The following is a 461,373-nucleotide window of genomic DNA, read 5'->3' on the forward strand; positions in this document are numbered from 1 at the left end:
GACCCCGGTGAGCAGCTGGGTGGAGCCGCCGGGGTCGACCGAGCAGGTTCGGGTGGCGGCCGGGGCGTCGGTGTCGAACGGGGTGCCATCCGCCCACCGGCATTCGACGTCGCCGACCACCACCAGGCGCGGTGGGGTGTCCGGTGGGTCGGACACGGTGTACGAGGCGGGGCCGGTGAGGACGGCGATGTCGCCCGGCGCCAGCGGGATCGGTGCCCCGCCGACCGGGGTGATCCACCCCGATCCGTCCAGCAGGGTCACCAGGGACAGCGGAGCCTCGGTGTCGAAACGCACCGACCACGGCGGGTCCAGCACCGCGCGGGCCAGCAGGGCACCGTGCGCCCGCACCGAGGACAGCAGTTCCGCGAGGATGTCCACCCGCACCAGAGTAGACGCTCAGGCATCGGCTGGGACCAGATGACCGATGGACGTCCTGTCGCATGGGTGAGGGGCGGAGAGCGAGTGCGTGCCCGCGTCGAATGCGGGCACGCCGCACGCGTGTTCCTGGGGAGCCGCGCGGACGGCGGACCGGGCCGGGCCAGCAGCGCCCCCTCGACCGGACGGGCCGGCTGGCTCGGGACAGGTCCAGGGCGGGGACACCGCGTCGGGCGTGGCCGGCGGGGTGGGCGCCCCGAGGAGGGAGGGCCGCTGGCTTCGGCCGACGTGTTCCACCCCCGGTCGCCCGTGCCCGCGATGCCCACGGCTCCGGCGGCGGGAGAGACGGCTCCTCACCCGTCGAGCAGTCGCAGCGCGATGAGGGCCAGCCTGGCCCGCAGCACTCCGGCGGGCTCGGTGAGATCAACGCCCAGGATGCCGCCGATCTGGTCGAGCCGGCGGGCGACGCTGCTGTGGTGCAGGTGGAGGTGGTGGGCCGCGCGACGGAGAGAACCGCTGGCGCAGTAGGCCTCCAGCGTCTCCAGATCCTCGGGACGGGCCGCCAACCGGGCGACCGCCGCCACGTCGACGTTGTCCCGCAGGGCCTCGTCGGGAAGCTGGGCGAACAGTGCCAACGCCCCCAGGTCGTCGTGGTGGACGACGGGGTGAGCGTGAGTGGTGTAGCGGAGGGCGGTGCGCGCCCACCGCCAGGACTGGTCGAGGTTCGCGGCGGCGGCGATGCCCGCGCGGACACCCGCCGGGAACCGGGCGCGGTCCACGGTCGTGGCCAGGAGGACGCCCACGTCACCGAGCGTCGCCGCGCGCACCAGCCGGCCCGGGCATACGAGCGCGCTGATCTGGTCGAGCGGCAGTGACGACCTGACGGCGATCACGTGAATCGGCGGGGCGCCACCGAACCCCATGAGCCGCAACGCCCTGGCCCTGCCCGCCTCATCGCAGCCGGAGCTGATCGCGAGCTCGACGAGGGCGGGGTCGGCCATCGTCGTCCTGGCTGGCTCGTACCGCTCGACGACGGCCGACACCGCGATCGCGAACCGCTCCAGCAGGGCGTCGTCCAGTGGGCCGGGAGCGCCGGTCCGTTCCAACCACACCACTCCGATCTCCTCGTCATCGAGGGTGATCGGCACCGTGGTGGACGCCGGTGTCGGGTCGGAGGCCGACCGGCCGTCGGGGGCGACGCGAACCGTCCGACCCGTGCCGTGCAGCCGGATGCCCGCCACGCATTCGGCCAGGCCGGCCGAGGCCCGCGCGAGCGCGGGCAGGTCGACCCTCCGGCGGATCAGCGTGTCGTAGAACATCACGACCCGGATCGCGCCCTCAGCCCGGGAGTCCAGTCGCGACAGCCGTTCGGCCAGTGCCTCCATGCCGGAAGGGTAGCGACGATCGTCGCGTGATCGGCGAGGATGCGCGACGGTCGGCGGGTGATCGTGACGGCGTCGATCCCGAGAATGGTCGCCGTGAACCCGGAACTGGAAGCATTCATCCCGCTCCTCCCGCGCCTCGACGTCACCGATGTGGCCGCCGCGCGCAGGACCTACGCCGAGCTGGCCGCCGCGAAACCGGCGGCGGACACCAGCCGCATGGTCATCGAGGACCTGACCGTGCCCGGTGACCCGGGGGTGCCGGTGCGGATCTACCGACCGCACCAGGCCCAGGGTGTCGTCCTCTGGCTGCACGGCGGCGGCTGGATGATGGGCGGCCTGGACTCCGACCAGCCTTTCGCGAGTCGGCTCGCGGAGGGCTCCGGTGCGGTGGTGATCTCGGTGGACTACCGGCTCGCTCCCGAGCACCCCTTCCCCGCCGCCCTCGACGACGTCCACACCGTGCTGACCTGGGCGGCCGAGCATGCCGCCGAGCGGGGCTTCGACGCGGACCGCATCGCGGTCGGCGGGCACAGCGCCGGCGGGAACCTCGCCGCGGGGGTCGCGTTGCGGGCGCGGGACGAGCAGGGGCCGCCGATCCGCCTCCAACTGCTCAACGAGGCCGCCCTCGACGACCGGCAGCTGACGTGGTCGCAGCGGAACTTCACCGACACTCCGTGGGCGACCCGGGACTCCGTGGGGCGCCAGTGGCGGCACTACCTGGGGACCTCGGTCCCCTCCCCCTACTTCGCCCCGGCGCGGGCCACCGACCTGTCCGGGCTGCCTCCCGCCCACATCACGGCCGCCGAGTTCTGCCCCAACCGTGACGAGGACATCGACTACGCGACGCGGCTCCTGCGGGCGAACGTCCCGGTCGAGCTGCACCAGTGGCCTGGCACCTTCCACGGCTCGCAGGCGATCCTGTCGGCCGAGATCTCGCAGCGGCAGATCGCCGAGATCTGCGGGGCCCTGCGTCGCGCCCTGACCGCATGAACGGCTCGTGCCGCACCCGACCGTCGCCGCTCCCCCACGCGCCCGCCGGTCAGCAACGGGTGAACACCGAGGTGGCAGGGCCACCGTCGGCCCTGGGGGTCGCGCCGGCCGTCAGCGTCGGAGCGGGGATCGCCGCCGAGCACCGGGCCGGCGATCGGTGCGGGTGTCACCGCGCTGATCGCGACGCCGCGGCGGAGGACACCGTGGACGTCCGGGACCGGTGCGCCACCCGAGGTTCCCGGCGGGGACGGCATCGGCCGGCCGGGGAGACCCGAACCGACCAGCCCAGGCGGTCATCCTCGTCCGCGCCGCCGCCGTCGCCGCGCGGGGTCCTGCCCGGGCACGGCGGCGGCCAGCTCCGACGTGTGACCGGGGCGACCGCGCGCCTCCGGCCACCCAGGTCCCGGCCCCGGCTGGCGCTGGGAGGACCCCGTGGGGAGGTGCTCGATGACCCGCGCTGATACCGACGGAACGCGCGTCCAACCGGCCCCGCCCTCGGGTTCCGAACCGGCGGGGCGGGGCGTCGCACGGCTGTTGCGCCCCCACCTCGGAGGTTTCGCGGCCGTCGCCGTCCTGCGTGCCGTCGGGGACGTGGCCGGTCTGGTGCCGCTGCTGGCGGTCGTGGAGCTGGGTCGCGTCCTGCTGTCCCCCGGCCCCGCCGATCCCGGCCACCTGCGGCTCGTCGTGCTCGTGGGCGCGGTCGGCCTGTTCGTCCGGCTGGTGTTCACGGCCATGTCCTCCGGGATCGGGCACGTGCTCGACGACCAGGTCCAGCTGTCGTTCCGCCGCCGGTTGGCGGCGTGGTTGGGGCGGGTACCGCTCGGGTGGTTGGCGCGGCGCCGGACTGGCGAGCTGGCGAAGGTGGTGGGTGAGGACGTCAGCGCGGTGCACCCGGCCATCGCGCACACACCCGGCGAGCTCGCCTCCGCGTTCGTCGTGCCGCTGGTGTCGCTGGTCTACCTGGTCACCATCGACTGGCGGCTCACGTTGATCACCTTGCTGCCGGTGGTACTGGCGCTGGCGGTGGTCCCCCTGATGATGACGCCGACCCGGCTGCGGGAGCAGGCGGAGTTCGACGGGGCGATGGGGCGGCTGTCGAATTCGGTCGTCGAGTTCGTCCAGGGCATCGCGGTGGTCCGGACGTTCGGAGGGGCCGGTGGCGCCCACCGCCGGTTCGTCTCGTCCGTCGACGACTTCGTCGGGACGTTCGGGCGGTGGGTGCGCGGGATGTCCCGGCCCGCCGCGGGCATGGGGCTGGCACTGTCCCCGCCCTTCGTGTTGCTGGTCGTGCTGACGGGCGGTGCCGTCCTGATCGCGGACGGCAGCCTGGCCCCGGCCGACCTGCTGCCCTTCACACTACTGGGCCTGGGCCTGACCGCTCCGGTGGCGGCCCTCGGCCACGGACTGGACGACCTGCGGGCTGCCGGTCGGGCGGTCGGGCGCATCCGGGACGTGCTCGCCGTGGAACCGCTCCCGGAGCCCGCCGACCCGCTCGTTCCCCCCGGGCACCGGGTGGAGTTCCACGACGTCCGGTTCGGCTACGAAGCCGACCACGAGGTGCTGCGCGGAGTCGACCTGGCACTCGAGCCAGGAACGGTCACCGCGCTCATGGGACCGTCGGGGAGCGGGAAGTCCACGCTGGTCCAGCTGTTGCCGAGGTTCCACGACCCCGGTCACGGCCGCATCACCCTCGGCGGTGTCGACCTGCGCGACATCGATGGCCGGGAGCTCCACCGACGGATCTCCTTCGTCTTCCAGGACGTCCGGCTGCTGCGCGCGTCGGTCGCGGACAACATCGCGTTGGCGGTGCCGCACGCGCACCGTGACGACGTGGTGCGCGCCGCCCAGCTGGCGAACATCCACGACCGAGTGCTGCGCCTGCCCAGGGGGTACGACACGGTGCTGGGCGAGGAGACCGAGCTGTCGGGCGGTGAGGCGCAGCGGATCTCGATCGCCCGGGCGCTGCTCGCCGACACTCCCGTCCTGGTGCTCGACGAGGCCACGGCGTTCGCCGACCCCGCGACCACCCTGGCGGTTCGCCGGACCCTGGAAGCGGTCGCGAAGGACCGGACCGTGCTGGTCATCGCACACCGCCTGGAGACGGTGGAGGGCGCGGACGCCGTGGTTCTGCTGGAGGACGGGGTGATCGTCGAACGTGGCCGCCCTGCCGAGCTGCTCGCCAGGAACGGGCGGTTCGCCGAGTTCTGGCGATTCCACCGGTCGGCGACGGGCGAAGGAGACGAGTTCCGGTGATACGACTGCTGCTGCGGGTGTTGGGCCAGGAGTACGCCCGGCCGGTGCGGCGCACCGTCGCCCTGATGACGGCCGCCGCGATCGCGGAAGGGCTGTCCTACGCGTTGGTGCTGCCCGTGTTGCGGTCGTTGCTCGGGGGCCAACCCGCCGAGGCCTGGCCGTGGCTGGGCGCGTTCGGCGCGGCGGTCGCCGCGCACGGCGTGCTGCGCTACCGGGCCGACCTGGCTGGGTTCCGCGCTGGAACCCTGCTGCTCGACGGCATGTACCGGCGGTTCGGGGGCCACCTGGCCCGCCTGCCCGTCGGCTGGTTCGACGCGGCCCGGGTCGGGGAGGTCTCCGTCCTGGCCGGTCCGGGCATCTTCTCCGCGATGGGCGTTACCGCGCACCTGTTGTCGCCGTTCATCTCCGCCTGGGTCACCCCGCTGACGGTCGTCGTCGTGATGCTGTCCGTCCACTGGCAACTGGGGCTGGCCGCGGTGGTCGCCGCACCGGTCGTCGTGGCGATCCACCGCTGGGCCGGTCGGGCGTTGACCGCCGCCGACGCGGACCGCGCCAGCCGCGACCACGAAGCCACCAGCCGGGTGATCGAGTACCTCCAGGCCCAGCCGGTGCTGCGCGCCGGGGGCCGCACCGCCGACCGGTTCCAACTGCTCGACGACGCGCTGCGCGCTGTCCGGCGGGCGTCCCGACGGACCACCCTGTCGGTGTTGCCGGCCACGATCGGTCTTTCCCTCACCGTGCAGGCGTTGTTCACCGGGCTGTTGGCGCTCAGCGTCCACCTCGTGCTCGGCGGCGGCACCGGTGTGGCCGAGGTGCTGACCATCCTGGTGTTGGCCGCCCGTTGCGTGGACCCGCTGCTGTCGCTCGCGGAGTCCGGGGGCAAACTCCGGGCCGCCCGATCCGAGTTGGCCAGGTTGGACACGGTGCTGCGCACCGAGCCGCTCCCGGAACCTCGGGAACCGGTGGAACCCGAACGTCACGACCTGGAGTTCACGTCCGTCTCCTTCCGGTACGGGGACCGGGACGTGCTCGACGACCTGTCGCTGTCGGTGCCGGAGGGGCGGAGGATCGCCGTCGTCGGGCCCTCGGGCGCGGGCAAGAGCACGCTGCTCCGGTTGATCGCGCGGTTCCACGACGTGCGGGCGGGTTCGGTGCGGGTCGGGGGTGTGGATGTGCGTGCGATGAGCACCGAGGTGCTGCTCTCGCGGATCGCCCTCGTCTCCCAGGACGTCCACCTCGTCGACGGCACGATCGAGGAGAACGTCCGGCTGGGCCGTCCGGGTGCCCGGGACGCCGAGGTGCGGGAGGCGGCGGCCGCCGCGCGACTGGACGAGGTGGTCGAACGCCTGCCTGACGGGTGGGCGACACGGGTGGGGGAGGGTGGCGCCCGGCTCTCCGGCGGTGAACGCCAGCGGGTCGCGATCGCGCGCGCGTTGGTGAGGGACGCGCCGATCGTGCTGTTGGACGAGGTGACCTCGGCCCTGGACCCGGTGAACGAGGCCGCCGTGCACGAGGGGATCGAGCGGTTGGTGGTCGGCCGGACGGTGATCATGGTGGCCCACCGACCGCGCACGGTGTGGCGTGCCGACCGGGTGGTCCTCCTCGACGGCGGTCGGGTGGTGGCGGAGGGCGATCACGACGAGCTGTTGCGCCGAGGAGGCCGCTACGCGCAGTTCTGGGGTGCGGTCAGGAGCCCCGTTCCGGGCGGGTGAACCACGGAGTCCACGCTGCCGCGCCGTCGAGCGCATACGGGAGGATCAGCCGGGGGCCGGTCAGCGGGGCCGCCGAGGACAGCAGTTCCCGCGAGGATGCCCACCCGCACCAGAGTGGGCGCTCAGCCATCGGTTCGAGCTGGGTGACCACTCCCCCTCTCCGTCGAGGGGGTTGGCTGGAGGTCGTGGGCGTCGCTCCGATTCTCGTCACCGGTGCCACCGGCAGGACCGACCGCCGGGTGGAACGCCCTGCTGGGGGATGCTGGTGTGCCGGTGCCGGTGCCGGTGCCGGCCGGCCGCCCGTTCCCGGTCCCGTGCGCTTCGACTGGTGGGACCAGGGCACCTGGGACCCGGTGCTGACCGGGGCGGCTGCGGTCTACCTCGTCCCGTGGGACGGCGCCGCGCTGACGCGGGAGTTCGTGGAGCGGGGCCGGCGCGCTCGGTGTCCGGCGCGTCGTCCTGCTGTCCGGGAGTGGGTGGACGTCCCGGGGCACCTCAGCGACGGGAGCGGCGAGGGCGACACCCACGTCCACGGGGAGCGCGGCCTGGGACAGCGGTCTGGAGTGGACGACCCCGCGGCCCCGGCTGGTTCACGCACCGTGGACCACCGTCGCGCCAGTTCCGAACACCCACCCCCGCTGCCAGCCCCGCTCCTGGGAGGTCGGATCGCCCCGGAGGACGGTCGGCGGCGCCTGTGCCCTGTTCCGGTCCGGGCGGTCGCCGTCGCCGGGTCGGTGGCGACGGCGGTGGCGGCGGCGCACGACTGCGAGCTGGGCACCGTCCGACGACCTCGGGCGGGGACGGGGTGTCACCGGGTCGAATCGGCCGTGGTCCCGGTGGGGAACTCCTCGGCGCCGATGACCTGGAGCAGTTCCAGCCGTCTGCGGGTGTCGGCGTCAGCCGGGGTGAGGACGAGCAGGAGTTGCTCCTGGTCCGGGGTGACCAGGGTTTCGCAGTCCATCACCAGGCGGCCGACCCGGGGGTGGAGCAGGGTCTTGCGGTCGGCGCGCCGGACGGCCACGGCATGTTCCGCCCAGCGCCGGCGGAAGTCCTCACTCGCCGCCCGCAACCGGTGGACGAGCCCGGTGACCACGGGGTCACCGGTCCGCCGGCCGGCGGTCGCGCGGAGGTCGGCCACGAGCTGGCGGGCCTGGTGCTCCCGTTCCTCGGGCGGGTACTGGTCGCGCGTACCGGGGTCGGTGAACCAGCGGTGGACGAGGTAGCGCCGGTCACCGGTGAAGCCGGTGAGGTCCCCGTGCAGGTGCACCGAGGCGCGGTTCTGGGCCAGCACCTCCCCCAGGTCGGAGGCGACCAGTGCCGCGGTCTCCCCCACCAGGTCGAGCATGCGCACCAGCCCGGCCCTGGCCAGCCGCGCCACCTCCTCCGCCGGAGGGGGGCGGTGGCCGGCCAGGTGGAACAGGTAGGCCCGTTCGTCGTTGGACAGCCGCAACGCCCGGGACAGCGCCCCCAGGAGCTGGACCGAGGGTTGGCTGCTGCGGCCCTGCTCCAGGCGCACGACGTAGTCCACCGACATGCCGGCGAGCAGGGCCACCTCCTCCCGCCGCAGGCCGCTGGTCCGCCGGCGGCCGCCCTCGACGATGCCCACCTCGGCGGGGCGGATCGCCGCCCGGCGGCGGCGCAGGAAGTCGGCCAGTTCCTCGCGGTCCATGGGTCCATGCTGCCCCGAGCCGCCTCCCCCATCCAGGGAGCGCCACTCCCACGATCGACGCTCCTCTCCCCTCCGCCCGGACCGGCCCGCAGGCTGGGGAGAACGACGACTTAGGAGATCGTGATGCGGACACGAACGCTGGGCACCACCGGCCCCACCGTCTCGGCCATGGGGCTGGGCGCGATGGGCCTGTCAGGTGCCTACGGGGCCACCGACCGGTCGGAGGCCATCGCCACCGTGCGCGCCGCCCTGGAGGCGGGTACCACGCTGATCGACACCGGTGACTTCTACGCGATGGGGCACAACGAACTGCTCCTCGCCGAGGCCCTGCGCGGCCGGGACCGGGACGGCTACCAGCTCAGCGTGAAGTTCGGGGGGTTGAGCGGCCCCGGCATGTCGTTCACCGGTGTGGACTGCCGGCCCGAGTCCGTGAAGAACTTCCTGGCCTACTCCTTGACGCGGCTGGGCACCGAGTACGTCGACATCTACCGCCCCGCCCGCCTCGACCCCACCGTCCCGATCGAGGAGACGGTGGGCGCGATCAAGGACATGGTCGACGCCGGGTACGTGCGGCACATCGGGCTCTCGGAGGTCGACGCGGCCACGATCCGCCGGGCACACGCGGTCCACCCGATCGCCGACCTGCAGATCGAGTACTCACTGGTCTCCCGCGCGGTCGAGGCGGAGGTGCTGCCGACGTTGCGTGAGCTCGGCATCGGGATGACGCCCTACGGGGTGTTGAGCCGAGGGCTGCTCTCGGGGCACTGGGCGGCCGCGCCGGTCACCGCACCCGGTGACATGCGGGCACTCCTCCCCCGGTTCTCGGCGGAACACGTGGAGCACAACCTCGCCCTCGCCGAGGCGCTCCGCCGGGTCGCCGAGGCCAAGGGCCGCACCGTCGCGCAACTGGCCATCGCCTGGGTGGCGGCCCAGGGCTCGGACATCGTGCCGCTCGTCGGTGCCCGTACCCGGGGGCGGCTGGGCGAGGCGCTGCCCGCCTTCGACATCGATCTCACCCCGGAGGACCTCGCCGCGATCGAGGAGGCCGTGCCACCGGGAGCCGCCCGAGGGGACCGGTACCCGACCCCGATGATGTCCGGCCTCGGCGTCGGCAACTGAACTCCGAGGACCGCACGTCGTGGCCGTGGGCGGGACCGCCTCCCGTGGGTGGTGTCCCGAACGCCGGACGCGCCACCCGGTGAGTCGCGACCGGCTCCTCCTCCGTCCGGCCGTGAGTGGCGGAGCTCCGCCGCTCACGGCCGGTCCGACCCGGTCCGTGGGGCGGTCACGCACCACGCGGTGTCGGCGAAGCCTCGTGGCCTCACCGGAGTACGCCTCCGCCCGAGGGATGTGGCCGGAACTCCTGGTCCTGGTCCTCGTCCGGACCCGGGTCTCGCACGCTCGGGACGCTCGGGACGCTCGGGACGCTCGGACACGGGAAAGGCCCTCGACGGTGAACGCCAGTCGGCCGCCTGTCCCGATGAACGCCCGAGGAACGGCGCGTCGAACCGTGGGGCGTCCCGGGGGAGAACACCTTCGCCCCCGGGGCCGAGCTCGGCGCACCAGGACAGGACCACATTCGTCGAACCGGATTACCTCACCGGTGATGCCGTACCGACTGATTCCGCATTCCGCGATTCCCCGTTCCGCGAAGGCGGCGGAACCGACCATGTGCTGAAACGCCATCGCCGCTTTTCCGACAACCGGACAGCGCGGGCACCGAGGCGGGCTCGGTGACGCGGGTCGGCCAGGGGCCCGTCGCGGTAGGCGTCCTGGGTCCCGCCCCCCGAGGAGGGGAATCGACAGCGTGGCAGGCGGTGTTCGCTCCCGTCCAGGCTGTCGGGACCACCGTTCGTCGGCCACGCGGCCGGTGCCCTTCCCGTCCGGCCCCGAGGGTGCCCGGCCTGTCCGGCGCGGCGGACCACCCCCTGCTCCTCCCCTGGAATCAGGGGCATTCGACCGCCAACTGAGCGGAATCCCGGTCCGCTAGGATGGACGCGCTCCAATCGCGCCCAGCCCGATTTGACGCCGGATTTCCAGGAATTGACCGCCACGACCCCTTTGGTGGCCAGATGACCCACGAGCGCAGCGAGAATTCCGCACCGCCGGTGGTCGGAGGGCGATTACCCGCGTTGGAGGTTCGGGGCCTGCGAAAGGCGTTCGGGGACGTCGACGCCGTGACGCGGGTGGACCTGACGGTGCCGAGTGGCTCCTTCTTCGGTCTGGTCGGCCCCAACGGAGCGGGCAAGACCACCTCCCTGTCCATGGCGGTCGGGCTCCTGCGCCCCGACGCCGGGACGGCACGGGTGTTCGGCGTCGATGTCTGGGCCGACCCGGTGCGTGCCAAGGCGATGCTCGGCGTGTTACCGGACGGCCTGGCGATGCCCGAGCGACTGACCGGTCGGGAGTTGCTCACCTACCTGGGACTGCTGCACGGCCTCGAGGCCGGCGCGGTCGCCGAGCGCGCCGACGAGCTGCTGACGGTGATGGAGCTGGACGGCGCCGAGCGGACGCTGGTCGGCAACTACTCCGCCGGCATGCGCAAGAAGATCGGCCTGGCCACCGCACTGCTGCACGGTCCCCGCCTGCTGGTCCTGGACGAACCGTTCGAGGCCGTGGACCCGGTCTCGTCGATGACGATCAAATCGATCCTCCAGCAGTTCGTCAGCCGGGGCGGCTCCGTGGTGGTCTCCAGCCACTCCATGCTGCTCGTCGAGATGCTCTGCGACCAGGTGGCGGTGATCGCCTCGGGCAGAACGGTCGCCGAGGGCACCCTCGACGAGGTGCGCGGCGGCGCCAGCCTCGAGGACACCTTCGTCCGCCTCGTCGGCGCGTCGACCCCGGGCGAGAAGGGGCTCTCGTGGTTGGGGTCCTGATCCGGATGAAGCTCGCGATGCTCCGGAACTCGATGACCGGAGGGCACGCGGCGGAGATGGCCCTGGGGGCCGTGCTCGGCGTGCTGACCGCGGCGGGCACGATCGTCGTGGCGGTGAACGACGCGGCCATCTCGGCCGACGTGCTCGCGGTGGTGTTCGCCGGGTGGACGCTCGGGTGGGTCCTCGGCCCGCTGTTCGCCGGCGGTGAGAGGAACGACCTGCGCCCCGAGCACCTCACCCGCGTCCCGATGTCGTCGCGGACGATGGCCAACGGCCTGTTCGGCATGTCGTTGTTCGGTATCGGACCGGCGGTCACGCTGCTCGCGTTCCTCGCCCTCGTCGTGTTCGCCGTCCGGCTCGGAATCGGGCCGACGCTGGTCGCGTTGGTGGCCGTGCCCGCGACGCTCGCGACGCTGGTGCTCCTCTCCCGGATCACGATCGCGCTGGTCGGCGAGACGATGCGCTCCCGGGTCGGCGCCGCGTTGGTCGCCGTGCCGTGGGCGGTGATCGTGGCGTGCGCCTCGAACATCGGCGTCCTGCTGGTCGTGCTCGGCCAGTCAGAGATGCTGCGCGGGGACTGGCCGGCCTGGTTGCCGATCACCCTGCGGGTGCTGCCCTCCGGCTGGGGAGTCGCGGCCGTCGAGGCCGCGGGACGTTCCGACTGGCTGGTGGCCGGCGGACTGCTCGTCGCACTCGTCGCACTCGTCCTCGGCCTGCTGGCGTTGTGGTCGAGGCTGCTGCACCGCCGGGTGACGGGCGCGCTCGGCACGCCGGCGGTTCGCCCGAAGGTGTCCTCCCGGACCCTGGTCGGCCGGTTGCCGTCGACCAGGCTCGGCGCCGTCATCGGCAAGGAGCTGCGGACGTGGCCCCGGGACATGCTGCGCACGTACTTCTGGTTCTTCGCCCTGTGGTTCGCCATCACGTACTCCGCGCTGCCACTGTTGGCGGGCGTCACGGCCTACCTGCCCTGGGCCGGTGTCGCGCTGGTGATCATCGCCGCCGCGTCGTCGGCGAACCTGTACAGCGCCGACGGCAGCGCGCTGTGGCTGACGCTGATGAACCCGGGCGTCGAGCGGGTGGACGTGCGGGGGCGCCAGCTGGCGTGGCTGCTGGTCACCGTGCCGGTCGCCCTGGCGCTGACCGTGATCGGGATCCTGGTCGACGGGCAGGGCTGGCTGTGGCCGTGGGCGCTCGGCTTCCTCGCCAGCTCCATCGGGACCGGCGCCGGGCTGTTGGCGCTGCTGTCGGTCATGGTGCCCATCCGGATGCCCGACGCCCACCGCCGCAGCGCGAACCCCGCCACCGACAGCGGCAACATCACCGGGCTGGTCTGGATCATGATCGGCGCCTCGGTCGCGGCCGCCCTGCCGGTCGCCGGCGTCGTGCTCCTGGGGACGTTGCGCGACGACCCGCTGCTGCGGTGGTCGGGTGTGCCTCTCGGCCTGCTCATCGGCGGGTTGGCCCTGTGGCTGTTCGGGCGGCTGACCTACCGCAGGCTCGAGACGAACGGCCCCGAGCTGCTGGAGAAACTGCGGGGCGGGAACCCGAACCTCCGCGCGAAGCCGGGGGAGCCCACGGTCGTCCTGGTCGAGCCGCCGGGCGCGAACGGGATGCGCGTCACGATCGGGCTGTGCCTCGGCGCCGGGTGGATACCGATGGCCTCCGGCGTCATCTCGTTGATCCTGATCGTCGGGGGCGACGCGTCGCGGACCCTGTGGACGTTCGCGACGCGCCTGCCCGAGCCGCTGCCCGTTCCGGTCGCCATCCTGCTGGTCGGGCTGAGCGTGCTCGTCTACGCGACCGGCGCCCGCACCCTGCTGAGACTGCGCAGGCTGCGGCGGGAACCGGCGACGACATCGGCGGCCGCCGTGGCCGCCTGACCCGGACCCGGCCCCTCACCCAGCAGCCGGTAAGCCAGTTCTCGACCGGGCCCTCCGTCGCCGCGCGTTCCCACTGGTCCTCGTGACGTCCTCGCCCGGAGCGGCGACATCCTCGCCGCGCGGTTCGAGGAGGCGCGCCGGTCCCGCTCGTCCGGCGGCACGCCGAGCGGCACGGTCCGGAGGAACAGGTCGGGGCCGGTCAGGGGCAGGTCCTCCAGCGGAGCCGCGGCGATCTGATCAACCCACCGCCACTGCCCACGCCAGGATCGCCGCGCCTCGCGGAGGCGGGCCCGCCCGCCGGGGTCCGGCGGCCGTCCCGGGGCCACCGCTGAGGGGCGACCGCCCCGGGGGGCGGGGCGAGGTGCACCGCCGGGTTCCGAGCGGGAGCCGGGCCGGCCCCGGCGCCACTCGGCCGGACGGCCGACCCCATCCGGAGGGGTCAGTTGAGCAGGCCACGCTCCCGCAGGTCGTCGAACACGGCGCGGCCAGCCTCGGACAGCCGCTCCCGGTCCGCCGAGGTCAACCAGGCCAGTTCCTCGATCTCGGCGCGGGGTTCCGGGGTGCCCCGGTGCTCCGCGCGATAGCAGGCCATCCGGACGAGCACGCCCTCGGCCTTCCCGTCGGCACTGGCCTCGACGGTGGCCACGTGTTCCGCCGAGTCAGCCAGCACCTCGACGCCGAGTTCCTCGTCGACCTCCCGCACGAGGGTCTGGACATCGGTCTCCCCGGGGTCCCGCTTGCCGCCCGGCAGGTAGAACAGCTCCTTGCCCCGGGACCGGGCGCACAGCACCGCGCCGTCCACGATCTCCAGCCACGCCACCTTGTTGATGACCACCAGCCCACTCCTCCTCGCCTCCGGCGCCGTCACCGACGGCGCTGCCCCAGCATCCCCGGCGCCGTGGTGGCCGCCGCACGGTGGTCCCGGATTCGGGGGCGGGCGGTGCGGCACCCGGCCGTGCCCGCCGCCATCGGTAATGCCGCCGGGGATCAGATCATTCCCGCCGGAAGACGAGCCGGTCGAGGCACTGGGCGAGCCGGACGCGTCCGGTGCCGGGGTCGGGCAGGAAGCGGCCGGTCTGGACGGCACCGCTGTCCATGGCGGTCAACGTGAACCGGTGGCCGTCGTAGGACGTCAGCCGTGAGTGCGGATGGCCGTTGACCAACAACTGGAACTCGCCGTCGCGCTCGGCGATGGTGAACCGCAGTCCGCCGTTGGCGTAGGTGCCCGCGCACCCAACCGGAGTGGGCACCTCCGTCGCGGCCGCCGGCAGTCTCGTCCCCGACCGGTTGGCGACGTCCAGACCATGCGACGCCAGCCCCGCCAGGACGTCCTCCCAGGCCAGATACCCCGTCGTCGCGTTGGTCGTCATCGCGACGACGACGCCGCTCGTTGGGTCGAATCGCAGGTGGCAGGACATCCCGTCCGCCGCCCCGTCATGCCCGTACCACTCGGGGCCCGGGCCGTGGAACAGGCCCCAACCGAGGCCCCAGGCATCGGCCATGCCGAAGGGGCGAACGGTCAGGCCAGCGGTGTGGTCCCGGCGCATCGCCTCGAGCAGCCGAGGGTTGAGCAGGCGCGGTACCACGCCGTCGTCGAGGTGCAGCCGCGCGAACGTCACGAGGTCGGCCGCGGACAGCCCAAGCCCACCTTCGGGGGCTGAGAGCGGGGTGACCGTACCCCCGCCGAGTGGGACGACCGCGCGCGGATCCGACCGCACCGCGTGCCCGCTCACCAGTCGGACGTCCCGGCGCGTTCCGCCGTCCACGACGGACGCCGCGGCGATGCCCAGCGGTCGGTTCAGCAAGGAATCGACCGCCTCCCACCAGTCCATCCTGGTGATGGTCTCCACCAGATGCCCGAGCAGCACGTACCCGTCGCCGGAGTAGGAGAACATCGTTCCCGGCTCGAACAGGACGTTCGTCGTCCCGCAGTGCGCCGCCACCCATCGGGCTCGGCTCCGAACGTCGTGGCCGGCCACGTCCGAGTCGCAGGCCAATCCGCTGGTGTGGCTCAACACCTGGCGCAGGGTGTAGCCAGGTTCCTCCGCGTCCGAGGTGCCCGCGACCAGGTCCCAATCCTCGCGCAACGGCGTGTCAAGCGCCAGCTCGCCGTCATCCACCAACATCATCGCGAGCGTCGCCGTGAAGGGCTTGGTGATCGAACCCACCGAGAACAGCGACGAGTCTGTGACCGGTTCCCCCGTCCCCGAGGCCGTCTCACCTGTGCGGGCGGTGACCAGGCTCCCGCCTCGGAGGACCGCGAGCTGAGCCCCGGGAACGCGGTGTCGTCGAGTCGTCTCGGCAAGGAGGTGCGACAGGTCCTCGGAATCCACGAGTTCAGTCCCCTCGTTCCTCGTCGATGACGACCAGGGGATCGAGTTCCTGGGCCAGCGCGAGCAGCGCCCGCTGGAACTCACCCAGCACCCGTTCCGCCGTCGTGGGCCGGTGCACGTTGACCGAGTAGTACAGCGAGAAGCTGAGCTTGGAGGCGCGCACGGAGCCCACGACCTCGAGCAGCTGCTGCAACGACTCGGTGGGGGCCAGTGGTTCTCCCACCGGGTCGTGGAACGACTCATAGATGCGGCTCGCACCGTCCCCGATGGTGTTGTCGAGGCGGCCGTTGTAGTTGAAGACCACCTGAGGTGGTGGCGTGGCGGCGAGCGAGGCGGCCCCGTCGGACCGACCGAGGCGGCGGAGCACGCCGTAACCGATGCCGTTGCCGGGTACGCGCCTCAGCTGGCGGCGTACGGTGCGGACGAGGTCCCTCCAGTTCGGATGGCGGGCGGTGGGGACCTCGACGACGACCGGGAACACGGTGGTGAACCAGCCGACGGTCCTCGACAGGTCGAGATCGTCGAGGATGTCCTCCCTGCCGTGCCCCTCAAGGCCCACCAGGACACGGCCCTCTCCGGTCCACTGGCCGAGCGCCCAGGTCAGCGCGGTCAGCAGCACTTCGTTCACGCGCGTGCGGAACACCGTCGGCGCCGCCCTCAGGAGTGCTTCGGTGGCGCGGTCGCCCAGGGTGAAGCCGACCTGTCGCACGGATCCCGCCACGTTCGGGCCATCACCGTCGACGGGGAGGTCAGGGGTGTCGGCGACGCCCAGCCAGTACTCGAGTTCGGAGTCGAACGCCCCGCTCGCGGCGTGCTCGGCCAGGCGACGCGCCCACGAGGGGAAGGATGTCGCCCGGTAACCCAGATCAGGTTGCTCGCCCCCGCTGATCAGAACGTAGGCCTCCTCGAGGTCGTCGAGGACGATCTTCCAGGACACGCCGTCGATGACCAGGTGGTGCGCGGTGAGGAACAACCACCTGCCCTCCTCCGGACCGAGGTCGAAGAGGAGCCCGCGGAACACCGGGCCGTCGTGGAGGTCGAGTGCCGCGTCGGCCTCGGCTGCCAAGCGGTTCACCAGCGAAGTCCGCTCCGAGCTCGGCGCGTCCGAGACGTCCCGGAACTCCAGGAGACCGATGCTCTCGTCACCGGAGACCCACTGGGACCAGTGGCCGTCACCGTGACCGAACCGGAGGCGGAGGGCGTCGTGCCTGGCCACCACGACGTCGACGGCTGCTCGCAGCGTGATGGGGTCCGCCCCCTTCCGGAGTCGGACGAACACGGACTGGTTGAACTGGTTCGGTGTGGTGCGCTGGGCGGCGAAGAAGTCATGTTGGATGGGGGTCAGAGGGGCCGGGCCCAGGGTCCCGCTGTCGTCACCGCTTGGTCTGGCGGCCTCCACCACCGTCGCCAACGCCTCCACCGTGGGGTTCGCGTAGAGGTCCCCCGTCGTGAGCCGCAGCCCGGACCGGCGAGCTTCGGCGACGACCTGCATGGAGAGGATGGAGTCACCGCCCAACTCGAAGAAGTCATCACGCGGTCCCACTTCGGGAACACCGATGACCCTCGCCCAGATCGCGGCGAGCACCGCCTGGTCGTCGGTCAGCGGTTGCCGAGAGGCGCTGGACGTCGCGGCGGCCGGCTCCGAGGGTGGGGGGAGGCGGCGTTGGTCGATCTTGCCGTTGTTGGTCAACGGGAGTTCGTCGAGTGCCACGATCACGGACGGCACCGAGTAGGACGGGAGCCGGAGCTTGAGGAACGCTCGCAGCTCCTGCTGCGGAGGAAGCCGATCGCCGGAGGGGGTGGCGTAGCACACCAGCCTCCGGTCTCCTGGCGTGTCCTCGCGGACCACGGCGGACGCGTCCGCCACCGCCGGGTGCTGCCCCAACACCGTCTCCACCTCACCGAGTTCGATCCGGAAACCGCGGATCTTGACCTGGTTGTCGGCCCTTCCCAGGTACTCGAGGTCGCCGTCGGATCGCCACCGCGCCAGGTCACCAGACCGGTACATCCGCTCCCCGTCGCCAGCGAACGGATCAGCCACGAAACGTTCCGCCGTTCGCCCCGGGAGGTTCAGATACCCACGGGCAACCCCCGACCCAGCGACGTACAACTCGCCGGGGGCTCCCACCGGTGCCGGGCGCAGGGCGTTGTCCAGCAGGTAGATCCGCATCCCGGGAAGGCTGGCGCCGATCAGTCCCAGGGGCGCTCCCTGGTGGGCGCTCTCCAGGGGGCGGCAGGTGCTGACGACCGTCGTCTCGGTGATGCCGTAGAGGTTGGCCAGTGTCCGGTGGGAGGCGGCGTCATCGACGAACCAGTCCTCGAGCCGACTCACGTCGAGCGGTTCCCCGCTCAGGATCACCTGGCGGACCGCGAGGCGCTCCCGGAGCTCCGACTCCTCGTTCCGCACCCTGCCGAGCTGGTAGAACGCCGAAGGAGTCTGGTTGAGAACGGTCACCCGTTCCTCGGCCAGCAGCGCGAGGAAGTCCTTCGGCGAACGGGTGGTCTCCCCGGGCACCACGACGACACTGCCACCGGAAAGGAGCGCGCCCCAGATCTCCCAAACGGAGAAGTCGAAGGCGAAGGAATGGAACTGGGTCCAGACATCCTCTGGTCGCAGGGTGTGCCACCGGTTCATCGCCGAGAACAGCCGCACGACGTTGCGGTGCGGCACCGCCACGCCCTTGGGCTTACCGGTGGAACCAGAGGTGTAGATCGCGTAGGCGAGGTTCGAGGGGACGCTCCTCGGCTGGGGGGTGGTTCCGCTCTCCCCGGCCACCAGCGGCCAGTCAGCGTCCACCCGCACCACGCCCAGCCCCTCCGGTAGGCGGTCGCAGAGGTGTTCCCGCGTGACCACCAGGGACACCCCGGCGTCGGCGATCACCCGAGCCACCCGGTCCTGGGGAGTCGTCGCGTCCAAGGGCAGGTAGGCGGCCCCCGCCTTGAGCACCGCGAGCAGCGAGACCACGAGTTCCGTTCCCCGGTCGAGGAACACCCCGACCAGCTGGTCCGGCACCGCGCCTCGGCGGCGGAGGTGGTGGGCAAGGCGATTGGCACGCTCGTCGAGCTCGACGTAGGTCAACGACCGGCCACCGAAGCGGACCGCCAACGCGTCCGGTCGGAGGCGGACCCGCTCTGACACGAGCTCGTGGACGCAGCGGTCGGGGACCTGGTCCGTGTCCGGCAGGTCCCCGACGACGGATGCCGGTAGCGGGTGGGGGGAGGTGGGAGCGGCGAGCGTCCGCAGTGGCCGGTCAGCCTCGCCGACGACTTGGCCCAGGAGCGCGGCCAGACCTTCCCCCATCGCCCGCACCGTGTCCGGTTCGAAGAGCGCGTCGGCGTAGGAGACCTTGAGGGTCAACGCGTCGTCCCGATCGACGAACTCGACCAGGAGGTCGTGCGTGCTCACCCGCGCCGGGGCGTCGACCTCCTCGGTGGTGAGGTCGGGCAGGGTGATCGGTCGTTGTGGGGTGTTGTCCAGCACGACCATCACCTCCACCAAGGGGTTGCGGGAGGGGTCCCGGTGTGTCCAGACCGCGTCCACGACCCGGTCGAAAGGCACGTCCTCGTGGGCGAACGCGCCCAGCACCGTCTCCCGGACCCGGGCGAGCAGCGCGGTGAAGGACTCCCGTTCCTCGACCCTCGTCCGCAGGGCGACGGTGTTGACGAAGAACCCGACCACGTCCCGCACCTCGGGTTGGCCGCGTCCCGAGGTGGCGGTTCCCACGACCACGTCCGGGTTGCCGGTATGGCGGGCCAGCCACAGTGTCGTCACGGCGAGCAGGACCGTGAACAGGGTGACGTCCTGGTCCTGGGCCAGGTGTCGCAGGCGGATGCCGAGTTCCGGTGGCAGGGGCAGGGTCAGCGTCGCGCCGGTGGAGCGGCGTACGGGAGGGCGGGGGTGGTCGGTGGGCAGGGTCAGGGGGGTGACGTCGGCCAGTGTGGTGCGCCAGTAGTCGAGGTGGTCGCTGAGGTGGTGGTCGGTGAGGTGGTGGCGTTGCCAGGCGGCGTAGTCGCGGTAGGTGATCGGCAGGTCGGGCAGGGCGGGGACGCGGTGTTCGACATGGGCGGTGTAGCACTCCGCGAACTCGGTCGCGAGCAGCCGCATCGACCAGCCATCGGTGTTGATGTGGTGGATGATCAGCGCGAACAGGTGGGTGTCCGGCTCCACCCGCAGCAGACTGGCCCGGTGCACCGGGCCGTTCCTCAGGTCGAAGGGGGTTTCGACTTCCTCCCGCAGGCGGTGTTCGAGCAGACCCGGACGTTGCCGTTCCGGGACGGTGGACAGGTCGACCACCCGAAGGGGCGATTCCACCGGTCCCACCACCTGAACACCTCGGCCCTCGACGGTGTCGAAGGTCGTCCGCAGCGTCTCGTGCCGGGCCACCAGGGTCTCCAGGGCGAACCGGACAGCCGACTCGACCAAGTGACCCCGGAATCGCAGGATCGTTCCCGAGTTGTACTCGGCACCGGGGTTGAGGTCGTTCAGGAACCAGAGTCGTTGTTGGGCGAAGGACACCGGGAACGGCCCCCCACCCCCCACCGGCACCACACCACTCCCGGACACCTCCACCACCCCAACCCGGGCCTCCACCACCCCCGCCAACCCCGCCACCGTCGGGGTATCGAACACCTGCCGAGGCGACAACACCACCCCCCACCGGTCCCGCACCAACGACACCAACCGCAAACTCGCGATCGAGTCACCCCCCACCCGGAAGAAACTCTCCCCCGCGCTCACCCCACCCGGGTCCACCCCCAACACCTCACCCCACACCCGGGCCATCTCCCGTTCCACCTCACCCACCGGAGCCCGGTACCCCGACCCGGCCCCACCACTCCACACCGGACCGGGCAACTCCCGACGCACCACCGTGCCCGCCGCCCCCACCGGCAACTCCGACAACACCACCCACACCCCCGGCACCGCATACCCCGGTAGGCGGGCCGCCGTGAACTCCTCCACCACACCCACCGGCGCGTCCCCCACCACATAGCCCACCAACCGATCCCGACCGGTCGGGTCCCGCCGAGCGGTGACCACCACCGCCTCCACCCCCGGACATCCCGCCACGACCTTCTCCACCTCGGCGGGCTCGACCCGGAACCCTCCCACCTGGACCTGGTCGTCCACCCGACCCAGGAACTCCAACCCCCCCTCGGGACGCCACCGGGCCCGGTCCCCAGTCCGGTACACCCGGCCCCCGGGCAGGGGGCCGAAAGGATCGGCCACGAACCGGGTCGCGCTCAACCCTGGGGCGTTGCGGTAACCCCGGGCGACACCAGGACCCCCGATCCACACCTCACCGGGTACTCCCACCGGTACGGGCCGCATCCACCGGTCCACCACGTACACCCCGGTGTTGACCAGGGGTTGGCCCAGGGGGACGAACGGTTCCCGTTCCACCGGGGTGTCCAGGGCATGCACGGTGGCGTCCACGGTGGTCTCGGTGGCGCCGTAGGCGTTGAACACCCGGGTGGTGGAGCCCGCGGCGGCGGCGACCCGGGCACTGTCGGCGGCCCGCCATCCTTCCGAGCCCACCGCCAGGACCCGCAGAGGTGCCAGGGACCGGCCCCGGGTGGTGACCTCGGCGGCCAGGGCGGTGGCGACGGCGGGGACGGTGACCATCAGGGTGGCCTGGCTGTGGTGGAGCAGGTCGGCCAGGGCATGGGGGTCGTGGAGGGTGTCCTGGGGGCAGATGATGAGGGTGCCACCGAAGGCGGTGGCGAGGAGGAGGTCAGCGACGAAGAGGTCCACGCCCACCGGGGAGACCGACAGGCAGGTGGGGCGGGTGCCCTGGAGGTGGTAGCGGGTGTTCCAGGCGTGGCGGATGTGGTCGAGGTTGGCGTGGTCGACGGTGACGCCTTTGGGGGTTCCGGTGGTGCCGGAGGTGTAGATGACGTAGGCGGTGTGGTGCAGGGTGCCCGCTGTGGTGGTGGGGTGCCCGGCTGTGTCGATACTCGTCCCGTGCGATACCTCCTCGCGGTCCCCGGAGTCCGGGGTGGTCAGGGAGTTCAGGGTGGTGGTGGGCAGGTGTGGGGGTAGTTGGTCGGCGAGTTCGGGCAGGGTCACCGTCAGCTGGGGTTGGGCGGAGTCGAGCAGGACGGCCAGGGTCGCCGGGGGGTGGGTGGGGTCCAGGGGCACGAACGCGGCACCGGTGTGCCAGACCGCTAGCAGGGCGGTGACCGCCTCGGTGCCGCGGGGTAGGTGCAGGCCGACCAGGTCACCCGGGCCCAGGTTGTGGTGGGTGCGTAGGTGGTGGGCCAGGCGGCGGGCGTGGGTGTCGAGTTGCTGGTAGGTGAGGTGGTTGTCGTGGTGGGACACGGCGATGTGGTCGGGGTGGGTGCGGGCGTGGTGGGTGATGGTGTGGTGCAGTGGTGGTGCGGGTGTGTGCGGGTGGGTGGGGGTGGTGTGGGTCAGGGCGTGGTGCTGGTCGGGGGTGAGGGGGGTCAGGGTGCGCAGGGGTTGGGTGGGGTGATCGAGCAGGGACCGCAGCAGGGTGTGGAGATGCTGCCCGAGACGGGCGATCGTCCCCCCATCGAACAGGTCCGTGTTGTACTCGACGTACGTCCGGAGACCACCGTCACGCTCGTAGAAGTCGATGCCGAGGTCCAGGTTCGCGCTGACCACGGGCGGGACGACGTCCTCCAGGTGCAGTCCTGCCCCCCGCGCCGCGTGGGACGGCGCGTTCTGGTAGTTGATCATCACCTGCACCAGCGGTGGCCTGCTGTGATCCCTGTCCGGGCTCAGGACGCTCACCAGGCGCTGGAACGGGACGTCCTGGTTGGCGAGGGCGTCCCACATCGTCTGCCTTTCCCGGGCGAGGAGCGCCGTGAAGGGCAGTGTCTCGTCCACCTGGCCGCGAAGCACCACCGTGTTGATGAAGACACCGACCATGCGCTCGAGTTCGGGGCGACCTCGGCCGGATGTCACGGTGCCCACACCGATGTCCTGGCTGCCCGAGTAGTGCGCGAGAAGCACCCTGGTCGCTGCGACCAGCACCGTGAAGACGGTCGCACCTTCCCTCCTGGACATCTCGCGCAGTGCTGCCACCAGGTCACGGTCCACGTCGAACACGTGGAGCGCACCGCGTCCACTGCGGATGGCTGGTCGAGGGCGATCGGTGGGGAGTTCGGCGGGCGTCAGCCCGTCCAGCTGCTTCCGCCAGTAGTCCAACTGGCCCCGCTGCCTGGAGTCATCCTGTCCGGACTGTTCCCAGGCGGCATAGTCGACGTACTGGAGCGGCAGCTCCGGGAGCGAGGGCTCGGCACCCCGCACCGCCGCGGCGTACAACGCCATCAGGTCGTCGACCAGCAGGGCCATCGACCAGCCGTCGCTGACGATGTGGTGCGTGTTGAGCATGAGGACGTGCTCGTCGGCGGCCAACCGAACGAGGACAACCCTCAACAGCGGCCCGTTCTCCAGATCGAAGGGACGCCCGACCTCGCTCCGCAGGACCCCGTCGAGTTCGGCCCCCGCCCGTTCCCGGTCATGGTCCCCCAGGTCGATCCTCACCACCGGTGCCTCAGCCGAGGCGTGGACGACCTGGACGCCAACCCCGTCCTGAGTGGCGAACGTAGTCCGGAGCGGCTCGTGCCGCTGGACGAGCGCCCTGACCGCGTGTGCCAACGCGTCCGCGTCGAGCCGCCCAGTGAGGCGGAGGACCTTCGGAGCCCCGTACTCCACCGAGTTCGGGTCCAGCTCGTGCAGGAACCACAGGCGCTGCTGCGCGCTCGCCTGCGGAACGATCCGACCCCGATCCACGGGAACGAGCCCGTCCCGTTCGGTGGTGCGCTCGACCCCACCAGCCAGCTGCCGGCGGACGAGCTCACGCACATGCTCCGGGAGCGCGTCCAGGCGGTCCTGGGAAATGGAGGAGTTCATGACCTTCTCCGATCTAGCCACGGCCGCCAGCTCCGTCCACGACCCGTTCCCACTTCTCCAGGATCCTGTTCCCCACGACCGCTCCGAGATCGACGATCGTCCTGTGCTCGAACAGGTCACGGGGCGAAACGTCGATCTCGAAGGTCTGACGGATGCGGGAGACCAGCCGGATACTGCTGATCGAGTCGCCACCCAGGTCGAAGAAGTCATCCATCGCGCTGACCTCGTCGAGCGCGAGCACTTCGACCCACAGGTCGGCCAGTGCCTCCTCAGTCGGAGTACTCGGCGGAACGTGCCGTGTCGCCTGCTGTTCCCCTGGGCCCACCTCCGACAGGAGTCGACGGTCCACCTTCCCGTTCGCGGTGAGCGGCAGGTCGTCGACCGCGACGTACCGGGCGGGCACCATGTAGTCAGGCAACAGCTCCGCCAAGTGGGAGCGCAGCTCGGCCAATGGCACCTCCGACGTCGTTCCGCTCGGAACGACGTAGGCGACCAGGCGCCGGTGGTCGGAAGTGTCCTCCACCGCTACGACCACGGCCGCACCGACCGTGGGGTGGCGGACGATCGCGTTCTCGACTTCCGCCAGTTCGACGCGAAAACCTCGGATCTTGACCTGGTCGTCGGCGCGACCCACGAATTCGAGCATCCCCTGGGCGTTCCAGCGCACGAGGTCGCCGGTGCGGTACAGCCGAGCGCCAGGAGCTCCGAACGGATCGGCAACGAAGCGTTCGGCCGTGCGCACCGGTTGCCGGACATAACCGCGTGCCACGCCAACTCCTCCCACGTGCAGTTCCCCGACGACTCCTACCGGGACGGGCCGCAGGTAGCCGTCGAGGACGTGGAACCGCACATTGGGAATGGGTCGGCCCAGCGGGATGCTGCCCGGGGTGGTTCCAAGCGGGACCGGGAACAGGGTGACCGCGATGGTCGTCTCGCTGGGGCCGTAGATGTTCACGATTCGGCGGCTGCTCGCCCAGGCGCGCGCGAGATCCGCGGAGAGAACGTCGCCGCCACTGCCGACGCAGCGCAGCGCGGGAAGGTTGTCACGGTCGAGGGCCGTGAGGACCGCCTGCGGCAGGATCGCCACGGTGACCTCCTCGGCCCGCGCGACCTCCTCGATGTGGACGACGTCGGTCCGTCGCTCCGAGTCGACGAGGACCAGAGTGCCGCCCGTGGCCAGCGTCATGAACACGTCCTGGATCCCGCCGTCGAAGCTCATCGAGTAGACCTGGAGGACCCGACTGCCCGGCGTCAACCCGTAGGCGGTCCGGGCGGCGGAGACGAGGTTCCGCAGTGAGCGGTGCTCGACCATCACACCCTTCGGTCGCCCCGTGGAACCGGAGGTGTAGACGACGTATGCCAGCCCTCGGGCGGAACCCGGACCGACCGGTGCGTCACGTGACTGCCGGGCGACGACCTCACGGACCTCGTCGAGGCTGACGACGCCCCACTCCCCCGGAGGAAGCGCGTCCGCGCGCACGGCGTGTGCCAGCACGAGGTCCGGGCGGGTTTCGGAGAGCATCATCCCGAGTCGTTCACCGGGGTAGCCGGAATCGAGGGGCAGGCAGGCGGCATTCGCCCTGAGAACGGCGAGCACCGCGACGATGAGGTCGATCCCGACGTCGAGGGCCAGCCCGACTACGGAATCCGAACCCACTCCCAACCCGACCAGGTAGTTGGCCAGTCGGTTGGCGCGTTCGTCGAGTTCCGCGTAGGTCAGTCGCTGGCCGTGGTGCACCACCGCGTCGGAGTCTGGCCGGCGCGAGCACCACCAGCTGATGGCCGTGTGGACCGGCTGATCGGTGTTCGCGTCCGAGGTCGAGCCCGACCAGGCCTCGATGGTCGACTCCTCCCTCGGCGGCAGCATTGGTAGCTCGCCGACGGTCCGGCGCGGGTTCCGTTCCAGGCCTCCCAGGAGGGTCCGGAGGTGCTCGGCGAAGCGTTCGACGGTACTTCGGTCGAGGACCTCGGGGTCGTGGTGCAGTTCGAGAACGAACGTGTCCCCCGGGTACACGGCGAGGGCCAACGCGTAGTTCGTTCCCGTGGTCTTGCCGATCTCGGAGACGACCAGTCCTCGTTCCGCCGCCATCCGGGGGTCCACCGGGTAGTTCTCGAACACCACGACGCTGTCGAAGAGCGGGCCTCCTCCCGCCACCTCGGCCCAGGACTGGACCTGGGCGAGCGAGACGTGCTCGTGGTGCCGCGCGGTCGCCTGTTCCGCCTGCAACGCGCGCAGCCATGGCAGGAGGTCCTGCTCGTGCCTGACCTCGACGCAGGCGGGCAACGTGTTGATGAACAGTCCGATCATCGACTCGACGCCCGGCAGGTCAGCGGGTCGGCCTGAGGACGCCACACCGAAACAGACCGTCCCCTGGCCGGTGTAACGGGAGAGGGCCACGGCCCAAACACCTTGCACGATGGTGTTCAGCGTGAGACGAGCGTTCCGGGCCAACGCACTGATGCGCGCGGTCAGGTCCGGGTCGAGGCGCAGCACCACGTGCTCGGAGGAGAAGGTGCGGTGGCCGCCGTTCTGGGGCCGGTCGAGTGGAAGCACCGACGGGGCGCCCAGCGGAGCGAGCACCGAGCGCCAGTAGGTCTCGTCGGCAGCCGTGTCCCGGTTCTCCAGCCATTCGACGAAGACGCGGTAGGGCGGGCGGAAGGGCGGTTCGAACGCCCGGCCGGACTCGAGAGCGGTGTACTCCCCGAACAGTTCTGTCAGGATGCCCATCAGGCTCCAGCCATCGAACAGGATGTGGTGGAAGGTCCACATCAGTCGTAGCCGCCGGCCGGGCAGCACCGCGATGCCCAGGCGAAGGAGGGGTGCTCGGCCCAGGTCGACACCCTGAGCCCGCTCCCGCTCGAGGAAGGTGCGGGCAGCCTCCATCCGGGCAGCCTCGTCGTGACCGCTCCAGTCCAGGACGGTGATGGGGACCTCGGCGTCCTGGTGCACGACCTGCAGCGGTCGCGGCAGTCCTTCCCAGACCACGGCGGTCCGGAGCACGTCGATCCGTGCCACGACCCTGCGGAGCGCCCGCGCGACCAGTTCGGGTTCCTCCAGGCCCTCGGGTGAGAGCCACGCCTGCTCCAGGTACCGCGTCGACTCCTCCCCACTCATCAGGGTGTGGAACAGCATGCCGGTCTGCATGGGAGTGAGGGGGTACACGTCGTGGACGTGCCGCCCGTCTCCCACCACCCGGTCGAGCTCCGGCTGTTCAAGCTCGGCGAGCGGGAAGTCGGAGGGAGTCCGTCCTCCGGCCCCCGGAGTCAGGCAGTGCACCAGTAGCCGCCGGAGTGCGCTAGTGAAACGCTCAGCCAGGCCCGAGATCGTCGCGTGGCCGTGGCGATTGACCGAGAAGGTGAAGGTGAACGTGAGAAGTCCTCCCGTGACCGCCCCCACGACGTCGAGGACGTGCATGCGCTGGTCGTCCGACCGCTGGTGGAGGTGGATCTCGGGGGTGGAGCGGAGAAGGCCGTCGTGCGTCCCCGCGTTGTGGAGTTGTCCCAGGTAGTTCAGGCCTACCTCCGGATACGGTTCGCCGGCGAGCCCTGGCTCTTCCCGTGAGTACCGCAACGCCCCGTACCCCAGCCCCCGCCGGGGAACCGCCCGGAGCTGTTCCTTGACGGTCGTGAGCAGCGTGCGCTCGTCCGTAGCGCCGGTGAGGTCGATGGTGACCGGGAAGTACGAGGTGAACCAACCGACGGTGCGGCTCAGGTCGATGTCGTCGAAGACGTCTTCTCGACCGTGGCCCTCGAGCCCGATGAGGACGCGGTCCCGTCCCGTCCAGTCCCGGAGGACCGCACCGAGGGCGGCGATGAGCACGTCGTTGATCTCCGTGCGGTAGACATCGGGCACGTCACGGAGGAGAGCCTGGGTTTCCGCGCGGTCGAGGTGGACCGTGATCGACGCCTCGCTGCCCACCGTGTTCGGTCCCGCTCCGTCGAGGGGAAGACCGGGGTTCGACCAGTCCCGGTACCCGTGCCAGTAGGGCAACTCGTCGTCGAAACCGCCGGCCGTGGCGTGATCTCGCAGCCGGCGTGCCCACTGCGTCACGGTGCTGGTGACCGGGCCGAGATCGACTGGTCGGCCGTCGTCGATCCGCGTGTAGGCCTCGTGGAGGTCCTCGAGGAGGATGCGCCAGCTGACGCTGTCCACCACGAGGTGGTGCGCGGTCAGCAGCAGGCGGGGGCGACGGCCGTGGCCGAGGTCGAACAGCACTGCGGCGAACAGGCTGTCCCCGGTCAGCGACACCAGGTGCTGCGCTTTCCTGACCTCCTCGTCGAGGGCTGGTTGAACGTCGCGCTCGTCCGGTGCGCCCAGCGAGACCGTGCGCAGGTCGACCTGGCGGGCCTCCCTGTCGCCCACGCGCTGCGTCCACGTATCGCCGTCACTGATGAACCTGGTCCGGAGTGCCGCGTGGTGCTGGCTGAGGGCGTTGATCGCGGCGCGCAACCTTCTTCGGTCGACCTCGGGATCCAGGTCGACGAGCACGTACTGGGTGAGCTCCTCGGGTGCGTCGAACGCTTCGAAGGAGAACGCCTGGATAGGTGTGAGCGGTGCCGGGGCGTGGTCCGTGGTCGTGTCGCTCGGCGGCTGGTGAGCGGCCTCGGCCATGGTGACGACCGAGCTCAGCGCCTCCACCGTCTGGTGCTGGAAGATGTCGCGGGAGGACATGACGATCCCCGCGCGTTGCGCGCGGGCGAGGATCTGGAGGGCCAGGATCGAGTCGCCGCCCAGGGTGAAGAAGTTGTCCCGGATGCCGACTCGGTCCGCCCGTGTCACGTCGGCCCAGATCTCGGTGAGCACACGCTGGACCTCGGTCCGGGGCGGGACGTGGACCTCCGGCCCTGCGACGAACCGCTCGGTGAGGTCGACCTCGGGTAGAGCGTATCGATCGACCTTGCCGTTGGTCGTCAGCGGCAGTGCCCGCATCGTCACCACGCGTGTCGGCACCATGTAGTCGGGAAGCCGGTCCTCGAGATACGAGACGATCCTCGTCTCGGCCGCCTCTCCAGGTTCGATGGGGACGACGTAGGCGGCGAGGTGTTTCCTGCCGTCGTCGCCACGAGCGAGGACGACGGCGTCGATCACGTCGGGGGCCGCGAGCAGCGCTGCCTCCACCTCACCCAGCTCGATGCGGAAGCCCCGGATCTTGACCTGGTCGTCGGCGCGCCCGACGAACTCCAGTTCTCCCCGCCGGTTCCACCGGACGATGTCCCCGGTGCGGTAGAGGCGGGTGCCAGTGCCGAAGGGGTCAGCGACGAAGCGTTCGGCGGTGAGACCGGGGCGGTTCAGGTAGCCGCGTGCCAGTCCTTCGCCGGCGAGGTAGAGCTCTCCCTGGGTGCCGGGTGGGGTGAGTGCCAATCCCTCGTCCAGCACGTACACCCGCGTCCCGTCGAGGGGCAGCCCCACGGGGACCGTTCCCGTGCCGGAGATGGCACGGGTCACGGGCTGGCTGAGCGCGAAGGTGGTGGTCTCGGTCGGCCCGTACACGTGGACCAGCCGGAGGTCCGGGCAATGCGCGAGCACGCGGTCGAACGCCGTCGGTGATGCGATCTCGCCACCGGTCCACACTTCGGCGAGGTCCGCGAAGCAGCCCGGGTCCTCCTCGGCCAGGACGTTGAACAGGGCTGTGGTGAGGAACAGGTACGAGACGCCGCGACGGGATCCCATCTCCCGGACCGATGCCGGGCTGAGCTCCTCCTGGGCCACCTCGACCTGACCCCCGGTCAGCAGCGGCACCCATATCTCGAAGGTCGACGCGTCGAACGCCTGCGGTGAGTGGAAGAGCACGCGGTGATGGGCCGAGGCCCAGCGACTGTCCCTGCTGAGGCTGACGATGTCCTCGTGGGTGATCGCGACGCCCTTGGGCTGCCCCGTCGAACCCGACGTGAACATCACGTAGGCCAGATTGTCCGGGAGAACCTCCGTGTCGGGCGTGAGCGGCGGCGCGAAACCGTCCGCGTCGTCCTCCGGTATGTCGTCGAGGGTGATGGTGTGTGGGGTCAACCCGTCCACCACCTCCCGATACCCCCCATCAGTGATCACCACCGACACCCCCGTCACCGACCACAACCCCCGCACCCGCTCCCGGGGCGTGCTCCCCTGCACCGGCACATACACCCCACCCGCTTTCAACACCCCCAACATCGCCACGATCACCCGTTCCGACCGGCCCATCACCACACCCACCCGCGATTCCGGTCCCACCCCCAACCCCCGCAACCGCCACGCCACCCGCTCCGACCACGCCTCCAACCCCGCATACGTCACCACCCGCTCACCACACACCACCGCGACCCGCTCCGGATCCGACCGGGCCCACTCCCGCACCACCTCCGGCACGGTGCCCGCCCCCACCGACCCGACCCCCGCGGCGTGACCGGCCTCCAACACCACCCGATCCGCCCCGGTCAACACCGACAAGCCCCCCACCACACCCCCAGGACCCGCCGCGACCGCCTCCACCACCGCACCCAACCGGCCCGCCATCCCCACCACCGTCTCCTCGGAGAACACCTCCGAGGAGTACTGCACCATCACATCCAAACCACCCCCGACCTCGGTGAACTCCACCGTCACGTCCGTCACCGAGGACACACACGGCACCCGGGCGGGAACACCCCGAACCCCACCCAGCTCCAACCGGACCTCCGGCCCGTTCTGTAACACCATCATCGCCTGGACCAGCGGGGTCCGGGACACATCCCGCTCCACCCCGGCCTGTTCCACCACCCGCTGGAACGGCACGTCCTGATCCGCCAACGCCTCCACCACACCCGCCCGGACCCGGGCCAACAACGCGGTGAACGTCTCCCCGGGCTCCACCCGACCACGTAACACCAACGTGTTGATGAAACACCCCACCAACGACTCCAACTCCGGACGCACCCGCCCGGACACCGCCGTACCCAACGCCACCTCACGCTGCCCGGTATGCCGGGACAACCACACCTGGCACACCGCCACCAGCACCATGAACAACGTCGCGCCCTGCGCCCGACCCACCGCCCGGAGCACCCCGGTGACCTCGGGATCAATCCGCGAGTACACCGCCCCACCCCGACCGGTACGCACCACCGGTTGCCGGTGGTCCACCGGCAACCGCGACACCGGCAGGTCCCGCACCCGCTCCCGCCACCGCCGGGACGGCGCCTCCAACACCGACTCGGTGAACACCACCCGCTGCCACCGCGCGTACTCGGGATAGGCGACCGGTAACTCCGGTAACCGCGGTACCCGTCCCCGCAGAGCGGCGGTGTAGCACTCACCCAGATCCCGGGTCAGCACCCCCCACGACCACCCGTCGATCACCGCGTGATGCGCGCTGAGCACCAACACCTGGTCCTGCTCCCCAACACGGACCAGCAACGCCCGCGCCACCGGGCCGCCACGCAGGTCGAACGGGGTCCGCACCTCGGTATCGGTCACCCGCTGCCAGGCGGTATCACGCTCGAGGTCCGGCAGATCACCCAGATCGACCACCCGCAACGGGAACTGGCCCTCCGCCGGGGCGGCCACCCGCTGGAACGGTTCGTCGTCCTCGACAGCGATCGTGGTCCGCAGCGGAGCGTGCCGAGCGGCCACGTCCCGCAACGCCCGCTCCAGAGCGGGGACATCGACCTGGCCCTGGAGGCGGAATCCCCGGGTGACGTTGTACTCGACCCCGTCGGGGTTGTACTCGTGCAGGAACCAGAACCGCTGCTGGGACCATGACAACACCGGGCGGTCCCCGGCCGGGACACCGCCCACCGCCACGGCCCCGACCGAGCCGGGCGTGTCCTCCAGCGCCTCCAACGCGGCGGCCACCGCCGCGGGACTGGGATGGTCGAACAACAGGTTGGAGGCCACCGCGGGATGCCCGAGACGGCGGAGCCGGGAGACCACCCGCAACGCCAGCAGCGAGTCACCCCCGATGACGAAGAAGTCGTCCTGCCGGCCGATCAGCTCCGCGGGGATCTCCAACACCTCCGCCCACACGCCGATCACGGCCGTCTCCACCGGGGAGAGGACACCAGCGTCGGGGCGCACCGTGGTGTTGGTGGCGGTGCGGGGGTCGGGCAGGGCCCGCCGGTCGAGTTTGCCCGAGGGTCCCACCGGTAGTGCCGGTATCCAGACCAGCCAGGTGGGCACCCAGGAAGCGGGCAGGGTCCGTCCCAGGAACGCGCGCACCTCGATGGGGTCGAGTTCCTGATCGGCGGCGACCGCGTAGGCGGCCAACCGTCCCTCGTGGACGCCGACCACGGCGTGCCGGATCCCGGGGTGCGCGGTCAACGCGGTCTCGATCTCCCCGAGCTCGATCCGTTGACCCCTGATCTTGACCTGGTCGTCAGCGCGGCCCAGGAACTCCAGGGCTCCGGTGGTGTCCTCTCGGACGAGGTCCCCGGTCCGGTAGAGCCGGGCACCGTGGTGGAAGGGGCTGGCCACGAACCGTTCCGCGGTGCGGCCGGGCTGGTGGTGGTATCCCCGGGCCAGTTGGACACCGGAGAGGTAGAGCTCACCGGGGACACCGGGGGGCACCGGGCGCAGCGTGGGGTCCAGGACGTGGGTGGCGGTGTTCCACACAGGGAACCCGATGAGGACCCGTTCGGTGCCCACCGGGCAGGGCCAGTAGGTGACGTCCACGGCGGCTTCGGTCGGGCCGTAGAGGTTGTGCACGGCGGTGTCCGGTAGTAGCGCGTGCGCCCGCGTGAGCACTCCGGCCGGGAGTGCCTCACCAGAGCAGAAGACCTGCCGCAGGCCCGAGGCGCGGGTGGCCGCGGGGTCGTCGAGGAACTCCCGGAACAGCGAGGGCACGAAGTGGCAGGTGGTGACCGCGTGCTCGGTGATGAGCCGGGCGAGGTAGTCGGGTTCCCGGTGCCGGCCGGGCCCGGCCAGGACCACGCTGGCCCCGGTGATCAACGGCCAGAACAGTTCCCAGACCGAGACATCGAAACTGGTGGGGGTTTTGTGCAGGACCCGGTCGGTGGGGGTGATCGGGTACTGGTGCTGCATCCACAGCAGCCGGTTGACGATCGCCCGGTGGGAGACCAGCACACCTTTGGGACGGCCGGTGGAGCCGGAGGTGTAGATGGCGTAGGCGGTGGAGTCCGGGTGTGTCGGGTGGGGGGTACGGGCCGGGCTGGTGGGCAGGTCCTGGTCGAGATGGACCCAGTGGGTGTCGAGGTGGGGGAGTCGGGGTCGGAGGTCGTGGTGGGTGAGCACGATCGGTGCCTGGGAATCGGTGAGCATCAACTCCAGGCGGTCGTGGGGGTAGTCCGGGTCCAGGGGCAGGTACCCGGCTCCGGTGGACAGGACCGCCAGCAGGGCGACCATCAGGTCCAAACCGCGGGGCAGGCAGAGCCCGATCAGGGTGTCGGGTCCCGCCTGATGCGCGGCGAGGTGGTCGGCGAGCGCGTCGGCCCGGTGGAGCAGGTCCTGGTAGGTCAGGGCCTGACCGGTGTCGGTGAGGACCGCGACCGCGTCGGGAGTGGCCCGGGCCTGGTCCCGGACGAGGTCGTGCACACCGGCCTGGGGCAGTGGGTGACTGCTTCCCACCCCACCACCCACCCCCACCGGGAGACCGGACGGCGTTCGGCCGGTCGGCTGAACACCGGCTGGTGGGAAGGATTGCCCGAGTTCACGTGTCATCGCGTGCGCGTCCTCCTGACTCAACACCCGGGGCGCCTACCCGAGCTCCTCGGCGCGAGGTTCCGCCACTTCGACGGGACCGGACCCCGAATTCCCCGGAGGTCCCTGCGGCTGGGTGCGCACGACCGCCCGGTTGGCTGGTCCCTGCGCGATCCGGGATGCGGACCCCGGACCGGATCGGTGTTCCCGAGGACGGAGGCGGGCCGTTCGCGCTGGTGAGGGATCGGTCCGCGCTCGTCCCATTCCTCCGCCGAATCACGCTGGCTGGCGGAAGAAAATCATCTGCGGCTCGTCAGTAGATCACCCGGGATTGTGCGTCAAGCCGGGAGCCACGGGACTTCCTGAGATCCCTCGTGATGTTCAGCCGGCGGAGCCAGCGGTCGGTGCCGTCGAACCGCGCCTGGAAAGGTTTCCTCCCGTGGACCACCCGGTAGTTGTCGATGAAGCAGATGTCGCCGGGCCGCAGGACCACCCCGGACATCGCCGCGTCGACAGCGTCGATGACTTTTCCAAGTGCCTCCTGCTCGACCTCCCCCTGCGCGTTCTCCATGTAGAAGGGGTCGATCCTGAGGTAGGGATCCCGTGGGTCGCCGAAGAGAACCGCGACTGGCTCCGGTTTCCTCAGGAGTTCCTCGACTCGCTCGTAACTGCGCTGAAGGAGCGCCGCCGAGCGCGTGCTCCTGGTGGTCGAGCTGTTCTGGTTCTGAGCGCGGTGTGACTTGTCGGGGAGGATGAAGAACCTTTCCTCGAAAAGGAGGTCCCTGGTCTGGTCGTCGAGCTGGACCTCACTGATCTCGGCAGCGGTGGTCTCCACCCCCTCGTGGTTGCGCAGGCACATCAGCCCCAGGTAGTCGGTGCGCAACGGGTGGTATGCGTCCTCGGTGTGCCAGGTGAGCAGTTCGGAGGACCCGGAACCGATCTGCTCGTGTTCGTGGCCCTTCATGGGGAAGATGTCGTGCATGATGCGCCCGTCCTGCTGCGTAGCCCACCCGATGGCCTCACCGAGTAGACTTCCGAGTAGGAAGAACGCGATGTCCTCCCGCAAGGTGGGAGAGGGAGTGCGCTCGTCCCGCCAGTCAGCGGGAGTGGGACCGACAGCGTCGTCGTCGATCGGAATTCCGGAGATCACGACGAGGCCGTCCGTCTCGGTGTTGCGGTAGGAATACAGTGCCGAACGCACACTTCGTGGGATTTCGTCGGCATAGGAGCGGGCTGTTCGGAGAAATCCCTCGGACTCCACTGAGGGGAACTCCTTGGCCAACTCGGTCGCGACGTCCTGAATTCCTCGGACCTCGTCGTCCCGCAACCGCAGGGTCAACACAGAACAATCCCTCCTTTCGACCGCACGACCTGGTGAGACGCAGGGTCGGGAGAACCCGCGTGCGGCGCACGGCATCAGGTCGCCACTCGTGACCATCCTGACGATCGCCTTATCCTCGTTCCATGCCTTTCAGCGGATGTCTAAATATCGGGGTGGGCAGAGTGCCGAGGTCGCGCTGCCCGCACGAGGGGTGGCGACCTTGGACGTGCCTTCTCGGGAACGACGGGGAACGGGATTTTTCCCGTATGATCGTCCTGGTCACCCGCGTCAGGGCGGAGACATCGAGTGGTGAGGAGAGCCGGGGCAACGTGCGGATCGTACTTGCCGAGGACGGGGCGCTGCTGCGCGAAGGACTCGCCAGCCTGCTCCAGCGTTTCGGTCACGAGGTCGTCGCCTGCGTGGAGGACGCCGAAGCCGCCGTCGTCGCCGTGAACCGACACCGGCCGGACATGTTGGTTACGGACGTCCGCATGCCTCCGAACCACGCGGACGACGGCCTGCGCGCCGCGGTCAGGTTGCGGCGTCGTCACCGCGGTTTGGGTGTGTTGGCCCTCAGCCAGTACGTGGCCGAGGACTACGCCACCACCTTGCTGAACACCGGCGACGAGGGCGGGGTGGGGTACCTGCTGAAGGAACGGGTCGGGGACGTCGCCGAGTTCCTGGACGCCGTTACCCGCATCGGTCAGGGCGGCACCGTCGTCGATCCCGAGGTCGTGCGCCAGTTGTTGGGCGAGCCTGGCGATCCCGTGCGCAGGCTGACGCCTCGGGAGCGGGAGGTCCTCGAGCACATGGCCCAGGGACGGTCCAACCTCGCCATCAGCCAACGGTTGTTCGTGACCGAAGCCGCGGTCAGCAAGCACATCGCGAATATCCTGACCAAACTCGGGCTGGGGCCGAACGATCAGCACAATCGCCGAGTCCTCGCCGTCCTCACGTACCTCCGTCGATAACGGGCGGTTTAGGTCCGTTGTCGACAGCGCCTGAGGTGGCTGAGAGCTGTCGCGGTTCTGGGTGCCCCGTCGGTGTCCGACCCCACTCGGTGGTGGTCCATCCAACATCCGCCGTGGTCAGCCGCCGTGAGGCCGATGTCCCTTGCTCCGTTCTACCCCTGACCCGGTGGGTGAGGACGTGGGAAGATCCCACCCGTGCTCTGACATCGTCGCGGCCTCAGCGGAGTCGACAGCCCGCTCACGGCGGCAGTACAGCTAGCACTAGTGCTTTTCGGCAGTTGTCTGCAGTGACGCCGTCGGTGGGTACAGGCTTAACTGGACTGGCCTCGTCGACGTGACCTCAGCGACGTGCGGGTTGTGGTTGCCCCTGCTTACCACCGCCGCCACCGCTGGTAGACGCGGAAGTGACGACGCCCTGTCCCCTCCGGGGTCGAGCCGTGCTCGCCGCTCCCGTGACGTGGGGCTTGGCGGGACAACGACGGCTCGTGATTCGGTCGCGGACGGTCGGAGTGCGGCGCAGCCCCAGCTCAGCGGGGTGAACACGGTTCAGATGAACGGGAGGGACTATCGATGACGGGAACCGCGCGGCGTGTGGTGCCGGTGGCCCTTGGCCTGGTGGCGTTCCTCTGCGCCACGAGCGCATGCACCATCAACGGTGCCAACACACCGCCGCGTAGCGACGAACAGGAGTTCAGCCTGGACGGGCAGGAGTTGACGATCAACGCCGGCAACTTCGACCTGCGGGTGGTGCCGGCCCCCGGTGACGCCGTCAACGCCAAACGCTCGCTCACGGGTATGGCCGCCGAGGAAGGGAACGCCTCCTGGTCCCTGGAGAACGGCGAGCTCCGGCTGACCGCGCGCTGCGAGGGTTTCTCCCCGGGCTGCGGTGCGAGTTTCGAGGTGGGAGTGCCCGCGGAGGCGAACCTCTCCCTCATCTCGGATGCCGGTGGGATCAGGGTCGTGGACGTGCCCAACAACCTGGACATCCGGAACACCAACGGCACCGTAAACCTGAACAACGTCTCGGGAAGACTGCAGGTGAACGGAGTCGCGGGCGCGATCAGCGGGGAAAGGCTCCGCTCGTCCGAGGTGAACGTCCGCAGCGAGAACGGCAGCGTCCGGCTCGGATTCACCAACCCGCCCGATTCCGTCGAGGCGGTGGCACGCCACTCCTCGGTGGTGGTGACCCTCCCCACCGAGCACAGCTACGCGATCACCGCGACCAGCGAGTACGACCGGGCCGAGATCAACCTGCCCCACGACCCCGACAGCCCGCGCAAGGTACGAGCGGCCAACCTGAACGGTGGAGCGGTGGTCGTCCAGGGAGCGTGACGGGACGGGCGGTCACCTCCCGCCGAGGAGCCGCCCGCCCCGCAGTGTCTCCGCGTAGCTGAACACGTAGCCTCGCCCGACCTCCACCGGAGTGAGCGTTCCGAAGTCCGCGTCCAGCCCTTCCCGCCACAGTTCGAGGTCAGCCGGACCGGCCCAGATCCTCGAGGTCTCAATGTCGGTCACCTCGGAGGCGACGAGTTGCTCCAGTGGGCGCTCATCCGACAACCAGGGCGGGAAGATCCTCGTGTGGGCGAGGGGCACCGCGTGCAGCGAGGGCAGCTCCGCCACCTCCTCGACACAGGCCACCTCGGCCCGCGCCACCCTCTCCCCGAACACGGACAGGGAACCGTGGAACCGCTCCCCCGTCCCTTTCCTGGTCCCCGCCCGCCCCACCGGCAGCGCTCGGGTCTGGTAGATGGTGCCCAACTGCTTCGGCATGCCCTGAACCCATCCCCGGGCCATGGGCACCGGCTGGTCGACCCAGGCGTACGGGCAACGAACCATCGTCCGCCCCTCATGGGCGCACTCGAGCAGGAGGAGGAATTCCTTGAACTGGCTCCGTTCCGGCGTCGACAGTTCGGCGCCCGAGTCCGAACACCACTGCCAGTCGGCGAACACCGCGGCAGCCGCGCCGGGGTTCGGCCCCAACGTCAGCCCTGGCGGCAGGAACGCGCGCACCGCGTCGGGGTCGACCCGGTAGTCGACCATGATCACATCACCACTGAAATGCCACGGCGGCGGCGTGATCATCGAGGACCGCCCCGAGGGGGACAGCGGCAGGCTGTAACCCGTGGGGCCGGAGGAGGTGTTGACGGGACGTGCGGTGTGGGGACTCATGGATTCTCCGCGGGGTCAGGCCACGGCGAGTTCGGCGGCGAGCCGTTCTCCAGCGGCGGTCAGGAGTTCTGGCGGGTTGAAGCTGAAAGCGAGCCGAACGCTCGTGGGGACATGACCGAAACGGCTTCCCTCGGACACGCCGACACCCGCGCGGTCCGCGGCGGCGACGATCTCGGGCTCACCGCGCAGGTGGGATCGGATCCACACGAAGAACCCTCCGCCCGGTTCGTCGAACTCGTAGTCCTCGGTGAGGTGTTGCCGGAGGGCACCCACCAGCGCGTCCCGCCGGACAGTCAGCTGGCGGCGCAACCAATCGAGATGCTGGTCGTAGTCACCGGCGCGCAGCAGGGACACCACGGCCAACGCCGTGGCGTGGTTCGCCGCCCCTCCGCTGGCGAACAGCCCGTGCTCGCTCAGCCGGGCGACGACGTCGGGTTCGGCCAGGAGGGAACCGACTCTGAGCCCGGGTGCCAACGTCTTGGAGAAGGACTGCAGGCGCACCACGCCTCGGTATCCCGCGAGCGCGGCCATCGAGGGGGGCGGGCTGGCCGCGTCGAGAGTGAGTTCCGCGTACGGTTCGTCTTCCACGATCAGGGTGCCGTGCCGTGCCGCGATGCTGAGCAGCTCGGCTCGGCGGTTGGTGGGCACGACGAGGCCGGTGGGGTTGTGGAACGTGGGATTCAGGTACACGAAGCCCGGTCGTTCGCCGCCCGACCTGGCTGAGGCCAGCGCACGGTGAAGCGCGTCCGGCGACATCCCGTGCTCGTCGGCACTGATCTCACGCAGCACGAGTTCGCAGTCGACGAACAACCGACGGGCCAGGTCGTAGCACGCGGAGTCGAGGAAGACCACCGACCCGGGCTCGGTGAGGATGGTCGACACGAGGTGAAGACCATGCGACGTACCCGCGGTCAGCATCGCCTGCTCAGGCGAGCAGGGGTGCCCGTCACGTGCCACCGCTCGACGGGCCACCTCCTCGCGGAACTCGAACGCACCCTGGTTGTGGCCGTAGCTCAGCGCGGCGGAGCCGAAGCGTTCGAGTCCGCTGGCGAAGTGCTGGCGAAGGAGGTCGACGGGGAGCAAGGTGGGATCGAGGTAACCGGGTCCCAGGTCGAGGACGCCGGGAGGGGAGACCGACTGGACCGTTTCCGCCGTCCAGCGGCGTACGTGGGACAGCGGCCCGGCGGTCTCCCCACCGCGAACTCCAGCGTGATCCGGCGTCACGTCCCCGCCAGGACCGTGCGCAGGGCGGCGGCGGCGGCGTCCACCGTGAAGGACGATCGGGCCAGGGCGACGCGCAGGCTGTGGTTGCCGGCGTCGGGGTCCGCCCAGTGGAACTTCCGGCAGGGCAGCGTGTACACCTGGTGCTCGGTGACCGCGGACCACACCTCCATCGCCGACCTCGTGCCCAGGTCGATCCGCTCCACGCTCGCCCTCGTGTCCTGGTCGGGGAAAGCGATCCCCGGGATCCCGGCGAGAGCCGAACGAAGCGTGGTCCTCCCCTCCCCCACGAAGCGGTGCAGGTCCGCGAGGCCACCGGCCGCCGCGTCCTCCGCGAAGCGCTTCACCAGGGCGAGAATGAGGGGAGACACGCCGAGGAGGACATCGGAGTACACCTTCGCCAACGGCAGGCCGACGTTCTCGCTACGTGCCAACCACCCCACCTTGAGGTCCAGGGTCGGCCAGAGCTTCCCGGTGTCCTCGATGACGACCCACCGGCAGCCGCTGTCCTCCAGGACCCGGTAGTGGTCGTAGTGCGCCCGGGTGTCGAAGCCTCGGAACGACGTGTCCAGGGCTAGGATCGTGCCCGATCTCGCGCACTGCTCCGCGAGCGACCGGAGCCTCTCCTCGGCGAGCACGACGCCGGTCGGGTTGTTCGGCGTGGTCACGAAGACGCAGCCCACCGACTCGATGACCTTTCTCGGGAGGTCCCCCTCGTGCAACTCCTTCTCGGGGAGCGGAACCAGGCGGAGGTCCGCACCCCGCAGAAGGTCGGGGATGTTGTCGAAGGTGGGGTGGATCAGGGCGACGGAGTCGATCTCGGTCGCCAAGGCGCGAGCCAGGATGACCATGGCGACAGAGGACGAGTAGCAGCTGAGCACGCGGCCACCCTCGGCAGGGTATGAGTGCTGCCCGAGCAGGTGGAAGTAGGACTGAACCGCCTCCCTCTCCAGATCGTCGACCGGCTGCTCCGACGCCTTGAGGAACAGGCTCGGGAGTTCGTCGATGATCGACGCCTGACTGGGTGTCAGGTCCTGGCGGGCGTGGCCGTCCGCCAGGTTCAGCGGGCTGTTCAGGGCCAGGTATTCGATCTGGGTGAGGTTTCCCTCGGCGGACCCGAGAGCCGGAGACCTCTTCTGGGCGTGCGAAACCGCGTTCATGAGCACCTCGTTCTCGTGGTGATGACGTAGCGCGAACTGAGCGCTTGACCCGATCAGGGGCCGGCCACGGAGCAGTCTCGTCCGGACTGGAATCAGAGCCGGTGTCGCGTCGCAGGGAGGTGACACCTGACGCGGATCTGTTCCTGATCGTGCGGCGATGTCGGACCCCCGCCGCTGCGCCGATGCTAGCAGGGTGGTCGTGATTCGCAAGAATTTCCACTGCGCTGATGTTCGGAACCTGGCTCCACCCCCGTCGGGAGCTTTGTTTTTCGATCAGCGCCTAATTTGTTGTTCGAACCCAGCGCATTCCCGCACACTGCTGCCAGGGCTTGCATGTGGTCGCGGCCAGCTCCCGGTCGGCTGGCTCACGAGAAGTTCCGACCTCCCACTTTAGGTAACGCATGAAAGTCGTCGACCTGATCGCCTTCGCGGCGGACGATCTGTGGCGGGACCGGCTTGATTCCTGCGAGCCGCAGCACTCGTGACTCATGGGATCGCCTCGTGGCAACCGAAGGCTTCGCTCCAGGAGGAAGAACATGACTGGTACCGAAATCCACCCCCAGAGCAGGGCGGCTGCTGACATCTTCAACTCGGCGGTCGCCGCGTCCGCCGTGGGTGCGGCCTGGGAATTAGGCGCGCTCGAGGAGATCAACAAGCACGGGAAGATCAGGGTAAGCGAGTTCGCCGAGCGCAACGACCTGCACGAGCTCTCCACCCGGGGCATGTTCGTCGCACTGGCCAGCGTGGGCATCGTCGAGCGGCAGGACGACGTCGTGCTCGCCGGAAGGAACTTCGACGAGGTCTTCCGGCACAAGTCGCTCTTCCACTGGCTGACCCAGGGAAGCGGGGAACTGTTCTCCCGGATGCCCTACGTCATCAAGAACAAGAACCGGGTTGGCGAGTACTACCGCCGCGACCCTGAGGCGATCAGCTTCGACTGCCGAGAAATCAACACCATGTACTTCGACCCCGCTTTCTGGGATGCGATGAAAGGACTGCGCCAGCCGTTCAGTAGGGTCGCCGATCTCGGTTCCGGCAGCGGCGAGCGGCTGATTCAGGTGTTGGGCGAGTACCCCGGCACCACGGGGATCGGAATCGACATCGAAAGCCCGTCCGTGAGGATGGCCCAGGAAGCCGCCTCCCGGGCGGGGCTGACTGATCGCCTATCCTTCGTGCAGGGCGACGTCACCCGGGTCGCACCGGGCGCCGAGTTCGACGAAGTCGATCTGATCACCTGCTTCATGATGGGCCACGACTTCTGGCCGAAGCAGGAGTGCATCGAGTCACTGAGGCGAATTCGTGACGCCTTCCCCAACGCCAACACCTTCCTGTTGGGCGATGCGACACGGACGTCGGGCATTCCCGACGACCAGCTTCCCATCTTCACCCTGGGGTTCGAACTCGGTCACGACATGATGGGTGTCTACCTGCCGACCCTCGACGAGTGGGACGACGTGTTCGAGGAAGGCGGTTGGCGCTGCGTCAGGAAGCACCTCATCACTTCCCTCAGCGTCTCGGTCGTGTTCGAACTGGAACGTCTCTGACCATCGCTCCTCCTCCGAGATGACGGGCTCGGTCCGTTCTCGGGGTGGGGGCCAAGCGGGTTCGCTGGTGTCCGCCGGCGCGGCTTTCCGAAGGGGAGTTCGGCATGGAGATCTGGTCCGCGGGTCAGGGTGCCCTCGCTGCCTCGAGGGGCGCCCCCGCGGCGCCCACCCTCGGGACACCGACGACGGCCGCATCTCGTGTGGAGTCCACGGTGGGGGTGGGTGGTGGGGTGGGAAGCAGTCACCCACTGCCCCAGGCCGGTGTGCACGACCTCGTCCGGGACCAGGCCCGGGCCACTCCCGACGCGGTCGCGGTCCTCACCGACACCGGTCAGGCCCTGACCTACCAGGACCTGCTCCACCGGGCCGACGCGCTCGCCGACCACCTCGCCGCGCATCAGGCGGGACCCGACACCCTGATCGGGCTCTGCCTGCCCCGCGGTTTGGACCTGATGGTCGCCCTGCTGGCGGTCCTGTCCACCGGAGCCGGGTACCTGCCCCTGGACCCGGACTACCCCCACGACCGCCTGGAGTTGATGCTCACCGATTCCCAGGCACCGATCGTGCTCACCCACCACGACCTCCGACCCCGACTCCCCCACCTCGACACCCACTGGGTCCATCTCGACCAGGACCTGCCCACCAGCCCGGCCCGTACCCCCCACCCGACACACCCGGACTCCACCGCCTACGCCATCTACACCTCCGGCTCCACCGGCCGTCCCAAAGGTGTGCTGGTCTCCCACCGGGCGATCGTCAACCGGCTGCTGTGGATGCAGCACCAGTACCCGATCACCCCCACCGACCGGGTCCTGCACAAAACCCCCACCAGTTTCGATGTCTCGGTCTGGGAACTGTTCTGGCCGTTGATCACCGGGGCCAGCGTGGTCCTGGCCGGGCCCGGCCGGCACCGGGAACCCGACTACCTCGCCCGGCTCATCACCGAGCACGCGGTCACCACCTGCCACTTCGTGCCCTCGCTGTTCCGGGAGTTCCTCGACGACCCCGCGGCCACCCGCGCCTCGGGCCTGCGGCAGGTCTTCTGCTCTGGTGAGGCACTCCCGGCCGGAGTGCTCACGCGGGCGCACGCGCTACTACCGGACACCGCCGTGCACAACCTCTACGGCCCGACCGAAGCCGCCGTGGACGTCACCTACTGGCCCTGCCCGGTGGGCACCGAACGGGTCCTCATCGGGTTCCCTGTGTGGAACACCGCCACCCACGTCCTGGACCCCACGCTGCGCCCGGTGCCCCCCGGTGTCCCCGGTGAGCTCTACCTCTCCGGTGTCCAACTGGCCCGGGGATACCACCACCAGCCCGGCCGCACCGCGGAACGGTTCGTGGCCAGCCCCTTCCACCACGGTGCCCGGCTCTACCGGACCGGGGACCTCGTCCGAGAGGACACCACCGGAGCCCTGGAGTTCCTGGGCCGCGCTGACGACCAGGTCAAGATCAGGGGTCAACGGATCGAGCTCGGGGAGATCGAGACCGCGTTGACCGCGCACCCCGGGATCCGGCACGCCGTGGTCGGCGTCCACGAGGGACGGTTGGCCGCCTACGCGGTCGCCGCCGATCAGGAACTCGACCCCATCGAGGTGCGCGCGTTCCTGGGACGGACCCTGCCCGCTTCCTGGGTGCCCACCTGGCTGGTCTGGATACCGGCACTACCGGTGGGACCCTCGGGCAAACTCGACCGGCGGGCCCTGCCCGACCCCCGCACCGCCACCAACACCACGGTGCGCCCCGACGCTGGTGTCCTCTCCCCGGTGGAGACGGCCGTGATCGGCGTGTGGGCGGAGGTGTTGGAGATCCCCGCGGAGCTGATCGGCCGGCAGGACGACTTCTTCGTCATCGGGGGTGACTCGCTGCTGGCGTTGCGGGTGGTCTCCCGGCTCCGCCGTCTCGGGCATCCCGCGGTGGCCTCCAACCTGTTGTTCGACCATCCCAGTCCCGCGGCGGTGGCCGCCGCGTTGGAGGCGCTGGAGGACACGCCCGGCTCGGTCGGGGCCGTGGCGGTGGGCGGTGTCCCGGCCGGGGACCGCCCGGTGTTGTCATGGTCCCAGCAGCGGTTCTGGTTCCTGCACGAGTACAACCCCGACGGGGTCGAGTACAACGTCACCCGGGGATTCCGCCTCCAGGGCCAGGTCGATGTCCCCGCTCTGGAGCGGGCGTTGCGGGACGTGGCCGCTCGGCACGCTCCGCTGCGGACCACGATCGCTGTCGAGGACGACGAACCGTTCCAGCGGGTGGCCGCCCCGGCGGAGGGCCAGTTCCCGTTGCGGGTGGTCGATCTGGGTGATCTGCCGGACCTCGAGCGTGATACCGCCTGGCAGCGGGTGACCGATACCGAGGTGCGGACCCCGTTCGACCTGCGTGGCGGCCCGGTGGCGCGGGCGTTGCTGGTCCGTGTTGGGGAGCAGGACCAGGTGTTGGTGCTCAGCGCGCATCACGCGGTGATCGACGGGTGGTCGTGGGGGGTGCTGACCCGGGATCTGGGTGAGTGCTACACCGCCGCTCTGCGGGGACGGGTACCGCGGTTACCGGAGTTACCGGTCGCCTATCCCGAGTACGCGCGGTGGCAGCGGGTGGTGTTCACCGAGTCGGTGTTGGAGGCGCCGTCCCGGCGGTGGCGGGAGCGGGTGCGGGACCTGCCGGTGTCGCGGTTGCCGGTGGACCACCGGCAACCGGTGGTGCGTACCGGTCGGGGTGGGGCGGTGTACTCGCGGATTGATCCCGAGGTCACCGGGGTGCTCCGGGCGGTGGGTCGGGCGCAGGGCGCGACGTTGTTCATGGTGCTGGTGGCGGTGTGCCAGGTGTGGTTGTCCCGGCATACCGGGCAGCGTGAGGTGGCGTTGGGTACGGCGGTGTCCGGGCGGGTGCGTCCGGAGTTGGAGTCGTTGGTGGGGTGTTTCATCAACACGTTGGTGTTACGTGGTCGGGTGGAGCCCGGGGAGACGTTCACCGCGTTGTTGGCCCGGGTCCGGGCGGGTGTGGTGGAGGCGTTGGCGGATCAGGACGTGCCGTTCCAGCGGGTGGTGGAACAGGCCGGGGTGGAGCGGGATGTGTCCCGGACCCCGCTGGTCCAGGCGATGATGGTGTTACAGAACGGGCCGGAGGTCCGGTTGGAGCTGGGTGGGGTTCGGGGTGTTCCCGCCCGGGTGCCGTGTGTGTCCTCGGTGACGGACGTGACGGTGGAGTTCACCGAGGTCGGGGGTGGTTTGGATGTGATGGTGCAGTACTCCTCGGAGGTGTTCTCCGAGGAGACGGTGGTGGGGATGGCGGGCCGGTTGGGTGCGGTGGTGGAGGCGGTCGCGGCGGGTCCTGGGGGTGTGGTGGGGGGCTTGTCGGTGTTGACCGGGGCGGATCGGGTGGTGTTGGAGGCCGGTCACGCCGCGGGGGTCGGGTCGGTGGGGGCGGGCACCGTGCCGGAGGTGGTGCGGGAGTGGGCCCGGTCGGATCCGGAGCGGGTCGCGGTGGTGTGTGGTGAGCGGGTGGTGACGTATGCGGGGTTGGAGGCGTGGTCGGAGCGGGTGGCGTGGCGGTTGCGGGGGTTGGGGGTGGGACCGGAATCGCGGGTGGGTGTGGTGATGGGCCGGTCGGAACGGGTGATCGTGGCGATGTTGGGGGTGTTGAAAGCGGGTGGGGTGTATGTGCCGGTGCAGGGGAGCACGCCCCGGGAGCGGGTGCGGGGGTTGTGGTCGGTGACGGGGGTGTCGGTGGTGATCACTGATGGGGGGTATCGGGAGGTGGTGGACGGGTTGACCCCACACACCATCACCCTCGACGACGAGGAACCCGTCGAGTCCGCATTCGTTTCCACAACCCCTCCCCTGGCTCCCGTTCTCCCGACCAACCTGGCCCACGTGATGTTCACGTCGGGTTCGACGGGGCAGCCCAAAGGCGTCGCGATCACCCACGAGAACGTCGTGACCTTCGCCGCTGACCGCCGCCTCAGCGCGGGTGGACACGAACGCGTGATCTTCCACGCCTCGCAGGCGTTCGACGCCTCCACCTTCCAGATTTGGCTGCCCTTGCTGAACGGCGGGCAGGTGGTGGTGGTTCCGGGTGAGCTGACGGCGACGGAGGTCCGAAACGCGGTGGAGGAGCACGGCGCCACCGGGATGGGCATCACCACCGGCCTGTTCCACCTCCTGGCCGAGGAGGACCCGGGCTGCTTCACGGGACTGCGCGAGGTCCTGGTCGGCGGGGAGGCGCTCTCGCCCGCCGCGGTCGAACGCGTGGCGAAGCACGCGCCCGACCTCACCATCGTCAACGGCTACGGGCCCACCGAGGCGACCGTCCTGTCCGTTTGCCACGACGCCACGGCGTCGCTGGCCGGGCAGGGGATGCCGATCGGCGTTCCCACCGACGGGACGCGGGTGTACGTGCTGGACGAGGGATTGGCACTCACCCCACCCGGCACCCAGGGAGAGCTCTACCTCGCCGGCGAAGGACTGGCACGCGGCTACCTGAACCGCCCCGGTCTCACCGCCGAACGCTTCGTCGCTGACCCCTTCGGCACTGGCACCCGCCTCTACCGCACCGGGGACATCGTCCGGTGGAACCGGCGGGGAGAACTGGAGTTCGTCGGGCGCGCCGACGACCAGGTCAAGATCCGGGGCTTCCGCATCGAGCTGGGTGAGGTGGAGGCAGCGCTGCTCGCGGCCCCCGACGTGATCGACGCCGTCGTCCTCGCTCGTGGCGACGACGGCAGGAAACACCTCGCCGCCTACGTCGTCCCCGAGGAGGGTCGCACCGTCGATACGTCGGCGCTGGTGGCACACCTCGCGGCGGAGCTCCCCGAGTACATGCTGCCCTCGACGACCACGACGATGCGGCGTCTGCCCCTCACCACCAACGGCAAGGTCGACCGGAACGCGCTGCCCGATGCTTCGCCCGTCCGCACCGACGACGGGCGGTTCGTGGCGCTGCGAAACCCGACCGAGAAGGCCGTCGCCTCGTTGTTCGAGGAGGTCCTCGGCGTTGACCGGGTGGGCGCCGAGGACAGCTTCTTCACCCTGGGCGGCGACTCGATCACTGGACTCCGCCTGATGTCACGCCTTCGTCGAGCCTTCGGTGTCGAGATCCCGATGCGCGAGTTCTTCCGCGTGGCGACGGTGGGTGGGCTGTCGGACCTCATCCGACAGCGCATCATCGCCGAGGTGGAACGGAAGTCTCGCGACAAGACCAGCAGGACGAAGTGAACGGGGGAACTCCTTCCATGTCGAGCTCCGGCCAGGGCGAGTACCTTCCCAACGATCTGGACGTCGACGCGAGCGACGAGTTGCTCAGCCGGCTGGCGGGTCTCGCGGTGGGGGGCCCGGAGGTGGAGAGCATCCCGCGCGCGGACCGGCAAGGCCATCCCCCGCTGTCCTCGGCTCAGCAAAGGCTCTGGTACACGTACGCCCTGGAGCCGGACAGCGTCGAGTACAACTCCTGCCGTGCGGTGCGCATCCGCGGCGACCTGGACGTTCCCGCGTTGGAGATGGCGCTGTCCCGTCTCGTGGCGCGTCACGAGATCCTACGCACGACCTTCGATTCGATCGACGGGCACGGCGTCCAGATCGTCGGGGCGGTCGGCCCATTCGTGCTCCCGGTTACGGTCGCGGGCACCGGAGCGCCTGGTGACGGATCGGACGTCGAGGCGGCGATCCTGGCCGAGGAGATCGCGATCCCCTTCGATCTCCGTGAGGGGCCGGTGTTCCGGGCTCGCCTTGTGAGCTGGGGCCCAGGTGATCACCTCCTGGTACTGACCATGCACCACATCGTGGCGGACGGCTGGTCGATGGGGGTGGTGGCCTCGGAGCTGAACGCCCTGTACCGGGCGGAGACGCTGGGAGAACCGGACGTCGGGCTCGTTCCGTTGCCGGTGCAGTACGCGGACTACGCGTGCTGGCAGCGGGGCAGGCTCCGGAACGGGGAGTTCTCCGACCAACTCCAGTACTGGCGCGAGCAGCTCGAGGGCCTGCGGAGGTTGGACCTGCCGCACGACAGGAGAAGGCCGTCGGTGCGGTCCCACGCTGGTGCCGTGCGGCGCTTCACGGTCCCGGCGTCGGTGACGTCCGCTCTGCGCGCACTGGCTCGTGCGGAAGAGACCACGTTGTTCACGGTCCTCGTCGCGGGTCTCACGGTGCTCCTCGGGCGGCTCGGCGGTCAGTCCGACGTGGCGGTCGCCACGGCGAGTTCCGGACGTGGCAGGGTCGAGCTCGAGGAGCTCGTCGGGTTCTTCGTCAACACTTTGGTCCTCCGTTCCAGGGTCGGAGAGGAGATGAGGTTCCGCGATTTCGTGTCAGAGGTTCGCGGCACAGTGCTGGACGCGTTCGCCAACGAGGATGTCCCGTTCCAGAAGCTGGTGGAGGTGCTCGCCCCCGAACGCGATCCCAGTCGTCCCTCGCTGGTGGACGTGGGAATCAACCTGCACAACATGGACTTCGGTGCCCTCGACTTGCCGGGGGTCGCGACTCGGGAGGTGGAACCTCCCGTTCTCGCCACCAGCCTCGACCTGATGTTCGACCTCGGCGAGACGGATGGGGAGTTGGTCGGTTCCCTGTCGTACAACACCACGTTGTTCTCCGATGCGACGGCGGCCAGGGTTGCCGACCAGCTGTGCACGGTGCTGGAGGCCGTCGCCGCCGAGCCGGACCGGACCATCTCCGGGCTGCCCGTGCTCGCCTCCGAGGAAGAGCTGGCCGTCACGCGGACCTGGCCGGACCAGGGCCCTGGCCCGGTTCCGCGGACGGTCCCGGAACTCCTCGCCGAGCAGGTCGCCGCGCGTCCCACGGCACCGGCCGTCTCCTGTGGCGACGAGATCCTGGACTACGCGACGCTCGGGGAGCGGGTCCACCGGATGGCACGGGTGCTGGCGGAGCGGGGCGCCGGTCCCGAATCGGTGGTCGCGGTCGCGCTGCCCCGGTCCGTCGACCTGGTGGTCGTCACTCTCGCCGTGATGGAGGCCGGGGCCGCGTACCTCCCGGTGGACCTCTCCTACCCGGTGGGGCGCATCGAGTACATGGTGGGAGACGCCCGCCCGATCGTGACGGTGACCAGGAGCGAACACCTCCACCTCCTCCCCTCCAACGTCGAGACCGTTCGGCTCGACCTCCTCCCGTCCGCTGCCGAGGACACGGCGGCCCGGTCGGCTTCCACCTCCCCGGTGGGAAGCCGGGATAAGTCACCGCGCCCGGGCAACACGGCGTACGTCATCTACACCTCGGGCTCGACGGGCCGCCCCAAAGCCGTGCTCGTGTCCCACGCCGGCGTGCGGGGGCTCGTCGAGGCGCAACGTGAGCGCCTGGGGACGGGGCCGGGTACGAGGGTGTTGCAGTTCGCGTCGTGGAGTTTCGACGCCGCGTTCTGGGATCTCTGCATGTCGGTGCTCTCGGGTGGGTCGCTGGTCATGCCCGCCCCCGGGGAAAGCCCGTCGGAGGCCCTGGTGAGCGGAATCCTCCGGCACCGGCACATCACCCATGTGACGCTCCCTCCGACCGCTGTCGCCGCATTGCCCGTGGAGGAGATCCCCGACGGCACGACCCTGGTCCTTGCGGGTGAGCCCTGCCCGCCAGGTCTGGTCCGGCGGCTCGCCGCCGAGCGACGCGTGGTCAACGCCTACGGTCCGACGGAGACGACGGTGTGCGCGTCGATGAGCGCCCCCCTCGGCGGGCTCGACGTCGAGGAGTTCGGCGTGCCGGCAGGGGCGCCCCTGCCTGGTCTTCGGTCCTACGTGCTGGACGGCCGGATGCGGCCGGTTCCAGTGGGCGTGGCGGGTGAGCTCTACGTTGCTGGCCGTGGGGTGGCCCGAGGTTACCTGGGCAGACCCGGGCAGACCGCGTGCCGGTTCGTCGCGGATCCGCTGGGCGGCTCCGGGCTCAGGATGTATCGGACCGGCGATCGGGCGCGCTGGCGGGCTGACGGTCAGCTGGAGATCCTGGGGCGCGTCGATGACCAGGTCAAGCTGCGGGGCTTCCGCGTCGAACTGGGAGAGGTTGAGGCGGTCATCTCGCTGCACCCCGACGTGTCTGGGGCGAGTGTGGTGGTCTGGTCGGACGCGTCGAACTCGCCCAGGCTCGTCGGGTACGTCGTTTCACGGTCGGGCAGCGTGGACGTCCACTCGCTGCGCGGTTTCCTGCGTGCCCAGCTCCCCGAACACATGGTGCCCGCGCACTTCGTGGAGTTGGAGTCGTTGCCGAGGTCGGTGAACGGCAAGGTCGACCGGAGGGCACTGCCGCCCCCCGTTGTCGCGTCGGTGGGCGGAGGGCTTCGGGTTCCACCACGGACGGAGGCGGAGCGGGTCCTCGTCGGGGTGTGGGCGGAGCTGCTGGGGGTCGAGGAGGTGGGGGTCCTCGACAACTTCTTCGACCTCGGCGGTGACTCGATCCTCAGCCTCCAGGTGGTGGTGCGCGCGCTGAGGGCGGGGCTGCGGGTGAGCCCACGGCAGACGTTCCTTTACCCGACGGTCGCGGAGCTCGCCACCCACGCGACGTGGGACAGGCCATCCGATTCGCGTCCTCGGGGACCGGTGGTTGGCGACGTGGCGATGACTCCCATCCACGCCTGGTTCTTCGAGACCCTGGTGCCCAGCTCTGACAGGTTCACCCAGTCCCTGCTCGTCGAGCTGGCACCGGATCTCGACGAGGCGGCGTTGGAGAGCGCTCTCGCTGGGCTGTCGTACCACCACGACGGGTTGCGGTTGCGGGCGAGCCGGGTGACCGGCCGCTGGCGACTGCGCAATGCGCCGCCCTGGGACGAGCAAGGAAAAGCCCTCCGACGAATTCGCCTGGTGGGCGGGACCGCCGACGAGCGCAAGGACGAGGTGCGGGAGGCCGTCCTGCGCACGCAGCGCGGTTTCCGGTTGGACGAGGGGCCGTTGTGGCGCGCGGTCCTGTTCACCGAGGACGGAGGACGTCCACTGCTCTTCCTGGTGGCTCACCATCTCGTGGTGGACGGTGTGTCGTGGCGGATCCTGATGGCGGATCTCGAGCGCGGGTACCGGCAGGCCTTGGAGGGCGTGCCGATCGACCTGGGGGAGCCGAGCACGTCCTTCCGGGAGTGGTCCCAGCGGCTGCTGGAGCACACCGCTTCGGAGGAGTTCGACGGGGAACTGCCCTACTGGGTAGGCGTCGAGGACGAGGTGGTCGCGGCCGGGGGACTCCCGCGGGACCGCCAGGGGCCGAACGTGGCGGGTGACACGGATGTCGTGTCGACTCGCTTGGACGCGGAGTGGACGCGGGCACTCCTGCACCAGGCACCGGACACCTACCGGACCCGGATCAATGACCTGCTCCTCAGCGCGCTGGTCCTGGTCGTCGCGGAGTGGACCGGCCGGTCGAACGTGGCCCTGTCGTTGGAGGGCCACGGTCGCGAACCGTTGTTCCCCGATGTGGATCTCTCGCGCACGGTGGGCTGGTTCACCAGCTTGTACCCGGTCGCGCTGCGGGTGCCGTCGGATCGTGAGTGGGACAGCGTGATCAAATCCGTGAAGGAGCAGTTGCGGGCGGTTCCGCACAACGGTCTGGGATACGGGGCGTTGCGGTTCCTGCGCGGCACCGAGGGGTTGGGCCACCGCGGAAGTCCCTCGATCGCCTTCAACTACCACGGCAGGTTCGATCTCACGTCGGGCGAGGAGGGTTCGCTGTTCGGTGCTCAGTTGCCGGAGCAGAGCGATCCCTTCACACCGACGCAGGAGAGGGAGCACCTGCTCGAGATCAATGGGGCCGTTCGGGGCGGGGAGCTAGTCTTTGACTGGACCTACTCCCGTGCCGCACATGACCGCGACACCGTGCGCCGGGTGGCGGACAGGTTCGGGGAGAGGTTGCGCGACATCGTCCGACACTGCTCGGACCCGGACTCGGGTGGCGCGACGCCCTCCGACTTCCCGCTGGCGGCGCTGACGCAGGCCGTGGTGGACCGGATCGTGGGCAACGGCCGGGCGGTCGACGACCTCTACCCGTTGACCCCGATGCAGAGCGGAATGCTCTTCCACTCCCTGACCACCCCGGAACGGGATGTCTACACAGGTCACTTCGGGATGGTTCTGGACGGGGTGCGTGATCCGGTCGCGTTGGCGGCGGCCTGGCAGCGGGTCGTCGACAACACCACGAGCCTGCGGGCGGCGGTGGTCTGGGAGGGGGTTCCCGAACCGCTTCAGGTGGTGCGGAGCGGGGTCTCGCTCCCGGTGACCCACCTGGACTGGCGAATGCTGGGCGAGGAGGAACAGGCGAAGCGGAGCCATGAGTTGTGGGAGCGGCGCGCGGAGCGAGGTGTTCGCCTCGCCACTCCCCCGCTGCTGCGGTTGACGATCATCCGGCTGGCGGAGGCCAGGGTTCGCGTCTTCTGGTCATCGCACCACCTCGTGATGGATGGCTGGAGCTTCTCCCTGGTGATGTCGGACGTGCTCGGCCACTACTCCGCGCTGACCAGCGGGAGTGCCGAGGTCGGCGTGGCTCGGCGCCCCTACCGGGACTACGTGGCGTGGTTGGCGGGCAGGGACATCAGCGAAGCGGAGGGGTACTGGCGGAGCGCGCTGGCCGGGTTCGCCTCGCCGACGCCGCTGCCGTTCGACCGCGTACCTCGGCGGGCGCACGAGTCACGATCGTCGGAGGAGTTCCAGGTCCTGGTCTCCGAGGAGGACTCCCGACGGATACAGGCCGATGCCACGGCGGCCCGGGTGACGCTGAACACCCTGGTCCAGGGTGCGTGGGCGGTTCTGCTCGCCCGGCACTCCGGGGCTGACGACGTCTGTTTCGGGTCAACGGTGTCGGGGCGCCCCCCCGAGTTGAGCGGGGCCGACGAGATGATCGGCCTGTTCATCGGGATGGTGCCGGTCCGGGTGCGCTCCGACGACGAGACCCCTGTTGTGGAGTGGCTGCGCGCCCTTCAAGAGTCCCAGTTGGAGGCTCGGCGGCACGATCACGTGTCCCTCGGGCAGATCCAGGGCTGGAGCGAGCTACCGGGGGAGATCGCTCTCTTCGACAGCATCGTGGTGTTCGAGAACTACCCGGTGGACGATCGGGTCGCCGAGCGGCACGGCATCCGCGTCGCCGACTTCCAGGGCGACGAGCACACCAACTACCCGTTGGCTCTCACCGCTCACTCCGGCGACCGGCTGGAGTTGACCCTGTCCTACGACCCGGCCCTGTTCGATGGGGGGACGATCGCCCGTCTCGGGCAGCATCTCCACACCCTGCTGCGGTCCCTGCTCGATCACCCCACCCAACCCCTGCGCACCCTGACCCCCCTCACCCCCGACCAGCACCACGCCCTGACCCACACCACCCCCACCCACCCGCACACACCCGCACCACCACTGCACCACACCATCACCCACCACGCCCGCACCCACCCCGACCACATCGCCGTGTCCCACCACGACAACCACCTCACCTACCAGCAACTCGACACCCACGCCCGCCGCCTGGCCCACCACCTACGCACCCACCACAACCTGGGCCCGGGTGACCTGGTCGGCCTGCACCTACCCCGCGGCACCGAGGCGGTCACCGCCCTGCTAGCGGTCTGGCACACCGGTGCCGCGTTCGTGCCCCTGGACCCCACCCACCCCCCGGCGACCCTGGCCGTCCTGCTCGACTCCGCCCAACCCCAGCTGACGGTGACCCTGCCCGAACTCGCCGACCAACTACCCCCACACCTGCCCACCACCACCCTGAACTCCCTGACCACCCCGGACTCCGGGGACCGCGAGGAGGTATCGCACGGGACGAGTATCGACACAGCCGGGCACCCCACCACCACAGCGGGCACCCTGCACCACACCGCCTACGTCATCTACACCTCCGGCACCACCGGAACCCCCAAAGGCGTCACCGTCGACCACGCCAACCTCGACCACATCCGCCACGCCTGGAACACCCGCTACCACCTCCAGGGCACCCGCCCCACCTGCCTGTCGGTCTCCCCGGTGGGCGTGGACCTCTTCGTCGCTGACCTCCTCCTCGCCACCGCCTTCGGTGGCACCCTCATCATCTGCCCCCAGGACACCCTCCACGACCCCCATGCCCTGGCCGACCTGCTCCACCACAGCCAGGCCACCCTGATGGTCACCGTCCCCGCCGTCGCCACCGCCCTGGCCGCCGAGGTCACCACCCGGGGCCGGTCCCTGGCACCTCTGCGGGTCCTGGCGGTGGGCTCGGAAGGATGGCGGGCCGCCGACAGTGCCCGGGTCGCCGCCGCCGCGGGCTCCACCACCCGGGTGTTCAACGCCTACGGCGCCACCGAGACCACCGTGGACGCCACCGTGCATGCCCTGGACACCCCGGTGGAACGGGAACCGTTCGTCCCCCTGGGCCAACCCCTGGTCAACACCGGGGTGTACGTGGTGGACCGGTGGATGCGGCCCGTACCGGTGGGAGTACCCGGTGAGGTGTGGATCGGGGGTCCTGGTGTCGCCCGGGGTTACCGCAACGCCCCAGGGTTGAGCGCGACCCGGTTCGTGGCCGATCCTTTCGGCCCCCTGCCCGGGGGCCGGGTGTACCGGACTGGGGACCGGGCCCGGTGGCGTCCCGAGGGGGGGTTGGAGTTCCTGGGTCGGGTGGACGACCAGGTCCAGGTGGGAGGGTTCCGGGTCGAGCCCGCCGAGGTGGAGAAGGTCGTGGCGGGATGTCCGGGGGTGGAGGCGGTGGTGGTCACCGCTCGGCGGGACCCGACCGGTCGGGATCGGTTGGTGGGCTATGTGGTGGGGGACGCGCCGGTGGGTGTGGTGGAGGAGTTCACGGCGGCCCGCCTACCGGGGTATGCGGTGCCGGGGGTGTGGGTGGTGTTGTCGGAGTTGCCGGTGGGGGCGGCGGGCACGGTGGTGCGTCGGGAGTTGCCCGATCCGGTGTGGAGTGGTGGGGCCGGGTCGGGGTACCGGGCTCCGGTGGGTGAGGTGGAACGGGAGATGGCCCGGGTGTGGGGTGAGGTGTTGGGGGTGGACCCGGGTGGGGTGAGCGCGGGGGAGAGTTTCTTCCGGGTGGGGGGTGACTCGATCGCGAGTTTGCGGTTGGTGTCGTTGGTGCGGGACCGGTGGGGGGTGGTGTTGTCGCCTCGGCAGGTGTTCGATACCCCGACGGTGGCGGGGTTGGCGGGGGTGGTGGAGGCCCGGGTTGGGGTGGTGGAGGTGTCCGGGAGTGGTGTGGTGCCGGTGGGGGGTGGGGGGCCGTTCCCGGTGTCCTTCGCCCAACAACGACTCTGGTTCCTCGACCAGTTCGACGCGAGCACGACCGAGTACAACACCGCGCTGCTCCTCCGCCTGCAGGGACCGCTGGTCGAGCCGGCTGTCCGGTTCGCCCTGGAGACCCTGGTGGCCCGGCACGAGACGCTGCGGACGACCTTCGACACCGTCGAGGGCCGAGGTGTTCAGGTGGTGGGACCGGTGGAATCGCCCCTTCGGGTGGTCGACCTGTCCACCGTCCCGGAACGGCAACGTCCGGGTCTGCTCGAACACCGCCTGCGGGAGGAAGTCGAAACCCCCTTCGACCTGAGGAACGGCCCCGTGCACCGGGCCAGTCTGCTGCGGGTGGAGCCGGACACCCACCTGTTCGCGCTGATCATCCACCACATCAACACCGATGGCTGGTCGATGCGGCTGCTCGCGACCGAATTCGCGGAGTGCTACACCGCCCACGTCGAACACCGCGTCCCCGCCCTGCCCGACCTGCCGATCACCTACCGCGACTACGCCGCCTGGCAACGCCACCACCTCACCGACCACCACCTCAGCGACCACCTCGACTACTGGCGCACCACACTGGCCGACGTCACCCCCCTGACCCTGCCCACCGACCACCCCCGCCCTCCCGTACGCCGCTCCACCGGCGCGACGCTGACCCTGCCCCTGCCACCGGAACTCGGCATCCGCCTGCGACACCTGGCCCAGGACCAGGACGTCACCCTGTTCACGGTCCTGCTCGCCGTCACGACACTGTGGCTGGCCCGCCATACCGGCAACCCGGACGTGGTCGTGGGAACCGCCACCTCGGGACGCGGCCAACCCGAGGTGCGGGACGTGGTCGGGTTCTTCGTCAACACCGTCGCCCTGCGGACGAGGGTCGAGGAACGGGAGTCCTTCACCGCGCTGCTCGCCCGGGTCCGGGAGACGGTGCTGGGCGCGTTCGCCCACGAGGACGTGCCTTTCGACCGGGTCGTGGACGCGGTCTGGACACACCGGGACCCCTCCCGCAACCCCTTGGTGGAGGTGATGGTCGTGCTGGACAACACCCCACAACGACCGATCACCCTGCCCGACCTCACCACCGAAGAAGAAAGCCTCGTCAGCCGTCACGTCAGTCACGACCTCAGCATCAACTTCGTGGAGCGGGGCGAGGAGCTGCGGGCGGTGATCGGCTACAGTTCCGCCCTCTTCGACGAGGAGACCGTGGAACGCATGGCTGGCCGCCTCGCGCACCTCCTGAGCGCCGTCGCCTCCGCGCCGCACCGCGCCCTCCACGAGGTGTCGATGATCGGCGTCGACGAGATCCGCCGGCTGACCCTCGAGTGGAACGGCACCGCCGAACCCGCCACCGCGGACACGATCGTCGCCGAGTTCGAGCGAACCGTCCGTGCCCGCCCCGGGGACACCGCCCTGGTGACCGCCGACGGTGAGCTTCCGTTCTCCGAGCTCAACCTACGCGCCAACCGGTTGGCTCACTTCCTCGTCGGCGAGGAGATCGGTCCCGAGGATCTCGTCGGCGTCGACTGCGGGCGCACTTCGACCACGGTCGTCGCCCTGCTCGCGGTGCTCAAGGCGGGGGCCGCCTACCTGCCCCTGGATCCCCTGCTCCCCTCGGACCGGCTCGCGTCCCTGATCGACCAGGCAGGTCCCGCCCTGGTGCTGTCCCAGGGCGGCGGTGGGATCGCCGCTCTCGCCTCGGAACGAGGATCACGGGTGGTCCGGCTCACTGACGCCTCCACCGAGGCCGCGCTCGCCGAGGCACCGGGAACCGATCTCAACGACTCATCCCGCCGTGCGCCCCTCCTCCCCGACAACCTGGCCTACATCATCTACACCTCGGGGTCGACCGGGAGGCCCAAGGGCGTCGCGGTTCGGCACCACAGCCTCACCAACCTCCTCGCGAACCACCGCGAACGGATCTTCCAGCCCCATCGTGCACGAACCGGCCACGACCGGTTGAGGTCGGCGATGATCTCGGACTTCTCCTTCGACGCCTCCGTGGACCAGCTCCACGTCCTCATTGATGGTGGAGTGCTGCACGTGGTGGACGAGGACACCCGGCGCTCCTCCGACGCTCTGCTGCGCTACCTGGTGGAACGGGACATCGACACCGTCAACCTGACTCCCACGCACGCGACCCAGCTGCTTCCCGTGGGTCTTGGGACACTGCCGACCCGGCGTCCGCTGGCGCTGTTGCTGGGTGGGGAACCCATCCTCCCGGACCTGTGGCGGGCACTGCGCGAGCTGCCCCGCCACCACACGCACAACCTGTACGGCCCGACGGAGTGCACGGTCGAGACCGTCAGCTGTTCGGTGAGCGACTACGACCGCCCCGCGCTGGGCCGGCCGCAACGCAACACCGATGTCCACGTCCTCGACGCCGCCCTCCGCCCCTCCCCGGTCGGGGTAGCAGGGGAGCTGTACATCGGGGGACTCCCGTTGTCCCGGGGCTACTGGCGTGACCCCGTCCGCACGGCCGAGCGATTCGTGGCGAACCCGTTCGACGGTGGTGGCAGCCGGCTCTACCGCAGCGGGGACCGGGTGCGGTGGCTTGACAACGGTGCCCTGGAGTACCTGGACCGCGTCGACGACCAGGTCAAGATCCGAGGCTTCCGCGTGGAACTGGGCGAGGTGGAGAGCGCGCTGCTCGGCTGCGAGGGCGTCTCCAGAGCGGCGGCGACGGTGCTGGCGGGTGGAGCCGGCCCGGCTCGCCTGGTGGGTTACGTGGTGCCCGTCGAACCGGCGCTTCCCCCGGGTGAGGAGCGTCTGCGGGCGTCCGTCGCGGAGCGGTTGCCTTCCTACATGGTCCCGGTCCGCATCGTCGTCGTGGACACGTTCCCTGTCACGGCGAGCGGTAAGGTCGACCGGCGTGCCCTGCCGGAGCCGGAGGGCGGAGCCTCGGTGCTGGAGGCCCATTCCGCCCCGCGCGACGAAGTTGAACGGCTGCTCGCGGAGGCGTGGGAACACACCCTCGGGGTCGGACGGGTCGGTCGGCACGACAACTTCTTCCAGGTCGGCGGCGACTCGATCCTGAGCATCCAGTTGGTGTCGCAGATCAGGAAACGCGGTCTGAGGGTCGTCTCCAAGGACGTCTTCCTCGCGCCCACGATCGGGGAGCTGGCGGAGAGGGTACGCGGCCGGGAGGGCAACGAGGCCGAGGCGGGGTACTCCGTCCCATCCGGCCCGCTGCCGCTCACTCCGGTGCAGCGCGACTTCCTCGCTTCGCGTCCGAGGCGCCCGGAGCACTTCGTCCAGTCGACGCTGCTCGAGCTCAGGGACGGCGTTGACGTCGCCGCGCTTCAGGTCGCGCTGGACGCGTTGCTCCGATGGCACGAGGCGTTGCGGTGGCGCTTCACCGAGATCGACGGCGAGTGGACCGCCCGGGTCGAACCCTACTCGCGGCAGCGTGTCCCCTTGGAGCCGTACGACCTGCGCGGGGTTTCCGCCGGGAGGAGGAGGCGGCGGATGGAGTCGGTGGCGACGGAGGTGAACGGGTCCCTGTCCCTGGCCGACGGACCGCTGTTCCGGGCGCTGCTGTTCCGTTCCGGCCCGGAGGAGCGGGACGCCCTGCTGTTGACCACGCACCACCTGGTCAGCGACGCCGTCTCGCAGGGCATCCTGCTGGAGGACCTGGACACCGCCTACGGCCTGGCCGTGCGGGGAGAACCGGTCGTTCTTGGCTCCACCGGGACCTCGTTCGCCTCGTGGGCCGGTGTCCTGGCGGACCAGGTGCGACGGGGGACCTTCGACGAGGACCTCGGGCACTGGGCGGGGCTGGCGCCGGCCGGGGAACCGCGGGTGGACGGTGCCCGCGAGGTCACCCGGGACAGCGCCACCTCCACCACGTTCTCCCTCTCCCCAGGAGAGACGGATGCCCTGGTGCGACGGGCGTCCTCAGCGTTTCGGAGCAGCACTCGGGATGTTCTGTTGACGGCGTTCGGCTGGGCGCTGGGGCGTCTGTGCGACGGCGAGGACGTGGAGGTCGAGCTCGAGGGGCACGGCCGGGAGGAGTTCGTCGATGGCGTCGACCTCAGCCGCACGGTCGGCTGGTTCACGACGATCTACCCCGTCCTACTCACGGCGGGACGGGAGTCGACGCCCGACTGGGCGGCGGCCGTGCGGTCGACTCGGCGACGGCTGCGGTCGGTGCCGAACCGGGGGCTCAGTTTCGGCGCGCTGCGCCACTACTCGACCGACCCGCGTGCCGCGGAGCTGGCGGATCGCCCGCGACCCCGTGTCCTCTTCGCCTACCACGGGCACCTGGACACCGAGCGGAACTCGGCGTCCAGCCACCTGTACCGCCGGGTGTTGGAGCCGGTGGGTGCTGACCTGGATTCGGCGGAACGCATGCCCCATCTGGTGGACGTGGTGGCGGTCGCGGCGGACGGCGTCCTGCGTTTCGACGTGCACTACTCCACCGAGGCCCACCGTCCGGAGTCGATCCACGCGTTCACGGAAGACTTCCGCGCGGCGTTGGGCGCGTTGGCGCGGCGAGTCGATCCCGCCCTGTCCGAGAGAGGGGCGTGAGCATGCCGGTCGAGGCCGAGATGGCGGAGGCGTTCGTCGCGCGGGCGGCCAAGCGCCGGGTTCGCGACGCTCGCCTCGTGGTGTGCCGAGGTGAGGAGGCCGTGCTCAGGGTAGCCACGTCGGATGGCCATCGGGTGCACGCGGAGTCCGCGGGCCGCCTGGCGTTCCCATTGGGGTCGCTGACCAAGCCGTTCACCGCCACGCTCGCGATGCTCCTCGTCGAGGACGGGGACGTGGACCTGGACGAGCCGGTCAGCGAGCACCTGCCGGAGTTGGCCGGCGCTGACGGCTCCGCCACCGGCATCACCGTGCGGCGGCTGTTGAGCCACCGCGCTGGCCTGGCCTCCGACCTTCCGGAGGGGGCGGCGGATCCGAAGGACTGGATGAGCCGGCTCTGCCACCAGCACGCGCTGGTGTGCCCACCCGGGACCGCGTTCTCGTACTCGAACGCGGGTTACGCCGTTGTGGGCCGGTTGATCGAGGCCGTGACCGGCATGCGGTGGTGTGATGCCGTCGAGTCCATCCTGTTGCGTCCGCTGGAGATCAGTCCGGTGGTGTTGGGATCGGGGATCGGTGGTGCGCGGCCAGTGGCCCGCGGTCACACGGTCCACGCGGGTGGTGTCGAGGCGGTGGTCGCCGAACGGCACCGGTACGGGCCGGGAGCGGCGTATGGCGGTCTCGCGCTCGGGGTGGACGACCTGGTGAAGTTCGTCCACGCCCACCTCGGCATGGACCCTCTGTTGGGGGAGCAGGACGGCGTCGCTCGGTTGATGCGGACCGACCAGGTCATCGCTGGGTCGCCCGGGCCGACGGGTCTCGCGGACGGTTGGGGGCTTGGATGGGCGGTCTACCGCGACACCGGTGTCGACTGGTTCGGGCATGACGGAATGGACGACGGGTTGTCATGCCATCTGCGGTTCGAGCCCAGCACGGGCTCGGTGGTGGCACTGTTGTCCAACTCCAGCGGTGGCTTCGAGCTGTGGTCGGACGTGGTCGACCTGTTGCGCGCGGGCGGGACGGGAGTGGGTGACCACCCGTTCCTCGCTGGTCTGTCTCCCGACGAGCGGACACCACCTCGGCCCGACTGCCTGGGTGTGTACCGCAACGGCGAGCAGGAGTTCGTGGTCGGGTGGGGAACCGACGGTCAGCTGTCGCTGCGCGTGGGTCGCGCCGAGCGCGGCCTGCTCACCTGCTATGGCGACGGGCTGCGCTTCGCCTTGCACGACAGGGCGAACGGCCGGTTCCTGTTTCGGGGCGCCTTCGTCCCCGATCCCGACACCGGACGCGTCGGGTTGATGCGATTCGCGGCTCGCTTGGCGCGGAAGGAGATCGATGAGCAGGGCGCGACGGGGGCGGGACGTGGCTGAGCCCCAGGCTGGACCAGTGTCCGGGGAGACGCGGCCGTTGTCCCGCAACCGGGGCTACAACATTCTCTGGAGCAGCCAGCTGCTGTCGGAGATCGCGAACGAGATGGCCTTCGTGGCGTTCCCGTTGCTGATCCTGGCGACCTCTGGCTCCTTGGCCCAGCTCGGTGTGGTGTCCGCCGTGCTCGCGGCCGCCAGTGTGGCAGCTAGCCTTCCGGCGGGTCTACTCGCCGACCGGGTGGATCGCAGGACGTTGATGTTGGTGTGCCAGGGCGGGCGGTCGCTGGCGTTGGGCAGCCTGGCAGTGGTGGCGCTCACGGGTACTCCGAGCTTCGGTCACATCCTGGTGGTCGCGGCGGTCGAAGGCGCGCTCGGCGCGGTGTTCCAACCCGCCGAATACTCCGCTCTCCCCCAGGTCGTTCCGCGTTCCCAACTCTCCCTCGCGATCGCCAGGAATACGGCGCGGCCGTTCGCTGCGATTCTGGTGGGGCCGTCGGTAGTCGGAATCACTTTCGCGTTCAGCATGGCGCTCCCCCTGCTCATCCAGGCGGCGACATTGCTCTTCTCCTTCTTCGCGCTGCTCCTACTGAGACCGCTGCCGCAGGTTTCCTCCGCGCGCCGTCCCTGGCGTCATGCGGTGGGTGAGATCGGGGCCGGTTTCCGTTGGGCGTTGGGCCACCGGGTCATTCGGCCGACACTGGTGTACATCTTCTTCGTCAACATCGTTTTCCACGCCGTGATCATCCTGGTGATCGCCATCTCGGGGGAGGACACCCTCGCGACCGGGGAAATCGGGCTCACCATGGCATGTTTCGGGATTGGCGGACTGCTCGGAGGGGTGGTGGCGGCCCGCGTGCACTCGGCGTTGCCCGCGTCGGTCATCGTGATCGGTTTCGCGTGGGTGACCGCCGTGGTGATCGCCCTCATGGCCCTGGTGCCCGAGGGGCTCGCCCTCGGGGTCCTCCTCGGTACCGCCGCGCTACTGGCCCCGGTGGCGAACACGACGGTGGCCACGTACCAGCTCCTGGTGACCAGGGACGAGCTGCGCGGGCGGTTGAGCGGGATCACCGGTTTGGCCTCCGGCGCTGCGGGCTCCCTGGGCCCGCTGCTGAGCACGGGGGCGCTCGCGCTCTTCGGTGTCGGGGGAAGCTTGCTGGCCCTGGCGATCGCGATGGCCGCGGTGGGGACGGGTGCCCTGGTGAACCGAACGCTGCGTCACTTCCCCACCCTGCGGTCGTCGTCGGAGATCACGGAGGCGGTCGCGGAGCGTGATCATCGGAGCTCACTGTAGTGATCTTCTCTGCTAGGCTTGACCGCGTGGGTCGGACGGAAGTGTCCCCGACGCGGGTTGATCACGACGAGCCCGCCTACTCGAGGCACCGGGTGCCCACCCAGATCCTGCACGCGATCGCGGGAAGCCCGCTGCGGTTCCTTCGCTCCGGCTGGCCCTGGCATGCGCTGCGCTACCTCACCGGGGGCGCGTTGGCGGTCGTTCCGCTGCTCGCGCTGCACAAGTGGACTTCCGAGGTGGGTACCGCCGCTGCCTACCTGACCGCGGCGACCGGGCTGGTCGTGGTGTGCCTGGTGGCGGCGGCCCCACTCGCGGCGTTGGAACGTCGGCGCCTGGGCATGCTCGGCATGGGGATCGCCAGCAGCCGCGGCCCATCCCACTCGGCGGAACCGCACGGCTCCCCGTGGGGACGTCTGCTGTCGCTGCCGCTGTGGCGGGAATGGGCCTACTGCCTGCTCCTGGTGGTGGTGCTCGGGATCGTGGACCTGTTCGCCGTCCTGGCTGCGGCGACCGTCCTGATCCTTCCGGCCACGCCGTTGCTCGAGTTCCTGATGGACATCGAGTCCATGGTGAACCTCGGTCCCCCGGGCACTGCTCCCACCACCGGGTTCGTCGCGAAGACCGTCACTGTCCTGGTCGGGCTGATCCTGCTCCCGATCGCCGCTTACGGAGTGGCTCTCCTCGCAGCCTGGCAGGGTTCCCTGGCGCGCTGGCTCCTGCGTCCTCGCGGGCGGGAGATCACCGGCTGGGGGCGCCGCTCGATGTCCTCCCGCGCCTGGCTCGCGCACGTGTGCGAGGCCGAGCGACGTCGGATCGAGCGCGACCTGCACGACGGGGCCCAGCAGCGGTTGGTCGCTCTCATCCTGCAGTTGGGGATAGCCGAGATCGACCTGCGGAACTGCCAGTGCGACGCGGGGGAAACGGTGGTCGCCGCGCGGCGCGAGGCGGAGCGGGTACTGGCCGACCTGCGCCAACTGATCCGGGGTATCCATCCGCAGGTGCTCACCGACCACGGTCTCGGTCCCGCTGTGGCCGAGCTCGCCGCTCGTTGTCCCCTCGCGGTGACCGTGCGCCTCGACCTCCCACGACGTCCCGGGCCCGAAGTGGAGGCGGCGGCGTACTTCGTCGTGTCGGAGGGCCTGGCGAATATCGTCAAGCACAGCCGCGCCGAACGCGCCGAGGTCCGGGGGCGACTGGAGGGTGACCGCTTGGCGTTGTCCGTGTGGGACGACGGCGTGGGCGGCGCCGAACCAGCTGCCGGGAGCGGGCTGCGGGGCCTGGCCGACCGGGTCGCGGTGGTGGGGGGACGGGTGATGCTCACGAGTCCGAGGGGCGGCCCGACGACCCTGTTCGTCGATTTGCCCCAACTGGTCACTGACGCGGTCTGATTCGTTCGCATACCCGCGTGGCGGTTCGGGCTGTCCCGCCCACGTCGCGACGTTCGCCTTCGCTTGACGACGGGTGCTCGAGTCATTGACCGCGGGTACTCACCGGGGACAATCGTTCAGGTGATATCGCGAGTCGGACTCATCAGCGGTGGTCAAACAGTCGTTCGTGCGGAAGGATTCCACGCGTAATCCTCCCATTCGAAGGGGAAAGCATGATCCCATCCGGCAGCGTCGTTCCCAGCAGAACGGCACCACCCCCGCTGTTCCGGCTTCCCGTTCTGCTCGTCAGCGCGACCCTCACGATTCTGGCCCTGACACTGGCCGGTCGCCACGGGTACTATTTTGACGAACTCTACTTCCGGGTGGCGGGTAATCACCTCGACTGGGGTTACGTCGACCAACCGCCAATGGTCCCCTTTCTGGCTTGGGCCCAGATTCAGCTTTTCGGGGACACGGTCTTCGCCCTCAGGGTGTTACCCGCGCTGATCGCGGGTGCGGTGGTGTTGCTGGGTGCTTTGATCGCGCGCGAGTTGGGCGGTCGCGATCACGCCCAGCTGCTCGCGGCCCTCGCCACCGCCACCTCGATGGTCACGATCAGCTCCTCGCACATCCTGCACACGTTCACGGTCGACCTGCTCGTCTGGCAGGTGTCGATCTGGTGCCTGCTCCGACTGGTCCGGACGCGGGACACTCGGTTGTGGCTGGTCGTGGGCCTCGTCGCGGGCGTGGGGATGCTGGCGAAGTTCCTCCCGCTGTTGCTCTTCGGCGGGGTCCTCGTGGGGTTCCTGCTCGTGGGGCCCCGGCAGCTCCTGAAGGGCTGGCACTTCCCGTGTGCCATCGGTCTCGGGCTACTCGTCGCGGCTCCGGCGTTCCTTTGGCAGGCCGCCCGGGGCTGGCCGCAGCTGGAGATGGCGGCCACGATGTCCGGCGATGGCGCGCTCCGGCTCGCGTTCCTCCCCGTCCTGGTGGTCTTCGTGGTCGGTCCGCTCCTCGCTCCGTTCTGGCTGGCCGCTGTGGTCGGTCTGTTCCGGCGGGCGGAGTGGGAGCAGTACCGCTTCCTCGGGGTGGCGTTCCTCTCCGCCGGTCTCCTCCTCGTGATCGTGGCCGGGCAGCCCCGGTACCTCAGCGGGTTGTTGACGGCGCTGCTCGCGGTCGGCGCCGTGCCGGTAGCGGAGTGGCTTTCCACTCGGGGACGGCAGGTCACGGTCGGTGTGCTCCTGGCCGGCAACGCGGCGTTCGCCGTCGTGCTGACGATGCCCGTCCTGCCGCTCGACGTCTACGGGAAGTACCCGGAGTTCCCCGCCTTCGGAGATGCCCAGTTGGGACAGGCGGGATGGCCCGAGTTGGCCGAGCACGTAGCGGACGTCTACCACTCCCTGCCGGCGGACGAGCGGGAACGGGCCATCGTCTACGCGCACAACTACAGCCAGGCTGGGGCGCTGGACCGGTACGGTCCCGAACACGGGTTGCCCCCTGTCTACAGCGGCCACAACTCCTACGCCGATTTCGGCGTGCCGGCGGAGCCGGCCTCCGTCGCCCTCGTGTTCGGTGTCGACCCTGAGGTCCTGCACCCTCTGTTCGCGTCCTGTGAGACCAGCGGGGCTTTCGACATCGACCTCGCGGTGCTCGACGTTGGTGAACGGATCCTCGTGTGCCGTGATCCGGTCGCCCCCTGGTCCGAGCTATGGCCCGAGCTGAGATGGACAGGGGTCTTCTGACCAGGTGGTCCTGGCTTTCCCGACGCCCGCGCTCCGGGCCCGACCAACCGTCAGTGCGGGATCGGCCCTGCTTCCCTCCTCGCGCCCGCCACGGGGAGCTAGCCGTGGTCACGGCCACGGCGCGGCTTGGTGCTCCCAGCCGGAGCCGTGGGATCGGGGTCGTGCCGTCAGGGAGGGATCGCCGGTGGCCCTGCGGAGGAGTGTGGGCACCAGCGCGGTGGATCACGTGGGCGCGGGGGTGTCGCCCACCATTGATCGACCAGGGCCCACGTTCGGGGGGCCGGCGTTGAGGATCGGTGGGCGTTGTGGACGACCGGGATCCCTGCCCACTGCTCTGGCCGGGAGGTCGGCGAGAGCGAGCACCACGGTGGGCTGAGGGCACACGGGCGCGCCGAGCCGCCCCCGCCCCACCGCGCCCGGAGGCAGCGGACACCGGCGGACGGGCTCAGCGCTCACCCCGGTTTCCGCTGGTCGACCGCTCTCCACGACCTCCGACGCGCCGGTCCCCAGCCGGCATGGCGGCCGGGCCCGACCGGAACCATGCATCACGCGCCCTCGCCGAAGACGGGGGCGTTGCCGCCCGCGCCGCACCCAGTCGACACCGAAACCTGTGGCCCCGGCCCAGGGGCGACCCGGTGTTCACCGGGAGGCGACAGCGCGCGCCGGCTGTCGACAACCGAGGCCGCTGCCCCGGTCATGCTGTCCCTACCGACCGAGCGCCGGGCGCGCGGGCGGACCGGTCTGCGGTCCTGGCTTTGCTGAGCCCGCTCCCGCTAGCCAGGACCGTGGTCCCGCGGAAAGGGAACGTCGAACTCCTCGGATGACGCGTTCGTGGTGGGCCCGCCTCGCCACCGCTTGGGTCTTCGTGGCGGTGCCCCGTCACCGGGAGAGCCCCTGCGGCCACGAGCCGCGCTGGGCCCTACCGGTTGCGCCTGCGCGACCCAGGCGAGCACACCGGTCGTGGAATTCCCGCCCATGGGTCCGGTGTGGGGCGGACATCTCAGCTGTCTTGGCTCATCCGGCGACGCGGTGCGTTCCCTGATCGCGCGGACACCCGGCCTCGGCTGAGCGCGTCAGGCATCCGCAGGCCGTCCCGGTTCCCCGGCCTGGTGGCTGCTGGGCATGACGTCGCAACACCGCGCTCCCGAGCGCTGTCAGGTTGTGCGTCACGGTGTTGTGGTGCCGATGCGTGGTGATGAGGTGGGCGCGGCGCAGTACCGCAGTGTGGTGGCTCGCACCGGCGGCGGAGATACCGAGTCCTGTCGCCAGTTCGCCGGTGGTCCGGCTCTCCACCAGCTGGCGCAGCATCGCGGCTCGCGTCCTACCGAGCAGCGCCTCCAGGGCGCCTGCCTCCGACACGGTGTGCAGCACGGCGCACGGCAGGGGGGCCAGCGCAGCCGGGAGGACGAGCACTGGGCTCTCCTCCGGGGAGTTGGCCCCGAGGAGCAGGTGTTCACGCTGTCCCAGGAAGACTGACCAGACGAGGACCATTCCCCTTCCGTTGAGTCGCACCGTCGAGCCGGCCTCGCGCCCCAGCACGAGAGTGGGGTAGGACCAACGACCTGTCGGCTGCGTCGTAGCGAGCAGGCCTTCGACTCCACCGGCACTCAGGTGCTGTGCTCGTTCGTCGCGGACGGTCTCGAGGTACCCGCGGACGCCTTCCCAGTATGGGGTTACCGCCAATTGTCCGAAGTCACCGATGGTGCGGAGCGTCCCATCACCCTCCGCGCCTGGTCGCGCCCCACCCGTCTCTGGCCGCCGTGCCGCCATCGTGACGCTGTGGAGCAGCTCTCCCGCTGAGGCGGACAGGCCCAGAACAGCCCGGTGGAGTAGTGGACGCCCGCGAAGTTGGCTGGTGACATGATGCCGCCACCGGCGTAGATGCGGGTTGTCCTTCCGCCCGAACGCACGTGCGGCGAGCACCGTTTCGCCCCATTGCCCGAGGGACGCCCTGACCCGCATCCGTGTCAGATCGTCCGCGGTGAAATGAATCCTCATCGCTTTCCCCCTGTTTCGCGGCTGGTGCCTCGGAGCCGTGCTCTCAGTTCACGACGTCATGGCCCCCCTCGACCCCAGTAAGGGCACGCCACTGGAAACTCGGGCGCCTGTGATCTCGCTCGGGTAGCCGAGCCCGTCGGTCACCAGGGCCTCTCCAAGCGGGGTGAGGCTGTGCAGCACGGTGTTCCGTTCCCGGGCGGTGCTGATGAGGCCCGCGTTGCGCAACACGCCGGCGTGTTGGCTGACGCCGGCGAGCGAGACCCCGAGCTGACGTGCGAGCTGACCGGTCGTGCTCGTGGTGGTGAGCGCCCGCAGTATCTCAGCCCGAGTGCGTCCCATCAGGGCCTTGAGGGCGTTCAGGAGATGGGACGTCTCGGTGGGGTCGGCGAAGACCTCCTCGGTTGCGGACTGCGCGCCGAACAGCAGTGAGGGCCGGCTCCGCCCGTCGTCAACGACGACCGGAGGCCGGCCGTGCAGGAAGAGTGAGGGCACCAGGCGTAGCCCACGGCCCTGGAGTCGCAGAGGCTCACCCGTGCCGTCCAGGATGACCAGCTCCGGGTGTTGCCACCGTATTCGGGCATGGAGCGTCGAGAGAAGTTGGTCGACGCCTCCGCTGGCCAGGATGCGTCCCCTCGCCTGTCCCTCCGTTTCGAGCCCACGCAGGAGCGTCGACCACCACGGCTCGACGGCGACGCTCCAGAACTCCTCGACCACGCTGCCTGCTTCGTGCGTGTCGAGGCCACGATCGATGAGCAGTGCCTCGTGGCGGGGCGAGGGCTGGCGCAACCACTGGATCAGCTCGGGGAGAGGGCTCAGTGTTCTGACGATCGTCCTCACACTCCGCGCCCGCAGCCCCATCCGGCGGTGGACCTGGCTGCTCCACTGGGCGAAGGGAGTGCCCTGGGCACGTCCGAGCATGTCCATCGCCAGCGCCGCCTCGGTGAGGCGTCCCATCCTCGGATCGATCAGAACCCTGGATACGTCCTCGGCCTCAAAAATCATCGTGCGCACGGGTCACCCACCCCAGTCGGATCACGTACTCGAACGTGGACGGCGCCGAATGACCAGCCCCCGCGGCGCCGCGGACACGCGAGTCAATGGTTGTACCGCTAGGGAACCGGTAGTGCTACCACTAACCCGCGGAGCGATGATGCACCAGAGAGTTCCACCGTGCAACGGTCTTGACCGGACGCGCAGTTGATCCGCGAATCACTACAACCTCGGAGCACGAAAGTATACTTTGTACCACCACCGAAGGAACCAGCACGCTGACCTGAACAGGTTAACAACAACTGCGTGTCACGAGTTCTCCCAAACCGGACATCCAACGAAACCCCAACCCCGGCGCACTACACCCAACAGGAATGGGCAGCGACACCCGAACTGGCTTAAGCGGGAATAACGTCACCGAAAACTCACACCAAACGCGGTGCGCGGACCGCGTACGGCGCCGAGGAAGCATGGCGACCGCGTGGGGAGGGCATGTCGGTCCGGGACGGGGTCGCCGGCGCCTGGCGGTCGCCCGAGAGTTCCGGAGCCGCCTCGGGGCCGTGGTCACACCGAGGCGTTCCGAGGACGGAGGTCTGCTCCACGTCCGTCACTCGGGGCCCTTTCCAGGCCCCGGCCTCGCGCCTCACCAAACCGGAATGTCCTCGCCGAGGCGGGATCAGGTGCCGCCCCCACCACGTCACTCACGCCGACGGTGAGGTAGAACGCGCGGGCCGATCCGACAGTTGACCCCACGCCCGTGTGCTCCCACATGGGCACTGAGCGACGTCGGTCGACGAAGAAGCGCCGCTCGAGGTCAGCGGCGCCGGCCGAACACGGCGCCGACCTTGCCTCGGCACATCTCGAGTATCGCCATGATCACCACGGTGCCGGACCGACCCAACCGGCTCTGGTACCGCCGGATGACGACGTTCTCCCTGGCGTGCTCGATGCGGGTCTCGCCCGACTCGATGCGAGCGGCCTGGATTCGACGGGAGACCATCGCGCGGCGATCGATCAGGTCAAGTATCTGCTCGTCGATCACATCGATCTCCTCACGGCCAGTGACGATCTCCTGACTGGCATCAACGTTCTGCTTACTCATGACATCGTTCCCTTCGTTCTCGACAGCCGTGTCGCGGTTACGGGTAGGACCGACTCGCGCTGTCCGCGACGACGCCCTGCTGGATACATCCAGAACAGCACCGCACTCAACCCACTGCGACAATTTCGAGAAAAACCATTCCATGCGGGGATTCCGGGCAGCGGAACCCCCGCCGACTCACCACGACTACCAGGCATCGACATCCTGTCACACCCATATTCCCTTTTCCAGGATCGCCGCCCGGGACGAACGGTCCGCTCGTCGAGCGCGGGCGACTCCGGGCACGCGGTTCGCGGATTTTCCCGGGCAGCCAACTGCTCCGCCTGATCACCCGCCCGGTATGCGCGACACGGGGAACCCGGAGAGGGGTGGATCGATCCTCGGGTGCACCTCAGCCCGATGAGTTCGAGTACGCGCCGTTCCGGTCGCGGTCAACCCGTTGGCGCAACGCCGCAGCGAACTCCTCCCACCGCCTGGCGCTCGACTCGGCGAGTTCCACGACCAGGTCCGCGCAGTGCGGCGGCACCTTCTCGACCAGCCGTTCCCAGTCGGAAGTGCTGGCGAACTGGCTGTCGAGCCAGCGCAACAACATCCGTCCGGCGTCACTGAACCGGAGGGACGGATCTCGGCGCAATACGTCAAGTGCCGTGAGGGCGGCCTCGGTGTCGACCCCCTCCTTCGAGTTGTTCGCACCGCGTTCCCGGGGAGCCCGGGAGGAACTCCCTCGCTTGCGCAGACCGCCCTGTTGCCTTGGCGGCACAGGGTTCTCGCCAGCGCGGAGCCGCCTGCGCACATCCTGCACCGTTGACGGAGCGAGCCCCGAGGCACGGGCGATCTCCCGGAGCGACGCCTGCGGATGGTTCAGCAGCAGGCGGCTGGCGACCCGGCGTGCGGCGGCCGTGTTCAGCGGACGGGTTCGGCCATCTCGTCCAATCCTGGTGTTCGACTGCGCGGAACCATCAATCGAACGCTGCCGAATGGCACGGACGGTGCTCGCGGCGAGCCCGGTGACCCGCGCCGTCATCCGGTCCGACCACATCGGGTGTGATTCAACGATGCGTGCCGCCGCTGCGGTCCGATCGGCCAACGACAGGGGTAGGCCGTGTTCTACGTTCATCTGCACGGCCAGAACGAAGGCATCCCTCTCGGTTCCGGTGTAGAAACGGACGTCGATCATTTCCCGGCCCCGCAGCTCCGCCGCCCGAAGCCGGTGCATCCCATCGATCACCCGCATGGACGGATACAGTACGACAATGGGAGGAAACTGGGTCTCCGACTCCGCCAGGAGCTTGACGTGCTGCGTGTCCTCGCCCGTTCGCCGGGGCGAATCAGCCTTCACCAACGATGTGATCGGCACCTGAACCGAAGCCCCCCGAGCCGATAGCAGTCCCTCGAATTCGCCGGGGCGCCCCCCTGACGCATCGCGCTCCACTCGCGCTACCATCGGCGATCAGTCGGCAGGGCCGACGCACGACCAGCCGCAGGTCGAGCGAGGGACGACAGCATCCGTGAACAGCGCTGGTCGTTCCCACCACCTCCCACGCCCTCGGGATCCTCGTTCACGCCTCACACTCCCTGCCCCCGTCCGCCCCACCCGGCCCCGGACCCGCGACAGTCGCCTGGACGAGGCCGAAGACCTCCGCCTGCCCGAAGGAAAAGGTAAGGACCGTCTTGTCCACCAGCTACGACCAGATGTCGCAGCGCCACCGCCGAGGGTATGCGACGAAAGCAGACCCTGCAATCCACTTTTCTAATCATTAAACGGAGTTCCGACAGGGTGGACGTTTTGTCCACCTGACGTCAAGGAATAGCAGTTCCTCATCCAGCCCGCACACGTCAAGTTGTTTCGCTCATCGTCTAATAATCCGCTACTGGATCGGTCCGGAAGAGCTCCCGACGGGCCACCGCCGTGGACCAGGGCAGGAGGTAGTGCATTGTGCAAACTTCAGCCACCCTTGCTTAACCAAAATTTTGCGCCGCGCGTTGTTCTTCGCTTCGCGAACTCGAGCTCCGGGTACCGATGCGACCCGAGGACGCCTCGCCTCGGTACCCGGCCTCGTCGCACCGCTCGTCCCGCTACTCACCGGGCTCGCCCCGTCGCGGCCGCCCGTCATTCGCGGGATCCGAGTGACCGGCGGCCCTCAGCTCCTGCGGCGGGGGCGCAGGCGGACGCCGGGCAGTTCCGGCGCGGGGATGCGGTCGGTGCCGTGGCCGGCCACGACACCGAACCTGCCGTGGTGGTCCTCCCAGTCGGCTCGGGCGGCCTCGATCTCGGCGTGGTCGCGACCGACGAAGTTCCACCACATGACCAGGTCGTCCGGGAACGGCTCCCCACCGAGCAGCAGGAGTCTCGTGCCCTCCGCCGCGCCTCGGAACTCCAGCCCGCTCCGTCCGGTGCCGAGGTAGAGCAGCGGACCGGGGGTGACGCGGACCCCGTCCACCTCCACCTCGCCGGACACGACCAACACGGCGTGTTCGAAGTCCTCGCGCACCGGCAGTTCGGCCCGGCCGGGCGCGAGGGACAGCTCCGCTCCGAGGAGGGGGCTGTGCGTCGTCGCCGGGGAGCGGACCCCGGCGAGGTCACCCATGAGGACGGTGGCCCGCAGCGGGCCGGTCTCGTGGCGGGGCAGGTCGAGGTGCTGTTCGAACCCGGGGTCGATCCGGGCGCGGTCGGCGGGCAGCGCCACCCAGAGTTGCAGGCCGTGCAGGGCCTCCCCGCCCTCGGGGGAGACCTCGGAGTGGGAGACGCCTCGGCCCGCCGTCATGAGGTTCAGCTGCCCGGGTCGGACGAGCACGTCGCTGCCGACGCTGTCGCGGTGCCGGATCTCGCCGCTGATCGGCCACGTCACCGTCTGGAGGCCGATGTGCGGGTGGGGTAGGACGGTCATCGGGATGCGTTGGGGGCCGAACTGGTCGAGGAAGCACCAGGCACCCACGGTGGGCAGGGTGCGTTGGGGGAGCACGCGGTCCACCCGCACCCCCCGGATCCCGCCGAGGGGCACCTCGCGGGCCGGGTGGAGCTCGCGGACCGGGTGGCCGGTCGTCGCTGAGCCGCAGCGGGTCTCGGCGGGCTGGGTGGACAGGTCACTCATCGCCGCCACCGCCCTGCGGGCGGGGCTGCCGGACGTGCGGGGCGAAGCGGGGATTCCTGGCGACGAAATCGGCGATGAAGGAGCACACCGGGACGATCTTGTGGCCGCGCGCGACGACGTCATCGAGGGCTCCGGTGGCGAGCCGGGTGCCCAGGCCCTGCCCCGCGAAGTCGTTGGACACCTCGGTGTGGGTGAGGATCGTGGAGTTCCCGACCTCCTGGAAGTCGGCGAACCCGGCCCGGGTGTCACCGACCCACACCTCGTACCGGGAGCGCCCCTCGTCGCGGACCACCCTGGCTTCCTCGACCATCGCGTGCCCTCCTGATCACCGGCTCCCCGCACCAGATGACGGGGACGCCCCCGCATTCTGCCAACCGGGCGGGGCCGGTGACGACCGACCAGCCTTGCCCTGCTGCCTAGGCTGACCGTGATCGCGGTGGTGCTCGCCTCGCCCCGGCCCGGCGGGTGCCGGTCGGCGCGGGGCGGGGACACGGAACAGCACGGGAGGCGCGGATGCGGGTCAGGGTCGTCGGTGCCGGGGTGATGGGGCGGGGCATCGCCCAGTGGGCGGCCACGGCCGGTCACACGGTCGAGCTCGCCGACGCGAGACCGGCGGCCGTGGGGGAGGCCGTCGAGTTCACGCGGTCGATGCTCGGCCGCGCGGTCGAGCGGGGCCGGTTGAGCGCCGAACAGGGCGCGGCGGCGGGGGCTCTGCTGGTGCCCCTCGACTCGCCGTGGGAGCCCGGGCCTGAGGTGGACCTGGTGGTGGAGGCGGTGCGGGAGGACCTGGCCACCAAGGTGGAGGTGTTCACCCGGCTGGCGGAGGTGCTGCCCGCGCACACGGTGTTCACCAGCAACACCTCGTCGATCCCGATCACCAGGATCGCGGCGTCCCTGGCCGACCCGTCCCGGCTGGCCGGCCTGCACTTCTTCAACCCGGTTCCGCTGATGCGGTTGGTGGAGGTCGTGCCGGGCGCCAGGACCCGCCCGGAGATCCCGGGGCTGCTCGCGGAGTTCGTGCGGGGCTGCGGGCACCGGCCGGTGGTGGTGGCCGACACCCCGGGTTTCCTGGTGAACCACGCCGGGCGTGGGCTGGTGACGGAGGCGTTGGCGCTGGTGGAGGAGGCCACCGCTGGTGTGCCCACCCTGGACGCCATCGCCAGGGACGTGCTCGGATTGCGGATGGGGCCCTTCGAGTTGATGGACCTCACCGGGCTCGACGTCACCGACGCCGTCATCGACTCGGTGTGGCAGGGCTTCCGCTGTTCGGACCGGTTGCGGCCCTCGTTCCTGACCCCGAACCGGGTGGCCGCCGGCCTGCACGGCCGCAAGACGGGCGAGGGCTTCTACTCCTACGGCGACCCCGGCCCGTCCCGGGCGGCGGAGCCACCCGTCGTGGGGGACCGGGGCCGGGTGTTCCGGGTGGCGGGGTCCGGGGTGGACGCCACCGCCCTGCGGAACCGGCTGGTGGCGGTGGGCGGGCGTTTCGTCGACAACCCGGCCGTCGCGGCCGAGGGCACCCCGGTGCTCGTGCCCACGTGGGGGACGACGGTCGCCGCGCTCGTCGCCGAGCACCGGCTGCCCCCGGCCGGCACCGTCGGGGTGGACCCGCTGTCGCTGGCTCCGGGCAGCGGTCGGATCGTGCTGGCCGCGACTCCCGCCGTGGACGGCACCGTGGTGGCCGACGCCCGCGCGATCCTCGCCGGTCCGGAAGGCGACCCGGAGGAACGGGTGGTGTCGGTGGTGCGGGACACGGCCGGCTCGGTGGCGCAGCGCCTGGTGGCCTCGATCGTCGGGGTGGCCGCCTCCATCGCGGAGCGGGACCTGGCCAGCCCGGAGGACGTGGACCTCGCGGTGAGCCTCGCGCTCGGCTACCCGCACGGCCCGCTGTCCTGGGGTGACCGGATCGGCGCGCGCCGGCTCCTCGCCCTCCAGACCGCCCTGTTCGTCACCACCGGCGACCCCCGGTACCGGCCGACCCGGTGGGTGACCGAGCGCGCCCAGTTGGGGTTGCCGTTGACGACTCCCGCGAGCGGCCACCACGACTGACCCGGAGGGCCCCCTCGCTGGGGCCGGTGGGTCGGAGGCGTCGACCTGGGGTGGGTAGGGAGCCGGGTGGCCGGTCGGCCCGCTCAGCCGGTGAGCGTCGTCCGCGCCGCCCGCTGGCTCTCCAGGATGGCCAGTGTGCTCGGCGCCGCCTCGGGATCCGGCCAACCCGCCGGATCCCACAGCGAGGACCTGAGGAACGATCGTCCGCAGTGGACGAACAACTCGTCGACGGCCACCTCGACCGCCAGGGACGGCCTGGTGCCCTCCAACGCCAACCGGTCGAAGTAGGGGGCCGAGCGCAGGACGGTCGCCCGCCCGTTGACGCGCAGCGTCTCGAGGCGGCCCGGCATCAGGAACAACAGGCCCACTCCGGGGTTGCGCAGCAGGTTCCGCAGGCTGTCCAACCGACGGTTGCCGGGGCGGTCGGCGAAGGCGAGGGACCGTCCGCCGTCGAGGACCAGGACGCTGCCCGGCGGGTCGCCCCGGGGTGAGACGTCGAGGGCGCCGCCGTCGCCGGTGGTGGCGAGCAGGAAGAACGGTGATGCCTGGATGAACCGCCCGGACTGCTCGTCGATGACGGGGATCGCCTTGTTCGCCATCGCGGGTAACGGGTCGTCGACGATCTCGCGGAGTTCGGCCTCGCTGGTGACGGCGCGGCGCGTGGTCGGGTTGGCGTCCTTGCCACTCATGTGGGTCCCTCGTCGTCCGGGTGCGGGGTGCGCGCGCTTCCACCTGCGGGCCGGACGTGGGCCGGGTGCCGGCGTCGGCGACGGCACCCCGGATGTTAGTGCCGCCAGTAGCCTCCGAAGTAGTGCGAGCGCCGGTCCCAGCCGAGGTCGCCGAGCAGGTGCCGCCGGAGGGCGGCGACGAGCCCGGCCTCCCCCGCCACCCAGGCGTAGGGGGTGCCGGCGGGCAGGTTGAGACCCGCGAGTTCCGCGACCAGCCGATCCCCGGGTTCGACACCGGTCTCCTCGGCGAGCCAGCGGATCTCCACGCCGGGGCCGGCGACCAACGCTTGCGCGTCGTCCTCGGCCGGCACCGACACCAGCACGCGGGCGACGGCGTCGGGAGGCAGCGACTCGACGATCGCCCCGATCGCGGGGAGGGCCGTGGCGTCGCCCACCAGCAGCTGCCAGTCGGCGGCTCCGGGACGGTACTCGACTCCGACCGACTCACCCTGGTGGTGCGCGGCGGGCGCGACCAGTCCGAGGACGGCGCCCGGCCGGACGCGGTTGGCCCAGCGGGTGGCGGGGCCGGCGTCGCCGTGCAACGCGAAGTCGATGTCGATCTCGGCGAGTTCGGGGCGGTGCTCCCGGATGGTGTAGGTGCGCATGGGGGGTTGGAGGGCCTCGGGCATGGCGCGCCACGCCTGGTACCAGTCGTCGCCGGCGGGCAGTTGGGGGCGGTCCTCGCCGTCGAGGGGCAGCAGGATCTTGACGCGCTGGTCGTACCCGCCGCTGCCGACGGTGGCGATGGGGCCGCCACCGAAGGTCACCCGCATCATGTTCGGGGTGACCAGGCGGGCGGCGGTCACCGTGGCGTGGCAGACGGTGGACGTGGGGCGTGCGGTCGTGGGCCGGGGTGCGACGGTGGCGTTCGGGGCGGTCATCGGCTCCTCCTTCGGACCCGGAGCCGGCCGAGCACGCCGGCCGACGGCGCGGCGAGCCGGGATGACCGGCGGGGGCGGGTCACGGACACCTCCAGGGGGGCGTTCAGGTTTGCCTACCCTAACCTCCCGGTTCGCCCGTTCGGGCGAGGGGATGTCCACCGTCACACCCGCCCGGATCCCCGTCCACAGTGGGTGACGTCAAGATCGCCGGCCGTGCGGGGCTGGGAGGGGTCCGGCGTCCCGGTCGGGCCCCCGCCACACCCGCGACCGGGCACCGCGGCGGGGTGGAACCCGCACTCCCCCGCCCCGCCCGCGGGGCACCCGTTCTCCCCTGACCGGCGCCCCACCCCACCAGGCCACGAGCGGCCCCGCCCGGAGTTCCCACCCTGGGAAGCCGGGCGCACCACCAGCCACCCCCGGCCGGCGGGATGACGCATCCAGGAGGCCGGACCTGGTCCTGGCGCGGGTGGTCCCGAACCGGCCCTCACGCCCCAGGGCGGACGATGCCCCGTGCGAGCCCCAACCCCACCACGTCCTGCGGGCGCAGCCGCAGCTGGTCGGCGGTGGCGGGCACCTCGGAGGGATCCCGCTTCAGGATGGCGGCCGCCGCCTCCGGGGAGGTCACCGAGAAGTAGCTGTCCGGGGCCATCCAGGTGTTCTCCGACGAGGCGAACGCCAACGCCCCACCCGAACCGCCCTCCCCCACCACCAGGGTGGTCACCGGCACCCTCGCCTCGGCGATCGCCGCGAACAGGGCACCGATCGCGCCCCCGGCCCCGGCCCGTTCGGCGGCCCCGTCGTTGGCCGCGCCCACCGTGTCCACCAGCGTCAGCACCGGGACACCGAGCCGGTCGGCCAGCCGCACCAGCCGGGCCGCGGTCCGGAACCCGGTCGGTGTCGTCGGGGTCCCCAGTTGCGCCGCGTAGGCCACCGACCGCTCGCCCCGCCAGCCGAACCCGCAGGCCACGCCGTCATCCACGCCCCCGACGCGGTCACCCCGGATGTCCTCCCGCCAGTCGAAGTGGGCGTCGAGGTAGGCGTCGGCCCGGGGCCGCCGGGGAGATCGCGCCGCGCTCACCGCCTCCCACCCGGTGCGGGGAGGGCGCGCCGCCCCCAGGGCGGCCGGCGGCGCGACCGGCCCCACCGCCGGCCTGGTCAGCAACCGCACCCAGCGGCCCACCACGGCGGGCAGGTCCCGTTCCGGCACGACCGCGTCGACGTGCCCGGCGGCGAACTGCCCCTCGGCGGTGTAGGCGGCCTCGTCGCCGGGCGGGCGGACGCGGGACCCCGCGAAGCCGATCTGCGCCCCCGGCGTGGCCAGGGTGACGTCCGCGCCGCTGGCCAGGGTCGCCCACCCCCCACCGGTGGTGGGGTCGAGGGCCACCGCGAGCTGCGGCACCCCGGCGAGCCGGGTCCGGCCCATCTCGGTGGCGATGCGGTGCAGCTGGGACAGCGCGGCCATCCCCTCCTGGGTGCGGCTGCCGCCGGTCGCGACGAGCGACACCACCGGGGTACCCCGCTCCCGGGCCTGGGCGAGGGCCGCCCGCACCCGCTGCCCGGTGCGGTGGCCGATCGAACCGCCGAGGAAACCGAACTCGAAGGCCACCAGGGTCACCGGCACACCGGCCACCGTGCCGGTGCCGCAGACCACCGACTCGCTCTCCCCGGACCGCTCGGCCGCGCGGGCGTGCGCACCGCCGTACCCCGGCCAGCCGATCGGCCCATCCCCCTCCAGGGGATCGGTGTCCACCGGGACCGACGCGACGACGTCGGCCGCCAGGGCGCGCATCAGGACCCGGGCCGGCACCCGCTCACCCACCCAACGCCCGCTTCATGACCTTGCCCATGTCGTTGCGGGGCAGGGCGTCCAGGTAGCGCACCACCCGGGGCCGCTTGTGCGGGGCCAACAGGGTCGCCACGTGATCGACCAGGTCCGCCTCGGACGGGCGGGGCGCGGCGGCCGGCACGACCCAGGCGACCACCCGCTCACCCAGGTCCGGGTCCGGCTCCCCCGTCACCGCCACCTCCGCCACCCCGGGGTGGTCGAGCAACGCGTTCTCGATCTCCCCCGCCCCGATCTTGTAGCCGCCGCTCTTGATGAGGTCCGTGGCCCGCCGGCCGACGATCCGCAGGGAACCGTCCGGGTCCCGCACGCCCATGTCCCCGGTGCGGAACCATTCGCCGTCGAAGGCGTCCCTGGTGGCGTCGGGACGGTTCAGGTACTCGGTGAACAGGTTCGACCCGGTCACCTGGATCTCCCCGATGGTCTGCCCGTCGTCCTCGGTCAGCTCCGCGCCGGCGTCGTCGACCAGCCGCACCCGCACCCCGGCCAGCGGGACGCCCACCGTGCCCGGCCGCGCCGGCCCGTCCACCCGGACACTGGTGTTCATCAACGTCTCGGTCATCCCGTACCGCTCCACCACCCGCTGCCCGGTGGCCGCGCCGATGCGCTCGTGGTCGTGCACCGGCAGCGCCGCCGACCCCGACACCAACAGCCGCGCCGAGGACAACGCCCGGGCCAGGTCGGGCCGGTCGGCGATCTCCTCGGCGATCCGGTGGTACATGGTCGGCACGCCGAACATCATGGTCCCGCCGGCCGACAGGCGCTCGACGAGCGCGTCCGTGCCGAACCGCCCGAGGTGGTGCACGGTGCCGCCCAACCTGACCGGGCCGAGGATGCCCAGCACCAGGCCGTGCACGTGGAACAGCGGCAAGCCGTGCACCAGGACGTCGGCGGCGGTCCACCGCCACGCCTCCCCGAGGGCGTCGATCGTGCTGGCGACCGCGCGGCGGGGCAACACCACGCCCTTGGGGGCGCCCGTCGTCCCCGAGGTGTAGATGATCAGCGCGGGGTGCTCGGCCGGCGGTTCCGGTGGCAGCTCGCCACCGTCGCCCGTCAACGACACGCTCACCCGGGGGACCCGCGCCAACTCTCGGGGCAGGGTCACCCCGGGTTCGGCGAGGACGAGCGCCGGCGCGCTGTCCTCGACGATGTGCGCCACCTCCCGTTCCCCGCTCCTCGGGTTGATCGGCACGGCGGGGACCCCCGCCACCAGCGCCCCCACCACGGCCACGGCGGTGTGCGCGGTGGGCGTCGCCCACACCGCGACGTGCGCTCGACGCCCCCGCGTGGTCTCCACCGAACGCAGCCGTCGGGCCACCGCACCGGCCGCCGCGGCCAGCCCCGGGTAGTCCAGTGCCACGGACCCGAACCGGACGGCCTCGCGGGCGGGCGGGTTCAGCAGGGCGGGAAACAGCGGCTCGGTCACGGGGAACCTCCTGGCTCGCGGTCCACGTCCGGACGACGAGGGACGTCGTGGTCGGCTGGCCGGTCATGGTTCAGCCGAAGCCGGGCACCACCAACGCCAGCCAGATCAGCGCCGGTGCCACGGCCACCACGATGCTGGCGTAGATCAGCAGCCGGCGGAAGAGGAGATCACGGTCGAAGCCCGCGGAGTTCGCCAGGACCAGCGCGCCGTTGGTGGAGAAGGGACTGAGGTCGACCACCGTCGCCGAGACGGCCAAGGCCGTCACCATCCCCACCGGCCCGACGGCCCCGGTCAGCAGGAACGGCACGGCCAGGGGGATGAGCGCGCCCATGATGCCGACCGAGGACGCGAACGCGGAGACGACGCCGCCGATGTAGCAGAACAGCAGGGCCGCCAGCAGGGGAACCCCGATGTTCCCGACGGCCTCCCCCGCGTAGTCGATGGTGCCCATCGTCTCCAGGACGCTCACGTAGGTGAGGACCCCGCAGATCAACAGCACCGTGGACCAGGTGATCTCGTTGACGGCGGCCCGCCCGGTGTCCCGCCACACCACGCTGAGCAGCACGCCGAGGGTGATGGCGGTCAGCCCCACGTCGAGGTCGAGGACGAGGGCTCCGACGACGAGCACCAGCAGGCTGGCCAGCGTGGTGGCCCGCGCCGGTGTGATCCGGGGAGCACCGCTCGGGCCCGTCCCGGACGTGGCGTCGGAGCGGCCGTCCGCGCCCCCGCCCCCGGTGGAGGCACCGATACCGGGCACCTCGTCACCCGCCGCCGGGTCCCGCGCCCCGCCCGGCCCATCAGTCGCCGTCCGGGTCTCGGCCGTCGGCGCGGATGTCCGTGCGGATGTCGGATCCGGCTCCAGTTCGGACGGGACCCGCACGTCGGTGCGGGGCAGCCGCAGGCCACCCAGGACGACGAAGGCGATGGCGGCCACCACGAGGTTGACGGCCAGGCTCGCGAGGAACAACACGGCCGGGTTGCCCGCCAACCCCTCCCGGGCGACGACCGCGTTCACCGTGGTCCCGTAGACGCTGATCATCGAGAACGATCCGGCCTGGGTGCCGTGCACGAGCAGGACACCCATCAGCAGGGGGTCGATGCCGTAGTTCCTCGCCGCCCGCAACGCGACCGGCGCCAGGATCGCGGCCGCCGCCGGACTGACGGCCCCGATACCGGTCATCAACGCGGCCACCCCGAAGATCACCCAGGGGATGAGGACGACGCGGCCTCCCACGAGGCGCAACGCGGAGTGCACCAGCCAGTCGGTGGTCCCGTTGACCCTGGCGAAGCCGAACAGGAACGTGACCCCGACCAGCACCACGAAGAGGTCACCGGGGAAACCGGCGAGGATCGCGTCCTCGTCCATGCCGGCCAGCAGCGTCCCGACGCCGAACGCCGCCGCGAAGGACAGCACGCCCATGTTCAGCGACCTGGTGGTCGCGACGACGAACACGGCGACCAGCACGAGGATGGAGATCAACTCAGCGGACATCGGCGCTCCCGTCCCTGGGTCGCGAACCGCCGGGTCCACCGTGGACCGACCCGGTGGTGGTCTCACCGTCCTGCCGGCCGGTCGGGGTGTCAACACCCGGTCCGGGCAACTGGCTCGACCGCTCCGCCAGCCGGCCGCCGCCGGGTTCCGCCGTCGAGGGGTGTCACCGAGGCGTCCGGCCTGGCCCCCGAGGTCGACGTGTCAGCCCACCCATCGATCCCGTGGCCGCTCAGCGGGTGCGAGCGGACCGGGAGGTTCGCGTCCGCCGGGGACGGTTCCGTGTTCGCCGTCGTGTCGACGGTGCTGTCAGGCACGCGCCATGTGCCGAGGAGCCGTGTTCGGGGCCGAAACGGGCGGACCGACATTCGCCGCACGCGTGACCACGACAGCGGCGGGCGGCATACTGTCCGCAGGGAGGCGTGTGGTGGTGCGAGCGACCGCGAGGAAAGTGAAGGACTTTCCGTCGCGTTGCCCGTAACGCCGCAGGTCAAGAAGTGTCCTCCCCGCGCACGCGGGGCTGTTCCCAACTACCGGGCGCTCAAAACTTTCTTCGGCTGGTCCTCCCCGCGCACGCGGGGCTGTTCCGGCATTTCCGACCCCACACGGAGATGCCACCAGCCGCGCCCCCCATGAGGGGCTGGATGCGTACGCCAGGGGAGGTTCGATGCACGTGGAGTCCATCCCGCGCACAAGGCTCGAACCCTTGCCAACAGAATCGTTGGTTGGGGTTCGGGCCTTGTCGCTGTTCTGGGTCCAGTTGAGGGCGTTGGCGTTGACCTGGGGGGCGAGCAGCATCTCGAAGGGCCGGTTGTTCTCGACGCGCAGTTCGTCGCCTTCGTCGATGTAGACCTTGGTGAAGAAGGCTTGGTTGCACAGGCGGCGGTTGGCGTCGTCGCACCGGTTGTAGATGTCGGCGCAGCTCTCCAGCAGGTTCAGTGCGTCGTCCAGGTGGGCGCGGGCGTCGGCGTGCTCGCCGTGGTGGGCGTCGATGCGGCGGTTGATGCTGTCGAGTTCGGCGAGGATGCGGTGACGCATCAATGACGCCGGTCAGCCTCGGCGTGCCGCTCGCGACGAATGTGAGGCCGAGCGTGAGGTGTGTGACGTCGGTGTTCGACCCGAGAGCGGTGGGGGATGCCGCTTGCCATTACCCGTCACGGGTGGAGGGGCCGACCAAGTAGGCGATTGGGAGTTCGACCCGATGGGTCTCGAGGCGCTTATGTCTCTGAAGGCGCTTACGAGTCGGGCGATGCGAGGACTCCGCGGCGGCGCATCGTCTCGCAGTAACCGGCAAGCAGCGCGGTGGTCACTCCAATGCCGACGTCGAACCATGAGGTCATCGCGCCAAGCATCGCCCACCTGTCGAGGAACGCGAATGTCACGGCGAGAAGGACGCCTTGGGCGATCGTCGCGGCCAGAGCAGTGGGCACCGCCCAACAATTGAGTGCGAGCAGGAGCACGGGAGTGATCAGTCCTGCAAGGACATTGATCGCCCAGACGGCGCGAAGCAGTGGCGGGTAGTCGGTGAAGTAGTCGATTCCGCCGGCGCCGAACTGATCTCGGATGTAGTGCTGGTCGTGGATCAGGATGAGGACGAAGTCGCGCGCCCCGCCGACGTACAAGGCGAATGTTGCGATCGCCACTATCCACAGATGCCACGGACGTATTCGACCCCGTGATGCCTGCGAGTTCATTGTTCACCGCCTGTTCTGGTCGTGACTGAAAGTCGCACCGTTGAGTTGATGGATGTTGCGGCCGGGAGTCGCTGCGTTGGGGTGCGTCTCGTTGTCGCCTTGACTCGTCAACGAGCCTTCCTCGGTCTGACAGCTTTGGTGTGGAGCAGAGGACCGGCAGGATTTACGCGTCCGTGATGGGGGCGGCGGCAGCCTCGGACACGCCTGCAGCCTCCACCACATCGAGGGCTCGTTCAAGGACCTGCAGGTCTTCCATGGTCTCGACGTCGGTGACGCGTCCCCACGCCAAGGTCAGGAACTGGAACACAGTGTTCTCATAGCGCTCGCCGTCCGGAAGCGCTCCGGAGACACGAGATCGCACTGCGACGCGCGTCCGCCACGGGCGGCCGGAGACCAGCACCTCCTGGACATCAAAACGCACGCCGGGTAGCAGTCGTGTTGCACGCTCCCACCAGCGGATCATCGCGTCTCTGGTTACTCTGTGGCCTCCGAGCGCGTGATCTCCGTGGAAGTGGTACTCGAACTGCGGGGCCAGGCTATCCACCATTGTCAGGTAGTCGCCTTCGTTGATCCGTTCGAAGGTGGCGCGGACCTTGCTGCGAACTATGTGGTTGTACATCTCCGCTCTCTCCCTCTCGGCGTCGGAGCGTCAGCATGCCGTGACCGGCGTGGCGTGGTCCGAGTGCTGCCGCTCAGCGCGCCCCTACTCATGTTCTGGTTCTTGGTTCCTCGCGCATCGTCGAAGTGTCCTGGTTGAACTGCACGGCTCGTGCGCCGTGGCGGCGCAGGTATCCGACTGAGGCTGCGCCGAGCAGTGGTGGCCAGAGGGCGGCGAGCAGATAGCAGCCGGCACACACCCAGGCCCAGGCGTCGTAGTCCGCGCTCGCGAACGGGTCGACCTTGTCCCATGCGATGACGGACATCGTCACGAGGAGAGCGAGCACGAGGGCACCCGCGATGCCCGTCCCTCCGATGATCGCCGGCACGAGCCGGCGCTGATTAGTGGGCAGCCAGCGCGGGGTCACTTTGCTCGGCTCGATCGTGAGGAAGAACATGCATCCGATGGCGGTGAGTTGCATCGCCGAGAGCAGAAGGAGGTACCACGTGCCGGCGCCAGGGATGCTCTGCTGCTCGCGCCAGAAGCCTGGAGTACCGAGTGTGGCCCCCATCACCAGAGGCAGTCGCCACAGTGCGGTCGGCAGCCCGGCAACCATGCCCGCGTAGGTGCACCACTTCACCAAGTCCAGTGATCTCGACCGTGTACTACTCATGGTGTCGTCCCGGTGTCCGCATGCCGTTCCTACACGGGCTGACCGTCGGCTGGCGGCGGAACGGCGGTCCGTTCGGCGAGGCGTTCCAGCCGCAATCTCGGAAGGGTGTCGAGAGCGTGCCCGAGAAGTGCCGCGAGAGGTCCGTGCCGTTCGACGGTGTGTGTGACCCGCGTCTGCTGCCTCACGGGTTGCGGTGATAACTGCCACTGCCCGGTCTCGGAGAGCCCGGGCACCCGCCAGGAGATCGTGATCGCGTCGCTGTCGATGCGGGTGTAGGTGAAAGTTCCGCGGAGACCCCGGATGACGTCGAGTCGATACTCGACGCCGGTGGTCGCGCGCACCGGGCCTTCGACCCGTACGAAGGCAGGGTTCCAGTCGGGCAGCTCCGGTGCGTCGAGCAGGATGTCGTGCACACGCGCTGCTGGGGAATCGATGATGGCGCTCAGGGATGCGATGGTCATAGCGGATGGTCCTCTCGGGGGAATCACGCGGTGTCTCGATGAGCTGAGCGTGTCGGAGGAAGGTTCATCGGTCGCCCTTCGCGATCCGTCGCGCGGTCGCCAGCAGTTCCCCACGCTCGGCCTGGTCAACGTGGTAGCCGTCGACCATGACCGCATGGATTGACCGGGTGTTGCGGATGTCGCTCATCGGGTCCGCATCCAGGATCACGAGGTCGGCCACGCGGCCCGCCTCGACCGTTCCTGCCCACTGCTCGCGCCCGAGGAACCTGGCCGGTTCCAACGTGGCGCACTGGAGGGCGCGCATCGGGGTCAGGCCCGCTGCAACGAGCTGTTCCAGTTCGACATGCAGGCTGAACCCGGGATAGAGCCCGGGGCCGACCAAGTCGGTCCCGGCGAGCAGCCTGACGCCTGCCTCGTCCATGGCACCCACGGTCGCCAGGCGCCAATCGTACAATTCGCGGTGCTGCTCGGCTTCCGCCGGGGAACGGTGACCCCCACAGTAGATCTCCGTCCGAAGAAAGTCCCAGGAGTCGGGTGTGCCGGGCGCCATGTACTCCATCCGCTCGTCGTCGAGTCGGATCGACTCGGGGCGGTCGATCACCGCGTGGACCGCGAGGGTCGGCGTGTAGGCGACGTCGGCGGCGACGAGTCGTTCGAAGAGGGACGCCGCCCTCGCAGGGCGGTAGGACGCGACGGCCTCCCATTCGATCCGGCTGACCTGCTTGATCCAGCTGCCCAGGTGGAACTCGGGGGCCGTCTGGATCCGAGACATGGCCGCTTCGAGCCGATCCATGTCCGAGGAGGCGGCCGGCCAGATGCCACCGAAGAGGTGCTCGAACGACCGCTGTCCCGACTCGATCTGCTCGGGGAACGGCACATGATCCGACCGATGGCCGGCGACGGTGGTCCCGCGCAGTTGTGCCTCGGCGAGCACGGCCCGGTACGCCTCCGACCCCAGACGGGAGTACACCTTGATGAAGTCCGCTCCACCGTCGATCGCCTCCGCCACAGCGCGCCGCGCCTGCTCACGTGAGCCCACCGTGACGACCGGACTGTCCGGGACGTCGGACCACAGGGCGGGACTGCCGTCGAGCAGCGGGCTGGCGATGGTCATGCGAGGCCCGAGCAGTTCGCCGGACTCGATCATCCGACGGATCTGGTGCAGTCGTGGCCGGCCCCACATCTCGCGCACCGCGGTCACGCCGTTCGCGACATACAGGCTGGCGAAGTGGCGCGGGTCGTCGGTCTCCGACTCGCTATGGACGTGCATGTCGGTGAGGCCGGGGATCAGGTACTTGCCACGGACGTCCCGGATCACGGTCTCCGGGGGGAGAGGGATGAGGCTCGCCGGACCAACTGCCGTGATCACGCGGTCGATGACGATCACGGCCTGGTCTGGTCGCGGCGGTGCTCCCGTGGCGTCGATGACCGTGGCGCCGACGTAGGCCTGGGCTCGCGGGACTCGGACGCTGTCGTTGCTCATAGAGCCGTTACTCCTCCGTGCTGGTGGACTGTGGGGTCGTCACGGTGCGCAGTGCGAGCCCGGCGCAGACCGCGGCGAGCGCGAGAACGGCTGCTCCGACGACTGCGGCGACGCTGAGGCCGTGCGTGTACGCGTCGAAGGCCTGCCTCAGGAGGAGATCGGCGACCTCCGCCGGGAGTTCCTGGGCGGCGGCCACGGCCGCTCCGACGGTGTCTCCTGCGGCTTCCGCTGCGTTCTCGGCGCCGGGGACCGGGTTGGCCGTCATCGCGCCGCGATAGATCGTTCCCGCGAGCGTGCCGAGGGTGGCGATGCCGAGCGCTCCGCCGAATTCGCTGCTGGTCTCGGCGAGGGCCGAAGCCGCACTGGCCTTCTCCGGTGGGGCGGTGGTGAGCACGAGAGAGGTGACCATGGTCGCCGTCATTCCGACCCCCAGCGTCAGCGTGCTGTAGGCGACGATCAGCAGGCCGACGTGCGAGTCCGGAGTGACCAGGCTCACCCCGGCGAATCCGACCGCGGCGACCAGGAGCCCGGTCGACACCAGGAGCGCCGGGCGGACCGTGCGCGCGAGCAGGGACGCGATCGCGACGCCGAGGAAGCTGCCGGCGACGGTGGGCAGCATCCAGAGCGCGGCGGCGAGCGGCGCGAAACCGAGCACCGTCTGCATGAAGGTGACCGAGAGCAGACCCATTCCGGCGGTGGCGAAGACGACGATGGCGTTGGCGATGATGGACCCGCTGAAGGCCGGGCGGGCGAAGAGGTGGACGTCGATCATCGGGCTCGGTGTTGTCCGCTGGCGGACGACGAAGAGTGCGGCGAAGATCGCGCCGACGACGATCGCGGCGACGGATGCCCAGCCGGCGCCGTCCTCGGCGGTCTTCTTGATGCCGTAGACGAGCGGCAGGATCGCTGCCAGCGACAAAGCGGCGCCGAGCAGGTCGAACCGGCCCGGGTGGGGGTCGCGGGCCTCGCGGATGACGAGCGGGGCGACGATGAGCAGCAGAGCCATGACAGGGATGTTGATGAGGAACACCGATCCCCAGTGGAAGTGCTCAAGCAGGAGCCCGCCGATGATCGGCCCGATGGCGACACCGCCGGTGAACGCGCCGGTCCAGATGCCGACGGCGGTGCGGCGTTGATTCTCGTCGTGGAACATGCCGCGGATGAGGGAGAGGGTGGAAGGCGCAAGGGTCGCGCCGCCCAGACCGAGGAGTGCGCGGGCCGCGATGAGCATCTCGGCGCTGGACGCGAAAGCGGCGAGCGCCGATGCCGTCCCAAACGCCACGGCGCCGATCAGGAGCAGCTTGCGCCGCCCGATCCGGTCTCCGACGCTGCCCATCGTGATGAGCAGTCCGGCCATCACGAACCCGTAGATGTCCATGATCCACAGGTGCTGACTGGCAGTGGGGGCGAGGTCGGCGCTGATCCATGGGGAGCCCATGAACAGCACGGAGAGGTCCATCGAGGCCAGGAGCGCGGGGAGGATCAGCACGCTCGTGGCGATCCATTCGCGGGTGGTTGCGAGAGGGGGTGTCGTGAGGGTCACGTCATCACCATACACACGTCTAATACGCGCGTACCAGACGAACGTACGGCTTCGGGTTAGGATCGGGAGTATGGGACAGCGTCAGAATCTCCTCGCCGGGGCGAAGCGGTGCATCGCCGAGAAGGGGTACTCGCGTACGACGGCGCGTGACATCACCGCTGCGTCGGGCGCGAATCTCGCCGCGATCGGCTACCACTTCGGCTCGAAGGAGGCACTGCTCAACGCCGCGGTCCTCGAGTCCTTCGATGAGTGGGGCACCGCGATCGAGCAGGCTCGCATCGGTTCGGAGGCGGCCGAGCCGCTCGCCCGCCTAGAGCAGTTCCTCGAGGGCTTCCTCGCCGGATCCGTCGAGCAGCGGGCCACGCTCGTGGCGAGCGTGCAGGCATTCGCCGAAGCGGAGTTCGCGCCCCAGGTGCAGGAGCAGCTCGCCGCGACCTATGAGCGCAACCGTCGGAGCATCGCCGCGATGCTGCTCGACATCGAGCCCACCGCCGTCGACGAAGCCGGCCGGCAGCTCGGATCCCTCGTCCTTGCCGTCATCATCGGCACCGCTTTGCAGTGGCTCATCGAGCCGGAGGCCACGCCATCCGCATCCGCCCTCATCGCCGCCGTGAGCGCGCTGGCCATGGCGAACGGGCCCGGCGGCAGCGGTTAGCCGAGGGGAGGTCGTGGAGCGAATCCTCCGCGTGTGCGGACCGGGCCGACGCCACTGGGTGACATCGCAGAAGCGCCGCTCGACGAGGTTGCGGCCCTTGTGGTCGACTGCGTCGATCTCAGGTGGTCGCCCTCCGCGCGACCGCGTCGTTTCCGATGAGCCTGCTGATCGCGCGGTTGCGGGATCTCGACGCGGATGCCGCGGTCGCGCAGGTGGCTGAGGATCGCTCGCGAGGAATATGCCTTGTCGCCATGGACGAGCTACATCGCGCGGTCCCTGCTGGAAGCCGGCGGTTTCAGACCGCGACTACACCCCTGATGACGACGAGCCGTCAAACGCTGACGTGAGCAAGCGCGGCCAGTGGCGTGGCCAGGTCTGCTGCGAGTCCCGGGTCGTGGAGGGCGACCTCGTCAGCAAGCGCACTGACGAGAGCTGTGTGCGAGCGCGCCAGCTCTGGTTCTGCCTGGGACACGGCGCGCGCCTGCCGCAAGACGGTCAGGAAGGGCGTGGGCAGACGATCGGCGTCACGGCCATGATGTGGGTTGAGGCCATGCCGCATGCATGCGAGAACAAGGAGCTGATCGCGAAGTTGGTCAAGCATCATGGTTGCTTGCCATACGCGTCTGCGAGCGATCGCTGAACGCGAGTGCAGTGCGTAGAGCCAGGCCATCCCGATCTCGCGTGATGCCTCCGGCTCCCGGGGCTCGGTCGAGGGCTGAGGGGTGCCGAAGAGCAACCTGAATCCGGACTCAGTGGCTCGGAACTGGTCCTCGGGCCAGAACGATACGTCGATCTGCAGTGAGGACGCGAGAAGGAAGACGCGATAGAGCACACCGCCAGCGATGACGTCCAGGTGGTGCGCCGCACCGCGCAGGTCGTAGAACTGTGAGGTCCACCGACTCGCCACTTCCGCGGGGTCGGTGTCACGACGCACTTGCAGCACCAAGTCGATGTCGGACCAGGCGTCCTCGCGCCCAGTCGCCGCCGAGCCTACGAGCGCGGCGTCCACCACATCGTCGTCTGCGTGAGCTGCCTCGATCAGCTCCTTGCGCAACTGCTCGCGCTCGACGGTGTGAACATGCCGACAAGCCTACGGCGGCCCGCCCGTCGCGCCACGATCACTCCGCTCGACTTGACGTTGAGGCATGGAACCCGCTGGTGAGGATGTCTACCGGCCTCCATCAGACTCGACCCGTCGGTGTGCAACTCGACGGCTTCGCCGAGGTCGCACTCATTTGAGACCGCGTCTGCGGATCGGGATCGAACGGCGGACCAGACGGGCCGCCGCCGTGCGGCGGTGAACGCTGAACCGCTCGCCCAGCTCCACCAGCGTTGCGCCCTTCTGGTAGAGAGCTACCAGCTCGTCTACCTGTGCTGGGCTCAGAAAGGTTTGAGTCATCCCAACCGCACGCACCATCCGACCCCGCTCGTCTACTACGGACGGCTCCAAGGGCCTGCGGTCCCGCTGGTAGACGCCCCGCGACCTGCGAGAAGACACGGTTCTCAGGGCCGGGCAGGGGTTCTCGAACTCTCTACGGAGGTCCGACGGTGGTGGTGACACCTCTGCCGTGACGCGGAAGATGACGGGTAGCGTCCATCAGTTCAAGGTCGCAGCGGCCGCAGGCAAGGTCTCGATCGACCGGGACAGCGCCGAAGCAATGGCCACCAAGGTTGATGCCATCGCTGACCGAGCAGAACGTCGACTGGGCTACTTCCGTTTCTTGCGGCAGGACGTGAAGCTGGGTTCGAGCCCGGTGGCGAAACTGATGTCCCAGCAGGATCAAGCCTCCGCAGCCGGTTTCCCTGACTCCGCCTACGAAAACCTACTGCTCTACATCGAAACACTGCGGGATCTCGCTTCCGCTATTCGGGCGAGTGCGCGCGCGACGAGTCAGACCGACGAGGACAGCGCCGCATCGATGAACCAGATTGACAGGTGAGGAGGACGATGTTGCGAATCGGCCCGGCGAGTCGGTGGGCGGCGGTGGCCCTCGCCGCGTGCACGGCCTCAGCTTGTGCCCAGGAAAGCGCTGGTAGAGCCATCGATTCCACGGATATCCCGGAGAACACGGTTGGCACCGGGACTCCTCCCACTTCCTCGCGCCCTCCGGGGGACACGGCTCCCGGGGACGTCGGAGCGGAACTCGAGGCCACACATCCCTGTGAGGTACTTCCCGAGCACGAGGTGACGGCACTGGGATTTGACCCGGAAAGCGCGCACTTCGACGATTTCGGAATCATTTACTCGTGCTGGTACGAGCCCCTTCCAACCGGCCAGGGAAACCTCACGCTCCAACTCGATGCGAACAAGGGAGTGGATACGATCAACCTGACTGGTTTCTCCGCGAACGAGATCCAGGTCGGCTCCCTACGGGCACTGCGCATCACCGACGATCTGGACCCTCGCGTGTGCCAGGTGGCGCTGGCGTTGGACGAGGAGGTCCACGTCTCGGTGATGGTGAGCTTCGTGGAGGACACGGAGGAGGCGTGTCGTCTCGCCGAGGCGGCCGGTGCGCTGGCCGAACAGTACCTGCCGAGCGCACGCTAGCCGCAGGAGCGCGCCTCGCCTCCCCTCCGGCAGGAAAGGAACCGTCCGCATGTCGTTGTCGCTGGTGGAGGTCTGGGAGCGCTACCCGGTGAGCAGCAGGTCCAGGCCGCCGGCCCGGCGGACGCCGACGCGTGCCGCCAGGAACCAGCCTGGCCTACGAGCTGGCACGCTGCTGGCGGGGGCGTTCCCGGCTCGTTCCTCACCGCAGGACGCGGCGACCCGCGAGTCCGTGCCCCTCGCCGTTCGCCGTCGAAGTCGCGGTTCCACGGGCTGCTCGGCCAGACATGGTGCACCCGCCCCCACCGGGCCGGGCGCGCCACGTTCTTGGTGCGAGGCGTCGCCGAGGCGGTGACCGGTCAGGGCGTGGCGACCATGCGGACGTGGTGCTTGTCGATGATCACGCCGGTGGGCAGGTTCTCGTCGGCCGTTCCGGCGGGGTAGGCGGTGATGACGGGCTGGGCGGCGCGGTCGCGGTCGAAGCGGCGGATCTGGGCGACCAGCCGCTCGGCGAGTTGGGCGGCGGCGGGGCCGTGTCCGGTGGCGCCGAGTTCGTAACGGCGTTCGCCGTCCTGGTCGATGGGGCGAGGCTTGGTGAGGTAGGCCAGGGAGTCGCCCTCGACGATCGCGGGCGTGCGGTAGGCGAAGGCGGGGTGGCAGAGACCAGCCTTGATAGCCTCGTCTTCGGCGTCGAGGCGGCAGGTGCCGGGTCCGATGGCGGTCAGCCAAAGCCAGATGTGGTCGAAGGGCTCGTCAGCGACCACGGAGGCGCCGGACCACACGGTGCTCTCGGGTCCGGTGAACACCTCGTGCAGGGCGGCCGGGTCGATGTTCTGATCGGTGTCCCAGTACAGCACGACGTTCTCGACGACCGTGCCGGTCCGCTCGCCGGTGGGCACGATGCCGATCATGGGGATGAACCCGCAGAGCTGGCTGTTGGTCGCGCGCAGGTGCGTGTCCTGACGGGTGAAGGCGACGCTGCGGGCCTGCCCGCGCCAGTGCGACGGGACTACCAGTGTGCCGCCGGGGGCGAGCTGGTCGAACCAGGCCGGGGGCAGGTCCCACGGCCCGACGGTGACGATGACCTTGTCGTAGGGGGCATGGTCCGGTGCGCCCAGGGCGCCGTCGCCGGTGATCACCCGCACCCGGTCGTAGCCGGTGTCGGCCAGAGTGCGGCGGGCGTGGTCGGTGACGTCGGGGTGGATGTCGACGGTGGTGACGCTGCCGGTCGGTCCGACGAGTTCGGCGAGGAGGGCGGCGTTGTATCCGGTTCCCGCACCGATTTCCAGCACGTGTTCTCCGGGGCGCGGATCGAGTTGGCCGAGCATCATCGCCACCACCGTGGGCACGGAGATGCAGCTGGCCGGCCGGTCCTTGCCGGGCTTGATGGTGATCGCCTTGTTGGCGTACGCCTCCTCGACCGAGGCGTCGGGCACGAACCGGTGACGGGGGACGGCGCGGAACGCCTGCTCGATGCGCTCGGAGGGCAGGTGACCGGCGGTGCGGATGTGGTTGATCATCTGCTCGCGCAGGTCCTCGGGGCAGGTGCTGGTGGCGTTGGTCATCCGGTTCCCTTCCGTGGGTTGTGGTGCCGCGCGAGAGCGACAGGACAGCACGCTGGCACGCCATCCCGTAACCAGCACCGGGCAGCTGGTCCAATGCCTGGACCTGATTCCACGCCCGATCGAGTGGTTCGGTGTCGGGCGTTCTCGTCCCGCGTCACCAACGATCTGGACTTCGCGTCTGCCAGGGAGCTCTGGAGTTGGACGAGGAGTTCCACGTCTCGGTGGTGGTGAGCGTCGTGGCGGACACGGAGGAGGCGTGTCGTTTCGCCGAGGAGGGTGGTGTGCTGGCCGATCAGTACCTGCCGGGCGCATGCTGGCCGTGGGAGCACCCCGCGTCCCCTCCGGCAGGAAAGGAACCGTCCGCATGTCGTCGTCGCTGGTGGAGCTCTGGGGGCGCGGCGCGGTGAGCGGAAAGCCCCGCAGGGCGACCACCGGTCGTGAGGCGAGGACCTGGCTGCGCTGGACCCAGTACGCCGACCACGGCCCGGACGGGACCGTGCTCGGTCCAGTAGCCGGGCGCGCGGTGTTGGACCTGGGATCGGGCAGGGGGGACGACCTCGCTCACCTCGTGACCCTCGGAGCCACCGGGGTCGGTGTCGACGTCGCCCCCACCCGTGAGGAGGTCGCGCGGGAACGCTGGGGCCATCTGCCAGGTGTGGAGTTCCGCGCGGCCGAGGCCACCGCTTTCCTCGTGGACGGCGGGGACGTTCGTAGTGGTGCTGTCGATCTTCGGTGCCGTCTGGTTCACGGACCCGGACATCCTGCTGCCGCTCGTGCGGGAACGGATGATCCTCGGGGGAGTTCTGGCGTTCTCCCACCTGCCGCCGGGAAGCCAGGGGCCACGCCCTGGCGACGCGGGTATGCGGCACGACCACTCCCCCGACGAGTGGGCACGATTCCTTCCTGGTCACGGCTTCTCCGAGGTGGGCGTGTCACTGGTCGGCCCGCCTCCGGGCAGGGCCGTGGGCACGACGCTCGGGCGTGCCAGGGCGGCCTGACCGGCTGGGCGTGCGCGCCTCCCCTCGCGCGCCCGCCGGATGTGCCGGAGTGCTGCCCCTGAGCCGCACGTCCGCGGGGTGGGGCCGCCGGTCTCGGCCTGGTTCGGCGCTGTCCTCTGGCGGTCCACCAGGCCTCACCTGGGTGGGAGGCGCGTTCGGACCCGTACCGGGGGCGGGTCAGCGGGTGCGGGCGTAGTGGCGGCGGGCCTTCTCGCGGTTGCCGCAGACGGCCATCGAACACCAGCGGGCGCGGTTGGCGCGGCTGCGGTCGAACAGGAACAGCTGGCACCCGTCGTTGGCGCAGGGGCGGAGCCGGCCGGGTTGGTGTTCCTCGGTCGCCGCCCAGGCGAGGACGATCTCGACCGCCAGCCGGGCGTGCGGGGGAGTCTCGAGCGTCCAGCGGAGACCGTCCGGCGTGGCCTCCGGGATCTGGCGAACCCCTTCGAGGAGTGGCGCCAGCGTGGCGGGCGAACTCGCTCCGGTCACCACGTCCCGCAGGGCGTCCCGCGCCGCGCGCAACAGCGCCAGCTCCGCGGGGCTGCCGTCGCCGCCGTGGTCCCGTGCCCAGCGCGCGCCTCGGGTCGGGTCGCCGAGCGCGTCCTGTTCCTCGCCGTTGACCAGTGGCCTGCTGTTGAGCAGGTCCAGCAGCGCGTCCACCGAACACCACCTAACCTCATCGAGTCCTTTGACAGGTTATCCGATCCCGTGCTTGCATGACGAGCAACTAACCGGATCGAACAATAAAAGAGGTTAGATATGAGCTCGGTGCACCACCGGACCGCCACGGTCGACGGCCACGAGATCTTCTACCGAGAGGCCGGCCCCGCCGACGCCCCCACGATCGTCCTGCTGCACGGTTTCCCGACGAGCTCGTTCATGTTCCGCGAGCTCATCCCGCTGCTAGCCGGCGACTACCACGTCATCGCGCCGGACCACCTCGGCTTCGGCCACTCCGACGCCCCGGCGGTGGAGGACTTCACCTACACCTTCGACGCCCTCGCCGACCTGACCGCCGGGTTGCTCGACCAGTTGGGCCTGGACCGCTACGCCCTCTACGTGCAGGACTACGGGGCCCCCATCGGCTGGCGGCTCGCCCTCCGGAGTCCCACGCGGATCTCCGCCCTGGTCACGCAGAACGGCAACGGCTACGAGGACGGGTTCGTCGAGTCGTTCTGGAACGACCTCTGGGCGTACGGGGCGGATCCGGGCCCCCGCACCGAGCCCGCCGTCCGCGCCGCGCTGAGCCTCGACGCCATCCGCTGGCAGTACCTGCACGGCGTACCCGACCCCAGCGTGGTGAGCCCGGACACCTGGACGCACGACTTCGCCCTGGTCTCCCGCGAGGGCAACGACGAGGTCCAGTTGGCGCTGTTCCGCGACTACTCGAACAACCGGCCGCTCTACCCGCTGCTGCACGAGTACCTGCGCACCAGCCGGGTCCCGGTGCTGGCCGTGTGGGGAGCCAACGACGAGATCTTCGGGCCGGCTGGTGCCCGCGCGTTCGCCCGCGACGCGGAGGACGCGGAAGTGCGACTGGTCGACGGCGGCCACTTCCTGCTGGAGAGCCACCTGGAGGTCGTCGCGGGGTACGTGCGCGACTTCCTGGCGCGCGTGCCCCGCTGAGTGGCCCGCTGCGCCGCCTCCCGCCGCGCCGGCTCGCCCGGTCGACCCGGGTTGACCAGCCCCGACCGCCCGGCCGTCCGGACGACGACAGGGTTTCCCGGGGGCCTCCGCCCGGGCGGGAGTCGGTGGCGCCCCGGCTGCGGGACGCCACCGGATGAACCGGGCGGTCTCCCCTCCCCTCCCCTCCCCTCCTCTCCGGCTCCGGCGGAGGCCTTCGCCTGGCTCGGACGCCGGTCGGGCCTCCGGGCCGGCGGGCGCCTGTCCCGGGTTCAGCCCAGTCCGGGGGAGACCGCCAGCCGGCCGACCGTGTTGCCCTCGGCGAGGCGCTGCAACCCGGCGGCGGCCTCGGACAGCGGCAGGCGTTCCCCCACCCGGGGTCGGGCGATGCCCTCGTTGGCCAGTCGGGTGAGCTGGGAGTGGGCCTGGGCCACGGCTTCCCGGTCGCGTCGGGCGTAGAGGCCCCAGTGCAGGCCGACGATGGAGTAGTTCTTGAGCAGGGCGTGGTTCAACGCGGGCTGGGGGATGGTGCCGCCGGCGAAGCCGACGACGACGATCCGCCCCTCGAAGGCGACGCACTTCGTGGAGCGCTGGTAGGAGTCGCCGCCGACGGGGTCGTAGACGACGTTGGCGCCGTGGCCTCCGGTGACGTCCTTGACGACGTCCACCAGGTCCTCCCGCGCGCGGTTGACGACGACGTGAGCGCCCATCGCCCTGGCGACCTCGACCTTCCGCTCGTTGCCGACCACGCCGATGACGGTGGCCCCGGCGGCCCGGCCGAGTTGGACGGCGGCGCTGCCGACGCCGCCGGCGGCGGCATGCACCAGCAGCACGTCGCCGGGTTGGATGGTGGCGCGGTGGTGGAGTCCGAACCAGCCGGTCTGGTAGCCGATGAAGAAGACGGCGGCCTCCTCGTCGTCCAGCGAGTCGGGGGCGGGGAACACCGTGGCGGCCTCCATGACGGTGTACTCGGCGAGGCCTCCCCGGGGGAGCGCGGCCAGGCCGATCACCCGCTCCCCCACCCGCCGGTCGGTGACCCCTTCCCCCACGGCGACGACGTCGCCGCAGAGTTCCACGCCCGGGGTGAACGGCAGCGGCGGACGCACCTGGTAGCGGCCCTGGCAGAGCAGCACGTCGGCGAAGTTGACGGCGGCCGCCCTGACCCGGACGACGACGGTGCCCCAGGACGGTTCCGGCTGGGGTGTGTCGACCAGTTGGAGAACTCGGTTCGGTTCGCCGGTCTCCCGCACCTGCCACGCTCGCACGCTTTCCTCCCTCGTTCGTAGGTCGCGGGGTCGCCCCGCGTGTTGTCGGTGCCCGGCCGGGTGCCGAGGCGGGCGCCCGCCGGCGGCGGGCTCGTTCGCGGTGGGAGGCGGTGTGCGTCGCCCCTCGGCCGGGTCCCGCTGTGGCGAGTCCCGCTGGTGGCGCGACGGCCAGCCGCCGCCGGGGGCCGCCCGTGGGGCGGCGGCCCGGGCGCGCTGATGTCAGAGCCGTTCACGTCCTCGGCGTCGCCGCGGGTCGGCCCCGCGGGGGAACGGGTTGGAGTGGCCTGCCGCACCGGACGCCGGGCCAGCGCCCCTCGAACCCCCCGCCCACGGTCCGGGTTGGTCGGGTCAGTCGGTCGGTCAGTCGGTCGGTCAGCCGAGTTGGTCGCCGACCCTGGTGTAGCCGCGCAACAGGTCTCGGGAGATGATCAACCGCAGCATCTCGTCGGTGCCCTCGAAGATGCGGAACAGCCGGACCTGCCGGTACCAGCGTTCGATGGGCAGTTCGCGCGTGTAGCCCATGCCGCCGTGGATCTGGAGCACCCGGTCCACGACCCGGTTGACCATGCCGGCGCCGAACAGCTTCGCCGCCGCCGAGCTGTGCCGGGGGTCGCGACCCTGGTCGACGGTCCAGGCGGCGCGCAGCACGAGCCCCCTGGCCGCCTCGATCTCGACCTCCGAGTCGGCGATCATCCACTGGATCGCCTGGTTCGTCCCGATCGGGCGGCCGAAGGTCTCGCGCGTGTTGGCGTACTCGATGGCCATCTCCAGGGCCCGTTCGGCGATGCCCAGCCCCTGCGACGGGATGGCGTAGCGGCCCTTGCCGATCCACTTCATGCCGAGTTCGAAACCCTGGCCCACCTCGCCGAGGACGTTGCGGTGGGGGACGCGCACGTTGTCGAAGACGAGGGAGGCCGGTCCCCCCTCGCCCATGGTCTGGATGAACTCCGAGGTCCAGCCCCGCTCCCGGTCGACGAGGAAGGCGGTGGACCCGCCGCGCGCGCCGACGTCGGGGTCGGTGACGGCCACGACGATGGCGAAGTCGGCCTCGTTGCCGCCGGTGATGAACACCTTCTCGCCGTTGAGGACCCAGTCGTCCCCGTCGCGCCGCGCGGTCATCCGGATGTTGGCGGCGTCGGAGCCGGCGCCGGGTTCGGTGATGGCGAAGCAGGAGACCCGGTCGCCGGCGATCGTGGGCAGCAGGTATTCGGCCCGTTGTTCGTCGTTGCCGTGGTAGAGGATGTTGTCGGCGCTGCCGCCGAACCGGAAGGGGACGAAGGAACGGCCGGTCTCGGTCCACACCAGGGACTGGTCGACGGCGGGCAGGCCCATGCCCCCGTACTCGGTGGGGGTGTCGAGCCCCCAGAACCCGAAGGCCTTCGCGCGCTGTTGGAGTTCGCGCAGTTCGGACTGTTCGAGTCCGGGGAGGCCGCGACGTTCCCGGCGGAGCGCCTCGGCTTCCAGCGGCATCACCTCCTTGCGGACGAAGTCGCGGACGGTGTTCCGGACGGCCTGTTGTTCGTAGGTCAGCGCGAGGTCCATCAGCTGCTCCGGATCAGTGGTGGTGGGCGGGCCGGGTACCGCTTCGGGCGGGGCGGGGCGGGGCGGGGCCCGGCTCGGCCCGCGTCGGGTGGGCGGTGGTGCTGGGGGTGGTCAGCTCGTGGGCAGGGGGTAGTCGGCCACGGCGTCGGCGGTGCTGGCCGCCTCGACCTCGACGAGGCCCCCGTCGGCGCCCCGGGCGGGCGCGAGGACGTAGGAGTCGGAGGAGGGCGGTTGGGCGGGGTCGGAGAAGTCCATCGGCATCCCGAGGCCGACGTCGACGAGGTCCTGGGAGCGGTGCGCCTCGACGATGCCCTCCCTGGTCAGGTCGCCGTGTTCGCAGGCCGCGGCGAGGGTCTCGGCCAGCGACCGCATGGTCGAGTAGCCGGAGAGCGCGCCGCCGTCGATGTCGTCCCCGGGGTAGCGCTCCTGGTAGGCGGCGACGAGTTCCCGGACACCGGGGAGGTCGCTTGACGCGGCGGGGGCGCCGCTGATGAGGAAGAAGTGGTCCTCCAGGGCCTCGGCGACCGGGGTCTCCAGCAGTTGGGAGGCGTAGGAGGGGGTGTTGCCGACGACGGGGACGGGGTCTCCCGATGAGGCGGTGACCCCGACGAGGGAGGCGAGTTGCGCGGGTCCGACGCTGGTGAGGATGGCGGTCACGCCGGCGGAGCGGAGCGCGGCGGCCTGCCCGGTGAGGTCGGACTCCCCGGCCCGAACGCGTTGCTCGACGAGGGTGAGTCCCGCGTCCTCGGCGGCGTGGCGGGCGCCGAGGACGGCGTTCTGCCCGTAGTCGTCGTCGAGGTAGACGTGGCCGATGCGCTCGCCCGGTTCGACGCGTCCGGTGCGGAGCAGGAAGTCGACGCCGTTGACGAGGTCGATGTCGTAGACGTTGCCGGGTACCTGGATCTCGCGGTGGCCGAGGAGGCTGGACGCCCAGCTCTGGGGGAAGGTCAGCAGGCCGTCGCGGACGATGTCGTCGGAGAGCGCGGCGAGCATGGGCGCGCCGAGCAGCTGCGGCATCGCGGCCACCTCGGGGGCGATCTCGCCGTACCCGGCGGTGGCCCGTTGCACGTCGTAGCCGTGGTCGCGGACCACGATCTCCAGGTCGCGGCCGCAGACCCCGCCCTCGTCGTTGATCTGTTCGACGGCGAGCTGCTGGGAGTTGACGATGCTGGTGCTCAGCGCCGCGTACGGGCCGGTGAGGTCGGTCAACGCGCCGAGCCTGATGGTGGTGTCGGTGACGCCGGGACCGGTCGAGGGGCCGTCGCCGTCCGCGCCCTGGGTGCCGGTGGCCTTGGAGCTGCAGGCGGTGAGGGTCAGCAGGACGGCGAGGGCGGCCGCGCCGGAGGTGGGAAGGGTCCGTCTCATGGGGTGTCCTCCTTGGCGGGACGGTCCAGCGGCCCGGTGGTGGGGTCGGGTCGGGCCGGCCCGGCGGGGTCGCCGGGTTCGGCGGGGGCTGGGCCGGGGTGGGTGGGGACGTGCCGAGCCGGGCGGTGCCCGGTCGGTCCTGGCTCCGGTGCGGTCGGCCCGTGGGGGACGACGGCCGCTGTCGGTCCGCCCGCTGTCGGGGTGTCGCGGCTGCGGGCGTGGAGCAGCCGCTCGGCGAGGCCGGCGAGGCCTCGGCGGGTGAGCAGCAGCACTAGGACGATCGCGAGCCCGTACAGGTAGCGGGACAGCTCGGCGGGGGTGACGCCGGCCTGGCCGGAACCGGGGGCGACGACCAGCGGGAGGTGGTCGGAGTACTGGGTGAGCAGCTGCGGGAGCACGGTGACGAACACGGCGCCGGCGACGGCGCCGCCCACGGACCCCAGACCGCCGATGATGATCATGGCGAGGTAGTCGATGGACAGGGCGAGGCCGAAGTAGTCGGGGACGACCCGGCGGAAGGCCAGGGCCAGCAGCACCCCGGCGAGCCCGGCGTACATGGAGGACACCACGAACGCGGCGGCCCGGAACCGGGTGGTGGACACGCCGAACACCGACGCGGCGACGGGGCTGTCGCGCAGCGCCCCGAACGCCCGGCCCGGTCGGCCGCGCACCAGGTTGCGGGCCACCAGGAACGCGGCGAGCACCGCCACCAACCCCAGGTACCAGAGCCGTTCCAGGCCGCCGAAGGGCACGCCGAGCACGACGAGCCCGGGCGGGTCGTCGGCGAAGGCGAAGCTGCCCAGGGTCAGGGGTTCGACGGAGCGGCCGTGGTGGCCACCGGTGATCTCGGGCAGGCCCACCAGCAGCTGGTGTCCGACGAAGACCAACGCCAGGGTCGCCAATCCCAGGTACATGCCGTGGAGTCGACCGGCGATGGGGCTGAACAGGCCGCCGGCGATCCCGGCGAGCAGGACGGCCAGCACCGCCGCGGCCCAGGTCGGCAACCCGAGGCCGCCCGGCCCGGCGCCGGGCGCTCCGGGTTCACCGGAGGCCCAGGCGTAGCCGTAGGCGCCGACGGCGAGGAAGAAGGCGTGGCCGAGGGAGAGCTGGCCGGCCACCCCGGACAGCAGGGTCAGCCCGATCGCGCCCACGGCGGCGGCCATCGCGAACAGGCCCGTCTGCATCCAGGTGGGTGGCAGGTACAGCGGCAGCACGAGCAGGGCGAGCAGCAGCGCGGCCGTGGCCAGTGCCCGGGTCGGGGGTCGACGGGGCGGGAGGCTTTGGCGGGGCGCGGTGGGGGCCGTGGGGTCGGCGACCGCCGGTTCAGACACGGGTGGTCTCCTTCGCTCCGAGCAGACCGTTCGGGCGGACCAGCAGCACCAGCAGCATGATCAGGTAGGGGGCGACGTCACCCAGCGACTGGCCGAGTTCTCCCAGGTGGGTGCGGTAGCTGGTGACGGTGGCCTCGGTGAGCCCGATGAGCGCGCTGCCCACCAGGGCACCGGGCACCGAGGTCAGGCCGCCGAGCACGGCGGCGGGGAACGCGGCCAGCGCGACCTGCCCGGTGGCCCGGTCCAGGCCCGGGGTGGGGAAGGCTGCGAGGAAGACGGCGGCGACGGCGGCCAGCGCCCCGGCGACGCACCAGGCGCTGACCCGGACGCGGCGCAGCCGGACCCCCATCAGGGTGGCGGCCTCCCGGTCGGCCGTCACCACCCGCAGCGACAGGCCCCACCGCGACCAGCGGAGCAGGGCGAACAGGGTCGCGATGAGCAGGACCGCCACGAGCACCGAGGCGATGCGGGACTGGGCGATGACCGTCCCACCGAGGCGCACGACCCCGGTTCCCCAGGGGTCGCCGAGGGAGAGGACGTCGGATCCGATCAGCCGGGACAGTTCGGCCAGCAGCAGGATGTCGACGCCGATCGTCACGATCGTCAGCACGTGGGCCTGGCCGAGGTGGCGTCCCCTGGCGCAGACGAGTTCGACGAGTCCGGCGCCGGCGGCCGTGACCGCGACGGCGGCGGTGACGGCGGCGAGGAAACCCCAGTGCGGGTGCAGGACGGCGGTCAGGTAGCCGCCCAGCAGCAGCAGCGAGCCGTGGGCGAAGTTCATGACCCCGGACACGGTGAACACGACGACGAACCCGACGGCGATCAGCGCGTACACCGAGCCGAGGGCCAACCCGTTGACGAGGATGTCCGCGACGCCGCTCATCTGGGGTCCTCCGGCAGGGTCGTGGCGGTCGCCGTGCCGGGGCCGGCGGCGGACTCGGGGACGGGGACGGGGACGGGGACGCCACCGAGGTAGGCGGCGATCACGGCCGGGTCGCCGCGCACCCGCTCGGGTGGCCCGGTGGCGACGCTGCGGCCGAAGTCGAGGACGGTGACCTCGTCGGCCAGGCCCATGACCAGGGGCATGTCGTGTTCGACGAGCAGGATCGACGGGGCGAGTTCGGCGCGGACCCGGGCGATGAGGTCGACCATGCGGCGCCGTTCGGCCCCGTTCATCCCGGCCACCGGTTCGTCGAGCAGCAGCAGCCGGGGTTCCATGCACAGCGCCCTGGCGAGTTCGACGCGTTTGCGGTCCCCGTAGGACAGCAGGTCCACCGGGGTGTCGGTCAGGTCGCCGAGGCCGACGAGCTCGGCGACCTCCCGCACCCGCGCGCGGTGCGTCCGTTCCTCGCGGACCGCGCCCGGCAGCCGCAACGCGGAGGCGAGCAGCCCGGCTCGGGTGAGGACGTGCCTGCCGAGCATCAGGTTGTCGGAGACGGTGCCCCGGGCGAGGACGACGTTCTGGAAGGTGCGGGCCACGCCGAGCGCCGCGATCCGGTGCGGTGCGGTGCGGGTGAGGTCGTGGTCACCGAGGACCACGCTGCCGGTCGCCGCGCGGCACACCCCGGAGAGCACGTTGAAGAAGGTGGACTTGCCGGCGCCGTTGGGGCCGATGACGGCGTGCAGGCTGCCGGGTTCGACGGTCAGGTCCACGTCGTCCAGGGCGACCAGTCCGGCGAAGCGGACGGTCAACGACCGTACCCGCAGCGGAACCGCCGCCCGCCCGGTGTGGACGGGCCGGCCCGGGATCGGTGGTTCGCGGTCCCGGTCGCCGACGCCCCGCGGGTCCGATGGGGTCGGAAGGGCCGGACTCCCGCCGGGTTCGGCGCGAGCGGGCGCCGCTGGCCGGGTGTCGGCACGGCGGGCCCGAGGGCCGTGGTCGCCGTGGTCCGGGTCCGACGGTTCGACGTCCCCCTCGGCGCCGGTCCCGGTCGGTTCGGGCTCCGACGCGTCGGGTGCCTCCCCGAGGTAGAGCCGCCGGACCTCGTCGGAGGTGGCGAGTTGGGCCGCCGCGCCGGACAGCCGCACCCGGCCCAGGTCGAGGACGTGGGCGTGGTCGGCGACCCCCAGGGCCAGGGCGGCGTTCTGCTCGACCAGCACGACGGTGACGCCGCTCCGGTTGATCTGGCGGATGACCTCGGCGACGGTCTGGACCACGCGGGGCGCCAGGCCCAGGGAGGGTTCGTCGAGCAGCAGCAGCCGGGGGGCGGCCATCAGCGCCCGGCCGATCGCGAGCATCTGCTGCTCACCGCCGGAGAGGGTGCCGGCGGGTTGGCCGCGCCGCCGGGCCAGCACGGGGAACAGGTCGTACACCTCGTCGCGGGCGGCGCGTCGCCGGGCGCCCCGGGGCGAGCGCGGGCCGAGGGCGCCGGCGTCGAGGTTGTCCGCCACCGACAGCGCGGGGAAGACGCGGCGGCCCTCCGGGACCTGCACGACGCCGGCCGCCACCGTGGACGCCGCGTCCCGCCAGTCCAGCGGCCGCCCGTCCACCTCGACGGTTCCGCCGGTCACGGCACCGCCGTGCAGCGGCAGGGTTCCCGACACGGCGCGCAGCAGGGTGCTCTTGCCGGCCCCGTTCGCGCCGAGCAGCGCGGCGACCGAACCGGGTTCGACGTGCAGGCACACCTGGCGCACGGCCGGCAGCGCCCGCCCGTAGCGGATGTCGAGCCGGTCGACGCGGAGGCCGGCGGGGGTGGTGGGGCGCGGGTCGGTGGTCATGGTGGCTGGCCTCCTCTCCGGTGCTGGTCGGGACTGGTGTGCACGCGGACACGGCGTGGTCCGGCCCGCCGGGCGCGGGCGGCTCGCGGGTGGGGTGGTGCGGGCCCGTCGGTTCCCGCCGACGGCGCCGGCGGCGGTGGGCCGGCTGGTGGCAACGACGACAGCACGGGCCGTTCGGCGGGGTCCAGCGGCGCATGCCAAGTCATGGCGGCCGCCCAAACCCGTCCCGCCCAGTGTGTGCGCCGCCACAGTCCTCGCCTCCGGTGGCGGGTATCGCCCCGACGATCGGGGAATGAGCGATGACGACAGTGCGCACCTGCCCGGGGGCGACGCCGCCGGACCGCCGGGCCTGGACCTCGCGCGACTGCGCGCGCACCTGGCGGAGCACCTGCCGGGGGGCGTGGTGGGCGAGCTCGGGGCCCGGCTGCTGACCGGGGGGCGGTCCAACCTGACCTACCTGGTGTGGGACGGGGTCCGGCGGTGGGCGGTGCGCCGGCCCCCGCTGGGGCACGTGCTGCCCACCGCGCACGACATGGGTCGGGAACACCGGGTGCTCGCCGCCCTCACCGGCACCCCGGTTCCGGCCCCGGTCCCCTTCCTGCTGTGCCGGGACCCGGCGGTGCTGGGCGCGCCGTTCTTCGTGATGGAGTTCGTCGAGGGCGAGGTCCCGAACGCGGGCTCGCTGCGGGGCCACGGGGGCGGGCACGCGCGCCGGGTCGGTGGGTGCCTGGTCGACCGGCTGGTGGAGCTGCACGCGGTCGACGTCGACGCCGTCGGCCTGGGTGACTTCGGCCGACCGTCCGGGTTCCTGGACCGCCAGCTGCGGCGGTGGTGGCGCCAGTTGGAGGGGTCACGCAGCCGTCCCACACCCGAGCTGGACGGGCTGCGTGCCGCGCTGGCCACGGCGGTCCCGGTCTCCCCCGCCCCCACCCTGGTGCACGGGGACTTCCGGGTGGACAACGCGGTGTTCGGTCCGGACGGGACCGTGCGGGCCCTGCTCGACTGGGAGATGTCCACGCTGGGTGATCCGTTGACGGACCTGGGGATGCTGCTGGTGTACGGGCGGCGTGCCCCCCTGGACGGTCAGGACCCGGTGAACGCCCGCACGGTGCCCGGGTTCCCCGACGAGGACGAGCTGGTGGCCCGCTACGTGGCCGGTTCGGGGCGGGACGCCGCCGGTCTGCCCTGGTACGTGGCGCTGGGTTTCCTCAAGCTCGCGGTGATCCTGGAGGGGATCCACTACCGGCACCAGCAGGGCAGGACGGCGGGACCGGGTTTCGAGGGCATCGGGGACCTGGTGCGCCCACTGGCGGTGGCCGGGCACCGGGCCCTGGACGGCGGGTGAGCGGAACACGGCGGGGGTGGTCCGGCCTCGCCGGCTGTCGCGGCGCACACCACCGCGCCGGGAAGCCTGTGCGCCGGCAGCGGATGCCACGCCGGCACCCGGGCGGCGCGCCCCGACACCTGTCCACAGCGGACATGGTCTGACCAGTGTGAACCCACTCCGAACAGGGCCGTCGGGGTCGGCTGGGGCCCCGTCCCGGTGGGATGGCGGCGGGGCCCGACGTCGTTAGGCTGGCCACCACCCGGACCCGCTCCCCGCCGGCTCCCGGCCGGCCGCCCCCGTCCCCGCACCGGGTCCTCCACGCGGCACGCCGACGTTCCCCTCGCAGGAAGGCAGGCCATGACATCGTCCTTCTCCTTCCACGGCCGGCTCGCCGTCGTCACCGGCGGCGGCTCGGGCATCGGACGGGCGTTGGCGTCCGGCCTCGCCGAGGAGGGCGCCCGCGTCGTGGTCGCCGACCTCGACGCCGCCGCCGCCGCCCGGGTCGCCGCCGCGCTGCCCGGCGGGCGCGGCGTTCCCCTGGCCCTCGACGTGACGGATCCGGTGGCGCTGGACCGGGCGATCAGCGGAGTGGAGGCCGAGCTGGGACCGGTGTCGGTGTTCTGCTCCAACGCCGGGATCGCCGGCAGCCGCCTGCTGGGGTCCCCGGAGGAGTGGGAGCGGATGTGGCTGGTGCACGTGGCCGCCCACGTGCACGTCGCCCGCCGAGTGCTGCCGGGGATGGTCGCCCGGGGCGAGGGCCGCCTGTTGGTGACCGCCTCGGCGGCCGGTCTGCTGACCACCCTGGACTCGGCCGCCTACGCAGTGACCAAGCACGGCGCGGTGGCGGTGGCCGAGTGGCTGGCCATCGAACACCACGACGCGGGGGTGCGGGTGTCCTGCCTGTGCCCGCAGGGGGTGGCGACGCCGATGCTGACCGGCTCCGACGGCGGGGCACCGGCCACGACGGCGGCGGGTGGGGTGCGCTCGGCCGAGGACGTGGCCGCCGAGGCGTTGGACGCGTTGCGGCACGGCCGGTTCCTGGTGTTGCCCCATCCGGAGGTCGGCGAGTTCGAACGCCGGCGGGCCACGGACCGGGAACGCTGGCTGGACGGGATGCGCCGGCTCCGACGCCGCCTCCGGCCCGCTGACCCGCACCTGGCCGGCGGCACCTCGCCCGGCTGATCCCAGGGCAGCCCGCCCCGACACCCCGAGCCAGTGACCCGTGACCCGCGAGGAGGACCCGTGACGACCTCGGACCCCCGTCCCGACGGCACCCCCGGCCACCCCGACGAGCCGGTGCCGATCCCCACCGCCGACGGCACCCCCCGCCTCGCCGGTCGCGTCGCGCTCGTCACCGGGGCCGGACGGGGCATCGGGTTGGCCATCGCCCGCCGCCTACTCGCCGAGGGGGCTCGGGTGTGCGTGACCGCCCGGCACGCCGAACCGCTGGCGGAGGCCGCCGCCGACCTCGGCGGCCCGGACCGGGTGCTCGCCGTCCCGGGCCGCAGCCACGACGCCGAGCACCGCGCGGAGGCGGTGCGCCGCACCGTGGAACGGTTCGGCCGGCTCGACGTGCTGGTCAACAACGCGGGCACCAACCCGGTGCGGGGGCCGCTGCTGACCGCCGGCCTCGACGCCGTCCGCAAGACCTTCGAGGTCAACGTGTTCGCCGCCCTGGGCTGGGTGTCGGAGGCGCACCAGGCCTGGCTGGGCGAGCACGGCGGCGCCGTGCTGAACGTCGCCTCGATCGCCGGGTTGGACACCTCCCCCGGCCTCGGGGTGTACGGGGCGAGCAAGGCGGCGCTGATCCGCCTGACCGGTCAGCTGGCCGTGGAACTCGCGCCCCGGGTCCGGGTCAACGCCGTGGCCCCGGCCGTGGTGCGCACCCGCTTCGCCGCCGCCCTCTACGAGGGCCGTGAGGACCGGGTGACCTCGGCCTACCCGCTGGGCAGGTTGGGGGATCCGGCGGACGTCGCCTCGGCCGCCGCGTTCCTGGTGTCCGACGACGCGTCCTGGATCACCGGGCAGACCCTCGTGCTCGACGGCGGCCACACCCTCCGCCCGGCCTGACCCCCGGCCCCCGGGCACCCCCGCCGGTGGCCGATCCACCCCGTCCCGGTGTCCGTTCCGTCCACGGCGGACGGCGGGTCCGTCTCCGCTGGGTCGTTCCGGCGACGACGGCGTTCCGCCCCCTCGCCCGCGTCGACGCCCGACGCCGCGTGCCGAACCCGGGCGTCCCCCGCCCCCGTGACCCCGCTCCCGAGGAGGAAAACCGATGGACTTCGCCCACGACGAGCGCACCCGCGAGCTGGCCGACCGCCTGCGGGGCTTCATGGCCGAGCACGTGCACCCCGCCGAGGAGGCCCTGGCCCGGGGCGAGGCCGACCCGGGGCCGGAGTGGGGGCCGCCGCCGCTGCTCGCCGAGCTGCGGGCGGAGGCCCGGCGGCGCGGGCTGTGGAACCTGTTCCTGCCCGGGGAGCACGGCGCCGGGCTGACCACCCTCCAGTACGCGCCGCTGGCCGAGATCACCGGCCGCAGCCCCCGCCTCGCGCCGGCCGCGCTGAACTGCGCCGCTCCCGACACCGGGAACATGGAGATCCTGGCGTTGGCGGGCACCGAGGACCAACGGCGGCGGTGGCTGGCACCGCTGCTGGACGCGCGGATCAGGTCGGCCTTCGCCATGACCGAACCGGACGTCGGTTCCTCCGACGCCACGAACATCGCCACCACGGTGGAACGGGTCGGCGCCGAGTACGTCGTCAACGGGCGCAAGTGGTTCGTCTCCGGGGCGCTCTCCCCCGAGTGCGAACTGCTGATCGTCCTCGGCAGGACCTCGGAGGACGGTCCGGCACGGGAACGGCACAGCATGGTCCTGGTGCCGACCGGCACGCCGGGTGTGACGGTGCGGCGCGGCATGAGCCAGTTCGGGTACTCCGACGACGACCACGGCGGGCACGCCGAGATCCTGTTCGAGGACGTGCGGGTCCCGGCCGCCAACCTGTTGGGCGAGCCCGGCTCGGGTTTCGCGATCGCCCAGGCCCGACTGGGCCCGGGGCGGGTGCACCACTGCATGCGGCTGCTCGGCATGGCCGAACGCGCGGTAGAACTGGCCTGCGCGCGGGCCGCGACCCGCACGACCTTCGGCCGCCGGCTGTCCGACCAGGGCGTGGTGCGGGAGTGGGTGGCCGAGTCGAGGGTGCGGATCGACCAGTGCCGGCTGCTGGTGCTCCGGGCGGCGTGGCTGATGGACCGGGAGGGCAACCGGGCCGCCCGCGACGAGATCCAGGGCATCAAGATCGCCGTCCCCCGGGCGGTGGAGTGGGTGGTGGACAGGGCGGTGCAGATCCACGGGGCGGCGGGGGTGAGCCAGGACCTGCCGTTGGCCCGGTTCTGGGCGATCGCGAGGTCGCTTCGGATCGCCGACGGCCCCGACGAGGTGCACCTGCGGTCCCTGGGCCGCCGCGAGATCGAACGCCAGCTGGCGGCGCTGGCCTGACCGGGTTCCGCCCGCCCCGACCAGTCCTGCCACCGCCCGGGTGGTGCCAGCGGCGGGCCGAAGGGGCGTCAGCAGGTCGGCGAGGCGCCACGGCCACCGGTGGCAGCGGACGGGGCCAGCCCGTCGGTGCCTCCGACGACCCCGGGACGGCGGTGGGGCGAGGCCGGCTCGGTTCGGCCGAGAAACCGGTGGTGGGACGCCGTCGCAGCGGCCAGGATGGCCCCGTGTCAACACGAGTGGCTCCCCTCACGGGTGGCGGCGCGCGCATCGCGGCTGGTATCGCCCCCGCCCTCCCGAACCACGGCCACCACGTCGCCGCGCTCGACCGCGTGGAGGACGCCGACCCCACGAGCGGTCGGGCCCTCCACGTCGGCGGTGGGCCTCGTGGCTGACCGGCGGCCGGCCACGCCGGACTTCACGATCCGCCCGGCGCGGCTTGACGACTGGCCCCGGATCTGGCCCATCGTCGAGGACGTCGTCACCGAGGCGCGAACCCTCCCCTACGACCCCGGCATGGGCGCGGACGACGCCCGGCGGATGTGGCTGCTGCCGGCACCGGCCAGGACGGTCGTCGCCGCCGACGGCGACCGGGTGCTCGGCACCGCGAACATGTACGCCAACCGTCCGGGTCCTGGCAGCCACGTGGCGTCCGGCAGTCTGATGGTCGCCCGGGCGGCGCGGGGCGCGGGCGTCGGGCGTGCTCTCACCACCGACCTGATCGGTTGGGCGCGGGAGAACGGTTTCGCGGCGGTCCAGTTCAACGCCGTGGTCGACACCAACACGAGCGCGGTCCGCCTCTACGAGAGCCTGGGTTTCGTCACGCTCGGGGTCGCCCCCGGGGCGTTCCGCCACCCCGAGCACGGTGACGTCGGCCTGCGGATCATGTGGCTGGACCTGTGACCCGACCGGTCGCGTGCCGGGTCGCGGTGCCCCGGGCCGTCCTCGGTCGCCGCGGCGCGGCAAAGCAGCCCACCCCGGGGAGAGGCCGGGGGTGGGGTGGCCGGTGCGGCCCGGTACGGGGACACCACCGGACCGGGCCGGCGCTCAGCCCTGGTCGCCCTGGTCGAACACGACGACCGCCCGCGCGCCCCGGCCCCGGTCGAGGTCGGCGAAGACGTCCTCCACCTCGGCGAGGTCGATCCGCCGGTCCACCAGGGACCCCAGGTCGAGGGCTCCCGCGCCGAGCAGGCCGAGCAGGACGGGCAGGTCCTCGGCCGGGTCGCAGTCCCCGTACATGCAGCCGGCGAGGGTGCGGCCCAGCATGGCGACCTCGGCGGCGCTGAGGGTCAGGGTGTCGCTCCGCTCGCCGAGCCCGACGACGGTGGCCCGCCCGCCACGGCGGAGCACGTCCCAGGCGGCGCGGATGCTGGTGGCGCGGCCGACGCATTCGACGGCGTGGTCCGCGCCCCTGCCCCCGGTCAGCCTTCGGACCCGCCGGGCCAGCTCCGGCCCGGGTTCGAGCACCTCGGTGGCCCCCAGGGACTCCGCGAGCGCGGCCTTGTCCGGCGCGGGGTCCACGGCGATCACCGGGGCCGCCCCCGCGATGCGGGCGGCCTGCACCGCGCACAGGCCCACCCCGCCCAGCCCGAGGACCACCACGGACTCACCGGGGCGGACACGGGCGGCGTTGCGCACCGCCCCCACGCCGGTGAGGGCGGCGCAACCCAGCAGCGCGGCCTCCACGGCGGGGGTGCCGGGTGGCAGCGGAACGCAGGCGTCCTCGGCCACCAGCGTCTCGGTGGCGAAGGCCGCCGCGCCCAGCCCTGGGAACAGAGGTTGGCCGTCGGCGCCCACGGCGTGCGGGCGGGTCGCGTACCGCAGCGACGCCTGGCACAGGTAGGGCTGGCCGCCCCGGCAGAACCAGCAGTCCCGGCAGGGCGGTGACCAGTTCAGCACCACCTGGTCGCCGACCCGCAGGCCCGTCACCCCCTCCCCCACCTCGACGACGTCGCCGACGCCCTCGTGCCCCAACACGGCCGGCAGGTGGTGGGGCAGCACACCCCGGGCCAGGGACAGGTCGGAGTGGCAGACACCGGCGGCGGTCATGCGGACCCGGACCTCCGACGGGCCGGGGTCGCGCAGCTCGATCTCCTCGACCCGCAGCGGTTGGTCGGTGGCGCGCAGGACGGCGCCGACGGCGGTGCTCGGCATGGTGTGCTCCCTCGCGGGGTGGGGTCGCGGCGACCGGGACGGGCCGGGGCCCGTGGGGTCGAGGTGGTCAGAGCGGAAGCTGGACGGCTTTGAGCTGCTGGAACTCGGCGATTCCGTGCGGCCCCAGTTCCCGCCCGTACCCGGAGTGGCCGTAGCCGCCGAAGGGCGCGACCGGGTTGAACGGTGCCCCGTTGATGTCGACCTGCCCGGTGCGCAGCCGGCGGGCCACGGCGGTGGCGGTGTCGTCGTCCTCGGCCCAGACGGCGCCGGCCAACCCGTAGGGGGTGCCGTTGGCGATGCGGACGGCCTCCTCCTCGTCCCGGTAGGGCAACACGGTGAGGACCGGCCCGAACACCTCCTGCTGGGCGATGGCGGCGGCGGGGTCGGCGTCGACGACGACGGTGGGCCCGCAGTAGTGGCCGCGCCCGTCCGGCCCGGCGGCGTCCCGACCGTCGACGGCCAACCGGGCGCCGTCGTGGACCGCGCGGGCGATGTGCCCGGTGACGGTGCGGCGGTGGTCGGCCGAGACCAGGGGCCCCAGGCGGGTCTCCGGGTCGGTCGGGTCACCGGGCCGGTACCGCTGGCTGGCCGCGACGGCCAGGTCGACGGCCTCGGCGTACCGGTCGTGGCGCACCAGCAGGCGGGTCTGCGCGGTGCAGGTCTGCCCGGCGTTGAGCAGGCAGCTGTCCACTGTCCTCCGCACCGCGCGGGCCAGGTCGGCGCCGGGCAGCACCACGGAGGCGGACTTGCCGCCCAGTTCCAACGCGACGCGGGCCAGGCGTTCCCCGGCGAGCGCGGCGACCCGGGCGCCGGCGGTGGTCGACCCGGTGAAGGACACCACCGCCACCCCGGGGTGGCGGACCAGGGCCTCCCCGACCACCCGGCCGCCACCCGGGACCACGTTGAGCACCCCCGGTGGCAGCCCGGCCCGGTCAGCCAGGTCCGCCAGGGCCAGGGCGGACAGCGGGGTGAGGCCGCTGGGTTTGAGCACGACCGGGCAGCCGGCGGCGAACGCGCCGGCGATCTTCGCGACGGCCTGGTGCAGCGGGTAGTTCCACGGCGTGATGCCGCCGACGACGCCGACCGGGTCGCGGAGGACCAGCGAGTGCCCGAGCCGTTCCGGGGCCGCGAATCCGGGGTCGCGCAGCAGGGCCGAGGTGGACTCCAACACCCGCAGGGGCAGTCCGACCTGCACGGCGCGGGAGAAGCGGATCGGCGTGCCGAGTTCGGCGGTGACCAGCTCGGCGAGGTCGGCGGCCCGGTCGGCCATCGCCGAGCGCAGGGCGTCGAGGTGGTCGGCGCGCTCACCCGGTTCCAGGGCCGCCCAGGCGGGGAAGGCCCGTTCCGCGGCGAGCACCGCCTCGTGCACGTCCTCGGGGCCGGCCGCCGCGACCCGGCCGAGCAGCTCCCCGGTGGCGGGGTCCTCCACGTCGATCGGCGTCGACGTGCGCGGGGCCGTCCACCGGCCGTCGAGGTACAGGCGGTCCGGGGGCAGCTGGTCGAGCAGCTGGGGCTGTGCTGGCACGGCGTCCTCCACGCGCTCGGGGTGTTCGGGAGTCGGGTGGTCGGGATGGGTCGTGGGTGGTCGGCGGTGCCTCGCCTCCGGGTGACGTGCGGCCCGTGGGCGGCGCCGGGACCGCACCGGGGTCAGGAGAGGCGTTCGACGACCATCGCCATGCCCTGCCCGCCGGCCACGCACATCGACACCAGGCCGAACTGGCCGTCCCGGACGCGGAGGCCGTGCAGCAGGGTGGCGGTCAGCCGGGCCCCGGTCATGCCGAACGGGTGGCCGACGGCGATCGCGCCGCCGTGCACGTTGAGCCGGTCCTCGTCGAGCCCCAGGTCGCGGTGGACGGGGATGACCTGCGCGGCGAACGCCTCGTTGATCTCGGCCAGGTCGAGGTCGCCGACGCCGAGCCCGGCGCGGCGCAGCGCGAGCCGGCAGGCCGCCACCGGCCCCAGCCCCATGATCTCCGGGGACAGCGCCGACACCCCGGTGGAGCGGATGCGGGCCAGCGGGGTGATGCCGAGGTCCCCGGCGCGGTCCTCGTCCATCACCACCAGGGCGGCGGCGCCGTCGTTGAGCGGGCAGCAGTTCCCGGCGGTGACGGTCCCGTCCGGCCGGAACACGGGGGCGAGCCCGGCGAGCCGGTCCAGGGTGGTCCCGGGGCGGGGGCCGTCGTCGGCGGCGACGACGGTGCCGTCGGGGAGGGTGACGGGGGTGATGTCCTCGGCCCAGAACCCGTCGTCGAGGGCACGGGCGGCGGCCCGCTGCGAGCGCACCGCGAACTCGTCCTGTTCGCGGCGGCTGATCCCCCGGTGCTGGGCGACGTTCTCGGCGGTCTGCCCCATCGCCAGGTACACGTCGGGCAGTTCACCGGACAGGCGGGGGTCCTCCCAGGGTGGGGCTCCGCCGCCGGCGCGGGTGGCCGAGCGGGCCATCGCCGCCGCGTAGCGGGGGTTCTCACCCCGCCCGCCGGCCTGGGCGTCGGCGGGGCGGGCGATGCGGGACACGCACTCGACGCCGCCGGACACGTAGGCCAGGCCCTCCCCCGCGCGGATCGCGTGGAACGCCATCCGGGTGGTCTGGAGGGACGAGGCGCAGTGCCGGCTGATCGTCGCGCCGGGCAGGGCGTCCAGGCCGAGCGACACCGCCACGACGCGGGCGATGTTGAACCCCTGCTCGCCGCTGGGGTTCCCGCAGCCGAGGTAGAGGTCCTCGACGTCCTCGACGGGCAGTTCGGGGACCTGGTCGAGCGCGGCGCGGACCATCGCGGCGGCGAGGTCGTCGGGGCGGACGTCGCGCAGCGACCCCTTCCTGGCCCTGCCGATGGGGGAGCGCGCTGCGGCGACGATGACGGCCTCGGGCATGGTCTCCTCCGGGTGCGGGCGGGGCGTGGGGCGGCGGGATCGGGGGCGTCGGCCGTGCGCCGGCCGCCGGCCCCGGGGCGGGGTGTTCCGGCTGGGCGGACCGGCACGGGACGGTCGGGTCCGGTCGTCCGGTCGTCCGGTCGGGTGGAGGGACGACGGGCCCGGGGTGGCGCCGGCAGCGGCGCCGGTCAGGCCGGCGACGGCTGCGGTTCGCCGGCCCCGGCCCGGCGGATGCCGCCCGGGGCCATCCCACCTGACCACGGGCCACCTCCCCTGTACAGCGGGGCCGGCGGCTTCTGGCGCCTTGCACAACCGGGGACGACGCCGCCATGTGACAGGGCACAGAACGCGACGACGACGCGGAGGGCACCGGCGCGGCCCCCTCGGTCGCCACACCCGCCGCGCCCTGGGGAAACACCGCTCACGACCGGCTCGCGGGCGCACAGTGGACCCGGGAGGCGGGCCGAGCGGCGGTCTTCCGCCGGAGTTCACGCGTGCGTAACTTGGCCGGTGTGATCGGAAAGCCTGTCCACTCGGTCGGCCTCCGCATCCACGACCGAGGCGACGACGCCCTGGCGGTCACCCGACCGCGCACCGTGGCACGCGGTCGTGCCCGGACGCCCGCGCGGACCGCCGCGCCCCCACCTCGGTGTCCTGCCTGCTCCGCCCCGGAGGTTCCGCCGCCGCCCGCGTCCCGCCCCACCCCACCCGTGACCACCCGGCCACGGGTGGGCCCACCTGCCGGGTCGGAGCCTCGGGTGGCGGCTGGCCCCGCCACAGCGGCCCGCCACCCCGCTGGACCGCTCGCCGCGTCGGACGCGGCGGCAGCCGAGCCGTTGACCGCTGGCGCGGGCGCACCCACGGACCCGCCGCCCCCGACCCCGGGTCCGCCGCGCCCGGCTGAGGAACCGCCCGGAGTGGACCCGCCCCCGACGCCGCCCGGTGCGCCCGGCGGCGTCGCACCACTGCCGGCCCGGGGAACGTTCGCGCCCGCGGCCCGCGCCGGGCCACCTCCCACCGCCCTGGATCGCCTCCCCGCCGACACGCGCCGGCTGGTGCTGGTCGCCGCCGCCGCGACGGTGTTCGACGGGCCACCCGCCCTGGACCTGCTCCACCGCGCCGCCCGCCGCGCCGGGCTGTCCCCGTCCTGCCTGGACCCGGCCGAGGACACCGGGCTCCTCGTCGTCGACGGCGACCTCGTCCGGTTCCGCGACCCCCACCTGCGGGACGCCGTCTACCGGGAGGCGCCGCGACCCCACCTGCGCGCCGCCCACGCGGTGGTGGCCGACGTCCTCGACCCCGGGCCCGGCGGTCTCCGCCGGTTGTGCCACCGGGCGGCGGCCACCGTCGGCCCGGACGACCGGTTGGCCGCCGCCCTGGCCCGCGCCGTCGACCGGCACTCCCCGACCGGCCGGGGACCGCTGCTCGACCACGCCCAGTGCTCCACCGCGCTGGCCAGCGCGGCACGGCTCACCACCGACGCCCGCCGCCGCGCCCGCCGCGTCCTCGCCGCCGTCGACCACGCCTGGCTCGCCGGCGACCCCCGCCGGGCCTGGGCGCTGCTGACGGCCCCGGAGCTGCCGGCGGCCGACGACGACGTGGTCGGCCGCCGGGAACTCGTGCGGGGAGCCCTGGAACTGCGCGGCGGGGTGGTCTCCGACGCGCACGCCTCCCTGGAACTGGCCGCCGCCCTGTTGCGCCCCCACGGCGGACCGTTGGCGCGGGCGGCGCTCATGGACCGGTTGGCGGCCAGCTGGGCCAGCGGTGACCTCCCCCGGCACCTGGCCGCCCTCGACCACGCGGCGGCCGACGACCCACCCGGACCGTCCACGGCCGGGAACCGCCCGGCGGCCGAGACCCCGCCCGCCCCGACCTCGGGGCACCGGCTGCCCAGGGCGCCCCGATTCCCCGACGTCCGCCTCGCGGCGCGCCTCGCCGGTGTCCGAGCGGCCGCCCACACCCAGCCCTGGGCTCACCCGGCGGCCGCCCGGCCACACCCCCCGGGAGGAGGGCTGGTCAGCTGGTGCGAGGCGCCCCGCTCGGCTGTGCGACCGACACCGTCCTGGACGGTCCACCGGCACCCGGGCCTCCCCGGGACCCGCACCCCACCCGAGGCCACCGAACGCCCACTCCCGGCGCCACGACAACCCCCCGACCCGCCACGGCCCGGCCGGCACCCCTCGGGTTGGGAGGCCGACTACGCGGGCGGACTGGCGGCCGTGCTGCGCGGCCGGCCCCACGAAGGAACCCCCCTGCTGCGCAGGATGCTCGACGGCGAGCTCGACGGCGCCGTCCCCCTGTTCGCGGCCACCGTCGCCGCCCTCGCCGCCGGCCGCCCCCGGGACGCCGCGACGGCGGCGGCCCGAGCGCTGGCCTCGGCCCGCGCCGGCGGGCCGGCCGCCCTGATCCCGATCGCGCTGGAACACCTGGCCCACACCGAACTGGTCCTCGGCGACCACGCCCGCGCCCACTCCCACGCCTCCGCCGGGCTGCGCGCCGCCCACCGCGCCGGCCAGCCCAACCAGGCCACCCACCACCGCGCTCTCCTCGCGTTCACCTCGGCCCTGCTCGGGGAGGAGGAGTCCTGCCACGACCACGCGGCCCGGGCGGCCAGGGAGGCCGCCGCCCGGGGACTGGTGTTCGCCGAAACCCTGGCCACCTGGGCACTGGCGATGCTGGACCTGGCGGGTCGCCGGCCCGAGACGGCCGCCGACCGGCTCCGCCCGCTGCTGGTCGGCAGCGGGCCACGCGGCCACTTCGCCGCCCGCGAGTTCGCCGTCCCCTCGCTGGTGGAGGCGGCCGTCCTCGCCGGCGACACCCACGGCGTCCACGCCCCGCTCCGGCGGTTCGAACGCTGGGCGGCGGCCACCGGCGACCCGGACCGGCGGGCACAGGCGCTGCGCTGCCGCGCCCTGCTCCACGCCGACGACAGCGGCGCGGACGCCCTGTTCCGGGAGGCGATCGACCTGCACGAACGGGCGGGCCAGGGCTTCGAACAGGGCCGCACCCGCCTGCTCCACGGGGAGGCGCTGCGCCGGCGCCGCAGCCCCGGAGCCGCCCGGGACCAGCTGCGCGCCGCGCTCGTCCTGTTCGAACTGTGCGGGGCCAGGCAGTGGGCGACCCGGGCACGCGACGAGCTCCGCGCGGTCGGTGACTCGCCGCCCCGGGCCGTCAACCTCGCGGGCCGTCGCCGGAGGACGGTCGACACCGACCGGCTCACCCCGCAGCAGCTGCGGATCGCCCGCGCCGTCGCATCCGGTAACACCAACCGGGAGGTCGCGGTGAGCCTGCGGCTCAGCCCGCGCACCGTGGACCACCACCTCCGCAACGTCTTCGCGACCCTCGGGGTGCGCTCCCGCGTCGAGCTGACATTGCTGCTGTCGAACGGCGGCTCCGACCGCGACGACACCCCGGCGGCCAGCGGCGTCGGCGTCGGCGTCGCCGTCGGGCGGCACCCCACCGGCCGGGAGGCGGCCGGGCAGGCGTCGGTGACCGCCCTGGCCACCGCGCCCCGCCGGCGACTGCCACCGGGACAACAACCCGTGTTCGGTCGGCCCAGGAACCCGGCGACCACGACCAGCGGCGAGGCACCACCGCGTCCCACATCCGAGACCAGCGCCCCGCGCCGACGGTCCCTGCCCTCCCGCCCGGGCGGCCAGGCCGAGGAGGCGGGCGCGTGACCCGGCCCGTCGAGCCGGCGCACCACGTCCCCTGCCCCTGGATGCCGGGTCCGGTGCCGTTCGCGGCCCCGTCCTCCCACCGGCGCAGCCCCGCAGGCCAGCCGCCAACCCTCGCCGCCCTCACCGCCCGCACCGCTCGGCGAGGGCGGCGAGGCCGCACCCCGACCACCGTCCCTGCCCCAGGGCCGCGCCCTGCCCCTCCACACAGGACGAGGTGAGACCCGTGACCAGACCCGCGTCGCCGCTCCGCCACCCCACCACCCCGGGTGAACCGACCGGCCGCACCGTCTTCGGCGGGCGGCCGCACGCGGACGCACGCGCCCGCCCCCACGGGCCGGCCACCGGCAGGACCTCGGTCCGCGCCCCGCACGCCCTCCCCGGACTACCCGCCGCCGGCCCGCCGATCCGCTCCCGCGCCAGCGCCGAAGCCGTCGCCGTCGTCCACCACGCCGCCAGGAGCCTGCTCAGCGAACTCCCCCAGCTCACCGACCACCTCGTCGCGCTGCTGCGGGAACAGGAACCCGCCTACCGGTCGGCCGCCACCGACTTCGACGGCCTGTGGCGGGAGGTGCACGAATCGCTGGAGCACAACATCCGGTCGATCCTCGCCCCCCGGGAGACCCGGGAGTCCGCCCGCCGCTGCTCGTGGCGGATCGGAGCCGAACGGGCCGAGCAGGGGCTGCCCCTCGACGCCCTGCTGCACGCCTTCCGGTTGGGCGGTGGCGTGGTGTGGCAGGGGCTGGTCGACGCCACCACCCGCAGCGACCCCGACCGGGTGCACCTGCTGGTGCACGTCGCGGCCGACGTGTGGAACTTCGTCGACGAGCACTGCGGCCTCCTCGCCGACGCCTACCGCAAGGTGGAGGGCCAACTCACCCGGCGCCGGGAGGAACGACTGCGGGCCCTGGTGGGGGCGTTGCTGGACGGCAGCACGAGGCTGGCCGACGTGCCCGCGGTGGCCGCCGCCCTGGACCTCCCCCAGCAGGCGCGGTACGCGGTGGTGGTCGTCGCCGGGCAGGGCCGGGCGGTGCTCCGCGACCCGGGCCTGCGGGTCGGTGTCCCCGGAACCCGGATCATCTGGCACACCGGGGTGGAGGAGGAACTGGGCATCGTCCAGCTCGGGGACGTGGCGGTCGCCGACCTCGCCGCCGCCCTGACCGTCCCCCGGGGCTGCCGGGTCGGGGTGAGCCCGGCCGTGGAGGAGCTGGCCGCCGTGGGCGCGGCCCGCCGTTTCGCCGACACCGCGCTGCGGACCTGCGAGGACGACGCCCAGGTCGCCCTGTTGGAGGACCACCTGCCCTCGGCGATGGTGGTGAGCTGCCCGGAGCTGTCGGCCGCGCTGACCCGGCGGGCCCTCGGCCCTGTCCTCGACCTCGACCCGCCGGACCGGAAGGTCCTGCTGTCGACCCTGGAGGTGTGGTTGGACTGCGACGGATCGGCGCTGCGCGCCGGAACCCGGCTGTTCTGCCACCGCAACACCGTGCTGAACCGGCTGCGCCGCTACGAACAGCTCAGCGGGCGGTCCCTGAACCGGCAGCGCGACCTGCTGGAACTCGCCCTCGCCCTGGAAGCCCAACGCCTGCTCGGCGAGTGAGGGGAACGGGGAGAGGGGTGTGCTGAGGTTGGTGCGACGTGGCCCACCGCGTTGGGCCGGGGCGGCCGGTGAGCGCGCCGGGGTGCCCCGGTCCTGCGCCCCTGAGCGGGAACCGTTCCGCCGCACGGCTGGGAGGTGCGCCCGGCGATGCGGTGCCGCCAGCCCGCACCGGAACCGGGCCTGCGGGGGACACTGGACGGCGGTGACGGTTCCCGGGCGGACCACCGGCCGAGCCGCCGCCCGAGGTGTACGGCGGGCCGCGCTCACCTAACGGCTGGCGACCGGCACCCCAGGACGTCGGGCTTCTCCGCCTCGCCTGCTGAACGCGAACACGGACGCCATCGCCGTCGCCGTGCCACAGGTCACGTCACAGCGAGGACGGCCAGCTGGCCAGCCGTCACCAGCCGACCCCGGCAGGCGGCCGGCGCCGGCCGACCCCCGTCTCGCACGCCCGCAAGCGCACGCCGACGACACAGCGGACCGTCATCGTGATCGGCGTGACACCGCAGTGCGCTGCGGAGGGGAAGTGCCACACCGTGTCCAGCTACCAACCTGACCGGGAAGGGTGGGTTTGGTCAGGTCGCGATTCCCATCCGAAGGGCGAGGCCCCGCAACGCGCCAGCACCGGCTTCCCTGCGCGACCGCACGAGCAGGCTGCTGACCGCGTCCCGGACCAGGGGGTGGTTGCGGACGCGGTGGGGGGCGAGCTTCTCGGCTTTCAGCAACAGCGCGAGGCCCCGCTCACGGGAGCGGGTCTCCGAGAGCACCGCACGTCCCCACTCCGAGTAGAACGCCGCTCGCCTCCCCGCGTAGGGAATGACGTCAATGTCGATCTGCCCCGCGATCCTGTCCACGGCGCCGATGTCCTTCTTCTCCGAGGCGATCACCAGCGACCAGACGGCGACGTTGGTAGGGCCGAACCAGAGTCCCGCCCACGGAGACCCCGGGCCGCTCACTCGTCGCGCCGCGTCCCTAGCCTCCCGAACGTGTGCGTCCGCGACATCATGCTGGCCCGAGGCTACCGCCCCCAGCGCCGCGTTGAGGTGCACCTGGCCATACGCTTCGAGCACGCCCGGCTCGCCGATGTGCGGTTCCAGCGATCCGGCCGCAGCGGCCGAGAAAGCCACCTGTTCACGTCGCCGGCCAGGACCGAACGCCTGACCACGCATCCAGTAGCCCAGCCCCCGGAGCTGAGGATCGTCGAGATCCTCGGCGATCGTCCTGACGTGCGTGTACGCCAGGGCCGGCAGCCCCACACCGTGCAGTGCTTTCGCCGCGTCCATGATCGCCTGGTAGGTGGAGGCGAGCCACTCACCGGCCTGTCGCCGATGAGGCCCCGAGGCGTACAGGACCAGGAGTTCACGTACGAGGCGCGGCGCGAGATCCGCCAGGGCCGGGTAGTCGCAGGCGTGGCGGGCAGCGTTGACGCCGTCGATGGCCGCCGCCAGCGCGGGAAGCGGGCGCGGCGTCGTGTCCTCCGGCCGTTCTCCGGGCATCGCGGAGGTGAGTGCGCTGTCCAAGGACTGGATGACATCGTGTGCGCTCTGGTCACCACGGCGGAGCGTCTTGTGCGGTTCCGACGTCAGTGCCGAGGGGGCGACCCGCAGGGCCGACGCGAGCGCTTCGAGCAACGACCGTGAACTCACCGCACGCCCGCCGAGTTCGATCCGCGAAAGGTAGGACCGGCTGATACCGGCAGGGCCAGCGACCGAGGACGCGGTCATGCCCCGCCAGTGCCGGATCTGCCGAATCCTCGTGCCGATGAGGTCGTCTTCGAGTTTCACCGAGGTCCCCTTCGCCGCACGAACCCGCCGCTGCCGTACGCCAGCGTAGGCTTCTCCCATGCTGGTGAGGACCATCCGATCCGGTGTCTCGTTCCTCTGCTGGCGGCCAGTCGCCAGTTCTGTTGTGGACACCGACGGTTGGCTGCTCGTGGAGCAACCAGTGCGGCGCGGCACAACGCGAGGTGGAGCGGACGACAGCGAGGCCCGCTCCGGGAGCTGCCCGTCGCTGCGAGACCGTCACGACGCGAGCCTTGCATGCGCTCGCCCGGCTGCCTGTGTCGCGTGGCCGGCCGCACCCGCCTGCGAGCTCGACATCCTGCGGCGGCCGGGGGGCGGGCTGGCGGCCGAGCACCGGGCGGGTTGGGCGCGACGCGCACGGTAGGCTTGCGCACGGAGATTTCAGCGAACCCCCCGGGTCAGATGTCAAACCTCAGGTTCACTGCAAAAGCGGCGCCAAAAGCACCGTGCAAGAAGGCCCTGACCAGCGACTTTACTCTCGGGTCCTCATCGCTCCTACGAGGAGTTCCAACTGCTCCCATCGGAGGACCGGCGGAGCGTCGTCGTGGTCCTCATCGCTCCTACGAGGAGTTCCAACGTGGCGGACGTTGCGTTGACGACACCCGCCGCGAGTCCTCATCGCTCCTACGAGGAGTTCCAACGCTGCGGATTGCCCGCGAGCGGGCTACTGCCGAGAGTCCTCATCGCTCCTACGAGGAGTTCCAACGCGTGGCTGGCCGACTGCGGCGGCCGCATGGACCCCGTCCTCATCGCTCCTACGAGGAGTTCCAACCGAGGTGGATGCGGAAATCGCAGTCCTGATTCGCGAGTCCTCATCGCTCCTACGAGGAGTTCCAACCGCTCGGCGCGCACCGCGGCGAGCTCGGCGCGCAGGTCCTCATCGCTCCTACGAGGAGTTCCAACACGAGGCCGAGATCCGCGTGCACCGGTTCGCCGCCTCGTCCTCATCGCTCCTACGAGGAGTTCCAACATGATGCTGCCCACCGGGTCCACGGTGGGCTCGACCTGTCCTCATCGCTCCTACGAGGAGTTCCAACCGGCGAACACGACGACGCCGCCCCGACGACCGGGCGTCCTCATCGCTCCTACGAGGAGTTCCAACGCCGCGTGGGCGGCCACCCGCCACCGGGAGACCGGCGTCCTCATCACTCCTACGAGGAGTTCCAACCGGGGAGGTAGGCCCATCTGGTCCTCGATCGCGGGTCCTCATCGCTCCTACAAAGAGTTCCAACTCCTGCGCGTCCCGCGCGTCCGGCGTCAGCGCCACGTCCTCATCGCTCCTACGAGGAGTTCCATCCGGCTGGACACGAGGTCAGACACGGCGCCGGATCTCGTCCTCATCGGTCCTAGGGCGAGTTTCAGCTCAGCCCACGCTGGTTCTGAATGGTCACCAGGTGTGGCTTAGCTCTTGCGACGGATTCCAGCAGGGCCACGGACTGGGTCTCCGCAGGGGCGCAACTCCGACTCCGCATCACGGCTACGCGGAGGCTGCCAAGTCACCGTAGAAGGGGCAGACGGCTCAGGCCGCGAGTCGAGTCCATGCCAGCGGCGCTCCACGATCCAGCAGGGTCAACGGTGCCCGGCTGCGCCTCGCTCGCGGGCGAGGAGATCCATGCCAGCACCCCGCAGCTTGACCCTGCCGTTGCCTCCGTTCGAGGGCCCAAAGCTCGAATACCGCCATTTGGAGTACCCCTTACCGCCAATCCTGAGCTCCCACTACTGAGGGTGCCTGCTCGCGGCCGAAATTTCAGCGAACCTCACTCGCTGCGCGAGACCCGGGGGGTTCGCTGAAAGAGCAAGATCACCTGGATAGTTGGCACGGCCGCGGATTGGGCCAAGTGGGTGAAACTTGACCGGTAGCCCCTGGCGGAAAAATAACTGATGGCATCGCTGGACGCCGGCCCGAACGAGCGCACGGAGCCCTACTCGCGGCTCAGCGACGCCCGAAGGGAGGCGATCCAGAGGCTCCACCGGGGATGGCGATACGCACTCACCACACGGGCGTCGATCGACACCCAGATCGCCATAACCGCAGGTCGAGTGCCCCCAGCGCCTGAATTTCCACCTGCGGACAGTTACCGGCGGTCGGACACAACGAGGTTGACGGCGGAAATTTTCCCCAAACAACGAAACGGTTCTCAGCGAATGATCCACCCAATTCATGGCCTGCCGTAACCTCACTCCCCCGGTCGGCGGCGTGTGGTAGTCACTGCTCCCGAAGACAGCGGATTGGAGGTGCGATGCGACTGCGAGCAACGGTGACCACGACAGCCCCCGGCATTCCGTGGGCGGAGGTTCTGCGGCCGGGACGGGGAATCGTCTACCAGATGTTGGGGGACAACGCCCCCGCGTTGGGCGCCGAGCTGCACAGCGCCGGGTTCGGTCCCCACCGGCTCGTGCCGGTGGGGTGTGGGGCTCCCCGTTTCCCACGAGCGCGGCGTCAACGGGGTCGCTACGCGGCGGGCGGTGAGGGGACGCTGGAGTTCGGTAGCCCCCTGCCCGAGGTGATCGAGGCGTTGGCCGCCGGCCTTGCCGGGGCTCGGGTCCTGGACTGGGGCGGTGTCGCGCTGCGGGTCCAGAACGTGGTGAGCGTGCCGGCTCCCGAGTTCTCGGACGGCTCGGCGCGCCTGGCGACGACGACACCGGTGGTGGTGAAGGGGCCGCCCGCGCGGGATGCGGCGGGGGCCCGGCTCCGGTCGCAGCGGTGGCTGTTGCCCGGTGAGCCGGAGTGGGACGTCTTCTTCGTCCGGAATCTGCGCCGCAAGGCCGAGACGCTGGGGTTGGACCCGGAGATCTCGTTGACCGAGGTATGGCGGGTGGGCCCGAAGAGGTCCTTCGCCGTTGGCCAGGGCGACACCGTCGGTGCGAAGGTGGGTGCGGCGGTTGGGGTGACCTTGGTGGGGTCTCCCGACACCCTGGCCGCCGTGTGGTCGTGGGGTTTGGGAGCGGCGAACATCGCCGGTTTCGGGGCGGTGGAGACGTGACCGCGGCCGACATGCGGGCGACCAGCACCGGGGAGCCGTTCCTGGTCGAGTTGACGGCCCACCCCCTGCAACGGGTGGGTGCGTTCGCGTTGGCCGTGCTGGCGAAGGAGTCACATCCGCGGCGGGTTTCCGAGGACAGGTTCCTCCGCGTGTGGAACCGCATGACCGAGGACGCGGTGGCGGCGACGCGGGAGACCGACGCCAAGCAGCCGGGGGCGTTCCTCCTGTCGGCCTCCTACGCCCTGTGGCCCAACAGCAAGATGAACATCCCGAGCCTGCGGAAGCTGAGCGCGGACCAGCGCGGCCAGGCGGTCGTCGAATGGCGGACTCCGCGTCCGCCGGAGTCCTGGCCCGAGGCGCCCTGCGCGCTGTGCGGGCGACGGGCGTGCGGCTTCTACGGGAAGGTGGACGTGCCGCTGGCGATGTCCACCGAGTACCGGAACACCACGGTCGTCGGTCACGACGGGATGCCGCTGTGCCGGACCTGCCTGGGCAGCTTCTACGCCCTGCCCTACGCGTGCCACTTCCAGGGTGGTCGCGCGACGATCACCCACGCCTGGGACGAGGACTTCCTTTCCTTCGCCACTCGGCACCAGGTCGAGGACACCCGGAAACGCATCGGGAGGGTTTCGGTCACCCCCAGCAAATGGCCGGCGTACGTCCGGGAGAGCCTGCTCGTGAACCGGATCCGCGCCTACGGGCACCCGGTCCGGTCGGACGTGTCCCTCATCATCTTCACCAACAACAACCAGGAGCAGGAACTCACCGAACAGCGTATGGACCAGCCGCTCGTCGAGTGGATTCACGCCGTCCGACAGGACAAGACGTCGGACCCCTGGAATTCATTGGAACGCGCGTGCCATTCGGAGAAGGTTCCCGGTGCGGCGGCGCTGGCGGGTGAGCTGGTGCGGTCCCCGCGAAGGCTGCCCGCGAAGGTCCTCCGATACCTGGGCCCCCTGCTGACCTCGGCACCCGACACGCGTGACGAGATCAGGCAGCTCGTCGGCGCGCTCCGCTCCTTCGTAGGAAAGGTCCTGCACGTGAACGACCGCGAACTCCAGGAGATCGAGGGCCTCGGCAAACGAACGGCGGCCCTCATGATGGCCACGAGGAAGAAGGTCAAGCCCTTCGTGGTGGCGTACCGGAAGTCGACCACGTTCCGGAAGTGGTTCAACGACGGTGCCGTGGAATGGCTGTTGTGGCGCGACCGCGAGGAACTGACCTCCCTGATCGACACCACCGAGCCCTTCGTCACGCCCACTCACCTGAGGTGGCTCTTCGAACCGGACGAGCAGGCGTGGTTGCGGCGCAACCTGCTGTTCGTCGCAGTGATCCACGAGCTCCACTCCCAGGGCTACCGCCCTGACTCGGACGACACCCGGTCGATCGAGGACACCCTGCACACCGACGGCGAGGACAAGGAGAACGACGAGTGACGTACCTGGTGGGCACCCTGGTGCTGGAGATCAAGGCGGGGGCGCCGAACAACGGTCGCGGCGAGGACAACGTCGGCAAGGTCAAGGCGACCCGGGTTGGTAACCGGGTCTTCCCCTACGTGTCGGCGCAGGCGGTCCGGCGGTGGTGGCGGGACTCGCTACCGCCCGGTGAGGCCCGCTCGCCGGTGATCCGCTCCGGCAAGGGCGCCAAGCAGCAGGCCCATACCCAGGGGCGCGGGGACCTGTACCTCGACGACGACCTGTTCGGGTACATGGTCGCGATCGAGAAGAAGTCCTTCAACCGGGACACCGTGTTGGCCGTGGGTACGGCCGTGTCCGTGGCACCCCGGCAGGTCACCCACGACTTCGGCACGATGAGCCGGGGGTTCGAGGTGGGCGCGGACCCGGTGATCCACGAACACGAGCACTACACCGGCGACCTGGCCTGCCCCGTCCTGCTGGACCTCGCCCGCCTCGGCACCTTCCAGTTGGAAGGGCAGGGCAACCGGCCCGATCTGAACCCGGACGCCGCGAAGGAGGCGCGGGTGAACGGGGCGGAGGAGATCGACTTCCGGTTCGGGCAGGCCCTGCGCCTGCCCCTCGCCGAGCGCCGGCGCCGCGCTGCCGTGTTGTGGCGGACGCTCGCGGAGCTGCGGGGCGGGGCGAAGCAGGCCCTGCACTACGGTGAGCGGTCACCCGCGCTGGTCATCCTGGCGCCCGTGAAGGGCGGCAACAACCCCTTCACCCGGCTGCTGCGCCACGACTTGGGGGAAACCGTCGTCGCGCTCGACGTGCTGCGGGCGGAGATGCGGGCGTGGGAGGACGAACTCGACGGCCCCGTGCGCATCGGGTGGGCCCCGGGCTACCTGGAGAGGCAGCGGGACGCGGCGGAACGCGAACTGAAGGATCTTGTCGACTCCGGGCAGGTCGTGTTCGACCACCCCCGCGTCGTTCTCCGCCAGTTGGCGGCGGAGTTGGAGGGTGGCGACCTCGATTCCTGGTTCGAGGACCGCTCGTGAGTGTCCCGGCTCTGGAGGTCACCTTCGACGCCTCGGTGGCCTCCTTCCGCAATCCGCTGTACCCCGGGCTCCAGGTCGGGCTGCCCTGCCCTCCGCCCTCCACCGTCGGGGGTCTGCTGGCGGCCGCCGCCGGTGGGTGGGGCCAGGTTCCGCGTGACACGCGGTTCGCGCTGTGCTGCCACGCCGAGGGGCATGGAACGGACCTGGAGACCTTCCACCCGCTGGCTGAGGGGGTCAGGCAACCGAGTCCGGTTCCCAAGGATCGCGACTACCTCTGGGGTGTCCGGTTGACGGTCTGGCTGTTCGAGGACCTCGACCGGTGGTACCGCCGGTTCCGCCGGCCGGTGTGGCCGCTGCGGCTGGGGCGCAGCCAGGACCTCTGTTCGGCACGGGCCGCGTGGGTGGACCTGCGGGAGCAGCCGGGCAGGCAGGGCACGGCGCTGCTCGTGGACCGCCCGGACGCGGTCGGTACCCGGCTACGGCTCACTACAGCGATCAGCGTGGACCGGGCCCGGATGCGGTGGGACGACTACCGGCATTCCAGTGATGCGGCCGCCGCCCGGGGTGTGCTGAGCGATGGCTGGTCCACGCACGACGGTCAGGCCGTCATACCCCTACCCCCGACCCATCCCGAGGTAGTGGAGGCACGCTCGTGACGGAGGACCTGCCGCACCTGTGGGCCAAGAGCCCGGCGAAGGAGGCGACGACCGGGGAAAGCCTCACCGAACACAGCGCCCGGACGTCGGCGGTGGTGCCGTTGATCCGAGCCAGGATCGGCGTCGTTGACGGCATCTGGGACGAGTCCTGGTGGCCCGCCGTCCAGCTGGCCGCGCTCCTCCACGACGGCGGCAAGATCGACCCCGGTTTTCAGCGGCAGGTGCGGACGAACACCCGCTGGGGCCTGCGGCACGAGGTGCTGTCGTTGGGCTTCGTCGACCTGCTCGTCACCGATCAGGAGGTTCGCCGTCGCGTGGCGGCGGCGGTCGTCACGCACCACCGTCCGTTGCACGGGGACGCGACGCGCTCGATCCTGCCGGACAACCTCTCCCAGGACCAGCAGGCGTTGGGGCAGGCCTTCACCGTCGCCGAGGACGACGGGACGGTGCGAGCGCTGGCGGCCTGGTTCGCCGACGCGGCGGCCCGGGTGGGTCTGCCGGTGGATCGGAGCCGGCTGGGCGGGCTCACCCGTGACGACATCCGCGCAGGCACCCTGACCTTGCTCCGTGATCTCGCCGAGGACTGGTGGTATCCGGGGACGGAGCAGGGCGGCCTGCCCTGGGTCCTGCTCCAGGGTGTCGTCACGATGGCCGACCACGTCGCCTCGGCCCATGGCGAACTGCTCACCGGGGAGCCCCTGCGCGGCTACGGTGACCGGGTTCGGGTCCGGCTGGCGGCTGCTGGGCACCGCCTGACCCGCGCCCAGGAGGAAGCCACCGCGGCACACCACCTGCTGCTGGTCTCGCCGACGGGCAGCGGAAAGACGGAGGGCGGCCTGCTGTGGGCTGAGGCGGCGTGGCGACAGGTCGCCGAGCAGCGGAACGCCCTGCCCCGCGTGTTCTACGTGCTCCCGTTCCTGGCGTCCATCAACGCGATGGCGTTGCGCCTCCAGGAGGAGGACGGCGTCGAGGACGTCGGGGTGCTGCACTCCAGGGCGGGGATGTTCCACCTGAACGAACTCATCGAGGCCCGGGCCGCCGGCTCCGATGACCGCCCCGAACCGACCGTCGACGACGCCGCCACCGCGCTGGACCACGTCAACGCGAGCCGCACCCACCGCGAGCTGTTCCGCGTGACCACGCCCTACCAGTTGCTGCGAGCCGCGTTCGGCGGTCCGGGTGACTCGTCCACCCTCGCCGACACCGTGAACAGCGTCTTCCTGTTCGACGAGCTGCACGCCTACGAACCCCGTCGTCTCGGGATGCTCCTCGCCATGATCCGGCTGTGGACACAGGAACTGGGAGGACGGGTGGGGGTGCTGAGTGCGACACTGCCCGAACGGTTCCGGCGCATCCTGCGCGACACCATCGCCGGCCGGTTGGACGTGGTCGACGGGTTCGCCGGCGTGCGCCACACACCGCGCCACCGGCTGCGAATCGGCGGCGGGCACCTCACCTCGCCGGAGTCGGTCGACCGGATCGCCGCCGATCTCCACGCCGGTCAGGCGGTATTGGTGGTGGCCAACAACGTCGCCGACGCCTTGGACCTCTACGACCTGCTCGGGCCGGTGGCCAAGGAACAGGGTGGGGAGGCGGTGCTGCTGCACTCCCGGTTCCGCAACTGCGACCGCGCCCAGAAGGAGAAGCGGATTCTCGAGCTGTTCGGGACGGATCGCCGGTCGTCCCGAGGGCTCCTGGTGGCCACCCAGGTCGTGGAGGTGAGTCTCAACGTCGACTTCGACGTCCTGCACACCTCCGGTGCAGCGCTGGAGGCGCTGTTGCAGCGGTTCGGGCGGGTCAACCGCCGTGGGAAACGAGCACCCGCGTCGGTGTGGGTGTGCGAGCCGGAGTACCGGAGGCGGCGCGGCGGAGGTGAGGAGACCTGGGCTGACGGAGTGTATGACGAGGTCCCCACCCGCCTGTGCTGGGCAGCCCTCCAGAACCACGACGGGGAGACCATCGACGAAGCCGACGCCCAGCAGTGGCTGAACGCCATCTACGACTCGCCGTGGGGCGACACCTGGGAGAAGGAGGTGCTGGTCTCCCAAGAGCGGTTCGACGAGGACTACCTCGACTTCCGCAGCCCGTTCGCGGACCGCGAGGGCCTGCGAAAGGAGTTCTTCGCGACCTTCGACGGCGTCGAGGCCATCCTCAGCGACGACCTCGCCGACTACCAGGCCGACCGGCGCCAGGGCGAGAAGGGGCAGGGCGCCCTCCTCGCCTCCCGGTTCCTGCTGCCGCTACCCGTCCACCTCAGCTCCAGCGGCCACTTCGACCGCCGGCACGGGATCACCGTCATCAACGGCGACTACCACCCGGAGCTCGGCCTCAAGGGCATCGTGAGGGAAACCCGCTACCAACCAGGAGAGATTCTGTGATCAGCGCCGACGATGTGGGTGGAGTCCACATCAAGTACCTGTACCACTGCCGGCGCCAACTCTGGTTGTACTCCCGGGGCTTCCGACCGGAACAGCTCAGCGAGACGGTCGCGCTGGGCACCGCCATCCACGACATCTCGTACTCCCGGTTCAGCCCGGTCGACCTTGGGGCCGCCACCCTGGACCACCTGGACAACCAGCTGTGGGTGCACGAGGTCAAGCACTCCGACAAACGCCGTGAAGCCGACCGAGCCCAGGCCCGCCACTACTGCCACCAGCTGACCAGGGTCGGCGTCGACGTGCAGGGGGCGGTGCTCCACTACCGGTCACCACGGAAAACCGAACGGTTCCCCTATACGGAGGAGGAACACATGCACGCGTCCGAGGACATCGAACAGGTCGTCGCCACGATCGCCCTCCCCGAATCACCTCCGCGCCTCCCGAAGAGCCGCTGCCGAGGGTGTAGCTACAGCGACTACTGCTGGAGCGTGTGATGCCAGCGGCCTCCCGAACCTACTGGCTGCTCAACCCGTGCCGACTGCGTCGCCAGGACGACAGCATCCGCGTCGAACGCGAGGGGAAGCCCCCGGCTTTCGTCCCCATCAAGGATGTACGCGACATCATCGCGCTGGCCGAGGTGGACCTCAACACCTCGATGATCAGCCTGTTGAACAAGCACCGGGTCGCCATCCACATCCTCTCCCACTACGGCGACTACGCGGGCTCCTTCCTGCCCGCCGAGACCTCGGTGTCAGGAACGGTGGCGCTCAACCAGGCGCGCATCGCCAGCGACGACGGGGAGTCCCTGACGATCGCCCGCAGCCTCGTCGACACCGCCGCGTTCAACATCCGCCGCGTCATCGACCGCAAGCTCCTCACCCGGCCCTACGGCGTCCTGACCGAGGCACTCGAGGCGGCGACCACCCGCGAACAGCTCATGGCCGCCGAAGGCAACTTCCGACGCAGCGCGTGGGAGGCCCTCGACACCAAGCTGCCCGACTGGCTCCAGCTCGACGGACGCAGTAGGAGGCCGCCCCGCAACGCCGGCAACGCGGTCATCAGCTTCATCAACGGCACCGTGTACGCGCGGATCCTGACCGGGCTGAGGCTCACCCCGCTGCACACCGGAGTCGCCTTCCTCCACGCCAGCACGCAACGACACCGCCACTCCCTGGCACTCGACCTCGCCGAGGTCTTCAAGCCGCTGTTCGCCGAGCGCATCCTGCTGCGCCTGGCCAACCGGAAACAGCTGAAGAAGCACCATTTCGACGTGGGAAGCAACCAGGCGATGCTCAGCGAGGCGGGCCGGAAGTTCATCGTGCAGACGGTGCGCGACGACTTGGCGGAGAGCGTCAACCACCGCACGCTCGGCCGCAAGGTCACGTACGACGAGTTGATCTACCTTGACGCGCTCGCGCTGACCCGAACCTGCCTTGAGGGCACGCCGTACAAACCGTTCCGGATCTGGTGGTGAGGGTGTACACCATTCTCGTGTACGACACGGCGGCGGAACGCAATGCCGGTGTGCTGCGGACGTGCCGAAGGTACCTGCGCCACCAGCAGCGGAGCGTGTTCGAGGGGGAACTCAGCGCGGCCCAGTTCGTACGCCTCCGCGAGGAACTGCGGCAGCGCATCGATGCCGACTACGACCACATCCTCGTCTACACCTTCCCGCCGGGCACCGACCCGCAACGCCAGGCATGGGGACGCCCGGACGACGAGCCGCCAGATATCCTGTGACCACCTCATTTCAGCGAACCCCCCGGGTCGGATGTCAAACCTCGGGTTCGCTGCAGAACAGCCCCCAGAATCCCACTGTAGATACCTTGTGACCAGCGACTTTACTCTCGGGTCCTCATCGCTCCTACGAGGAGTTCCAACGGACGGTGCCTGCACCAGGCCCCGTGTCCCCGGTGCCCGTCCTCATCGCTCCTACGAGGAGTTCCAACGCCCGCACGTACTCCATACTGAAAACGACAATCGCGTCCTCATCGCTCCTACGAGGAGTTCCAACAGGACACCTCGGCCCCGCAGATGGGGCACGTCCTGGTCCTCATCGCTCCTACGAGGAGTTCCAACTCAACGACCAGGAGTGCCGGGCTGGTCCGGAATGCCCTCGGGGCTCCTGCTGGTTGTGTCATCGCGGTCGTCAGGAGCTGGTGGTCTGACGCCCTGCCATCGGCCAACGTCGAGGCGAGGCTCGGCCCCCGCCTCGACGGAACACTGAACGACGTTCAGCGGTTCGGGTTCATCGCGCCTCCGAGGAACTGACGAAGTCGGTTTCCACTCGCGTCGTCGCTGATCTCGGCCGCCTCAGAGCAGGCGGACACGATCACTCTTCAGCGACGCTGACTGAGGAGAGTTGAGCGTGACGTTACCCATCACACCGCCGCTCACGCCTGTGCTCACACGGTTCGATGCCACCCGCCCGACACCGAGGCGCGTAAGCCGCTTCCACAGCAGGCCGGAACCCCGCCCCGGGCCGGGTGGCCGGCTTGCCTCGCTGGAAGGGACGAGGTCCAGGCTCGTCCTGTCGGCAGCGCGCGCCCGTTCCTTCGGTCGGAGCTGCCGAACGTCCGCGTACGACGTCGTCTGGGCGGTGCTCCGTGGCGCGGTGCTCGCGGAACTGCTGACCGCGGGCTGGGTCGTGGCCCGCTCCCAGCGTGTTCGGGACGCGGTGGAGATCCGGTACCGGGTCTGGCGGCTGCGTGTTCGGCGCCGCCGGGGTCGTGATCGGGGGCGGCATGACGGCACAGGTTGACGCGGCGTTGGGCGCGCTGGTGCGACACGGCTTCGTGTTCCGCCATGCTCCGGGGGATCGCTACGTTCCGTGGACCCTGTTCGGTCAGCGGCCGCGAGGCGCGTACGGCGACTACCTGCACGTCAGCGGGCCGGACGACTGCCTGGCTGCCCGGATGCGGACATCCTCGCAGCCCGCGCCGTCCGACGTGGTGTGGTGCGAGGAAGGAGCGTTTCTGGACACCGTGTCCGCGCTGTTGTCCCTGCCAGCCCCGGATGTCGCGAACGCTCCGAGGCTGGCGACACGTCGGACGGCGGCGCTGTGGACTCCCGGCATGCCGCTGGGCTGATCGTGGACCAGCGGTACGGCACGGCCAGGGTAATGGCGCCGAAGCGCCCAGTGTGCGACGAAGCGCCGCCGGTGGCTCGGTGGCTGTCCTGCGACCGGCACGGCGACCCCTGGTCATGGCCGTCAGCGTCATGACCAGGGCGTCGCGGTGGTCAGCCGGCGCGCGAGAGCGGGTTTCCGCTTCTCGTTCGACGGCTCGATCTCGGGGAAACGGCGGATACCACCCGCACCCGATGTCGATGCCAGCCCGGCGGTGGCAGGAGGAACGCGTGGAGCGGGGGTACCGGCGGCCAGCCGCCCTCCGCCCGTCGGCGATGCCGGGTTCGGGTGCTGAGGCGCCTTCCCTCGAAGGTCCCCCGGTACTCCCACAGGCCGTGAACTGCTGGCGGATGACCCGGCTCAGCCGGCTTCCGCGCCCGGCTGCGCCGCGAGTCTCCGGCGCAGTTCGCGTTTGAGGACCTTGTGGGAGGGGCCCAGCGGCAGTTCGTCGACGAAGCGCACGTGGCGGGGGTACTTGTGCTTCCCCAGCAGCGGCCGGGACCAGGACACGAGGGTTTCCTCGGTGACGGGTTCGCCGCCCTCCTCCGCGACGACGACGGCGCACACCTCCTCCCCGTACACCGGGTCGGGGAGGCCGATGACGGCGACCTGCCGCACGGAGGGGTGGCGGGCCAGGACGTCCTCCACCTCGCGGGGGTAGATGTTGTAGCCGCCCCGGATGACGACGTCTCCCTTGCGGTCGACGACGCGGACGAAGCCGTCGGCGTCCTTGGTGCCCAGGTCGCCGGTGCGGAACCAGCCGTCGACGACGACCTGTTCGGTGGCCTGCGGGCGGTTGAGGTAGCCGGCGAAGACGTTGTGGCCGCGCACCACGATCTCGCCGAGCTCCCCCTCCCCTAACAGGCGAATCCGTTCCGGGTCCTCCAGTTCGGCGATCTCCACCTCGACGCCCCAGATGGCGTGGCCGACGGTTCCGGCGCGGGTGCCGAACCTCGGTTGGCTGGCGGTGGCCACCGGTGACGTCTCGGACAGCCCGTAGCCCTCGTAGATCTGGGCGTCGAAGGTGGTGCTGAACCCTTCGAGCACGGGGACGGGGAGGGCGGCGCCGCCGGAGACGCACAGCCGCAGCGCGGGCAGCCGGTCGTGTCGGCTGGCGGCGGCGAGCAGTGCGACGTACATGGTGGGGACGCCGTGGAAGACGTCGACGTCTTCCCGCAGCATCAGGTCGATCGCGGTGTCCGGGTGGAACCGGGCGAGCAGGACGAGGGTGCCGCCGGCCCGGAAGCAGGCGTTCATGCTGACGGTCTGGCCGAAGGTGTGGAACAGCGGCAGGCAGCCCAGTACGACGTCGGCGTGGCGGACCTCGTTGGCGTCGAACGCGGAGATGGTGGCGTTCATGACGAGGTTGAGATGGGTGAGCACGGCGCCTTTGGGTTCGCCGGTGGTGCCGCTGGTGTAGAGGACGACGGCCGGGTCCTCCGGTGCGGTGGTCTCGGCCACCGGGAGGGGGGTGGTGGTGTCGGCGAGCTGGTCCAGCGACGGGACGGGCGTCGACCCGTCGGCCGCCCCGTCAGCGGGGATGCCGGCGTCACCGCCGGAGGGGGCGCCGCCGACGGTGACGAGGGGGACGCCGGCCTCGGCCGAGGCGGCGGCGCCCACGGCGGCCAGCGCGTGGTGGCAGACGAGCAGGTCGGCTCCGCTGTCCCGCAGGACGTGGGCCATCTCCGGGGCGGTGAACAGCAGGTGGACGGGGACGACGACGCAGCCGGCGGCGAGGGCCCCGTAGTAGGTGGTGGGGAACTCCACGGTGTTGGGGGCCAGCAGGGCGACGGTGGGACGCGGTCCGGGGCACAGCTCGCGGAGGGCGGCGGCGTAGCGGAGGGAACGCTGCCAGAGTTCGGCGTAGGTGACGCGGTTGTCGCCGTCGACGACACCGACCTTGTCCGGGTGTCGGAGCGCGGATTCGCGCAGGACGCTGGTGAGGGAGAGGGTCGCGGTCACGCCTCCTCCTCGGGGTAGAAGCGGCTGAGGGATTCGGCGACGCAGCAGGGTTTGTCGGCGCCGTCGGCCTGGATGGTGACCAGCAGGTGGACCTGGACGGCGTCGCCGACCTGGTGGGCCTGGTCGAGGCGGGCGGTGGCGCGGACGGTGTCCCCGGTGCGGAGGGGCGCGGGGAAGCGGACCCGGTTGAGGCCGTAGTTGACGATCAGTCTGGCGCCCCGCACCCGGTAGAGCCCTCGGATGAACGAGGGCAGCAGGGACAGGGTGAGGTAGCCGTGGGCGACGGTGCCGCCGAAGGGGCCGTGCGCGGCGCGGGTGGGATCGGTGTGGATCCACTGGTGGTCGTCGGTGACGTCGGCGAAGGTGTCGACTCGTTCCTGGTCGATGACGGTGGCCGGTCCGGGTCCGAGGTGGTCTCCGGTGGCGTCGAGGAGGGCGGCGGGCGAGTCGAAGATCCTCATCTGGCACCCCCGGGGGCGGCTGGGGGCGTCCGGCGGGGCGGTGTCGCGCGGGCGCTGCGGGGAGGTGGGCCGGTCCGGGTGGTGCGCCGGGTCGGCGGCTCGGGGCGGGCTGTCCTCGGTTCGTCGTTGAACGTGAGGTTCACCTGGCGACCTCCGGTGTGGGTGGGGTGGGTGGGGTGTGCCGGGTCAGCGGGATCCGCCGTTGACGTAGAGGGTCTGGCCGGTGACGTAGGAGGCGTCGTCGCTGGCGAGGAAGGTGATGGTGGAGGCGATTTCCTCGGGGGTGGCGACGCGGCGCAGGGGGATCTGTTCGGCGGCGCGTTCCTGGTGCTTCTCGGGTTCGAAGCCGACGCGGCGGGCGGTGGCGGCGGTCATGTCGGTGGCGACGTAGCCGGGGGCGACGGCGTTGACGCGGATGCCGAAGGGGCCGAGTTCGAGGGCGAGGGTGGCGGTGAGCCCCTGCACGCCGGCCTTGGCGGCGGCGTAGTTGGACTGTCCCCGGTTGCCGAGGGCGGAGCGGCTGCTCAGGTTGACGATGCGTCCCGACCTGGCCTGGACCATGTGTGCCTGTGCGGCCTGGGTGCAGAGGAACATGCTGGTGAGGTTGGTGGTGAGGACGGCGTTCCAGTCGGGCAGGGTCATCTTGAACAGCAGGTCGTCGCGGGTGATGCCGGCGTTGTTGACGAGGATGTCGAGCCGGCCGAACTCCGCGACGACGTGGTCGGTGGTGGTCTGGACCGAGTCGGGGTCGGTGACGTCGCAGCCGAGGGCGAGGGCTCGGCCGCCGGTGCGCTCGATGTCGGCGGCGACCTCGGCGGCGCGGTCGGCGTTGAGGTCGACCACCGCGACGGCCGCGCCTTCCGCCGCGAGTCGGCGGGCGGTGGCGGCGCCGATGCCCTGGGCGGCTCCGGTGACGATGGCGGCGGTGTCGGTGAATCCCCTCATGCTCGGGTGTCCTCTCGTGGGTGCTGGGCTGGGTGGCCGGGATGGGGCACGTCCGGGGCCGGGACGGCCGGGCTGGTCAGCTGAAGGCGGCGACGCCGGTGAGGGACCGGCCGATGACGAGTTGCTGGATCTGGCTGGTTCCCTCGTAGAGGGTGGTGACCCTGGCGTCGCGCAGGTAGCGGCTGACGGGGTACTCGTCGACGTAGCCGTACCCGCCGAAGACCTGGACGGCGTTGTCGGCGGCGCGGACGGCGGCTTCGCTGGCGAAGAGTTTCGCCATGGACGCGGCCGTCTCGTGGGGTTGGCCCCGGTCGAGGAGGTCGGCGGCCTGCCAGACGAGGAGTCGGGCGGCGGCCGTGTCCACGGCGGTGGTGGCGAGGAGCCGTTGGACGAGTTGGTGGCCGGCGATGGCCTTGCCGAACTGGTGGCGTTCCCCGGCGTAGCGGAGGGCGGCGTCCAGGCTGGCCTGGGCGATGCCGACGCAGCCGGCGGCCACGGACACCCGGCCCTTGCCGAGGGCGGACATGGCGAGGGGGAATCCGCGTCCGACCTCGCCGAGCCGGGCCGTGTCGGGGACTCGGACGCCGTCGAGGTGGAGTTCGGCGGTGGCCTGGGCGCGGAGTCCGAGTTTGTCGTTGATCTCGCGGCGGTGGAAGCCGGCGCTGGCGGTGGGGACGAGGAACGCGGTGATGCCCCGGCTGCCGTCGTCGGAGGTCCTGGCGAGGAGGAGGGCGACGTCGGCCCAGGTTCCGTTGGTGATGAACGTCTTCGCGCCGGTGATGAGCCAGTCGTCGCCGTCGCGGACGGCGCGGGTGGTCAGGGCGCCGGCGTCGGAGCCGGTGCCGGGTTCGGTGAGGGCGAAGCAGCCGAGTGCCCGGCCGGAGCACAGTGCGGGTAGCCAGCGCTGGTGCTGTTCGGGGGTGCCGTGCCGGGCGATGGTGGCGGCGACGAGTCCGAGGGAGACGGAGACGACGCCGCGGACGGACGAGTCGGCGCGGCCGAGTTCCTCCAGGACCAGGTAGTAGGCGAGGTGGTCGCCGCCGCTGCCGCCGTGCTCCTCGGGAATGGTGAGCCCGAGGAATCCGAGTTCGCCCATTCTGGGAATGAGGTCGAGGTCGAGCGACTCTCGGCGGTCCCATTCCGCGGCGTGGGGGGCGATCTCGTCGTCCGCGAAATTGCGCGCGAGTTGTCGCAGGTCAGCGTGTTCCGGGGTGAGGCTGAGATCCATGGTTCTCCCCGCGACGTTCGGGTGGCGGCCGTGGTTCTCACAAATTAGCCGGCGTGGTTGTCGGGGTAAATGGACGGAATGACAGTGATGTCGGAGTGCGGTTGGGCGGGTGTACAGCGGGCGTGGCTCCGGGTGGGGCCGCCCGGGTGGGGTCGGGCTGGGCGGGCTCGACCGGCGGGCGCGTCTTTCGGCGGCGGGTGGCGCACGGCCGGGTGGGGCCGTCGGTGACGGCCCCACCCGGAGGTGGTGCGGGGGTGTTCGGTCAGCTGTGGGGGCAGGTGTCCCGGTACTCGGAGATGTCGCGGTCACCGGAGGGCGCCGGGCAGAGGAACTGCTCGTAGCGGGTGTCGTCGTCGATGAACCGCTTGAGCCAGGAGATCGTGTACTTGGCGATGGTGGTGTTGGAGATGTTGGGCGCGAAGTGGCTGGCCCCGGCGAGTTCCAGGTAGGCCTTGTTCAGGGTGGACGGGAGGCTGTTGTAGAAGGGCTTGGAGTGCAGGGTCACCGAGGCGATGGAGTCGTTCTCGGCGCCGACGACGAGGGTGGGGACCTGGACGTCGGACCAGTTCTTGCTCAGGTGCCAGCCGGTGAGCGGGACGGCGGCCTTGAGGCTGGGGCGGTTGCTGGCGGCTTCGAGGGTTCCGCCGCCGCCCATCGAGTGGCCGATGACGCCGAGGCGGGTGGGGTCGATGCGGTCGCGGACCGAGCGGTGGTCGACGAGGTGGTCGAGGGCGGCGAGCAGCTGGCGGCCCCGGCTGGCGGGCTGGTCGAGGGTGGTGATGGTGTCGATGGTGAAGACGATGAAGCCCTGGGAGGCCAGCCGGTGGCCCAGCCAGGAGATGGAGGATTCCAGGGCGGTGTAGCCGGGGGAGATGGCGACGGCGCCGAAGGTGCCCTCCGCGGTGCTGGTCGGGTAGTAGATGGTGCCGCCGCCGAAGCCGCTGGCGGCGAGCCGGGGGACGTTGGTGCTGCTGGTGGAGAAGGGACCGCGGAGGGCTTCGATGCTCCGTTCGGTCGGGGCCGGGCCCCGTTCGTAGGGGTTCTCCTGGCCGGAGGCGGCCGGGGCGGCGGCGAGGCTGCCGGCGACGAGCCCGAGGGTGAGGACCGCGCTGGTGAGGGCGCGGCGTAACCGGGAGCGGGGCGGGGTGGGACGGGAGAGTGTGGAACGCACGGCGTTGTGCTCCTCTTCTCGGTGGGGGCGGCGTGAGGCGACGGGGCGTGGGCGGTGCTGTGCCCGCCGGGGTGGGCTGGTGGCGGGAGTGGGAACGCCTCCGCCTCGCCGGGGCCTCGGCCCGGGTGGTCGGGGGGTGCGTCGATTGTTCGGGCGGGTCGTGGCGGGGCGCATCGGCGAAACCACCGGCCTCGGGCTGGCGGCGTCGGGGTCGACCGGTGCACCGGGGCGGGCACGGGCGAGGCGGGGCGGCGCCGCCACCGGGCGGCCCGGGCGGGGCGACCGCCGGGTGCCCGAGGCCTCATGGTGACGAGCGGAACCACTCTGACCTGCGGTGACGGCCTGGCGACCGTGGTCGGGGGGTGTCCGGGGCTGGCCCTAGAATCGCGGGATGGCTGCCACCGACACCGGTCAGGACACCCGGGACGCACTGGAGGTGCTGCGCAGGGTCTTCGGGTACGACTCGTTCCGGGACGGGCAGCGGGAGATCGTCGACCACGTGGTCGACGGCGGTGACGCGCTGGTGTTGATGCCCACCGGCGGTGGGAAGTCGCTGTGCTACCAGATCCCGTCGTTGGTCAGGGACGGCGTGGGTGTGGTGGTGTCCCCGTTGATCGCGCTGATGCAGGACCAGGTGGACGCGTTGACCGCGTTGGGGGTCCGCGCCGGTTTCCTGAACTCCACCCAGGAGCCCGAGGAACGGGAGCGGGTGGAGGAGGCCTTCGTCGACGGGCGGATCGACGTGCTCTACCTGGCGCCGGAGCGGTTGCGGCTGGAGTCGACCGTGCGGTTGCTGGACCGGGGCACGATCTCGCTGTTCGCGATCGACGAGGCGCACTGCGTCGCGCAGTGGGGCCACGACTTCCGCCCGGACTACCTGTTGCTCTCCCACCTGCACGAGCGGTGGCCGGAGGTGCCCCGGATCGCGTTGACGGCGACGGCCACCGAGGCGACCAGGGCGGAGATCGTGTCCCGGTTGGACCTGGGTGGGGCGCGGCAGTTCGTCGCGAGTTTCGACCGGCCGAACATCCAGTACCGGATCGTGCCGAAGAACGACCCGAAGCGGCAGTTGCTCCAGTTGTTGCGCACCGAGCACGCCGGTGAGGCGGGCATCGTCTACTGCCTGTCCCGGTCCTCGGTCGAACGCACCGCCGAGTTCCTCGTGGCCAACGACATCCCCGCCGTGCCCTACCACGCGGGGCTGGACGGTCGGACCAGGGCGGAGAACCAGGCGCGGTTCCTGCGGGAGGACGGGTTGGTGGTGGTGGCCACGATCGCGTTCGGGATGGGCATCGACAAGCCCGACGTGCGGTTCGTGGCGCACCTGGACCTGCCGAAGTCGGTGGAGGGCTACTACCAGGAGACCGGGCGGGCCGGGCGGGACGGGCTGCCGTCCACCGCCTGGTTGGCCTACGGCCTGCCGGACGTGGTGCAGCAGCGGCGGCTCATCGACGGGTCGGAGGGCGACGACCAGCACCGGGCCCGTCTGGTGGCGCACCTCGACGCGATGCTGGCGTTGTGCGAGACGGTGGAGTGCCGGCGGGTGCGGCTGCTCGCCTACTTCGGGCAGCACGGTGAGCCGTGCGGGAACTGCGACACCTGCCTGAGCCCGCCGGAGACGTGGGACGGCACGGTGGCCGCGCAGAAGCTGCTGTCGACGGTGTCACGGTTGCACCGGGAACGGCGGCAGCGGTTCGGCGCCGGTCAGGTGGTCGACATCCTGTTGGGGCGGAAGACGGCGAAGGTCATCCAGCACGACCACGACACGCTGTCGGTGTTCGGGATCGGCACCGAGCTGTCGGAGGCGGAGTGGCGGGCGGTGACCCGGCAGTTGTTGGCGCAGGGGTTGCTGGCCGTCCAGGGTGAGCACGGGGTGTTGGTGCTGACCGAGGCCAGCGGTGCGGTGTTGCGGCGGGAACGGGAGGTTCCGTTGCGACGCGACGCGGCGCGGCGGGCGGCGGGCGGGTCGACGCGGCCGGTGAAGCGGTCGGGGAGCGCCCCGGTCGACCTGCCGGCGGAGGCGGTGCCGGTGTTCGAGCGGTTGCGGGCGTGGCGGGCGGCCACCGCGAAGGAACAGGGCGTGCCCGCGTACGTGATCTTCCACGACGCGACGTTGCGGCAGATCGCGGCCGACTCACCGTCGACGCTCGCCGAGTTGGGCGGGGTCAGCGGGGTGGGCGAGAACAAGCTCGCGAAGTACGGGCAGGCCGTGTTGGACACCCTCGCGTCCTGACGGGCGCGGGCGGGCTCCTGGTGCATGACGACCGCGGAGGCGGGCGGTCTCCCCCGACAGGTCCCCTGCCGTCCGCCTCCGCGTCGTCCGTCCGCCCGGGTCCGCCGGACTCAGGGGAGGTTCTTCTCGAGGCACTCCAGGTAGCGGTTGATCGGGTGGTCGCGCAGCGCGTCCGCGCCCGGGGAGAGCGGGTCGGCGGTGTGCCCTCGGAGCCGGTCGACGGCCCCGCCGAGCAGCGTGGTCCGTTCCTGGAGCCGGCCCTGCGAGTCGAAGTACCGCACCCGTTCGACGTGGCGGTAGAAGGGCTCCGGCGGTAGTTCGGGGACGACGTCGTTGTTGTTGACGAAGCGGTGCGTCCTGGCCCGGATGGCACCGTCGTAGGCGGTGGCCAGTTCGCGGTCGCAGGTGCGGGGTTGCCCGAAGGTGTAGATGCCGTCAGCCAGCAGGTTGGGGTCCTCGAAGTAGAGCCAGGCCGCGGCGAGCTGCGCCAAGGCGCCACCGAGGCTGTGCCCGGTGAACCACAGGGTCTGGTCGTTGTCCCGGAACTCCTCCAGGGTGGCCAGCAGCGCCGGGTGCACCGAGGCGAGGGCCTGGCTGAAGCCCAGGTGGACCAGGCCACGGCGGTCGGGGCCCGGGCCGGCCGGTGCGTTGGCGTCGGTGAGCCAGTCGCGGATCTGGGTGGGTTCGGTGCCCCGGAACGCGACGATGATCATGGAGTCGGACGCGGCGACGAAGGCCTGGGTGTGGTCGATGGGGAGGGGCGTCACCGGCGTGCCCTCCAGGAAGCGGAACCGGTCGAAGCCCCACTCCCCCACGGCCTCGCGGATCGCGCTCTCGTCGGAGTAGGCGAGTTTCGCGGCTCTGGCCAGCCAGTACGCGTGCTCCAGCCGGTATCCGGTCTCGTGGTGGTCGAGGGCGGTGATCGCCACGGGCAGCCCTTCGTCGCGACGTGCGGCATCGGTTGGTGTGTCGGTCGCCGGCGGTCCCGGTGTGTCCTCCGCTCCGGCTGGGCCGGAGGGCGGGAGCGCATCGGCTCCGGTTCGGGGGCCGACCCGGCCGGACGACGGTGGCCGCGCCGGCGTCGGCCCGCCCAGGGCCCGTGTCGACCACGGTGCCCTCGGACGGTGTGACCGTAGAAGAGGCCCGCCACCCGGTGTGGGAACGAACCACCCGATCCACTCGATCCGGGGATGTCGCGTCACCACGACGAGGGTTCACCGTTCGGCGCCGCGCTGAGGCCGTACGACGCGGAGCGGAGGTGTGGTGGGGAAACCACGGCGGCCCTGGCGCGGGCCGCTCCGCTGTCCCCGGGGCGGCGGGATGCCGGGTGGGGCCGTGGCGGGTCGTGCACTCGCCGTTCGGGTCCCGGCGGCGCGAGGACCGGGGGCGCCGGTGCTGGCCGCGAGCCTGGGTGGGCGGCCCTCGCCCCGGGTTGCCCACCGCGGTGGTGACGACGTCGGTGGGGCTGCTGACGCGACGCGGACGGCGGCCGGGTGTGGGAGACCGTGCGCCTGGTGGACGTCATCGACTTCCCGGGTGGCGGCGGTGGGGGCGGCGGCGGTCGACCTGGTGTTCCGGTGGGAGCGGTGGGCGTCGGGTGGGTCGTCGTGCCCGTCCCGGCGCGGCCGGAGCCGGTGCGGGGTCCGCTGGCGGCGAGGCGGGGATGCCCGCTGGAGGAGCTGTGGGGAGGCGGGGCTGGTGTGTACCTCGCCGGCCTGTCAGCGGGTGGATGGCGTGGGCGGGCCCCGCCCTCGGGGACGGGGAGGGCGGGGCCGGGACGCGGGGGCGTCGGGGACGCTCCCGCGTGGGTGCGGTCGGGGCCCGCCGCGCGGCGGCGGCTGGGGCGCGGCGGCGAACGGGTGGGCGGCCCCGTTCGTCGGGCCCCGACCCGAGGCGGCCCGCCCCCGTCGGGTCGGGGAACGCGGTGGGCGGTGCCGGGAGGGCTGGGGATGGTTGGGCTGGGCGGGTTCACCGGCGGGTCGGCCGTGGTGGGCGGTGGTCCCCCGGCCGGTGGTGGGCGCGGGGCTGGGTGGGGGCAGGGTCAGCGGTGGGTGGTGAGGTGGTGGGCGTAGGCGTGGGGGGTGAGGAAGTCGGGCATAGTCGGGCCGAGGGCGGTCGCGGTGAGGATGTCCACCGCCGCGTCGAGCCGGGTGGCCTCCGGGTTCTCCGCGCGGATCACGTCCCGTTCGGCGCGCAGCGCGTCGCCGACCAGGTCGCGGGTGACGGTCGTGCCGTCGGTGAGCGTCGTCGCGGTGTGGATCCACTGCCACAGCTGGGCGCGGGCGATCTCGGCGGTGGCCGCGTCCTCCATGAGGCCGTGGATGGCGACCGCGCCGCTGCCGCGCAGCCAGGCGTCGAGGTAGCGCAGGCACACCCCGACGTTGGAGCGGACGCCTTCCCGGGTGACCTCGCGGCCGGCGCCGCCGAGGTCGAGGAGTTGGTCGGCGGTGACGTGGACGTCGTCGCGGGTGCGGTGGAGCTGGTGGGGGCGGTCGCCGAGGACGGCGGTGAACGCCTCGCCGCACACCGGCACCAGGGCGGGGTGGGCGACCCAGGACCCGTCGAACCCGTCGGTGGCCTCCCGGTCCTTGTCCTGCCTGACCTGGGCCAGGGCTTCTCGGTTGGCGTCCGGATCGCGGCTGGGGATCACGGCGGCCATCCCGCCGATGGCGTGGGCGCCGCGCCGGTGGCAGGTGCGGACGAGCAGTTCGGTGTAGGCCCGCATGAAGGGGACGGTCATGGTGAGACGGGCGCGGTCGGGCAGGACGACGTCGGCGCCGCGCCCGCCGAGGGTTCTGATCAGGCTGAACAGGTAGTCCCAGCGCCCGGCGTTGAGCCCGGCGGCGTGGTCGCGGAGTTCGTGGAGGATCTCGTCCATCTCGAAGGCGGCGGTGATGGTCTCGATGAGGACGGTGGCGCGGATCGTGCCCGGGGGCAGGCCGAGGGCGCGTTGGGCGAGCAGGAACACCTCGTTCCACAGGCGGGCTTCCCGGTGGTTCTCCAGTTTGGGCAGGTAGAGGTAGGGGCCGCTGCCGTCCTGGATGAGGCGGGTCGCGTTGTGGAAGACGTGGAGGCCGAAGTCGACCAGGCTGGCCGAGACGGGTCGGCCGTCGATGCGGAGGTGTTTCTCCACGAGGTGCCAGCCTCGGGGCCTGGGCACGATGGTGGCCGGGTCCTCGGCGATCCGGTAGCGGCGTCCGGTGTCGGTGGTGAAGTCGATGCGGCGTCGGATGGCGTCGTGCAGGTTGAGTTGCCCGCCGATGATGTTGTCCCAGGTGGGGGCGGTGGCGTCCTCGAAGTCGGCCATCCACACCTTCGCGCCGGAGTTGAGGGCGTTGACGGTCATCCGCCGGTCCGGGGGTCCGGTGATCTCGACGCGGCGGTCGAGGAGCCCGGGTGGGGGTGGGGGGACGCGCCAGGTGGGGTCGTCGCGGATGGCGGCGGTTTCGGGCAGGAAGTGGGGGGTCTCGGTGCCGTCGGTGAGGCGGGCGCGGCGGTGGCGGCGGCGGTCGAGCAGCGCTCGTCGGTCGGCGGCGAAGGTGTTGTCCAGCAGCGCCAGGAAGTCGAGGGCCTCGGGGGTGAGGATCTCGTCGTACCGGTCGCGGAGCGGGCCGTGGATCTCGACGCGTCCGGCGGTGGGGAACGGGGTGTGTCGGGTGGCGGTCGTCATCTCGTCCTCCCTCGGCTCAGAACTGGGCTTCCTCGGTGGAGCCGCGCAGCGCGGTGGTGGAGCTGTCGGGGTTGAGGGCGGTGCTGACGCGGTCGAACCAGCCGGTGCCGACCTCGCGTTGGTGGCGGGTCGCGGTGTAGCCGTGCGCCTCGGCGGCGAACTCGCGTTCCTGGAGGTCGACGTAGGCGGGCATGCCGGTGGTGGCGTACCGGGAGGCGAGGTCGAACATCGAGTGGTTCAGGGCGTGGAAACCGGCGAGGGTGATGAACTGGAAGCGGTAGCCCATGTGCCCCAGTTCCCGTTGGAATCGGGCGATGGTGGCCTCGTCGAGGTGCGCGCGCCAGTTGAACGAGGGTGAGCAGTTGTAGGCGAGGAGCTGGTCGGGGTAGCGGTCGTGGATGGCCTCGGCGAAGGCGCGGGCCACCTCCAGGTCGGGTTCGGAGGTCTCCATCCACAGCAGGTCGGCGTGGCGGGCGTAGGCGAGGCCGCGTTCGATGCAGGGTTCGAGGCCGGCGCGGACGGTGTGGAAGCCCTCCCCGGTGCGTTCTCCGGTGGTGAAGCGGCGGTCGCGTTCGTCGACGTCGCTGGTGAGCAGGGTCGCGGCCTGGGCGTCGGTGCGGGCGATGATGACGGTGGGGACGTCGAGGACGTCGGCGGCGAGGCGGGCGGCGTTGAGGGTGCGTTCGTGCTGGCGGATGGGGACGAGGACCTTGCCACCGAGGTGGCCGCACTTCTTCTCCGAGGCGAGCTGGTCCTCCCAGTGCACCCCGGCGGCGCCGGCGGCGATCATGGCGCGCATCAGTTCGAAGGCGTTGAGGGGCCCGCCGAAGCCGGCTTCGGCGTCGGCGACGATGGGCGCGTACCAGTCGACGTCGCGGTCGCCTTCGGCCCAGGAGATCTGGTCGGCCCTGGCGAGGGCGTTGTTGATGCGGCGGACGACGGCGGGCACCGAGTTGACCGGGTAGAGGCTCTGGTCGGGGTAGGTCTGGCCGGCGAGGTTGGCGTCGGCGGCGACCTGCCACCCGGAGAGGTAGATGGCGCGCAGTCCGGCGCGGACCTGTTGGACGGCCTGGTTGCCGGTGAGCGCGCCGAGGGCGTGCACGTAGTCCTGGGTGCCCAGCAGGTGCCACAGCTTCTCGGCCCCGCGCCGGGCCAGGGTGTGTTCCTCGACGAGGCTGCCACGCAGGGTGAGGACGTCCTCGGCGGTGTAGGAGCGTTCGACGCCGCGCCAGCGGGGGTTGGTGGCCCATTCGCGGCGCAGGGCGTCCGCCGCGTCGACGGGGTCGGGGGCGGCGGTGCGTTCCCGGCCCGGGGTGCGGGTGTCATCCGTGGTCGTGGTCATCGGGCACCTCCGATTTGCGAAGTCCGCGATCGTGCGGCGGGGTTTCCCGACGATGGCACGCCACGGATAACCGCTGGAAGGTTGCCAATCCGCCAATTTCCGCGAATTTCTCCCGGCTGTTCCGCGAATTCGGCGAAGACCCGTTTCCTATGCTGGACCGGTCGCGCCCGGTCGCGGTCGGGCCCGCCAGCGGCGTCGGGAGGGGTGGTCGTCGTGGACAGGACCTTCGTCGGAGCGAAGCTGCGTCACCTGCGGGAGAGCAGGTCGATGAGTCAGGTGAACCTGGCGAGGCTGTTGGAGATCTCGCCGAGTTACCTGAACCAGATCGAACGGAACGTGCGGCCGTTGACGGTTCCGGTGTTGCTGCGGATCACCGAGGCGTTCGGGGTGGACGCGGAGTTCTTCGCCAACGACGACACGGGGCGTTTGGTGGCCGAGGTGCGGGAGGCGTTGCTGGACGAGGAGGTGGGGGCCGAGGCGTCGACGGGCGAGTTGACCGAGTTGGCGACGAACCTGCCGACGATCGCGCGGGCGCTGGTCCGGTTGCACCGCCGTTACCGGAGCGCGGTGGAGAACACGGCGGCGTTGACGGCGGAGAACGGCACCGGGTCGCACGGGAGCGCGGCGGCGCCGTTACCGCACGAGGAGGTGCGGGACTTCTTCTACGAGCGGGAGAACTACGTCGCCGAGCTGGACGAACGCGCCGAACGGTTGGCGGTGGGCCTGGACCTGCGGCGCGGGGAGGTGCGGGCGGCGCTGCGGGACCGGTTGTCCGGGACGCACGGGGTCCGGGTGACCAGTGAGGGGGTCGACGAGGCGGCCGGTGAGCAGCACCGGTACGAGCCGGCGGCCCGGGTGCTGCGGTTGGCGCCGACGCTGCGGTTCGGTCAGCAGGCGTTCCGGATGGCCTCGCAGATCGCCCTGTTGGAGCACGACCGGCTGATCAGCGCGTTGGCGGACTCGTACGCGTTCTCGGGGTCGGCGGCGAGGTCGTTGGCGCGGGTGGGGTTGGCGAACTACTTCGCGGGGGCGTTGATCCTGCCCTACGGGTCGTTCCTGCGGCGGGCCGAGGAGTTCCGGTACGACATCGAGCGGTTGTGCGACCACTTCAGCGTCGGGTTCGAGACGGTGTGCCACCGGTTGTCGACCTTGCAACGCCCCAGGGCGCGGGGGGTTCCGTTCTCGTTCGTGCGGGTGGACCGGGCGGGCAACATGTCGAAACGGCAGTCGGCCGCGGGTTTCCACTTCTCCCGGGTGGGTGGGGCGTGTCCGTTGTGGAACATCTACGAGGCGTTCAGCGCGCCGGGGAAGATCCTGACGCAGATCGCGACGTTGCCGGACGGCAAGAGCTACTTCTGGGTGGCGCGGACGGTGCGCCGCAACATCGGCGGGTTCGGCAGTCCGGGGAAGATGTTCGGGGTGGGGTTGGGCTGCGAGCTGCGGCACGCGCGGCGGTTGGTGTACTCCACGGGCCTGGACCTGGACGACCTGGAGGCGGCGACGCCGATCGGGATGGGGTGCAAGGTGTGCGACCGGCCGGCGTGCCCGCAGCGGGCGTTCCCGGCGGTGGGCCGGCAGCTGACCGTGGACGAGAACACCAGCACCTTCGTCCCCTACCCGGCGGTGCCCGCGTCCCCCTGACCGGGTGGGGGCGGGTTCCCGGTCAGGGGGACGGGTGGTGGTCAGCCAAGGGTGAGGCCCCACGCCAGGCAGGCGACGGCGGCGGTGGCGGTCACCGAACGCAGCACGTTGGCGCGGTTCCAGCGGCGTTCGAACGCGCGACGGGCGGCGGTGGCCGATTCGCCGGTCGCGGCGAGCGCGTTGTTCAACGGCACGTTGACGACACCGGTGACGACGACCGTGGTGAGGCTGAGGGCGAATCCGCCGAGCAGCCAGGGCAGGACGGTCTGCCCCTCGGTGTTGAGGTGCGTGGCGGCGGCGACGGCGGCGCAGACCGGGGTGCCGAGGAAGGGCAGGAGGAACCACGGGTTGGGGATGACCTCGTTGATCCGCCGCATCACGCGCACGAAGGTCGCGTCGTCGACGCGGCGCAGCGCCGGCATCACCCCGTAGGCGAATCCGGTGAACAGCCCGGCGACGAGCCCGCCGGTGACGGTGGCGGCGAGGAGGGCGCCGGTGCCCAGCGGGCTCATCGGAGCCCCCCGGTGACCGCCACCGGGGCCGGGCCGGAGGGGGTGGCTGGCGGGGTGGCCGGGCGGGCCGGCGCCGGCTGGAGCGGGTGGACGACGCGCCGTCCGGTCGTGGCGGCGCCGGGGAGGGCGGGGGCCCCGGCGGCCGTGTGGTGCTGTGTCATGACCACAGCCAACCCCGAGCCGGTGAGACGATCCATCGTCGAGCGGCTCGAACACCTCATCGAGCGTCTAGGCTTCGGGTCGTGGACGCGTTGACCGGGTTGTTGCACGGCGCTCGCGCGCGGGGCGCGTTCCTGGTGCGGTCGGTGTTGGACCCGCCCTGGTCGCTGCTGGTGCGGGACCGGGCTCCGCTGACGGTGTTGACGCCGGTGCGGGGCGAGGCGTGGGTGGTTCCGGAGGCCGGGGAGGCCGCCCTGCTGCGGCCGGGGGGCGTGGCCCTGGTGCGGGGCCCCGAACCGTACCGGGTGGCCAGTGCGCCGGAGTTGCCGCCGACGGTCGTCATCCACCCCGGGGACCGGTCGACCACGGTCGCTGGGGAGGAGTTGTGCGAACGGCTGGGCCTGGGGGTCCGGTCCTGGGGTGGGGGTTCGGCGGAGGGGGCCGTCCTGGTGACGGGCACCTACCACGCGGACGCGGCCGTGAGCCGCCGGTTGCTGGCGGCGCTCCCCGCCGTGGCCGTCGTCCCGGCGGAGGTGGGTGAGGGGTCGCTGGTCTCGCTGTTGGGTCGGGAGGTCACGCGGGACGAGCCGGGCCAGGAGGTGTTCCTGGACCGGTTGCTGGACCTGGTGGTGGTGTCCTCGGTCCGGGCCTGGTTCACCCAGCCCGGCTCGGCGGCCCCCGGGTGGTACTCGGCGGCCGGGGACCCGGTGGTCGGCCCGGCGCTGCGGCTGCTGCACGACCGGGCGTACGAGAACTGGACGGTGGCCACGTTGGCGGCCGAGGTGGGGGTGTCGCGGGCGACGCTGGCGCGGCGGTTCACCGAGCTGGTGGGGGAACCACCGATGTCCTACCTGACCGACTGGCGGCTGAGCCTGGCCGCTGACCTGCTGCGCGGGTCGACGGCGACGCTGGAGGCGGTGGCGCGGCGGGTCGGCTACGGCAGTGCCTTCGCGTTGAGCACGGCGTTCCGCCGGGAACGCGGCGTGAGCCCTCGGGAGTACCGGCGGGCCGGCGGACGAGCCGCCGGCTGAGTCGCCGGGGCGGCCGGCGGGTCGCCGGCCGGCCCGGTGCGGGGTGCCGCCGGGCGGGAGCGCGCCGCCGGTGCGCGGCCGGTCGTTCACAGCCGGTCCCAGGGCACCGAGGCGTAGATGTGGTGCAACGTCCCCATCAGCTCCCCGTCGACGGGGAAGTGGTGGTCGTCGATCCGGCCGACGGGGCTCACGCCACGCGAGTTGGTGAGGAACGCCGCCGACAGCCCGGGCAGGTCCCCCAGGCGCACCGGGCGGCGGTGTTGCGGCACGCCCCGCGCGGTCAGGCCCGTGACGAGCAGCCCTTCGGTGACGCCGGCGAGCGCGGGCGCCTGCGGCCACCGGACCTCCGGCCCGTCGAGGAACCCGATGTTGCTGACGGTGCCCTCGGTGACCAGGTCGTCCTGTCCGACGAGCAGGGCGTCGTCGAAACCGTCCTGCCTGGCCTGGCGGCCGTGGTGGAGCTGGGCGAAGGTGCCGACGTGTTTGAGGTGCGGCAGCGGGCGTTGGTAGCGGACCGAGCGGAGGCGTCGCGGAGCGGACGGTGGGTCAGCGGGTGGGCGGACGGTGACCAGCAGGGACGACGTGGGGGCGTCCTCTGGTTGGAAGGCGCTGACGCGCACGGTGGCGTCGTGGCGGGCGGCCAGGGCGTGGCGGACACGTCGGCGGACCAGGTCGCCGTCGAGTCCGGTGCCAAAGAGTTCCCGGTTGGCGGTGTCGAGCCGGTCCAGGTGGGCGGCCAGGCCTCGAACGCGCCGGTTGCGGACCTGCATGGTGGTGACGTGACCGTAGTTGACGGTGGCGGGCAGGAGGAGCTGGTCGACGGTGGCGGGCTGGCCGTCGATCTCGGCGTGGAGCACGCCTGCTGTGTTCACGGCGGGCGATGCTAACCGGAGCTCCCTCGCGCGCGGCCGGCCCCCGGACGGCGGGTGCCGTGTACCGGGGGCGCGGGACACCCGGCGAACAGCCGGGAGGGCGCGCCACTACCGGCGGTGGGGACGGTCGGTCGCGGTGGGCAGCGCGGCTGAGCGCCAACCGTGAGTCCCGGCCCGGCCATGCGGGCTGCCCGTCCGGGTGAGTGAGGACGAATCGGTGGTGCCCTCACCCACGCGGAAATCCCCGTTGCCCCGGGGAGTGCGAGGTCGACGAGGTGCGCAGCCGCCCGCGGGGTGGGGACCGTACGGCTCGCGGTGGCAGGGCGAGGGAGTCGCCCGACCAGCCGGGACCCGAGGATGCAGGGGCACGGGCCGGCCGGAGCTGGGGGGTCGGGCCGACCGCTGGCCCCGCCGGCGCGTGCCGGCCCTGCTCCGGCGGCCGGTCACGGCCAGGCGGCGGCCGGGCCTTGCGAGCCCCTGTCCACAGCGGAGCGGGCCCCGTCCGTTCACACGCTGGCACCCCCGCCACCGCTACACTGAGCAACGGAACCACTTCCCCGCGCGATCACCCCAGGGCGAGGCACGTGCCGCCCGGAAGCCAGGGACAGGCAGGGCGAGGTGTCGGGGCGGTCCCGCCGCCGAGGAGGGCCATCATGGACAGCACGGAACACCTGGGGCGGCGGATTCGCGCGCTGCGCCACGCCCGGGGGATGTCGCAGCAGGTCCTCGCCGACCTGTCCGGTTTCACCAAGTCCTCCATCTCCCACATCGAGACCGGCACGCGTCCGGTGGAGCGCCGGTCCACGCTGGAAGCCCTCGCCGCCGCCCTGCGGGTCGCCCCGTCCGAGATCAGCGGGCCGCTCGCCTGGTCCGCACCCGACCCGGTCGCCGCCGAGGCGCGTGCGGCCACCGAGGACCTCGCCGCCGTGCTGGCCGACCACCGCGTCGGTGACGTCCCGGACCGGCCCGTCCGGCCGTGGGGCGAGGTGGCGGCCGACGTGCGCCGGCTGAACTCCGACCTGCGGCCCCGCGCTGACTACGCGGCCCAGGGGTACCTGCTTCCCCGGCTCGTCGAGGAACTTCTCGTGACAGCCGGCCGTGCCTCCTCGCCACATCGCACCGACGCCCTGGTCGCGCTGGCCGCCTGCTACCACGCGGCGGCGGTCATCGCGAAGAACACCGGCGTCCGCCCCCTGGCGTGGGTGGCGGCCGACCGGCTCATGGGCGTCGCCGAGCGCCTGGGCCGGCCCGAGCACACCGCCCACGCCCTGTGGGTCCGCACGCACATGATCGGCGGGGTGGGGCGGGAACGTCAGATCCGGCAGGCGTGCCGCTGGCTGGACCTGCTCGCGGACGAGATGTCCGACCACCGGGTGGCGCAGGCGGCGGGGCAGCTGCACCTGACGGCGGCGTTCGCGCACGCGACCCTGGCCGACACCCGGGGCGCCACCGACCACCTCCACGAGGCGGAGGTGTTGGCGAACCGGCTCTCCTCCGACGCCGGGCGATTCGGCTACCTGTGGTTCGGCCGCACCAACGTCGCGTTCTGGCGGGTCTCGATCGCGGCGGAACTCGGGGACCACTCCCTGGTGGAACGGCTCGCCGAGGGTGTCGACCCGGGTACGCTGCCCGACCGGGGCCGACAGGCGCAGTTCTACTCCGACTACGGCCGTTCCCTGCTCAGGGCCGGCCGGACCCGGGAGCAGGGGGTCCGGGTGCTTCGCCGCGCCGAGGAACTCGCGCCGCAGCTGACCAGGAACAACCCCCTGGTGCGGGAGGCCGTGCGATCCGTTCTGGGCCGCCGGCTCGCCGAGCCCGCCGCACGGGAGGCGAGGGGGATGGCCCACCGGATGGGCGTCGCGGCCTGAGGGCGACGGCTCGGCGCGGACCCCTGCCCCCGTCCTCGCGATACCCGGGCCGACGGATGGCGGGCGGGACGGTCGGTCGTGGGTGGGAGCTCGCCGGACCGTGCTGGTGCCCGGGTGGCCGATGTGGCCGGCGGCGACGGCAGCACCAGCGTTCCCGGTGTTCGCGCCCCCGGCACGGCTGCGACCGGACCAACGCGCCGGTGGGTGCGATCGACCGTCGGGGGGTGCCGCCGACCTCGTTCCCCCCTCGTCCTCGCGGCACCCTCGGAACACCGGTCAGGACTTCTGGGGGTCGCCAGAGGCGGCGACCCCCGTGCTCACGGGTGGCGGGACGGCGTGGTGGTGGTTCCGCCGGCGCCGGTCGGGGCGGTGGGCGCGCCGCCCCGACCGGAGCGACCGGTTCAGCGCAGTGTCATGGCCCGGCGGCGGAACACCACCAGGGAGACCACCAGCAGCACCGCCGCCATCCCCAACAGCACGGCCACCTCCACCAGCACCTCGGCCGCGCCCTGACCGGGACGGGCGAGGGTCAGCAGGCCGTCCATGGCCCAGGCGTGCGGGAACAGGTAGCCGATGGTGGTGAGGGTCTCCCCCGCCACCTCCCGTGGCCACAGGCACCCGCCGAGCATGCCGAGCACGATCCCGACCGGCGGGCCGATCGCCGGAGCCTGGGACGGGGAGCGGACCAGGCTGCCGACCAGCATGGCCGCCCCGGTGGCCACCAGGCAGAAGGCGCCCACCACCACGGCGACGCCCAGCGGGTCTCCCCAGGAGACGTCGAACATCAGGGCGCTGACGACGATGATGAGCAGGGCCTGCGCCACCGCCACCGCCAGCCGGCTCAACGCCTCCCCCGCCAGCACGGTGCCCGGCCGGACGGGGGCGGCCAGTGAGCGGCGGACCATCCCCAGCCGGCGGGTCTCGACCAGCGCCGCGGCCACCGCCATCGAGTTGATGAAGGTGAACAGCACGAGGTTCGCCGGGGCGGTGTAGGCGAAGCCCTGCGGATCGGAGCCCTGGTCACCGCCGTCCCGGGTGCGGACGGCGACCTCGGCCGAGTCCTCCCGGGCGGCCCGCACGGACGCCGCCGCCTCTTCGGGGGTGGCCCCGGCCGCCTCGGCGGCGCGGGTGGCCTCCAGGACGGCCGAGACCCGGCCCACGGCGACGTCGACCGCGCTGCGGGCGGCCATGCCGGTGCCGTTGGTCTGGGTCATCACCAGTTCCAGCTCGGTGGAGCCCGGTGTGATGAGCAGGCCCACGGCCAGGCGTCCCTCCCGCACGCCGGCCCGCACCTCCTCCTCGGAGTCCCGGCGTTCCACGTCGAGGTCCGGGCTGGCCTCCAGCTCCTCCAGCACGGCCGCCGCGATCGGGTCGTCGTTCCCGGCGACCACCCCCACCGGGAGCCGGGTCTCCCCGCCCGAACCGCCGCCGAGGGCGAGACCGACGAAGGCGATGGTCACGAAGGGCATGACGACCATGAAGAACAGGCCGGTGCGGTCCCGGGCCTGGCGTCGCAGGTTGGCCACCACCAGGGCCAGGATCGGTCGGGGCCGCCGCCGAGTCGGGCTCATCCGAGGAGTCCTTTCCGGAATCGGAGGGCGGCCAGGCCCCCGGCGACGACCGCGATCAGGCAGACCACGCCGATCGGACCGACGACGGAACCGAGGTCACCGCCGGCGGCGAGACTGGCCAGGCCGGTCGACGTCCACCCGTTGGGGGTGAACAGGGCGAGGGTCTGGAGGAACTCCGGCAGGTTGTAGAGGGGGACGAGGCTGCCGCCCAGGATTCCGGAGACGAAGGCGATTCCCAGGTTGTACCCGTCGGCCTGGGCGTCGGTCCTGGCGTTGCTGGCGACGAGCATGGTGATCGCGGTGGCGGCGAGCACGTGCGCCCCGCACAGCACCAGCACGGCCAGCGGGTCGCCCCAGCTCAACCCGAAGAACAGCACCGAGGAGGCCCAGGTGACGCAGACGCTGGTCATGGCGAGCAGGAACCCGACGATCCCCTTGCCGACGACGGGTGTCCACTGGGGGACCGGCGCGACCCGCAGCCGGCTGAGGGTGCCCAGTTGCCGGTCGGTGAGCAGGCTGCGGGTCGAGGTCGCGACCACCAGGTAGGCGAAGAGCACCGCCATGCCCGAGGCGTAGTGGACGGCGACGTCGACCTTGCCGCCGGCCATCGGGTCGGCGTCGAGGGTCAGGGTGGGCCCGGCCGCGCCGTTCTCCTCGACGAAGAGCCGCACCTCGTCGGCCGGTACGCCGGCGTCCAGGGAGGCGCGCACGGCCAGGGTCCTGGCCTCGACCAGCGCGGAGATCTGGTCCACCATGCTGTTGGCGATCACCCCTGCCAGCGGTGTGGAGTCGGAGGTGAGCACGGTGACCTCGCCGCCCTCACCCGCGCCCACGCTGTCGCTGAAGCCCGGGGGGAAGACGATCGCCGCGCCGATCTCGCCGTCGTCGACGGCCGCGCCGGCCTGCTCCTCGTCGGCGTAGTCGCGCAGCGTGAGGACGTCCTGGAGTTCCTCGGTGGCCAGCGCCTCGCGCCGCACGCTGGTGGGGAAGTCGCCGCCGTCGAGGTCGACGATGCCGATCGACGCGCGCAGCGGCGGGTCCTCACCGCCGAGCGCGAGGCCGAACAGGGAGGCCAGGGCGACCGGGGCGACCAGGGCGATCAACAGGGCCGTTCCGTCGCGGAGTCGGGAGCGGAGTTCGTGGCCGCTCACCACGAGAAGTGCTCTGAGCATGTCCCGTTCAGTCCCGGAGTGTGCTGCCGGTCAGGTGCAGGAAGGCAGCCTCGAGGTCGGGTTCGGTGATCTCGACCCCGGTGATGGTGGCCACCCCCTCGACGGCGGCGATGAAGGAGGGCAGCAGGTGCCTGCTGCCCTCGGCGAGCAGGCGGACGCTGGACGTGCCGGTGGGCACGGCCTCGGTGACCCTGTCGACGGCCCGGAGCTTCTCGGCGGCGGCGGTGATGTCCCCGTCGAGCACCAGTTCGACCCGGTCGGAGGTGCCCAGCCGGGAGACCAGTTCCCGTTTCGTGCCCTCGGCCACGAGCCGGCCCTTGTCGATGATGCCGACCCGCTTGCACACCCGTTCCACCTCCTCCATGTAGTGGGAGGTGTAGAGCAGGCTCATGCCGGCGGCGACCAGCTGGTCGACCCCCTCGAGGATGGCGTTGCGGCTCTGCGGGTCGACGCCGACGGTGGGCTCGTCGAGGACGAGGAGGGTGGGTTCGTGGAGCAGGGCGGCGCCGATGTTGATGCGCCGCTTCATGCCGCCCGAGTAGTCGCCCACCTTGTCGTCGGCGCGGTCGGTGAGGCCGACCAGGTCGAGGACCTCCGCGATGCGGTTCTGGAGGGTGCGGCGGGGCAGGCCGTAGAGGCGTCCGAAGTAGCGCAGGTTCTCCCGTCCGGTCAGTTCCGGGTAGAGGGCGATCTCCTGCGGCACGTACCCGATCCGGGCTTTGGCGGCCCTCGGGCCCTGGGCGAGGGCGTGGCCGGCGATGTGGACGCTGCCGGCGTCGGGGCGCAGCAGCCCGGAGAGCATGGAGATGGTGGTGGTCTTCCCGGCCCCGTTGGGGCCGAGCAGGCCGTAGGCCTCGCCGCGTTCGATGGTGAAGCTGATCGAGTCGACGGCGAGGTGGCGCCCGAACCGTTTGGTCAGGTCCTGGCAGACCAGGGCGTCCGTCACTGACCGGCCTCCCCCGCGCAGCCGTCGATCCCGGCCGGGTCGGTGACCGGGGCGAGGTTGCCCCGGAACAGCTGCCGGTCCAGGTCGCTGCCGACCTGGAGGTCGTGGGGTTCGTTGTCGGTGATCTCGTTGCCCAGCACCGTGTTGTCCACCGGGTCGGCGCCGCCCCACTCCTTCGAGGAGGCGAGGGTGACGGCGCCGCCCATCACGGAGAACCCGCTGGGCCGGTGCCCGCTGATCCGGTTGTGGACCAGGGCGACGCGGGTGGTGCCGATGACGGCGACGCCGACACCGGAGATCGGCGGTCCTGCCGGGGCGAGCACCTCGGGGTCCCCGCCGCCTGCGGCCAGGTTGTTGGCGTGGATGTCGTTGTCGATGACCAGGCAGTCCCGGACGCCGCCCGGCGGCTCCCCCGGGTAGGTCTGGTTGAGCAGCATGACGCCAGCGGCGTTGCCGTGTGCCCGGTTGCCGACCAGCCGGGCGTGGGAGGAGTTGTCGACGAAGAGACCGAACCCGTTGGTGTGGGTTTCGGTGTCGGTGATCAGGGAGGTGTCGCCGGAGCAGAAGCTGAGGGCGACGCCGCCGTACTGGCTGCCCGACGCCTGGCAGCGCCGGACGGTGAGGCGCTCGGACTCGCGGAGGTAGATGCCCCAGACCGCGTTGTCCTCGACGGCCACGTCCTCCACGGTGAGGTCGGTGGCGGAGTGGGCGTGGACGCCGGCCCCGGGGAATCCGGTGATGGTGATGCCGCGCAGGGTGACGCCCTCGACCGGTTCACCGGTGCCGTGGACGCTGATCCCGCTGACCGCACCCTCCGGCGCGTCGGTGAGCTGGGGGATCGACGCGGTGGGTTCGCCGCCGGGGCGCAGCACGGTCCGACCGGGTCCGGCGCCCACGAGGGTCACGCCGCCGTGCCTGATCCAGAGGTGCTCGGCGTAGGTGCCGGCCTCCAGGCGGATGGTGACGCCGGGGCCGGCGGCGTCGAGCGCTTCCTGGATGGACTGGCCCGGGGCGACGAGCACGTCCTGCGGCGCTGGCGCGAGGGACATCACGCGGCTCCTTTCCTGTGGTGGTGGGGAGACCACGGCCACGGGACCGGTGCGGTCTGGTGGCGTGACGCGCGGTCGTGGGGTGCGGGCCGCCGGATCCGGCGGCGGACGGGGGCGGGCTTGGGGGAACGCGGGAGGCGGGACGCGCGGGTGGTCCGGGGGTGGACACCGGTGTTCCGCGAGGAGCGACCGAGGCGGACGGGTTGGGGTGTCCTGGACGCCTGCCACCCTATCGTGATGATCAAGGCGCTTTCGGGGTCGCGAGGGTGGAGTGGGCGGGCAGCGCCCGGGGCGTGACGCCGGGTTCGGTGGCGCCGGTTCGGGGTGCTCCGGCGTGCCGTCCGCGCCGCTGCCGGGAGGCTCGTGCCGTCCTCGCTGGCCATTCCGGTCGCCCTCCCGTCGTTCGCTCAGCGGGTGGGGAGGGCGGTCCCGGTGAGGAACCGTTCGAGCCTGGTGGTGTACTCCTCGGCCTTCTCGATCATGGGGATGTGTCCGCAGTCGTCGACGGCCACGAACTCGGTGTGCGGCCGGTGAGCGACGAGCTCGCGCCAGGGTTCGATCGGGGTCATCCGGTCGAAGCGGCCCCACACGTACAGCGAGGGGCAGGTGACCTTGTCGAGGGCGGCGCCGATGGAGTAGCGGCGGGTCGCCTTCAGGCTGCGGGCCATGCTGACCATCGAGCTCGGCCGCCGCAGGAGTTCCGCGGTGCGTTCCAGTTGTTCCTCGCTGAAGTAGCGGCCCCGGTGGAACAGCGCGGCCAGCATCCGCTCCCGGAAGTCGTCGCTGTCGAGTCGCACGCTGGCGCGGCGGTCGACGCTCAGGCCGACGTCGGGGTCGGCGCTCAAACCGGGGGCGCCGCTGACGACGATGGCGCGGACCCGTTCGGGGTACCGCCCGGCGAGGTCGATGGCGACCAGGCCGCCCATCGAGTTGGCGCACACCACCACCTCGTCGAACCCGGCGTCGGCGCAGGACTCCAGGAAGGCGTCGCCGAGCCGTTCCATCGACCCGGCCACGGTGCGGTCGAGGGCGCAGATCGGTTCCTGGGTGCGCAGCACCGGCCAGCCGGCGGCGGCCAGGTTCTGGAAGGGGTGCTCCCAGATCCAGCCGCCGGCGAAGAGGGCGGACATGAACGCGACCGGTGTCCTGGACCGGTCGCCGTCGAGCCGGTGTTCGGCGGTGAAGACGGTCATGCGAGCTCCAGTCACAGTAGGGGTTCCGGTGGCAGTGTCCGACCGCAGTCGCAGGTGGCGGCGTCGTGCACGGCGACGACGACGCCGCACCCCTCGCACCGGGCGTAGTCGCGGGTGGAGGTGCGGGACCAGACGCTGGTGAACGCGCGGCCGTACCGGGCGCCGCGGAAGAAGCGGCGCATCGCCCGCTGGTGGGGCCGGGCGTGGACCGCCCGGATCGATTCCGGGCGGTCGAAGGCGCTGAGGGTGAAGCGGCGGTCCCCGAGGTCGAAGGTGGCCGCGCCGAGGAACCCCCTGGCGGGGCGCATCGACTTCATGACCTCGGCGCTGAGCAGGTCCACCTCGGCGGATTCGTCGTCGTCGCGGACCTGGACCCAGGTCAGCACCAGCGCCTCCGGTTCGCCGGTGGGGTTGCGCAGGGTTCGGGAGCTGATGCCGAACTGCCGTTCGGTGTCGGCGGAGGGGACGTAGCGGGGCTGGTAGCCCAGGGACGCGGCCAGGGCCATCCGGTCGAAGGCGCGGCGCACCTCGGTGCGTCCGTCCTGGGTTGTGAGCAGGTCGGTGCCCGCGACGTGGGCGGTCCCGCCGGTGGCGGGCATCCCCAGGTAGGCGGCGCGGTGGTCGGCGCGCAGCGTCCAGGAGACGTGGGCGCTGGTCCCGTCGGCGACGACCCGGTCGACGGTGAAGCGGGGGCCGGCGAAGCGGGCCAGGACCCGCTGGGCGTGCGCGGCCAGGTCGTCCCCGCTGACCGGGTCGGGCAGGTCGGGGTCCTGGTAGTCGTCGACGAGGTCGGTGAGCGCGGCGATGTCGCCCTCCTCCCAGGCGCGGAGGTGGCGGAGGGCGGTCTGGCGCGGGTCCATGCTCACTCCGGGCTGCGGGTTGGGTCGGTGGTGGGGCGGTGTCGCGGGTGTGGCACCGGAGTGGCCGGGGCGGGGGTGGCCGCCCGGGTGCCGGTGCGGTGGCCCGCGCCGGGCCCGCTCATCCGGTCTTCTCCCGGGTGAGCCGGCGGGGCGTGGTCGGGTCGGACATCGGCAGGCAGCGGAGCCCGGCGGGTCTGGCGAGTCCGGTGAGCACCTTGCTGTCGCCCACCTCGACGGCCAGCTCCACCTCGGGGTGCCCGGCGAGCCGGGTCATCGTCCGCGCCCACCGCACGCGGCGGGTGAGCTGGTCGACGAGGGCGTCGCGCAGCACCGCCGGATCGGTGGTGGGTTCGGCGGTGACGTTGGGCAGCACGGGGATCCGGGGGGTACGGAGTTCCTCGGCGCGCACGGCCTCCGCCCAGGCGTCGACGGCGTCGGCCATCAGGGGCGAGTGGAAGGCGTTGCTCACCGTCAGCGGTGTGGTCTTGCGGGCGGCGGTGGCGAGGGCGACGAGGCGGTCCACCGCCGGGGTTGCCCCGGAGACGACGACGTGGTCGGCGGCGTTCTCGAGTCCGACGACCAGCGGTTCGTCGGGTGCGGCGGCCCTGGCGACCAGCTCCTCGACCTCGTCGACGTTCAGGCCCAGGACGGCGGTCATCGACCCGGTGGCGGTGACCGCCGCCATCAGCCGGGCCCTGGTGGCGACCAGCCGGAGGGTCGCCTCGAAGGACAGGGCCCCGGCCGCGTGCAGTGCGGCGAGTTCACCGACGCTGTGTCCGGCGACGATGCCCGGTTCGTGGCCCTCGGCGCGCAGGACGGCCAGGGCGGCCAGCCCGCACACCGTGACGGCGGGTTGGGCGTTCTCGGTGGCGACGAGCCGCTCGGCCGGGCCCCGGGCGCACAGGGGCCCCACCGGGGTGTCCAGGAGGCGGTCGGCCCGGTCGAACACCTCGGTGGCCTCGGGCCGTCCCCGGAGCCAGGCGCCCATGCCGACGCGCAGTGTGCCCTGCCCGGGGAAGAGGAACGCGAGCACGGCTGCTCCTTCCTGGACGGTGGTCCGCCGCACGGTGTCGTGGTGGCCCCGGCGCGGTGGGGGACGGGTGGGTTCGGCACGGGTCGTCTCAGAGGCGGCGGCGTCGGCGGGCCGGTTCCGCGCCGCTCTGCGAGCCGAGGAAGCCCAGGAGCAGTCGGTTCACCTCGTCGGGGGCGTCCAGCGGGATCCAGTGGCTGGCGTTCTCCACGCGTTCGTAGCGCCAGGGGCCGCGCACGTACTTGCCGGAGCCGATCATCTGGTCCTCCAGCATCGCCTTGTCCCCGGTGGACCAGATCCCCAGCGTGGGCGCCAGCACGGGTGGGAAGTTGCCCTCGGGGCGGAGTTCGCTCTCGGGGGAGCGGTTGGCCCGGTACCAATTGAGGCCGGCGGTCAGCGCGCCGGGGCGGGCCAGGTCGCGCAGGTAGCGGGTGTGGTCGCCCTCGCGGGCCATGATCTCCTTGAACAGCCGCCAGCCGTTGCGCCGCAGCAGTTCCTCGCTGACCCCGGGGAACTGGTAGAAGAGCATGTACCAGGAGCGGGCGCGCTGGTCGATGGTGGGCGCGGAGAACATGCCGGGGTGGCCGACGGAGAGGACCGCGAGGTGGTCGACCCGGCGGGGCATGAGGAAGGCGTACATCCAGGCGACGGCGGCGCCCCAGTCGTGGCCGACGACGTGGGCGCGGGGCACGCCCAGTTCCTGGGTGAGCGCGACGACGTCGTTGACGATCGTGCGCATGCCGTAGGCCTCGACCTCCTGCGGCTTGTCGGAGTCACCGAAGCCCCGTAGGTCGGGGGCGATGACCCGGTAGCCCGCGTCGACGAGGACCGGGATCTGGTGCCGCCACAGGTAGGAGGAGTCGGGGAAACCGTGCAGCAGGAGCACCGGGTCCCCCTCGCCCTGGTCGACCAGGGCGATGTCGATGCCGTTGACGTGCAGTTTCTTGTTGGTCACACGGTCTCCCTCAGTAGCCGCTCCGCGAAGAACTCGCTGAATCCGAATTCGGGCACGTCCTCGGGCGGCACCATGTTGAGCAGCCCGGTGACCTGGAGCGCGTCGTTCTCGGCCATCAGCTGGCGGGCTCGCCGTCGGCGTTCCACGGCGTGCTCGCCGAACTCGGCCTGGAGTTTGGCCATCAGCGTCGCGCCGAAGTGGAGCCGCTTCATGCGGAACTCCCGCTCGGCCAGGTAGGGCTCGAACGCCGCCGCCGACCAGTCGTCCCCCTCGAGGAGGGTGTCGCAGACGATGCGGGCGTCCCGCAGGCTGCACGACAGTCCGGTGCCCAGCACGGTGTCGCAGTTGCCGGCCTCGTCTCCGATGAGGACGACGCCTTCGGCCAGGGTCGGGTTCTGCGGCAGGATCGCCACCGACGGCCAGGCGACCAGCGGGCCGGTGGGTACCGCCCTGGTGACGGCCTCGCCCCGGTCGGGCAGGCAGTCCAGGGCGAAGGCGTCGAGGAAGCGGCGCTGCCCCTCGGGGCCCCGGTAGCGGCGCTGTTGGCCGGTGGCGAAGTTCAGGTAGAGGCGGGCCCGGCCGTAGCCCTGGGGGAACACCATGAACATGACGTCGCCCTCGGTGCCCATCGCCTGCACGTCGGCCGGCCAGTCGTCGAGGCCGTCGACCATCATGCCCGCGCCCCAGTGGTGCACCGAGTTGGCCATGGAGACGCCGACCTGCCGGCCGACGGTGCAGACCCGGCCGGTGGCGCCGAGCACGATCCGGGGGCGGATCTCGTGGTCGGTGTCCCCGGTCCGGTAGCGGACGACCGGTGCGGGTCCGGGGGTGACCTCGACCTGACCGGCGCCCATGACGACCCGCGCGCCCGCCTCCGCGGCCTGTTCGGCCATCAGTTCGCAGACAGTGTGGTGGGGGAAGCACTGCGGCCCGCCGATGCCGGGGAGGAACCGGGTCATGTCCACCGCGCGGGCTTCGTCGACGTCGACGACCTCATCCCACTGGACCCACTCGCGGATCTCCCATGCACCGCCGAAGACGAAGGCGTCGGCGACGCCGAGCCGGTGCGCCTCCTGGATGCCCCAGGGGGCCAGCCACTCGCCGCGCACCAGGTCCCGGTACTCAGACTGTTTCTCCAGCATGACGACGGAGAGGCCGGCGGCGGCCAGCCGGCAGGCGGAGGCGGCCCCGGCGATACCGCCCCCGACGACCACCACGTCGGTGTGGTCAGCGTTCATGTCCCCACCCCTCCCAGAAGGTGCGTTTCCTGGCCGGGTACCGGTCGGCCGGCCGGAAGTCGGTTCCCCGGGTGTAGGCGACGGGGATCAGGCAGATCTGGCTCACGCCGGCGGGGATGCCGAGCAGCTCCGCCACCTGGCGTTCGTAGGGCAGGTGGGTGCAGGTGATCGTGCTGCCCAGTCCCCTGCTGCGCAGGGCGAGCTGGAAGGACCAGATCGCCGGGAAGATGGAGCCGTAGTAGGTGCTGGCCCGCAGGGGCCCGAGCCGCACGGAGTGGCCGGGGTCGTCCGCGGGTTTGTGGGCGATGCGCCTGGCCCACTCGGCGTCGACGGCGGCGATGTCGGGGGGCGGCCCGAGCACGCAGGGCAGCACCAGGACCGGTATCCGCGCCAGGGTGGTGGCCAGGGTGCGGGCCGAGGCGTTGTTGCGCCGGGCCTGCGGGTCGTTGCGGCGGCGGCCGGCCTTGGTCCATGCCTCGTCGCGCTGGAACTCCCACGCCGGTTCGATGAGGGTGGCCAGCCGCTGTTTGACCGACGGGTCGGTGAGGACGAGCCACCGCCAGTTCTGGTGGTTGTTCGCCGTCGGCGCCTGCACCGCGACCTGGAGCGCCTCCTCGACGACTTCCGGGGGCACCGGCCGGTCGAGGTCGAGCCGGCGGCGCACCGACCGCGTCGTGGTGAGCAGCCGGTCGGTTTCGGCGACGTCGAACGGCGGCGGGTCGGCCGACATCACGGCGCGCCCAGCAGGACCGAGCCCCGGACCGAGCCGGGGGCGGCGGTCAGGGCGAGCGCCCTGGTCAGCGGTTCGGCGAGCTTCGGGGTGGACAGGTAGGAGCCGGTGCCACCGGCGACCGGATCCGTCAGGTCGGTCAGCGCCGGGGCCACGCCTTCCCGCAGGGCGAGGGCGGCCAGGGCGATGGCCAGCGCCCCCGACGCGGCCTGGCAGTCACCGGTGAGGGCGGCGCCGCTGGTGAGCGGTCCGCCGGGCAGTGCGGCGAGCACGGCTTCGGCCTCGGCGGTGTCGTGGGGGCCGCCGGTGCCGGCGCCGACGACGAGGCCGACGTCGGCGGGGTCGAGGGTGGCGAGGCTGCGGCGGACCAGGTCGGCCTCGTCGGTGCCGGTGGAGCTGGCGTGGCCGCCGCCCAGCACCCGGGCGTAGGGGCGTCCGCCCCGGGCGGCGCAGTGCGCGGCGGACTCGACGATCAGGGCGACGGCGGCCGATCCGGACGCGGTGGCGGGGCGGGCCCGGTCGTAGGGGCGGGCGGTGGTGGTGTCGCCCCCCGTGGACTCGTCGGCGGCGACGACCACCACGACCTCGGCCTTGCCGGTGCGGATGGTCTCCACGGCGCAGTCCAGGGCGAGGGACGCCGAGGCGCCGCCGGTGCAGAGGGTGGTGGTGGGGCCACGCAGGCCCAGGGTTTGGCAGACGGCGCCGCCGGTGGCGTTGAGCACGACGTTGGAGAAGCTGAGGACGGCGGGTTTGGTCGGGTTGGCGGCGACGCTCTCGTCGAACCCGTCGGTGCTCTCCACCGAGCCGGCCGCGGTGGCGAACATGACGCCCACGTTCTCCAGCGCGGCCCTGCCCAGTTTCAGTCCGGCGTCCTCCCAGGCCAGGCGGGAGGCGGCGATGGCCATCCTGGACAGGCGGTTCATGTGCCGCCACAGGGTGCGGGGCGCGTAGGTGCGGCTGGTGAGGTCGGGGGCGGTGCCGACGCCGCGCCGGCCGGCGGCGAGGGCCTCGGTCAGGTCGGAGACGCCGGTGGCCAGGCCGGTGACCGGGCCGAGGCCGGTGACGACCACGTCGACCGGGGCGAGGGGTTCGTGGTCGCGGGGCTGCCCTGGGCTGGTGAGGACCAGCGAGACGTTGTTCCCGCCGAAGGCGTAGTTGTTGGACACCACCGTGTTGATGGGCAGTGTCCTGGCCTCGTTGGGGACGAAGTCCAGGTCGGTGGGGGCGGTGTCCTCGTCCCCGGCGAAGCCGATGGTGGGGGGCGCGGTGTCGTGCCGCAGCGCCAGGACGCTGGCCACCGCCTCGACGGCGCCGGCGGCGCCGAGGGTGTGGCCGAGGAAGGACTTGATGCTGCTGGTGGGCACCTGTCCGGCTCGGTCGCCGAACACGGTGCGCATGACCTTGATCTCCATCGCGTCGTTGGCCGGGGTGCCGGTGCCGTGGCCGCTGACGTAGTCGACCCGCTCGGCGGTGAGACCGGCGTCGGCGAGGGCTCGCCGCACGGCGCTGACCCCGCCCCGGCCGGTGGGGTCGGGTGCGGTGGCGTGGTAGGCGTCGGCGGACAGGCCGTAGCCGGCGACCTCGGCCAAGGGGGTGGCGCCACGGGCCAGGGCGAGGTCGAGGGGTTCGACCAACAGGAACGCCGCGCCCTCCCCCAGGTTCAGCCCGAGGGAGCGGCTGTAGGGGCGGCAGGGTCCGACGCTGAGCGCCTGGAGGCCGGCGAATCCGGCGTAGGTGCCGAACAGCAGGGGGTCGGCGCCGCCGGCGAGGACGAGGTCGGCCTCACCGGTGAGGATCTTGTCCTTGGCCAGTCCCACCGCGTTGCCGCCAGCGGCGCAGGCCGTGGAGACCAGGATGCGGGGGCCGTGGGCGCCCAACCGCTGGGCGACGACGTCGCCGGTGTGGTGCATGGGCTGGTATCGGCCGCCGGCGTCCGGGGTGGCCTGGCACTTGCCGAGGACGAGGCCGAAGCGGTCGGCGGGGACACCGCCGGCCGCGAGCCCGCCCTGGCGGAGGGCTTGGCGGGCCGCGACCAGGGCGAGCTGGGCGGTGCGGTCCAGGCCGGCGTCCTCGGCGGGCAGCTGGCCGCTGATCCACTGGTCGGGGACCTGCCCGGCGTGCCGGGCGTCGAACGCCCCGTACGCCTCGTCCTCGACCGGGGTGAGGCCACCCTGCCCGGTCGTCAGCCGCAGCCAGAACTCGTCCGGGTCGCGGCCGATCGCGCAGATGACTCCCAGGCCGGTGATGACGACCGGTCGCAGCGCCATGAATGTTCCTCCTCGGGCGAACCCGCGATCAGACGATCGGGATGCTCCAGCTCTTGGGGGTGACGTAGGGGCTGGTCAACGTGGTGACCTCCTCGTCGCCGACGGTCAGGCGCAGCCCGGCGGCGGCGAACTCCCCCTCGACCCTGGCCAGGCCGAGCGTGGCCCCCAGACCGACGCTGCGGACGGCGTGGACGACGACCCCGATGTCCTCTCCGGCGGCCAACACGCGGGTGCCGGGTTCCGGGACGGCGTCACCGCCCCGGAACCCGACGGTGCGCACCGGGTTGTCCCGGGCGAACGCGGCGAGCACGGCGTCGCGGCCGACGAACGCGTCCTTGGTGATGTCGACCAGCCAGTTCGCGCCGAGTTCGACGACGGTGGCGTCCTCGGCCGCCTCCAGGCGGAACACCGGCTGCCGGACCTCCAACATGGCCTGTTCCAGCACCTCCTGGCCGGCCGGCACGGCCTGTTCGGCGGCCTGCTTCCACAGCCGCTCGGCCGCCTCGCGGGGCACGATGACCTTGTAGCCGTACTCGCCGGTGACGCCGGTGCGGCCGAAGATGACGTCGACCCCGTCCCACTGGGTGTCCACCACGGACTCCAGGGGGAGCGCGGCGAGCTCGCCGTCGATGAGGCGGCCCACGACGCCCCACGAGTAGGGGCCCTCCAGCCCGAGGAGGGTCAGCTCGGCACTGCGGTCGGTGAGCACGACGCCCTCGGTGTTCTGCTCGGTCAGGTGGGCCAGCAGGGTCGCCCCGCCGCCGGTGGAGCTCTCCAGCAGCACCCCGTTCTCCCGGCCCCACACCACGACCTGGTCGACGACGTGGCCGGCCTCGTCGAGGACGAGGCTGGTCATGCAGCGTTCCGCTGTCAGGTACTCGACGTCGCGGGCCAGCACCCGCTGGAGGAAGTCGGTGGCGGCGGCGCCGGTGACCTCGATGAGCCGGGACCCGCCGAGGTCGAGCAGGGCGGCGCGTTCGCGCAGGGCCTCGTACTCGGTCTCGGGGGTGGAGAACCGCAGCGGCACGGTGGCCTCGCCGACGACGCCGTGAACGGTCCCCTCGGGATGCGCGGTGGTGAGCGCGGATTCCATTTCTCAGGCCTTTCTCAACGGGTTGCCCGCCGCCGGGTCGGTGATGGTGATCACGCCCTCGGCGGCGATCTGGTCGTCGACGCGTGCGGTCACGCGGTACTCGCCGATGCCCCTGGCGCCGGCGGTGCGTTCCGCGGTGAGCACGAGCCGGTCGCCCGGGACGATCCGCCGGCGGAAGCGCATCGACCGGACACCGGTCAGGTAGCTGATCTCGCTGGCGCCGGCCAGGGCGAACACCACCCCGGACAGCTGCGCCAGCGCCTCGATGACCACGACGCCCGGCAGGACCGCCTCGGTCGGGAAGTGCCCCTGGAACCAGAGCTCGGTGGCGGTGACGTTCTTCACCGCCGTGCCCCGCACGCCGGGTTCGACGGAGTCGACCCGGTCGAGCATCAGCATCGGCCACCGGTGCGGGATGAGGTCGCGGATCTGGTCGTTGCTCAGCGGCGCGGTGACCGCCGGCCGGTCGACGGTGGTCACGCGTTGCTCGTGGGGTCGGCCCCGGCCAGTTCGGGGCGCACCGAGTTCGCCAGTCGGGAGACCGACCCGAACACGGCCATGTCGCTGTCGTAGAGGGCGACGCCGAACTCGGCCTCGATGGCCACGTACAGCTCCAGCACGTCGAGGCTGTCCAGTTCGAGGCCCCGGCCGAACAGCGGCTGGTCGTCGGTGATCCAGGCCGGTTCGATCGGCAGGTCGAGCCGCGACACGATCATCTTCTTGATGGCCTCGCAGGTGCGCTGGCGTTCGGCGGCGGTGGCCCGCAGCTCCTCGATGGTGGTCATGTGTTCTCCTCGCGGCGGTTCTGGTCAGCGGTCAGCCGAGGCCGCCGCCGTCGGCGACGAGCACGGCGCCGGTGACGTAGGACGCGTTCTCCGAGGCCAGGAAGGTGACCAGGCGGGCGATCTCCTCCGGTCGCCCCATCCGGCCGAGCCGGATCCTGTCCTCGTACTTCTTGCGGGTCGGCGGGGGCAGCACCTTGGTCATGTCGGTGGCGACGAAGCCGGGGGCGACGCAGTTGGCACGGATGTTGTGCGGGGCGGCCTCGTAGGCCAGGGCCTTGGTGAAGGCGATGATGGCGCCCTTGGAGGCCACGTAGTTGGTCTGGCCGGGGAAGCCGCCGTCGAGTCCGCTGGAGGAGGAGACGGCCACGATCGCCCCGGCCCTGCGGTGCTGCATGATGCGCATCGCCTCCCGGCAGGCCAGGAAGGTGCCGGTCATGTTGACGCCCATCGGCTCCTGGAACTGGTCCAGGCTCATCGCGACCAGGTGCCGGTCCCGGGTGACGCCGGCGTTGGTGACGAGCACGTCGAGCCGTTGGTGGTCGGAGCGGACCCGGGCGAACAGCGCACGGACCGACGCCTCGTCGGTGACGTCGGCCTGGACGGCGGTGGCGCTGCCGCCGCCCTCCTCGATCTCGGCGACGACGGCCTCCGCGTCCTGCTGCGAGCGGGCGTAGTTGACCAGGACGTGGGCGCCCTCCCTGGCGAGGTCGACGGACACCGCGCGACCGATGCCGCGCGAGCCACCGGTCACCAGCGCCACTGTGCCTTCGGGGAAGAGCATCCTCGTCTCCAACGATCTCGGACGGACGGACGACGGGAACGGCGGTGGACGCGCCACCGCCCGGGTCCGGTGGTGACCGGGAGCCGCCGTCGTGGTGGGTGGTCGGCGGGCCGTCGCCGCGGTGGGCCGCGGGGACGGCGTCAGGACGACGTCCCCGCCGTGCCGGCGGGTCCGCCGCGCCGCCGTGGTGCGGCCGGTCCCGACCGCTCACGCCCACCCGTCGTCCTCGTTCGGTCCACAAGCTACGGCGCGGCGTTATCAGCGCCGTATCACGGCGATTTCCCCGCGTTGACCGGACCGGACCGATGGGCGAGTGTGGCCGGCATGCAGGACATCGAGGTCGAGGTGCTGATCGTCGGCGGAGGGCCCGTGGGGCTGGCCGCGTCGGTGGAGCTGTCGCGGCACGGCGTGCGGTCGCTGCTGGTCGAACGGCACGAGGGGACCTCGATCTTCCCGAAGGCCCGGCTGCTGTCCACCAGGACGATGGAGCTGGTGCGCGCCTGGGGTGTCGAGGACGAGGTGGAGCGGGTGGGCCTGCCCCGGGCGGACAGCCTCGCGCTCGGGATCGGGAGTTCGCTGACGGCGCCGGACTTCCGGCGGGAGGCGGTGCCGCTGGGCGAGGACGTCCCGCAGAGCCCGACCTACACCTACCTGTGCGCGCAGGACCGGTTCGAGGTGGTGCTGCGGCGGCTGGCCGAGTCCCAGCCGGGTGGTGCGGTGCGCTTCGCCACGACGATGACCGGGTTCGAGGACGCCGGCTCCGGGATCACGGCGGTGATCGAGTCCGAGGAGGGGCGGCGGCGGGTCACCGCCCGCTACCTCGTCGCCGCCGACGGGGCCCGCAGTGGCGTCCGCGAGTCGCTGGGCATCGGGGTGGACGGCCCTCCCCCGTTGTCGCACATGGTCAGCATCATGTTCGACGCCGACCTCGGGGACGTCCTCGGGGACCGGATCAGCGGGCTGTTCTTCGTGCGGGGGGAGGTGGCCTGTGCGGTGGAGGCCGTCGACAACCAGCGGCGGTGGATGATCCAGGCGGGTTACGACCCGAGCCTGCCGGAGGACGCCGACGACTTCACCAGCGCCGAGGACTTCACCGAGGAGGTGTCGCTGGCGGTGGTGCGGGCGGCGGTGGGGGTCCCGGACCTGCCCGTGGAGCTCGTGGGGATCATGCCCTGGACGCAGCAGGCCGTGGTAGCCCGCGAGTTCCGCCGGGGCCGGGTGTTCCTGGTGGGGGACGCGGCGCACGTGGCGACCCCGCAGGGCGGGTTCGGGATGAACTGCGGCCTGCAGGACGTGGGGAACCTGTGCTGGAAGCTCGCGGCGGTGCTGCGGGGCCAGGCGGGCCCTGGCCTGTTAAACACCTACGAGGTGGAGCGGCGGCCGGTGGCGGAGTGGACGGTCGGCGAGAGCCTGGCCAACGCGTTGATCACCGCGCGGATGATGGAGGGCGAGCTGTCGGTGCGGGAGGCCGGTGACCAGCAGGCCGACCGTCGCCGGTCGGAGGGGCTGGTCCTGGGCTACCGGTACGAGTCGGCGGCCGTGGTGCCCGACGGCAGCCCGCTGGTGGAGCCGGAGGACCCGTACCGCACCTACCTACCGACGGCCCGACCCGGTCATCGGGCCCCGCACGTGTGGTTGGACGGCCCGGACGGTCGGGTGTCCACCCTGGACGTGCTGGGACGGGGGTTCACCCTGTTGACGCCCGAGGGCAGCGGGTGGGCCGATGTGGCCAGGGCGGCGGTGACGACGACCGGGGTACCGCTCACCGTGGTGGAGGTGGGCGTCGACGGCGCGGCGGTGTTCTCCAGCCCCGGGTGGGCCGAGGCGTACGGGGTGGGGCCGGCCGGGGCGGTGCTGGTCCGGCCCGACGGGCACGTCGCCTGGCGCCGGGCGGCGGGGGGCCCTGACCACGACCTGCTGGTCGAGGTGGTGGCTTCGGTGCTGGCCACGGGGTGACCCCGGTCGGCCGGCCTGGTCCCGGTCCCACCTCTCGGAGTCCGCCGGCGGGCGGGGCGTGGGCCGTCCCCGCGAGCCGCCCGGGACGGGGACGGGGACGACGTCCTCCGCGATGTCCCGAACCGCCAGCGGCACCGGCTTCCCGGATCCCGGGGGCGCGTGCGGCTCCCCCCTCCACCGCGCCGTCCCCGCCCGGTGTCGAATGGTGCCGCGTGCCGGCGGCCACGTCCTCCTCAGGCGCAGGTGGGAGCCGTCTCCCGCTCCTCCCGGTCGAGGCGGAACCCGCGCACGTCCGGGGGAAGGGCGGTCATCCTCGACGCCGACAGCGTCGCCGCCAGGTCCCCGAGGGTGCGGTAGGGCTGGGAGGACAGGCGGGCCGCGGCCATCCGCAGGGGGAGCGGCAGCCCGTTGGAAATCACCGCGATCCGCGCGACGGCCTGCGGTTCGGCCGCCACCGGGGCGCTACCCACCAGGGCGACGAGCAGCTCGCGGAGCTCGTCGTCGGCCAACGGCCGGACGAACTGCCGGTGGGCGCCCTGCAACGCCACCAGCTCGTCGAGCGGGTCACGGCTGGTGACCAGTACCCGGCAGGCGGCGCCGCCGGGGAGCAACGGCAGCACCTGGCTGGCGTCGCCGGCGTCGTCGAGGACGACGAGCAGCCGGCGGCGGGCGGTGGCGCTGCGGAAGAGCGCGACCTTCTCGGTGGGGTCGGCGGGTACCGCGCGCGTCGGGACCCCGAGTCCCCGCAGGAACCGGTCCAGGACGGTGGAGGGGTCCACCGGCTCGCCGGGCGCCGAGCCGCGGAGGTCGGCGAACAGCTGCCCGTCGGGGAAGGACCCGATGCGCTGGTGCGCCCACCGCAGGGCCAGCGCGGTCTTCCCGACCCCACCTCGACCGGTCAACACAAAGGTGGTGGCCCCGGCCTGCTCCGGTGGAGGTTCCGCCGAGGTGGGGGGGCGCACCATCAGGTCCAGCGCCAGGACCTGTTCGGTGCGGCCGGCGAAGGGCAGCGGCTGCGGCGGTAGCTGGGAGGGCACCTCCACCCCGGGCTGGCGGGGTGGAGACGGGTCGGCGGGGGTCAGCAGTCCGGGGGCGTCGCGCAGCATCCGCTCGTGCAGCCGGCGCAGCTCCGGCCCCGGTTCCAGTCCCAGCTGCTCCACCAGCTGGCGGCGGGTGTCCTGGTAGACCCGCAGCGCCTCCGCACGACGCCCCGCCCGGTACAGGGCCGTCATCAGCTGGCCGGTGGTGCGCTCCCGCAGGGGGTGTTCGGCGGCGATGGCGGTGAGGTCCCCGATCACCTCGTGGTGGTTGCCCAGGTCGAGTTCCAGGTCGACCCGTGCCTCGGTGGTCTCCAGCCAGGCCGCGGCCAGCCGGTCGGCCTCGCACCGCATGCCGGGGGTGCCGTCGAACGGGGTGCCCCGGAACAGGGCGAGGGCGTCCCGCAGCCGTTGCAGGGCCCCGCCCTTGTCTACTCCGGACAGCCGCCGGGCGGTGGTGACGAGGTCGGTGAACCGCAGCCAGTCCACCGACGACCGGTCCACGCGCAGCTGGTACCCAGGGCTGGCGGTGACGATGAGCCGGTTCTCCTCGTCGCCGGCGCGGTCGTCGAGGGCACGGCGCAGCCGGGAGACGCAGATCGCGATCTGGCCGCGGGCGCTACGCGGCGGTGCCCCCGCCCAGACGGCGTCGATCAGCCGGTCGACGCTGACGACGCGGTTGGCGTCCAGGGCGAGCATGGACAGCACGACGCGGTCCCGGGCCCCGGGCACGCGGACGGGACGACCGCCACGGAGCACCCGCAGCGGCCCCATGATCCGGAACTCGGGTGTGTCCATCACCGGCTCCGGGTCAGGTACTTCTCGAGTTCGCCGGCGGCGCGGGCGGTGCCGCCGGCCGCGTGGACGTGGCCGCGCATCCGCTCGGCGGCGGCCCGCACCGCGTCGTCCTCGATGACGGTGCGCACCGCCGCCACCAGCCGTTCCGCCGTGACCTCGGCGGGGTCCATCGTCACGCCCAGTCCGAGTTCGGCGATCCGGCGGGCGGTGACGGCGTCGATCGCGGAGGTGGGGATGACGACCATGGGCCGACCGGCGTGCAGGGCCTCCATCACCGTGCCCATCCCGCCGTGGGTGACGGCGGCCGAGGCGTGGGCCAGCACGGCCACGTGCGGCACCCACCGGTGGACCTCGACGTTGGATGGCAGTTCACCCAGCTCGGCCGGGTCGAGGCCGTCGGCCACGGTCATCACGGCGTGGAACGGGGCGCCGGTGAAGGCCCGCACGCAGGTGCGGAAGAAGTCGGGGTGTTCGTTGAACACCGCCCCGAAGGACACCAGGGCGACGGGCAGGCCGCTGCCCGGCGGTTCCCAACTGCCGAGGAACCCCCGGTCGCCGACACAGGGGCCGACGAAGGCGAACCGCTCGTCGAAGCTGTCGCCCGCGTACTGGAACTCACGCGGGATGTTCACGAGGCTGAAGTCGGGGATCTCCCACCACAGTTCCTGCGGCGGTGCGTCGACGCCGTGCCGGGCGGCGAGCGCGGCGATGTTGGCGAGCATGTCGTGCACCCATCCGGGCAGTGCCCCCTCCGCGCCGTCGGGGTTGAACATGGCGTTGAGGTAGGAGAAGCTCTCGTTCGACGCGAACATCGGGATGAGCTGGGCTGCGGGCACTCCCCACTTGCGGGCGAGGATGCGGCCGGCGTGCAGGATGGAGGTGTCGTAGACGATCAGGTCGGGGCGGTCCTCGCCCAACTCGGCCTCGGCCGCGTCGAGCATCCTGGCACTCTCGTCGAGCAGCAGCGACAGCAGGTACCAGGGGTCGCGGGCGACGGAGTGGAAGTCGGCCTGCTTGTAACGGGAGTCGTAGCGGATGGTCGTCGCCCCGGCGTTGCTGGTGAGTTCGGCCATGCTCTCCGCGGTGAGGTAGCTGACGCGGTGCCCCCTGCCCGCCAGTTCCGCCACCACCGCCAGATTGGGAATCACGTGACCGTGGTCGGGGTGGCACAGGAAGAGAATGTGGTGCGGCATGACGTCGGCCCCGTTCCTCTCGAGTGCGGAAAACAGGTCTGGTCCGGCCGGTTCCGCGTTCCACCGCCGGGGTGCGCGTTTCCGTTTCCCGGTTGGATCGCGAATTTCCTCATGGTGTCTCCGGGCGGGTGCCAGGCACGCTAACCCGAGGTGGATCACGCTGCCCACCCCTACCGCGCCCCTAATGTCCGTCCGCCGGTGGTGCTCTTCCCTCCCGGGCTGCGGGGCGGGGTGTTCCCGCCCCGACCGGGACCGACGCCGCCAGCGGCCGCTGTCGGCACCTCGGGTTCCGGGGTGGCGTCACCAGGGTGTTCCCACCGGTCGTCGGTGGCCGGGACCGGCCGAGGCGTGCCTCCCGGCTGGGCCGGGGCTAGGGGTTGCCCGGCTCCCGAACGGCTGCCTAGCCTGGGCGGAATTGTTGGGGAAAGGGCGACGATGACCACTCGCGTGTGGGATTACCTACCGGAATACGACAACGAGAGGGAGGACATTCTCGACGCCGTCGAGACCGTGTTCCGTTCCGGGCAGCTCGTTCTCGGGAAGAGCGTGCTCGGATTCGAACGGGAGTTCGCCGCGTACCACGGTGTCGGGCACTGCGTCGGCCTGGACAACGGGACGAACGCCGTGAAGCTGGGGCTCCAGGCGCTGGGGGTCGGGCCGGGCGACGAGGTGATCACCGTGTCCAACACGGCCGCGCCCACCGTCGTGGCCATCGACGCCGTCGGCGCGACCCCCGTGTTCGTGGACGTGGACCCCGACACCTACCTGATGGACACCGACCAGGTCGCTGCCGCGATCACCGGCCGCACGCGGTGCCTGCTTCCGGTGCACCTGTACGGCCAGTGCGTCGACATGGCCCCCCTGGAGCGGCTGGCCGCCGAGCACGGCCTGCTGGTGTTGGAGGACTGCGCGCAGGCGCACGGCGCCCGCCACCACGGCCGGGTGGCGGGGTCGATGGGTGACGCGGCGGCGTTCTCGTTCTACCCGACGAAGGTGCTGGGCGCCTACGGGGACGGCGGGGCGACGATCACCCCCGGCGAGGAGGTGGCGCGTCGACTGCGCCGGCTGCGGTACTACGGCATGGAGGAGACCTACTACGTCGTCGAGACCCCCGGGCACAACAGCCGGCTCGACGAGGTGCAGGCCGAGATCCTGCGGCGCCGCCTGACGCGGCTGGACTCCTACGTGGCGGGTAGGAGGGCGGTGGCCGACCGCTACGCCGAGGCCCTCGCCGACACCGACCTGGTGCTGCCCCGGGTGGCCGAGGGCAACGACCACGTCTACTACGTGTACGTGGTGCGCCACCCCGCGCGCGACGAGATCCTGGCCGCGCTGCGCGAACACGACATCCAGCTGAACATCAGCTACCCGTGGCCGGTGCACACCATGACCGGGTTCGCGCACCTGGGCTACGGGACCGGTCAGCTCCCGGTGACCGAGCGGGTCGCCGAGGAGATCTTCTCGCTGCCGATGTACCCGTCGCTGCCGAGGGCGGTGCAGGACAGGGTGATCGAGGTGCTGCGGGACGTGCTGCGCCGGGTCTGACCGCGCCCCGGCCGTCTCAGCTGCGCTCGCCGCCGGTGCCTCCCGCGCCGGCGGCGAGGCTGTGCAGGCAGATCACCAGGCTGCGGGCCTGCACGTTGAGGTAGAAGCTGTGCCGCAGCAACTCCCCGAGCTGGCGCAGGGTCAGCCACCGGTAGTCGGGGAGGTCGACCTCGATGTCGGTCTCCACGACCAGGTACCGGTTGCGCGCGCCGTGGAACCGCCCGCCCTCCTCCGAGAGCACGGCGTCGAAGCGCATCCGCTCCGGCGGGGCGGTGAGGACCTCGTCGAGCAGGGGTGGGCGCGCCTGGGCGGGCAGGTGCTCGTAGTTGTCCGGCACGCACTGCACGGTGGGGGCGAGTTCGGTGACGTCGGTGTACCCGGGTTCGGTGCGGTTGTGGACGAGGACGTGGAGGACACCGTCGAACACGCGGGCCAGGAAGGCGACCACGCCGGTGCCCACGGGTTCGATCATTGGCTGGTCCCACCGGGCCACCTCGCGGCCCTCCGCGTGGACCCGGACGCCCACCACGTCGAAGAACAGGCCGGTGTCGTGGCTGATCCGGCCCTCGACGCGACGCCAGTCGCGGACGGCGCGCAGCGGGCGGCGTTCGGCTCGCAGCTCGGTCGCGGTCCGCAGCTCGGTGATCCAGCTGAGCACCTCGTCGAGGCCGTGCCGGCAGGGCTGGGCCGGATCGTAGGAGCGGACGAGGGCGGCCCGGAACGGGTCGGCCGTCCTGGGGGCGAGCACGGCGGCCAGCGCGCTCCCGGAGAACGGCAGGCAGGCCAGCACCGTCCTGGCGTCCATGTTCACCAGGTCGGGCACGGACAGCAGTGCGTGCAGCTGGCCCAACGTCAGCCAGCAGAAGCCGTCCTCAGCCTGGATGTCCTCGGTCGTCTCCACGATCATGTTGCGGTTCCGCTTGCGGTAGAACCAGGCGCCCTGTTCCGACTGCCGGGTGTCGGCCAGCACGCCGCGCGGGTCGGTGTCGCGGAAGTGCCGCAGGTAGGGGACGGGCCGCCCCTGGTGCACCCGGGTGTAGTTGCTCCTGGTGGCCTGGACCGTCGGGGAGAGCTGGAGCCCGTTGTGGTTGCCCGGCTCGTGTTTGGCCTGCATCAGGCAGTGCAGGACCCCGTCGATCTCCCGCACCAGGATGCCGAGGATCCCGACCTCTGGTTGGTTGATGATGGGTTGCGACCAGCGGGGGACCGGGCCGTCGGGAAGGTGGACGTCGAGGGCCTCGACGGTGAAGAACCCGCCGGTGTGGTGGCCGATGTTGCCGGTTGCCGGGTCCTCGTGCCAGTCGGTGAGGTCGTTGAGGGGAACCCGGTGGACCGCCATGGCGCGCCGGGTCGCGGTGGCGGCGAACCACCGGTGGAACTCGGCGAGGTGGGGGAACTGCCGGCCGGGTTCCAGGGCGGACCGGGCGACGCGCAGCTGACCGGCGGGATCGGACACGTTGGCCAACGGGAACTCCTCCGGGTAGGGCTGGCGGGGCTGTCCTGGGTGTCGTCCACGGTCAACGGGAGCGGGGGACGTGGAACCCGCGTTGGACCTCCAGGCACCGCTCGTAGGTGGGGAGCAGGCCGGCTGCCCGGGCGGCGGCGGCGGTCGGCGCGGCCTGGTCCCGCGCGGACCGCGTGAAGTCGAGGTCCGGGGGCAGGGGCAGGTCGAGCTCGGGGTCCATGGCGTCGAGGGCGAGCTCGTTGGCGGCCACGTACCGCTGGGACAGCAGGTAGGCGACGACCGTGTGGTCCTCCAGTGCGACGAAGGCGTGACCCACACCCGGCGGCAGGTACACGGCCCGGAAGCTTCCCGGGTCGAGTTCGACGGTGTCGCGGGCCCCGAAGGTGGGGGAACCCAGGCGCAGGTCGACGACGATGTCCAGGGCCCGGCCCCGGGGGCAGTGCACGTACTTGGCGGTTCCCGGCGGGGCGGGGGTGTAGTGCAATCCGCGCAGCACTCCTCGGTGGGACTCGCTGGCGCTGGCCTGGGCGACGGGGAACAGCGGGTGCCCGGTGGCGGCGACGAAGGCGTCCTCCTGGAACGGGGAGACGAACACGCCCCGCTGGTCCGGATAGGACCGGGGCGCGAACTCGAAGGCTCCGGTGACGGCGAGTTCACGGGTTCTCATCAGGCGCCTCGGCAGGGGGTCGGGTTCGGCGGACTCCGTCGGGGCGGCGGCGCGACGGGACCGGGACGTGTCCGCCGCACCGGCCGGCGACGCGCCAGCCCGGGATGCCGAGGGGCCGTCGCGACCGGCGCCCGGAGACGGGCACGCGACCGGGGTCGACCGCGGCCCGGCGTCCGGTGTGGCCGGTGGCGCGTGCTCGGACGGCGTGTGGAGCACAGCATGGTGGGCCGGTTGACGCCGGGTCAACGGCTTGGGCGGGGGAGCCGGAAGGTTAGGGGCTGCCCGGCTCGGGGTGGGGCGGCGAGGGCGCCCCCTGATCGGCGGGAGGCCCGGGATTTAGGGGGTGACAGAGCACCGGGCGGCGGGTAGTGGGCGGAGTCCCGGCCGCCCGAGGTCCACCACATCCCCCCGGGTTCGGCTGGCGCACCTCCTGGCGGGACCGCTTCGCGGCCCAGGTGTCCGGTCACCGGGTCGCGCGGACCGCGAGCCGCCGCACCTGGCGGCGGTGTCGGCGCACGCGTCCCCGTCCGGCAACCGCCACCGACCACCTCCGGGAAGTTGGGACGTGCCCGGCGCCGGCCTGCCGGCCGGCGCCGGGCACCTCGACGTCCGGTGCTTCGGCGGGACGGGGGGTCGTGTCTCCCGCATCGATCTCGACGTCGGCGGAACTCGGAGAGCACGCATTGGTCGGAGGGCTCGCGGGGCGCGTCGACGCGGCCACGCCGCCGGACCGGGGCCGCCGGGCGCGGTTCCACCCCGACCACGGTCGGTCCCCGGTCCGGGCGGGCCGGATCCACGAGGGGCGTGCTTCGCCGCACCGAGGAACTCGCACCGAGGCTGGCGAGGGACGACCGCGCGTGCGGGAGGCCGTGCGTCCCGTCCTGGTGCGGCGGCTTCCCGAGCCCGCCGCACCGGAGGCCCGGGGCGGGTGGCCCGTGCGGATGGGCGTACGAGCCTTGAGGAACACCGCCGCCGGACCGGGGCCGCCGTCCGGGTCGGCGGGGGTGGCGCGCGCAGCGGTCAGTCGCGGTGGGCGCCCTCGGGCCAGATGACCGTGACGGGGACCCCGCGTGCCCGCGCGGCCCGGACCACGTCGGCGGTGCCCCCGTGGCCCCGTGCCGGTTCGCCGTCCCACACGGCCACGAGTTCGTCGGCCTCCTCCACCATCCGCACACCCGCCCGCATGTGGGACTCCGACGTGGAACGCTGGTAGTCGAGCCGCACCACGTCGGTGGCCCTGGCGAGCAGGGCGTCGTAGACGGGGCGGTGTTCGGCGGGGAGGCTGTCCCGGTACTGGGCGGCCGGGACGACGACGACCAGCGACCCGCCGGCGTCGAGGACGGACCTGGCGAAGAGGGTGTCCGCGCCGTCGGCGACGCACGACATCCCCACCAGGGGCTCGTCGGCTCGCTCGGCGATGGTGCGCCGCAGTTCGGTGGCCACGAGTTCCTCGGTGTCCGGGCCGAGTCCTCGGTGCCCGGTGATGGCCAAGCAGGTCATCGGTCCTCCCGTCAGTCGGTCACGGTCAGCTCCTCGTTGAGGGCCGTGGCTCGGCCACGGCGGGGCTGGGCGGCGTGGAAGGCGCGGACCCGGACCAGGATGCGCTCGCTGTCGAGGTCCCGCCCGACGCGCATCGCCTCGGTGGCCAGCCGACCGCTCTCCTCCCAGCGGCCCGCGTCGGCGAGGACGCTGGCCTGGTCGAGCTGTGCCAGAGCACGGGGTTTGGGTGCGGTCAGGGCGGGGGCCGCCGCCGCGAGGGCGTCCATCGCCCCCCGGGCGTCCCCGAGGCGGGCCAGCGCGGTCGCCCGGTGGCGGGCCGCCTTGGCGTCGTCGAAGGCGAACACCCACGGCCACACCGGTTCCGCCCGACCGCTGCTGGCGTCGCGCTCGGCACGCCGCAGGGCCGCCGTGGTCGCCCTGCGGTCGCCCAGGGCCGCGTGGCCGACGGCGTGCAACGAGGACAGCCAGGACCGCGCGATCGTCGGGGACGACGCGCCGAGCTGGGTGGTGGCGCGGTCCAACAGGGCCACTCCGTCCCGGGGACGGCCGGTCTCCACCGTGTACTGGCCGAGGGATCCGACCATGTAGGCGACCAGGAGCGGGTTGTCCGCCCGTTCGGCGTGCCGCACCGCCCGCGCGTAGTGCCGTCGGGCGGTGCCGACGTCTCCCCGGTCGGCGGCGAGCCAGGCGCACAGGCCGGCGATCTCGGACAGGACGGTGTAGCCCTCGGGGGTGCGGCACCGGGTGCGGACGATCTCGTCGGCGAGGGTCAGGTGCGCCTCGGCGGCCGGGCCGAGGCTGGCCGAGGACACCGTCTGTTCCATGCGGCGGTAGTGGACGGTGGGGCCGGCGAGGGAGGCGAGCAGGTCCCGGGTGTTCCCCCCGGCGGCGACGACGCGGCGGGGAGACGCGGGTGCGGGTTCGTCCGCGTCGAGCGCGGGCGGGGCGGCGCGGGGAGGTGACCGCCGGGCCCTGGTCGGCCGCCGGAAGCCGAGTTCCCCGTCGGTGGCCGCCCCGAGGACGGCACGCAGCGCGGCGCGGTAGTGGGCGGCCGGCCACCGGATCACGCCCCGCTCCCACTTGCCGATGTGGTTGGCGTTGACCGGGGTGGTGTGCCGTCCCCCGCTGAGGCGGTTCACCTGGACGTTCACCGCGTCCGCGAGTTCCTGCCTCGTCATAGACTCGCCAGGCGACGAGGGTGACTGGGCACCTTCCCGCGCGGCGCGCAGGAGGGTGTTGTCCTCCGACACTGCTGGGCTCCTCCACTGGCCGTGCGCGGGAGTGTACCGAGTGTGCCGTGCGGGAGGGCAGGTGTTCGCGGTCGCCGTCCCCCGGCTGCCGGATCACCGGAGCAAGCCTCGGGGGGTCTCACGGGCGCCGGTCCGCCCCTGCGCCGGGGCGGAGACCAGAGCACCTCCGCCGCTGGCGGGAACCACCGGCGGCCCGGCACCCCGCCCGGCACCGCGAGGCCCCGGCGTCGGGCACCGCCGCGCCGCACACGGGGTCGGCGGTGCGGGCCTGGGGGGGTTCGGGGACACGGTCCGGGCCAGTCAAGCGAGCGCGCCACGGGCGGGGGGGGGCGCGGGGGCGGGAGTGACCGGTCCGCACGGGCGGCACCCTCGAGCCGCGGCCGGCGCCGCACGTGGGCAGACACGGGGCCCGCCAAGTACGGAACACCAGGCGGCGCCGGTTCCGCCACCACGCCCCGGCGCGGGAGCCGTTCGCCGTCCGTGCCCGACCCAGGCGGCGCCGCCCTGGACCGGTTCGCCTCCCCACGCCGGCTCGGGGAACGGGAACCAGGCACGGGATCGCGGACCTCGAGGAGGGCGAGCCGGTGGGCGCCGTGGGCACCTGGCCGCGTGCTCAGCCGGACCCACCGGGGGTGGCGGCCAGTTGGGCGGACACGATGCCGGCGATGCCGGCGCGCGGCGGGACGGCGGCCGTCCAGCCGGTGGCGGCGCGGAACGCGGCCGGGTCGGCCACCAGGTCCCGGCCGTCCATCTCGGTCGCCTGCGCGGGGACCGGAACCGAGGTGACGGGGACCGGCGGCCGGCCGGTGTGCTCGGCGACCACCTCGGCGACCAGCTCGAACAGGGTGCGCAGGCTGACGCCCGTTCCGCTGCCGAGCAGCCATCTGCCGCCGGCGAGGGCGTCCGCCCGGTCGAGGGAGAGGGCGATGGCGGCGGCGACGTCGGTGACGTGCAGCAGGTCCCGCCGCACCCGCCCGTCACCCCACAGGGTGAGGGGTTGGCCGGCGAGGGCGCGGCGGACCATCGCCGTCACCACCCCCCGGTCCACGGCCTCCGGCGCCGCCGGGGCCCCGAAGACGGTGGGCAGCCGCAGCGTCACCCCCCGCAGCACCCCGGCGGCGGTCGCGGCCCGCAGGTCCTCCTCGACCGCGCATTTCTGCCGGTCGTACTCGGTGGCGGGCCGGTCCGCCTCGGTGCCGTCGAGCAGCGGTGTGCGCGGCGGCCCCACCTGTGAGGTGGAGCCGGGAAACACCACCACCGGCGGCGGCCCCTGCCCGGGTGGGCGGCGGCGGAGCGCCGCGACGAGGTCGCGGGCCGTGCCGAGGTTGACCCGTTCCCCGGCCGGGTCGGTCTCGGCCGCCCGGTAGGTACCGCCGGCGGTGTGCAGCGGGAGGTGCACCACGGCGTCCGCGCCGGCGACCGCGTCCTGGACCGCCCCCGGCTCGGTCAGGTCGGCGGTGCGCACCTCGACGTGGGCCTGCCCGGCCGGCACCGTGCTCGGACGGCGCGCCACCAGGCGCAGCCGGATCGGTCGGGACGCCAGCCGGGCGGCCACCGCCGAACCGACGAACCCGGACGCCCCCAGCACGGCGACCAGGGGGATGTGGGACGCGGGCATCGGATGCCTCCCTCGGAGAGCGGCGACCAGGTCAGCGGACGTGGAGCTCGGGCACGTACAGCACCCAGCGGCCACCGGCCTCGCGGAACGCCGTCTCCTTCGCCAGGATCTCCTCCGCGTGGTTCCAGGCGAAGAGGACGGCGTGCGCCGGATAGGGGTCGGCGAACTCCTCGGCGGGACGGACGGGGATGTGGGAGCCGGGCGTGAGCCGTCCCTGCTTGGCCGGTGTGGTGTCGAAGACGTGGGAGATGAGGTCCGGTCCGATGCCGCAGAAGTTGAGGACGGTGGCGCTCTTCGCGGTGGCGCCGTAGCCGACGACGGGCCGCCCCGCGGCCTTCTCCGCGCGCAGGAAGGCGAGCAGGTCGGTTCGGATCTGGTTGACCCGGGCGGCGAAGGCGTCCAGCGTGGTGGGATCGGTCAGCCCGGAGCGGGTTTCGCGCTCGATCAGCGCGCCGACCGCCGGGGAGATCTCGCGGGCCCCGGTGCGCGCCAGCGTGTAGCGGACCTCTCCCCCGTGCACGGGGAGCTCCTCGACGTCGACCAGCTCGAGGCCGTGCCGGGCGGCCATCGCCCGCACCGACCGGGCGGTGAAGAAGAAGAAGTGTTCGTCGTAGATCTGGTCGAAGGAGGTGCGCCGGACGATCTCGGCGAAGTACGGGTCCTCGAAGACGAACACGCCGGAGGGGGCGAGGAGTTCGTCGACGCCCCGCAGGATCGAGTCGATGTAGGGGATGTGGCACAGCGTGTTCGCCGCGTAGATGACGTCGGCGCTGCCGTCGGCGGCGAGGATGTCCCGGGCCGTCTCGGCCTCGAAGAACCTCTTGTCGACGCGGACTCCCCGCGCGGCCGCCAGGTCCGCCACCCCACCGGAGGGTTCCACTCCCAGGTGGCGCACCCCGGCGTCGGCGACGGTGCGCAGCATCGTGCCGTCGTTGCAGCCCAATTCGACGATGAACGGATCGGGACCGGCCAGTTCGTCGCGGAGGAACCGGCTCGCCACCGCGCGGAAGTGGTCCCGCATCACCGCCGAACCGTTCGACAGGTACGGGTAGTCCTCGTGGAACATGCGGTCGCGGGGCACCTCCTCCATCAGCTGCACCATCGAGCAGGACTCACAGCAGCCGATGGCGAGCCGAAAGGAGAACTCGCCGTCCAGCTGGTCGGGCAGGGGGAAGGCGTCGGACAGCGGTTGCTCGCCGAAGTCGAAGAACTCGCGAACCGGGCCGGAACAGACCCGGCAGGGCGTGGCGGGCATGGTGTCTCCCTTGGGCTTCGAGGTGGAGGACCACCGGTCCAGCAGCGGGTGGGCGGGGCCGACGGCGTGAAGGTGGTGTCGGGCCGGAGCACGGGCGGTGGGCGACCGCCCCAGGGGGAGGGGTGGCGGTCGGGCCGCGCGGCGGCGGCAGGGGTGGCCGTCACGGCCCCTCCCGGGCCGGGCCGGGCCCGTCGGCCTCGGCCTCGGGCGCGCGCAGCCCGGCGGGCAGGTCGCCCCGGCAGCGGACGCCGAGCTTCCGGTACACCCGGGTCAGGTGCTGCTCGACGGTGCTGACGGTGACGTAGAGCCGCGCGCTGATCTCGCGGTTGGTGCAGCCGAGCGCGGCCAGTTCGGCGACCCGCCGTTCCGAGTCGCTGAGCGCGGCGACCGCCAGGTCGGCGGCGCGCGGTTCGTTCCCGCTGGTGCTCGGGGACGCGCCGGCGTCCTCGGCCGGGTCCTCGGGTCCGGTGTCGTGGGAGGATCGCCCGTCGTCCGCCGTGGTGGGGGGATGTTCCGCCCGCGTGCCGCCGGCCGTCCGGGTCCCCGCCGGTGGCGCGTCCCCGCCGCGGGTGGGTTCGGCCCGGGACCGTTGGGCGGCGGCGAGGTCGGCGCGCACCGCCCGCAGCAGGAAGGTGTCCCCGGCTTCCTCCAGGCAGCGCACGGCTTCCTCGAGCAGTGCCGCCCGGTCGGCAGGGTCGCTGCTCGCGGCGAGTACCCGGAGGGTGATCGCCCTGGTCCGCTGGTCGAGCCCGGCGGACCGGTCCAACTGCTGTCTGGCGAGGTCGCGGGCCACGCCCAGGCGGCCCAGCTGGCGGTTGGCCTCGGCGAGGTCGCTGCGCCAGGGCACCAGCATCGGCACGTCCACGTCCCAGCCGCGCACGATCCGGCCGCAGGCCTGGAAGTCGCTGATCGCGGCGAGCAGCCGGTCGGTGGCCAGGTAGTGGTGTCCCCGGGCGTGCAGGTACCGGACACCGAAGAGGGTGGCGAACATGCGGTCGGGCACGCGTTGCCGCAACGTGTGGGCGGCGTCCTCGACCCGGCCCAGCGCGGTGTCCGCGAGCAGCAACGTCGTGAGCGGCCAGCCGATCAGCACGCCCCAGCTGCGCGGTGGGAGCCGGGTCAGCGCCGTCCGCGCCAGCGCCACGGCGGCCTCCGGGTCGCCCCGGCGGAGGGCCACGTCGGACTCGATCCCGCCGAGCACCGCCTGCCAGGTCACCGCGCCCCGCCGGTCGGCCTCGTCGAGCAGCTGGCGGCACCAGCGGGCCGCCGTGGCGGGCTGGTCACCGTGCACCAGCACGAGCAGGGCGGTGGCCACCACCTCCAGGGTGGTCTCCCCGAGCCGGCAGCTGCGGAGCACGTGTTCGGCGCTGGCCATCGTCGCCGGGTCGCACCCCTGGGTCCAGGCCGTCATCAGACGTTGCGTCGCGTCGACCCAGGGGTCGTCGGTCGACGGGGCCGCCTCGCCCTGGGGGCGTTCGCGCGCCGGGGGCGAGCCGTGGAACCACTGGTAGGCGACATCCAGTTCGGCGGCGGTCTGGTCGTCGAGCAGGCCCGGTTTGCCGGCGAACCGTTCGAGCCGGGCCAGCGCGGAGTCGGTGTCGCCGTTCCACAGGTCGTGGGAGACCACGAACACCGCGTCCCGCCCGCCCAGTTCGCCCGCCTCCACGGCCCGCAGCATCGGTTCCAGGTAGCGGGAGGCGGCCGACGGGTTCACCCGCCACAACGCGCGGACCAGGACGCGGGTGACCGCGAGCCGGTCGGCGGCGTCGCCCTCGGGGACCTCCAGGGCAAGTTCGAGCAGGTGCACGGCCGTGGCGACGTCGTCACCGATGAGGGCCTGCTCCGCGGCCTCCCGCAGCACGCCCACCGACCACGCGCCGGCGGCGCGGTCGGCGGCGGCGAAATGGCGGGCGACCTCGACGGCGCCGACTCCGCGCTGGTAGAGCAGTTCGGCGGCCCGGACGTGCAGGCTGGCCCGGTGGTCGCCGGACAGGCTCTCCGCCACGGCCAGTTCGGCCGCCGGGTGGCGGAAGCGGCCGTCCTCCAGCAGGCCGGCGCGGGTGAGGATCTCCAGCACGAGGTCGGCCTCGGCCGAGGTGGTACCCGCCAGGCGGCCGACCAGCAGTGGTGTCTGGTGGGCGCCGAGGACGGCCACGGCACGGGCGACGTCGAGCAGGCGCGGTTCCCACCGGTGGAGGCAGGCCAGGACGGCCTGGCCGAAGGCGGTGCCCACGACGGGGCGGGGCCGGCCGTCCTGGTCGACCCGCTCGGTCGGGTCGCTGGCGAGGTGGTCGTCGACCAGGGCGTTGACGAGCAACGGGTTTCCGCCGGTGAGACGGTGGTAGCACGGGGCCAGCAGCCTGGCGTCCTGCTCGGACGTCGCCGTCGCGAGCATGTCGGCGATGCGCGCCGGCGGGAGGGGGCGCAGCCGGATGCGGTGGTGCCGGCGGCGGGTGACCTCGGCGTGGAACACAGGCAGCGTGGGTTGGGGACGTTCCCATTCGACCAACACGATGAGCAGGCGTGCCGAGTTGATTCGCCTGCGCAGATACAACAGGAATTGAAGTGACGAACTGTCGGCGAACTGAACGTCGTCGACGGCGATTACCAGAGGCTTTTCCCGGGCCAGCTCGAGAAGCACGGCGCAGATTTCGTGCATTGCGTGGACGCCGACGTGCCGAATGTCGGCGCCGACGTCCTCCGCATCGGAGGTGTCCGGGACGACAAGCCGTGACACGTGGTCGACCACGGTCGCGGGCAATGCGGACCCGTGGAAGAGTTGGTCGATCAACCCGCCCTGGACTGACCGTTCCGCGCGAGACCCACCGGCGGTGAGGACCAGCGCCCCCGCCTCGACCGCATAACGGGTGAAAGCGTGCAGCAGCTCCGTCTTCCCACTGGCGAGTCCTCCACTGACGAGCACCAGCTTTCCAGTTCCGGTAGTGCTTTCGACGTAGAGCGAATGGAGGGCGTCCAGCTCCTCACGGTGGACCGGAAGCACGATCGACCACACCTCCGATCGGACCAGCCAGGTTTACCCCGAGAAAGGCGCCGGCCACGCGGAACAACGACGGCAAAAGCACCACTCCAACGCGTCACGGCACACAAACGGTTACCCGCACCACCCCCAGGTGGCCGATTTTGCGGTCGCAAGCGTACCTCACCAAGAAAGCACGTCAAGAACGCAGCCCATCGTGCTATCGACCGCACGGAACGTGGCAGTCTTTTCTGTTACGGTTCATGCGAAGCAGTTGTGCTCCGACTCGCGCGCGGTTAGGGCACGCGCGCGGGAACCGGACCGAACGGTCACGGGGCCGTTCGTCGGGAGGGATACGACCCGGGGGAGGCGCGTCGTCATCGTGGCCGTACCGGGGGCCGCCACAAAAGTCGACGGGATTTCGAACCCAATGTAGCGACCCGTTGTAGCCGAGGACACCCCGGGTTCACGTACCGTGCACGCCGCCGGGGTGTCCTCGGCGGCGGTCAGCTCCCCGTGGCCGTCCCGGGCGCCCACCCCGGCGGCAGCGGCTCGGGCATGGGGAAGGAACCACGCACGGTGTCGAACTCGCCGGCGGCGGCCGATCGTTCGATCGCCGTCATCAACTCCAGGACGTGCAACCCCAGCTCGCCACTCGCCCGGTGCGGGGTGCCGGCCCGCAGCGAGCGGACCATGTCCACGACGCCGAGGCCCCGCCCGGCGGAGGGAACCGGGGGCGCGGCCACCCGCCACTCCTCGTCGCCCCGGTCCCGGATCCGCACCTCACCGGCGAAGTGGTTGGGGTCGGGCAGGGCCAGGGTGGCCTCGGTCCCGGTGACCTCCACGAACCCGTGCCGGCGCAGCGGGGAGTCGAAGCTGAACAGCAGCGTCGCCGCCGGTCCTCCCGCGTACTCGACCAACGCGGAGACGTGCGTGGGCACCTCCACGCGGAACTCGGTGCCCGCCCGGTCACCGGCGACGATCCGCCGCGTCGTCAGCGCCTGCCGGCCCACCGCTCCCACCCGGTGCGCGGGCCCGAACAGCGACGCCAGGACCGTCAGGTAGTAGGGGCCGAGGTCGAACAGCGGGCCGGCGCCCCGCTGGAAGAGGAACGCCGGGTTGGGGTGCCACCGGTCCGGGCCCGGTTCCTGCACCAGCGCGAGCGCCGTCAGCGGGGTGCCGATGGCCCCGGCGTCGATGAGCCGCCGAGCCGCCTGGAAACCCGTGCCGAGCACGGTGTCCGGGGCGCACCCCAGTCGGCGGCCGACCCGGCCGGCCTGGGCGACCAGGGCCCGGCCGTCCTCCAGGTCCAGGGTCAGCGGCTTCTCGTTCCACACGTGCAGCCCGGCCTCCAACGCCGCCGAGGCCACCTCGACGTGGGCGGCGGGAACGGTCAGGTTCACCACCAGCTCCACCCCGGGGTGTTCCAGGGCCTGCCCGAACGTCCCCGAGGCCGGCACCCCGTACCGGGCGGCCTGGGCGGCGGCGCGGTCGACGTCGAGGTCGGCGCAGAACAGCACCGAGACCTCCGGGAACGAGGTCAGGTTCGTCAGGTACTGGTCGCTGATCGACCCGCAGCCCACGACGGCGACACCGAGCGGCGCCACCGGGTCCGGGGCCGTCACCGGTCGCTCCCGCCGCCGGCCGGGTGGGCGAACCCGTTGTCCCGCAGCCAGTCGAGGCTGTCCCCGACCGCCGCGAGGACGTCGGTGGCGCAGTCGTCGAGTTCGACGACCCGCCACTCCACCGCCGGGTTCGCCGTGAGGACCTCCGCGACGGGCATGCGTCCCGCGCCGACGGCGGTCATCGGGTCGGTCCTGGTCACCGGCCCGTCCTTGACGTGCAGGTACCGGACCCGGTCCCCCAGCCGTCGGAGCAGGGCGGGCACGTCCTGCCCGGCCACCGCCGCCCAGTAGGTGTCCACTTCCAACACCACCTCGGGGGCGAGGGCGTCGGCGAGCACCACCAGCGCGGGGGTGCCGTCCACGTCGGTGAACTCGAACTCGTGGTTGTGGTAGCCGAGCCGCAGACCCGCGTCGGCCGCCCGGGACGCCACCGCGTTCAGCTCGGCGGCCAGCGCCGTGACCGCGTCCCGGTCGCCGAACCGCTCCGGCGGCGCGACCGGCACGATGACCGTGTCGGCGCCGACCGTCCGGGCCCCGTCGAACAGGGCGTCCACGTCCTCCGACAGGACGGGGGCGTGGACGGCGCAGACGGCCAGGCCGGCCGCGTCGAGATCGTCACGCAGCCCGGGGGCGTCGGTGAGCACGTCGAACGGTTCCACCGCGCCGTAACCGAACCCGGCGAGGGCGGCCAGCACGCCGACGCGGTCAGCGGCCAGCTGCTCCCGCACCGTGTAGAGCTGCACCGCTGGGGGTGTCGAGAGGATCGGACTGGTCGGATCGGACATCTGCACCTCCTGTCAGGACACCGGAGCCGGCCGCGCTGGGCGTCCGGAACCGACAACCGGGTGGGGGCCGGCGTGCGGCCGGGGCGCCCCACGGGACATGGCTCGGGCGTGCGGTGGGATGGGCCGCCCCAGGGCGGGGGCCAGGGCCACCCGGTCTGGCCCGCCTACCCATCCGGGGGTGCGGGGCGGTGGGCCGCCTCGGGCCCCGCCGCGAGGCGGGAGTGGCGCGGGACGACCGGTAACCGTCATGTCCCCGCACCGCTGCCGCCGCCGTTCCCGCCGGGGGTCGGCGGCCGCCAGTCCCGCAGCGCGGGTCGCAGGTCCTCGTCCGCCCCGTCCACGGCGTCGCGGTGCGCCTCGGCGAGCAGGTCCGCGATGACCACCCTGGTCCCGGTGCCGGCCGACGCGATGGCGCCGTGCACCATCGCCAGGCTCAGCAGGTTGTCGGCCGCCACCGTGCTCGGCGCGAGCCCGGTCCGCAGGGCGTGTTCGAAGTCGGCCAGGGAACCGGCGATGTCCGTCGGCGACGGGGACCCCCACCCGCGCGCCCGGGACTCGGCCGCCGCCTCGGCGGCGCCGGCGACCGGCACCGCGTGCTCGACGACGGGTTCACCCTCGCCGTCCCACACCGCCGCCCCGTGCCGCCCGCTGACCCGCCACCGCCCGTTCCAGGAGGTCTCCAACCCGGGGGCGCACCAACTCCCCGTGTAGAGGTAACGCACTCCGCCGGTCATCTCGAAGATCGCGGTGGCCGCCGCGTCACCCCGGTACCAGCTCCAGTGCGGGTTGAACTCCTCGCACCACACCGTCACCGGGTCGCCGCCCACCAGGTACCGGGCCGCGTCGAACGGGTGGATCGCCATGTCCAGCAGCAGCGGGTGCTCCATCTCCTCGCGGAACCCGCCGAACCTCGGCGCGCGGAAGAACTCGGTGCTGACCGTGCCCACCGCCCCCAAGGTCCACACCTGCCGCCGCAGCGCGGCCAACCCGGGGCTGTGCCGACGGTTCTGGCTGACGGCGAACAGGCGGCCGGCGCGTTCGGCGGCCACCACGAGGCCGATCGCCTCGGCGAGGGTCGCCGCGAGCGGTTTCTCGCCGAGCACCGCCAACCCCAGGTCGAGGGCCTCCCGGGTGACGGAGTAGTGCGCGGAGGGGATGGTGACGTCGACGACCAGATCGGGCAGGGTGGCCTCGGCGAGGGCGCTGAGCGAGGTCGACACCGGAACCGGGGGCACCCCGCAGGCCGACAGTGCCGCCGTCGCCGCGTTCGGGTCGAGGTCGACCACGCCGACCAGGTCGACCGTGGGTGAGGCGTCCACCGTGTTCAGCCAGGCCCGCCCCATCGCTCCCGCCCCCACGACCACCGCGCGCAGCGGGCCGTGGTGGTCGACGGTGCGGAAGGCTCCGACGGTCATCGGTCCGCACCCGGGGACGCGGCCCCCGAGTGTGTCGCCGGCTCGTCGTCCCACCAGCCCACCGGGGAGCGGCGCAACCTCGGCGGGGACCCGACCGGCCGGTCCGGCCTCGCCCACCTCACCCCGTTGGCGATCACCCGCCGCACGTCGGGGTGGTGGTAGACGGGGTAGTCCTGGTCGCCGGGGCTGAAGTAGAAGATCCGGCCGTGGCCCCGGCGGAAGGTGACACCGCTGCGGAACACCTCGCCGCCGCTGAACGAGGACACGAAGACCAGCTCGTCCGGCGCGGGGATGTCGAAGAACTCCCCGTACATCTCCTGCCGGTCGATCACCAGCGGACTCGGCACGCCCTCGGCGATCGGGTGCCGGGGGTCGACCGTCCACACCAGTTCCCGGTCGTCGCCGTTGCGCCACCGCAACGCGCAGGTGGTGCCCAACAGCCGCGTGAAGACCTTGGAGAAGTGCCCGGAGTGGAGCACGACGAGCCCCATGCCGCCGAGCACCCGCTCCCGGACCCGTTCCACCAGGGCGTCGTCGACGCGATCGTGGGCGAGGTGGCCCCACCAGACGAGGACGTCGGTGGTGTCGAGGACCTCCGGCGGCAGGCCCTGCCCGGGTTCGTCCAGGGTGGCGGTGCGGATGGAGGCGGCCGGGCCGAGGTGGTCGGCGATCGCCGCCGCTACCGCGCCGTGGATTCCCCGCGGGTAGCGTTCGGCGACCTCCGGTTGGGTCCGTTCGTGGACGTTCTCGTTCCACACGGTGATCCGGGGTGGTCCGGGTGCGTCCCCGGGGGTGTCGGCGGCGGGACGGTGGTCGGGCACGGCACTCACCGGCGGTCCTCCATCGCACGAACGGTCACGGTCGGAGGACGTCGTCTGTCGTGCGTCGCGACACCCCCGCCAGGGTGAGCGCACCGCTCCGACGGACCAGGTCGACCGGTGTCCGCGCCGGGGCACGGTCCCCGTGTCGATCTTGTCCTGCACCGCCGATCCAACCGACCCCCGACGGCGGGAACAATCAGCCGGTCGGGCGATATGCGCGTGGCGCATTCGACCGCGCTCCGTGTCGAACACCGTTCGACCTGGTCACCCGTCAACCGTCGAATGACTCCCCGGGCGGGTCCCCTGTGCGCGTCCTGCCACTCCTCGCCTCGCCGCCGCCCACCGCTGCCCCCGCCTCGGGCTTCGGCCCGGCACCCTCCTCGGGCGGATGCCGGGCGCAACAGCTCAGAGACGGCTCACCCCGTGAGGCCGGTGATCTCCAGGAGCGGGCTGCGCGCCTGCCACCCCGCCCGGTCGAGCTCCTCGGACAGGCCCTGCGGGTTGTCGGGCCTGCTGAGCTGGTCGAGGATGTCGTCCAGGACACGACGGCGGTCCACGGCGTCGGTGACCTCGACGGCGGTGGCCGGGAGGTCGACGACCACCGACTCCTTGAGGTGCACGGTGAGGCGGGGGTCGGCCAGCAGGTTGCGGTACCAGTCGCGGGGACGGTCCTCCGGGTAGCCGGTGAGGAAGAACCGGCCTCCGGACCGGTAGAGCCAGATCTCGAGGCGCCGGGGCAGCCCGGACCGACGCCCGGTCGTGGTGATGTCCACCAGCACGTCCGAATCGAGCGCCCGGCGCACGGCGGCCTCATCCGGTGTCCCCGTCCCCCTCGACGCCGGCTGGGGTTCCCACCGGTGCGACGCCGGGTCGTCCGCGTGGCGGGCGTAGACGTCGGGAGGACCGGCCACGTAGCAGGCCGTCACCTCCTCCTCCGCCACGAACTCGTTCGTCGAGTTCGCCGGCAGGTGGACGACCTCACCGGGGTGGACGACCAGTTCGCCGTCGTCCTCGGTCCGCACCCGCAGAACACCGCCCAGGACGATCATCATCTCGTCGTAGGGGAAGGCGGCCCGCAGCCGCTCACCCGACGGCATGGCCGCGAACCCCACCACCATCGCCGCCTCCGGGTCGGTCGCCCGGCTGACGAGATCACTGCCGAAGAGCTGGTACCCCGCGCCGTCGGGCGGGGACCAGTCCTGGTTGCTCCGCGCGTCCTCGATCGTCCACCTGCGCACCCGCCTGCGTTCCACCGCCACGTTCCTCCCGCCGGGACGCCCCTCGGCGTCCGTCCGGCGGACCCTAGGACCTGAAGCGCACTGGAGGTCAACAGCGGGCGGTGCCGAGCTGGTCGTTCAGAGCTGAGTGCGCACCGCCGCGCGCTCGCGAGAAGCCGCTACCAGTGGGGATCTGGGCGCTCGTCGAGCGCTCACCTCGCTCACGGGGGTATTTCGACCAGTTCCGGTGCAACACCGTGAACGGCACTGGCTCAACCCCACTCGCGCGAGGCTTTCGAAGGGGAAGCGGTGCGCTCGCGCACCACCGACGGCTCACCCCGCTCGCGCGGGGCTTTCGCTTCAGGTCACAGCATCGCACCGGTACGAACCTCCCGGCGATCCGCGAGACGCTCAGTCGATGAGCGTGAGGGGCGCGGTGCTGAACCGGCCGGAGAGCAGGTCGTCAAGCAGGGTAGGCAGTTCGGCGGGCAGGAGCTTGTCGCGGCACTGCCGCAGCTCGTCCGCTGGCCACCAGCGGCGTCCGATCAGCCCGGCCTTCTCGTTCTCGGTGGGCCGGGGCGCGACCTGCGGGGCGTTCCCCTGGGTGCGCCCGAGAAAGACGTGCTCGATGCGGTGGTGGTCGCGGCCCTTGTAACGGAACCGGGATTCACGCACCCACAGTTCACGGCCGAGGGTGGGGAGCATGATCCCGGTCTCCTCGGCGGCTTCGCGGCGGGCTGCATCGCGGAGGTCTTCGCCGTCGTCCAGGCCGCCGCCGGGCAGTTCCCACCAGTGGTGATCGGGCTCGGCGGGGTCGAGGGCGTGGATGAGCAGTACGCGGTCGGCGGGATCCAGGAGGAGGACACGGGCGCCGATGCGGGGCGTGACGGTGCTGGTCGAGGCGGTCATCCTGCGGCTGGTCCTCGCGTCTCGGCTGACGGGGCGTGCGCTCCGGCAGCCGAGACGCGAACCGGCCGGTCAGAACAGGGTGGGCTCCGGCTCGGCAGGCGTGGCCGCCGTGGCGGGGTCCGACGTTAGCAGCGCGCCGGTGGCGGTCAGCGCAAGACGCACGGCGAGCCCGGAATGGTCGGTGAGCCGGGAGCCGTCCCCGGCGAGTTCCCTGGTCTCGTGGACGTACTCGCAGCCGGTGAGCTGCTCGGCTAAGGCGGCCGAGCCGTGGGCGTGGTCGTAGCGGAAGCCCAGGTCCGGACGGCGTGCCCAGCTGTGCTCGACCCGGTCGGGGTGCAGGTGCCGGAACAGGTCGACCAGGCCGTGCCGGTCGGTCAGGCCGCTGTAGAAGGCGTACTCGAACGGTGCGAACTGGCCCCGGTGAGCCGGCGTGTGGCTGGGTTCGAGCACGTTGAGGTCGCCGAGCAGCAGCAGCGGTGCCGCGCCGGCGGTGGCGTCCAGGGCGCGGCCGAAGCTCTGGATCCAGGGCTCACCCCCGCTTGCGTGGGGCTTTCGACAACGGCCGCGCGGCCAGCTCGACAAACCCCGGCTCACCCCCGCTTGCGCGGGGCTTTCCGCGGCCTGCTGCTGAGCTGGCCACTCGAAAGCGGCTCACCCCCGCTTGCGCGGGGCTTTCGCGATCTCACCGATCCCGCGCCGCTGGTGGATCGGCTCACCCCCGCTTGCGCGGGGCTTTCAGGACTTCACCGCCGGAGAGAGCACGGTCGTCCGGCTCACCCCCGCTTGCGCGGGGCTTTCGCGCCCCGGACGCGGACGTCCTCGAACTCCTGAGGCTCACCCCCGCTTGCGCGGGGCTTTCTGCGGCCGTGATGGTCGCCGGCGGTGGACTGGCGGCTCACCCCCGCTTGCGCGGGGCTTTCCCTTCGCGACCTGCGCCGACGGGAGCCCGTTACCTTTTCTTGACCTAGACGGATCCGGCGGCACCGTACTCCCGCTCACACTCCTCGGTCCAGCTCCAAGCGGTTCCACACGTGGACCGTGAGACCGCAGAACACCGCGCTGGTGGCGATGACGAGCCCCAGTTGGGCCATACCCACCACCTCGGGGAAGAGCGCCCAGATCGCCGGAGTCGCGAAGGGCAGCCACGCGGCCGTTGCGGGCTGCACGATCGCCGCCACCTGGGACACCACGATGAGGGCGATGGCCGCCCCTATCCCGGGAAGTGCCCCTCGGCCGAGGGTGGCTACCAAGGACGTGGGGACCACCACGGCACCGGTCAGGACGAGCAACAGCACCAGCCGGGTGAAGTCGGCCAGCACGTCGCCGTTGACAGGACCCAATCCCAGCAGGATGCCCACCAGGAACAGTGCGCCAACCGACACCAACGCGACCGCGCACACCCAGAGCAGATGGGTCAGCAGCTTGGCCAACACCACCACCGACCGTGTTGTCGGGGAGGCCAGCAGCCCGAGGACGGTGCCGTCGGTGAACTCCCGTCCGAAACTCCAGCTCAACGCGATGCCGAACGCGAGCAGGCCACCAGCGGCGGCGATCTGGGTGACGATCGTGAACAGCAGCGGCCAGCCGTCGAGATCGGCGGCGGCGCCGAGCCGGTCCACCACCTGGTCGTTCCCCGTGGAGACGGCGAGGACCAGACCGCAGCCGAGCAACGCGAGACCGACGACGAAGACACCGCCGGTGATCCACAAGGGCCGAGCTGCTGAGGCCTTGTGGATCTCGACCCAGCACGCTCCTCGGAAATTGTTCATACCCGCTCCCGGTTTCGTCGCTCGTCGTCGGAGAGCACGAGGTCGAACAGGGCTCGTTCCAGATCGGTTCCGCCGGGGTCGAGGGTTCCGGCGATCTCTCCACGGTTCATGACCGTGATCCGATGAGCGATCCGGGCCACCTCGTCGAGGTGGTGGCTGGAGACCAGAACGCCCGCACCGCGTGCCGCGCGACGGCGGAGCCGCTCACGCAGGTCGATCACCCCGGCCGGATCGAGGGCGTTGGTGGGTTCGTCGAGCACGAGGAGCCGTGGCTCGTCCAGCATCGCCACGGCGACGCCGAGCCGCTGCCGGTTCCCCTGGGACAACCGTCCCGCCCGCACGGCCGCGTAGTCACCGAGCCCGGCGTCGTCCAGGGCCTTCCGCGCGGCCTCGGCCGCCGTACTGGCGGGCAGTCCGCGCAATCTGGCCGCGACCAGCATGTTCCGCTGTGCGGTGAGTTCCGGGTAGGCGAACGGCCGATCGAGCATGTGGCCCACGCATCGCCACCTGCTCCCGGTCATTCGCGCCACCGGCGTACCAGCGATGCGGATGTCTCCGGATCGCAACCGCGCTATGCCGAGGATCAGGCGCATCAGCGTCGTCTTTCCCGCACCGTTGAGGCCCACCAGGGCGTGCACCTCTCCCTCTTCCACCGTGAGCGTCACTCCCCGCACGCCCACGCCCGGGGAGTAGGAGCGCACGGCACCGGTGACCTCGAGCAAGGCGGTCACGCCCCGACCTCCAACACGCTGAGCGCCGTCTCGATCGCTTCGACCAAGGTGGTGCCCTCGTTCTCCGCCCACTCGAAGAGTCCGGCGGAGAGTGCGCCCAGCAGCGCGGCGGCGGCGGCCCGGGCAGCGCGGGGATCGGTACCGTCGCTGATCAGCTGCTGCTGGATGGCCGCCGCCGTCTCCTCGTTCTGCTTCGCCAACGCCACGCGCAGGGTCAGAGTCGACGCGATGATGCGCACTCGACGGCGAACCATGCCCAGCTCCGCGTCGTCGAGTCCGCTCAACGCGCCACGCACGCCTCGAACCGCCCGAAGCAGCGCAGCCTCGCCCAGCGGGCGCTGGCCGATGGCACGAGCGATCACCGGGTCGAAGGGGTCGACGAGGACCGCCTGTTCCTTGGAGCCGAAGTGCCGGAAGAACGTCATCTCCGAGACCCCTGCGGACGCGGCGATCTGCACCACGCTCGTCTGGTCGAACCCCTGTTCCTCGAAGAGCGCGAGCGCGCGCTCGGTCAGCAGAGCCAGCGTGCGCTCACGCTTCGACACCGTAGCCACGGACAAATGTTATCGACTAACATTTTTGAGTGACTAGCGGCCCCGCCCACGAAGCGGAGGAGCTCAACGGGGTGCGGCGAGCGCGGTAGCAGCCGGAACGAAGCTGCGGATCACCGCGACGGTGTGGGTCGCCGCGTGCACCATCCCGCCACTCCTAAGCGCCGGCTCGCAACCGGGGGCTCTCGGGCACGTCGCCCCCACCACACCCACTAGCCGCGCGACCGCCGTTGCGGCAGATGCCAGCAACCGGCGGACCTCCTCCAGGCCGCAACCGAGCCACCGGGCAGTGCCGGCGAGCGCGACCAGGTAGTCGGTAAGCCCCTCGAGCCAGCCCTTCTCCTGGTCGTTCCCCTCGATCCCCTGCCGCTCCGGCAGGGTGTCCACGCCCGCGACCGGGCGAACGCAGATCCCCGGTCGCCCTCGTGGTCACGCCAGGGCTTCGGCAACCCTGGCTGCACGGCGGGATGGTTGTGGTTCCTCGTAGGAGCGATGAGGACCCGGGCACACCACGCCCTCGTCCGGCGCGTCGACTTGTTGGAACTCCTCGTAGGAGCGATGAGGACCAGCAGATCTTCCACCTCCGCCGCACCGACCGCTGGTTGGAACTCCTCGTAGGAGCGATGAGGACCACGCCACTGACGGCTACCCGGTGGAGGGAGTCGCGTTGGAACTCCTCGTAGGAGCGATGAGGACTGGCTTCCAGTTCGGCCAAGACGTCGTCGGCGGCCGCGTGTTGGAACTCCTCGTAGGAGCGATGAGGACGGTGACAGCGGATTTGTCCGGGGCCTGTGGTATGGCGGTTGGAACTCCTCGTAGGAGCGATGAGGACCGTTCGAACTGCCAGCGCTCCATGCCCCCTGGCTCAGGTTGGAACTCCTCGTAGGAGCGATGAGGACCTGCGCGAACTCGGCCTCCTCCCTCCCGCGCCCGCGTTGGAACTCCTCGTAGGAGCGATGAGGACCCGTGGTCGGACGTGGTGTCGATCGGCATGCTTGTTGGAACTCCTCGTAGGAGCGATGAGGACCCGAGAGTAAAGTCGCAGGTCAGCAGGCGTCTGGACCACCCTATCGGACACGGTTCTGCAGCGAACCCGAGGTTTGACATCAGACCCGGGGGGTTCGCTGAAATCTCGCCTCACTCGATGGTGCCTCCTCCCCAGCCTTCCGGCGGCCCGAAACACCACCAGATCAGCATGCCGAACCGGCGAAGGCCGCCGGGAAGGTGCCCATCGGCCCCGGTGCTCGACCGCCTCAAGCGTAGTGGTCGCCCACCTCTCCCCCATCGCTCGTTCGATACCATCCGCGCATGAGCACTTCCTGAGGACACGGTTCCGCGCCGTCACCGCCGCTCGCGTCCGCAGGCCGTCTCCGGCCGGGCGCGGGAACCAGTTCGTGCACTTCAGGGAGGAGTCCCACCATGCCCCACACCGAACCGACCGCCCTCGCCCGCCGCATCGACCGGTTCCGGGAGGCCGCGCACGCGGAGCCCCGGCTCGACGGCGTGCTGCTCTACGGGTCCTGGACCCTGGGGGAGGCCGACGCCTACTCCGACGTGGAGGCCTACCTGTTCGTCCGGGACGCGGACGTCGCGGACTTCGACGGGGTGGAGTTCGCCGCCCGCCTCGGCCCGGTGGCCTACTCCTACGAGAACCAGTTCGGGGTTCTCACCGTCGTCTTCGACGACCTGATGCGTGGCGAGTTCCACGTGACGGCCTCGGGTGCGGGCGTGGAGCAGGTGCGCGGCTGGCGGGGGATGATCCACCTGCCCGACACCGAGCGTGCCGTGGTGTTGGACCGGGACGGGCGGCTCACGTCGGCGGCGCGCACGCTCGCCGAGTTCCAGCCGCCGGAGCCGGTGGGGACGGCGTCGCACCTGGTGGGTGAGCTGACGAACTGGACGTTGATGGAGGCTCACCTGTTGGCGCGGGGTGAGACGGCGCGGGCGCATGCCTGGGCGCAGTTCATGGTGGCGCCGGCGCAGTTGAAGTTGTGCCGGTTGCTCCGGGACTCGACCCGGCACTGGTTGACGCCGAGCCGGGCTGTGGAGCAGGACCTGCCGGCGGCCGACGTCGAGCGTTACCGGGCCACCACGTCCGCCGCCGAGCCGGCTTCGGTGTTGGCGGCGGCGGTGCGGTCGTGGCGGTGGACCCGGGAGTTGGCGGCCGAGGCGGAGGCGCGGTGGTCGATCAGCGTGCCCACGGAGTTGCACGGGCGGATCGCGGCGTTGTTGGCGGACCTGGAGGCCGGCGCCGGGTGGCCCGGGCCGGCCGTCGGCTAGCGGTCCGCCCCGCGAGGACGACCTCAGTCCTCGTCCTCCTCGGCGGGTCGTGACCGCCGCAGGGGGGTGACGAGGATGCGGGAGACGCGGCGGCCGTCGAGGGCACGCACGGTGAAGCGGTGGTGGAGGGCTTCGACGCTGTCGCCCTCCCGGGGTAGGCGGTTGAACAGGGCGACGACGTAGCCGGCGAGGGTGTCGAAGGGGCCGTCGGGCAGGGTGAGGCCGGTCTGTTCCTCCACCTCGGTGCGGTGCAGCAGTCCGTCGACCTCGACGGAGCCTTCGGGGGATCGCCGGGAGGGGACGGCGCCGGGGTCGTACTCGTCGTAGATCTCGCCGACGACCTCCTCGACGAGGTCCTCGACGGTGACGATGCCGTCGGTGCCGCCGTACTCGTCGATGACCATGGCGAGGTGCCCGCCCTTGCGGCGCATCTGGGAGAGCGCGGCCAGCACCGGTTTGCTGCCGGGGAAGGCCGCGACGGGGCGGGCGATGTCGGCGAGGGTGCGTCCTTGGGGGTCCTCGCCGTCGACGACGGCGAGCAGGTCGCGGACGTGGACGAAGCCGACGACGTCGTCGGGGGACTCGCGGATCACCGGGTAGCGGGAGTGGGGTTTGCCGCGCATGAGGCGGACCGCGTCGGGCAGGGGGAGGTCGGCGTCGAGGAACTCGACCTCGGTGCGGGGGATCATGACCTCGCTGAGGACGCGGTCGCCGACGGCGAAGGCGTCGTCGAGCAGGCGGCGTTCCTCCACGGTCAGCTGTTCGTTGGTGCGGACCATGTCCCGCAGTTCCTCCTCCCCCACCTTCTCCTCGGCGGCCTGCGGGTCGATGCCCATGAGGCGGACCACGGCGTTGGTGGAGCGGGAGAGCAGCCAGATCAGGGGGCGGAAGACGGTGGCGAGGCGGTCGAGGACGCCGGCGGTGAACAGCGCCACCCCTTCGGACTTCTGGAGGGCGAGGCGCTTGGGGGCGAGTTCGCCGAGGACCAGGGACAGGTAGGAGACGAAGAGGGTGACCAGGACCAGCGCGAGGGTGGCGGCGAGGCCGGCGGGCAGTCCCCAGTCGGCGAGGTAGGGCTCGAGGCGGACGGCGATGGTGGCGCCTCCGTAGCCGGAGGCGAAGAACCCGGTGAAGGTGACGCCGATCTGCACGGCGGAGAGGAAGCGGTTGGGGTCGGAGCGGAGCCTGGCCAGTCGCTTCCCCCGGTTGCCCCGGGTGGCGGCGAGTCTGTCGACCTGGCTGTCGCGCAGCGACACCAGCGCGATCTCGGAGGCGGCGAAGTAGCCGCCGGCGAAGACGAAGAGCAGAACCAGCGCGAGATTCGTCGCGACACTGTCCATCCCTGGAATTCTCACAGGGTTGGGGTGTTCTGGCAGATCAGCGCGACGTTTCCGGTGGGCGTGCCAGCCGGGGCCGGGATGCGGGCGGCCCGCCCCGGGGGTGGGGCGGGCCGCCGTGCCCGGTGGTTCGACGTGTCCCTCCCGGGGCGGGGTGGGGTCAGCCGCCGAACCGCTCGGTGAGTTTGCGTTCGATGAGCCCCACCAGGGTGTAGAGGGCCCAGCCGATCGCGGAGAGCAGGATGAGGCAGATCATGACGACCTGGATGTCGTCGTTGTCCTGTGCCTGCTTCTCCAGGTAGCCCAGGCCGGCCTGGGCTCCGATGAACTCGCCGATGACGGCGGCGGTGACGGCCTGGAGCACGCCGACCCGCAGGCCCGCCGCGAGGGCGGGCAGGCTGTAGGGCAGGTCGATGAGCAGGGCGCGTCGGCCGCGTCGGATGTTCAGGACGTCGGCGAGGTCGTGCATGGTGGAGGGCATGCCTCGGAGCTTGCCGACCATGTTGATGAGCACCGGGTAGAAGGTCACCAGGGTGATCAGGGTGATCTTGGATCCGATGCCCAGGCCCAGCCAGAGGACGATGAGCGGGGCGATGGAGATCTTCGGCGTCACCTGGATGACGACGATGATCGGCATGAGCAGTCGTTCGATCCAGCCGACTCGGACGAAGAGCACCGCGAGGGCGATGCCGATGACCGAGCCGAGGGCGACTCCCTGGAGCACCTCGGCGAGGGTCTGCTGGAGGTGGATGCTCAGCCCGCCGGCCTGCCACAGGGAGACGGCGCGGGTGACGAGCTGCCCGGGGCTGGGAAGCACGTAGGAGGGCAGGCCGGAGAAGGCGGCCAGTGCCCACCACAGGCCGACGCCGCCGGCGAGGGAGGCCGCGCCGACCAGCAGGGGCAGGGCGCGGTCGCGGCGCTCAGTTGTCGAGCTCACGGTGGTCCCTGACCAGGTCGGCGGCGTCGAACGCCTCGTCGATCAGTTCGAACTCGGCCTGGGAGTCGATGGCCTCCTGCCAGCGGTCGAGGTTGCCGTGGCCGAAGCCGTTCTCCTCGGTGTCGGCGGACTGCCACAGTTCGGCGGCGTAGACGTCGCGGAGGACCTCGGAGATCTCGTCCTCCTGGCCCTCGAAGGTGGGGGCGTACTTCTCGATGGACATCGCCGTGGACTCGTCGATGTGGTCGATCGTGTACTGGAGTGCCTCGTCGAGGGCGGCGGTGAAGGAGGCGACGACCTCCGGGGTGTTCTCGACGGTGTCGGGGCTGGTGACGAGGATGTTGCCGAAGGAGGGCAGGTACTCGTCGCTGAGGATCTGGCCGACGTCCATCCCGGCGTTCTGGAGGGCGAAGTAGCGCAGTCGGGAGAAGACGATGGCGTCGACCTCGCCGCTCTGGAGGGCCTGGACGATGGCGCCGGTGCCGATGGTGCGCAGGTCGATGTCGTCGACGGTCAGGTCGGCGCTGTCGAGCATGGCCTGGAGCTGGGCGTAGTTGGGGCTGCCGAGGTCGGTGACGGCGACGCTGCGGCCTTCCAGGTCGGCGGGGGTCTCGATGCCGCTGTCGTTGGCGAACAGCAGGGCGCCGATGCCCTTCTGGTAGGTGGTGTGGACGACGTTGGTGCGGACGCCGCTGCCGTAGGCGGTGATGACGGAGTCGCCGTTGGGGAAGCCGAAGTCGACGTTGCCGGCGGCGACGTTCTGGACGATGTCGGCGCCGTTGGCGTAGGTGAACTCGACGTCGAGGCCGTGGTCGGCGAAGTAGCCCTGTTCCACGGCCTCGTAGAGGGGGGCGTAGTAGGGGACGGCGGCGCCGTCGATCTGCACGGTGACCGAGGTGGTGCCCTCGTCACCGCCGGTGGTGGTGCCGGCGTTGTCGGCGGGGCTGCATGCGGCGACACCGCCGAGGGCGGCGGCCAGGCCGAGGGCGGCGACGCCGCGCAGGGAGCGGGGGGAAGGGGACATGGTGGGTCCTTTCGGGACGGGGCGGGTCCGGCCGTCGCGGGTCAGCGGCGCCAGGGCAGTGCCCGGCGTTCGACGAGGCTGACCAGGGCGAAGCCGGTCAGTCCGACGACCACGGTGAGGACGACCGCGGCGATGAGCTGCGGCGTGTCGTAGGTGCTCCGGCCCTGGACCATGAGGAATCCCAGGCCTTGTTGGGCGGAGATGTACTCGGCGAGGAACGCGCCGGTCATCGCGTCGATGACCGCGATCCTGGCGCCGGCGAACAGGGCGGGCAGCGCGGTGGGCAGTTGGACGAGCCGGAAGAACCGGGCGGGTCCGAGGTTGAGGACGCGGCCCAGTGCCCGTTGGTCGTCGGTGACCTCGCCGAGGCCGAGCATCATCGCGATCATCATGGGGAAGAAGGCGAGCATCACGATGAGCGCGAGCTGGGAGCCGAGGCCGAGGCCGAACCAGAGGACGAGCAGTGGGGCGAGGGCGATCTTGGGTGCGGCCTGGAGGATGACGACGTAGGGCGCCAGGATCAGGCGGACCGTCCGGAAGGAGGCGATGACCCAGCCGAGGAGGGAGCCGATGACGATGCCGGCGCCGAGTCCGACGGCGATGTTGCGGACGGTGTAGCCGAGGTGGGGCCACAGTTCGCCGCTGCTGGCCAGCCGCCACAGGGCGTCGCCGACGCTGAGCGGGTCGGGCAGCAGGTAGGAGGGGACGTCGGCGAGGGTGACGTAGAGCTGCCAGGCGAGTAGGACCACGGCCAGGTAGGCGGCGGCGACGGTGATCCGGCGCAGCGGGGTTCCCTTGCCGAAGGGGCCGCCGCCGGGTCGGTTGCCGCCGGGAGCGGGTGGCGGGGTGGCGGCTCCGGTGGTGATCTCGGCGGTGCTCACGCCAGCTCCCCGCGCAGCATGCCGGCGAACTCGGCGAAGACCGGGAGTTGCCGGGTGGCGGCGTCGCGGTTCCGGTCGAGGGGGACCTGGTGGACGGAGCGGAGCCGGCCAGGGCGGGGTGACATGACCACGACGCGGTCGGCGAGGTAGGCGGCCTCCTCGACGCTGTGGGTGACGAAGACGATGGTCTTCCTGGTGGCGGCCCAGATGCGCAGGATGTCGTCGTGGAGCTTGTCCCTGGTGATGGCGTCGAGGGCGCCGAAGGGCTCGTCCATGAGCAGGATCCGGGGGTCGTAGGCGAGGGCGCGGACGATCGCGACCCGTTGGCGCATGCCGCCGGAGAGTTCCTTGGGGTAGGACTTGGCGAAGTCGCGCAGCCCGACGAGTTCGAGGAGTTGGTCGACCCGGTCGGTGGGCAGGTCGGAGCGGTCCTTCTGGACCTCGATGCCGAGGGAGACGTTGCGGGCGACGGTGCGCCACGGCAGCAGGGCCGGTTCCTGGAAGACGAAGCCGATGTCGCGGCCCGGGCGGGGAGCGCGGGTCCACTCGATGGTGCCCTCGTAGTCGGTGTCGAGGCCGGCGACCATCCGCAGCAGGGTGGACTTTCCGCAGCCGGAGGGGCCGATGATGGCGATGATCTCGCCGTCGCCGATGTCGAGGTTGACGTCGTCGAGGGCGCGCACGGAGGCGCCCTTGACGCTGACGTACTCCTTGCTCACACCGCGGATCTCCAGCAGCCGCCTGTGGTCGGTCGCGGCCGCCTCGGGCGGCGCGGTGTCCTCGTGGGTGTGATGGGTCACGGTGGCGGCTCCAGCGGGAGTCAGCCGGTCTGGTCCGGCTCGGATGGTCGAGTCGAGGATGCACACTAAGCATTTCTTCCGTGTTGCGGAAGTGGTCATCCGGAATTGTTGTCCGCGACGGAGAGTGCCCGCTTGGACGACCCTACGAGGCGGCGTTGATCGTTTGCGCTGGTCGAGGCTCGTATTTGACTCTGCACGCACTGTCGGGGACGGAACGTGACTGTTGACTCCCCGTGATGGCGCACCGCACACTGACGATTCTGGAAATCGACTTCCGCCTGACAGAAGGAGTCCTGGTGCCTCGCAGCGCTGCCGACCCGTGGCTCGACGGACGGCCCCCGCACCTGCCGTGCGGGCCCGGTGACCTGCCCGAGGTGTGCCTGCTGCCCGGGGACCCGGCCAGGGTGGACCGGGCGGCGGCCGTGCTCGACGACTTCCGCGTGCTGGGCCAGAACCGCGAGTTCCGCGTGGGCGTCGGCCGGCGGGGCGAGGTCGAGGTGGGGGTGTGCTCCACCGGCATCGGTGGCCCCTCCACCGAGATCGCGCTGGTGGAGCTGGCCCGGCTGGGCGTGCGGACGGTGCTGCGGACCGGGGGCATGGGGGCGCTGTCGGCGCGGATCGCGCCCGGTGACCTGTGCGTGGTCACCGAGGCGGTCCGCGAGGGCGGGGCCGCCTCCTGGTACGCCGACCCCGAGGTGCGGGCGCTGTCCAGCCCCGAGGTGCGCACCGCCCTGGCAGCGACCGCCGACCGGGCGGGGGAACGGGCGCACGGCATCACCGTGCTCTCCTGCGACTCCTACTACGTCGGGGAGGGCCGCCCGGTGCCCGGGCTGGAGGACAGGGCCGCGCGCCGCTTCGCCCAGGTCGAGGCGCTCGGGGTGGACGCGATGGACATGGAGTGCGAGACGGTGCTCGCCGTGGGCGCGGCCGTGGGGCTGCGGGTCGGGGGCCTGCTGGTCGCCCACGCCTCCCGGGCCACCGACAGCTGGTTGGAGGACTACGAGCCGGCGCAGTTGCGGATGCTGCGGGTGGCGGCGGACGCGGCGGCGCGGCTGAGCTCGGAGGGCCAGCGGTGACCGCCGTCACGACGGGTCCGCGTCCGGTCGGTGACCCGCCGGCCGGGGAGGACGCCCGCGCCCGGTTCTTCGCCGCCGCCCCGGCCCCCGAGGGCGGCGCGGCCCCCGACCTGCGGGTCCGGCTGGGCTCGCTGACCCTGCGCAACCCGGTGATGCCCGCCTCCGGGTGCTTCGGGCCGGAGCTGGCCCCGCTGGTGCCCACGTCCGAGATCGGCGCCACCGTCACCAAGACCGTGTTCGCCCGGCGGCGTGGCGGCAACCCGACCCACCGGTTGACCGAGACCCCGATGGGCATGATCAACAGCGTGGGCATCCCGAGCCTGGGCACCGACGGGTTCGTCCGCGAGATGCTGCCCCGCTACCGGGCGATGGCCGCCCCGGTGATCGTCAGCGTCGGCGGTCTGGCCGTGGGCGAGTACCTCACCGTCATGGACGAACTGGCGGGGGCGCGGTTCGACGGGGTCGAGGTGAACGTGTCGTGCCCGAACCTCGAACACGGCGGCCTGGACATCGGCACCGATCCGGACGCGGTCGCCCGCGTCGTCTCCGGGGTCGTCGCCCGCACCGACGTTCCCGTGCTGGTCAAGCTCACCCCGATGGTGTCCTCCATCGCCGAGGTGGCCCGCGCCGCCGAGGAGGCCGGCGCGACCGCGTTGACCGTGGCCAACTCCTTCCCCGGCATGACCCTGGACCCCCGGACCCGCCGGCCCGTCCTGGGCAACCGGGTCGGCGGGGTGTCCGGGCCCGCCGTCAAACCCCTCGCCCTCCGGCTCACCTGGGCCACCGCCGAAGCGGTGGGTGTTCCGGTGATCGGTTGTGGTGGTATCTCCACCGTGGACGATGCGCTCGACTTCCTGGCCGTCGGCGCCACCGCCGTCCAGGTCGGCACGGCGCACTTCGCCCGGCCGTTCGTCATGGCCGAGATCGCCCGCGGGCTCGCGGCGCGGTGCGCGGCGGCGGATGCCACCCGACTGACCGACTACGTCCGGACCCTGGGGGAGACATGAGCGTCGACAAGCCGATGCAGGTGGTGGTGCGCGCCCTGGACGTGCTCACCGCGTTGAGCAACGCCCGGGGTGGCAGGACCCTCCAGGACCTGCACGAGGAGCTCGACATCCCGCTCGGCAGCATGCACCGCGTCCTGTCCACCCTGACCCAGCAGGGCTTCGTCAGCCGGTCCCGGGTCAACAAGCGGTACTTCATCGGCCCGGCGGCCCGCGCGCTGTCCGCGCAGCGCTCCCACGGTGGCAGCCCGCTCGTGGTGCCCCCGGCGGCGCTGGCCCAGGCCGGTGAGGAGAGCGGGGAGACGGTGTTCCTCACCGAGATGATCGGGGAGCTGCCCGTCTGCGTGGCCCTGGTGGAGGCCCGGCACCCGCTCCGGCTGTTCGTGCGGATCGGGCAGGAGATGCCGTTGCACGCGGCCGCCGCCAGCCGCTCCATCCTGGCCCACCAGCCCGAGGACGTGGTGCGCACCCTGCTCGCGGGCACCTCGATGACCGGGTTCACCGCCGACACCCCGCGCACCGTGGCCGAGGTCCTCGACCACCTGGCGGTGGTCCGGGACCGGGGCTACGACGTGTGCGACGACGAACTCGACCGGGACGTGTGGGCGGTGTCCGCTCCGCTGCTCGCCGCCGACGGGTCCGTCACCTCCAGCGTCACCCTGGCCGCGGCCGGTTCCCGGATGAGCGACCCGCTCACCCGGGCCCGCGCGACGGAGATCGTGCTGCGCGCGGCCAGGGAGATGTCCTTCGACCTGGGGTGGTCCGGCGAGGACGTCGCCCATTCCACGCAGAGAGGAACCTGATGAACCAGCAGTCCTCCCCCACGCGCCCTCGGGTGGACCCGACCGAGTTCGCCGCCGACGTCCTGGCCGCCGGCGGCGGCACGCCCGCCCAGCCCACCTCCCTGCCCGCCGCGTTGCGCGGGGGCCGGTGGGTCGCGCGGCCGGCGTTGCTGCGGCGGGCCGCCGCGTTGCTGGCCCCCGTCCTGCCCGCCGGGGTGGACCGCATCGTCGGGGTGGGGCCGGCGGAGCAGCCGCTGGTCGTGGCGACCGCGCTGCACACCGGCCTGCCCTTCGCGGTGCTCGACGACACCACCGGCGACCCGGCCACGGCCGGGGATGCCGGGCCGTCGCTGCTGGTGGGCGAGGTGCACCGGCACGAGACGGTCGTGCTGGTCGCGGCCGCGCCCTCCCCGGCCGACCACCACGCCGGGGAGGCGATGCGCTCCCACGGCGTGCGGGTGCCGCGCACCGCGCTGCTCAGCGAGGTCCTCGCCACGGCGGACTGACCCGCCGGCCCCCGCCCGTCCCCGTCACCCACCCCCTGGAGGCCGACATGGTTACCCCACCCCCGCGCGACGTCGCCGTCGACGCCGCCGTCGAGTTGCTCGTCCCCGCGCCCGGCGGGCCGCCCGTCCTCGACCCGGCCCGTTCCCCGGCCGCCGCCGAACGGCTCGGCGCCCTCGTCGCCGAGGAGTTGCGCGCCACCGGGGTCGACGCCGTCCTGACCTGGGAGGAGGACGGTGGGGCCGCTGTCCTCGGCCATATCACCGCCCGGGAGTTGGGGGCGCCCAGGGTGGCGGTCCGCGAGGACCTGGGCCGGCTGCTGGGGGACGTGGATCGGCTGCGCGGTCTGCGGGCCGGGTTGGCGGCGCTGACCGAACCAGCCCCGCGGGTGCTCGACCCGCTGCGCCGGCTGGTGTCCTCCCACGGCGGCGAGATCGTCGCGACCGCCGTGGCCGTGCGGCCGGCGGAGCTGGACGAGGCCACCAGGAGGGCACGGGGATGACGACCACCGAGAACCCGCTCGTCCTCGCGGTGGACCAGGACCGGATCGCCGCCGACCTCGACCACCTCGCCTCGCTCACCGAACCCGGCCCCGGCGTGTCCCGCCTGGCGTTCACCGAGTTGGAACGCCAGGCGCACGAGTACTTCGCGGCGACGTTGCGGCCGTTGGGGTACCGGGTGTGGACCGACACGGTCGGGAACACCATCGCCGAACTCGAGGGGACCGATCCGGGCGCGCCGGCCATCGGCACCGGGTCCCACCTGGACAGCGTGCCCTCCGGCGGCCGGTTCGACGGCATCGTCGGGGTCGTCGCCGGCATGGAGGTGGCCCGCGCGCTGGCCGACTCCGGCGTGCGGCCGAGGCACCGGCTGCGGGTCGTGGCCTTCGCCGCCGAGGAGGGCGCGCGCTTCGGCCAGGCCTGCACCGGCAGCCGCGTGGTGGCCGGGCTCACCGACGCCGCCGACCTGGACCGGCTGCGGGACGCCGCGGGGACGAGCATGGCCGAGGCGATGCGTTCGGTGGGGCTGGCGCCCGAGCGGGCCTCCGAGGCCCGGTGGGCGGCCGAGGAGTGGGCGGCGTTCATCGAACTGCACATCGAGCAGGGCAAGGTCCTGGAGTCCCTCGACCTGCCCATCGGGGTCGTCGACGTGATCTCCGGCAGCACGCGCCTGGAGTTCACCGTCACCGGCCTGGCCTCCCACACCGGGGGCACGCCGATGCACCTGCGGGCGGACGCGTTGGCCGCCGCGGCCGAACTGGTGCTGCTGGCCGAGGAGATCGCCACCGACTCCCGCCACCACGGCACCCGGCTCACCGTCGGGCGGCTCGACGTCAGCCCGAACTCGCTGACCACCATCCCCGGTGCGGTGGTGTTCGGGTTGGACGTGCGCGACGTCGACAGCGCCCGGCAGCGGGAGACGGCCGCCGAGTTCACCGCGCGGGCGCACGCCGTGGCGGCCCGCAGGGGCGTCGGGCTGCGGGACCGGTTGTTGGCCGACACCTCCCCGGTGGTGCTGCCCTCCTGGATCCAGGACGAGATCACCCGGGCGGCCCGCGACTGCGGCTCCGCCTACCGGGTGATGCCCAGCGGGGCCAGCCACGACAGCCAGATGCTGACCAGGGTGGTGCCGGTGGGCATGGTCTTCGTGCCCAGCCGGGACGGCCTGAGCCACACCCCGGCGGAGTGGACGAGCGTGCCGGAGATCGCCGAGGGCACCCGGGTGCTGGCGGCGACGCTGCTGCGCCTGGACGCCGCCGCGTCCACGGGTGAGGAGCGGGCGCGGTGACCGCCCCCCTGTCGCGGAGCCTGGCCGAACGGGTGGTGCCGTTGCCGCCGGCCGCTCGACCGGAACCCACCTGGGACGAGTGCCGGGTGGTGGCGCACGAACCCGTCGGGGACCGCTACCACCGGCTGACCCTGCGGGCGCCCAGCATCGCCGACCGGGCGTTGGCCGGGCAGTTCGTCATGATCACCATCCCGGAGAGCACCCCGTCCCGGTCGGTGTTGCCACGTCCGATGGCGGTGCACCGCCGACGCCCCGCCGAGGGTGTCGTGGAGATCGTCTACGGGGCCGGCGGGGCCGGCACCCGGGCGCTGACCGAGGTGGCGGTGGGCGAGGACCTGCTGGTCACCGGTCCCCTCGGCCGTGGTTTCACCCTCGACCCCGGGACCCGCCGCGTGCTGGTGGTCGGCCGGGGCATCGGGGTCTGCTCGGTGATGGGCGCCGTGGAGGACGCGGTGGCCACCGGGGTGGAGGTCGTCGCGGTGACCAGCGCCCGCACCACCGAGGCGTTGGTGGGGCCCGGTGACCTCGCCGAACTCGGGGTCGAACGGGTGTTGGCCGTCACCGACGAGGCCGGCGACAGCGCGGTGCCCGCGCTGCGGTCCCGGCTGGCCGGGGAACTGGCGGACGGACCACCGGCCCAGGTGTTCGTCTGCGGCTCCGACCGGCTCGCCGAGCTGTGCCGGTCGTTGGGCCAGGAGTGGGGCGCGCGGGTTCAGGTGTCGTTGGAGGCGCACATGGCCTGCGGGTTGGGCTACTGCCACGGCTGCGCGACGGCGGCCACCACCACCGGCAGCGAGAGCCCGCTGATCTGCGCCGACGGCCCCGTCTTCGCCCTGCCGACCGGCGGTGGCGACCGGTGAGCGAGCTGCGGTTGCGTGCCGTCCGCCCCTACGGGGAGGGGCCCCCGGTGGACCTCACCGTGCGGGACGGGCGCATCGCCGCCGTGGAACCCGCCGAGGGCTCCCCGCCCCGCGCGGGCGAGCTGGACGGGCGGGGCGGGGTGCTGCTGCCCGGGTTCGTGGACCTGCACACCCACCTGCGGGAACCCGGCGGTGAGGACGCGGAGACGGTGCGGACGGGGACGGCGTCGGCCGCCGCCGGCGGGTTCACCGACGTCTTCGCCATGGCCAACACCCGGCCGGTGACCGACTCCGTCGACCGGGTGCGGTGGTTGGCGGAGCTGGCGGCGGCGGAGGCCGTGGTCCGCGTCCACCCGGTGGCCGCCGTGACCCGGGACCTGGCCGGCGCCGAACTGACCGACCTGGACGCCCTGGTCGCCGCCGGGGTCCGGGTCTTCTCCGACGACGGGCACTGTGTGGACGACCCGGCCCTGGTCGACCGGGCCCTGCGCCACCTCGGCCCGGCCGGTGGGGTGTTCGCCCAGCACGCGCAGAGCGCGGCCCTGGCCGGCGGCGGCCAGGTCGACGCCACGGTCGCCGCCCGGCTGGGGCTGCCGCCGTGGCCGATGGTGGCCGAGGACGTGGTGGTGGCCCGCGACGCGCTGCTGGCCCTGGAGCGGGACGCGCCCCTGCACGTCTGCCACGTGTCCTCCCCCCGGTCGGTGGAGATCGTCCGGTGGGCCCGGGAACGGGGGGCCCGGGTCAGCGCGGAGGTCACCCCACACCACCTGTTGCTCGACACGACCCGGAGCGGGACGGGGGACCCCACCTACAAGGTCAACCCGCCGCTGCGCGCCCCGGAGGTGGCGCCGGCGCTGCGGGATGCCCTGCGCGACGGGGTGATCGACGTCGTCGCCACTGACCACGCCCCGCACCCGGCGCACCGCAAACGCGGGCCGTGGCGGGAGGCGGCCTTCGGGATGACCGGGTTGGAGACGGCGCTGGCGGTCACCGCCGAGGTGTTCGACGGGACGTCCGGTGTGGACTGGCGTCGGGTGGCCGAGGTGTTGTCCCACCGGCCGGCCGCCCTCGCCGGCATCGACGGGGTTGCCGGTCGGCCACTCGCGGTGGGCGAACCAGCCACCTTCTGCGTCGTCACCGAGGACACCCCGTGGACGGTGAGCCGGGCGGACACCCGCAGCCTGTCGGGGAACACCCCGTTCGAGGGCCGGGAGTTCCGGCACCGCGTCGTGCTCACGGTGGTGGCGGGCCGCGCGGTGTGGCGGCACGAGGCGACGACGGCGGAGCGCCGCTGACACCGGCCGGGGAGTAGGGGCGGGGCCGGCCCCGCTCCCCCGCCCCGGCCACGTGCCCGCGCGCCCGACGCGGCACCGGGTGGACGTCGCCAGGGGGCGCTCCCTCGCGGTGCGCACCCGCTCACCGCCGACCCCCGACGCCCGCCGGACGGCGACGTGGGGGACGCCCGGCAACCCCACCGGGCGCTCCCCAGTGGAGTGAATTCCGGGCCGGCGCGGGACGCCGCACCCCCCGTCCCGCAGGTGCGCGCGTGGAGACGGTCGCGCGCGCTCGACCAGCGGTTCTCGCCCGTTCCGCCCGCGGGGTGAGCGGGTCAGGGAATCCGCGCGTCGCCCCAGCCCACTGCACCGTCCACCCAGGACGTCCTTGACCTGAACAAAGGTTCAGGTCCTAGCGTTCCTCACGCACGGCCACCCGGTCGTGCCACACCGTCGAGGAGGAACCGATGTCGCACTCCCCCGCCCCCTACCGTCTCGCCGTGCTCATGGGCAGCGTCCGCGAGGGCAGGTTCTGCCCCACCGTCACCCGGTGGTTCGTCGGCCAGGCCGTCAACCGCTCCGACATCGCCACCGTCGACGTCATCGACCCCGCCGAACTGAACCTGGAGGACGAGGAGTTCGCCAAGCGCATCGAGGCCGCCGACGCGATCGTGGTCGTCACCCCCGAGTACAACCACGGCTACCCCGGTGCGCTGAAGAGCGCCATCGACTCACTGTTCGCCGAGTGGCAGACCAAGCCCGTCGGCTTCGTCAGCTACGGCGGGATCTCGGGTGGCCTTCGCGCGGTGGAGCAACTGCGCGCGGTCTTCGCGGAACTGCACGCGGTCACGATCCGGGAGACCGTCAGCTTCCACGGCGCCGACGCGTGCTTCGACGCCAAGGGGAACCCCCGCGACGCGGACCGGGTGAACCGTGCGGCGAGCGCCCTGCTGAACCAGCTCGGCTGGTGGGCCGAGACCCTCCGGGACGGCCGGGCCGCCCGCGCCTACGTCTGAGGCGACCCGGCTCCGCCGACTGGGGCTGGCCCGCGTCCGGACGGGCTGGCCACCCGTCGGCCGAGACGCGCCGACCAGTCCACGGTGGATCGCCGTGCGCGGTTCCACCACGCGGGGGACCGGAGCGACGGGCAGGGGCCCCGCCGGTCGCCGCCGCCGCGCTCAGCGGACCTGGTCAAGGGCCGCGCCGGCCGCCCCGGCGGGCCTGCCCGGAACCGCACCGGTGGGGGCGCGCAGCAGGTCCCGGTGGTCCAGCCAGTCGGCGACCTCCTCGGCGAGGTCGCCGACCGTCCGGCCCGCCACCTCCAGTTCGAGGACCGGCAACCTGCTCGCCGCCGCCAGCCGACGCAGCGCCCGCTGCTCGGCAAGGAAGAACCCAAGGTCGTCGTACTGGTCCGGTTTGGCCGAGACGAGCAGGCGTTCCTCCCGCGCCGAGGCGAAGGTCTCCTCGGCCCGGGTGCACAGCACGATCGCGAACCCCAGGGGCAGCAGCCGCTCCTCCAACCCCGCGTCGTCGAAGTCCCGGCCCCGACGCTGCTGGTCGGCGCGGGCCGAGAGGTGGAAGCGGTCCACGATCCACGAGTAGTACCGGTGCAGCTCGAACAGCCGGGTCCAGGTCCGGAACACCTCGACCGCCGCAGGTTCCTCCTCCGGTCCGAAGGAGATGGGACTGGGGCCCCACGCCTGGTTGGTCAGGCCGCCCCACTCCCCGGAGATCACCGGGGAGTGGTACCGGTAGCGCCGCGGCCCGACCACCCTGGGGTGCTCGTTGAGCGCGAACGCCAGTTCGGTCTTCCTCGTCAGCCGTGTGCCCTCAAGGATGATCTTCGGGCACAACGGCGGGGCGGATTCAGCCATCTCGTCAGTCAAGAGCAGCACATCCCGGGGATCAAGAGAGACGGGCGCCGCGCTCCCCGAGGAGCCCGCCGGCCGCGCGACGGTCGGCGTCACCAGGCGGGAGGCGTTGATCGGCGACGGTGCCGTGCGGGGACGATGCTGGAGGCATGTGGTCCTCCACCGCCGACCCGCCCTCCCGTCGCGCGCCCCGCGACTCCACCGCCACCTCGACGCCTCCGCCCCGCCGGACCGCCCGCGCCACCGGTCGGGACACGGCCCGGTTCCGACCGGGCAGCCTCGGCGTGCCCGCACCACCGACCCCCGGCACGGTCCGGGTGGCCACCTTCAACACCGCGCTGTCCCGCCCCGTCGAGGGCGGGATGGCCGCCGAACTGTCCGACCCCGCGGGCAGCGAGCAGGCACGGCTGGTGGCCGAGGTGCTGCAACGCGTTCGCCCCGACATCGTGCTGCTCGCCGAGTTCGACCACGACTCCGACGGTGCGGCGGCCACCACCTTCGTCCGCGACTACCTGGCGGTCCCCCAGCTCGGCGCGGAACCCCTGCGCTACGACCACCGCTTCCTCGGGCCGGTGAACACCGGAGTGCCTTCGGGTTTCGACCTCGACCGGGACGGCGCCTTCGACGGACCCGACGACGCCTGGGGATACGGGCATTTCCCCGGCCAGTACGGGATGCTCCTGCTGTCCCGCCACCCGATCAACGTCGAACGGGTGCGGACCTTCCGGCGTTTCCGCTGGCAGGACCTGCCTGGCGCGCTGCTCCCGTCCGCCCCGGACGGCAGCCCCCACTACCCGCCCGAGGTGCTCGACCGGTTCCCGCTCTCGTCGAAGTCGCACTGGGATGTGCCGGTCCAGGTGGGGTCCCGCGCGCTGCACGTGCTGGCGTCCCACCCGACCCCACCCGCCTTCGACGGCCCGGAACGGCGGAACGTCCGGCGCAACCACGACGAGGTCCGGTTCTGGGTGGACTACCTGTCGCCGGGCGGTGCCGACCACCTGCACAACGACGCGGGTACCGCAGGTGGCCTGCCGCCGGGCGCCGAGTTCGTCGTGCTGGGTGATCTGAACGCCGACCCCTCGGCCGGCGACCGGGAACCGGGTGCGATCCGCCGCCTGCTGGCCGCACCCCGGCTCGTCGACACCCGGCCGGGCAGCCTCGGCGCGGTGGAGGCGGCCCTGCGACGGGGGTGGTCGGGAACCGGGTGGACGGCCACCGCGGACTTCGGGGTGGACGGACCGGGCTGTCTTCGGGTCGACTACGCGCTGCCCTCGGCCGGTACGAACCCGGGGGCGAGCGGCGTCTGCTGGCCGCCGTCCTGGTCCGCTCTGGATCGGCTCGCCCTGGCCTCGGACCACCGGCTGGTGTGGGTCGACCTGCGGTGGTGATCGGCTGGTGCGACGGGCGGGGCGCGTACCTCCGCTTCCGCTCGCAGGGACGCGCCCACCTGGCCCGTTCTCCTGGCCCCGTCCGCCTGGCTTCCGTCGCAGGTGGCCTCCGGTTCGGGCTCGGGCCGGGGCCGGGTCGCCGGAGTTCGACCGGCGTCGGGCCGGGCGGGTCAGACCGCGTCGTCCTCGCCGAGCAGGGCGCCGGTGGCCAACCGCCCGGTGGGGATGGCGGACACCCCGGCGGGAGGCGGGGCGGGATGACCGAGGGCGACGACGTGGCGAACCTGCCATCGGACCTCCAGACCCAGCAGCCGGCCGGCGGCGGCGACGTTCCGCTCGGGGTGGAGCGTCACCGGGCAACTCCCGAGGCCCAACGCGTGGGCGGCCAGCAGGATGGACTGGCACAACCTGCCCTCGTCGAAGCCGGTGTCCCGGCCGCCGAGTTCCGGGTCGACGGCGATGGCGAGCACGGTGGGGGCGTTGGCGAGGTGGAGCGCGTAGTCCCCGAGGGTGCTCAGGCGTCGCCGGACGTCCTGTTCGGTGACCACCCGCAGCCGCCACGGCTGCCGGTTACGGGCTGACCCGGTCCACCGCGCGACCTCGCAGACCGCCTGGATGTCCCGTTCGGCCACCGGTTCCTCGGTGAACCACCGGGTGGCCCTGGGCGTCCGCAACCAGTCCAACAGTTCCTCGGCGCGCGACACCACCCCAGTCTGCCGGAGACGGTCATCCAGCGAGGATGGTGGTGCCAGGCCGCTACCGATGGGGCCGGGAAGCTGGGGCGGTGACGCTGTCCTGCCTCCCATTCGGCCGCCTGTGCGCTCGGGGCCACATCGGAGTTCATCCATCCCCGAACATGGAACGGCCCGTTCGAGGGAGGTCCGCCTGACCACTTGCGGCGCGGGACGTCGGGATCCTGATGGTCCCGGCTGTCCGTCCAGGTCCTCGAACGGGTCACTGGTTACCCAGCACCACCACTGTGCCTGGTGGTGCGGTGTCGCCCACAGGGCCGTTGGGCCCGACGTCGCCAGGCACGTCGGCTCGTCCACCCCGGGGCGCCTGGGTGGTCGTACTCCTCCGCTGGTTGCTGATCAGCATGGCCGGGAACCGGGGTGCGGGTCGCCGCGGAGCCCGCACCCGCCACCCGTGAGGACCGGATCCCGGACGGAACGGCCACCACGGGGCGAGTGGTCATGGCCCGGGTGCGGCGGACGATGAGCTCGCCCCCGCCCGGCCGCCGATGCTCGGGTGCCACCACGCGCGGCGCGGTACCTGGGCGACTGGGCTCGCTGGAACTCCCGGCCGTGTTCACGGCACCAGCTGGAGCCGACGACAGGTGAACCGCGACGCGGCCGCGACACGGACAACGCGCTGGCAGCCCGGGCCGACGCGGGGTCCTGGGGCTCGGGATGAATCGAGCGGCGGCGAGAGAGCCCACACAGAGGAAGGCCCGTCCGAGGTGGGGAACTCGTCGTCTTTCGACGATGAGTGACCAGTCGAACGCTGACACGGGGTCTGCTCCTGGTCTTCACCCTGTCCTCGGGCGGGTCACTGGTTGCCCAGCACGTTCAGGATGCCTCCCCGGCACCCGTCGCGTCAGGAGTCCTTGGGCCCTGGTCGCGGGGGTCGAGTGGCCCCACTCGTGGCGGTGGTGCCGACGAGGCCCGACCGGGGCGGGGGACACGGGGCCCGGCATGCCGTCAGTCGGGCGGTCGTTGGCCGGGGAACCACCACCCGCTGGGTGGGGTCGAGGGCCGGCGTCCGGTGCCCTCCACCCGGATCGGGAAGGTGGCCGCGCCCAACCGCCGGTCGGCGACCGCCTCGGCGACGTCCGAGGTCGTCAGCACCCCGACCGGGCCTGCCGCGTCCTCCACCAGGATCCAGGCGTGCCGCTGGTCGCCCAGCCGTGGGACCACGGTGGCCAGTGATTCCTCGACCCGCACCCTGATCAGCTGGTCGGCTGGCACCGCCAGTTCGCCGAGTCGGGCGGTGCCTCGGGCGTCCTCGGGCACCGACCGGATCCGGTTCGGGGTGAGGAGCCCGGTGACGTGGCCGTCGGGGTCCAGCAGGACCACGGCTGGTGGGGGCGGGTCGGTGGGCAGGCCGTCCCGGAGGAACCCGTGCAGGGTGGTGTCGGGGCCGGCGCTGGGCACGGGGTGGCGCATCACGTCCCGGACGGGGACGTCGGCCAGGGCGGCGCCGACCCTCGCCTGTTGCGCCTCGGCTCCGGCGACGGCGGTGATGAACCAGCCCAGCAGCACCCACCACAGCCCGTTCGTTCCCCGGAACAGCAGTTGCGCGATGCCGAGGCCGATGAGGAGCAGACCGAGCACCCGCCCGGCGTAGGCCGACCAGATTGCCGCCCGCCACCGATCGCCCCGCCACCGCCACAGCGCGGCCCGCAGCACCCGCCCGCCGTCCAGGGGCGCGGCGGGGAGGAGGTTGAAGACGGCGAGAGCCGCGTTGAGCAGCGCGAGGTAGACGAAGACGATCGCGACCAGCGCGGCGGCGCCGAACTGGGCGGTCGCGGAGGCGAGCGCGGCGAACAGGAGGGCGAGCAGCGCGCTGGCGGCCGGTCCCACCGCGGCGATGCGGGCCTCGGCGCCCGCGTCGCGTGCCTCTCCTCTGAGTTGGGCGACCCCGCCGAGCAGCCACAGGGTGATGCCGGCGACCTCCACGCCGTTGCGGCGGGCGACCACGGCGTGGGCGAGTTCGTGCACCAGCAGGGAGAGCACCAGGAGCAGGGCGGCGCCGATGCCGGCCACCACGTAGGCGGCGACCGGGTAGCCGGGGAAGAGCAGGGGCAGTTGGCGGGCGGCCAGGCCGATGGCCACGAGGAGCACGATGCCCACCACGCTCCAGTGCAGGCCCACCGGGATGCCGGCGATCCTGCCGAGGCGAAGGGTCGTCCTCATCCGCGCACCTCCGTTCGTCGGACAGCGGGTCCAGTGGTGGTGCCGTCCTCCTCCCGGGTACCCCGACCGGCCGGCATGGCCCCGGTGGCGGGTGAACTCGCCGGGTCGGCGGGAGGCGCGGACCACCAGGACACGAGACGGGACGTACCGTTCCGGCAGGGGATGTCGCGGTCGGCCACGATGAGCAGGACACGACGAGACGTCCCGTGTTCGGAGGTGGGGATGACGACCCCTGTCGAGACCACGGTGACCGTCGCACCGGGTGTGCGGCTGTGGACCGAACGGCGCGGCGACCCGCGCGCCCCGGCACTGCTCCTCGTGATGGGCGCCAGCGAACCAGGCCTGAGCTGGCCGGACCCGTTGGTGGACCGGCTCGCCGCCCACCACCAGGTGATCCGGTACGACCACCGGGACACCGGGGCCTCCACCCGCGTGTTCGACGAGGCCCCCTACCCGCTCGCCGAGCTGGCCGAGGACGCGGTCCGAGTGCTCGACGCGCTCGACGTGGACCGCGCCCACGTCTTCGGCCTGTCGATGGGCGGGATCCTCACCCAGCTCCTGCTCGCCGACCACCCCGACCGGCTGCGCACCGCCAGCCTGTGGAGCACCTTCGCGATGAGCACCACCCCGCTGCGGCACGACGACGGAGCCACCACCCCGGTCGAGGAGCTCCCGGGACCGGACGAGGAGCTGATCGGCTGGCTGAGCGGGCTCACCCCTCGGCCCGACCTGGAGGCGGAGCTCGACCAACGGGTCGAGAAGTGGCGGCGCATGAACCCGGGGCCGCTCCCCCTGGACGCCGCGGACTTCCGTACCAGGGAGGAGCGGATCATCGCCCACAGCGGGCGGTGGGACGACTCGTGGGCGCACGCGCTGGCCGACCAGTCCGGTCTGCTCCGCACCGACCAGCTCGCGGCGAACACGGTGCCCACCCTGGTCATCGAGGCTCCGGCCGACCCGGTCGTCCCTCCGGTCCACGCCCGGCACCTGGACCAGGTCGTCGGCGCGACGAGGCTGGTCACGATCCCCGGGTTGGGCCACGCCCCGGTCCGGCGGGCGCTCGACCCGATCGCGGACGCGGTGCTGGCCCACACCCTCGCCTGAGCGACCAGCGGCGGCGGGTGTCGGGCAACCGGGCAACCGGGCGGCGGTTCCCCTTCGCGGGGCCGTCAGTGCCGGGTGTCGCCGATGAGTTCCCGGGCGCCCTGGCTGATCAGGTCGTCGGCGACCCGGGCGCCCAGGCCCACCGGGTCGTCGGCCACGCCGGTGGCGTGCGACCGCACCCACCCTGACCCGTCCTCGGAGAACACCAGGCCGGAGAGGGCGAGCCGGCCCTCGTCGGTGGTGGTGCAGTGCAGGGCGATGGGGCTGTTGCAGTGGCCGGAGAGCAGGTGGAGGGCGGTCCGCTCCGCCGACACCCACCGGGTGGTCTCCTCGTCGCCCAGGTGTGCCAGCAGCCGCATCACGGCCTGGTCCTCGACCCGGGCCTGCACGCCGATCACCGCGGCCCCGCAGGCGGGGACCATCGAGGGCCGGGAACCGGCCGACCAGACGGTGGACAGCACCTCGGTGATCCGGTCGGTCAGGCCGATGCGTTCCAACCCGACCCTGGCCAGGACGATGGCGTCGAACTCCCCGGCGTCGAGCTTGGCCAACCGGGCGTTGACCGAGCCCCGGATCCGGTCGATGCGCAGGTCCGACCGGTACAGCCCGAGCTGGGAGCGGCGGCGGACCGCCGAGGTCCCGACCCGCGCCCCCTCGGGCAGCTCACCCAGCCCGACCCCGGTGCGGGAGATCAGCACGTCGTGGGTGTCCCCCCGGGGCAGGAACGCCCCGAGTTCGGTGCCGGCGGGCAGCGGAACGTCGCCGGGGACGTCCTTCATCGAGTGCACGGCGAGGTCGACCTCACCGGCCACCAACGCCCCGTCGATCTCCTTGGTGAACGCGCCCTTGCCACCCAGCTCGGCCAGGTTGCCGTGCCAGCGGTCGGCGCTGGTCTCGATGCCCACCGTCTCGACCGGCAGGTCGGGCAGGACCGACCGCACCGCGGCGATGACCTGGTCGGTCTGGGCTCGGGCCAGCGGGGAGGTCCTGGTGCCGATCCGGAGCGGGACGTCGGCGAACCGGGCGGCGACCTCGTCCTTGAGCTCCTCGATGGGCGCGGCGGACGGGGCGGTGGGTGTCACGGACACGGGCGATCCCTGGTCGACGGCGGCGGGAACCCCCTGGTGGCGACCGCCCGCGCTGGAGCCTGGGCTCCGGTGCGGCCCGAGGCGCCGGGCTGACGGGCGGCCCGACCAGGTTGCGGGTTCGGGTCGGGTGCCACCCAGGATGTCACCCGCGTGTTCGCCCGCGCACACCGGTCCGTTGCTCTCTTTCCGGCCGTCCCGGGCCAACCCCCACCGCACGACCGGGTCGCGGCCCCCAGCCGACCCACGACGGCCCGTCCGACGTGACGAGTGGCACCACCGCGTGGTCGGCGGGTGGTCCAGGACGGTCGCGGAACCACCGGCGCGCGCACGCGCGTCTCCCGGGCGGTGCGCGAGCCCGCCCCGCCGATCCGGGGGTGACGTCCGGCGCGTCCCCGCTCAGGGCAGCTGTCGGGCCACCGCATCCCCGAGTCGGCGCGCGGCGTCGGGGAAGGCGCCCGGGTCCGGCCCCGAGTAGGTGAGCCGCAGGTAGGAGCCGGTCGGCTCGGCGGGGAACCAGCCGTCCCCCGGGACGACCACCACCCCCTCAGCCTCGCAGTCCCGGGCGAGCCGGTGCACGTCCACGGCGTCGGGCAGGCGCACCCAGAGCCCCAGCCCGCCCTCGGGCACCGCCTCCACCCTGGCGGTGGGGACGTGCTCGTGGAGCGCGTCGGCCAGCAGGTCACGGCGGGCGGCGAGCGCCCGGCGCAGCGACCGGAGGTGGGTTCGCCAGGCGGGTTGGGTGACGACGTCGAGGGCGACGGCCTGGAGCAGGCCGCTGACGTACAACGACTCCGCCTGCACGTCGGCGAGCAGCCGTTCCCGCACCGGGCCCCGGGCGAGGACGGCGGCGACGCGGACCGAGGGGGAGACGCTCTTGGTCAACGTCCGCAGGTACACGACGTGGCCGGCGTCATCCCGGGCGGCGAGGGGAGCCGACTCGGCGGTGATGCCGAGGTCGTGGGCCCAGTCGTCCTCGACCAGGAACGCGCGGTGGCGGCGCACGACGTCGAGGATCCGCTCGGCGAGGTCGGGCGACCAGCGGGCCCCGGTGGGGTTGGCGAAGTGCGGTTGGGCGTAGAACACGCGGGCCCCGGTCCGGGCGAACGCGTCGGCGACCTCGTCGGGGTCGGGGCCGTGCGCCCCGCTGGCGACGGGCACCAGCTGGACGCCGGTGCGCGCCGCCGCCGAGATCGCCCCCCAGTAGGTGGGCGACTCCACCAGGAGGGGTTGTCCGGCTCCGACCAGCGCGCGGAAGGTGGATCCGAGGCCGCTCTGACTGCCGGGCAGGACGATGGCGTCCCCGGGGGTGGGTGGCGAGACACCGCCGGGGGTGGCGGCGGCGAGTTCGGCGGCGAACCACGCCTGGAGTTCGGGCAGGCCGGCGGGTGGGGGGCGGGTGAGCGCGACGTCGCCCCGGGCCGCGCGGGTGAACGCCGCCCGGACCAGGCGCTCGGGCAGCAGTTCCCGGTCGGGGTAGGCGGAGTTCAACGCGGTCACGTCGTTGGGGGTGCTGCGCAGTGCCGTCGAGACCGGGGGGCGGGTGGCCGGCGCCCCCAGCGCCGCCGTCTGCCATCCGTAGTCCCGTGGCCGGGCGATCCGGGGTGCCCGGACGAAGCTCCCCACCCCCGGTCGGGTCTCCACCACGCCCTGGTCCACCAGGACCCGCAGCGCCCGCTGCACCGTGATCGGGCTGGCCCCGTACCGGGCCACCAGGGTCCGGGTGGAGGGCAGTCGCGTGCCGGGGGCGGCCGCCGCGATCCACGCGCGCAGGTCCGCCGCGATCCGCGTTCCGCTATCGTGGGACATGAGGAATCAGAGTAGCGCTACTCCCGCTCCGCGGGCTCCGCTATCGCCGTCGTGGGCCGGTCTGGGCTGGGGTCTGCTCGGTGTTACCGCGTTCTCCTTCACCGTTCCGCTCACGCGGATCGCGGTGGAGGGCGCGGGGATGTCGCCGCTGTTCGTCGGCAGCGGCAGGGCGGTCGTCGCGGCGGTGCTCGCGGCGGCCGCGTTGGGCCTCACCCGGCAGCGGCTCCCCCGGGGCCGCCAGTGGTTCCGCCTCGCCGTCGTCGCCGGGGGCGTCGTCGTCGGCTTCCCGGTGCTCACGTCCTTCGCGCTCACCTCGGTTCCCGCCAGCCAGGGCGCGGTCGTGATCGCGCTGCTGCCCGCCGCGACGGCGGTGCTGGCGGTCCTGCGGGGCGGTGAACGCCCGCCCAGGGCGTTCTGGGTGGTCGCGGTGGCCGGCGCGGCGGTCACCGTCCTGTTCACCGCCACCCGGGGCGGCGGGCTCGACGGTCCGAACTGGGCTGACCTGCTGCTGCTCGGCGCGGTCGTCGCGGGCGGCATCGGCTATGCCGAGGGCGGGCTGCTCGCCCGGGAACTCGGCGCCTGGCAGACGATCTCGTGGGCGCTGGTGGTGGCAGCGCCGCTGATGGTCGCGTTCACCGGCCTGTCGATCGCCCGGCAACCGTTGACCGGCGATGCGGCCGGGTGGGCGGCGTTCGCCTACCTCTCCCTGGTGAGCATGTTCCTCGGCTTCTTCGCCTGGTACCGGGGGCTCGCGATCGGTCCGATGTCCAGCGTCAGCCAGGTCCAGCTCGTCCAACCGGTGCTCAGCGTGGCGTGGGCGGCGGTGCTGTTGGGTGAGGTCCTGGGCTGGCGGACCGCCCTGGCCGGTGCGGCCGTCATCGCCTGCGCGGGGCTCGCCGTCCGCGTCCGGTCGCGGCCCGGGCCGGAACCCACGGGTCCGGCGGTGGTCGCCGAGCGGGGTGCGCCGGAACCGGCGAGCCGGTCGCGTCGACGCGGATGACCGTGGCCACCTGGCGCGGGGCAGCGACGCCCGGACCGGGCCGTGGTGGGGCCGGTCGGGTTTCGGAGTTCGTGGGCCGGGTCGGCCCGGGTTCTCGGTGCGTCCTGCGCCGAGGGCCGCCGGCGCACCGGTGCCGCCGTGGCCGACGGGCGGCACGAGGTCCTCGGCGTCCCCGGGGCCGCCCGCCGACCGGTGTGGACGTTCCCGTGACGGCGGGGCCCCCGGTTCCCCCGTCGTCCTGGGCTTCCGGAAGAGGCGCGGGGGGACGCCGACGGGCAGGGAGTCCCGGCGGTGGAAGTTCCCCGACCGGCCACGCCGGGCCGAGCCGACCGGGTGGTCTCGGCGACGTCCACGCCACCGCCGGCCCGGTGCACCGGCTGATGACGAGTTCGAGGACGGGGGTCGCCGAACCGCCCCCGACACCCGCGACCACTGCCCCGCGCACCCACGGCCGCCGACGCGGAAACCCTTGTCTACCAGCGGTTTCCCGGCTGGCTATACTGCGCTGCACCCGTCGCCGAGGAGAGAGGTCCACTGTGTCACTCCCGGCCGACGAACTGTGGCGGCCGGTGGGCGGGACCATCCCGCGACGCCAGTGGATGAAGATCACCGACCCGGACGCCCTGCCGGCCGAGGTGCCCGGCGACACCGAGTTCCGGGTGCTGCTGCCCGCCGACGACCGCTTCACCGTGCTGCGGGAGAAGTTGGCGGCCAGTTCCATCCCGGTGCGCCAGGTGCCCTACCTCCTGGAACAGGAGACGATCGCCGAGTACCAGGACGCGCGGGGCCGCGACCGGCTCACCGTCATCAGCGCCGAGTGCGACCTGGGTCGCGTCGGGCCGGCCCGGCTCGTCCGCACCGACGGGCGGTCCGCCGAGGCGGCGCGGGAGGCCTTCGACCTGCTCTGGCACGCCCACGCCGACACCGGTCCCGCCGCCGGGACCACCGTCCCGGTCGCCGAACTCACGCCCCCGGAGTGGGCGCGGTTCCTGCCCTTCCCGACGTTCAACCCGGCCCAGGCCGAGGCGGTCCCGCACGTCGTCGACCACGACGGCCACCTGATGGTGGTGGCACCCACGGGGTCGGGCAAGACGGTCATCGGCATGGCCGCCGCCCTGCGGGCCATCCTGGGGCAGGGCCGCAAGGCGGCCTGGCTGGTGCCGCAACGGTCCCTGACCGACGAGCTCGACCAGGAACTCCAGGGGTGGCGCGGGCACGGCCTGCGGGTGGAACGGCTCTCCGGCGAGTACAGCGTGGACGTCGGCCGGGTCCGCGACGCCGACCTGTGGGTGGCCACCACGGAGAAGTTCGAGGCCATCTGCCGGACCTCGTCGCTGCGGGAGGCGCTGGACGAGGTCGGCTGCGTCATCGTCGACGAGATCCACCTGCTCGGCGACCAGACCCGGGGCCCGGTGCTGGAGGCGCTGCTCGCCCGGATGCGGGGCGACGCCACGGCGCTGCGCCTGGTGGGCCTGTCGGCCACGGTGTCCAACGCCGACCAGGTGGCGACCTGGTTGGGGGCGCGGCTGGTGCGCATCGGCTGGCGGCCGAGCCGCCTCACCTGGCAGCTGCCCATGATCCCGATCAGCGGCGACTGGGCTGCAACCGACGCGACCCGCACCCGGTTGGCGGCGAGCATCACCGACCGGGTCACCGCCGACGGCGGCAGCGTCCTGGTGTTCTGCGGCAGCAAACGGTCGGTGCGCCGCACCGCCCTGATCATCGCCGCCAGCCGGGGTGCCCGCACCGACGGGGTGCACCCGGACGACCTCGAACGGCTGCACGAGGTGTGCCTGGGGGCGGGCGTGGGCCTGCACTACAAGGGCTGGGACCACCGGCGCGAGGCCGAACGTGGATTCCGGTCCCGGGAGCTGTCGGTGCTGGTCGCGACCTCCACCGTCGCGGCCGGGGTGAACCTGCCGGCCCGGGCGGTGGTCGTCCGCGACACCCAGGTCGGCTTCGACGAGATCGACGTGGCCACCGTCCAGCAGATGTTCGGCCGGGCCGGCCGGGTGGGGGCGGGTGAGGACCAGGGCTGGGCGTTCCTGGTGGTGGACGAGACCGAACGGCCCCGGTGGCAGGGGCGGTTGGTCGCCGGGAACACCGTGTCCTCCCAGATCCAGTCCAGCCTGCCCGACCACGTGCTCGCCGAGGCCGTGCAACAGCGCCTCTCCACGGTGGAGGAGGCCGAGGCGTGGTGGGTGGGGACCCTGGCCCACCACCAGGGCAGTCGGAGCCTCGCGCCCCTGCGGCAGGCGCTGTCGTTCCTGGTGGACGGTGACTTCCTGACCGCGACCACCGGGTCCGACGGCGTCGAACGGTTCACCCCGACCGAGCTCGGGGTGCTGACCGCGCGGCTCATGGTGTCCACGACCGTGGGTCAACAGTTGCGGACCGCGTTGGCCAGGGCGGCCGTGCCCGGTGACGCCGACGCCGCGGAACGCGTGCTGGTGGACACCCTCGCCGGCGTGGTCCCCCGCCTGCTGAACGCCCCGGTCAGCGAGGACATCAAACCCACCGTGGCCCGACTGCTGGCCACCGGTGGGCGGCTGGACGTCACCCCCGATCCGGAGCCCCGGGCCGGGGCGGGGCGGGGGCCGCTGGTCAGCCACACCGCCTACGCGCAGGGCGACCTGGCCCGCGCCGTGCTGCTCACCGTCGCCAACAGCCCCCGGTCGTTCCACCCCCGGGCCCGGGTGATCGGCGGCATCCCCTACCCGACGATGTACGCCGTGCTGGAGGAGGCGCCGCGCTACCTGCACTGGTTGGGCACCCAGGGCCAGTTGGGCACCGTTCACCCGTGGGTGGCCATCGTGGCGGCGGACCTGGGCCGGCGGGTGCGCTGGCGGCGCTGCCAACCGTCCCGGGGGGCCGGCCGGCTGTTGTGGATGGTCGAGCAGATGGCGACTCCGGTGCACGCGGCCGACGGGGTGCCTCCCCTGTTCCGGGCGGCGACCGCGCGGGGCCTGACCAGTCCCGACTGGACCTCGTCGGGGATGCCGAGGAACTGCCGGCTCGACGAGGCCGACTACGCCGCGCTGCTGCGGGATCGGGCGACCCGGGTGCAGGTGGAGGAGCTGGGGGACCTGGTGCGGGCGACCGGGCCCACCGGGTGCGTGTTGGCGACCTGGGCCGGTCGGGCGTTCCACCTGACACCCCTGCACCGGGGGGAGGCGGAGTCGCACTACCCGGAGGGCCCGGTGCGGCATCGGGGGGCCGCGGTGTTCACCTGGCGCGGTGACTACCGGGCGTTGGGGTGGTTGGCCGACTACGACGGGTTCGCGCCTGAAGCGGACGCCGACTGACCTGGTTCGCGGCGGCCGTGGGCAGTGGTGGGCCGCGCACTCGGGCGGCTGGGCCGGTCAGCCGAGTCCTGGCGGGGGCGGTCGACCCGGTGGGTCGCGCTGCCCGTGGGTCTCCGTCCACCGATGGGCCTCGGCGACGACCGGGTCGTTGACGAGTGGGTCAGGTCCCCGGTGGCAGCGGAGCCGCGGGTTGCTCGCGTGGCACCGCCGGTGACCGGTTCCCGTCGGCGCCTGGAGGTGGAGAGCTTCCTGCCCCGACACCGTCGCCCGGATCCCCGGAAGTCGTCGGGCGAGAACGGTTGACGGAACCGGGCCGGCATTTCCCTCAGTGCGCGGGAACTGGGCCACCGAGGTTCGCGGAAAGGTTTCAGCCAGGTGGCCCTTGTTCCGCCGGGTGTCATCTTCCACATTGATGATCAGTAGAGCTGACCACGTGATCCTGGGGGAACGGTGAACACCTACGAGGAGCTTCGCACCGCCGTCACCAACAACGACGGGCTGCACAAGACGACGATGGACACGCTGAAGAAGATCCAGGGGGCGGGACGGCTCGGGGTGCACGTGCGCAGCGACATCAGCCGGAAGCTCGAATCGCACGGTCTCGGGCACCTGCCCCGGGAGCTCCCGCCCAACCAGGAGGACGTGGTCCGGCTCTACCTGTTGGGCAGCCGGGTCGCCGACATCGTCAAGGCCGTCCTCAACCCCAGCGACCGGGGGGACGACACGCTGCGGGCGATCGGCGGTTCGGAGGCCGAGGACCTGGTGCGCCAGATCCGGCAGCTCGTCTGCGGCTGAGCCCGGGGACGAGCTGGGGACGAGGAGGGGGCGAGGAGGGCGGACCGGCGAAGCGCCCGCCCCCGGGAGGACCGGCTCGCCGGTCCGGAACCGAGGACCAGCGTCGGCGGTTCGTCCCGGCGGAGCACCCCGCGTGTGGTGGGTCCGCCGGGTCACCCGCCCGGCCCACCGCTGGCCCCGTCCCGGTCGTCGCGGCTCCCGCACCGGACGCGGTGCGGCGGTGGCGGGTGGGCACCCCGCCCACCCGCCACCGCGTGTCCGCACCGATCCCGTGGGCACGGCGGCCCTCGGTCAGCCGGCCCTCGGCCGGTCACCTGGGTCCGCCGCGACCTCCGGCGCTCAACTCGCCGGGGGCACCCCCACTCCGGCTCCCTCGAACAGCAGGGAGTCCAGGTCGAAGCTGTTGTTCGTCCCGGTCCGGAACACCAGGTACACGGTGTGCGTGGTGTCCAGTTCCGGCAGCGCGGTGACCTCCGTCGACTCGTAGCTGGACCAGCCGCCGGTGTTGGGGACCTCGGTGGTGGCCACCAGCTCGCCGTCGGGGGAGTCCAACCGCAGCTCGATCGACCCACCCGAGGCGACCGAGGACACCCGGTAGCTCACCGCGTCGATGCCGACCAGGTTCATCGGGTCGAAGGCGATCCAGTCGCCGTCGCTGACGTCACCCACCCGTGCGCCCGACTCGGCGCCCTCGTCGCGGACCACCCGCACCCCGCTGGAGTCGGTGAAGTACTCGGCCTGCTTGTGCTTGGGTTGGAGGATCACCTTGTCGTAGCCGGTCAACGGTGGCGCCTGGTCGAACCAGCCGTCGTCGGTGTAGCGGGCGTTGAGCACGTAGTAGAGGTTGGCGCCCTCCGGGTGCCCGCCGAGGTCAGCCGTGTTCACGGTGTTCCCGCAGCCGGGCAGGTCCTCGGTGGGGTGCTCGTGGTCGTCGTGGCCCAGCGCCGGGTTCACCAGCACCCGGTCGCAGTCGGTGTGCCGGTCCTCGACGTCGGTGACCGAGACCTCGTAGGACACGTCGTCACCGAACTCGATGAACCCGCCCTTCGGCGGCCAGTCCACCGACACCTCGGGGGCGGTGTTGCCGACGGTGATCTCCAGGTTGGCGTGGGCGCTGGCCCCGTCGGGGTTGGTCACCACCAGTTGCGCCCGGTACACGCCCCGCCGGGAGTAGCGGTGCTCGGGGTTGGGTTCGGTGGAATCGACCACCCCGTCCCCGGTCAGGTCCCAGGCGAACTCCAAGTCACCGCCGCCCCGGTCGTAGCTGCCCTCGCTGGAGAACGCCACGTCCAGCGGCAGTCCCCCGTTGGTGCGGGATGCGCTGGCCACGGCGACCGGTTTGGGCTGGCCCTGGTTGTACTCGATGCGGTACAGCCCGGCGTCGGAGTTCCCGCCGCCGAACTGGCTGCCCCACTCCAGCACGTACAGGGCGCCGTCGGGGCCGAAGCCCATGTCCATCGGCTTGCGGAACTCCTCGTCGTCGAGGAAGTCGTTGATCTTGAGCAGTTCGTGGTCCTCGTCGAGGCGGATCTCCTTGACGTAGTCCCGGGTCCACTCGTAGAGGAAGTGGGCGCCGTCGTAGTACTCGGGGAACTTCGTCTCCGACGGGTTGTCCGGGTCGTACCGGTACACCGGGCCGCTCATCGGCCCGCTGCCGCCCGAGCCCAGCTCGGGGAAGTGCGGCGACTCGTCGTAGCCGTACCAGACCAGCGGGGCCTGGGCCGGGGGCAGCTCGACCAGGCCGGTGTTGTTCGGCGACTCGTTCACCAGGTTGTCGCAGTCGAACTTCTCGCCGACCTCACCGGTGTCGGGGTCGTAGGGGGCGTAGGGCTGGTTGTCGCCGTGGCAGAACGGCCAGCCGTAGTTGCCCGGTTCCTTCAGCAGGTTGTACTCGACCAGGCCCTCGGGGCCCCGGTCGGTGGTGGGGCCGCCCCGGTCGGGCCCGTAGTCGGAGACGTGCAGGTAGCCGGTCTCCTGGTCCACGCTGAACCGGAACGGGTTGCGGAAACCCATCGCGTAGATCTCGGGCAGGGTGTCGGCCGTGCCCGGGGGGAACAGGTTGCCCTCGGGGATGGCGTAGCCACCCTCGTCCAACGGTTGGATCCGCAGGATCTTGCCGCGCAGGTCGTTGGTGTTGCCGGAGGTGCGGGCCGCGTCCAGCATCTCCTGGCCCTCACGCCAGTCGATGGGGGCGTAGCCCTGCCAGTCCGGGGACAGGTTGGGGGCGACGTCGTCTCCGACGCCCAGGTAGAGGGTGCCGTCCGGGCCGAAGGCCAACGCGCCGCCGGTGTGCCCCGGCTCCGGGTAGGTGCGGCTGCGGTAGCCGGGCACCTCCAACAGCACCTCCTCGGTGGCCGGTTCGAGGGCGTTGCCGGCCACGGTGAACCGGGACAGCCGGTTGACGTCCTCCTCGCTGTCGATCGGCGAGTAGTACAGGTAGATCCAGTCGTTCTCGGCGAAGTCCGGGTCGAGGGCCAGGCCGACCAGGCCGTCCTCACCGCCGGTGTAGACGTCGAGCCGGTGCGCGGTGGTGGTCGCGTTGGTGGCGGGGTCGAAGACCTTGACGGCGCCGCCGCGTTCGGCGAAGAACACCCGGCCGTCCTCGGCCACACCCAGCTGCATCGGGTCGCTGATGGCGGTGTCCAGCGGGGTCTTCTCGAAGTACTCCCACACCGTTCCGCCGCAGTCGCCGGCCTCGACCCCGGCGGCCCACAGGGTGCCGCCCACGACGTGCTGGTAGAACTCGGGGTCGTCGGTGAAGGAGGCGATCTCGTGGCCCATCGCGGTGGCCCACACCCGACCGCCCTCGGGGGTGTGGCACCAGGAGATGGGGTGGTCGGGCCCCATCGCGTCGCCGCCGGGGTTGAAGGTCCGCTCGTCGGCGTCGACGAGGACGTGCACGTTGCCCCGGGCGCTGTAATCGAAGTTGTACCACTCCTCGGCCCGCTGCCAGCGGTCCGGCAGGTGCCGGGTGGAGGGGTGGACGCGGTCCAGGACCCGGGCGGTGCCGTCCAGGGTCCCCGGTGAGTGGCTGGGCATGGACGGGCCGCCGTTGATCACCTCGTCCCACCAGGGGAACTCGTCCTCGATGCCCATGTCCAGGGTGTTGTGGATGGCGACGATGCCCCCACCGCCCCGCAGGTAGTCCTGCACCGCGGCGCGTTCCTCGTCGGTCTCCCACACCATCCCGGAGTTCTGCAACATGATGATGACGTCGAACTGGGCGAGGTCGTCGTCGTTGAAGATGGCGGAGTCGTCGGTGTGCACGAGGTCGAAGTCGTGCTCCTCGGCCTGCCGGTGCACCATGTCGATCCCGGCGGGGATGGAGTCGTGGACCCAGCCGACGGCCTTGGTGAACAGCAGGGCGGTGAACTGGGGGGACGCTTCCGCCTGTCTGGGCGGGGCGACCAGGAACAACGCTGGCACGAGTGCGGCCAGCACGAGGGTGACGCTGAAACGGCGGCGCACCGATCTCCTCCTCTGCCTCCCGGGATGGTCCACCGCGGACCGCCGTCAGGCGGTCGTTCCCGGTTCCCGGACCCGGCGGGAGGCGTCACGAACCGCCGCCGCGAGCCGACATCGACCGCGACGGGGAGACGACTTCCCTCTCTGGTGCCGAGCGAACCGCCGGCGAATGGTCAGCCAGCGACTCAACCGTGACATGCGGTGGTAACACGAGCATAGGAATCCGACATCGTGATGTCCATGACACAAAACGGTTTTCCCGTTTTCCGTCCCCATTTTCCGGCCTTCCCACCAGCGGGAACATCGTGGGCACGCCTCGATTCCGACCGGCATGGGAATCGCCGGTCGGGACCACCTCGACTGTTCTGACGAAAAGGGGGAGAAACGCGGTGCGCGATCACACGCCGGCGAGGTGCGGCGTCCGGGAATTCGCCGGCCGACGAATGCTGTCCTGCTCCGTTCCCCTCCCCTTCCCTTCCCTTCCTCTCCTCTTCCTCTTCCCTTCCCCGGCCAGGTTCCCGGCGGTGAGCGACCTCGCGGGCGGCGAGGCCGGGACGCCGCCCCCGCCTAGGTGCCCAGCCGGGTCAGGGCGCCCCGCAGGAACGCCAGGCCCTCCACGGCCAGCGCGTCCTGCGACTCGGCCAACGGCCGCCACACCGAGGCCGCCCTGGCGATGGACTCGGTGTGCGCGGTGAACGACTCCACGCACAACGCGCCCCGGTAGCCCACGTCCCGCAACGCGCCCAGGAACCCGGCCCAGTCCAGGTGGTCGGCTCCCGGGGTGCCCCGGTCGTTGGCGCAGACCTGGACGTGGGCGATCCGGTGCCCGGCGGCGTGGACCGCCCCGGCCAGGCTCCGCTCCTCGATGTTGAGGTGGTAGGTGTCCACCATCAGGCCCACCGCCTCCTCCGGCAGACCACGCAGGGCGGTCAGCGCCTGGTCGACGGTGTTGACCACGCTCGTCTCGTACCGGTTGAGCGGTTCCACGGCCAGCACCACGCCCCGTTCCGCGGCGTGGTCGAGCACGGGCCGCAGGCCGGCCCGCAGCCGCGCGTAGACGTCGGCGCGTTCGGCCTGGTCCATCCGCCAGGCCGCACCCACCGGGGCGTAGGTCGGGCCGCCCACCACGCCGGACCCGAGCCGCACGGCCACGTCCACGCAGTGCCGGAGGTACTCCTGGGTCGCCTCGACGTCGGCTCCCGCACCGACCAGGTCACGTCCCTCGGACATCACCGCGATCACCGCGGCGCAGTCCAGGTCGCGCTCGGCGAGCACCTCGGCGGCCCGCCCCGGGTCGAAGTCACCCGGCTGTTCCACCGGGAGTTCCACCGCGTCGAAACCCCAGGCCGCCAGCCGGGGCAGCAGCGTGGCCACCGCCTCGTCGTCCAGCGGGGAACCCCAGATCCAGGTGTTGGCGCCCAGTGCGAACATGCCCGTCCCTTCGTCTCGAACCGGTCCTCGACCACACCGGGTCCCCGACTGCCTGGCGTGGGGTGCTCACCCGCCCCAGGCGGCGGGGAAGTCGGGCAGGTCCTCGCAGCCGCACAGCGCGTAGTGCTGCGGGGGCATGTCCGGTTGGAGGTAGTCGTCGAGGGTGTCCTGGGTGATCACCGGCTGCGGCAGCACCCACTGCTCGGGGATCTCCTGGCCGCCGAGCACCCGCAGCGCCGCCAGCACCGGCGTCCGCCACTGGAAGGTGGGGTAGCCGGGGGCGACCGCCGTCAGTCCCCGCTCGTCCCAGGCCTGGAGGAAGTCCTGCTGGTCCTCACCCGTGATCGGGGGAACCGGTACCCCGGCGTCCTCGAACGCCTCCACCGCCGCCACCGCCGTCGCGCCCGCGTCCATCCACACGCCGTCCAAGCCGCCGAACCGCTGGATGTAGTCCGAGACGGTGTTCTTCACCGTCGCCGGGTCGTCCTCGGTGAACTGGACGCCGACGACCTCCAGGTCGCTGTCCTCGAACACCCGCTCGGCCGCCGCCCACCGGTGTTCGAGCACGTCCACGCCGGGTGAGATGCGCAGCGCCAACACCTGGCCGCCCGGTTCCACCTCCTCCGCCAGGAACTCGGCGCCGGCCGCGCCGTAGGCGTACCCGCCGATGGGGCTGATGAAGGTGACCGGGCAGTCGGTGTCCACGCCCCGGTCGAACACGATGACCGGCAGCCGCTCGCAGGCCGCGGCCACCGCCGGGGTCAACGTGGCCGTGGTGTTTGGGGAGACGATGAGCAGGTCGCAGTCCTGGCTGGCCAACGACTGGATGTCGGAGATCTGCTTGTCGTCCTGGCCCTGGGCGTCGAGCACGGTGAACTCGGCGATCTCCGGGTGCAGGTCCACCTCGGCCCGCATCGTCCGCCACCCCACGGACCGCCACGGGTTGAACAGGCCGGCGTTGGAGAAGCACAGGTGGTACGGCCCGTCCTGCTGGTACTGCTCGGTGGGCACGTACTCCGGTTCCAGCGCCTGCTCCCACGGGCGGTCCGCCGGACCGTCCGGGGTGGCCTCCCGCAACGCCAGCTGCCGTTCGTACTCCGCCTGGTCGAAGAACTCGGAGGCGGTGGCGTCCGCCCCGGTCTCGTCCCCGGCGGTGGGACCCGACCCGGCGTCGGGGAGGTCACTGGTGCAGCCGGCGACGAGCAGCGCGGCCGCCGCGACCGCCACCCCGACCGTCCTCGTTCTCGTTCTCATACCGACTCCCTGACGGGTTGATGGGTCCTCGTGGCCCGCCGCGACCAGGAGATCCCCCCGACCGCGACGGCGGTGATGACGATGACGCCCTGCACGGCCGACTCCAACGCGCCGGACACCCCCAGCAGGGTCAGCAGGGTGAACAGGGCCTGGAGGGAGAAGGCGCCGGCCATCGCCGCGACCACCGAGCCCCGGCCGCCGCCGAGGGCGACACCCCCCAGCACGACGGCGGTGATCGCCTGGAACTCGTAGCCGGAACCGGCCTGCGCGGACACCCCGGTGAACCCGCCGACGAGGATCGCGGCCACCGCGGCGGCCACTCCGGACAACGCGAACGCCAGGATCCGCAACCGGGCGACCCGCACCCCGGCCAGCCCGGCGGCGACGTCGTTGTCACCGGTGGCGACCAGCGTTCGGCCGGTGTCGGAGCGCATGAACAGCACGGCCGCGACGCCGACGACGGCCAGCACCACCACCGCCCACGGCAGCCACTCGGCGCCGGGGACCGCGGAGCGCCCCAGCATCCGGTAGTCCTCCGGCAGGTACCCCCGGGGCGCGCCCTGCGTCCAGAAGAACACCGCCCCTTGGAGGACCAGCATCATGCCGAGGGTCGCGATGAAGGAGGGCACGGCGAACACGGTGGACACGATGCCGTTGACCACGCCCACCAGCAGGCCCCCGAGGAGCAGCACGGCCACGACCACCAGCCACGGCAGTCCGGGAGCCAGGTTGAACAACTCGGCCGCCACGACCACCCCGGCGCTGACCACCGCCCCCACCGACAGGTCGAAACCACCCGAGACGATCACCAGGTACTGCCCGGCCGCGAGGATCACCAACGGCGCGGAACGCCGGAGGAACGCCAGCAGCCGCTCCGGATCGAAGAACCCGGGGTCGACGACCGCCAACGCGACCAGCAACGCGACCAGCAGCACCAGCACCGGCGCCACCGCCCGCAACCCGGCCAGCGGGGCCGGCCGCCACCGGGGGTGCGCCGCGCCGCTCGCCGGCTCCGTCCCCGTCATGACCCACCCCGCGTCCCGCGGCGTCGGGCGCCGACGCCGCGCCGCGCGTAGAGAGCGACCGCGACGACGATGACGACGCCCCGGACCACGTTCTTGAAGAAGGGATCGACGGCGAGCTGGTCGAACACGGTGTCCAGGGTGGCCAGGATCAGGACCCCGCCGACCGTGCCGGCGACCCCGCCCCGGCCACCGGCCAGCAGGGTGCCACCGAGCACGACGGCCGCGATGGACACCAGGTCGTACTGCGCCTCGGTGCCCGCCCACGGCGCACCCGCGCCCAACCGGCTCGCCAGGAACACCCCGGCCAGGCCCGCGCACAGGGCGCACAGGACGTGGGCGGTCACCCGGGTCCGGGTCGTGGGCACCCCCGACAGCCGGGCGACCTCCTCGTCACCGCCGACCGCGTAGATGTGGTGCCCCAGCCGGGTGCGCCGCAACACGAACCAGGTGACCGCCACCGTGGCCGCCAGTAGGAACACCGACACCGGCACCGGGCCGAGCCGGTCGTAGCCGAGGTGCTGGAACGAGGTGGGCACCGCCCCGGCCGGGCCGGTGTAGTTGTGCTCCAGGTAGCCCCGCAGGATCAGCGCCATCCCCAGGGTGGCGATGAACGCGTTCACCCCGAGCCGGGTGACGACGAGACCGTTGCCCAGTCCCACGACGGCGGCCACGGCCAGGGCGGCCAGCACACCGGGGACGACACCGGCGGTCTGCATGGTCTGCGCGGTGACGAGGCTGGTCAGGCTGACCAGGTAGGCCACCGACAGGTCCAGCGACCCGGCCAGGATCACGTAGGTCTGCCCGACGGCGACCAACCCGAGGGCCACCGAGTTCTGCAGGATGGTGACCGTGTTGCCCACCGTGACGAAGTCCCCGCCCCGCGCGGCGACCGCCAGCCACCCGACCAGGTAGACGCCGACCAGGGCGAGGTAGACGACCGCCACCGGCCCGCGCGGTCGAAGTCGGACGAAGGCACCGGACCGGCCGGTCGGTGTCACCGAGGGGGCCGTCACACCGCCACCTCCGCGCCCGTGCTCAACCGCATGATCCGTTCCTCGCTGGGCCGCGCGGGCAGCTCCCCGCTGATCGTGCCGTCCCGGAACACCAGGACCCGGTCGCTCATGCCGATCAGTTCGGGCAGCTCGGAGGACACCATCACCACCGACAGGCCGTGCCGTGCCAGGTCGCGGACGAACTCGTGGATCGCCGCCTTGGCGCCGACGTCCACGCCCCGGGTGGGTTCGTCGAGCACGAGCAGCCGGGGGCGGGCCGCCAACCACTTGGCGAGCACCACCTTCTGCTGGTTCCCGCCCGAGAGGAACCGCACCTCCCGGTCGCTGGCCCCGGCCCGGACGTCGAGCCTGGTGAGCAGCTCGCCGACCTCCACCGGCTCGACCTCGGCCCGGCGGCGGCCGGCGAAGGCCGCCCGCAGCACCAGCAGCGCGTTGTCCAGCACCGGCTGCCGCAGCACCAGTCCCTGCCCCTTGCGGTCCTCGGTGACCAGGGCGATGCCGGCGCGGATGGCGGCGCGCGGGGAGTTCGGCCGCACCGGTCTCCCGTCCAGCCACATCTCCCCGGTGGTGAAGGGGTCGGCCCCGAACAGCGCCCGGGCGAAGGAGGTGCGGCCCGATCCCTGGAGGCCGGCCACCCCCACCACCTCCCCGGCCCGCACCTCGACGGTGATGTCCCGCAGCCGGTCGTTGCCGGCGCCCCGGACGGCGAGCCGCACCTCGCCGAGGTCGCCGGGGGCGGCCAGCGGGGGGTGGTAGTCGCGAAGTTCGCGGCCCACCATGAGCCGGACGAGTTCGTCCCGGTCGGTGTCGCGGGTGGCCAGGGTGCCGGTGACCCGGCCGTCCTTGAGGACGGTCACCCGGTCGGAGAGGTCGAAGATCTCCCGCATGCGGTGCGAGATGTAGAGGATGGCGATGCCCCGGGCGGTGAGCCGCCGCACCAGGTCGTACAGCAGGTCCACCTCGTGTTCGGCCAGCGGGGCGGTCGGCTCGTCCATGACGAGGATCCGCGCGTCCCCGGCGAGGGCCTTGACGATCTCGACGACCTGTTGTTGGGCGACGGAGAGACGTCGCACCAGGGTGCCCGGGTCGAAGGAGACCGCTCCCACCTCGGCGAGCAGGGCCCGGGTGCGTTCGACCATCGCCGCGCGGTCCACGAGGAGCCGTCGCGGGCCGCGCCCGACGGGTTCGCGTCCGAGGAACACGTTCTCGGCGACGGTCCGGTCGGGCAACAGGGTGAGTTCCTGGTGGATGATGCCGATTCCGGCGCGGCGGGCCGAGGCCGGATCGGGAAAACGGTGGGGTACGCCGTCGATCTCCAACCGCCCCGAATCGGGTTGGTGCACGCCCGCGATGACTTTCATGAGCGTGGATTTCCCGGCGCCGTTCTCCCCGACGACGGCGTGCACCTCACCGGGGGCGAGGTCGAGGTCGACCTCGGTCAACACCCGAATTCCGACGAAACTCCTCGACATTCCGCGCACGGTGAGCAGTGGTGTTCCCCGTTGATTCACCAAACCTCCGCAGGCCGTCCCTCGCCGTCACGGTAGAGGCTTTCGTCGGCGCAGGACAGAAGTGCGGATGCGTCTCGTCGGGTTAACGGTTTTCCTTTTTCGTATCGTTCGGATTCGAGACGAACGAATGGTGGTCCCGTTCGTCCACCGATATGCCGGACCGGCTCGTCCTTCCAGGGCAGGCGTGGGCGGCGGACGGTGCAGTGGTGCCGGCGGGCCGGTGCTACCTCGGGTGACCGGAACCGCCGAACGAGCGATTGGCTCGTGTCCGGATGGGGACATCGCGTCGTCCGCCGGCTCCCCTGGTCGGCCCGGCGGTGGGGCGAGGTGTCCCGGGCCCGGTCGCCAGGGGGTTCGCGGGCGTGGGCGTCCCCGGTCGCCGCCCCGAACCGGCCGCGCCGGCCGCACCCCGGTCCCGGCGGCGGCGCCGGTGGTGCCGCCCCGCCCCGGGGGTGCGGGGCGGGCCGGGTCGCGGGGGTCAGCCTGGTCGGGACGTGGCGGCGACCCGCTGCCACGCGTCGAGGAGCCGCCGCGCCGAGCCGCCGACCGGGCCGACCGCGTCGGCGAGCACGGCGGGGTCGGGCGGGGCCGCCCGTTCCACCTCGGACGCCGCCCGGTCGGCGTCCTGGATGGTCGCGGAGCAGACCGCGCGCAGGTGGTCGGGGACGGACAGGCCCGGGTCGACGCAGCCGACGAGGGGCGTGCCGACGGCGGCGATGAGCGGGAAGACGGTGCCGGGGATGCCGATCGCCACCTCGGCCCTGGCCGAGCTCTCCAGGGAACTGACGGGGCTGATCTCGTACTCGCCCCACAGCGCCGGGTCCTCGCGGGGGTGGAGTCCGACGAGGATCCGCCAGCCGGCGGCGCGCAGCCGGCTGGCCGCCTCCAGCAGCAGTCGCGCGCCGGGTGCCGCCCCGCCCGTCTCGTCGGGGTGGGTCACGCTGGTGAGGACGAGCGCGAGGCCGGGTTCGGGGTCGCGGGTGGGCAGCGAGTCGGTCTGCGGGGAGCCGACGACGTCGATCCGTCGGGAGGTGCCCAGGTGGGCGGCGAACGACCGGGCGTCCGCCGGGGACGAGGCGGTGACGGCCCGGATACGGGACCTCACCCGGTTGGCGCCTTCCGCCTCCTCCGGACGCAGGTACGCGAGGGTGCTGGCGGCGACGGGCAGCCGGCGGAACCGGTCCACGCACTCCACCGGCCAGGGCTCGGCGCCGGTGACGACGAGCAGGTCCGCCGTCGTGACCTGGTCGGGGGTGGCCACGGGCACCGGGTCGTCCGGGGCGACGCCGTCGAGGTCGGGCACCAGCTGCACCAGGTCCAGGCCGCGTGCCCGGGCCTCGTCGAGCAGGGGCGCCACGTGGTAGGTCCCCCACGGTTCGTTGGTGGCGACCACCACCCGGGGTGCCTCGTCCCGGGGGCCCCGGGCCGGGCCCGGGCGGGCCGCCTGGGCCACTCCGGCGGTGACGGCGAGGGCGCCGGAGGCGAGGCCGGCCGCGAGAAGGGCGCGGCGGCCGAGCCGGGCGGGAGTGGGGTGCTGGTGTCCGTGGCGCATGGCCGGACCGTAGGTGGGGACGGTGGCCCGTGGGTGACGGGTGCGGGTCGGTCCGGCGACGGTCGGGGAACGGTCGGCGGGTATGGCCGCGGCCCGTGGCCTGGAGTGGCTGGACACGTACGAAGTGAATTGGTTTCACATATCACTGAAGGGACGGTGCCCGCCGAACCGACGGGGAAGCCGTCGGCTGGGCCCGGCCTCGGCCGCCCCGCCCAGTCAGGACGATCCCGGGGCACCGCCGCCCCCGGTGACGTCGCCGCGTCGACCGCTCACCCCGCGCGCCTCCGGCCCGGGCCACCACCGACCGCCGCGACGCGGCGGGGCGGGAACCGCTGTTCCTGGTTCCCGCCCCACGACGCGCACCCGTCACCACGGTCGGCCCGCCTCCGCTCCCGGGGCGAGCCACCCCGGCTAGGCGGGCAGCGGTTCACCCACGGCGGCCTGTCGCCGCGACCACCACCGGTTGACCCACCACACCGCCTCCACCACGAGGATGCCGACACCCCCGCACAGCAGGGCCTTGGCCGTGCCCGCCAGGTTGCTGGGGTCGAGCTCGAAGTACTTCTGGGTCAGGGGCATGAGGAACATCGCCGTGGACAGGCCGGCCATGCCCAGGATCAACCCGACCTTCCACCACGAGTAGGGCCTGGCCACGATCGCCAACACCCACAACGCGATGACGATCAACGTGATCAACGCCGTCGTCCCCGCCTGGATCCGGTCCACCTGGCTGGCCCCCGGCCCCTGGTAGACGAGCAGGTAGGAGACGAACGTCGCCACCGAGATCACGATGCCGGCGGGAATGGCCATCCGCATGACCCGCCCGACGAAACCCGACCGCGCCCGCTCGGTGTTGGGCGCGAGGGACAGGATGAAGGCCGGCACCCCGATGGTGAACCACGCGGTGATCGTGACGTGCCGGGGCAGGAACGGGTAGGGCACCTGGGCCATGCCGATCATCAGGGCCAACAGCACCGAGTAGACGGTCTTGGTGAGGAACAGGTTCGAGACCCGCTCGATGTTGCCGATGACCCGGCGGCCCTCCGCGACCACCTTGGGCAGCGTCGCGAACTTGTTGTCCAGCAGCACGATCTGCGCCACGGCACGACTGGCCTGGCTCCCGGAGCCCATGGCGACCCCGATGTCGGCGTCCTTGAGCGCCAGCACGTCGTTGACCCCGTCGCCGGTCATCGCCACCGTGTGGCCCCGGGACTGGAGCGCCCCCACCATCGCCCGCTTCTGCCCAGGGTCGACCCGGCCGAAGACCGTGCCCGCCTCCACGGCGTCGGCCAGCGGTTCCGGCTCCGAGGGCAGGGTCCGCGCGTCCACGGGCCGGTCGGCGCCGGGAAGTCCCAGGCCGCTGGCGACGGCGCCGACCGAGGTGGCGTTGTCCCCGGAGATGACCTTCATCCCGACCCGCTGGTCGTGGAAGTAGTCGATGGTGTCCTTCGCGTCCGGCCGGATGCGCTGTTCCAACACGACCAGCGCGACCGGGTTGACCCGGCCGGGAGCGTCCTCGGCGTCCACCGGTCGGTCCGACCTGGCGAGCAACAGCACCCGCAGACCCCGCGCGCCGATCCGCTCGGCCTCGGCGCGTTCCACACTCCCCTCCGCCAGCAGGACGTCGGGGGCGCCCAACAACCAGTTGCCGTGCTCCCCGAAACTGGCGCCGCTCCACTTCCGCGCCGAGGAGAAGGGCGCGGTGCCCGTGACCGTCCAGCCCGGGTCGTTCGGGTGCGCCTCGGCGATCGCCTGGAGGCTGGCGTTCGGGCGGGGATCGGCGGCGGCCAACGCGGCCAACGCCCGCGCCGCGTTCGCCGAGGACTCCCCGGTGTTGCGCACCCGCACCTCGGCCAGGCGCATCCCGTTCTCGGTCAGCGTGCCCGTCTTGTCGGCGCACACCACGTCCACCCTGGCCAGCCCCTCGATGGCCGGCAGTTCCTGCACCAGGCACTTGTAGCGGCCCAGGCGGATCACGCCGACGGCGAAGGCGATGCTGGTCATCAGGATGAGCCCCTCGGGCACCATCGGCACCAGGGCGGCGACCATGCCCCGGATCGCCTCCGGCCACGCCTGGTCACCGGCGAGCTGGTTGTAGATGGTGAGCAGCCCGGCTGGCACCAGTAGGTAGGTGATGACCTTGAGGATCCTGTCGATCCCCGAGCGGAGCTCCGATTTCACCAGCGTGAACTTGCTGGCCTCCTCCGCCAACCGGGCGGCGTAGGCGTCGCGGCCGACCTTCGTCGCGGTGTAGACACCCGACCCGGCGACCACGAAGCTCCCGGAGAGCACCCGGTCCCCCGGCGCCTTGACCACCGGGTCCGACTCGCCGGTGAGCAGCGACTCGTCCACCTCCAGGGCCTCGGCGGCGAGGACCGTCCCGTCCACCACCACCTGGTCGCCCGCACCCAGTTCGATCACGTCGTCGAGGACGACCTCGTTCGGGGCGATCTCGGCGGACTGGCCGTCCCGGCGCACCCGGGGCCGGCTCTGCCCGATGATGGCGAGTTTCTCCAGGGTCCGCTTCGCGCGGAGCTCCTGCACCACGCCGATCGCGCTGTTGGCGACGATCAGGACGCCGAAGATCCCGTCCAGGAAGTAGCCGGTGGACATCACCAGGACGAAGAGCACGGCGTAGATGGCGTTGATCCTGGTGAGGACGTTGGCCCTGATGATCTGCGCGACGCTCCGGCTGGCCCGTGCCGGCACGTCGTTGGTCTGTCCCGCGGCGACCCGCTGTGCGACGTCGGCGGCGGTGAGGCCGTCGAGCAGGTCGCGTGTTCCGTCATTCGCGTTGCCGGTCACCCCAGCGAGCGACATATGTGCTTCTCCGTGTCGATGGTCTCACCCGGGGTGGTCGCGGGTGAATGGCATCGCCGGGGCACCTGGTGCCCCGGCCCTCGCGGATCCCCGCTCCCGTCCTCCGGTCCCCCACCACCGGGTGGACGGTTCGTCGCGCGGTGTCCCACGTCCTGGTCGCGCTGCTCGCTCCTGCGGCCGTCCCTCCGTCGCTTGGGTCGAGGTGTCCACGACTCTAGGAGTTGGGGGTCGTGGGCACATTGGGCATCGGTCAGTCAGGTCCCTGAATCTCCTCGGGGATGCCCCCGAGAAGAGCCAGGGTTTGGTGCCAACGGCCGGTTCCGGCCCGGTCGGGGCCTCGACGCGCGACCGCCGACGGCACCACCGGTCGGCATGCGGGGAGGGTGTGGTTCCCCAGGCTCACTCGGTCCTGGCTCCGCCGACGCGGCGTCGGTGCCGCATCGGTGGTTCCCGGACCGGTCGGCGGGGACATCGCGGACCTGGAGCGGTCCCGTCGACGACGTGTGTCCCCGAGACCAGGAGGATTTCATGGCCGGTGTTCCGCCGACGCCGCGACCCGCCACCAGCGCGGTCGGGGGTCGGGCGGGCTGCTGGCGCCGTTGGACGGAGCCGGCCACGGCCGCCCGGGGCGGCGGGAGCACCACGCGCGAACGCGCCCAGGCCGGGCCTCGACCTCGCCCTCGTGGGCGACGCGGTCCCGAGGAGCGCTCGGCCCGAATCCTCCGCCCCGGCCCGCGGTGCCGCCGCCGAACTCGGGGCTGGGACGACGCGCCACCCGCGCGGCCTGGGGAGGCCCGGCCGGTGCGACCGTCCCCGCTCCCGCCGTGCGCCCGGCATACGCCGAGGAGACGGGGGCATGGCTGGGGACGCCGCCGGGGCTTTCGTCGCCGGGGGAGGCGGGCTTTGGTCCCTGCCCTCCCACCCGGGACGGGCCTAACGTCGTGATGACGGACCGACGGAACCGAGTCGACTCCGGGAGCTGGTGAGCATGTCGGACGGGCCTGGCGAGGAAGTGCTGTGGTCGGCCGTCGACCAGGCGACCCGCGCGCCCTCGGTGCACAACACCCAGCCGTGGCGTTGGCGTTGGGAGCCGGGTGCGGTGTGGCTGTACGCCGACTGGGGCCGGCAGCTCCCGGTGGCCGACCCCCGGGGGTGGGACGTCCTGATGAGCTGCGGAGCCGCCCTGCACCACCTCCGGGTGGCCCTCGCGGCGGCCGGGTGGGCGACCGAGGTGCGCCGACTTCCCGATCCCACCGACGGGTCGCTGTTGGCCGCCGTGCGCACCCACCCGCACCAGCCCACCGAGGAGGAGCGTCGCACGGCCTCGACCATCCCCGAGCGGCGGAGCGACCGGCGCCGGTACGACCTGTGGCAGGTGCCCACCGCCCTGATCAGGGAGATGGAGGAGCGCGCCGCCGAACAGGGGGTCACCGTGCGCCCGGTGACGGACCCGGCCACCCGGTACCGCCTGGTCAGTGCGATGCGGGAGGCGGCGGAACGGCAGGAGTCCGACGAGGCGTACCTCTCGGAACTGGCCGCGTGGAGCGGGCGCCTGTCCCACGACGTGGAGGGCGTTCCGGCCGCGAACACCCTGGCCCCCGGCGCCGAGGACCCCGACGTGCCGACCCGGTGGTTCCCCGGTGGGGAACTGCCCAGGTCGCCCCGCCAGCTGAACGATCCGGACGCCGGCACCCTGCTGGTCCTCGGCAGCGCGCGGGAGGACCGGATGTCGTGGCTGCGCGCCGGGGAGGCCCTGAGCGCGGTGCTGTTGTGCGCGGCCGAGCACGGGCTGGTGAGCTGTCCGCTGAGCCAGGCCCTGGAAGTGCCCCTCACCCGGGACGCGCTGCGCGAACGGGTGCTGGACGCGGAGACCTACCCGCACATCGTGGTCCGGGTGGGTTGCCCACTGCTCAACGCTCCCCCGTTGGCCGAGACCCCGCGCCGCCCCCTCGCGGAGATCGTGGAGCGCGCGGCACCCGTGCGCTAGGGCCGTGCCGGCCGCGTGGACGCGCGAGGCGGCAGAGGAAGGAGTCCCGATGTACTACGGACCGACCTGGGGCCCAGGGCCCTGGATATTCTTCGTCGTACTCCTGCTGTTGATCGTCGCCATCGCCCTCTCGGCGTTCCTGGTCCGGCGCGGCGTCGCCGGTGGGACCTCGGGCGCGCACCGGGCGGACGGCACGATGCGCGAGACCGGCCTGGAGAGCGCCAGGCGGATCCTCGACGAGCGCTTCGCCCGGGGCGAGATCAACGAGGAGGAGTACCGGCGACGGCGGCACGTCATCAGGGACGACGGCACCTCACCTGGCGACTGACCGTCGGCACCGCCGTAACCGACACCAGGCGCGCCGTGCCCGGCGACGCCACGGGATTCGGGTTGGGGGAGGTGCCCGGGCCGGACACCGTGGCGGGGGCACCCCGGTTCGCCCGACACCACCGACGAGGGGGGTGCTCCCGCTGCCGTCCCACACACCAGGGGAAGGCCGTCCCAGGCACCCCGGGGGAAGTGGGGCATCGCTGGCTGGACCTCGTTGGGTGGAAGCTGATCATGATCACCGGTCGCTGCCCCAGGAATGCCGCCGCTCCCCCAGGGAGTCCGCGAGAGCACAGGGAGTCCGCGAGAGCTGGAGGCCACGAAGCGGCGCTTCATGGGGCCTGAGCGCGTTCGTGAGCCGCGGTCCCCGCGCCTTGCCTCCACTTGCCCGTGTACCGAGGACGCGGGGGCCTCCCGGGAGCTGGGTGGCGTCGCGGCCGCGCCGGTGGCGTTGAGGTTCGCCGGCCCCCGAGAGCTCCGGACCCGCACGATGCCTCCGCGCGCTTCCCCAGCTTGTCGGCCTCCTCCTGGGCGGGCGCGGGTGGGTCAGGACTGGTCCTCCGGCCGCGCGATGATGACCGGGCAGGACGCGTGGTGCAGCAGGGTGCGGCTGGTGGACCCCAACAGCATGCCGGTGAAGCCTCCCCGGCCCCGGCTGCCCACGATGATCATCCTGGCGCGTTCGGCCTGGCTCAGCAGGCCCGGGCCGGGCCGGTCCCGCACCACCATGCGTTGGACCCGGACGTCCGGGTACCGCTCCTGCCAGCCGGCGAGCCGTTCGGCCAGCACCAGCTCCTCGGCGGCCTCCACCGCCTGCCAGTCGACCATGTTCCTGGTGAGTTCGAAGTCGCTCTCGAAGGCCGCGTCGATCCAGGTGTGCACCGCGAGCAGGTCCGCGCCCCGGAACGCGGCCTCGTCGAAAGCGAGGGCGATGGCGCGTTCGCTGGTGGGGGAACCGTCGACCCCGACGACGATGGGACCCGTCTCGGGCGGAGGTTCGGTGGGGGTCCGGCCCCGGATCACGGCGATCGGGCTGTGCCCGTGGGCCGCGAGCGCGGTGGCCGCCGACCCGACCAGCAGGCTGGAGAAACCGCCACGCCCCCGGGAGCCGAGGACCACCAGCTGGGCCTGCCGGGACAACGCGATCAACGCGGGGACCGGCCCCTCCATCCGGGTCTCCGGCCGGATGTCGACGTTCGGGGCGACCTCGGTGGCGACCTCAGTGGCCCGGTTCAGGTACTGGGCGACATCGTCGCGTTGGGACTGGATGATCGCGTCCACCGACTCGGGGGTGGTGACCACTCCGGGGTAGGTGACGAACAGCGGGAGGTAGGCGTGCGCGAGCACCAGGGGGACCCGGCGTTCCCGCGCCTCCTCCGCCGCCCACCGGGTCGCGTTCAGCGCCGCGTCGGAGCCGTCAACCCCGACCACGATGTGGTGGCCGACTGTGGTGGTCATCGCGTCCTCCCCAGGGTCCGCCCGGTTCCACGTCGGAGGCGGGATCGGGGGTGAGCTCGCCGAGCCCACCGGCGGGCTACCCGTGCCGGCGGTATCGCCCCGCCCGCGTCCGTGCCACCGTCTCCGGGTTCGACGGTACGAGGCGGGCGGTCCGCTCGCTCGGGACTTCCGACCCGTGAGGAGGGGACCTCCGTCTCCCCTCCGAAGGAGCAGCCTCGGGGCCTGCCAGGCTCGACGGGCCGGTCCGAGGCGGGCCGGGTCCGCTGCGCCGCGGGCCGCCGGCCCACCTCCGGTCGGCGGGTCGGGGGCGTCGCGCGGCGCCCTGGGGGCGGCGGGAGGCCGAGCGTTCGGCCGGCCTCCCGCCGCCTGCCTCCGGGGTTGTCCTCGTGCCGAGGCGCGGGGCCCTCCGCGACCCGGTTGCCCGGCGGGCGGTCGGCGGGACCTTCGACCCTGCTCCGCGCCTGCCGGCGGCGGGATGCTGGCGGCATCCCAGCGGGGAGAGGAGGCCGTCATGGAGTACGTCAAGCGCTGGAACATCGAAGTCTCCGTGGTCGAGGAGGGGCGGGAGACGCACGCCGAGGCACGCCTGTACACGACGGAGGCGCAGCCGCCGCTCATCGGTGCGGGACGGGCGCGCTGCAACGTGTCGGACGACAACGTGCCCCAGATCGGCGACGAGCTGGCGGTAGCCCGCGCGCTGGCCGACCTGTCCCGCCAGTTGGCCCGGATCACGGCGACCGACATCGAGTCGATGACGCGCGAGCCCGCCTTCGTGCGGGTGTGACGAGTGCCGCGAAGGCGGGCCAGGCACGGGTGTGAACCCCGGGGATTCCCGGGGCGTTGACCGACCGGCGGGCAGGGCCCGTCCGCCTCCTCGCGGCCGTCGCGGCCGACGAGGAGAAGCGATCCGAGGAGGAACATCGGCGGGTGGATCCGCCGCGAACGGAACGGCGGCGGGCCACCACCTCCTGTTTTCGTTCACCCTTGAGCGCGACCCCGGTCGGGGATGGCGTTCGAGGGCGGTCTCCGCTGCTGGGAGGTCAACGGCTGGGGTGCCCCACTGGCGACACCGCGTCCGCCGTGTCCCGACTGGCGTTCTCGTCGGCGTGGGGAACGGTGGTCGTCGTTCCCCTCGGGATCGCCAGTGGAGCCTGGCCTCAGGGGCACGCGAGGGCGCTTCCGGGGCGGATCCCGCCCCGGGCTGCCGGCCACGCGCGGCCGGCAGCCCGCAGGTCGCCCGGCCGCCGTACCCCAGCTCCAACCGCACCGCACGGCCACCGCGAAGCGCCCACAAGATCCGGATGCCCCGCCCACTCCGGCCCGGGCACGAGGTCCCGTCGGCCCCTCGGGGTCGCCGCCGAACGGCCCGGGTGCGACCGGCGAAGGTCCCCCGGAAGGACTACCGTCGAAGGGGCAGGGACAGGGGCCCTGACGAGTCCGGGGCACCGGTCCGGAGTTGACGTCGTCCGCCGAGGGGCGGGCGCCGTGGTCACGCCGGGAGGTCACGGTGGCGGTCTCCGTGTTCATCGTCGACGACCACGAGATCGTGCGACGGGGCATCACCCAGCTCCTGGACGCCGAGCCCGACATGGACGTGGTGGGCGAGGCGGCCGACGCCGCGCACGCCCTCGCGCGCATCCCGGCGCTCCGGCCCGACGTGGCGATCCTGGACGTCCGGCTCCCCGACGGGGACGGCGTGTCGGTGTGCCGGGAGATCCGCCGGACGGTGGACCCGCCGCCCGCCTGCCTGATGCTGGCCTCCGACGACGCGGACGACGAGGCGGTGTTCGCCGCGATCATGGCGGGCGCGGCCGGGTACCTGCTCAAACGCATCAGCGGGAGCGGCCTGGTCGACGCGGTGCGTGCGGTCGCGGCCGGGGAGTCCCTGCTCGACGCCAAGGTCACCAACCTGGTGTTGGCCCGGTTGCGGCAGGGCGAGGAACGGCGCGACCCCCGGTACCCCGATCTGAGCCCGCAGGAGGAACGGATCCTGGACCTGGTGGCCACCGGGCTGACCAACCGGCAGATCGGTCGTCGGTTGAACCTGGCGGAGAAGACGGTGAAGAACTACGTGTCGTCGTTGCTGCACAAGCTGGGGTTCGCCCGCCGGACCGAGGCCGCCGTCTACGCGACGAGGCAGGCGACGGCCCACCGGCCGCACCGCTGAGCCGGCGCCGGACGTCGCCGGTCCACGATCCGTCACGGGCGCCACCGGCCTCCCCGGCAGGGTCGGCGTGACGGGCACCGAACCGGCCAGCCGATCGGCGGCCCCCGCCCCGGTGGTGCGTCCGCCTCGGGCCCTAGGTCCCACCGGGACCGGTCCACGGTCCCTGTCCGACGGCCGCCGGCCAGCAGAGGATGTGGACAAGGGCGGTGACCGATCACCGCGCGGGCTGGGCGAGGACAGACTGATGAGCACGACGAGAACGACGACGGTGACCGGCACGTCGGGACGGGCACGGGACGCGGAGGGGATGGGAGCTCTCGCCGAGCTGCTGGTCACGGCGGCGACGCGGGCACCGTCACCCCACAACACGCAACCCTGGCGGTTCGAGGTGCGCGGGAACGGCATCGCGCTGCGCCTGGACCGGTCCCGGCTGCTCGGGGTGGCCGATCCGGAGGGCAGGGAGGCGCGGTTGGCCTGCGGGGCCGCCCTGTTCAACCTGCGGCTGGAGGCGCGGGCCCGGGGCATCGCCGCCGTCACCGAACTGCTGCCCGACCGGAGCGCTCCTGACCTGCTCGGGGTGGTGCGGCTGGCCGGCGCGCACCGCCCCTCCGGTGAGGAACGGGCGCTGGCCTCGGCGATCCCACGCCGGCACACCAACCGGCGGCCCTTCGCCGAGGAGCAGCCGCCGGAGCCGTTGCGGCACGCGCTGCGCAGGGCCGCCCAGTTGGAGAGCGGTGTGTTGGACTTCCTCGAGGAGCCGACGCGGTTCGCCGACCTGGCGCGGATGATCAGGAGCGCCGAGGCCGCGCAGCGCGACGACGACGCGTTCATGGCGGAGCTGCGGCGCTGGACGACGGGGGTGGCCAGCGTCAGCGACGGGGTCCCGTCCCGGGCGAGCGGGCCACCGCCCCTGGAGGAGGGCCTGGTGGCGGTCCGGCGGTACGGCCCAGGGCACCGACCCCCGCGCGCCTACGAGCGGGTGCCGCTGCTGGGCGTGGTGCTCACCGACGAGGACGACCAGCGCGCACAACTGGTCGGGGGCCACGCCATGCAGCGGGTGCTGTTGGCCGCGACAGCGGCCGGGTTGAGCACCTCCTTCGTCTCCCAACCGATGGAGGTGGGCTCGGTCAAGCGGGAGCTGGACAGGTTGGTCGGCTCGCGCGGGTACCCGCAGACGGTGCTGCGGATCGGGTACGGCTACCCGGGGTTGCCCACGCCCCGCCGGGCGGCGCGGGAGGTCACCCGTGGTCTGCCCCCGGTGGCGGAACCCGGTTGAGGCCGTCGGTCGGCAGGCGCCCGGGGTGCGCGTCGGCCGCCGGTGCCCGGGGGTTGCGCCCCCGGCCCGGCCCGGCGCTGGTCGGCTTCGTAATGCCGGGTTCGGCTTCCTCGCGGTGTCGGGTGGGTAGGGGTCGACCACGTGGGCGGGGTGAGCGCGGGGTTCGGCGACCGCACGCACCGCGCCAGCCCCGGGCCGGCGGAGGACGGGACGGCTTCGGCTCACCCCGCACCTCCTGCCTGCCGCGCTCACCCACCATCCGGGTCCCCTGCGCTCCCGGGCCGGCCGGGCTCACGTGGCGCGGGCCTGCTGGTGCAGGTTCGTCACCGCGTCCCGTGCGGAGAGGAACGCCCCGGCCTGCCAGGCGACGAGGTAGCTCAACCAGTCCCCGGCGAAGTGGACGCGGCCGGCGGGTCGGGTGAGCAGGGCGTAGTGCCCGGAGGACCGCGAGGGCCAGGACGCCCAGCCCTCCTCGATGTGGGGGGTGCGTTCCCATGCGATGGAGAACGAGGAGGTCAGGCCGCGCCGGTAGCGGGCGCCGTGGATGCGCGAGCCGGCCCGCACCGCCCGGGACAGGCGTTCTGCCGGGGAGAGCCGCCCGAACTCGACGGCGCGCTGCCCGCTCACGTAGTAGCCGATGAGCACCCCCCGAGCCTCGTGGTGGCCATGCGACGGATACCAGATCTGGGTGATGTCGAGGTCGGTCTGGGTGATGCCGCCGTAGAGGCGCTCCTCCTGCTCCCACCACCGGCCCTGGTACTCCAGGCCGATCTTGCCCGAGGCGGTGGGCCGGGGCTGGGCGAGCGCGGCGGACACCTCGGGGCCGAGGTTGTGGTCGAGCCGGGCCAGCAGTCGGGGCGGCAGGGTGGCCACGCAGTAGTCGGCGGTCGCGACCTGGTCACGTCCCCGGGCGTCCCGGTAGACCACCCGCACCCCGTCGGCGCCGGTGGTCAGCGCGCGCACCTCCGCGTGGTGGGTGACGCGGTGGACGCCCACGGCCCGTTCGAGGGCGGTGACGATGGCGTCCATGCCACCCACCGGTTGGAACATCATCATCGCCTGGTCGACACCGAACTCGAAGGAGAAGGCCCTGCCGACCTGGCTGGCGAACACCTCCGACAGCGTGGGCGGCGGACCCAGCACCACTCCCGGGCGTTCCCCGGCGCCGGGTTCCTCCGCGTAGCCCCGCCGGCTGCCACCCCGGTAGGCCCAGCCGTCGGCGCGGCCGCCGATCGCGCCGAAGCCCTCCAGGAAGGACAGCACCCGTTCCCGGTCCTCGGCGGTGAGCACGTCGTCCAGCGCGCCCTGGTCGGTGGCCTTGGCCAGCAGTTCGGCCACGTAGCCGTAGACGTCGGCCTTCGCGGTGCGGAAGCGGACGGCCGTTCCCCGGCCGGCCCCGTTCTCCCGGTGCACGTAGGCGTTGGCGTTCTGGTTGGCGAACGGTTCGACGGGCACGCCGAGCTCACGGCAGTAGTCGAGGGTCACCATGGACTGCGCGATCCGGCCGGGGCCGGCGTTCATGTACTGGCCGTCGGCGAACTCGGCGCGGTGGGTCCGGCCGTCGAGGTCGCGTTCCTCGTCGCCGCCCCGCACCGTCAGGTTCCGGCCTCCGGAGCGGTGCCTGGCCTCCAGGACCCGGCAGTCGTAGCCGGCCTTGCCGAGTTCGTAGGCGGCGGTCAGCCCGGCCACTCCCGCACCGATCACCAGCACGGTGGGCATGTCGTCGCCGGCCACCTCGGCTCGTCGTGGGGGGTGGAAGTCGGGGCCGTGCCGGTCCGCGTGGTCCGGGGCCAGGCCCAGGGCCGTCATCGTCTCGAACAGGACTCCCGCCCCGCCGGTCGCACCGATGGTCCGCAGCAGGTCCCGCCTGGTCACCTCGGATCGCATCGCGCCATCCCTCCCCTTTCTCGCCGGTTGGGCAGCAGCGTCCGAGTGGGACGTGTCGGCCGGGTGATCCTCGGGTTGCCAGGTCGTGGGTTTTCTCCGTCACCCCTCGGGTCGCGGTCCTCCCGCCCGAGGCGGAGCGGAACGGGTGCTGCCCCGCCGGCGGCAGCGCTGGGGGCCGTTCGGTCGGCTCGGGGTGGTGCGGGGTCACGAACCGGCCACGACGGGGTCGGGGGGACGACGTTCCCGTCAACTCCCGCTCCGACGGATCTCCGGTGGCGTTCCCCCTGGTGGCGGCGTCGCCGAGCTCGGCGACGCGGGTGTGCGGCCGGGGATGGGCGTGCGCCCGGCACCTCGGCAACGTGGTGGACATCCCCGGGCGGGCAGTCGACACGGGGTGGTGCGATCAGGGCAACACGGACGACATGCGCGGTTGGTGCCATGCCCTTCCGGGGGAGCCCGCTGGCTCCCCGTCGACGAAGGGAGCCAGTCAGCCATGACGCGGCGCGCGAACGACGGCGACACCCCGATCGGGGGCCGAGGTGCACAGGGTCACGGGAGGGGCGCGGAGGCGGCACGCACCCTGCGGTCCGGGCTGGGCCGGCGGGGTTTCGTCCTGGCCACCGCCGGACTGGCCGCCGGGGGAACCCTGGTCGGCGGCGCCGGGGGCGCGCTGGCCGCCCCGGGAACCTCGGGCAGCCCGGGCAGCCCGGAGGACCTGGCGGTGGTGCAGCCCGGCGGGCGGCACCGGGGGACCTACGTGCCGGCCGACGCCGGGTCGGTGACGTGGGGCCGGCTGCCGAACCGGACCACCCGGCCGGTGGCCACCGTCGACTCGGGATCGCTGGTCACCCTGGACACGGTGTCCCACGAAGGACTGCTGGAGGACCAGGGCCGGGACCCGAGGGGCTACTTCGGCGGTTTCGGCGTCCGCGCCCGGGACGTGCTGTGGGACGCGATCCGGATCGCCAGGGAGACACCGCACGACGGGCCCGGCCCGCACATCATCACCGGGCCGGTCGCGGTGCGCGGCGCCGTGCCGGGCAGTGTGCTCCGGGTCGACGTGGTGGATCTGCGGTTACGGGTCCCGTACGGGGTCGTGTCCAACCGCCACGGGCGGGGTGCGTTGCCCGGCGAGTACCCGGAGGCCTGGGTGGGGGATCCGGCGTTGTCGGAGTACGTGAACCCGGGCGGGGAGATCAGCGTCTTCGCCCGTGCGGAGTGGGACGGGCGGCGGCTGGTGGGCACGCTGCCCGGCCCGGTGCGGAACCGCTTCCCACTGGCGCCGTTCCTCGGGGTGATGGGCGTGGCCCGGGACACCTCCGAGGTGGTCGACTCGGTGCCACCGACCGACGCCGGGGGCAACATCGACATCCGCCGGTTGGGGGTGGGCAGCACCCTGTACCTGCCGGTCCGGGTGGACGGTGGCCTGTTCTACACCGGCGACCCGCACATGGCGCAGGGCGACGGGGAGGTCGCGCTGACGGCGATGGAGGGATCCCTGCGGGCGACGGTCCGGTTGACGGCCGTCCCGCCCGGTGGGGACGCGCCGCGCACGGCGTTCACCTATCCCTTCGCCGAGACGCCCGAGCACTGGATCCCGATCGGGCTCAGCGATGGTGAGGGCACCGAGGGTGGGTTGGACGCGGCGATGCGCACCGCGGTACGCCACGCGATGGCGTTCCTGACCGAGGAGTTGGGGATGGAGGGACCGGTCGCCTACGCCTACCTGAGCGCGGCGGCGGACTTCGCGGTCTCGCAGGTGGTGGACCGCACCACGGGCATCCACGGGTTGATCCGCAAGGCCGACTTCGCCTGACCCCGGCGCCCGACCGCCGCCCCCGTCAGCGGCGCGGGCCGTCTCCGGTCCGGCGTCGCGGACGTGCGGATGTCCGCCCGATCGACACCCCGGTGTCACGGTGGGGGGTTACGCTCCAGGGCTCGGATCACCGGCACCACGGAGGTGGAGATGACCGGTCAGGACGTCACTGGACGGCCTCGGGACGAGGAGCGGGACGGGTCCGGGGAGACCGGGCGGGTGGGTCCCGTCGGCGCGATGGTGTTCGCGGCGCTGGCGCTGGTGGTCAACGTCGTGACCGTGCGGCACGGCATCGGTCCGTCGATCTGGGCGGCGCACCTACCCGACGGTCCCAGCACCGCCGTCATGGTCGCGATCACCGGGATCGGTGCCGTGCTCGGGCTCCTGCTGACCCTCGCGGCGGGTTTCACCGTGGCGGGCGCGGTGGCGACCTCGGAGGGCGTCTCCCCGCTGTGGTCGTTCTTCGGCCAGGTGGGCCTGGGGTACGCGCTCGGTTTCGGTTGGACCTACCTGGCCCTCGACTCCCAGGGGGTGCGGCCGCTCGGGTCCCTGGCCGGGACGTTCTGGTGGTTCCTGGCCGGTGGAGTACTGATGGCCCTGGTGGCCGCGCGCACGCTGCGCGGCGAGCGGGAGGAGGCCGACCGGCGGCGGTCGGTGCGGGAACGGGGTGCCTTCGTCACCGGCCGCGTCCTGGACGTGGCGGAGGCGACAGCCCGAACGGTGGTCAGCGGGAACAGGACGCCGTGTCGGCTGCGGATCGGGTTCCGGGACGACGACCGGCGGGTGGTGACCTCGGTGACCGTGGAGGTGGCACCGACGCGGATGCCGCGCCCCGGCGACGACGTCGACGTCTGGTACCTGCCGGGCGGGATCGGCGCCGGGCCCGGGGAGGAGCACGGGATCGCGGACCGGGACGTGGTGGTGGAGCTCCCTCGCCCCGAGGTCGAGTTCTGACGGTGCCCTGTCCCTGGAGCCGTCGGACCGCGGATCACGCGCACGTCCCGACCGGGGCGGGTGTCCGGGCGCGTCGTCGGGCCGGGTGCCTCCCGCGCCGGGTGGTGGGGTCGAAAGGGGTTCGTCGGCCGTGGGAACGACGCCCTACTGTCGGCCCCGGCCCGTCCACGTCATCCGGCGTGGCCCCGGCTCCTCAGGAGGACCTCCCGTGAGCGGTCTCCCCACCCCGGCCGAGCTCCGACCTTCGCCGCTCCCGCTGCTCGGACGGTCCGCACTGGTCACCGCGGTGAGCAGGCGGGCGGGCATCGGCTACGCGGTAGCCCGCCGGTTGGCCGCGCTGGGCGCGGACCTGTTCCCGCACCACCACCTCCCGCACGACGAACGGCAGCCGTGGGGCGCGGACCCGGGTGGGGTGGGCGCCGTCGTCGCCGGGGTGGCCGAGTGCGCCCGCCCCGGTGGTGTGGTCGCGCACGGGGACGTCGACCTCGCCCGCCCGGCCGGTCCGGCGGAGTTGACGCGGACGGCGGTGGAGCGCCTCGGGCACGTGGACGCGCTGGTGCGCGACCAGGCGTTGAGCGGTTCGGACGGTCCGCTGGACGTGCTGGAGGCCGCCGACTTCGACGCCCACTTCGCGGTTCGGCCGCCAGCACGACGGGCGCCCCGGCGGGCGGATCGTCTTCCTGACCTCGGGGCAGAACGTGGGGGTGATGCGGGACGAGATCGCCTACGCCGCCAGCAAGGGCGCGTTGGCGGCGATCACCCCCAGTCTCGCCGACCACTTCGCGGACCGGGGGATCACGGTGAACGCGGTCAACCCCGGTCCGGTGGACACCGGCTACGCCCCGCCCGCCGCGCACGAGGAGGTGCGGCGGCGGTTTCCCGGCGGGGCGTGGGGTGGCCCTGACGACCCGGCCCGGTTGATCAGCTGGTTGGTCGGCGACGACGGCCGGTGGGTCACCGACCAGGTGATCAACTCGGAGGGCGGGTTCCGCCGGGGCTGATCAGGACAGCCCCTCGGCGATCTCCCCGACCCGGCGCATCCCCTCCCGCATGATCTCGCTCATGCCGGGCTGGACCCACGCGTCGCGTTCCTCCACGGACTGGAACACCGACACCTGGCGGTGCAGGGTGCGGCCACCGAGGTCCTCGAAGGTGAAGACGCCGAGTTGCACACCCCCGGGCAGGCCCTCCATCTCGAGGGTCTGCACCATCCGGTTCGGCGCGTCCACGTCGTGGCACACGCCGTGGAAGACGTAGGGGGTGCCGGCCGGGTCGCGGCTGACGTAGCGCCACAGCCCACCCGGCCGCAGCTCCATCCGTTCCACGGTGGTCTCGAAGTTGCCGGCACCCCACCAGCGCGGGATGAGTTCCGGGTCGGTGATCGCGCGGAACACCGCCGCCGGTGGGGCGTCGAAGGTGACGGTGGTGGTGATGTCCTGGCGGTCCGGGGCGATGGTGATCTCGGCGGGGGCCATCGGCGCTGTCCTTTCCTCGGTGGTCGCGCGTCGTGGTCGGGGCGGGTCGCCCGGCGGTCATTCTGCGTGTCGACACCGACGCGCCACGTGTTCGGCACCGACACCATCGGGTGGTCGCCGGCCGCGCGCTCGCCCCGAGCGCACCGGGTGGGTCGGCGGAGGTGGGCCTGACCGGTGCTCGGTGGTGGCGCGTCACGGCGCGGCTCGGGAGTGGACGATGGTGGCCGACCAGGCCATCCGGTGTTCCAGTGGCCGACCAGGCCGTCCGGTGTTCCGGTGGCCGCCGGTCGCCCCGCCCACGGGTGGGCCGCCCCGGGGCCGGTCACCGGCGTGAACCCCGCGCGAGCGCGGCACCGGGTGCGGCCCCACTCCTGGCCGACTACCAACAGGACGCCGCCGTGACCTGCGCAAACACCGTTCCAGTGCTAGCGTGTTCGGTCACGGGACTCCCCCGGGCCGACCGGAACCGCGTCGCGGCCGAGGCCACCAGGCAAGGGAGGCGGAGCACATGCGAGCGGCCGTGCTCACCGGGCAGGGCGCGCCACCGCGTGTCGCGGAGGTGGACGCCCCCTCGATCGGTGCCCCGGACGAGGTGCTGGTCCGCGTCCTCACCAGTTCGCTGAACCGCGCTGACCTCGACGTGGTGGCGGCGGCGCGTGACGGGCGCCCTCGGCCGTTGGGTCTGGACTTCGCCGGCCTGGTCGTGGAGGCGGGGTCGGCGGTGGCGGACCTGGCGCCGGGTGACGGCGTGGTGGGTTTCCTCCCGCCGGGAGCCCCCGACGGGCCGGGGGCGTTCGCGGAGTACCTGGTGGCCCCGGCCCACCGCCTGGCGCGTCGACCGGTGACGCTGGACTTCGTCCAGTCCGGGGTGCTGCCCCTGGCGGGCACGGCCGCGCTGCTCGCCGTCGACGTGGTCGTCCCGCCGCGCCGGAGTCGACTGGTGGCCCCGACACGGGGTCCCGTGCTGGTGGTGGGGGGTTCGGGCGGGGTGGGGACCTTCGCTGTCCAACTGGCCAACGCCCGGGGGGCGGCGGTGGTGAGCACCGGCCAGCCCCAGGACCGCACCCTGTTGCACCTGCTCGGGGCGGTCGAGGTGCTCGACTACTCGGCGGACTGGCCGTCCGAGGTCCGGGAACGGTACCCCGAGGGGGTGGACGGGCTGGTGGACCTGGTCAGCGACGCCGACCGGTTCGCGACGCTCGCCGAGCTGGTGCGGTCGGGTGGCCGGGTCGCCAGCACCCGGGGCGGGGCGGACGTGTCCGCGCTCGCCGAGCGGGACGTCACGGCGGTGAACGTCGTCGCCCGTTCCGACCGGGAACTCCTGGGCCGGCTGGGCGACTGCGTGGACGCCGGGACGCTGCAACCGGTGATCGACCGGGTGATCAGCCTGTCCGACCTGCCTTCGGAGTTGGGCGCGGCACCACGGCCGCACGGTTGCGGCAAGGTCGCGGTGACCATCGGGGACTGAACGGTCTCCGGCCGCGCCCGAACGGCGGGAGCGCGGCCCGCCGCTACCGGGTGCCAGGCGGCGTGGGTGGCAGCGGGGTCCGGCGGCCCTGACGGTGGGACGCCGCCGGTCCGGCGGTGGGCTCCCCCGCGACGGCGGGCGGACTGGGACGACGACGCTGGTCGTCCCGGTGCGGCGGGGAGGCCCCGTCAGCCGCCCGCCGCCTCGGGCGGGCCTCCGTGGCCCGGGGAGCCGGGACGCGAGCGGGGATCCCGGCCGGGGGTCGAGCCCCTCCGGACCGGGCGGGGAGGACACCAGCGAGGACGGCGCGCCGGGGTGGCGGTCAGCCCGGTCCGACCCGGAAGTAGGGCAGGTCCACGTGCCCGGTCGTGGTGGACTCGGCCGGGGCGAGGGCGAACACGCCGAGGCGGGCGCCGACCCAGCGGCCGGGGCGGGCGGTGAACTCCTCCCCCACCTCCCGCCAGCCCTCGTCACCGGGGTTCGCGTGGAACTGGCACCGGGCCTCCGGCCGCACGGTCACGGCCAGTCCGACCCGGGTGGTCCCCGCCGGCAGCGGGCTCCGCAGCAGGTCGCGTTCGTGGTCGTCGCCGCCCAGGTGCAGGCGGAGCACGAGATGGGTGCCGTCCTCGGTGTGGTCGAGTCCGATCCAGGCGTACCGCTCGCCGAGCACGGCCAGCCCAGTGCGTTCGCCGACGGCCCGGGGCCGGAACTCCACCTCGGTGCTCGCGGTGAAGGCCAGGGCGGGGAAGCGCTGGGAGAGGACCGCCGCGGCGGTGCCGAGGTGGTCCGGGTTCTCCGTGGGCTGGCTGGGCAACCGCAGCCAGCCGGGGCGGGCGGTCAGCGAGTACCAGTCCTGGCGGGGGTTGGCCGGCCACGCCCACTGTGGACCCAGGCAGGGGCCGGTGAACTCGTCGGTGGTCTGGGGTGCCCGCCGTGGCTGGGTCGGCAGGTGGGGTCGGGGGTGGGCGGGCACGGGTTCGCCTCGCTCGGCGCCGGGGTCGGCGGCGCCGATGACGGGCCAGTCGTCGGCGGTCCACCGGAGTGGCTGGAGGTGCGTGATCCGCCCGTAGGCGCCCCTGTCCTGGAAGTGGAGGAACCAGTGCTGGCCGCCGGGTGTGTCCACCCAGGCGCCCTGGTGCGGGCCGTTGACCTCGCTGCCGCCCTGGGACAGCACGACGCGGTGTTCGTAGGGGCCGATGAGGTGGCGGGAGCGGAACACCGACTGCCAGCCCTCGGCGACCCCGCCGGCCGGCGCGAACACGTAGTAGTGGTCGCCACGCCGGTAGAGCTTGGGGCCTTCCAGGGTGTGGCAGCCGGGCACCTGGTCGCCGTCGATGAGCAGCAGGCCGCCGGGTGGGGTGGCGGTGGTCGCCGGCAGGGCGCCGGTGGTCGGGTCCGGTTCGTCGAGGAGCCGGGAGCCGTCCGGGGCCATCGCGCGCAGGGTCAGCCGGTTGCGGATGCCGGAGCGGCTGCGGGCCCAGCCGTGCACCACGTAGGCGGTGCCGTCCTCGTCCCAGAACGGGCAGGCGTCGATGAGGCCGCTGCCGGCGACGAGCAGGTGCGGCCTGGTCCACGGCCCGGCGGGGTCGGCGGCGCTGGCCAGGAAGATCCCCACGTCCGGGTCACCCCAGCAGACCCAGAACCGGCCTGCGTGGTGTCGCAGCGACGGTGCCCACACGCCCTGGCCGGGCCGGGGTTCCCGGTACCTCTCGACGGGCGGGAGTTCGGGCAGGACGTGACCGAGGATCGTCCAGTTGACCAGGTCGCGGGAGTGCAGCACGGGCAGGCCGGGCACCTGGTTGAAGGTGGAGGAGACGAGGTAGTAGTCGTCGCCGACGCGGATGGCGTCGGGGTCGGAGAAGTCGGCGCACAGCACGGGGTTCCGGTAACGCCCGTCGCCGAGGTCGGCGATCCAGGCGTCTCCCTCCGCCACGTCCACCACCGCTGGCCACCGCCCCTTCTCCGTCCCGGATCTCCTGGGTCACCGCCCCCGGTGGCTGGTCGGGCCGCCTCCGGCGTGGGTGGCCGTGCCGCCTCGATCGGGAAAACGGTTGCCGGGGAGTGTGCCACGGCCATCCCCTCCCGTGGCGCCGGTGGCTGGTAGCGGCCGTCCCGCCGGGAACGACCCCGCCGCCACTCCACACAGCTCCGGCGGCCCACCCACCTCCGCCCCCTGGGCGCACCCAGCTGACTCCGGCCGGGTGCCAACGCGAGGACGAACGGGCGACCCGGGCCACACAGTGACCGTTGACACCGGGACAACGGCACCATACGGTGCGGTAAGCGCTTTCCTTTCCTCGACGTGGAGGACGCCATGCCCGCTCACCGCCCCAGACGCGTGGCCTGGGTCGCGCTCGGCTCCGCCGTCGCGCTGACGGCGGCCGGCTGCGGCGGCTCGGCCGCCGACGACGGGTCGGTGACCCTGCTGTTCACCTGGTGGGGTGATGACTCGCGGGCCCGGGCCACCCAGGAGGTGGTCGACCTCTTCGAGGAGCGCAACCCCGGTATCACGGTGAACACCTCGTTCACCTCCGGCGGCAACTACTTCGAGAAGCTCTCCACCGAGGTGGCCGGCGGCAACCCGCCCGACGTCTTCCAGCTCGACTACTCCAACCTCCGCGAGTTCGCCGACCGAGGCGTCGTGCTCGACCTGGCCGACCACGGCGACGACGTCGACCTGGACGGCGTCGCCGAGGCCATGCGGGATGCCGGGAGCATCGACGACGGCGTGTACGGGCTGCCGATGGGCCAGAACACCCACGCGCTGATCTACGACCCGCGACTGTGGGAGGAGGCCGGCGTCCCCACGCCCGAGTACGGCTGGACCTGGGACGACTTCTTCGACTCCGCGCGCGCCATCACCGAGTCCACCGACGGCGAGGTCTACGGGTCGACCGACTTCGGCTGGTCCTGGGAGACCTTCCAGGCCTGGTTGCGGCAGCGGGACCGGGACCTCTACGCCGAGGACGGCTCGCTGGCCTTCGACGAGTCCGACGTCCGCGAGTACCTGACCCTGCTCGACGACTTCCGCGCGGGCCAGGCCACCACCCCGGCCTCCCTGAACGGCATGATCGACGGCGCCGTGGAGAACACTCCCTTCGCCAAGGGCCGCTCAGCGACCGACCTGGCCTGGGACAGCGTCCTCGCCGGTTACGACACGGCGATGGGCCGCCCGCTGGCGATGGCCCCCCTGCCCAGCGACACCGACCGGTTCGGCCAGTACGCCAAACCGTCGATGCTGATCTCCGCCGCTCGGGCCTCCGACCACCCGAGGGAGGCCGCGATGCTCATCGACTTCGTCATCAACGACGTCGACGCCGGCCGGATCCTCGGCACCACCCGGGGACTGCCCCCCAACCAGGAGGTCCGGGAGGCGCTGGCCGACGACCTCGAAGGACTCGACCGGCAGGTCTACGACTACGAGACCGGCCTGGAGGAACACCTGGAGGGCACTCCGCCCGCGCCCCCGGAGGGCAACGGCACCCTCAAGCGGGAGTGGCAGCGGCACAACGACGCGGTGTCCTTCGGGAACAAGACCATCGAGGAGGCGGCCGCCGACTTCATGCGCATCGCCGAGCAGGAGGTCGGTGCCTGACCCTGCCACCGCGACACCGCCACAGACCACGGGTCGGTGGCGCCGGCCCCCGAACCGGCGCCACCGACCCGGATCCACGTCCTGACCCTGGAGTGCCGAGATGACCGCAGCCGAGCCGGACCCCACGCCCGAGGCCACCCTCCGGGTGGCGGGGACACCCGTGGCCGACCACGTGACCGACGTGGGCTGGTGGGAACCGACGCTGGCGCCCCGGCCACACCTGCACCCGGTGCGCACCCTCGCCGGCGTCGAGGTCACCGAGGCGCGGCCGGTGGACCACCCCTGGCACCTGGGCGTGTTCGTCGCCGTCCAGGACGTCGAGGACTGCAACTTCTGGGGCGGCCGCACCTTCGTGCGGGGACAGGGCCCGACGTGGCGCCCCGACCACGGCTCGGTGCGGCACGAGCGGTGGACCCACCGCGACGCGGACGCGCTCGCCTCGGAGCAGTCGTGGATCTCGGTGGCGGGGGAGACGGTGATCAGCGAGACCCGCGCCACCCGGTCCCTGGTGGGGCCGCCGACGACGGGCGGCTGGGTGCTGGACTACGCGTTCACCCTGCGCAACGTGACAGGTCGGGACCTCGACCTGGGCAGCCCGGCCACCAACGGCAAGGTCGGCGGCGGCTACGGGGGGTTCTTCTGGCGCGCCCCGCTGTCCTCGGCCACCCCCCGGGTGTTCACCGCCACCGCCGAGGGCGAGGAGGCCGTGCACACCACCCGCTCCGGGTGGCTGGCGTTCCTCGGGCACCACCCGAACGCCGAGGACCTGGTCCGGGAGGACGGCCCCACCGGGGACTACACCCTCCTCTTCGTCCCGGCCGACGAGCGGACGGCCGAGGACCCGTGGTTCGTGCGGGTCGCCGACTACCCGGGCGTCGGTTCCTCCCTCGCCCCCGAGCACCCGCTCCGCCTGCCCGCCGGCGACAGCCTGCGCCGCCGGTTCCGGGTGCTGGTGCTCGACGGCCACCTGGAACGCGGTGCCTGCGCGGACGCGGCGCGGTCGGTGGCCGAGCTCCCCTGATCGGTGCGCCCAGCCGGGCCGGGTGTTCTGCTACCGTGGTCGCCGTGCAGCACGCCGTGATGACGACGACGCCGGAGACCGTCCCGGCGTGCTGAGCTGATCCCTTGTTCGAAGCCCCGGGGCGAGTGCCCCGGGGCTTCGTGCTGCGGTCACTCGCATCCCGTAAGCGAGGAGACCTGATGCACGACCACCGCCGGCTCGGCCGCGAGCTGGAGCTGTTCGACACCGACCCCCTCATCGGCGCCGGCCTGCCGTACTGGCGTCCCGCCGGGGCGGCGATCCGCCACACCCTGGAGGAGTACGTCCGCGCGGTCGAACGCGAGGCCGGCTACCAGCACGTGTACTCGCCGGTGCTGGGCAAGCGGGAGCTCTACGAGATGTCCGGGCACTGGGCGCACTACGCCGACAGCATGTTCCCGCCGATGGACCTCGGCGGGGAGCAGGTGGTGCTGCGCCCCAGCCTGTGCCCGCACCACGCCGTCATCTACCGGTCGAGGTCCCACAGCCACCGGGAGCTGCCGGTGCGGATCGCCGAAGTGGGCGGCATGTTCCGGTCGGAGCTCTCCGGGGTGTTGGGCGGCCTCACCCGGGTTCGCGGAATCCAGCTCAACGATGCCCACGTCTTCTGCGCCCCGGACCAGGTGGCGGCCGAGGTGCGCGGGGCGTTGGAGCTGATCGGCCGCGCCTACCGGGACCTCGGGTTGCGGGCGGCCCGCTACCGGCTGTCCCTGCCGCCGGAGGGCGCGGCCGTGGTGGGCGACCCCGAGGACTGGCGGCGCGCCTCGACCCTGCTTGCCGGGGTGTTGGAGGAGTTGGGTGTCCCCCACGACGCGGAGGAGGGCGAGGCGGCGTTCTACGGTCCGAAGATCGACGTGCAGGTCGTCGACGGGGCCGAGCGGGAGGCCACCCTCTCCACCGTGCAGGTCGACTTCCACCAGCCGAGCCGGTTCGACCTGCGCTACGTGGGCGCCGACGGGCGCCGGCACCGCCCGGTCATGGTGCACCGCAGCATCATCGGCAGCGTGGAACGGGCGGTGGCGTGCCTGGTGGAGCAGCACGGCGGGGCGTTCCCGGCGTGGCTGGCCCCGGTGCAGGTCGCGGTGCTGCCGGTGTCCGACCAGGAGGTCGGGGCGGCGGCGGGCCTCGTGGAGCGGTGCGCGGGGCGGGGCCTGCGGGCCGAGCTGGTGGGGCCGGACCGGGGCAGCCTCGGCGCCCGGGTCCGCCGGTCCAGGCTGGTGCCCTACCAGGCGGTGATCGGTCCTCGGGAGGCGGCGGAGGACCGGGTGGCGCTGCGGCTGCGGGACGGGCGTCGGCTGGACCCGCTCGCCTCGGGTGAGGCGGTGGACCGCGTCGCGGCCGTGGTCGACGCGCGGTCCGGGGTGCTGTGGCCGGACCCGGTCGCCGCGTGACCCCTCCCCGGCCGGACGGCCGGGCGGCTGGGGCTTCCCGAGGCGCCGGCGTCCCGGGAAGCCCTGGTGGTCACGCCCCGGCCGAGGTGCCCTCGTCCTCGTCCTCGTCCTCGTCGAACTCGAAGCGGAAGTAGACGGACAACCAGAACGGCTCCGGCTCGTCGTGCGACCAGTTCCAGGAGACGTCGATGAGGAACACGTCGTGCTCGCTCACCCACCTCCGCGCCTTCTCGAACACCTCGGCGGCGGTCGCCCCGGAGAACAGGCGACGGGCGATGGGGTGGACCTGGCCGTCCTCGTCGTCGGAGTCGTCGAAGCTGGCGGGGACGTCCAGCCGGTAGTCGTCATCCATTCCCGCATGCTGCCAGAGGACCCCACAGCACGGGGCCTCGGCGGCGGCCGGCCCGCCGCTCCCCCGGGCCGGGGGCGGAGGCGTCGAACTCGGGGGGCGCGCACGGAAGGACCGAGGGCCGTCCGGCCCGCCGGGGCGCCCGCCGTCCGGACAGGACGCGGCCGTGCCCGGCGCCGCGCTGGGTGAGCTGGCGGGCGGACCGGCGCCGATGCCCGCGCTCGCCCCGGTGACGGGGACGAGGCGCCCCGACGGTCCAGCGGCATGCGGCCCCTCCTGGTGACGTCTTCGCCAGCGTCCGGACGAACTCCGGCGGAAGGAACGGGGTGGATCCGAAGTGGATCGGGGATCCGCGCCGGCCGGCGACGCGTGCTTCCCGTGAACGGGGGCGCGCGGGGGAAGCTCGGACCGCCCCGGTCCGGATCCGCGGCGGACCGGGTGTGCCTCAGGGTGGAGGACCCAGTTCCTCCTCGGTCGTGATCGCGGCACTCGTCCCGTCGAGGGCCTCCGCCCTCGCCGGGCGGACGTCCGCCCAGTGGGTGCGGACGCACGGCGTCCGGCTCCCCCACGCCGGCACCCGGTGTTCCTGACCCGTCGACCGCCCCGCCCGGCGCGGCCGCCCCGAAGCTCGTGCCCTCTCCTGGCCGCGTCCGCCCTCCGGTGCGCGGTCGGCGGAACTCACGCCGACCTCCAGGGTCAGGGCGCGTCCTGGTCCGGCGGCTGACCGCCCCCGAGGGCGCGCAGCACCGCGGCCTGCTCGGCGGTGGTGCCCGCCGCCCTCGCCCGCCGGGCCTCCTCGACGGTGAACCCGGCGACGACCCAGGAGGGCACCTCCGCGCGCGGCACCCCGGCATCCCACCACCGGGCGAGGAGGGCGGCCGGGTCCTCGCCCCGCTCGCCGAGGTCGGCGGCCTCAGCGGGGGTGAACCCCATGACCCGATAAAGGGCGGCGTGGGTCGGACTGGTTCCGCTGCCGGCCCACGGCACCGCCTCCTCACCGGACCACCCGGTGTCCAGGTAGGCGCGGGCGGTGAAGGCGGGCACTCCCGCGCCCAGCAGCATCCGCAGGGTGGCGTGCTGGCCGTCGTCGAGTTCGGACGAACCCGCCGGCCCGGGGGCCATCAACCGCCACCACCACCGCCGGGGCCGCGGGTTCTCCCCGGCCAGGTGCCGTTCGGCGGCCTCGGCGTGGCCGTAGCCGAGTTCGTGCCAGCGCACGGCGTCGCGGGGTGTCATGCCGGCGCGCAGCAGCGGGCGCACCGTGTAGGGGGTGAGCCCCGCCGTGCGCCAGGCGAGGGCCTGCTCGGCGGTGTAGACGCCGCTGGTCCGCCACCGCTCGGCCGAGTCCAGCAGGAAGCCGTGGTCGATCCACTGCCGGGCCTCGGCGACGGTCACGCCCCGCCCGGTCCACTCGTGCAGGTCCTCCGGGACCGGGTCGCCGTCGTGCCCGGGGGCGGCCTGGCGGCGCGCCTCGTTCGAGGGGGCGGGCTCGTGCGCGCCCTCGCGGGTTCCGTCGCGGCGTTCGCCGTGGTCGTCGGGTTCGTCGGCGGCGGCGATGCTCATGCCTCGGCTCCTCGGGGTGCGGTGGCGGGGAGGGGGATCGGGTGCGCCCAGGCGGGCGGCGTCGGGGCGTCGGCGGGCGGCGGGTGGGCGGCCACGAGACCGACGACGACCGGCACCGGCGGCCGGCGCTCGGGCCATGGCGTGTGCCCGTCGGTGAGGACGAGGACCAGGTCGGGGCGGGGTCGCAGGGCGAGCGCGGCGGCGATCCCGGCGCGCAGGTCGGTTCCCCCGCCGCCGGTCAGCTCGATGTCCGCCGCCTCGCGGACTTCCTGGACCGGGTGGGCCCGGTCGTCGCAGCAGATCGCGCGCAGCCGCCTCTCGGGTCCGGCCGCGCGGGCGAGGACACCCGTGATCTCGGAGAGGAACCCGGCGAGCACCGGGGCGGCGACGCTGCCCGAGGTGTCGATGACCAACGCGATCCCGGGTGCGGGGGCGACCATCGTCGGCAGGAGGACCCCGCCGGGGCCGGGGCGGCGGGACGGTCGGCGGTAGGAGAAGTCCACGCGGCCGGTGGTCCGCCGGACACCCCGGCGGAGAACGGCCCCGAGTCGGGTGCGCCAGTCCACGACCGGACGTCGCCGGTCCTCGGCCCACCGCCGCCAGCCGCCGGGCACCGCGGTCCGGGCCGCCGCCCGCCGTTCGATGTCACGGGCGAGGGCGAGTTCGAGGACGTGGCGTTCGGTGTCGTCGATCCCCTCCCCCGCGCCGGTCTCCTCGTACCGGCCGTCCAGGCCCCGCACGGCGGGTCCGCAGTCGACGAGGTCCACGAGACGCCGTCCGCCACGGCGGTGAGCGGTGTCGAGGACCTCGATCAGGGACACGTACTCCTCGGCCAGCCGCCCCTCGGGCAGCCCGAGCGCCCGGGGCGAGACCACGCCCTCCGGGGTGGTGAGGCCGGCCGATTCCAGGTCGTCGTTGACCTCGGCGTCCGCCGCCTGGTTCCACCGGTGCGCGGCCTCCTCGTCGGCCCCGCCGGTTCCTCCGGTCCGCCGTCCCGCCCCCCGGTTCGGGCCGCGCGCCGCGTGGCGGCGGACGAGGTGTCCGATGTGGTGGAGCAACCACCACCCGGCCTCCTCGACGGGGGTGGTCAGCAGGGTTCCCGGATCGAGGTGGACCCGCCACCGGGTGTCGGTGGGCAATGCGCGGAACTCCGGGTCCGGCACCGGCTCGCCGGTGTGCTCGTCCGAGCGGGCTTCGAGGACCACGGGCCGCAGGGCGAACACGGCGCTGGCCAGGTAGGGGGCCTGGGCGGCTGCCCACAGCCGCGCCTCGGCGAAGCGGCGCAGGACCTCGGGCTCCCGGTCGGGGTGGGGGGTCCGCTCGGTCGCGGTCGTCACGGGAGGAGTCCCGCCGCCCGCAGGATCGGGGCGAGTTCGAGCACCGTGGTCGGTGGGGTGGCGCCCGTGGGGCGGTGCGCGGCCAGTGTTCGGGCGGAGGTGGCGGCGACGTCCGTGGTGGACCGGGCGACCCGGCCGATGACCGCCCAGGCCCGTTCCCACGAGTCGACCGTCCCGTCGGCGAGGACGTGGGCGACGAGCGCGGACAGCAGGGCGTGCCGGCGGTCGGCCCGCTCGGGCAGCGGCGCGTCGGGGTTGGCCAGCAGGGTTTCGGGGGCGGGCAGGTCGAGGGTGCGCAGCCAGGTCAGGGCCTCGTAGCCGGCTCCCTCGCCGACCGCCCCCACGAGGAGCGCGGCGATCACCGGCTCGTCGCTGGCGTTCGCCTCGCCGGCGGCCAGGGCGGTGGCGGCCATCGCCCAGCTCCGGGGGCTGGGCCAGCCGCGCCCGGCCCGCTCCGGGGAGTCCGGGACGTCGAGCAGCAGTTCCGGCCGGACCCGCAGGAACTCCCCGATCCTGGCCTTCGCGGCGGCCACCTGGGCGGGGGTGGGGGCCGTGGGTGGTGGGGACCCGTCGTCCGCCGCGAAACCCCGGGTGAAGCCCTCTGCGATGTCGGCCGCGCTGACCTCCCAGGTCAGGTGCACGAGGCGGTTCGCGAGCGGAGCGGTGAGCTCCCAGCCGTCGGCGGCCAGGCCGGGCGGGTTCGCGGCGGCGACGATCCGGACGGTGGTGGGGAGCGTGAGGTCCCCGACTGTGCGTTCCAGGACCACGCGCAGCATGGCGGCCTGCACGGCGGGCGGAGCGGTGGTGAGTTCGTCCAGGAACAGCAGCCCGGTCCCCGCGGTGGCGAGTCGTTCGGCCCACCGGGGCGGCGCGAACCAGGTGCCGTCGGCGCGGACCACGGGCAGGCCGGCGAAGTCGCTGGGTTCGCGGATCGAACCGACGACGGCCTCCACGGGCAGGCCGAGCCGCTCGCCGAGGGCGAGGACCGTGGAGGTCTTGCCGGTGCCGGGGTCACCCCACAACAGCACGGGCAGGTTGGCGGCGACGGCCACCGCCAGCGCCTCCCGCACGGTCTGGTTGCTGGTCATCGGTGGTTCTCCTCTGTTTCCGGGCAGCGCGAAGTCCGCGCGGTCGCGCGCTCGACGGGCTGGGGATGAGGTCCTGGTCCCCGCGGGCGCCCGGTCGTCCTCGGGCATGCCGGGAGCAGGCCGGCGCCTGTCCTGGTTCGGCGCTCCCGTGGGTCAGCGACCTCGGCACGCCGCGCGGGCTGTCACGAGGCCGCTGACCCACAGCGCCGGGATCTCCGAACTCCTCGCGTCCGGAGCGGCATCCCTCCCCTGCCGTCAACCATAGTTGACTTCCACGGGCGATGTCAACCGAGATTGACACATGGATGCGCCCCGGCTTCAACCGGGCAGGAACCGGACCGGGCAGGAACGAGGGACCGCGACGCGACGCCGTCCCCTCCACACGGCGCGGAGGGGACGGCACCAGAGGCACCGGCGGAGCACCCGAGGCGACCCCGGGCACTCCGCCGGCCGGGAACTCACCCGGGATCAGCCGAGGGCGGCCTCGATCAGATCGGCGGCCCGGCTGGTGCCACCCTCCAGGAGCGCGTCCTCCCGCGACCGCGCCGAACGACGCGCCACCTCCGGATCAGCGACGAGTTCCGACAGCGTGTCCCGCAGGACCTCCGCGGTGGCGTCGGCGGTGTCGACGCGACGCGCCACCCCCAACTCCACCAGCCGGTCCGCGTTCATGAACTGGTCCACGGCCTGCGGGACAGCGATCATCGGAACCCCCGCCGACAGGCCCTCGGCGCTGCTGCCCATCCCGGCGTGCGTGACGAAGGCGTCAGCCTGTTCGAGGATCGACAACTGCGGCACCCAGGAACGCACCTCGACGTTCCCCGGGATCGCACCGAGCTCGGCCGGGTCCACGTACTTCCCGATCTGGAGCACGACATGCCACCCGGGCAGGTTCCCGTAGGCGGCCAGGCACTGCCGGTAGAACTCCGGCTGGCGCGTGTAGGCCGAACCCAGCGAGACCAGCAGGACCTTCTCCGCCCCCTCCGGGCGGACCCAGGTGTCCCGGTCCGCCCGAGGGCCGGCACACGAACCGACGAAGGTCACCGTCGTGGTGTCGACCCGGTCCGCGTTGGGTTGCATCGCACGCGGGATCAGGGCCAGCGACGTCGACGGCCGACCCGCGAAGGCGTCCATGTCGGTCGTGGTGGCCCCGGTGTCGGCGAGCCACCGACCGAACCGCTCCCGGTAGGCGTCGGCACCGGGCAACCCCCACAGCGGAGCGGCGACCTCCTCGTCGTAACCGTCCCAGGACACGAACGCCGGGGACAGCTGCACCAGCGGACGCCCCTGCGTCTCGGCGATGACCCGCGCCGCGTAGGCGCCGATGTCGTACAGGTAGACGTCCGCCGGGTCGGCGTCGTAGAAGGCGCGCAACGCCGGCAGGGCCTGGATGCCCTCGTCGAGGAACAGCCCCATCGCGGCGATGGGGTCCTCCGGCCAGTCGTTGTCGGCCACGGGCAGCACCGAACGGTAGGGGACGAGTTCCGCACCGGTCGGGGTGATGAGGTGGGAGACCGCCGGGTCGTTGGCGTAGGTGACCCGGTGGCCCCGCGCGACGAGCTCCCGGATGATCTCCAGGCTCGGCAGGACGTGGCTGACAGCGGGAACGCTGACCATCGCGATGTGGGCACGGCGACGTGACATGAGGAATCGACTCATTTCCGGTCTACGAGGAATGGCGTGACGAATCCGTGCGCGAACCAGGCCCACGGCGGCAGCCTGCGGGCGGGCGCACGGAGAGCAGGGGCGTTGCCCCTGGCGACGTCACTCGTAGATCGGGAGGAATGCCATGCCCGCGACCCTACCCCGACGTCTCCCGCCGACGCACCCGAATAACGGGGAGACCGGCCGGAGGCGATCCCCGAGCACCCACCCGACACCGTCAGGCGGGACCACGTCCCCGACGGGCAGCGCCCGCCGGGAGTGGCGCGCCCCGGGACGACTGGTCGCCACCGCGCGGCACGCGGACCCATTCCCCACCTCGGAGGTGCTCGTCGACGGCCTCACCGGAGCCCGGGGACCCGTCACAACACCCGTCACACCACCCGTCACACCGGGACGGGTCCACCTGTCCCACCGTGACGGCTCCTGGACACCGCCGTCACACCGAATTCCCTGGTCAGGGGACATGAAGATGGCGCTGTGACGGGTGGGACGCCTTCCCGGGCGGTGTCTCTCCCCATGCCCTCAGGGTCCCCTCGCGAAGCCCAGACACACCCGCGCCCCGCCACCCGTCACACCGTCACACCCCCACGCACCGATGGCGGAGGGCTCTCGCCATACGAACCCGGGCGTCAGGCCTGGGCCGGGGAACCGGCCCGTGGCTGGCCGGTCGGAGCGGCGGAGGCGGCACCCGACGGCTCCTCCGCCAGCCGGGAGAGGAAGAAGGTCCGCACGTCGGCGGCGAGCAGTTCGGGCACCTCCACCGCGGCGAAGTGGCCGCCCCGCTCGAACTCCGACCAGTGCCTGATGTCGTACAGCCGCTCGGCGAGGGGGCGCACCGGGAGCGTGATGTCGTGCGCGAACACCGCCACTCCCACCGGCACCGGACACCGCTCGGCGCGCCGAGGGGCCTCACGGTGCAGTCGCGCGGCGGACGCGGCGGTGGCGGTCAACCAGTACAGGGAGACGTTGGTGAGCATCCGGTCGTCGCTGATCCGCGAGTCCGGGTCCGTCCAGTGGGCGAAGCGCTCGGCGATCCACGCCAACTGCCCGACGGGTGAGTCGGTCAGCGCGTAGCCGATGGTCTGCGGGGTGAGGGCCTGGAGCGCCTGGTACGGCGGGCGGTTCGCCATCAACTGACGAATCCGGTCCAGCCGGACCTCGTCCGCCGGGGACAGCTCGACGTCCGCGTCCGGGACGGGTGGCGTGGGCAGGTAGTTGACGTGCACGCCGACGACCCGGTCGGGTGCGACGGCACCGAGCGCCGTGGAGATGCCCGAGCCGAAGTCGCCGCCCTGCGCGCCGTAGCGCTCATACCCGAGCCGACGCATCAGTTCGGCCCAGGCCCGCGCGATCCTGGGGATGTCCCAGCCGCGCTCGCGGGTGGGACCGGAGAATCCGTAGCCCGGGATGGAGGGGATCACCAGGTGGAAGTCACGGGACAGCGGTCCGATGACGTCGAGGAACTCCAGGAACGAGCCAGGCCAGCCGTGGGTGAGGATCAGCGCGAGGGCGTCCGGCTTCGAGGATCGGACGTGGACGAAGTGGATGCGCTGGCCGTCGATCTCGGTGGTGAAGTGCGGTAGCTCGTTGAGGCCGGCCTCGTGCGCCCGCCAGTCGTAGCCCGTCCGCCAGTACTCGACCAGATCCCGGAGCCGGGTCAGCGGGAAGCCGTAGTCCCAGCCGGCGTCAGCGATCTCGTTGGGCCAGCGGGTGCGGGCGAGCCGGTCGGTCAGGTCGTCGAGGTCGGCATGGGGGACGTCGATGCGGAACGGCGTGATCATGTTCTCCACTCCGGTGAGGTTCGTTCGCCACCCAGGGATCGGGCCGTGCCCCAGCCCAGCCGGTCGGCTCACGGCCGGAGTGACGGTCGCGGGGAGAGCGGGCGGAGAACCGTTGGCTGGGTCGCGTGGTGCTTGAGCACGTCCGCTGCGCCCGCCCGGGGATGCTTCCCGCTACGCCCATCCGTCCGGACGGGCTGGAACAGGACCTCCCTCGGACGGTGGCACCCTGAACGGCGAAACCCTAGAACCTCAAGCGAGGTGGAGATCAAGAGCCGACGTGTCGACTCCGTCGCCAGATGTGGGCGGCGATGTCACCCGGCCTGGGACACAAGCCGTGCGGGTACCCGGGAGTCCAACGCTTCGGCGATCACGTTCAGCTGGCGAAGGGGCCATCTCCCGCGTCACGGCCTGTTCGGTATGGCGGGCGCACGGGGACACCCGCAGGCGCTCGGGCTACTCCACTAACCGACTCGCTCTTGACGACGATCTTCTCGGGTTTGCTCGTGTCGTCCCCGCCTGGTGGAGCTGTGGCGAAAGCCCGGAGACGGATGGTCACTCCGTCGGAGAAGCGCACGGCGAAGCCGGTAGTCGAGGGAACCTGGTACTCCTCGATGCTGGCTATGCCGGGGTGAGCCGCGAGCTGTTCGCGGAGCAACTCGCGAAAACGATCGAGTCTCACAGCGCCTCCCGGGGGACCTCGGGCGAGTCAGCAGCCATACGCGGGATTCCCGGCCCGGACACGTCGTCAACGTAGAGATAGGCGGCCGCGCCGCTCGCGAAGTCGACCCTGAACCGCGTTCGGTGCTGCGGACGGTCCTCTCCGTAGCAGTGCACGTTGGTGACCTCGGGGTGGTCGGTCGTGATCAGGCCCGCCAACAGCTGATCGAACGCCCGCAACTTCACGTGGCATCCTTCCTTTCAGGGCAGCTCGGCCTCAGCTGCTCCTGAGGACGAAAGGCGTGCCCAGCCATCGGCAGACCCGGGCGGGCTCCCTACCGCAGCTCCCCGACGTCTCCGGGTAGCCAATTGACTACGGATAGTAGCGAACGCGGTCTCGTGGGGACTGGTGCGTCCCAGTGCGCACAACCCGGATGCGCGGGGAGGACATCATCGGCCTGGCCTCCGCCGGCCCGGCTGCGGGAACAGCCCCGCGTGCGCGGGGACGACTGCCGGCCTTAATCACTTCTGACGTCGTAACGAGGAACAGCCCCGCGTGCGCGGGGACGACACGGCCGTTCCCATCGACGAGGCGGTGCCCGTGGGAACAGCCCCGCGTGCGCGGGGACGACGTCCTAGCCGCACTGTGCCGGGCTGGCCGGCCGGGAACAGCCCCGCGTGCGCGGGGACGACGCGGAGGCGGCGCTCCGGGCCTATGACCTGGCTGGGAACAGCCCCGCGTGCGCGGGGACGACCGCCGCTACCGGCGGACGGACGAAGAACAGGTAGGAACAGCCCCGCGTGCGCGGGGACGACTTTGCCCTGGCCCGGCCTGCCGCCGACCAGCCAGGGAACAGCCCCGCGTGCGCGGGGACGACCCCAGCTCAATCGGTTCGTTCCGGCCCGCGTCCGGAACAGCCCCGCGTGCGCGGGGACGACCATTGGTTTCGGACCGGGCAGCCCGCGCAGATCGGAACAGCCCCGCGTGCGCGGGGACGACCCCAGCGGATGGCGGACATCCGAATGGAAGGCCGGAACAGCCCCGCGTGCGCGGGGACGACACTTCCTGACCTGCGGCGTTACGAGCAACAGGGCCGGTTTTCATTCACTTCTTCCAGCCTCCGCTCCACGCCGCTCCGTCTCCTCCTCAGTATGAGCCTCCCGCCGAGTCGCACGGGCACCGGGATCGTCCAGCCAGGAAGCAGTCGGCAGAGCCGGCTTGTCCTGCTAGCGAACCTACCCCTGCGCCCACGACCCCAGGTCCTGACCGACCCATGCCCCAGCCACCGCGAGGCGCGCGTCCCTCGGGCGCGAACCTCAGGCAACAACTCGCAGGGGGCGAATTCAGGACATTTTCTGCCCTGAATTGCCCGTGACCGCGATCTGACGGGCGGCGAAGCGGAGCTACCAGCTCAGGTCGCACAGCGACCTGAGGCTAGGGAGCCGACGACGCACCAGCCAGCTCAGCAAGGAAGGCTTCGACGGCCGGTAGCAGATCCAGCGCCACCATCCGACCGGCAGGCGTCATTCGCAGCACCCGATTCCCCGGCTCGCCCGACCAGACCACATACCCCACGGCGACCAGGTCGGCAGTCTTCTCACTGAGGTCGGCCAGCCCCACCCCAGTGGCCTCCGCCAACTCGACAATCCTGAAAGGCCGAAACAGGGCGGACGACTAACCACCGGACGCCGTCCTCCCCGCGCGAGCGGGGCTGGTCCCGCCCCCACAGCACGCGAGGCGCCTCCAGGTAGGTCCTTCCTCGCGCACGTGGGGCTCGTCCTCACGCCTCCTGGGGCTGGGCGGGCAGGGCGGCGAGCGTGGATCGAGCGATCGGGGTGCGCTGTCGGGCTACCCGGCACCGGGTAAGCATGTCGGGGGACGCTCTTCGCCCGCCTACACCTCGCCCAGGCCCCGCAACGCCTCGCGGACCTGCCCTTCGGTCGGTTGGCTCGCGGGAAGCGGGGTGCGGGCGGCCTCGGCGCGCAGGCCGTCCAGGAGGTAGGCGACCTGCCGGCGCCAGGCGTCCGGAGCGGCGGCGGCGGTGGCACGGGCCAGTAGCGCGTTGGCGGCGAAGGCGAACACCAGGTCGGCGTTGGTGAAGTCGGGGCGCAGGGCGCCGGCCTCGTGGGCCCGTCTGACGATCCGTCGCGCGGCCTCCATGCTGCGGCCGCACGCCGCCATCAGCCGTTCCGCGTCCGGGTAGCGGCCGCCGACCACGTCGGCGACGGCGGGGTCGGTGGCCTGGAGTTCGCAGAGCCTCTCAACGTAGTGCGCGAACCCCTGCCAGGCGTCGTCGTGGGACAGCGCCTGCTGGGCGACCTCGTCGAGGCGGCGGGCCGCCCCCTCGGCCACCACCGCGTCGATGAGTGCCTCGCGGGTGCCGAACAGGTTGTAGAGCGTGCCGTGGCTCACTCCCGCCCTGCGGGCGATCTCCTTCAGCGGCACCTGGAGGCCGCGCTCCTGGAAGAGCTCGGCGGCGGCCGCCCGCAGCTTCTCCGCGTTCCGTTGGGCGTCGGCCCGCATCTGGTGGTTCCTCCTGGTCCTGCCCTCGACGGTCCCGCCGCGTCCGGCGGCCCACCGTGCCGAACTTGACCCTGCTGTCAATTTACATGCTACCGTCGGGACTCAAGTTGACCCCAGGGTCAAGATGTCGTGAGCAAGGGAGCACTCCCCCATGTCCAAGGTGATCGCCGTCTTCGGGGCCGGTACCGGTCTCGGCTCCTCCGTCGCCCGCCGCTTCGGCCGGGAGGGGTTCCGGGTCGCCCTGGTGGCTCGTCGCCGCCCGCGCCTGGACGCCCTCGTCGAGCAGCTGGCGGCGGAGGGCATCGAGGCGGCCGGGTTCACCGCCGACCTGTCCCGGCCCGCCGAGGTGCCGGCGCTGATCGCGAGCATCCGCGATCGCTTCGGCCGCATCGACGTGATCGAGTACGGGCCGTTCAGCGCCGACCAGGGTTTCGGGCCGGCCGCCCAGACCGATGCCGCCCTGTTGGAGCAGGGCCTGCCGATGTTCCTGCTGACTCCCGTCGAGGTGGTCCGCGCGGTACTGCCGGAGTGGACCGAGCGTGGGGACGGTGCCTTCCTGCTGACCTCCGGGGTCACGGCGGTCCACCCCGTGCCCGGGCTCAGCGGCCTGGCCCCGGTGGGCGCCGCCATCCGCAACTACCTCTACTCGCTGCACGGCGAGTTGGCCGAGGCGGGAATCTACGTCGGGACCCTGGCCGTCGGGGCGACGATCGCCCGCAGCGAGATGAGCGCACTCGTCGCCGACTCCGGGGCCTCCACCGGGTTCCCGGTCGTCGATCCCGACGACCTCGCCGAGCAGTACTGGGACATGTACACCACCCGGCACCAGGTCGAGCGGATCCACCCAGCCTGAGAGCTGGGGCGCAGCGGCGGCCAAGAACAGCGGTCGGGTCAGGACGAGCGGGCCCGCCCGGGAACGACGCGTCACGAGCAAGCCCGAGGGCCTACGGGCCTCGCCCGGCCCGCCCGGCGCTGGGGGCGCCTGGTTCACCGTGTCCGGCGGACTCGGGCCACGCGACCCTGCCTCGCGCACCTTCGGGAGGCGCGCGCGGGGACTGGTCGGCGGGACCCGCGCCCCGTCAGCGGGGGACGGTTTCGGACGGGGGCCTCAGCTCAGGCACTCCCGCACGGCGTGTTCGATGGTGTCCACCCGGTCGAAACCGGCGAGTCGGCGGGTGACGTAGGCGCAGGCGTACTCCTCCCCCTGCGACACCCAGGCCGCCGAACCGCCGGCTCCGCCCATCGCCACCTCGTCGCCGGACAGTTGGAAACCGAGGGACCAGGTCACCTCGTGGCCCAGGAACAGGTCCGTTCCCCGGGCCTGCGGGCTGAGGAGTTCCCGGTGCACCCGCTCCCCCAGCAACCCGGCTACCGGGCCGCCGGGGTCGACAAGTCCGGCGTAGAACTTCCCGATCGCGGACGCCGTGGTGTGCAGGCCGATCGCCGGGAACTCGGCGCGGCGCCAGGCGGGGCCGTTCAGCACCTCGACGTCGAGTGCCCCGGTCGGCCGGGTCATCGCCCGGTGTTCCAGGGAGCCGGGCTCCCCGGCCGTCGCCGTGGGCCACCGGGCGTCGCCGTACTCGAGGTCGGCGACCCGGGGCAGGTCCTGGGCGGGCACGCCGAAATGGGCGTCGAGACCCAGCGGCCGGGCGATGCGGTCGCGGAACACCTGGCCGAGGGAGGCGGCTCCGGTTCCCCGGAGGACGCCGTCGAGGAGGTGACCGTAGGTCAGGGCGTGTTCGGCGTGGGCGGTTCCGGGGGCGAACTCGGGTTCCGCCCGGGCGAGGGCGGCGCGGAGTTGGTCGTCGGCGAGCAGGGGGAGGTGGGCGGCGGTCTCGGGGAAGGCGGGCAGGCCGCCCTGGTGGGCGAGCAGGTGGCGGAGTGTCGTCCGTTCCTTGCCGGCCTGGCCGTACTCGGGCCACACGTCGGCGACCGGGTCGTCCAGGTCGAGGGCGCCGTCGGCGACGGCGGTCAGGGTGGCGAGGGCGGCGAGGGGTTTGCCGACGGAGTAGGTGTGGACGAGGGTGTCGGCGGTCCAGGGGTGCGTGCGGTGCTGGTCCCGCCAGCCTCCCCAGATCTCGACGACGGGCCGTCCCCGGTGCAGGACGGCGACGGCGGCGCCGGTCTCGCGTCCGGTGTGGAGCAGGTCGAGGAAGGCGTCGCGGACGGCGGCGAAGGCGGGGGTGGTGTGGCCGCCGTGGGGCACGGTCATCGGTTCTCCTGGTGGGGGGTGGTGGTGTGCGCTCACCCGGCGGGGTGGGGTGCTCGGGCTCGCGGTGTGTCCGGCGGCGTCGGGTTCCCGGTGGTCCGACCGTCCTCGCTACCAGGAGGTGGCGGTGGCGGCTCCGCTGTCCCGCCACACCCGGCGGGCGCGCTCGTCGAGTTCGGCGAGTTCGTCTCCGGCGAGCAGCCCGGGGCCGTCCCTCCGGTACCGGACGCGGCCGCCGATGGTGGTCTCGACGACGTCGGCGCCGGTGGCGGCGAAGGCGAGGACGTCGCGGGCGGTGGACAGGGGACCGTCGGTGGTGGCCAGCGGGCGCAGCCCGGGGCGGCGGGCGTCGAGCAGGACGAGGTCGGCGCGGCGGCCCGGTTCGATGGCGCCCCGCGTGTCGGGGGTGTCGAGGACGTCGGCGCCGCCGAGGGTGGCGAGTTCGATCAGCTGGGCGCCGTCGACGGCCTCCGGTCCCCATCGGGCGCGGGTGAGCAGCGCGGTGGCGCGGAGTTCGGCGAGGAGGTCCTCGGAGCCGGCCCAGGCGGAGCCGTCGGTGCCGAGGGCGAGGCGCGCGCCGGCGGCGAGGAGGGCGGGCAGGGGTGGGGTGCCGTCGCCGAGCAGGGCCTCGGAGGAGGGGGTCAGCACGACGGGGACTCGGTGGTCGGCGAGCAGGTCGATGTCGGCGGGTTCGACGGCGGTGCAGTGCACCGCGTAGAGGTGGTCGAGGAGTCCGAGTGCCTGGTAGTAGCGGATCGGGGAGCGGCCGGTGCGGGCCCGGGTCGTCTCGTGGCGGAGCGTGGTCTCGCTGACGTGGGTGTGGACCCGGATGCCGAGGTCGCCGGCGTGGGTGACGAGTTCCCGCAGGTATTCGGGGGTGTGGTCGGGGTCGTTCTCGTTGACGCCGGCGAGCATCGCCGAGCACCCGGTGTCCTGGACCTGGCGGAGGGTGTCGCGCCAGGCGGTGCCGCCGGGTTCGGGGTGCAGGGCGACGGTGGCGGGGATCCCGAGGTCGGCGGCGACCTCGGCGGCGACGACGGGGTCGAGGTACTCGTGGAGGCAGAGGGCGGTGGTGCCGGAACTGATCGCCTCGGTGATGGCCAGTTTCGCGCTGAGCCGCAGGGTTTCCCGGTCGGCGGTCAGCGCGGCGTAGAGGCCGTCGGCGAGGGGGTGGCCGTCCTGGTGGTCGATGGTGGTGGCGGCCAGGGCGGTGCGCAGCAGCGCCGGGGTGGGGTGGAGGTGGCCGTTGACGAGCCCGGGGAGCAGGACGTGGCCGGTGGCGTCGACGTGCTCGGCGGCGGGGTGGGAGGCCGGGGGCCACGTGTCGGGGGCGGAGCCGCCCCCGACGACGGCTCCGGTGGTGGGTCGGACGAAGGCGATGGTGTCGCCGTCGATGCCCACGTCCCCGACGAAGGGGTGGGCGTCGCGGGGTCCGGTCACGACCAGTGCCCCGTGGTAGATGCGGTCGACCATCCGCCTGCCCCTCCGGTGTGTCCCGCCCGGGTCTCCCGACGGCCGGGCCGGCGGAAGTATCGCGGCCGGTCCGGCCGGGGGGCAACCGGGTTTCGTGGTGTTCCGGAATGGTCACCGGGGTCCGGGTGTGGGTATCCGGTCCGGGCGTGGCCGGGTGGGGTGCTGCCGCCCGGCCAGGCCGGAGGGGGGCGAGGGGCCGCTCAGTGCTGGGGTGGGGTGGTGGGGACGTCCCGCAGGTCGGGTCCGGTGTAGTCGGCGAGCAGCGGGCGCGGGATCGGCCCCTTGATCCGGGTGCCCGACCGCCGTTCCTCCCAGGCGTGGGCGAGGATGCCGACCGAGCGGGACAGCACGAACAGGCCACGGCCGAGTTCGGGGGCGAAGCCGAGTTCCGAGTAGATCAGGGCGGTGGCGCCGTCGATGTTCATCGGCACGGGTCGGCGGCGGCCGGTGGCGAGGGCGTCCTCGAGGGCCAGGCCGATGGCCAGGTGGTCGCCGGGGACGACGCCGGCGTCCGCCGCCTCGGTGAGCAGGCCGAGCAGCGGGTCACGGCGCGGGTCCCTGGGGTGGAAGCGGTGGCCGAAGCCGGGGACGTGGCGGCCGGCCTCGCGGTGTTCGGTGACGGCCCTGGCGGCGACGGCGTCGAGGGTCTCACCGGCGGCGACCTCGGTGTGGAGTCGGGCGAGGAGGTCCATGCACTGCTGGCCGGCGCCGCCGTGGACGTCGCCGAGGAGGTTGACGCCGGTGGCGACGGCGTTGTTGAGGCCGACCCCGCAGGTGGCGGCCATCCGCGCCGCGGCGATGGAGGGGGCCTGGGGGCCGTGGTCGACGGCGGAGACCAGGGCGGCCTCCAACAGCCGGCCCTGGCCGGGGGTGGGCAGGTCGCCGCGCAGCATCAGCCAGATGGTGTCGGCGAAGCCCGCACGGCCGATGAGCTGTTCGACGGGGTAGCCGCGCAGGGCGATCTCGCCGGGGTGGATGCGGGCGATGTCGGTGGCCCACCAGCCGGTGACCTTCTCGGTCGGGATCGTCGCCGCCTCCCCGGTGGCGCTCGCCGTGTCGGCTGGCCGGGTGTTCTCGTCGTGCTGGGTCATACCGCCCCTTCCTCGCGCAGTGCGCGGATCTCCTCGTCGGTGTAGCCGAGTTCCCGCAGCAGCGGGGTGGTGTGTTCACCGAGCACCGGGGGTGGGGCGCTGGGGGTGCTGGCGTGGCCGTCGACGCGGACGCCGTTACCGAGCACGCGCACCGTCCGGTCCGGGTCGGCCGGGTGGGGCAGGTCGTGGAGGAAGCCGCGTTCGGCGATCTGGTCGAGTTCGAGGGCCTGGCGGACGTCGAGGACGCGGGCCGCGGGGACGCCGGCCTCGGCGAGGGCGTTCTCCCAGTGCTCGGCGGGGTGGGAGGCGAGCGCGGCCTCGAGTGCGTCGCGCAGCGCCAGCCGGTGGGTCTTGCGGTCCTCGCGGCGGGCGAAGCGGGGGTCGGTGGCCAGGTCGGGGCGGCCGACGACCCGGCACACGGCCTCGAACTGCTCCTGCTTGTTGGCGGCGATGTTGAGGGCGCCGTGGCCGGTGCGGAAGGTGCCGGAGGGGGCGGCGGTGGCGTTCTCGTTGCCCATGGGCACGGGGTCGCGGCCGGCGATGAGGTGGTTGGAGGCGGCCCAGCCCAGGGCGGTGATCGCGCTCTCCAGCATGGAGACGTCGAGGCAGGAGCCGACCCCGGTGCGGGCCACCCGGACGAGGGCGGCGGCGACGGCCATGGCGGCGGCCAGACCGCCGAGGGTGTCGCCCACGGGGTAGCCGGCGCGCAGCGGGGCGGTGTCCTCGGTTCCGGTGACCGCCATCATCCCGGACAGGCCCTGGATGATCTGGTCGTAGGCGGGCCGGTCGCGCAGGGGGCCGCTCTGCCCGAAGCCGGAGATGGCGCAGTAGACGAGGCGCGGGTTGATCTCCTGGAGGCGTTCCCAGGGGAAGCCGAGGCGGGCGAGGACTCCGGGGCGGAAGTTCTCCACGAGGACGTCGGCCTGGGCCACCAGGCGGGTGAAGACCTCCCGGCCGGCCTCGGACTTGAGGTTGACGGTGACCGAGCGTTTGCCGCCGTTCTGGGCGAGGAAGGACGCGCCGAGCAGGTCCCGGTTCAGGTCGGGGTCGGCGCCCAGCTGTCGGGCGAGGTCGCCGCTGCCGGGCACCTCGACCTTGATGACGTCGGCGCCGAACAGGCCGAGCTGGTAGCTGGCGTAGGGCCCGGCCAGGACGTTGCTGAGATCCAGCACCCGGACGCCGCTGAGCAGACCCTCGCCGTCGGTCGCCGCCGTGGGCATTCCTGACCTCCCTCGTCGTCGCGCCGTCCCCGACGCACCAGGTGAACCGTAGAGCGGTCTCACCGTACCACTCAGCGGTACACCTCCAGCAGACCACGGCCGGAGCTGGTCAGCGGTCGGCGCGGGTGGCGGCGGGAGGGCGCGCCGCTCCCGGGCCCGGGATGGGCGGGGCCGGCACGAGGAGGTCGGGACGCCGGCGCGGGACGTCGCACCGGGCACCTGCCGAAGGGACGTCCCGGGGGCGGCCCGACCCCGGAACGCGAACGTCGCGGTGCCCCCGGGGTTCCCGGGGACACCGCGACGACGGCACCACGTGGCCGACCGGAGGCCGGCACCAGGTCAGATGTCCTGCCGCACCCTCCGGCGGATCTTGTTGACCACCATGAACAGCACGGCCAGCGCCAGGATCACGTACAGCGTCACCGCGATGCCGCTGTCGAAGAGGATGCCCACGTCCCCCTCGCTGACGGCCAGTGCCCGGCGCAGCTCGGTCTCGGCCAGCGGCCCGAGGATCACCGCGATGAGCACCGGCGCCAGCGGTAGCCCGTACCGGCGCATCATGAACCCGAGCAGGCCGATGAGCAGCAACAACACCAGGTCGGCTGTCGAGGAGCTGGTGGCGTAGACGCCGAGGCCGCAGAACACCGAGATCCCGGCGTAGAGGTAGTGCTTGGGGATCATCAGCAGCTTCGCCCACAACGGCGCGAAGGGCAGGTTGAGGATCAGCAGCACCACCATGCCGATGAAGAGGCTGGCCAGCAGTGTCCAGACCAGTTCGGCGTTGCGCTCGAACAGCAGCGGACCGGGCTGCATGCCGTACTGCTGGAACGCGGCCAGCATGATCGCCGCCGTGGCCGAGGTCGGCAGGCCCAGGGCGAGCAGGGCGCCCATCGCGCTGCCCGCGGTCGCGTTGCCGGCCGCCTCCGGTGCGGCGACGCCCTGGATGGCGCCCTTGCCGAACATCGGGTTCTTCCGGCGGCGGTCCAACCGGCGTTCGGTGCCGTAGGCCATGAAGGTCGGGATCTCCGACCCGCCGACGGGGATGACCCCGAACGGGACGCCGAAGCCGGCGCCGCGCAGCCACGCCGGCCACGCCTTGCGGACGTCGGACCTGCTCAGCCAGGGCCGCCCGGTGAACGGGGTGGTGGTGCGCCCCTTGTCCCGGTGGATGCGGGAGGCCACGAAGAGCACCTCGCCGAGCGCCAGCAGGCCGACGGTGATGACCACGATGGCCACGCCGTCGAACAGCTGGGGCATGCCGAGGGTGAACCGGGACGCGCCCGAGGGGCCGTCGATGCCGACCATCGCCAGGGCCAGACCGATGACCAGGGCCGCCAGGCCCTTGATCACCGATTCGGCCACCACCGTCGCGGTGGCGACGAAGGCGAACACCGCCAGCGCGAAGTACTCGGCCGGACCGAACAGGCTGGCCAGCTCGGCCAGGTGGGGGGCGAAGAACACCACCAGGGTGGTGGCGATCATGCCGCCGGTGAACGCGCCGATCGCCGAGGTGGCCAGGGCCTGCGGTGCCCGCCCGGCCTTGGCCATCCGGTGGCCCTCGAAGGTGGTGGCGATCGCCGAGCTGTTGCCCGGGGTGTTGAGCAGGATGCCGGTGGTGGAGTCACCGAACAGACCGCCGTAGTAGACACCGGCGAACATGATGAACGCGCCGATGGGGTCGAGGCTGAAGGTGACGGGCAGCAGCAGGGCCACCGCCATCGCCGAGCCGAGACCGGGCAGGACACCGACGGCGGTGCCGAGCACCGCGCCCACCACGACCCACAGCAGGTTGATCGGGCTGACCGCGCCGGCGAAACCCTCGAAGAGGTTATTCAAGGCTTCCATCAGAACACCCCACCCAGGATTCCGGCGGGCAGGTTGAGCCCGAGGCCGGCCGAGAAGGCCAGCTGGATCACGGAGGAGACCACCAGCGCCACGCTGGCGTCGAACAGCGGGCGCTTGCCGTGCAGGGCGTAGGTGACGCCCCAGAACAGCAGTGCTCCCGAGATCAGCCAGCCCACCGGCACCAGCAGGACGGTGAAGGCCACGAAGGAGGCGACCACGATGCCGACCGTCCGCCAGTCGGTGTGGGTGCGGTACCGCTCGACGGCCGGTCGCTCACCGGCGCCACCAGCGGACGCCGGGGTCTCCTCGCCGGATGCCTCGGCCCCTTCCCCGGCGCCCTCCTCCTCGGCGGCGCCGTCGGTCTCCTCGGCGGCGGTTTCCTCCTGGGGGACGGAGGGGTGGCGGATGACCTGCACGGCCAGCAGGACCGCGAGCAGGTAGGTCAGCACCGTGACGATGGTCGGGAAGAACTGCGGTCCCGGTGAGCTGACGTTGGGCGGCACCTCCATGGTGAGGGTGCCGTAGGTGAGGAAGATCGCCAGCCCCAGCAGGAAGGCGGCGACGACGAGCCCACTCCGCCCGGTCCAGAACGATCTGTGTTCCGTCCCGGCACCCGAGGAGGACTCCACGGTGCTGCTCACAGTCCCAGCTCCTCAATGACCTGTCGAATACGTGCGATGTCCTGGTCGAGGAACTCCTCGAACTCCTCGCCGACCATGAAGGTGTCCGCCCAGCGGTTGCGGTCCAGGGCGTCGGCCCACTCCTCGGTCTCGACCATCTCGGTGATGATGGCCTCCATTTCGGCCCTGGCCTCGTCGGTCAGTCCGGGCGGGGCCATCACGCCGCGCCAGTTGGGCAGCTCGACGTCCACGCCCTGCTCGATGAAGGTGGGGATCTCGATGCCTTCGACCGGCTCGGCGGCCGAGACCCCGAGCGCGCGCAGGCGACCGGCCTCGATCTGGTCGGAGAAGTCGTTGTAGCCGCTCACCCCCACGGCGACGGTGTGGGACAGCAGCGCGGTCATCACCTCGCCGCCACCGGCGTAGGAGATGTAGTTGAGCGAGCCCGGGTCGACGCCGCCCTCCTGGGCGAGCAGGCCGGCGAGCAGGTGGTCGGTGCCGCCGAGGGAACCGCCGCCGATCGCGGTGCCGTGCGGGTTGCTCCGCCAGTCCGCCAGGAAGTCGTCCAGGGTCTGGTAGGGCGAGTCGGCGGGGACGACGACCACGACGTAGTCGTCGGCGAGCCGGGCGATGGGGGTGACGTCGTCCAGGCCGTGCTCGGAGCCGTTGACCTCGACGGCGCCGAGCATGACGGTGCCGGTGACCATCAGCGTGGTCTCGTCGCCGGCGCGGCCCACGGTCTGGCTCAGGCCGATGGTGCCGCCGGCTCCGGGGACGTTGACGACCTGGGCGTTGTTGACGACTCCCGAGGACCGCAGGGCCTGCTGGGACTCGCGGGCGGCGAGGTCCCAGCCGCCGCCGGGGGCGGCGGGGGCCATCAGGGTCAGCTTGTTTCTGGCGCTGGCACCGGCCGCGCTGTTCCCGGCGTCTATCCCGGCCAGCACGACGAGCGCGGCAACGACAACACCGTAGATGCCGGTGACAAGCGGTCGCTTGGGCCGCATGTCGAACTCCTTCCTGATGCCTGAACCGAGTCGCACCGGCCGTCGCCGACCCCGGCGAAACGGGGGACGACACAGGCCCGAGTAGGTCCGCCTGGCGATTCGGTCGTGCCACCATAAGGGCTGCCCTATGAGTTGGGCTACAGTCCCGGCATCTTCGCAGGAGCAACGCGTCCTACCTGGGCCGCTGACCTGCGGCTGTGGACATGGGATGCTTTCGCGCATCACGGGCGAAGCAGAGGGAAACGGTCAAACCGAACCGCTCTGCGGATCAGCTCCTAGTTGAAGAGGTGGACTGAATGCCGATTGTCGTGGGATACCGGGACAACCCCGAGGGCCGCGCGGCCATCAGCCGCGCCGTCGAGGAGGCGACCCTGCGCGGGCAGTCACTGGTGGTGCTGCACACCGAGCACGAGGAGAGCGGGGAGGACCACGGCGCGACCGACGCCGAGGTCGTCGCGCTGCGCGCGCGGTTGGACGAGACCGGGCTGGAGTACGAGGTGCGCACCGAGGGCAGGGACAGGGACGTCGCCGGCGCCCTCATCGACCTCGCCGTCGAGCGGGACGCCGCGCTCGTGGTGATCGGCATCCGCAAGCGCAGCCTGGTGGGCAAGTTCCTGCTGGGCAGCACCGCGCAGCGGGTGCTGCTGGACGCGCCCATGCCCGTGCTGGCGGTCAAGAGCGACGAGCGGGACTGAACCCCCGTCGCCTCCCGGGTGGTCCCGTCACGTGACGGGACCACCCGGGCCGGGCTCGTCGGGGAGGGCCACCGGGCCGCGGCGCGCGGCGGCGCGCCGGTGTCTGGCATTCCATGGGCGGACGCGGGGCGGCCACCCGCGCCCCGGCCGTCCGCGACCTCGCCACCAGCGGCGACCGGCCCGGCACGCCGGCCGGCGGGTCGAGGACCTCCAGCGAGCGGCTGAGTGGACCACTGGCTCGATCCAGCCATCCGGTTGAACCGCACAGCGGACTACTTGTTCCGCTCTGAGGTCGCATGAGAACCTGGGTGGCGTCCTTCCCCGCCCGGCCCACGAGGAGAGCCGCCATGACCGAGACCGGCGCCCCACCCGGCGTCACCGAGTCCTCCGGCACGACCCGAAGCACCTCGGACGAGGAGGGCGGCGGCCGCATCCGCAGCGTCGCCCGCGCGGTCGAGGTGCTGGCCAGGTTCGACGAGGACACGCTGAGCTGGACGGTAAGCGACCTCGCCCGGGCCACCGGCCTGCCCAAGACCACGCTGGTCCGCATGGTCGACACCCTGGAGCAGACCGGGATGCTGTGGCTGCGCCCGGACGGCCAGATCACCGTCGGCGCCGGCCTCCTCCGCTGGGCACGACTGGCCCGGGCCGCCTGGGAACTCCCCGAACCGGTCATGCAGGCCATGCGCCGGCTCGCCGACGAGTGCGGCGAGACCACCAGCTTCTACGTCCGGCAGGGACCGCACCGGATGTGCGTGGCCCAGCAGGAGGGCCCGCAGACCCTGCGGCAGGTGGTCCGCATCGGCGACCGCCTCCCGCTGTGGGCGGGAGCCTCCAGCAAGGTGCTGCTCACCGGGGCGCCGGACGAGGTCGTCGAGGCCGCCGCCGTCAACTCGCCCTACGGACCCGGCTACATCGCGCAACTGCGGGAACAGGTCGAACAGACCCGGGCCAACGGCTACGCCGTCACCCACGGCGAACGGGAGAACGGCGTCTCCGGCATCGCCGCGCCCATCCTCGGCGGCGAGGGCCACCTCATCGCCGCCCTCGCGCTCGGCGGCCCCACCACCCGGTTCACCCCGGAACGGGTCTCCCGACTCGTCACGGCGGTGACCGCCGCCGCCCACTGGATCTCCGGGCTCCGACTCGCCGCGACCTTCCCACCCCCGGAGGACGGCTGACCCGCCCCCGCCCGTCCCTGACGGCGCCCCCCGCCGAACCACCCGCTCGTCGAAAGGCACTCCATGAGCCTGCTGCCCGTCACCGCCCCCGCCGAGGCACCCACCCCCACCATCCCGGAGGTGGACGCCGACCTCCTCGCCGCGCTCGCCGAGGTACCGGCGGCCAACCTCGGCGACGCGATGGGGCGCTTCAACGTCCTCGACTCGCGGATCCAGGCCATCTGGCCGGGCGCGAGGCTGGCGGGCCGGGCCAGGACGGTGTGGACGCGGGCCGGCGACAACCTCTTCGTGCACCAGGCCATCGAACGCGCCGAACCCGGTGACGTCCTCGTCGTCAACGGTTTCGCCGACGAGTCCCGCGCGCTGATCGGCGAACTGATCGGCGTGAAGGCCAAGGCCCGGGGCATCGCCGGTTTCGTCCTCGACGGGGCCGCCCGCGACGCCGCCGACCTCGCGGCCCTGGGCATGCCCGTCTTCGCCAGGGCCCTCACCCCGGCCGGCCCCTACAAGGACGGCCCCGGCGTCCTGGACACCACCATCGCCGTCGGCGGGGTCGCGGTCACGCCGGGCGACATCATCGTCGGTGACTCCGACGGGGTCGTCGTCGTCCCGCTCAGCGAGGCCGCCGGGGTACTCGACGGCGCGAGGGCCCTCCAGGAACGGGAGGCCGTCAAACGCGCCGCCAACCGCCAGGTGCCCGCCGGGGACCCGAGGTGACCGGCCCGTCGACCCCGGTGGTCTACGTCCCCCGGCCGGTGCACCCCGACGCGCTGGAACTCCTCGCCGGGCACGGCCGGGTCGTCCCCGGCTACGGGGACGACGCCGTGCCCTTCGAGCAGGTCGCCGACATCGTCGAAGCCGTCCTGCTCCGCACCGCCGAGCTCCGCGCGCCCAGCATCGACCGGGCACCCCGCCTGCGGGTCATCTCCCGGCACGGCGTGGGGGTGGACACCGTGGACGTCGCGGCCGCCACCGCCCGCGGCATCCCGGTGTGCGTGACGCCGGCCGCGAACACCCTGGCCGTCGCCGAGCACGCGGTGGCCCTGCTGCTCTCGGCGAGCCGGCTGGTGGCCCTGGCCGACCGGGGGGTCCGCCGGGGGGACCACGACCTGCGGCACTCCCTCATCGGGACCCAGCTCACCGGCAAGCGGTTGGGTCTGGTCGGGTTCGGCCGCATCGGCGTCGAGGTGGCCCGCATCGCCCGGGCCGGGTTCCGGATGGAGATCGTCGCCCACGACCCCTTCCTCCCCGACGAGGAGGTCCGGGCCCGGGGCGGGTCACCGGTGGGCTTGGACGAGCTGCTGTCCACCTCCTCGGCGGTGAGCCTGCACCTGCCCAGGACCGACCGGACCGCCGGGCTGCTCGGTGCCCGGGAGCTGGGCCTGCTGCGCGCGGACGCGGTGCTGGTCAACACGGCCAGGGGCGGCATCGTCGACGAGGCCGCCCTCGTCGACGCGCTGCGGTCGGGGCGGCTGGCGGGCGCGGGCCTCGACGTCGTGGACACCGAACCGCTGCCGGCCGGGCACCCGTTGACCGAACTGGACAACGTCGTGCTCACCCCGCACGTCGGCGGCCAGACCAGGGAGTCGATGCGGCAGGTGGCGATGGACGCCGCGCGGGCCGTGGTGGACGTGTTCGAGGGCCGTCAACCCGCCCACGCCGTCAACCCCGAGGTGTTCTCCGCGTAGTCCCCGACCGCCGCCGCTCCCGCCCGGGGTGGCGGTGGCGGGACCGGCCGGGGTGGGCCGGCGGGCGCCGGGTCGCGCGCGACACGACCCGGCGTCCGCCCTCCGACGGCGTTCCTCCAGGTCAGGTCCCGGTGCGGGGCGCGTGCAGGCTGGCCGTCGCGGGCCCGAGCCGGTCCGAGGCGGACTGGCCCTGGTGCCAGTGCGGGTAGATCAGCCAGGGAGCGCTGACCTCGTCCAACGTCGCCCGTTCCTCGGCGGTGATGGTGAGGTCGGCGGCCGCGAGGTTGTCCACCAGCTGCTCGTCGCGGCGGGCACCGACGATCACCGAGGTGACCCCGGGCCGGCCCAGCAGCCAGGCCAACGCGACCTGGGCGGCGGACACGCCGTGCCCGTCGGCGATCTCCACCAGGGTCTCGACCGTGTCGTAGAGCTTGTCGACGTCCCGCACCGGCGGTTCGCTCCACTCGGTGAGGTGCCGGGAGCCCTCCGGCGCCGGCTGGTTCCGCCGGTACTTGCCGGAGAGCAGGCCACCGGCGAGGGGGCTCCACACGAGGATGCCCAGGCCCTGGTCCAGCGACAGCGGCACCAGCTCGTACTCGGCGTCGCGGGACTCCAGCGAGTAGTAGATCTGCTGTGCGACGAACCGCTGGTAGCCGTGCTGGTCGGCGGTGGCCAGCGCCTTCATCAGCTGCCAGCCCGAGTAGTTCGAGGCAGCCAGGTAGCGGACCTTCCCGGACCGGACGAGGGTGTCGAGGGCCTCCAACGTCTCCTCCAGCGGGGTCTCCCCGTCCCACTCGTGCACGTGGTAGATGTCGATGTGGTCGGTGCGCAGCCGCCGCAGGCTGGCCTCGACCTGCCGCAGGATGTGGTAGCGGGACAGGCCGCCGTCGTTGGGGCCGTCGCCGGTGACCAGGCGGACCTTGGTGGACAGCAGCAGCCGGTCCCGGCGGCCCTCCACCACCTCGCCGACGATCTCCTCGGACAACCCGTCGGAGTAGATGTCGGCGGTGTCGAAGAGGTTGATGCCGGCGTCGAGGCAGAGGTCGACCTGCCGCCGGGCCCCCGCCACGTCGGTGTCGCCGAGCGAGCTGAACCCGCCGCGTCCTCCGAAGGTCATGGTGCCCATCGTCAGCGTCGACACCCGAAGGCCGGACCGACCAAGTTGCCGGTACTCCATGCCGCAGCCCCTCTCACTGCTCGCGTCCGTCGTCTGGGGGTGGTTGCCCGGTCCCCGGTGGGCGTGCGCCCCGGGCCCCGAGTTGATCTCCACCCTGGGGGAGGCGGGAGTGGAGGGCAACAGGAAAAATCGGCGAGCCGGGGACGGACGTCCACCGGGGTGTGCTGACGGCGGGGTCGTGGCGGGCCGGTCCTCGGGCTGGCTCACCTCCGCCGCGCCCCACGAGGTCGGACGACACCGACCTGCGAGGAGAGCTCCTGGGGGCCGCGGTCCGATCCTGCTCGGTCGCACCTCGACGGCCCCGTGCTGCTCACCCGACCGCTCGGGCACTCCGCCAAGCCGCTGACCGCGCGGCACACCGGCACGCCGGGACGCCGGGACGTCCACCCCGGCACGACCAGCCCGGACCAGCGGGGGCGCTGGGGCCGGCGACGAGCCGAGGTCCCGGCCGACTGCCCGTCGAGGACGGACAGCGCGAGTTCGCCCGCCCCCGAGCACCGCCCGCGACGGTTCCGCCGGGCGCGCCGCTGGCGAGGCCGGGCGCGGTCGGCACGAGCCTCGCTCGGACAGCGCGCCGGGCGGCGAGCCTTGACCTCAACCAAGGTTCACGACGCAGGGTCGCTCCGTCCACAACGGGAGGAGAACAACGTGGCCACCGGCAGCGACCGCATCCTGACCGCCCTGGTCAGGGACTACGAGCACGCCTTCACCACGAACGACGCCAGGTTCATGAACGACCTGTTCGCCGACGACCCCGTCTTCGTGACCTTCGGCGGCACCCTCGTCGACGGCAAGGAGGAGCTCTACCGCGCCCAGGCCGCCGTCCTCGCCCCGGGTGGCGTCCTCGAACACACCAACGTGAGCTACACGGTCGAGCGCATCACCCGCCTCGACACTGGCGTGGCGGTCATCCACGCCCGCCAGCGGACGCGGCACTCCGGCACCACCGACGAGCGGGCGGGCAAGCACCCCATGGAGTCGGTCCTCATGCTCGTCGCCCAGCTCGACGACCGTGGATGGCGGATCAGGATCGGGCAGAACACCCCCGTGACCTGACAGCGGAGTCCACGCCGCCGCGCGGACCGCCCACCGGGCGCCGGGTCGAGGTCGGGCTCGTGATCACCGGGGCAGGAGCGGCGGGGACGGGCGGGAATGGGGCTGGTCGCGGCCCGTCGGCCGAGTGTCGGGTCCACCGGGCCGCGTGGGGAGGCGCGCACCCCCGGAACACGGCGGAGGGCGCCGGCTCCGTCCCGCGACGGACCCGACGCCCTCCGACCACCGAGGACCGGCGACGGACCTCGGGTGGGAGTGGAACTCAGTCCTCGATCAGCAGCTCTTGCCCACCGAAGACCAGCCGCCAGTCCACCGAGTGGAACTCGTCGGAGTCGACGACCTCCCGCTCGGCCACCCAGTCGATCAGCAGCTGGCGGATCTCCGCCAGCTCGTCATAGACCACGGGGGCCTCGGTGACGTGCGGGAAGTTCCCGCCGCCGGACTGGCGGTAGTTGTTCAGCGCCAGCACGAACTCCTGGTCGTCGGCCACCGCGACCCCGTCATAGGCGAGGTCGACCACCCGCTGGCCCACCGGCTGCCCCAGGTCGAGGTCGTAGGTGAGGGCGGCGTCCAGTCCACCGACGATGTCGTACAGGTAGTCGGGGGTGCCGTAGGGCGCGGTGGCGGTGGGGGCGTTGGTCACGTCGTCGGCGGCGTGCGGGCCGGGGCCGTCCACCGACTGGTAGTACTCGGCCGACTTCTCCAGGAAGTCACGCAGCTGCGAACCGGTGAGCACGATCCCCAGCAGGGTGTTGTCGAACCCGTACAGGGAGGCGACGTCGCGGACGGTGACCTCGCCCTCGGGGATCACCGCGTCCCGGTTGAACGGGGCGGCGGCGGCCAGCACCGGCAGGTCGGCGTGCTCGGTGCCGGCCAACGCCCCCGCCACCGTCTCGGCCTGCACCTGGTTGATCAGGTCGACGGCCGCGCTGTCCTCGTACCGGGAGGTCGCCGCGGACATGGCGCGGGCGTTGTGACCCACCGTGCTGTTCACGTAGGCGCGGGCCGCCTCGTGCTGCTCGGCGACGAGGTCGACGATCGCCGGGTCCTCCGGCACCGTCGCCGAGTCGAGTACGTGGGAACCCAGGCCGGTCACCGTCCACCGGCCCCGCTCCATCCGCAGGTCGATGTCCATCACGGACAGGCGCTGCCCCCACTGCTTGGGCTGGGTGATCAGCACCTCCTGGCCGGTCTCCTCGTTGGTGACGAACCGTTCGGGCACCTCCTGGTGGGAGTGCCCGGCCAGGATCGCGTCGATCCCGGGCACCTGCTCGGCCAGCATGCCGCTGGCGTTCTCGGGGAACGGCAGGGCGTCACCGTAGGAGGACGAGGGGTCGATCCCCGAGTGGGACAACGCGATGACGATGTCCGCGCCGGCCGCCCGCATCTCGGGCACGTAGGTACGGGCCCGTTCCACGATCCCGTCGAACTCGAGGTGCCCCTCGACGTGGGCCCGGTCCCAGATCGCCGAGCCCGGGGTGGTCAGCCCGAGGAAGCCCACGCGGATCGCCCGTCCCCGGTCGGGGCGGACCGTCTCGATCGTGTAAGGCCGGTAGGCCGGTTCTCCCGTCCCCGCGTCCAGCACGTTCGCGCCGAGCAGCGGGAAGTCGGCCTGCTCCTCGAAGACGTCCAACACGTCCAGGCCGTAGTTGAACTCGTGGTTGCCGAGGGCGCTGGCGTCGTAGTCCAGGGCGTTCATCGCCGCCGCCATCGGATGCGTCTCCCCCGACTCGGTGATCGGGTCGACGACGGCGTGGTAGTAGGCCAGCGGGGTGCCCTGGATGGTGTCCCCCGCGTCGACCAACATCGTGCGGTGCGCGCCCCGGTCCTCCCGGACCTGGTTGACCAGCGTGGACACCTTCGCCAGGCCCACGTGGTCGCCCGAGGAGTCCGCGTACTCGGCGTCGGCGAAGTAGTCCCAGTTGAGCACGTTGCCGTGCAGGTCGGAGGTGCCCATCACGGTGAGCGTGAACTCGGGAACGCCCCGCCCGCGCACGTCGGCGCCGGCCGGCCCGGCCAGGGCGGGCAGCGCGACGGCCGCGCCGGCGAGGGCGACACCGAGTCTGGTGGCGGTTCGTCCCCGCCCCGGCAGCCGGCCGGAGCCGGTCGTTGGTCTGCTGTGCACCAGGTCCTCCGTAGAAGCATCGGTCGTCCGCCGCCCCACCGGCCCGGCTCGTCCGTCTCGTCGGGGGCGGGCGGCGTCGACCAGCACCCTACGAGAGAGGTGTCGTGGTCACACCGCATCGTCGGCGAAGTCTCGTGGTCCACCCGGTGACGGGCACCGGGCGTGCCCGGGCCGACACGGGACGGCCCGGCCCCGGAGGTCCGTGCGGGTCACGCGGCACGGAGACCACCGCACCCCGCCCAGGTCCCCGCGCCTCACGGGGCGTCGACCGGATGTCGCGCGGCGGCACGTCGAGCGGGCGCCAGGCCCACCGCGAGGCCCGCCGCGATGAGGCCCATGCCCAGCCACGCCCCCGCCGAGGGCAGCGGCGCCCCGAACGCGAACCCGCACAGCGCGGTGCTCGGCGCGGCGATCCCCGCCGTGAGCCCGGCGACGCCGGCCCCGACCCGTCGGACGCAGGTGAACCAGAGCACGAACGCCACGGCCGTGCCGAGCAGGCCGAGGTACCCCACCGCGAGGAGCACGGCGGGGTCGGCGAACCCGGCCGGGTCCGGGCGTTCGACGACGACCGAGAGCACCAGGAAGGAGGCGGCGGCGACACCGCAGGTCGCCGCCGAGTAGCTCCAAGCGCCCAGGCGTCCCACGACACGGGCCCCGAACAGCGTGAACGCGGCCTCGCACACGGGGAGGGACGCGGCGAGCAGGACCCCGGGGATGTCGGCGCGACTCCACCCGGCGACCGCGACGGCGCCCACGCTGACCACGACCGCGCCGGCCACCAACCGCGCCGGGGGTCGCCCACCCCTGGCCAGCGGACCGGCCACGGCGAGCACGATCGGCACGCAGGCGACGGCGGCACCGAACACACCCGGTTCGGTGTGCCGGGTGCCCAGCACCACCGCCAGGTTGAACAGGACCAGCCCGGACAGGGCTCCCGCCACCACCCACACCAGTTCGCGGCCCCGGGGCGGTACGAGCCGGACCCGCAGGCAACGGGCGACCGCCACGATCCCGAGGGCCGCGACGGCGTACCGGGCGGACTGCACCGCGAACGACGGCAGGTGGTGCGTCGCGCCGATGACAGCGACGGTGCTGCCCAGCAACACCATGCCGCCCAGCCCCGGCAGCACACCACGCCACGACGGGCCTCGCGGAACGTCCTCATTCGTCATGCGCCCAGCCTGGGCGTCAGTCGGACCGTTCCACAGTGCCACGAACGGCTCGGTAGATTGGTCCAATGACGGGTGGCTCGGACTTCCTCCAGCTCGACGGAAGCCGGGTCCGCCGGGGCGAACGCACCACCTGGCTCGCCGCCAGGCTGCGGGCCGCGATCGCCGACGGCACGCTGCCGTTGGGGGCCCGGTTACCGGCGACCAGGGTGCTCGCCGTCGAGCTGGGATTCTCCCGGGGCACCGTGTCCGAGGCATACCGCCGGCTGGCCGACGAGGGTCTGATCCAGGCCCGCGCCGGGGCGGGCAGCACGGTGGCCGCCCGGCCCGGTGGTCCACCGCCGGCCGCCGCTGGCCGTGCCGGTTCGTCCCGTGCCATCACCACGCCCACCGGGTCCCCCGTCGAAACGGGCGGCGGCCCCGGCAAGCCCTCCGTCATCGACCTGGCCGCCGGACTCCCCGACCTCGCCTCGTTCCCCCGCGCCGCCTGGCTCCGCGCCGAACGGTCGGTGCTCGCCACCGCCTCGGCCCGGCAGCTCGGCTACGGCCCCCCGCAGGGGGTGCCGGAACTGCGGGAACAGCTGGCCGCGTGGCTGGGCCGGTCGCGGGGCGTGGTCGCCGCCCCGGACCGCATCGTGGTCACCTCGGGTGTGTCCGGGGCGCTCAGCCTGCTGGCCCAGGTCCTGCGGGATCGCGGTGTGGACGCGGTCGCGCTGGAGGACCCGGGCGCGGAGGGCAACCGGACGGTGTTGGGGCAGTGGCTGCCCAGGCTGCCACCCGTCGCGGTCGACGAGCACGGGCTGGACACCGCCGCCCTGGCCCGGTCGGGGGCGGGCGCGGTGCTGGTGACCCCCGCCCACCAGTACCCGACGGGGGTGGTGCTCTCCCCGGCACGCCGGCGTTCCCTGCTGGCGTGGGCGGCCTCGCGGGACGGGCTGGTGATCGAGGACGACTACGACGCCGAGTACCGCTACGACCGGGCCCCGGTCCGCGCGGTCCAGCCGCTGTCCCCCCAGACCGTCGCCTACACGGCGAGCGTGTCCAAGACCCTGGCGCCGGGTCTGCGGCTCGGGTGGCTCGTGCCCCCCGACCACCTGCGCGAACCGCTGGTCAGGCTCCGCTGGGCCAGCGACCTGGGTTCGCCGGTCCTCCCCCAGCTGACCCTGGCGCGGCTGCTCGCCGAGGGGGTCCTCGAACGGCACCTGCGGGCGATGCGGGCCCGGCACCGGGCGCGCCGCGACGCGGTGGTCGCGGCGCTCCGCCGGTGGTTGCCGGACTGCCCGGTGCTCGGGGTCGCGGCGGGGCTGCACGTGCTGGTCCTGCTCCCGACCGGCCAGGACGACGCGGAGATCGCCGGCCGCGCCCGGGCGCACGGTGTCCTGGTGCGGCCGTTGAGCCGGCACCGGGTCGCGCCGGGGCGGCCGGGGCTGGTGGTCAACTACGCGGGTCACCACCCGGAACGTTTGGACGCCGCGGTCGGGGTGCTGGCCCGGGTGATCGACCGGAGCCGGCGGCGCCCGGCGGGCCCGAGGATCGCCGCGCGCCGCCCTCCCCCGCCCTGAGCAGCGAGGACACCGCAGGCCGCCCGCGCCCGGAACAACGGGAGCGGCGGTCCCGCCCGAGTTCGCGCTGTCAAGTTCCAGCTGGGCACGGTGGCGTTGGCCGCGACGCGTTGGGGACTCGCACCGGTGACGGTGGTGTCACGGGGGCTGCTCGGCCATCAGGGTGTCCTGCCCCTTACCCCCGGTGCGCGGACCCGTCCGTTCGGGACTGCCGCACGGCGGTGCGGAGCTCCGCCGCCAGATAACCCCGCACCTGCCGTACGCCGCCCTTCGGGTCCGCAACCCGGTCGCGGACCGGGCGGCAGCCGAGTTCGGCCAGGGTTCGCGCGAACCGCTTCGGGTCGACATCACCCAGGGCTGCCACGAGTTCGGCGGTCGGGACGAACTCCCGCCCTCCCTCACCGAGCTCGTCGCCCAGGTGGGCTACCACTGAGGCGAGCGGCTCGGGCAGTCCTTCCGGAGTCCACTCGCCCACCCGGGCGGGCTTCCTGGCTTCCGGGACCGCCGCCTCGGCGCACGCGGCGGACAGCGGGGGATCGGGGTCGTGGCCGGCCGCGTACCCCGTGAGTCGGCCCGCGTGACCGCGAAGTTGCCTTCCCCGCGCGCAGATCGTTCGCCAGTCCTCGTTGGGCAGGTAGTAGGTCCGCACCGTCAGGGCCAGCACCTCGCCGCCCTGGCTGACCTCGCCGTCCGGTCGGAGGATGCCCACGCCCTTGTGCGCTGCGAGCAGTCGACTGCTGTCGTAGCCCCGGGTGTTCATCTGCTCGCCCAGAACCATGTTGGAGTCCCGCCAGTCCATGACTCGCAGTGCGAACCGGGAGCCGAGGACGGCGCGCAGTCCCGAGGGGATGGTCCTGGAGTCGGGCCGCTGCGTGGCCAGGATGAGCACGATCCCAGCTGCGGGTCCTTTCTTGGCCAGCCAGGTGAGCAGTTCTCCCACGTATTCCCCGGTGGTCAGCTTCCTGCCCTCCACCGTGATCGACGTCCGGTTCTCCAGAGGCACCTGTACCTCGTCGACCACCAGCACCGTGACCGGCATGTTCAGTGCGTCATCGCGGGAGATCGCCGGGGTGAGCTTGGATTCCGGGCAGGTCGTGTCGTCGAGTGTCCGCATCCGCCGGTAGCGGCCCTGGACCTCGCTGATCAGTTCGATGAGCCAGCCGAGCAACGCGAAGACGTCGTCGGTGTCGTCACCGGCGAGGAACCGGTGCGCGACCTGGCCGGCCGCGTCCCAGTCCTTCCCCGCCTTGAAGTCGGCGACGTAGAGGCGGGCGTGCGGATCGAGGACCGCGCCGGCGACGGCGAGCCGGGCGGCGAAGGTCTTGCCCTGGCGCGGGATCGCTCCGATCAGCAGGGACGTCCACACCAACGGTAGATCCACGCGGCTGCCCTGGGGGTCCCGGCCGAAGGGCACCGGTCGCCACACGTCCCACTGTTCCGCGTCGACCAGGGGCGTGCGGGTCGGTGGTGTGGAGTAGGGGTCCCGGTCGGCCACCCACAGCGCCACGCGCCCGGCATGCCCTCCGCGCCCTCGGACGCGGTTCACGATCAGCTGGACCTCGTCGACCGCGAGCGCCGAGGCCAGTGCCTCCCGGTTCTTCACCACGTCGGCGGCTTTGCGGGTCGCGGGTAGGTCCACGGTGATGGTCCAGCCCTCACCGGCTCGGGTCGCTCGTTCGACCAGGCGAAGGGTCTCGTCATTGCCGAGCAGTTTGGCGTCGCGGAACGCGTCCACCAGCACCTGCGGGTCCAAGCTCCACCGCAGGATCCGGGGGCCGGCCAGAACCGTCCTCCTACCGGGCAGTCCCCCGCCACGTTGACCCAACGCCGCCAGTGCGACGGCCCCGACGGCGCCCACGCACCACGGCCCGGACGGCCCGTGGACCGCGTGGAGGACGGCGAGCGCCAACCCAGCCCCGGCGATGACGCCGAGGGTCACCTTCCACCGGAAGAAACTCAGGGCGCGGATCTCGGTGAACTTGTCGGCGAACTTCCCGGCGTCCCGTGCCGCGTCGGCGTAGTCCCGCACCCGCACCCACCGGCGCCACGACCGGTAGGCGGTGACCAGGCCGCGCAGTACCGCGCCGAGGAAACGGGCCGGGGACCGGAGGATCTCGGCGGTCCCGTCGCGCAGGAGTCGCCGTGCCCGCGTGGTTGGCCTCAGCGGGAGTGGGACCACCGCTGATCGCGACCACCACTTGGTCAGTCGTGCTCCGAGTCCCTCGGGCGTCATCCGCTGGCTCATGATCCGCTCCGTCCCCGCCTTTCTCCACTCGGGATCACCAGGAGAGCCCTGGTCAGGGTGTGGGCGGTGACCAGGGCGGGGAGTAGCAGCGTGGCGAGCTGGCCCCAGGGGTTGGCGACGTGGGTGAGCAGGAGCCACTGCGCGGTGGTGATGAGAGTGGCGTTGGTCAGCACTCGGCTCGTGACCGACACGACCCGGGTCTCGGTCCGGTTCGCGGCGGTGCGCCGTCCCCGGCGAGCTCCCGCCCGCCACACCAGGACGAGGACGAGGAGGACGAGCGCGCCGCCGAGGACGACGGAGGAAGGGGCGCCGTTGGGGGTCATCGTCGTTCTCCCTGGCTGTCGTCGGGGTCCTGCGTCGACCACGCCCGGTGCAGGTGGCGGATGTCGTCCTCGGTGAGCCCGCCCCACACCCCGACCACGTCGGGGCCGGCGGAGCGGAGTTCGAGTTCCAGGCACGGGTCAGCGACGGGGCAGCCCGCGCACAGGTGGGCCGCGTGGTCCCGTTCGGTGAGACCGTGCGGTGGCTCCGCGGGGCTGCCCTGGGCACAGGCGCCGTCGCGGCGGACGAGCTCGGCGAGCAGGTTGGTGGGGACCCGGCGCAACCGGGTCAGCCGGCGGGAGGTCGCCGCGAGGTCCGGTGTGGGCTCGGTGCTCATCGGGCACCACCACCCGTCCGGCGAGTGGACAGCAGGCCGCGGAGCTCGGCGGTGGTGACGGCCGGGTGGGTGCGGCGCAGCAGGACGCGGATCACGCCAGGTCGCACCGCCCGGCGGACGGTTCTTTCCGGGACTCCGAGAATCCAGGCGGCCTGGCGCGGGGAATGGAATTCGGGACGTGCGAAGTCAGGGCGGGATGGGGGCACGGCGGTGGTCCCTTCACAACAGAATTGTCGATTTCAGCAGCATGTTGCTGAAATCAGCGCACCAATGGACGGGGTGAGCGACGCGGGGCCATGAACCGCGATCAGGTCCCGCGACTAATGCGCTCAGCGGCTACTGTCTGCGCCGAGGCGGAGCGCGGAGGTATGCGTGTCGGACGACTGGGCAGCGGTCGCCAGAGTCATCAACGAGCGGGTGAACCAACTCGGGTGGCGACAGCGGGAACTCGCGGAACGGTCGCAGGTCTCGCAGGCGATCGTGCGGGAGATCCAGCACCACACCGTGGAGCGCCGGCGGAGCGCGCGCACGCTCGAAGCCCTCTCCACCACCCTGGGACTGCACCCGCAGCACCTCCAGGCCGTGTTGGAGGGCAGCACTCCCCCCGAGCCAGGCGAGGCGGTACCGATGCCCGCTGAGGAGGACCGGCTCGCGGCCCGGCTGGCCGCCGTGGAGGAACGACTCGTCGACATCACCGAACGGCTGGACGCCATCAGCGCGGACCTGGCCGACGTCGCTCACCACGTGCGTGCCCGGCAGTGAGGCGAGGACCAGTCCGGTGTGGTGCGTGGCGTCGCGCATACCCAGAATTCAAGGCCCACCAGCGCGGGCATCCCATGAACCGGAACTGCGGAACCACTGCGGAAACACCGCACATGACCTGTTCCCGATGACTCCCGAGAACTCGGCGGAGAATTCATGCACCCCGCGATCAGCAGTTCGGCGAGAACCGCTCCACGAAGCACAGCCCACACGGCTTCGTAGCCCGACATCCGCCACCTCCGCACCAGTAAGTGGATGCCGGCGGCCGGTCCCCCGAGGAGGAAGCTCCGCCCGTGCGCGGACGAGGACCGACCACCAGCCGACCCACGTCCAGGCCTCCTACGTGCTCCGGAAGTGGGTCTCACGACGCGAGTTCGCGTCACCAGCACTGAACAACGTGAGGACGAATGTGAGCACGTGAGTGAGTAGCGGAATCACAAATGACTCCCGCCCCGGCGAACGCTTGGCACCACGCATGACCACCAGCCTGCTGCGCTGAGCGCGACTTCCCTCAGGGCGGGCATACGGAGCCCTGCTCTGACGCTGCTCCTGCCGTCGTCCTCGCTGCTCACGTGGAGAGTTGGCGCATGGAGACATCGCCCGGATCCGATGCGACTGGATGATCTTGGGCGTTCGCTGGTCGTGACTCTCGCCGCTCCCGAGTACTCGGAGGGGACTTCCTACCCTGATCCTTGGCCTCGACGAAACCCGGCCCGCGAGGATGCGAGGGGAGCGGGACCCGTGACATCCTCCGCATTCGTTTCGGCACACCCCACGGCCCGGTCTGGCAGCCCGAAGGTGCCGCGGTGACAGCTTCGAGCCGCGAATCGGAGATCCTCCGTGGGAGAACACCCCACTCCGGCAGTCACCCGGCGGCGGGGCAGTGCTTCGACACGCCCCCGCGAACCCGGTTGGCCGGGCGACGCCCCCCTTCCCCGACTGACGCTCACAAGGCCGATTCGGGCCCGGGACCGTCGGCGGTCGCCGTCCGCCCTTGTGCGGGTACCCAACGCGACCTTTACTTGCCCTACGCCGACGGCCGACGTGCTCCCGCTCCGCGCGGGGCGGGAGCACCACCAGCGGCCGCACCGAGAGCGAGGAGGACGGATGCCGACCGTGCGCCGAACCTTGGCCGCCATCACGGGAACCCTCATGCTGGGCACCTTCGGGGTACTGCCCACCGCGACGGCGGCGCCACCGCCGTCCACGGCGGACACCGCCCGGGACGCGCCTCGGCAGGAGCCGGCCGAGCGGTGCAGCACGCGTCCCCAGGACAACCCGGTCGACGCGTTCACCGACTACGAGGAGCTGCTGGTCGAACTCGACCGGATCGAGGCGGAGAGCCGGGGACGCGTCCAGGTCGACCAGATCGGCACCTCCAACCGTGGTCGTCTCATCCAGGCCGCGCGGGTCGGTGACGGTGACACGGTGGTGCTGCTGACCAGCGAGATCCACGGGAACGAGAAGACGGGCACCGACGCGATCCTGTGGCTGTTGGACCACCTGGGCCGGTCCAACTCCCGCTTCGCCCAGGAGGTCCGCTCGGAGCTCACGGTGGTCGCCGTGCCGAAGATGAACCCGGACGCGGCGGAGCTGAACCGGCGGGGCAACGACATGACCTGGGACGAGGTCGTGGACCTGCACCCGCAGCTGGCCGGGGCCGAGCCGGCGTGGAACTACATCACCAACGTCCGGCAGGGCCACGACTACGGGCCGCGTCCCGGGTTCGACATCAACCGGGACTACAACCCGGACCTGTCCTACGTGCCCGACGCCGCCGACCTCCCCGGGAACTCGGCGCGGCCCGGCTGGTTCCTGAGCCCGGAGACGCAGGCGGTGCGGGACCTCTACGTGGACCTCACGGAGGAGTTCGGCACGGTCGACACCTACGTGGACATCCACCACCAGGGCCCCTGCTACGTCATGCCGGGCACCGACGACTACGTGACGTTGAGCCTGTCGGGCAAGTTCGTCGCTGACCCGAACACCGAGGAGGGCGCCCGGTACGCCGAGTACGCCGACCGGTACGACCTCGACTACGCCAAGCAGCTGAACGTGGCCGCCTACGACGCGTTGCGGGACGCCTCGGCGCACCGGCCGGAGTTCGCCCACGTCTCCCTCTACCCCCAGGACGTGGACCTGCCTGGTACGGGTCTGGGTTCGTTCGCCCTCAACGGCAGCGGATCGGTGTTGTTCGAGGTGCGGGGGCAGAGCCAGGACCTCGGTGAGCGGCACCGCGTGATGCTCACGCAGGCGGTGTACGTCGGGGTGGAGGGCATCCTGCGGGGCGTGGCCAGCGGCCAGGTGCGGGATCTGGACCCGGCCGACTACGACGCGATCCCGCCCCGGGGTCCGGTGGTGACCACGGACCAGTCGCGCACGCTGGCGGACCCGCTGCTCGACGTGTTGGAGCGGTGATCGGGACGCGACGGGTGGGTTGACCGCTCGCGAGGGGAGCCCCTGACCGCTGGGTCGGGGGCTCCCGGTCGTCGTGGCGTACGGGCGGCGCCGCCGGCCCCTCGGGTCGGTGTCGGGGGTGCCCTGGCTCGCTGGGTGCGGCGGGTCAGGAGGTGGGATCGGGGTTCTGGTGGTGTTCGCCGGTGACGGGGTCCTGCCGCAGGCCGAGCCGGAGGTGTTCGATGTGGTAGACGGCCTCGTCGAGGAGCATGGCGACGTGGCTGTCGTAGAGGCTGTAGACGATGCTGCGGCCGTGGCGGGTGCCGGTGACGAGCCCGAGGTTGCGCAGTAGCCGGAGTTGGTGGGAGACCGCCGAGGTCTCCATGCCGACGGCCTCGGCGAGTTCGGCCACCGGGCAGGGGCTCTCCCGCAGCCGGGTGAGGATGAGCAGCCGGCTCGGGGTGGCCAGCGCCTGGAGGGTGGTGGCCACCGTCGCCGCGTCCTCGGGGGTGAGCCGGGCGGGCGGGGGGTGGTCGGGTCGGCGGTGGCCCATGACGAGATCCTAGAGCACCACATACTTGAAGAACTGTTCATATGTTCTAGTGTTGGTGATGGATGTCGGGAGGCCGTGATGGGGATGTCGTCGTTGTTCGCGAACCGGGACTACCGCCACCTGTTCGGCGCGCAGGTGACCGCGCTGCTCGGGACGGGGCTGGCCACGGTGGCGCTGGCCCTGTTGGCCTACGACCTCGCCGGCCCGCGCGCCGGCGCCGTCCTGGGCACGGCGCTGGCGATCAAGATGGTCGCCTATGTGACGGTGTCCTCGCTCGCCGGCGCCTACGCCGACCGGGTTCCTCGGCGCGCGATGCTGGTGGGGCTGGACCTGGTGCGGGCGGCGGTGGTGGTGGCGTTGCCGTTCGTCACCGAGGTCTGGCACGTGTACGTGCTGATCGCGGTGTTGCAGTCGGCGTCGGCGGCGTTCACGCCGACGTTCCAGTCGGCGTTGCCGGACATCCTGCCCGACGAGGGCGACTACACGCGGGCCTTGTCGGCCTCGCAGCTGGCGTCGAGCCTGGAGACGCTGCTGAGCCCGGTGGTGGCCGCGCTCGTGTTGACCGTCGTGGACTTCCCGTGGTTGTTCGCGGGCACCGCCGCCGGGTTCCTGGCCTCGGCGGCCCTGGTGGTCTCGGCGCGGGTTCCCCGGGCGCGGCCGAGTGGTCGGGTGCGGTTCGTCGAGCGGCTGGGGGCGGGGACGCGGATCTTCCTGGCGACGCCCCGACTGCGGGGGGTGTTGGGCCTGGATCTGGCGGTGGCCGGGGCGGGCGCGGTGGTCATGGTGAACACGGTCAACTACGCGCGGGACGAGTTGGGCCGGTCGGAGACGGAGGTGGCGGTTCTCCTGGCCGCCAACGGGGTGGGGACGATCCTGGTGGCGTTGGCGCTGCCCCGGGTGTTGGAGCGGGTCGCGGAGCGCGGGGTGATGCTGGCGGGCGCGGGGACGCTGTGCGCGGGTGTGGTCGGGGCTGTCGGTTTGTCGCTGGTGGACTCCGGTGCCTGGCGGTGGCCGGTGGCCCTGGGGGTGTGGGCGGTGCTCGGCGCGGGGGCTGGGCTGGTGTTGACGCCGGTGGGGCGGGTGTTGCGGCGGTCGTCGGGGCCCGGGGACCGGCCGGCGCTGTTCGCGGCGCAGTTCTCGCTGTCGCACGCCTGTTGGCTGCTGAGCTACCCGGTGGCGGGCTGGGTGGTCACCGCCGCCGGGTTCACCACGGGGTGGGTGCTGCTCGCCGCGCTCGCGGTCGCCGGAGCGGTGACCGCCGTGGTGGTGTGGCCGGCGGAACGGTGGCGCGCGTCTCGGCGCCCCCGGGCGGTCGGGCGAGGACGCGGCCGGCTCCCCCACCGGGCGGTGAGGGACCCGGGCGCTGGAGGACGCCGTGCGGTCCCAGCTCCGCGTGCACGGCACGCCCCCGGCGCCCTAGCCCTGAAGGCCCACGACGAGCAGGCCGGCGAGGTTGATGAGGTTGTGCAGCACGATCGCCGGCAGGAGGCTGCCGGTCCGCTCCCGCACCCAGACGAAGAAGATTCCGGCGACCAGGGTGCTGAGCACGTATCCGAGTTGGACGGTGAGGCCGTCGACCGGGTCCACGACGAGGCCGTGCCCGAGGGCGAACAGCAGGCTGGTGATGAGCATGGCCCAGGTGGCGCTGATGCCGGCGATCCGGCGGCGGGCGGGCAACGCCTGGAGCACCAGGCAAAACAGGATCCCCCGGAAGAGGAACTCCTCCCACAGGCCGGGCATGACGGCGCTGTTGACGATGGCCTCGGCGGTGGGTTCCGCGGACGGACCCATCCCGCCGACGGCGTACTGCACCACCAGGGCGCCGAGCGCGCCCCCCGCGACCAGGGTCCACGACCCGGGTTTGGGCCGGGTCAGGCCCACCCCCTCCGGGGTGAGGCGGGGCCAGGCCAGGAGGAGACCGGCGGCGAAGGCCAGGGCCAGCAGTTGGCCCTGCCAGTTGCGGTCGAGGGACTCGAAGGGGCCGACGCGGGGCAGTGTCGTGAGGACGAGCACCGCGCCGTGCGCGCCGGCGACCGCCAGCAGGAGCCGTGCCGGGCTCGCGGGGTCCCGGTGGTCCTCGGGGCGGTCGGCCACCGGGGCGGGGGCACCGGCGGGGACGACGGCCGCCCGCCGGAGGGTGAGCCAGACGCCGGGGCCGCAGAGCAGGGCCACGACGAGCAGGTGCAGTGCCCAGGTGAGCAGGGCGGCGGTCACGGTGGTCAACGGGGGTCCTCGGTTCGGTGGGGCGCCGAGGCGGGCGCGGTCGCGCGACGGAAGGTCTCGGCGAGTTCGGTGGCGTAGTGGGCCGGGTCGATGTCGGGTTCGCGGGCGAGGACGGCGGGGACGGCTTCGAGCGCGGCGAGCAGGGTGGCGGCCATCAGCGTCGGGGTGAAGGCCCCGTACTCGCCGGCGGCCTGGCCGTCGGCCAGTAGCCGCTCGAGGTCGGCGCGGCCCTGGTCGGGCCCGGCGTCGGCGGGTGCCATGCCGGCGGCCCGCAGCTCGGCGAGCGCGGTGAGGTCGCGGAGGTGGCCGGCGGCGTAGTGGACGTTGTGGGTGATCAGCGCGGCCAGGGCCTCGGGGTAGGAGGCAGGGTTGGGCGTGGCGTCGCGGAGGCCGCGCCGCAGGTCGTCCACGACGCTGCTGGCCGCCTCGCGCATGAGGTCCGCGCGGTCGGCGAAGTGGTAGGAGATCAGCGAGGGGCTGATCGAGGCCCGGCGGGCGATGCGCGCGTAGGAGGCGCGGCCGTACCCGACCTCGCTGATGGTGTCGACGGCGGCGCGCACGATCTGTTCGCGGCGGGCCCGTTCGATGAACGACCTGCCCTGTTCGCTCGTCCCGTTTTTTGAATGCGCCACCAGTTTATTGTTCACCTGTTCAGGGCGTGGGGTCAAGGCACGTCGCCCGCCCACGGCCACCGGTCCCCGCCTCGCCCTCGGCCGGCGGCCCGACGTCCCCCGGGCCGGGGAGCACGCCGGGCCGGGTCACCTTCCTGACAGCGCCCAGGTCCGGTTGCTGACCGTCGACGCCCTGTTCCCGGGTCGTTCGGCGCGCGAAGCTTGTCCCTGTCACCGAGAGCGGAGACGGCCCCACCGGAAGAGGACGGGACCGCCGCGACGGGCCGGAACGCGAACCGGCGAGGTGACGGACCACCACGACGCGAAGGGAGGAGGGCGACATGCCAGCGGATCTGTCATTCACGTTCGCGAACGACGATTTCTACGAGCCGCTTGCCGAGGCCCCGCCCGGCACCCGCTACACGCCCACCCGGATGCCCCCCGGCTGGGACCGTGCCGACCAGGACGTGTGGACCCACTGGAGTCCGCCGCAGGCGCCGCCCCCGCCCGACCACGGTTGGAAGGTGCACGTCTCCAGCACCCCGGGCAACGCCCCGGCCGTCCTGGACGTCGTCGCTGCCGCCTGCGTGGACCTGGGTATCCCCTTCAAACACCTGGCCGGCCGCACCTACTTCCTGCTCCTGCACGGCAAGCACGCCTCCCGGCCGCAGAGCGGCAAGTTCTGCGCCCTCTACCCGGCCGACCCCCGCCAGGCCCACGAGGTCCTGCGTCGCCTGGAACACGACCTCGCCGGGGTGCCCGGCCCCTACGTGCTCACCGACCGCAGGTTCGGCTCCTCCCGGTGCGTCTCCTACCGCTACGGCGCCTTCCGCTCCCGCTACCGGCTGGAGGCCGACGGCACCCGCACCCCGGTGATGGCCGCCGCCGACGGGGACGAGATCCCCGACGACCGCCGCCCCGAGTTCCACCTCCCCGCCGGCGTCGCGGACCCCTTCGTCGAGGCCGAACCCGACCTGTCCGACGGTCCGGTCGCCTTCCACGGCTACACCTTCGACGCCGTGCTCCAGCACAGCAACGCCGGCGGCGCCTACCGGGCCACCGACGCCACCGGCCGGCAGGTCTTCCTCAAGGAGGCCCGGTCCCACGTCGCCCACTCCGGCCGCGACGTCGACGCCCACGCCCGGCTCACCGCCGAGTACCTGGTGCTGCGGGCCCTGCACGCCGGGGCACCCGGACTGGCACCGGAACCCGTGGAACGGTTCGACCACTGGGAGCACGCCTACCTGGCGACCGAACTGGTCCCCGGCCGGCCCCTGAGCAGGTGGCTGATGGCGAACAACCCCGCCATCCGCGTCGACCAGCCCGCCGAGGCCTTCACCGACTACTACCGCAGGTGCGGGTTGATCCTGGACCAGTTGCGCGACCAGCTCGACCGCCTCCACGAACTCGGCTACGTGTTCGTCGACGTCAGCCCGCGCAACGTGCTGGTCGACGACGAGGACCGCGTCCGGCTGGTCGACTTCGAGTCGACGCAGCGCCGGGACGCCACCATCCAGCCCCTGGCCACCCCCGGATTCGTCCCGCCGGAAGCCCTGAGCCCCGACGGCCGGGCCACGCTCGACCCGGTGCGCTACGACGACTACGGGTTGGCCGCGATCGCGCGGATGATGCTGGTCCCGACCATCCAGGTCGCCGAACGCAGCCCCTCGGCCGTGGACCACGTGACGGCCGCGCTGGAGGAACGCGCCCCGCTGCCGGCGACCCTCTGGGCGCGGGCGGACCGGTTCCGGGGCGTGCCCGCTCCGGGGCCGGCGCTGCCCTCCCCCGAGGCGGTGGCCGCCGAGCCCCACGAGTGGCTGAGCTGGCTACGGGACCACACCGCCAGCGCACTGCTCGCCCTCGCCGAACCCGACCACCCGCGCCGGGTCTTCCCGACCATCCCCGACGGGCACCGGAGCAACACCCGGTGCGTGGCCTACGGCAGCGCCGGCGTCCTGCACGCCCTGCGGATGGCCGGACACCCGCCGGCGCCGGCGCTGGTCACCCGACTTCGCGACGAGTCGCTGGCCGGGTGGCGCGACATCCCCCCTGGCCTGTTGTTCGGCAGCGCCGGCATCGCCTGGGTGCTCGCCCAGGAGGGCGAGTGGGATGCCGCCGAACGCCTCCTCCGCCACGCCGGCCGGCACCCGCTGGTGACCCGCTCGGCCACCCTGGGCGGCGGATCCGCCGGCCTGGCACTGGCCGAACTGTCCCTGTACTGCCGCACGGGCGAGGAGTCGGCCCTGGACCGCGCCCGAGCCCTGCTGGAGACGCTGCCCACCGGCGAGGGCCTGACGCCCCTGCTGGGCGGCGACGACCGCTCCGGACTGGCCCAGGGCCGGCCCGGCGTGGCGTTGGCCCTGTACTACCTGGGTCGGCTGACCGGGGACGACGCGCCCCTGGAACGCGGGCTCGACCTGCTCCGCGCCGAACTCGTCCACGCCCAGCCGTGGGAGACCGGGGCGCTCGGGTTCCGGGTCTCGGCCAGGGACCGGCGCACCATGCCCTACCTGTACGCGGGCAGCGCCGGCTACGTCCACGTGCTCGCCCGGTACCTCGCCTGGCGGCCGGACCCGCACCTGGCGGACGTGCTCGACCGGTGCGTGCGGGGCCTGCGCGTGCGGTTCACCATCGGCGGCGGGCTGTTCACCGGCCAGGCGGGGATGGGCTTCGTGCTCGGTGAGACGGCACGACTGCTGGGGGCCCCGGCGTCCACCGAGGACGCCGTTGCCTCCGGGCGGGCCCTGTTCCACCACGCCGTCCCCCACGCCACGGGCGTGCGGTGGCCCGGCCTGCACGGCAACCGGTTGAGCGCCGAGCTGTGGAGCGGCGCGGCCGGTGTCCTGCTCGCACTGCACCAGCTGGTCGACCCGGCGCCCGACCGCCTGTTCACCCTCGACCTGCCGGTGGCCGATCGGACCGGCCAGCCCGCCACGACCCGAACCGGGACGGCGCCGGCCCCGGTCTGACCGGCCCTGTCGGCCGTCGGACTCCGCGCCGCCCCGCCGCCACCACCGACTTCCCTCCCACGACCGGTGGGAGGGGTGGAAGAAGAAGGAGAACCACCATGAACGACGCCCTGCGCCTCCAGGTCCAGCCCGACGCCGAGAACGACGTCGAGGACGACGCCCCCATCAGCACCACCAGCCTCGCCATCTGCGACATCGGGGAACAGATCTCCTGACCCCGAACCGGAACCGCGTCCGACCCGGTACCACGTCCGGACCCGCAACCGGCTCCAGACCGGGGAACGCGCAGCGCACCACCACTGATCCCGCGAACCCCAGCACCACGCCGCACCACACACACCACACACGAAGGAGAACCACCATGAACGACGCCCTCCGTCTCCAGGTCCAGCCCGACGCCGAGAACGACGTCGAGGACGACGCCCCCATCAGCACCACCAGCCTCGCCATCTGCGACATCAAGGAGATCTCCTGACCGGAACCGGTTCCGGGCAGCGCCGCCACCGCATGGCCCCGTGGTGGCGGCGCCCCGGCCCCGCCGGGGACGACCACGTCCGCCGGTCCCCCACGAACCAGCCGCCCGCGACGCGGGAGGCGAGATCCGCTGGCCGGTCGGGCACGGCGGCCCGGGCCGCCGTGCCTGGCGGCGGATCCGACCCGGGGTGCCGGGCCCAGCGCCGAGAGGCGGCCACGAACACCCGCCCCGGCCCACCCCTCCCGTTCCCCTTCCCGTCCTTCCCCTTCCCGCGAGGAGTTCCCGCCATGAGCGAAGCGCTCGCCCTGGCCGGCATGGAGTTCGGCGACGACATCGACGACGACGCCCCGATCAGCGTGCTGTCGGTGTCCTACTGCGACGACGCCTTCTTCGGCTGATCCCCGGCCGGACCCGACCCCAGGAGCCGCCATGACCACGTCCCGTCCGGGCGTCCCGTCGCGGCCACGCCGCGACCACCTCCCGCAGCGGCGTGCCGCCGACATTCGCGGCCGCGACCACCACCGGGTCCCCGCCGGGGCCGGCCCCCGCGATGTGGCAGCCGGGCGAGCGGTCCGCCCCAGCCCGCCGCGTCACTGCCGGTGGCGGCCCTCCCCGTGCCCCACGGCCTCCCGGTTCGGCGACGCGCCCCCCACGACCGGATGCCGCTCCACCCGGCGCAGCGGCCCGCGCTGTCCCCGCACCGCGCGGGGGTGCCGGCGATGACGGCCCGCACCGTCGCCGACCGCGACTTCCGGTTGTTCCTGGTGGGTCAACTCGCCTCGGTGTTCGGCGGCACCCTGACCACGACCGCGATCTCGGTGATCGCGGTGACCGGCCTCGGCGCCGGCCCTCGGGACGTCTCCCTGGTGGTGGCCGCCGGCATGCTGCCGGCGCTGCTGTTCGGACCGGTCTGCGGTGTCCTGCTCGACCGGGTCCGGCGCCCCAGGAGGGCGTTGATCGTCGCCGACCTGGGCGCGGCGGCGATGGTGGGGGCCTGCGCGGTCGCCGGTCTGACCGGGACGCTGAACCTCGGCTGGCTGGTGGCGCTCAACGTGGTGCTCGGCGTGGTCCACCTGACGGTGAACGGGCTCTACTTCTCCCATCTGCACTCGCTCGGGGTGTCGGACGTCGGTCGGGCCCGGGGCCGCCTCCAGTCCTCCGAGATGCTGGCCAGCTCCGTGGCGGGTTCCCTCGCCGGCCCGGTGGCCGCCGGGCTCGGGGCGGCGGTGCTGTTCGTCGGGGACGCCCTCGCCTACCTGTTCAGCGCCTACTGCCTGGTCCGGTTGCGTTCCCCCGACCACCGACCACCGTCCGGCCAGGCCAGGAAGAAGTTGACGGAGGAACTGGCGGACGGGCTGCGGGCGCTGCGGGGCAACCGGCTGCTGCTCGGCTACGCGGGGTTCCTCGTGCTCAGCGGGGTCGCCGCCAGCGGCATCGCCACCCAACGGGCGGTGTTCCTGCTGGACACGGTCGCGCTGCCGGTCGCCCTGTACACGCTGCCCACCGTGCTCGCCACCCTCCTGGGCGCCGGTGGCGCACTGCTCGCCCCCCGGCTGCTCGCCCGGGGGCACACCCCGCGCCGGCTCCTGCTGGTGGGACTGTCCGCCGCGGCGGTCGCCGGCGCGGTGCTGCCGCTGGCCGGTGGCCCGCCGGGGTGGGTCGTGACGGTGTCGGCGTTGAGCATCGCGCTCCCCCTGTTCTTCGGGGGGCTCGCGAACATCGCGCTGGTGACGGTGATCGCCGACGACGTGGGGGACTCCTACTTCGCCAGGATCACCACCCTGCTCGGCTCGGTGGGGACGCTGGCGAACACGGCTGGCGCGCTGCTGGGAGGGGTGTTGGGGGAGGCGCTGGGCACCCGGGGCGGGATCTGGACGTGCGTCGGGGTGAACCTGGTGGCCGTCGCGGTGCTGTTGGCGGTGGCCGGCCGGCGCCCCGCCCGCTCCGCCACCGACCCGGTCGCGGCGGACGCCGACCACGCGCGGGCGACCCCGGGACCCTCCCGGGAGGACACCACCGCCCCGCCCGGCGTCGGGCCCGACGTCGAGGCGCCCCGGTCGGACGCGGCGCAGCCACCGCCACAGACCCTCACGGGAGGGAGGACACGATGAGCCCGGTCTACCCCGAGTGCCCCCGGACCGAGCGGATCGAGCTGGTGCACGGCCTGCGGGTCGACGATCCCTACCGGTGGTTGGAGGACCCGCTGTGCCCCGCGGCCCGCGACTGGGTCGCCGCCCAACAGGCGCTCGCCGAGGTCCACCTCAACGGCCTGCCCGGCCAGTCCGGTATCCGGCGGCTGCTGCGCGGCCTGGTCACCGGGCCGACGGCGTCCCCGGTGAAACCGGCCGGGGCCCGCCGGTTCCGGGTGGGGCGGTCCTCCGCGTTGCGGCGGTGGACCCTCCAGGTCGCCGACGAACCGGACGCGCCGTGGCGGGCGGTGGTGGACACCGCCCAGTTGGGCGGGGACGGGGTGACGGTGCGGCGTTGGCAGCCCTCCCCCGCCGGCCGCTACCTGGCCGTGCAGACCACGGTGGACGGCGCCGAGGACATCACCCCGCTGAACGTGGTCGACGTGGCGGCGCGGCGGGTGGTGGAGACCTCGCCGTTGACCCGCTACTCCTCGGTGTGCTGGCTGGCCGACGAACGGTCCTACTACTACGCCCGCCGACACCTGGACCGCCCGGGCAGCGGGGTCTACCTGCACCGGGTCGGGCACCCGTGGATCACCGACCAGCTGGTGACCGGCGACGACGAGCCCGTCACCCGCTACCACCTGGCCCTGTGGCACGACCGGTGGCTGGTGGTGTGCCGCCGGCACGGCACCAGCCGGGACACCACCCTGCTGGTCGCCGACCGGCACGCCGACGGCGAGGTCCGGGGGCTGGAGCTCACCGGCACCTCGGTGGGCGGGGTCCTGGTCGACCACGGAGGACGGCTGTTCGCGGTGACCACCGAGGGCGCGCGTTTCGGCCGGCTCGTCGCGGCCGACCCCGACGCGGACGGCGCCTGGCGGTCCTGGCGCACCGTGCTGCCCGAGCAGCCACCGTCCGTGCTGACCTCGGTGAGCCTGGCCGGTGTCGAGGGCGCCGAACGCCTGGTGGCGTCGCGCACCCTCGACGGCTACAGCTCGCTGACCGTGCACGACGCCACCGACGGCCGGCTGTTGACCGACGTGCGGTTGCCCGGACCGGGCACCGTGTCGGCGGTCAACCCCACCGACCACCCGTTCGTCCTCGCCGTCAGCTACACCGACTGGGTGACACCGTTGTCGGTGTGGCGGGTCGACGTCCGCACCGGGGACATGACGCCGACCGAGGCGGTGACCCGCCGCGACGAGGTGGAGGTGCTGCGCACCAGCTACCCCTCCGACGACGGCACCGAGGTGCCGATGACGATCCTGGCGCTGCGCCAGCGCGGCGGCCGTCGGCCACGGCCGACCGTGCTCACCTGCTACGGGGGCTTCGGGATCACCTTCCGCCCCGGGTTCCAACCCGACGCGCTCACCTGGGTGCTGGCCGGCGGGGTGATGGCCATCGCCGGGGTGCGTGGCGGCGGGGAACGCGGCCGCCAGTGGCACCTGGACGGCGCCGGACCGCACAAACCCAACGCGGTGCGCGACCTGCACGCGGCCGGCGACCACCTGGTGCGCCGCCGGTGGACGCGGCGGCCGCAGCTGGCGCTGCTGGGCGGCAGCAACGGCGGACTGGTGGTCACCGCGGCCACCGTGCAACGGCCCAAGGCCTACGCGGCGGTGTCCAGCGCCGGCGCCCCCCTGGACATGGTCCGCTACGAACGGTGGGGGCTGGGCCGCGCGTGGCGCGCGGAGTACGGGGACGTCAGGGACCTCGCCGCGTTGGCGACCCTGCTCAGCTACTCGCCGTACCACAACGTGCGTCCCCAGCGCGGCAGGCTGCCGGCGATGCTGTTCACCACCGGGGAGAACGACACCCGGGTGGACCCGGCGCACTCGCGGAAGATGGTGGCCGCGCTGCAACACCGCACGAGCGGCGGGCCCGTGCTGCTGCGGGTCACCCCCGGCACCGGGCACGTCGGCGGGGGGCGCGAGTCGGAGGCCCTGGCCACGGCGATGCTGGCGTTCCTGGCCTGGCACACCGGGCTGAGGTTCGACGACGACGGCTGACCGGGCCGGCACGCGTCCGCGACGGCGCGCGCCAACCGGACCGGGCACTCCCGGGCCGGCGAGGACGGGCGAGACGGGGGCGAGGACCGTGGGCGGGACCGGGTGGGAGCACCGGCGGCGCGGCGGGGGCTCGGGCCGGGGATTCCCCGAGCGGCCGTGTCGGCCCGACACCGGGCCCGTCCGGGCCCGCTGGGCCGGCGGATCGGCGGTCCCGAGTCCCCGGGCGGCGGGCGGGCCGACGTGGGTCGCCGGCGGCGGCCGCCGAGGTCCCCTCGCGGCCCCACCGCGCGGCGGTCACCCCGACCGGGGCGGTCGTCCGACCATGACCCCGGGACGACCGCGGCCCACGCCGCGCCGGAGGCCGCCTGGCCCGGCCGGGCACCACCACCCCACGGCTCCGGAATCCCCCGGCGGTGGAGGGCGGGCCGGGGCGACGTCGAACGCCGCGACCGCCGGAGCATCCCCGGCCGACGGGTCATCCCCGGCCGACGGGTCATCCCCGGCCGACGGGTCATCCCCGGCCGACGGGTCATCCCCGGCCGACGGGTCATCCCCGGCCGGCGGGGCCCGACCGGGCACCGGGCCGGCCGGGACCGCCACCGAGGGGGCCGGGCGGCGTGGGGCTGCTCCCCCGCCCCGACCCTCGCCGCGTTGGGCCGGGCACCGCCCGCCGGTCCCCGGCCCGGCCCGCTCCCACCCGTTGGCCCGCCGGCCGCGGCGCGGTGGCCCGCCGGACGCCTCAGCGGTGCTCGGCGGCCAGCTCCACCAGTCCCGCCCGGTCGGCCCGGCCCGTCTTGGTGATCAGGCTGGCCACGTGCTTCTCCACGGTGCGCGGCGAGATGTGCAGGCGGGTCGCGATGGCCTTGTTGCCCAGTCGGTGCACGAGCAGTTCCAGCACCTCGAACTCGCGGGAGGTGACACCGAGTTCCCGCAGCCCCACCGGGACCCGGTCGGTGCCGGCCCTGCGTTGCCGCACCGGCGCTCCCACCTGCCGCAGCAGCGCCCGGCAGGCGCTCGCCGGGGCGGCCACGCCCCGCTGGTGGAAGTACTCCTCGGCCTGCCGCAACCAGCCCGCCGGCTCACCCCACCCACCCCCGTGAGCGGCCTCGGCGACCAGCCGCAACCCCAGCGCCCGGCCGAGGGGGTAGGGCTCCGCGGCGGCCAGGGCGCGGCGGGCGGCGTCCTCGGCCCGGCCCGCGTCCCCGTCCCGCCCGTGCAGCACCGCCGTCGCCAACAGCACGAACTGCCGGTTCCACCGCATCCCGCCCGCCGGGGCGGCGGTCACCTCGGCGTGCTCGGCCCAGCCGGCGTCCCCGGCCACCACCCGCAGCAGCAGGTGCAGGCCGTGCCGCCCGGCGAGGAAGAAGGTGGTGGGGTTCTCCGCCTGCGCCACGAGGACGGCGGCGAACTCGGCGCCGGCCGCCGCGTGGTCCTCCTCCAGCAGCGCGCACACCGCCCTGGCCAGTCCCAGGGCCAGCGGCTGCTCCTGCGAACCGGGGCCGCCGTGCCGGGCGAACTCCGCCAGTTCGCGGTCCATGCCCGGCCGGTCGGCCCGGTGCGCGGACAGGACCGCCCTGGCCATGAGCACGTAACGGACGACCGCCGTCAGGTGCAGCCGGGTGGCGTCGGCGAGCACCGCGTCCAACCGGTACGCCGCGACCTCGTGGTCGCCCCGCAGGACGGTGTCCAGGGCGAGGATCGCGTCCACGTTCACCGCCAGCGGCAACGCGCCCACCCGCAGCGCCTCCACCCGGGCGTGGGCCAGGACGCTGGTGTCCCCCTCGGCGAGCCAGGCGTTCCCGGCCAGGCCCATCAACGCGTAGATCCGCCAGATCGGCAGCCGGTGCTCCTCGGCCACCCGGCGGGCGCGGTCGAAGTGCCGCCACGCCTCGTCCAGGTCCCGTTCCCTGGCGACGGTGCCGATGGTGCGCCACGCCTGGCAGGCGATGACCGGCAGCGGAACCCGGTCGGTGGCCGCCACCGCCCGCCGGGCCAGCTCCTCGGCCTCCCTGGTCCGGTGCCGTCCGGGCGCGTTCAACGCCAGCGACGCGGCCACCGCGTCAACGGGGGCGGTGTGCTCGGGGGCCGCGTGCTCACCCAGGAGCCGGCGGGCCTCCCGCACCTGGTCGATCCCGTCCTCCCAGCGGCCGGCGATCTGGGTGACCCAGGCGAGGCGGACGTGCAGGGCGGCGCGGCGGGTCCGGTCGGCGGCGGTGCCGTGGTCGTCGAGGGTCCCGGCGAGCTCGAAGGCCCGTTCCAGGTTCCCCGCCTCGGCCAGCGCGTAGAGCAGGGCCTCCACCACCTCCGCCCGGCTGGTGGGGTCCCCGTGGTCGGACAGCAGCCGTTCGGCCTGCTCCAGCAGGGTGATCGCGGACTGCGCGGCCCCGTCGGCCAGGGCACGCCGGCCGGCCTCCAGGTAGTGCCCCGCCGCCACCGAGGTCTCCCCGGCGGCACGGCGCAGCACCGCGGTGAGCTGGCACCACTCGCCCGGCAGGTCCGGGTGCAGGGCGGTGACCACGTCGGCCGCCCTGGCGCTGAGGGCGGCCCGGTCGGTCGGGGTCAGCCGGGCCAGCAACGCCTCCGCCGTCAACGGGTGTTGGAAGGCGTACCAGTCGGGGCCCCGGTCGTCGGAGGCGACGAGTTGCGCGGCCACCGCCGACTGGAGGTGGCCCAGCAGCGTGTGGTCATCCATCCCGGTGACGCGTTGCACGATGGACAGCGGGAACCGGCGGCCGAGGACGGCGGCTGCGGAGAGCAGCGCCTCCCCCTTGGGCCCGAGCCGGTCGGCGCGTTGGGTGATGCTGCGCACCAGGGTGTCCGGCACCTCGGTGCGCAGGGCCCGCACCAGCTGCCAGCCCCCGGCGCCCGGCACCAGCCGGCCCGCGCTGACCATGCCCCGCAGCAGTTCCTCGACGACCAGCGGATTGCCGGCGCTGTCCTCCCACAGCCGGTCGGTGACCTCGATTGGCACCCGCTCCGGGTCGCTGTCCAGGCAGGACGCCGCGAACACCCGTACCTGCGCCGCGCCGAGCCGTTCCAGGTGCAACGCCCGGCCGGTGTCCCGGCGGGTGGCCGAGTCCGCCAGGTCCAGCGCCGCCCCGGGTTCGGAGCGGACGGTGGCCAGGAGCACGCCGGGCTGGAGGTCGAGGTTGTCGCACAGGTACTCCACGACCGCGAGGGTCTCCAGGTCGGCGTCGTGCAGGTCGTCGAGGACCAGCAGGCAACCCCGCTCACGTCCCACGACACCCATGAGCCGCAGCAGCGCCTCGGCCAACACCACGAACGAGGCGTCCCGTTGGGTGTCGCCGTGATCCCAGTCGGGCACCAGCCGCCCCAGGACGGGCCGGTAGGGGCCGAGATCGGCTTCGATGGCGGACGCCCCGCCCCGCACGAGGGAGAGCAACGCCTCGGCCAACGGACGGAACGGAACCGAGGGCCCGAACGATCCCGCCCGGCCGCGCAGCACGACCATGCCGGCCTCGTAGGCGGTACCGACCGCCTCGGCGGCGATCCGGGACTTGCCGATCCCGGGTTCGCCGACGACGAAGAGCGCGGAGCCACGGCCCTTCCTGGCGTTGGCCAGGGCGGCACCGAGCTCCGCCAGCTCCGTGTCCCGTCCGATGAGGAGTGGCGCACGGATCCGCATACCGGGACTCTAACGACCCGGTACACGCAGCGACCGCTCGTTCACGGATTCGCAACGTCGTCGACCCGGCGACGCGGTAGGGCTCAGAGCTGCGTTCCCGGGGCGCTGACGGTGGTCAGCGGCGGCAACCCGGAGGTGACGATCGCGCTGAGGGTGAGACCGGCGAGGACGCTGACCCGCGCCCCGACCGACAGGCGGGCAGGCGTGCGGGCCTCGCCGATCGGGTGGTCGTCCACGTTGGCGTGGGCCGGCGCCACGGGCAGCGCGTCGTGGTCGGTGCCGGCGGGGGCGGTGGTGGGGCGGTGGTCGGCGGTCATGGCGTTCTCCTCGTGGTGTCGGCGGGTGCCTCGTCGGACGGGAGGTTCCCGGGAATCGGGGGGTGGTGGGTGTGGGTCGCGGGTGGTGCGGTGTCCGACTCCGGGGTGCTCCCTCCCGGGAACCGGACGTCGGGGTCGGGGCGCCGGTCAGGGACCGTCCCGCTGGGGCCGCCCCCGCGCCCGCCGCTCCACCACCTCCGGGGCGGGCCCCGGCGGGACACCGGTGGTGCCGGTACCCCACCTGGCGGTGGTCGGCGGCCGGGGTCCCGGGTGCAGGGCGAGCACGGAGGGCACCACGTCGGGCAGGGCGAGCCGCAGCAGCCCGTACCCGATGCCGGCCAACCCGGTCAGCAACCCCGGGGTGGTCAGGCCGGACGGGGTGCCGCACCGAGGACCGGTCCGTTCCAGGGCGCCCAACACCCGGGCCTGTCCGCGTTCGGCGGCGCCCAGCAGGTCGGGTCGACGGCGGGTGAGGGCGGTCAACGCCTCCACCACGCCCAGTTCTCCGTGGCAGGGGGTCAGGTCGGCGCGGGCCTCCCGCACGGTCAGCGCCTCCAGCGCCGCGTCCGGCAGCGGGTCGGCCCCACCCGACGCCCCGGGCGGGCCGCTGCCCGCGCCCGCCCACGCCAGGGCCGGACCGGCGATACCGTGGCACCACGCGGAACCCCCGCGTGCCAGCAGCTCCCGGGTGGCCGCGTCCAGCAGCGCGGCACCGGAGGTCGTCAGCGACGGCCGCGCGGGCAGCACGGCGCCGGCCCGCAGCAGGGCCCACCCGACACCGGCCGTGCCGTGCGGGAACGACGGATCGCCGCCCGCCCCCGACAGCCCACCGCCCAGGCCCCCGTCCCCGGCGACGTGGCGGTGCAGCCGGTCCGCCAGCGGCGCGAGCACCTCGGCGGCCTCCGGGGATCCCGTCTCCTCGTGCACCGAGGCCAGCACCGCCACCGCCCCGGCCCAGCCGGTCGCCAGACCCACCCCGTGCTCGGGGGCCTCCCCCTCTGGCCGGGCCGAGGCGGTGCGGCCGAGCAGCGGCAGCGACCGGTCCAGCCAGGCGCGGGGCTCCGGGTCGTCGAGCAGGGCGGACAGCCGCGCCAGGGCATAGCTGATGCCGGCGAGGCCCTGGAACGCCCCCACGCCCACGGTCGTCGCCAGGGCCGGTTCGGCGTGGAACGCCGCCAGCAGCGCCGGCAGCGGGCGCACCGCGCGACGGGCCAGCCCGGTGTACCGGGGTATCCCGGTGAGCGCGCCGAGCTGGGCGAGGAACACCGCGACCCCGCAGTACCCGTCACCCAGGCCGGCGCCCATCGGCAACACCGCCCAGTAGCGGTCGTCCACCGGTTGCAGCCCGAGCCAGTTGGCCCGCCGCTCGTCGTGCTCGGCGGTGGCGACCAGTGAGTCGCCGATCGCGCATGCCGCGGTGAGCAGGCGGTCCACGTCGGGGACCACCAGGGCGGTGGCGCCGGCGGGGACGGCCCGCGCGTGGTGGGACACCGCCGGGGTCCGGGTGTCCAACGCGGCCCGGATCAACCACTCCTGGTCGCGCCGGTCCACCTCGTCGAGCGCGCGCACCTTGCCGAGGACGGCGTCCAGGCCGGCGACCGGCAGCCGGTCGGGCACCACCCGGCCGGAGCCGGTGTGGACGTCCCGGCTGTCGGGGGTGGTGGTGAACAGCGGAACATCGCCCCGCCACAGCTCCGCCACCTCGCAGGGCACCAGGTCCCGCAGTTCCGGGCTCTGGGACAGCACAGCGAAGGCCCGGTCCCGGTCGGCTCCGGAGCGCACCGCGTCCGGGTGGGTCGATTCGGCCAGCAACGTCGCGTAGACGCTGGTGTCGCGGAACACCACCCGCTGCTCGGTCCCGGCGCAGTCCCGCAGCGGCCCGCCGTCGGCCAGCAGCTCGGCCCGGTGCGTGAGAACGGCCTCGTAGGTCGCGCGGAACCCGCCGACCAGGCCGTCGACGTGGGCGGCCGGTTCGACGTCCGGCGCCCCGGGCAGGCCCGGTCGGTTGCTGGCGGCCTCCACGGTGCCCGGGACGCGCTCCAACCGCATCGTGTCCCGCCCGGTGTCGACCCACCGCACCCCGTCGTCGGGGTGCCGCGCGCCCGGGTCGCCCCCCAGCCCCGACAGGTCCACCGCGCCCTCCGGCCCCAGCAGCATCCTCGGGAGCAGCGCGGTGCGGTGCACCGAGGCGAGCAGCGCCGTCAACGCCGGATCACCCCCGGTGGTGGTGCCGGGTGGGAACGCCGGGTGGAACAGGGTCTCCACGTCCACGACCACCGGGTGCTCGCCGTGCGCCACCAGGTTCTCGTAGTGGACGTCGGTGCCGTCCACCAGGTACAGCAGGGCCAGCAGGGCGCCCTGCCGGCGGTAGAAGCGGTCCACCCCGGTCAGCTCGGCGCACGGCAGGTGCTCGACGAACTCGGCCCACCCGTAGCCCCGGCCGGCCAGCTGCCGCACCGACCGCAATCCCAGGTCCGGGACCCGGGCGTCCACCCAGTCGACCAGGCGGGTGAAGCGGAGGGACAGGTCGACGGGGCGCGGCTTGTGGACGATCCGCCGGCCGTCGGCGAAGTGGAGCACGGCCACGGTCCGCCCGCCCCGATGCCGGTCACCCATCCCCGGCGTGACCCGCACCAGCGGACCGGGATCGGTGCCCCCCAACAGGGTGGCGACGATCGCCGCCCGGTCCCGCAGGTAGCGGCCCACCAGTTCGGCCGCCGACTGGGCGTCCTGGGTGATGGTCTGGGCCAGCAGTCGGGCCAGCACCGGGTACCGCCGGACGAACCCGGTCAGGCCGGCCCTGGTCGCCGTGGCGGCGAGGAACCCGGCGAACCGGGACTCGGAGGTCGCTCCCGGCAAGGCGCCCCGGAGGCGGTCGTGGTGCAGGTCCAGGACGAGGGCGCGGGCCGAGGTGCGGACCAGCCGGGCGCGGGTGGCCGCCAGCAGCCCGGCGCGAACGGTGTCGGCATCGACCAGCGCGGGGTGGGACGGCGCGGGCAGTGCGGCGTTCAGGTGGTCGGCGGCCACCGCCAGGAACGGCTCCAGGGCGGGCGCCAGGCACAGCACGTCGCCCGGCGTGGTCGCGGCGCCGTCCCCCCGCGACGCCGCGACCTCCCCCCGAGCCCGGACCGCCCTGTCGGGAGTCCGGGACGCCTCCGACCCGCCGGCACCCGGTGAGGACCCGCCGACCGGAGGGGCCTCGTCGGACGACGCCGCCAGCACGCGTTCCACGACCTCCGCCCACTCGGGCCGCTCCCCGGGGACCTCGACCGGTTCGGGGCCGCCGCCCTCCGGCGGCCGGGTCGCGGCACGCTCGGCGGCGGAGAGCGCACCGGCCCACCACCGCGAATCGAGCGGCTCCTCGGCCGGGCTGAGTGTCGGTGAGGCGGTCACGGGATCACCGTGCCACGCACCCACCACCACCGGCATGGGTGAGAGCCCCCCATATTCCCGGCACACCCCCCGTTGTCCCGCCGGCAGGCGTGCCGGGACGGCGGGTTCGCGCGCGGCACCCGGAGCGGCGGGCGGGGGACACGGCCACACCCCCATGCGACGAACCGGGCGTTCGGGAGTGACCCCACCGACCGGAGACCACACCGGACCACGCCTGCCGCACCGTCACCCAGCGGAGAGCCACCCGCTCCCCCACCCGACCGCCCCGGGCTCGGAAATCCGGGTAGCCGCCACCCATGTGGGTGAGCACGGGCGGCCTCCACACTGAGCACGGCCCACGACAGGAGGGAGAGGTCGTGACCGTCACCGCGCACCACCCCGACACCGCCCCGGAGCGGAGCGACTGATGGCCCTGCGGGATCTCGGTTTCACCGCCGAACAGGAACGCGTCTACCGCGCGCTGCTGGCCGATCCGGACAGCGACCTGGCCGGGCTCGCCCGCACCGGCACGCCGGGGACCGTCCGCGCAGCCCTGGCCGGCCTCGTCGAACTCGGCGTCGCCCGCTTCCGCGCCGACCGCCCCTCCGGGGTGGAACTGCCGCGCCCCTCGGTCGCCCTCGGCGACCTCATCGAACGCACCGAGGACGAACTCCTGCGCCGACACCGCCGGGTCGGCGACACCAGGAGCGAGGTGCCGGCACTGGCCGAACAACACGCCGGCACCACCGCCGGGCCACTCACCGGCCAGGGCGTGGAACGACTCACCGACGTCGACCAGGTACGGGAACGCCTCGCCGAACTGTCCTTCTTCACCAGGACCAGCGTCTACTCCGTGCACCCCTCGGCGCGCCCCAGCCCGGAGTCGGTGGCCGCCGCCCGCCCGCTGGACGTGCGCAGCCAGCGACGGGGCGTGGAGATGCGAGTCATCCACGAGGCCAGCGTCGTCACCGACCACCGCGTCCGCGACCACCTGCGGGAGGCCGCCGCCTCCGGGGCGCGGATCCGGCTGTCCGACCTGCCCGTCGAGCGGATGATCATCATGGACGAGGAGGTCGTGGTCGTCCCCTCCGATCCGAGCGACACCCGGCGGGGCGCGTTGGTGGTGCGGCAGGCCGGCCTGGTGCGCGGGTTCCTGCACCTGTTCCACCGCATCTGGGCGGAGGCCGCCGACCTCACGACCAGCGACGACCCGCCAGCCGACCTGACCGAGGAGGACCGCCAGCTCCTGGCGCTGCTGGCCGAGGGCCGCACCGACGAGACCGCCGCCCGCGCGGTGGGCGTGTCCGTCCGGCACCTGCGGCGCCGCATCGCCCGCCTGATGCACCGACTCCAGGCGGCGAGCCGTTTCGAGGCCGGGGTGGCCGCCGCCCGCCGGGGCTGGCTGTGACCGTGGCCCGCCGCACGCCGCGCCGCCCGGGGATCGGCCCGGCCCGCCGCGCCGGTGCCGCTCGACGGGGCGGGGCACCGGTCACCGCGCCGCCGTCCCGGCGCTCACCCCGAGCCGGTGCCGCCGAACCCCAGCCGGTCCGGTGCGAACACCGACCACGACCACCACGAGAACGCACGACGAAGGGATGACCAGCATGCCCGCGACCAGGACAACCCGGCCCAGGGCCGCCCGCGCGGGTGGGCCCGAAGGCGGCACCCGCCCGCACGGTGGGCGGCTGCTCCCGCCCGCCGACGGCGCCGCGCCGCCGGCTCCGGACCGGACCCAGCCGGCGCATGACCACGGCCCGTTGCCCCTCGGCGTCTTCGGCTGGGACTGAGGCACTTCGTGACGGTCTCGGTGTCGGGTGGGCGCCGACGGCCCCGGCACGCACGGCGCCCACTCCCGGGCCGCGCCCCGACCTCCCGCCGTTCCGGATCCGGAGTCCGGGCTCCGGGCTCCGGGCTCCGGCTTCGGCTTCGGGGCTCGGGCTTCGGCTTCGGGGCTCGGGGCTTCGGCTTCGGGGCTCGGGGCTTCGGCTTCGGGGCTCGGGGGAGGCGGGGACAAGGTGGCGCGTCGCCGTCAGTTCTCCGGCGGACGCACCGCACGCCGGAGGATCTTGCCCGTCAACCCCTTCGGCAGCTCCGGCACGAACCACAGATGACGGGGGTACTTGTAGGTGGCGACGCGTTCCCGCAGGAACTCACGCAGCTCGTCCTCGGTCACCGTCGCCCCCGGCTTCCGGGCGACGGCCGCGCCGACCTCCTCACCCAGCTCCGGGTGCGGCACACCGACGACCGCGACCTCCAGCACGTCCGGGTGCTCGTAGCAGGCCTCCTCCACCTCGCGCGGGTACACGTTGTACCCGCCGCGCAGGATCAGGTCCTTCTTGCGGTCGACGATGTGGAAGAAGCCGTCCTCGTCCCGGCGCGCGAGGTCACCGGTGCGCAGCCACCCGTCGGGCATCGCCGCCTCGGTGGCCTCCGGGCGCCGCCAGTAGCCCCGCATCACGTTGGGCCCCTGGATGACGATCTCCCCGACCTCCCCGTCGGGCAGCTCCACCCCGAGGTCGTCCACCACCCGCATCCGCACCCCCCGCACCGGGGTTCCGATGGACCCGGCCTTGCGGGGCCGATCGGGGTGGTTGAACGAGGCGACCGGGGAGGTCTCGCTCAGGCCGTAGCCCTCCAGGATCTGGCAGCCGAACGCGTCCTCGAAGGCGGAGAGCAGCTCCAACGGCATCGCCGCGCCGCCCGAGATGCAGGTGCGCAGACTGGACACGTCCACCCCACTCCGGTCCGGGTGGTTGAGCATCGCCCCGTACATGGTGGGCACGCCCTGGAACACCGTGACCCGGTCCCGTTCGACGACCTCCAACGCCCGCCCCGGGTCGAACCGGGGGATCAGCGTCAGGCTCGCGCCCGTCCGCACGGCCGCGAGCAGGCCACAGGTGAGCCCGAAGGAGTGAAACAGGGGAAGGCACCCCATGATCACGTCCTCCTCGGTGCACTCCAGGACGGTGGCGGCCGTCAGCTCCGCGTTGCCCCGCAGGTTGTCGTGGGTCAGTTCGGCGCCCTTGGGTTCCCCAGTGGTGCCCGAGGTGTAGAGGATCAGCGCGGTGGCCGTGGCGTCGATGGCGCCGGCCCGCTCCACGAGCTCCGCCACCTCCCCTTCTGGCGTGGGAGCCAGCAGGCCGGGAGTGTCGGCGAGTTCGGCCACGGTGAGCGCCGGCACCCCGACCTCACCGGCGGCGGGCGTCACCTGGTCCATCGCGGGCCCGTCCGACACCACCAGCGAGGCCTCCGCGTCGGACAGCCGGTAGCGGATCTCCCGGGACCGGAGCAGCGGCGCCATCGGCACCGCGACGCCCCCGGCGAGCAGCACGCCGAAGAACACCACGGGGAACGCCGGAACGTTCGGGAGGACGAGCCCCACCCGGTCGCCCGGCCGCACGTCCCGAGCCGCCAGGGACAAGGCCACGTCCGAGGCGCGGTGCAGGAGGTCCCGGTAGGTCAGGACCTCCCCGTCGAGCCGCACGGCCGGCCGGTCCGGGTGTCGGGTCGCCGTCTCCGCCAGCATCGTCGCCAGGTTCGTCATCGGCTCGGCTCCTTCGCCTCGGACCGTCTCCTCCCAGCACGCTGACACTTCCGAGTGAGGGTTGGCAACCTGAACGGGCGCCGTGCCCGAGGGTTCGGACCAGCCGGGGCCGCGCCGCCGGCGCGGGGCCGGAGGTTCCCGGGCGCGGTCGGGCGGGCTGGGTCCGCCCGGCGGGGTTGGGTCGCGTTCGGCGGGGCTGGGTCGCCGGGCCAGGCGGGAAGCGTGGCCCTCACCCACGACGCCCTCGGTCAGGCGGACCACCACCGCACCCACCCTCCGTGGTGCTCAGCGGGTTCAGCTAGGACCACCCGGTCCGCCCGCGTCCACCTGCTCCCAGAACCGGGCCCGGAGCCGGAACCGCACGCTGTCGGCGAGGTCGTCGATCCCCAACGCGTCGGACATGTCCAACAGCAACGCCCGGTCGACCTCCTTCGGGATGGACGGCCGGCTCGCCGCCAGCTCCGACCCCCGCCCGGCGTCGTCACCGTCCCACCAGGCCCGCAGCACCTTGTTCACGACCTGGTCGATCCGCTCCGCCATCTCCTCGTCAGCCCACAACCCCGGTGCCACCGTGGTGTCGGCGTCCGTGCTGCTGGAACAGACGAGGCGCACGTCGCTGCGACCACCGTTCTGCGCACGCGCCGCCGGGGAGACCGGCCGGGCGGCGGGCACGGCGGCGGGCGGCCGGGCGGCGAACACGGCGGGCGACGGCACCGGGGGCCGACTCGCCGGAGCCTGCGGGACCGGCTTCGGCCGGGCGGACCGGGGGAGGATCGTGCTGTCGATCACCGCCGAGCTGATCAGGTCCAACCCGTCCGCCGCGCTCTGGAGGTGGCGACTGACACCGTGGGGCTTGTCGTCCCTGTTCGGCACGGCCAACACCGTGACCCGAACCCCGTGCGCCTGCGCCTCCTCGACGGCCTCGGTCAGGTCGTCGTCGCCGGAGACGAGGTAGATGGCGTCGACGGCGGCCTTGCGGGCGTGGGCCACCAGGTCGAGGCCGATCCGCAGGTCCACCCCCTTCTGCTCCCCGTCGAACCCGATGCGGCCCAGGCGGAGCTTGACGTGGGGCAGCAGCCCGATCTTCTCCTGCCGTGGGTCGGGCACCTTGTGACGGGCGGCGTCGTACCAGTGCACCCGCAGCAGCGGGAGCCCGGAGTGCTTGGTGGCGTGCGCGATGAGCGCCTCCACCAGCCGTTCGTGATCAGCCTCGATGCTCCCCAGCAGGGACGTACCGGTGATGCGTGTCGCCGACGCCGCCAGCAGGTAACCGGCGTCGACGTACACCGCGCACTGTGACCGCACTACGGACCTCCCGTTCGCACCGGATGTTCCCCCCAGCATCCCCGAAGATGCGCAAAAGCAGGCTCCACAGCAGACGGAACCTGGACGGTCGCGGGCGTAGTTGCCGCCGTCGCCCCGAGGTGCCATGCGCCGGCCTGGAACGGACGCCTACGACGCGACGCACCGGGCTATCGTGCCCGCCACCACGGGACGGAGCGGTCCGAAGAGCACGGCGACCGCATCCCCCGACGGTGCCCGAGCCGGGCGCGCCGAGGGAAGCACCCGCCTCCTCGGTGGCCAACGGATCACCTATTCGCGGGAACCGGCCCCGCACCGCTGATGGTTGGGACATGCTGGGCCACAGCAGGGCTGCCGTCACCGTGGAGCTTCGCCGCACGGTGGTCAGCCCTCGTGCCCCGGTACCCGGTCGTCGGCCGGTCCGTCACCGTAGGCGGACGACGCGGCAGGCCGGTGGACAGCCGGCCAGACGAGTACGGGCACGATGGTTCCCCCTGACCGAGCCGGCTCGAGCGAACAGGAGATCGGATGGACTTCGTGGACACGCACCGTGGACAGGCACGGCTCTCCCTCGGTGACGCCGTCAACACGGGACTCCCCAACGAGGAGCGCCTGGAGCGGGCCCACGTGGGCATCGGCTACGCGATCCTGGCGCTGGCGGATGCGATCGATCCGGACCCCTGTGGACATCAGGGCGCCCACCGCTTCCGCTGCGCCCGCCCCTCCGGACACGCGGGATTCCACCGCACTCGGATCGAAGGTTCCGACCACGTCTGGTAGGCGGAGTCCCACCAGCCCTGGCTGATGCGCCCTGGCCGAGAGCCACCCGCCTGGGCAGCATCGTGATCGCAACGCGTGATCAGATCGGCAGCAGCGAGGCCGAATCACGGTCTCGGGAAGGCTTGTCAGCGATGAGCCCGTCCGAGAACAGGGTCCGCGCGTCGGCACTGTCCCATCTGGCGCGAAGCGCCGCTCGGTCGGCGGACTACGACCGAGCCTGTCATCCTGCTCGCGCCGCCCGCACCCTCGCGATCCGAACCGAAGCAAGTCTGGCGCGCGCGCAGATCCAGGAACTGCGCGCGGTCCTTCCTCCCAGGCTGGCAGCGGAGTTCGCCGGAGTCTAGGTTGTCTCCTCGTCCATCCATGCCAAGTAGGCAGGGTTGCCTGAGGTGATCGGGACGACGATGACCTCAGGCACGTCGTAGCTGTGAGCAGAACGCAGGTGCTCGACCAACCGTTCGCTGGCAGCGCCCGTGGTCTTGCAGACCACCTGCCACTCCCGGTCGGTCTGGACCTCCCCTTCCCAGCGGTACACGCTGGTGACCGGTCCCACGATCTGCGCACACGCTGCCAACCGCTCGTCTACCGCACTGCGCGCCAGGCTCTCAGCTGCCTCAACGGAGTCGGTCGTCGTAACGACAAGGGCGTAAGCCATGTCCTCATGGTCCCAGCAAGGTCAACGAGGGCCGCAGCCGCGGATACTGCCGTCGCCGGCCTACGGCGTCGGCCCCGCCCAGCTGATGGTTCTCGACGCTCTGGACCGGCGGGTGACCACCGTGGCCACCATCGCGTAACCGTCCATCAGCGTGAGAAAGCCCCTATGGAAAGTGGGGCGGTCGCTTCCTCGAGAAACCGATCCTCCTCATCCCTTTCTGGGGTGCACGGCCTCCAACAAACCCAGTACGGTCCAGTACCGGTGGTGCGGATCACCAGAAAGCCCCGCACAAGCGGGGGTGAGCCGGGCCGGGGTGCAGCGCCGCCGAACGAGGGCGGGAAAGCCCCGCGCAAGCGGGTGGCTGCGGCTGGTTCTCGGTTCGGTCGTCTCGGTCGGTGGCGTGCGCGAGCCTGCTCGGCGGCTGTTGCGTTCGGCTGCGCGGCCTCGGATGATGCAGCGGTCGCAGCCGGCGTGTCCGCTTTCTCCGCTGTCACCAGCTTTGTCGCGACGCGGTGGGGCGACGACGCGTCCCGCCGTGGGAGAACCAGAACCAACAGGAAGGACAAGGGTGAACGGCCCCTCGTTACGTCGCTGGTCCCTGGATCGGGACGAAGCCCCGGCGCGCGCGGTCAACGTGGTCACCGTGGGCTCGTCGACGATGGAAGGACACACGGGCGTCACGCCCACCCACCAGCCGGTGGCGGTCGCCGGCTTTCCCGGGATGCTCGCCGCGCACCTGCCGTGGCAGAACGGTATCTACTACCCGTCGGCGTCCTGGGCGCACGGGTGGGCGACGGGCGGGCCGGCGACCACCACGCCGACGGACCTGGGTCAGCGGGCGATGCGGTTGGGCTCCGAGGCGTGGATCGAGCGGGTCATGCCGCGCTGTGAGGCGGTCTCGGTCCTGTTCATGACCGGGGAGGGCGGCGGCCGGTTCCGGGTGGTCATCGACGGCCACTCGCACACGGTGTCCCAACCGGACCCCTCGGCCCCTCCTCGCACGGCGACCGGCCGGTGGGTGTCCCCGCGACTCCAGCTCGGGGATCACCGGGTGCGCATCCAGGCGCTCTCGGGACACGCCGTGGTGGTCGCGGGTGCGTTCCGCCACGACCAGTGGGCTGGTGCCGGGGTCCGCGTGTACTCGGGTGGCCTGTCGGGGTCGGCCACGGACCGGTGGATCTCGGGCGCTGACGTGGAGCGCCACCTGACCAGGGTGCGCACCCTGGACCCCGGCCTGCTGATCGTGGCGATGGGGTCGAACGACTGGCGGTACGGGCATTCCGCGGACACCTTCGCGGCCAACCTGCGGACCATCATCAGCCAGCACCGCGCCGTCACGGACGCGAGCGTGTTGCTGCTCGCCCCGCACTGCCGGCTCGACATGCCCGGCCCCGGGTGGCTCGCCTACTGCGAGGCGATGGCCGACGTGGCCGCCGAGACCGGCTGCGGTCATCTCGACCTGCAACACGAGTTCCCCGCCTCGGTGGCGGAGGACGATTCGCGACGTCCGCTGATCGCGCCGGACCGGGTGCACCTCACCCCGCGTGGTCACGCCCGGCTCGGCCGGCTCGTCGCCGACCACCTCCGTGCCGCCTGAGGGGTGTCGTCTCCGGTCGGGCGGTGGAGGTGGGGACCGCCCGCCGACTGACCCCACGCGATCGGGTGGGTCGGGGCTGCCGGGGGCAGCGCTGGCCGACCCCCCGGCAGCCACACCCTCGGGTGAGCGGGGGCGAGCCGGCGGCGGGTGCCGGGGTGCCTTCGACGCCTGGCGCGAGTCGGGCGTGGGAGGGCGGGAACGCCCCTGACCGGCCAGGTCACCGCTCCCGCGCCGGGTGCGTGGTGATCCGGCCTCGTTCGCAAGGAGGGGCGAGCGAGGCCGGCGGTCGCCTCCCTGCCGGCCCGGGTTCGGGGCCGTACGTCGGAGGAGGCGCTTCGGCCCCACCGGGAACTCATTGGTCGGCGCTCACCACGACCTCGTCGGCGGCTTGGGTTGGGCAGGGCTCGTCACGAGGTGCCGACGTGGCTGGTCCAGTGGCGTCCCTCACCACGGGCTGGTCGTCCCGGCACGTCCCACGCCGTCCCCCAGGCCCTGGCACGTCCCCGCGCACCCCCATGTCCCGCGCGTCCACCGTGGATGCCGGTGGCGGCCGCGCGGGTGCGACGCCTTCCGTGGGATCCCGGTCCTCGTGGACGCGGGCGCCGTTCCGGTCAGGGCTGTTGCGCCCTGCGGAGGCCGACGATCGTGTCGGTCACCTCGGCCCGCTGGCCGTTCGGTCCGGTCGCGATCCGCTTCGGGGCCTCCAACACCTCCGGGGTCCAGTCCGGTCCGAGCCCGAGTGACTCGGCGAGCTCGGCCGGGGTCGGGAGCTCGTGGTCCGACGCCGAGCTCCACGACCACGGTGCGACCGAGCCGTGGTCGACGATGAGCAGCGCGCCGCCGGGGTTCACGGATTCCGCCGCCCGCCGCAGCACGGCCTCCCGGTCTGGTGCGTAGAAGAAGCTCCCCCAGACCAGGTCGAACGGGCCGGTGGGCAGGGGGTCAACCGTCACGTCGCGGCGGACGGCCGTCACCCTGGCGGCGAGTCCCTCCTCGGCGGCGCGGCGGGCGATCCGGTCGACCGCGGTCTGGGCGACGTCGAGTGCCGTCACCGCCCATCCCTGGGCGGCGAGCCAGAGTGCGTCGCCGCCGTGTCCGGCGCCGAGTTCGAGGGCGCGCCCGGGTTGGAGGTGTAGCCGGGGGATCGTCGCGACCACCGGCGCGTTCGGTGTCGTGCCCCAGGACGGGTCCGCCGACTGGTACTGCTTCTCCCAGAAGTTCGCGTCGTAGGTGGTCATCGCCACACTGGTCCTCTCAGACGTGCTCGTGGGCCGGGTGTGCCCGCGCACAGCCTGCGGAGCGACCGGGACCCGGAGCAAGGGATGTTGCGGAAACGGCAAATCGCGCGGTTCTCACCCGCCGGGAGCGGGTGCCCGGCGGCCGGCGGGTTCGCCCGGGGCTGACGGTCGCGTCGGGGGCGGGGAGACGGGACCCGGACGCGCGGCCCACGGGATGGCGGCCGGAGCCGGCGACCTCGGTGGCGTCGAGCTGGGCCACGTCGCGCGGGCGCACCCCGAGGGGAGGGTGGCCGAGCGCGGGGAGCCGGTGCGTCCGCGCCCACCAGTCGTGTTGGTCGGTCCGGACGCCCCGCCCCGACGTGGCGTCCAGTCGACCGGCCGGCCCGACTCCTCCCCCGAGCCCGGACGGGGACGTGGTCGCGCGGCACCTCACACCGTGGTGCCGCCGCCCGGGTACGAGGGGGCCCGACTGGTCGAACCGGGCGATCGGGAGCACTCCATCCGGACTAATGACAATCGTTTTCATTTTCAATACAGTCTGGTTGTCCTGATCACCTGTGAGAGGAACCGTGATGCACGTTCGTAATCGCGTGGGTGTGGGAGCCGTCGCCGTGGCGGCGGCGGCGCTCCTGGCGGGTGCCACCCCCGCCTACGCGCAGACCACCCTGTCGGAGGGACACGTGGACGTGATCGACGTCCACCTCCACGGTGACCACTTCCACGTGCACGTCCACGCCGAGGACCTCGGGCAGTCCTTCGAGCCGTCGGAGGTCGTGTTCGAGGTCAACGACAACGCCGCCGGCACCATCACCGCCGAGAGCGCCTTCGTCGGCGCTCCCGTCGGCTCGGCCGCCTGGGTGTTACCGGCCGAGGCCACCGACGGGGTGCTCTTCGCCGGCTTCAGCGCGCACGACCTCGCCCCCGGGGACACCGACGACGACCAGGTGCACGTCGCGCTGACCGGCCTGTCCGGTCCCGGCGACATCGGGCTGTGGGACGCCGACGACCTGAGCGTCGTGTTCAACTCCTTCGACGGCCTCGACTCCGAGGACGTGCTGACGCTGGGCCCCGACGCCCATTACCACCCGGCCTGGGTTTTCACCGACGCCGGCCAGTACTTCCTGACGTTCGAGGTCTCGGCCCTGGTCGATGGGGCCACCATCACGGATGAGGCGACCCTGGAGTTCGTCGTCGGCTGACCCACCCGCCGTGCCGGGCGACGGGCCGGGGAGGCGGGGCCGCGTCCTGATGGGAAGACGTCACCACCAGGACATGCCCGCCGGACCGTCGCCATGACCCCACGTCCCGAGTGGACCCGGACCTGACCGCTGGCGGGCACCCACCAGCGACCGGTCCTGCTCCGGCGTCCCCGCCCGGCCAGCCACCACCCGGGCGGGGACGCCGAAACGACCACGACAGGAGCCACCCCGCGACGACGGCGGCCACCTGACCGGTCGAGACGGCACCCCCCGGGACCCCGCCGCCCGGACCCACGAAACCTGCCGCCGTTCCCCTCGCGCCGACGACCGGTGCCCCGGCGTCGCCGAGCGCGTCCCCGTCGTCCGTCCCGTCTGGAAGCCGTCCGAAGGACACCACCGTGAGAACCGCACGACACACCACGCTCACCAGCCTGGTCGTGGCCGGCCTCCTCGCCGCGCCACCGCTGGCCTCGCACGCGAACCAGGACGAGGAGCCCGCCCTCCACCTCGATCCGACCACGAGCGACGTGGACCTGCTGGCGCCACGGCAGGCTCCCGAGGGCATCGAGCTCCTCGTCCGCGCCGAGGAGTCGGGCGACGAGATCGTCACCGCGCCGGAGAACGTCCGGTTCGTCGCCGACGCGGACGCCCTCGCGGGTGTCGTGCCCGACGACGCGGCCCACTCCTTCCTCGGGGACCCGGGTGAGCAGGTCTGGCTCCTGCCGAACGGGGCCGGCACCGGCGGTCCGCGTCCCGGTGCGACGAGCCTCGGGTGGGACACTACCGGCCTGGGTGGCGGGTTCACCGACGAGGTCACCGTGCGCCTGTTGGCTGTCCGGGGTCCGGGGGCGCTCGCGGCCTTCACCCCGGGGGGCAGCGACCCGGAGGGGAGGGGCGACCCGACGCCGTTGTTCTCCACCGCGTCGGCCGGGGACGACGTCGCGGAAGGCGCGTTGCCCACGGGGGCTCGGGGCGAGCTGGTCTGGGCGTTCACCGACCCCGGCCGGTACGAGGTGGACCTCGAGGTCGAGGCGCGCTCCCCCTCGGGCGGTGCGCTGCTCGCCGACGCCACCTACTCGTTCGACCTCGTCCCGGCGGGGAGCGCTCCTCCCCCGCCGTCCTCCACCCCGCCGGACCCGACACCACCGCCCCCGTCCGCCTCGCCTCCCCCCGTGGACGACTTCCCCGCACCGCCGCCCTCCCCGACCGAACCGCCCCCACCGGCCACCTCCGATGACCCGTCGCCCCGCCTGCTGCCGGCCCAGCGCCAACAGCCGCCGCCCATCAGCGGCGAGCGGGGGCCGGTCGTCCTCGACGCCGGTCACGTCGACGTCGGGGCCCGGCTGATCGACGACGACCTCCGCATCCTGGTCAAGGACGGCACGGTCGCCGGGCGCACGGACTGGCGCGAACTGTCCACGGTGGTCTTCCACGTCGCGCCGGCCGCCAGGATCGAGGTTCCGGACAGCCCCCAGTTCGACTTCCTCGGGGCACCGGGTGACGACTCCTGGGTCCTCCCCCAGGCTCAGCAGGCCGACATCCTCTGGCCCGGCTGGAACACGGAGGAGCTGTCGACCGACGACGTGGACGGCCCCGTCCGGTTCTCGCTGCTCGACGTGGACGGTCCCGGTGAGTTCGCGCTGTTCGTCAACGGGTCCTTCGGGGCGCCGGAGGTGCTCTTCGACAGCTCCGACGGCACACCCGACGGTTTCGACATCCCCCTCGGCACCCACGCCCACGGGAACTGGGCCTTCTCCGACGAGGGCTTCTACGAGCTGACGCTGGAGATGAGCGGGTCCGCCGGTGGAACGGCGGTCAGCGACCGGCGGGTGCTGCACGTGGCCGTGGGGGACGTCGACCCGGGCCAGGTCGACCCCGGCGACGGCGGTGCCGGCGGTGGCGGCGGTGGTGGTGACCGGAACGACGACCCGGGGAACCGGGCCGATCCGCCGGGTGGCGGTGGCGGCCAGGACGACCAGACCCGGGTCCCGCCGGGCGGTGGCGTCGACAAGCTGGCGAAGACCGGCCCGGGAACGCTCCTCCCCCTGGCCGCCGTCGGCGGAACGCTCGTCGCCCTCGGTGCCGTCCTCTTCCTCCTCGGTCGCCCGGCGCGCGGCTCCGCCCGGCCCTGACCGGCGTCCGCGCCCCCTACGACGTGATCGGAACGACGTGAGAATGCGTGCGACGACACCACGAACCCGAAGGACCTGGACGGCGCTGATCGCCGCGGCGGCGACGGCGACGCTGCCGGGAGCCGTCCTCGCGACGGCGAGCCCCCTCGGACAGGAGGCCCTGGCCCTCACCCGGTCGGGCAGCGCGGCGGGCTCGCTGGAAGCTCAGGAGGCGACCGACCCGCCGGTGCTGCTGGCGACGGGGTCGGTGGAACTCCAGGCGAGGCTGGACGGATCGTCGCTCTCGGCGGGGTTCACCGATACCAGCGACCCCGAGGGGCCGGTCCGGTACGGGCCGGCGGAAGCCGCCCTGCACGTCCCGGCCGCCGCCGAGACCGTCCAACCCCCGCACCACCCGTTCCCCGCCGATCCAGGGGACGCCGTCTGGACGCTGCCGGCGGCCGGCGCCGAGGGGTTGCCCCGGGTCGCGCTGAGCACCCGGGGCGTCGACCGCGCCGAGGTCACCGGACGCGTCGGCCTCGGGCTGGAGACGCTCAGCGGGCCCGGCGAGGTGGCGGTCTTCGTGACCGCCACCGGCGACCGCCCGCCCTCGGCGGTCCGGTGGAACAGCAGGGACGGCCTACCCGACGTCCACGAGTACCCGCCGGATCGGGACGAGCGGCTGACCTGGAGTTTCTCGGCCGAGGGCACCTACTGCCTGGGGGTGCGGACGACGGCGACGCCCGGGTCGGGCGCCGAGGTCACCGGCCTCGACGTGCTCACCGTCGTCGTCGGGGACGTCTCACCCGGCGAGGTGCGGACCTGCGGCGCGGACCAGCCGGCGCCGGAGGATCCGGTCCTCGTGCTGGACCGGGGGCACGTCGACGCCGTCTACCCCCGGTTGGTCGACGACGAGCTGCGCCTCCAGCTGCGCGACGGCACGCGGCTGCACGACGACGAGGAGGTCATGCGGGAGTTCGACGACGTCGTGCTCCACGCCGGCACCGCCTCGCGGACGACGATCCCCGAGGGCTCCGTCGCCGACTGGCTGGGCCGCCCGGCCGGTGATCCGATGTGGCTGCTGCCGCAGACGAGCCGGCCCGACGTGCTGTGGGCGGGGTGGGGTTCGGACATCCGCTGGCACGAGGAGGTGGTGCTCGGCAGCCTCGACTGGCGGCTCGACCACGTCACCGGGCCGGGGAACCTGGCGATGTACCTGTCGTCGGCGGCCAGGGACGGCGCGCCTCCGGTGTTCGTCAGCCGGGGCGGCAGCCCCAACGTGCGGATGATGAGCGTTCCGGCGCACACCCACGCCAACTGGGCGTTCACCGAGGAGGGCGTCTACTGCCTGACGTTCTCGGCCAGCGGCACCCTGCTCGACGGGAGGACGGTGTCCGACCGGCAGCGCCTGACGCTCGCCGTGGGGGACGTCGCGGCGGAGAAGGTCGTCCCCTGTGGCCGGTCGGGCCCGGCTCCGGAGCGGGAGCCCCGGGAGTCGCCGACCGAGCCCGCCGGGGACCCGGTGGTGCTCGGTGGCCACACCTCCTCCGAGCTGAGCGCGCGTTTCGTCGATGGCGAACTCCGTCTCGACGTCCGGTCGAACCGCGATGCCACCGACCCGAGGTACCACTCCCCCTCGGACGTCGTCCTCCACACCACCGAGTCGGCCACGGTGCCCGCGTCGGGGTTCACCGGTTTCCTGGGGGAGCCCGGCGAGCGGTACTGGCGGTTCCGGTCCACCCAGGGCGCGGGCTGGCCGGTGCTCGGTCTCGACACCGCCGACGTCCTGCCCGACCAGGTCGACGGGGGGACCCTCACCTGGCGGGTGCACGACGCCGGCGGCCCGGGGGATGTGGCGTTCTACGCGGTGGGACGGGGTGGCACGCGCATCCTCGACACGGTCGGCGGTGAGCACGCGTCGGTCCGGACCCGCGCGCACGGCACGCAGGTCCGCGAGTGGGCCTTCGTGGGCGCCGGCACCTACTGCGTGGACGTGGAGGTCAGCGCCACCCGGGCCGACGGGCGCGCCGTGTCCGACCGACAGCTGGTCACGGTGGTCGCCGGGGACGCGGACCCCTCGGCGGTGACACCCTGCGGCCGGGACGACGACGGCCCACCGCCGGACACCCCGACGCCGCCACCCTCCGACGAGCTCGTCGTCCTCGACGAGGGCCACGTGGACGTCGCCGCGCAGGTGCGGGAGGACGAGCTGAGGATGGCCGTCAAGGACGGCACCACCCCCGGCGTGGTGGAGTGGCGCGAGTTGGAGGACGTGCTCTTCCACGCCAACCCCGATTCGGGGACGACCGTTCCCGACGCCCCCGCCTACGACTTCCTGGGTGGGCCCGGCGACCCGGTGTGGATCCTGCCGCAGACCCAGCTGGAGGGGGTGCTGTGGCCGGGGTGGAACACCGAGGAGATCCTTCCCGACCAGCTCGCCGGGGCGGTCCACTGGCGGCTCACCGCGGCGGAGGGGCCGGGGGCCTTCGTCCTCTACCAGGACGGGACGTTCGGGCCGAACGACCCGGTCCTCGACAGCCGGGACGCGCTCCCCACGGGCTTCGACGTGCCCCTCGGCCAGCACGCGCACGCCAACTGGGCGTTCACGGCGGAGGGCGTCTACTGCCTGTCCTTCACGATGTCGGCGACGACCCCGGCGGGCGGGTCCACCTCGGACGGCGGGACCCTGGCCGTCGCGGTGGGCGAGGTGGACGTGACCTCGGTGCCCCGGTGCGGGGAGGGCGACGATCCGGGGCCGAGTCCCACCCCACCACCCAGCACTTCCCCACCCCCCGGCCCGGGTGATCCGGGTGGCACCCCGCCGCCGACCACGACCGCCCCGTCCCACCCGGGTGGCGGTGGTCCCGGCGGCGGACCCGGGAGCGACGGCCCCGGAGGCGGCGGTCCCCAGGGAGGGGGCGGCGGCCTCGCCTGGACCGGCACCGGATCGGCCCTGCCGCTGGCGGTGCTCGGCGGGCTCCTGCTGGTGCTCGGCGGCCTCGTGTGGTGGTTCGGCCGGACCCGCTCCCGCACCCCGACCGGATGAACCGGGAACGCGACGCCGGGAGCGCCGAGGCCCGGCGGGCCGGGCACGAGACGCCCCGCCAACGCACCGACCACGTAGGACGACCACCCACCCAGCGAGTGCCGGCACCGCCGGCGGAAGACGAGGACACCGCGATGCTCGTTCCCCGACGGGCGGTGTGCGCGGTCGCGACCGCGGCACTGCTGACGGCGACTTCGGCCTGTGCCGGAGCGAGTGGCGCCGACGACGGTGAGCTCGTCGTCATCAGCACGACCGAGATCATCGCCGACCTGGTGGCCAACGTGGGCGGTGACCGGGTGAGCAGCAGCTCACTGGTGCCTCCCGGTGGCGACCCCCACTCCTACGAGCCCACCCCGACGGACGCGGGACGCGTCACCAGGGCCGACGTGGCGTTCACCAACCACCTCCTCCTCGAGGAGCAGGCGCTGATCCGCACCATCGACAACAACCTGCCCGAGGACTCCCTGAACGTCTCGCTCGCCGAGATCTCCGAGAGCTACGGCGCCCGCGTCATCCCCCTGGTCGAGAACATCGGGCTCGACGTGCTCTGGCTCGGGCTCCGCGTGCGCGGCGACGGTGAGGAACACGGCGCCACCCGCTCCTCCCGGGTCGAGCTGCGGGCCACCGCGCTCGAGGGCCCCGGGGACCTGGCGGTCTACCTGACCCAGACCCTGGGTGCCCCGGAGGTCTACTACGACTCGGCGAACGGCTTCGACGACACCGACCTCGCCGTCCTGCCACCGGCCGCGCACACCCACGTGAACTGGGCCTTCACCGAGCCCGGGGTGTACCGGCTTGGCCTGGAGGCGGCCCTGGACACCGGGGAGGGCGCCCCGGTGGAGCTGGGGCGGGACACCTTCACCTTCGCCGTCGGGGTCGACCCGCACACGGTGGAGGTGGAGGGGGACGCCGTCATCCTCGACGACGGCCACACCGACCTGACCGTCGACCTCGACACCGGCGAGCTCTACGCCTACACCGACTCGGGCGCCGCCGGCGCCGAGCAGCTCGTCGTCCCCGCCGAGGACGCCGTGATCGACGTCCCCAACCGGGCACGGGAGGAGGTGCCCGGCGACGAGCGGTTCTCCTTCCTGGGAGAACCCGGGGCGCTGGTCTTCCAACTGCCGCAGGCCGTGCTCGGCAAGCACGTCCACGGCGAGATCGACCCCCACCTGTGGCAGAACGTGGAGAACGCCAGGGCCTACGTGCAACACATCCGCGACACCCTGGCCGAGGCCGACCCGGACGGCGCCGGGACGTACCACGAACGCGCCGAGGCCTACCTCGACGAGCTCGGCGAGGTGCACGACCACGTGCGCCGCACGCTGGCCGAGATCCCGGAGGACAACCGCCAGTTGATCACCACCCACGACGCCTTCGGCTACCTCGCCGACGCCTACGACCTGACCGTCGCCGGGTTCGTGGTGCCCAACCCGGCGCAGGAACCCAGCGTCCGGCAGGTCAACACCCTCACCGACACCATCCGCAACCTCGAGGTGCCCGCCGTGTTCATGGAACCCAACCTGGTGCGGCGCACCTCGGTCCTGACCCAGGTGGCCGAGGACCAGGGCGTCGAGGTCTGCACCCTCTACGGGGACGCCTTCGGCGAGGACGTCGGCAGCTACGTCGAGATGATGCGGCACAACGCCGACGAGCTGCGTCGTTGCCTGGGAGGCGCGTGATGCGGGGCCGGGACGGGATCGGGGTGGCGGGCGTGGTCGGGGTGCTCGCTGTCGCGGTGGCACCGGTGGGCCTCGCCTCCCAGGCCCCCGACACCGGGGGCGAGCGGGTGGTCATCTCCGACGGCCACGTGGACATCGGACCCCGGTTCGAGGACGGGGCCTGGGTGCTGCGGGTGCGCGACGACACCGTGGACCCGCCGGCCTGGCGGGACCTGGACGACGTGGTGCTGCACGTCACCGACCTGGCCACCGCGGAGGTTCCCGAGGATGAGGCGTTCTCCTTCCTCGGCGCGCCCGGTGACGAGGTCTGGCTGCTGCCCCAGGCCCAGGTGGAGGGGGTGTTGTGGCCGGGGTGGAACACGCAGGACGCCGAGGTGGCCACCCGCGTGGCCCGGGAGGTCACCTGGTCGTTGCACGGAGTGGAGGGGCCCGGGGAGTTCGCCCTGTTCCTCAACGGGAGCTTCGGTGAGCCCGACCCCGTCTTCGACAGCCGGGAGGGGTTCCCCCAGGCCTCCGGCGTCGAGGTCAACACGCACGTGCACGGCAACTGGGCGTTCCTCGAACCCGGCGCGTACCTGCTCGACATCGAGATGAGCGCGCGGCTGGCGGACGGGGAGGAGGTCAGCGACCGGCGCACCCTCCGGTTCTTCGCCGGCGGGCGTGATCCCGAGGCGGCCTTCGACACCGAGCTGACCCGCGACGACGCCGAACCCTCCGATCCGGCGCCCGACGCCGGCGGCCCGGACGCGGGCGAGGGCGGCTCGACCGGCGGTCCCGTGGTGCTGGCCATCGTGGTCGGTGGCGCGGCCCTGGTGCTCGTGGTGGCCGGGCTGTGGTGGCACCGCCGCTCGAAGGGACGGGAGGGCACCCGACGTGGCTGAACCCCTGGTGCGGGTCGACGGGCTCTCCGTCGACCTCGGTGGCCGCACCGCCCTGCGGGACGTGGACCTGGCCGTGTCGGCGGGAGAACTGGTCGGGCTGATCGGCCCGAACGGCGCGGGGAAGACCACCCTGCTGCGCGCGGTCCTCGGGCTGCTCCCCCCGCGTGCCGGGACGATCCACCTGGGTGACCGCACCCCGGACCGGGCCAGGGGCACGGTCGGGTACGTGCCGCAACGGCACGAGTTCGCCTGGGACTTCCCGATCTCGGTGGAGAAGGCCGTGCTGACCGGCCGGGTCCACCGGGTGGGCTGGTTGCGGCGCCCCGGCGCGGTGGACCGGGACGCGGTGGACGAGGCCCTGGACCGGGTCTCGCTCGGCGGGCTCCGGCGCCGACCGGTCGGGGAGCTGTCCGGCGGGCAGCGGCAGCGGGTGCTGGTGGCCAGGGCGCTGGCCCTGCGCCCGGAGCTGCTGCTGCTCGACGAACCCTTCACGGGGTTGGACGTGCCGACCCAGGAGCTGCTCACCGAACTGTTCGAGGCGCTGCGTCGGGAGGGCAGGGCGCTGCTCATGACGACCCACGACCTGCCGGCGGCCGCGAGCCTGTCGACCCGGTTGTGCCTGCTCAACCGCACGGTGATCGCCGACGGGCCGCCCGCCGGGCTGCGGGACCCGTCGGTGTGGCTGGCCGCCTTCGGCGTGGCCGGCTCGGCCTCGCTGTTGCGTTCCCTGGGGGTGGACACGTGAGTGGTGTGCTCGACTTCCTCGTCGAACCGTGGGACCAGGTGTTCATGCGGCGGGCGTTCCTGGTCGCGATCATGTCCGGCGTGGTCTGCGGGGTCATCGGCACCCACGTGGTGCTGCGGGGCATGGCCTTCATCGGTGACGCCGTGTCGCACGCGGTGTTCCCGGGGGTGGCGGTGGCCTTCGTGCTGCAGGCGAACCTGGTCGTCGGGGGCGCGGTCGCCGGCCTGGTGACGGCATTGCTGGTCGCCGTCTTCTCGCAGAACCGGCGGCTGCGGGAGGACACCGTCATCGGCGTCTTCTTCGCTGGTGCCTTCGGGCTCGGCATCGTCATCCTCAGCACCGCGCCGGGGTACAGCGGTTCGCTCGAGTCGTTCCTGTTCGGGTCGATCCTGGGGATCGGTGACTCCGACGTGCTCGGGGTGGCGCTGGTCGGCGGGGCCGTCGTCGTCTCGGCGCTCGCGTTGTCGAAGGAGATCGTGACCGTCAGCCTCGACCGGGAGACCGCCCGCTCGGTGGGGTTGCCGGTGTTCTGGTTGGACATGGCGCTCTACGCGATGGTCACCGTGGCCATCGTCATCTCGCTCCAGGCGGTCGGGAACGTCCTGGTGTTGGCGCTGCTGATCACCCCGGCGGCGTGCGCGCGGCTGCTCACCGACCGGTTGGGGGTGATGACCCTGCTGGCCCCGGCCATCGGGGCGCTGTCGTCGGTGGTGGGGCTGTACCTCTCCTACGCGCTGGACCTGGCGGCGGGCGGGATGATCGTGTTGACCGCGACGGTGACGTTCCTGGTGTGCTGGTTCCTCGCTCCCCGGCACGGCCTGGTCTCCCGGTGGCGGGCCAGATCCCGCCCGTCCCAGGTGGACGGGGACGAGGACGACCGCGCGGCAGCCGTCTCGGAGGAGGGAACGGGGGCCTCCTCGGCCGGGTAGGAGGCACGCCGGCCCCCCGGTTCGTCCGCCGGGGAGGCGGCCGACCGCGCGCTCGGCGCCGCCTCGCCGACCGCGCCGCCGGCGCGGGGCGGCTCGCCGGGTGGCGTCGGGCCGGCGGTGCCCAGGCCTGCGGGGGGCGAGGCGGGACGAACCGCTGGTCGGGGACGGGAGGCGCCACGGCGCTGGGGCTGGCGGAGGAGCCGGTGGCCCGGGAACGGCGGGGGCGGACACCCGCCGCCGGCGGACCGACGCGCGGGTGCCCGGGGTGGGTCGGGGCCGGTGGGCGACCGCCGGGGCGTCGGCGTTCCCGGTGCCGCCACCGATGCCAGCGCGGTCTGACGGCTGCCCTGGTCCTACCGGCGGCATCCCTCCAGCAACAGGCGCACGGTCAGCCGCGCGTCGTACTCGGGATCGACCCGCTCCGCGCCCGCGCAGATGTCACCGATCGCGCGGAGCAGTTGGTAGGCGGTGACGTCAGCGGTGACCTCGCCGGCGTCCCGCGCGGCGGCGAGGATGTCGGCGAGCACCGGTACGAGCCGGTCGAGGAACAGTGCGTGCAGGGCCGCGAACCCGTCGGGGTCGTCGCGGATCGCGGCGGCGAGGCCGTGCTTGGTCACCAGGAAGTCCGTGAAGAGAGTGACCCACTGGCACATCGCGGCGAACGGTGACGGCTCCGCCGCGAGCAGGGCGGGGCCAGCCTCGGCGCACGCGTCGACCTGGTGCCGGTACACGGCCACGACGAGATCGGCACGCGTGGGGAAGTGCCGGTAGATGGTCCCCATGCCCACGCCCGCCTCGGCGGCGATCCGGCGCACCGGCGCGTCCACTCCGTGCGTGACGAACACCGACGCCGCCGCGTCGAGCAGCGCCTTCTCGTTCCGCCGGGCGTCCGCCCGCTTGGCCGGGTTCCCGGTCGTCGACGACGGCTCCTCGCCCACACCCACGCGTCGTTCCTCTCCACGACCCACTTGGCAACCGGAACACTGCTCCGTATATTCGGAACATCGCTCCGGTTAGGAGTCTAGTCGGTGGTCCGCCCACCGGGTACCCGCGCCCACGGCGCTCACGAGCAGTCGAGAGAGGAAGCAACCCCCCATGCCCGCACCCGACACGGTCGCCCCGAACACCGTCCCCGCGCCCACCCCGATCACCAGCGTCGAACCGGTCGTCCTGCCCGCCCCAGAAGGCGGCGACGACCTGCGGGTACGCGTGTCAGCGCCGGTCTCCGGCACCGGCCTGCCCGTCATCGTCCTCGCCCACGGCTTCGGCAAGTCGATGTCCTCCTACGACCCGCTGGTCGACTTCTGGGCCGCTCACGGCTTCGTCGTCATCCAGCCCACGTTCCTCGACTCGCGCACCCTCGGTCTCACCCCCGACGACCCCCGGTACCCGAACATCTGGCGGATCCGGGTCCAGGACGTCGGACGGGTGCTCGACGAGCTCGACCACCTCCTCACCGCGGTCCCCGGCCTCGCCGACCGCGTCGACCGCGACCGCACGGCGGTCGCCGGGCACTCCTGGGGCGGGCAGACCGTCAGCATGCTCCTCGGCGCGCGCGTCCTCGGCCCGGACGGACGGCCCGGCCCCAGCCACACCGATTCCCGCGTCAAGGCCGGGGTGCTCCTCGCGACCACGGGCATCGGCGGGGACGACCTGACGCCCTTCGCCAGGGAGCACTTCTCCTTCATGAGCCCCGACTTCGACGAACTGACCACGCCGACCCTCGTGGTCGCGGGCGACCAGGACCAGTCCGCGCTCTCGACCCGTGGCCCCGACTGGTTCACCGACGTCCACCACCGCAGCCCCGGGGCCCAGGCTCTGCTCACCCTGTTCGGGGGCGAGCACATGCTCGGCGGGATCCACGCCTACGACGCCGAGGACACCACCGACGAGAGCCCCGAGCGTGTCGCCTTGGTCCGGCGGGCCTGCTGGGCCTACCTCCGGCACGCCCTCGGGATCGACGACATCGCGTGGCGGCGGGTGCGGGCCGAACTCGCGGAGACCACCGACCCGATCGGGCACATCGTCGACAAGTGACGCGGGGCCCGGGGCGACCCGTGTTCCGCGAGCCGTCCGAGGAGGACGGGCCCGGACCCACGATCCTCGCGACGGCGAGCGACCGGCAGCGATGCTCGCCCACCGCCGGGGGCGTGCGACCGGCTTCCCCAGGGCCGCACCGGGCACGAGGCTCGGGACGACGGCGCCGCCGGGCACCGGGAGCGACCTGCCCGCCATGCGCCGCCGCTGGCAGTCGAGCAGCGGGCCGGGACCACACCGGTGGAGCTCGCGCACCGGGTGCGGGCGAGTCGAACGGCCACGAGGACCGTCCGGTGCGGTGTCCCGGCGGGACGAGGTACGGGTGACCAGCCGTGACACGGGTGGGCAGCCGCGCCAGCGGTGCTGGGAGGCGGGGCTCACGCCGCTGGTTCGCCGGGGTGGAGCCCGAGCGGACGTGCTCGGACCCGAGGGCACGAAGGCCGCCGCTCGGATCCCGGGGGTGCGTGCCGCCCGCCGTCGGCGGGCCGCGGTCGACGCGAGACGCGGGACGCGGGGAGGGCGGCGGGACGCGACCCGGGAGCGGACCCCGGCCCGGTGGCGGGCCGGGCAGTGTCAGGCCGTCGGGGGTGGAGCGGACCGTCCTCGGTGGACGGTTCGGGTCAGTACAGCTGGTCGGCGGCGTCGGTCAGCACGTCGGCCAGGTGGTCGACGCGGTCCCGCCCGAAGCGGATCTGCCAGTCCGGCACTCCGGCGCCGTCGAGGGAGAGGGTCACGTAGTCGTGGTCCTCGACGTGGAGGACGAGGGCCGCGACGCCCACGACGGGGTTCCACACCGACCACCGACCCGGCTGGCGGTCCCGGACCGCGTCAGCGAGTTCGACGACCTGGTGCGGGTCCAGGCCGGCGGTGGCCTCCGGGAGGCGGGCGAGTCTGAGCAGCAGCCGGCCCGAGCGGGAGATCTCCGCGATGCTGGACACTCCGCGTCGCTGGCTGATGTGGTAGCCGGGCAACACGCGGACCCAGGAGACGGGTGGTTCCAGCAGGGTGGGCTGAGTCACGGACATCGCATCCCCCGGGATGGTTGGACGGGTGGGGCCGACCGGATGTGGCGGGGGTGGTGGCCGCTCGACCCGCGATGTCGAACCTCCACCGTCTGGTCGTCCCGGTCAGGACGACGCGGCGAGCCAACGCTGCCTGCCGGGTCGCGCCGGCACCCAGCATCCGCCACGGCTCAGTTCCCGACGCCGGACGCGGTGTGCCGCCGCCGGTTCCGGGAGGTGCAGCAGTTCCTCGATCACGTCGGCCGCCGGTCCGCTCGTCCGCCACAACACGGTACGGGGAAAGAAGATATCGGCTTCGTCCGCCGGCATCCTGACCGCCTGCGCGTCGTCCTCCCCGTATAACTGGAGGAGGTCGATGACACCGTCGTGCAAACTGATCCCGGTCACCGCGACCACGTCACCGTTCTCGTCGCGCGGGTGCAGGAATCGGAAGCCCCGCGCCATCATGGCTCGTAGCCTGTCAGCGATATCGGTCATGAACAAACCCATAACTGTCGGCGTTTCACGGCACGCACAGCGTTGTGCGGATCGAGCGGTCGCGCGGTGACGCGATGTTCCAGGCGGTCAGGACAGGACGTAGTCGAACTCGCCATCCTTGGCGCCGGAGAGGAACGCGGCGATCTCGGCCCTGGTGTAGATCAGCGCCGGACCGTCCGGATAGCGGGAATTGCGTAGCGCGATATCGCCGCTGGTGAGTTTGGCGACCTCGACGCAGTTCCCGACCGCGCCGCTCTGCCGACTCTTTCGCCAGGACACCCCGTCCAGAAGTCTGGCCGGTATCCCGTTGCGGATCTCGTCCATCGGACTCTCCCACCTCTCCGACTGCCACCGGAGGCCGGATGCACGTGCATTTGACCGTGCACCTAAAGCTAGCACGCGTGCGTGCACAGGCGTATGCACGTGCAGCGGGACGGTGACGTAGATCACTGTAACGGGCCGCGTCCGGGCGATTGCCACCGGCCACCTCGCCCCTACCACCAGCGGCTTCCGGCGATACCGCGAGCGGGAAAGCGATGTCCTCCGCACCCGCCCCGCACCTCTCCGGGAGGCATCCTCGCCACCCCGGTCGGGCCGAGCATCGGATTCCCACGGCCCGGCGCCGTACTGACCACCCTGGGCCGCGAACCCGCCGCGCCCCGCCCGGCGCCCCGCCGCCAGGACCACGCCCCGCCCGGCTCACCCGACCAGGACCACGCCCCCGCCCGGCGGAACGGGAGGGGCGGCGGCGTGCCGGCACCCGGCCGACACCGCGCGGGAGGACGATCCGCCGCGCCCCCGGTGAGAGGAGGGGACGGGCGGGACCGGGACGGTGGCACCGGGACCGCCTCGGCCACGACGCCGCGCCCACCCCCCGTTCGCCACCAGCCCTGACCACGACGACGGCCACGGACGACGACCCGGGCGGGCAACGCTCAGACCAGGCGGTTCCGCACCTCGTTGAGGATCTTCTTCGTCTGCGCGGGCGTGGCGGCGTCCAGGGTCAACCGGTGGAAGACCTGGCTGTAGAGGTCGATCTCCGCCGGCTTGTCCAGGTAGAGCGCGCCGCACAGGTGTTCGAGGTAGACGATGTCCGGCAACTCCGGCTCGGCGAACCGCAACATCGTGAACGCGCTCTCGGCCGAGGACCCGCGCGGACCGAAGGGGACGACCTGGAGCGAGACGTTCGGCAGTTTGACGAGTTCGAGGAGTTCCTCGACCTGCTCCCGCAGCACCTCCGGGCCACCGAGCGGACGGTGCAACACCGACTCGTCGATCACGGCCCACAACCGGGGCGGCCGGGGATAGGTGAACACCTTCTTGCGCTGCATGCGCAGGGTCACCCGGCGCGACACCTCGTCCTCCGAGGCGTCGGGGATACCGCGTCGGACGACGGCCCTGGCGTAGCGCTCGGTCTGCAACAGACCGGGCACGAACAGCACCTCGTAGGTCTGCACGCGGGAGGCGGACTCCTCCAGCCCGACGTAGTCCTGGAACCAGCGCGGCATCAGGTCGCTGTAGCGGTTCCACCACCCCGGCTGGTTCGACTGCCGCACGAGGTCGAGGAAACTGCCGCGTTCCGCCTCCTCGTGCACGCCGTAGAGGGTCAGCAGGTCGGCGACATCGCGTTCCTTGAAGCTGACGCGACCGAGCTCCATCCGGCTGATCTTGGACTCGGAGCCGCGAATCGCGTGTCCGGCGTCCTCCCGGGAGAGGTCCCTGGCTTCCCGCAGCCTGCGCAACTGCCCACCGAGGACCATTCGCCGCGCGGTCGATCCGCTGTGCGCGGACTCACCCGTGGCCACGCCACCTCCCACCAGCCCACTGCCAGTCCAACTCCCCGTCCTTACCGGATCACCCGCGTCCGGTCGAGCAGGGCTGCCCGAGATTCACCCGTTCATATCAAGCTACACCGGGTGGTGATGCGTCCCGGGCGGAGCATTCGTCATCCTGCTGGGCCGCACCGACGGCCGAGGACGGCGTTCTCCGCACGATCACGCAGGACCAGGAACCGGTGGCCTCCGTCACGGATCATCACGTCTATCCTTGAGATCCTTGCCACGCCAGGAACAGTAGGTCTGCCTATGCCACGTTCTGATGAATCAGCAGTCCACCAGTTCGTGACGCCGCCGATGAACGGTGTTCGGGCGAGCATGGCCAGGGTCTACGACTCACTCCTGGGCGGCAAGGACAACTACGAGGCCGACCGCGAGGTGACCCGGGACGTGCTCGGGGTCTTCCCCGAGGCGAGGCAGGTCGCTCGCGAGCACCGGCGATGGCTGAGCAGGGCGGTGCGGTACCTGGCCGGCCGCCGGGGGATCGACCAGTTCCTCGACCTCGGTTGTGGCCTGCCCACCGACGAGAACGTGCACGAGATCGCGCAGCGGGCGAACCCGGAGGCCCGGGTCGTCTACGTCGACGTCGACCCGATCGTGATCGCCCAGGGCCCGGCGTTGTTGGAGGAGAACGACCGCACCCACTTCGTGGCCGGCGATCTGGGCGAGCCGGACATCCTCCTGGCCCACCCGACGCTGACCAGGTACCTGGACTGGGAACGGCCGGTCGCGCTGCTGCAGTGCCTGTCCCTGGTGTACCTGGGGGCCGACCGCCGGCCGCACGAGGTGGTGCGCCGCTACGTCGAGGCGTTACCGGCCGGGTCGTGCGTGGCGATGAGCCACCTCCTGGACCCGGGGGACGGAGGGCCGGTCAGCGCGCTGGCCCGCGAGGTGGCGGCGGTGTACGAGGCCAGCTCGATGACCTCGGTGCACTTCCGGGCGGAGGCGGAAATCGAGTCCTACTTCGACGGGCTCGAACTCGTCCGGCCCGGGCTGACCCGCCCGTCGGCGTGGTGGCCCGACGGGCCCCGGCTCAACCCGCCCCCAAAGTCCGACCGGGTCGTCGTGGTGGGGGTCGGCGTGAAGCGCTGACCGCCGGATCGCCGGGGTCGCGGTCCGTCCACACCGGCCGATTCCCGGGCCGGGCCGGGGGTACGGTGCCGCCGGACAGATCGGGACGTCCCGCTGCGAGCCCCGACGTGGTCCGGGCTTCGCCGGCGCGGTGGAACTCCTCCCCTGGCCGACGCGGGGAGCGGTGTCGGAGGTCCCGCCGTTCGAGGGAGGAGGACGACGTTGGGTGACTACCTGCTCTGTTCCAGTCCGATCCACGGTCACGTGAACCCGCTGCGCGGACTGGGCGCGGGTCTGGTGCGAGCCGGGCACCGGGTGCGGATGCTGACCGGAGCCCGCTTCGCCGACGCGGTGGCGGCGGTGGGCATCGAACACGTGCCGCTGCCCGAGGCGTGCGACTACGACTACCGGCGGTTCGACGAGGTGTTCCCGGGGCGCGTCCCGCTGACCGGGATCCGGAAGCTCGCCTTCGACTACGCGGAGGTCTTCGCCGCCTCGATGCCCGGCCAGTACCGGGCGTTGCGGGCGGAGCTGGACCGGGACCCGGCGGAGGCGCTGCTGGTGGAACAGTCGTTCCTGGGGGTCCTCCCGCTGTTGGCGGGTCCACCGGCGCGCAGGCCCCCCGTCGTGGGTGCCGGGGTCTTCCCCCTGGCGCAGTCCAGTCGGGACACCGCGCCGTTCGGCATGGCGCTGCCGCCGCTGCGGTCACCGCTCAACGCGCCCCGCAACGCGGTGCTCACCTGGGCCGCCCGCGAGGTCGTGTTCCGTGCGGCCCAGGACCGGGTGAACCGGGGGCTGCGGGAACTGGGACTGCCCCGCCTACCGGAGTTCGTGCTCGACTGGCCCGTCCTCGCCGACCGGTTCACGCAGTTGACGAGCGCGGGTTTCGAGTACCCGAGGAGCGACCTGCCCGCGTCCTTCCGGTTCGTGGGGCCCCTCCCACCGAGCGGCCCCACCGACTGGACGCCCCCGCCCTGGTGGTCTGAGCTCGACGACGCTTGCCCCGTCGTGCACGTCACCCAGGGGACCATCGACAACGTCGATCTCGACCGCTTGGTCGGGCCGACGGTGCGCGGCCTGGCAGGGAAGGACGTCCTGGTCGTGGTGGCCACCGGGGGACGCCCCGAGTCGGCGGTGCCGGGCGCCGCCGCGCTCCCGCCCAACGTGCGGGTGGAACGGTTCCTCGCCTACGACCGGCTGCTGCCCAGAGTGGACGTGCTGGTCACCAACGGGGGCGCCGGGGGGACGCACCAGGCGCTGGGGGCCGGCGTGCCGCTGGTCGTGGCCGGGGACAGCGCCGACAACCCGGAGAACGCCGCCAGGGTCGCGTGGTCGGGTGCCGGGATCGACCTGCGCACCGGAACGCCGCCCGCCGAGGCGGTCGCCGACGCCGTGGAACGGGTGTTGCGGGAGCCCCGGTACCGGGCCCGGGCGCGGGAGTTCGCCGTCGAGATCGCGGGATGCGACGCGCCGGCCTCGGTCGCCGCCGAGTTGGCCCAGGTGATCACCGACACCTCCCGGTGACCCAGGGGCCGCCGGCCCGGCACCAACCGGACCCGCCCGCACCGACCCTCACCCCGGTATGCCCGCGGCGTGGGCGGGATGAGCCGGCCACTGGCACTCGGCGAGTTGGTCTTCGCGCGGGGCAGCTGCGGGAGAAGCGGTAGCCGCGTTCCCCGACCACGGTGTCCAGTCCGTCGGCTAGGTCGGCGACGAGGCCGACCAGGCGGGCTCGGCGCAGCCCGACGAAGTCGGGGTCCCGGATTCCCGCTGTCGGCCCCCACCTGACGACCCCCACCTGACGACCCCCACCTGACGACCCCCACCTGGCGGCCCTCACCTGGCGCGGCCACCCGGCCGGGCCGCCCGCCGGGTCGAAGGACTCGGGAGCGAACCGGGCCAGGTGGCCGGTGCGGCTGGCCTCGGTGCGCGGTCACGGAGGTCGGGACGAGCGGCACCATGACCGCCCCACTCACCCGGTGGTGTCGCCGAAGGTACCGCTGAACGAGCACGCCCCGCCGGTGGAACCCCGGCGGTTGGCACCCGGCTCCCACTCGACCTCGCCGCCGGGGGCGATCTTCACGTACTTGTATTCGAACGCGCTATCGGCCGGCAGGGTCACCGTGGTCCGCCACACCGGGTAGTCCGACGACGACAGGTGCACACCGGCACTCGGGTTCCAGCTCCCGAGTTCGGGGATGCTGCCGACCAGGTGCACCTCCTGGCCGAACCAGGTCTCGGCCCGCACCCCGAAGGCGCACTGCCCGGGCTGCTCACCAGGCGGCCCCTCGCAGTCCGCCTCGCAGGGCGCACCGGTCTCGCCCACGTGCAGGGCCAGGACACCGTCGGTCGGAACGCTGGCCTGGAAACTCCCGTCACCGGCCACGGTCACCGCGGCCCCCGTGCAGGTGCCCTCACCGGTGGACCGGCTGCCGGTGGCCACGTCGCAGTAGGTGCCGGCGGGCAGCCCGCTGCGGAACGCCTGGTTGAGCGCCCCGCCCCGGTTGAACACGGCGAAGCCCTCCTGACCCCGGCCGAAGGCGATCGCCCGGCCATCGCCCGAGGTCCACCGGTGGGTGAGGGGCGCATCCCCCACCTGGTTGCGGAACCCGACCATGCCGGCGATCGCGGGCTCGCGGTGCTCGCACAGCCACCCGTTGGCCCCGCACTCGGTGGGGGCGGTGATCGCCCCAGCCGGGTTGCCCGGCTGCTGCCCGGCGCTGGGCGCCCCCTGCTCGTTGTTGGTGAACCGGTAGCTGGACATCAGCTTCGGGGTGCCGAAAGGGTGGGCGAGCATGAACGCGGAAGCGACCCGGTAGGGGCCGGGGTTGTTCTGGAAGACCAGGCCGGGGTCGGACCGCTGGGTGTCGTGGTTGTCGACGAAGACGACGGCGTCCCCGCTGGGCAGGGCCATCTGGCCGCCGAGATCGTGCAGCCAGCCGAGGTTGCCGTCCCGCACGGCCGGGCCGACCTGCCGCTGGTAGCGGAACTCGGTGACCTGGCCGAGGTGCGCGTAGGCGGGGGGCTTCAGCTCCGGTGGGCCGCCGCCCTCGATGACCTCCTGGTAGATGTGGGGCCTGCCGCCGAAGTGCGGGACGTCGTCGAGCATTCCGTAGATGGCCTGGAGGTCGGCCTGCGGCATGTGCTTGGCGGCGTCGACGCGGAATCCGGCGACGCCGATCCCGACGAGGTCGTTGAGGTAGTCGGCGATGCGGCCCCGGACGACGGGGTCGGCGGTGCGCAGGTCGGACAGGGCGAGCAGCTCGCAGTGCCACACCTCGTCGGGGTTGTCCCAGTTACCGATGTCGCGGCGGCAGTCGCCGAAGTGCTGGTCGTCGTAGCCGGCCGCCGGGTAGCGGTACTTGTCGAAGGTGTTGCCGTTGCTGCCCGGGCCGCTGCCGATGGAGCCGCTGCCGGCCATGTGGTTGATGACGGCGTCCACATAGATCCTGACGCCGTTGTCCCGGCAGGTCTCGACCATGTCGACGAAGTCGGCGCGGGTGCCGCGTCGGGTGTTGTCGAGCTGGTAGCTGACGGGCTGGTAGTCCTGCCACCAGGGGTGGTGGTCGTCGGCGAGGACGACGTGTTCCTGGGGCGGGGAGACCTGCACCCCGCCGAAGCCCGCCGGGCCGAGGACGTCCTCGCACTCCCTGGCGACCGAGTCCCACCGCCACTGGAAGAGGTGGACGAGGGTGTCGCCGTTGGCCTGGGCGGTGGTCTCGACGGGGGTGGTCGGGGTGGAGGTCGGGTCGGCGCTGGCCTGGGTGTCGGAGGCCAGGACCGGGATGGACGAGGCGGCCATGCTGACCAGCACGGCCGTGGCGATCGTCGCGACGTTGCGAACTCTCACCGGTTCCTCCTTGGGGGGCGGCGGGTTGCCCCGCCGGACCGGGCGGTTCCTCGGCGGACGGCAACCGAGGTACTGCAATAATTTTCAGTTGTGTGGTGAAGCTAACAGGTGCTGGACGAATTGGGAAGGCGGCGACAGGACCACGGATGACACTGCCCGGTACGGACGAATGGCGGTGTCAATCCGTTGACCTGCGACGGGTATCGCCGACGCGCGCTCGACCCACTCGGCGAGCACAGCGGTCGATCGGTTCCAGTGTTGCAATTTTTTTCAGGTGGTTTGGCACCGGATTTCGGCGTGGGGTTGCCGCGCGGAGTCGCTCCGAGCGGGCCGGTCCGGCGCCAGGCGGGTTCGGGGAGGGCGCCTCCCTGAGCGCGGGTTCGGTTCCGGTGGGTTCGAGGCGCCACATCGTCCGCCGCGACCCCGGCGCCCACTCTCGTGGTGGTGCGCGACTCAGCCGGTCCGCTCGCCGACGGGGTGGAGCATGCGGCCGCACGCTCCCCACGGGATCTCCGGGCTGGCCTGTTCTGTCACCGGACCGGGTCATGGACCCCAGAACGGACGTGGGGGATTCTGGACGACGGTCCGAACGGGCAGTGGGCGTGGCAGGCGGAACCCGCACGTGCCGGGTCGCCGGGCCCCAGCCGACGAACACAGTGAAGGTGCCCCATGACCAACACGACAGCGGACCATCGCCACCTGCTCAGGCGCCAGCTCGCCGAGATCCTGCGCGCGGTCGGGGCACTTTCCGACCCCGCGCTCCTGGCCGCGTTCGTGGACGTGCCCCGGGACCACTTCGTCGGCGACTTCGCCGTGCGCACGCCGGACGGATTGTCGTGGATCTCGCGCACCGACCCCGCCCGGCTCGGCCTCGTCCACGGCGACACGACGCTGATCACCGAGGTGGGCTCCGACGGCACCCCCATCTCCTCGAGCACGGCGCCGTCACTGATGGCGACGATGCTGGAAGCACTGGAGCTGCGCGGCTCGGAACGGGTGCTGGAGATCGGAACGGGAACGGGCTACAACGCGGCGCTCCTCTGCCACCGCCTGGGCTCCCACCGGGTAGTCACCGTGGACATCGAACCGGGGCTCACCCTGACGGCCGCAGCCCGGCTCGACGACCTGGGGTACCAGCCGACCGTCCTCACCGGAGACGGAGCCGAAGGCGCGCCGCGGCACGGCCCGTTCGACCGGCTGATCACCACCTGCGGGCTCACATCGGTGCCCGCCACGTGGCTGCGACAGGTCCGGCCAGGGGGACGGATCCTGGTCAACCTCGGCTTCGGTCTCGTGTCCCTGCTCGTCCTGGAGGACGGAACGGCCGAGGGCGGTGTGCTCGACTTCGCGGCCTTCCTGCCCCGTCGAAGCGGTGTGGACGACCCGGCTCCGGATCCCCACGACATCCCCCGCCACAGCGGGTCTCCGGCCCGACGGGACACACTGCCAGAAGCCCTGGACGACCGCACCGGCCGCGCGGTGCTCTCGCTGCACCGCCCTGGCTTGTGGAGGGGTTCCCACCTCGACGATGACGGGCGCGTCGTCCACCTGCTCGACGAACGAACGACGGGAGCATGGGCTCGGGCCACAGAACTGGACGACGGCTCCGTCGAGGTGGTCCAGAGTGATGGGCTGTGGGACGCGGTGACCGCCATCTTGGGAGAGTGGGACGAACGCGGCCGCCCGGACATCACGGAGTACGGGATCCGCGCGGATGCGCGGGGGCACCGCGTCGTAGCGCCCTAGTGGGGCTGGGTGAGGAGCGCCGCCACTGTGAGCACTCCCCCTTCGGGGTGTCCCCCACGTGGCGAGGACCAGGTGGAAGTCCACGTCCACCCCGTACCCGGTCGACCGGCGCGGCTGGTGGGTGATGACGACGCTGGGCCTCGCTACGGTGCGAACGTGTGGTCACCGGGTGGTCACCGCCCCCTCCCGTAACCCCGGGTCGGGGGTGCGGGCAGGTTGTGCGGCGAATGGATCTCGACGGAGCACGGGCACGTCGGGCGGACTCGAAGTACCACGTCGGCCACCGCGACCCCGGCGCCCACCCTCGTGGTGGTGCGCGACTCAGCCGGCCCGCTCGCCGACGGGGTGGAGCATGCGGTCCAGCGAACGCAGGCACTGCCCGAGCGCCTCGTGCCGGGAGACCCCGCACTCCCGCACGAAGGCCCAGGCCGCGTAGAGCAGTGCCCACAGCGCCTGCTGCACCCACTCCGGGGTCAGCTCCCGGTCGATCGACCCGTCCCGGTGGCCCCGCTGGACCAGGGCCAACAACGCGAGGTCGGAGTCGCTCTCCTCGTGCCAGTCGAGGCCGGAGCTGAACTGCGGGTCGGTGAAGACCAGCGACAGGACGTCCCCCAGCAGTTCGAAGTACTCCCGGCAGAGCCGCACGATCGCCTCACGGGCCGGCCCGACCTCGAGCTTGGCGCGGTCGGTGGCGACCGCGATCCGCTCCAGGGTGAGGGTGCCGATGGCGTGGACGAGGTCGGAGCGTTCGGCGAAGTAGCGGTGGAGGGTGGTGCGCCCCACCCCTGCCTCCCTGGCGACCTCGGAGAGCGAGGCCGAGGAGTCACGGCTGAGGACGACGACGGCGGCGTCGAGGATCGCCTGACGCGTGCGCGTGCGCACTCCGGTCTCGACCACCTGATCTCCCGCCTCCGTCATGCGACGTACCGTACTCGCCCCCGAATCGGAGCATAACGGAACTCATTTGCCTGAAACGGAACAGTCGTGTTCCACTACCGGACATGTCTGTGCTGCCCGATTCGGGTCACCCCTCCTCGACCACCGGGGCACCGCGCCTGCGGTTGCTGTGGTCGTTCGCCCGACCGCACTGGCGTGGCCTGCTCGGCGGGCTCGCCCTCGCGCTCCTGGCCTCCGGGATGGGACTGGCCACCCCGATGGTCACCAAGTGGATCCTCGACGCCCTGGGCGAGGGCCTGTCGTTGACCACCCCGGTGATCGCCCTGCTGGTGCTGCTGGTCGTCGGAGCCGTCGTCTCGCTGTGGCAGTGGATCCTGCTGGGCACCATCGGCGAACGGGTCGTGCTCTCCGCGCGGGAGGCGATGGTGCGGCGGTTCTTCGGCGCCCGGATCACCAGCCTGGGGGTTCGGCCCGCCGGCGAGCTCTCCACCCGCGTCACCTCGGACACCCTGCTGCTCCGGGAGGCCGCAGCCGACTCGGTGGTCGGGCTGATCAACGGCGTGGTCACCCTCGTCGGCAGCCTCGTGCTGATGGCGGTGCTGGACCTGGTGCTGCTGGGGTTGACGGTCGCGGCGGTCTCCGTGGTCGCGGTGGCCTTCGCGGTCCTGATGCCTCCGATCGCCAAGGCCCACGAACAGGCCCAGGAACGGGTGGGCCGGCTCGGCGGCGCCCTCACCGAGGGTCTGCGCGCGATCCGCACCGTGAAGGCCAGTCGGGCCGAGCGGCGCCAGGGCGACCAGATCGTGCGGGAGGCCACCGAGGCGGCGCGGTTCAGCGTGCGGGCGGTTCGCCGGGAGGCCGTCGCCTGGACGGTGGCCTGGTCCGGCGTCCAGCTGGCGATCATCCTGGTGCTGGGCGTGGGGGCGTGGCGGATCGCCGACGGCGCCCTCGCGGTGTCCAGCCTGATCGCGTTCCTGCTCTACGCGTTCGGCCTGATGGACCCGATCATGACGCTGAGCCAGAACGTCACCGCCATCCAGGCCGGGCTCGCCGCCGCCGGGCGGATCCGGGAGACCCAACGCCTCGAACCGGAGGGGACCGAGTGGGCGTCGGCTGACCGCCCCACCTCGGACACCACCACCGGCGACACCTCGACATCCCATTCTCCGGGCGGTGCGGAAACCCCGGTGGTGCGGCTCGCCTCGGTCGCCGCCCGCTACGCGCCCGGCGCGGAACCCGCCGTGTCCGGTGTGGACCTCACCATCCCCCGGCGCGGCCACACCGCGATCGTCGGTCCGAGCGGCGCGGGCAAGACGACGCTGTTCTCCCTGCTGCTGCGGTTCCTGGAACCCGAGTCGGGTGAGCTGCGGCTCGACGGCCGGCCCTACCGCGAGTTCAGCCACGAGGAGGTGCGCGCCCGGTTCGCCTACGTCGAGCAGGAGACGCCGGTGGTGCCCGGCACCGTCCGGGACAACCTGACGTTCACCTACCCGGATGCCTCGGAGGAGGAGGTGTGGACGGCGCTGCGGAAGGTCCGGATGGCGGAGCGGGTCGCGGACATGCCCGACGGGCTCGACACCCCGTTGGCCTCGACCATCGTCTCCGGTGGGGAACGCCAGCGGATCGCGCTGGCCCGGGCGCTGGTGCGCACCCCGGACGTCCTGCTGCTCGACGAGGCCACCGCCCAGATCGACGGTCTGACCGAGGCCGCGGTGCACGACTGCGTGCGGGAGCGGGCCGAGGAGGCGGCCGTCGTGACGATCGCCCACCGGCTGTCGACCGTGATCGACGCCGACCTCATCGTCGTGATGGAGAACGGCGCGGTGCGAGCCAGGGGCACCCACGAGGAACTGCTGGCCTCCGACGAGTTGTACCGGGACCTCGTGCGGGCCCTGCGCATCGCCACCCCCGCCCCGGCCTCGCCCGAACTCGCGGCGGAGATCGACGGGGCCCGGCGGGTGGCGACCTCCGGGTGAGCCCCACCCCAGCCGGCTCGCTCCCGGCACCAGCCGGTTCCCGGCCGATGCCCTGCCGGCCCGAGCCGTCCACCGCACCCCGCACACGTTCCCGCGCCCACCGGCGCGGTTCGGCACCCCTCGGAGGACCAAGGATGACCATTCTCGTGACCGGAGCGACCGGCAACATCGGACGGCTGGTGGTGGACGCGCTGCTGGCCGCCGGGGCCACCGACGTCCGCGCGCTCACCGTCGACCCGGTCAGGGCGGCGCTGCCCGCCTCGGTGGAGGCGTTCCGCGGCTACGTGGGACGCCCCGCCTCGATCGGTCCCGCGTTGGAGGGCGTTCACGCGCTCTACCTCGCCCCGACACCCCACACGGCCGGGGAGGTGGTGGGGCTCGCGCGGGAGGCCGGGGTCGAGCGGATCGTGGACCTCTCCGGGGAGGAGGGCTCCTGGTGGTATGCCGTCGCCGAGGCGGTGGAGGCCTCCGGAGCGGAGTGGACCCACCTCATGCCCGGCGACTTCATGGCGAACATCAGCGTCTGGGCCGACACCATCCGCGAGACCGGGACGGTGCGGGACGCCGCCTTCGGGTCGGCCAGCGCCCCCATCGCCCTGGAGGACGTGGCCGCGGTCGCGGCGACCGCCCTGCTCCACGACGGGCACGCCGGCCGGGCCTACTCGCTGACCGGACCGGAGACCATCACCCGGGAACGGCAGGCGCGGCTCATCGGGGAGGCGCTCGGACGGGAGCTGCGGCTGGTGGAACTCACCCGGGAGGAGGCCATCGCCGAGTTGCACGACCTGGGCGAGTACGCCGAGTGGTTCGTCGACGGTCTGCTGGAGCTGGTCGACACGCCCGCCGAGGCCACCAGCACGGTGGAGGAGGTCCTGGGTCGACCGGGAACACCGTTCTCGACGTGGGTGCGCGACAACGTCGAGATGTTCCGCTGACCGGGGCGGGCCGGGTGGCGCGTCCGCCGAGGGGGTGGGCGGTGCCACCCGGCCCGTCGCTCAGTTCGTGACGACCCCGCAGGCGACCCGGTCACCGGCGTCACCGGTGGACAGGGTGTCGGAGTCCGGGCCGTCCGGCGCGTAGCGCTCGGGGATGTTGCCGAAGTTGTCCGGTCCGGCGTGGACGATGAAGGCCGCGCCGTCCTCGTCCACCAGGTCGGCGATGGTGAACCGGTCGGTGACGGTGGTGAGTTCGGCGACACCGTCCTCGGTGGCGAAGAGGCTGGTGAGGTCGCCTCCGTGGCCGGGGTGGTGCTGGTCGTCCCCGCTGCCGAGGTGACCGCCGGCGGTGAGGAAGTCGCCGACCTTCTCCGGGTCGCTGGGGCTCTGGCTGTCCGGCTCGCACCGGCCCGTCTGGTGCACGTGGAATCCGTGGAAACCGGGTTCCAGATCGGACACGGTGGCGACGACCTCCACCCCGCCGGTGACCTCGCGGAGGCGCACGGTTCCCACGTCGTTGCCGGAGGCGTCCACCAGCACCGCCGAGGCGGCGACCCCGTCGCCCTCGGCCGGGGAGGATTCAGCCGCCGTGGGGGAGTCCGGTAGCCGCAGTTCGTTTCTCGCCTCCTCCGAACCGCCGCATCCCGAGGTGGCGAGGACTCCCGCGGTGAGGAGTCCGAGCAGGACCGGGGGATGTTTCGCTGACGACATCGGTGATTCCCCTTCCGGGCAGGCCCGGCCGGCCCACGCCGACCGGTCTCGGTGTGCCGCGGTCACGCCGCTCGGCAGCCGCGACGCGCGGTGAATGCGCCGGGGAGCCGCGACCGTCGGGGTCTGCGACCCCCCGGCGCCGCCTGGTGTCACGTCACCAGTGGATCTCACGGGGAGTGCGTGGGTGATCACCGCAGTCTTAGCAACCGGGGCGGCCGGGGCGCTCGCCGAAACCAGGTTTCTCACCTGATCCGATGACAGTGGACGATGCGCGCGCCGCTGAGCCGTCGTCCTCGACCAGCGGAACGCGGTTGTCGGCCACCGTGGTTACCGTCCGTGCCATGGCAGAGGTCACGATCGTGGACGAGAGCACCGGAGGTGCCGCGCAGTCCACCTGGACGTTGGAGTTCCTCGAGGAACGCGTCACCGTCCGGGAACTCATCCGGCGGCGCGTCTACCAGGAGGTCGGCGAGTACCACGCCTCCGGCGGCGAGTTCCGCGGCCTGGTGCGTCCCACCGCCCGGGAACGCGCGCTCAACGGCTCCCCCACCGGTCAGGGCAGGGTGGACTGGGAGGAGCAGGCGGACCTGGCGGAGAAGGCGTTCACCCGCAACGGTTTGGTCATCCTGGTCGGGGACCGCCAGCTGGTCGAGCTTGACGAGGAGGTCGACCTCACCGTCCACACCGAGGTGACCTTCCTCCGCCTCGTCGCACTGGTGGGAGGCTGACATGTCGACGACCGCACCGCCACCGGGGCTGGTCGACCTGGTCCGGGCCCCCTCGACCCACTACCGGTGGGTGGACGATCCGCTGGTCCCCCGGGTGGCGGCGCTCTCTCCCGAGGAGATGGACGCACTCCACGGCCAGCTCGGCGAACTCATGGCGGAGGACGCCCCCGGCACCCGCGAACGGGACCGGCTCCGGACCGTCCGCCTGCTGATCACCGTCCTGCGGCACGTCCGGCAGGCCGTCGCCGGACGTCCCGAGCAGCGGGACGAGGCGGCCAACGCGGCCCTCACCCTGCTGGAGCGGTTCCCCAGCGCCCGCGCGCTCGACGCGGGCGCCGTCTCCCGAGGCGTGACCAGGATCGTCGTCGACCACGACACCGCGTTGGCCGCCCACCTCTTCGCCGAGGTGCTGCACCGCCTCAAGGACATGCCGTCCACCACCGACGACGCCCTGTACCTCCACCTGCTGCGGGACAACCTGCTGATCGAGGGCGTCGGCGGCTCCTGGCTCGATGAGGACCTGCTGCTGGACTGGCTCGGCGGCTGCTTCTCCCTGGCACTGCCCTTCGCCGCGCTCCCGGTGTTGCGGCGGGCGGGGGCGGCTCGCCGTCCGGAGCTCGTGGCGCTGCTCAGGCGTCACCGGCTCGACGCCCACGGCACGCGGGACGTCACCGTTCTCCCGGAGGAGGGCCGGTGGCCGCTGCTCAACGTCGGCGAGGCGTGGAGTGAGGCGGCGACCTCCGACATCGACGCGCTGCCCGAACCCGAGCGGGACGCGCTGCGCGCCCTCGTGGCGCACGCGCTGACGGCGACCACCGCCAAACCGTCGGCGGCCTGGAAGCGCACCGCCCGCGACCTGCTGTCCAAGCCGGGTGCCGAACGGTTCCCCGCCCTGTTCGTGGCCTGGGGTTCGCGGGTGGGCCGGGCGCGCACCCTGCCGTTGCGACCCTCCATCTGGTACTCCCACGACGTGAGTGCCCTGCTCGACCCGCACAACGTCACCGCGCTGCGCGGGCTGTGCTGGTTGGCGACCCTGTGCCCGCCCGCCGAGGGCCTGGAACGCGTCCTCGGCGGGATGGTGGAGACCGCCCTGCGCAAGGCCCCGGGTGTCGGTCCCCGCTCACCCCGGCTCGCCAACTCCGCCACCTACGCCCTGTCCGAACTCGACGGCGCCGCCGCCCTCGGGCAACTCGCCAGGCTCAGCTCGCGGGTGACCTACAAGGGGACGTTGAAGGAGATCGACAAGGGCCTGGCCCGCCGCGCCGAGGCCCTGGGGATCAGCAGGGACGAGATCGAGGAGCTCGGCGTACCCACCTTCGGCATGACCGAGGTCGGCACCCTGGAGGAGCGGTTCGACGGCGGCGCCACCGCCCGGCTGCTGATCGGGACCAACTCGGCCACCCTCAGCTGGACCAGCGCCACGGGCCGGCCGGTCAGGTCCGTCCCCGCCCAGGTCCGCGCCGACCACCCCGAGGACGTCGCCCGGCTCCGGGGCGCGGTCAAGGACGTCACGAAGATGCTCACCGCCCAGCGGGACCGGCTCGACCGGCTCATGCTGAGCCGGCGGACCTGGCGGTACGAGGGGTGGCGGGACCGGTACCTCGACCACCCCCTCGTCGGGGTCCTGGCCCGCCGGCTGGTGTGGTGGGTGGGCGGCACCCCGGCCTGCTGGTTCGACGGCCGGCTGGTGGACGTGGACGGTGCGGAGGTGACGGCGGACCCGGCCGCCGAGGTGCGGTTGTGGCACCCGGTCGAGGACGGGGTCGAGCGGGTGCTGGCCTGGCGGCGGTGGTTGGAGGACCGTCGGGTGACCCAGCCGTTCAAGCAGGCGCACCGGGAGGTGTACCCGCTCACCGACGCCGAACGCGCCACCGGCGTCTACTCGAACCGGTTCGCCGCCCACATCCTCCGCCAGCACCAGTTCCACTCGCTGGCCACCGTGCGGGGCTGGCGGAACCAGTTGCGGCTCATGGTCGACGACTCCTGCGAGGCACCCTGCCGGGAGCTGCCCGAGTGGGGGTTGCGCGCGGAGTTCTGGGTGGAGGGCGTCGGCGAGGACTACGGCACCGACACCACCGAGAGCGGCACGTTCCTCCACCTCGCCACCGACCAGGTGCGCTTCTACCCGCTGGACGCGCCCAGGAACAGCCAACACGCCTGCGGTGGGCCGTACTCGCAGTGGGTGGGCCCCGACCAGGAGCCGACGCCGCCGGTGCCGTTGGCGGAGGTGCCGCCGCTGGTGCTCAGCGAGGTGCTGCGGGACGTGGACCTCTTCGTCGGGGTGGCGAGCGTGGGCGCCGATCCGACCTGGGCGGACGGCGGTCCGGCTGGCCGGTACCAGGAGTACTGGCACTCCTACGGTTTCGGGGAGCTCTCCGCGACCGCGCTGACCCGGCGGGACCTGCTGTCCCGGGTGGTCCCCCGCCTGGCGATCGCCGACCGGTGCTCCCTGGACGGCCGGTTCCTGCGGGTGCGCGGTGACCTGCGGAGCTACCGGATCCACCTCGGCTCCGGGAACATCCTCATGGAGCCCAACGACGAGTACCTGTGCATCGTGCCCACCCGGCGGGACGAGAGCAGCGGATCGGTGTTCCTGCCCTTCGACGGGGACCGCACGCTGGCGGTGATCCTGTCGAAGGCCTTCCTGCTGGCAGCGGACACGTCGATCACCGACAGCACCATCACCAGCCAGCTCCGGCGATGACTCGACGCTCGCCGTGATCGAAGCGTTACTCGGCGCGCTCAACTCGCTGCCGTGGTCGCGGTGTGTTCGGTGTGAAGGGCTTGTGATGAGCCCGGCCGGCCGGTGAACACCGGCCGGCCCACCGAACGGAAGGACACCAGGTGCGAACACCCCGTGTTCGGCCCGCCGCCGGTCTCCTCGCCGCACTGCTGCTCACCACCCCCACGGCAGCGGCCGGCACCCACGAGACCGACCCACCACCCCCGACCACACCCGTGACGTCACACACCAACGGCGCCCCGATCAGCATCACCCTGATCACCGGGGACACCGTCCTGCTCCGCCAGGGCCCCGACGGCCTACTGCTCGCCGGGTTCACCTCCCCACCCCACCGGCGCGGCACCGGCTACCACCAGGAAACCCACCAGGGACGACTCGTCGTCATCCCCGACGACGCCCGCCGCGCCGTGATCTCCGGGACACTGGACGAACGGTTCTTCGACCTCACCGGACTCGTCGAACAGGGCCTGACCGACGACCACCAGGACAGCCTCCGGATCATCCTCGACGAACCCGCCGACGGACCACGCGCGTTCGCCGCACCCGAGGTCGCCGAGCACACGCAGTCCTTCCCGGACCTGGGGTTACGCGGCCTGGAAATCGCCCACGAGGACCTGCCCACCTTCTGGCAGGACCTCGAAGGCGGTGACGGTCCCAGCGTGCTCAGCGCCCAGGACGACACCCGGGTCCTGTTGGACGGGCGGGTGCGCGCCACCCTCGACCAGAGCCGGGACCTCGTCGGCGCCAGCGAGGCCTGGGACGCAGGCCACACCGGAGACGGCGTCACCGTCGCCGTCCTCGACACCGGCTACGACACCGGACACCCCGACCTCGACGGCCGGGTCGTCGCCGCCGAGAACTTCTCCGACGCCGAGGACGTCCAGGACCGCAGCGGGCACGGCACGCATGTGGCCGCCACGATCGCCGGCACCGGAGCAGCCTCCGACGGCCGCTACGCCGGCGTCGCCCCGGACACGGACCTGGTGGTCGCCAAGGTCCTCGACGACCAGGGCCAGGGCTGGACCACCGACGTCATCGCCGGAGCGGAATGGGCCGTCGAGCAGGGCGCGGACATCCTCAACCTCAGCCTCGGTGCCGAGGCGTTCCCCGAGGGCGACCCCCTCGTGGAGGCGGTCGAGGAACTCTCCGCCACCACCGGAGCGCTGTTCGTGGTGGCCGCCGGCAACAACGGCCGGCCGGCCTCGATCGACTCCCCCGGTGTCGCCGACAGCGCCCTGACCGTGGGCAGCACCACCAAACAGGACGAACTCAGCGACTTCTCCAGCCAAGGCCCCGTGCCCTGGAACTTCGGGCTGAAACCCGAGATCGCCGCACCAGGATCCGACATCGTGGCCGCTCGGGCGGAGGGCGTCGAGGAGGAATGGGCCATCGACGAGCACTACCTCAGCGCGTCCGGCACGTCGATGGCCGCCCCGCACGTCGCCGGCGCCGCCGCCCTGGCACTCCAGGCCAACCCCGACCTCGACGGCCAACAGATCAAGGCACTGCTCACCGGCAGCGCCGAACCTCTCCCCGGGATCGACGTCCACGGGCAGGGAGCCGGCCGCCTCGACATCGCCCGCGCCCTGGAGCAGGGGCCCCGCGCCGAACCCGCCACCCTCGGCTTCGGATTCCACGAGTGGCCCCACGACGGGGAACCGGTGGAACGCACCATCACCTACACCAACCCCACCGACACCGAACTCACCCTGGCCCTGGACCTCACCGTCAGCCAGGACGACGGCACCCCCGCCCCCGACGGCCTGCTGGAACTGACCACGGACGAGGTGACGGTGCCCTCTGGTGGAACGGCGACGACCACGCTGGTCCTCCGGCCCACGGCCGAACGGGTCAGCACCATCACCGGTCGGCTCACCGCCACCACCGACGGGGCCCGACTCGTGACCCCGGTCTCAGCGATGGTCGACCAGGAACGGCACCAACTGTCGGTGTCGGTCCCCGACGAACTCACGACCGCTAACCTGACCATGTCACTGGTCGTGCAGAACACCGAGACCGGTGACGTCGACGAGGCCCATACTTTCGATGTTCGAACCAGCCTCCGGCCCGTGCCGGGACGGTACCGCGTCGTCACCGCCGTCCACGACCACCTCCCGGGCGGCGAGCTGGAAGCGACCTACGCCGTCGACGAGATCGAGCTGACCGAGGACACCCACCTCACGATCTCGTGGGACACCCGGAGACCGGTCGAACTGGTGCCCGAGGAGGAGGGCGCTCGTCGCCAATTGGCCACTGCCGGGTATGAACTCGAGAACTACGCCTGGGTCATATCGGGTTCTCCGCCGGTTCGGACCTTCGTCATCGATGCCGACACCGAGGTCGACGGGTTCCGGTTCGTGGACGGGGGGACATGGGCCGCCCCATTGGCTCACGTCGACATACCCGGCCACGATCTGGACATCGAGGTTTGGGAGAGGCTGGACGGCCCGCAGGGGACGGTCTCGGGGCCTCTGGTCGACGTCACCTCCGCCCCGGTCACGGAGATCCCTGATCTGACTGGCAGCATTCCCTTCCTGGGGCCGGAGGCGGAGCTGGAGCCGGACGAGGTCGTGCCGTTCGCCCAAGCGTTGATCGACCGAGGTGCTGAGGTTCTGCTCTCGGGCATCTGGATCCAGGAGGAGATCGCGCTGCCGTACGTCGAGGTCGACTTCCTTTCCGGGCGTCGACTCGCGGATCTCCTCGCACGCGAGGGAACCGTGGACGCGGTCATCGAGGGCCGCGAGTTCAGCCCCTACGCCTACTTCCTGCTGGAGCCCCACGAGGGTGGTTTCCCGCCCCCGGGGCGTCGCGTGGTACGCGACTCCGCGCTGGCCAGGGTCGAGAGCACTTACCACAATCCCATGGCCGAGACCGGGATCACGAGCCTGACCCAGATGGTCTCGCGGGACGGCACGTACGTGACCCACCAGTGGGTATCGACGGTGATCCCGCAGGTCCGCACCGAGTACCTGTCCCCCGGCCTGGAGTGGTCGACGGAGATCTCGTTCCGTGGTGAGGGTGGGCAGAACATCGGCACGCTGGTGTCCCCACAGACCCGGCTGGAGGCGGGTGACGAGCGGACCGAGTCCTGGTACCGGGGTCCGATCGGCCCGGCGCTGCCCGACCAGGCCCTGGTCGACTGGCAGAAGCGGGGGTGGCGGCCCCCCGCCGTGCGGGAGGACGACCTGCTGCGATTCCAGTTGTCCATGTTCGGCGACAACGACCCCCGTCACGCCAACGTGGTCGACCTGCGGTTCGACACCGACAGCGGCCGGATGGTGCTGAGCCGGGACGGCGAGGTCGTGGCCGAGGCCGACACCCCCGGACTGGCCGACCTGGAGGTCCCACCCGGACCCGGCTGGTACGACCTGGCCGTGGACGCCGAACGGACCAGCGAGATCTGGGCCGCTCCCGGCAGGGTCCACGGCCAGTGGCGGTTCCACTCCACTGGGGCCGACGAGGTGCTGCCCCTGCTCGACATCCGCTACGACCTCCCCCTCGGGTTGACCAACGACACCCCCGCGGGTGAGCCCCTCGCCGGAACGGCCACGGTCGTCCACCAGACCGGGGCCCAGGAATCCCCGATCAACGAACTCGCCGTCGAGGCCTCCTTCGACGAAGGCGAGACCTGGGTACCCGCCGAAGTCGACCGGGACGGCGAGGGCTGGACGCTGGTCCTGCCCGGTGCCGGGGAGCCAGGCGACCTGGTCTGGCTGCGCGCCACCGCCAACGACGAGGACGGCAACTCCGTCACCGAGACGATCGAAGGCGCCTACCGGCTCCACTGAACCACCACGACGCGGGCCGGGAGGGCGCCCCCTCCCGGCCCGTTCCACCCCTGGGCAGGGAGGCCGTGCACCGCGAACCGGAGCAGGGAAGCCCTCCGCGTTCCCGAGGGAACCGGCCGTTCAGGGAGCAGCGCTCGGCGATCGCCCGACGGGGGACCGCCCGGGCCAGCAGGCACCGCCGGATCCGCGCGGTCGCGGAGCCCCGAAACCGTGGGAGCGCCGTGCTCCTGGTACTCGCACTCCCAGGCCATCGTCCGACCAGGTCGGATCGAGCCCACACTCGCCACACCGACGAAGCGGTCCACATCCGCGGGACCTCGCTGAGGACTCCGGCTGACCGGGCCCTGGTCGATGCCCACGGCCGCGAGCACGGCCCGACACCAGGACGAGCCAACCGCAGTGGGACTCCGGCGCTCGCCGTGATCGACCCGTGACCCACCCGACTCAACGTCTCCATCCGATCACAGCGTGTTCGGTGTGAAGGGCTTGTGATGAGCCCGGCCGGCCGGTGAACACCGGCCGGCCCACCGAACGGAAGGACACCAGGTGCGAACACCCCGTGTTCGGCTCGGCGCCGGTCTCCTCGCCGCACTGCTGCTCACCACCCCCACGGCAGCGGCCGGCACCCACGAGACCGACCCACCACCCCCGACCACACCCGTGACGTCACACACCAACGGCGCCCCGATCAGCATCACCCTGATCACCGGGGACACCGTCCTGCTCCGCCAGGGCCCCGACGGCCTACTGCTCGCCGGGTTCACCTCCCCACCCCACCGGCGCGGCACCGGCTACCACCAGGAAACCCACCAGGGACGACTCGTCGTCATCCCCGAGGACGCCCGCCGCGCCGTGATCTCCGGGCGACTGGACGAACGGTTCTTCGACCTCACCGGACTCGTCGAACAGGGCCTGACCGACGACCACCAGGACAGCCTCCGGATCATCCTCGACGAACCCGCCGACGGACCACGCGCGTTCGCCGCACCCGAGGTCGCCGAGCACACGCAGTCCTTCCCCGACCTGGGGTTACGCGGCCTGGAGATCGCCCACGAGGACCTGCCCACCTTCTGGCAGGACCTCGAAGGCGGTGACGGTCCCAGCGTGCTCAGCGCCCAGGACGACACCCGGGTCCTGTTGGACGGGCGGGTGCGCGCCACCCTCGACCAGAGCCGGGACCTCGTCGGCGCCAGCGAGGCCTGGGACGCCGGCCACACCGGAGACGGCGTCACCGTCGCCGTCCTCGACACCGGCTACGACACCGGACACCCCGACCTCGACGGCCGGGTCGTCGCCGCCGAGAACTTCTCCGACGCCGAGGACGTCCAGGACCGCAGGGGCCACGGCACGCATGTGGCCGCCACGATCGCCGGCACCGGAGCAGCCTCCGACGGCCGCTACGCCGGCGTCGCCCCGGACGCGGACCTGGTGGTCGCCAAGGTCCTCGACGACCAGGGCCAGGGCTGGACCACCGACATCATCGCCGGAGCGGAATGGGCCGTCGAGCAGGGCGCGGACATCCTCAACCTCAGCCTCGCCGGCTGGGCCACCCCTGAACGCGACCCGCTGGTCGAGGCGGTCGAGGAACTCTCCGCCACCACCGGAGCGCTGTTCGTGGTGGCCGCCGGCAACAACGGCCGGCCGGCCTCGATCGACTCCCCCGGTGTCGCCGACAGCGCCCTGACCGTGGGCAGCACCACCAAACAGGACGAACTCAGCGACTTCTCCAGCCAAGGCCCCGTGCCCTGGAACTTCGGGCTGAAACCCGAGATCGCCGCACCAGGATCGGACATCGTGGCCGCCCGCGCGGAGGGCGTCGAGGAGGAATGGGCCATCGACGAGCACTACCTCAGCGCGTCCGGCACCTCCATGGCCGCCCCGCACGTCGCCGGCGCCGCCGCCCTGGCACTCCAGGCCAACCCCGACCTCGACGGCCAACAGATCAAGGCACTGCTCACCGGCAGCGCCGAACCTCTCCCCGGGATCGACGTCCACGGGCAGGGAGCCGGCCGCCTCGACATCGCCCGCGCCCTGGAGCAGGGGCCCCGCGCCGAACCCGCCACCCTCGGCTTCGGACTCCTCGACTGGCCCCACGACGGGGAACCGGTGGAACGCACCATCACCTACACCAACCCCACCGACACCGAACTCACCCTGGACCTGGACCTCACCGTCAGCCAGGACGACGGCACCCCCGCCCCCGACGGCCTGCTGGAACTGACCACCAACACGGTGACCGTCCCACCCGGCCAGACCGCGACGGCCACGCTGGTCCTCCGGCCCACGGCCGAACGGGTCAGCACCATCACCGGCCGACTCACCGCCACCACGAACGGGGCCCGACTCGTGACCCCGGTGTCGGCGGTGGTCGACCAGGAACGGCACCAACTGGCGGTGTCGGTCTCCGACGAACCCCTGACCAGTTCCCCGCTCCTGTCCGTGGTGGCCGAGAACACCGAGACCGGTGAACTGCACGAGGCGAGGACCTTCGAGGAGGGGGTGGACGTCACGCTCGTTCCGGGCACCTACCGGGTCGTGATCTCGCTCAACGAGTACATGGAGGACGGACGGTCGTACCAGACCTACGCCGCCGAGGAGGTCGAGCTGACCGAGGACACGCTGCTCGACGTTCCCCTGGAGACCCGCGAAGCGGTCGCGCTCGTGCCCGCTGAGGACGATGCCGAGCGGTACGGCACCACGCACGGGTACGTCCTCGAGAGCGCCACTCACACCTTCACCGGGATAATGACCGAGTTGTTCGTCGTCGACGCGGGAGCGGAGATCGACGGCCTCGGCTTCCTGCACGGCGGCGCATGGACGGCCCCCCTGGTCCGGGTGGAATTACCCGGGCACGATCTGCGTGTGGGGGTCTGGGAGGACCTCCGTGGCCCCCGGGGAACGGTCACCGGCACTCTCGTGGACCTCACGTCCACCCCGGCCGAGGACGTTCCTGACCTCACCGGACGCATCCCGTTCCTCAGCCCCGGGACGGACCTCGCCCCCGACAAGCTCGCGGACCTGGTGCGGGCCGTGGCTGACCGGGGAGCCGAGGTGTTGTTGGGCAGCGTCTGGATCGAGACCGAGATTCCGTTGCCCTACGTCAACGTCGAGTACCGCTCCGCGACACGACTGGCTGAGTTGATCGCCGAGGAAGGGCGGGTGGAGGCCGTCGTGGAGGGACGGGACCACAGCCCCTCCGCGTACTACCTCCTGGAGTCGCACGACGGCGGTCTCCCACCGAGCGGTCATCGGGTGGTGGAGGCTGACGAGCTGGCCCGGATCGAGAACACCTACCACAACCCCGGCCCCGAGGACGTGCTGCGCGAGACCCGTCAGTCGGCTTCCTCGGAAGGTGTCGTCATCGCCGACCTGTGGGCACTGACCATGTTCCCGCAGGAACGGACCGAGTACTTCTCGCCTGGCTTCGACTGGGTGGGGGAGGTCTCGCTACCCGGGGACTGGGGCGTGGGCAAGCTGGTGACGCCGCCGACGGCGCTGGAGGCGGGTGACGAGCGGACCGAGGCCTGGTACCGGGGCCCGATCGGCCCGACGCTGCCGGACCAGACCAGGGTCGGCCTGGACGAGTGGCGGTCCCCGGCCATGCGGGAGGACGACCTGCTGCGGTTTCAGCTGTCCATGTTCGGCGACAACGACCCCCGCCACGAGGCCCTGCCCGACCTGCGGTTCGACACCGACAGCGGCCGGATGGTGCTGAGCCGGGACGGCGAGGTCGTGGCCGAGGCCGACACCCCCGGACTGGCCGACCTGGAGGTCCCACCCGGACCTGGCTGGTACGACCTGGCCGTGGACGCCGAACGGGACCACCAGGTCTGGGCCGCTCCCGGCAGGGTCCACGGCCAGTGGCGGTTCCACTCCACGGGGGCCGACGAGGTGCTGCCCCTGCTCGACATCCGCTACGACCTCCCCCTCGGGTTGACCAACGACACCCCCGCGGGTGAGCCCCTCGCCGGAACGGCCACGGTCGTCCACCAGACCGGGGCCCAGGAATCCCCGATCAACGAACTCGCCGTCGAGGCCTCCTTCGACGAAGGCGAGACCTGGGTACCCGCCGAAGTCGACCGGGACGGCGAGGGCTGGACGCTGGTCCTGCCCGGTGCCGGGGAGCCAGGCGACCTGGTCTGGCTGCGCGCCACCGCCAACGACGAGGACGGCAACTCCGTCACCGAGACGATCGAAGGCGCCTACCGGCTCCACTGAACCACCACGACGCGGGCCGGGAGGGCGCCCCCTCCCGGCCCGTTCCACCCCTGGAGCGGAGCACCGGGTTCACAACCGGGGAGCGGCGTCGGCGCCCCCGGCGACGTGCAGGACACCGGGCAGGCCGGTCAGTTCCCGCACCAGCTCCTCGAGCGACCCCCGCCCCCGCAGCTCGACGACCACCACGACCGTCCGGTGGTCCTCCGCGCGGTCCTCGTACTCCACGTGCAGGTCCAGCACCGTCCACCCCCGGCTGGTGCAGGCGGAGAGGACGCCGCGCAGCACTCCCCGCCCCTCCAGGTAGCCGATGCGGACCGTGCTGGGCTGGCGCCACGAACCCCGCAGGTGCCGCGTCAGCCAGGGGTAGCCGGCCACGACGAGGAAGTGGGCGGCGGTGGTGGCGACGGCGAGGACGAACAGGCCGCCACCGCTGGCCATGCCGACGGCGGCCGTCACCCACACCGACGCGGCGGTGGTCAGGCCCTGGACGGCGTCGCGCCGGACGAAGATGAGCCCGCCGCCGATGAACCCGATGCCGGTCAGGATCTGGGCGGCCACCCGGGACGGGTCGAGCATGACGTCGTCACCGAGGACCGAGGTGAAGCCGTGCTGCGAGACGACCATGAACAGGGCGGTACCGAGGCCGACGAGGCTGTGCGTGCGCAGGCCGGCGCTCTTGGCCCGGACCTCGCGTTCGAGTCCGATGAGGCTGGAGAGCAGGAGCGCGACCGCGAGCTCCCCCAGCAGGGGGATCTCACCGAGTCCGGACGAGACGGGGCCCTCCACCCCGGCGACGCTAACCCGGGGCCGGTGCCCCGGCGACCGCGAACGCGCCCGACGTCCCCGGTCGGGTGACGCCGGGCGCGGCGGGTCAGGCGGCGCCGTGCTCCCTGGCGTAGGCGTCGAGCTCGTCGAGGAAGGCGTCCCGCCGGCCGGCGGCCAGCCAGGAGATGGTGAAGGCGTTGCGCTGCAACGCCACCAGGTCCGCTTCGTCGAGGTCGAGCTCCCCGGCGAGGGCGACCAGGTTCTCGCTGACGTAGCCGCCGAAGTAGGCGGGGTCGTCGGAGTTGACCGACACGGGAACCCCCCGGTCGAGCAGGGCGCGGATCTCGGGGGCCTTCATGCTGGCCGTGACGACGCCGTTGGAGATCGGGCAGGCGGTCAGGCCGATGCCCCGGCGCAGCACCTCCTCGACCAACGCGTCGTCCTCCAGGACGTTCAGGCCGTGGTCGATGCGGTCGACCCCGATGACCTCCAGCACCTGGCGGAGGTGCTCGGTGGTGTTCTCCTGGTCGATGTCGCAGTGCATGGTGAGCAGGTAGCCCTCGGCCCTGGCCCTGGCGAAGACGGCGGCGAACTTCTCCGGCGGGTTGCCCTTCTCGTCGGAGTCGAGGCCGACGCCGACGATCCAGTCCTTGTAGGGCAGCGACTCCATCAGGGTCGCCATCGCGTACTCGGCGGAGAAGTCACGCAGGAAGCAGAGGATCAGCTCGGCGTGCACGCCGAGGTCCCGCTGGGCGTCGACCACGCCCTGCCGCAGCCCCCGCACCACGGTCGGGAAGGGCACGCCCCGCGAGGTGTGGGCCTGGGGGTCGAAGAAGATCTCGGTGTGGCGGACGTTCTGGTCGGCCGCCCGCCGCAGGTAGGCGTAGACCAGGTCGCGGAAGTCCCGTTCGGTCAGCAGCACCCGCATCCCGTCGTAGTAGACGCCGAGGAAGGACGGGAGGTCGTGGAACTGGTAACTGGCCCGGAGTTCGTCGACGTCGGCGAAGGGCAGTTCGAGCCCGTTGCGCTCGGCCAGCTCGAACTTGAGCTCGGGTTCGAGGGTCCCCTCGATGTGGACGTGCAGTTCGGCCTTGGGCAGGCCGGCGACGAACTCGGCCGAGACGGGCACGGCGGGCTCCCTCCGTGGTGGTGGTGCCCGGCCGTCTTCGGCGGCCGGGGTGGTCGCGGCCGGTCGGCCCGCTCGGGACGGGCGCCCGGCGTGCGGACAGATCCGGATCGTACGCAGGAAAACCCCTGATCACGCGGTGGGGTGAGCGGTGGGCACCGGGTGGCGACCGGCGGTGTCGGACCGGGCACGGAGGGCTGTCGAGCCCCGGTGGGTCGCGGTGTGGCGCGGCCCACGCGCACCGGAGATTGGTCAGACCAAGGCCTTGACACGGGTGGGGCGCGCTGTCTAGCGTCCCGACGAAGATTTGGTCAGACCAATGCGGGGAGGCCGGGGTGGAGCCGCACCTCATCACCCTCGTGGACGCGTTGCGCCAGGCCGCGACCCCCGAGGAGCACACCGGTCGGCTCCGGCTGCCCCCGGAACGGGAGCTGGGCGCACGACTGGCCATGAGCCGGGCGACGCTGCGCGAACAGCTCTCCAGCCTGGAGATGTTGGGCTTCCTCCACCGCACCCAGGGACGGGGCACCTACCTGGAGGTGCCCGACGCCAACTTCATGCGGCTCTACTTCAGCCTCGCCATGCGGCTGGGGCACATCAGCGGACCGCAGTTCGAACGGGCGAGGGAACTCCTCGAACTCTCCGTCGCCGCCGAGGCCGCGACCCTCGCCTCCCCCGAGGACGTGCGGGCGCTGCGCGCCGACGTCGACGCGATGGTCGAGTCCTCCCTGGCCGGGCGGGTCGAGGCGGCCACCGACGCCGACTTCACCTTCCACCACCGCCTGTTCCGGATCGTCGACAACCCGATGTTCGACTTCCTCCACGACGGCATCGGCTACGTGCTGCGGGACGAGCTGACCGCACGGCGGGCCGCCGCGCTGGCTGCCGAACGCCGTGCCGGCCGGGACGGCTGGGAGACCGACCACGTCCACTACGAGGTCGTCGACGCGATCGAGGCCGGCGATCCGAGGGCGGCGCGGGAGGCGATGGCCCGCCACTTCACCCTGTGGCGCGACCTCACCGCCCGGTCCACGCCCGCCCCCACCAACCACTCCTCCACCGGGCACCCCGCCGGGCCGGTCGACCAGCCGGCCGCGGGTGGGTGAGCGGAGGAGGACGACCGCACCTCCGAACACCGGCGGCGGCCCCCGGTGGACACCGGGGCGGTCGCGGCAGGGCACCCGGGGCTTCCCGGCCGTGCCCACCAGCACCACCACTACGAGAAGGGAGCCGATGATGACCGCGACGCAGGACGTCGACCGCGCCGCGCCCGCCGGCCCGTCGTTCGAGGACCGGGTTCGCCGGGTGGCGGACGCGGCCCACCGGATGCGCCACCACGTGCTGAACATGGGCGAGGTCCAGGGGCAGGGCTACGTCGGCCAGGCCCTCGGCGTCGCCGACGTGCTCGCCGTGGCGTACCAGGACCAGCTGCGCCTGCGGCCGGCGGACCCGCACTGGGACGAGCGGGACCGGTTCCTGCTCTCCATCGGGCACTACGCGATCGCCCTGTACGCGGCGCTGGCCGAGGCGGGGGTGATCCCCGTCGAGGAACTGGAGACCTACGGCTCCGACGAGAGCCGCCTGCCGATGTCGGGCATGGCCTCCTACACGCCCGGCATGGAGATCTCCGGCGGGTCGCTGGGCCACGGCCTGGGCGTCGGGGTCGGGATGGCGCTGGGCCTGCGGCACCGGGGGGTCGCTTCCCGCGTCGTGAACCTCCTCTCCGACGGCGAGCTCGACGAGGGCTCCACCTGGGAGGCCGCGATGGGCGCCGCCCACCACCGGCTGGGGAACCTGACCGCCGTGGTCGACATGAACGCCCTGCAGGCGGACGGGCCGACGGCCGGTGTGCTGGCCATCGAGCCGGTGGAGCGCAAGTGGGAGGCCTTCGGCTGGCACACCGTGCGGGTGGACGGCAACGACGTGCCCGCGCTGCTGCGCGCCTTCGACAGCCTCGCCGAGGCCGACGCCGACACCCCCCGGGTCGTCATCTGCGACACCCGGATCGGGTCCGGGGTCCCGCTGCTGGAGACCCGGGAGAAGGCGCACTTCATGCGCATCGACGAGCACGAGTGGCAGATCGCCAGGGACCAACTCGACCAGGGAGCGCAGCGATGAGCACGCCGACGAGGAAACGGCTGACCACCTCGGCGATGATCGCCTCGTTCGTCGACGAGGGGCAGCGCACCACCCCCGCGCCGTTCGGGCACGCCCTGTCCCGGCTGGCGGAGGAACGCCCCGAGATCGTCGGCTTGACCGCCGACCTGGGCAAGTACACCGACATGCACGTCTTCGCCCAGGCTCACCCCGACCGGTTCTTCCAGATGGGCATGTCCGAGCAGCTGCTGCTCGGCGCGGCCGCCGGGATGGCCGAGGTGGGTCTGGTGCCCTTCGCCTCCACCTACTCGGTGTTCGCGACGCGGCGCGCCTACGACTTCCTGTGCCTGGACGCCGCCGAGCCGGGGCTGAACGTCAACATCGTCGGGGGGCTGCCGGGCCTGACGACGGGTTACGGGCCCAGCCACCAGGCGACGGAGGACATCGCGATCCTGCGGGGCATGCCCGGGCTGACGATCGTGGACCCCTGCGACTCGGTGGACATCGAGCAGGCGGTCCCGGCGCTGGCCGAGGTGGCGGGCCCCACCTACCTGCGGTTGCTGCGCGGCAAGGTCCCCACGGTGCTCGACGAGTACGACTACACCTTCGAGGTGGGTCGGGCCGCCGAGCTGCGCACGGGTCGCGACGTGACGCTGGTGTCCAGCGGTCTGATGACGATGCGGGCGTTGTCGGCGGCCGAGCGACTGGCCGAGCACCGGGTCGACGTGGGGGTGCTGCACGTGCCCACGATCAAGCCGTTGGACACCGAGGCCGTGCTGCGGGTGGGCCGGTCCGACCGGCTGGTCGTGACGGTGGAGAACCACAGCGTGGTCGGCGGGCTCGGCGAGGCCGTGGCGTCCTGCCTGGCGTTCAACGGCGTCGGTCGCGACCTGGTGCCGGTCGCCCTGCCCGACGAGTTCCTGGCCGCCGGGGCGCTGCCCACCCTGCACGACCGGTACGGCTTGTCCACCGACCGGCTGGTGCGCCGGGTGCTGGACGCGTTGGAGGTCTGATCCGGGCCGCGACCGCCCCGGTCTCCGGGTGTGGTCGCCCCTCCTGGAGGACGGGGTGGGGAGCCTGGTCGGCTCCCCACCCCGTGTTCCCTGCCTGGTTCGCTCAGCTGGCGAACCCGGTCACTCGAAGATCACGTCGGAGCAGTTGTAGAAGGCCTCCGGGCTGTCCGAGCGCTGCCAGATCGAGTAGATGATGTGCCGGCCGCTCTTGTCGGGCAGGTCGGCGGACCAGGTGTACTCGGCGCCGTGCGGGCCGCTGCCGTTGATCGGCGGGTCGGTGACGACGTCGAAGGGCTCGGGCTCCAGGTCGGACCACTTCAGCGGCTGGGTCGGGTCCCAACCGTCCTTGGTGACGTACTGGTACCAGGTGCCGGGGTGCGGGGCCCAGGCGTTGTAGCGGATGGTCACCGTCTCACCGGCGGGCATGGTCGTGGTGGGCCAGTCGGTCCTGGCCTGGTTGTAGGCGGCGTAGGTGTCGCCGGGGCCGCACAGGCGCCCGTCGGGGATGATCTCCTGGTGGCGGCCGCCCGCGTCGGGGAGGAGGTTGCCGAACCAGTTCCACAGCGCGTTCTTGCCACCCATCTCGATGGCGTCGGCGCAGGCCGGGTTGGTCGGGTCGAGGTCACCGCCGATGCCGCCGGCGAGACCGTCCACGTAGCAGGCGTAGGTCCTGGTCTGCGGGTAGGTCAGGCCGCCGTGCGCCAAGGCCACCTGGGGCGGGATCGCGAGAGCGAACATACCGGCGAGGCCGGCCAGCAGGCCGAAGAACCTCAGTTTTCCTTTCACCTTCACCTTGGTCTCCTTGATCGACTGGTCAGCGTTGGTCAGTCGTCCGCTCCCCGCCGTCCGCGCCGGTCGACCACGGTCGACCACCGGGGCCGCGTCTGGCCCGACGCCGCCGCCGGTGGTCGACCGGCCGCCCGGGGCCGTCCGCGTCGACCGAGGTGCTGGCCGGCGCGGTCTCCGCTCTGGCTGCCGCCGGAGGAACGACCCACGGGATAACTGGGAGCGCTCCCAGAGTGGGGCCGGCACGCACGGTGTGTCAACACCTGGTCAGCGACCAACACGGCAAATACTCCTGTTGCCGCACCGACCCAGCTCCGAAGATCCCAGCGCGACCGGACGGCCTCAGCCCGAGCCGGGGCGCTGAGCAGGGCAAAGAACGCCGTCCGGTTTCGGTTCGACGAAACGCGTGACCCAACCGGACGGCGAGGCGGCCGAGGGGGGGTCAGCGGCCACCGATCCGGCCTCGGACCCTGCGACGCAACCGGTTCCCCGCACCGGCGGCCACGGGGCCCGCGCACGCCGCACGTCGGTCACCGACACCGTTCCCGCTGGCCAGGAGACCGCGACCGCCGCCGTCGACATTGGTGGCGACCACCGGGCGCTCCGCGTGGACACCGATCACCCCATGCCTCCTTGGAGCGCTCCCATCACGTGGCGGGATCGCGTCGGCGCGTTCGCCCCCAGGACTCCCGGGACATGCCGCACGGGGGCGGGGCCGCCCCGGCGCCGGGGGCCAGGGCCGCCCGCGTCGGCGCGCGTGATGACGCCGGAGGTTCACCGCCCGCTCGGGTCGCACCAGCGACGTCGTTCGCTGGGCCGGCGGCTCCTCCGAGTGGACACCGCCGGTGAGCTGCCGACGCGGACCTCCCCCGTCCCGAGCGGCCGGCCCCGGGTGTTACCGGCGTGGGCACGGCGGGCCCGCTGGTCGAGCGGCCACCGGAGGCGCGGCGACCGGCCACGGCCGGACGTCGGGCGCGAGTGCCACCTACCCCGAGGTGGGAACGCGGTCGGCGACCCAGGCGACACCGTCGGGGTAGCGGTGCGCGGCGCGGGAGGCGGTGCGGATCTGCGCGGAGAAACCCGGGCGTTCGGGGGCGAGGTAACGGCCGCCGCGCACCCGCACCGGGTCCACGAAGTGCTCGTGCAGGTGGTCGACGTACTCGATGACCCGGTCATCCCAGGTCCCGCTGACGGCGAGGTAGTCGAACATGGCGAGGTGCTGGACGAGTTCGCACAGGCCCACCCCGCCGGCGTGCGGGCACACCGGTCGGCCGAACTTCGCGGCCAGCAACAGGATCGCGACGTTCTCGTTCACCCCGGCCACCCGCGCCGCGTCGATCTGCACGACGTCGATCGCGTCGGCCTGGAGGAACTGTTTGAACATGACCCGGTTGTGGATGTGCTCGCCGCTGGCCACCCGCACCGGGGCGACGCCCCGCCGGATGGCGGCGTGTCCGAGCACGTCGTCGGGGCTGGTGGGCTCCTCGATCCACCACGGGTCGTACGGCGCCAGCGCCCGCGTCCAGTCGATCGCCTCGGCCACGTCCCACCGCTGGTTGGCGTCCACGGCGATGCGCACGTCGGGGCCGGCGATCTCCCGGGCGACCCGCAGCCGGCGCAGGTCGTCGTCGAGGTCCGCGCCGACCTTGAGCTTGATCTGGGTGAAGCCGGCGGCCAGCGCCTCCCGGACGAGCCTGGTGAGCTTCGCGTCGTCGTACCCGAGCCAGCCGGGCGAGGTGGTGTAGGCGGGGTAGCCCTCGGCGAGCAGGCGGCGTTCCCGCCCCGCGCGCCCCTCCCGGGCCGAACGCAGGATGTCCAGGGCCTCCGCCCTGGTCAGGGCGTCACTGAGGTAGCGGAAGTCGACGAGGTCGACGACCTCCTCCGGTTCCAGGTCCGCCAGCAGCCGCCACAGCGGTTTGCCCTCCCGCTTGGCCCGCAGGTCCCACAGGGCGTTGACCACGGCGGAGATCGCCATGTGCACGACCCCCTTCTCCGGCCCGAGCCACCGGAGTTGGCTGTCGTGGACGAGGGAACGCCACAGGCCGCCCAGGTCGGCGAGGGTGTCGTCCAGCGGCCGGCCGACGAGGGCCGGCGCGAGGGCGCGGATCGCCGCCACCTGCACGTCGTTGCCCCGCCCGATGGTGAAGGCGAAGCCGTGCCCCTCCAGACCGTCGGCGGCGTCGGTCCGCACCACCACGTAGGCGGCCGAGTAGTCCGGATCGGGGTTCATCGCGTCCGAACCGTCCAGCTCACGGGAGGTGGGGAAGCGGATGTCCTGGGTGTCGATGGCGACGATGGAGGCGGTCATCAGTTACCTTCTCGGGGTCGTCCCGCGCCGGGCGGCGGCGGGTGTCGGCCGCGCGTCGCGGCCGGGTGCCCGGTCCGGGCGGCCTCCCTCCGGGACAGAGGAGGCCACCCGGGACCGGACGTATCAGGTGCCGTCCATGCCCTCGCCGAAGTAGAAGCCCGGCTGGGTGGACTGCATGTAGCCCATGGACTCGGCGGCGAGGCTCGCCCGGTAGTCCCGGTCGTGCAGCAGGGTCGGGAACCGGTACTCGGTCGGGATCGTCGTCGTGTAGATCCGGATCTCGCTGCGGTCGTGCACGTAGAAGACCTCCTCGCGCCAGTCGCCGAAGACGTCCCCGTAGCCCAGCACGGCGTAGCGGTCGGTGCCACCGAACGGGTCGGCCTCCGCCGTCACGAGGTTGACCAGTTCCTCGTTCTCGTAGTCCCACTTGTCGATGTAGATGCCGTCGAGCAGCTCGCGGAGCAGGTCGCCGTCCCACCAGATGCCGTAGTTCACGCTGGCGGGTCGGGTGCCGATCCGCTCACCCCTGGCGTTGTAGAGGCCGTCGACGGGTGCCACCACCTCGACGATGCCCTGCGGGTTGGGGCGGCCTCCCCACACCTCCAGGCCCGGGTGGCGGGGGTCGATGTCGGCGGCCATGCCCCGGCCCACGTCGTCCCACTTCTCGCCGGTGGGCCCCCACAGCAGGTCGCCCTCCTCGGCGCCCCGCAGGTGGATCGGGTTGCTGTAGTGGCTGTTGACCTCCTGGACGTAGAAGATCTCCAGGCCCTCGCGCTCCGGGTCGATGTCGGTCATGTGGACCCGGTCGCCGTGACCCTCCTCGGTGATCCACAGGGTCGACCCGTCGTCGTCGATGGCGATGCTGCCGTTGATGATCTCGTCGCGGCCGTCACCGTCGATGTCGCCGGTGCGCAGGTTGTGGAACCCGGCGCCCTTCGGGTAGCGGCCGTTCTCGTCGGTCGGCCGGTTCCACTGCCACCGCAGGGTGGCCGTCTCCCCGTCGAAGTCCCAGGCCTCGGCCACCATCTTCGCGTAGGTGCCGCGCAGGGTGATCAGGCTCGGGTTGGCGTCGGGGCCGTCGAGGTAGGCCACCGTCATCAGGTTGCGTTCGGAGCGGTTGCCCCGGTCGTCACCCCAGACCCCCGGTTCGCCCCGGTCGATCCAGTCCTGGCGTTCGATGGTCTCGCCGGTGGCGCCGTCGAGGATCTCGACGTACTCCGGTCCGTCGTAGACCCGCCAGTTCTGGCTGGCCCGGTAGTCGATGACGCCGTCGCCGTTGAGGTCCTCGTCCACCTCACTGGACTTGTAGATGACCTCGGCCTTGCCGTCGCCGTTGAGGTCGTGCACGAGGTAGGGCGTGTACCAGATCCCGGTGCGCAGGTTGACGCCCAGATCGCGGCGCCAGAGGAACTCGCCCTCGCTGGAGTAGCCCTCCAGTTTGTAGGTGTCGCGTGGCTCCTCGCCCTTGGACGGGTCGATGTTCTGGTCGCCACGCTTGATCACGTAATCCATCTCGCCGTCGCCGTCGAGGTCGCCGACGGCGACGTGGCGGGCGGTCTGGTCGATGTCGTCGGCGAGGTCGAAGGAGAAGAACGGCCGGTCCTCGGAGCCGGCGGGCAGCGTGTAGGAGCCGCGCTGGTTGTCCCGGCCGCCGTTGCGGACGGCGTGGACGTGGTAGGTGTTCTCCTTGCCGGGGTCGGCCTCCTCGTCCACCCAGTGGGTGGCGCCGGTGATGGGCTCCCGGTTGAGCTTGGTGCGCCGGCCGTCGGTCTCCCGGAACAGGTGGAAGGCGACGTCGGCGCGGTCGGTCTCCAGCAGGCGCCAGCCGACGTGGACGGCGTCGCCGTCGTGCACGGCGATCACGCCGCGCCCCAGCTGCTGTTCGGCGCCGCCGTACCCACGGGGGATACCGAAGCCGGTGGTCGACGGCGCGTCGGGTTCGGCCACGGCCGCCCCCGATGCGAGCGCCGTCGGCAGGGCGACGGCGGCGGTGATGGCGAGCGCACCGACGGCCACGCGTCTGGGGCGCTTCCGGAACGTCATGGGACAACCTCCGAGTTGGGATGCCGTGATCCACGCTGATCGGACGGAACAGCCCGGATAGGTAGGATGTATCTTGCTCACAACCGGCCATCGGGCGAGACATACCGCGATGTTCTTGGCCGATACCTGACAGATGTCTGATGACTGAGGTGTCCGGCTGAGTCCACCTCGGGCGCGGTGGTCGCCGACGAACCCGGCCCCCGCGAGGACGGCCGTCGACAGCCGGTCGACTCGGCCCGGCCCGCCTCGGGCCCCGACTCGCCGACCGGCCCGACCGTGCTGACCTGGCCTTTCCGTTCACTCCTCGTGGTCGCTGCCCGTGACGACCACGGGGAACGTGAACGTGAATGCCCCCGAACCGGGGACGCGGTGCTCCCTGCGACGCCCGCCCACCCATCGCACACTGGGGACGGTGCCGGGGTTCGGGACACCGTCGACGGTCTCCTCGACGGGCCACCGCCGAACGTCCCGCGCGGCGCCGGACGTGACCCGCCAGTCGCTGCCGGCACGATCGACGGAAGGACCTCCTGGTGCGTTCGACATCGCGCGACCCCCGAACCGCCCCCCTCCCCCGCCGGCTCCCGCGCCCGCCCCGCGGCGCGCCCCGGGAGCTGGTGGGCGCGGAGAGGTTCGGGGCGCCGTGATCGAGCACGGCGCGCCCTCCGGCAGCCGGCCCCGGGACCGGCGCCAGGAGTCGACGCAGCCGGACCTGCCGGTCGGGCTGGTCGGAGAGGACCGGCCCGACCACTGGGGCGGGGTGATCCCGCCGGACGACGCGCCGGCCACCAGTGCCGAGGCCCTGTCCCGGGCCCGCGCGCTGTCCCCCCTGTTCGCGGCGCGCGCCGCCCAGCACGACGAGGCCGGGGCCTTCCCGATCACCGACTTCCAGCAGCTGCGGTCCGCCGGCCTGTTCGGCCTGATGGCACCGCGCAGGTTGGGCGGCACCGGCGCCAGCTTCGGGGACTACGTGGAGATCGCCATCGAGCTGGCCTGCGGGTCCGGGGCGACCGCCCTCGTGTTCAACATGCACTCCTCCGTGGTGGGGGCGCTGACGAGCCTGCCGGCCACGCTCGTGGACGACCCCGACCGGCGGGCGGAGGTGGCCCAGGCCCACGACCGGATCCTGGCGGCGGCCCTGACCGGCAAGCTCTTCGCCGTCGCCCTGAGCGAGCGGAGGGTCGGTTCCCGGTTGTCCAGGATGTCCACCACCTACCACGAGGTGGAACAGGGCTACCGGATCATCGGGGAGAAGTCCTTCGTGTCGGCCGCCGGCCACGCCGACCTCTACCTGGTGGGTGCCCGCTCGGCGGTGGACCGCGACTACTCGACCCCCACCGTCTCCTACTTCGTGGTTCCCGCTGGTTCCGGCGTGGAGGTCGTCCGGTCCTGGGACACCCTCGGGATGCGGGCGACGGCCAGCGACGACCTCCGACTTGACGTCACCGTGGGGCGGGACGCCCTGCTCGGCGGCGTGGAGGGTCTCGCGCCGACGTTCGTCCAGGCGATGCCGCACTGGATGATCGCTTCCTACGCGGCCGTCTACGTCGGAGTGGCCGAGTCCGCGCTGCGGGAGGCCCGCTCCCAGCTCAGCGAGCGCGGCCTCGACCACCTGCCGGCTGTGCGGGGACGGATGGGCCGGGCCGACGCCGCCGTCGCGGCCGCCCGGTTGGCGGTGCGGGAGGCGGCCAACCGGGTCGACCGGGATCCGGGATCGCCGGCCACCAACCGCTGGGTGTGGCGGGCCAAGCTCCTCGCCGGGGACACGGCGGCCACGGTGGCCTCCTCGGTGTTGGAGGCGGCGGGAACGGCGGCCACGACGCGGGGCAACCCGCTGGAGCGGATCTACCGGGACGCCCGGTACGGCGCTCTGCACCCGGCGACGTCGGACGTGTGCGCGGACTGGCTCGGGATCGCGGCCTTGGGTGGGGACCCGGAACGGGACACCGCCGTTCCCCGGTGGTGAGGGGGCGACGTCCTCCGGTTCGCTGGCGCCGCTCGCCCGGGCCGCCGGTGGCGTTCCTCGGGAACGCTGACCGACGTCCCCGACCGCACCCGGGACGCGGCCGGCGCTCCGATCGGACGGGGGCGCTCCCCCGGTTGGCTCTGATCCGGGACCTGGTTCCCTCCCCACGGACGGGTCCGGATCGCTAGGCTGGGAGCCATTACCCGACTCTCGGTCACCGATCACTCACCCGCAGTGTCCGGTCGGATGACTGAATCCCTTCTGGGGATGCCGGAGGATACGTCGTGTTCAATGTCGCTGACCTGCACGAGACGCTGTTGGTCGAGTTTCCGGCGCCCGGGGGCAGCCCCACCGACGACCTCCTGTCCGTGGTCAGGCAACCCCGCCAGCTGCTCGAGCAATGCCGGGTTCCCGAGCACGGCGGGACCGCCCTGGACCTTGGGGGGTGGCCGGGGCACTACGCGCTCGCGCTGGCCACCCGGGGCTTCGACTCGGTTCTGCTCGCCGTCGGCGACGAGCCCCCCTACCGCGAGGACGACCTGCGGTTGCTCGACACCTGCCCCACGGTGGTGCGCACCACGGCCGACCTGCTGCGCCAGCCGTTCGAGCCACCCGACGGCGGCCCGTTCGACACCGTCGTGTGCTGCGGGGAGGCCCTGCTGCGGCTGCCCGGCAAGGACGGGGTGCGGGCGCTGTTCGAGGCGGTGCTGGCCTCGCTGGCGCCGGGCGGGATGTTCGTCGTCGGGTTCGCCGACCTCACCCAGGAACTCCGGGGCCGCGACCGCTTCGTCCAGGGCGCCACCAGCTCCGGTGAGATCACCACCTGGTTCCTGGAGTACACCGGCGAGGACACCGTCCAGGTCCACGACCTGGTGCACCGGCGGGACGACGAGGGCAGCTGGAACCTGCACGGCGGGAGTCGGGTCCTGCTGCGCCTCGCGCCGACCTGGGTCGCCAGTCAGCTCGGGCTGGCCGGGTTCCGGCTCTCGCAGCTGCACAGCGTCCGCCCCGACTCCTGGGTGGTCGTGGGCGAACGGCTGGACTGACCGGGCCCGGCCCGTCGAGGACGGGAGGCCGCCGGCGGGCGGGCCGCGCTCGGGCGCGGTTCCCCCGGACCACGACCGCCGCCCCGGGGGGCGCGCCCCCCGGGGCCGGGTCGTCAGCCGAAGACCACGTCGCTGCACCCGTAGAACGTCTGGTCGAAGTGGCTGGCCTGCCAGATCATGTAGACGATGTGCCGACCGGTGCGGCCGGGGGCCTCCACGTCGATGGACACCGACACCCCACCCAGGGCCGGGTCGTCGCTGGGCGTGCCCTCACCGGGCGGGACCACCCCGGTCTGACCGGCCAGTTCCAGATCACCCCAGCCGAGTTCGTCGGTGGTCGGGTCGAATCCCTGCTTGGTCACGTACACCCGGTAGTAGTCGGCGCCGTGCAGCGCCTGGTCGTGCACGGTCACGGTGAACTCGTTGGCCACCGGGGTCGCGTGCCACTCGCCGGGCACGTCGAGGGCGGCGTAGCGGTCGCCTCCGGTGCGGCCGGCGCTGCACAGCTGACCGTCGGGAATGGCTCCCTCGTGGTCACCGCCCACGCCCTCCCGGTAGACACCGTTCCACTGCCACATCGCGTTGGTGTCGTGCTGCCAGGCCTGCCAGCACATCGGGTCCTCGGTGGCCATCTCCGGATTCTGGAAATCGTGCCCCCACCGTTCCCAGCACCCGTAGTTCCGGGACGGCGGGTCAATGGTGGAACCGTGCGCGGACGCCGTTCCGGCGGAGAACACCATCATGAACATGACGGCCGCGGCCACGGCGGCGACGGCGCGCGCCAGGGGAGAGAGTCGCCTACCTGCGAGTACGGACATTGGGACCTCCTTGTCACCAATGGGTATTCGCGCACCCACGCTACGCCAGTACCGCCGCCGAGAACATCGGCCCGACGGACCACCGAACGGTAGCGAACACAGCCGAGACCACCACTCCAATGCGCGTAATCGTTTCGTGATCGTCCGATCGGGAGCGGAAACAATTCGAAGGAATCGGCGAGATCGCACCGATGAGTTCGACGACAGCGGTCGAACACCGCCGCGCCTCACGACGGGCGCGCGCACCGGGGACACCGCCCGGCCGCTCTCCTCGGCCGCCCCCTCGGCGGAGGGGGTCCGGCGCCCGATCCGGGTACCCGCCCGGTGGCCTCGGCCGTCCGGTACCGGGCTACCACCAGCCCCCGCCCTCGGCTGCGGGGTGTCGCGGGGCCTGCCGCGCTGAGCCGCCGGCGGGGTGGTCCACCCGCGTGGCCGCCAGCGGACCACCAGCACGGCCGACCTCCCGGTCCCCCGGCGACGGGAGGACCACGCCACAGCCGGTGACGCCCGCCCCCGTCCCGTGGCTCGGGGGCGGGCGGGGTTCACCCCGGCTCCACCACCGGCAGTCGGTCGACACCACCCGCGAGCAGCGCCGTGGTGTGCGTCCCCGCCCGGAACGTGGGCTCGGCGAGGACGCGCCGCAGCACCCCGACCGTGGTGCGCAGGCCGGGTCCGGCCACCCGGAACTCGTCCAGGGCGCGGTCCATCCTGGACAACGCCTGGGCCCGGTCCGGCCCCCAGACGACGACCTTCGCCAGCAGCGAGTCGTACTCGGTGGGCACCCGCCACCCCGGGTAGGCGGCCGTGTCGACCCGCACGAAAGGACCGCCGGGTGGGACGAACTCGCTGACCAGCCCCGGGCGGGGCGCGAAGTCGAGGTCGGGGTCCTCGGCGTTGACCCGGCACTCCACCGCCACCCCGCGCGGCACGATCTCCCGCTGGGACAGGCTCACCGGGTGGCCGGCGGCGACCATGAGCTGTTCCCGGACGATGTCCACCCCGGTCACCATCTCGGTGACCGGGTGCTCCACCTGGATGCGGCAGTTCATCTCGATGAACGCGATCTCCTCGCCCTGCACGAGGAACTCGAAGGTGCCCGCGCCCGTGTAGCCGACCGCCCGTGCTCCCCGCACCGCGTACTCGCACAACCGGGAGCGCAGGTCGGCCGACAGCCCGGGAGCCGGGCTCTCCTCCACCAGCTTCTGGTGCCGCCGCTGCACCGAACAGTCCCGCTCCCCCAGGTGCAGCACGGTGCCGTGGGTGTCGGCGAGCACCTGCACCTCGACGTGCCGCGCCCGGTCCCAGTAGCGCTCCACGTAGACGCTGTCGTCGCCGAAGGTGCTTCGCGCGGCGGCCCGGGTCGCCCGGTACGTGGGCACCAGGTCGTCGGCGGCGCGGACCACCGCCATGCCGCGCCCCCCGCCACCGGCGGAGGCCTTGATGATCAGGGGGAAGCCGATCCTGCTGGCGATCTCCACGATCTCGTCGGTGCCGCGCACCGCCTCGGTGGTGCCAGGGAGGACGGGCAGGCCGGCGGCGGCCATCCGCCTTCTGGCCAGGGCCTTGTCCCCCAGTTCCGCCATCACCTCGGGGCGGGGGCCGACGAAGACGAGGCCGTTGTCGGCGCAGATCTCGGCGAAGTCCGGGTCCTCGGACAGGAACCCGTACCCGGGGTGCACGGCCTGCGCGCCGGTGCTCAGCGCCGCCTCGATGACCGCCGGCGCGTACAGGTAGCTGCGCCGGGAGGGCCCGGGTCCGATCCGCACCGACGCGTCGGCGGCCCGCACGGCGGCCGAGTCGTCGTCCGCCGCCGAGTGGGCCACGACGGTGCGGATGCCCAGTTCCCGGCAGCTGCGGATGACGCGCAGCGCGATCTCGCCCCGGTTGGCGACCAGGACGGTGTCGAACGGCGGGCGGGCGCCGGTGGGTCGCGGCCGCCCGTTCTCGGCGACCCCGCCCGGTGTGGTGTGACCGGACACTCCGGGTGCCTCGGTGCTCGGTGTTCGGGAGGTGCCCATCCCCTACTCCTCGTCCGGTTCGACGCGCAGGAGCGGTTGTCCGTACTCGACCGGTTCGGCGTCACCGACGAGGATCTCGGTGACCCGGCCGGCCTGGTCGGCCTCCAGGGGGTTCATCAGCTTCATCGCCTCCACGATGCCCACCTGCTGGCCGACGACGACCTGGTCGCCGACCTCCACGAAGGGCCTCGCGCCGGGTTCCGGCGCCCGGTAGAAGGTGCCGACGAGCGGCGCGGTCAGGACGTGCCCGCTGGCCGCCGCCGGCGTGGCGCCCGAGGGCGCGGTGGCGCCGGAGGCGCTCGGCGGGCCGTCGCCGTCCCCCGGCCGCCAGTCCACCTCGATGCTCGCCTCCCCGCAGCGGACCCGTATCCGTCTCGGTGTTCCGGTCGAGGACCGGAGCGTCTCGGCGACGGCGCGCACGGCGGCGTCCAACGCGGCTGGCCCGCCGCAGCCGGTCACCGTGGTTCCCATTCCCCCGTTGCCGCTGATCGGTTCGCTGGTGTGCAGTGCGGTCATCGTGCTGGCTCCCTCCGGTCGGTTCCGGTGTCGACGGCCCCCAGCTGGCGGAACCGCCGCTTGCGGGCGCGGACCAGGTCGTGGGGGTCCGTCGCCCGGTGTCGGCTCAGGGCGCTGATCACGGCGTCCCGCAGGATCGCGCTGGCCCGGCGCGGGTCCCGGTGCGCGCCGCCGTCCGGTTCGGGGACGACACCGTCGACGACACCGAGCCGCAGGAGGTCGGCGGCGCCCAGGCGCAGGGCGCGGGCGGCGACCTCGACGGCGTTCGGGCTCTTCCACAGGATCGCCGCGCACCCCTCGGGGCTGATCACCGAGTAGATGCCGTTCTCGCAGAGCAGGACCTCGTCGGCGACGGCGAGGGCCAGGGCGCCGCCGCTGCCACCCTCCCCGGTGATGACGCTGACGACGGGAACGGGGAGCTCGCCGAGGGTGCGCAGGCACTCGGCGATGACGTAGGACTGGCCCTGTTCCTCGGCGTCCACCCCGGGGTGGGCTCCCGGGGTGTCCACGACGGTGAGCACCGGCAGCCGGAGTTTGGCCGCGAGCCGCATCAGGCGCAGCGCCTTCCGATAGCCACCGGGGGTGGCCATGCCGAAGTTGCGGTCGACGAGTTCCCGGGTGCCGTGCCCCTTCTGGTGTCCCAACACCAGCAGCGGCAGTCCGTCGAGGATGCCGATCCCGCCGACGACGGCGGGGCAGTCGGCTCCCAGCCGGTCGCCGTGCAGCTCCACGAAGCCGTCGAGCCACCGCCCGAGGTGGTCGAGGGTGGTGGGGCGGTCGCGGTGGCGCGCCAGGTCGACCCGGGTGGCCGCCGGCCTGGGTGTCAGGGCGTCGGGGTCCCGCACCACCGGGTCGGAGGTGGCGGCGCCCCAGTCGGCGGGGGCGCGCCCACTGGCGACGGCGACGGCCGTTCCCAGGAAGCCACGCAGTTCGGCGCGGGGGCGGACCTCGTCGATCAGGCCGTGGCGGAGCAGGAACTCGGCGGTCTGGAACCCCGGGGGCAGGCTCTCCCGCACGGTCTGGGCGATGACCCTCGGGCCGGCGAACCCCATGCGGGCGCCGGGTTCGGCGACGACGATGTCGGAGAGCATGGCGAAGGAGGCGGCAACCCCGCCGTAGGTGGGATCGGTGACGAGGGTGGCGGTCAGCAGGCCCGCGGCGTCCAGGTCGGCCATCGCGCCGCTGGTCCTGGCCATCTGCATCAGGGCGAGCGCGCCCTCCTGCATCCGGGCGCCGCCCGAGGCGGTGGCGAGCAGCAGCGGCACGCCCTCGCTCAGCGCCGTCTCCGCGGCCGTGGTCACGGCCTCGCCCGCCGCCGTGCCGAGGCTGCCCCCGAGGAACCGGAAGTCCATCGCGGCGAGCACGACGGGCTGGCCGTGGAGTGTCCCCCGGTAGCAGCGGACGGCGTCCCGCGACCCGGTGCGGTCGGCGGCCTCGCGGAGCCTGTCCGGGTAGGGCAGCTGGTCGACGAAGCCGAGCGGGTCGAGGGGGACCTCGGGGACGGCGAGTTCGGCCGGGGATCCGGCGTCCAGCAGTCGTTCGGCTCTGGCGGCGGCCGGGAGTCTGCCGTGGCGACCGCAGTCGGGGCAGACGTCGAGCAGCCGGAGGTAGCGCCGGCGGTAGACCAGGCTTCGACATCCTGGGCAGGCGAGCCAGGCACCGTCGGTCCCGGCCGTGCCGGGGGAGGCGGTGGGGGGGTCGGTGGTGAGCCGCACGATCCTGGAGATCCCTCCGCTCGGGCCGCCGGCCGGTCGGGCGGCGGCGAACACTGGGTGGTGATCGGTGGGGCGCCCGGACGTGTCCGCCGGGTGACGGCGGCCCACGTCGGGACGTCCGGGGTCGGGTGCTGGGCTGGGCTGGGCTGGGCTGGGCTGGGGACGAGTGTCGACGCGGCCACGGGTGCGGGGGCCCGCCCCCGTGGCCTTCGCCGTCTCAGCCCGGGGAGGCCGGCTGGTACAGGCCGTACCCCCCGGCCAACGGTCGGCCGCTCGGCACGCGCAGCGGCAGCGGAACCCGGTCGTGCTGCTCGCCGCCCTGCCAGGACCGCAAGGCGTCCAGGCTCTCCCAGCGGCTGGACAACAGGTACTCGTCCGGTTCGGACACCGAGCGGAGCAGCTCGTCGGAAAGCAGCCCGGGCACGGCGCGCAGCCCCGCGCTGACCACCCGGTACGCGCGTTCCAGCTCGTCGGGGTCGGGGTGGGTCCTGAACAACAGGACCTGGATCGGACCGGTCATCCGGCCGCCTCCCATTCGGCGTGGCTCCCCGCCCGCTGGCCGGGCGGGAGGTGCGTCAGGACCGTCATCGTCGTCATCGACCCACCGGCGCGGAACGGGCGCAGGGCGCGGCGGTGCACGACGTGCCGCTGGCTGTGCTCGAACTCGTGGAACCCCTCCGCGTCGACCCAGTCGCTCTGCACCCAGTACACCCCGGGGTTCTCGGCGTCCCGGCCGAACCACTGGCCGAGGTTGGCGGGATGGGTGGTGGCGGCGGCACCGACCTCGGCCCACGCTCGTTCGAAGCCCTCGGTCATGCCGGGGCGCACCTCGATGCGCAGCAGCACCCGGAACACGGACTCACTCATCCGAGGAAGCCCCCGTCCACGCTGGACCTGGCCCCGGTGTCGTCCGGGGAGTGGGCTCCGGCTGGTCGAGGCCCGTCGTCCTGGCCGTCGGGACGGGCCGGACCGGGTGCGTCGGCGGTGCGGGGCCGTCGGCGGTGCGGGGACGCCGGCCCCTCCACCTCGTGTCGGACCGCCGGGCGACGGGGTGGGGGCGGCGTCGCGCCCCCCATCCCACGCGGAACGCCGGTGACCAACGCGGCTCCACCGGCCGGCCGTGCGACCTCGGCGAGGATGGCCGGGTGGGCACCGATGCGGTCCGGTCCGACGCGGTGAGGACGGTCGGCCGCGCCCACCGGCCGATCCTCCCCGGTCCGGCAAGCGCGTCCCGGACGTGGTGATCGGTCACGACGACGGTGTCTGGCGGCGCTCAGCGCCCATCCGCTCCCAACGACGGTGGCTCTCAGCCCTCCGGGGGTGGGTGCGACGTGGCCGTCGAGATCCGGGGTCATGGCGTCTCCCTCCGCTGACGGGTGCGGGTGCGGCCCCTCGGGCCGTCGGGGGTGCGGTGCTCCTGGGGAGCGGTGGTGTCGGGGTGCGCCGGGACGTGGCGGGCGGGCCGGGCGGTGCGGCGCGCCGGCTCCACCCGGAACCCGTCGGTCGAACCAGGACGGGCCCCGGCGGGATCGCGGTCCTCCGCGCCCGACGCGGTCACGGCGGGCCGTGCTGGACCGGTCAGCCCGGCACGGCGGCCCGGGCGGCCGCCTCGACCTTCTCCTTGATCAACGCCATCTGGGTGCGGGAGTTGCCGTTGACCCGTTCCTCCATCGCGGCGTCCCCGAGCAGCGCGGTGGGCTTCATCTCGAAGTCCTGCACCCAGCGCATCCGGACGCCGTCCTCGACCTCGTCGTACTGCCAGTAGATCCACATGTAGCGGAACGCCCCGGTCTCGACCCGGTGGGCGCGCACGGTGCGGGTCTCCACCTCCGGTGTCCGTTCGGACACCCACGACCAGACCCGGCCCTGCTCGTCGGGGTACATGCTCAGCCGGAACCGCACCGTCTGACCCCGGGTCTCCAGGATCTCGGCGGTGGCGTACTCGCTGAACAGCTCGGGCCAGGACGCGACGTCGTTGGTCATCGACCAGACCAGGTCGAACGGCGCGTTGATGACGATCTCGTTGTCGGTGTGGACGGACATCAGGAACGGTTCCCTTCCATCGCCAGCCGGTTGATGTACTCCACTGCCCGGTTCGGGGTCGGCATCTCCTCCACCGCCTCGTCGGGGATGACGATCCCGTGGGCGCGCTGGACGTGGCTGACCAGTTCCAGGACGGCGAGCGAGTCGTAGCCCAGGTCGCCGAACTCCAGGTCGCCGATGTCGCCGGCGAGGTCGACTCCCTCGTCCACCCCCGCGCTGGACCGCATGATCTGGCGGAGTTCGTCGAGGTCGAACCTGCTCATGGTGTCTCCTTCCTCGGTTCGCGTGCCGTTGTCGTGCGTGGACCGGGGCCGCGGGTGGCGCGGCCCCGACGTCAGTGGGTGCGGTCGCCCCGGCCCAGGACGAGCGCGCCGGTGAACCCGGCGTAGCCCCGGGCGACCACGAGGGCGTGCCGCAGCGGCACCTCCCTGGGTTCGTCCTGGACCAGGTCGATCTCGTGGTCCGGGGACAGCCGGATCGGACCGTGCGTCGGCGGGATGACCTGGTCGCGCAGGCTGAGCAGCGCGGTGGCCACGTCCAGCGCGGCCCCCCCGCCCAGCAGCCGACCGGTGAGGGTCTTGGGCGCGGTCACCGGCACCGCCCCGGGGCCCAGGACCTCGGCGAGGGCGGTCGCCTCGACCTGGTCCCGGCGGTGTTCCCCGGCGGCGTCGGCGAAGACGACATCCACGTCGGAGGGGTCGAGCCTGGCGTCGTCGAGCGCCTGCCGGATCACCCGGGCCAGCACCGGGGGCCGGCCGGCGGTCATCGACTGGTCGAACCCGGCCGCGTAGCCGAGCACCGTCCCGTAGCCGCGCCCGGCGCCCCGCGTCGCGGCTGACTCCTCGGTCTCGACCACCAACAACGCTCCCCCCTCCCCCGGCAGGTGACCGTGGGGGGTCCGGTCGAAGGGCAGGTAGGCGGTCTCCGGGTCGTCCACCGTGGAGACGCATCCGCTGCGCAGCTGCGACACCAGGCCGTAGGGGCCGAGCGACGCGTCGGTCCCCCCGGTGACCACCAGCCGGGTGCCCTGCCGCAGCAACCGGCGGCCCTGCCCGATCGCGTCCAGCCCGCCGGCCTGCTCCCCGCAGAGCACCCCGCAGGTCCCGCGCATCCCGTGCCGGATGGAGATCTGCCCGGTGGTGGCCGCGTAGAACCAGGCGATCGACTGGTAGACGCTCACCCAGTTCGGGCCGTGCTGGTACAGGCTCTCCATCTCCCGCTGGCCGAACTCGACGCCGCCCGAGGAGCTGGCGGTGACGACGGCCATCTCGTACTCGGGGAGCCCCGCCGGGTCGACGTCGGCGTCGGCGAGCGCCTCCTCGGCGGCGGCGAGACCGAAGTGGGTCCACCGGTCGGTCTGCGGGACGAGCCGGTCGGGAACCCGCGTCCGGCTCTCGAACTCCGGGACCGTGCCGGCGTGGCGGACCGGGTACACCGAGGCGTCGAACCGGGTGATCGGCCGGATGCCGCTCCGACCGGCCAACACCGCGTCCCAGTGGTCGGCGGTGGAGGTTCCGGTCGGGGCGACCACGCCGAGCCCGGTGACGACCCCGGCGTTCCTGGCGGTGGAGGTGGTGCGTGTCGGGCGGCCCATCCTGTTTCCTCTGCTTCCGACGGCGGGGGACGACTTTCTCCTGCCCCGGGTCAGCCAGGTCCGGCGTCGACCGGGACCCGGCCCGGCCTGGCGAGGAGCATCGCGCTCTGGAAGCCGCCGAACCCGCTCCCGACGCTGAGGACCGCGTCCATCCGGTGCTCCCTCGCGACGAGGGGCACGTAGTCCAGGTCGCACTCCGGGTCCCGACCCCGCAGGTTCGCGGTGGGCGGGACCACTTGGCGGTCGAGGGCCAACGCGCAGGCGGCGACCTCGATGGCGCCGATCGCGCCCAGCGAGTGCCCCACCATCGACTTGATCGAGCTGACCGGGACCCGGTAGGCGTGCTCGCCGAGGCTGCGTTTGAACGCCGCCGTCTCGTGCCGGTCGTTCTGCTTGGTCCCCGAACCGTGGGCGTTGACGTAGTCGACGTCGGTGGGGTCCAACCGGGCCTGGTCGAGGGCGACGCGGATCGCCTCGGCCATCTCCCGGCCGTCCTTGCGCAGACCGGTCATGTGGTAGGCGTTGCTGCGGCTGGCGAAACCCACCAGGTCGGCGTAGACGTGGGCGCCCCGCGCGCGGGCCGCCCCGGCCTCCTCCAGCACGAGCACCGCCGCGCCCTCCCCCAGCACGAACCCGGCCCGGTCGCGGTCGAAGGGCCGGGAGGCGTGCTCGGGGTCGTCGTTGCGGGCGGTGGTGGCCTTGATGGCGTCGAAGCAGGCCGCCGTGATCGGCGACAGCGGCGCGTCCGTCGCCCCCGCCAACACCACGTCGGCGCTGCCCTCCGCGATGAGCTGCGCGCCGTGACCCACGGCGTCCAGTCCGGAGGTGCAGCCCGTGGACACGAGCGTGCAGGGCCCCTCCGCGGTGACCTCCCTGGCGACCTCGGCGGCGAAGGTGCTGGGCACCATGTACTCGTACAGGTGCGGCACCCCGTAGGTGTGGTCGACCAGCCAACGCCTGCCGTCGTCGGAGAGGACCATGTACTCCTCCTCCAACCTGGTCGTGTTCCCCACCGCGCTGCCGATGCTCACGCCGACGCGGGCCGGGTCCACCGAACCGGGCGGTGGACCGTCGAACACCCCGCTGTCGGCGAGCGCCTCCCGGGTGGCGACCAGGGCGAACTGGGCGGCCCGGTCGAGTCGCCGCACCTCCTGCGAGGTCAGACCGCTGGCCCGGCCGTCGAAGTCCACCTCGGCCCCCACCTGGGACCGGAAGCCGCTCGGGTCGAACAGGCTGATCCGCCGCGTGGCACTGCGACCGGCGACCAGCAGCGACCAGAAGGACTCCCGGTCACCGCCGCCCGGGGCGACCACACCAACACCGGTGATCACGGCGCGCCTGCTCATGACCTGTCGCCCACGTCCATGTGCGGCTGGTCGGGGTTGGCCAGCGGTTCGGTGTCCACGTGACCCAGTTCCGGTCGCGGTGCCAGCGGCCCGAGGTGGAACACCACGTGGGCCGGTGCCGTCCCGGTGTTCGTGACCCGGTGGCGGACCCCGATCGGGACGAGCAGCGAGTCGCCCGGTCCGAGCGTGGTCACCTCGTCGTCGAGGGAGACGGCGAGCTCCCCGGACACGAGGTGGATGAACTCCTCCGAGTAGGGGTGGTAGTGCTCGGTGACGTACTCGTGCGGAGCCAGGCGCAGCTCACCGCCGAACCCGGAGGTGGAACCCACCGTCCGGGGGCTCAGCGTGACGCGGATCTCCCCACCCCGACGCCGGTTGACGACGGCGTCCGCGACGTTGACCTTGAGCGGCCCGGTTGTCCTCACTGAATCCGTCCTTCCTGAGCGGTCCAGGTGTAGAAGGGTTGGGCGACGGCGTCCTTCGGTTCTTTCCAGTTGGGGTCGTAGGCCGAGACCAGGGAGGACAGGTCGGTGTTGACCCGCTGGTACAGCGGTGTCTGCCGTGCCCGGTACAGCGCGGGCCAGATGTCCTGCTCGGCGAGGATGAGGTGGAAGTAGAGGTCGTGGAAGGTGAACAGCGTTCGCCGCGCGACCCCCACCATGTGCGGGAGTTCGGTGGCGTCCGACGCGGCGAACGCGTCGGCGATCTGGCTGGTGTCGTCGGTTCTGAGCCGGGCGACGATCAACGAGCTCCACATGGCTGGTCCTCCTGGGTGGGCTGTGCTGGTTGGGACGGGGACGGCGGGAACGCGCCGGCGTGGAACCCGGCCGCGACGGGCGGGGGCGCGCTCGGCCACGTCACGACGTGGTGGGGTGCTGGGCGGGGCGGCGCCCGCCGACGTCCGTGAGGCGCGGGCGGGGCTCCTCGGGGCTGGCGGTGTCCCGACGCCCGACGAGGAACGGAGCGCCGCCCTCCTCGACGTGGTGGGCCCTGGGGCGGCGGGCGAGGTGGTCGACGAGCATCGGCTGGTCCCCCTGGTCCTCGATGACCCGCACGACGACGTCGTCCCGGCCCCACGGGGCCGCGCCCCGGAACTCGGCGGCCGCCCCACCCTCGGGGCCGGTCAGCGGCGTCCGAGGTTCCCGGCCGTCGGAGCCGTCGACGGGTCGCGCGATCTCGGACTCGTCGCCAGGTTGGAGCCGGAACAGGGCCGCGGCGTGGGGCATCGGGCTTCCTCCGTCTGCGTGGTGCTGGTGGGGGCGGCACCCGCGCGGCACGTGGCGCGCGGGCCCTCCCCCTGCGGGGCGCGGCGCAGGGACGCCGCCCCGTGGATCGACCTGTCAGCCCTGCTCGGGGCCCGCGCGGTCTCCCGTTCGGGCACCCCGGTCAGGCGCTCCGGCCCCACCGTGGCCGCCGGCACTCGAACCGGACTCGGTCCGGACTCGGCCACCGGGGGCCACCACCCTCGACCAGGGCTCCAGCGCCGTCCCAGACCAGGACGAGTCGGATGGACCAGCATCGGAACCCAACCGGCGGAATGGTGGCCAGCGGGCGCGCCGACGGGGGACGACCCCGGGGACCACCCGCTTCGGCAGAGCCGGCGGCGTGACCACGGCGGTCCACCCCGGTTCCTCCACCGCCCTCGCGCACCTACCACCAGTTGGGACGGGCATGTCAGCAGTGAGAGTCCGGGTCCTCGGTCCATTCGAGTTCCACCACGGTGGGACGGCGGTGACCCCGAGCGCGGCGAAGCTCCGGCAGTTGCTGGCGCTGCTGGCGGTTCGGGAGAACCGGCTGGTCCGCAACGACCAGATCATCGAGGAGCTGTGGGAACAGCACCCGCCGCGCAGCGTGAGCACGACCCTCCAGACCTACGTGTACCAGCTGCGGAAACTGATCCGCCCCCACGAACGGCTGGACCGCCGCGGCGCCAGGGTGCTGGGGGCGGGATCCTTCGACCTGGAGACCACGGCCAACGGCTACCTGCTGCGCTGCTCCCCCGGTGAGGTGGACGCCGGCGCCTTCGAACGGCTGGTCCGGCAGGGCAACGCCGAACACGCCGGGGGCCGGCTGGACACCGCCGGGCGGCTGTTCCGGTCCGCGCTGGCGTTGTGGCGGGGCCCGGTGTTCGCCGACCTCAGCCAGGGGCCCCTGTTGCAGGCGGAGGCCGTCGGGTTGGAGGAGCTGTACCGCAACGCCACGGAGCGGCGGATCGAGATCGACCTCCAGTCCGGCCGGCACCACGAGGTGTTGGGTGAACTGACCGGCCTGGTGGCCCAGTACCCGACCCACGAGGGCTTCCAGACGAAACTCATGCTCGCCCTGTACCGGGCCGGTAGACGGTCGGACGCGCTCCACGTGTACCAGCGGGCCCGGGAGGCGCTCAGCGCCGAACTGGGCCTGGACCCCTCCCCGGCGATCCGCCGGCTGCACGCGCAGGTCCTGGCCGCGTCCCCGGTGCTCGACGTTCCCTCGCTGACGTTGACCCGCCGCCAGGTCGGTCCCTCGGAGGCGCCACGGCACCTGCCCGCGCGGCCGGCCGCCCTCGTGGGCCGGGACTCCGAGGTCGCCTCGGCCGTGGCCGCCCTCGCCGTGCCCGAACAGCGCGGAGCGGTCGGGCCGACGGTCGTCCTGGTCACGGGTGGGCCGGGCTGCGGGGTCTCGGCGTTCTGCTCCGACGTGGGGCACCGGGTCGCCCACGGGTTCCCCGACGGTCAGCTGCACGCCGACCTGGGTTCGGGTGTGGAGGGTGGTCTCACCCCGGGTGCCGCCCTCGCGTGTTTCCTCCGGGCGCTCGGAGTGCCGGCGGAGCGGGTTCCGGAGTGCCTGGAGGACCGGATCCGGCTGTTCCGCGGCCGCACCGCCGACCTGCGGCTGCTGGTCGTGGTCGACGGGCTCGCCGACTCCGCGCAGTTGCACGCCCTCATGCCCTCCGGCGCCGGCTGCGCCGTCCTCGCCGGCGCGCGCCGGATGTTGCCCGACGCGGCGGTGCGGCGGGCGGTCCGGCTCGGCCCGTTGGCCGAGGCGGACGCGCGCGGCCTGTTGCTCGCCGGGTTGGAGGACCACCGGGTGGCCAGCGAGACCGAGGCGGTGGGCGAGCTCCTCGCCCTGTGCGAGGGAGTCCCGAAGGCGATCGTCACTGCCAGGACCCGGCTGGCGGTGCGTCCGCACTGGACGGTGCGGCACCTGCTCCGCTCGGTGCGCACGGAGACCCGGTTGGGGCTGCCCACGGCCCAGCTGGGCATCGGGGAGAGCGTCGCGCGGGGGTTGGAGCCGCTGCCGGCGCAGGCCCGGCACGCGCTGCGGCTGTTGACCCTGGCCTTCGACGGCGGCTTCACCAGCGCGCAGGCGGCCGAGGTGCTCGACGTCGGCGTGGACGGGGCGGAGTCGTTGTTGGAGGAGATCACCGAACACCAGCTGGTGACGGCGGAGGCACCCTCCAGCGGGGCGGACGTGGTCCGGTACCGCTTCTCACCGCTGGTGCGGGCGGCGGCGGTGACGCTGGCCGGGTCGGGCCGCTCGGCGGACCAGCGCGGCTGGCACCTGGTGGGCGGCCGGCGGATCACCCCGGCCAGCTGACCCGCCCGGCCGGCCGGGCGGTCGGCGTCCTCGGGCGGAGGTACCGGAGCCGGCGGGTGGCGGCACGGGGCTGGGCCGCGCCCCGGTGCGGGGTTCGGACCGGCGGTGCGGTGGTCGCGCTGCCCCGGCCCCGTGACGAGGTGTGCCCGGACGAACTCGGGCGGTTCCGGGGGTCGCCGGGCCGTGCGACGGTCGCGCGGCGTGCTGGTCGTCCCCCCGCCGCCCGGGGAAACCGCCGCGGTGGTGGCCCGTGCCCCGGTGCGGTCCTTCGGGACCACCAGGCCTGGTCGCCGCCCCTGGGCGCCGGTTCGACCAGGGGGAAGGCCCCGGCTGGTGCCTCGGCACCCGCGAAGCCTGATCCATGTCGGGCGGAGGAGGGCACGCGGCCGGCACGGGCCGCGTCCGGGGTGGTGGCCGGGGCACGGCGGGCCTCCGCCCCGGGCAGCGGGAACGGAGGGGCCTGCCTCCCAGGAGCAGGTGCCCGACCGGTCACCCCGGGCACCCAGACGCCCGCCGGCTGCCCGGAGTGGACCCGGGCCCCGGCCGGCGGCCCGGAACACCGGGTGGCGGTCGCGCGCCGAACCCGTGGCCGGCGCTCCCATCCGCACCCCGCCCCGGCCGCGGGGGCCCGGCCGGGGCGGGACATCCGTCAGCCGTCGGTACCGGTCCGCCGCACCGCGTCCGGCCCGTCCACCGACGCTCGCATCCGCTCGCTGGCGAACAGCCGCAGCAGCGGGTGGAAGGTGAAGCGCAGCTCCGACTCGGCGCGGCCGGTCTCCCGCATCCGGGGTTCCAACAACCGCCACTGCGCCAACTGCATCAACACCTGGTCCGCGGCGACCGTCGAACAGCCCAGCCAGGGCGCGACCTGGTGCGCGGCGAACTCCGGTTCGTCGAGGGTGGCCAGCAGGCAGAGCGCGTCGAAGGCCCTCCGGGGCAGCCCCCGGCAGCCGGCCTCGAACCGCGCGCGCACGTCCAGGCCGTTGAAGGCGAGCAGGTCGAGCAGGCTCGCCGGGCTCGCCTCCAGCTGCCGGAGCACGTTGCGGATCGGCCACGGGCTGACGGCGGCGAGTCGCGCGCCGATGCAGCGGATCGCCAACGGCAGCCCACCGCACAGCCCCGCGAGGTGCTCGGCCTGTTCCCGCTCGGCCAGGACGCGCCGTCGACCGACCACCGAGGTCAGCAGTTCCAGGCACTCCCGGGTGGTCAGGGGTTCCAGGTCCACCGCGCGCGCACCGCTGACCTCGCCGAGGCCGCCGGGGGCGGCGATCAGCCCGGCGCAGTGCGGGCCGGTGGGCAACAGCGGCAGGACGTCCTCCGCTGAGGCGGGCGCGGTGAGGGAGACGAGGACCCGGCGGCTGGCCGTCCAGGTCCGGAAGACGTCGGCCCGTTCCTCGGTGCCCGAGGGAACCTCGGGTTCGGCGAAGCCGGCCGCCCGCAGGAACCGGGCGAGGGCGTCGTGGGCGCGGCCCGGACCGGCGCCGGCCATGTCGAGGTGGAACTGGCCGTCGGGGAACAGTTCCCGCACCCGGTGGGCGAGCTGGGTGGTGAAGGCCCGTCGGCCGATTCCGGGCAGTCCCCGCACCACGACCACCGGCCGGGACGTGCCGTCCTCCACCTGGGCGCGGACCCACGCCTCGCAGTCGCGGAGCTGGGTTTCCCGCCCCACGAAGTCCGGCACGGCCGGCGGTAGCTGGGCGGGGCTGCCGAGCACGGTCCGAGCGGACCGCACGAAGCCGGGCAGCAGCTGGGCCGGCCCGTCGCCGGCGAGGATGTCCTGCTGGAGCCTCCGCAGGTCGGCGGACGGCTCGAGTCCGAGTTCGTCGATCATCAACCGCCGCAGCCGCTGGTAGGTCGACAGCGCCTCGTGCTGCCGGCCGCACTGGTGCAGCGCGATCATCAGGTGCCCGTGGAAGCTCTCGTGCAGCGGGTGGGTGATCACGAGCTGCTTGAGTTCGCCGATGAGGTAGCGGTGTCGGCCCAGCCGGAGATCGGCCTCGATCCGCGTCTCCAACGCCCGCAGGCGGCTCTCCTCCAACCTGGTGACCTGTGCCGCGAGCACCGGACCGGTGTCCAGGTCGTCGAGCGCGGCCCCCCGCCACAGGCGGAGGGCCTGGTTGAGCAGATCGCTGGCCCGCACGGCGTCGCCGCTGTCCATCGCCCCCAGCCCGACCCGGACCAGGTCGAGGAAGCGGAAGGAGTCGACGTCCCGGGGTTCGATCTCCAGGCCGTACCCGCCGCGCCGGGTGAAGAACAGCCCGGTGGCGGTCGGGGACACGGCGACGAACATCTTGCGGAGCTTGTAGATGTAGGTCTGGAGGGTGGCGGGCGCGGTGGCCGGCGGGTTCTGGCCCCACAGCTCGTCGACGAGTTGTCTGGCCTGCACGAGCTGGTTGGGCCGCAGGGCGAGCAGCGCGATCACGGTACGCAGCTTGGACGGACTGGGCGTGCACTCGTGCCCGTCCAGCGTTATCTCCATCGGACCCAGGAAGTTGCATCGCAGCGGCACTGGAACCCCGACCCCTCGTTCACCAGACGTTGATCACGACGAACCAACCGACATGTCACACGGGTTCGACCTGCGGGCGGCGAAACGACAACGCCGGTGGGAACAACGTCGCGCCGGTGTTCAGGCTTCGGTTCCGCTCGCGGGAGGATGGGCCGGGATCGGCGGCCGCCACCGGCGATCTCCGCGGCACGGGACACCGTCGTCCTGGGTGCGTTTCGCTGGCCACGAGTCCGAGCGATGTCCAGGTGCCGCTGCGCCCGGAGCCGATCGTAACGGCAGGAATCGGATCGACGGAAGACGGTGACCTCGATCGCGCGACGCTGTCACCCGGATTCGCGACGAAATGCGAACGGGCGGGCACCGGGAACCGAGAATTAGGCGAACAACATTCACGTCCTGGCCGATCTGAACACCACCACCACCCCAACGAATGACCAGCGCCGACGCGGGCACGCACCACGCGTCGCCCCCCGGTGCCCACCGGTCCCAACACCCGCTCTCCGCACCGGGCACCCGATCGCGCGCCGAAGTGCCACCGGGCACCCGCGAGGCGACACCGAGCGGTCGCCGGGACGCCCCCGCGCGACCACCGCACGGTGAATGCCGCCCGACCGGGCGGCAAACGCACCCACATACCCGATGTGAACTGTTTCCTAACCACCAACAAACGGTGTACCGATTAAGATCGACACAAATCACATCCCCCGCGAAGCCGCGCCACTCCGGGGACTTCTCATGTTTTCCGACACGACCCGGCACCCGAATCGACATCACCCCTTCGGCGGCATCGAACTCGTCCACAATTGCTTTCTTACCCGATCGAGGAAGCAGTGGTACCGGCGATGACCTGCGGAAGGAGCGGAGTGTCACCGCACAGGGACCGTCCGTCCCTCCGGGGAGCCGGCGGCGGTGTCGCGGCTGGTCACTCCCCTTGCGGTCTTGTCGCCCGCCCAGTCCTGCGCAGGCGATTCACCCCGTTCCGCGCCGACCGTGCCGCAGCCGGGGGCGACCCACGAGCACTCTCCGGATTTTCGCAAGTCGATCTTCACTCCGAGGCGGGAAACGCGAGGGCCGCGCGGTAGCACGAACGAGTGTCGATCTCGCCGCCGCCAAGAAACAGGGAAAAGAGGCGATAGTGTCGCTCTCAGTAATCGGAATTTCACGCTCCGACCAGCGGGGGCGGGTGCGCTTCCCCGGTAATGGGGCGCTGTCTCCCGCTCCCGAATTCGTTTTCACTGGAGGTCACTGTGTCGGCCGACCGTGCTTCACGGCAGGCGTGGCTGATTTGGGCGGTTGCCGTCGTCGTCTACCTCGCCGCCGTCCTACACCGCGGCTCGCTCGGAGTGGCGGGCCCGATGGCGAGCGAGAGATTCGCGATCAGCTCCAGCGCGCTGGCCACCTTCACCGTGCTGCACCTGATCGTCTACGCGATCATGCAGATCCCCGCCGGCCTCCTCGTCGACCGGTTCGGGCCCAAGCGGGTGCTCGTCGCCTCGGTGCTGCTGATGGGCGTGGGCCAGGTGCTGTTCGCCCTCGGGACCTCGTACCCGCTGGCGCTGTTCTCCCGGGTCACGGTGGGAGTCGGCGACTCCCTGACCTGGGTCGCGCTGCTGCGCACCATCGCCGTCCACTTCACCGCGCGCAACTACGCGCTCGTGGTGGCGATGTCCAACGCGTTGGGCGCCCTGGGTGGCGTCATCGCGACCGTACCGCTGGCCCTCGCCCTGGGCTACGCGGGCTGGACCACCACCTTCCTGCTCCTCGGCCTGGGCACGCTCGGGTACTCCGTGGTCGTCGGCCTGGTGATGCGGCCGGGCCGGCTCGACGAGGACAGCACCGAGCCCCAGGGTGAACGGGTCGACGCCACCTCGGTGTTCCGGCAGTTCCCCCAGGTGTGGCGCATCCCGGGCACCCGGCTGGCGTTCTGGGTGCACTTCTCCACCGGGATGCTGCCCGGGATGCTCGGCCTGCTGTGGGGCTACTCCTACCTGGTCGAGTCACTGGGCCTGAGCCCGGCGACGGCGAGCATGGTCATCGGGCTGTTCGTCTTCACCGGAGTGGTTGGCGGACCGATCATCGGTGCCAGCATGCGGCTCCGCCCGGAGTCGGGCATGTGGTGGGTGCTGGCCTACCTCGCCCTGAGCATCACGGGAATGCTGCTGCTGACCCTGTGGCCCGACGGGACACCGCCGGCGATGTTGGCCTGCGTGGCGTTCCTGGTGTTCGCCAGCGGCGGCCCGATCACCGCCGTCGCCTTCGCCCTGATCCGCGACTACAACCCCATGCGGCAGATGGGCACCGCCATCGGCCTGGCCAACGTGGGCGGGCACCTGGCGACCGCCTCGTCCACCCTGCTCATCGGCGTGTTGCTGGACCTCAGCCGGTCGATGTCGGTCCAACACGCCTACCAGGTCGGACTGGCCGGGGCGTTCGCGATGCTGCTGCTGGGCTCGGTGCGCACCGTCGTCTGGTGGCGTCGCGCCAGGGCCGTGCACTTCGAGGCGCAGGAACGGGGCGAGGCGGTGCCGATGCGGCTCCGCCCCCGCCGGTGGGACGTGCGGGGTGACCGCCGCCGGGCCCTGGTGCCGGTGCGCCTCGAGGGCGACCCCGACCACTGGTCGATGATCCTGGTGGGACCAGGGGTTCCCGGCGACGAGGAGTGGGACTCCCCGAACCGGGTTCGGGAGAGGACTCCGCGATGACCCCACCCCACCCGCGCCCGCCGGAGTCGCGTTCCCGGCCCCCACCGCCGTGAGGTGGTCCGGGTGGGACGCGCACCACGGGCGCCCTCAGGGACCGGCGTTCTCCGACCCGGCCGCCACCGGGTCGGAGAACCGGTCGGCCCCACACCAGCCCGGGGGCCGTCGTCCCGGAACGACACCGCCGAGCCGGGCACGCCACGCGGGGGACGAGCACCGGTCGGCGGGACCAGCCCGACCGGCCACCAGTCGCCGCCGCGGAGCTGCCCCCGGGGAGACGACGTCCGCCTTCTCGTCCTCCACCACCACTCACCCGTGAGAGGAGGGCGGTCCCACCGTGGCCGCCCCACCACGCGCCCGCCACGGCCGGCCCAGCACCACCGGTAGCCCGGGCTCGGCCCCGCCGACCCACGTGGAACACCTCAGGTCCGGGCGGGACGGGCTCGTGCCACGCGCCCAGGAGGCGGCCTCTCGACGAGCCGACGCCGGTAGCCGCGAGATCCGGCGGCACGGCCGGCGATCGGCGCGACCGTCCGAACAGGCGCCCAGGGGCCGGCGGCCGAGCGACTCGCGTTCGCGGTCCGCCCGGGCCTCGGCGCGGAGGATCCGCTCGTCGGCGACACGCGGGCCTCGCGCCGTCCCGCACCGGCGTTCCCGCCCGCCGCACCGGGACGGGATGTCGCCGGTGGCGGAACGCTCGGCGGATTCGGGCCGTGCCCGGCGTGGGGCCAGGCACCGCGCGGACCCCCTCGCCCCGGGACCGCCCGGGGCGGCGCACCCGGGAGGCGGTGGGATGTCGTTCGGGTTGAACGACGACCACACCCGGTCGAGGGTTCGTCCGCCCGCGCGCGGCCGTTCGGCGTCGAGCCAGCACGGCGGCGCCGGTCCGAGGCGGAACCCGTTCTCCCCGGACGGTGGTCCACTCGGGAGGGCACCGCCGCTGGAGCCGCCGGCGCCTCGGCCTCAGGGCGGCCGGCCACCGCGTCCACTCGACCGTGACCGGGCGAACGGTCCTCGGGGCGGCCTCATCCCCGTCCGCGCCCCCGCACCCCACCCGGGACACGGCGAGGACCACCTCGAACACCGCCGGCCCTCCGCTAGGCCAGGACCTCCGCCAGGCCGAGCACGGAACCCGGCGGGATGGTCACCGGCGGGGTGCTCGGCGGCTCCGTTCGCCGCCTCGGAACGCACCGGCCGGGACGTGCGCTCGCGGCCGGTCCGATCCTGATCCCCCACCACCGGGCCGATGCTCGCCGGCCGGAGGTGCGCGGCAACCCCCTGCCGGGCCCCCGGGTCGTGGCACAGCTCGGCGAACAGCACTCCCGACATGGCGGGCACGGCCGCCGCCTGACGAGGACGACGCGCGGCCGTGCCTTCCCCCACGTTCCGGCTCCGTCCCACCGGTGCCGGTCCACGCGCCGACCCCCGACGGATACCCGCGCGAGTCCCGGAACCGGTGTGCCGCACAACCGAAACCGGGTGCGCGACACCGGAACGAGGTCCACCCACTCCCCCAACCAATTCCCCCGGTTGGGGGCTTTCGCGTTCCCCGACCACCGGCGCGACAACCGTTCGGCATTACCGGTTACCGGGGGTTGCCCGGCGCCACGCCAACTGGGAAACGGGAAACCCCGTCATCTTCCGGCTAACTCGCCGCTTTCCTCGACAGAATGCGGCGAGAACCGAGGTGAACAGGTGTCGCGTATGAAGACGAGCAGATCACGCCACCCGTCCGCGACGGCGACCACCGCGGCGGCCGCCACCAGGGCGAGCGGCAGCCGCCCGACCCCCGCACCCGCCACCAGCGACACCAACGCCCATCCCTGCACCAGGGTGAACAGCACCGTGCACACCAGGTGCGAGGCCGTGCCCCCCACCGCCGACCTCAGTCGCTCCCACGCCATGACTGCCTCCTCCCTCGCACGGGCGCCCGACACGTTCCGTAGTGTTGTCGGTGCTCCCCGTGTCCTGACTCAAGGGTCATCGGGGACGGACCCGGCAACCAGCGGTTTCCGCGTACCTCGCCGGGAGGCAACGGGAAACGGGGAGGCGCGAGTGGCGGAGGAATCCACACTGTTCGGTGCGGAGCTTCGACGGTTACGGAGGAAAGCGGGGCTGTCCCTGGGCGAGTTCGCGAATCTCGCGCATTACAGCAAGGGATACCTGAGCAAACTGGAGAACGGGTCCAAACCGGCACGCCCGGACGTGGCCCGCCGCTGCGACGCGGTTCTCCACGCTGACGGGAGACTCGCCTCCCTCGCCACCCCCCGGAAACCCGAACCCGCGACTACCGAGGTGGACTCCGAGGATCGCGAGGTATGGCTGATGAACCTCACCCAGGGCGGCTCCAGCTGGTTCCGACCCATGAACAGGAGAGACGCGCTCGCCCTCGGGGCGGGCTCGTTGATGGGTTTCACCCTCACCGGGCAGGGGGTGGCGGCCACGGCGGCCGAACAGCCCGCCGTGGACCTCTTCCGCGCGCTGTTCGAGAACCTGCGCACCCTCGCGCAGACCGCCAGCCCCAGCGTGGTGTTGCCCTCGCTCGTCACGCAGACCGACGCACTGCGCAACCTCGCCGGATCCGCCCCGGAGCGGACCCGAGTCGAACTGCTCGCGCTGTGCGCCCGCTACGCCGAACTCACCGGTTGGATGGCGCAGGAGTCCGGGAACGACCAGTCGGCCCTGTGGTGGACGCGGCTGGCCGTGGACCTCGCCACCGAGGGCCACGACCCGCACCTGGTCACCTACTCCCTCGTGCAGCGCGCTCTGGTCACCCTCTACCGGGAGGACGCCGCCCAGACCATCGACCTGTCCAGACGGGCCCAGCGGGACGGCCACGCCCCCGGCCGGGTGCTGGCCCTCGCGGCGAGCCGGGAGGCGCAGGGCCACGCGCTGGCCGGTGACCACACCGGGTGCCACCGCGCCCTGGACCGCTCCCGGGAGCTGTTCGCCCGCCAGGAGGACAACGAGGGCCCGGTGCTGGGCACCACCACGGTGGCCGACGTCGCGGAGATGACCGCCGGGTGGTGCCTGTTCGAGCTCGGCCGGCCCGCGCAGGCGGTGGAGGTGTTGGAGAAGCAGGTCGAGGCGCTGCCCGCGACGGCGCTGCGCAGCCGCGCCCGCTGGGGGCTGCGGCTCGCCCTCGCGCACGCGGCCGCCGGCGAGGTGGACCAGGCCTGCGCGCTGGCCGAACGGCTGCTCCCGGCGGTCACCGTCGTCAGCTCCGCCACCGTCGCCGTCGACCTCCGCAGGCTCACCCGCACCCTCGCCCGCTGGCACACCCACCGGGCGGTCCACGACCTGTACCCGCGTCTCACCGCCGCCCTGCGCTCCGAGGCGGTGTGAACCCCGCCGCGCGATCCCGCGCGGCCTGTCCCTCCGGAAAACCTCGAAGGAGAAGTGTCCGTGACACGCGTCTTCGTCAACTACCGCACCGGCGACGAGGAGATGGCCGCGACCCTGATCGAACGGGAGTTGTCCCGTCGGTTCGGGTCGGGGGTCGTCTTCCGGGACAGCAAGTCCATCCCCCCGGGGGCCGACTTCGAGGAGGCACTGCTGTCCGCCGTCCGAGGCAGTGAGGCGTTGTTGGCCGTCATCGGCGGCCGGTGGCTGACGGCCGGCTCCACCGAGGGGGGCCGGGCGGTGGACCGGGACACCGACTGGACGCGACGGGAGATCGTGGAGGCGTTCCGCCACGACGTGCGGGTGGTGCCGGTGCTCGTCGGCGGCCGTACCCGGCTCGACCGCGAGGAGCTGCCCGCCGAGCTGGCCCCGCTGGTCCGCTGCCAGTACCGCACGCTGGGCCCGCACACCGCGGAGGAGGACCTCGCCCGGCTCGCCGACTCGCTGGCCTCGGTGCTCCCCGGCCTCGCCCCCGCCGCGACGGCGGCGGACGGCGAGGCTCGCCCCGCCGCCACGCAGGCGACCACCAACAACATCGGGCGGGTCGACGGCCGGGCGGTGCAGGCCACGCACTACCAGGAGACCTACCAGGCCCCCGTGCACACCGGGAGCGGCCCGCAGTTCACCGCTCCCCAGTTCCACGGCGACGGCACCACCTACGTCGCCGGGGACAACCACCACGGCATCGTCCAGCACTGGGGCGGCCGGCGCGGGGAGGGGCGCCGGTGATCGGGGGGAACGGGGGTGGGGGCGGAGAGGGGACGCCCCCACCCCCACCGGGACCCGCCACGATGGTCGGGCCGGCGGCCGACGGGACCTCCGCACCGGCACCCACCGGGCCGCCGCCGGCCGCGCCCGCGTTCGACGGCGGCCAGGAGGTCGCCGGGGACGGCGCCACCCTGATCGGCCACAACCACGGCGGCACGCACCAGATCTACGGCGACGAGGTGCACCACCACGCGGAACTGATCAACAACGGCACGCTGTTCGTGACCAGCTCGGACGGGCGAGTCCGCATCAGCCGCGACCCCCGGCACATCAGCCGGGACCACCTGCGCCAGCTGGCGGACCGCTTCGTTCCACCGCCAAACCACGCCTGGGCGGCGGACCAGCTGGCGGTCAAGAGCATGGTCCTGCTGACCGGCCCGGCCGGGGTGGGCCGGCGCAGCGCCGCGCAGATGCTGCTGCACCACGACGACGACGAACGCGCCCGTTACCGGGAGCTCCCGGCGAGCTCCTCCGAGTCGGAAGGGGCGGCCCTCGGCTTGAAGGCCATCCTCGACCCGGAGGCGGTCCAGCCCGGAGAACGGTTGCTGTGGGACCTCGCCAGCCGCCCACCGGAGGACCCGGCCGAGCTGCTGTCCGGGCTGGACTCGTTCCGCACCGAGCTCCGGGACCGGCAGGCCCGCCTGGTCGTGGTCCTCAACGAGGACCAGCTCTCCCAGGTTCGGGACGAGTCACGGCCGCTGTTGGTCACGCTGGGGCGCCCCGACGCTCGCGCGGTGCTGGCGAACCACCTGCGGGCCGACGGGATCGCGTTCTCCAACGCGGAACTCGACGATCCTCGACTGAGCTCCCACGTCAAGTCCGACCCCATGCGCCAGCTCGCGAAGTTGGCCCAGCTCGTCCGGGACGCCCAGCACAGGGCCTCGGCGGACCTGCCGTTCGGAAAGCTCCTCGGGCAGGCGTTGGAAGCCCTGGACGGGCACGGGGACGACGTCGCCCAGCAGGTACGCCGCAACCCCTCCGCCCACTTCCGGGCGCTCCTCCTCACCGCGGCGCTGCTGGAGGGAGCCAGGTTGGAGTCCGTGCACCACGCGGCGGCCGGCCTCCTCACGAAGCTCCGCTACCCTCCCCAGGAGACCCACGTCCTCGAACGCGCCGACCTCGCCGAGCGGCTGGCGGCGGTCAAGGCGGTGGTCAGGGACGGTCGGGTCACCGGCTTCTCCACCCTCGCCTACGGTTCCGCCGTCCTCACCCACTTCTGGCGGTACTTCCCCGAGCTGCGCCGCGAGTTCCGCGCCTGGGTCGACGCCACCATGAGGCTCCGAAGCCTCACGGGGCGGGACCGGGACCTCGTGGTCACCCGCTTCGCCGAGCAGTGCATCAGGACGGAGGACTGGGAGGGCCTGTTCTCCCTCGTTCGGTACTGGGCTCATCGCGGCGAGTCAGGACGTCCGCCTTTCCTGCTGCCGCAGGTGGGGCGTGCACTGGACCACGGGCTGGCCGACCAACGCGCCGGATGGCGCTTCCGGCAGAAGATCTACCACTGGTCCCGGGACAGGGAGCTGCCGAAGGACCTCGCCCAGGTGCTGATCGGGCTGTGCGTCGAAGCCATCGTTCCCGACCACCCCGACCAAGCCCTGGTCCGCCTGCACCACCTCACCCGGCACCAGGAGGACAACGTCGTCGCCTCGGCCAGCGACGCGCTGGACGCCCTCGCTGAGGACCACCGCTTCCTGCGCCGCCTCCTCGACCGGCTGGCCACCAGGATGGACACCTCCGGGCCCCACCTGCACGGCGACCTCCGGCTGTTCCTCCAGGTCACCGCACCAGACCGGCTCACCGACCCACGTGGGCGCGCCCGTCCACTGCTCGCGGAGACCCAAGTTCGACGGCACCTGGTGCACTGCTGGGCGCTGGTCCTCTCCCACGAGCCGGAGTCCGGGTGGGAGCCCTCGGTATCGGACTGGCTCGCGGCGGTGGCGGAGGACACGCGGCGCGAACCGCTCCTCACGGTCCTGGTGGACGCCGCCATCAACGCCAAGGCGCTGAACCCGCTCTACCTCACGGCCCGGCGATGGGCGCTGGGCCGGGCGGTCAACGCCCAGGACACCGCCCAGCGGACCCACGTGGCCCGCGCTCTCCACCACCACATCAACCGCGCGCAGGGTCTGTGCCCGCTGGGGGCCGACCGGCGCGCTGAGGAGACACTGGCATGAACAGCGAAGAACTGTCCCGGATCGGGGCCATCGGCCTGATCGCCGCGATGGTGCCGCTGGTGCTCGGACTCGGCCTGAGCTGGCCGGCCCTGGTCTGGGTGCCGTTGGCCCTCGGCCTGCCCGCGGCCGTCGGCGTCTACGCCAACCACCAGTTCCGTACCCGGCGGCAGCGGCGGGAGTGGTACGGCTCGGTGGGGGCGCCCCCGTTCCCGCCGCAGGGCCCGGAGACGGCCTTCCCGCCCCTGCCGGAACCGGCCGCCGAGGAGCCGGAGTACGAGGAGTACCGGGAATCGGTGCGGTTGCCCAGCGACGACCCCGACTACCGGCTGAACTTCTCCTGCACCGTCTGCTGGCGGGCCACCGGCTCCGGCGCGCCGGAGGGGCTGCGGCGGCTGGCGGGGAACACCGTGATCACCCGGGCGCTGGCGGTCACCCGCGTCCAACCCGCCACCGAATGGGAGGTGACCGCGCACCTGGTCGCCGCCGAGCTGGGCAGGCTCCTGCCGGACGGCTCCGGTCGCGTCGAGGTGTGGGCGAAGGACGTGGAGCTGACCCTCTCGGACGAGGACCAGCGGAGGCTGGACCGGCTCGGGGAGCTGCGCAAGGACGCGGAGGTGCGGGATAGGGAACGCGACCAGGAGCGGGCGGAACGCGCCTACCTCGGGGACGACGTCCTCAGCAGCACCGGCAGCGCCACCGTCTGGTGGCTGGCCCAGAACACCCGGGACTCCAAGAAGGTCGAGGAGACCGTGAACATGCTGGGAAGCCTCGCCACCCTCTCCGCGGCGGCCCACGGCACCGAGATACCGGCGGGGGTGCGGCGGTTGATCGCCGACTCCGTCGGGGAGGGCGCGGGCGGATGCGGGGCGACCGACCACCAGCACATCCCGACCGAGCACATCACGGTCACCGCGCATCCGGAGGTGGGTGGCCAGCAGGGACTGTTCCACGACGGCGCCTTCCACCCCAACGGCTACTCCTCGGGCGCCCACTTCACGGTGTCGGCGACGACGTCTCCCTGGCCGGACGGCGGGGACCCCGGGGCCGTGGACGACGGTTCGGACGCACTGGGGCACGTCGACGGCCTGGCGCGGGACCTGTTCCCGCCGTCGGACCAGCCGGGGCGGATGGTCTTCTTCGACCGCCTCGCCGATCTGGTCGCCGTGCACGGGGGCGAGGAGCTGTCCTCGCGGATCCGGGAGCACTACGACGTCCCCGGGCTCCCGCCGGAGGACGTGGCCTCGCCCGAGGTCGCGGGAGCGGGCGGTGACGGGGAGGCAGGTGTGAGCGGCACCGCTGGCGAGGACGCCAGCCGGGCGGACGACCAGCGGGGGCGGGGTGAGCCGGAGCGCGGGGCGACTGGCGGACCGGGCGATCCCTCGGGGCAGTGGCCGTGGTGGCGGAACGGCGGCGACCCGGACGGCGCGGGGGCGTCGGACCGTCCCGCGCCCGCCCAGTCGGCGGAACAGCGGGGGAGCGACGCCCCGCACCGCGCGGGGGAACGCTCGGACGCCGCGCTCGTCACCCCGGCCGCCGCACCCCCGGGCACACCGGTGACGACACCCACCCCGCCCGCCTCCGGCACTCCCTCCACCTCCCGCTCCGACTCCGAACGGCCGCCCGCGACGAACCCCGACCAGGAGGGCACCACGCCGAACGGCGCCACCGGCGGAAGTCAGGCCGAGGCCGTGCCCGGAGCCTCCGCGACCCGCACCAATGCCGTCCTCGCGGAGGAGCGGGCGGCCGTCGCCCCCGCACCACCCGACAACCCGACGGTGACGGGTCCCCGGGCCACCTCGGACCTCGGCGACGCGCCCGCGTCCCCGGCCGAGGTGACCAGCCCCCCGCCAGGGAGTCCGGCGGAGACCCCGACGTCGCCCGTCACGACCACCGGAACCGGCGGGCTGTCCGAGGCGGACGGCACGGGCGAGGAGGACACCGCGACCGTGGCCCCACCTCCTCCGACCGCCGCCGCGCCACCCGCGGCGACGACCACGTCCGATGACCGCCCCTCCCCAGCCCCACCGGCCGAGCCGAAGGCCACGCCGCCTCCGACCGGCCCGGGTACCACCTCGTCCACACCGCCTCCCGCCGTGCCGACCTCGCTGAGCGACCCGGACGGCAGGCTCGGGCACGCCGGGTTCTGGAGCCCGACCACCGGGTACGCCCCGCCGTCGCTCACGACCAGTTGGTCCGATACCCAGCACCGCGAGAACGGGTTCGGTGTCCGGCCCTGGACGGGATGGGAGGCGGAGGACCCGCCGACCAACGGGCACGACCCGTTGGGCCCCCGGCCCGACGAGGACGGGTTCGACCAGCGGCGACCGAACTCCTCCTGATCTCCCTCCCCGGCCGGCCCACGTCCTCCGTGGGCCGGCCGGCCCGCGTCACGGCCCCCGAGCCCCGTCCCGTCGGGACGACGCCGAGCACCGGGCCGCCGGCTCGGTTGCCCCCTCAGCCCGAGGACCGGGTTCCTGGACGCCCACCGACGGGTCGCGCCCCACGCGGCCCCGGGCCGAGGGCGGTGGATGCGGACCGAGCCGGTGCTCGGGACGCGTTCCTCACACCCTGGGCGTTCGCTCCCAGCTCACCCGGTCCGCCGCCGGTTCCCGGCGTCCTCGCCCAACCCCGACCCCGCGGGTTTCGATAACACCGGCACGGTTGCGCGCGATCCATGATCGAACGGTGCGAACGGCACGAACCGGGTCCCGAGTCCCTTCTGGACCGGCTCGGCGGGGGTGCGGGCCGGGATCGGGCCATCCACGCGGGAATACCCCGGTGGCCTGACCGGAACGACGCCGGAACACACCCGGTCCCTCACCCACCGTGGCAGCATCGGTGTTCGGGGAGAGGAGCCGGAATGGGCAACGGGGCCAGGCAGGACGACAGCGCGAGGGGGACGGCGACGATGGCGGCACCGCCCTGCGTGTCGACGGACGCGGTGGCGCGCCGCGCGGTGGCCCGGGACTGGGGAGGACAGGTCGGGGTCGTCCCGGCCTTCGTGGCGCGTCCCCGGACGGAGGCCGAGGCCCAGGAGGCCGTGAACTGGGCGGTTGAGCACGACCTGCCGTGGGTGCCACGCGGGCAGGGCCACTCCTGCGGGGGCCGCGCCCAGTCGGAGGGCGTGGTGGTGGACCTGTCCGGGTTGGACGCGGTGCACGACGTCGGTCCCGACTTCGTCACCGTCGGCGCGGGCATGACCTGGAGCCAGGTCCTCGACGTGGCCGCCGAGCACGGGTTGGCCCCACCGGTGATCACCGACCATCCGCACCTCTCGGTGGGCGGCACGTTGTCGTTGGGCGGGGTGGGCGGCACCTCCTACCGGCACGGCGCGCAGGCGGACTCCGTGGTGCGGATGTTGGTGCTCACCCCGGGAGGCCGGGTGGTGCGGTGCGGGCCCCGGCTTCGGTCGGACCTGTTCACCTCGGTGCTGGGCGGATCGGGAACGGCCGGGCTGATCCTGCGGGCGACGCTGCGGCTGGTCCCCGCTCCGGCGGTGGTGCGGCGGGTCCGGCTGACGGTCGGCGGTCCCCGGGCCCTCGTGGAGGCGCAACGGGAACTGCTGGGCGACGAGAAGCCGGACCACATGCAGGGGCTGGTGCAGGTGGTGGACGGAGGCTGGCGGCACCGGCTGGACCTGGCGGAGTTCGTCGACGAGGCGGCCGGGCCGTCCTGGGTGTCGGGTGGAAGACCGTTGCCGGCGGGCCTGGCGTCCCGCGTCGAGGTGGCGGAACGATCCCGCCACTCGCACCGGGAGTTCGTGCATCGGGGAGCGGCGGACGAGGCCCGGTTGCGGGAGACCGGGGACTGGGACGCGCCGCACCCGTGGGCCGCCGTGTTCCTGCCCGACGCGCACGCGGAGGACGCGGTCGCGGACATCCTTGACGGCCTGACGCCTCGACTGCTGGGGGAGGCGGGTCTGGTGTTGGTGTACCCGCTGCGGAGCATCATGCTGCGCGCCGGGCGGCCCGCGCTGCCCCAGGGCGCGGTCGTGTGGCTGTGCGCGCTGTTGCGTTCCGCGCCCCAAGGGGACCCGGCGGCGGTGTCCGACATGGAGGCCGACAACGAGCGGGTGCACCGCATCACGGCCGGGGTCGGCGGCACGCGCTACCGCATCGGCGCCCACTGACCCGGCAGGCCCGGGCGGGGAAGCCCGGCCGGCCGCTGGGGCCGTCAGCCTGGGAGGCCCGTGGTGGCCCGCGACCCGTCCGGGCCGGTCGCTCCTCGGGCGGCTGGTCGCGGGGCGGGCCCCCGTGCTGGGTGACCGCGACAGCCGGACGTGTGTTCCCTAGCGGCATCACGACCCCACGGGGCAGACCGGTGCGTCTTCGCCAGCGACCGGCGGTGGACAGTGGTGCGGGCGAGCGACCTCGAGGAGGGCCAGGGCCAGGGCCTGCCGGTGTGGTGCCGCCATGTCGGAGACCCCGTCCTCGCCAGCGACCTGACACGACGCGCCGACTTCGCCCTGTTCGTGCTGGCAGCACTGGACGACGACAGCCTGGTGCGCGAGGCACCCGCGATCGTCGGCCGTCTCGCGCCCAGCGCGCAGGGCCAGCCGGACCGGCCCTGACCACCTGGTCCGGCCAGGGCCGCGCCGCGGCGCCGACGGGGTCGGCGAGCAGCGGTGCGCTACTCCCGGAACAGGGCGGGACGCCCGGGTACGCGCCGGGCCGGATCGCCCGGCCCCCGGTCTGGAGTACCGCCCCTGCCAGGCGGAGGTGCCCCGGGACCTGTCAGGAGGTGGCGAACCGCGCTCGGTAGAGGTCGCGGAGGACGGCGATCTCCGCGCCGTGGTGGATGACCTCCCGGTTGATGTGCAGGACCAGGGTGGCCATGCCGTGCTCGGCCCACGGCCCCTCCGCCGGGCCGACCGGGCGGAGCAGCGCCGCGTCGTCCAGGGCGGCCACCCCGTCCCGCCAGGCTCGGTACTGCTCCCGCAACAGGCCAACGCCCTCCTCCGCCGTCATCGGCCAGGGCGCGTTCTCCAGGGTCAACGACCCGTCCCCGAAGTGGTTGCTGGCGCGCAGACCGAGCACCGGGATCGCGATGTGCGCCAGCCGCCACGCGATGGTGGTGAAGGGCGGTGGTTCGGGCGCGGGCCACTGCCAGTCGATCATGGGAGCCCCGTCCTCGCCGACCCGCACCGTCCAACAGCCCGGCACGGGTTCCCAGTGGAACTCCTCGTCGGTGAGACCGTCCAGTGTGGGTCCGAGGTTGTGGTCCCAGTAGAAGTCCAGCTGGTCGAGGAGTTCGGCACGCCAGTTCATCAGGGCTTCCTCACGCGGGTCGGACGGGTCGGACGGGTCGGACGGTGGCGACCCACGCTAGCCACCGGGCCCGACAACCGCTCCCTCCCGCGCCGGGTGCCCCCCACCCGGGCGCAGGGGGCAGAGAGGCGGCCCCGTCCGATGACCCCTCGTGCCACACCCGCCGTGACCAGCCATCGCCCGGTCAGGGCTCCGGGAATCCGGTCGTCGCCCCGCCCCGCCCGCCGCTAGCATCGGAGCCCTCATGACGGCAACACTCGTCGCCAGCGGGCTGGCCGCGGCACACGGAGACCGCGTTCTCTTCTCCGGACTGGACCTCGTCGTCGCCCCCGGGGACGTCATCGGCCTGGTCGGCGCGAACGGGGCCGGCAAGTCGACCCTGCTCCGGATGCTGGCGGGACTGCGCCCGGCGGACGAGGGCACGGTGCGGCTCAACCCTCCCACCGCCACCGTCGGCCACCTCCCCCAGGAACCGGACCGCCGCCCGAAGGAGACCGTTCGGGACTTCCTCGCCCGCCGCACCGGGGTCGCCGACGCCCAACGCGACCTGGACGAGACGACCGAGGCGTTGAGCGCCGGCCGGCCCGGATCCGACACCGCCTACGCCGAGGCCCTGGACCGGTGGTTGTCCCTGGGCGGCGCCGACCTCGACGAACGTGCCGAGGAGGTCGCCGAGGACGTGGGGATCGGGGTGGGGCTGGACCAGCTGATGCCGTCGCTGTCCGGTGGGCAGGCCGCGAAGGCGGGCATGGCCTCGCTGCTGCTCAGCCGGTACGACGTGTTCCTGTTGGACGAGCCGACCAACGACCTGGACCTCGCCGGTCTGGAACGCCTGGAGCGCTTCGTCAGGGAACTGCGGGCGGGCACGGTGCTGGTCAGCCACGACCGCGAGTTCCTCGCCCGCACCGTCACCCAGGTGCTGGAACTGGACCTCGCCCAACAGCGCATCCGGCTCTACGGCGGTGGCTACGACTCCTACCTGGAGGAGCGGGAGGTCACCCGCCGGCATGCCCGGGAGGCCTACGAGGAGTACGCGGCGACCCGGGCCGGCCTGGAGTCCAGGGCCCGCACCCAGCGGGCCTGGATGGAGAAGGGCGTGAAGAACGCCCGCCGGAAGGCCACCGACAACGACAAGATCGGCCGCAAGTTCCGGGCGGAGGCCACCGAGAAGCAGGCCGCGAAGGCCCGCCAGACCGATCGGCTCATCGAACGGTTGGAGGTGGTCGAGGAGCCCCGCAAGGAGTGGGAGCTGCGGATGTCCATCGCCGACGCGCCCCGCAGCGGCGGCGTGGTGGCCGTCGCCCGGGCGGCGGTGGCCCGCCGGGGATCCTTCACGCTGGGTCCGGTGGACGTCCAGATCGACCGCACCGACCGGGTCGCGATCACCGGCCGCAACGGCGCGGGGAAGTCCACGTTGTTGGGGATGCTGCTGGGGCGGGTGCCGGTGGAGTCCGGGCAGACCAGCCTGGGAGCGGGTGTCCTGGTGGGCGAGGTCGACCAGGCCCGGGCCCTGTTCCTCGGCGACGACACCCTGCTGGCCGCCTTCGGCGCGGAGGTGCCGGACTGGGCTACCGCCGAGGTCCGGACCCTGCTGGCGAAGTTCGGGTTGACCGCCGACCACGTGCTCCGCCCCGCCTCGGAGCTGTCGCCTGGCGAACGGACCCGGGCCGCACTGGCGTTGTTGCAGGCACGCGGGGTGAACCTGTTGGTGTTGGACGAGCCGACGAACCACCTGGACCTGCCGGCGATCGAACAGCTGGAGTCGGCGCTGGCCTCCTACGAGGGCACGTTGCTGCTGGTCACCCACGACCGGCGGATGGTGGAGGCCGTGCACACCACCCGCCACCTCGTGGTGGCCGACGGGCGGGTCACCGAGGTCTGAGGACCCCACCCGGACGTCCCGTCGTGCGGCCGGCGGTCAGCGGCGCCGACGTCCGGCGGCGTGCTGCGCCGCCCCGCCCGGCTGGGGTGGCGCGCGCCGGCCGCGCACCGCGACGTCCCGGGCTCGGAACGCGCGCCGCTCCCCCACTCGCGACCCCGCACCGGGCTCGCGGGGCGGCGGCGCGGACGCGGTCAGCGGCCCGCGATCATGTGCCCGGGAGGACCACCGGGGCCAGCGGGCCGGGACTCGGGTTCCGGGTCGTCCAGCCTGGCCCACTCGCCGTGCTTGAAACTCGCCCGCCCGGCGAAGCTCACGTTGACCGGGTCCCGCGCCTCCCACGCCCAGAACCGCACCCGACCCCACGGCGGGACGCGCCGCCGACGCCGCTTCATCGTCGCCGGCGGCCCCACGAAGTCCGGGATCCCCCAGCGCCGGGCGAGGTCCCGCATCACGTCCAACACGGCGGTGCTCAGCTCGGGGAACTCCGCGCAGTGCCGGACCTCGGCCCGGCAGAGCACCAACCGTCGGTAGTCGAAGGTCCCCGCCAGGTAGGTGACACCGGGTGCGATGACGGGGCCTCGCCCGACGTCGAGGTCGACGTGCCCGTAGAGCCGGCCGTCCTCCACCGGCGGGTCGGCCGAACAGCGGGTGATCCACTCGCCGCTGAGCTCGTCGCGGCCGTTCACGGCCGGCTCGCGAGTTCCCGGAGCCGGGTGGTGCCGGCGCGGATGACGGTCTGGGCGTGCGGGTAGGCCATGCGCGTCCGGGCGACGCCGTCGGGGGTGGCCATCAGCAGGACGCCACGGCGGTCGTGGAAGCAGCGGACGCGGTGGAGGAGTCGCCTGTCCTCCAGCCGGTGGGCGATCCGGGTGAGGCCGCTGGGGCTGATGCCGAGGGTTTCCGCCACCGAGCCGGCCTGCTGGGGCTGGCGGTCGAGTTCGAGGAGCACCAACAGGTCGGCGAGGCGCAGCGCTCCGGGGAGTGGGGTCGCGTCGCAGTCGCGGACGGTCCGGCGGATCGCGATCCAGGAGTCCGGCGGGGTGAGGGACATGCGTTTCCTTCCGCTGAGGGCCGGGCTGGGCGAGGGCCGCCCCGCCGGGGTGGGCGGGGCGGCGTACACACGGTGGTGGCGTCGTCCTGGGCACCACCTCCTTCCTGATCGTGTCGGGCTTCCTGGTCGCGGGTCGGGGCAGGGTGAGGGGAGGTCCCTGGCCGACACGGCGCGCTGCCAGCGATCACCGTGGACAGTCGTCAGTGGTGGCCACCGCCAGCGGCGGGAAGACCGTGCCGATGGGGTCGCCGCGACCGGAGACCACACGGGACGGACTCCGGGGGCGGAGCCGTCCTCCTCACGGCGGCCGGGCGCGTGGCTGGTCCGGCCAAGCCGACAGCCGGCACCGCCGGGGTCAGCGGGGGCGGAGTGGCCCCGGGGGCCGCCAGCGACGACCGGTCAGCAGCCGGGGCGCGGACGAGGAACTCGGTGGTGGCAAGGCTCCCAGCTCGGCGGCGACCACCCCCACCGAACCCGACAGCCGCCACACCACCCAGTCGCCGTCCCGCACCCGAACACCCTCGACCTCACCGTGACCCCGAATCACGCACCAGTCCACGAAGCCACCGCCAGGCCAGGCGAAGGAACCGCCAGGGCGCCCGTGCCCCGCGTCAACGACACCCACCGCCACCCGCGCCGGGTCAACGCGTAGACCGCCGCCAACTCGGGTACCGCGTCCAGGGCCTTCCGCGCCGCCGCGTCCATCACTCCAGGCCTCCATCACGTAGGGGCGGACCCGCCGGGCGCGACCGGTGAGCGGGGGAAGCACGACGGTGACCGCCTCCCCCGGGTCGGCCACGGTCCCGGTCACGGGACCAGTCCGCACAGCAGGGCTTTCAGGGGGCCGGTCAGCGCGTGGACCACGGTGTCCGCCGCCGGGTACCAGGGCCGCGGGGTGTTCCCGAAGGCAGCCAGGTGCGGGGCGACCGCGCCGACGACGAGGACCAGGGCTAAGAGGGCGATCAGGAACGAGACGACGGTATGGATGAGGGCGTGCGCGATCACGGGATGTCCTCGGGGTGTAGGAGAGCCCGCGCCGGACGCGCGGGGTGAGGGAGAAGCGGGGCTGGCCGGGACGCCGGCCAGGAGCCGCAGGGTCGCGCTCGGCCCCTGTGGGCAGAGCGGAACTACCCGCCGGCCCCCGACGAGATCCGGGCGGAACGGCAAGGTCTGGTCGGCGGAGACGACCAGCGAGGGCTAGCGGGCCGACCGGCTCCCGGTAGCGCGGAAGGGGCGGCGGGTGCTGGTCGGGCGGGTCATGCCAACCGAGGCCAATGCCTGCCGAGTGGTGCGGCGGGCACGCCGCACCCGCAGCGCCATGCGAATCGCCGGCCCGAACCAGCGATCGAGCCGTTCGACCACCCACAGTCCGACCAGCGCGATCAGGGCGCCGAGCGCCATCTCAAGCACCACGCCGCACCCCTTTCGTTGGCCGCTGCTGGCAGGGTGCGGGCAAAACACCCCACAGCACCGTCGTCCAGCCTGGACGGAGCTGGTCACCCGATGGGAGCGGGAGGGCACGGGTACCGTGCGGATTCGGGCCGGTTGGAAGTCCCGGGGCGGTGTGGCGGTGGTGCCGCCCGGAGCCAGGACGCCCGCTCACGACGTGACCCGAATGGAAGCTACGGCAGTGGCCGCAGGGGTGCCGCATCCGTGCGCTGCCGACGTGATCGAGGGCGAGGGCCACGGGATCGTTGGAACCCTGGCTACCGAACGACACCTGTCATCGTCGTGGGCGGACAGGTCCTCGGGCGAATCCCCAGGACTTTGGGGGAGAGCGGAAGGATTTCCGCGTTCCACCCACGCGTCGTGGGTCGGGCTGATCACGCCCAGTAGCATTGCCGTAGAGACGGGATCGTGGTGCATGCTTCGGTTCCTCTCGTCAGGAGGGGTCGGGCGGCCGTGGAAAGTTGGCCCGGCCCCTCCTCCTGTTCGTCCACAAGACACTGTGGCGAATACCACCTTGTCCGCACACGCACCGTGACGCAAGAGTACTGACGAGCAATTTGCACGAGATGACCCAAAAGGAGTAAGGGGTCGGAGGAAGTGACAGCCTGTCGTACGCTCGGTCGGGCGTACGGGGAGGAGATCGGGTGTCCGAGTACCACGCAGGAGTCCGAATGCGACGGGTCTGCCGGGAGCTGCGCAAGTGGCGTGAGTCGGCGGGGCTCAAAGCCACGGAGGCGGCGAAGCAGCTCAAGTGGTCGCCATCGAAGATCTCCCGCATCGAGCACGCGGTCCAGGCACCCACCAGCGTGGAGACCCTTGCCCTGGCCCTGACCTACGGCGTCCCCGAACGCGACCGCGACCGCCTGTTCGCCGCCGTCACCACCGCACAGGAAGGCGGCTGGTGGTCGCAGTACAGCGACGTCCTGTGGGACGCGGCCCAGGATCTCATCGAGCTGGAGGACGAAGCGTCCTCGGTTCGGATCTTCAAGGCACAACTCGTACCCGGACTGTTCCAGACCGGCGACTACTTCGCCGCACTGAGCGAGAGTTGGCTACCCAGACCGACGGCGGAGGTCTCCCGCCAGCGATCCTTCATCCGGGAGACACGTCAGCAGAGGCTGACGTCGACGAATCCCCTCCACGTCCACGCCGTGCTGTGGGAACCCCTGCTGCACGGTGCGGTCGGAGGGCCGGAGGTCATGCGGGGACAGCTTCGGCGACTGCTGGAGCTGGCCGAGCTGCCACATGTTCGCATCCAGGTGCTCCCAACCGGAGCAGGCGCCCATCCCGCGTTGGGAACCGAATTCGACCTGCTTGGATTCGAGGAGAACCACCTCGACGACGTCGTCTACTTCGAAACACTGAACCGTGGGGACTACGTCGAGGAACAGACCTCGGTACAGCGCCACAAAGATTCGTTCGTCGCGCTTCAATCTAGGGCTTTGAGTGATTCAGAGTCCACAAAGTTGATCAAGAGACTGTCGAGCTGACGCCCAAGGAATGCGACTGACATGAGGACCAAGCTCACCAACTGGTACACGAGCACCTATTCCAACGGAGGTGGAGGTGCGTGCGTCGAAGTCGGCTCCGCTCCCGACCTCGTCGGCATCCGAGACAGCAAGAACCGTGATGGCGGCGTCCTCATCGTGGACCACCGCTCCTTCACCCGCTTCATCACCGCGATCAAGAGCGAACGCTACTGACCGTCCTGGCGCCGCGCCGGGGTGACCTGCTCCAGGCCACCCCGGCGCCGAACTCCTCCCCGGACCTGGCGCGAACGTGAATACCACGAGAGCTGCCACCACGACGCACGACGGCGGTAGCGGGTCGAACAGGGCAAGGTCGCAGTAGCCCTGTTTCGGCCCCTTCCCTCCCCCAGCTACCAGGGCACCAGCTTGCGAGCTACCCACTGTGGCGGAAGCGTGGGCGAAGCGGAGGAGACTCCTCGCGCATCGCCCCGATCCTCCCCGTGTCGGACAAGCTCGGCAACGAGCGCTCTTCGGGGGTATGACCGGCCGCCGGTACCCCAGCACCAAAGCCAATGGCCACGATGTCGTCCTCCCTCTCCCAAAGGCTCCTGGCAGCTTGGGACGTTGCTCCAGATTCCGTCCTTCGGGGGACCGGAGCTCCTCCGCCACCCAGGACGTCCAGGTTTTACCGGTAACCTGAATGACCTGAGTGCACCTCGACCATTCCTTGTTGTCCAGATAGCCTGGGTGGGTTGCAATGGAGAGATGCAGACACGTCCGTGGATCCAGATCGCCGAAGACCTGAGGCTGCGCATCACTTCAGGTGAGTACGCCGAAGGAGAGCGGTTGCCTTCGGGCTCGACCCTGATGGGGGAGTACGGCGTTGCCCGACAGACGATCCAGAACGCTGTCGACCAGCTCCGCGCCGAAGGCCTGGTGTCCAGCATCGCAGGCCGAGGATGGTTCGTGTCCAAGCGCCGCCCGATCACTCGACTCGCCCGCAACCGGCTCTCCGCCGACGAGAGGACCGCTGGTAGAGGGGCTTTCCTCACCGATGCGGCGGCAGCCGACTTCACCCCCACGGTGACGGTGCGGGTCTGGAAGGAGGAAGCCGGGGAAGAGGTCGCCTCGTACCTCGACGTCCCTTCCGGCACTCAGGTCCTGGTCCGGGACCGCGTGATGCGAGCCGATGGCGACGTGGTGCAGCTCGCGGCCTCCTACCTTCCTGCCGACCTCGTCCAGGGCACTCAGGTTGAACACGTGGACACCGGACCAGGAGGAACCTACGCTCGCCTGGAAGAGGCGGGCTTCGCCCTGAGCCACTTCACCGAGTTCGTCTCGGCGAGATCACCTCGACCCGCCGAAGCGGAGTCCCTGCGGATTCCACACGGCCACCCGGTCATCCAGGTGACCCGAGTGGCATTCGCGGCGGACCGACCGGTAGAAGTCAACTTCATCTCCATGGCCAGCGACCGCTTCCAACTCGTGTACCAGATCGACGCCCGTTGAGACCGCACTCGATCGCACTCGACGCATGGCGGTCTCGGACATCTGGTAGCCGTACGACGTCGGTCAACTGCCGACCCGGTACCACCGTCTCCGTCGTCGCGTGCGGTGCCACACTGACTTTCCAGCGTGGATGGGATCCCCACACCCGAGCACGGAGATGGCACCAGGACATGACTCGGCGCGAGGTGAACGGTGCCCTCACATCAGGCGGTTGACCGGCGCGATCGGACCGTTGGCGACAGCACGGCTCGCTGCCTTTCCCCGGCTACGGGCCGCGGAGGGGCCCGTCACGCTCCGCGCGAGTCAATCACCCGCCGGCAACGAGAAGCGAGTGTGACCTGATCAGCTTCGACGAGGCACCCCTTCCCTCCGCCGCGCGCTGAGCTGTCGGGCGGACCACCCGCGCAGCAGCTCCGCCGAGCGGTCGGGAGATCAGTGCATGACGACGGCGTCGGCGGAGGAGTGCTCTCCCTTCCGCACGAAGAGCGCTGCCACCACACCGACGAGGGCCACGACCACCGCCACGGACATCGCGCCCGTCATTCCCGCCACGAAGGACGCGTGTCCGGCTTCCACGATCGCGTCAGCCGTACCGGGCCCGACGCCGGGTGGAAGGGGTACTTCTCCCTGGGTCACCCGGTCGGCTCGGTCCAGGACGAACTGGGATTCGTCCGGCCCCACGCCTCGCTCCGCGAGGTTGCCGGCCAGACCGGTGCTGACCGCGACGGAGAGCAACGTGGTGAGCACGGCGGTTCCCATGACCCCACCCAGTTGGGACGCGGTCTGCTGAAGACCTCCAGCGACGCTGCTCAACCTGGGGTGGACGTTGCTGACCAGGGCATCTGTGCTGGCCACGGACACCATGCCGATGCCGAGCCCCATCCCGAGGAGCGAGGGCCACATGGCGTGGTAGGTACTCCCGACCTCCAACTGGGAAAGACCGAAGGCGGAGGCCGCGATGATCGTCATCCCGCCGAGCAGGGCGGGCCGTGGCCCGACGCGGGCGTTCAGATGTCCCACGAGCGCGGATGCCAAGGCGAGAGCGGCGGTCAGCGGCAGGACCCGAACACCGGCCTCGAGCGCGCTGACCCCCTGGACCCGCTGCATGTAGAGGGTCAGGAAGAACAGCGTGCCGTACAGCGTGAAGAACGCGAACACCACGAGCAGCGTCGCGGCTGGCACGGTTCTGTTGGCGAAGATCGTCAGATCCAGCAGGGGCCGGGCCGCCCGGCGCTGACGCCACACGAACAGCGCGCCCAACACCACCGCGAGACCGAGGTAGCCGAGGACCGTGGCGTCCAGGTGCCCGTGCTCGGCCTGGAGCACTCCCCAGGCCAGGCTGACCATCGTCAACGCGAGCAGGACGGCGCCCACGGCGTCCAGACGCCCGGTTTCCGTGGTGCCGCGCTGGTCACGGAGGTGGAGCGCGCCCAGGGTCACCGCGACGGCCCCGATGGGCACGTTGATGAGGAACACCGACTGCCATCCCTGCGCCTGCACCAGCAGGCCAGCGACCACGGGTCCAGCGGCGGCGGCGATGGCCGTGCAACCACTCCAGGTGGCCAGCGCCCTGCTCAGCGCCGGCCCCGAGAACGTCGCGCGCAGCAGCCCCACGCCGGCCGGCATGACGAGCGCACCGGCGATCCCCTGGACGACCCGCCAGAAGATCAGGGCGTTGATGCTGCCCGAGAGGGCGATCATCAGCGAGGCCACCGTGAACAGGGCGGTACCGGTGAGCCAGAAGGTCCTGCGGGAGAACCGGTCCGCGGCCCGGCCGAAGATCACCAAGGTGGAGGCGATGGCCAACAGGTAGCCGTTGGTGACCCATTGGAGGCCGGCCAGGCTGGGGCGCAGGTCGGCCGCGATGTCGGGATTGGCCACGGAGATCACCGTGCCGTCCAGAGCCACGATGGCGGCTCCCAGGCTGACCACGGTCAGCACGACTCCTGGTCGGGGCGGCCTCGGTGGAGCCGTCCCGATCTCCTCCGTCGAGGAGTGTTTCACCATGAGCACCCTTATCGTCGTTTGCTGCCAACATGGCAGTGACTGCCATGTTGTTTTCGCCTGCCATCATGGCACGAGCACGAGCGGAAGGTTCGCCCCCTTCGGAAGGCAGGACATGGCAGCCCCAGCACCAGAGCCAGAAGCGAACCGCCCCACCCTTCGTGAGCGGCAACGACAGCGCACCCGAGGGGAGATCAGCCAGGCCGCGCTTGACCTCTTCGAGGCGCAGGGGGTGGAGGGGACGACGGTGGACGACATCGCGCACCGGGCGGGCGTCTCCCCCCGAACGTTCTTCCGGCACTTCGCCATGAAGGAGGACGCCGCGCTGCTCATCCACCACGACTTCGACGGGGCCCTGCACAGCCACCTGGGCCAGGGCGAGAACCGGTCCCCGTTGGCGACGCTCTGCTCGGTCTACTCCCAGGTACTGGCGAACTACGGCCGGGGCGACGGCGAGGCCGCCCGGCAGATGTTGCGGGTCAGGGCGCTCATGCTGACCAGCCCCACCCTGCGGACCGCCAGCCTCCGACTGGACGCCCAGCGAGCACAGGAACTCCTGGAGCACTTCATGCCGGCGGGCGATCGGAACGCGCGCGAGGAACTGCGGATCCGCATGGCAGTGGAGACCACGGCGGCGGCCGTACGCGTCACCCTGACGATCTGGAACGACCTGTACAACAGGGGAACACCCGTCGACGCCGCACACCTGTTCGCCGAGGCGCTGGACAGCGCGGGGATCCGGCCGACCGCCGAACAGTGATCGCGCCCTACTCCGCCGTCCCAGCTCCGCCCCGCGGGCTCACCACGTCGAACCACCGAAAGCGGGCTCATCTCCCAGCAGCGCGGACAGCCCCCGCGCACGCGGGGACGAAGCCCTCGCCGGACGCCGGCGTGGAGCTCGTTCGGGAAACGGCCCCGCGGCGCGGCGGCGACACCCCGCAGGGCACGGGCGGCCGCGGCGGCAGCCCTCCCCTGGGGCAGCCCGGCTGACCGGGAACGGGGGTGACATGCCGAGCACGTGGAGGCAGGTGCTCGACCGCCCGCGCCACCACGCCCCTGTTGCTCGAGACTCGATCCGGCCGCCCAGCAGCCCCCTACCGGGAGAGCCGCAACCTCCATCCTTCCTGCTGAGGGTGCAGCGTGCCCTCGTACTCCTCGACCGCCGGCCGGCCAGCCCGATCCCAGGCCCGGAACCAGTCCCGCACGATCCGCAGGGATGGCGATGCTCGACGATCAGCCAAGATCGTTCCGTCGTGACGGAGGACGGCGACGGACTCCGGGGTGCTGTGGCCCACCGCGATCCCGCCCGAGGGCCAGCCGACAGCCGTCAGGTAGTGATCGTCTGTGGCAGCCGCCCAGGTCCTCCAGCTCCCCCAGTCGATGTCCTCCTCCCCGACTGTCTCGCGGATCGAGGACCTGGCAAGCAGCCTGTCCAGTGCCCCGCGCGCTCCATCCCGCAGCTCGTTGTCCTCCTTCCGCCACCCGACTGATCTCCAGGCGGCGGAGGGGAGGCGGTACTCCCAGTCGACGAGACGGGTGGGCGTGTCCGGGTCGCAGGGGCTGGACACCGTCTCCATGTAGCCGCCGTGCAGGACACGCTGAACTCGCGGTATCCGATCCTCGTCGACCAGAATCTCAGCGACCACCGTGATCTGGGGGACTCGCGCCACCGGAAGCGGGGTGACGATGACACCGCCAACCTGCGACTGGTCGACCCACGCCTTCGGCAGGTGGGGCGGCGTGCACCACGCGACGAGGCGGTCGTAGGGCGCTTCGGCCGCGAATCCTTGACGCCCGTCCCCCACCACGCACCTGACGTTCCGCACTCCACGCTCGCGATGGGCACACCGCGCCCACTGCACCAGGTAGGGGTCGATGTCCACGCTGACCACGCTGACCACGCGGCCGTCCTCGCCGACCAGGGACGACAACAGCGCCCCGGAGTATCCGGAGCCGGTGCCGATCTCGCACACGCGCTGGGCCGGGTGAACGTCCAGAAGCGTGAGTTCGCGGTGGATCACCAGTGGGTTCGACCGCATCGGCGTGTGGCCGCGTCCTCCGTGGTGGGAGTAGTGCGTTTCCGGAATCGTTCCGGCGACCGAAGCGACGGTTGGTGCGATGGTGACCACGACACCCCCCAAAAGGAAGAGTGACCAACTGTGCACCATCGGTGATATCCCGATGTCATCGGGGCCTTCCCGCGGGAACCACCAGCCGTCAGATCACTGGAACGCCGGGGCTGTCCACCGGGTCCTCTCCCGTTCCGCTCAACACCGCTTGCTTCCCCGCACCAGCGGCGTGCGGGGTGAGGGCACCGCTCCCACACCCCGCACCAGGCATCGCGACTTCCCCGCCGGTCCTCGGCTCCGACATCAACTCGGATCAACCCGCCGCCCAGGCCGAGGACCCGCACCCCGGGGGGAAGGACACGACACGCAGCGCCCTGTCCCCGCGCGGCACCGGCCGTCCACGGCGAACGCTCGCACGCTCCCCCGCCCTCAGGACGGGAAGGCCTCCCGCAGGGCTCGTCCCGTCGGGGTGTCGCCGACCCCGGTCACCGGCCCCTCGTAGAGCACCCGGCCCCCGTGCCGGCCCGGGCCCGGCCCCAGGTCGATCAGCCAGTCGGCGTGCCGGATCACGTCGAGGTTGTGCTCGATCACCACGACGCCGTGCCCGTGCTCCACCAGGTCGTCGAGGAGACCGAGCAACGTGTCGATGTCGGCGAGGTGCAGTCCGGTCGTCGGCTCGTCGAGCACGTAGAGGGTGGGCATGCTGGCCTCCCGCAGTTCCTTGGCCACCTTCACCCGTTGGCACTCCCCTCCCGACAACGTCGACAGCGGCTGACCGAGCCGCAGGTACCCCAGGCCCACCTTGTCAAGGTGGCTCAGGGCCTTCGTGATCGCCCTGTCCGGCAGCCGCCGGATCGCCTCCTCGATCGTCAGGTCCTCCACGTCGGCGATGGACAGCCCGTCCACGGTGTACCGCAGCACGTCGGGGGTGAACCTGCGCCCCTGGCAGGTCTCGCACACGGTTTCCTGGCCGTCCATGAAGGCCAGGTCGGTGTAGATGACACCGGTCCCGCCGCAGTCCGGGCAGCCGCCTTCCGAGTTGGCGCTGAACAGGCTCGCGGCGACGCCGTTGCGCCGGGCGAACAGCTTCCGGATGGGCGCTGCCACCCCCGTGTAGGTGATGGGGGTGGACCGGCGGCTGGCGCTGACGGGACGCTGGTCGATGACGATCGCGTCGTGCTGGTTGACGAGTTCCCGGGCGAGGCTGGACTTGCCGGACCCGGCGACCCCGGTGAGCACGGTCATCACCCCGGTGGGGATCTCGACGGTCACCTTCCGCAGGTTGTTGCGGCAGGCGTCGGCGACGACGACCTGCCCAGTCGGGGTGCGCGGCTCCTCCCTCGGTCGACGCGTGCGGGAGAGTTCGACCGAGGTGGCGGTTCCAGCCGCGCCCAGTTCGGAGAACGGCCCCTGGAAGACCAGGGCCCCACCGTGTTCGCCGGCTCTGGGTCCGATCTCGACGACCTGGTCGGCGGCGGCCATCACCGCCGGGTCGTGCTCGACGACGAGGACGCTGTTGCCCTTGTCGCACAGCTGGCGGAGCAGGGTGATCATGGCCGACACGTCGTGCGGGTGGAGGCCCACGGTGGGCTCGTCGAAGACGTACAGCATCTCCATCAGGCTGCTGCCGAGGTGCTTCACCGTCTTGATGCGCTGCGACTCCCCGCCGGAGAGCGTCGGCGTGGGCCGGCCGAGGTGCAGGTAGCCGAGGCCGATGGTGACCAGGGCGTCCAACCGGTCCTTCAGTGCCGCCACCGCTGGCCGCACGCTCGGCTCGGTCACTCCGGTGACGAGGTCGGCGAGGTCGCTGACCTCCATCCGGGCCATCGCGCCGATGGTGCGGCCGAGGACGGTCGCGGAGCGGCTCTCCTCGTTGAGCCGGTCGCCGTGGCAGTCGGGGCACAGGTCGGAACGGGTGAACTGGGCCAAGGTCTCCCGTTTGCGCTCCGACAGGTCCTCCGAGGTGTTCAGGTAGATGCGCTCGAACCGTTCGACGACCCCTTCGAATCCCTTCGGAGGGCGCGGGTCGAGCCGTTCGGCGTGTTCCCCGCCGTAGAGGAGGGCCTGCCGTTGGTCCTCGCTCCAGTCGCGGAGCGGTGTGGTGGCGTCGAACGAGCCGATGTCGGCGTACAGGCTGTACCAGTAGCCCCCCTGCACGAACCCGGGAAGCCGGACCGCGCCGTCCTCGAGCGACCTGTCCATGTCGACCACACGGTCCACGGCGGTCACCACCACCTCCCCCAGCCCGGAACAGGTGGGGCACATCCCCGTCGGGTCGTTGAAGGAGAAGCGGTTGGACTCCCCGACGTGCGGGGTGCTGAGACGGGAGAAGATCAGCCGCAGGTAGGACCAGGCGTCGGTGTAGGTGCCGACGGTGGATCGGGAGTTCCCGCCGACCCTCCGCTGTCCGATGACCACCGCCGGGGACAGGCCGCTGATCTCGGTGACCTCCGGGCGGGTCCACTTCGTCATCCGGTTCCGCACGAACGGGGGGAACGTCTCGTTGAGCTGGTGGCCCGCCTCGGCCGCGATGGTGTCGAACACCAGGGACGACTTCCCGGAGCCGGACAGCCCGACGAACACGACGAGCTGCCCCCGGGGCACGTCGACGTCGAGGGACTTCAGGTTGTTCGTCCGAGCACCCCGGACCCGAATGTTGCGCTGTTGCGACATGCGGGAGACCGTACGAGCAGATGTGGCCGGATTCTGACCGCGATTCGCTCGAGAATGGGCGCATGGCCGACGTGACCCAGCGTTCCCTCGCCCTGCTGGCCGCCCTCCAGACGGGCAGGGCCTTCACCGGCGGGGAACTCGCCCGACACCTCGACGTCAGCCCCCGCACCCTCCGCCGCGACATCGACCGCCTCCGCGGGTACGGCTACCCCGTCGAAACCCAGCCCGGCCCCGGCGGCTACTACCGGCTGGCCACCGGGAACTCGATGCCCCCGCTCCTGTTGGACGACGACGAGGCCGCCGCCACCCTCCTCGCGCTCGCCGCCCTCGCCGCCACCGGCAGCGCCGAACAGGGCAGCCTCGACGCGGCCGCCACCAGCGCCTACGGCAAGGTCGACCAGTACCTGCCAGCCCGGCTCCGCCCCCGCGTCGCCGCCCTGCGGGCCAGCCTGGAAACCGACCAGACCGCCGCGCCGAGCACCAGCACGGAGACGCTGAGCACCCTCGGCACCGCCATCCAACGCTCCCACGTCGTCGCCTTCGACTACACGACCGCGCGCGGGACCACCAGCAGCCGTCGCGTCGAACCCCACCGGCAGGTGCACCTGCTCCACCGCTGGTACCTGCTGGCCTGGGACCTGGGCCCCGAGGACTGGCGTGTCTTCCGGGTCGACCGAATCTCCGACGCCAGGGACGCGGGCCGGAGCTTCCGCCCTCGCCCCCTGCCCGCCGGGGGAGGCGTGGAACACGTGCGGCAGGCCGTGACCCGCGCCCGGCAGCGGGTGGTGGTCACGATCGAAGCCCCGATCGCGAAGGTCGCGGACGCCCTGCGCCACCAGTACACCGAGCTCACGCCGCTCGACGCCGACCGCACCCGCATCGTGCTCATGCCCGAGTCGTGGCAGTGGCTGGTCCTGAACATCGCGCTCGTCGACGCGGACTTCACCATCGAGGAACCCGCCTCGATGCGCGAGCAGTGCCAGCGCTTCGGCGCCCGGCTCGCCGGCGGCGGACAGGGATGACGGCCGGGAATCCTCGTACGCGCCGACCGGGCGACCGGCTCGTCCCCGCTCTCGTCCCCTCCCAGGGCACGGCACGCCGCGCGCAGGACAGCAGTGGCACCGAGCGGGGCGGGAGCACCGTTCCAGCGGACGGGTATGGCCCGGCGAGGTGGTCGCGCTCCCGTCGACACTGTCCTGCGGCCTGGCTGGCCCACTCCCTTCCACGCCCCGGACCGTCCCACCCCGCGTCGATGGATCCCGGAGGACCCCGTGCCGCTCAGGCCGTCGAGCCGAGCTCAATTCCCACGTCGTCGCCGAACCTCAACTGTTCGGCGGGCAGCGGGGGCCCGTGCGGGTGTTCCAGCTCGCGGACGAAGCCGGTGTCCTCGTCGAAGGTGACGGTGGGCCGGAAGCTGTCCCGCACCTCAGCGGGGATGGCGTTGTCGACGATGACCAACTGGAAGTCGCGGTACCGCTGTCCGCTCGTGGTGCCGCTGAGCGCCGCCGCGCGGTCCTGGAGGTAGTCGGCCATCCACCTGTACATGCGAGCCGCGAGCGCCTGGTCATGTGAGTTGCGGCCGAGGTTCTTCTGCGGGGAGTCCAGGATCAGCAGGTGCGGGAGGTGGAAGTCGGCGGGTTGCTCCAACGCGTACAACAGCAGCGCCAGGCTGTAGGCCACGGACACCGCGGTGCGTGATCCACCGCCCCGCTGCCCGAAGTCCTGGTCGTCCACCAACGGTGTCCACGTTTCCGGGTCCAGGCGGGCACGACCGGTGGCCCACGGCAGGTCGAACGCGTGCACGATCTGGCGGAACAGGGAGTTGAGCCGTTCCAACGCGTCCCCGGGGCGCACCAGCTGGGCCGACAGTTGAAGGTGGCGCTCCCTCATCTCCTTCAGTTTCCGCGCGTCTCGCTCGGTGTCACGCTCCAGCCGTCTCAGCTGGTCGTGCGGCGCCCGCAGCCTCGTCAACGCGCTGATCTGGGCGCTGAGCGCTGCCAGTTCGCCGGTGGCCGCCGCGATGGCGTCCACGTGCGGCGACGTCGACGCGGCGAGGTGCTGGTCGACCCGCTGGCGTGCGGTGTCGAGGTCCGCCCTGGCCCGCCGCACCACCTCCCCGCTGCCGCGCAGGTCCTGGTCCGCCGTGGCCAACGCCGTCGCCGCCGCCTCCTCCATCTTCCGCAGGCGCGCCCTCTCCGCCTCCACGGCGGCACCCGGCAGCGGCAGGACGCAGACGCCGCAGTGCCCGGGAGGGACCACCCGCTCGCCCAGACCCTGGCGGCAGGCGGGGCAGGCGTCGAACGCGTAGGTCAGCTGCTCGCGCTCGCACGGCTCGACGTCCTCGACCGCGTCCACATGTGACAACGAGTCCCGCAGGGCCTTGACCTTGGAACGCGCCTCCTGATGGCGCCGGTGATCTCGCTCCACGGTGTCCTCGGCCTCGCTCAGGCGGGCCCGGGCCTCGTCGACCTGGCGGTGGAGGTGCGCCATGTGCGTGGCGGACGCGTTCGCCGCCGCCCGCAACCGTGCCACCACGTCCCGCGCCTCGCGTTCACGTTCCCGCAGCGTCACGAGCTCAGCGTCAAGGGCCTTCTCGCTGGTGGCGTCCGAGGACCTGAGGAACCGCGCGAGGTCCCGCGCCTTGCGCCGCTGGAGCGTGATGCGGTTCCTCGTGTCGGTGATCGCGCCGGCCAGCCGTTCCGTTTCCGGGGTGGTGAGGTGCAGGAGCAGCTTGAACACCGCGAGCCGTGGGGTTGTCCGCGATGGCGGCCGCACGACGAACCGGTCGATGTCCTCCTGCCGAATGTGCAGATAGGGCAACAGGTCCTCGGCGAAGCTGAGCCGCCTGTCCCCGGGCAGCCGGACCGAGGCGAACATCTCGTCCAGGCCGAGCCGCATCAACAGCCACGTCGACCACGACGGCTTCTCGTCCTGCGACCGCAACAGGAAATGGCCCACGGGGGTACCGTCGGCTTCCTCCACCCACACCGTCCCCGGGTGATCCCGATCCCGGGTGACGCGGTAGGTACCGTCCCCGATCTGGATCTGGGCCTGCACCGCGCGCAACCGCTGGTCCACCGCCCCCCGGAACTGGACCGTCCGCCCGAACAGGAAGTCCACGCACTCAATCATCGACGTCTTGCCCCGGTCGATCGGGCCCACCACGGCCACGAGCGACCCGTCAAGGTCGTACCGCTGCTGCCAGGTTTCCTGACCAACCCGGATTCGCAGCCACTGGATGCGAAGTCTTCCGCTCACCACACCCTCCCCCCGGGGCACTCGTACCCCTCACCACAGCACAGTGCCCGGTTACCGCAGGTAAGAGCACTTGGGTCGGCCGATGCCGCCAACCGTGGCTTCCCATCACACCAACGGCGTAGCTCGCTCGCACCGCGAAGATTCCCGCGTTGGAGGAACCGCCGGGAAGCCTGATCAGCGTCCCGAACCGAACACCGGTTTCCGGTTCCGCCCTGCGTGGCGGCTGACTCGATGACCCGCGATTGAGCCATTCGGGCGTGGAATTCCGGCCCTCGCCCGAATGGAGCCCGTTTCGGTACGACAACGCGCCCTGCTCCAGCCGAGCGGAGCCCTGCTCGACCATTCGCCAGAACTCGTGACACCACCCACCAAGCCACTGGTCACTATCGTTCTGCCCGCGAGCGACTGAGCGGGCCCGGGTCCCGAGCCACGGTCGGACTCATCCGGGCGGGCGCGGATTCACCGGTCGACCGTTCCCCGCGACTCGAGCTTCTGACGGCTCCGGCGCCCCCGGCGGCGCGACCCGCGGCAAGCGCGTGCCGGTTCCCTGCCGGCCCACGCACCCGAGCAGTACCCCGCCGACGATCAGGAGCCCGCCGAGCAGTTCCCACGCGGCGACGGTCTCCCGCAGGACAAGCCAGGCCGCCGTCATCCCGACCACCGGCGCCAGCATCGAGAACGGCGCGACCACACCGGCCGGGTGCCGGGCCAACAACCAGGTCCAGGCACCGGAGCCGAGAACTCCCGCGATGAGCACCGTGTAGGCCAGCCCGAGCAACGCCGCCCACGCACCGGGCGCGCCGAGGGTGCTGAGGGAGACTCCGATTCGGGTCGGGCCCTCGACCACGAACGCCAGGGCGAACATGGGCAGCGGCGGCACCACGCACATCCACAGCATCAGCCGAACCGGGCTGCTCGGCTTCGCCAACCGGCCACAGATGTTGCCCACCGCCCAACCGAAAGCGCCCGCCACCGTGAGCAGGAAGGGGACGACGCTGGCGGTCTCGGCCCGGTACCAACCCACCACCGCCAGCCCTCCCACGCCGACGAGGATGCCGGCCAGCTGGCGGGCGCTGATCCGTTCTCGCAGCACCGTCGCTCCGAGCAGCACGGTGAAGGGCGCGGAGGACTGGAGCACCAGTGACGCCAGACCTGTCGGCATGCCCACGGCCATGCCCCAGAAGAGGAAGAGGAACTGCACGATGCCGAACCCGCAGCCGTAACCGAGCAACCACCGCAGGGGGACGCCAGGGGCGGGGACGAACAGGACGGTCGGGATGGCGACCACCGCGAACCGCAACGCCACCAGGAACATCGGCGGGAAGTGCTCCAACGAGGCGCTGATGGCGACGAAGTTCAGCCCCCACACCACCGCGACGGACAGGGCGAGCAGACAGTGTCGTAGGGGCATGGGACCAGCTCATCGCAGTGCGACCCCGGCGGACAATCACGAGGTCAGGCACTGTTTGGGAGGCCCGCTGGACGCCCACTGGTGCCCCTCTCCGCCCCACTTGCGCTGGCGAGGGAGTGCCCTGTAGAGGGCTTGGGCCCTGCGGGCGGGGAGGACCCGGCGAACTGGTGATGGACTTCTGGGTGTCCGGAACAGCCCCGCGTGCGCGGGGAGGACGGGGTCGGCATCCGGCCGGCTGACCGTCACGTCGGGAACAGCCCCGCGTGCGCGAGGAGGACCGCCCCGGACGGCATCCGGGGGATGCCCGGCCCGGAACGGCCCCGCGTGCGCGGGGAGGACCCATGCTCGCCTCGGGCGGCACTGGCCCGACGGGGAACAGCCCCGCGTGCGCGGGGAGGACCGCTGCCCTGAGCCGGTTGGCGATCTGCACAGAGGAACAGCCCCGCGTGCGCGGGGAGGACCCCGTCGGATTCCGGCCTGGGCGAGCGGCCTTAGGAACAGCCCCGCGTGCGCGGGGAGGACAACGCCCGGCTGTAGGCGGTTCGGGCCTGGCCCGGAACAGCCCCGCGTGCGCGGGGAGGACCCGCCGACCGGGTGCGAACCGGGTTGGACCTCGGGAACAGCCCCGCGTGCGCGGGGAGGACACTTCCTGACCTGCGGTATCGCGGAGCACCTGCCCCTTTTTCATTCACTTCTCTCGAAGCGTTGATCGGCACCGCACGCCTCCGGCACCCAGTATGCCGGTCATCGGCGCGCGCCGACCGCTGGTCGCCGCGTCAACTCCCAAAGGAGGACCTGGCAGCCGATCAGTCACCACCACGTCTCGGGCAGTCCCCCTCCGCCGGCATGAAACACCCCGTCCAGGAGGCACGGCCTCGGTAGGTGTCGCCCTCAGTCGCCAGCAGGTAGGAGGTCGGGCTGGGCGCGGGAGCCTCACTCGGCGACCGAGCGGCCACGCGGCTCGTCACCACGCGGCTCGTGGTCGGGCGGCTCAACTGACCTGGTCGGCCTCCGTCACCCGCCGACGTGCGGCGACACGCCCGTTCTCGCGGAGGCCGTGGTCTCGGCCGGCGCTGGGGGCTCGGCTCCCAGGATGATTCCGACCAGGGTGTGCCCGCGTTCCGTGAGCCGGTACATCACGAGCTTCCCGTCCCGGCGGGACGACACGAGGCCGACGGACTTCAACTGCCGCAGGTGGTGGGACACCAAATTCCTGGCGTGGCCGACGATCCAGGAGGCGTCGCAGACGCAGAGTTCGCCGCCCTCTCTGAAGGCGGCCGCGATCCGGAGCCTGGTGGGATCGCCCAGAGCACGGGCCACGGCGGCCGCGGGTTCGACCTCGTCGAGACCCGGCAGATCCGCGCGGATCGCCTCGGCGTGCGGCAGGTCCAGGCACAACAGCTCGCAGGAGTCACGGTCCTCAGCCACGAACAGAACGATACGCGTTGATATGTACGGGCCGTTCGCTGGTTTCCGCTCCACCCCGAGGCGGGACGGTGGTGGTTCTGGAGGACGCGCGGACGCATGCCGCCGCGCGTCCTCCTGTCCGGAACTGCGGCCGCGCCTTACCGCCTCAGGGGGTGCCTCGGTTCTGCCGCGCGGGCGGTACTGCGCGGCACCTCGGGGTGAATTGGGCGAGGCTCAGGCTGTGGCGGACAGGGCGACGACCAGGGACGAGGACGACACCCCCGCCCACGGAAAGGGGCGCCGCCGGCGAACCTCGCCGAGGGCCACCCGAGGAAGCCCACCCATTCGTCGGCGACGGACGGCGCTGCCCTCGTGTCCACCGCCGGCTGAGTTCCCGTCGGAGGGCGGACATCGAGAACGTCCCACGGGAGGCGAACCAGCAGCGCCCTAGTCCACGGCCTCAAGGGCGAACAGGCCCCGTGGAGGATGAGGATCGTCAGTTCCGGCGGGTCAGCGCGCGGATACCGACGGCGACTCCGAGGGCGCACCAGGCGAGGAGGACGACGAGGTCGCGCCAGCTCGCGGTGTAGGTGTCGGCGAGCAGTCCCGCACGGAGCAGGTCAGCGGCCGCCCTGAACGGAAGCACGTCGTGGACTGCCTGGAACCAGGTCGGGAGCTGACTCGCCGGGAAGGTGACCGGCGAGAAGAGCATCACGAAGAACACCAGTACCTGGGTGACGAGCTGCGTGATGAGCGGCGGCAGGGACACGGCGATCGCATAGCCGACCGCGGTGGCGGTGACCGCGGCGAGGATGGACGCGGTCAGGAGGACAGGCCAGTCGAAGGAGTAGCCGAATCCGTAACGCAGGTGCGCCACGACCACGGCGACGGCGACGCTGGGCAGGGCGACGAGGAGCCAGATCGCCAGGTCGGCCATGAGGAGCAGCGGCCGAGGCACCGGCAGCGACCGGAGGTAGGTGAACGTGCCGGTGGTGCGTGCCTGAGCCACGCTGTGGGGCACCATGACGAGCCCGATGAACATCAGGAGCACGGTGGGCGTGCCGGTGGAGAGGAACTGGGCCGACGAGGTGTCGATGTCGGGGATGACGAAGCCGAACCCGATGATGATCCCGGCCGCGAGCAGCGCCTGGACGACGATGACGAACGGGAGCATGGCGCCGGTCTGGGCCATCATCCAGCGCAACAGGTTTCCGTAGCTCAACCAGATCCCGATGCGCGGCGGTACCCCGGCGGACCTGGGTGCTGGTGGCGAGAGGGTGCTCTGCTCAGACATCAGCGGCATCTTCCGTACGTGTCGTCGTGTTCGTGTTGGCGCTCGACGTGGCGGCGAGGTAGGCGTCTTCGAGGGTGGCCGGGGCCAGGGAGTAGCCGTCGATCCGTTCGGTTCTCCGCAGTGCCGTGGCCCACGCGACGGCCGCCTCGGCGTCGACGGCGGCGAGGGTCAGGAGCACCCGGCGTCCGACTCGGACCCGCCGGTTGATCGGGATCGGTGCCTGGGCGAGGGACTCGGAGGGGTCCTCACCGTCCGGGTGGAGCGAGAGTTCGAGCTGGAGGTCGGCGTCGCTCGATCCCCGGAGTCGGCTCGGTGAACCGGCGGCGACGACCCTGCCGTGGTCGAGGATGACCAGGGCGTCGACCACCCGCTCCGCCTCGGTGACGTTGTGGGTGACGAGCAGCACGCCCGCCCCTTCGTCGCCGAGGCGGCGCACCACCTTCCACAGGCGGCGACGCCGTGCCGCGTCGACGTCGTTGGTCGGCTCGTCGAGGACGATCAGCGGCACCGGCGCGACGGCTGCCATGGCGAACGCGGTGAGGCGGCGGACACCGCCTGACAGGCCGCCGCCGTCAGGGGTCGCTGGACGGTCGAACCACTCGCCGATGTCCAGCTCGTCGGCCAGGGCGCGTGCGCCGGCTCGCGCGTCGGCGCGGGACATGCCCCTGAGCCGGCCGGCGATCTCGATCGCCATCTTCGGGGTGAGCCCGTCCAACGGCGCCTGGGCCTGGGGTTGGAGCGCCACCGCCCGGCGGGCTGTCGCCGGTTCGGCGACGGCGTCGGTGCCCGCGACCCTGATCGAGCCGTCCTCGGGTCGCAGCAGTCCGACCACCTGCGAGACCAGTGTCGTCTTGCCCGCGCCGTTGTGACCCAGCAGCCCGACCACCTCCCCGGGCCGCACCCGCAGTCCGATCCCGTCGTTCGCGACGACGGCACCGAACCGTCGGGTGAGGTTGTCCACCTCCAACACAGCACCACCCACGGCACTCACCCTTCAGATTTTGATACCGGCGGTATCTTCATACCGACGGTATCCAGATACGGTTGGTAGGTCAACCAGTAGGGTGACGACATGGCCGATGCCCGCTCAGCCCCTCCACCCCGCACTCGGCGGACGCAGGCGGAACGACGACGAGAGACCCGTGAAGCGCTCGTCATCGCGGCGCTCAACGCGTTCGCGCGCGACGGCTACCACACCGCGAGCCTGGAGGGCATCGCTGGTGAGGCCGGGTTCTCCAAGGGCGCGGTGTACTCGAACTTCAACGGCAAGTCGGACCTGTTCCTCGCCGCGATGGACTACAACCTGGAGACGCTGAACGGCGGGGGGTGGAATCCACTCCGGAAGGTCGGCGCGGCGACCACCGCCGCGTCGGAACCAGGTGCCGCTGACATGGACGTCGCAGGGCTGGTGCGAGGATTCGGGCTGGCGACACTGGAGTTCATCGCCACCGCCGCCAGGGACGACGAACTCGTCAAGGCGCTCCGCGAACGCATGCGGCGGATGATCGACGCCTACGGGCGCATCGCGACCGAAGCCCGACCGGACACCGAACGCCTTCCATCCGATGACGTGGCACGGCTCATGGCCGCGCTCGACCAAGGCGTGTCCGTCCTCGCGCTCAGCGGCATCACGGAGATGGACGGGGCGCTGACGCGCGTCGGCCTGCATCGGCTCGTGAACCCGCTCGAAGCCGCCGCCGAGCCAGCTCCGGAACGGGACGGGCAGGGCGAGCCCCTCGCTGACATCCCCCGAGTGCAAAGGCTGATCGGGGACATCCTCGGGACCTGACACCCGCACGGAAGCGACAAGCTGGTCCGCCCGAACGCCTGGCTAGGCACCGAGGACCACGTCGTTCGCCGTGGATCAGGAACCACGACCCGATGCCGCGTCCGCGCCCCCGCCCGGCCCGGTGCGGAGTTGCCCGGTCGGGCGACCGAGGCGAGCAGCACGGTCGGTGAGGGCGCGTCGCGCTGCGGGCCACGTGGCTCCTGCTCCCGCGTGCGGCTCACGGACGAGTCGCGCAGCGCTTCCGGCAGGGGAGGGGTACCGTTCCCGGCGAGATCCGCGAGGGAGACGTACCCACGTCGGCGCGCCAGCGTGCCGCGCGCGTCCTCCCGGTCCACTGTGCGGGTAGCCGGCACCCGTGACGCGAACACGTTCGCGAGGTGTGCCCGCTCGGTGAGCGACCGGGTCGCGCGGACGGGCTTCCGACTGGTGCCCAGCCTCGTCGACCTGGCGTTCCACCTCGCTGCCGGTGGGGAGCAGGTCGGTGCGTTCTCCGCGCGGGGATCTCGGCCAGGCCCTCAGCTCGCAGCGGGGGTGCCGCGCCGCCGGCCCCGCACCTCCGCCTCGTCGGTGCCGGAGCCGACTTGCGACGTCTCGTGCCCTGGCTTCGCCCGCCCTGTTCCCCTGCTCCCCCGCTCCCCCGTGCGTCCGAGCGCGAGGGCCGCCAGGCGGTGCGGAACGCCCGACCGTCCTCGACCCTTCGACCAGCAGCCCGCTCACCGCCTCGTCACGCACCTGCCGCGCCAACACATCGGCCTGGTGACGAACAGCCGCCGCCTCCCACGGGAACCTGCGCCTCGCCACGGGCTGGGAGGCGTCAGCTGCCGAGCCGGCAGAGCACACCCGCGATGCCGGAGTCCACCAACGCGCCGTCCCCGGTGTCCAACCCGTGCAGCACCTCGTGCCACGGACCCAGTTGGTGCCACACCAGGGCACGCTCCACCATGTCCTGCGACGGGTGGTACGCCGCCACCAGCGCCCGCGCGAAGTGCTCCGGCGTGCCGTACAACGCCCAGGCGAGATCGATCGCCGGGTCTCCCAGGTGCACGTCCCCGAAGTCGATGACACCCGTGATCACGCCGTTGGTCGTGAGGACGTGCTCCGGGCCGAGGTCACCGTGCACCACGTGGTCCGCGGGTAACGAGGCCACGACCGACAACAACCGCTCGGCGCGCGGGCGGTGCACCGTCGGCAACAGCGGCACTACCTCGGAGGTGAGGCGGAGCAGCAAACCGGAACGCTCTTGTCGGGTGGCCCGGCGGGTGAACAGCCCGTGCGCCACCGCCTCGACGGGGTCCACCACGTGGAGGGCGGCCAGGAAACCACCGAGGGCGGCGCCCTGCTCCGCGGTGAACTCGCTGATCGGCCGCCCAGGCACCAGCTCGTGGCGGACCACGATCGGATCGGCCTGGACGACCGTGGGTGTCGGCACGCGGATCGGCAGCCGGCCGGCCAGCCACGGCAGGAGCCGGGACTCACGGAGCAGGGCGGCGGCGACCTCCGGTCGCCTCGGCCGGCGTTCGAGCCAGCGCCCGTCGACCAGAACGGCGGCGCTGTCCCATCCCGAGGTCAGCTCGACCCGGTTCCGGGGCGGCGCGCTGTCTGTTTCCATCCGGCCAGTACAGCAAGGAAAATCCGTGAGGCCAACGGCGGGCGGGGAGAAAACCCGCCGCCACCACGGTACGCGGTGGGGACACCACCCGGCGCGTCCAAAGCCCGGATGTCCGGTCTGTTCTCGGGGGACGCGCGCCCACGAGCCAGGTGCCCGCGCCCCCGACGGACGAGGTATCCGCGCACTCTCGACGTCCCCACCGCCCGGCCACCATCGAAGCCGCCGTCGCGCCGCGTGGGCGGGCCATCCGGAGGAGCAGGTTCGGCGCACCGGAGGTGGAGGAGCCGGCTCGGTTCGGCGTCTGGCAGGAGGCACGTGCCCGATAGCCTTGCTGGACGGCCGGAACGCGGTTGGGCTCGGCGGGCGGAACGCTTCACCCCCTGCTCACCGAGCTGCGTCCCTGCCACGGAGACGCCGGGTAGTTGGAGACGGGAGCCACCACCACGTGCAGCCGAATTTCAGCGAACCCCCCGGGTCTGATGTCAAACCTCGGGTTCGCTGCGAATCGGGCGTCGTTGAAGCCGCCCAGGTGTATGCTGACCTGCGACTTTACCCTCGGGTCCTCATCGCTCCTACGAGGAGTTCCAACATCTCGCGCATCAGCGTGGATGCCTCCCAGAGCCAAGGTCCTCATCGCTCCTACGAGGAGTTCCAACTTGATGTTCCAGGACCGTCCAACCTTGGTGGCGGGTCCTCATCGCTCCTACGAGGAGTTCCAACCCGTGGATGACCAGCGCCTCGGTGTCGTCCCACGAGTCCTCATCGCTCCTACGAGGAGTTCCAACCGTCATCTACGGTGACAGCGGATTTGTCCGGGGCCTGGTCCTCATCGCTCCTACGAGGAGTTCCAACGCCACGGACCTGCGTGCCGCCGCCGCAGAGGACGAGGTCCTCATCGCTCCTACGAGGAGTCCCAACTCGGACCGGCTGGCCTCCTGCTCTGTGAGCCAACGCGTCCTCATCGCTCCTACGAGGAGTCCCAACGCGTAGCGGTGGCGGCACACCGTGACCGTGGCACGGTCCTCATCGCTCCTACGAGGAGTTCCAACTCGCGGTCCCGCGCCCGTTGCCGGCTGGCGGCGTCGGGTCCTCATCGCTCCTACGAGGTTCCAGCTGAGTGACAGCTTGGGATCGAGCAACGTGTTGCGGCTTCTCGCACCGTAGACACCTCGTGACGTGGCCAATCAGGTGTGGTCACCAGGCGTGGGATGCGTGATGACCGCCCCAGCTGGCAACTCATCGTTCGTATTCCCACGAGGCAGGCGCTGAGCGTCAGGCGGGCAGCGCGCTGCTCGTCCAAGGCTCGATGAGCTGTTCGACGAGCAGGTGGTCTCAAGGCCTCGGCCCGGTGGTGTTGGTTTGCCGCACTAGTCCTCGGAGGCCGGCGCTACTCGGCGAGCGAAGCATGCGGTAGGCGCGGGATGGCCAGTCTCGACGAGCGAGCGACCGCATGTCCGGGCAACGCCGACGAACCCAGTCGCCCTTCGCACGGCGCTCACCCCCACCCTGACTTCGCCTCCATCGAACGATTCAGTACTTCAGGTATCCGAACACGCACTGAGTGTCACAACCCAAGAGCGTGACCACGGACGAGGGAGACTCCCTTGGTGCACTGCCGAGACTGCTGCCTACGACTGTCGTTGACGAAGGGACGGACCCTTCCCCGCCACTACGACTACTCCGCCGGGTTCATCTCCTGGGCCCGCGAGCGGGAATGCGACGGCTCGGGGACGACACAATTCGTCCACGACCGCGACCTCGCCAGGTGCCGGCGCCCTCGGAGCGGCCACCGCTGCCCGAAGTGCGGACGGGGACGCATCACGCTCAACAAGAACGGCAAGTACCCGGTGCACACCGCGCCGGACGGCAGCAGGTGCGACGGGCCCTGACGCCCCTTTCTCCGCTCACCACCTGACCGGCGCCGCCAGCCCGCCGGTGTCAGAGCAGCGTCCGTCTCAGCGGGCGGCACCCGATTGGGGGCGGAGTACGGCGGAAGCGCATCGTGACCGCCGCCGTTGGTCACCCGGGGACAACAAAGGCCTGGTGCTCGCTCCCGATCCTCACGAAGATTGGGCCAACCGGGTAATTCCCCACCGCCGACTGGGTTACGGACTTCTCGGGGCGGGTGCGCCGGCAATAACGTCGAGGGAGTGAGGAGTGAATAGCCGCGCACGATTTGTTGGGGGGCTCGTGTGATCAGCGCTCGGGAACGGCGGCACCAACGGCTGTGGAAAGTCCTGGCGGAACACCACGCGACGCTGAGCCAGTTACCGCGATGGGGGCAGCAGGCGCTCGGTGAGCTCCTGCACCGCTATTCCTCGGGCGTTCGACTCCTCGTGCCCTCCCCCTCCGGTGGGGCGCTGCCCATTCGCACCGACCGGGATCTGGACGCCTACGTCGTGGGCCCGTTCGGGGTGGCCGCGCTCCTATCGGTCGACCGCCGCCCGGACGACGACCAGATCCGCCGGCTGCACCGCGGCGCGGAACGGTTGCTCGGGGCGATCCCACTGGATTTCGGACGCCGGATCGCCTCCGTCCGGATGATCGTCGTCCGCCCCGACCACCTCACCGACCTGCGGACCAACGGGCGATACCTGGTGCGCACCGCCGCTGACGTGCCAACGCTGGTGGCCGACCGCGACTACCAGGTCCTCAGCGGCGCCTCGGCGGTCGACCTGGCCGGCCGGATCGCGGCCGCCCTGCCCGACCACGTCCTCGTCGACCTCCCCGAGACCGCGCCACCGCCGGAGGAGGGAAGCCTGTTCGGGGCGGCGGGTCTGCGGGAGTCCTCGCTGCGGCGGGCGGTGAACGGCCCCTTCGCCGAGTGGTTGACCTACCTGGACGAAACCCAGCTGCGGCTGGTGCACCGCCAGTACAACGGTCCGGCGCGGATCAGCGGCCCCGCCGGCACCGGGAAGACCGTCGTCGCCCTGCACCGGCTGCGGCGGATCGCCCGCGAGACCACCGGCCCCCTGCTGCTGACCACGCTCGTCACCACCCTGCTGCGCACCCACGCCACCAGCTTCCGCCGGTTGGCACCGGAGGTCGCCGACCGGGTTCGGGTGGAGAACCTGCACCTGTGGGCGCGCCAGTTCCTCGAGGAACGGGGACGCCACGTGCGCAACGATCACGACAAGGTGAGCACGTGCTTCTTCCTCGCCTGGTCGAAGGTGAACCGCCAGACCGACCTGCCGAGGGTGAACGCCAACCCCCAGTACTGGCGGGAGGAGATCGACCACGTCATCAAGGGCCGGGGCATCAACGATCTCGCCGAGTACCAGCGGGCGAACCGGCGGGGGCGGGGCATCGCGGGCGGGGGGCTCGACGCCGGCCGCCGCGAGCAGGTGTGGCAGCTGCACCAGGCGTACCAGCGCAACCTCGCCGAGCGCGGTCTCACCGACCACAACGACGTGCTCGTCCTGGCCACCGAGGAGGTCCGGGAGCGCCCGCTGGCCGAGCCCTTCGCCGCCGTCGTCGTCGACGAGGTCCAGGACCTGCCCCAGGTGGGTCTGCGGCTCCTCCACACCCTCGTCGGGGACCGCCCGGACGGTCTGCTCCTCGTCGGCGACGGGCAACAGCAGGTGTACCCGGGTGGGTGGCGGCTGATCGACGCCGGCATCCACGTGCAGGGGCGCGGCGAGACGCTGCGGGTGAACTACCGCAACACCCGGGCCGTGCTGGCCGCCGCGCAGGACGTTCCCGCGCCGAACCAGCTCGACGAGGAGGACGGGGCTCCTGGGGCGACCCTGCGGGAGGTCACCGCCACCCTCGCCGGCGGGACCGTGCACCGCTGGTCGGGGCCGGCCGAGGAGTTGGAGCAGGCACTGGTCACCGAGGCGAAGGTGGTGAGCGAGGCGCACGAGGAGACGGCGGTCCTGCTGGGCAGCAACGACGACGTCAGCCAGGCGATCCGGTGGTTGCGGCAGGCTGGTGTGCTGGCGATGCCGCTGAAGGACTACGACGGCACCCAGTCCGGGGTGAAGGTGGGCACGGTGCACCGGGCGAAGGGCATGGAGTTCGGGGCCGTCCTGGTCGTCCTGCGCGGCACCGAGGACGACCAGGACGCCTCCCTGATGGACCGGCGGTTGCTGGTCGCGATCACCCGGGCCCGGGACCACGCGTGGTTGGCGACCGTGCGATGACCCGTCCACCCCGGCCGCCCCGGTTGGCCGACCGCGCCCCCGTGGTTGGGGCAGCCAGCGCGGTCACGACGTGTCCACCGTGTCGACGCGAACGGTTCACTGGGCCGAGTGAGTGAATGGTTTTCCGGTTCCGCTGCCCGACCAGGAATGGCGTCCGCTCGTCCCGACCACCGGAACGACAACGCTCGCGGCCTTTACCCGGGGGTTCCGCCGGGCGTCGGAATTTCCCGGGAAAGGCGTGGCCCGCGACCCGCCGAATGCGGGAGTATGGAAAGGGTAGCCTCGTTCGTACAGGCGACACGGTGTCCGTTTCTATGAGGAAGGACGGTCACATGCCTGAATCCGGTGTGGTGACGTTGGTCGGCCGCTGGCTGGCCTCGAATGGTTGGTCTCCCGCGCAGGGACGGTTGTTGATCACACCGCTGCGCCGGGTCGTGGAGAACGGGAAAACGGCCCTGGTACCCGACGACACGTTCTCGGTGGAACTGGTGAACGGGAGGATCCCGCACCGCGTGACGTGTCCCGTCGACCTCGACGACGCCGTGGAGACCCTCCTGCACGTCGAGGAACACGTGCTGGGCATGCGCGTGCGCACCAAGGTGGTGCGTGTGGAGGGTCCGGTGGTGGACCTGCCGCGCGCGGTCCCGGTGTCACTGTCCGTTGAGGAACGTGCCGTGGTCCGGGCGGCCACATCGGGAGCTCCGCTGTCCGAGGCGGGCTCGCCGGTGGCGGCGATGGCCGCGGCCGGAGCCGGCGGGGGCGAGGCGCCGCCACGGCCCGAGGCTCCCCTCCGCCCGGTGGCGCCCGCGCACCGGGGGACCATCGGCCTGGGAACCGCCGGGGCGTCCCTGCTGACCGGGTTCGCCGGCCAGCTCGGTGGCGCGTCCTCCCCGCCGGGCACGGGCGAGGTCCGGCCGGCCCGGGCGACGGTCCCGGGTCTGTGGCAGTGGGGACGCGCCTGGTCGCAGACCGGGCTGCGGAAGGTGCGGGTGGTCGCGGTCGGCTCCAGCAGCACCCAGGGGGTGGGGGCCAGCCACATCGAACGGTCCTTCGTCTCCCGGCTCGGGCAGATCCTCGGCGAACCCGGGCGGCACTACCCGGCAGCCGACGGCGGGTGGCTGTCCTCCGGGGTGCCGCTGATCGTCGACGCCGACCTGGGTTTCCGGTCCCGTCGGCTGCTCGGTGGTGAGTGGATCGAACGGGACCTCCCCTCGGGCACTACCCTGCTCACCGTGTTCCACGGCCAGGGGTCGAACAACGGGTCCTTCGAGGTCTCCGTCGACGGCGGTGCCCCGGTCAGCGTCATCCCCGACCGGTCGGGGCAGGCCGACCGGGCCGACGGCGAGTGGACCAGTCCGCCGTTGCCGCCCGGCACGCGGACGGTGCGGATCACCGCCCGGGAGGCGGTGACGATCAGCGGCGTCTACGCGCACACCGACAGCGCCGGCACCGGCATCCAGGTGTTCATCGCCGGCAAGGGCGGCACCCAGTCCGGCAACTACCTGCCCTCCCGGATCATGGGTTCGCACTGCGACCGGGTGGCCCGGTTGGACCCCGACCTCATCGTCATCCAGCTCGGCGCGAACGACTACGCGGCCGGGGTGGCCCCGGAGGTGTACGCGGAGCGGATGCGCCAGCAGCTGAACCTTTACCGCACGGTGTGTTCCCGCCGCCCGTCGATCCTGCTGTTGCACACCTTCCGCCGTTTCGACGTCACCACCCCGGCCCACCGCTGGGAGGACTACGCGCGGGCGGCGCACCAGCTGGCGAAGGAACTCGACGACGTCGCCGTCATCGACGTGTCCGCCCACTTCCCCGTCACCCAGGACGTGGACGACGCCGACATGGACCTCGTGCACGTCGACCGCATCCACCTCTCCGACGCCGGCCACGGCCTCACCGCGCGGTTGATCGCCGACCAGCTGCGGCTGCCACTGGTCCCCCGCTCCGCGCCACCCACCCCGGACCACCCGGTGGGCCGGGACCCGGCGGCGAACCGGGGAGTGGTGGTGGCGTTGCGCGCGTCCGAGCTCGACGGCGGACCGGGCGACCGGATCGCCGAGTTCACCCCCCACCAGGGCACGGAACCGGGGCCGCGCCAGGAACGGGAGGACGCCCGCCCGGAACTCCGGGTGGAGGCCGGCCGGTGGTTCCTGCGGTTCGACCGCGTCGACGGCCCGCGTTGGATGCAGTCGCCGGCCTGGTCCCGCGCCCACACGCCCCCGGTGACGGTGTTCCTGGTGGCCCGGCCCCGCGACGTGCACGGCACCTGGGTGTCCGGGCACTCCGGCTCCTACCTGGCATGGTTCACGGCAGGGAACCCGTTGTGCCACATGATGTGCGGGGCGGGCGGCCTGTCGGCGCCCGACGCGGCCACCGTGTGGACGGGAGTGGGCCGGTGGAACGTGTTCGCCGCCGTGTTCGACGGTGAACGGTCCCGGCACCTGACCTATGGTCACGAGGTGACCCGGATCGTCACCGGAACCGGGCCCGCGGCGAGTCTGCCGGGGCTGACGTTGGCGACGAACGCGGCCACCACCGGGGTGTACGCGGACATCGACATCGCCGACCTCGTCGTCGTCGACCGGGCGTTCACCGACACCGAACTCCAGGGCGGCGCGGACTGGTTGGCCCGGCACTACCGGTTGGACCAGGCGGGACGGACCAGTGTGACCGCCGGCCCGCTGTCCGCCGGCTGACCGGGCGGCCGGGCGGCCGGAGGTGGTGTTCCGGGTCGGCGGTGCGACGGCGTCGTCGTCGAGCACGACCTCGGCGACAGGCGGCCGCCGGGGGGCGGCCGGGAGGAGCGCACCCCGCCGGCTTCGGCGGGCTGGTCGCCCGCGCCCCCGGTTTCCCCGTTCCGCAAGGGTGTGACGCCCGTGCCCGGTACCGTCCGCGTCGTGACAGCCACCGCAGCACTCTGGGTGCGCACCGACCACGGTCTCGTGCGGGCCGATGCGTTCACCCACGTGCGCGTCGCGGGCGGGAAGCTCGTCGTCTCCAACGGGGTTCCAGTGGGGGTCGAGGGCACGTTCCGGGGGATGGGCAAGGTCAGCACGGACCTGTACGCGCTGTGCGAGGTCGGCAAGGACGATGCCGAGGACATCGCCGAGCGGTTCGTGCGGTTCCTGGCCCGCCACCAGGCCGCTGGGCGGGCCGGGTTGATCTCCGCCGACGGGGACGGCGCCTTCCACCTCGACGCTGTCGACACCGCCGGCTGAGAGCCGGGGTGGGGCGCGGTGGGCTCCGCGCCCCAGACCACACGGGGGCGTGGCGACATCTCCACATGGGCGACCGCGCGGAGACCGACAGTGCCCTCGTCGGTGGCTGGCCCCTGCCCAGCTCCGGCGCGTGGCCCGGCGATGTGCGACCGGGCATGGCGGGCAGGCCAGGCGGGGCTTGCCGGGAAGGGCAGGTCGGGTAGGGGCCCGGTGTGGGACCTGCCCGGACGTTCGAGGACGGAGGAGAGGTCACGTGTCAGAACTGGTCGAGTTCGACGACCTCGCCCAGCTCCGGGTGCTGCTCCGCGCGGCGATGGTGCTCAAGTTCGACATCCCCGAGGCCTCGGCGGGTCCGCTGGCTGGCAGCCCGGTGTTCGCCTCGGCGGTGCACCGCCTGCGGGACGCGCTCGTGGCCGCGCTGGAGTCAACGGGGTCGTCGGCTGCCGCCCGGACGGAGGCGGGCTGGTACCGGCTCGCCGAGCACCCGCACCAGTGGGAACTCCTCGCCCGGCGGGCGAGCAACCACCCCCGCTGGGCCGAACTGGACGGGAAGGCACGGCGGGACTGGGTGGAGACCCTGGCCGCGCCGCTCGTCGTGGACGAGGAGAGCCTGACCGCCATCATCACCCGGGCCGACGGGGAACGGTGAGCGAGGTCGTTCGTCCGCCGGGTGTCTCCGTTGTCCGGAGTGGTCGGGCGTGTGACTCCTGCCGGGGGGCGGAACGCCGGCCCGAGGCATCAGGGCCGCGACGGCGCCCCGCCCGGCTCTCCCGGCTGACGGCGGGCTCGTCGTCTGCGACGCGATGAGGCTCAGCCGGCCCGCAGGCTCCTGACCCCAGCCGGGTAGCTCGCGGGGTACCGCCAGAACAGCCCAACGCTCCCGCCCGAGTGACCTATCGCCAGCTCCTGCTCGCTGCGCACCGGGAGAGCGTCCGAAAGCCATCGACGGCCCGGGGCTCAGCCCCCGCCCACCTCTGCCTCAGCACGCAGGCGCCGGAGCCTCGGCTCCGCCAGCATTTTCCGAATCCTCCTGTTCCACTCCACGCCACCCCTGCTCTTCCCCTGTATCGGCGACAGGACTTTCCCGGAGCGCGCCGAACGAGCAACCACTTCGGACACTCGGGGATGAGATAGACATTTCCGACTGCCTTGAGAAAAAACGGAGGCACATCCGCCACGTCGTTGAACCGAAGGAATCGGAGAGCCCGATATCGCACCTGTCCGGTCGGTTCGAGCAGCGTCGGAACCCGGGCTGGGAGACGGCACCGTGACGGCCACACCGGGCAACGCCGTCCTCGACCGAGGTGCGGCACGTCTGGTGGCGCAGCAGCGCGGGGTGCGCACCGAGCAGCCGCGCCACAGCCCGGATGGGCGCCACCCGCCACGCCCATCGGGCGGAACGGCAGGACGATCTCCGTACCAGCAGGTCAAAGCCGTCGGATCGGGGCAACACGCCCACGCAGGAGTCGAGCCCGAGCCGCGCGTCGACCCTGCCCAGGGAAGACGACGAAGGAGGCTGGCGCGTGTCGGCACCCCGTTTCCTCGTCAGCAGCCGGCCTCGGTCGCCGAAGGGCGTTACCCCTGCATGCCGGCCGCCCGCATCCCCATGCCGTTCGACGCAACCGCGTCCCCACCGAGCGCGTCTTCCAGTCACCCGGCACAGCTCCCGGGAAATGGCGAACCGGCCAGGACAGCACGAACCCCACGTCTCGGCAATGATTTGCCATTCCGACAGCTGAACGGTCGGAAAATAACCCATCCTCCGATCAGCCAAAAAAGGGCCTATTCATCCTCCACCCCGCGACATTCGTTACGCGATTCCCGAAAATCACCCGCATTTGATCATGAAGCTCACACTCCGTACCCGAACGGTGCCGCACCGCTCTAGGTTCACGTCGTTTTGACCAGATCCGAAACGAGAGGGGTATCAGCAATTGTCGAGACAAGGACTGTGGCGAGTGGCGGCGCGGGCCATCATGGCGGCAACCGTCGTCGCGACGACGTTCTCCGCTCCCCATGCGGTGGCATCGCCGAGTGACGGGGGAATTGGGACACCCTCGCACGGGACGACGGTGGCTGATGCGATCCGCACTGGGGAGCGTTCGCGATCCGAGGTACCCCGCATGGCGCTAGAGGACGGCGGTGACTCCCACCTCGACCAACCGTCGGAGCTGTCCATGCAGGGTGGAGCAGTGGCCTGCGATGTCGGGGCCGCTCGTCCTTGGTTGTCCACGACCACGCCGCGCCTGCGCGCGCGGGTGTCGAGCCAGAACGGAGGGCTGCTGACCGCGCACTTCGAGTGGGGGCTCGTCGGTCAGGAAGCTACTGGCAGTCGCAGCGTGTCCCGCACTCCCTCTGGTTCCTCCGCTGAGATCACCGTGCCGGAGGGACAGCTGAGTGAGGGCGAGACGTACTTCTGGCGGGTACGGGCGCACGACGGCGTCGCCTACTCCCCGTACTCCCAGCCCTGTGAGATGGTGATCGACGCCACCGCACCGCACTCACCACCTACCGTCTCCTCGACCACGTACCCGCGAGACAAGTGGGCCGGTGGCATGGGCATCCCCGGTGAGTTCACCTTCGAGGCGAACGGCGTTGACGACGTGGTCCGCTACCTGTATTCGACCGTCCCTCCCAGTCTCACCACCCCTGCGCCGACCGACGGGCTCGGCGGGCCAGCCACCGTCGAAATCACTCCGACCAGCGACGGACCGTACACGCTTTCCGTTCGATCCCAGGATCGGGCCGGTAACCTGTCCCCCGTCACCTACTACTCGTTCCTGGTGGCCGGCCGCACTCCAGCGGTGAGTCACTGGAAGTTCGACGAGTTCGACGGAACGACCACCCCGGACTCCAGCGGCAACGGGCACGCCGCCTCCGTCGCGGGGACCGTCCGGTGGAGCGATGGCCATGCCGGCAACGCACCCCACTTCGACGGCGCGACCGGACACCTGACCACGGACTCCGCTGGAGTGCGTACCGACAACAGCTTCGCCGTGACCGCCTGGGTGCAGCTGACTGGCAAGGAACTCTCGCGCACCGCTGTCAGCCAGGACGGCGCACAGTCCTCCGGTTACCATCTGCACTACTCGCGAGACGAGGACCGGTGGGCCTTCTCACTGCCCAGCGCCGACGGAGGTAGCTCGACGACCGCGCGAGCCCTGTCCGTCGAACCGGCTGACACCGATGGACGCTGGACCCACCTCGCGGGTGTCTACGAGGCCCACCGGGAGCGCATCATCTTGTACGTCGACGGTGTCGAGCAGTCCTCCGCAGAGGTGAGCTCCCATTGGAACGCCACCGGCTCGGTCCGCATCGGCGCCGCCCAGTCAGGTGGGCGAACTTCCGACTTCTGGGCAGGAGCGGTGGACGAGGTGCGAGTGTACGAGCGCGCTCTCGCCGCTGACGAGGTCGCCGAGATCTTCAACCAGGTCGTTCTGAAGGGGCACTGGGGTCTGGAGGAGAGCGCGGACGGAACCATCCCCGACGAGTCCCAGTGGAACCATCCCGGCGTCGTACGCGGGGGCGCGACGTGGCGCGAGGACGACTACATGGCGACGACGGTCCTGGAGTTGGACGGTCAATCCGGTCATGTGGCAGACATCCCAGCAGCCGTGGACACCTCAAAGAGCTTCTCCGTCTCGGTCTGGGTTTACAGTGAGGACTTGGGGACTTCGTCGCAGACCGCAATAAGCCTGGGTAATGGCGCCCAACTGCAGTATCGGGCCTCCAGCGGCAGGTGGGCTTTCGTGCTACCTGGTCCGCCCGAAACGGAGGGCCCGATCGTGGCGGAAAGTCTCAGGTCCGCTCGTGAGGGACAGTGGACTCACCTCGTTGGCCTCTACGACTCCGCCGAACGCCAGGTCAGCCTCCACGTCGACGCCCGGTTGGACAAGAAGGTGGATCACGTGTACTCCGCCAGCTCCGAGGACGGGATTCAGATTGGCCGCGCCGAGAGCGACGCGAGCTACTGGCGTGGCAGTGTCAGTGACGTCCGTGTTTTTTCCGGAGTCCTTTCGCAGCCCCGCATCTCGGACCTCGCGTTTCCACGGCGCTGGTGACGCTTCTCAGCAGTGCGCACCTTGTGGGGAGGTGCGGCCGGCCCGGTTTCACCCAGCACGTGACGTGATACGCCGCGCGGACATTACCCCGCCCTTGTGGCTGATCGCGCCGCTTCACGACTGAACCCAGCGGGATCTGAGTGGTTCCATCGGTAGGGCGCCACACCCATTGCTTCCTGAACTACGAGGGACGTGGGAGCAGGAGTTCCAACAATCCGTCAGCGGCTCCGGCGGTTCGTCGAGGGCGGGGGTGTTGCGAGGTGTTCCTGGCCTCGTCGCCTCCGCCGAGCCTCGCACCACCGAAGCTGTCCGGGTTGTCACCCGGCGGGAACGAACGCGTCCTGTCGCCCCGTAGGGCGACACGGGGGTCGCGTGCCGTGTGCACGCGACCCCCGTGCTGGTTCAGGCGGCGGTGCGGACCTCCTCCTGCCGGGCAGCGCGACGTTCCAGCAGCTTCCGCAGGGTCAGGAAGACGAGTCCGCCGAACGCGATGCGCACGAAGATCAGCGCCATCGCGTCGGGCTGGGTGAACTCGACGCGGACGCTGGAGTCGAGCCAGCCGAGCCCGCCGAGGAGCACCCGGGTGACCGTGAGCTGGGCGACGGGGAAGGCAGGGCCACGGCGAGCGCCGAGGGGATCGGGAGGCGGTGGGCGGCGCACAGCGCGAGGCCGTGCAGGACCAGCTGCACGACGTAGACGACGGGATCGCTGCCGACGGGTACGCGGGAGGTTCCGTTGGCGCTCAGCGGGAACATCACGGTGCGAGCAGGGTCGCGAGGAACGGTGTCCCGCTTTCCCGGATCGTCGTCCACGCTTAGCCGCGCAGCGCCAGATCCTCGGGCAGGGCCTCGTCGAGCAGGATGACGAGGGCGTTGACCGCGAGGAAGGTGACGCGGGTGAGGACGTCGACGTGGTCGAGCTCGGCCCACCCGGCCAGGAAGGCGGGTACCCAGGCGAGCAGGGCCGACGCCCCCCGGGACCCCGGAGGTCCACGGCCCCGGAGCTCGAAGGCCCGAACGCCCGGTTCCGAGCTCTCCGACTCCCGGGGCCCGGGAGCGGGCCCACCGAGGGGAGCGGGCCGGCGGGCCTCGACCCGCCGGCTTCACGTCCCCGGTGACCAGTCCGCCGCTCAGCGCAGCAGTTGGTTGGCCGAGCGCAGCACCAGCGGCGCCACCAGGTCCTCGGGGTCCACGGGCAGGGCGGTGCGCACCACGATGCTGGTGCTCTCCCCAGGCAGGAGCGTGCCGAGCATGTCGTCCACCTCCGCGTCCGAGGCGACCCGGTCGGCGAGCAGGGCGAGGTCCCGGACGAGGGTCCCGGCGGTGACCTCGACCCGGTAGCCGTCCTCCAGGGCTTCCACGGCGGTGGTGAGTTCGGGGACGGGCAGGGCCAGTTCCAGGTCGGGCAGGTGGAACCACGTCGCGCGCACGTCACCGGCGGTGGCGACGAGCAGTTCGGCGGCCGGGTCGGTGGCGGTGGTGATCGTGTCGGGCAGCGGTTCCTCGTGCACGGCCCTGGGGGGCACGGTCAGCTGGTGGCGGACCTCGCCGAGGACGGCACCGGCGAACGCGGTCCTGGCGACGACGAGCCGGGTCGTCCAGGGTTCGTCGGTCTCGTTGCACAGCACGGCGGCGAGCCCACCGGGGCGGGGGCGGACGGTGACGAGCCGGTCCTGGTAGGCGGCGCGCAGCGCGTACCAGGCGGGTTTGCGGCGGCCCTGGCCGTCGACCACCGACCAGGAGGTGACGGGCCAGCAGTCGTTGAGCTGCCACCACACGGTCCCGGCGCAGCGGGGCGCGTGGGAGCGGAAGTGCTCGACCCCGAACCGCAGGGCCCTGGCCTGGTTGAGCTGGGTCGCCCAGAACCAGTCGTCGAAGTCCTGGGGTTCGGGGAAGTGCTCGGCGAGCCCCCTGGCGAGTTTGCCGTTGCCGTCCTCGGCCTTCTGGTGGGCGAGCATGCCCGGGCTGTCCGGCCGGAGGGGGTCGTCGCTGAGGCTGGCCCGCAGGGTCGCGTACGCGGGTGGCCCCTGGAAGCCGAACTCGGCGACGAAGCGGGGCACGTGGTCGCGGTAGGCGGTGTAGTCCCGCTGGTTCCACACGTCCCAGATGTGGGTGGCGCCGTGGGCCGGGTCGTTGGGGTGGATGTCGTGGGAGAACGACCAGGGGCTGCCGGCGGAGTAGGGCCGGGTGGGGTCGAGTTCGGCGAGGAGGTCGGGCAGGAGCCGGTGGTAGTAGCCGGCTCCCCACGTGCGGTCGCCGAGCTGGTCCCGCCACCCCCAGTCGTGGTGGCCCCAGATGTTCTCGTTGTTGCCGTTCCACAGCACGAGGCTGGGGTGGGGCGCCAGGCGGGTGATGGCGTCGCGGGCCTCCGCCTCGACCTCGGACCGCAGCGGCTCCTCCTCGGGGTAGGCGGCGCAGGCGAAGAGGAAGTCCTGCCAGGTGAGGATGCCCAGTTCGTCGCAGGCGTCGTAGAAGTCGTCGGACTCGTAGATCCCGCCGCCCCACACGCGGACCAGGTTGACCCCGGCGTCGCGGGCCTGGGCGAGCCGCTGCCGGTAGCGGGCGGCGTCGACACGGTGCGGGAAGCAGTCGTCGGGGATCCAGTTGACGCCTCGGGCGAAGACGGGGACGTCGTTGACGACGAAGGTGAAGGGCGTGCCGTGTTCGTCGGGTTCGGTGTCGAGGCGGACGCTGCGGAACCCGACCTCGCCGGCCCAGGTGGTCAGATCGCCGTTGTCCGGGGTGGGTTGGTCCTCGACGGTGAGGGCGACGTCGACCGGGTAGCGGTGTTGGTCGCCGTAGCCGTGGGGCCACCACCGCCGGGGCTGGTCGACGCGGGCCTCGATCGTGGTGGTGGTCGCGCCGGCGGGGACGACGCCGGCGGCGGCGACCACGCCGACGTGGACGGTGACGGGCAGCTCGTCGTCGTGGCCCGGGGCGCGGTCGACGTCGACGTGGACGTGGACGACCCCGTCGCCGTCGGCGTCGACGGTGGCCAGCGGGCGCACCGAGGTGAGGCGCGCGCCGTGCCAGCGTTCGAGGGCCAGGGGGCGCCAGATGCCGGCGGTGACCAGGTCCGGCCCCCAGTCCCACCCGAAGTTGCAGGCCATCTTGCGGATCTGGTTGTAGGGGTGGTGATTGGTGTGCGGGCGGTGCCCGAGGAGCTCGCGGACCCGGTCGGCGTGGTCGAGGGCGGAGGTGAAGGTGACGGTGAGTTCGTTGGGTCCGGCGCGGAGCTGGTCGGTGACGTCGAACCGGTAGGCGCGGTGCATGTTGGCGGTGCCGGCGATGACATGCCCGTTGAGTTCGAGGCGGGCGATGGTGTCGAGGCCGGCGCAGGCGAGGTCGACGCGTTCGGTGCCGTCACCGGGTTCCCAGTCGAAGGTGGTGCGGTAGCGCCAGTCGGTGCGGCCGATCCAGTGGAGTTCTGCCTCGTTGCGGTCCTGGTAGGGGTCGGGGATGAGGTCGAGCGCCAGCAGGTCGGTGTGCACGCAGCCGGGCACCGTGGCGGGTACCTCGCGGTCGGCCAGGGCGTCCGGGGCTGGTCCCCGGACGGCGCGCACCGTCCAGCCGTCGTGCAGCTCCATCCGCATGGGCGTCTCCTTCGTCCTCGTCGTGCCGGGGGTGGGGGCCGCCCGGCGGCGGCCGGGTGACCTGGTGTCAGGGATCGGGTCGCGCGGTGGGGGGCGCTGGTGGCCGGGTGGTCGCCGGGCCGGGCGGCGAACCGGCTGGGTCGGTGTCGGCGGCGTGCAGCCAGCAGCGGGCGGTGCGACCACCGCCGAGGGGGACCAGCGGGGGGCGCAGCCGGCAGCGGGGCATCGCCTGGGGGCAGCGGTCGAGGAAGGGGCAGCCACCGGCGTCAGTGGCGCCGGGCACCTCGACGCGGGTCACGGGCAGGTCAGGGCCGGCGAGGGCGCTGGTGCCCCGGCGGCGCGGGTCGGGGGCCGCGGCGGCGAGCAGCCGCGTGTAGGGGTGGCGCGGGTCGAGGATCACGGCGTCGCTGGGGCCGCTCTCCACGAGTTCCCCCCGGTACATGACGAGGATGCGGTGGGCGAAGTGCCGGGCCGTGGCCAGGTCATGGGTGATGTAGAGGACGGCGAGGTCGTCCTCGGCGCGCAGCCGGTCGAGGAGGCGCAGGATCTCCAACCGGATGGAGACGTCCAGCATGGACACGGGTTCGTCGGCGAGCAGCACACCGGGTCGGCAGGCGAGGGCGCGGGCGATCGCGACGCGCTGCCGTTGGCCGCCGGACAGTTCGTGGGGGTGGGCGGCGGCGACACGGCCGGCGGGCACGAGGTTGACGCGGTCGAGGAGGTGGTGGATCCGCTCGTCCTCCTCGGCGCGGCCGAGGGCGGGGTGGTGGAGCCGCAGGGGGCGGCGGAGGTGGTGGTCGACGGTGTGGAACGGGTTGAGGGAGGCGAAGGGGTCCTGGAAGACGATCTGCACCTGGCGGTGGTGGTGGCGCAGGCCCCGCCGTCCTGGGGTGGCGGGCTGGCCGTCGAGCAGGATCGTCCCGGCGTCGGGGGTGTCGAGGCGGGCGAGGATGCGGGCGACGGTGGACTTGCCGCTGCCGCTCTCGCCGACGAGGGCGACGGTTTCGCCGGCGTGGAGTTCGAGGGAGACGTCGGAGACGGCCCGCAGGGGATGTCGGCGGCTCCGGCCGGGGAGGCGGAACTCGCGGACGAGGCCGTGGGCGGCGAGTCTGCTCATGGGTCGACCACCTCGGCGGTGTGGGTGGGCCGGAAGGTGCCGTGGCGGAGCGCGGTCGGGGCCGGTGCCCCGTAGCGGTCGGGGTGCCAGGCGTGGCAGGCGACCAGGTGCGCGCCCCCACCGGGGGTGGGGTGCTCGCCTCCACCGGGGGTGGGGTGCTCGCCGGCGGCGGGGGCCGGGCCGAGCGGGGGCCGCTGGTGGGCGCAGACGTCACGGCGGTGGGGGCAGCGGTCGTGGAAGGCGCAGTGGTCGAGGGCCTGGGTGAGGTCCGGGGGCTGCCCGGGGATGCCGCGCATGTCCTGGCGGGGCCCGGTGAGGCTGGGGAACGAGCCGAGCAGGCCGGTGGTGTAGGGGTGGCGGGGTGCGGTGAGCAGCCGGGTGGCGGTGCCCTCCTCGACGACCCGCCCCGCGTACATGACGGCGATCCGATCGCTGATCTCCAGCAGCAGTGACAGGTCGTGGGTGATGAGGACGAGGGCGAAACCGAACCGTTCCCGGAGCCGGCCGAGTTCCCGGAGGATGTCGCGTTGGACGACGACGTCGAGAGCGGTGGTGGGTTCGTCCATGACCAGCACGTCCGGGTTGAGCGCGAGGGCCATGGCGATCATGACGCGTTGCCGCATGCCACCGGACAGTTCGTGCGGGTAGCTCCGAGCCCGGTCCGGGTGCACGCCGACGAGGCTGAGGAGTTCCGCGCAGCGGCGGGCGCGGTCCCGCCGCCGGCTGCCGGGTTCGTGGGCGGCGAGGACGTCGGTGAGCTGGGTGTGGATGGTGAGCACCGGGTTGAGGGCGTTCATCGCGCCCTGGAACACCATGGCCACGCGCCGCCAGCGGAAGGAGCGCAGCGCCTCACCGGTGAGGGCGAGGACGTCGGTGTCGTGGCCGTCGGGTCCGTGGAAGACGACCGACCCGCCGACGACCTCGGCCGGGGGGCGCAGCAGCCGGTTCACGGCGTAGGCCAGGGTGGACTTGCCGCAGCCGCTCTCACCGGCGACGCCGAGGACCTCGCCCCGGCGGAGGACGAGGCTGAGGTCGCGGACGGCGTGGACGGGCGGGTCGAGCTGGTAGTCGACGCGCAGCCCCCGCACGGAGAGCACCGGTCGGCCGGTGTCGTGGTGGTCTCCCATCACCGCTCCTCCCTGGGCTGGGCGGGGCGCCGGGCCGCGCGGCGGTCACGGCGGGAGCGACTTCCCCGCAGCCTCGGGTTGATGACCTCGTCGAGGCTGAGGTTGAGCAGGGACAACGCGCACCCCAGGAGGGCGATGGCCAACCCCGGAGGGATGAACCACCACCAGGCGCCGATGGCGAGGGCCTGCGCGTTCTGCGCGAAGTAGAGCATCGTCCCCCAGGTGAGGTGGTCCACGCCGCCCAGCCCCAGGAAGGACAGGCCGGCCTCGGTGAGGATCGCGAAGATCACCGCGAAGACGAACTGGGCGGCGATCACGGGCAGCAGGTTGGGCACGACCTCGACGAGGACCATCCGCCAGGGGCGTTCCCCGAGGGCCCGGGAGGCGGCGACGTGGTCGCGGGCCCGGACGGAACGGGTCTGGGCCCGCAGCACCCGGGCGGAGGCGGCCCAGCTGGTCAGGCCGATGACGACGGAGATCGCGAGGATCCCGCCGCCGTCGAGGTAGTGGGTGACGAGGATGACCAACGGCAGGCTGGGAATGACCAGGGTGACGTTGCTGAGCAGCGACAGCGCCTCGTCGACGCGGCCCCCGACGTAGCCGCCCACCACGCCGACCACGATCGACAGCACGGTCGCGAGCAGACCGGCGAGGGCACCGACGAGCAGGGAACCCCGGGTGGCGACGACGAGTTGGGCCAGGACGTCCTGCCCCGTCTGGGTGGTGCCCAGCCAGTGCTGGGCCGAGGGCGGGGCGAGCGGGTCGGGTCCGATACCGCTGGCCCCGGTCACCAGGAACGGGCCGACGACCGCGACGAGGACGAACCCGGCGATGACGGCGAGCCCGACGCGGGCCCGGCCGTCACGGGGCATCCACCGGCGGCGCGCCCCGGGGGCGGCGACGGCCGGTGGGGTGGGGGCGCCGGGCCGCCCGCTGGTCACCGTCATCCTCACCGTCCCCCTGTCTGCCGTGTCCTGGGGTCGATCACCGCGTGCAGCAGGTCGACGAGCAGGTTCGCTCCGAGCACCGCGAGGGTGATGACGAGGAAGACGGCCTGCATGAGCGGGTAGTCGTTGTTCTGCACCGCCTGGAGCAGGGTGAACCCGATGCCGGGGTAGGAGAACACGGCTTCGGTGACGATGGAGCCGCTGACGACGAAGCCGAGCGAGATCGCGAAGCTCGCGAGGCTGGGGATGACGGCGTTGCGGGCCGCGTAGGTCACGAGGACCCGGCGGGGCCGCAGCCCCTTCGCCTGGGCGGTGAGGACGTAGTCCTCCGCCATCGTGGACACCGTCATGTTGCGCATGCCCAGCAACCAGGTGCCCACGGAGCTGAGGACGATCGTGATCGCCGGCAGCAGCCCGTGATGCAGGGCGGAGGCGAGGAACGGCCCGCTGAACCCGACCTCGAGGCCGTAGTCGTAGCCGCCGGTGAGGGGGAACAGGCCGAGGGTGGCACCGAACACGAACACCAGGACCAGCGCCAGCCAGAAGTAGGGCACGGCGGCGAGGAAGGTGGTGGCGGGCACCAGCGCGTCGGACCACCGGCCGCGTCGCCAGCCGACGAGCGCGCCGAGGGTGACGCCGAGGACGAAGGAGACGACCGTGGACAGGCCGACGAGCACCAGGGTCCAGGGCAGGGACTGGGTGAGGACGGTGGACACCGGGGTCGGGAAGTAGGTGGCGGAGACCCCGAAGTCGCCGCGCAGGAGGTTGCCCAGGTAGGTCAGGTACTGGGCGGCCAGGTTCTCCTGCCCACCGGACCCGAGCATCACCTCCAGCGCCTGGCGGGCCTCGGGGCTGACCGCTCCCCCCGTCTGCTGCATGCGGGAGAGCAACGCGTCGACGGGATCGCCCGGCATGAGGCGGGGCAGCAGGAAGTTCACGGTGACCGCGGCCCACAGGGCCACCAGGTAGAAGGCGAGTTTGCGTCGCAGATGCCGCACGCTCACCTCCCGCCGCGCGGGGATCGGCCCGAGGTGGCTCGCCGGGTGGCGGTGCGCGGGCCGGGAGCCGCCGGGCGGGTGCGGTGCGCGCCGCCGCCCGCCATGCCGGTGGGGATCACCGCGTCACCCGGCGGGACGCAGGGTGGCCGTGACGATGCCGATGTCGGGATAGCTGTAGGGCATGGGCAGCGCGTACGGGTCGTCCTCGGTGGGCCAACCGGTAACCCTGCCGCCGGCGAACTGGGCGACGCCGTGGGTCTGGAGCACGGGGATGTAGGGCAGTTCCTCGGCGACACGGCGTTGGATGGTCGCGTAGGCCTCGCGGTGCTGCTCCCCGTCGTCGGTGCCGGCGATGCGGGTGAGGGCCTCGTCGACCTCGTCGTCGCGGAACCGGGCGTAGTTCTTCGATGCGGGTTCGCCGAGGGGCGCGGCGGCGGCGCTGTTCAGGAAGTCGTCGTAGAGGCCGAAGGGGTCGGGGCCGCCGTAGAGGCTGTCGATGGCGAGTTCGAACCGGCCGTTGTCCCGGTCCGACACGAAGGCGGCCCGGGAGACCTCCTGGGTGCGCAGCTCGATGCCGACCTCGGCGAGCTGCTCGGTCATCACCTGGATGGCGTTGATCTGGTCGGTGTAGCCGGTGACGACCTTCACGGCCAGGCTGAGGCGGTCGCCGTCGGGGGAGACGAACACGCCGTCGCCGCCCTCCTCGTAGCCGGCGTCCTCAAGGATCCGGCGGGCCCGGTCGGGATCGTGGCCGGCGAACTCGTCCCGGAACTCCTCGGCGAGCCACACCTCGTCGCGGGGCAGGATGATCTGCGCCGGTGAGGGGAGTTCGTGGTATCCCTCGAAAGCGAGATCATTGATCTGCTCGCGTTCGATTCCGTGGTAGATGGCCTCGCGGACCGCCCGGTCCCGGGTCGGGCCCTCCTCCAGGTTGGGCATCAACACGGTGATGAACTGCGGGACGGCGAGGGAGACGTTCCCCTCGGCCCGGTTGACGAAGGTGTTCTCCACATCGGGAATGAAGATCCCGGACCAGTCGACCTGACCCGCCTGCAACGCGGAGAGCGCGGTCTGGTTCCCGCTGTGGGAGACGAACCGCACGGTGTCCAGGTGGGGTTTCTCCGGGTCCCAGTAGTCGGTGTTCGCGGCCAGACCGATGCTCTGCGCGGAGAACGAGTCGAGGGCGAACGCCCCGGTTCCGACGGGGTCGGAGTTGAGGTGGGTGACCGGGTCCTCGAGGTCGGCCCAGAGGTGTTCCGGGACGATGTAGGTCTGGCCGGCGATGAACCACAGGTCGCTGTAGGAGGGCCGGTCGAGCGTGATCGACACCTCGGTGTCGCTGTGGGCGGTCGCGGACACGATGGGCAGGGCAGCCTTGTTCAGCCCGGGGTGCTCGGCCATCGCCTCGAAGGTGTGGACGACGTCGTCGCTGGTGAACGGTTCACCGTCGGACCAGCGGACGCCCTCACGGAGGGTGAAGGTGACGGTGGTGCCGTCCTCGGACCACGAGTGGTCCTCGGCCAGGACGGGCCGGACGTCGTCGGCGGCGGCGCGGTTGAAGAACAGCAGCGTCTCGTAGATGATGCCCCGCGCCGCGCCGTTGGAGGTCTCCAGGAACGGGTTGAAGTTGCTGGAGAACTGGCCGGTGGCGCCGTCGTAGATGGTGAGGGAGTTCGTCGCCGTTCCGGTCGCGGCGTCACCGGAGCAGGCTGCGGCGGTGAACGCGGCGGTGGCGGCCAGCGCGGTCAGGACGGAGCGGCGGCGCGGCGCGCGTGTCGAACGGGGAATCGCGTCGTTCGACGCGGTCGACGCCGAACCAGTCGATGGTGAGCCCGGCATCGGAAAACCCTTCCGTCAGCGAATCCGTCGCGGCGTCGCGCGCGGTTCCGCGGCGGCGCCGAAATGTTCCACCTGTTTCCCTGAGGTTTCTTCTGGGGCTTTCTTAGTGTTGTTCCACTGAGGAAGTCAACAGTCACGTCCGGACTGCTCGTTCTGCCGGTGCGCGCCCTGCCGTTCGGGTGAGCGACAGCGACTGACCGGCAGCTTGCGGCCTCCTGGAATACCGTCCGAATGGGGCTGTTGTTGGACTCGTGTTCTTTTCGTAGAATCGGCCGCGATTCCCGCGCGCCCGTGATGACAACGTTGACGGATCCGATCGGCGGAACGCGCTGGCCCGCGCCGGCGCCCGGTCGTCGGGGACGGGCCCCGGGAGGCGCGGCGTGGTCGGGAGGCGTCAGGGCCCGGGCGGTGGGCGCCGGTGTCGACGGTGCCGTCGAACGAGGTGTACCGCCCCTCCGGTGAGGGCGAACACCGCCACGGCCACCAGTGCGGGCGGTCCGAGGTACGCGGCGGCGAGGTCACCGACCAGGACGTAGCCCACGCTCGCGGGGATGACACCGAGGGCGGTGCCGAGCGCGAAGGGCGGCAACCGGGTGCCCAGCAGCCCCGCACCGTAGTTGACCAGGGCGAAGGGCAGCACCGGGGCCAGCCGCAGGAGGAGGATGCCGACCAGCCCGCCCCGGTCGAGGACCTCGGCCAGCCGCCGCATCCCGGGCCGGTCCACCACCTCCCCGAGGGCCGGTCGGCGCAGCCGGCGGGCGAGCAGGAACGACAGCACCGCCCCACCGGTCGACCCGAGCACGGTCAACGCCACGGCGGGACCGGCCGGGAACAGCAGACCGGCCGCCACGCTCAGCACGGGTTTGGGCAGGGCGATCACCGAACCGAGGACGAACGCCACCAGGAACGCCGGGGCGGCCAACGGTCCCGTCGCCGCCACCCAGGCCCGCACCGCTTCGACGTCGGGGGCGGTGGCCACGACGGCCAACGGCACCGCGACCAGCGCGACCAGCGCGACCAGGGGAATGAGCGGAACGGCGGTCCGGCCGTGCCGGCCCGGGTCGGGTGGGGACGGGCTGTCGTCGCCGCGACCTGGGTCGTCCCGGCTGGGGTTGTCCGGCGTGGACGGCCAGGACGGGAGCATGGAAGGTCCTGTTCTCGGTCTCGGTGGGCGGTGCCCGGCGTCGTGCCGGCGGCCCGGGACGAGCGCGCGACGACGGTGCCTGCTCCCATCCTCACCCGAACCGGCCGGCCACCACGACGCGGGCCCGGTGCCGTGGGTCGTCCCCGGCACCGCGCGGGGCGCGTGCCGTCGATCCCGTTCCCGGGAGCCCGGGGTCCGGCGCCGGGGAAACCCAAGGACCGGAGGGCCGGCCCCGTCCTCTCCCGACCGATGACGGGACCGGATCGGATGCCCGGGGTCAGGCCGGGGTCAGCCCCCGGGGCTCCACCTCGGGGCCGCCACCCGAACGATCCAGCTCACCACCCCCGGCACGAATCCGGTCGCCCTCGTCGACGACCGGTGGCAGCGCGGTGCGGCCCCTCCGGACGCCGACCCGCCGGGGCCGGTCGGCCCGGTGCGGCCGAATCACCAACTCGCACCCGCCCCCCGGAGAAGACGACCCGCCCCGGGATGGACGAGAACCCGCCACCCCTCGTGCCGGCGGTTCGCGGACCGGCACGAGGGGTGCGCGCCCGGCCACACCGTCGACGGCGACCTCAGCGCCGGCCGTTCCGGCTCGGCGGGGGCCCGTACTGGTGGACACCGCCCTCCACGGTGCGCGCCTGCACCACCGAGCCGTGCACCGTGCCGCTGATGGTGTTCCGCACGTCGCCGTCACCATCGCCCGCCGCCGGGTCAGCGGCCCGACCCGGCGGCGCCGGGTGCGACTCCGAGTCCCGGCCCGCCGACCGCGCGGCAGGAACCGCCCAGGTCGCGACCAGCCCGGCGACCACCGACAACCCGACGACCGCACCCCAGGCGACGAGGTTCGTCCGCCAGTCGGTGGCCAGGTTCACCGCCACCCCCACCGCGCTCGTGACCAGAGCCGCCCCGACCCCGACCAACGCGTTCCGCCACCCCGCCATGCGTCCTCCCCGTGCGCGCCCCGTGGACACCCATCGTAGTTCCCCGGGCGCCCCCGGTGATCAGATCGACCGAGTCGGGCGGCGAGTACGGGGCTCGCGTTCGTTCCCCCGGCGCTGCCCGCGCACCGGGCCGGCCACTCCACCCCGAACCACGCTCCCCGGATTTCCGGAAGTGGCCAAGCACTTCCCGTCCCGGTGGCAGACCAGGTCTGATACCGGGATGCCGCAGTTCGACCTGCCCCCCGCCGAGTTGGAGACCCACCGCGTCACCGCCGAGGAACCCCCCGGCCTCGACCAGTGGTGGTCCGACCGGCTCGACGCGGCCCGGACCGCGGCGACACCCCCCGCGCTGCGCCGGTACCGCCCCGACGAGTACGGCGCGCTGACCGCCTACGACCTGGAGTTCTCCGGCGCCGGCGGGGACCGCGTCCGAGGCTGGTACCTGCGTCCCCCCGGCTCCGGGACCACGCCGCTCCCGACCGTGGTCACCTACATCGGGTACGGCGGCGCCCGGGGGCTCCCCTGGGAACACGCGCTGCTCCCGGCCGTCGGGTATGCGGTGGTCGTCATGGACAACCGGGGCCAGGGCGGCAGGTCGATGGTCGGGTCGACCGGGGACCGCCCCACCGGCCCCGGGGGTTCCGAGTACCCGGGGGTGATGACCCGGGGCATCGCCGATCCCGAGCACTACTACGTCACCCGGCTCATCACGGACGCGGTGCGGGCGGTGGAGGTCACCGCCGGACTCCCCGGGGTGGACCCGGAGCGGATCGCGGTGCGCGGCGGGAGCCAGGGCGGCGGGCTGGCCCTGGCGGCGGCCGCGCTGGCCCCGGACCTGGTGCGGGTCTGCCAGGCGGACGTGCCGTTCCTCTGCGACCTGGCCCGCGCCGTGACCATCGGCTCCGAGCACCCCTACCTGGAGATCTCCGAGTTCCTGTCCCGGCACGACGACCTGGTGCCGGCCGCGCTGCGCACCCTGACCTACGTGGACTGCGCGCTGTTGGCCAGGCGGATCACCGCGCCCACGCTGGTCAGCGTCGGCCTGATGGACACCGTCTGCCCGCCGTCCACGGTGTACGCCGCATACCACGAGATCGCCGCCCCCAAGGAGCTGGCGGTCTTCCCGTTCGGATGGCACGTGCCGCCGGCCGGGCACACCGAGCGGCAACTGGCGCACCTGCGGCGGTTCCTCGGCGACCAGGGAACCGAACCGGCTCCGGAGGCCGTCCTGACGACGCCGTGAACGGCCGGGGGCACGCCGGGCCGGGCCGTGCGTGGCACCGCCCCGCTCAGGACGCTCCCATCCCCGCCAGGAGCCGGGCGAAGCCGTCCTCGGTGACGATGGGGATCTGGTAGGCACGGGCCCGGCGGGCCTTCATGGACATCGAGTCCGGGTCGGCGGCGACCACGAGCCGCGTCCGCCGGCTGACGTTCTCCGGCGTCACGGCCAACCCGGCCGCCGCCGCGCGGTGCTGCCACACCTCCCGGGGTTCGCGGGTGGCACCGGTGAACACCACCCGGTCACCCTGGGCCAGGGCGAACCGGCCCGGCCTGGCGACGGCCTCCGCCTGGCCAGGGGCCGATGGGCGCGGTGCGCGGTCCCGGGCGGCCCGGTCCGCCTCGGCCGCCTCGCCGGCGGACAGCCCGAGCAGCGCGGCGAGCCGCACCAGGCTCGTGGTCTCCCGTTCGAGGACGGGGGCGGCCAGCCGGCCGCTGGCCGGGAACGGGGTGGTGGTGCGGGCGAGCACCGAGGCCCGCAGGTACGCCCGGTGCAGGTCGCGGGCGGTCTCCCTGCGCAGGTCCAGGCGCCCGGCCAGGTCGACCAGCGCGTCCTGTTCGGACTGCGAGATGACGTGGTCGAGCAGCGCGGTGTCCAGCAGGGCGAGGTAGGCCTCGGCGCTGGCCGCCTCCGCCGGCGCGTCGCAGTGACCCTCGGGCAGGCGTTCGAGGAAGTGCGGGCGTTCACCGAGGGGGACGCGGCGGCGACGCGTGTGCTCGGGCAGGTCCCACACCGGGAGTAACGGCCAGCGGGCGTTCTCGGCGCGGTCGAACAGGTCGGCCCACGGCTCGGGCCGGCCCGCGGCGCCCAGGTAGTAGCCGAGGAGCCCGGCGGCGGCCCTGGCGTCGTGCAACGCCTCGTGGGCCGCGGTCTGCCGCAGGCCCACCGCCGCGCAGCAGGCGGCCAGCGACCGCCGGGAACGGGGCAGGTACTTCTTGGCGAGCCGCATGGTGCACACACCGGTCTCGGCGTCCAGGGGCACGGTCACCCCGGCCCTGGCGAACTCGGCGCTGAGGAAGCCGGCGTCGAAGGAGAGGTTGTGGGCCACGAGGACCCGGCCGGCGAGCTTCTCGGCGACGAGACCGGCCACCCGGTCAAACGTGGGCGCGCCCCGAACATCGGAGGCGGAGATCCCGTGCACGTGCTGCGGACCGAGGTCCCGGTGCGGGTTGATGAGGGTGCACCACTCGTCGGTGATCGTCCCGTCGCGGTCGACGTGCAGGATCGCGATCTCGACCACCCGGTCGTGCAAGGCGGCCGCCAGTCCGGTCGTTTCGAGGTCGACCACCGCGTATCCGGTCACTGGGCACCATCCTCCCGGCGTTGTCGGGGTGTGCCGCGGTCGTGCCGCGCCCCGGTCCCATCGATGATCTCCTTCTCCTTCGATCTTGCCGGGAGGTCCGACACTTCCGCGTGTGCCATGCCGGTGACGTCGATCGTCACACTCTGCCAGCAGGGCGAGGCCGGCCAGTCCCCACCCCGGAGGGGCCGGCGCGCCGACCAGCATGGACTGTCCGCTGTGGCTGGTCCTGACCCCGCGTTCGCCCAGCCCGGCGGGGTCGTCGGACGTCTCGTCCGGCCCCGGGCCCGCGTGGGACACCCGGCCGGCGTCGGTCGCCGAGCACCGGCCCCGGCCCGGGTCGGGTGTTCGGAGGCCAGGACGGCCGTGCCGGGTGGGCCGGGGAGCGCGGGGCGGCCGGGCCCGGCGTCACTCGGAGTCGAGGAGATGGCGCAGCGCCTGCCGGTAGCCGAGGAAGGCCCGCCGTCCCCGGTCGGTGAGCGAGTACCAGGTCCGGGGTCGGCGTCCCTCGTGTCCCTTCGTCACGGTGACGTACCCGGCGCGTTCCAGGGTGGCCATGTGCTTGGACAGCAGGGAGTCGCTGACGTCCACGGTGTCCCGCAGGTAGCCGAACGTCACCCGGTCGCTCCTGGCCAGCAGCGCCATCACCGACAGCCGGACCGGGGTGTGGATCAGCTCGTCGAGGCGCCGCCGGTAGTCGGCGGTGCGCGGGCTCACCGGCGCGCTGCCCGCCAGGCGAGGACCAGGTAGGGGAGCGCGGGGAGCAGGCCGAACAGCACCGCCCAGGGTGTCAGGCCGCTGGGGACGACGAAGCGGTTCATGAGCAGGGCTACCAGGGCCAGTGCGGCGCTCGCGCACAGCGCTGGCCGTTCGAGTTCCACGGCGCGCGGGTCGGCGCTGCGCAGACGGGCGACGGCGAGGCCCAGCAGTCCCAACACGAGCAGGGACGCGGGCACCACGAGGTCTCCCGGAGCGACCGTCGGGGCCACCTTCAGACCGGTGTAGAAGGCCGTCACGGCCGCCGCCATCAGCAGGCAGGACACGACGTACCCGCGACCACCCGCCCTGGTGCGCCGTTCGACGATCCGCAGCCGGGCCACGGCGAGCGCCGCCGACAGCTGGTGGTCTCGGGTCATGCGGCGAGGGTAACAAGGACTTGAACGGAATTCAGGTAGTTGCGCGAGGGGAAACCGGAACACGCCCAGGTCAGGCCGAGGGCGGCGGCGTCCCTCCCGGGCGCGTCCCGTCGTGGCACCATGTCGCGGTGAGCACCGGAAACGGCAGTGCCGACCCCCAGACGACGACGGCCCGCGCGGTCGCGGCGGCCACGGAGGCCGCCCGCGAACTGGGTGTCGAGGTGACCGAACCCCGCGTGCTCTACGAGGCGTTCTCCGTGGTGGTGCACCTGGCGCCCGCACCGCTGGTCGCCCGGGTGCCGACCGTGCTGCCCGCGGTGCCGAGCTGGAACCTGGACCTGCTGACCGCCCGCCAGCGCAACGAACTGGACGTGACGGCGTGGCTGGCGGAGCAGGGCGTGCCCGTGGCGGGGCCCTCCTCTCTCGTGCCGAGGGAGCCGGTGCGCCGGGACGGGTTCTCGATCACCTACTGGCGCTACCTCACGCCCCTCCCCGACCTCGAACCGGACTACGCGCCGAAACCGGAGGCCGTCGCGGAGCTGCACGCGCACCTGCGCGGGTATCCGGGTGACCTGCCCTTCCTCACGACCTTCACCGAGTTCGTCCCCGAGGCGCTGCGGGTGCTGGAGTCCAGGCCGGACCTGCTGCGCCCCGAGGACGTCGACCGGGCTCGCCGGGAATGGGCCGTCCTGGCCCCGGTGGTGGGGTCGCGGGAGAGGTTCGAGGCGGAGTTCCCCGGGGTCGACCTCCAGCCGGTGCACGGCGACGCGCCCTCGTACAACCTGATCCGCGCGGAGGAGGGCACCGTCTACGCGGACTTCGAGCTGGTCTCGATCGGCCCCCGGGAGCGGGACATGGCCTTGACCGGTGAGGAGGCGGTGGCGGCCTACGACGTGGCCGCGGCCCGCCACGGGATGCGCCCCCTGGACCGGCGGGTGCTGGCCGTGGTGGAGAACCTGGGCATGTTGGAGGCGGTGTCCTCGCTGGCGCTGGTGGACCAGCTGCCGTTGTTGGCCGAGGCGTTGCCGCCGATGGTGGAGCAGTGGCGGTCCTCGGAGTTCGCCGGCGGCCTCGGGCGGCACTCCGACTGATCCGACGTCTCCCCGTCCCCGTCTCCGGACGGGGACGGGCGGCTCGCCGCCTCGGCTCGATGGCCCGGTGGGATGACCGCGCTCACCGGCCACCAGCCTCGACGCCACCAGCTCGACAGCCACCAGCCGACCGGCTCGGGCGTCGGGCGAAGCGGGCGAACGCGAGACGGCCGAGCAGGGCGGCGGGCGGTCCGCCCCACACGCGGCCGGGGACCCGCGCGGCTCGGGTACGGACGCCATCGGGGGTGCGAGCGACTCGATGGGAGGTGGGCGGGGGTCGCCCCCGGAGGTGCGGTCGGGGCGGGTCCCCGGTCAAGGAGTGAGAGTTCGTGCCGACAGTCGGAGGAAGTTACTCCTCAGAGGAGTGGTTGACCCTCGTTGAGGTGGGATCATGTCGGGATCGCCGACGCACGGTCGAGAATGAACCCTTCGTGTCGCCCTCACCGGGCTCGGCATCTCCCACGTCCCCCTACCAGGAACGAGGACGTTCCCCGATGACGACACCTGGACCACTCTCCCGACTCCGGAGCGGTGCCGCCGCGCTGGCCGTGCTCGCCGCGACGGGTGTCGCCCTGACACCGGCCACCGCCGCCGCCCAGGCCCTTCCGCCCTACAGCTCGCCCGACGCCGCGCCCGTGGCCCGTGCCGCCGAACCGACCGCCTCCCCGCTGCTGGTCTGGCCGGCGCCGCTCGCGCTGGCGCTGTCGGCCGACGGCCGCGCGGAGACGGCCCGGGCGGTGGGAGCCCTCCTCCCCCGCGCCGACCAGGACGCCGACCCCACCAAGCCGGGGCTGCTGGTCGCCCTCGCGCCGGGGCTGCCCACGCTGTTCCTGACCCCCGGGTCCGACTGACCCCCGCGTCGCGCACGGGCGGCACCCAGCGAACACTCGCCGCTGCCGGTGGAGTCCCTGGTCGCGGCCTGCCACGTGAGCCCGCTCCCGAGCGGCGTGAGCGCTTCCCCACCCCGTCCGTCGCGGACCCCCGTGGTGCTCTCCGGTCCTGGCACGGGTCCAGGACGACGCGGCGCTCGGAGACCGCCGCCGGTCCGTGCCCGTTCCCACCCGTGGCGCGCGCCTGGCGGCACCGAGGCGTCGCGGCCGGTGGGTCCCGCGCTCCTCGCCGGGTGGGACGTGACGGGAGACCAACGCGTGCGGGACACGCCGGTGCTGGGCGGCGCGTGCGGCGAGTCCGGTCCACCACCCGCGGGGAACGTGTTCTCCGCCCGGCGGGGTGGCACGGCGTGCGCGGCCGCGCGGCGAAGCGCGCCCTGGCTCGCGCCGGCACCCACCGCGTCCGCCAGCCCCTCGGCGAGCGACCTCAACACCGAACCCGGGCACCGGCGACCTCCCCGGAACGCGGCCGGGCGTACGCCCACGTTCGCGCGCGGTCCGGTCGCTGACGGCGACGAGGTCCGGTCAGGCGGCGAGGAGCCGCTCGGCGAGCGCGGTGTGGGTGACCAGCGTGCTGATGAACCGTCCGCGCAGGGCGGCCCGCAGCGCCTCGGCCTTCTCCGCGCCGTAGGCGAGCGCGATGACCTCGGGGGTGGCGCGCAGCTGTTCGACGCTGACGCCGATCGTGCGCCGTTCCAGTCCGTCCGTGACCACCCGTCCCTCGCCGTCGAGCAGGTTGCCGCAGAGTTCGGCGCGGACGCCGAGTTCGGCGAGCCTCCGCTGTTCGTCCTCGCCGAGGACGTCGTGCACGGTGGATTCGCCGGGGCCCCAGCCGCCCACGGCGATGACGGCGGTGTCGAGCTGGTCGTAGTAGCTGAGGGCCTTGGCGACGCTGGGGTCGCCGCACAGCGCGGCCGCGGTGGCCTCGTCGGCGACCACGAGGGGCGCGTAGTAGATGACGGCGGTGCCGCCGCCGGCCTGGGCGGCGCTGCGGGTCAGTTCGAGGCTGTTGTCGGAGACGCCGGGTTGGGGGATGGCCCCGCAGAGCTGCACGACGGTGCAGTGCGGCAGTGATCGCAGTTCCCTGCTCATCCGCTGGAGGGAGCGGCCCCAGGCCACGCCGAGCACGGCGTTGTCGGCGACGAGTTCGGTGAGCACGGTGGCGGCGAGGCGGCCGACCTGGTCGCGCAGGTCGATCGGGTCCTCGTCGTGGGTGTCGGCGACGACGACGTTGCGCAGGCCGAAGTGGACGCGCAGACGTTGGGAGAGTTCGGTGTCGATGTCGGCGGTGCGGCCGATCTCGATGCGGACGAGACCGGTGGCCCTGGCCCGGTCGAGGAGCCTGGCGACCTTGAACCTGCTGAGCCCGAACTCGGCCGCGATCTGCACCTTGGAGAGCCCGTCCAGGTAGAAGCGGCGGGCGATCGCCGCGGCCAGCACCAGTTCGGCGGGGCCCCACTCGGTCGAGGGCACAGCAGGTTCGGACATCCGACGAATCCTACTCACGGTCTCCGTTTCCCATCGCCGACGACGGAACAGTTGACACCGCACCGATGCCGGTATTCACTCTACGCCACAGATGTGCACGAATGTGCTCATATGAGCATCAAAGGTGAGGTCATGCGAGCAGCGGTGATTGACGTACCCGGAACCGTCCGTGTGGGGGAGGTGCCGGATCCGACACCGACTCCCGACCAGATCGTCGTGAAGGTCGAAGCCTGCGGGATCTGCGGCACCGACCTGCACATCGCGGACGGTGAGTTCCCGCCCTCGCCCTACCCGCTGGTCCCCGGCCACGAGTTCGCCGGCGAGGTCGTCGAGGTCGGTTCCGGCGTGGCCACCGGAATCGCGGTCGGCGACCGGGTCGCCGTCGACCCGTCCCTGTTCTGCGGCTACTGCACCCCCTGCCGGGCCGGGCACGGCAACCTCTGCGCCAACTGGGGCGCCACCGGTGACACGGTCAACGGCGCCTTCGCCGAGTTCGTGGCCGTGCCGGCCGACACCGCCTACACGCTGGCCGAGACGACCAGCTACGCCGACGGCGCGCTCGTCGAACCGCTGTCCTGCGCGGTGCACGGCGTGCGCACCCTGGGCGTCGAGGTCGGGGAACGCATCCTCGTGGTCGGCACCGGCACAATGGGCCTGCTGATCATCCAGCTGCTCACCCGCGCCGGCGCGCGGGTGTACGCGGTGGACCGCAACACCGCCCGCCTGCCGATGGCCGAGCGGCACGGAGCCGTGGCCACGGCCACCAGCATCGAGGAGCTGGACACCGCTCCCTTCGACGCCGCCGTGGACGTGACGGGCGCGCCGCCGGCCATCGAGGGCGCCTTCGACGCGCTCCGCCGGGGCGGCCGGCTCCAGATCTTCGGCGTGGCGGCGGACACCGCCCGGATCAGCCTCTCCCCGTTCCGCATCTACAACGACGAGATCCGCATCGTCGGTTCGATGGCGGTGCTGCACAGCTTCGGCGCCGCGCTGAACCTGATCGAGTCCGGTCTGATCGACACCGCCGGCCTGGTCAGCCACACCCTGCCGCTGTCGTCCTTCCCGTCGGCGCTGGAGATGGTGCGCGCCGGGACCGGCCTGAAGGTGCAGGTCTCCCCCACGCTGCTCGACCAGGACCAGACCACCGGTTCCTGACCCCGTCCCGCCCCTCGATCCGCTACCACGTCCTTCCGGGAGGACACCGATGTCCATCTCCGAACGCCGTTCGCCGGGCCGCCGTGGCCCGGCGCGCGTCGTCGCGGCCTTACTCACGGTCCCGGTGCTGCTGGGAGCCTGCGCTGGCGCCGGCGACCTCGGCAGTTCCGGCGACCGAACCCGCCTGACGGTCGCCATCGTGGCGAACCCGCAGATGGAGGACGCGATGACGTTGTCCTCCCAGTTCCGGGCCGCCAACCCTGACATCGACCCGGTGTTCGTCAGCCTGCCCGAGAACGAGGCGCGCGCCAAGATCACGGCGTCCGTCGCGACCGGCGGCAGCGAGTACGACATCGTGATGATCAGCAACTACGAGACGCAGATGTGGGCGGAGAACGGCTGGTTGGTGAACCTCCAGCCCTACATCGACGACAACCCCGAGTACGACGACGCGGACTTCATCCCCACGATCCGCGAGTCGCTGTCCTACGAGGGCGACATGTACTCGGTGCCCTTCTACGGCGAGTCGTCGTTCCTGGTGTACCGGGAGGACCTCTTCGAGGAGGCCGGGCTGGAGATGCCCGAGCAGCCGACGTGGGAGGAGATCGCCGAGTTCGCCAGCGTGCTGGACGACCCGGCCAACGGCCGGTCGGGCATCTGCCTGCGCGGGCTGGCCGGCTGGGGTGAGAA

The 461,373-nt window shown here is 72.5% G+C and carries 332 protein-coding genes, 2 pseudogenes and 6 CRISPR repeat arrays (2 of these 340 running past the window's edge); of the genes and pseudogenes, 136 read left to right on the forward strand and 198 right to left on the reverse strand.

Annotation, left to right across the window (positions count from 1 at the left end; genetic code table 11):
• A pseudogene (locus tag C1701_RS00975) lies at positions 1-378 on the reverse strand (cupin domain-containing protein); its annotated part reaches 555 nt to the left of the window's first position; the annotation flags it as partial.
• A 350-nt stretch (positions 379-728) separates the two neighbouring features.
• Entirely contained in the window at positions 729-1,760 is a 1,032-nt protein-coding gene (locus tag C1701_RS00980; RefSeq protein WP_103055335.1) for a helix-turn-helix domain-containing protein, read from the reverse strand.
• Positions 1,761-1,817: 57 nt separating this feature from the next.
• On the opposite strand from C1701_RS00980, the gene C1701_RS00985 reads away from it, so the two are divergent.
• The 3 genes from C1701_RS00985 to C1701_RS01000 all read left to right on the forward strand — a co-directional run bounded on the left by C1701_RS00985 (position 1,818) and on the right by C1701_RS01000 (position 6,715).
• The gene (locus C1701_RS00985; protein ID WP_337662054.1) at positions 1,818-2,750 is read left to right on the forward strand and encodes an alpha/beta hydrolase; all 933 of its coding nucleotides are present in this window, start codon (positions 1,818-1,820) and stop codon (positions 2,748-2,750) included.
• A gap of 447 nt (positions 2,751-3,197) precedes the next feature.
• Complete coding sequence (locus C1701_RS00995; RefSeq protein ID WP_103055337.1) at positions 3,198-5,003, forward strand: ABC transporter ATP-binding protein; 1,806 nt, start codon at positions 3,198-3,200, stop codon at positions 5,001-5,003.
• On the forward strand, positions 5,000-6,715 hold the full coding sequence (locus C1701_RS01000) for an ABC transporter ATP-binding protein (protein WP_103055338.1): 1,716 nt from the start codon (positions 5,000-5,002) through the stop codon (positions 6,713-6,715). Before C1701_RS00995 ends, C1701_RS01000 begins: the two co-directional genes overlap by 4 nt.
• An 808-nt stretch (positions 6,716-7,523) precedes the next feature.
• On the opposite strand, the gene C1701_RS01005 is transcribed toward C1701_RS01000, so the two are convergent.
• Entirely contained in the window at positions 7,524-8,384 is an 861-nt protein-coding gene (locus C1701_RS01005) for a helix-turn-helix domain-containing protein (RefSeq protein ID WP_026420404.1), read from the reverse strand.
• Between the two features lie 123 nt (positions 8,385-8,507).
• On the opposite strand from C1701_RS01005, the gene C1701_RS01010 reads away from it, so the two are divergent.
• The 3 genes from C1701_RS01010 to C1701_RS01020 all read left to right on the forward strand — a co-directional run bounded on the left by C1701_RS01010 (position 8,508) and on the right by C1701_RS01020 (position 13,140).
• Positions 8,508-9,503, forward strand: a complete 996-nt coding sequence (locus C1701_RS01010) for an aldo/keto reductase (RefSeq protein WP_026420405.1) — start codon at positions 8,508-8,510, stop codon at positions 9,501-9,503.
• A 953-nt stretch (positions 9,504-10,456) separates the two neighbouring features.
• Positions 10,457-11,260: an ABC transporter ATP-binding protein gene (locus tag C1701_RS01015; protein ID WP_051314331.1), complete on the forward strand. Its 804-nt coding sequence runs from the start codon at positions 10,457-10,459 to the stop codon at positions 11,258-11,260.
• Positions 11,245-13,140, forward strand: coding sequence for a hypothetical protein (locus C1701_RS01020; protein ID WP_051314332.1), 1,896 nt, complete (start codon positions 11,245-11,247; stop codon positions 13,138-13,140). The genes C1701_RS01015 and C1701_RS01020 overlap by 16 nt, the downstream gene beginning before the upstream one ends.
• Before the next feature lie 439 nt (positions 13,141-13,579).
• Here C1701_RS01020 and C1701_RS01025 read toward each other — a convergent pair whose 3' ends face one another.
• The 5 genes from C1701_RS01025 to gntD form a co-directional block, all read right to left on the reverse strand.
• Entirely contained in the window at positions 13,580-13,975 is a 396-nt protein-coding gene (locus C1701_RS01025) for an NUDIX hydrolase (RefSeq protein WP_103055339.1), read from the reverse strand.
• A gap of 157 nt (positions 13,976-14,132) precedes the next feature.
• Positions 14,133-15,473: a serine hydrolase domain-containing protein gene (locus tag C1701_RS01030; protein ID WP_051713456.1), complete on the reverse strand. Its 1,341-nt coding sequence runs from the start codon at positions 15,471-15,473 to the stop codon at positions 14,133-14,135.
• A gap of 4 nt (positions 15,474-15,477) precedes the next feature.
• The gene (locus C1701_RS01035) at positions 15,478-23,355 is read right to left on the reverse strand and encodes a non-ribosomal peptide synthetase (RefSeq protein ID WP_103055340.1); all 7,878 of its coding nucleotides are present in this window, start codon (positions 23,353-23,355) and stop codon (positions 15,478-15,480) included.
• Between the two features lie 13 nt (positions 23,356-23,368).
• The gene (locus C1701_RS01040) at positions 23,369-32,890 is read right to left on the reverse strand and encodes an amino acid adenylation domain-containing protein (protein ID WP_337662055.1); all 9,522 of its coding nucleotides are present in this window, start codon (positions 32,888-32,890) and stop codon (positions 23,369-23,371) included.
• Positions 32,891-33,275: 385 nt separating this feature from the next.
• The gene (gene gntD, locus C1701_RS01045; RefSeq protein WP_035276211.1) at positions 33,276-34,304 is read right to left on the reverse strand and encodes a guanitoxin biosynthesis L-enduracididine beta-hydroxylase GntD; all 1,029 of its coding nucleotides are present in this window, start codon (positions 34,302-34,304) and stop codon (positions 33,276-33,278) included.
• A 308-nt stretch (positions 34,305-34,612) separates the two neighbouring features.
• On the opposite strand from gntD, the gene C1701_RS01050 reads away from it, so the two are divergent.
• Both C1701_RS01050 and C1701_RS01055 read left to right on the forward strand, forming a co-directional pair.
• On the forward strand, positions 34,613-35,254 hold the full coding sequence (locus tag C1701_RS01050; protein ID WP_030107563.1) for a response regulator transcription factor: 642 nt from the start codon (positions 34,613-34,615) through the stop codon (positions 35,252-35,254).
• Positions 35,255-35,824: 570 nt separating this feature from the next.
• Positions 35,825-36,586 carry a hypothetical protein gene (locus tag C1701_RS01055; RefSeq protein WP_030107562.1) on the forward strand — a complete coding sequence of 254 codons (762 nt, stop codon included), beginning with the start codon at positions 35,825-35,827 and terminating at the stop codon, positions 36,584-36,586.
• A 12-nt stretch (positions 36,587-36,598) separates the two neighbouring features.
• Here the strand turns inward: C1701_RS01055 and mppR are convergent, their stop codons facing one another.
• The 3 genes from mppR to mppP are packed head-to-tail and all read right to left on the reverse strand — an operon-like array spanning position 36,599 to position 39,804.
• The gene (gene mppR / locus C1701_RS01060) at positions 36,599-37,423 is read right to left on the reverse strand and encodes an enduracididine biosynthesis enzyme MppR (RefSeq protein ID WP_030107561.1); all 825 of its coding nucleotides are present in this window, start codon (positions 37,421-37,423) and stop codon (positions 36,599-36,601) included.
• A gap of 15 nt (positions 37,424-37,438) precedes the next feature.
• On the reverse strand, positions 37,439-38,647 hold the full coding sequence (locus tag C1701_RS01065) for an aminotransferase class I/II-fold pyridoxal phosphate-dependent enzyme (protein ID WP_051713544.1): 1,209 nt from the start codon (positions 38,645-38,647) through the stop codon (positions 37,439-37,441).
• Positions 38,644-39,804, reverse strand: coding sequence for an enduracididine biosynthesis enzyme MppP (gene mppP / locus C1701_RS01070; RefSeq protein ID WP_030228845.1), 1,161 nt, complete (start codon positions 39,802-39,804; stop codon positions 38,644-38,646). Before mppP ends, C1701_RS01065 begins: the two co-directional genes overlap by 4 nt.
• Before the next feature lie 536 nt (positions 39,805-40,340).
• Here mppP and C1701_RS01075 point away from each other — a divergent pair.
• The 7 genes from C1701_RS01075 (at position 40,341) to C1701_RS01105 (ending at position 64,801) form a co-directional block, all read left to right on the forward strand.
• Positions 40,341-41,348 (forward strand): class I SAM-dependent methyltransferase, encoded by a 1,008-nt coding sequence (locus tag C1701_RS01075; RefSeq protein WP_030107558.1) that lies wholly within the window; start codon positions 40,341-40,343, stop codon positions 41,346-41,348.
• A gap of 230 nt (positions 41,349-41,578) precedes the next feature.
• Complete coding sequence (locus C1701_RS01080; protein ID WP_337662056.1) at positions 41,579-46,552, forward strand: amino acid adenylation domain-containing protein; 4,974 nt, start codon at positions 41,579-41,581, stop codon at positions 46,550-46,552.
• Between the two features lie 17 nt (positions 46,553-46,569).
• Positions 46,570-59,040 (forward strand): non-ribosomal peptide synthetase, encoded by a 12,471-nt coding sequence (locus C1701_RS01085; protein WP_103055343.1) that lies wholly within the window; start codon positions 46,570-46,572, stop codon positions 59,038-59,040.
• 2 nt (positions 59,041-59,042) lie between these two features.
• A complete protein-coding gene (locus C1701_RS01090; RefSeq protein WP_051713145.1) occupies positions 59,043-60,407 on the forward strand; it encodes a serine hydrolase domain-containing protein in 1,365 nt (454 codons plus the stop codon).
• Entirely contained in the window at positions 60,373-61,695 is a 1,323-nt protein-coding gene (locus tag C1701_RS01095) for an MFS transporter (protein ID WP_051713144.1), read from the forward strand. The genes C1701_RS01090 and C1701_RS01095 overlap by 35 nt, the downstream gene beginning before the upstream one ends.
• A 26-nt stretch (positions 61,696-61,721) precedes the next feature.
• The gene (locus C1701_RS01100; protein WP_162183677.1) at positions 61,722-63,083 is read left to right on the forward strand and encodes a sensor histidine kinase; all 1,362 of its coding nucleotides are present in this window, start codon (positions 61,722-61,724) and stop codon (positions 63,081-63,083) included.
• A gap of 212 nt (positions 63,084-63,295) precedes the next feature.
• Positions 63,296-64,801, forward strand: coding sequence for an ArnT family glycosyltransferase (locus tag C1701_RS01105; protein ID WP_035275757.1), 1,506 nt, complete (start codon positions 63,296-63,298; stop codon positions 64,799-64,801).
• Positions 64,802-65,815: 1,014 nt separating this feature from the next.
• Here the strand turns inward: C1701_RS01105 and C1701_RS27010 are convergent.
• The 6 genes from C1701_RS27010 to C1701_RS01135 form a co-directional block, all read right to left on the reverse strand.
• Positions 65,816-66,292, reverse strand: a complete 477-nt coding sequence (locus C1701_RS27010) for an ArsR/SmtB family transcription factor (RefSeq protein ID WP_051713140.1) — start codon at positions 66,290-66,292, stop codon at positions 65,816-65,818.
• A gap of 555 nt (positions 66,293-66,847) precedes the next feature.
• Positions 66,848-67,801: an ArsR/SmtB family transcription factor gene (locus C1701_RS01115; RefSeq protein ID WP_156038602.1), complete on the reverse strand. Its 954-nt coding sequence runs from the start codon at positions 67,799-67,801 to the stop codon at positions 66,848-66,850.
• An 802-nt stretch (positions 67,802-68,603) separates the two neighbouring features.
• A complete protein-coding gene (locus tag C1701_RS01120; protein ID WP_030106868.1) occupies positions 68,604-68,891 on the reverse strand; it encodes a chorismate mutase in 288 nt (95 codons plus the stop codon).
• A 391-nt stretch (positions 68,892-69,282) separates the two neighbouring features.
• Positions 69,283-70,248: a ParB/RepB/Spo0J family partition protein gene (locus C1701_RS01125; protein ID WP_337662057.1), complete on the reverse strand. Its 966-nt coding sequence runs from the start codon at positions 70,246-70,248 to the stop codon at positions 69,283-69,285.
• A 784-nt stretch (positions 70,249-71,032) separates the two neighbouring features.
• On the reverse strand, positions 71,033-71,983 hold the full coding sequence (locus tag C1701_RS01130) for a pirin family protein (protein ID WP_103055345.1): 951 nt from the start codon (positions 71,981-71,983) through the stop codon (positions 71,033-71,035).
• Positions 71,976-72,293 carry a GNAT family N-acetyltransferase gene (locus tag C1701_RS01135; RefSeq protein WP_026420414.1) on the reverse strand — a complete coding sequence of 106 codons (318 nt, stop codon included), beginning with the start codon at positions 72,291-72,293 and terminating at the stop codon, positions 71,976-71,978. Before C1701_RS01135 ends, C1701_RS01130 begins: the two co-directional genes overlap by 8 nt.
• A 203-nt stretch (positions 72,294-72,496) precedes the next feature.
• Between C1701_RS01135 and C1701_RS01140 the strand changes: the two genes are divergently transcribed.
• On the forward strand, positions 72,497-74,032 hold the full coding sequence (locus C1701_RS01140; protein ID WP_103055346.1) for a 3-hydroxyacyl-CoA dehydrogenase NAD-binding domain-containing protein: 1,536 nt from the start codon (positions 72,497-72,499) through the stop codon (positions 74,030-74,032).
• Positions 74,033-74,115: 83 nt separating this feature from the next.
• On the opposite strand, the gene C1701_RS01145 is transcribed toward C1701_RS01140, so the two are convergent.
• The 12 genes from C1701_RS01145 to C1701_RS01200 form a co-directional block, all read right to left on the reverse strand.
• Positions 74,116-74,721 carry an MSMEG_1061 family FMN-dependent PPOX-type flavoprotein gene (locus tag C1701_RS01145; protein ID WP_103055347.1) on the reverse strand — a complete coding sequence of 202 codons (606 nt, stop codon included), beginning with the start codon at positions 74,719-74,721 and terminating at the stop codon, positions 74,116-74,118.
• 95 nt (positions 74,722-74,816) lie between these two features.
• The gene (locus C1701_RS01150) at positions 74,817-75,641 is read right to left on the reverse strand and encodes a siderophore-interacting protein (protein ID WP_103055348.1); all 825 of its coding nucleotides are present in this window, start codon (positions 75,639-75,641) and stop codon (positions 74,817-74,819) included.
• Positions 75,642-76,125: 484 nt separating this feature from the next.
• Positions 76,126-77,430, reverse strand: a complete 1,305-nt coding sequence (locus C1701_RS01155) for a carboxyl transferase domain-containing protein (RefSeq protein ID WP_035293089.1) — start codon at positions 77,428-77,430, stop codon at positions 76,126-76,128.
• Between the two features lie 22 nt (positions 77,431-77,452).
• Positions 77,453-78,910, reverse strand: coding sequence for an acyl-CoA synthetase (locus C1701_RS01160; RefSeq protein WP_103055349.1), 1,458 nt, complete (start codon positions 78,908-78,910; stop codon positions 77,453-77,455).
• A gap of 70 nt (positions 78,911-78,980) precedes the next feature.
• Entirely contained in the window at positions 78,981-80,402 is a 1,422-nt protein-coding gene (locus tag C1701_RS01165; RefSeq protein WP_103055350.1) for an SLC13 family permease, read from the reverse strand.
• Positions 80,403-80,708: 306 nt separating this feature from the next.
• Positions 80,709-81,437 (reverse strand): hypothetical protein, encoded by a 729-nt coding sequence (locus tag C1701_RS01170; RefSeq protein WP_337662058.1) that lies wholly within the window; start codon positions 81,435-81,437, stop codon positions 80,709-80,711.
• 197 nt (positions 81,438-81,634) lie between these two features.
• Positions 81,635-82,042 carry a hypothetical protein gene (locus C1701_RS01175; protein WP_026420420.1) on the reverse strand — a complete coding sequence of 136 codons (408 nt, stop codon included), beginning with the start codon at positions 82,040-82,042 and terminating at the stop codon, positions 81,635-81,637.
• Between the two features lie 214 nt (positions 82,043-82,256).
• Entirely contained in the window at positions 82,257-82,712 is a 456-nt protein-coding gene (locus C1701_RS01180) for a nuclear transport factor 2 family protein (RefSeq protein ID WP_026420421.1), read from the reverse strand.
• Between the two features lie 88 nt (positions 82,713-82,800).
• On the reverse strand, positions 82,801-83,331 hold the full coding sequence (locus C1701_RS01185; RefSeq protein ID WP_103055352.1) for a hypothetical protein: 531 nt from the start codon (positions 83,329-83,331) through the stop codon (positions 82,801-82,803).
• 62 nt (positions 83,332-83,393) lie between these two features.
• Complete coding sequence (locus C1701_RS01190; RefSeq protein WP_337662059.1) at positions 83,394-83,825, reverse strand: SRPBCC family protein; 432 nt, start codon at positions 83,823-83,825, stop codon at positions 83,394-83,396.
• 64 nt (positions 83,826-83,889) lie between these two features.
• A complete protein-coding gene (locus C1701_RS01195) occupies positions 83,890-85,308 on the reverse strand; it encodes an amidohydrolase family protein (RefSeq protein ID WP_026420424.1) in 1,419 nt (472 codons plus the stop codon).
• 7 nt (positions 85,309-85,315) lie between these two features.
• Positions 85,316-86,851, reverse strand: a complete 1,536-nt coding sequence (locus tag C1701_RS01200; protein WP_337662060.1) for an MFS transporter — start codon at positions 86,849-86,851, stop codon at positions 85,316-85,318.
• A gap of 70 nt (positions 86,852-86,921) precedes the next feature.
• On the opposite strand from C1701_RS01200, the gene C1701_RS01205 reads away from it, so the two are divergent.
• The gene (locus C1701_RS01205) at positions 86,922-87,506 is read left to right on the forward strand and encodes a TetR/AcrR family transcriptional regulator (protein ID WP_026420426.1); all 585 of its coding nucleotides are present in this window, start codon (positions 86,922-86,924) and stop codon (positions 87,504-87,506) included.
• Between the two features lie 331 nt (positions 87,507-87,837).
• Here C1701_RS01205 and C1701_RS01215 read toward each other — a convergent pair whose 3' ends face one another.
• Complete coding sequence (locus tag C1701_RS01215; protein WP_026420428.1) at positions 87,838-88,560, reverse strand: nucleotidyltransferase domain-containing protein; 723 nt, start codon at positions 88,558-88,560, stop codon at positions 87,838-87,840.
• A gap of 514 nt (positions 88,561-89,074) precedes the next feature.
• Here C1701_RS01215 and C1701_RS01225 point away from each other — a divergent pair.
• Complete coding sequence (locus tag C1701_RS01225; RefSeq protein ID WP_026420429.1) at positions 89,075-89,446, forward strand: hypothetical protein; 372 nt, start codon at positions 89,075-89,077, stop codon at positions 89,444-89,446.
• 8 nt (positions 89,447-89,454) lie between these two features.
• Positions 89,455-90,054: a DUF3558 family protein gene (locus tag C1701_RS01230; protein WP_103056918.1), complete on the forward strand. Its 600-nt coding sequence runs from the start codon at positions 89,455-89,457 to the stop codon at positions 90,052-90,054.
• A 356-nt stretch (positions 90,055-90,410) separates the two neighbouring features.
• Here the strand turns inward: C1701_RS01230 and fxlM are convergent, their stop codons facing one another.
• Positions 90,411-91,616, reverse strand: coding sequence for a methyltransferase, FxLD system (gene fxlM / locus C1701_RS01235; RefSeq protein ID WP_103055354.1), 1,206 nt, complete (start codon positions 91,614-91,616; stop codon positions 90,411-90,413).
• Between the two features lie 716 nt (positions 91,617-92,332).
• On the opposite strand from fxlM, the gene C1701_RS27015 reads away from it, so the two are divergent.
• On the forward strand, positions 92,333-92,614 hold the full coding sequence (locus C1701_RS27015; protein ID WP_211237614.1) for a hypothetical protein: 282 nt from the start codon (positions 92,333-92,335) through the stop codon (positions 92,612-92,614).
• Positions 92,615-92,791: 177 nt separating this feature from the next.
• Here the strand turns inward: C1701_RS27015 and C1701_RS01245 are convergent, their stop codons facing one another.
• The gene (locus C1701_RS01245; RefSeq protein WP_026420431.1) at positions 92,792-93,271 is read right to left on the reverse strand and encodes a CGNR zinc finger domain-containing protein; all 480 of its coding nucleotides are present in this window, start codon (positions 93,269-93,271) and stop codon (positions 92,792-92,794) included.
• Positions 93,272-93,370: 99 nt separating this feature from the next.
• Here C1701_RS01245 and C1701_RS01250 point away from each other — a divergent pair, with 99 nt between their 5' ends.
• Positions 93,371-94,237 carry an alpha/beta fold hydrolase gene (locus C1701_RS01250; protein ID WP_026420432.1) on the forward strand — a complete coding sequence of 289 codons (867 nt, stop codon included), beginning with the start codon at positions 93,371-93,373 and terminating at the stop codon, positions 94,235-94,237.
• Between the two features lie 269 nt (positions 94,238-94,506).
• Here the strand turns inward: C1701_RS01250 and C1701_RS01255 are convergent, their stop codons facing one another.
• The 6 genes from C1701_RS01255 to C1701_RS01280 all read right to left on the reverse strand — a co-directional run bounded on the left by C1701_RS01255 (position 94,507) and on the right by C1701_RS01280 (position 102,455).
• Positions 94,507-95,499, reverse strand: coding sequence for an NADPH:quinone oxidoreductase family protein (locus tag C1701_RS01255; RefSeq protein WP_026420433.1), 993 nt, complete (start codon positions 95,497-95,499; stop codon positions 94,507-94,509).
• A 372-nt stretch (positions 95,500-95,871) separates the two neighbouring features.
• Positions 95,872-97,041 carry an acyl-CoA dehydrogenase family protein gene (locus C1701_RS01260; protein WP_026420434.1) on the reverse strand — a complete coding sequence of 390 codons (1,170 nt, stop codon included), beginning with the start codon at positions 97,039-97,041 and terminating at the stop codon, positions 95,872-95,874.
• Between the two features lie 111 nt (positions 97,042-97,152).
• The gene (locus tag C1701_RS01265; RefSeq protein WP_026420435.1) at positions 97,153-98,406 is read right to left on the reverse strand and encodes an ABC transporter substrate-binding protein; all 1,254 of its coding nucleotides are present in this window, start codon (positions 98,404-98,406) and stop codon (positions 97,153-97,155) included.
• Positions 98,403-99,737, reverse strand: a complete 1,335-nt coding sequence (locus C1701_RS01270; protein ID WP_211237615.1) for a branched-chain amino acid ABC transporter permease — start codon at positions 99,735-99,737, stop codon at positions 98,403-98,405. The genes C1701_RS01265 and C1701_RS01270 overlap by 4 nt, the downstream gene beginning before the upstream one ends.
• Positions 99,730-100,620: a branched-chain amino acid ABC transporter permease gene (locus C1701_RS01275; RefSeq protein WP_026420436.1), complete on the reverse strand. Its 891-nt coding sequence runs from the start codon at positions 100,618-100,620 to the stop codon at positions 99,730-99,732. Before C1701_RS01275 ends, C1701_RS01270 begins: the two co-directional genes overlap by 8 nt.
• Positions 100,617-102,455, reverse strand: coding sequence for an ATP-binding cassette domain-containing protein (locus C1701_RS01280; RefSeq protein ID WP_103055355.1), 1,839 nt, complete (start codon positions 102,453-102,455; stop codon positions 100,617-100,619). Before C1701_RS01280 ends, C1701_RS01275 begins: the two co-directional genes overlap by 4 nt.
• A gap of 292 nt (positions 102,456-102,747) precedes the next feature.
• On the opposite strand from C1701_RS01280, the gene C1701_RS01285 reads away from it, so the two are divergent.
• The 6 genes from C1701_RS01285 to C1701_RS01305 all read left to right on the forward strand — a co-directional run bounded on the left by C1701_RS01285 (position 102,748) and on the right by C1701_RS01305 (position 108,178).
• On the forward strand, positions 102,748-103,800 hold the full coding sequence (locus C1701_RS01285) for a phosphotransferase family protein (protein ID WP_051314338.1): 1,053 nt from the start codon (positions 102,748-102,750) through the stop codon (positions 103,798-103,800).
• A 339-nt stretch (positions 103,801-104,139) separates the two neighbouring features.
• Positions 104,140-104,964, forward strand: a complete 825-nt coding sequence (locus C1701_RS01290; protein WP_103055356.1) for an SDR family NAD(P)-dependent oxidoreductase — start codon at positions 104,140-104,142, stop codon at positions 104,962-104,964.
• 120 nt (positions 104,965-105,084) lie between these two features.
• Positions 105,085-105,852 carry an SDR family oxidoreductase gene (locus C1701_RS01295; protein WP_026420439.1) on the forward strand — a complete coding sequence of 256 codons (768 nt, stop codon included), beginning with the start codon at positions 105,085-105,087 and terminating at the stop codon, positions 105,850-105,852.
• A gap of 205 nt (positions 105,853-106,057) precedes the next feature.
• A complete protein-coding gene (locus C1701_RS01300; protein ID WP_103055357.1) occupies positions 106,058-107,278 on the forward strand; it encodes an acyl-CoA dehydrogenase family protein in 1,221 nt (406 codons plus the stop codon).
• 224 nt (positions 107,279-107,502) lie between these two features.
• The gene (locus C1701_RS27020; RefSeq protein WP_337662061.1) at positions 107,503-107,670 is read left to right on the forward strand and encodes a hypothetical protein; all 168 of its coding nucleotides are present in this window, start codon (positions 107,503-107,505) and stop codon (positions 107,668-107,670) included.
• A complete protein-coding gene (locus C1701_RS01305) occupies positions 107,663-108,178 on the forward strand; it encodes a GNAT family N-acetyltransferase (RefSeq protein WP_051314366.1) in 516 nt (171 codons plus the stop codon). The genes C1701_RS27020 and C1701_RS01305 overlap by 8 nt, the downstream gene beginning before the upstream one ends.
• A 144-nt stretch (positions 108,179-108,322) precedes the next feature.
• On the opposite strand, the gene C1701_RS01310 is transcribed toward C1701_RS01305, so the two are convergent.
• The 3 genes from C1701_RS01310 to C1701_RS01320 all read right to left on the reverse strand — a co-directional run bounded on the left by C1701_RS01310 (position 108,323) and on the right by C1701_RS01320 (position 112,300).
• A complete protein-coding gene (locus tag C1701_RS01310) occupies positions 108,323-109,429 on the reverse strand; it encodes a zinc-binding dehydrogenase (RefSeq protein ID WP_103055359.1) in 1,107 nt (368 codons plus the stop codon).
• Between the two features lie 67 nt (positions 109,430-109,496).
• The gene (locus tag C1701_RS01315; protein WP_337662062.1) at positions 109,497-110,954 is read right to left on the reverse strand and encodes an aldehyde dehydrogenase family protein; all 1,458 of its coding nucleotides are present in this window, start codon (positions 110,952-110,954) and stop codon (positions 109,497-109,499) included.
• Between the two features lie 122 nt (positions 110,955-111,076).
• Positions 111,077-112,300 carry an acetyl-CoA C-acetyltransferase gene (locus tag C1701_RS01320; RefSeq protein ID WP_026420444.1) on the reverse strand — a complete coding sequence of 408 codons (1,224 nt, stop codon included), beginning with the start codon at positions 112,298-112,300 and terminating at the stop codon, positions 111,077-111,079.
• A gap of 917 nt (positions 112,301-113,217) precedes the next feature.
• On the opposite strand from C1701_RS01320, the gene C1701_RS01325 reads away from it, so the two are divergent.
• Both C1701_RS01325 and C1701_RS01330 read left to right on the forward strand, forming a co-directional pair.
• The gene (locus tag C1701_RS01325) at positions 113,218-115,980 is read left to right on the forward strand and encodes a helix-turn-helix transcriptional regulator (RefSeq protein WP_103055360.1); all 2,763 of its coding nucleotides are present in this window, start codon (positions 113,218-113,220) and stop codon (positions 115,978-115,980) included.
• Between the two features lie 223 nt (positions 115,981-116,203).
• The gene (locus C1701_RS01330; protein WP_337662063.1) at positions 116,204-117,574 is read left to right on the forward strand and encodes a PucR family transcriptional regulator; all 1,371 of its coding nucleotides are present in this window, start codon (positions 116,204-116,206) and stop codon (positions 117,572-117,574) included.
• A gap of 575 nt (positions 117,575-118,149) precedes the next feature.
• On the opposite strand, the gene C1701_RS01335 is transcribed toward C1701_RS01330, so the two are convergent.
• Positions 118,150-119,358, reverse strand: a complete 1,209-nt coding sequence (locus C1701_RS01335) for a helix-turn-helix domain-containing protein (protein WP_337662064.1) — start codon at positions 119,356-119,358, stop codon at positions 118,150-118,152.
• 500 nt (positions 119,359-119,858) lie between these two features.
• A CRISPR array of direct repeats spans positions 119,859-120,739; the repeat unit is 30 nt; unit sequence GTCCTCATCGCTCCTACGAGGAGTTCCAAC.
• A gap of 877 nt (positions 120,740-121,616) precedes the next feature.
• Between C1701_RS01335 and C1701_RS01340 the strand changes: the two genes are divergently transcribed.
• The 9 genes from C1701_RS01340 to C1701_RS01380 all read left to right on the forward strand — a co-directional run bounded on the left by C1701_RS01340 (position 121,617) and on the right by C1701_RS01380 (position 130,938).
• The gene (locus C1701_RS01340) at positions 121,617-122,360 is read left to right on the forward strand and encodes a CRISPR-associated endoribonuclease Cas6 (protein WP_026420447.1); all 744 of its coding nucleotides are present in this window, start codon (positions 121,617-121,619) and stop codon (positions 122,358-122,360) included.
• Positions 122,357-123,796, forward strand: coding sequence for a hypothetical protein (locus tag C1701_RS01345; protein ID WP_103055362.1), 1,440 nt, complete (start codon positions 122,357-122,359; stop codon positions 123,794-123,796). Before C1701_RS01340 ends, C1701_RS01345 begins: the two co-directional genes overlap by 4 nt.
• Entirely contained in the window at positions 123,793-124,815 is a 1,023-nt protein-coding gene (cas7i, locus tag C1701_RS01350) for a type I-B CRISPR-associated protein Cas7/Cst2/DevR (RefSeq protein WP_026420449.1), read from the forward strand. Before C1701_RS01345 ends, cas7i begins: the two co-directional genes overlap by 4 nt.
• Entirely contained in the window at positions 124,812-125,471 is a 660-nt protein-coding gene (cas5, locus tag C1701_RS01355; RefSeq protein ID WP_103055363.1) for a CRISPR-associated protein Cas5, read from the forward strand. The genes cas7i and cas5 overlap by 4 nt, the downstream gene beginning before the upstream one ends.
• Positions 125,468-127,849 (forward strand): CRISPR-associated helicase/endonuclease Cas3, encoded by a 2,382-nt coding sequence (locus C1701_RS01360; protein WP_103055364.1) that lies wholly within the window; start codon positions 125,468-125,470, stop codon positions 127,847-127,849. Before cas5 ends, C1701_RS01360 begins: the two co-directional genes overlap by 4 nt.
• On the forward strand, positions 127,846-128,343 hold the full coding sequence (locus tag C1701_RS01365; RefSeq protein ID WP_026420451.1) for a CRISPR-associated protein Cas4: 498 nt from the start codon (positions 127,846-127,848) through the stop codon (positions 128,341-128,343). Before C1701_RS01360 ends, C1701_RS01365 begins: the two co-directional genes overlap by 4 nt.
• Positions 128,343-129,323 (forward strand): type I-B CRISPR-associated endonuclease Cas1b, encoded by a 981-nt coding sequence (gene cas1b / locus C1701_RS01370; RefSeq protein ID WP_103055365.1) that lies wholly within the window; start codon positions 128,343-128,345, stop codon positions 129,321-129,323. Before C1701_RS01365 ends, cas1b begins: the two co-directional genes overlap by 1 nt.
• A gap of 2 nt (positions 129,324-129,325) precedes the next feature.
• A complete protein-coding gene (gene cas2, locus C1701_RS01375; RefSeq protein WP_026066200.1) occupies positions 129,326-129,589 on the forward strand; it encodes a CRISPR-associated endonuclease Cas2 in 264 nt (87 codons plus the stop codon).
• A 1,004-nt stretch (positions 129,590-130,593) separates the two neighbouring features.
• Positions 130,594-130,938, forward strand: a complete 345-nt coding sequence (locus C1701_RS01380) for a hypothetical protein (protein ID WP_337662065.1) — start codon at positions 130,594-130,596, stop codon at positions 130,936-130,938.
• A 398-nt stretch (positions 130,939-131,336) separates the two neighbouring features.
• On the opposite strand, the gene C1701_RS01385 is transcribed toward C1701_RS01380, so the two are convergent.
• From C1701_RS01385 to bdeA, 5 genes are all read right to left on the reverse strand, one after another.
• The gene (locus C1701_RS01385) at positions 131,337-132,938 is read right to left on the reverse strand and encodes a long-chain-fatty-acid--CoA ligase (RefSeq protein WP_103055367.1); all 1,602 of its coding nucleotides are present in this window, start codon (positions 132,936-132,938) and stop codon (positions 131,337-131,339) included.
• The gene (locus tag C1701_RS01390; RefSeq protein WP_026420455.1) at positions 132,935-133,399 is read right to left on the reverse strand and encodes a MaoC family dehydratase; all 465 of its coding nucleotides are present in this window, start codon (positions 133,397-133,399) and stop codon (positions 132,935-132,937) included. Before C1701_RS01390 ends, C1701_RS01385 begins: the two co-directional genes overlap by 4 nt.
• A gap of 186 nt (positions 133,400-133,585) precedes the next feature.
• Entirely contained in the window at positions 133,586-134,344 is a 759-nt protein-coding gene (fabG, locus tag C1701_RS01395) for a 3-oxoacyl-ACP reductase FabG (RefSeq protein ID WP_026420456.1), read from the reverse strand.
• A 76-nt stretch (positions 134,345-134,420) separates the two neighbouring features.
• On the reverse strand, positions 134,421-135,572 hold the full coding sequence (locus C1701_RS01400; protein WP_103055368.1) for an acyl-CoA dehydrogenase family protein: 1,152 nt from the start codon (positions 135,570-135,572) through the stop codon (positions 134,421-134,423).
• A 262-nt stretch (positions 135,573-135,834) separates the two neighbouring features.
• On the reverse strand, positions 135,835-136,743 hold the full coding sequence (gene bdeA / locus C1701_RS01405; RefSeq protein WP_103055369.1) for a bis(hydroxyethyl) terephthalate hydrolase: 909 nt from the start codon (positions 136,741-136,743) through the stop codon (positions 135,835-135,837).
• Positions 136,744-137,134: 391 nt separating this feature from the next.
• Here bdeA and recQ point away from each other — a divergent pair, with 391 nt between their 5' ends.
• Positions 137,135-138,976, forward strand: a complete 1,842-nt coding sequence (recQ, locus tag C1701_RS01410) for a DNA helicase RecQ (RefSeq protein WP_103055370.1) — start codon at positions 137,135-137,137, stop codon at positions 138,974-138,976.
• Between the two features lie 110 nt (positions 138,977-139,086).
• On the opposite strand, the gene C1701_RS01415 is transcribed toward recQ, so the two are convergent.
• From C1701_RS01415 to aceA, 3 genes are all read right to left on the reverse strand, one after another.
• Complete coding sequence (locus tag C1701_RS01415; RefSeq protein WP_103055371.1) at positions 139,087-139,905, reverse strand: lipase family protein; 819 nt, start codon at positions 139,903-139,905, stop codon at positions 139,087-139,089.
• Positions 139,906-141,017: 1,112 nt separating this feature from the next.
• Positions 141,018-142,646, reverse strand: a complete 1,629-nt coding sequence (gene aceB, locus C1701_RS01425; protein WP_103055373.1) for a malate synthase A — start codon at positions 142,644-142,646, stop codon at positions 141,018-141,020.
• A 16-nt stretch (positions 142,647-142,662) separates the two neighbouring features.
• A complete protein-coding gene (aceA, locus tag C1701_RS01430) occupies positions 142,663-143,988 on the reverse strand; it encodes an isocitrate lyase (protein WP_337662066.1) in 1,326 nt (441 codons plus the stop codon).
• 213 nt (positions 143,989-144,201) lie between these two features.
• On the opposite strand from aceA, the gene C1701_RS01435 reads away from it, so the two are divergent.
• Positions 144,202-145,629 (forward strand): short-chain fatty acyl-CoA regulator family protein, encoded by a 1,428-nt coding sequence (locus tag C1701_RS01435; protein ID WP_030106617.1) that lies wholly within the window; start codon positions 144,202-144,204, stop codon positions 145,627-145,629.
• A 41-nt stretch (positions 145,630-145,670) separates the two neighbouring features.
• Here the strand turns inward: C1701_RS01435 and C1701_RS01440 are convergent, their stop codons facing one another.
• Positions 145,671-146,141, reverse strand: a complete 471-nt coding sequence (locus tag C1701_RS01440; protein WP_103055374.1) for an anthrone oxygenase family protein — start codon at positions 146,139-146,141, stop codon at positions 145,671-145,673.
• 242 nt (positions 146,142-146,383) lie between these two features.
• Between C1701_RS01440 and C1701_RS01450 the strand changes: the two genes are divergently transcribed.
• A complete protein-coding gene (locus C1701_RS01450) occupies positions 146,384-147,331 on the forward strand; it encodes an AraC family transcriptional regulator (RefSeq protein ID WP_103055376.1) in 948 nt (315 codons plus the stop codon).
• An 86-nt stretch (positions 147,332-147,417) separates the two neighbouring features.
• Here the strand turns inward: C1701_RS01450 and C1701_RS01455 are convergent, their stop codons facing one another.
• Positions 147,418-148,203 carry an aminotransferase class IV family protein gene (locus C1701_RS01455; RefSeq protein WP_337662067.1) on the reverse strand — a complete coding sequence of 262 codons (786 nt, stop codon included), beginning with the start codon at positions 148,201-148,203 and terminating at the stop codon, positions 147,418-147,420.
• Between the two features lie 653 nt (positions 148,204-148,856).
• Between C1701_RS01455 and C1701_RS01460 the strand changes: the two genes are divergently transcribed.
• Positions 148,857-150,071 (forward strand): helix-turn-helix domain-containing protein, encoded by a 1,215-nt coding sequence (locus C1701_RS01460; RefSeq protein WP_016698893.1) that lies wholly within the window; start codon positions 148,857-148,859, stop codon positions 150,069-150,071.
• A 401-nt stretch (positions 150,072-150,472) separates the two neighbouring features.
• Here C1701_RS01460 and C1701_RS01465 read toward each other — a convergent pair whose 3' ends face one another.
• The 15 genes from C1701_RS01465 to fabG (C1701_RS01535) form a co-directional block, all read right to left on the reverse strand.
• Positions 150,473-151,642 (reverse strand): ABC transporter permease, encoded by a 1,170-nt coding sequence (locus tag C1701_RS01465; RefSeq protein ID WP_016698894.1) that lies wholly within the window; start codon positions 151,640-151,642, stop codon positions 150,473-150,475.
• A complete protein-coding gene (locus C1701_RS01470) occupies positions 151,639-152,814 on the reverse strand; it encodes an ABC transporter permease (RefSeq protein ID WP_039786877.1) in 1,176 nt (391 codons plus the stop codon). The genes C1701_RS01465 and C1701_RS01470 overlap by 4 nt, the downstream gene beginning before the upstream one ends.
• A 7-nt stretch (positions 152,815-152,821) precedes the next feature.
• Positions 152,822-153,760 carry an ABC transporter ATP-binding protein gene (locus tag C1701_RS01475; protein WP_103055378.1) on the reverse strand — a complete coding sequence of 313 codons (939 nt, stop codon included), beginning with the start codon at positions 153,758-153,760 and terminating at the stop codon, positions 152,822-152,824.
• Positions 153,757-154,809: a right-handed parallel beta-helix repeat-containing protein gene (locus C1701_RS01480; RefSeq protein ID WP_016698897.1), complete on the reverse strand. Its 1,053-nt coding sequence runs from the start codon at positions 154,807-154,809 to the stop codon at positions 153,757-153,759. The genes C1701_RS01475 and C1701_RS01480 overlap by 4 nt, the downstream gene beginning before the upstream one ends.
• A gap of 407 nt (positions 154,810-155,216) precedes the next feature.
• Positions 155,217-156,002 carry an alpha/beta fold hydrolase gene (locus C1701_RS01485; RefSeq protein WP_103055379.1) on the reverse strand — a complete coding sequence of 262 codons (786 nt, stop codon included), beginning with the start codon at positions 156,000-156,002 and terminating at the stop codon, positions 155,217-155,219.
• A gap of 11 nt (positions 156,003-156,013) precedes the next feature.
• Positions 156,014-156,862, reverse strand: coding sequence for an ester cyclase (locus tag C1701_RS01490; protein ID WP_016700945.1), 849 nt, complete (start codon positions 156,860-156,862; stop codon positions 156,014-156,016).
• A gap of 118 nt (positions 156,863-156,980) precedes the next feature.
• A complete protein-coding gene (locus tag C1701_RS01495) occupies positions 156,981-157,895 on the reverse strand; it encodes an ACP S-malonyltransferase (RefSeq protein WP_103055380.1) in 915 nt (304 codons plus the stop codon).
• A gap of 88 nt (positions 157,896-157,983) precedes the next feature.
• On the reverse strand, positions 157,984-158,847 hold the full coding sequence (locus tag C1701_RS01500) for an alpha/beta fold hydrolase (protein ID WP_016700943.1): 864 nt from the start codon (positions 158,845-158,847) through the stop codon (positions 157,984-157,986).
• Positions 158,844-160,085 carry an NAD(P)/FAD-dependent oxidoreductase gene (locus C1701_RS01505; RefSeq protein WP_103055381.1) on the reverse strand — a complete coding sequence of 414 codons (1,242 nt, stop codon included), beginning with the start codon at positions 160,083-160,085 and terminating at the stop codon, positions 158,844-158,846. The genes C1701_RS01500 and C1701_RS01505 overlap by 4 nt, the downstream gene beginning before the upstream one ends.
• Complete coding sequence (locus tag C1701_RS01510) at positions 160,075-160,815, reverse strand: nitroreductase family protein (RefSeq protein ID WP_016699775.1); 741 nt, start codon at positions 160,813-160,815, stop codon at positions 160,075-160,077. The genes C1701_RS01505 and C1701_RS01510 overlap by 11 nt, the downstream gene beginning before the upstream one ends.
• The gene (locus C1701_RS01515; protein ID WP_016699776.1) at positions 160,815-163,082 is read right to left on the reverse strand and encodes a beta-ketoacyl-[acyl-carrier-protein] synthase family protein; all 2,268 of its coding nucleotides are present in this window, start codon (positions 163,080-163,082) and stop codon (positions 160,815-160,817) included. The genes C1701_RS01510 and C1701_RS01515 overlap by 1 nt, the downstream gene beginning before the upstream one ends.
• Positions 163,083-163,110: 28 nt before the next feature.
• Entirely contained in the window at positions 163,111-164,175 is a 1,065-nt protein-coding gene (locus C1701_RS01520) for an aminomethyltransferase family protein (RefSeq protein WP_016699777.1), read from the reverse strand.
• Positions 164,176-164,178: 3 nt separating this feature from the next.
• Complete coding sequence (gene fabZ / locus C1701_RS01525; RefSeq protein ID WP_016699778.1) at positions 164,179-164,655, reverse strand: 3-hydroxyacyl-ACP dehydratase FabZ; 477 nt, start codon at positions 164,653-164,655, stop codon at positions 164,179-164,181.
• A complete protein-coding gene (locus tag C1701_RS01530; RefSeq protein ID WP_016699779.1) occupies positions 164,652-164,960 on the reverse strand; it encodes an acyl carrier protein in 309 nt (102 codons plus the stop codon). Before C1701_RS01530 ends, fabZ begins: the two co-directional genes overlap by 4 nt.
• Positions 164,961-164,991: 31 nt before the next feature.
• On the reverse strand, positions 164,992-165,741 hold the full coding sequence (gene fabG / locus C1701_RS01535; RefSeq protein WP_039787671.1) for a 3-oxoacyl-ACP reductase FabG: 750 nt from the start codon (positions 165,739-165,741) through the stop codon (positions 164,992-164,994).
• A gap of 324 nt (positions 165,742-166,065) precedes the next feature.
• Here fabG (C1701_RS01535) and C1701_RS01540 point away from each other — a divergent pair, with 324 nt between their 5' ends.
• On the forward strand, positions 166,066-167,697 hold the full coding sequence (locus C1701_RS01540; protein WP_103055382.1) for an FAD-dependent monooxygenase: 1,632 nt from the start codon (positions 166,066-166,068) through the stop codon (positions 167,695-167,697).
• A gap of 233 nt (positions 167,698-167,930) precedes the next feature.
• Here C1701_RS01540 and C1701_RS01545 read toward each other — a convergent pair whose 3' ends face one another.
• Together C1701_RS01545 and C1701_RS01550 are read right to left on the reverse strand one after the other, a co-directional pair.
• Positions 167,931-169,532 (reverse strand): AfsR/SARP family transcriptional regulator, encoded by a 1,602-nt coding sequence (locus C1701_RS01545; RefSeq protein ID WP_103055383.1) that lies wholly within the window; start codon positions 169,530-169,532, stop codon positions 167,931-167,933.
• A complete protein-coding gene (locus C1701_RS01550; protein ID WP_103055384.1) occupies positions 169,532-170,725 on the reverse strand; it encodes a macrolide family glycosyltransferase in 1,194 nt (397 codons plus the stop codon). Before C1701_RS01550 ends, C1701_RS01545 begins: the two co-directional genes overlap by 1 nt.
• A 435-nt stretch (positions 170,726-171,160) precedes the next feature.
• Between C1701_RS01550 and C1701_RS01555 the strand changes: the two genes are divergently transcribed.
• Positions 171,161-172,270 carry a DegT/DnrJ/EryC1/StrS family aminotransferase gene (locus C1701_RS01555; RefSeq protein WP_026066171.1) on the forward strand — a complete coding sequence of 370 codons (1,110 nt, stop codon included), beginning with the start codon at positions 171,161-171,163 and terminating at the stop codon, positions 172,268-172,270.
• Positions 172,271-172,286: 16 nt separating this feature from the next.
• Here the strand turns inward: C1701_RS01555 and C1701_RS01560 are convergent, their stop codons facing one another.
• The 18 genes from C1701_RS01560 to C1701_RS01650 all read right to left on the reverse strand — a co-directional run bounded on the left by C1701_RS01560 (position 172,287) and on the right by C1701_RS01650 (position 193,212).
• Positions 172,287-173,735 carry an NDP-hexose 2,3-dehydratase family protein gene (locus C1701_RS01560; protein WP_103055385.1) on the reverse strand — a complete coding sequence of 483 codons (1,449 nt, stop codon included), beginning with the start codon at positions 173,733-173,735 and terminating at the stop codon, positions 172,287-172,289.
• Positions 173,736-173,787: 52 nt separating this feature from the next.
• Positions 173,788-174,402: a dTDP-4-dehydrorhamnose 3,5-epimerase family protein gene (locus C1701_RS01565; RefSeq protein WP_016699786.1), complete on the reverse strand. Its 615-nt coding sequence runs from the start codon at positions 174,400-174,402 to the stop codon at positions 173,788-173,790.
• Between the two features lie 1,020 nt (positions 174,403-175,422).
• Positions 175,423-175,902 (reverse strand): hypothetical protein, encoded by a 480-nt coding sequence (locus tag C1701_RS01570; RefSeq protein ID WP_103055386.1) that lies wholly within the window; start codon positions 175,900-175,902, stop codon positions 175,423-175,425.
• Between the two features lie 11 nt (positions 175,903-175,913).
• Entirely contained in the window at positions 175,914-177,080 is a 1,167-nt protein-coding gene (locus tag C1701_RS01575; RefSeq protein WP_103055387.1) for a hypothetical protein, read from the reverse strand.
• A gap of 685 nt (positions 177,081-177,765) precedes the next feature.
• Positions 177,766-178,770, reverse strand: a complete 1,005-nt coding sequence (locus C1701_RS01580) for an NAD-dependent epimerase/dehydratase family protein (RefSeq protein WP_103055388.1) — start codon at positions 178,768-178,770, stop codon at positions 177,766-177,768.
• A gap of 31 nt (positions 178,771-178,801) precedes the next feature.
• Entirely contained in the window at positions 178,802-180,025 is a 1,224-nt protein-coding gene (locus C1701_RS01585; RefSeq protein WP_016701430.1) for a class I SAM-dependent methyltransferase, read from the reverse strand.
• Positions 180,026-180,185: 160 nt separating this feature from the next.
• A complete protein-coding gene (locus tag C1701_RS01590) occupies positions 180,186-183,026 on the reverse strand; it encodes a helix-turn-helix transcriptional regulator (RefSeq protein ID WP_337662068.1) in 2,841 nt (946 codons plus the stop codon).
• A gap of 482 nt (positions 183,027-183,508) precedes the next feature.
• Positions 183,509-184,627 carry a Gfo/Idh/MocA family protein gene (locus C1701_RS01600; RefSeq protein ID WP_026420474.1) on the reverse strand — a complete coding sequence of 373 codons (1,119 nt, stop codon included), beginning with the start codon at positions 184,625-184,627 and terminating at the stop codon, positions 183,509-183,511.
• Positions 184,624-185,412: a sugar phosphate isomerase/epimerase family protein gene (locus C1701_RS01605; RefSeq protein ID WP_026420475.1), complete on the reverse strand. Its 789-nt coding sequence runs from the start codon at positions 185,410-185,412 to the stop codon at positions 184,624-184,626. Before C1701_RS01605 ends, C1701_RS01600 begins: the two co-directional genes overlap by 4 nt.
• 245 nt (positions 185,413-185,657) lie before the next feature.
• On the reverse strand, positions 185,658-186,827 hold the full coding sequence (locus C1701_RS01610; RefSeq protein ID WP_337662069.1) for a Gfo/Idh/MocA family protein: 1,170 nt from the start codon (positions 186,825-186,827) through the stop codon (positions 185,658-185,660).
• Positions 186,824-187,657, reverse strand: coding sequence for a ThuA domain-containing protein (locus C1701_RS01615; protein WP_026420476.1), 834 nt, complete (start codon positions 187,655-187,657; stop codon positions 186,824-186,826). Before C1701_RS01615 ends, C1701_RS01610 begins: the two co-directional genes overlap by 4 nt.
• A 407-nt stretch (positions 187,658-188,064) precedes the next feature.
• The gene (locus C1701_RS01620; RefSeq protein ID WP_051713124.1) at positions 188,065-188,901 is read right to left on the reverse strand and encodes a nitroreductase/quinone reductase family protein; all 837 of its coding nucleotides are present in this window, start codon (positions 188,899-188,901) and stop codon (positions 188,065-188,067) included.
• Between the two features lie 375 nt (positions 188,902-189,276).
• The gene (locus C1701_RS01625; RefSeq protein ID WP_030106596.1) at positions 189,277-189,774 is read right to left on the reverse strand and encodes an NUDIX hydrolase; all 498 of its coding nucleotides are present in this window, start codon (positions 189,772-189,774) and stop codon (positions 189,277-189,279) included.
• 69 nt (positions 189,775-189,843) lie between these two features.
• On the reverse strand, positions 189,844-190,224 hold the full coding sequence (locus C1701_RS01630) for a hypothetical protein (protein ID WP_337662070.1): 381 nt from the start codon (positions 190,222-190,224) through the stop codon (positions 189,844-189,846).
• 75 nt (positions 190,225-190,299) lie between these two features.
• Positions 190,300-190,694: a CRISPR direct-repeat array (repeat unit 29 nt; unit sequence CGGCTCACCCCCGCTTGCGCGGGGCTTTC).
• A 75-nt stretch (positions 190,695-190,769) separates the two neighbouring features.
• On the reverse strand, positions 190,770-191,543 hold the full coding sequence (locus C1701_RS01635) for an ABC transporter permease (RefSeq protein ID WP_103055391.1): 774 nt from the start codon (positions 191,541-191,543) through the stop codon (positions 190,770-190,772).
• Positions 191,540-192,274 carry an ABC transporter ATP-binding protein gene (locus C1701_RS01640; RefSeq protein ID WP_103055392.1) on the reverse strand — a complete coding sequence of 245 codons (735 nt, stop codon included), beginning with the start codon at positions 192,272-192,274 and terminating at the stop codon, positions 191,540-191,542. The genes C1701_RS01635 and C1701_RS01640 overlap by 4 nt, the downstream gene beginning before the upstream one ends.
• Entirely contained in the window at positions 192,271-192,828 is a 558-nt protein-coding gene (locus C1701_RS01645) for a TetR family transcriptional regulator (RefSeq protein ID WP_337662071.1), read from the reverse strand. Before C1701_RS01645 ends, C1701_RS01640 begins: the two co-directional genes overlap by 4 nt.
• A gap of 63 nt (positions 192,829-192,891) precedes the next feature.
• The gene (locus tag C1701_RS01650; protein WP_026420481.1) at positions 192,892-193,212 is read right to left on the reverse strand and encodes a hypothetical protein; all 321 of its coding nucleotides are present in this window, start codon (positions 193,210-193,212) and stop codon (positions 192,892-192,894) included.
• Between the two features lie 83 nt (positions 193,213-193,295).
• Positions 193,296-193,852: a CRISPR direct-repeat array (repeat unit 30 nt; unit sequence GTTGGAACTCCTCGTAGGAGCGATGAGGAC).
• Between the two features lie 392 nt (positions 193,853-194,244).
• Between C1701_RS01650 and C1701_RS01655 the strand changes: the two genes are divergently transcribed.
• Entirely contained in the window at positions 194,245-195,105 is an 861-nt protein-coding gene (locus tag C1701_RS01655; RefSeq protein ID WP_103055394.1) for a DNA polymerase subunit beta, read from the forward strand.
• Positions 195,106-195,128: 23 nt separating this feature from the next.
• On the opposite strand, the gene C1701_RS01660 is transcribed toward C1701_RS01655, so the two are convergent.
• The 5 genes from C1701_RS01660 to C1701_RS01680 form a co-directional block, all read right to left on the reverse strand.
• Positions 195,129-196,445, reverse strand: a complete 1,317-nt coding sequence (locus C1701_RS01660) for a hemolysin family protein (RefSeq protein WP_026420482.1) — start codon at positions 196,443-196,445, stop codon at positions 195,129-195,131.
• Between the two features lie 157 nt (positions 196,446-196,602).
• Complete coding sequence (locus tag C1701_RS01665; protein ID WP_026420483.1) at positions 196,603-197,379, reverse strand: ABC transporter permease; 777 nt, start codon at positions 197,377-197,379, stop codon at positions 196,603-196,605.
• Positions 197,363-198,403: an ABC transporter substrate-binding protein gene (locus tag C1701_RS01670; RefSeq protein WP_103055395.1), complete on the reverse strand. Its 1,041-nt coding sequence runs from the start codon at positions 198,401-198,403 to the stop codon at positions 197,363-197,365. Before C1701_RS01670 ends, C1701_RS01665 begins: the two co-directional genes overlap by 17 nt.
• Before the next feature lie 41 nt (positions 198,404-198,444).
• Positions 198,445-199,284, reverse strand: a complete 840-nt coding sequence (locus C1701_RS01675; RefSeq protein ID WP_026420485.1) for an ABC transporter permease — start codon at positions 199,282-199,284, stop codon at positions 198,445-198,447.
• The gene (locus tag C1701_RS01680) at positions 199,281-200,084 is read right to left on the reverse strand and encodes an ABC transporter ATP-binding protein (RefSeq protein ID WP_245588957.1); all 804 of its coding nucleotides are present in this window, start codon (positions 200,082-200,084) and stop codon (positions 199,281-199,283) included. Before C1701_RS01680 ends, C1701_RS01675 begins: the two co-directional genes overlap by 4 nt.
• A gap of 296 nt (positions 200,085-200,380) precedes the next feature.
• Between C1701_RS01680 and C1701_RS01685 the strand changes: the two genes are divergently transcribed.
• The 9 genes from C1701_RS01685 to C1701_RS01725 all read left to right on the forward strand — a co-directional run bounded on the left by C1701_RS01685 (position 200,381) and on the right by C1701_RS01725 (position 208,388).
• Complete coding sequence (locus C1701_RS01685) at positions 200,381-201,160, forward strand: phosphorylase family protein (RefSeq protein ID WP_030106581.1); 780 nt, start codon at positions 200,381-200,383, stop codon at positions 201,158-201,160.
• Positions 201,157-202,167: a dihydroorotate dehydrogenase gene (locus C1701_RS01690; protein ID WP_026420488.1), complete on the forward strand. Its 1,011-nt coding sequence runs from the start codon at positions 201,157-201,159 to the stop codon at positions 202,165-202,167. The genes C1701_RS01685 and C1701_RS01690 overlap by 4 nt, the downstream gene beginning before the upstream one ends.
• Positions 202,164-202,967: an IclR family transcriptional regulator gene (locus C1701_RS01695; protein ID WP_026420489.1), complete on the forward strand. Its 804-nt coding sequence runs from the start codon at positions 202,164-202,166 to the stop codon at positions 202,965-202,967. Before C1701_RS01690 ends, C1701_RS01695 begins: the two co-directional genes overlap by 4 nt.
• The gene (locus C1701_RS01700) at positions 202,967-203,452 is read left to right on the forward strand and encodes a hypothetical protein (RefSeq protein WP_030227049.1); all 486 of its coding nucleotides are present in this window, start codon (positions 202,967-202,969) and stop codon (positions 203,450-203,452) included. Before C1701_RS01695 ends, C1701_RS01700 begins: the two co-directional genes overlap by 1 nt.
• 47 nt (positions 203,453-203,499) lie before the next feature.
• A complete protein-coding gene (locus C1701_RS01705) occupies positions 203,500-203,952 on the forward strand; it encodes a hypothetical protein (protein ID WP_103055396.1) in 453 nt (150 codons plus the stop codon).
• Complete coding sequence (locus tag C1701_RS01710) at positions 203,949-205,238, forward strand: Zn-dependent hydrolase (RefSeq protein ID WP_030106578.1); 1,290 nt, start codon at positions 203,949-203,951, stop codon at positions 205,236-205,238. Before C1701_RS01705 ends, C1701_RS01710 begins: the two co-directional genes overlap by 4 nt.
• Positions 205,235-206,098 (forward strand): iron-sulfur cluster-binding protein, encoded by an 864-nt coding sequence (locus tag C1701_RS01715; RefSeq protein WP_026420493.1) that lies wholly within the window; start codon positions 205,235-205,237, stop codon positions 206,096-206,098. The genes C1701_RS01710 and C1701_RS01715 overlap by 4 nt, the downstream gene beginning before the upstream one ends.
• On the forward strand, positions 206,095-207,393 hold the full coding sequence (locus C1701_RS01720) for a dihydroorotase (protein WP_103055397.1): 1,299 nt from the start codon (positions 206,095-206,097) through the stop codon (positions 207,391-207,393). Before C1701_RS01715 ends, C1701_RS01720 begins: the two co-directional genes overlap by 4 nt.
• Positions 207,394-207,839: 446 nt before the next feature.
• Positions 207,840-208,388: an NADPH-dependent FMN reductase gene (locus C1701_RS01725; protein WP_103055398.1), complete on the forward strand. Its 549-nt coding sequence runs from the start codon at positions 207,840-207,842 to the stop codon at positions 208,386-208,388.
• A gap of 162 nt (positions 208,389-208,550) precedes the next feature.
• Here C1701_RS01725 and C1701_RS01730 read toward each other — a convergent pair whose 3' ends face one another.
• Complete coding sequence (locus C1701_RS01730) at positions 208,551-209,246, reverse strand: hypothetical protein (protein WP_337662072.1); 696 nt, start codon at positions 209,244-209,246, stop codon at positions 208,551-208,553.
• A 146-nt stretch (positions 209,247-209,392) separates the two neighbouring features.
• Here C1701_RS01730 and C1701_RS01735 point away from each other — a divergent pair, with 146 nt between their 5' ends.
• Complete coding sequence (locus C1701_RS01735; protein ID WP_103055399.1) at positions 209,393-210,631, forward strand: endonuclease/exonuclease/phosphatase family protein; 1,239 nt, start codon at positions 209,393-209,395, stop codon at positions 210,629-210,631.
• A gap of 170 nt (positions 210,632-210,801) precedes the next feature.
• Here the strand turns inward: C1701_RS01735 and C1701_RS01740 are convergent, their stop codons facing one another.
• Together C1701_RS01740 and C1701_RS01750 are read right to left on the reverse strand one after the other, a co-directional pair.
• Positions 210,802-211,335, reverse strand: a complete 534-nt coding sequence (locus C1701_RS01740) for a nitroreductase family protein (RefSeq protein ID WP_051713156.1) — start codon at positions 211,333-211,335, stop codon at positions 210,802-210,804.
• Between the two features lie 996 nt (positions 211,336-212,331).
• Positions 212,332-213,546, reverse strand: coding sequence for a site-2 protease family protein (locus C1701_RS01750; RefSeq protein ID WP_103055401.1), 1,215 nt, complete (start codon positions 213,544-213,546; stop codon positions 212,332-212,334).
• Positions 213,547-213,768: 222 nt separating this feature from the next.
• Between C1701_RS01750 and C1701_RS01755 the strand changes: the two genes are divergently transcribed.
• Positions 213,769-214,650, forward strand: a complete 882-nt coding sequence (locus C1701_RS01755; RefSeq protein WP_030106568.1) for an alpha/beta fold hydrolase — start codon at positions 213,769-213,771, stop codon at positions 214,648-214,650.
• 65 nt (positions 214,651-214,715) lie between these two features.
• Here the strand turns inward: C1701_RS01755 and hemC are convergent, their stop codons facing one another.
• Positions 214,716-215,738, reverse strand: coding sequence for a hydroxymethylbilane synthase (hemC, locus tag C1701_RS01760; RefSeq protein ID WP_211237618.1), 1,023 nt, complete (start codon positions 215,736-215,738; stop codon positions 214,716-214,718).
• A 396-nt stretch (positions 215,739-216,134) separates the two neighbouring features.
• Positions 216,135-217,544, reverse strand: a complete 1,410-nt coding sequence (locus C1701_RS01765; protein WP_103055402.1) for an aminotransferase-like domain-containing protein — start codon at positions 217,542-217,544, stop codon at positions 216,135-216,137.
• Here C1701_RS01765 and C1701_RS01770 point away from each other — a divergent pair.
• The 3 genes from C1701_RS01770 to C1701_RS01785 all read left to right on the forward strand — a co-directional run bounded on the left by C1701_RS01770 (position 217,543) and on the right by C1701_RS01785 (position 222,644).
• Positions 217,543-218,544 carry a DMT family transporter gene (locus tag C1701_RS01770; protein ID WP_103055403.1) on the forward strand — a complete coding sequence of 334 codons (1,002 nt, stop codon included), beginning with the start codon at positions 217,543-217,545 and terminating at the stop codon, positions 218,542-218,544. The two genes, C1701_RS01765 and C1701_RS01770, sit on opposite strands and share 2 nt — an antisense overlap.
• 536 nt (positions 218,545-219,080) lie before the next feature.
• The gene (locus tag C1701_RS01775) at positions 219,081-221,849 is read left to right on the forward strand and encodes a DEAD/DEAH box helicase (RefSeq protein WP_051314344.1); all 2,769 of its coding nucleotides are present in this window, start codon (positions 219,081-219,083) and stop codon (positions 221,847-221,849) included.
• A 450-nt stretch (positions 221,850-222,299) separates the two neighbouring features.
• Entirely contained in the window at positions 222,300-222,644 is a 345-nt protein-coding gene (locus C1701_RS01785; protein WP_026420502.1) for a hypothetical protein, read from the forward strand.
• 339 nt (positions 222,645-222,983) lie between these two features.
• Here C1701_RS01785 and C1701_RS01790 read toward each other — a convergent pair whose 3' ends face one another.
• From C1701_RS01790 to C1701_RS01825, 8 genes are all read right to left on the reverse strand, one after another.
• Positions 222,984-226,112: a ThuA domain-containing protein gene (locus tag C1701_RS01790; RefSeq protein ID WP_337662073.1), complete on the reverse strand. Its 3,129-nt coding sequence runs from the start codon at positions 226,110-226,112 to the stop codon at positions 222,984-222,986.
• A 564-nt stretch (positions 226,113-226,676) separates the two neighbouring features.
• Complete coding sequence (locus C1701_RS01795; RefSeq protein WP_030106560.1) at positions 226,677-227,540, reverse strand: sugar phosphate isomerase/epimerase family protein; 864 nt, start codon at positions 227,538-227,540, stop codon at positions 226,677-226,679.
• Between the two features lie 66 nt (positions 227,541-227,606).
• Positions 227,607-228,794 carry a substrate-binding domain-containing protein gene (locus C1701_RS01800; RefSeq protein ID WP_103055404.1) on the reverse strand — a complete coding sequence of 396 codons (1,188 nt, stop codon included), beginning with the start codon at positions 228,792-228,794 and terminating at the stop codon, positions 227,607-227,609.
• On the reverse strand, positions 228,791-229,819 hold the full coding sequence (locus C1701_RS01805) for an ABC transporter permease (protein ID WP_103055405.1): 1,029 nt from the start codon (positions 229,817-229,819) through the stop codon (positions 228,791-228,793). Before C1701_RS01805 ends, C1701_RS01800 begins: the two co-directional genes overlap by 4 nt.
• Complete coding sequence (locus C1701_RS01810) at positions 229,816-230,832, reverse strand: ABC transporter permease (RefSeq protein ID WP_103055406.1); 1,017 nt, start codon at positions 230,830-230,832, stop codon at positions 229,816-229,818. The genes C1701_RS01805 and C1701_RS01810 overlap by 4 nt, the downstream gene beginning before the upstream one ends.
• A complete protein-coding gene (locus C1701_RS01815; RefSeq protein ID WP_211256643.1) occupies positions 230,829-232,304 on the reverse strand; it encodes a sugar ABC transporter ATP-binding protein in 1,476 nt (491 codons plus the stop codon). The genes C1701_RS01810 and C1701_RS01815 overlap by 4 nt, the downstream gene beginning before the upstream one ends.
• Before the next feature lie 517 nt (positions 232,305-232,821).
• Positions 232,822-233,895 (reverse strand): hypothetical protein, encoded by a 1,074-nt coding sequence (locus C1701_RS01820; protein WP_337662074.1) that lies wholly within the window; start codon positions 233,893-233,895, stop codon positions 232,822-232,824.
• Positions 233,896-234,306: 411 nt separating this feature from the next.
• Positions 234,307-236,715, reverse strand: coding sequence for an HAD-IC family P-type ATPase (locus C1701_RS01825; RefSeq protein ID WP_103055407.1), 2,409 nt, complete (start codon positions 236,713-236,715; stop codon positions 234,307-234,309).
• A 988-nt stretch (positions 236,716-237,703) separates the two neighbouring features.
• Between C1701_RS01825 and C1701_RS01830 the strand changes: the two genes are divergently transcribed.
• Together C1701_RS01830 and C1701_RS01835 are read left to right on the forward strand one after the other, a co-directional pair.
• Positions 237,704-238,702 carry an Acg family FMN-binding oxidoreductase gene (locus tag C1701_RS01830; protein WP_103056925.1) on the forward strand — a complete coding sequence of 333 codons (999 nt, stop codon included), beginning with the start codon at positions 237,704-237,706 and terminating at the stop codon, positions 238,700-238,702.
• A 49-nt stretch (positions 238,703-238,751) separates the two neighbouring features.
• Positions 238,752-239,030, forward strand: a complete 279-nt coding sequence (locus C1701_RS01835; protein ID WP_103055408.1) for an SHOCT domain-containing protein — start codon at positions 238,752-238,754, stop codon at positions 239,028-239,030.
• Positions 239,031-239,575: 545 nt separating this feature from the next.
• Here C1701_RS01835 and C1701_RS01840 read toward each other — a convergent pair.
• Positions 239,576-240,487 (reverse strand): universal stress protein, encoded by a 912-nt coding sequence (locus C1701_RS01840; RefSeq protein ID WP_103055409.1) that lies wholly within the window; start codon positions 240,485-240,487, stop codon positions 239,576-239,578.
• A 511-nt stretch (positions 240,488-240,998) separates the two neighbouring features.
• Between C1701_RS01840 and C1701_RS01845 the strand changes: the two genes are divergently transcribed.
• From C1701_RS01845 to C1701_RS01855, 3 genes are all read left to right on the forward strand, one after another.
• Positions 240,999-241,271, forward strand: a complete 273-nt coding sequence (locus tag C1701_RS01845; RefSeq protein ID WP_026420512.1) for a DUF1876 domain-containing protein — start codon at positions 240,999-241,001, stop codon at positions 241,269-241,271.
• A gap of 723 nt (positions 241,272-241,994) precedes the next feature.
• A complete protein-coding gene (locus tag C1701_RS01850) occupies positions 241,995-242,654 on the forward strand; it encodes a response regulator (protein ID WP_103056926.1) in 660 nt (219 codons plus the stop codon).
• Between the two features lie 244 nt (positions 242,655-242,898).
• Positions 242,899-243,930, forward strand: coding sequence for an Acg family FMN-binding oxidoreductase (locus C1701_RS01855; RefSeq protein ID WP_337662075.1), 1,032 nt, complete (start codon positions 242,899-242,901; stop codon positions 243,928-243,930).
• A 291-nt stretch (positions 243,931-244,221) separates the two neighbouring features.
• Here the strand turns inward: C1701_RS01855 and C1701_RS01860 are convergent, their stop codons facing one another.
• The gene (locus C1701_RS01860; RefSeq protein WP_103055410.1) at positions 244,222-245,817 is read right to left on the reverse strand and encodes a flavin monoamine oxidase family protein; all 1,596 of its coding nucleotides are present in this window, start codon (positions 245,815-245,817) and stop codon (positions 244,222-244,224) included.
• Between the two features lie 493 nt (positions 245,818-246,310).
• Between C1701_RS01860 and C1701_RS01865 the strand changes: the two genes are divergently transcribed.
• Positions 246,311-247,633, forward strand: a complete 1,323-nt coding sequence (locus C1701_RS01865; RefSeq protein ID WP_103055411.1) for an acetamidase/formamidase family protein — start codon at positions 246,311-246,313, stop codon at positions 247,631-247,633.
• Positions 247,634-247,783: 150 nt separating this feature from the next.
• Positions 247,784-248,587, forward strand: coding sequence for a hypothetical protein (locus C1701_RS01870; RefSeq protein WP_103055412.1), 804 nt, complete (start codon positions 247,784-247,786; stop codon positions 248,585-248,587).
• A gap of 193 nt (positions 248,588-248,780) precedes the next feature.
• On the opposite strand, the gene C1701_RS27025 is transcribed toward C1701_RS01870, so the two are convergent.
• Positions 248,781-249,215 (reverse strand): hypothetical protein, encoded by a 435-nt coding sequence (locus C1701_RS27025; RefSeq protein WP_337662076.1) that lies wholly within the window; start codon positions 249,213-249,215, stop codon positions 248,781-248,783.
• A 79-nt stretch (positions 249,216-249,294) separates the two neighbouring features.
• Here C1701_RS27025 and C1701_RS27030 point away from each other — a divergent pair, with 79 nt between their 5' ends.
• Positions 249,295-249,588: an SDR family oxidoreductase gene (locus tag C1701_RS27030; protein ID WP_245588960.1), complete on the forward strand. Its 294-nt coding sequence runs from the start codon at positions 249,295-249,297 to the stop codon at positions 249,586-249,588.
• Here C1701_RS27030 and C1701_RS01880 read toward each other — a convergent pair whose 3' ends face one another.
• Positions 249,589-250,062, reverse strand: a complete 474-nt coding sequence (locus C1701_RS01880) for an SRPBCC family protein (protein WP_026420518.1) — start codon at positions 250,060-250,062, stop codon at positions 249,589-249,591.
• Between the two features lie 508 nt (positions 250,063-250,570).
• Between C1701_RS01880 and C1701_RS01885 the strand changes: the two genes are divergently transcribed.
• Positions 250,571-251,530, forward strand: a complete 960-nt coding sequence (locus C1701_RS01885; protein ID WP_051314346.1) for a zinc-binding dehydrogenase — start codon at positions 250,571-250,573, stop codon at positions 251,528-251,530.
• 322 nt (positions 251,531-251,852) lie between these two features.
• On the opposite strand, the gene C1701_RS01890 is transcribed toward C1701_RS01885, so the two are convergent.
• Positions 251,853-253,463: a glycoside hydrolase family 43 protein gene (locus tag C1701_RS01890; RefSeq protein WP_337662077.1), complete on the reverse strand. Its 1,611-nt coding sequence runs from the start codon at positions 253,461-253,463 to the stop codon at positions 251,853-251,855.
• Positions 253,464-253,844: 381 nt separating this feature from the next.
• Here C1701_RS01890 and C1701_RS01895 point away from each other — a divergent pair, with 381 nt between their 5' ends.
• The 3 genes from C1701_RS01895 (at position 253,845) to thrS (ending at position 257,555) form a co-directional block, all read left to right on the forward strand.
• A complete protein-coding gene (locus C1701_RS01895; protein WP_026420519.1) occupies positions 253,845-255,125 on the forward strand; it encodes an ABC transporter substrate-binding protein in 1,281 nt (426 codons plus the stop codon).
• A 100-nt stretch (positions 255,126-255,225) separates the two neighbouring features.
• Complete coding sequence (locus tag C1701_RS01900) at positions 255,226-256,146, forward strand: PmoA family protein (RefSeq protein WP_103055414.1); 921 nt, start codon at positions 255,226-255,228, stop codon at positions 256,144-256,146.
• Between the two features lie 179 nt (positions 256,147-256,325).
• A complete protein-coding gene (gene thrS / locus C1701_RS01905; protein WP_337662078.1) occupies positions 256,326-257,555 on the forward strand; it encodes a threonine--tRNA ligase in 1,230 nt (409 codons plus the stop codon).
• 70 nt (positions 257,556-257,625) lie between these two features.
• Here thrS and C1701_RS01910 read toward each other — a convergent pair whose 3' ends face one another.
• From C1701_RS01910 to C1701_RS01950, 8 genes are all read right to left on the reverse strand, one after another.
• Positions 257,626-257,907: a hypothetical protein gene (locus C1701_RS01910; RefSeq protein WP_103055415.1), complete on the reverse strand. Its 282-nt coding sequence runs from the start codon at positions 257,905-257,907 to the stop codon at positions 257,626-257,628.
• Between the two features lie 693 nt (positions 257,908-258,600).
• Positions 258,601-259,467 (reverse strand): hypothetical protein, encoded by an 867-nt coding sequence (locus tag C1701_RS01915; RefSeq protein ID WP_103055416.1) that lies wholly within the window; start codon positions 259,465-259,467, stop codon positions 258,601-258,603.
• Complete coding sequence (locus C1701_RS01920) at positions 259,464-260,804, reverse strand: vWA domain-containing protein (RefSeq protein WP_337662079.1); 1,341 nt, start codon at positions 260,802-260,804, stop codon at positions 259,464-259,466. Before C1701_RS01920 ends, C1701_RS01915 begins: the two co-directional genes overlap by 4 nt.
• Positions 260,801-261,892: an ATP-binding protein gene (locus C1701_RS01925; RefSeq protein ID WP_103055417.1), complete on the reverse strand. Its 1,092-nt coding sequence runs from the start codon at positions 261,890-261,892 to the stop codon at positions 260,801-260,803. The genes C1701_RS01920 and C1701_RS01925 overlap by 4 nt, the downstream gene beginning before the upstream one ends.
• 468 nt (positions 261,893-262,360) lie before the next feature.
• The gene (locus C1701_RS01930; RefSeq protein ID WP_103055418.1) at positions 262,361-263,536 is read right to left on the reverse strand and encodes a macrolide family glycosyltransferase; all 1,176 of its coding nucleotides are present in this window, start codon (positions 263,534-263,536) and stop codon (positions 262,361-262,363) included.
• Positions 263,537-264,186: 650 nt separating this feature from the next.
• On the reverse strand, positions 264,187-265,338 hold the full coding sequence (locus C1701_RS01935) for an epoxide hydrolase family protein (protein WP_103056930.1): 1,152 nt from the start codon (positions 265,336-265,338) through the stop codon (positions 264,187-264,189).
• A gap of 675 nt (positions 265,339-266,013) precedes the next feature.
• Entirely contained in the window at positions 266,014-266,241 is a 228-nt protein-coding gene (locus C1701_RS01940) for a hypothetical protein (RefSeq protein WP_026420527.1), read from the reverse strand.
• A 236-nt stretch (positions 266,242-266,477) separates the two neighbouring features.
• Positions 266,478-267,056: a CRISPR direct-repeat array (repeat unit 28 nt; unit sequence GGAACAGCCCCGCGTGCGCGGGGACGAC).
• Between the two features lie 833 nt (positions 267,057-267,889).
• Positions 267,890-268,519, reverse strand: a complete 630-nt coding sequence (locus tag C1701_RS01950) for a TetR/AcrR family transcriptional regulator (protein WP_103055420.1) — start codon at positions 268,517-268,519, stop codon at positions 267,890-267,892.
• A 151-nt stretch (positions 268,520-268,670) separates the two neighbouring features.
• Here C1701_RS01950 and C1701_RS01955 point away from each other — a divergent pair, with 151 nt between their 5' ends.
• A complete protein-coding gene (locus C1701_RS01955) occupies positions 268,671-269,372 on the forward strand; it encodes an SDR family NAD(P)-dependent oxidoreductase (RefSeq protein ID WP_026420533.1) in 702 nt (233 codons plus the stop codon).
• A 255-nt stretch (positions 269,373-269,627) separates the two neighbouring features.
• On the opposite strand, the gene C1701_RS01960 is transcribed toward C1701_RS01955, so the two are convergent.
• From C1701_RS01960 to C1701_RS01990, 7 genes are all read right to left on the reverse strand, one after another.
• Positions 269,628-270,731 (reverse strand): serine hydrolase domain-containing protein, encoded by a 1,104-nt coding sequence (locus tag C1701_RS01960; RefSeq protein WP_103055421.1) that lies wholly within the window; start codon positions 270,729-270,731, stop codon positions 269,628-269,630.
• A gap of 108 nt (positions 270,732-270,839) precedes the next feature.
• Positions 270,840-272,201, reverse strand: a complete 1,362-nt coding sequence (locus C1701_RS01965) for an amidohydrolase family protein (protein ID WP_103055422.1) — start codon at positions 272,199-272,201, stop codon at positions 270,840-270,842.
• A gap of 200 nt (positions 272,202-272,401) precedes the next feature.
• Positions 272,402-273,292 carry a citryl-CoA lyase gene (locus tag C1701_RS01970; RefSeq protein WP_103055423.1) on the reverse strand — a complete coding sequence of 297 codons (891 nt, stop codon included), beginning with the start codon at positions 273,290-273,292 and terminating at the stop codon, positions 272,402-272,404.
• Complete coding sequence (locus tag C1701_RS01975; protein WP_026420537.1) at positions 273,289-274,512, reverse strand: CaiB/BaiF CoA transferase family protein; 1,224 nt, start codon at positions 274,510-274,512, stop codon at positions 273,289-273,291. Before C1701_RS01975 ends, C1701_RS01970 begins: the two co-directional genes overlap by 4 nt.
• 339 nt (positions 274,513-274,851) lie before the next feature.
• Positions 274,852-276,357 carry a tripartite tricarboxylate transporter permease gene (locus C1701_RS01980; protein ID WP_016700240.1) on the reverse strand — a complete coding sequence of 502 codons (1,506 nt, stop codon included), beginning with the start codon at positions 276,355-276,357 and terminating at the stop codon, positions 274,852-274,854.
• Positions 276,357-276,998, reverse strand: a complete 642-nt coding sequence (locus tag C1701_RS01985; protein ID WP_016700241.1) for a tripartite tricarboxylate transporter TctB family protein — start codon at positions 276,996-276,998, stop codon at positions 276,357-276,359. Before C1701_RS01985 ends, C1701_RS01980 begins: the two co-directional genes overlap by 1 nt.
• Positions 276,995-277,981: a Bug family tripartite tricarboxylate transporter substrate binding protein gene (locus tag C1701_RS01990; RefSeq protein WP_026420538.1), complete on the reverse strand. Its 987-nt coding sequence runs from the start codon at positions 277,979-277,981 to the stop codon at positions 276,995-276,997. Before C1701_RS01990 ends, C1701_RS01985 begins: the two co-directional genes overlap by 4 nt.
• Positions 277,982-278,277: 296 nt before the next feature.
• Between C1701_RS01990 and C1701_RS01995 the strand changes: the two genes are divergently transcribed.
• The 4 genes from C1701_RS01995 to C1701_RS02010 all read left to right on the forward strand — a co-directional run bounded on the left by C1701_RS01995 (position 278,278) and on the right by C1701_RS02010 (position 281,545).
• The gene (locus C1701_RS01995) at positions 278,278-278,676 is read left to right on the forward strand and encodes a universal stress protein (RefSeq protein ID WP_026066259.1); all 399 of its coding nucleotides are present in this window, start codon (positions 278,278-278,280) and stop codon (positions 278,674-278,676) included.
• Between the two features lie 347 nt (positions 278,677-279,023).
• Positions 279,024-279,857, forward strand: coding sequence for an IclR family transcriptional regulator (locus C1701_RS02000; RefSeq protein WP_103055424.1), 834 nt, complete (start codon positions 279,024-279,026; stop codon positions 279,855-279,857).
• A 63-nt stretch (positions 279,858-279,920) separates the two neighbouring features.
• The gene (locus C1701_RS02005) at positions 279,921-280,574 is read left to right on the forward strand and encodes a methyltransferase (protein WP_051713115.1); all 654 of its coding nucleotides are present in this window, start codon (positions 279,921-279,923) and stop codon (positions 280,572-280,574) included.
• Positions 280,571-281,545 carry a hydroxyacid dehydrogenase gene (locus tag C1701_RS02010; RefSeq protein ID WP_337662080.1) on the forward strand — a complete coding sequence of 325 codons (975 nt, stop codon included), beginning with the start codon at positions 280,571-280,573 and terminating at the stop codon, positions 281,543-281,545. The genes C1701_RS02005 and C1701_RS02010 overlap by 4 nt, the downstream gene beginning before the upstream one ends.
• Before the next feature lie 121 nt (positions 281,546-281,666).
• Here C1701_RS02010 and C1701_RS02015 read toward each other — a convergent pair whose 3' ends face one another.
• On the reverse strand, positions 281,667-282,842 hold the full coding sequence (locus C1701_RS02015) for an aldo/keto reductase (protein WP_248783923.1): 1,176 nt from the start codon (positions 282,840-282,842) through the stop codon (positions 281,667-281,669).
• 528 nt (positions 282,843-283,370) lie between these two features.
• On the opposite strand from C1701_RS02015, the gene C1701_RS02020 reads away from it, so the two are divergent.
• Positions 283,371-283,778: an SgcJ/EcaC family oxidoreductase gene (locus C1701_RS02020; RefSeq protein WP_103056932.1), complete on the forward strand. Its 408-nt coding sequence runs from the start codon at positions 283,371-283,373 to the stop codon at positions 283,776-283,778.
• Between the two features lie 259 nt (positions 283,779-284,037).
• Here the strand turns inward: C1701_RS02020 and C1701_RS02025 are convergent, their stop codons facing one another.
• Both C1701_RS02025 and C1701_RS02030 read right to left on the reverse strand, forming a co-directional pair.
• Complete coding sequence (locus tag C1701_RS02025) at positions 284,038-285,900, reverse strand: bifunctional metallophosphatase/5'-nucleotidase (protein WP_026420542.1); 1,863 nt, start codon at positions 285,898-285,900, stop codon at positions 284,038-284,040.
• Between the two features lie 254 nt (positions 285,901-286,154).
• Complete coding sequence (locus C1701_RS02030) at positions 286,155-287,072, reverse strand: DMT family transporter (RefSeq protein WP_337662081.1); 918 nt, start codon at positions 287,070-287,072, stop codon at positions 286,155-286,157.
• A 65-nt stretch (positions 287,073-287,137) separates the two neighbouring features.
• Between C1701_RS02030 and pdxR the strand changes: the two genes are divergently transcribed.
• On the forward strand, positions 287,138-288,631 hold the full coding sequence (gene pdxR / locus C1701_RS02035) for a MocR-like pyridoxine biosynthesis transcription factor PdxR (RefSeq protein WP_103055426.1): 1,494 nt from the start codon (positions 287,138-287,140) through the stop codon (positions 288,629-288,631).
• A 175-nt stretch (positions 288,632-288,806) separates the two neighbouring features.
• Here pdxR and C1701_RS02040 read toward each other — a convergent pair whose 3' ends face one another.
• Genes C1701_RS02040 through C1701_RS02050 form a run of 3 tightly spaced genes read right to left on the reverse strand, consistent with a single transcriptional unit; the run spans position 288,807 to position 291,534 of the window.
• Positions 288,807-290,876: an FtsK/SpoIIIE domain-containing protein gene (locus C1701_RS02040; protein WP_103055427.1), complete on the reverse strand. Its 2,070-nt coding sequence runs from the start codon at positions 290,874-290,876 to the stop codon at positions 288,807-288,809.
• The gene (locus tag C1701_RS02045; protein WP_103055428.1) at positions 290,873-291,199 is read right to left on the reverse strand and encodes a hypothetical protein; all 327 of its coding nucleotides are present in this window, start codon (positions 291,197-291,199) and stop codon (positions 290,873-290,875) included. Before C1701_RS02045 ends, C1701_RS02040 begins: the two co-directional genes overlap by 4 nt.
• Positions 291,196-291,534 carry a WhiB family transcriptional regulator gene (locus C1701_RS02050; protein WP_035275455.1) on the reverse strand — a complete coding sequence of 113 codons (339 nt, stop codon included), beginning with the start codon at positions 291,532-291,534 and terminating at the stop codon, positions 291,196-291,198. Before C1701_RS02050 ends, C1701_RS02045 begins: the two co-directional genes overlap by 4 nt.
• Before the next feature lie 372 nt (positions 291,535-291,906).
• Here C1701_RS02050 and C1701_RS02055 point away from each other — a divergent pair, with 372 nt between their 5' ends.
• The gene (locus C1701_RS02055) at positions 291,907-292,296 is read left to right on the forward strand and encodes a helix-turn-helix domain-containing protein (protein ID WP_016700344.1); all 390 of its coding nucleotides are present in this window, start codon (positions 291,907-291,909) and stop codon (positions 292,294-292,296) included.
• 1,107 nt (positions 292,297-293,403) lie between these two features.
• A complete protein-coding gene (locus tag C1701_RS02060) occupies positions 293,404-294,714 on the forward strand; it encodes a M14 family zinc carboxypeptidase (protein WP_026420548.1) in 1,311 nt (436 codons plus the stop codon).
• Between the two features lie 145 nt (positions 294,715-294,859).
• On the opposite strand, the gene C1701_RS02065 is transcribed toward C1701_RS02060, so the two are convergent.
• Positions 294,860-295,246 (reverse strand): ArsR/SmtB family transcription factor, encoded by a 387-nt coding sequence (locus C1701_RS02065; protein ID WP_016699121.1) that lies wholly within the window; start codon positions 295,244-295,246, stop codon positions 294,860-294,862.
• Positions 295,247-295,330: 84 nt separating this feature from the next.
• On the opposite strand from C1701_RS02065, the pseudogene C1701_RS02070 reads away from it, so the two are divergent.
• Positions 295,331-296,476 (forward strand): annotated as a pseudogene (locus C1701_RS02070) (MFS transporter); the annotation flags it as partial.
• A 186-nt stretch (positions 296,477-296,662) separates the two neighbouring features.
• Here the strand turns inward: C1701_RS02070 and C1701_RS28075 are convergent.
• Together C1701_RS28075 and C1701_RS02080 are read right to left on the reverse strand one after the other, a co-directional pair.
• The gene (locus tag C1701_RS28075) at positions 296,663-297,037 is read right to left on the reverse strand and encodes a lysostaphin resistance A-like protein (RefSeq protein WP_443098154.1); all 375 of its coding nucleotides are present in this window, start codon (positions 297,035-297,037) and stop codon (positions 296,663-296,665) included.
• Between the two features lie 428 nt (positions 297,038-297,465).
• Complete coding sequence (locus C1701_RS02080) at positions 297,466-298,116, reverse strand: TetR/AcrR family transcriptional regulator (protein WP_337662082.1); 651 nt, start codon at positions 298,114-298,116, stop codon at positions 297,466-297,468.
• 305 nt (positions 298,117-298,421) lie between these two features.
• On the opposite strand from C1701_RS02080, the gene lanKC reads away from it, so the two are divergent.
• The 3 genes from lanKC to C1701_RS02095 all read left to right on the forward strand — a co-directional run bounded on the left by lanKC (position 298,422) and on the right by C1701_RS02095 (position 305,665).
• A complete protein-coding gene (gene lanKC, locus C1701_RS02085; protein WP_103055431.1) occupies positions 298,422-301,049 on the forward strand; it encodes a class III lanthionine synthetase LanKC in 2,628 nt (875 codons plus the stop codon).
• Between the two features lie 1,194 nt (positions 301,050-302,243).
• On the forward strand, positions 302,244-303,635 hold the full coding sequence (locus tag C1701_RS02090; RefSeq protein WP_103056933.1) for an MFS transporter: 1,392 nt from the start codon (positions 302,244-302,246) through the stop codon (positions 303,633-303,635).
• Positions 303,632-305,665: a prolyl oligopeptidase family serine peptidase gene (locus tag C1701_RS02095; protein ID WP_026420552.1), complete on the forward strand. Its 2,034-nt coding sequence runs from the start codon at positions 303,632-303,634 to the stop codon at positions 305,663-305,665. Before C1701_RS02090 ends, C1701_RS02095 begins: the two co-directional genes overlap by 4 nt.
• 739 nt (positions 305,666-306,404) lie before the next feature.
• Here C1701_RS02095 and C1701_RS02100 read toward each other — a convergent pair.
• From C1701_RS02100 to C1701_RS02110, 3 genes are all read right to left on the reverse strand, one after another.
• Positions 306,405-309,311 carry an ATP-binding protein gene (locus C1701_RS02100; protein WP_103055432.1) on the reverse strand — a complete coding sequence of 969 codons (2,907 nt, stop codon included), beginning with the start codon at positions 309,309-309,311 and terminating at the stop codon, positions 306,405-306,407.
• 83 nt (positions 309,312-309,394) lie between these two features.
• Entirely contained in the window at positions 309,395-309,628 is a 234-nt protein-coding gene (locus C1701_RS02105) for a hypothetical protein (protein ID WP_030106806.1), read from the reverse strand.
• A gap of 147 nt (positions 309,629-309,775) precedes the next feature.
• A complete protein-coding gene (locus tag C1701_RS02110; RefSeq protein WP_337662083.1) occupies positions 309,776-313,021 on the reverse strand; it encodes a type 2 lanthipeptide synthetase LanM family protein in 3,246 nt (1,081 codons plus the stop codon).
• A 406-nt stretch (positions 313,022-313,427) separates the two neighbouring features.
• Here C1701_RS02110 and C1701_RS02115 point away from each other — a divergent pair, with 406 nt between their 5' ends.
• Together C1701_RS02115 and C1701_RS02120 are read left to right on the forward strand one after the other, a co-directional pair.
• On the forward strand, positions 313,428-314,408 hold the full coding sequence (locus C1701_RS02115; RefSeq protein WP_051314353.1) for a hypothetical protein: 981 nt from the start codon (positions 313,428-313,430) through the stop codon (positions 314,406-314,408).
• A gap of 187 nt (positions 314,409-314,595) precedes the next feature.
• On the forward strand, positions 314,596-314,787 hold the full coding sequence (locus C1701_RS02120) for a hypothetical protein (RefSeq protein WP_026420555.1): 192 nt from the start codon (positions 314,596-314,598) through the stop codon (positions 314,785-314,787).
• Positions 314,788-315,029: 242 nt separating this feature from the next.
• Here C1701_RS02120 and C1701_RS02125 read toward each other — a convergent pair whose 3' ends face one another.
• Positions 315,030-316,544: a long-chain-fatty-acid--CoA ligase gene (locus C1701_RS02125; RefSeq protein ID WP_026420556.1), complete on the reverse strand. Its 1,515-nt coding sequence runs from the start codon at positions 316,542-316,544 to the stop codon at positions 315,030-315,032.
• 294 nt (positions 316,545-316,838) lie between these two features.
• Positions 316,839-317,849: an NYN domain-containing protein gene (locus tag C1701_RS02130; RefSeq protein ID WP_337662084.1), complete on the reverse strand. Its 1,011-nt coding sequence runs from the start codon at positions 317,847-317,849 to the stop codon at positions 316,839-316,841.
• Positions 317,850-318,374: 525 nt separating this feature from the next.
• On the opposite strand from C1701_RS02130, the gene C1701_RS02135 reads away from it, so the two are divergent.
• The gene (locus C1701_RS02135) at positions 318,375-318,626 is read left to right on the forward strand and encodes a hypothetical protein (RefSeq protein ID WP_026420558.1); all 252 of its coding nucleotides are present in this window, start codon (positions 318,375-318,377) and stop codon (positions 318,624-318,626) included.
• A gap of 340 nt (positions 318,627-318,966) precedes the next feature.
• Here the strand turns inward: C1701_RS02135 and cutA are convergent, their stop codons facing one another.
• Positions 318,967-319,281, reverse strand: a complete 315-nt coding sequence (gene cutA / locus C1701_RS02140) for a divalent-cation tolerance protein CutA (protein ID WP_026420559.1) — start codon at positions 319,279-319,281, stop codon at positions 318,967-318,969.
• A 658-nt stretch (positions 319,282-319,939) separates the two neighbouring features.
• Here cutA and C1701_RS02145 point away from each other — a divergent pair.
• Complete coding sequence (locus C1701_RS02145; protein ID WP_162182641.1) at positions 319,940-320,878, forward strand: SGNH/GDSL hydrolase family protein; 939 nt, start codon at positions 319,940-319,942, stop codon at positions 320,876-320,878.
• A 611-nt stretch (positions 320,879-321,489) separates the two neighbouring features.
• On the opposite strand, the gene C1701_RS02150 is transcribed toward C1701_RS02145, so the two are convergent.
• The gene (locus tag C1701_RS02150; protein ID WP_026420561.1) at positions 321,490-322,116 is read right to left on the reverse strand and encodes an SAM-dependent methyltransferase; all 627 of its coding nucleotides are present in this window, start codon (positions 322,114-322,116) and stop codon (positions 321,490-321,492) included.
• 572 nt (positions 322,117-322,688) lie between these two features.
• Between C1701_RS02150 and C1701_RS02155 the strand changes: the two genes are divergently transcribed.
• The 7 genes from C1701_RS02155 to C1701_RS02185 all read left to right on the forward strand — a co-directional run bounded on the left by C1701_RS02155 (position 322,689) and on the right by C1701_RS02185 (position 332,709).
• The gene (locus tag C1701_RS02155) at positions 322,689-323,315 is read left to right on the forward strand and encodes a choice-of-anchor M domain-containing protein (RefSeq protein ID WP_337662085.1); all 627 of its coding nucleotides are present in this window, start codon (positions 322,689-322,691) and stop codon (positions 323,313-323,315) included.
• 398 nt (positions 323,316-323,713) lie between these two features.
• On the forward strand, positions 323,714-325,447 hold the full coding sequence (locus C1701_RS02160; protein ID WP_103055437.1) for a choice-of-anchor M domain-containing protein: 1,734 nt from the start codon (positions 323,714-323,716) through the stop codon (positions 325,445-325,447).
• Between the two features lie 43 nt (positions 325,448-325,490).
• Positions 325,491-328,472 (forward strand): choice-of-anchor M domain-containing protein, encoded by a 2,982-nt coding sequence (locus tag C1701_RS02165; RefSeq protein ID WP_103055438.1) that lies wholly within the window; start codon positions 325,491-325,493, stop codon positions 328,470-328,472.
• Positions 328,469-330,154 carry an anchored repeat ABC transporter, substrate-binding protein gene (locus tag C1701_RS02170; RefSeq protein ID WP_337662086.1) on the forward strand — a complete coding sequence of 562 codons (1,686 nt, stop codon included), beginning with the start codon at positions 328,469-328,471 and terminating at the stop codon, positions 330,152-330,154. The genes C1701_RS02165 and C1701_RS02170 overlap by 4 nt, the downstream gene beginning before the upstream one ends.
• Positions 330,154-331,035: a TIGR03773 family transporter-associated surface protein gene (locus C1701_RS02175; RefSeq protein ID WP_103055439.1), complete on the forward strand. Its 882-nt coding sequence runs from the start codon at positions 330,154-330,156 to the stop codon at positions 331,033-331,035. Before C1701_RS02170 ends, C1701_RS02175 begins: the two co-directional genes overlap by 1 nt.
• Positions 331,028-331,780, forward strand: a complete 753-nt coding sequence (locus C1701_RS02180; protein WP_026420566.1) for an anchored repeat-type ABC transporter ATP-binding subunit — start codon at positions 331,028-331,030, stop codon at positions 331,778-331,780. Before C1701_RS02175 ends, C1701_RS02180 begins: the two co-directional genes overlap by 8 nt.
• The gene (locus C1701_RS02185) at positions 331,777-332,709 is read left to right on the forward strand and encodes an anchored repeat-type ABC transporter permease subunit (protein WP_245588964.1); all 933 of its coding nucleotides are present in this window, start codon (positions 331,777-331,779) and stop codon (positions 332,707-332,709) included. Before C1701_RS02180 ends, C1701_RS02185 begins: the two co-directional genes overlap by 4 nt.
• 353 nt (positions 332,710-333,062) lie before the next feature.
• Here the strand turns inward: C1701_RS02185 and C1701_RS02190 are convergent, their stop codons facing one another.
• The gene (locus C1701_RS02190; protein WP_026420567.1) at positions 333,063-333,647 is read right to left on the reverse strand and encodes a TetR/AcrR family transcriptional regulator; all 585 of its coding nucleotides are present in this window, start codon (positions 333,645-333,647) and stop codon (positions 333,063-333,065) included.
• A gap of 157 nt (positions 333,648-333,804) precedes the next feature.
• On the opposite strand from C1701_RS02190, the gene C1701_RS02195 reads away from it, so the two are divergent.
• Entirely contained in the window at positions 333,805-334,746 is a 942-nt protein-coding gene (locus C1701_RS02195) for an alpha/beta hydrolase family protein (protein WP_103055441.1), read from the forward strand.
• Between the two features lie 620 nt (positions 334,747-335,366).
• Here C1701_RS02195 and C1701_RS02200 read toward each other — a convergent pair.
• The 4 genes from C1701_RS02200 to C1701_RS02215 all read right to left on the reverse strand — a co-directional run bounded on the left by C1701_RS02200 (position 335,367) and on the right by C1701_RS02215 (position 338,005).
• Positions 335,367-335,771 carry a hypothetical protein gene (locus C1701_RS02200; protein ID WP_026420568.1) on the reverse strand — a complete coding sequence of 135 codons (405 nt, stop codon included), beginning with the start codon at positions 335,769-335,771 and terminating at the stop codon, positions 335,367-335,369.
• A gap of 102 nt (positions 335,772-335,873) precedes the next feature.
• Complete coding sequence (locus C1701_RS02205; RefSeq protein ID WP_245588965.1) at positions 335,874-336,245, reverse strand: hypothetical protein; 372 nt, start codon at positions 336,243-336,245, stop codon at positions 335,874-335,876.
• Between the two features lie 87 nt (positions 336,246-336,332).
• A complete protein-coding gene (locus tag C1701_RS02210; protein ID WP_026420570.1) occupies positions 336,333-336,569 on the reverse strand; it encodes a DUF397 domain-containing protein in 237 nt (78 codons plus the stop codon).
• Between the two features lie 611 nt (positions 336,570-337,180).
• Positions 337,181-338,005, reverse strand: coding sequence for a helix-turn-helix domain-containing protein (locus C1701_RS02215; protein ID WP_026420571.1), 825 nt, complete (start codon positions 338,003-338,005; stop codon positions 337,181-337,183).
• Between the two features lie 324 nt (positions 338,006-338,329).
• Between C1701_RS02215 and C1701_RS02220 the strand changes: the two genes are divergently transcribed.
• Positions 338,330-339,172 carry an SAM-dependent methyltransferase gene (locus tag C1701_RS02220; RefSeq protein ID WP_337662087.1) on the forward strand — a complete coding sequence of 281 codons (843 nt, stop codon included), beginning with the start codon at positions 338,330-338,332 and terminating at the stop codon, positions 339,170-339,172.
• A 201-nt stretch (positions 339,173-339,373) separates the two neighbouring features.
• Positions 339,374-340,675, forward strand: coding sequence for a glycosyltransferase (locus C1701_RS02225; protein ID WP_103055442.1), 1,302 nt, complete (start codon positions 339,374-339,376; stop codon positions 340,673-340,675).
• 448 nt (positions 340,676-341,123) lie between these two features.
• Here C1701_RS02225 and C1701_RS02235 read toward each other — a convergent pair whose 3' ends face one another.
• Positions 341,124-343,001, reverse strand: coding sequence for a carbohydrate-binding module family 20 domain-containing protein (locus tag C1701_RS02235; RefSeq protein WP_026420574.1), 1,878 nt, complete (start codon positions 342,999-343,001; stop codon positions 341,124-341,126).
• Positions 343,002-343,670: 669 nt separating this feature from the next.
• On the opposite strand from C1701_RS02235, the gene C1701_RS02240 reads away from it, so the two are divergent.
• Positions 343,671-344,747, forward strand: a complete 1,077-nt coding sequence (locus C1701_RS02240; RefSeq protein ID WP_103055443.1) for a methyltransferase domain-containing protein — start codon at positions 343,671-343,673, stop codon at positions 344,745-344,747.
• Between the two features lie 321 nt (positions 344,748-345,068).
• Here the strand turns inward: C1701_RS02240 and C1701_RS02245 are convergent, their stop codons facing one another.
• Entirely contained in the window at positions 345,069-345,665 is a 597-nt protein-coding gene (locus C1701_RS02245) for a TetR/AcrR family transcriptional regulator (RefSeq protein ID WP_103055444.1), read from the reverse strand.
• 83 nt (positions 345,666-345,748) lie between these two features.
• On the opposite strand from C1701_RS02245, the gene C1701_RS02250 reads away from it, so the two are divergent.
• Complete coding sequence (locus tag C1701_RS02250; protein ID WP_103055445.1) at positions 345,749-347,620, forward strand: ABC transporter ATP-binding protein; 1,872 nt, start codon at positions 345,749-345,751, stop codon at positions 347,618-347,620.
• Positions 347,621-347,754: 134 nt separating this feature from the next.
• Complete coding sequence (locus C1701_RS02255) at positions 347,755-348,555, forward strand: NAD(P)H-binding protein (RefSeq protein WP_026420576.1); 801 nt, start codon at positions 347,755-347,757, stop codon at positions 348,553-348,555.
• Positions 348,556-348,615: 60 nt separating this feature from the next.
• Here the strand turns inward: C1701_RS02255 and C1701_RS02260 are convergent, their stop codons facing one another.
• Positions 348,616-349,266 (reverse strand): superoxide dismutase family protein, encoded by a 651-nt coding sequence (locus C1701_RS02260; protein ID WP_030106785.1) that lies wholly within the window; start codon positions 349,264-349,266, stop codon positions 348,616-348,618.
• Positions 349,267-349,607: 341 nt separating this feature from the next.
• Here C1701_RS02260 and C1701_RS02265 point away from each other — a divergent pair, with 341 nt between their 5' ends.
• From C1701_RS02265 to C1701_RS02280, 4 genes are all read left to right on the forward strand, one after another.
• On the forward strand, positions 349,608-349,994 hold the full coding sequence (locus tag C1701_RS02265) for a hypothetical protein (RefSeq protein ID WP_030106784.1): 387 nt from the start codon (positions 349,608-349,610) through the stop codon (positions 349,992-349,994).
• A 1-nt stretch (position 349,995) separates the two neighbouring features.
• On the forward strand, positions 349,996-352,698 hold the full coding sequence (locus C1701_RS02270) for a DUF4132 domain-containing protein (RefSeq protein ID WP_103055446.1): 2,703 nt from the start codon (positions 349,996-349,998) through the stop codon (positions 352,696-352,698).
• A gap of 140 nt (positions 352,699-352,838) precedes the next feature.
• Positions 352,839-356,525, forward strand: a complete 3,687-nt coding sequence (locus C1701_RS02275) for a S8 family peptidase (protein WP_103055447.1) — start codon at positions 352,839-352,841, stop codon at positions 356,523-356,525.
• Between the two features lie 546 nt (positions 356,526-357,071).
• Positions 357,072-360,743, forward strand: coding sequence for a S8 family peptidase (locus C1701_RS02280; protein WP_103055448.1), 3,672 nt, complete (start codon positions 357,072-357,074; stop codon positions 360,741-360,743).
• 69 nt (positions 360,744-360,812) lie between these two features.
• On the opposite strand, the gene C1701_RS02285 is transcribed toward C1701_RS02280, so the two are convergent.
• Together C1701_RS02285 and C1701_RS02290 are read right to left on the reverse strand one after the other, a co-directional pair.
• The gene (locus tag C1701_RS02285; RefSeq protein WP_030107466.1) at positions 360,813-361,529 is read right to left on the reverse strand and encodes an MgtC/SapB family protein; all 717 of its coding nucleotides are present in this window, start codon (positions 361,527-361,529) and stop codon (positions 360,813-360,815) included.
• Between the two features lie 85 nt (positions 361,530-361,614).
• Complete coding sequence (locus C1701_RS02290; RefSeq protein WP_026419239.1) at positions 361,615-362,637, reverse strand: adenosine deaminase; 1,023 nt, start codon at positions 362,635-362,637, stop codon at positions 361,615-361,617.
• Between the two features lie 332 nt (positions 362,638-362,969).
• On the opposite strand from C1701_RS02290, the gene C1701_RS02295 reads away from it, so the two are divergent.
• The 3 genes from C1701_RS02295 (at position 362,970) to C1701_RS02305 (ending at position 365,744) form a co-directional block, all read left to right on the forward strand.
• Positions 362,970-363,740, forward strand: a complete 771-nt coding sequence (locus C1701_RS02295; RefSeq protein WP_103055449.1) for a FadR/GntR family transcriptional regulator — start codon at positions 362,970-362,972, stop codon at positions 363,738-363,740.
• A 130-nt stretch (positions 363,741-363,870) separates the two neighbouring features.
• Positions 363,871-364,752 (forward strand): transketolase, encoded by an 882-nt coding sequence (locus C1701_RS02300; protein WP_026419238.1) that lies wholly within the window; start codon positions 363,871-363,873, stop codon positions 364,750-364,752.
• Positions 364,749-365,744, forward strand: coding sequence for a transketolase family protein (locus C1701_RS02305; RefSeq protein ID WP_030107471.1), 996 nt, complete (start codon positions 364,749-364,751; stop codon positions 365,742-365,744). Before C1701_RS02300 ends, C1701_RS02305 begins: the two co-directional genes overlap by 4 nt.
• A gap of 120 nt (positions 365,745-365,864) precedes the next feature.
• Here the strand turns inward: C1701_RS02305 and C1701_RS02310 are convergent, their stop codons facing one another.
• The 3 genes from C1701_RS02310 to C1701_RS02325 form a co-directional block, all read right to left on the reverse strand.
• Positions 365,865-366,536 (reverse strand): lytic polysaccharide monooxygenase auxiliary activity family 9 protein, encoded by a 672-nt coding sequence (locus tag C1701_RS02310; RefSeq protein WP_081715513.1) that lies wholly within the window; start codon positions 366,534-366,536, stop codon positions 365,865-365,867.
• A 979-nt stretch (positions 366,537-367,515) separates the two neighbouring features.
• Positions 367,516-368,838, reverse strand: a complete 1,323-nt coding sequence (locus C1701_RS02320; RefSeq protein ID WP_103055452.1) for an enolase C-terminal domain-like protein — start codon at positions 368,836-368,838, stop codon at positions 367,516-367,518.
• 123 nt (positions 368,839-368,961) lie between these two features.
• Positions 368,962-370,881: a rhamnogalacturonan lyase family protein gene (locus C1701_RS02325; RefSeq protein WP_103055453.1), complete on the reverse strand. Its 1,920-nt coding sequence runs from the start codon at positions 370,879-370,881 to the stop codon at positions 368,962-368,964.
• Between the two features lie 640 nt (positions 370,882-371,521).
• Here C1701_RS02325 and C1701_RS02335 point away from each other — a divergent pair.
• Positions 371,522-372,844, forward strand: coding sequence for an acyl-CoA dehydrogenase family protein (locus C1701_RS02335; RefSeq protein ID WP_337662088.1), 1,323 nt, complete (start codon positions 371,522-371,524; stop codon positions 372,842-372,844).
• A gap of 284 nt (positions 372,845-373,128) precedes the next feature.
• Positions 373,129-373,890, forward strand: coding sequence for a class I SAM-dependent methyltransferase (locus C1701_RS02340; protein WP_051314075.1), 762 nt, complete (start codon positions 373,129-373,131; stop codon positions 373,888-373,890).
• 113 nt (positions 373,891-374,003) lie between these two features.
• On the opposite strand, the gene C1701_RS02345 is transcribed toward C1701_RS02340, so the two are convergent.
• From C1701_RS02345 to C1701_RS02415, 14 genes are all read right to left on the reverse strand, one after another.
• Positions 374,004-374,708: a lytic polysaccharide monooxygenase auxiliary activity family 9 protein gene (locus tag C1701_RS02345; RefSeq protein WP_026419231.1), complete on the reverse strand. Its 705-nt coding sequence runs from the start codon at positions 374,706-374,708 to the stop codon at positions 374,004-374,006.
• Between the two features lie 542 nt (positions 374,709-375,250).
• Positions 375,251-376,726, reverse strand: a complete 1,476-nt coding sequence (locus C1701_RS02350) for an acetyl-CoA carboxylase biotin carboxylase subunit (RefSeq protein WP_081715511.1) — start codon at positions 376,724-376,726, stop codon at positions 375,251-375,253.
• 3 nt (positions 376,727-376,729) lie between these two features.
• Positions 376,730-377,242: an acetyl-CoA carboxylase biotin carboxyl carrier protein gene (gene accB / locus C1701_RS02355; protein ID WP_035292361.1), complete on the reverse strand. Its 513-nt coding sequence runs from the start codon at positions 377,240-377,242 to the stop codon at positions 376,730-376,732.
• A complete protein-coding gene (gene accA / locus C1701_RS02360) occupies positions 377,239-378,957 on the reverse strand; it encodes an acetyl-CoA carboxylase carboxyl transferase subunit alpha (RefSeq protein ID WP_051314077.1) in 1,719 nt (572 codons plus the stop codon). The genes accB and accA overlap by 4 nt, the downstream gene beginning before the upstream one ends.
• Before the next feature lie 217 nt (positions 378,958-379,174).
• Positions 379,175-379,477: an antibiotic biosynthesis monooxygenase family protein gene (locus tag C1701_RS02365; RefSeq protein ID WP_337662089.1), complete on the reverse strand. Its 303-nt coding sequence runs from the start codon at positions 379,475-379,477 to the stop codon at positions 379,175-379,177.
• Positions 379,474-379,824, reverse strand: a complete 351-nt coding sequence (locus tag C1701_RS02370) for an antibiotic biosynthesis monooxygenase family protein (RefSeq protein WP_026419122.1) — start codon at positions 379,822-379,824, stop codon at positions 379,474-379,476. The genes C1701_RS02365 and C1701_RS02370 overlap by 4 nt, the downstream gene beginning before the upstream one ends.
• The gene (locus C1701_RS02375; protein ID WP_103055455.1) at positions 379,821-380,156 is read right to left on the reverse strand and encodes a hypothetical protein; all 336 of its coding nucleotides are present in this window, start codon (positions 380,154-380,156) and stop codon (positions 379,821-379,823) included. The genes C1701_RS02370 and C1701_RS02375 overlap by 4 nt, the downstream gene beginning before the upstream one ends.
• 379 nt (positions 380,157-380,535) lie before the next feature.
• Entirely contained in the window at positions 380,536-381,000 is a 465-nt protein-coding gene (locus C1701_RS02385) for an SRPBCC family protein (RefSeq protein ID WP_030105120.1), read from the reverse strand.
• A complete protein-coding gene (locus tag C1701_RS02390; protein WP_030105119.1) occupies positions 381,000-381,263 on the reverse strand; it encodes an acyl carrier protein in 264 nt (87 codons plus the stop codon). Before C1701_RS02390 ends, C1701_RS02385 begins: the two co-directional genes overlap by 1 nt.
• Positions 381,264-381,334: 71 nt before the next feature.
• Positions 381,335-382,594 carry a ketosynthase chain-length factor gene (locus C1701_RS02395; protein ID WP_026419127.1) on the reverse strand — a complete coding sequence of 420 codons (1,260 nt, stop codon included), beginning with the start codon at positions 382,592-382,594 and terminating at the stop codon, positions 381,335-381,337.
• Between the two features lie 50 nt (positions 382,595-382,644).
• Positions 382,645-383,940, reverse strand: a complete 1,296-nt coding sequence (locus tag C1701_RS02400) for a beta-ketoacyl-[acyl-carrier-protein] synthase family protein (protein WP_026419128.1) — start codon at positions 383,938-383,940, stop codon at positions 382,645-382,647.
• Positions 383,937-384,365 carry a cupin domain-containing protein gene (locus tag C1701_RS02405; protein ID WP_030105117.1) on the reverse strand — a complete coding sequence of 143 codons (429 nt, stop codon included), beginning with the start codon at positions 384,363-384,365 and terminating at the stop codon, positions 383,937-383,939. Before C1701_RS02405 ends, C1701_RS02400 begins: the two co-directional genes overlap by 4 nt.
• Positions 384,362-384,697, reverse strand: coding sequence for a TcmI family type II polyketide cyclase (locus tag C1701_RS02410; protein WP_026419130.1), 336 nt, complete (start codon positions 384,695-384,697; stop codon positions 384,362-384,364). The genes C1701_RS02405 and C1701_RS02410 overlap by 4 nt, the downstream gene beginning before the upstream one ends.
• A 100-nt stretch (positions 384,698-384,797) precedes the next feature.
• On the reverse strand, positions 384,798-385,166 hold the full coding sequence (locus C1701_RS02415) for a SchA/CurD-like domain-containing protein (RefSeq protein ID WP_051314028.1): 369 nt from the start codon (positions 385,164-385,166) through the stop codon (positions 384,798-384,800).
• 445 nt (positions 385,167-385,611) lie between these two features.
• On the opposite strand from C1701_RS02415, the gene C1701_RS02420 reads away from it, so the two are divergent.
• On the forward strand, positions 385,612-387,519 hold the full coding sequence (locus C1701_RS02420; RefSeq protein WP_337662090.1) for an AfsR/SARP family transcriptional regulator: 1,908 nt from the start codon (positions 385,612-385,614) through the stop codon (positions 387,517-387,519).
• Between the two features lie 649 nt (positions 387,520-388,168).
• Here the strand turns inward: C1701_RS02420 and C1701_RS02425 are convergent.
• On the reverse strand, positions 388,169-389,998 hold the full coding sequence (locus C1701_RS02425) for a BTAD domain-containing putative transcriptional regulator (protein ID WP_337662091.1): 1,830 nt from the start codon (positions 389,996-389,998) through the stop codon (positions 388,169-388,171).
• 1,385 nt (positions 389,999-391,383) lie between these two features.
• Between C1701_RS02425 and C1701_RS02430 the strand changes: the two genes are divergently transcribed.
• The gene (locus C1701_RS02430) at positions 391,384-392,730 is read left to right on the forward strand and encodes an MFS transporter (RefSeq protein ID WP_051314031.1); all 1,347 of its coding nucleotides are present in this window, start codon (positions 391,384-391,386) and stop codon (positions 392,728-392,730) included.
• A gap of 1,631 nt (positions 392,731-394,361) precedes the next feature.
• On the opposite strand, the gene C1701_RS02440 is transcribed toward C1701_RS02430, so the two are convergent.
• Complete coding sequence (locus C1701_RS02440; RefSeq protein WP_103055458.1) at positions 394,362-394,631, reverse strand: hypothetical protein; 270 nt, start codon at positions 394,629-394,631, stop codon at positions 394,362-394,364.
• Positions 394,632-394,782: 151 nt separating this feature from the next.
• Here C1701_RS02440 and C1701_RS02445 point away from each other — a divergent pair, with 151 nt between their 5' ends.
• The 6 genes from C1701_RS02445 (at position 394,783) to C1701_RS02470 (ending at position 403,641) form a co-directional block, all read left to right on the forward strand.
• Positions 394,783-396,072, forward strand: coding sequence for a helix-turn-helix domain-containing protein (locus C1701_RS02445; RefSeq protein ID WP_026419131.1), 1,290 nt, complete (start codon positions 394,783-394,785; stop codon positions 396,070-396,072).
• A gap of 60 nt (positions 396,073-396,132) precedes the next feature.
• Entirely contained in the window at positions 396,133-396,858 is a 726-nt protein-coding gene (locus C1701_RS02450) for a toll/interleukin-1 receptor domain-containing protein (protein ID WP_103056938.1), read from the forward strand.
• A 62-nt stretch (positions 396,859-396,920) separates the two neighbouring features.
• A complete protein-coding gene (locus tag C1701_RS27035; protein ID WP_337662092.1) occupies positions 396,921-399,071 on the forward strand; it encodes a hypothetical protein in 2,151 nt (716 codons plus the stop codon).
• The gene (locus C1701_RS02460) at positions 399,068-401,410 is read left to right on the forward strand and encodes a hypothetical protein (protein ID WP_103055459.1); all 2,343 of its coding nucleotides are present in this window, start codon (positions 399,068-399,070) and stop codon (positions 401,408-401,410) included. The genes C1701_RS27035 and C1701_RS02460 overlap by 4 nt, the downstream gene beginning before the upstream one ends.
• Before the next feature lie 521 nt (positions 401,411-401,931).
• The gene (locus tag C1701_RS02465) at positions 401,932-403,200 is read left to right on the forward strand and encodes an FAD-binding protein (RefSeq protein WP_051314033.1); all 1,269 of its coding nucleotides are present in this window, start codon (positions 401,932-401,934) and stop codon (positions 403,198-403,200) included.
• A 225-nt stretch (positions 403,201-403,425) separates the two neighbouring features.
• Entirely contained in the window at positions 403,426-403,641 is a 216-nt protein-coding gene (locus C1701_RS02470) for a hypothetical protein (protein WP_337662093.1), read from the forward strand.
• A 163-nt stretch (positions 403,642-403,804) separates the two neighbouring features.
• Here the strand turns inward: C1701_RS02470 and C1701_RS02475 are convergent, their stop codons facing one another.
• A complete protein-coding gene (locus C1701_RS02475; protein WP_103055460.1) occupies positions 403,805-404,338 on the reverse strand; it encodes a DinB family protein in 534 nt (177 codons plus the stop codon).
• Between the two features lie 244 nt (positions 404,339-404,582).
• Between C1701_RS02475 and C1701_RS02480 the strand changes: the two genes are divergently transcribed.
• Positions 404,583-406,220: an ABC-F family ATP-binding cassette domain-containing protein gene (locus tag C1701_RS02480; RefSeq protein ID WP_026419134.1), complete on the forward strand. Its 1,638-nt coding sequence runs from the start codon at positions 404,583-404,585 to the stop codon at positions 406,218-406,220.
• Positions 406,221-406,411: 191 nt separating this feature from the next.
• Here C1701_RS02480 and C1701_RS02485 read toward each other — a convergent pair whose 3' ends face one another.
• The 5 genes from C1701_RS02485 to C1701_RS02505 form a co-directional block, all read right to left on the reverse strand.
• Positions 406,412-406,906, reverse strand: coding sequence for a hypothetical protein (locus C1701_RS02485; RefSeq protein WP_026419135.1), 495 nt, complete (start codon positions 406,904-406,906; stop codon positions 406,412-406,414).
• The gene (locus tag C1701_RS02490) at positions 406,903-407,271 is read right to left on the reverse strand and encodes a MarR family winged helix-turn-helix transcriptional regulator (RefSeq protein WP_103055461.1); all 369 of its coding nucleotides are present in this window, start codon (positions 407,269-407,271) and stop codon (positions 406,903-406,905) included. The genes C1701_RS02485 and C1701_RS02490 overlap by 4 nt, the downstream gene beginning before the upstream one ends.
• 355 nt (positions 407,272-407,626) lie before the next feature.
• Complete coding sequence (locus C1701_RS27040; RefSeq protein WP_337662094.1) at positions 407,627-408,082, reverse strand: hypothetical protein; 456 nt, start codon at positions 408,080-408,082, stop codon at positions 407,627-407,629.
• Entirely contained in the window at positions 408,079-408,276 is a 198-nt protein-coding gene (locus C1701_RS02500; protein ID WP_030105102.1) for a hypothetical protein, read from the reverse strand. The genes C1701_RS27040 and C1701_RS02500 overlap by 4 nt, the downstream gene beginning before the upstream one ends.
• Before the next feature lie 192 nt (positions 408,277-408,468).
• Entirely contained in the window at positions 408,469-408,684 is a 216-nt protein-coding gene (locus C1701_RS02505) for a hypothetical protein (RefSeq protein ID WP_030105101.1), read from the reverse strand.
• Positions 408,685-409,364: 680 nt separating this feature from the next.
• On the opposite strand from C1701_RS02505, the gene C1701_RS02510 reads away from it, so the two are divergent.
• The 3 genes from C1701_RS02510 to C1701_RS02520 all read left to right on the forward strand — a co-directional run bounded on the left by C1701_RS02510 (position 409,365) and on the right by C1701_RS02520 (position 411,698).
• On the forward strand, positions 409,365-410,210 hold the full coding sequence (locus C1701_RS02510; protein ID WP_026419139.1) for a helix-turn-helix domain-containing protein: 846 nt from the start codon (positions 409,365-409,367) through the stop codon (positions 410,208-410,210).
• 21 nt (positions 410,211-410,231) lie between these two features.
• A complete protein-coding gene (locus tag C1701_RS02515) occupies positions 410,232-410,423 on the forward strand; it encodes a DUF397 domain-containing protein (RefSeq protein ID WP_026419140.1) in 192 nt (63 codons plus the stop codon).
• Positions 410,424-410,954: 531 nt separating this feature from the next.
• Entirely contained in the window at positions 410,955-411,698 is a 744-nt protein-coding gene (locus C1701_RS02520) for a GntR family transcriptional regulator (RefSeq protein ID WP_026419141.1), read from the forward strand.
• A gap of 432 nt (positions 411,699-412,130) precedes the next feature.
• On the opposite strand, the gene C1701_RS02525 is transcribed toward C1701_RS02520, so the two are convergent.
• A complete protein-coding gene (locus tag C1701_RS02525; RefSeq protein WP_337662095.1) occupies positions 412,131-413,705 on the reverse strand; it encodes an MFS transporter in 1,575 nt (524 codons plus the stop codon).
• Positions 413,706-413,817: 112 nt separating this feature from the next.
• Between C1701_RS02525 and C1701_RS27045 the strand changes: the two genes are divergently transcribed.
• Positions 413,818-414,462 carry a TetR/AcrR family transcriptional regulator gene (locus C1701_RS27045; RefSeq protein WP_162147306.1) on the forward strand — a complete coding sequence of 215 codons (645 nt, stop codon included), beginning with the start codon at positions 413,818-413,820 and terminating at the stop codon, positions 414,460-414,462.
• A gap of 334 nt (positions 414,463-414,796) precedes the next feature.
• On the opposite strand, the gene C1701_RS02535 is transcribed toward C1701_RS27045, so the two are convergent.
• Positions 414,797-415,870: a protein-L-isoaspartate O-methyltransferase family protein gene (locus C1701_RS02535; protein WP_103055463.1), complete on the reverse strand. Its 1,074-nt coding sequence runs from the start codon at positions 415,868-415,870 to the stop codon at positions 414,797-414,799.
• Positions 415,871-416,200: 330 nt separating this feature from the next.
• Complete coding sequence (locus C1701_RS02540; RefSeq protein ID WP_103055464.1) at positions 416,201-418,444, reverse strand: ATP-binding cassette domain-containing protein; 2,244 nt, start codon at positions 418,442-418,444, stop codon at positions 416,201-416,203.
• Positions 418,445-418,506: 62 nt separating this feature from the next.
• Here C1701_RS02540 and C1701_RS02545 point away from each other — a divergent pair, with 62 nt between their 5' ends.
• Positions 418,507-419,466, forward strand: coding sequence for a helix-turn-helix transcriptional regulator (locus tag C1701_RS02545; protein WP_026419144.1), 960 nt, complete (start codon positions 418,507-418,509; stop codon positions 419,464-419,466).
• 256 nt (positions 419,467-419,722) lie between these two features.
• Here C1701_RS02545 and C1701_RS02550 read toward each other — a convergent pair whose 3' ends face one another.
• The 5 genes from C1701_RS02550 to C1701_RS02570 all read right to left on the reverse strand — a co-directional run bounded on the left by C1701_RS02550 (position 419,723) and on the right by C1701_RS02570 (position 426,805).
• Positions 419,723-421,702 carry a hypothetical protein gene (locus C1701_RS02550; protein WP_337662096.1) on the reverse strand — a complete coding sequence of 660 codons (1,980 nt, stop codon included), beginning with the start codon at positions 421,700-421,702 and terminating at the stop codon, positions 419,723-419,725.
• A gap of 439 nt (positions 421,703-422,141) precedes the next feature.
• Entirely contained in the window at positions 422,142-423,113 is a 972-nt protein-coding gene (locus C1701_RS02555) for an EamA family transporter (RefSeq protein ID WP_051314036.1), read from the reverse strand.
• A 188-nt stretch (positions 423,114-423,301) separates the two neighbouring features.
• Positions 423,302-423,757: a CRISPR direct-repeat array (repeat unit 28 nt; unit sequence GGAACAGCCCCGCGTGCGCGGGGAGGAC).
• Positions 423,758-424,127: 370 nt separating this feature from the next.
• A complete protein-coding gene (locus C1701_RS02560) occupies positions 424,128-424,541 on the reverse strand; it encodes an ArsR/SmtB family transcription factor (protein WP_030105092.1) in 414 nt (137 codons plus the stop codon).
• Positions 424,542-425,016: 475 nt separating this feature from the next.
• Positions 425,017-425,814: an ABC transporter permease gene (locus C1701_RS02565; RefSeq protein ID WP_026419147.1), complete on the reverse strand. Its 798-nt coding sequence runs from the start codon at positions 425,812-425,814 to the stop codon at positions 425,017-425,019.
• Entirely contained in the window at positions 425,807-426,805 is a 999-nt protein-coding gene (locus tag C1701_RS02570) for an ABC transporter ATP-binding protein (RefSeq protein ID WP_248783823.1), read from the reverse strand. Before C1701_RS02570 ends, C1701_RS02565 begins: the two co-directional genes overlap by 8 nt.
• Positions 426,806-426,886: 81 nt before the next feature.
• On the opposite strand from C1701_RS02570, the gene C1701_RS02575 reads away from it, so the two are divergent.
• Positions 426,887-427,603: a TetR/AcrR family transcriptional regulator gene (locus C1701_RS02575; RefSeq protein WP_103055466.1), complete on the forward strand. Its 717-nt coding sequence runs from the start codon at positions 426,887-426,889 to the stop codon at positions 427,601-427,603.
• Positions 427,604-428,417: 814 nt separating this feature from the next.
• On the opposite strand, the gene C1701_RS02580 is transcribed toward C1701_RS02575, so the two are convergent.
• Positions 428,418-429,212 (reverse strand): phosphotransferase, encoded by a 795-nt coding sequence (locus tag C1701_RS02580; protein WP_103055467.1) that lies wholly within the window; start codon positions 429,210-429,212, stop codon positions 428,418-428,420.
• 559 nt (positions 429,213-429,771) lie between these two features.
• Positions 429,772-430,261: direct repeats of the CRISPR family, unit length 30 nt; unit sequence GTCCTCATCGCTCCTACGAGGAGTTCCAAC.
• Positions 430,262-430,816: 555 nt separating this feature from the next.
• Between C1701_RS02580 and C1701_RS27050 the strand changes: the two genes are divergently transcribed.
• From C1701_RS27050 to C1701_RS02605, 6 genes are all read left to right on the forward strand, one after another.
• Positions 430,817-431,101 carry a hypothetical protein gene (locus tag C1701_RS27050; protein WP_155886158.1) on the forward strand — a complete coding sequence of 95 codons (285 nt, stop codon included), beginning with the start codon at positions 430,817-430,819 and terminating at the stop codon, positions 431,099-431,101.
• 303 nt (positions 431,102-431,404) lie between these two features.
• Positions 431,405-433,354 carry a UvrD-helicase domain-containing protein gene (locus tag C1701_RS02585; RefSeq protein WP_103055468.1) on the forward strand — a complete coding sequence of 650 codons (1,950 nt, stop codon included), beginning with the start codon at positions 431,405-431,407 and terminating at the stop codon, positions 433,352-433,354.
• Between the two features lie 332 nt (positions 433,355-433,686).
• Entirely contained in the window at positions 433,687-436,053 is a 2,367-nt protein-coding gene (locus C1701_RS02590) for an SGNH/GDSL hydrolase family protein (RefSeq protein WP_337662097.1), read from the forward strand.
• Between the two features lie 201 nt (positions 436,054-436,254).
• Positions 436,255-436,575, forward strand: a complete 321-nt coding sequence (locus tag C1701_RS02595) for a hypothetical protein (protein ID WP_337662098.1) — start codon at positions 436,255-436,257, stop codon at positions 436,573-436,575.
• Positions 436,576-436,828: 253 nt separating this feature from the next.
• Positions 436,829-437,224, forward strand: a complete 396-nt coding sequence (locus C1701_RS02600) for a hypothetical protein (RefSeq protein ID WP_103055471.1) — start codon at positions 436,829-436,831, stop codon at positions 437,222-437,224.
• Positions 437,225-438,800: 1,576 nt separating this feature from the next.
• Complete coding sequence (locus tag C1701_RS02605; RefSeq protein WP_337662099.1) at positions 438,801-440,636, forward strand: LamG-like jellyroll fold domain-containing protein; 1,836 nt, start codon at positions 438,801-438,803, stop codon at positions 440,634-440,636.
• Between the two features lie 402 nt (positions 440,637-441,038).
• Here C1701_RS02605 and C1701_RS27055 read toward each other — a convergent pair whose 3' ends face one another.
• The 9 genes from C1701_RS27055 to C1701_RS27060 all read right to left on the reverse strand — a co-directional run bounded on the left by C1701_RS27055 (position 441,039) and on the right by C1701_RS27060 (position 452,344).
• Positions 441,039-441,296, reverse strand: a complete 258-nt coding sequence (locus tag C1701_RS27055; protein ID WP_337662100.1) for a hypothetical protein — start codon at positions 441,294-441,296, stop codon at positions 441,039-441,041.
• 469 nt (positions 441,297-441,765) lie between these two features.
• On the reverse strand, positions 441,766-444,228 hold the full coding sequence (locus C1701_RS02610) for a glycoside hydrolase family 2 protein (RefSeq protein WP_103055473.1): 2,463 nt from the start codon (positions 444,226-444,228) through the stop codon (positions 441,766-441,768).
• 67 nt (positions 444,229-444,295) lie between these two features.
• Entirely contained in the window at positions 444,296-445,345 is a 1,050-nt protein-coding gene (locus tag C1701_RS02615) for an ABC transporter ATP-binding protein (protein ID WP_103055474.1), read from the reverse strand.
• Positions 445,342-446,472: an ABC transporter ATP-binding protein gene (locus C1701_RS02620; protein WP_026420765.1), complete on the reverse strand. Its 1,131-nt coding sequence runs from the start codon at positions 446,470-446,472 to the stop codon at positions 445,342-445,344. Before C1701_RS02620 ends, C1701_RS02615 begins: the two co-directional genes overlap by 4 nt.
• Positions 446,472-447,419, reverse strand: a complete 948-nt coding sequence (locus C1701_RS02625) for an ABC transporter permease (protein ID WP_026420766.1) — start codon at positions 447,417-447,419, stop codon at positions 446,472-446,474. The genes C1701_RS02620 and C1701_RS02625 overlap by 1 nt, the downstream gene beginning before the upstream one ends.
• Positions 447,420-447,421: 2 nt before the next feature.
• Complete coding sequence (locus C1701_RS02630; protein ID WP_026420767.1) at positions 447,422-448,417, reverse strand: ABC transporter permease; 996 nt, start codon at positions 448,415-448,417, stop codon at positions 447,422-447,424.
• Positions 448,418-448,540: 123 nt separating this feature from the next.
• The gene (locus tag C1701_RS02635) at positions 448,541-450,256 is read right to left on the reverse strand and encodes an ABC transporter substrate-binding protein (protein WP_103055475.1); all 1,716 of its coding nucleotides are present in this window, start codon (positions 450,254-450,256) and stop codon (positions 448,541-448,543) included.
• Between the two features lie 394 nt (positions 450,257-450,650).
• Entirely contained in the window at positions 450,651-451,400 is a 750-nt protein-coding gene (locus C1701_RS02640; RefSeq protein WP_103055476.1) for a TVP38/TMEM64 family protein, read from the reverse strand.
• 575 nt (positions 451,401-451,975) lie between these two features.
• Positions 451,976-452,344, reverse strand: coding sequence for a hypothetical protein (locus C1701_RS27060; RefSeq protein WP_026420769.1), 369 nt, complete (start codon positions 452,342-452,344; stop codon positions 451,976-451,978).
• Positions 452,345-452,564: 220 nt separating this feature from the next.
• Between C1701_RS27060 and C1701_RS27065 the strand changes: the two genes are divergently transcribed.
• Positions 452,565-453,587 (forward strand): acetylxylan esterase, encoded by a 1,023-nt coding sequence (locus tag C1701_RS27065; RefSeq protein WP_051314454.1) that lies wholly within the window; start codon positions 452,565-452,567, stop codon positions 453,585-453,587.
• 46 nt (positions 453,588-453,633) lie between these two features.
• Here C1701_RS27065 and C1701_RS02650 read toward each other — a convergent pair whose 3' ends face one another.
• From C1701_RS02650 to C1701_RS02660, 3 genes are all read right to left on the reverse strand, one after another.
• The gene (locus C1701_RS02650) at positions 453,634-454,926 is read right to left on the reverse strand and encodes an exonuclease domain-containing protein (RefSeq protein ID WP_026420770.1); all 1,293 of its coding nucleotides are present in this window, start codon (positions 454,924-454,926) and stop codon (positions 453,634-453,636) included.
• 405 nt (positions 454,927-455,331) lie between these two features.
• Complete coding sequence (locus C1701_RS02655; RefSeq protein ID WP_026420771.1) at positions 455,332-455,640, reverse strand: winged helix-turn-helix domain-containing protein; 309 nt, start codon at positions 455,638-455,640, stop codon at positions 455,332-455,334.
• Entirely contained in the window at positions 455,637-456,059 is a 423-nt protein-coding gene (locus tag C1701_RS02660) for a hypothetical protein (RefSeq protein WP_026420772.1), read from the reverse strand. The genes C1701_RS02655 and C1701_RS02660 overlap by 4 nt, the downstream gene beginning before the upstream one ends.
• Before the next feature lie 128 nt (positions 456,060-456,187).
• On the opposite strand from C1701_RS02660, the gene C1701_RS02665 reads away from it, so the two are divergent.
• Both C1701_RS02665 and C1701_RS02670 read left to right on the forward strand, forming a co-directional pair.
• Positions 456,188-457,150, forward strand: coding sequence for a phosphotransferase (locus C1701_RS02665; RefSeq protein ID WP_030105065.1), 963 nt, complete (start codon positions 456,188-456,190; stop codon positions 457,148-457,150).
• Positions 457,151-457,644: 494 nt separating this feature from the next.
• Positions 457,645-458,001: a hypothetical protein gene (locus C1701_RS02670; RefSeq protein ID WP_030105064.1), complete on the forward strand. Its 357-nt coding sequence runs from the start codon at positions 457,645-457,647 to the stop codon at positions 457,999-458,001.
• Between the two features lie 564 nt (positions 458,002-458,565).
• Here the strand turns inward: C1701_RS02670 and C1701_RS02675 are convergent.
• Positions 458,566-459,528, reverse strand: a complete 963-nt coding sequence (locus tag C1701_RS02675; protein WP_026420760.1) for a sugar-binding transcriptional regulator — start codon at positions 459,526-459,528, stop codon at positions 458,566-458,568.
• 132 nt (positions 459,529-459,660) lie between these two features.
• Here C1701_RS02675 and C1701_RS02680 point away from each other — a divergent pair, with 132 nt between their 5' ends.
• Both C1701_RS02680 and C1701_RS02685 read left to right on the forward strand, forming a co-directional pair.
• On the forward strand, positions 459,661-460,683 hold the full coding sequence (locus tag C1701_RS02680) for a zinc-dependent alcohol dehydrogenase family protein (RefSeq protein WP_103056941.1): 1,023 nt from the start codon (positions 459,661-459,663) through the stop codon (positions 460,681-460,683).
• 49 nt (positions 460,684-460,732) lie between these two features.
• On the forward strand, positions 460,733-461,373 hold the start of the coding sequence (locus C1701_RS02685) for an ABC transporter substrate-binding protein (RefSeq protein ID WP_026420758.1). Its footprint extends 736 nt past the window's final position; 641 of the gene's 1,377 nt are visible here — the first part of the coding sequence; it begins with the start codon at positions 460,733-460,735; its stop codon lies beyond the right edge, outside the window.

The organism is Actinoalloteichus sp. AHMU CJ021, from assembly GCF_002895405.1.
Taxonomy (GTDB): domain Bacteria; phylum Actinomycetota; class Actinomycetes; order Mycobacteriales; family Pseudonocardiaceae; genus Actinoalloteichus_B; species Actinoalloteichus_B caeruleus.

Bases quoted from the DNA above. Each gene is read 5' to 3' on its own strand.
- C1701_RS02465 (WP_051314033.1), top strand. From the start codon at position 401,932: ATGGGCAACGGGGCCAGGCAGGACGACAGCGCGAGGGGGACGGCGACG.
- C1701_RS01570 (WP_103055386.1), bottom strand. From the start codon at position 175,902: ATGACCTGCTTGGCCATCACCGGGCACCGAGGACTCGGCCCGGACACC.
- recQ (WP_103055370.1), top strand. From the start codon at position 137,135: ATGGCTGCCACCGACACCGGTCAGGACACCCGGGACGCACTGGAGGTG.
- C1701_RS02090 (WP_103056933.1), top strand. From the start codon at position 302,244: ATGACGGCCCGCACCGTCGCCGACCGCGACTTCCGGTTGTTCCTGGTG.
- C1701_RS01655 (WP_103055394.1), top strand. From the start codon at position 194,245: ATGCCCCACACCGAACCGACCGCCCTCGCCCGCCGCATCGACCGGTTC.
- C1701_RS02515 (WP_026419140.1), top strand. From the start codon at position 410,232: ATGAGGACCAAGCTCACCAACTGGTACACGAGCACCTATTCCAACGGA.
- C1701_RS01280 (WP_103055355.1), bottom strand. From the start codon at position 102,455: ATGACCACCGACCCGCGCCCCACCACCCCCGCCGGCCTCCGCGTCGAC.
- C1701_RS01130 (WP_103055345.1), bottom strand. From the start codon at position 71,983: ATGAGTGACCTGTCCACCCAGCCCGCCGAGACCCGCTGCGGCTCAGCG.
- C1701_RS01735 (WP_103055399.1), top strand. From the start codon at position 209,393: ATGTGGTCCTCCACCGCCGACCCGCCCTCCCGTCGCGCGCCCCGCGAC.
- C1701_RS02165 (WP_103055438.1), top strand. From the start codon at position 325,491: ATGCGTGCGACGACACCACGAACCCGAAGGACCTGGACGGCGCTGATC.
- C1701_RS01465 (WP_016698894.1), bottom strand. From the start codon at position 151,642: ATGAGCCCGACTCGGCGGCGGCCCCGACCGATCCTGGCCCTGGTGGTG.
- C1701_RS02105 (WP_030106806.1), bottom strand. From the start codon at position 309,628: ATGACCGCCGACCACCGCCCCACCACCGCCCCCGCCGGCACCGACCAC.
- C1701_RS01205 (WP_026420426.1), top strand. From the start codon at position 86,922: ATGGGACAGCGTCAGAATCTCCTCGCCGGGGCGAAGCGGTGCATCGCC.
- C1701_RS01770 (WP_103055403.1), top strand. From the start codon at position 217,543: ATGAGGAATCAGAGTAGCGCTACTCCCGCTCCGCGGGCTCCGCTATCG.
- C1701_RS01805 (WP_103055405.1), bottom strand. From the start codon at position 229,819: ATGACGGGGACGGAGCCGGCGAGCGGCGCGGCGCACCCCCGGTGGCGG.
- C1701_RS01880 (WP_026420518.1), bottom strand. From the start codon at position 250,062: ATGGCCCCCGCCGAGATCACCATCGCCCCGGACCGCCAGGACATCACC.
- C1701_RS02420 (WP_337662090.1), top strand. From the start codon at position 385,612: ATGTCAGCAGTGAGAGTCCGGGTCCTCGGTCCATTCGAGTTCCACCAC.
- C1701_RS01975 (WP_026420537.1), bottom strand. From the start codon at position 274,512: ATGCCCACGGCGGCGACCGACGGCGAGGGTCTGCTCAGCGGCGTCCGG.
- C1701_RS02000 (WP_103055424.1), top strand. From the start codon at position 279,024: ATGACCGAGACCGGCGCCCCACCCGGCGTCACCGAGTCCTCCGGCACG.
- C1701_RS02525 (WP_337662095.1), bottom strand. From the start codon at position 413,705: ATGGTGAAACACTCCTCGACGGAGGAGATCGGGACGGCTCCACCGAGG.
- fabG (WP_026420456.1), bottom strand. From the start codon at position 134,344: ATGAGGGGATTCACCGACACCGCCGCCATCGTCACCGGAGCCGCCCAG.
- C1701_RS02480 (WP_026419134.1), top strand. From the start codon at position 404,583: ATGACGGCAACACTCGTCGCCAGCGGGCTGGCCGCGGCACACGGAGAC.
- C1701_RS02100 (WP_103055432.1), bottom strand. From the start codon at position 309,311: ATGCGGATCCGTGCGCCACTCCTCATCGGACGGGACACGGAGCTGGCG.
- C1701_RS02040 (WP_103055427.1), bottom strand. From the start codon at position 290,876: ATGAGCCAGCGGATGACGCCCGAGGGACTCGGAGCACGACTGACCAAG.
- C1701_RS01885 (WP_051314346.1), top strand. From the start codon at position 250,571: ATGCGAGCGGCCGTGCTCACCGGGCAGGGCGCGCCACCGCGTGTCGCG.
- C1701_RS01195 (WP_026420424.1), bottom strand. From the start codon at position 85,308: ATGAGCAACGACAGCGTCCGAGTCCCGCGAGCCCAGGCCTACGTCGGC.
- C1701_RS01140 (WP_103055346.1), top strand. From the start codon at position 72,497: ATGCGGGTCAGGGTCGTCGGTGCCGGGGTGATGGGGCGGGGCATCGCC.
- C1701_RS02030 (WP_337662081.1), bottom strand. From the start codon at position 287,072: ATGACGAATGAGGACGTTCCGCGAGGCCCGTCGTGGCGTGGTGTGCTG.
- C1701_RS01860 (WP_103055410.1), bottom strand. From the start codon at position 245,817: ATGCGATCCGAGGTGACCAGGCGGGACCTGCTGCGGACCATCGGTGCG.
- C1701_RS01545 (WP_103055383.1), bottom strand. From the start codon at position 169,532: ATGGACACACCCGAGTTCCGGATCATGGGGCCGCTGCGGGTGCTCCGT.
- C1701_RS01520 (WP_016699777.1), bottom strand. From the start codon at position 164,175: ATGGAATCCGCGCTCACCACCGCGCATCCCGAGGGGACCGTTCACGGC.
- C1701_RS01055 (WP_030107562.1), top strand. From the start codon at position 35,825: ATGACGGGAACCGCGCGGCGTGTGGTGCCGGTGGCCCTTGGCCTGGTG.
- C1701_RS02155 (WP_337662085.1), top strand. From the start codon at position 322,689: ATGCACGTTCGTAATCGCGTGGGTGTGGGAGCCGTCGCCGTGGCGGCG.
- C1701_RS01965 (WP_103055422.1), bottom strand. From the start codon at position 272,201: ATGGTCGACCGCATCTACCACGGGGCACTGGTCGTGACCGGACCCCGC.
- C1701_RS01910 (WP_103055415.1), bottom strand. From the start codon at position 257,907: ATGGATGACGACTACCGGCTGGACGTCCCCGCCAGCTTCGACGACTCC.
- C1701_RS01555 (WP_026066171.1), top strand. From the start codon at position 171,161: ATGACCACTCGCGTGTGGGATTACCTACCGGAATACGACAACGAGAGG.
- aceB (WP_103055373.1), bottom strand. From the start codon at position 142,646: ATGACGACCGCCACCCGACACACCCCGTTCCCCACCGCCGGACGCGTC.
- C1701_RS01795 (WP_030106560.1), bottom strand. From the start codon at position 227,540: ATGTTCGCACTGGGCGCCAACACCTGGATCTGGGGTTCCCCGCTGGAC.
- mppR (WP_030107561.1), bottom strand. From the start codon at position 37,423: ATGAGTCCCCACACCGCACGTCCCGTCAACACCTCCTCCGGCCCCACG.
- C1701_RS01825 (WP_103055407.1), bottom strand. From the start codon at position 236,715: ATGTCGCTCGCTGGGGTGACCGGCAACGCGAATGACGGAACACGCGAC.
- C1701_RS02150 (WP_026420561.1), bottom strand. From the start codon at position 322,116: ATGACCACCTACGACGCGAACTTCTGGGAGAAGCAGTACCAGTCGGCG.
- C1701_RS01250 (WP_026420432.1), top strand. From the start codon at position 93,371: ATGAGCTCGGTGCACCACCGGACCGCCACGGTCGACGGCCACGAGATC.
- C1701_RS01935 (WP_103056930.1), bottom strand. From the start codon at position 265,338: ATGATCACGCCGTTCCGCATCGACGTCCCCCATGCCGACCTCGACGAC.
- C1701_RS27060 (WP_026420769.1), bottom strand. From the start codon at position 452,344: ATGGCGGGGTGGCGGAACGCGTTGGTCGGGGTCGGGGCGGCTCTGGTC.
- C1701_RS27065 (WP_051314454.1), top strand. From the start codon at position 452,565: ATGCCGCAGTTCGACCTGCCCCCCGCCGAGTTGGAGACCCACCGCGTC.
- C1701_RS01460 (WP_016698893.1), top strand. From the start codon at position 148,857: ATGGACAGCACGGAACACCTGGGGCGGCGGATTCGCGCGCTGCGCCAC.
- C1701_RS02120 (WP_026420555.1), top strand. From the start codon at position 314,596: ATGACCAGCATGCCCGCGACCAGGACAACCCGGCCCAGGGCCGCCCGC.
- C1701_RS02200 (WP_026420568.1), bottom strand. From the start codon at position 335,771: ATGTCCGTGACTCAGCCCACCCTGCTGGAACCACCCGTCTCCTGGGTC.
- C1701_RS27010 (WP_051713140.1), bottom strand. From the start codon at position 66,292: ATGGTCCTCGTCTGGTCAGTCTTCCTGGGACAGCGTGAACACCTGCTC.
- C1701_RS00980 (WP_103055335.1), bottom strand. From the start codon at position 1,760: ATGGAGGCACTGGCCGAACGGCTGTCGCGACTGGACTCCCGGGCTGAG.
- C1701_RS02170 (WP_337662086.1), top strand. From the start codon at position 328,469: ATGAACCGGGAACGCGACGCCGGGAGCGCCGAGGCCCGGCGGGCCGGG.
- C1701_RS02005 (WP_051713115.1), top strand. From the start codon at position 279,921: ATGAGCCTGCTGCCCGTCACCGCCCCCGCCGAGGCACCCACCCCCACC.
- C1701_RS01480 (WP_016698897.1), bottom strand. From the start codon at position 154,809: ATGTCCCTCGCGCCAGCGCCGCAGGACGTGCTCGTCGCCCCGGGCCAG.
- C1701_RS01075 (WP_030107558.1), top strand. From the start codon at position 40,341: ATGACTGGTACCGAAATCCACCCCCAGAGCAGGGCGGCTGCTGACATC.
- C1701_RS01695 (WP_026420489.1), top strand. From the start codon at position 202,164: ATGAGCGTCGACAAGCCGATGCAGGTGGTGGTGCGCGCCCTGGACGTG.
- C1701_RS02125 (WP_026420556.1), bottom strand. From the start codon at position 316,544: ATGACGAACCTGGCGACGATGCTGGCGGAGACGGCGACCCGACACCCG.
- C1701_RS02535 (WP_103055463.1), bottom strand. From the start codon at position 415,870: ATGGTGCACAGTTGGTCACTCTTCCTTTTGGGGGGTGTCGTGGTCACC.
- C1701_RS01635 (WP_103055391.1), bottom strand. From the start codon at position 191,543: ATGAACAATTTCCGAGGAGCGTGCTGGGTCGAGATCCACAAGGCCTCA.
- C1701_RS02640 (WP_103055476.1), bottom strand. From the start codon at position 451,400: ATGCTCCCGTCCTGGCCGTCCACGCCGGACAACCCCAGCCGGGACGAC.
- C1701_RS02270 (WP_103055446.1), top strand. From the start codon at position 349,996: ATGTCGACGACCGCACCGCCACCGGGGCTGGTCGACCTGGTCCGGGCC.
- C1701_RS01150 (WP_103055348.1), bottom strand. From the start codon at position 75,641: ATGACCGCCCCGAACGCCACCGTCGCACCCCGGCCCACGACCGCACGC.
- C1701_RS02440 (WP_103055458.1), bottom strand. From the start codon at position 394,631: ATGGCGTGGGAGCGACTGAGGTCGGCGGTGGGGGGCACGGCCTCGCAC.
- C1701_RS01895 (WP_026420519.1), top strand. From the start codon at position 253,845: ATGCCCGCTCACCGCCCCAGACGCGTGGCCTGGGTCGCGCTCGGCTCC.
- C1701_RS27030 (WP_245588960.1), top strand. From the start codon at position 249,295: ATGCGGGACGAGATCGCCTACGCCGCCAGCAAGGGCGCGTTGGCGGCG.
- C1701_RS02625 (WP_026420766.1), bottom strand. From the start codon at position 447,419: ATGACGGTGACCAGCGGGCGGCCCGGCGCCCCCACCCCACCGGCCGTC.
- C1701_RS02410 (WP_026419130.1), bottom strand. From the start codon at position 384,697: ATGTGGAGCTCGTTGATCGTCGCCCGGCTCAGAACCGACGACACCAGC.
- C1701_RS01265 (WP_026420435.1), bottom strand. From the start codon at position 98,406: ATGAGACGGACCCTTCCCACCTCCGGCGCGGCCGCCCTCGCCGTCCTG.
- C1701_RS02385 (WP_030105120.1), bottom strand. From the start codon at position 381,000: ATGTCCGTCCACACCGACAACGAGATCGTCATCAACGCGCCGTTCGAC.
- fabG (WP_039787671.1), bottom strand. From the start codon at position 165,741: ATGCTCTTCCCCGAAGGCACAGTGGCGCTGGTGACCGGTGGCTCGCGC.
- C1701_RS02135 (WP_026420558.1), top strand. From the start codon at position 318,375: ATGGACTTCGTGGACACGCACCGTGGACAGGCACGGCTCTCCCTCGGT.
- C1701_RS01610 (WP_337662069.1), bottom strand. From the start codon at position 186,827: ATGACCGTCGGAGCCTTCCGCACCGTCGACCACCACGGCCCGCTGCGC.
- C1701_RS02045 (WP_103055428.1), bottom strand. From the start codon at position 291,199: ATGACCCCCAACGGCGCCCCTTCCTCCGTCGTCCTCGGCGGCGCGCTC.
- C1701_RS01230 (WP_103056918.1), top strand. From the start codon at position 89,455: ATGTTGCGAATCGGCCCGGCGAGTCGGTGGGCGGCGGTGGCCCTCGCC.
- C1701_RS01900 (WP_103055414.1), top strand. From the start codon at position 255,226: ATGACCGCAGCCGAGCCGGACCCCACGCCCGAGGCCACCCTCCGGGTG.
- C1701_RS02635 (WP_103055475.1), bottom strand. From the start codon at position 450,256: ATGCCGGGCTCACCATCGACTGGTTCGGCGTCGACCGCGTCGAACGAC.
- C1701_RS02215 (WP_026420571.1), bottom strand. From the start codon at position 338,005: ATGGTCCTCGGTGGGCAGTTGCGCAGGCTGCGGGAAGCCAGGGACCTC.
- C1701_RS01165 (WP_103055350.1), bottom strand. From the start codon at position 80,402: ATGTCCGCTGAGTTGATCTCCATCCTCGTGCTGGTCGCCGTGTTCGTC.
- C1701_RS01015 (WP_051314331.1), top strand. From the start codon at position 10,457: ATGACCCACGAGCGCAGCGAGAATTCCGCACCGCCGGTGGTCGGAGGG.
- C1701_RS02365 (WP_337662089.1), bottom strand. From the start codon at position 379,477: ATGACCGGTCCGATCCAGGTCCTGTTGTTCAGGACCCACCCCGACCCC.
- C1701_RS02460 (WP_103055459.1), top strand. From the start codon at position 399,068: ATGAACAGCGAAGAACTGTCCCGGATCGGGGCCATCGGCCTGATCGCC.
- C1701_RS02430 (WP_051314031.1), top strand. From the start codon at position 391,384: ATGGCGAGCGAGAGATTCGCGATCAGCTCCAGCGCGCTGGCCACCTTC.
- C1701_RS02680 (WP_103056941.1), top strand. From the start codon at position 459,661: ATGCGAGCAGCGGTGATTGACGTACCCGGAACCGTCCGTGTGGGGGAG.
- C1701_RS01575 (WP_103055387.1), bottom strand. From the start codon at position 177,080: ATGACGAGGCAGGAACTCGCGGACGCGGTGAACGTCCAGGTGAACCGC.
- C1701_RS02300 (WP_026419238.1), top strand. From the start codon at position 363,871: ATGACCGCGACGCAGGACGTCGACCGCGCCGCGCCCGCCGGCCCGTCG.
- C1701_RS02210 (WP_026420570.1), bottom strand. From the start codon at position 336,569: ATGGACGAGATCCGCAACGGGATACCGGCCAGACTTCTGGACGGGGTG.
- C1701_RS02095 (WP_026420552.1), top strand. From the start codon at position 303,632: ATGAGCCCGGTCTACCCCGAGTGCCCCCGGACCGAGCGGATCGAGCTG.
- C1701_RS01830 (WP_103056925.1), top strand. From the start codon at position 237,704: ATGTCGGACGGGCCTGGCGAGGAAGTGCTGTGGTCGGCCGTCGACCAG.
- C1701_RS01540 (WP_103055382.1), top strand. From the start codon at position 166,066: ATGCAGGACATCGAGGTCGAGGTGCTGATCGTCGGCGGAGGGCCCGTG.
- C1701_RS01800 (WP_103055404.1), bottom strand. From the start codon at position 228,794: ATGAGAACGAGAACGAGGACGGTCGGGGTGGCGGTCGCGGCGGCCGCG.
- C1701_RS02195 (WP_103055441.1), top strand. From the start codon at position 333,805: ATGCCCGCACCCGACACGGTCGCCCCGAACACCGTCCCCGCGCCCACC.
- C1701_RS01490 (WP_016700945.1), bottom strand. From the start codon at position 156,862: ATGGACCCGCGCCAGACCGCCCTCCGCCACCTCCGCGCCTGGGAGGAG.
- C1701_RS02245 (WP_103055444.1), bottom strand. From the start codon at position 345,665: ATGACGGAGGCGGGAGATCAGGTGGTCGAGACCGGAGTGCGCACGCGC.
- pdxR (WP_103055426.1), top strand. From the start codon at position 287,138: ATGACGGGTGGCTCGGACTTCCTCCAGCTCGACGGAAGCCGGGTCCGC.
- C1701_RS02610 (WP_103055473.1), bottom strand. From the start codon at position 444,228: ATGCGGATGGAGCTGCACGACGGCTGGACGGTGCGCGCCGTCCGGGGA.
- C1701_RS02590 (WP_337662097.1), top strand. From the start codon at position 433,687: ATGCCTGAATCCGGTGTGGTGACGTTGGTCGGCCGCTGGCTGGCCTCG.
- C1701_RS02425 (WP_337662091.1), bottom strand. From the start codon at position 389,998: ATGGAGATAACGCTGGACGGGCACGAGTGCACGCCCAGTCCGTCCAAG.
- C1701_RS01320 (WP_026420444.1), bottom strand. From the start codon at position 112,300: ATGCCCGAGGCCGTCATCGTCGCCGCAGCGCGCTCCCCCATCGGCAGG.
- C1701_RS02065 (WP_016699121.1), bottom strand. From the start codon at position 295,246: ATGGGCCACCGCCGACCCGACCACCCCCCGCCCGCCCGGCTCACCCCC.
- C1701_RS01135 (WP_026420414.1), bottom strand. From the start codon at position 72,293: ATGGTCGAGGAAGCCAGGGTGGTCCGCGACGAGGGGCGCTCCCGGTAC.
- aceA (WP_337662066.1), bottom strand. From the start codon at position 143,988: ATGACCACGACCACGGATGACACCCGCACCCCGGGCCGGGAACGCACC.
- C1701_RS01010 (WP_026420405.1), top strand. From the start codon at position 8,508: ATGCGGACACGAACGCTGGGCACCACCGGCCCCACCGTCTCGGCCATG.
- C1701_RS02520 (WP_026419141.1), top strand. From the start codon at position 410,955: ATGCAGACACGTCCGTGGATCCAGATCGCCGAAGACCTGAGGCTGCGC.
- C1701_RS01820 (WP_337662074.1), bottom strand. From the start codon at position 233,895: ATGCGCCACGGACACCAGCACCCCACTCCCGCCCGGCTCGGCCGCCGC.
- C1701_RS01660 (WP_026420482.1), bottom strand. From the start codon at position 196,445: ATGGACAGTGTCGCGACGAATCTCGCGCTGGTTCTGCTCTTCGTCTTC.
- C1701_RS02345 (WP_026419231.1), bottom strand. From the start codon at position 374,708: ATGTCCGTACTCGCAGGTAGGCGACTCTCTCCCCTGGCGCGCGCCGTC.
- C1701_RS02255 (WP_026420576.1), top strand. From the start codon at position 347,755: ATGACCATTCTCGTGACCGGAGCGACCGGCAACATCGGACGGCTGGTG.
- C1701_RS01390 (WP_026420455.1), bottom strand. From the start codon at position 133,399: ATGAGGATCTTCGACTCGCCCGCCGCCCTCCTCGACGCCACCGGAGAC.
- C1701_RS27035 (WP_337662092.1), top strand. From the start codon at position 396,921: ATGGTCGGGCCGGCGGCCGACGGGACCTCCGCACCGGCACCCACCGGG.
- C1701_RS02350 (WP_081715511.1), bottom strand. From the start codon at position 376,726: ATGGGCACCTCCCGAACACCGAGCACCGAGGCACCCGGAGTGTCCGGT.
- C1701_RS01990 (WP_026420538.1), bottom strand. From the start codon at position 277,981: ATGCGGCCCAAGCGACCGCTTGTCACCGGCATCTACGGTGTTGTCGTT.
- C1701_RS02400 (WP_026419128.1), bottom strand. From the start codon at position 383,940: ATGAGCAGGCGCGCCGTGATCACCGGTGTTGGTGTGGTCGCCCCGGGC.
- C1701_RS01705 (WP_103055396.1), top strand. From the start codon at position 203,500: ATGGTTACCCCACCCCCGCGCGACGTCGCCGTCGACGCCGCCGTCGAG.
- C1701_RS02415 (WP_051314028.1), bottom strand. From the start codon at position 385,166: ATGCCCCACGCCGCGGCCCTGTTCCGGCTCCAACCTGGCGACGAGTCC.
- C1701_RS01285 (WP_051314338.1), top strand. From the start codon at position 102,748: ATGAGCGATGACGACAGTGCGCACCTGCCCGGGGGCGACGCCGCCGGA.
- C1701_RS01530 (WP_016699779.1), bottom strand. From the start codon at position 164,960: ATGACCACCATCGAGGAGCTGCGGGCCACCGCCGCCGAACGCCAGCGC.
- C1701_RS01095 (WP_051713144.1), top strand. From the start codon at position 60,373: ATGAGCAGGGCGCGACGGGGGCGGGACGTGGCTGAGCCCCAGGCTGGA.
- C1701_RS01955 (WP_026420533.1), top strand. From the start codon at position 268,671: ATGTCCAAGGTGATCGCCGTCTTCGGGGCCGGTACCGGTCTCGGCTCC.
- C1701_RS01170 (WP_337662058.1), bottom strand. From the start codon at position 81,437: ATGCGTCACCGCATCCTCGCCGAACTCGACAGCATCAACCGCCGCATC.
- C1701_RS02305 (WP_030107471.1), top strand. From the start codon at position 364,749: ATGAGCACGCCGACGAGGAAACGGCTGACCACCTCGGCGATGATCGCC.
- C1701_RS01470 (WP_039786877.1), bottom strand. From the start codon at position 152,814: ATGCTCAGAGCACTTCTCGTGGTGAGCGGCCACGAACTCCGCTCCCGA.
- C1701_RS02670 (WP_030105064.1), top strand. From the start codon at position 457,645: ATGACGACACCTGGACCACTCTCCCGACTCCGGAGCGGTGCCGCCGCG.
- C1701_RS01505 (WP_103055381.1), bottom strand. From the start codon at position 160,085: ATGAACGCTGACCACACCGACGTGGTGGTCGTCGGGGGCGGTATCGCC.
- C1701_RS02390 (WP_030105119.1), bottom strand. From the start codon at position 381,263: ATGAGCAGGTTCGACCTCGACGAACTCCGCCAGATCATGCGGTCCAGC.
- C1701_RS01105 (WP_035275757.1), top strand. From the start codon at position 63,296: ATGATCCCATCCGGCAGCGTCGTTCCCAGCAGAACGGCACCACCCCCG.
- C1701_RS02545 (WP_026419144.1), top strand. From the start codon at position 418,507: ATGGCCGACGTGACCCAGCGTTCCCTCGCCCTGCTGGCCGCCCTCCAG.
- C1701_RS02395 (WP_026419127.1), bottom strand. From the start codon at position 382,594: ATGGGCCGCCCGACACGCACCACCTCCACCGCCAGGAACGCCGGGGTC.
- C1701_RS01190 (WP_337662059.1), bottom strand. From the start codon at position 83,825: ATGACCATCGCATCCCTGAGCGCCATCATCGATTCCCCAGCAGCGCGT.
- C1701_RS01485 (WP_103055379.1), bottom strand. From the start codon at position 156,002: ATGACCGTCTTCACCGCCGAACACCGGCTCGACGGCGACCGGTCCAGG.
- fxlM (WP_103055354.1), bottom strand. From the start codon at position 91,616: ATGACCAACGCCACCAGCACCTGCCCCGAGGACCTGCGCGAGCAGATG.
- C1701_RS02660 (WP_026420772.1), bottom strand. From the start codon at position 456,059: ATGACCCGAGACCACCAGCTGTCGGCGGCGCTCGCCGTGGCCCGGCTG.
- C1701_RS02265 (WP_030106784.1), top strand. From the start codon at position 349,608: ATGGCAGAGGTCACGATCGTGGACGAGAGCACCGGAGGTGCCGCGCAG.
- C1701_RS01275 (WP_026420436.1), bottom strand. From the start codon at position 100,620: ATGAGCGGCGTCGCGGACATCCTCGTCAACGGGTTGGCCCTCGGCTCG.
- C1701_RS01835 (WP_103055408.1), top strand. From the start codon at position 238,752: ATGTACTACGGACCGACCTGGGGCCCAGGGCCCTGGATATTCTTCGTC.
- C1701_RS02175 (WP_103055439.1), top strand. From the start codon at position 330,154: ATGCGGGGCCGGGACGGGATCGGGGTGGCGGGCGTGGTCGGGGTGCTC.
- C1701_RS02220 (WP_337662087.1), top strand. From the start codon at position 338,330: ATGCCACGTTCTGATGAATCAGCAGTCCACCAGTTCGTGACGCCGCCG.
- lanKC (WP_103055431.1), top strand. From the start codon at position 298,422: ATGCCAGCGGATCTGTCATTCACGTTCGCGAACGACGATTTCTACGAG.
- C1701_RS02620 (WP_026420765.1), bottom strand. From the start codon at position 446,472: ATGGGAGACCACCACGACACCGGCCGACCGGTGCTCTCCGTGCGGGGG.
- C1701_RS01180 (WP_026420421.1), bottom strand. From the start codon at position 82,712: ATGTACAACCACATAGTTCGCAGCAAGGTCCGCGCCACCTTCGAACGG.
- mppP (WP_030228845.1), bottom strand. From the start codon at position 39,804: ATGAACGCGGTTTCGCACGCCCAGAAGAGGTCTCCGGCTCTCGGGTCC.
- C1701_RS01960 (WP_103055421.1), bottom strand. From the start codon at position 270,731: ATGACCGTGCCCCACGGCGGCCACACCACCCCCGCCTTCGCCGCCGTC.
- C1701_RS01670 (WP_103055395.1), bottom strand. From the start codon at position 198,403: ATGTCCCCTTCCCCCCGCTCCCTGCGCGGCGTCGCCGCCCTCGGCCTG.
- C1701_RS01290 (WP_103055356.1), top strand. From the start codon at position 104,140: ATGACATCGTCCTTCTCCTTCCACGGCCGGCTCGCCGTCGTCACCGGC.
- C1701_RS01750 (WP_103055401.1), bottom strand. From the start codon at position 213,546: ATGAGGACGACCCTTCGCCTCGGCAGGATCGCCGGCATCCCGGTGGGC.
- C1701_RS01700 (WP_030227049.1), top strand. From the start codon at position 202,967: ATGAACCAGCAGTCCTCCCCCACGCGCCCTCGGGTGGACCCGACCGAG.
- C1701_RS01995 (WP_026066259.1), top strand. From the start codon at position 278,278: ATGCCGATTGTCGTGGGATACCGGGACAACCCCGAGGGCCGCGCGGCC.
- C1701_RS01565 (WP_016699786.1), bottom strand. From the start codon at position 174,402: ATGAGAACCCGTGAACTCGCCGTCACCGGAGCCTTCGAGTTCGCGCCC.
- C1701_RS02540 (WP_103055464.1), bottom strand. From the start codon at position 418,444: ATGTCGCAACAGCGCAACATTCGGGTCCGGGGTGCTCGGACGAACAAC.
- C1701_RS01120 (WP_030106868.1), bottom strand. From the start codon at position 68,891: ATGAGTAAGCAGAACGTTGATGCCAGTCAGGAGATCGTCACTGGCCGT.
- C1701_RS02115 (WP_051314353.1), top strand. From the start codon at position 313,428: ATGGCCCTGCGGGATCTCGGTTTCACCGCCGAACAGGAACGCGTCTAC.
- C1701_RS01710 (WP_030106578.1), top strand. From the start codon at position 203,949: ATGACGACCACCGAGAACCCGCTCGTCCTCGCGGTGGACCAGGACCGG.
- C1701_RS01035 (WP_103055340.1), bottom strand. From the start codon at position 23,355: ATGAACTCCTCCATTTCCCAGGACCGCCTGGACGCGCTCCCGGAGCAT.
- C1701_RS01260 (WP_026420434.1), bottom strand. From the start codon at position 97,041: ATGGACCTCGCGCTGACCTACGAACAACAGGCCGTCCGGAACACCGTC.
- C1701_RS02325 (WP_103055453.1), bottom strand. From the start codon at position 370,881: ATGACGTTCCGGAAGCGCCCCAGACGCGTGGCCGTCGGTGCGCTCGCC.
- C1701_RS01865 (WP_103055411.1), top strand. From the start codon at position 246,311: ATGACGCGGCGCGCGAACGACGGCGACACCCCGATCGGGGGCCGAGGT.
- C1701_RS01930 (WP_103055418.1), bottom strand. From the start codon at position 263,536: ATGTCACGTCGCCGTGCCCACATCGCGATGGTCAGCGTTCCCGCTGTC.
- C1701_RS01155 (WP_035293089.1), bottom strand. From the start codon at position 77,430: ATGCGCGCCCTGGCGGCCGACGTCGTCGCGTCGGTCCCGGTGGACACC.
- C1701_RS01145 (WP_103055347.1), bottom strand. From the start codon at position 74,721: ATGAGTGGCAAGGACGCCAACCCGACCACGCGCCGCGCCGTCACCAGC.
- cas1b (WP_103055365.1), top strand. From the start codon at position 128,343: ATGCCAGCGGCCTCCCGAACCTACTGGCTGCTCAACCCGTGCCGACTG.
- C1701_RS01765 (WP_103055402.1), bottom strand. From the start codon at position 217,544: ATGTCCCACGATAGCGGAACGCGGATCGCGGCGGACCTGCGCGCGTGG.
- C1701_RS02675 (WP_026420760.1), bottom strand. From the start codon at position 459,528: ATGTCCGAACCTGCTGTGCCCTCGACCGAGTGGGGCCCCGCCGAACTG.
- C1701_RS01440 (WP_103055374.1), bottom strand. From the start codon at position 146,141: ATGAGCCCGCTGGGCACCGGCGCCCTCCTCGCCGCCACCGTCACCGGC.
- C1701_RS01515 (WP_016699776.1), bottom strand. From the start codon at position 163,082: ATGGCGCTGCGACCGGTCGTCATCACCGGCCTGGGAGTCATCTGCGCG.
- C1701_RS02490 (WP_103055461.1), bottom strand. From the start codon at position 407,271: ATGTCCCTCACCCCGCCGGACTCCTGGATCGCGATCCGCCGGACCGTC.
- C1701_RS01950 (WP_103055420.1), bottom strand. From the start codon at position 268,519: ATGCGGGCCGACGCCCAACGGAACGCGGAGAAGCTGCGGGCGGCCGCC.
- C1701_RS01310 (WP_103055359.1), bottom strand. From the start codon at position 109,429: ATGCCGAGCACCGCCGTCGGCGCCGTCCTGCGCGCCACCGACCAACCG.
- C1701_RS01585 (WP_016701430.1), bottom strand. From the start codon at position 180,025: ATGCCCGCCACGCCCTGCCGGGTCTGTTCCGGCCCGGTTCGCGAGTTC.
- C1701_RS01725 (WP_103055398.1), top strand. From the start codon at position 207,840: ATGTCGCACTCCCCCGCCCCCTACCGTCTCGCCGTGCTCATGGGCAGC.
- C1701_RS02575 (WP_103055466.1), top strand. From the start codon at position 426,887: ATGGCCGATGCCCGCTCAGCCCCTCCACCCCGCACTCGGCGGACGCAG.
- C1701_RS01380 (WP_337662065.1), top strand. From the start codon at position 130,594: ATGACGGCACAGGTTGACGCGGCGTTGGGCGCGCTGGTGCGACACGGC.
- C1701_RS01815 (WP_211256643.1), bottom strand. From the start codon at position 232,304: ATGTCGAGGAGTTTCGTCGGAATTCGGGTGTTGACCGAGGTCGACCTC.
- C1701_RS01550 (WP_103055384.1), bottom strand. From the start codon at position 170,725: ATGCCGCACCACATTCTCTTCCTGTGCCACCCCGACCACGGTCACGTG.
- C1701_RS01625 (WP_030106596.1), bottom strand. From the start codon at position 189,774: ATGACCGCCTCGACCAGCACCGTCACGCCCCGCATCGGCGCCCGTGTC.
- C1701_RS01855 (WP_337662075.1), top strand. From the start codon at position 242,899: ATGAGCACGACGAGAACGACGACGGTGACCGGCACGTCGGGACGGGCA.
- cutA (WP_026420559.1), bottom strand. From the start codon at position 319,281: ATGGCTTACGCCCTTGTCGTTACGACGACCGACTCCGTTGAGGCAGCT.
- C1701_RS01845 (WP_026420512.1), top strand. From the start codon at position 240,999: ATGGAGTACGTCAAGCGCTGGAACATCGAAGTCTCCGTGGTCGAGGAG.
- thrS (WP_337662078.1), top strand. From the start codon at position 256,326: ATGCACGACCACCGCCGGCTCGGCCGCGAGCTGGAGCTGTTCGACACC.
- C1701_RS01400 (WP_103055368.1), bottom strand. From the start codon at position 135,572: ATGGATCTCAGCCTCACCCCGGAACACGCTGACCTGCGACAACTCGCG.
- C1701_RS01085 (WP_103055343.1), top strand. From the start codon at position 46,570: ATGTCGAGCTCCGGCCAGGGCGAGTACCTTCCCAACGATCTGGACGTC.
- C1701_RS01300 (WP_103055357.1), top strand. From the start codon at position 106,058: ATGGACTTCGCCCACGACGAGCGCACCCGCGAGCTGGCCGACCGCCTG.
- C1701_RS02580 (WP_103055467.1), bottom strand. From the start codon at position 429,212: ATGGAAACAGACAGCGCGCCGCCCCGGAACCGGGTCGAGCTGACCTCG.
- C1701_RS01580 (WP_103055388.1), bottom strand. From the start codon at position 178,770: ATGCCCGCGTCCCACATCCCCCTGGTCGCCGTGCTGGGGGCGTCCGGG.
- C1701_RS28075 (WP_443098154.1), bottom strand. From the start codon at position 297,037: ATGGGTCCGTCCGCGGAACCCACCGCCGAGGCCATCGTCAACAGCGCC.
- C1701_RS01925 (WP_103055417.1), bottom strand. From the start codon at position 261,892: ATGACCAGCAACCAGACCGTGCGGGAGGCGCTGGCGGTGGCCGTCGCC.
- C1701_RS01115 (WP_156038602.1), bottom strand. From the start codon at position 67,801: ATGATTTTTGAGGCCGAGGACGTATCCAGGGTTCTGATCGATCCGAGG.
- C1701_RS01980 (WP_016700240.1), bottom strand. From the start codon at position 276,357: ATGGAAGCCTTGAATAACCTCTTCGAGGGTTTCGCCGGCGCGGTCAGC.
- C1701_RS01005 (WP_026420404.1), bottom strand. From the start codon at position 8,384: ATGGACCGCGAGGAACTGGCCGACTTCCTGCGCCGCCGCCGGGCGGCG.
- C1701_RS01970 (WP_103055423.1), bottom strand. From the start codon at position 273,292: ATGACCCAGCACGACGAGAACACCCGGCCAGCCGACACGGCGAGCGCC.
- C1701_RS01090 (WP_051713145.1), top strand. From the start codon at position 59,043: ATGCCGGTCGAGGCCGAGATGGCGGAGGCGTTCGTCGCGCGGGCGGCC.
- C1701_RS02250 (WP_103055445.1), top strand. From the start codon at position 345,749: ATGTCTGTGCTGCCCGATTCGGGTCACCCCTCCTCGACCACCGGGGCA.
- C1701_RS02565 (WP_026419147.1), bottom strand. From the start codon at position 425,814: ATGTCTGAGCAGAGCACCCTCTCGCCACCAGCACCCAGGTCCGCCGGG.
- C1701_RS02615 (WP_103055474.1), bottom strand. From the start codon at position 445,345: ATGAGCAGACTCGCCGCCCACGGCCTCGTCCGCGAGTTCCGCCTCCCC.
- C1701_RS02145 (WP_162182641.1), top strand. From the start codon at position 319,940: ATGGAAGGACACACGGGCGTCACGCCCACCCACCAGCCGGTGGCGGTC.
- C1701_RS02050 (WP_035275455.1), bottom strand. From the start codon at position 291,534: ATGAGCACCGAGCCCACACCGGACCTCGCGGCGACCTCCCGCCGGCTG.
- C1701_RS01510 (WP_016699775.1), bottom strand. From the start codon at position 160,815: ATGTCGGCCGACCCGCCGCCGTTCGACGTCGCCGAAACCGACCGGCTG.
- C1701_RS02060 (WP_026420548.1), top strand. From the start codon at position 293,404: ATGCCGACCGTGCGCCGAACCTTGGCCGCCATCACGGGAACCCTCATG.
- C1701_RS01605 (WP_026420475.1), bottom strand. From the start codon at position 185,412: ATGTCCGATCCGACCAGTCCGATCCTCTCGACACCCCCAGCGGTGCAG.
- C1701_RS01915 (WP_103055416.1), bottom strand. From the start codon at position 259,467: ATGAGCATCGCCGCCGCCGACGAACCCGACGACCACGGCGAACGCCGC.
- C1701_RS02320 (WP_103055452.1), bottom strand. From the start codon at position 368,838: ATGACCGCCTCCATCGTCGCCATCGACACCCAGGACATCCGCTTCCCC.
- C1701_RS02240 (WP_103055443.1), top strand. From the start codon at position 343,671: ATGACCAACACGACAGCGGACCATCGCCACCTGCTCAGGCGCCAGCTC.
- C1701_RS01870 (WP_103055412.1), top strand. From the start codon at position 247,784: ATGACCGGTCAGGACGTCACTGGACGGCCTCGGGACGAGGAGCGGGAC.
- C1701_RS02475 (WP_103055460.1), bottom strand. From the start codon at position 404,338: ATGAACTGGCGTGCCGAACTCCTCGACCAGCTGGACTTCTACTGGGAC.
- C1701_RS02555 (WP_051314036.1), bottom strand. From the start codon at position 423,113: ATGCCCCTACGACACTGTCTGCTCGCCCTGTCCGTCGCGGTGGTGTGG.
- C1701_RS00995 (WP_103055337.1), top strand. From the start codon at position 3,198: ATGACCCGCGCTGATACCGACGGAACGCGCGTCCAACCGGCCCCGCCC.
- C1701_RS01755 (WP_030106568.1), top strand. From the start codon at position 213,769: ATGACGACCCCTGTCGAGACCACGGTGACCGTCGCACCGGGTGTGCGG.
- C1701_RS01840 (WP_103055409.1), bottom strand. From the start codon at position 240,487: ATGACCACCACAGTCGGCCACCACATCGTGGTCGGGGTTGACGGCTCC.
- C1701_RS02370 (WP_026419122.1), bottom strand. From the start codon at position 379,824: ATGAGTGAGTCCGTGTTCCGGGTGCTGCTGCGCATCGAGGTGCGCCCC.
- C1701_RS02205 (WP_245588965.1), bottom strand. From the start codon at position 336,245: ATGACCGATATCGCTGACAGGCTACGAGCCATGATGGCGCGGGGCTTC.
- accB (WP_035292361.1), bottom strand. From the start codon at position 377,242: ATGACCGCACTGCACACCAGCGAACCGATCAGCGGCAACGGGGGAATG.
- C1701_RS27045 (WP_162147306.1), top strand. From the start codon at position 413,818: ATGGCAGCCCCAGCACCAGAGCCAGAAGCGAACCGCCCCACCCTTCGT.
- C1701_RS01730 (WP_337662072.1), bottom strand. From the start codon at position 209,246: ATGGCTGAATCCGCCCCGCCGTTGTGCCCGAAGATCATCCTTGAGGGC.
- C1701_RS02260 (WP_030106785.1), bottom strand. From the start codon at position 349,266: ATGTCGTCAGCGAAACATCCCCCGGTCCTGCTCGGACTCCTCACCGCG.
- C1701_RS01340 (WP_026420447.1), top strand. From the start codon at position 121,617: ATGCGACTGCGAGCAACGGTGACCACGACAGCCCCCGGCATTCCGTGG.